Below are 461,373 nucleotides of genomic sequence, written 5' to 3'. Positions count from 1 at the left end.
TAAAAACTAAAATAGAAAAAAATGAAAAAATTATTATTATCATTCGCATTACTAGGTGGAGTAGTTTTCACTTCACAGGCTCAAACAGATAAAGGAGATTTCATGCTTGGAGGAAATGTCTCTTTTAACACAATCAAATCTGACGCTTCGGGCGCTAAGTCATCTTACGACCTATCCATCGTCCCAAATATCGGATATTTCGTTGACGACAATATCGCAGTTGGAACCGGGATCGGTTACCAGACAGCCCGATTAGATGAAGCTAGTGAGTTTGGTAAGACTGAAGCGTTTGTAATTGCGCCTTTTGGTAGATACTACACACCAATCACAAACAACTTTAAGTTTTTCGGACAATTATCGGTACCAATGGCCTTCGGTAATGTTAAAGCAATTGATGAGAATTTAGAAACTGGTAGCAAAACCGGTAGCTCAACGTCAATTGGCGTGGCATTATCACCCGGATTCGCATATTTCCCAAGCAACAAAATCGGGATCGAATTTGCCATCAATGGACTATCATATAACAACTATTCAGTTGAAGACGGAGATGGCAACTCCATTAAGGGTGCGGGATACGATAGCTTCTCATTTGGAGCTGACTTTTTTGCCCCATCTTTGGGAATTCAATTCTACTTCTAAGCACAGAAGAAAAAAGACAACATTACAAATGCGGAGGAACTTAAAATTCCTCCGCAATTGTAATGTTCAAATTATTCTGTTATTGCTGATACACCTTTATTGCTGGTAAAATGGCAAATACATATTCTCTATACTTTGATCTGGCACATGTACAATAACAGCGCGCACCACACCATTACTTACTTCAAAAGCAATCCCTTCTGCAATATCGTCGAAAACCTGAATAATTTCGCCATTGCTTGCATCAGTATATGTTAGCTCAATAGCATTGGGATACGACTCCTTAAGCACGGATAAGTCATCTCCTAAAGATATACCATTATCCAATTCAAAGTCAATATTACCTAACCTCATAACCTGAGTTGATTTCCTCATATCAATATCAACATCACATGCTGAATACAAGTCAAACTCTCTCTTTGCCTCATTTACTTCATCATCAAAGTACCACATACTCCAGCTTTTACACATAGCTGCATCTGCGCTGTCTACCTCGCCCAAGCGATTAAAGAGGTTGGATTCTTCTACTTCTTGCCCTATCAGGAAATCACCAATAGAATTTCCGGCAACAACACGAATCGTTTCTTGGTCAGTAAACTTCGAAATGACAGTATCCGCTATAACCGAGTCAGTCAACCCTGCGCTGTCTGTCGAGAGGCTATCATCTGTAGATTCATTTTGAGATTGATTAGCACAGGCTGAGACAACAAGAAACAAAGCACCGAGCAGCCAAGCTCCAATCACTTGTCTTTTTTGTTTATTCATCATATCGTAACTATTGATTCACACGAATGTAATCTTCGGTTCGTAAATTTGAACAGATCACCTATTATTATATATTTGGTAAAACAATCAGTTTTCAAAATAGTTTAACCTTAAAAATAAACATCATGGCAAAAATCACATTTAAAGGCGACGGCGTAAATACTGTCGGATCATTACCTGCTGTAGGAACAGAAGCAAGAGACTTTACTCTAACGGCTACAGACCTATCTGATAAGAGTTTGTCTAACTATAAAGGAAAAAATGTTATTCTCAATATTTTCCCCAGTATCAACACCGGTGTATGCGCTCAGTCTGTAAGGACGTTTAACGAAGAAGCTTCAAAGCTAGACAATACAGTTGTCCTATGCATCTCAAAGGACCTGCCTTTCGCACAAGCTGAATTCTGTGGCGCTGAAGGCATTAAAAATGTTGAAATGCTATCGGATTTCAGGTCTAACTTCGGAGAAGAGTACGGGGTCCAAATGGCAGATGGTCCACTTAAAGGCCTTCATAGCCGCGCTGTAGTAGTCATCGACCCACAAGGCAAAATCACATACGAAGAGCAGGTACCGGAAATAGGTCAAGAACCTAACTACGACGCCGCTATCCAAGCTATTTCATAATTTAATTTATAAAGGGAATGACAGAAGAGGTAATTCTTGTTGACCAAGACGACCGAGTTCTTGGCACAATGGAAAAGTTAGAAGCCCACCGGACAGGTGTATTGCATCGCGCCTTTTCTGTCTTTCTATTTAACAGCAAGAATGAACTATTACTCCAGCAGCGTGCTCTTGACAAATATCATTCAGCAGGTCTCTGGTCTAATACATGTTGTAGTCATCCACGCCCGGGCGAAGACAGCCTAGCGGCCGCCAACAGAAGACTTCAAGAAGAAATGGGACTTGCAGCAGACCTTACTTTCATTTCAAAACTTGCTTATAAAACACGCTTTGACAACGGGCTCTTTGAGCACGAACTCGACTATATCTATGTCGGCAAAAGTGATGCTTTGCCAACGATCAACCCTGAAGAAGCGAATGGCTTCAAATACCTCCCTCTTCAGCAAATCAAGACTGAACTGAAACATAGCCCCCAGCAATACACAGTTTGGTTTAAGCTAGCATTCCCTCAAATCGAACAATTTTGCAAATTAGCAGATGACTAAATCATCATTGTAATACAAAATTTACTTAATCCTCTTCGCTTTAACGAATCGCTAACGTTAAAAACAGGTGAATTATTGTACTTTTGATAATCATACTATCACAATACTAACTATGTTGAAAAAAAATACTGTCTTAAAAGCCATTATTTTACCCACCATCCTATTTGTCATTGCCTGCGGCGGCAACAAAGAAAACCGGCAAGACGGTGATGTTCAAGTATCTGAGTACCCTATCCTGACCATCGAGCCCCGGTCAACTACATTGAACAGCAATTACCCGGCAACGATTGAAGGTCAGCAGAATATCGAAATCAGACCGAAAATCGAAGGTTTTATCGAGCACATCTATGTAGATGAAGGGGCGACCGTTAAAGAAGGGCAGGCACTATTCCGCATCAATGCCCCGCAATATGAGCAAGAGAAAAGATCGGCCGAAGCAGCTGTTAAGATAGCCGAAGCAGCTGTCAATACAGCTCAAATGGAAGTAAACAAGGTGCAGCCATTAGTTGAGAAGAACATCATTAGCCGCTACCAGCTCGAGTCTGCGCAATTTAATTTAGAATCACAGAAAGCTCAGCTCGCGCAAGCACGGGCCAACCTTGTAAACGCGTCAACCAACGTAGGGTATACATTGATAACCAGTCCGGCTAACGGGGTCGTTGGAACACTCCCCTATAAAATCGGAAGTTTAGTGAGCAGCAATACCCCACAGCCATTAACGACTGTTTCCAACATTACCAATATATACGCTTATTTTTCAATCAACGAAAAACAGATGCTTGAAATTTCAGGCAGAGAGACAGACGAAGCCGCCCGGAACAGCCTGGCGAATATCCCTGAAGTTTCTCTGATTTTAGCGAACGGATCAAGGTTCCCGCATCCAGGTAAGATTGAGACAACCAGTGGATTAATCAATACAGCTACCGGCTCCATCAGCGTACGTGCTACCTTCCCCAATCCTGGAAATATCGTTCGAAGTGGTAGCAGCGGTGTAATCACCATCCCACTAAAGGTTGATTCTGCGATCGTCATCCCTCAGAAGGCAACCTACGAAATCCAAGGTAAAAAATTTGTATATCAACTTCAAGACGACAACACAGTAAGCAGCAAAGCAATTACCGTAATGGATAACGATGACGGCAAATTTTACGTCGTAAGTGGAGGATTGAAAGCTGGCGACAAAATCGTGATGGAAGGTCTTGCGACCCTCCGCGACGGCCTGAATGTACAGCCGGTTGCTGTGAACGCCGACAGCTTATTTCAACCCGTTACAACCAAAGATACTGTTCGATAATATACAAACTTGACAAAGAATTATGTTTAATCGTTTCATAGAACGACCTGTACTAGCTACCGTAATCTCCATTTTAATTGTTTTATTAGGAGGTTTAGGGTTGCTTACTCTTCCCGTTTCACAATACCCCGATATAGCACCACCAACCATCGTTGTTTCAGCATCCTACCAAGGAGCCAATGCTGAAGTTGTTCTTAATAGTGTGATCGTTCCACTTGAGGAACAGATCAATGGTGTAGAAGATATGGCGTACATGAGATCGTCAGCCGGGAACGATGGTAGTGCACGTATCACAATCGTTTTCAAGACAGGCACAGATCCAGACATCGCCAACGTCAACGTCCAGAATAGAGTGGCCCGAGCCACCAGCCTGTTACCCCAAGAGGTTACACGCTCAGGAGTCTCCACCTTTAAAACACAAAGCAGTAACCTGATTATTTTCTCCTTATACAGTGAAGACCCAACATACGATCAGACCTTTCTGCAAAACTATGCAGAGATAAACCTGGTTCCCCTTATGAAAAGGGTAAACGGTGTCGGTGAAGCAAGAGCCTTCGGACAAATGGACTACTCCATGCGGATTTGGCTCAAGCCCGATGTTATGGCTACCTATGGCCTCGTCCCAAATGATATCAGCGCTGCTTTGGCTGAACAAAATATCGAAGCCGCGCCAGGACAATTTGGTGAACAAGGCGGTCAGTCGTTCCAGTACACAATCAAATACAAAGGCAGGCTTGCCGATGTAACAGAGTTTGAAAACATCGTACTAAGAGCAGGTGGCGATGGCCAGCTTCTTAGGTTACGGGACATTGCGAGAGTGGAGCTCGGAGCAATGAATTATGCTACCTCCTCTACCACCAACGGCAACCCATCGGTAGGTGTCGCTATCAGCCAGACAGCAGGGTCAAATGCTCAGGAAGTAATCGAAGGAAGTTTGAAGGTACTCGACGAAGCCGCTCAAAACTTCCCCAAAGGCATTAAGTACGTAACACTGGTTAATGCAAACGACTTTTTAGATGCATCAATCAGCAAGGTAATCACAACGTTGATCGAAGCCTTCATCCTCGTATTCCTGGTTGTATTTATTTTCCTACAGGATTTCCGGTCAACGTTAATCCCTGCCATTGCCGTACCCGTTTCAATCATTGGTACCTTCTTCTTCTTAAGTGTATTCGGGTTTACGATCAACCTACTAACCTTATTCGCTCTGCTTCTAGCAATTGGTATTGTTGTCGATGATGCCATTGTCGTCGTCGAGGCCGTCCATGCAAAGCTCGATCAAGGCTATACGTCCGCATTAGACGCCACAAAGGATGCGATGGGCGAAATCACTGGAGCTATCATATCCATTACATTGGTCATGGCTGCTGTGTTCGTTCCGATTAGCTTTATTTCCGGTTCAGCAGGTGTTTTCTATCAGCAATTTGGATTAACGTTGGCTGTCGCCATCCTCCTCTCTGCGGTAAACGCTCTGACATTAAGTCCGGCGCTCTGTGCTATTTTCCTTAAGCCTCACGATGAAGAACATAAAAAGAAAAACCTTTTACAGCGTTTCTATCTAGCATTTAACACCGCGTTTAATGCGACAACAAACAAGTATAGAAAGTCCGTTTCGTTTCTTATCCATCGTAAATGGATCGCTTTCCTGGGTATCGCCCTCTTTGCTGGAGCATTCGTTTACCTGATGAAGACAACACCAACAGCGTTCGTTCCGAACGAGGATACAGGCTCAATTATGGCGGATATTGCTCTTCCTACTTCAGCGTCCGTAGAACGAACTGAAGAAGTAGCGATCGAAGTGGAAAGATTGGTGCGGAATATCCCAGAAGTTGAAAATGTACTTCGCGTAAGCGGTAATGGTTTAATCAGTGGTCGGGGAAGTAATTACGCGATGCTGATCATCAGATTAAAAGATTGGTCCCAACGAAAAGAAGACAATCAAAGTGTCGAAGCTATCATCGGCCAGCTTTTTGCCCAAACACGTTCAGTTACTGAAGCCAAGGTAATCTTTTTCGCACCACCAACCATCAGTGGTTTCGGTGTTTCACAAGGCTTCGAATTCCAGCTTCAGGATCGTACAGGAGCAGACATTGCTACCTTTACCAAAGTGGGTAATGATTTTATAGCAGCCTTAAACGAACGTCCGGAAATTCAATATGCCTCGACATCTTTCGACCCTAATTTCCCACAGTATCAGATTGACATCAATGTGGAAAAAACGAAAGAAGCTGGTTTCACAGTAAACGAGATTCTAGGAACCATGCAGGGATACTACGGTGGAGTTTATGCGTCCAACTTCAACCAATTTGGTAAGCAATACCGCGTTATGTATCAGGCAGAACCACAATACCGAGCTAACCCCGAAGGGTTAAACAATATTTTTGTTCGTAATGCAAATGGACAAATGGCGCCAATCAGCAGTTTTATTTCGCTGGAACGCGTATACGGACCGCAATCCATTTCCCGGTTCAACCTATTCACCGCGATCGAAATCAATGGTTCTCCTAACCCGGGTTATAGTTCTGGTGATGCTATTCAGGCTATTGAGGAAGTTGCCGCAACTTCCTTGCCGGTCGGTTACGCTTATGAGTTCTCAGGGATGACCCGTGAGGAAATCTCAGCCGGTAGTCAAACTTTATTGATTTTCTTATTGGTAATCGTCTTCGTCTATCTATTGTTAAGCGCCCAATATGAAAGTTATATATTGCCCTTTGCAGTACTCCTTTCCCTACCAATCGGTTTAGCTGGTGTATATATTTTTGCAACCCTATTCGGCATATCAAACAATATCTATTTGCAGATTACCCTCATCATGCTCGTCGGGCTTCTCTCCAAGAATGCCATTCTGATCGTGGAGTTTTCAGCAGAAAGAAGAAGACAGGGAATGCCGATCGTCAAAGCTGCGCTTGAAGGTGCACAGGCACGTTTCAGACCAATATTAATGACCTCTTTCGCCTTTATATTTGGACTTATCCCACTCATGCTTTCTAAGGGAGCTGGTGCTGTCGGCAACCAGGCAATTGGTACCGGCGCTGTTGGGGGAATGTTAATAGGTACCCTGTTTGGGGTTTTTGTAATCCCTATTCTGTTCATTATTTTTCAGGGAATACAGGAGCGATTCCGCAAAAAGCCTTTGCCGACTGCTGCGAACGCACAACCGAATGATAACTCTGATAATAGCTAAAAGAATCATGTCAAAAAGATTTTTAAACTACGGATTATTTTTTTCACTGATAAGTATTGCCTTCTTATCATCATGTGGGGTTACGAAAGAATACTCCAAACCTGAGATGAATATCGATAGCCTATACCGTGATATTCAAGATACAGACACCAATTCGATCGCCTATTTAGCATGGGAAGATGTATTCACCGACCCCATGTTACAGGCTCTCATAAAAACAGGGCTCGCAAATAATCCCGACCTAGAAATAGCCTACCTAAACATACAACAAGCGGAAGCCTATTTCAATCAAAGCAAAGCAGCCTTTCTCCCTAACCTTAACCTGAACGCTGGTATCGATGAAAGTCGCCTTCCTGAAGCTCAGCGCTTTGGTCGCGGCAGCAATATCACACAATATAATATCACGGTATCATCAGCTTGGGAAGCCGATATATGGGGCAAGCTCAAGAGCAGCAAAAAGGCAGAATTAGCCAATCTATTAGCTACCACCGAGGCCGCCAAAGCTGTGAAAACGAGATTGATTGCAACGATTGCCAATTATTATTATCAGCTTTTAGCTATGGATGAACAATTGGCTATTACCGAAAAGACAATCATAAACTGGAATAGTACGGTGGAGACCATGCGCGCGCTGAAAGAAGCCGCCACCGTTACAGAAGCTGCGGTTGTACAGAGTGAAGCCCAACGTTATGCAGCCGAGGTTACCATACCGGATCTTAAACAAGCAATCCGTGAGACGGAAAACGCACTGAGCATCTTAATTGGCTCACAGCCGAATGCAATAGACAGAGGCCATCTTGGCCAACAATTACTACCCATGTCATTGAATACGGGGATACCGTCACAGTTATTGGCAAACCGACCCGACGTCTTGCAAGCAGAGTTGCAATTCAGACAGCAGTTTGAATTGGCCAACATGGCTAGAACGTATTTCTATCCTAGCATTTCCATTACCGGTTCAGCTGGATTTAATACAACAGATATTTCCAATCTGCTTGATCCCGCCTCATTTGTCGCAAGCATCGGTGCGGGACTGGCACAACCGATCTTCAACAAGCGACTGAACAAAACTCGTTTAGAAGTTGCCTTATTACAACAAAAAACAGCATTGCTGAACTTCAAAACGGCGCTTTTGGAGGCCGGTCGCGAAGTTTCCGATGCCCTATCGCTTTATGAGACCGCGAATCAAAAGATCGTAGTCCGTCAAAAACAAAAAGATGCATTGGAAAAAGCGGTGGACTATTCTCAAGAACTTTTGGAAAATGGTTTTGCCAACTATACGGAAGTTATTACGGCCAGACAAAGTTTGTTACAAGCCGAGTTGGGAGGGGTTAATGACCGTCTGGAACGGCTAATCTCAGTCGTAAATCTTTATCGCTCCCTCGGAGGTGGGTCGAAATAGTATTGTCGAAACAGCATTATAGGAATTGAATTTTCTCAAAAAGAAGCCTCTCTCTTTTTTAATCCAGAGAGAGGCTTCTTTTATTTTTGGACATTTATTGTACGGAAGCGTTAACCTTCTTGATATTCAAAATTAAACACAGATGGCAGATGCCCCATTCCTTCACAGGTCACATCCAAATCATTAATCAATCCGGTCTTCAAGCTATATGTCCAACCGTGTAAAGATAGCTCCTTGCCCCTGCTCCATGCATTTTGTACAATCGAAGTTTTAGAAAGATTATAAACGCTCTCGACCACATTAAGCTCCACCATCTTATCCAACTTTTCCTCCGTATCAACAATCTGGTCAAGCTCTAAACTGTGCAGACGATACGCATCTTTGATATGTCTCAACCAATTATCTATTAATCCGAACTGCTTATTACTCATCGCAGCAGCAACCCCACCACAACCATAATGTCCACAGACAATAATATAGCGGACTTCCAAAACATTCACCGCATAGTCTAGTACGCTGAGCATGTTCATGTCACTATTGACAACAACGTTTGCTATATTTCGGTGAACGAATATCTCTCCAGGCTTTGTGTTGGTAATTTGATTAGCAGGCACCCTGCTATCCGAGCAACCGATCCAAAGAACCGGTGGTTTTTGTCCTTCGGCTAATCTATCAAAGAATTCGGGATCCTCTTTCAACGAGCTGGCAACAAATTCCCTATTTCCTACTAACAATTCTTCGTATGATATAATATTATTATTTTGACACATGTTTATGTTTTTTTATAGATTTAAAATTCTGTTTATTTTCCACTTCAAGTAGTTGTACAATTTTTCCGCGATTGATATAGAGCGCCTCATATTCTTTGATCACCAAGATCACATCTTTATCAATGAACTTACTTTTCCGCCCATCAATAACAATCTCATTAACCTTTCTTGGTATATTCTGGAGCGAGAACCGGATAGCCGGCTTGTTCAAAAAAGAAACCTCTTCAGACAAGGTCACGACCACCTTATGTTCCTGATCTGACTCCTGACCCTCATAATCAAATGAATTCCGCATATTGTTCCGAAGCACGTAGAGTAGTGAAATAACGATACCCACGCCAACACCCGTCAGCAAATCGGTCAGAATAATTGCGATAACCGTTGCAATAAAAGGCACAAACTGATCAACGCCACGTTTAAATGTATTAACGAATAAAGCAGGATTTGCTAATTTATAGCCCGTTACCAATAAAATTGCCGCCAAACAAGCTAAAGGAATCATGTTAATGACTACCGGGAATAAAACCAATGCCAGTAGCAACCACAATCCATGGAACATGGCACTTTGCCTTGATTTGGCGCCTGCATTTACATTTGCTGAAGAGCGCACGATTACTGATGTCAGCGGCAAGCCACCGAACAATCCACTGGTCATGTTGCCAACTCCCTGCGCGAGCAATTCGCGATTTGTATCCGATGTTCGTTTCATCGGATCCATCTTATCCACAGCCTCAATACTTAGCAGAGTCTCAATACTAGCAATGATCGCAATTGTAAAAGCAACGATCCATACATCCTTATTCAGGATCTGGCTAAAATCAGGAAAAACAAACAGATTTAGGAAATCATCCATCGATGTGACAATTGGAATCTGCACCAATTGATTACTTTGAATTTCTAATGGCGTTCCTTTAAATAGATAGAATGCCGCTAAGCCCAGAAGGACAACCACTAAAGGAGCAGGGATCAACTTAAGCTTTTTAATTTTTGGCATTCCAATTAAAATAATGACCGAAGTAATACAGATTACTAGAGCACCCCAATTGATAGACGCCAGTAGTTGATGCCATTCGATTGAAAAAACACTCACACTTAAACCAAGCCCATAGGGAATCTGCTGCAGAATAATGGTAATCCCAATGGCGGCGAGCATTCCCATAATTACCGAAGACGGAAAAAAATTGCCAATATTACCAGCTTTTGCGAAAAACAAAATCATTTGCAATACACCAGCGATAACAACGGCCAGTAAAAATGTAGGATAGGCTCCCAAAGACTGGATCGCCCCTAAAACAATGATGGTAAGTCCCGCAGCAGGCCCGCTAACACTCAATTGCGAACCGCTGATCGATGCGACCACAAGACCACCTATAATACCAGTTAAAATTCCGGCGAATAAAGGCGCGCCAGACGCCATTGCTATACCAAGACACAAGGGTAATGCTACAAGAAAGACCACTATACTTGCAGGTATATCGTTTTTTAGGTCGCGTTTCGATAATTTCAAAAACGCAGACACACGTGTTCCTTTCATACTAAAAAAGTATTTTAATTAAAGTAAAACATTCAAGAAAATTGCTTCGACAGAGAAAAATAGTCGAGCGCCGAACAGTTCTTACTTAACAGAAGTTAGGAGGCGGTGTGGGGACAGACGGGAAAAATGCGATAATATCACGCTCATTCTCGAGATTAAAACTTATCTGTGGAAGATGGATCGCTAAATCATTAAACTGAAGTATGTAATTAGAAACAGGAATCTCTTTCACATCGACCGCGCCCTGTGCTTTTCCTTCTACTTCCAGTTGCATCATGACGTTTATGATAAATTCGCTATCGTTAAAGTTTACGATAATAGGTGCTGTTGAAATAATCATCTTCGAGGCGAAGATGGAAAAAAACAGAAAACTAAATATTATTCTTTTTTTCACTTTCAAGATGCCGTTTTACGAACAGAGCATAAATTACAGTGCCAAATATATAAAAATTACCAATCACTACACATTATACGTTAAAAAAATTACAAAAAAACAGAAAAAAATGCCATTCCACTTTTATTCATTCAAACAGCGTCTTAAAAAACATATAAACACCATATTTTTCTGATTTTAACCGTATTTTTCAGCAAAAAACTAATTTTTACAATACAAAAACAATAAAGCAATATATTTTTAACCTAAAAACCACTAAAATATAATATAAAACAGAAATATAGGTGATAAAAAATTACTAAATAATAATTAGGCTATCATTGGCAGTTTCTATATATTTGCATTTCTTCTGTTCCCGTAGTTCAATGGATAGAATGTCAGATTCCGGTTCTGATGATATGAGTTCGAATCTCGTCGGGAACACACGAAAGGGCTGTATCATAAATCATTGATGCAGCCTTTTTTATATTTCCTTTTAGTTAAAAACCACTCTCTTTTTTTCACCTATACACTTCTTATTTTTTCAACAAAAAACCCTTCCCGACGACTTAACTTGTTTCTATCATGGAGATATTTTGTCCTATTCTTAGGCGGACATTAGTCGGACATTGTTCGGACATCCTTCGGACATTGTTCGAGTGAACACGACTAAAGTACGACTAAGATCCGAATAACTTCTGGTGTATATACGTCTTATTATACAACAAAAAAGAACCGAGTTAACAGCGACCGTAATTTAATCTTTAAGAAACTCGTGAAATGTCTTTATTTGGTTGGGTTTAAAAAAACGCGGCGATCGGATTGAAAACAATCGGCTTTAAAAACAAAGGCACAAGAAACCAATTTTGTTTAAAATTGTTAGGAAAGTAATATCTATCGAAAACTAAAAAAACCAATAAACATGAATGACAAAATTAAGATCTTAGGAATTGCAGGAAGTGTTCGAAAAGAATCTTTTAATCGATCAGCATTAAAGGAAGCTTGCAAATTAGTTCCGGAAAATGCTGAGATAGAAATCTATGAACTTGACGAGAACCTCCCAGGCTTTAATCAAGATAAAGAACAAGATCCGCCGGCCACAATCGTAGAGTTTAAGAAAAAGATTAGAGAAGCCGATGCTATTTTATTCGTAACTCCTGAATATAATTACTCGGTACCTGGCGTATTGAAAAACTACATTGACTGGGCATCCAGGCCCTATGGAGACAATGCTTTCAGTGGAAAACCAGCTGCTATTATGGGAGCCTCCATTGGTAATATAGCTACCGCACGTGCACAATATCATTTAAGACAGATGTTCGTATTTCTGGATATCACCGCAGTTAATCAGCCAGAGGTGATGATTGGTATGGCACAAAACAAGTTTGACAAGCAAGGAAATCTTACAGACGAAGACGCCAAAGGGTTCATCGGCAAACTTTTGCTTAACCTGGTTAAATTAACGAAAGCCTTAAAAGGCTAACACAATGTTATAGGGTATATAATTCAACAGTTTCTTGAAATCGTCATCACAAGGTCTGAGATCAGAGAAACTGTTGTACTAGTGCCTCCCACTCTTCTTCTAGAGTCACATCCGGACGTCGGCGTCCCGCCTTGCGATACCAATAATCAGCATTCCACTGGTCGCCTTCCACTCGGTGGAGGTAAGCATGCACCAAGGCAGAGTCAGCATCATCCAAACTATCGACGAGGTCGTGAGCTTCTTTCCATAAACCCTTTTTATCATACCACAGCGCTTTCAGGTGAACAGAAAGATCAGGAGCCGGGCTACTTTCTTGAAGTGAATCGGTAAATTGAGAAAATTGCATTATATTAAAGATTAATCACAATCGTAAAGATAATATTCTGCTGATTAATAATTGGCGACATTTTTGTGTATTTTGCATAGGATTAAATCTCAGGATCATTGCTTAATAGTTCATATAAAAACCGAGGATGGAAAAACCTATAACCCCAAAAAGTAGCGAGTATTTATTAGCTGTAAGGTTAGTTACGCTCATCTTGATTCTAGTTCTATCCTATATGCTACAAAGCGTGCTGGTGCCCCTGCTTTTCAGTATGCTAATTGCCATTACCTTGTTCCCCTTGGCCACCCTACTCGAGCGTTGGCGAATACCACGACTATTAGCAGCTATCATATCCGTCATTGTCGCTATTATTGTTATTGTGGGACTCATTTACCTGATTGTCAATCAGGTCCTGAATATTGGAAGAAATGGGGAAGACATGGTTGCTCGTTTTCAGGAAATTTTAACAGTGATTACACAATGGACAAACGAAAAGTTCGGCATTACCGATGATATGCTGTCGCAAAAATTTCATGAGTTCACTGACAATGCATTATCAAACGCCACAACCTACATCCAACGTGCGTTTAGTTCAATCGGCGGAATACTCTCTAGTGTAGTACTGGTTCCTCTATTCGTATTCTTTATGTTGTACTACCGCGATTTCTTCCGTGAATTCTTTTTTCTAACGTTTAAGTCAACCGGCAAAGAAAAGGTCAATAAGATCTTGAACGATATTTACGGTGTGGTACAGAGTTACCTTGTGGGCTTATTAACAGTTATGGGTATCGTTGCCATCCTTAATACTGCCGGATTATTAGTCATGGGTATCAGCTACGCCTGGTTCTTCGGTATCCTTGCAGCGCTACTTATGCTAATCCCATATATCGGTATCGCAATTGGATCCATTCTACCCGCACTGTTTGCTATTGCAACAAAGGACAATGCATGGTATGCAGTCGGTGTTATTGCATGGTTCCAAGTTGTACAGTTCTTCGAAGCGAACCTGATCACCCCAAATATTGTAGGGAGTAAAGTAAGTATCAACCCTTTAATGTCGATCGTCGGCTTACTATTGGGTGGTATGCTCTTCGGATTGGCGGGTCTGATTCTTGCCCTTCCACTAATCGCTATCATCAAGGTTGTCTTGGACGCAAACCCTTCCCTATCTCATTTTGGATTTTTAATTGGCGAACCGGAGGAAACTCACTTGAAGTCGAAAAGTAACTTCAAACGACTCCGAGAGTGGCGAATCAAGAAAGCTTTAGAGTCGTCGTTGAAGACAAAAAAGAAAGCTGACAAATAAATCGTTTGAAATACAAAGCAAAGATTTATCTTTGCCTTTTAGAACGATTTTTAACTCCTTAAATGAAGCATATCCGCAACTTTTGTATTATTGCGCATATCGATCATGGTAAAAGTACACTGGCTGATCGATTATTGGAATATACACAAACGGTTACACAACGAGAATCACAGGCACAGTTGCTTGATAATATGGACCTAGAGCGAGAGCGTGGTATAACGATCAAGAGTCATGCTATCCAGATGAACTATATTCATGAAGGTCAGGAATACGTATTTAACTTAATCGACACGCCGGGACACGTCGACTTTTCATATGAAGTATCAAGATCCATAGCGGCCTGTGAAGGTGCTTTATTGATTGTGGATGCTTCACAAGGTATTCAAGCCCAAACTATTTCCAATTTATATCTAGCGCTGGAACATGATTTAGAAATCATTCCTATCCTCAATAAGATGGATTTACCGGGTGCGATGCCAGAGGAAGTGAAAGATCAGATAATTGATTTAATCGGCGGAAAACGAGAAGAAATTATTCCTGCCTCGGGTAAGACGGGAATGGGTGTTCCGGAAATTCTGGAAGCTATCGTTACCCGCGTCCCACATCCCGTAGGTGATCCGGAAGCACCGCTACAGGCACTTATTTTTGACTCTGTATACAATTCCTTTCGAGGGATCATGGCTTATTTCAAAGTAGAAAATGGCGAGATAAAAAAAGGTGATCGTGTCAAGTTTATTGCTACCGGAAAAGAATATACGGCGGATGAAATTGGGACTTTAAAATTAACCCAAGTACCAAAGAGCGTTGTTAAAACAGGTGATGTTGGCTATATCGTTTCAGGTATTAAAGAAGCTAGGGAAGTAAAGGTAGGCGATACAATTACAACATTGGCACGCCCGAGTAAGGAAGCAATCCAAGGCTTCGAGGAAGTAAAACCCATGGTGTTTGCAGGTATTTATCCGGTGGACACGGAGGATTACGAGGAACTTCGGGAGAGTATGCACCGGTTACAACTAAACGACGCATCGCTTGTTTTTGAGCCAGAATCTTCCGCTGCCTTAGGTTTCGGCTTTCGGTGTGGGTTCCTGGGCATGCTGCACATGGAAATTATCCAGGAGCGACTGGAACGTGAGTTTGATATGACTGTGATCACAACAGTTCCAAACGTTTCCTATATTGCGCATACAACAAAAGATGGCTCTGTTAAAGTAAACAACCCGTCAGATTTACCCGATGTCAGCAAAATCGACTATGTGGAAGAGCCGTTTATTAAGGCTAACATCATTACAAAGGCAGATTTTGTGGGCCCGGTTATGTCGCTTTGTATTCAAAAAAGAGGGGTGATCATCAACCAGTCTTATTTGACTGCTGACCGGGTTGAACTCACTTTTGAAATGCCAATGGGCGAGATCGTTTTCGATTTTTACGATAAATTAAAGACGATATCGAAAGGCTATGCGTCTTTTGATTATCATCAGATAGGCTATCGTCAATCCGATTTAGTGAAACTGGATATCCGACTGAACTCGGAACCAGTGGATGCTCTTTCTTCATTAATCCACCGAAGTAATGCTTATGAATTCGGGAAAAAGATATGCGAAAAACTGAAAGAGCTTCTCCCCCGTCAACAATTCGAGATCATTATTCAAGCATCAATCGGTGCTAAAATTATAGCGAGAGAAAGCGTTCGTGCTCTACGAAAAGACGTAACCGCCAAATGTTATGGTGGTGACATATCGAGAAAACGTAAGCTTCTTGAAAAACAGAAAAAAGGGAAAAAAAGAATGCGCCAGGTAGGTAATGTGGAGATCCCGCAATCTGCATTCATGGCCGTGTTAAAATTAGACTAATACATCATGGAAATATTGGACGGTAAAGCAGTTTCGGAAAAAATAAAAGAAGATATCGCGAATGAAGCCGAAGATTTTTTTGAGGTAACAGGGCGTAAACCACACTTGGTGGCCATTTTAGTTGGACATGATGGTGGAAGTGAAACCTACGTAGCGAGCAAGATGAGAAATTGTGAAAAAGTGGGTTTTAAATCGACACTGATACGCTACGAAGAAAATGTCACAGAAGAGGAGGTATTGGGAAAAATCGATAAACTTAATCGTGATGAGGCTGTCGACGGACTTATTGTCCAATTACCATTACCGGAACATATTGATCCTGAAAAAATAACAGCCGCTATCGACTACCGGAAAGACGTAGATGGGTTTCACCCAATTAACTTGGGGCGCATGATGCGTAACCTTCCGTGTTTTATACCTGCCACACCGTACGGTATCATGCTTATGTTAGAGCACTATCAAATTGAAACTGAAGGGAAACATGCGGTGGTGATCGGTAGAAGTAACATCGTAGGGAGCCCGATCAGTATCTTATTGGCCCGTAATAGTAAGCCGGGAAACTGTACCGTAACATTGACACACAGCAAGACAAAAAATTTATCCGAGATCGTGCGACAGGCCGATATCATCGTTGCAGCTATTGGCCGGAAGAATTTCGTTACTGCGGATATGGTGAAAGAAGGAGCGATTGTCATTGATGTAGGTATCAATCGAGAACCATCTTCAACAACCAAATCGGGATACAAGCTCTATGGGGATGTCGATTTTGACCAGGTAGCGCCTAAGAGTTCATGGATCAGTCCTGTACCCGGCGGTGTTGGTTTGATGACGATTGTGGGATTATTAAAGAATACGCTGAAATCAGCAAAAGGAGATATTTATTAATGAACAATTCAGTTCCTGAAGATGGCACATTGCTTCCATTGATGGAAGAGTTCTATACCATTCAAGGAGAAGGGTACAATACAGGAAAAGCAGCTTATTTTATTCGGCTCGGAGGTTGTGACGTAGGATGCCATTGGTGTGATGTCAAGGAAAGTTGGGATGCATCCATACATCCTTTAACTGCTGCCGACCAAATTGTGGAGCACGCTAGTCAGTACCCAGCAAAGACAGTAGTCGTTACCGGTGGGGAACCCCTGATTTATAACATGGACTACCTGACGAAGCAGCTGAAGGCAAATGGCATACAAACTTTTATCGAGACCTCTGGCGCATATCCACTTTCAGGTGAATGGGATTGGATCTGCCTTTCGCCAAAGAAATTCAAAGCACCCCGACCCGATATTACATCTTTTGCTAACGAGTTGAAAGTGATCGTATTCAACAAAAGTGATTTCAAATGGGCCGAAGATTATGCTAAAGCGGTTTCATCTTCATGCAAATTATATCTGCAACCCGAATGGTCGAAAGCCAAAGAGATTACGCCGATGATTATCGACTATGTAAAAGAAAACCCCCAATGGGAAGTTTCCTTACAAACCCATAAGTTTATGAATATCCCTTAACGGGAAAATAAATGGATTCGTTGGTAATTAGTTGGCATTTGAGGCTGCAATAGAATCTCGTTCTTCCTTTTCTAAGCGTTTCGCTTCCTTTTTGAAAAAACCTCGGAACAAAAAGTTATGCTGTAAAGCCTCCATGTTTCGATTCAGCTTTTCGGTGCTAGCCTCTAGATTATCCATCGTTTGTTTGACCTGTTCAGCCGTTGCCTCATCGTTAAGCAATAGGCCCAACGCATTGTCATTATTGTTGAGTTGACTGCTTGCAGAGTTTAAATTCTCTGTAAGTGTATTAGCATTTTGGGTTATATCTTCCAATTGAGCCACAGATGATTTTAAACTTGCAAAAACAGTTGTATCTGTCAGCAGGTCGCCGGCCAAGCCGCCTTCGGTATTTAATTTTGCTGAAAAAGCGGCTAAGTTCTCTGATACTTTTCTGGAATTCACGGCGGCCTGATTCAAGTTTACCATCATGGCTTTCATATTTTCTGCCATTAGTGAATCGGTGAAGAAAGCACCGATGGTCCCCTCTCCTCTTCTAACACGCTCACTTAGAGCTTTGACATCATTTGTAATCGCTACCAAATTTTCGTTGTTAACCTGGAGTGTCGCCATCATGGCTTCTGTATCATTACCTTCCTTTGCACGCAATTGATCGCCATTCTCTATAAATGGAATATCGCTACTACCTCCTTCAATCACAATCATCTTATTACCAATGAAACCTTCGGAACTGATAACAGCCGCTGCATCCTTGCGGATATATTCTTTGGACTCATCGTTAATAACCATGATGATCTCAACCTGACTCGACGGTGTAAAATTAACTTCGCGTATGGTACCGACTTTAACTCCCGAAAACCATACATTACCACCTTTTTTCAATCCTGCTGCATTATCAAATATGGCGCTGATTTTAATCGCTCCCCCAAAGCGGTTCTGCTGTCCACCGATGACAAAAATCCCGGCGAGGAGAATGATGATGCCTATTAAAACAAATAAGCCAACAATAATAGAGCGCTTTCTTTCTGCTGATTTCATGTTAATCTATAAAATTATAATCATAAAAGGGCTTCACCCTTGAATCTTGTGTGTTAAAAATATCTTCAAAGTCACCTTGTCTTTCAAATGTACCATCTAGCAACATAACAATACGGTCACCAACGGTTTTCGCACAAGCCAGATCATGTGTAATAACGATCGATGAGGTTTTAAACTGATCTTGAACCCGATTAATAAGCTTATTGATCTCGATACAGGTTAATGGATCCAAACCAGCTGTAGGCTCATCGTAAAGCATGATTTCCGGTCTTAAAATCAGTGTGCGTGCAATCCCAATACGCTTTCGTTGGCCACCGGAAAGTTCAGAAGGCATTTGATCGATTGCCTGCAACAAGTCAACCCCCTCTAGAACAGTTGATACAGCATGATTAATTTCCTTTCTTTTTAAGTGCTTCTTGATCCGTACAAGTGGAAATTCAATATTCTCCCGAACAGTCATACTATCATACAAAGCACTATTCTGAAAGGAAAAACCTATCTTTAACCGTAATTGCCTCAGCGCCTCTGTATCAATATCTTCCAATGAAGTACCTAGTACATTCACGGTGCCCCGATCAGCAGCCAACAAGCCTACGATAATCTTGATAAGAACGGATTTTCCCGTCCCCGACCTACCTAACACTACGAGATTCTCACCGCGGAAGAGATCAAGATCTACGCCTTTCAGAATATCCTTTTCTCCGAAGGATTTATAAAGATCACGAATTGTTATAACAGGGTCGTCGTAATTTATATATTCTGCCTTTTTCTTTTTCATTGTGGAACCAGTTGAAGAAGTTGTACAATTAAAAGCTCTTCGATAAAAATCAAGAACATTGACATGACAACCGCCCAGTTAGCAGCACGACCAACCCCTTCTGTACCTTTAGATGAGGTATAACCTTGATAACAGCCAACAATGCCGATGGTAAAGCCAAAAACAAAGGACTTAAATACGGCAGCAAAGACATCCTTAAAAGTTATCGCATCAAAGACCTCTGTAAAAAACACAACCATACTTGTCGCTTCATTTTGATTGATGTTCATAAATGCTCCCATTAAAGCGACAAATGCAACATAAAACATCAGGACAGGGATCATAACCGAAGTTGCCACTACCCTACTCACAACCAAGAATTTAAATGGATTGATCCCGGATACTTCCATTGCATCGATCTGCTCTGTTACTTTCATGGAACCGAGTTCGGCCCCAATCTGCGAACCAACCTTACCAGAGGCGATCAACGCAGTAACTAGAGGCGCCAATGCCCGCACCACGGCGATCGATATCAATGCCGGCAACATCGCCTGAGCACCAAAGTCTGCCAATGATGGTCGCGACTGCTTCGTAAATACCACCCCAATAATAAAGCCGGTCAATGACATTAAGGGCAATGACTTGACACCGATCTCATAGCACTGACGAATAATTTCTTTGAACTCAAAAGGGCCTACAAAAACCTCATTGAAGAAACGCATTACAAAACGGTGAATGTCTGCTAAATCTATCAGGTATTTATCAATGATTTTTGAAATCATTATCAGTTTTGTTTAGAAATAAAAATATCTACTGAGTAAGATTGCGCAAAAATAACGGTTATTATTATATAAATGTGTAGAAATATCGTATTTATTTACTGTAATAAACTCATTAACAATGCTAATATGTAACATTCCTATAGACAAAAAGGTTTGTTCATTAAACTATTGCTTGCTTAGAGGGTCATATATACAAACGCATTCAATAATCACATAAAAATACGGCTATGAAAGACATAAAAAATAAAATATTTCTCGTTGCGACCATGTTATTCCTGGTTGCAACTGTGGGTCTTAAACAGGCTCGAGCGCAAAACATGGATGTGTCCTTCCAGTTGTTCTACGATGAACTTTCTCCGTATGGGGAATGGATAGACGATCCGGATTATGGTTATGTCTGGCTTCCAGACGTAGACCGAAACTTCCACCCGTACTCTACAAATGGGCGGTGGATTAATACAGAATATGGAAACACGTGGCTGTCAGACTACGAATGGGGTTGGGCTCCGTTTCACTATGGACGTTGGCATTACAGTAACCACTATGGCTGGGGCTGGGTTCCTGGATATGAATGGGGACCAGCTTGGGTTTCCTGGAGACAAGGTGGTGGTCAGTATGGTTGGGCGCCAATGGGCCCTGGAGTGAGTGTAGGCATTAACATAAACATTCCGTTGAGGCACTGGGTTTTTGTACCACAACGTTATTTCTTCAGTCCATCGATTCACCGATACTATACACCATACCGACGTTATAACTCGTTTTATGGTCACACAACGATCATCAACAACACCTATATCTACAATAACAGAAGGTATTATAGTGGTCCGGCCAGACGAGATTTGGCGCGCGTTACCCGAAGCAACGTCAGAGTGTATAATGTAAACAACAGTCGCCGACCAGGTAGAGCTTCCGTAAATTCAAGATCGGTATCTATCTATAGACCGAACATTGATAGGAACTCGCGCAGTAATGCAAGACCAACCCGTGTTGCGAACCGTAACTCGATTGAACGCAGACCAACTGCAACTGCTAACCGGACTGCAAGAAACAATGGTTCTGCAACGAACAACTCGAGAGTACGTGCAAACACCAACTCGAATAACAGAACGCGAAATACGGAAGCGGTTCGCCCAACGGCTAGCAGCAGGTCAAACAATACTACCCGGCCAAATACGAGAGCGACAAACTCTAGAACAAGGACTAATTCGGCCAACCGTAATGCAGTGGAAAGCAGTCGTACGCGTGCTAATCGTGCGCAGAACAACCGGACAACAGCACCGCGGTCAACGAATATAAAATCAGGTCAAACTCAACGTTCATCAAGTGCGAGAAGCACACCGAACCGGGTACAGCAATCCAGAACACAAAGCTCACAGGTAAGAACACAGAGCTCACGTTCAAGGCAACAATCAGTAGCTCCGTCGAGAAGGACTCAGAGACAAAGTCCGGCTCAGCGTCCAGCTGTTAAAAGTCAGCAAAGGCAACAGGCAAAGCCGTCTAGTTCGGTTCGGGTTCAACGAGCTAGCAATCCTTCACCAAGTAGGAGCAGCTCGACTGTCCGTTCAGCAAGACCGTCCTCGTCAAGCAAAGCCACGTCAAGCAGAAGTTCGAGCTCGAGAAACAGAGCTAGTTCAACCAGAGGGAGATAAATAAAAGGTTAAATAATAAACCCGCGAAGAGGTTGTATCAGCAGATGCAGCCTCTTCGCTTTTTTCAGAGGTTTATAAACTGAAAGAGACATCGAAAATTGCAAACTTTTCATATTTTTATCGAATGTTCCAAAGACTATTAACCCTTGAATGGACGGCTTTTTTCAGGGCGGACAGCGCAGGCCGTAGTCTAGCAATTAAGATCTTTTTAGGTTTTGTTGGGCTCTATTTTATTCTCGTGTTTTTAATACTAGGAATGAGTTTGTATGCCTTAATAGAGGAAAACATATCGGATACAAGCCCTGTTTCGGTTGTCAATAATTTTTTATTGCCTTGGTTTGGTTTTGAACTTATTCTCAGGTTCATGTTGCAAAACCTAGCCGTCATGCATGTTAAACCCCTACTTTTACAGAAGGTAAACCGGGGTCAAATGGCGCACTTTCTATTAGGTAAAAGTATTTTTTCATTTTACAATCTGTTGGCGCCCTTGGTTTTCGTTCCCTTCATTCTTATATGTTATTACAAAAATGATCTGACATCAACTCAGGTCACCGCTTGGTTGGCAGCTGTATTTTCTATAACATTGACGCTGAACTTTGTGAACACATGGATCAAAAAGAAGTTTGCGGAGAGTCTCAAATCAACACTACCCTTTCTTCTTATGGTGGTAGCGGTCGTGCTTCTTGATTATTTTGAAATCTATTCATTCTCCAACCTTGTCGGAAGCTTTTTTGATATGGTTCTGGAAAAACCTTATCTAGTCTTTATTCCGGTTGTACTTCTCGCCTTAAGCTATCTAGCGAGCTATCACTCTTTAAAGAGAAATATCTACCTGGATAGCTATGTCAGAAATCAGGAGGATGCTTACCGACAAACAGACCTTTCCTGGACAAGTCGGTTTGGTAAACTGGCACCTTTTATCCAGCTGGATCTACAATTGATTCAACGGAACAAAAGGTCTAGAGCAACAGTAATCATGTCTCTGTTATTTTTGGTTTACGGGCTGCTTTTCTATACAAATTCATATTATCAAAACTCGTCGTGGATGGTATTTGTGGGAATTTTCATTACCGGGATGTTTATGATCAATTTCGGGCAATTCATCCCGGCATGGGATAGTAGCTATTATGCTATGTTGATGACGCAGAATATTCCAATGAAGCTCTATTTGAACTCAAAAGTTATGCTCATGTATGCATCCGTGATCATTCTTATGGTTCTAAGTACACCCTATTTATATTTTGGTTGGGATATTCTACTTCTGAACCTCGCTTGCGCACTTTTTAACATGGGAGTGAATGTTCCAATAATTTTATATTTTGGATCCTTTAATAAAAAACGGATCAATTTAGATAAGTCTCAGTTTCTGAATTATGAAGGTATGGGCGCTGCTCAATGGATTGTCGGGATTCCATTGTTTGCAATTCCAATTTTGATCTGGATTATTCTCTCAGAAGTTGTCGACAAAAACATCGCAACGATTGGCTTAGCAATCTTAGGGGTTATAGGGCTCTTACTTAAGAACAGTTTGTTGAACCTCCTTGTGAAATTATATGCAAAAAGGAAATACCAAGCGATCAGTGGATTTGCCCAACAACAGAATTAAATCAACATCACTCAAGACAATAACCAAATAAACAGCATGATTGAAATAAAAGATCTAAAGAAATACTATGGTGGAAATTGTGTATTAAATATCCCCAATCTGAATATTGCACAAGGTGAGAGCATCGGACTGGTGGGTAACAACGGTGCTGGTAAAACGACACTTTTCAGTCTAATATTAGACCTTATACAACCTAGTACAGGTCATATTCTTAGTAAAGAAACCCCTGTACACAAAAGTGAAGAATGGAAGAGTTTTACAACGGCATTCATTGATGAGAGTTTTCTGATCGGCTATCTTTCACCGGAAGAATACCTCTATTTTATCGGTGAATTACGAGGACTAAATAAAGAAGATGTAAATCGATTTTTGGTAAACTATATTGACTTTTTCAGTGATGAGATCCTCAATCAGAAGAAATTCCTTCGTGATCTCTCTAAAGGGAACCAGAAGAAAGTCGGTATCGTCGCGGCCTTGATCGGTGACCCGGAACTGATTATTCTAGATGAACCTTTTGCAAATCTAGACCCAACAACACAAATTCGTTTAAAGAAGATCATCAAAGACTTAGCAGAAAGCAAAGAAAAAACTTTTTTGATTTCTAGTCACGACCTTTCGCATACGGTAGAAGTGTGCGACCGCATCATCGCGTTAAATAAAGGGGAAGTAGTTAAAGATGGCCCCACCTCCCCTGACACCTTAGCTGAGTTGGAAGCTTTCTTCGCTCAGACTTCAGTTAGTTAAAGATTCGTTTCTATTTTTTTAGGACTAATACCGCAGGGTTAAAGCCCACGGAGAACTCTTCTACTTGTTGGGTTTCCTGAATATAGTGATATACCTTTCCATCCGTTTCGTAATCTGTATTCGATATCCAAATGTCGCCATTTTTCTGATCAACCGTAAGTGCATACATATTATCGATTGTGACCGAATTAAAGTAATCCAGTTCGCTCAGGTTTTCGCCGTTGAGATCTATTTCCAATAAAGTATATCCATTCGCACCGGGATAATTTGTACTGATCATATACGCTTTGTTATCACTGAAAGCCATTAGCTGAATTCCAAAATCAAATTCCTTATCGATTGCGTCCGTACTTGTGTTGATCCGGTACAATTTAGCCGGTTGTTGTAATACCCACTCACTGCCAACACTGGTGTAGATATCCGCCGTACCAGCGTAAACGGAACCTTTCCCATCTGCATATAATTGGTATACGTTATCAGCAACTTCAATTTCCTTTTGAACAGTAAGCTGCGAGGGATCGATCACAAAAACACGGTTGTCATGGCTGCCGCCCGTAATAAAGTCATTTGAACCAGAGTTAGCTACATATACTTTATTATTTGCCACAGCGATTTGTTCAGGGGTGCGCCCTACGGCAACCTCACCGCTCACGGCATTGGTCAATGTATCAATTGCAAACACTTTATTCGTATAAGAAGTGACAAAAACCTTTCCATCATGAAAAGCCATGAACCGTGGTTGATCGATATTTATCGCCTTTATCTGCTTTGCTGTTGCCGCATCAAGAACAAGTACTTTATTCGAACTCGTTACACTAACAAACAGAAGACTACCGTATTGACCCATATCAGTCGGATCACTACCTAAATCAGCAGTGGAATTGTTCGCCTGAAAGATATTCTTGGTAACTTCTTTCGTTTCGAAGTCGATATATGATATCGAACTCGATTTATCTACCATAAAACGCCCCTCGTTCAATACATACATCCCTTCAGAGGGTTTTACTGGCTCGTCAGCGATAATGGGGTCTTTATCAGAGCAAGACGCTAGGAATGCTACGAAAACAAATGCAAAAGGGGTTAAGAATTTTTGTAAAGTATTTTTCATTATATATAAATTAGTTAAAAAGTGACTTGTAAACCTATTCGATAATGCATACCCGGCATTGGGTAAGATCTGATAATTTGATAATTTCTATCTGCAAAGTTATTGAGTTCTGCCGATATACGATAAATACCCTTACCTATTTGAGTATGATAAGAAGCAGAAACATTTTGCACCAACCATTCAGGCATCAAATTCTCCATGGTATTAGACCGCAAACTATAGCGCTCTCCTGTATACAAAGCATTGTAGTTAAACGAAAATTTATTCCGGCTAACTGAGGCAAAAAACGCGCCACTATGTTTTGGGGCATAGGGAACGAACTGGTTGTATGTTGTACCATTTGGTGTTTTATCAATCGCCTTTTGATATGTATAGTTGAAGCCTGCTTTTAGATCGCTTTGCCTGTCTATTCTAACTTTTCCAGACAGGGCGATATCGAGCCCATCAATCTGAACTTTCCCTAGGTTGACCATCGACCAGCGGAACAAACTATTCATAGGGATTGCTGTAATCCGATCTCTGATTGAATTATGGTAAGCATCTCCTTTAAACTCAATATACTCAACGAAACCGGGCAAAGCTTTCTGCCAGGTGAACCCAATGTTATACTCATCGACGTATTCTGGTTTCAACGCAGTTGAGCCCACAAAGGTATAATACATATCGTTAAATGTAGGCGCCCTGAATATTGATTTATGGAAAGCGCGAATATAAAGATTATGATTAACTAATGGCTTCCAAGACATAGAAAATGAATAACCTATATCTTTGGCATGATACTTTTCTGTAGATGTTTTGGTTTTCTCATTCCAAAATGTAGCTAAGGTGTTCGCTTGCAGATGAAGGCTGTTCCATCGCCATTCAGCCGCGGCATTCAATAGGAAGGTGTTTCGTGTCGGATAGGCAAAATCACGTAAATTGGCATCCAGTTGATTATGCAAATAATCGGCTGAGATCGAAGCCTGCACTTGTTCAGATAGAACGAAAAGATTAGCCATAGAAAGATAAATCTCATTCTGTTTGAACGTATTGATTAGAAAACCATCGGAAATGAGAAAGTTTGGGTCGCTGTAACGCTGATAAGAATATTGATGCTTTGCACTGATCAACATTTTGTACCAAGGCTGGACGACCTTCTTCCAGTTTCCCTGAATAAAATAATCTCGGTCTAGCTGCCGCTCTTCTGAAAAAAAACGATTGTCGACTGCAGCACCGGGCAGCCCTCGCTCCGAAAAATAGTGATAGAGCCTGAGTTTCCATTCGCTGCTATCTGGTAAATAGCCCTGCAAGCCTAATTCGAGCCGAAGAGACTCGATATCGGAGTTCTCACGTCGAACTAGTGTATCTACAATGCCGCGCCGGAAGTAGAAATCGTATTCGCCATGCGCCTTCATATATTCCGTATTAAAGCGTAAACTTGTTAAGCCGGTCAGTTTCTGTTCCCAAGTTAACGAGGGGTTCAAAACTCCGAAGCTCCCTCCTTTCAATCCGAATCTTAAATTTGTCTTTTTATTATCCGAAAACTGGGGCTCTTTAGTCTCCAACAACAAGACCGAGGCAGATGAAAATGCCTTCGCAGGCAACAGAAGTGTGCTGGGTTGTCCCTGGTAAAGGCTAAGGGAACCGATATTATCCAATGAAAAGTTGCCGAGATCGACCTGTCCGTTCTGCGCGTTATTTACGGGAATACCGTCATATAACACCGAATTGTGATTGGCACCTAGAGTACGAACATCAATCGTCTTCAATCCGCCTATACCACCATAATCCCGAACCTGCACACCGGAAAAATATTTGACGGCGTCAGCAACGCTAACACTGTTCATTTCTGACCATTCTGCGGGCTGGAGGGTTTGAGAGGGCATGGGTTGCCGCGCTGATGTTGACAACTTGGAGCGAGTAACATCCACTCGATTCAACGTATCCGCATAGCCTATTTTGTCCTGAGCGAATAAGCTAAAGGGCAAAACGATACAGATGAAAAAAACGACTTTCGCAACCACTATACGGAACAGTAAACCCATATCAAATATGAACAGCAAACTTAGATAAATCTTCTTTTATATAAAATATAATTCCATCGAAGTGGATGAGGAGAGGGTTGTAATCAGTAAAAGCAAGCAATGGGTCTGCAGAACTACGCAATAGACACAAGGGAGCGCATATTGCGTCATTTTTTCATGTGCAATGCAATTACGCACGTCAATATTTCCGATTTCAGAGAACTTTCTATCGTGGTATTTGTTTTGAATTAAGGAAAGCAACTATGAATTTTAACAACTTTACAATAAAAGCACAAGAGGCGATACAAAAAGCCTCAGAAATAACTGTTGGGAACCAACAACAGGCGATTGAGCCTGCTCACTTGCTGAAAGCCCTATTAGTTGTTGATGAAAATGTTATCAGTCATCTTCTAAAGAAGCTCAATGCGAATATACCTCTTTTAAATGAGTCATTAGATTCGTTGATTGCGGGTTTTCCGAAAGTTAGCGGTAGCAATATTTACCTTGGCAATGAGACCAATGCGATTATTCAGAAGGCACAATCATATTTGAAAGATTTCAATGATGAGTTTGTGTCGGTGGAGCATTTGCTATTGGCTATTCTGAATAGCAACGGCAAGGTATCTACTTTGCTAAAAGATCATGGATTGACGGATAAGGATTTAAGAAAAGCGATCACAGAGCTCAGGGGCAACAGCCGAGTAACCGATCAAAATGCTGAAGCAACCTACAATGCTTTGAATAAATATGCCCGTAATCTAAATGAATTCGCAGAATCAGGTAAACTGGATCCGGTAATTGGTCGCGATGAAGAGATTCGACGTGTTATGCAGATCCTTTCGCGACGGACAAAAAACAACCCAATCCTAGTGGGTGAACCGGGTGTTGGTAAAACCGCTATAGCAGAGGGCATTGCACATCGGATTATCAAAGGCGATGTACCTGAAAACCTGAAGAGCAAAACCGTATACTCTCTTGATATGGGAGCACTTATCGCCGGAGCTAAATATAAAGGCGAATTTGAAGAACGCCTGAAGTCAGTTGTAAAAGAAGTGACAAGTAGCGACGGTCAAATCATTCTATTTATTGACGAAATTCACACGCTGGTTGGTGCAGGAGGTGGAGAAGGTGCAATGGACGCGGCGAATATCTTAAAACCAGCCTTGGCAAGAGGTGAATTGCGAGCAATAGGTGCAACTACACTTGACGAATATCAAAAGTATTTTGAAAAAGATAAAGCACTAGAGCGTCGTTTTCAGATCGTAATGGTCGAGGAACCAGACACGCAGGATGCGATCTCAATTCTAAGAGGACTAAAAGAACGTTATGAAACTCATCACAAGGTAAGGATTTTGGACAGCGCGATTATAGCGGCAGTGGAACTGTCCCAACGTTATATAGCTGATCGTTTCTTACCTGACAAAGCTATTGATCTGATGGACGAGGCTGCTTCGAAATTAAGACTTGAAATGGATTCGGTGCCGGAAGCCGTTGACGAAATTGAGCGTAAAATCATGCAGCTTGAAATTGAGCGCGAAGCCATTAAAAGAGAAAAAGACGAGAAGAAAGTAGAATCTCTAAGTGAAGAGATAGCTAAGTTAACAAGCGAAAGAGACTCTATACGTGCCTCTTGGCAAAGTGAAAAAAACCTAGTTGACAATATAAACCAGGAGATGCAGAAGATCGAGGATTATAAGTTGGAAGCATCACAAGCAGAGCGTGCAGGTGATTATGGCAAGGTAGCGGAACTTCGATACGGACGAATTAAGGAAGCCCAAGATAACGTAATTAAACTAAAAGCTGATTTAGAGGACTTCCAGAGCGACCATCGGATGTTAAAAGAAGAAGTAACGGCAGAAGATATTGCGGGGATTGTTGCACGCTGGACAGGTATTCCGGTCACTAAAATGGTGGAAAGCGAACGGGAGAAACTCTTAAAACTTGAAGAAGAACTTCATAAACGAGTTGCTGGACAAAGTGAGGCTATTGAGGCGGTATCTGATGCTATCCGCCGTTCGCGAGCCGGGCTTAGTGACAAGAATCGCCCTATCGGATCCTTTATTTTTCTCGGAACCACCGGGGTAGGTAAAACCGAACTGGCAAAATCGCTTGCTGACTTTCTATTTAACGATGAGCACATGATGGTACGGATTGACATGAGTGAATATCAGGAACGTCATTCTGTATCGAGATTAATAGGTGCTCCTCCAGGATATGTGGGCTATGAAGAAGGCGGACAACTTACTGAAGCTGTAAGGAGACACCCCTATTCAGTTGTACTATTAGATGAGATAGAAAAAGCACATCCTGATGTTTTTAACATTTTATTACAAGTATTAGATGACGGGCATCTAACAGATAACAAAGGAAGGGTTGTTAATTTTAAAAACACGATCATTATCATGACTTCCAATATCGGTTCGCATCTCATCCAAGAGAACTTTTCTGAACTCCATGAAAGCAACCGAGCTGAAGTGATTGCTAAAACACGAAACGAAGTATTTGAATTGTTAAAGAAATCGATACGCCCTGAGTTTTTAAACAGGATTGATGAGGTGATTATGTTCACTCCTCTATCGCGCGATGAGATTGGAGAAATTGTCCATTTGCAATTCGAGAGGCTGCAACAGCAGTTAGCCGAAATGGATATAACATTGACGGCTAGCCCAGAGGCTTTAGACTGGCTAGCACAATTGGGCTATGATCCGCAATTCGGGGCACGGCCATTGAAACGAGTGATGCAGAAAAGAGTGCTTAACGAATTATCAAAAGAGATACTGGCCGGTAAAATAACCAAGGACAGCGCTATCAAACTCGATATGTTTGATCAAAAATTTGTCTTCCTGAACGAGGCTTAAGGAAACAGCAATTTGTCAGCATAATAAAAAGGCACATTATTTGTGCCTTTTTTTGCTTACCTGAGGATGGAAAACACGTTGAAAAAACAAAAAACAGGTTCGAAGATATATCATAAGATATTCTTTATCATCATGGCATGTGCGGTTGCATTAGGGTTAGCCTATGTGATAAGCAAGGTTGCCTTCGATGAAATGCTCAACAAAGTTGATAAAGTCTCCACTCCAAATGAGAAATTGCGTCTGGTAAGCCGAATATCCCGGGACATTCTTCAGGTCGATCAACTACAGCGCGCACAAGTCTTAAATACAAATAATTACACGGGGTATGCTAAAGAATCAGATAACATCCTATTAGCACTTGATTCTTTAGAGAATCTTTATTCAAGTCACGATGTACAATCTCAGCGGATAGATTCTATCCGGGTTCTGCTGAAGGAACGTGATGAGCTTTTTAGCTCGTATGTGCAGGTTCGTAAAAATTTGGTTGACAACCAGCAATTCTCAAGTCAGATAAAAAACATTGCAACTTTGATTCAATCAGCCCCGCAGAGTGACAGCACGATTGTCACGACTGAAAAGAAAATTACGACCCGTACTGTGGAGCCTCCGCAACAAAACGAAGCGGACCGGGCAGAACGGGGTTTCCTCTCTAAAATATTTGGAGGGCGTAATAGAAACCCTGACACCCTCCCCTCAGCTCCCAGGACGATTGAGGAAGAATTAAATATTCAAGTTGACACGATCAAGAATTTCCGAGCTGATAGTGCCGAGAAGAAAATTGATTTGGCTATCCAAAATCTGGAGCAGAGACAACTTCAGCGTAGTTCAAGTTTTGTCAACCTTGAAGCAGAGCTAACTATTGCTGGCAACATACTGGTCAGCAATATGTTCAACATTCTACATGAAGTAGAAAAGGAAGCCATGCTTCAGATGGAACTTGAAAACCTTGACGCGCGCAATGTTGTCAACCAAAGTGCTCAACGAATAGCATACATCCTATTAGCTTTCTTTGTGATATCAGTTGTATTAATCTATTTCATCTTAGACGATATGCGAAAAAGTACAGCCTATCGGATCGCTTTGGAAAGAGCAAAAAATGAAGCGGAATATCACAGTGCAGCAAAGCAAAGATTCCTCTCCAACATGAGCCATGAACTGCGCACACCTCTTCAATCAATAATTGGCTATACGGAACAATTGAAAAACCAACACTCTGACAATGATAAAGTTAATGTAATTCACCAGTCTTCTGAACATCTCTTACAGATTGTAAATGAGATACTAGACTATAACATGCTTAATTCAGGAAAATTTGCCTTTCAAGAAGAAGTGGTTAATATCGGAAAGCTTGGTAATGAGCTTGTCGATATCATGAAACCTCAGGCAGATCAAAAAAATATTAAACTGATACTAACATCCAGAATCTTTGGCGATGGATTAGTCATTGGAGACGCATTTCGCCTGAAGCAAATACTCTTCAACCTGGTCGGCAATGCCATTAAGTTTACCGAAGAGGGTGAAGTTTTACTTCAGATAGTATCTACCGACTATGGTGAAAAGACAGATATTAGCTTCCGGATACAGGATACGGGACCTGGTATCATCGAGTCTGACCTAAAGAAAATCTTTAATGAATTCGAGCAATCTACAAATGCAAATTCTGGAATTCATTTTGGCAATGGATTAGGTCTCACGATTGTGAAAACCCTCATTGAAGAAATGGGTGGTGAAATCAAAATTAAGAGTGTAATCGATAAAGGTTCTGTATTTACCGCTTCTTTCAGTCTTCCTACACTTAAAGAAAGCATTGAAATTGGACCAGAACAACCCTCATTGATGCCTGCATCACATTTCAACGGAGAGGTTTGGGTTATCGATGATGATAATTACATTATTGATCTATGTGATACCATTTTGACTAAACATCGAATTTCACATCGAGTTTTCCATTCGCCGTCGGACGCTCTGAAAATCACGGTTGATGAACGTCCTGATTTCCTGCTCACCGATATGCGTATGCCCGGCATGACAGGCAAAGACATCTATAAAGAGTTTAGAAGAAGATACGGAAGTGATATAAAGATCATTGCTTTTACTGCACAGGCTTTACCTGAAGAAAGGAAAGAAATACTTTCCTTTGGTTTCGATGGACTTTTACTAAAACCTTTTAAAGAAGCTAGTCTTCTTGCAAGCTTAGGGGTCGAAGCCGATAAGCCTTTAATGAACCATGCTGAAAGTGAGTTAATTCAAACGATTCTTGAGGTTAATGACGATGAAGTACGGCCAAAGGTGGTTAAACTATTCAAAGAAGGAACAAAAAAAGACCTCAAGGAATTAAGACGAACCATCTCTTCTAAAGATATTTATGAAACCGAGTTTTTACTACACAGGTTAGCCGGACGAACTGCACAAATGGGTGAAGATTCTATCGCATTTATATTGCGAAAAATGGAGATTGATGCTCGTGCGGGGGATGTTCCCAATATACAGGAATTCAACGATATTGAGCATCGGCTACTCTTGTTTATTGACGCTTTAAACAAAGAGGAAGCAATATAATTTTTTCAAGAAACCCTTTCAAGTAGTAAGCGTTTTCATAACTTAGTGAACTAGACGCTCATATTCGTTAACAAGCATCCAATGGCAAAAAACAATACGTTTAAAAATATACTTTCACAGCTGATTACCGATGTTCTGCGGAGCTCGGGTAACCAAGCGATGAATTACAAGCAAGTAAGCTCGAAACTTAACATTACAGATCCGGAGTCGAGACTCGGTATTCAAGAAATCCTAAAAGCGGGAACCAGATCGGGGCAGTTTAAAGAAGTTTCCAAGGGAAAATATGTACTGAAAGAGCTTAGAACTATTGTTGTCGGCAAGGTAGACATGACAAGCGATGGATCAGCTTATATCGTAACCGACGAATTTGAAGAAGACATTTACGTTCCACCGCGTAAAGTACGTAATGCGCTGAACGGTGACATTGTAAAAATTCACGCCTACGAGAGTAAAAGAGTGGGCAAGAAAGAAGGTGAGGTTATCGAAATTCTAGAGCGTTCCCGAACGGCTTTTACGGGTGTATTAAAAGTTTCACCCAGATTTGCATTTCTTATTACGGATGATCGCAAAATGCTTCATGATATTTTCATTCCACTTGAGGACTTAAACGGTGCGAAAGATAATGAGAAGGTGGTTGTAAGTATCACTGACTGGCCAGCTGGCAGTAAAAATCCCGTGGGCAAAGTCGAGAATGTCCTCGGTTTTCAGGGTGAGAATAATGCCGAAATGAATGCGATCCTCGCTGACTTCGGTTTCCCTCTGTCTTTCCCTGAGAACGTGGAAAAAGAAGCAAATGCTTTACCGGCTGAGCTACCTGCGAGTGAAATAAAAAAGAGGAAAGATTTTAGAAATAAACTAACATTTACAATTGATCCTTTTGATGCGAAGGATTTTGACGACGCTATATCCTTCGTTGAGCTTGAAAACGGTCGTTATGAAGTGGGAGTCCATATAGCCGATGTTACCTATTATGTACAGCCGGATACCGCTTTGGATCATGAAGCTTTCGAGCGAGGAACGTCTGTTTATTTGGTAGACCGGGTTATTCCGATGTTACCCGAACGTTTGTCCAACAACTTGTGTTCCCTACGGCCAAATGAAGATAAGTTCTGTTTCTCCGCTGTGTTCGAATTGGATGACCGTGCCAATGTTCACTCTGAATGGTTTGGAAAAACCATTATCCACTCAGACAAAAGAATGAGCTACGAAGACGCGCAAGAAGTGATTGAGGGAGCTAGTAGTGAAATTAAGGAAGAGCTTCTCACCTTAAACAAATTAGCACATCTCATGCGAGCAAAACGATTCAAAAACGGGGCAATTAGTTTTGAAAGCGTAGAAACTAAATTCCACTTGGATGAAAATGGTAAGCCTATTGGTGTTTATGTGAGAGAAAGGAAAGATGCCCATAAGCTCATTGAAGATTTTATGTTGCTTGCTAATAAACGTGTTGCTGAATATATCGGGAAAAAGGGAAAGGGCAAAAACAAACTGCCTTTCGTATATCGCTCTCACGACGTACCCAATGAAAGCAGCTTGCTCAATTTCACTCAGTTTGCTTCGCGTTTTGGCTACAAACTTAACACAAATACCAGTAAAGAGACCGCCCATTCTCTTAATAGACTAATGACTGATATTGAAGGAAAGAAAGAGCAGAACGTCTTAACGCAGCTTGCTATTCGTTCGATGGCGAAAGCTATATACACGACAAAATCAAGCAGTCATTATGGTCTAGGCTTTGATTATTACACCCACTTCACATCACCGATTAGACGGTATCCGGACATGATGGTACATCGACTTCTTGAACATTACCTTAACGAGGGTACCGCGGTGAACGAAGAAGCATATGAAAAAATGGCTTCACACGCGTCACAAATGGAAAAACGTGCAGCCGACGCAGAGAGGGCCTCTATCAAATATAAGCAAGCAGAATACTTACAAGATCAGATTGGCAGTGAATACATAGGTATCATTTCAGGTGTTACAGAATGGGGTATATATGTTGAGATAGAAGAAAACAAATGCGAGGGGATGATCCGTTTACGTGATATGACTGATGATTTTTATGCTTTAGACGAAAAGAATTATGCAATCATTGGCCAAAGAAAGAAAAAGAGATACCAACTCGGCGACGAAGTTAAAGTAAAAGTAAAACACGTAGACTTAATGAAGAGACAAATTGATTTCATCTTATTATCGTAGCAATTATTATCTAAAAAAATGCAATCAATAAAGATCTATCAGCAAATTATTCACGAAGCTGTCACTAAGTTTGATTTTCCTCATGAACCTCGAAATTTATATGATCCGATAAGATATTTGCTCGACATAGGAGGCAAACGTATTAGGCCATCATTAACTCTGTTAGCAGCAGAAATGTTTGGAGCTGATGCGTCTAAAGCGTTACCATCAGCCCTGGCAATCGAAGTGTTTCATAATTTCAGTCTCATGCATGACGACATCATGGATAAAGCTCCTCTTCGGCGAGGGCGTGACACTGTCCATGAGAAATGGAACGCAAACACAGCTATCTTGTCTGGTGACTTTATGTTAATTCACTCATACACATTATTAGCTCAGAACTCGCCGAACCTCATTCCATCTTTACTCGATATTTTCAATAGGACTGCGGCTGAAGTATGCATCGGTCAGCAGCTCGACATGGATTATGAAAAAGCACAGAATGTAGCAATAAATGATTATCTCGAAATGATACGACTGAAAACAGCTGTATTGATCGGGACTGCGTTGCAGCTTGGAGCGATGGTTGCAGGTGCGGAAAAGACACAAGCCGAACTCCTCTATCACTACGGCGTAAATCTCGGCATTGCGTTTCAACTACAAGACGATTACTTAGACGCTTACGGAGATCCGATTAAATTTGGCAAACAGCTCGGCGGAGATATCTTAGAAAACAAGAAAACCTATTTGCTTATTAAAGCATTAGAACTCTCAAATGAAGTCGATCGGAAAGAAATTCTTTATTGGCTACAACAAACGGAGTATGATCCCACTGAAAAGATCAATGCCATAATGGGTTTCTATGATAAGTTAAAAATTCAGAAATATATTAAGCGAGAAATTCAAATGTACACAGATAAAGCTTATCAGGCTTTAGAAAAAATTACGCTATATAAGAAAAGGAAAGAACCTTTACTACAACTAAGTGAGGAACTATTAAACAGAAAGGCATAGTCTCCATACATAGAAAAAAGCGGCTCAATTTCATTATGAATTGAGCCGCTTTCTATACAAATTAATTTTTTATTTACTCCGCGTTTTCTGCAACTTCTGCTTCATCAGACTCTACTTTCTCTTTCTTAGCTTTTGGAGCTTTTGCTTCTTTTTTATCTGCTTTTGAATCAGCTGCTTTCTTTTCAGTTTTTACTTTTGGTTTAGCAGCTTTTTCTTCAACAACTTCTTCTGTATCAAACGGAACTACAGAAACATAGGATTTGTTATCTGCTTTCTTTTTGAACATAACAGTACCATCAACCATTGCAAAGATTGTATGATCTTTACCCAAACCTACATTTTTATCTGGATGATGTTTTGTACCACGCTGACGTACAATGATGTTTCCGGCAACCGCATTTTGTCCGCCGAAAATCTTAATCCCTAATCTTTTACTATGCGACTCGCGTCCGTTTTTCGAACTACCCGCACCTTTCTTATGTGCCATTTTCTATCTCTTTAAATGGTAAAAATTACCTGTTCTACAATCAATTATAAAGAAATGCCAGTGATTTCAATTTTTGTAAATTGTTGGCGGTGACCATTTTTCTTTTTGTAACCTTTACGGCGTTTCTTTTTGAAAACGATTACCTTATCTCCTTTTAAATGTGACAAAATTTTAGCTGAAACTTTAGCACCTTTTAACGAAGGAGTCCCTACGCTAAACTTGCCACCATCTTCTGCTAACAATACATTGTCAAATTCAATACTAGCGCCCTCTTCTCCTTGTAAACGGTGTACAAAGATCTGCTGGTCTTTTGCAACTTTAAATTGCTTTCCTGCTATATCTACTATTGCGTACATTGTTAATAAATTTGATTAATTATAAATAAAATTTGAAGCGCAAAGCTATGAATTATTTAACTCTAGTCAAAATAATATTTACTTGTTTTTCGCTTTTTGTACTTCATACAGCTCTCACTTCCCATGAAGTCATTAATTTTCTTTAATATTGAATCATTAAACCTCCATCATATGGATAGTCATTTTAAATTTGGTATAGATATTCTATCGATCTCTGCAGTCAAGGCTCTTGTGGACGGTCACCGCACTGGCGTGATAAATGACCAGGCTCAACAAAACATTAAAACGAGTCGCCAGCATGTCGACGAAATTGTTAAAGATAAAACCATCGTATATGGTATCAATACTGGATTCGGTCCACTATGTGATACATTAATCTCACCATCGGAAACTACACAGCTCCAACACAACCTCCTAATGAGCCATTCTGTGGGAGTTGGTGATACATTACCCCCTGCCCTCTCCAAAACCATGCTGGTCCTAAAACTACATGCTCTATGTCTTGGGTATTCTGGCATTCGCATCCAAACGGCTCAGCGTATTTTATGGATGATCGATAATGACATCTGCCCTTGTGTCCCCGAAAAAGGGTCCGTAGGAGCATCTGGAGACCTTGCACCGTTAGCACATCTTTTCCTACCACTCATTGGCTTAGGAAAAGTGTTTTATAAAGGCCAGCAAATTCCGACGAAGGATTTATTAAAAAATCTTGATATCGAACCGTTAAGACTTTCACCAAAAGAAGGATTGGCGCTTATCAATGGCACACAATTTATCGCTGCACATGCAACAGCAGGACTCCACAAGTTTAAAAATCTGTTAGACGCAGCTGATATTATTGGCGCAATGACACTCGACGGATTAATGGGTTCGGTCAAACCGTTCGATGAGCGGCTCCATGCTATTAGACCATTCAAAGGCAATCAAAAAGTAGCTACGAGACTCCGACACATCTTGTTTGAATCGCAGATAAACAACGCTCACCTCGATTGCGCCCGCGTTCAAGATCCCTACTCTCTACGATGCATGCCTCAGGTACATGGTGCATCGCGCACAGCCTATGAGCACCTTTTCGAATTAGCCGAGGTTGAAATTAATTCGGTAACCGACAACCCCATCATTCTAGGGTCTCACGATACCATTAGTGGAGGGAATTTCCATGGACAACCGCTTGCCATACCCCTAGATTATGCGTCGGTTGCTGCCGCTGAAATAGGGAATATCTCAGACCGTAGAAGCTATTTGATAATCGAAGGACGATACGGACTCCCTAAGCTCCTAATCGAAGACGCAGGGTTAAATTCCGGGTTTATGATCCCTCAATACAGTTCGGCCGCACTGGTTTCTGAAAACAAAGTCCTTTGTTTTCCAGCGAGTGCAGATAGTATACCTACCTCCCTTGGCCAAGAGGACCATGTGTCAATGGGTTCTATCAGCGGGCGGAAGTTTAACCAAATTATTGATAATGTTGAATTTATACTAGCAATCGAACTTCTTTATGCTGCCCAGGCGATTGATTTCAGACGACCCTTACGTTCATCTAAAATTATCGAAGCTTGTCACGATGAGGTTCGTAAAGTTGTTTCGTTTGCAACCGAAGATCGTGTATTTTCTGACGATATCAATACTTTAAAGGCACTGATTTCTAATGGTAAATTAGTAGAAGTGAGTAAAGAAGCAGCGGATCAAGCAGGGATTATATTAGATTAATTGTCTCTAACGATCTTGGGCATCATTAATTAATCGTTGTACTTCCTCGATAAACGTCTTCGCCGCATCATGAAGCTTAGGGTTTCCGTTGTAGTTCACATCTAACAACAGACTTTTACTTTTTTCTTTATAATTGAATTCTACGTAATAATGAACTGACTCTTGCGCATCCGCAGGGTCCCCGGTCTGAGTCATATCGTCTGGAAAATTCCAAAAACCCAAAGATGCAGCTTTATGATGAATATAAATAAAATCGTCCTTATTCAAATGTACCTTTGAGCTAACCAGCGAATCTTGCGTATTCATATACTTAAATACGCCTGTCCTAGAATCAAACTCATTTATTAAATCATCACCGATACCATATTTAAAAACGATAGATTCAAGTTCATATGATCGATATGGAGCATTTTTGATCATATTGCTATAATAGTACACACAATAAATCAAAAAAGACCCAAAAATTGACAGACTTAAAAAAATAACCTTAGCACGTTTGCTCATATCACTAAAAAAATTAAAGTTGTGCGCAAAAGTACTTATTTATTAGATAATTTTAATAATTCGTACATTTGCATCTGAAATTTAAAAAGCAAACCATACTGTCGCCATAAGAACATTTATGGAGGAAAGTCCGGGCAACATAGAGCATCTCGCTTCCTAACAGGAAGACAATTTTTATAATTGATGGAAAGTGCCACAGAAAATAAACCGTCTTGGCAACAGGATAAGGGTGAAAACGAGAGGTAAGAGCTCCCGGCCTTGCATGGTGACATGCATTGCGGTAAACCCCGAGAGTTGAAAGACCAAATAGGTTTCGAAATGAGAGTTGCTCGCTCTCTTTGCTTTTAGCAAATTTGAAACGGGTAGGTCGTTCGAGCTGGTCAGCAATGGCGAGCCTAGATAAATGACAGTAATGAAGTTAAATTCATCACAGAATCCGGCTTATCGGTTTGCTTTTTATTTTTTCTTGTTTGTTGTAATAGTTACCTATTATCTTTATTCTTGTATAGATTTGTACGATACAATTATTATTATAAATGCCTAGTAAAAAAAACAGTACCAAAATTTTAATTATTGATGACGAAAGAGCTATCCGGAGTACTTTACGTGAGATTCTAGAGTATGAGAATTACGTTGTCATTGATGTCGACAATGGAATAGACGGATTGGAAATCATCAAAAAAGACTCGATTAATCTTGTTCTTTGTGATATTAAAATGAGTCGGATGGACGGCATGGAAGTTCTTTCCGAGGCCATCAAGTTAAAGCCAGACCTTCCTTTCATTATGATATCGGGTCACGGTACTGTTGAAACAGCAGTGGAGGCAAGTAAAAAAGGAGCCTTTGATTTTATCTCCAAACCGCCTGATTTAAACCGACTATTAATTACAGTTCGAAACGCACTCGAGAGAAGTACACTGGTTACCGAGACAAAGGTACTAAAACGTAAAGCGAGTAAAACACGTGAAATATTAGGAGAATCTGAGCCAATAACTCGCATTAAAGAAACGATCGAGCGAGTAGCCCCTACTGACGCCCGCGTACTTATTACAGGTGCTAACGGAAGTGGCAAGGAGCTTGTTGCACGTTGGCTACATGAAAAATCAAATCGGGCCAACGCTCCGTTAATTGAAGTAAACTGTGCTGCAATACCTTCTGAATTAATCGAAAGCGAGTTATTTGGACATGAAAAAGGGTCATTTACATCAGCAGTCAAACAACGCATAGGAAAATTTGAGCAAGCAGATAATGGAACCTTATTCTTAGACGAAATCGGTGACATGAGCCTATCTGCTCAGGCTAAAGTTCTACGAGCACTTCAGGAGAACAAAATAACACGCGTTGGCGGAGAAAAGGAGATCGAAGTGAATGTGCGCGTAATTGCCGCGACAAATAAGGATCTTTTAGCGGAAATCGAAAACAACACGTTCAGGATGGACTTGTACCATCGACTAAGTGTTATATTGATCCATGTACCGCCGTTGATGGAACGTAGCGACGACATACCTATCATCGCAAAAGAGTTTTGCGCTGAGATCTGCGCTGAATATGGTATGCCTGAAAAGAAATTTGAACAGGCTGCTATTAATGCACTGAAGGCCTTACCGTGGACAGGTAATATTCGGGAGTTAAGAAATATGGTTGAACGGCTTATTATTCTCAGTGACAAAGTTATAACACATAAAGATGTTGTCGCATATGCCAATCCTACAGCAGTGAGCGGTTCAAATGGCTCAAACGGAAGTCAAGCTCATGCTGCTGAAGAACGTAAAAATGGCCAACCAGCTTCTTTGATAGAACCAGACTACGATCAATTTGAATCCTTCCAAGATTATAAAGACCAAACCGAAAAAAACTTTATAAAATACAAACTGGAGAAAAATTCGTGGAATGTTTCGAAAACTGCAGATGATATCGAGATCCAACGCAGTCACCTATACAGCAAAATTGAAAAATACGGTTTGAAGAGAGAAAACTAAAAAATGTTAATTCCACATGGGGTTTTTAGGGAACTGCGCTACATGTGCGTATTTAGGCCCTAAGTTTACAACCGCCTCTTTCCAAAGATTTTCCTCATCATCTACAAAAAGAATATCTGGATTGTAAGAGTTACTTACCATCCAGGTATTCTCTCTTAGTTCCTGATCTAGTTGACCCGCTGACCAACCCGAATATCCAAGAAAGAATTTAATCTGATCCTGTTCAATTTCGCCACGCTCAATTAATAACTTTAAACTTTCAAAATTCCCTCCCCAATAGACTCCATCGCCAAGATCAATACCGCTATTGAGTTTATCATAGCATTTATGAACGAACTGAATAGAATCCTGCCCTACCGGACCGCCGATAAATAGACGAAAATTAGCGTCATATATATCGTCCATTACATCGCTCAACACCAAATTAGAGGGTTGATTTAATACCCAACCCATACTGCCCTGTTCATTATGTTCCGCAAGTAATACAACGGAACGGTTAAAATTAGGATCTAACATGAAAGGCTCTGACACCAATAAACTTTTAGTTTGAGGTTGGGTTTTGTTTAGCATACTCATGGAATTTTTAATTAGTTTAGAGTAACTGTAACTACTCTGTGTCCATTACAACAATAATCTAGCCACTTTAGATACTGGTTATCAATTTTTTATAAAATTAACACCAATACCAGGATTATCAGACAACATGATTTTCCCGTCGTCTACCCACATACCCTGATAAACATCATTGCCAATAAGGAGAGCTCCGTCTAGATCAGCCCAATCTACTGCTGGCGCCAATTGAGCCGCAGCACTAATCGCACAGGAGGTTTCGGTCATACATCCCAACATCACTTTTAAATCATAATTTCTTGCCAATTCTACCATTGCCCGCGCTTCTCTCAATCCGGTACATTTCATTAATTTAATATTGATACCACTATATACACCACTAGCTTTCGGAACATCCGAAAGCCGCTGTACAGCTTCATCAGCAATCGTGGGCAAGGGGCTATTTTCAGTCAGCCAGGCATTGTCGTCAATTCGTTCCTTCGGCATCGGTTGCTCAATAAATACTACCCCACGTTCCTCAAGCCAATGAGCCATTTCCAGCGCTTCCCGCCTGTCCTTCCACCCTTGGTTAACATCTACACAGATTGGGGCATCTGTTACCTCACGAATAGTCTCTATCATCTCTTTGTCACTATCCAAACCCAGCTTTACTTTTAGAAGCTTATAAGGCTTAGCCTCCTTGACTTTTTCCCTGATTACATCAGGCTTATCAATACCAATAGTAAACGATGTGTTTGGTGTGTTTTCAGGATTAAAGCCCCATATCCGATACCAGGGTTGCTGCATTAACTTCCCTAACAAGTCATGCAGAGCAATATCAATCGATGCCTTTGCAGCCGTATTCTTAAGCATCAACTGATCTACATAACTCAAAATATCTTCGGTCAAAAAAGGATTTGAAAAAGACGACAGGTCAACCTGCGCTAAAAATCCTAATACCGTTTCATGACTCTCGCCCAAATAAAAAGGCATTGACGCTTCGCCGTATCCCACAACCCCGTCATATTCTAAAGCAACCAATACAACTGGAGTCGATGATCGTGAACCACTAGCCACCGTAAACACATGATTTAACACCAATGAATAAGGTTTATAATAAAGCGTAAATTTGCCCATTTTTTTAACCACTGCGTCGCTAAAAAAATGCAAATCCTGTTTAGACGTTCTGTTTAACATTTTAATACCCTTTTTTGGAGTTTAATGTGTGGCTCGCGATAAATTCCTCGTTATCCAAATACCGGCGCGCACCAACAATAGTTAAAGATTGACTATCGTAATTCGGTGCAGTAGGGTCAAAACTATTAATACGTACAATACCTGCAGCATGGATAAACTCGCCATTATCCATATAAATGGCAACATGTGTAATCGGTTGTTTTGGATTCGTTTCTTTAGATGCTGAGAAAAATATCAGATCTCCTTTTTTCAAATTACTCACTGCTTTCTTCACATCCAAATCACCATCCGTCATAATGTTTAACTCCTCTCCCTGTCGGTACTGTTGCGACGCATCTCGTGGAATAATAAGACCATTCATAAAATAACTAGTTTTCGTAAAGCCGCTACAATCTACACCTTTAATAGATGTTCCACCCCATAAATAAGGCACGCCGATCATTCTCTTCGCAACTTGGAGCACACTATCTGCTTGCGGTTTTACCATCGCTTTCCAATCATCATATTTCATCAGGCGGTTACTCTCCACATAACCTAGTCGGCCATCCGGATACTCCAATTGCCAGTAATCCTCACCTTCAGAAACAACAGTCAAAATATTCCCCATAACCAAATCAGATACCCGGGGCGATGTCGTATTCGCTTCAAGATAAGCATGACCATAGTCTGCAACGTAAATCGCACGGTTTCTGCTTGTCCAATTAGCTAATTCTTCCTCGGTTTTCGGTTGCACACCATACCGATCCACATAAGCCAGATACCCTTCCGGCGTCCGAATTAAATAATATCCACCTAACTTCTTTAAAACATCAACCGGCGTACCCAATAAAGTTTGAGTTGCCATTTCTGCAGAATGGCTTGGTCGTGTACGAAGATTTGCGACTGAAAGGTTTATAATGCCTTTCGTCTTTCCGTTCAAATCACTATCTGGGAGCAATTTTACAGTGAAAGTAGAGCCTTTTTCTTCATTCAAAACATAAGACTGTATTTCAGTAGAAGTCGTCTCAATGACATACTTGCCCGCTTGTTCTTCATCATCGTATACTGACAAATAAATGTCACGAGAGTCAGGAGCATACGTATCTTTTATTTTTACAACAAAATCACGCCACTTATCAAAATTCTCCGTGTCCTTTACGTTAATCCAATTTTGTGCAGAAAGACTATTACTGACCATAGTTAATATACCAATTAAAAGAAGTTTGTTGAGGATCGATTTCATACCGCAATCTACAAAATAATTGACTGTTTTCCGTATCTTCACTTCATGATTAATCGCAGAACATTTCTTAAATCGGGCTTTTTCAGCTCATTATCAGTAGGATCATTTTCAACATTCACACCCATGGCGTCCTTTGCTCATCGTCCTTCTCATCTAAGCAACAATCCAATTGTTATTTCTACTTGGGACTTCGGCATAGCCGCTAATCAAGCAGCCTGGGAAGTACTAAAAAGTGGAGGGAGAGCGCTCGATGCTGTTGAGCAAGGGGTTAAAGTTCCGGAGGCCGACTTAAAGAACCAAACTGTCGGGAAAGGTGGTTATCCCGATCGCGACGGCTACGTCACATTAGACGCTTGCATTATGGATGAACTTGGGAACTGCGGGTCTGTGGCCGCATTAGAGAATATAACTCATGCCATTTCTATTGCACGCCTAGTTATGGAAAAAACACCTCACGTAATGCTCGTAGGTGAAGGTGCGCTACAATTTGCATTGGAAAATGGATTTAAAGAAGAAAATCTATTAACTCCTGAGTCCGAAAAAGCTTGGAAAGAGTGGTTAAAAGAAGGCGAGTATCAACCGATAATCAACATAGAGAATCAGCGTTTTTCACCCACTAAATTACCTGGAAATCAATACAATCATGATACAATCGGGATGCTTGCTTTAGATAAGAACGGCAATCTATCCGGCGCTTGTACCACAAGCGGTATGGCTTTTAAAATGCATGGCCGCGTCGGTGACAGCCCCATCATTGGAGCCGGATTGTACGTCGACAATGAGGTTGGAGGCGCTACATCAACCGGTGTCGGCGAAGAAGTAATCCGCACGGTTGGAAGTTTTTTAGTCGTAGAACTTATGCGCCAGGGTTATAGTCCGGAAGACGCCTGTAAAGAAGCTATTCAACGTATCATCCAAAAGAAGCCCGAAAAAGCAAAAGAAATTCAAGTCGGTTTTTTAGCGTTAAACAAAAAAGGTGAATATGGCTCATACGCGCTTCAACAAGGATTTACATATGCAGTATGCAATCAAGAAAAACAGGACACACTAATCAAAGGTAAAAGTATTTATTAACCCCGAAAGCCAAGTATTTTTAGAAATATTGAATTTGAACTATGAAATTAGAAATTTGTGCAGGCTCCTACAAATCGGCTCTCATTGCCCAAGAGGCGGGAGCCGACCGAATTGAGCTTTGCGAAAATCTAAACGAAGGGGGTACTACGCCTTCGTTTGGAACCCTTCAACTAGTAAAAGAAAATATTACAATTGACATTAATGTACTCATCAGACCTCGTAGCGGTGATTTTCTATATACCGAAAGCGAATTTGAAATCATGAAAGAAGATGTTCTGTTCTGCAAAAAGTTAGGATTCAATGGTGTTGTTATTGGTATCCTTCTCTTCGATGGCAGTATTGACATCGACCGGACAAAGACGCTCGTCCAATTAGCAAAACCCATGAGCGTCACCTTCCACCGAGCGTTCGATGTCTGTAATAACCCAGAAACAGCGCTGGAGGCTATCATCGAAGCCGGTTGTGATCGATTACTCACCTCGGGGCTTAAAAACACGGCTATCGAAGGTTCAGCGACTTTAAAACAACTTATTGAACAAGCCAACGACCGGATCATCATCATGCCAGGATCAGGAGTAAAATCAACGAACATCAAATTTTTAAAAGAATTAGTACCCGCAATAGAATGGCATGCTTCAGCAAAATCTATATTTCCTTCTCAAATGGAATATCATAATCCGGCAATCGAGAATATGGGTAGTGACATTTTCCAAAGTGATCCGGTAGAAATAAAATCCCTGCTTCAGAAACTTAACGAATAAATAATCAGAAACTTCAGAGAGTACATAATTGATAAAACCAAAAAAGGTGCAGACAAATCTGCACCTTTTTATTAACTGACTCTAACTTCTTTAAGAAAGCTTGCCAACTTCTTGTACTAAGTCTATCAATTTATTAGAGTAACCCCACTCATTATCGTACCAAGCGACAACTTTCACAAAATTGTCATTCAACGCAATACCTGCTTTCGCATCAAAGATACTCGTACGTGGGTCGCCCTTAAAGTCTTCAGAAACTACATCCTCTTCTGTATATCCTACCACACCCTTCAACTCTCCTTCAGATGCATCTTTAAAAGCCTTTTTAATTTGATCATAAGTCGTTGGTTTTTCCAAACGAACTGTCAAATCCACTACTGACACATCAGCAACTGGTACCCGGAAAGACATACCTGTTAATTTTCCTTGAATTTCAGGAATAACCAAACCTACTGCTTTTGCAGCTCCAGTTGACGAAGGAATAATATTTTGATAAGCACCTCTTCCTCCTCTCCAATCCTTTTGCGAAGGGCCATCAACCGTTTTTTGAGTGGCAGTAACAGCATGAACAGTAGTCATCAAGCCTTCAACGATACCGAAATTATCATTCAGGACTTTAACCATTGGTGCCAAACAGTTTGTCGTACAAGATGCATTAGAAACTATTTTTTGGTCTGCTTTTAATTCTTTGTGATTCACCCCTACAACGAAAGTTGGTGTATCATCTTTAGCTGGCGCAGAAAGTACTACTTTTTTAGCACCTGCTTCAATATGCTTCTGAGCCAACTCCTGAGTTAGGAAAAAACCAGTACACTCTAGAATCACCTCAGCACCTACTTCATCCCATTTTAAATTTGCTGGATCTTTTTCAGCAGTTACACGAATAGTTTTACCGTTAACCACCAAGTGACCATCTTTCTCCTCAACAGTTCCGTCAAATCTACCGTGCGTAGAATCATATTTTAGCATGTAAGCTAAATAATCCGGTGATACCAAATCGTTAACACCAACAATTTCGATGTCATCTCTTTTTATCGCAGCTCTAAAAGCTAAACGTCCGATTCTTCCAAATCCGTTAATTCCAATTTTCATATTTACTTGTTTTTATTTAAATAATAATTTAATAGATTGTGAATGGGCTCCCTAATAATAGAGCCTACTTTAAAGTCATGACTTTCGGCCACTTCCCTCAACCATTCCTGATAATCATAAGCCACGCTTCCCGTAAAATTTACATCCAGACCAGGGTACTTTTGTTTGAAAGGAATAAAATACTTTTCAAATACAAGATTAAACCCCCTAATAACTAAGTTTTTAAAATATTCATGATCTCGATTTTCAAAAATGAACTCCGAGAACGAACTCAAAAACAAAATTGGATTTGGATGTCTATAGACCTTCTCCAAGATCAGTTTCCTGTCAAGAGAATACTTCTCATCAAACTTTGTTACAAGATCAGCTGGTAGTTGCATTGTAATATAATCTTGTAACAAATTTCTACCCAACCAGTTTGCAGATCCTTCATCTGCCAGGATATACCCTAAACCATAGTTATTAGGCAATACCTTTTTCCCGTTAAAGTATCCAGCGTTTGATCCACTCCCAATGATTCCCACCAGCCCGGCATGATCGCCGCAGGTAGCCAAGGCCGCAGCCTTTAAATCATGAGCTACATATACTTTACCAAAGCGAAAGAACGAATTAAACGCTTTCGACACAGTATTGGCATTTTCCTTTGACGAGGCTCCTGCCCCAAAAAAATAAATACGTTTTATTCTTTCTGCGTAGTTAATCAGCGTATTATTCTTATTTAGCAGCTGTTCAATTTTCGTTTCATCATTATGGTGCGGATTAATCCCCACAGTTTTAAAACCAGCCAACACCTTGCCTTTTTCAGCTAAGCGCCAGTCTGCCAATCGTGAACCACTAAATACAACAGCAATCATCTTATCTCCTATATTGCCAGAACATTTGATAGTTCAATCATATCATCTGCCAATTTAAAAGCTTTATTGTTAATCGACTCCGTGATATCAATATCAACAATACCATTTCCCCGAAGCCCTACAACCCGTCTGGACTTACCTGCCAGCAATATGTTTACTGCAGCGAAACCCAAACGGCTCGCTAGTACCCTATCAAAGCTAGAAGGAGCACCACCACGCTGTAAATGTCCCAGAATCGTAACTTTCGTGTCATAAAAATCAAACTTACTTTTAACACGCTTTGCTACGTTATAAGCGCCACCATTCATTTCGCCTTCCGCAATAATAACAATGGTTGATGTTTTCTTCCCTTGTGCGGCTTTTTCTAGTTGTGATATTAAATCTTCTATCGCCGTCCCGGTCTCAGGCATTAATATCGCTTCAGCACCACCTGCTATTCCTGAATTCAATGCAATACAGCCTGAATCCCGCCCCATCACTTCCACGAAAAACAATCGATCGTGAGAGGCTGCTGTATCCCTGATCTTATCAATCGCCTCGATAACTGTGTTACAAGCCGTATCAAAGCCCAGTGTAAAGTCCGAGCCATATAAATCATTATCGATTGTTCCAGGAATTCCGATTACGGGAATATCAAACTCTCTCGAAAATACTTCGATCCCTGTAAACGTACCGTCACCACCAATACCAATAAGCGCGTCAATACCCGCCGCTTTAATATTCTCATAAGCCAACTTTCTACCCTCAGAAGTTCGGAATTCAGTACACCGCGCTGTTTTCAGGATCGTTCCGCCTAATTGGATAATATTGCTAACTGAACGACTATTCATATCAATAAACTGATTAGAAATCATTCCTTGATATCCCTGAAGAATGCCAGTTACCTTTAAATCATTATAAAGAGCCGTTCTTACCACAGCTCGAATGCAAGCATTCATCCCCGGAGCATCGCCCCCCGAGGTAAAAACTCCGATTCTATTTATTTTTTTCGCCAAAATAGCTATTCTTTATTTTTATTTTACTATTACGAATATAACGTGTATTTTCTACACTATCACAAAAAATTGTATTTTTTTTTACATTTTTGTAAACAGTTGCCTATGCGCAACGACAACTGTATTAACAAACTTAGATATTTTTTTTAAAAACGGAATAAACACAACTATTTTGCAAACACATTTACCTCATCTACAGTCCATATTTACGGCAGATTGCGTGATTTTCGGTTTCGACGAAGGCGAAATTAAGGTGTTGCTCGTTGAGAGAAACGAATATCCCTATAAAGACTGGTGGGGCCTACCTGGTTTTTTTGTCGAAAAAGACGAAACCATTGATGATGCTGTCGAGCGTATTTTATATGAGCACACAGGCTTACGCAATATTTTCATGGAGCAGCTTTATACTTTTGGTGACCTAAAACGTCATCCTCAAGGTCGGGTTATCACAGTAGCCTATTATGCTCTATTACGAATAAAGAATACGCTGGCTCTTAAACCTCACTCCGATTATGTAAAACGAGCAGAGTGGCATCCTATCAATGACTTACCCGAATTAGCATTTGATCATAATAACATTATAACAAAGAGCTTAGAGAAAATACGAAGCAAACTAAAAAATAGCAGTATAGCATTTGAGTTATTACCAGAAAAGTTTACCTTAACACAACTACAAAAGGTATACGAGGCCATCTCAGGACGCTCACTTGACAAACGAAACTTTCGAAAGAAAATGCTTAACTATAATATTCTAAAAGAGTTGGACGAAAAACAACGCGGAGTCTCCTATCGCGCAGCTCGTCTCTACAAGTTTGACCGGCGCCAATATGCCAAGGTTTTTCAAAACGAATTATCGTTCGGAAAATAACATCAAATAAAACTATCATATAAATACTATAATATAACGTTATTATACATCGAGAGGCCGGGATTAACCCGGCCTCTCGATTCTTTTCGTATAAATTATTTTTAGAGCTCTACCCTTATTTTTTTGCTTGATTAATATGGTATTTCACCAAATCATCTATTGGTGACCGAATAATCCTGCCTGTAGTCATCCCAAACTCTGATGCAGTTTCCTCCAACACATTCCTAAAGTTATATCCAACCGAGCCAATACAGTTAAAACTATAATTTTTGTAATCTGGATACTTAGAAACCAGGTTTGTAAAAAAGTCTGCAAACGATGACTTAACAATCCCTCTCAAATATTCAATATTCACAGCACAGTCATAAGCAAACTTACTGAAGCTGGCACAAAAACGATTCGCCAAAGGTTGCGTATATACACGATCCATTACCTCATCCGGCGTTATCTTATATGTATTCCAAAACTCCTGTCTTACATTTTCCGGCATCAACCCACGTACATAATCAGTCAATAGTTTTTTCCCGATATAACAACCACTCCCCTCATCCCCCAAAATATATGCAGCAGAATCAATATTCATAGCAACATCTTCACCGTCATAGATACATGTATTCGTACCCGTACCCAAAATTGCGGCAAAGCCTGTTTCTGTTCCCAATAAAGCGCGAGCTGCGGCTAACAGGTCATGCCCGACAGCTATTTCCGCTTTGGTAAAAAAGTGACTAAATGCATCTTTGATAATCTCAGCTTTTTCTTCATTATGTACACCAGCACCATAGTAATGTACCTCTGTAATATCCTCCAGATTCAGGTCTTCAGGCAAGCCCTTTTTCAAAGAACTCTGAATGTATTCTTTACTTACAAAATAAGGGTTATAACCTTCCGTGTTAAAATAGATTTTCTTACCAGAATTATCTATGACACACCAATTTGTTTTTGTCGACCCGCCGTCTGCAATAATGATCATATTTGAATATTAATTATCTGTTTTTCAAGTTAGCAAAAAAATTAAAATTTGCACAAAATACAGCTTTCCTAATTTTTTACAAATTTTAATTTTTTTATTTTTCCTTAATCTTTGATTGAACCGTTAAAAAAACGCATTGGCAGTCTCTAAATGCAGTTTATCAATGTTAACAAAAAAACAACTCAAAGTGTACTTTTTACAATAATGCCGGAAATAATTTATTAATTCCTAGTTTTATATCAAACATTCGCTGTCTATACTCGTAAAATAAATTCCGATGAAGAAGATTCTAATCGCTAATCGCGGAGAGATTGCCATTCGAGTCATTCGTTCGGCTCATGAAATGGGAATTTCAACCGTTGCTGTCTATTCAGACGCCGACCGCACCGCATTACACGTTCAGCATGCTGATGAGGCTGTTTATATCGGTAAATCCTCCGCATCAGATTCTTATTTATCCATTTCAAAGATCATCGAAGCTTGTAAACAAACCAACGTAGATGCCGTCCACCCCGGATATGGTTTTCTATCCGAGAACCCTCTCTTTGCCAAGGCTCTGGAAAAAGAAAGTATCAAATTGATTGGTCCTTCCTCTGAGGCGATGGAATTAATGGGAAATAAACTCTCAGCTAAAAAGCTAGCATTAGCGCATAAAATCCCCCTATTAAAGGGGACAAGCCACCCCATCTCAGACACAAACGAAGCATTACAACAAGCCAGGGATATTGGTTTTCCCATCCTGATCAAGGCAGCAGCTGGTGGCGGTGGAAAAGGTATGCGTATTGTTCAAGACCAAGAAGATTTTCTGAATGAATTAAAACTAGCCATATCGGAAGCCAGCTCTGCCTTTGGTGATGGTTCCGTATTTTTAGAGCGTTATATTTCTGCACCCAAACATGTCGAAATCCAAGTATTGGCAGATGAACATGGCAACAGCATTTACCTGTTCGAACGGGAGTGCTCTATCCAACGAAGGCATCAAAAGGTTATCGAAGAAGCTCCTTGCAGCGTCCTAACACCGGCCATCCGGGAAAAAATGGGGAAATGCGCTCTGGATCTAGTTAAAGCTTGCAACTACACAGGTGCAGGAACTGTCGAGTTTATTGTCGACAACCAGCTAAACTTTTATTTTCTCGAAATGAACACTCGACTTCAGGTAGAACATCCCATAACAGAGCTGATCACCGGAGTTGACCTCGTTAAAGAGCAGATTAATATTGCTCAGGGAAAGGTGCTATCTTTAACGCAGGAAGATGTCAACATCCAAGGCCACGCTATTGAATTACGCATCTATGCTGAGGATCCTAAAAACAACTTTCTTCCAGACACAGGTATGTTAGATAATTACAAGATTCCGTCCGGACCGGGTGTTCGTGTAGATAATGCTTATGACATTGGCATGGAAGTTTCCGTCTATTACGATCCGATGATCGCTAAATTGAGCGTTTGGGGAAAAGATCGCCACGAAGCAATCCAGCGAATGAAACGTGCAATCACAGAATATAAAATCACCGGCATCAAGAATACATTAAATTTCGGATCTTTTGTAATGGATCATCCAGCTTTTCAAGACGGAAGCTACAATACAAAATTTATTGACATACATTTCCAATCGGAATCGATAGAGAACTGCGATAAAGACGCCCTAATTTCAGCTTTAATCGGTAATTATCTTTTCAAAAAGAAACAACAACCTGACCCTCTATCAAATTCCCAGAAAAACAATAGTCGTTCAAATTGGAGAAGGAATCGCACAAATTAAGAAAACATGTTTACAGGTATCATTGAGACCGTCGGAACGGTCAAAAAAATAAAAGCAGAAGGCACTAACCTTCACTTTACAGTCAACTCTTCACTATCGAACGAGTTAAAAATCGATCAAAGTGTCTCACACAACGGTGTATGTTTAACCGTTGTCGAAGTCAACGGCGACGAACACCTAGTTACAGCAGTCCATGAAACCTTAAATAAAAGCACACTAGGTGATCTGAAAGAAGGAGATCTGCTCAACCTGGAGCGCTGCACCCCTGTCGGCGGGCGTCTTGACGGCCATATTGTCCAAGGTCATGTAGACCAAAAAGCTGTATGTATCGATAAGAAAGACGAAAATGGAAGTTGGCTCTTCTCTTTCAGATACGACCCGTCGTTTGGCAATATTACGGTCGAAAAAGGCTCCATTAGCATTAATGGAGTCAGTCTCACCGTTTTTAACTCGAAAAACGACAGTTTCACCGTGACAATAATTCCATACACTTATGAGCACACCAGTTTCAAAGACATAGAAATCGGTACTGAAGTCAACCTCGAATTTGACATCGTTGGTAAATATGTAGCCCGACTTTTGGCTACACGCGGATTAACTCACTAACATCACACAAACAAACAATTTTAAAACCATGCTGTTTCTTATAGAGAATACAAACAGAAATTAGTTCACAAACTAAACAATAACGCATGGACAAATTGAAAAAATTTGAATTGATGGAAAAGATTGTCCGTCAATTAGAAGACTTAAAACATAGTCAACAAGCCATTATCGAAAAAGTCGGAAAACTGGAAGTGGATAACTTCGAATTAAATGACAAAAAGCTGGAAAGCGTCCTTTCGGACATGCACCAACGGACCGCAGATAATTTTGATTCAATCGAAGACCTCTTAACTAGCTTCTCCGATAAAACAGAGAACTACGGTGAAAAGAACCAGGTTGACAAACTACGGGAACAACAAGAAATCGAAAACCGCAATTCCGATAATCAGGAATAGCAAGGTCAAATCTTTATAGGTTTATGTAAAAAGAAGGACGGTTCGCCGATCCTTCTTTTTATTTTTCACAACATCTATTTTCTTTCATATCAAAAATATTACATATCTTTAAACACTTAACTAACTGACACCTATTATTATCGATGAAACGATTAGCTTTTCTTAAGTTGATTTTTTTTGCTTTTTTAACGCTAGTCGGCATTTATCTACTCAATCGAAAATTAGGTGATATACCTCCGCTTGGCAAATTTCTTAATCCTTCCACCGGTTTCTGGCGAAACGCAGAACCCATCAAGCCACACGATTTATTCATTGATAGCGATGCTCTATTAGAAGAAGTCACCATTCTGATCGACGAACAAGGAATACCACACATCTTCGCAGAAAACAACCATGATCTTTACTTTGCTCAAGGATACATTACAGCAAAAGACCGTTTATGGCAGCTGGACTTCCAAACGCGCTATGCCGCTGGTCGGCTTTCCGAAGTAATTGGAGACCAAGCAATTGAATTAGATCGGTATCAACGTAGAATGGGCATGACTTATGGAGCGGAAAATATGCTGACCGAAGCCAATAAAGACCCTCAAAGCAAAGCCATCCTTGAAGCCTATACCGAAGGGATAAACGCTTATATCAGCCAGCTCAAGCCAGCGGATTATCCCATAGAATTTAAAATTCTTGACTACAAACCAGAGCTATGGAAACCACTTAATTCGGCTCTATTATTAAAGCTTATGTCAGCAACGCTCGCGCGCGGAACAAACGAGTTGGCTTTAAGTAATATTTTAGACCAATATGGAAAAGAGTTAGTCGATGACCTCTTCCCTAACTATCCCTTTATTGAAGATCCTATCATACCTTTTGAAACGGAGTGGAATTTTACGGTTGATAGCTTAAATAGTTCCATTACCAATGCCGCAAGAATCACATCCCTCAAAAATAAAGCATCGAAGCCAACATCGGAAAAAACTACCGAATGGCTAACGTCGAGATTGCTGACTGCACCCAAACCAGAGAACCTGGGAAGCAACAATTGGACGGTCAACGGAAACAAATCCAGCACCGGATTTCCTATTTTAGCCAATGACCCTCACCTCGACCTTACATTGCCGTCTATCTGGTACCAGATCCAACTACACAGTCCCGATATCAATGTTTACGGCGCTTCTATCCCCGGTTCTCCGAATATTATTATTGGCTTTAACGAAAAGATCGCCTGGGGCGTAACCAACGTAGGCTCTGACGTACTCGACTGGTACAAAATAAACTTCAAAGACGATAGTTATCAGGAATATAAGCACAATGGTCACTGGCGCAAGACAAAGAAACGTATAGAGGAAATCAAAGTTCGCGACCAGCAGGTCTATTACGATACGGTCTATTACACTCATCAAGGGCCAGTAACCTACTTAGAAAACACGAAACCGAACAATCTATCGATAACCGCTAACATTCCCGAAGGCTACGCACTCAAATGGGTTGCCCATTTACCATCCAATGAAATCCGAACCTTTTATGAGCTCAACAAAGCCAGCAATCACCGGGACTATCGACATGCCCTATCACATTATGTAGCACCCGCACAAAATTTCATATACGCAGATCGCGACGGAGATATCGCCATTACACCCAACGGGCTCTTCCCATTAAAAGAAAACCGGCAGGGAAAATTTCTCCTCGATGGCTCAGACGCGACCGATGAATGGAAAACCAGAATTCCTTTTGAACAAAACCCGACTGCCCACAACCCATTACAAAACTACTTAAGTTCTGCCAACCAGTGGCCCGTAGCCCCTTCTTATCCGTACTATCTCGGATGGGAGTTTGCTCCAAATGAACGCGCCCGCAGAATCAACTCTCAATTAAGAAAGATGAGCAATGCTACCCTTGACAGCTTCAAGGCTTTGCAAACTGATAATTACAGTCTCCTTGCCGAAAGCCTGACCGATACGCTTATTAATATTCTTTCGCAAAGAACCGATTTAACAGAGCTCGAAAATACCGCTTTAGCGGAACTCGAACACTGGGACTTCCGCTACGAGGCGAACTCCATAGCAGCCAGTATCTTTGAATTTTTCTATAACAAGCTCAATGAAAACCTTTGGAGTGGATACTTTGACGACCAGGGGCTACTCATGCGCTACCCCAATCGCGACCGAACTGTCCACTTATTGCTCCATGAGCCCGAATCCCATTGGTACTCTACTCCCAGTCAAAAACGAACACGCACGGATGTTGTCGTTCAAAGCTTCCAAGAGAGTATTCAAAAGCTCGAAAACGATCATGGCTCTATCGAACATTGGGAGTGGGCTGATATCAAAAAAACACATGTACCACATTTAGCAGCGATACCCGGACTCGGATCCCGCGTATTAGAAGTTGGCGGCTCCAAACATACAGTCAATGCGATGAGCGAAAAGAACGGACCATCCTGGCGGATGATCGTCCTACTCGGCGATCACCCAAAGGCCTACGGCGTCTTGCCAGGCGGAGCCTCAGGAAACCCTGGAAGCCAATTCTACGACAACCAGATCACCACTTGGGAGAAAGGTGAGCTCATCGAGTTATTATTACTTAGCGACTCCAACCGGAACCAGGAAAACATTATCAGTCAAGTCAAACTCTCCCCAACCCCATAATCATGCTGCTCTTCTTACTCATATTAATCTTAAGCTTTTTATTACAACTCTTCTTGCCCTGGTGGATTATCGCCCCTATCACCTTTGTCTGTTGCTTACTTAAGGCACGTAGTGCCAATCAAGCTTTTATCGTTTCATTTGTAGCGATATTCCTACTCTGGTTGCTTAGCACTATTATCCTGAGCAGCCGGAACAACCACATCCTATCCACCCGTGTCGGACAAATGCTCGGCCTTGGTATCCAAACTTACAGTTGGTTGTTAGTAGCCATTATCTCATCCGTCCTCGGCGCACTCATTGCTAGTTTCGCAGGCATTAGCGGATTTCTTATTAAAAAGTTAAGCCGCGAAAAATATTAATACCTTTGCGTATTAATGATAAACAGAGATGCTATTTTCCGAATAACGAGCCAAGATGAGTTCAATCAACTCGCACTTGATATTTTTGGTATGCAAGTCCGATCATGCCAAGTTTACGCAGATTATTTAGCCGCTTTGAATGTTGACATCGATCAGGTAAAATCACTCACTGACATCCCTTTTCTCCCAATTGAGTTTTTTAAAAACCATCAAATCATCAAAACCGGCGAACAAGCAGAAACCATCTTTTCAAGCTCGGGCACTACAGGTATGCAAACCAGCAAACATCACGTAGCAGATCTTTCTATCTACGAAAAAAGTTTCCGAAATACTTTTCGTCAGTTCTACGGGGACCATCAAGAAACAGCGATCCTGGCATTATTACCCTCCTATCTTGAACGCTCCGGTTCATCACTGATTTATATGGTTGATGATCTTATCAAAACAAGCAATCGCCCGGAAAGCGGCTATTTCCTATATAATCACGAAGAACTCTACGCCACTTTACAATCGCTTCAATCGCAAAACATCCGCACCATCCTGTTTGGCGTCACCTACGCATTGCTTGATTTCATTGAGAGCTACAAGCTTGATTTTCCAGAGCTAATCATCATGGAAACCGGCGGTATGAAAGGAAAAAGAAAAGAAATGATTCGTGAAGAACTGCACAAGGATCTGTGTCTCGGATTTGGCGTTTCCGCCATTCATGCCGAATACGGAATGACCGAGTTACTTTCTCAAGCCTATTCACGAGGTCAGGGATTGTTTGAATGCCCTGCTTGGATGAAGGTCCTCATTCGTGACCTGAATGACCCCTTCAGTTATCAATCAACAGGCAGCACCGGAGGGGTCAATATTATCGATCTAGCAAATATCAATTCCTGCTCCTTTATCTCTACACAAGATCTTGGACGAAAAAACGGCCAAGAACAGTTTGAAGTTCTCGGCCGTTTTGACCAAAGCGATATTCGCGGTTGCAACCTTTTAGTGCAATAGTTTAAAAACCGTCGAACACCTATTCAGCAATCAGTAAGAAATAATTCTTCTTACCCCGCTGCGCTATAATATATTTATCGTTTATCAGCCATTCAGCGTTGACGATGTGTGCCGGATCATTCAGTTTCTGCTTATTCACGGACACCCCGCCCCCTTGAACCATCTTTTTAGCCTCCCCTTTCGATGGGAAAACAGAAGCAGACGCAGCCAATAAATCAACAATATTAATACCTTGGCTTAATTCATCTTTGGAAATATTAAATGTCGGGACACCCTCAAAAACCTCTAGCACCCCTGCGTCGTCTAGTTTCGTTAAAAATTCCAACGAACCATTACCAAATAATAGTTCCGACGTCTTTATAGCCGTCTCATACGCTTCGGCACTATGTGTACGGATCGTAATATCCTCTGCTAATGCTTTTTGAACAACACGTAAATGCGGAGCTTCGTCATGCTCAGCGATAATTGCCTCGATTTCTTCTTTTGATTTCAGCGTAAAAATCTTGATCCAATTTTTAGCGTCATCATCACTTGCGTTCAACCAAAACTGGTAATACTTAAACGGCGAAGTTTTTGCAGGATCCAGCCATACCGCCCCTCCTTCTGTTTTTCCAAACTTCGTCCCGTCTGTTTTCTTGATCAACTGCGTTGTCAGTCCAAAAGCTGATCCACTTCCCATCCTTCTAATTAACTCCGTTCCGGTAACAATATTTCCCCATTGATCCGAGCCTCCCATCTGCATCATCAATCCTTTATTCTTCCACAGATAATAAAAGTCATAGCCCTGAATCAATTGATATGAGAACTCGGTAAAGGAGATACCTGTTTCCCCTTCAATTCTTTTCTTCACCGAATCTTTCGCCATCATGTAGTTCACCGTAATATGCTTACCCACATCACGGATAAAATCCAAAAAGCTAAATTCCTTAAACCAGTCGAAATTATTAACCATCTCCGCCTGATTCTTTTCCGGTCCAAACTCAAGGAACTTTTTCAATTGATCTTGCAGGCAAGCCACGTTATGCGCTAAGGTCTCTTCGTCGAGCAAATTCCTTTCAGCAGACTTCCCCGACGGATCGCCCACCATTCCTGTTGCGCCACCCACCAATGCTACGGGCTTATGCCCGGCACGCTGAAAATGGATCAAAGTCATGATTTGCGTTAAGTGACCCACGTGCAGCGAATCGCCCGTCGGATCGAAACCGATATAGCCCGCTGTCAATTCTTTATTCAATTGTTCTTCTGTGCCCGGTATCATGTCTTGCAACATACCGCGCCAGCGTAATTCTTCTATAAAGTTCATTCTGATTAGGTGTCTATTTTAGCGTACCTTGCATTTTTTTCAATAAACTCCCTGCGCGGGGCTACCTCATCTCCCATCAACATAGAGAAAATACGATCACATTCCGCGGCATTTTCTATTGTCACCTGTCGCAACGTCCTCGTCTCCGGATTCATTGTTGTAGACCACAATTGTTCCGCGTTCATCTCTCCTAATCCTTTATAACGTTGAATACTCACGCTATCCTCCTTTCCTGATCCTTTCAAGCGCTGAACAGCAGCAGCCCGCTGATCTTCTGTCCACGCGTATTCAAAATCCTTACCTTTCTTCACCAAATATAAAGGCGGGTTAGCCAGGTAAAGGTATCCCTTTTCAATCAGCTCTTTCATATACCTAAAGAAGAAGGTCAGGATCAAGGTATCGATATGCGCTCCATCGACATCCGCATCCGTCATAATAATGATGCGGTGATATCTGAGTTTACTAAGATTGAGGGCCTTTGCATCCTCTTCCGTTCCTATGCTCACCCCTAGCGCGGTAAACATATTTTTAATTTCGTCACTTTCGTAAATCTTGTGCTCCATAGCCTTTTCCACATTCAAGATTTTACCCCTTAGCGGAAGAATTGCCTGAAATTCACGATTACGTCCTTGCTTTGCTGTACCACCTGCCGAGTCACCCTCAACCAAATAAATTTCACATTTAGCAGGGTCATTATTAGCACAATCTGCAAGCTTACCCGGCAAGCCGCTACCGCTCATCACACTCTTGCGCTGAACCATATCGCGTGCTTTTCGAGCTGCTGCCCGTGCCGTAGCCGCTAAAACTACTTTATTAACAATTGCCTTAGCCTCTTTCGGGTTCTCTTCCAGGTAGATTCCAAGAATCTCACCCACTGCCTGATCTACAGCACCCATTACCTCACTGTTTCCAAGCTTGGTTTTCGTCTGTCCTTCAAACTGCGGTTCCTGAACCTTTACTGAGATAACCGCCGTTAGCCCTTCTCTGAAGTCGTCACCCGTAATATCTACCTTTACGTTCTTCAGCAGACCCGACTTATCAGCATAAGACTTTAGCGTACGTGTCAGCCCCCGTCGGAAGCCAGCCACATGCGTACCACCTTCAATTGTATTAATATTATTTACGTACGAATGCACGTTTTCCGTATAGGTATCATTGTATTGCAGAGCGAGCTCCACCGGCACACCAGATTTTACACCGTCCACGTGTATAGGTTCAGGAATCAACGGATGGCGTGTACCATCCAAATATTTTACAAACTCACTCAACCCACCTTCAGAATAAAATTCTTCGTTACGATAAGAGCCGTCCTCCTGATCTTCACGCTCATCTACCAGTTTCAACCGGATTCCCTTATTCAAATAAGCCAGCTCACGTAGCCTATTTGCCAACGTATCGTAATTATAAGTCGTCGTCGTTGTAAAAATTTCCTTATCCGGGTGAAAAGTTATAATGGTACCGGTCCTGTCCGTTTCATCAACAACGGTTACCGGGTACAGCGGTTTTCCTTTCTCGTATTCCTGTTTAAAAACCTGGCCTTCGCGATGCACCTCTGCAATCATCAAGCTAGATAATGCATTCACACAAGACACACCCACACCGTGCAACCCACCAGAAACCTTATAAGTATCCTTATCGAATTTACCACCAGCGTGCAAGACCGTCATAACCACTTCGAGCGCCGAACGCTTCTCCTTTGTATGCATGGCGGTAGGGATCCCCCTACCATTATCTTCTACTGAAATTGAATTGTCAGAATGAATGGTTACTAAGATATCTGTACAATAACCCGCTAATGCCTCATCGATCGAGTTATCGACAACTTCATAAACCAAATGGTGCAAACCCTTTACCCCTGTATCTCCAATATACATGGATGGGCGTTTCCTCACAGCTTCTAAACCCTCTAAAACCTGGATATTATCAGCTGAGTAGATATTCTTATTTTCTTCGCTCATTTAATTGATTTTACAATCCACAAATTTACGAAAAAAACACGACTTTTCGCAATGCAGCAGCCCATAATTGCCACCCTACTTCAGAGTATACTTAAACTTTCTTCCGTGTTTTTCACCTTCAATCAGCCCATTCTTTAATAAATAAGACAACCGGACACCCAATGCGTTTTGCAATTTCAAGATATCCGTATCAGGCTGTTCTTTTAAGAGCGTCTCTAAAATATCCTCTTTATACCCCGATTTTAGCTTTGTTAACGCATAACTAATCCGCTCATCAAACCTTCCATGAGGTTTAAACTCATTAATAGGTTCCAATTTTCTCGTCGAGGCGACCACCTCTTTAGGAGCTTTTTTTGATGGTGTAACTCCAGACAAAATTATATTTGAGCTTTCAATTACGTTAATTGCATTCTCAATCTTTTTAAGTTCTTCTTTTAAAAGCTGTTGACGTTCTTTTAAAAACTCGATTACTTGCTTTTCGTTTATATTTTGCATAACCCTTCCTTTGTAATTATTTAACACAAATATAATTAAAGAACTAAATAAAACAAATAAATCTTACAACAAAAAAGCTTTCATAGCCTCCATACCCAAATCGCCCCAATTCTTCAGGTTCTCCTGAAGATATTTTTCCAAGCCGGCACGATCCATTTGCTCCGTCCGCTTTGGAGTTTCTGGAGCTTTAATTGCCCCTGATTCCCCAAGCTCCACCTTCGTAGCAAACCAGGTTACATTTTCATGCGGTAAAGCCACACCTAATGTAAATCGTCAGCAAAAAGTGGACACGCTAATCTAAAATCTTAAGGAGGGTTTTAATTAAAAAACATTAAATTTAATTATGGAAACTCCAAAGAAAAAGAGTGCTGAAAAATTTGTCAAAGACATTCGTAAACACACCCGTAGAATTTTCACTTCGGAACAAAAGATTCTAATCGTGATGGAGGGATTGCGAGCAGAAACTTCTGTAGCCGAGCTTTGCCGCAAACACAACATAGCTCAATCTCAGTTTTATTCCTGGAACAAAGAATTTATGGAAGCGGGTAAAAAACGTCTTTCAGGCGATATTACCGGAGAAGCAACCAGCGATGAGGTTTCAGATCTTAAGAAAGAAAATGCTCGATTGAAGGAGATTGTAGCCGATCTGGTGGTTAGGTATGATATTGTAAAAAAAAGTTTGGACATGCTGGATTAATCCATAAATACAGGAAAGACTCATGGTTTTTAGCATTGTGTTGAATATATAATTTTTAAATCAGCATAACAAAATAACCGCTGCTGAACCAAAGATTTCTTCACCATAAGTTCGGCTATTGAAGCGCGGAACGATAGAACGGAAGGTGAGCATGTACAAGATCAACACAAAAAGGAGGAAAAATAAAAATCACCTTCGGGTACCTTAGTAAGACCCTTGTAAAGGGTATTTAGCAATTAATTATCTATTAATTCCCTATTCCTCCCGTATAAATCGACGAAAATAGGGATATATCAGCAAATAAATCGCTAAAAATTCGCCTATGAATCCGAACAAGGTTCTAAGCGAATTCGGATAAAATACCATGCAGACGAGCGTCACTTTGGAGCATCCTTTATCCAAGCCTCGTTCGATGTGCCTCCCCTATCCCTCCCCTATGAGTCCCCTGTGCGCCCCCTGATTTTCGGTATTTAGGGGGAGGACAGGGAAGGAACAGGGGTGCTTTGCCGATTTCACACTCTTCATGACTAGGATTAATCTAGATCATAATACACAACGGGTTAAGCAAGTATTTCGACTATTGTACAATTTTTTGTACAATAAAGTAAATTCAATATATTGGTAGTATGATTACGACGTATTCAGATTTTAGACAAAAACTAAAAGCCTATTTAGCCGAGACTATTAAAAGCAATAGCCCTTTGTTCGTTACGAGAGCTAAGGGTGAAAACATTGTTGTTCTTTCTGAATCGGACTATGATAGCATTATGGAAACCTTTTATTTATTAAAGTCTCCTGAAAATGCTGCTCGCCTTCAAGATGCAATAGAACAACATAAACATGGTGGAGGAAAGACAAAATATTTGATAAAAGAATAAAAGTTGTCTTTATGGATCGTGCATGGGAGGACTATCTATACTGGCAAAAAACAGATAAAGAAACCCTCAGAAAAATCAATACCTTAATTAAAGAAATCTCAAGAACCCCGTTTATCGGAACGCGTAAACCCGAGGCGTTAAAAGAAAATTTATCAGGCTATTGGTCACGCCGAATTAACCAGGAACATCGTTTGATCTATACCGTCGAGAACCGTTCGGTTATTATTCTTCAATGTAGGTATCATTATTGATCAAGCCAAGTCTCTAAAAGAAAACTTGGCTTGTGTTATAAGAGCTTTTTCTTATTTCTCATCGGCCGAAGGGCCGTAAATACCCGGAAGTGGGATATTAAGCATTCGCATATAAACGGTTAGCTGCCCACGGTGATGAACGAGGTGATTGGTAATAATATACCGGAAAGCGCCCAATTTCGGCAGGTCTGAAAGGACATGGCTTCCAGCTTGCAGTTTCCAGTTGGCCAACCAATATTCATCCGTTTGCGCAGCCACAAAGTCTTTGTTCTTCTGCAAATTTTCTGCTAAGATTGCTTTCAGTTCTTCTATGGTAGTGGCCGTACTCCGCTGATAATCTGTATGAAAATCAAAAACATCTTTAGATACCGCCAAATGCACCCAGCTATGAAGTTCCACAATGTGTGATGCCAACTCCCCCAAAGTCATTGATTTTTCGTGTGGTTTGTAATCCCAATGTTCGTCGGTAAGATTGTCTAAAATCCGATTGGTGTTCTGCGTCTCGTGTGTGATTTCTGCTAAGATACCGTCTTTAATGCTCATGTTAATTTTATTTAAGTTAAGTAACGTAAACATACAACTTATTTAATCGTATCGGAAAAAGTTATAACTGTAAAGACAAAGAAGTAAAAAGGGAGCTAAAACCTCAAGAAATATACGTATTTTAGTTAATGCAAAACGTCGAAATATTTTATCCAGAGAGCGTCAGTGCCTGGCGAAATTGGTTAAAAGAAAATCACCTTTTGAAGCAATCAGTCTGGGTTGTTTTTTATAACAAAAAATCTTCAAAGAAATCGATTTCCTGGAGCGAGGCTGTTGAAGTTGCGCTCTGTTTTGGCTGGATAGACAGCAAAAAAATCAAAATAGACGAAGAGACCTCTCATCAGTTTTTCAGTAAACGAAGGGCGAAAAGCACCTGGTCAAAAATCAATAAGGACAAAATAGCGAGACTCACCCAGGAAGGACTGATGGCTCCGGCTGGCTTAGAATCGGTTGAAATTGCAAAGCAAAACGGTTCGTGGACTTTCTTGGATGAGGTTGAAGCCCTGATCCTACCTAAGGACTTAGAAAAAGCCTTCAAAACACATAAAAGATCCAAAGACAACTTCTTAAGTCTCAGCAAATCCGCAAAAAAAATGATGCTCTATAGACTTTTATCGGCGAAAACAACAGCGACGAGGGAGAAGCGTATTGCTGAAATATTAAAAGACTTGAAGTAGAGCAAAACGCATTGTTTTTTTATATATTTGCTGAACCATGAGATGGTTTACCTCCATAATGTCGGTTGTTCTGACAGCACTTTTCTTGCTGCCATGTACAGATGATATCAATAGTGGAACTGCAACCTGATACAACAGACAAATTTTGATGATGCCAAGATTGCATCATTGGTCGGTGTAACCATAGCCATGGTTAAGAAAACACGCGCCGAACTAAACGATAAAAAATAAAGGACAAACAGACCTACTAATATTTGGTGATAGCCATTTCTTGCGAAAGAGATGGCTATTTTTTTGAAGCATAACAATACACGTGCGTCTTAAACAACAAGGTTTGTAACCACCATCAGTCAGGCTGCACAAGCGTAGCAATACACATCCTGTTCCAGCCATTAATCGTGATAATAGCCACCATAATCTGGGCGAGTTGGTTATCACTAAAAAGGGATTTCGCTTGTTCATAAGTCTCATCTGACACGCCACCGTTGGCTATCAAGGTCATTTCCTCTGTTAAGGCCAAGACAGCCCTCTCCTCTTCCGAATAAAGTCCTTCAACCTCTCTCCAAGCATTCAAAAGATAAATCCTTTTCTCAGTTTCGCCTAGTTTACGAGCATCCAATGTGTGCATGTTGATACAATACGCACAACCGTTAATCTGAGAAGCCCTAATCTTGATCAATTCTTTCATTATACCATCTATGTCAACAGTCGCCATGTAGCTCTCCAGACCTGCTAAGGCTTTATAGGCGGCTGGTTCAAGTTTGGGAATCTTAATTCTTTTTTCCATTTCGTTTTTAATTTATAATTTACTTAATAAATCTCTTCTCCGCTGTTCGTTCTTATTTAAACCACAACAGCAAAGCATTGGTTGTACGCTGTGCCCTAACCATCTCACGTTGATGTTTGATCATTGCCTTTTGTTGATTAACCACTTTCATCTGATTGCCTACTACCGAGTTCATGCTTTTTTGTTGTTGATAGTGATGTAAATCATGCTCATAAAGGTTGATGGCTTCTTTAAGGCTATCTACCCGCCGATTCTGAATATATTCCGACAGATGGGTAACGGCATGAAGCGTCTTGTACTTTTCTGGTAACACATCTGACTCTTCCATCGCAATTGCTATTTCATCCATTTCTTTGACCAATGGAGCGAAGCGCAACCGTGCAGCATGTTTCATTTGCTCTCGCTTTTTACGATCGAACATCGGTCCAATGACATTAACTACCAAGAAGATAATGCCAGCAAAGCACCCCAAAATCAAGAAAGACCCAATAAATGTTTCGCCAAAAAGCCGCCTAAAAACAGAAACAGATAAAAGCGCAGCGATCACGCCCAAAGCAATGTGTTTACCACGACTATTATGATACATGATTCTTAATCGTTCACTCTCTATCTGGTTTTCGTAATCCGCGTATCGTCTAAGCAAAACAGCATATTCGGATAAATGCTGCTGAAGTAATTGCAATTCCATAGTTAGGTTAATGATAATCAGGACTAAGATACATAATTATGCTTTATACTGATGATGAATCTCACTGCAAGCGTATTCTAATTGTAGCACAGCAACAGGAGCTAATGCAAGAGAACTGTAACTATTGCCGTTAGCACTCACAATATTAATCTTTGTAAGCAGTATATAGCCAACAATTTCATTTTTGACTTCGGGCAACAAGCGATAACTCGGGATAGACAATATTGACCGGATGTTTATGCCTTGTTTTAATAAATCTGCCTATACTTTCCTTGGTGGAAGATCGAATGCGATGGCTTCATGCTCAAAATGCCCTTTGTGGGAGCCATCGCAAAATGGTTTGTTCTTTGAAAGTCCGCAGCGACAAATCGAAAGTACGGTTCTGTCCTGCAATCCATAAGCATTCCCATTTTTATCTACGATTTCAAAATCGCCTTCTATTTTCACTGATCCGTTGTTGTTTATTGTAATTTTTGTTTTCGACATGCTGATAAGATATTATGTTTTTCCCAAAGATAGGAACAATGAAATGGCAACAACAAACCGTTGAAATTTCTTTTTAAATTTACTGATGGTAAACACTGAAAATATGAGAAAAATAATTGCGGCGACAAATATTACCATCGACGGAGTTTATGAGCATACGGAAGGTCTTCCCGATGAGTAAATACATCAACATTACACTAACCTGTTAAACAAGGCAGATACTATTCTATATGGTAGAACGGCGTATCAACTTATGGAATTTTGGCGTACGGTTTTAGAAAATCCTTCGGAACAAAAATCAATGAATGAATTTGCCGTTGCTATTGATAAAATTCCAAAAATCGTTTTTTCTCATACCTTGAAGAATGTAGATTGGAATAGTGCAAAGTTGGCAAACAAAAGCCTTGAAGAAGAGGTTCTGGAACTCAAAAAGCAACCGGGTAATGATATTTTGGTGGGTAGTAGAAGCTTAATAATGCAATTGATGAACTTAAATTTAATCGACGAATTCCAACTTTGCATTCAACCCGTTGTTGCGGGTAAGGGTTCGACATTGTTTGACAATGTAAATGAAAGGACTATTTTCAAACTCATAAAAACCAAAGTGTTTAACGGTGGTTCGGCTATTCTCTATTATGAACCGACAAACGAACATTGATTGCAGGATATTAATCTAACTTAAATTGGCTGAAAGTGGCCGCTATATCTTACAAAATTTTACTTTTCTCTGGGAAAGCACTATTCAGACTGCATGAAAATATAGCGACCTTTGTGATATAATGACTAAACAGAATATAGAATACTCCATTTTAGAATTAGCACTTGTTCCACAAGGCAGCACAATCAAACAGACGCTCAATAACTCGTTAGCAGTCGCGAAAATAGCAGAATCATATAATTATAAACGTTATTGGTTTGCAGAACATCACAACTCGGGAAATATAGGTAGCAGCGCTCCTGCGATTTTAATAGGCTATGTGGCTGAAAATACCACGAAGATCCGGGTTGGGTCTGGAGGGGTTATGCTTCCAAACCACTCGCCACTGATTGTGGCGGAGCAGTTTGGAACCTTGGCTCATCTGTACCCCCACCGTATAGACCTGGGTGTCGGACGAGCGCCGGGCACAGACCCTCAAACGGCTCGCGCGATACGTTCCGATTTTTTCCAGGCTGCGCAGGCTTTCCCGGATGAAATAGAAAAAATACAGGATTACTTTTCGCTGGATAATAGCCGTTCGCCAGTTAGGGCGACGCTTGCCGAGGGTACGGATGTGCCGCTCTACATATTGGGATCCAGTACAGATAGTGCTCATTTAGCTGCAAAAAAAGGGCTCCCTTATGCATTTGCTAGCCATTTTGCTTCTAAACACCTATTCGACGCTCTGGAAATTTACCGTGAAGAATTTCAGCCCTCTGAGTTTTTAGAGCAGCCTTATACCATTGCCGGTATCAACGTATTCGTTGCGGACACTGACGATGAAGCGCGAAGACTGTTCACTACACTAATCAGAATGTTTATGGGTGTCCTGACCGGTAATTCAGGGCCGTTGCAGCCACCGACTAAATTAACGCCAGACCTACAAGAGTTAATACAACACCCGGCATTGCATAATATGCTGAAGTACTCTTTTGTTGGCAATAAGCAAACGGTTAAGGCGCAAGTTCACTCGTTTTTAGAGAAGACACAGGTCGATGAGCTCATCGTGGTTTCTTCTACTTATGACACCGAAGACCGGATTAAGTCGGTAAAGCTCTTCGGGGAGATCATGAAGGAGATCAACGAAGAAGCAACAACAGAAGTTAGTTGATGCGGCATTCTTTGAATCCTGTTTTAACATACATCGTATTCTGCTCATTAATAACCAACAAGCTTATCGAAAGGAAGTTGCCGATTATCGATTAGGCTTTTATAATTGCTGGTGTCATTGAATTAGCTCGATTTGCAAAGAGAAATGACATATATAAGGTCATCCCTAAAGATTTAAAACAATAAAAAAACCGACTTCCCTTAACAGAAAATCGGTTTTGTTCATTAACGATCATTACGTTTATACAGTTTCACCTACTTCCTCCTCTACTGGCACTTCCTCATTCAAATATCTTTCGAGGCTATCATCCATTTCGTCCATCCAAGGGGTATGATGCGGCGCAGCTTGTGTGCCGTCCATAACAGATGTATAAACCTGGTCTCGGTAATTCAGTATATTTACCTCTTTGTCATGTAACCAGCTCTTAAACATGGCGGCGACTTTATCCAAATCAAAAGGAGGATAATCTGTAAACTGAATCAAATCTTTGATATAATCCGTTTGAAAATCTACATGATCTTCACCGCTTACCGTCTTAGCCTCATTGTCAATCCATTTCTGTATATCCACATCTCGCTCCTCTTTGTTCGGCAACAAAATGCGTCCCAACATATAATCCCTTGCAAACCATGCCTGAGTGTCAAACATGTTGAAAGTGTAATATTGATCCTGCATACCTAGGTAGATCAGGCGCTCATTCTCGTTATAAACGATCCCTTTATATAAATTTGCAGGATACAAGCAATTTTTGGTTTTAAGGCGCAGCTCGTCTGGCAAAAAAGGAAATTTATGTTGATAGCCTGTGCACATAATCACGGCGTCAAATTCCTCTGAAGTTCCGTCAGAGAAAATGGCTTTATTTCCCTCAAAGTGGGTTATCAATGGTTTTTCTACGATTCCGTCCGGCCATTTAACTCCAATTGGAGCACTGCGATATGAAATCGTGATGGATTTGCTACCATGCTTGTAGCACTGCACGCCAATATCTTCAGCAGAATAGCTGCTACCTACCAGTAATAATTTTTGATTGATAAATTGATCCGCTCCTCTAAAGTCATGAGCGTGTATAACCGTTCCAGGGAACTCGTCTATCCCCTCAAAATAAGGCATGTTAGGCGTAGAGAAGTGTCCGGTCCCTACAACCAGATAATCAAAGTATTCCTCGAACGTTTCATTTTCTACCAAGTTATCAAACACCACACGAAACTGTTGCTTGTCTTCTAAGTAATCAGCCCAACGCGCTACAGTATTAAACTGTATAAAATCACGCGCATTACTTTTTTTGATACGTCCTTGAATATAATCAAAAAGCACTTCTCTGGGCGGATATGACGATATAGCTTGTCCAAAATGCTCTGTAAACGTATAATCTGCAAATTCTAAACATTCTTTCGGGCCGTTTGACCATAAGTATTTGTACATGCTGCCATGGATCGGTTCGCCATACTTACCAACGCCCGTACGCCAGGTATAATTCCACATTCCACCCCAGTCTTCCTGTTTTTCGTAACACTTAACTTCAGGAATAGGGTTTCCTTTTTTTTGCTCAGATTCAAACGCTCTTAACATGGCAAGTCCACTCGGGCCTGCTCCAATAATTCCAACTTTAAAATTAGTCATTAGTTATATAGAATTTTATGCATGCAAAAGCATGCTGTTAATTAATCTTATTAATCCAAATCAAAAGATTTTCAGATATCCCTAATGGGATATTGCTCAGGTGAGAATTGCTTCTCATATAACACAGCTACAGTAGTGTAGCTCTAAAGAAATTTGTACGAAATTTACGGTTGCAAAAATCAACGGTAATTTTTCGAAGTCACAAATATACGCAATATTCTCTCGAAAAGCTAATATATCCCTGTTAATGGGCCTAGGTTAGCCATTAATTGTCCCATTGGGTCTCTCGTTTAAAGCCGTCCGTAAGATACAAAGCTTTTAATGGCACTTCTATCGTTAAGCCCAATAAATCGTACAAAAATTCTCAACAAAAGGACTCGAATCATTGTTATAATCTTAACATATAAAATGAGGAGACATGAGTACAGAAAATCTTTATAATGAAGCAGCGATTGATAAATTAAAAAAAATTATTGATCAGGTCGATATCGGGATGCTGGGAACCTACCCAAGCGAAGGTAAATACATCCACGCCGTTCCCATGAGCCGTCAAGAGGTGGATGACAGAGGGAATATCTGGTTTCTGTTTTCTTCCGAAAGCGAAACCCATCAGCATATAGAACGGGATCCGCAAGTTAGCCTACTATATTCCGATCCTGGCAATTACAGCTTTCTCAGTATCAACGGAAACGCCGAAGTCAGTCAGGACAGCGAGCGGATAGAAAAATACTGGAATAAAATGGTCGAAGGCTGGTTCGATCGCGGAAAAGAAGATCCGCGAATACGCGTACTAAAAGTTGTTCCTCAGGAAGCACATTATTGGGACACCAAATCGAATAAATTGGTCACTTTTTTTAAGGTAGCGACACGTGCTATCACGGGAAAAGATATCGAAACCGGAGAGCAAGGAAACTTGGAGCTATAAAGTCTCTAATATTGAAAAGGATGATAAAACATGACCGAATTTCGTACGATTTACAGAATCGTATTTTATTTACCGTTCAATTTCCCTAGACGCTCTTTTGCTAGAGGGATAACATCATCATCACCTTCATAGTTTTCAATTACACTTTCCAAGGTGCTTCTCGCCTGGAGTTTATTGCCTCTGCCAGCATAGGCATCGGCGAGCAAGATGAAGCTCTTGGCCACCCAGTAGTCATACGATCCCAGGTTATTGATCACATCAAAGGCTGTTTTTTCAGCTTTATCATACTGTTTGTTTTCATACTGCAATTGCCCCAGACGATACCGAGCTTCTGCGCCGACTGCACTTTGGCTCTTCTGTGCCGCCAGATTCAGTTCCTGCATGGCGGGCTCCACGTTCCCTTCCTGTAGCATCATTCGTGCATCGTACAAATGCGCCATGGCAATCTCCTCCTCAGTTGCACGATCATAAGTCTTTACCAACATCGAATACTTGGCAGCCTGCGCTAAGTCACCAATTTCGTAATAACACTTCATCAGGTTCGTTACCGCATAGCCATAGCGTTGTTTATATTCTGCCGTAAGCTCTAGTTTTTTAAGGTGCACAATGGCCTCATTGTATTCTTTCAAATCCAAATACAATGCTGCTACGGTTAACAAAGTATTCTCCGTATACTGACTCGTCCAGTCATTCAGGATAATGTTCAGGTCATGCAAGGCTTCGTTCGGGCGCCCACTATGATACAAACTCACTCCACGGATATAACGAGCATGCTTTTCCTGTCTGGGTTTTGGAAATTTATCAAAATATGCATTGATCGCTTCCACCGCGGCTCCATATGCCTTTCTGGAAAACAAAGAATTGGCTACCTGAAAAGCCATGTTATCCTGCTCTGCGGGGCTCAGATCACTGACATTAACGTTAGTCGCATAATTTATATAACTCGTAGTATCTCCCTGATCCAGGTATATATTTTCAATGGAACGCATAGCCTGTCCTGCTTCAGCAGTCGCGGTATGCTCCTCTATCACTCTTTGGAAAGTGGCCTTCGCAGCTTCGGTTTCATCCTTATTGTACTGTACCAATCCGATGGTCATCAATGCTCGGGGAACATAGCTGCTGCGCGGATACTGTTCAATCATCTTCTGCAGACCTTCAATAGCGGTGTCGTAATCTCCCTCAGTGAAATAGGTATAAGGTACCTCAAAGGCTACATCATCTGCATAGTTCGAATTCGGGAATTGTTCGATAACAGACCGCAGGATGCTGAGCTTGGTTTCATTGTCACCCTGCAATCCATGGAGAATACCGCGCTGGAACAACGCATAGTCCTGATTAGGAGCTTTGCTGTTAATCAAGTCATCGTAGTATTGGTTGGCCCGGTCGTAATTACGCACGGCCAAATACGAATCACCCAAACGTGCAATCACGTCATAACGTACTTTATCCTCGATCGAACCTCCCTCGAGAGACATAAAACGTTCAAAATACTGGGCTGCCATACCAAAGCTGTTATTACGGAACGCCGCATAGGCCAAGCCATAGTTCGCATAATTATATACATCGGTGTTTCGTGCAGCTGGCAACTGAAGGAACCGTGAAAAGTTATCAACAGCTTCCCCGTACTTACGCACTTCATACATTGCCTCCGCTTTCCAATAGGTGGCCAACGCTGCCATCTTCTCATCGATTGGGGTGTTTTCGGATCGCATAAACATGGATATGCTGTTTTCAAAAGCACGCTCGTTATAGAACTCCAATCCGCGATAATAGGTTGCCTTTTGATAGATATCGGCTTCTCGCTCACCTTTCGGTAACATTTCCAGCAGACTTACCCCTGCATGAAAATTACTCGTACCTAATAAGATATCGGCCGACAGGGTTTCTTCAGTCTCTGTTTCTCTAGTTTCCGGACCGCGATCCCCATATTTCTGGACGATGTATTCCTGGGCGACTTTCGAGGCAGCTTGAACAGAATCCAATTCAAATAAAACTTTGGCATAATTAAACAGTCCATCGACCTTCAATATCGGATCGAAGTCGAGTTTGGACGCTTTGGAAAATGCATTACTTGCTCCTTGCTTATCGCCGGTTTCCAGAGCGATATTGCCTAATGTAATCATGGCTCCCTGATAAAAGGCGTCTGAAGCCTCCACTTTCTTCATAATAGATGCCGCTCTTTCGTATTCACGTGCCTGATAGGCTAGAGATCCGATCCGGAAATTATCAATATTGTCTTGTGAAGCGTTCGGATGCCGTTTCAGCACGATACCATAATAAGCTGGTTTAAACCTATTCTTTCCAAAATATGTGGTAGCAGCGATCTGGCGAAGCTGGGCCTCCAGCGCTTCCCGATCAAAGTTCATATCCGGAGTCCGTCGCATCTTGACGGCATCGGCCAATATCGGCCGATATTCACGTACGACATCCATAGACTCTATAATAGCAGGTTGATTCTCGTCTGGTTGTTCACTAGGTTGCCGCTTCTCTTCTTGCTGTTTCTCCTCTTCCTGCGCGTATCCTACAACTAGTGAAAATAGAAAAAGTCCAGTAAGTAAGTATTTTAGGTAGCTATAACCAATCCTTTCTTTCAATATCATTCGTTTCTTATCTATATACACAATTCAACTCTGGCTTATCATCAAAATTCATTCCATACATTATCGCATACTTCCTTCAGGAAATTGTACTTTCTCAGGCACACTGTTCAGTAAGGGTAGGGCACCCTTTATGATGCGGTTTCGCTTAACCGTCGTATTCATCGGTTCTACAGGATACATAATAACTGCTTCTAACCAAGCATATGTATTAACTCTGAAATAAACTGCCGGCGACCATTCTCCGACAGCCTCTCCTGCCAACTGTGGATAATGCTCCTTAAAATCAAGATCAGCCGCTTCTAACAAACACTCCTCCACGAATTTCAAGTCGCTCGTATAAGCTATTTGTATAGCAGTTTCATCATAGATAAAAGGAACTAGGGGTCCTGAGTAATTAATCAATTCTGACTTCAGGATGAGGCTATTGGGAAAATAAACAATCCTCCCACTCCTACGATCGTTTTGCAGGTAGTCGCCGCTGCATTCGAGAATCGCCGTATCGAGGTAGTTTACTTCGACAACATCCCCTCTGAAACCATTGAGTTGAATCCGGTCACCGATCTTATAAGGTCGTCGAAAAACAATATAAAGCCAAGCGATAAACGAAGTAATGGGCGATTGCAAGGCGAAACCCAGTACCAATGAAATCAAACCAAAACTTACCGCGATGGCATATAGGTTCTGAAAAAGAAATGCAATGATAACGATGAGGATCAATACCGACGTTATCAATCGGGCGATACTTTGCAGGTTGTGCCTATCCCCCTCACTCGTACTACGCTTATAAATAAGGTCGTCAACAAACTTTCCCGCCAGTAATATTAACGTAACGATGGAAAGGCTCAACATGAGTTTTTGGAGAAAGGGTCTGTAGCGCTCCAAACCAGAAAAGAAATCTAAATCGACTACGTAACGTACGATCAAAAACAAACACGCCACAATTACATATCCCAAATAAGAGGATACTAGCGAAGGCTTCTTATTTTCCATAGACTCAAAAATAAAACAAAATTACAATAGATTAAATACATACCTAGCTCATGAAAGCTTGAGCTCGAGAAAGAAAACAACACACCATCAGAAAAAAGAAGCATTAACTTTCTCATGATTTAACAAAGAAGCCCGCTTTCATCGAGCGGGCTTCTTTGTTTTTTCAATAAGCTCTTAATCGAAATCAAAAAAATCACCTAAGAATGATTTTTTCTTACGAGGTCTGCGGTGATAATCGTCACTTTTTCTTTGGTCATACCCATACCTGTCATGATCGCGACCGTAGTTATCCTTGTTGGAATAATGGTCAGCAGAGCGCTCGATGATTTTATCAAGCTCGCCCCGATCTAACCAGATACCTCTGCAAGAAGGGCAGTAATCAATTTCAATTCCGTTTTTATCACTTAACAACAATGTTTCGTCGCAATTAGGACATTTCATAATCAATAATTTTGTTAAAATTTAAATATCGTTATTCTTAGATTAGGTCAAAGAACAATCCTTGTAATTTTGCTGTCATAGAAAAAATTATGGCGACACCATTTGCATCAAAATTCCGCACACATATCCTGCATAGGTACCGATGGCATAAGCGCACACGGAAAGGATGACCCCAACGGATACCAACGATGGATGAAAAGCCGCGGCGGTAACCGACGATGAAGCCACACCACCAATATTGGACATACTGGACACGGCAACAAAGAAAAAAGGCGCGCGGATTAACCTGCCGACAATAACAAGGATAATCACATGGAAAAGCATCCAGATCAACCCGACAACTATTAACCCTAAATTATCAAAGATAGATAGGATATTCATTTGCGTGCCGATCGCAGCAATAAGGATATACAAAAAAACGGTACCCAACTTAGAAGCACCGGCACCTTCAAGGTTTCTTGCTTTTGTAAATGACAGACAAATACCCAAAATCGTGGCTATCAGTATAATCCAGAAGAATGAAGACGTTAGGTTGAACGCTGAAAGTTCGGGGGCATGTTCGTTAACCCATTCAGCAATACTAACACCAAACAAATGTGCAATACCCGTAACACCAAATGCCAGACTGAGCATGATCATGTAATCTTTTGTATTAGCTACACGGGTCGTCTCGGCGCTGTAAGCCTCCATGCGCCCAACCAGCTCTTGAACGTCACGGTCGTCTGCGCGAAAGAAACGATTAAGCTGCTCTTTTTTACCAGCTCCGTACAACAAAATAGCCATCCAACCATAAGCAACAAATACATCAACAGTAATAGTTGCAGAAAACAGTTCGGGTGACGGTTCAAAGATTCGATACAGAGCTGCCTGATTGGCACCACCGCCTATCCATGAACCAGCCAAGGTCGACAAACCACGCCACACTTCATCGGCTCCCTCCCCGCCGACTACTTCTGGAGCAAAAAGGGACACAACCCAAACCGCAAAAGGGCCGCCTAGCATCACACTAAGCGATGTCGCTAAAAACATAACGCCAGCTTTCTTACGTAGCTTCCAAAGCTCAGAAAGGTTTAAGCTCAACGTAAATAGCACTAAACAGGCAGGCAACAGGTAACTAGCACTAATATCATATAATTGAGACTCCGACCCTGAAATGATACCGGCCGAATTAAATAATCCCGGCACAAAATAGCATAAAAGTAAAGGAGGAATAACAACGTAAAACCGCTTAAAAAACTTATTTTCTAGGGACGAGGTATAGAATACGAGCCCCAAAACAATCATCAATAATCCAAAAACAACTGCATCGTTGGAAATAAGGGGCACATTCTCAAAAAGGGTCATATACTTTGTAAATGTTTAGGTCGTTAATAAGAAAAACCAATATAGGATATATTTTTATTAATACCATTTTAGCCATTCATTTTTCTACTAAGATTTTTACTTTCCGTTTACAGGATTTGTTCGTTTCTTTGCATTCAAATATCAGATTTCTTGTGGAAGTATTTTTAGAATTTTTCAATAACCTTAGTGATCCTGACTGGATTGTAAAACATGGTGGCCTTTATTTATTGCTTTTTATCATCTTCGCGGAGACGGGGATTCTGATCGGTTTTTTCTTACCGGGCGATCCGATTCTTTTTATTGCCGGGGTAATCATAGCAAACATGTCGCTCGGTGCTGCACATCCGGAACTGACCCTTTTATATTGGATATCGCTGATTACAGTGGCTGCTATTCTCGGTAATTTTGTAGGTTACTGGAGCGGTAGATTTTTCGGTCATCGCCTGCTGAAAATGAAGGATACTTGGTATTTCAAGAAAGAATATATCAATAAAGCGCAGGCTTTTTACGATAAACGCGGAGGTGGTGCAATAATCTTGGCTCGCTTCCTTCCTATTGTCCGCACCTTTGCACCTATTGTGGCGGGAATTGTAGAAATGGACTTCAAAAAGTTTGCTTTTTATAACATCATCGGTGGCATTATTTGGGTGGGCAGCTTGGTCACGCTTGGTTATTTGTTAGGCGAAAACCCCTGGGTGCAACGTAACCTGGAATATGTAATTTTTGGTATTGTATTGTTAGCTACTGCGCCGGTAATTATTAAATTATTCACCGGAAAGAAGAAACCTGTAGGTGAGCCTGTTTCTACAAAGGAGCCAGAGGAGGTATAAAGACAAGACTTTAGCAACCATCGAATTTTATTAGGAATTTGTATTAAAATGTGCAATTTTATTATCCATTAACTAATTGTCATGGAAAATAAACTGACCGCCGAAGCATTCATCCAAATTCAGAAATCCCCAAAGGAAGTTTTTGACGCAATTATAAACCCAGAGAAAATGCAGAATTATTTTGCCTTCGGCTCTGCGCCCCTGGTTAGTGGAGAGACTGTCGAATGGTGGTTTCCTGAATTTCCTGACCATTTCCCTGTCATCGCTAAAGATATTGTTCAACATTCTTATATTTCCTTTGACTGGAGCGGTGAACAAAACGATATGCTGGTAGAAATTAAATTGGAAGCCAAATATGATGGTTCAACCGTAGTACGCGTAAATGAACACCATATGGAATTCACTGCTGAGGGTGTGCAACAGGCTCTTCAACAGACCGGCGGGTGGGCAAACTTCCTGGCTTGTCTTAAGGCCTATCTGGAGCATGGGATTCAACTACGAAAAGGCGCCTTTGACTTTATGAAACCTGAGCGTAGCTGATCCGCTTAAAAGGCACCAAGCCAACCGCCTTTACTTTCTTTATATCCGTCGGGAATCTCAAACGTAGATGGAGGAACACTCGTTTTTTGTATCTCTACAAGCTCCAAAATACTGGCTGTTCCTTTCTGTTCAACCTGAAACTTGACCATAAAGCCTGCGCTACCGGCATCCTGCATAGCTTGCCATAGGTTATCTGTACCCATTTGTTGAGATTTAGCATATAAGTCCACCATATCCTGATAACCCGGAATTTCAGTTGTTGTCCATATTTCAAATCGTTCCCCATCTTGGTTGGTCGCTTCTGAATGAATACAATTAAGCCCTCGAAAGTTAACGGTACCTAATTTTTTAACCTGATAAACTTCGTCTTTTTTCTGTTTTTTGTTGATATCAGAAAGATCCATAACGCTATATTGCTTTTTACGTTCATTAAGCATAATCACTTTTTCAGGGTTGTTCATATCGGTTAGTACCGCCATTCTCATTTCGCCCATCATCGGTATTTCCATAACAGTCTCAGCCCTACCGTTCCCAGTTTTTGGTGATGCGTACATTTTCATCGACATGTTCATCTGATTAGCTTCTGTATCTGGTCCGTCAACATGCATCCGGTATTCCATGAACAAATCAGGTCCGGAACCTGACATCTTAATCTGATAGTCGTCTGGCAATGACTTGATTGTCCTTTCTTTAGCAGTTTTATTATCGTTAGTGCTTTTGTCACTCGCGACCGCTCCTTCTACTGCGTTCCCAGCACCTTCTTCGGCTTTGTCCAATCCTTTTTCTATGCCTTGGTCAACTTTTCGCTCCACACGCCTCTCTACACTACGCTCTATTTTTTTCCCAATCTTCTTTAAAACTTGCGCATGAGACTTATGAGGAAAAGTACAGAGAGCGCAACATAAGATCAATAACATCACATTTTTCATAATCATCAGTCTAATTGGTTACATATTAAAAATAAAGAGAAAAACTGAAAAGAAAAAGATGCATTGATTAAGTAGGCTAATTTTATGAGTATCCTGTCGGTTTCGATTAGTGCATGATTTATGTAAATACTTAATTTTCAGTATAATTGGTTTTTTACATGAAAAGAAGTAAATTCATCAGATGGTAACTTATATGAAGCTCACCTTATAAGATTAAACCCATGTTAACTAACCGATTATTGTCGCCTGGGTCCTACAGCAAGTGCTTTGCTTTTCTTGCCTATTTAATCGTATTTTCCCTACTAGACTCGGTTTTTGCTCAAACTAAAAATCAAACAGCTGCGGAAGATTTGTTGACGATCGATAACAAGGATTCATTATGGGTGATCAAAGCAATCGACTTTACAAGGGAAATACATCGTACAAGTCATGATGCACAAAAAGAATATCGGTATGCAGAAGAGGCTGTTGATGCCGCATTGCAACTTAATGATACACTGCTTTATGCAAAAGCGCTGGACAATTTGGGATTGCTCTACCGATATCATCAATGGTACGCTCAGGCAGTGACCTTGCACAGCAAAGCCTTTCAGCTCGTTGAGAGCAAATCTGTTGACCCGATCAACAAAATGATTTTTGCAAACAATGCGGGCGTAGCGGCCAGATATGATCAGCAGTATGATTTGTCGATTTCATACTATTTAAAGGCTTTAAAGATAGCAGAACAGGTAAAGAACCTGAAAAACATTGCGATCTCCAGCAATGGCTTAGGAAACGCAATCAGTCAGATCCCAGGACGGTCAGAAGAAGCTTTAGCTTATTTTCAACGTGCCCTGGATGCTGAAACGCAACTCGGCGACAGTTTAGGGATGGCAATGGATCTGCTATCGATCAGTGATTACTATATAGAAAAAGGGGATTTCAATGAAGCTTTTAGACACCTCGAACAATTAATGGATATCAACCAAAAGAGAAAGGATGTCTTCGGTATGGCCATCACGTACGAGTATTACGGTCATGCTTATTTCAAACAAAATCAGAATATTCAGCAAGCTAATCACTATTATAATCAGGCTCGGGAACTCTATTTGGAGATGGAAAACGCACTTAAAGCTGCGCAGATGTTGCATAGCTTGGGTAAAGTACAAGAGCAATTTGGCCAGCTTCCAGAAGCTTTGAAATTTTACGATCAATCCATCAGCATAGCTGACAGTCTGCACAGCAAAGCGCTGATAATGGAGAATGCTTATCGGATTTCGGACGTCAAAAAGCAACAGGGAGACTACCGTTCGTCTCTGGAATACTACCAAATGGCCGAAAATTTCGAAGACAGCATCGACATGGCCAAACAAGAGGTTCAGGTAGCATCATTGATCCACCAATATAACTTGGAGAAAAAAGAAGCTCAGATTGCATTGCTGGAAAATGAAAAATTATTAAATGCAGAAAGGCTTGCAACACAGCAAACGAAAATCAAGACCGAACGAATCTTCTATCTTATTTTGCTGTTCGTTGCGCTGCTGACCATCTTCTTCATTGCTGTTCAATACAGAAACCGAAAGGCAAAACGCGTGGCTGAGTTAAAACTCAGTGAACAAGAAAAGCACCTGTTGCAGGCAGAATATGAACGTAATTTAGCACAGGCGGAAACAGTGATTTCCCGGATGCAAATGAACCCTCATTTTATTTTCAACTGTCTGAATGCTATCAACCTGCTTATTCATCAAAAGGCATTTAAAAACGCCAGCGAGTATTTGATCACTTTTTCCCGTTTCATACGGATGATATTGGAGATGCCCATGAATGATACCATTAGCTTGTCGACTGAACTCGCTCTGGTTCAGCATTATTTGACATTAGAAGAAAAGCGCTTTAATCAGGAATTACAATATAAAATCGAATTCGATGATGACAACGATTGGTCTGACATTATGGTACCTCCCCTGCTTTTACAACCTTTTGTAGAGAATGCAATCTGGCATGGGCTGCTCCCGTCAAACAAGGTAGACAAGCAATTGCTGATATCGATCACCCAGCAAGATGATACAACGAGGGTCTCCATCGATGACAATGGCGTAGGAAGAAAAAACAGCCATGAAAAGCAGAGCAAGGATGAACAGAAAAGGCAAAGTTTGGGGATGAAGATAACGCAAGAAAGGATTCATCAATATAACAAACGCTATAACGCTCATATTGACCTGAATATCATTGATAAAGAAAACCATGCCGGGACGACAATAATCCTAAATATAAAATTTCCAATTTTCTCTGACATCCAAATGAATTGATATGAGAGTTGCGATAGTTGATGACGAAATACACTGCATTGAAATTTTACTTATTCACCTTCAGAATAATTTCCCTGAGGCCGATATCGTTTTTAAAAGCAATAAGGTGGAGCAAGCCCTGGAAGAACTGCCTAAGTTGGAGATCGACTTGCTCTTCCTCGACATTGAAATGCCAGGAATGAGCGGTTTCCAATTGTTAGAACAACTGCCCGACCATCAGTTTGATGTGATCTTCACTACAGCACACAGTCGATATGCCTTACAGGCCTTTAAAGTTCGCGCCATTAATTACCTTATGAAACCAGTTGACGAGCAAGAACTGCTTGATGCCATTGCGATATATCGGGAGAACAGGCTGAACCATAGCTACCCTAATCCGGATAAAATTGAAGCTTTACTAGCACAGTTGAAGAAAGACGGTTTTATAAAAAGCAAAATATCAGTACCTGTCTCCGATGGCTATGAGTTTATCGAAGTCAATGACATTATGTACTGCCAAAGTCAGAGTAATTATACTACGCTATATCTAACGGGCGATCATGAGATATTGGTGTCTAAAACGCTTAAGGAAGTAGAAACTACGTTGAGCCAATATTTCTTTGTGAGGATTCATCACTCGTATTTGATCAATCCGAACTATGTGAAGAACTTTTCGAGAAATGAGGGCGGCTACCTGGTTATGGAGGACAAAAAGCAAATACCTGTAAGTAAAGCCAATAGAACAATGATCACCAACCTCTTTGATACAGTTCGGAGGAATTCTTAACCTTCCGAATTTAAAAATTTAATTGTCAAGCCGATTTGTCCCAGATGATAAAGATCATGATGAACAAGTCCCTCCACCAGGTAATGGAAGCTATAGTCATCCTTATAGGTATTTTCCAAAAAGCTATCGTCTTTATCTTCGATAATTTCAATAAGCTGATGGGTACTTAAATAGAAATCACTTTTGAGTTTTGCCCAACCGATGCTTATCAGCTCATCATTCGTACGCCAGTTTTCAGGGCTATTTACTGTTAGGCTGGGTTGTCGTCCACGAAGTCGATCCATCGAGGCCCGGCGCCATTCTAAGATATGTGATACAAGCTCACCAACACTATGTAACTGAGGATGAGGACGAACAAACACTTTATCTGCCGTAATATTGTCAATCTTCTTTTTAAAACTCTCATCGATCCAGTTTCCCCCCTCCTGGATATCCAAAAACTGTGAGATGATATTCCTGATCAATTTATTCTCCTTAGTTGACGGTGTTTTTTGTTGATTGTCCATGATAATGTATTAAATTGATTTTTACTCCTTAGATACTTTTTTGAAAACATTTCTCAAACGGATCATGTTGTTCACTCAAACAAGTTAAAGGAAAAATGATGGAAGAGAAAAATAAACATAAAAAAAATCAACACGACCGTGAACACTTGGAGAAAGAAAATAAAGACACTGCGGAGAACCACGGACAGAATGCTTTGAGGAACGAGTCGAACGATCCAGGTGAAACCAATGTACCGACCTCCGAAGAGAAGCTAAAAGAAGAACGGAAAAAAGGTGGTCAGAAATAGTATGAGGACAGATTATAACCAAACGTATTTTAGGCCACAAGAGATAGACGCCGATGCACCGGATAAAATTCAGTTGATTAATGAACACTTTATCAATAAAGTTGATGATACTGAATATCCGTGTCTGGGTGCGAAGTCTGCCCTCCATACCCAGCACTACCGATTTGGGAATTACGGATCGATGGGCAGTAAGGAAACCACGCATTCATTAGGACAAGATCTTAAAACGTATATTAAAGAAACGATTGAAGCCGACAGTCAATACATGTCCATGATCGCTATTTTCTCCGATGAAGTAAAAACGGAGTTGGATTTTGAGCAAAAGTTGTGGACGCAACTGCAAAAGCTACATGATAGTGAAAAAGATCATACGGATTGGGATCCGAACGTAGCGAGCGATCCGGCAAGTGATGATTTTAGTTTTAGTTTTGATCAGACGGCTTTTTTTGTTGTGGGCATGCACCCACTTTCCAGTCGGAAGGCTAGACAGCTCGATTTCTGTGCAATGGCTTTTAACCTGCACAGACAATTCGAACAACTACGTGAAGGCGATCAGTATGAAAAAATGAAACAGGTAATCCGTGACCGTGAGATAAACTATCAGGGGTCGATCAACCCGATGTTGAGAGACTACGGTGAAGGTTCGGAAGCGGCTCAATACAGCGGCCGGGAAGTTGATGACAACTGGAAATGCCCTTTTCATCCCTAGCAAAAATCCAATGAATTATTACTTAACAACCTTAAATAATGACGACAAGAATCGAAAAGCAAACTGGTGCAGCTTTCCAATTAAAAGCTGGGGAAAAACTAAAAGTAATCGACCCGCTCGGTGAGCAAGTAAGTGATATGGTGCTTTTTAGCGCAGACGATAAACGAGAAAAAATATCCTCGGGAAAAACATTAGATTTTGAGAATACAATACTCATTACCAAAGGTCATCATCTCTGGAGTAATAGAGGTCGGCAGATGATGGAAATACTAGAAGACACCAATGGCCGTAATGATTTTCTTCTGGCGCCTTGTAGTCCGGAAACTTTTCAAATTCTTTATAACAACCCGGACTATCATCCCAGTTGTTTTGAGAACCTATATACCAATCTTGCTCAGTTCGGCATTGAGCCAGACGACATCCCGACGGCTTTCAATATTTTTATGAATGTGCAGTTTGCAGCAGATGGCGAGCTGTCGGTAGATCCCCCACTGAGCAAGGCGGGCGACTACCTGCTATTCGAAGCGAAGATGGATTTAATCGTTGGTTTAACAGCCTGCTCGGCAGAACAATCAAACAATTATTCATTCAAACCGATCGAATACGAGATTGTCGGTCAACGTTAATCTCTTTCGATTGATACCCGCGTTCTGCTTAGTGCTTTTGGATAGGTTTTCTGAATAAAATCGATCATATTTTCACGGACATAACAATGCAAATCAAATGCCTGCCCGGAATTTCTAGAGCTCATCAGGCAGCGGATTTCCATTCATCAGCCTTACTATCAGCGTTTGACTGAAAAGTAGATATTTCGTATGTTAACTTATAGACCAACACGACCCGACTTTGAAAGTTTAAAAAAACTTGAGAGATATTAAATACCATTCAAATGGATTTCATTAAATTTATAGGATAAATCAATCTGAAATATCTAAAAATAGAAGCATGAATACATTTTCAATAAAAGCTTTTGGAACCGAAGCCCCTGAAGCTGATTTAGAACAATTGAATATCGACCGAAGAGAAGCTACGGATAAGGATGTCGAAATTGATATTTTGTATTGCGGAGTTTGTCACTCCGATTTACATACGGCCCGCAACGAATGGCACGGCACGGTATACCCGAATGTTCCGGGACATGAAATTGTAGGACGGATCACCAAAGTTGGCGATGGTGTCACGAAATTTAAAGTTGGTGACCTTGCTGCCGTAGGTTGCATGGTCGATAGTTGCCGTGAATGTGAATACTGTAAAGAAGGACTGGAACAATATTGTGAAGAAGGAAATATACAGACCTATAATGGAGCCGATAAGCACTTAAACAAGCAAACCTTTGGAGGGTATTCGGAACGCATTGTTGTAGATCAGGATTTTGTGCTACGGGTGCCGGAAAACCTTGATCCGGCTGCTGCTGCTCCACTTTTATGTGCCGGAGTGACAACTTGGTCACCTTTGAAACATTGGAAAGTTGGCCCAGGGAAACGAATAGGCATTGTAGGTATTGGGGGCTTAGGCCACATGGGTGTTAAATTAGCAAAAGCCCTGGGTGCGGAAGTGGTTGTAATTACGACGTCACCATCAAAAGTAGAAGATGCTAAGCGGCTCGGTGCAGATCAGGTAATCTTGTCGACCGACAAGGAGCAAATGAAAGCAAACAGGAATTCTTTGCATTTTATACTAGATTGTGTTTCAGCTGAACATGATGTTAATGCTTATTTACAGCTTTTGAAAACAGATGGCACGCTTGCCATTGTCGGTGCTCCGGAACATCCTTTACCAGTTGCTGCTTTTAGCCTTATTCCCGGACGTAAAAGCTTTGCCGGTTCAACGATTGGCAGCATTGCCGAAACTCAGGAGATGCTGGATTTTTGTGGTGAACATAACATCGTCTCAGACATCGAACTCATCAACATTCAAGATATCAATAAAGCTTATGAGCGGCTGCTGAAAGGCGATGTCAAATATCGTTTTGTAATTGATATGTCGAGCCTGAAAAACTAGAATGATTCTTAAACGGTCGGGACTAGACTAGGGTTTAGTCCTGATTCAACACTCGTTTTGCACTATCGGATGCGATCATAAAACGGAGAAAGAAATACGAATGAATTATTGCTAAACTGGTACTCTGTAAACTCTACCGAGAAGCCAGCCGCGCCTAGTAAGGAAAAGATATAATAATAAGGATGCTGGATACCCTGGTACAGGTCTCCAGCATCAAAGAGCTTAATTTCAAATAACGACTTGTTCATTTATATTTACATCATCTATGCTTACATCATCGACGGGTATATCCTTAAGAACACTTGTCCCGAAGTAGGGTTTTTGCCGTACAGGTTATCTAGCCTTGAATCTGCCTGATAGACATTGAGCTGCCCGCCTGCTGCTACCCGCACTTTTCCTAATGTGAGGACATCATAATGAGCACCCAAACTTAATGCATTAACCGGATAAAGATCATGTGTATCAAACTGCTCAGCATTCAACACTAGCTCTTCGCCTGATTTTTGAACCCACTCATAACGCGTATATAGCTCAAGTTTTCTTACACGGTAGGATGCTTCAAGCAAAGCCGCGTTCTCGCCGTCATGTCCTTCAGACTTATTAAGCGCCCAAAGTGCTGTTGCATTCAATGTTTTTTGTTCGCCTAAAGGGTGACTGTAAATTGCAGAGGCAATGGTTCTGTTAACATCTTTATGCCCATCTGTCGATTCAGGATTTTTAATCCAGCCGTGTGACACCTGAAAAGCCCAGTTTTCAGTCGGATTATAAGAAAGGCGACCACTATAAGAATCAAAACGTGGTTTGTCAAAGTCGAAGCGATTCTCATCAGGCTCTTTACCCGTAAAGGACGATGCTTCAATCTTAAATTTATCATATCTGAAACCTAATGTAGCTACCCCAAAGGTGATGTGTGTCGCATCATTCCAATGATGGCTAATCGGCGCGTCGGGATTCGAAAGAGCTGAAGGTCGGTGCATAAAAGCAACAGAACCTAATGCTGGTTCACCCGGATAACCAAGATAAACCGACAAATCAGACTTTTCTGACAACGCATGGGTATAACCAATGGCAAGGGCACTAAAAAGATCATGCGGATGCTGTTTATCCACCAAAGGCACGCCCTTCCAACTTTCGCCAGTTTGGAACAAAAGCGGGTAACCTGCACCGCCGTCAGTTAGCCTGTCGAACGATAGCATAATATCAAAGTTAAAGAGCCCATTTTTTCCTACGCGTCGCTGACCCATGGCCATAAACCAGTTGGGGGCGCTGAATTTCTCGCCGCCTCGGCTTCCATTATTTGCAAGATCTGTTTTGATATAACGTGGAGCAATATTACCATGTAGCATATACATCCATTTCTTCGAGTGAAGCATTACACCGTACATCGGTGATGCATCAGGGAGCCAGGCTGTTCCGGAACCATTCCTGCTCATTGGCAAATTTAGAGAATAGGCATGTCCCATCGGTACATCTAAATGTCCGTGCACGGAACTCGTGTCGTGCAACTGGTGTTCGTTGTGTTCTTGCTTATGGTTTTCTTGCCCGTGCTGATGCTGCGCAAACACGGACTGGGTAGCGAATAAAAATGCTCCTATTAAAACGATGTTAAACTTCATTACTTATTAGATTATTTCTCCGCAAAGGTAACCGATAAGCATGATGAACATTTACACCATTTCCTGAAAATGTTGTAGAATTTTGTTGTTGACTTACCTTTTCGACCGCATTCCCTTGAGTTGTTTCAGGCTTTCGTCCTCTTGAAACTTCTCGTATTCTGATGAACCTTTTGCTATGAGGGCAATTTTTCCCTCTGAATCGTGGTGAATCCCCCAACCATAGCGTTTTACTAAAGGGGAGCAACGCAAACAAGCCTGGCCTTTTGAAAAAAACTCAGCTCTCGCTTCGGAATATTCAGACTCTATCAGGTCATTCTTTTCGGCATAAGCCTGAAAAACAACATCATCGGATGTATGTTGATAGGGATTTTTACTAATTATATCATAATGGATATTAGCGATCGAACGCTTATCGCCTTTTTTAGGCGGAACTTCCGAGTTTGAAACGGGACAATCTTCTGCGACTGCAATAAAGGCATCCTGGTAGTTGGTGCTATGTATTTTCATAGGTAATTAAAACGACTCTGGCTCAAGGGCAACTGAATCCGTCGTATCCATTGTACTCGTATCCACCATGCTTGTATCCATGTCCGTATTATCCATATTGTTCATGTCATCATTCATCGTGTCATTATTGGTATTTGGGTTTCCACAAGCGTGAACAACCAATCCTATAGCCAGAACCCCAACAAATTTAAATAACTTTTTCATTTCGTTGAATTTTTGATTTATAGTGTGTTAACAAGTATAAACCGCTTTGGTTTAAAAAAAATCGAACAATTTCCTATATTAAAAGTTTATAAACCAGAAACAAAGACAATGGAAAAGATACTTGAAGAGATAAAAGAATTCGCAGATAAGGCTCATGGGAATCAACTACGAAAATACACTCCCGACCGATACATTGTGCATCCCGTACGTGTTATGTTGCTCTGTAGGGAGTACACAGAGGATATCCCTATTTTAGCTGCAGCCCTTCTACACGATGTTTTGGAAGATACATCGATCACGGAACAGGAAATGAAAGACTTCCTTATCAGCAAAATGGAGTTAGAGAATGCAATAAAAACATTGAAGTACGTTATTGAACTTACGGATGTTTACACGAAAAAAGATTACCCACAACTAAACCGCAAACAGCGAAAGGCAAAAGAATTCCAACGTCTCAAACAAATCAGTGGTGAAGCACAGACCATTAAATATGCGGATATCATCGACAATTCCAAAGAAATCGTTGACCATGACCCCAGCTTTGCACCTGTCTTTCTTTCGGAATACAAAAGCCTTCTCAAAGACTTAACGGAAGGAAACCGAGAACTTTATGACCGTGCGAAAGAGACGGTCAATGAAGCAATGCCTTAACGTAACACCACCCTAAATTAATTTTGGCAACTTAACCTTAAGCATGAAAATAGACCTTAAAATTCTAAAAACAAGCGAAACAGCTCAGTTCGAAAGTTTAATCTCCATTTTCCATACCGCTTTCAATATGCAGCCTGATGAAGAAGCAAGTACAGCTCATTTGCATAAGCTGTTGCGCAGAGATTCCTTTTTGGTGATGGTGGCCACTGCTGATGATGAAGTGATTGGCGGATTGACCATTTATCTATTGGATCAGTATTATTCTGAAAAACCGCTGGCTTATATCTATGATTTTGCAATCATGGAAAAATACCAAAGAAAGGGCATCGGAAAGCAATTAATGGACTTTGCAAATGCTTATTGCAAAAAGATTGGTGCTCAGGAAGCTTATGTTGAAGCTGGACAAGCAGATATAAATGCAGTCTCTTTCTACCGAGCCACGAAGCCTAGCAAAGAAGAAGAAGTCCTACACTTCAGCTATGACCTTGAGAACGACCAAACCTGACAACTACTTTATAATCGCCATCATCGGGATAAAATGAATTAAGGAAAGGCGGTAGATACAGTGTCCCGAATAAATTAATTATAAACGAAAGATTGATATCGAAAAACTATCACCACTGAAGATGACCTCTCTTCCAAAAAAAGAAAGCAAGTAAACATATTAACGCGATGAGCGCGAGTACAGAAAAACCCAGTTTCATATCAAAATTATTCTTTATGAAATAAGGTTCTCCATTATGATCAATAAACCCAACAAATTTGTTAACTCCCCGTGAATGTGTAGAATTATTCTCATAAAAGTAAACATCAATTATATCACCGATCTTCAAATCATCGATCGTTTTAAGTGTGGGCTCACTATTTGGTTCGTAAATCTCAAATAGATAAGGATATGAATCGATAATCAGATATCGATATTTACCTTTATCCCGGTTAGGTAAATCGTTATATTCTATATCTAAATACTCAATTACTCCCGAAGTTTTATTAAAGTCTGTTTTGTCTTTAGAAATTTGCAACATGTAATAGATTGTCGCAACAGCAAGAGAAAGTGCTATCAATAGAATTTTACGCACAGAAGGTGTCATAGGGTATAGGTTATAATTAGTAATTTTTCAATAATATAAATCTAAAAATAGGTATTGTTTTCCTGAAACTAAAAAATAAATGTCATACTTGAAAAGCTCGCTACTCCAGCAATTTTACAATATCATCTACCATCAAATCCACCGATGTCAATCCCCCACCGGAATTGGATCAATTTATTTTCAATTTCATTGCGATTGGCTTTTTTTATTAAGGCCGAAACTGTTGAACCCGATTCCATTTTTCCTTATAACTGAAGGTGTCAATAACGCTTGAATCGGTTGCGTTCGGAATCGTTACTTTTCCATCCAGATCCAGTTGAGTTTCATTTACTTTATAGAGAATATCATAGGTACGTCCGACCATCCCCGGGTTAATCGCCACTTGAATGGTTTCTGAATAAACCGAGTCATTCTTAAGTTGGTAAGTCCCTTTCATCGTCTGAAAAACTTTACCAGGTCCAGTACTTACAAAAGCCTGAAAATCTCCGTTGTCAAGATATTGCTTCAACTGAACAATATTATTAATATTTGCTTCGTGACCATTGTTTACAGCTTTTCCTAATTGCCACATTCCAACGATTGAATTATTTTCTTTTTGTTGAGCCAGTATGAAGGTCGAGAGCAAGAGCCCTAGAGCCAAGATTAAAAAGGTCTTTTTCATATAATCGATTAGTGTCAATAAAAATAGGAAAAAAATAAATTCGTTAAGCAAAAAAGGTACATTTTATTACCTTTGTCCACCAATTAACCGGAGAACCTCTTTCAAAGGGCTATGGATCTAAAATGCTTTGTCTGTATAGCAAACGTTCTCTTATGATAGTTGGAGCCAAGGCTCTGTCATTTTTTTAAAATCCCCAAACTATATGAATTGGATTGATACAATCATTTTCATTGTCTATTTTATTGTTATGCTCGGCGTGGGTTTCTTTTTCTCTAATAAGAACAAGGATGAAAAAGATTACTTTGTTGGCGGCGGTAAGATGAAAAGCGGCCATGTAGGGCTTTCTGTCGTCGCCACCGATGTCGGCGGTGGCTTTTCCATCGGCCTTGGAGGCGTAGGCTTCACGATGGGCCTCTCCGGCTCCTGGTTGCTTTTTACCGGACTCATCGGTGCCTGGGTCAGCGCAGTTATCTTAATCCCCCTCGTATATAAATGGCAAGCACAGCATGGCAAACATTTCCTGACTATGGCGCAGGTTTTCGGCTTTCTTTATAACCGCAAGGTGGCGGTCGTAGCAGCCATTATATGTATCATCGGCTATACAGGTTTTACCAGCTCGCAATTCCTTGCAGGCGCCAAGCTAACTTCCGTCACCTTCCCTTCCATGGGGATCGATAATATGCTTATCATCATGGGGGGTATAGCGGTCGCCTATACCATGCTTGGTGGCATGAAAGCTGTGATTTATACCGACATGATTCAGTGGATCATCCTCTTGGCCGGACTGATGCTCGTAGCGGTACCCTTAACCTGGGTAGCCTTGGGTGGTTACGAGGGTATCATACCTTATCTTTCGGCCGATATGCTATCCTTAACAGCGAATCTCGAATGGCAGCATATCGTCAACTGGAGTGTTACCATCATACCGATCTGGTTTGTAGGGATGACCTTATACCAACGGATTTTCGCTTGCGAAAACCAGAAAGAAGCCCAAAAAGCATGGTATATAGCTGGTATACTCGAGTGGCCCTTTATGGCCTTTACCGGTGTCTTATTAGGGATGCTGGCCAATGTTGCTATCCAACAGGGCGTTGTGCCTGTCGAAGGCGGTGCCATTACCGATAGCGAAATGGGTATGCCGCTTCTGATACAAAGCATCCTACCGACAGGTCTTACAGGTGTCGTAGTTGCAGCCTATTTCTCAGCAGTGCTGTCGACCGCCGATAGCTGTTTAATGGCTGCTTCGGGGAGCTTTGTAGGCGACTTGATTCCCGAAAGCAAGAAAAACGAAAAAACCATTGTCCGCTTTTCGCAAATTGCAACCTTGATTTTTGGCGTATTTGCTATCTGGTTGGCTTTTAGTATGGAAAATGTACTTTCCTTAATGCTCTATGCCTATGCATTTATGGTGTCCGGCCTGTTTACACCGATTATAGCCGCCATGTTTTTGAAAAGGGTTTATTCCGAAGCCGCTCTAGCTGCTATGATTGTTGGTGGTACAGTAACTATCACGCTGATCATTTCAGGCGTCGACCTACCCTATCAGCTTGATGCCAATGTCTTTGGTTTAAGTTCTTCGGCCATCATCTATGCGCTGGTGCACTGGACCCTATCGGCCCGATCGCGTCAATTAATGCCCGATCGTGTCAATTAATTTATAATCCTTGACATATAAATTGGAAATTCTATATTTGCGGAGTAAGAAAATGAACGTAAAATGAAAAATACCTTTGTAAAAGCTGGTCTGGCCCTGTTGATATCAGCAAGTATGATGGCATGTAATAATCAGGGAGCCCCAGCGAATACAGCATCAAACGACAGTTTAGCAACAAATAACAAAGTTCTGACAACCGAATCCATTGTCTATGTAAATTCAGATTCTTTGTTGAACAACTACGAATATTTCAAGGATGTAAGAACCCGATTTGAGGAAAAAGCAAAGAAAGCGCAAGCCGATTTGCAATCAAAAGGAACGGCATTTCAACGTGAAGTAGCGGATTACCAAAAGAATGCCGGAACCATGACTGCAGAGCAGCGTGCCAATACCGAAGAAAGACTGGCCCGCAAACAAGAAGAATTAGGTCGCTTGAACCAGAACGCAAGCAGCTCTTTGGCTCAGGAAGAAATGGAAGAAAACGCTAAATTGTACGAAAAAGTTTCCACATATTTAAAGAAACACTCAAAAGAAAAAGGATACAAATTCGTATTGACCTACTCTACCTCGAACCCAGCTGTGCTTTATGCTGACGATGCTTTGGAAATTACCAAGGAAGTCGTTACCGGATTAAACGCTGAATACGAAAAAGAGCAGAAAGAAAAGAAATAATTGCTAGGGAATAAGCAAGATGACAGTCGACCGTTGTAAAATGGTCGACTTTTTTTATTTAAAGGTTATTTGTTCAATGGCTGTGCTTAAGCACCCGATCAATAAATTCATAGGCTTCAAAACGAACTTTAGGTGGAAAATCATGCTCTGCATCCGGATAACGAACCTGTAATTGATCAAAGGCATTTGCTGTCTTATATGCTTCTGTAATCAAGGGCACCCCAGCCTTCACTCCCTCAACATCAAAGTTGTGATCGTTAACCGGTGAGTTTGAAAAGAAAGCCCGGGGGGCTAACGTGGCAATTACTTCATCAAAATCGAAAGGAAAATCGTCACCGTTTGTACTATACTTGTCACCGATTAATGGCATATAGCGTTTTTGTGCCCATGGTTTTATCCTGTCGGCAGTAGCTCCCCCATTATAATAAGCCATTTTAGTCCAGCCGCAACTCGTTACCACCACTTTCAACCGCGGATCAAAAGCAGCGACAAATATCGAATTATGTCCGCCGAGCGAATGCCCGATCACCCCAATTCGCTCCGGATCAACAAAATCCAATGATTGTAGCAGATCCACACAGCGCATGTGGTTAACAATTGCTTTCATTGTTCCCGATTGATAACGATCTGTATCAAAATTATAATCGAGCTGCTCGCCCATGCTCGGATAGTCAGGAGCAATCACCACATACCCACGTTCAGCCAGCTCTTTTGCGTGCGCGCGATTCTCCTTTGGACTTTCACCATCCACCAGCCTCTTGCCCAAATTACCTGTGCCGTGCAAAACTAGCATAGCCGCTATTTTATCCTTATCCGCTACATTCTTTTTTTCTTCAGCACCGACCGGAATATACAGATAACAAGTAGCCTCTTCATTATCGGTTACCTTCAGGGTAACCAGATAGCGAGTGTATTTGTCCGTTACCAGACTATCCCGAATTTGCAGATCAGCTGGTTTCATACTTGATCGTTCAGGTAATGGCCCCATCACCGCCTGCATACTATCCAACACGGTCTGCCGATCTAGTTGCAATGTGTGCCCTTTTCCTGATTCTGCGGGCGCTTGCACCGAAAGCTGCCCCCCAGAAATATCCGGTTGGGAGATGTTTATCATCATGAAGAAAAAAGGGATCAGCAATCCAAGTTTAGGGACATTCAATATTTTCATTATAAAAAATTAAGGTTCTATACGATTTTTAAATATAAACACAATATCTTTATTATTGTAATCGTTTCATTTAAAAGAATATAGAATGAAAAAGCTCGCCTACCTCCTATTAGCAGCATTCCTTGTTACTAATTACAGCATCGCCCAAACAAAATATCCAGAACCTGTTGTTACAAAAGTTTCAAAATCCGATCAGGATGATAAAGCTTTTATGCTGAACTATTATCAGCAGACCTTAGACAATCTTAATAAAAGTGTGGCCGGTCTAACCGAGGAACAATTGAACTTCAAACCAGCACCTGATCGATGGTCTATCAGTCAGTGCCTTGAACATATTGTGACAACTGAGAAGATGCTCTTCGAAATGACCAAAAAGGGAATGGAAGCTCCCGCGAACCCGGAAGATCGGGACGATATCAAAGTAACGGACGAACAGGTTATTGCCGGTATGACCGATCGCAGTCATAAAGCTCAGGCCCCAGAGCAGCTTCTCCCTGACGGCAAATACAAAGATGCACAAACAGCAATTGCCGATCTTGAAAAAGCAAGGAAGCCTATTTTAGAATATATTAATGCAGTCCCTCTAGACGAGTTACGTAACCATGTAGGCAAATCACCTATGGGCTCTTTTGATTCCTATCAGTCATTCCTGTATATCCCAGGTCATACCGCCCGGCATACCGCACAAATCGAGGAAGTAAAAGCGGACAATAACTTTCCCAAAATTAAGAAATAGACCGATCGTAATAATCTCGTTTATTTAGATTGCGTTTGCGCCGGCTTCTGCAACAGTATGATCGTTTTCTACGGTACTTCCGCTTACCCCAATCGCTCCTACAATTTCTCCTGACGCATCTTTAATCGGGATACCACCGGGAAAAGTAATCAACCCATTATTTGAGTGTTCGATGTTGTATAAAGAACCTCCCGGTTGAGATAGTTCTCCGACAGAACCAGTATTCATATCAAAGAAACGGGCTGTCTTTGCTTTCTTTATCGATATATCCAAAGAACCTAACCAAGCTCCATCCATACGAACAAATGCTACCAAGTTAGCGCCGGCATCGACTACAGCAATGTTCATCTTCGTTTCCAGTGATCTGGCTTTTTCTTTTGCAGTAGAAATTATTTTCTCTGCCTGGTCTAGTGTAATATTCATAATTTTCTATTTTTCCGTTTGTATTTACTGGTTAACAAAAATCACGCATGATGGTTTAATTTTTGATTTATAATCAATTCTTGTTCAATTCTTTCTTATTCAAAAAATTCTAAAGCTCACATTTCATTTTTTATCCGTTCCGCTGCTGCTCTGACGTGGACGTTACGATTTGTAATGCCAGCGGGCACCCTTGCACCACACATTTTCTAATCTTGTTATTAATAAAGCGTCCTTAAACAGTAGTTAACCTGTGGTTAAACAGTCTTTTTACCACAGGTTGACCACTGTTTGAGGACTGTTTGACCACTGTTAGACCACTGTTCAACTAGCAGAAGTGTTCCAGAAATCCAGTAGCATTTTAAAACGAATTCAGTTGTTTTTGCTTTGAGTGTAACGGGATTGTGGTTGTTTCTCCAAGCTATTTTCTCTATGTTTGATAGCCTTATGGCTTTGGGATATCGTAACGCATGATGCATTTTACCGAGAAAGTAGAATCTTTAAAAGCACGGATTATTGATCAGGTAAAACCGCTGATCCAGGAAGATTTTGTTTACCTGGACCTTCCCTATCATAATAATATCGGTGACACGCTTATCTGGGAAGGGACTCTGCAATTTTTTAAGCATATCCCTCATCGATGTACCTATAAATCATCTGTTGTAACATTCAAAGAATCAAGAATCAATCCTAAAGGCGGCACCATCCTGCTTCATGGTGGTGGTAATTTCGGCGATCTTTGGCCCGAGCACCAACGCTTCCGGATGGATATCATTCAGAACTATCCTTATCACCGGATCATTATTTTACCACAAACTTTCTTCTATGAAGATCAGGAGCTGATGAAGAAGGACGCCAAAATCATGGCACAGCATCCAGACCTCCACATCTGTGCGCGCGATGATAAATCGTTCGCCCTGCTTAGCGAGCACTTTAGCGACAACTATATCCTACTCGTGCCGGACATGGCCTTTTGTATACCTAAGCAAGTGCTGGAAAAATACCGTGTTAATGAAGAAGACAAAACGTTGATTCTGAAAAGGAAAGACAAAGAGCTTCCCGAGGGTAGCATTGAGAAGTTGCAGCCGGCCGGCAAGAACATTGAGATCCGCGACTGGCCTTCACTTGAAACCAGCGAACCGCCTTCAAAAAAGCTGTTCGCTATTTCAAACAATAAATACAGTTCCAGAGGTATGGTAGACTGGTACGCACACCATATTTTTAAAAACAAACTTCTCAAGATCGGTGTTGCTTTTGTCAGTCAGTATAAAGAAATTTATACAACCCGTTTACATGTAGCCATTTTAGCCGTTTTACTGCACAAGCATTGTTATTTTTTGGATAATTCGTATGGGAAGAACAGTACGTTTTACAGCACCTGGTTCAGCGATCTGGAAGGCATCAGCTTTATCAAATAAATCTTGTAGTATCTAATATTAGCCATGAAGGTTTCAATCATCATACCCGTTTTTCAAGTAGCAGACTTTATCGAACGTTCGCTCACATCAGCATTAAACCAAAGCTATGGAAATATTGAGGTCATCTTGGTTGATGATTGTGGAACGGATAATAGCATGGCTCTTGCCCGGTCAGTCTTAGACAAGCACCCCCGTGGCTCCTCGGCGTCAATTGTCGTCCATGAAAAAAACCGCGGCTTATCCGCCGCACGCAATACCGGTGTCGTGCACGCAACGGGAGACTATGTGTACTTTTTGGATAGCGATGATGAGATAACCAATAACTGCATCGAACTGATGATGGAGCCCATAGGAGAATCGGATCTTGACTTCGTCATTGCCGACTACGAAGTAGCCGGCTCCGATATACCTTATCCACCGCTCCGTCTGGCTCGGGGACCGTTGCGCTCGGACGAGCGGATTTTGTTGAGCTACCTGAATGAAGATTGGTACATGATGGCCTGGAACAAGCTGGTTAACAGAGATTTTCTACTCGCAAACAATCTCACCTTCAAAGAAGGTTTGATCCATGAAGATAATTTATGGTCTTTTCAGCTTGCCTGTTTAGCCGAATCAGCCTTCGTTATCAGCGATAGTACTTATATCTACCACATACAGGATGAATCCATCACTCAGAAACCTTCGCTAAAGAATTTTAAATCCTACTTGCGGATTATAGATAACATGCAGGAGTTTGTAGATAAAGACAATAAGCTAAAATCACATCTTGAAGTATACCAGTTTATCGAGCGATTGAAATCGTATTTCTTCTTTCGGATTGCGACGGCGGATATAGACGAGCGCTTCAAAATTGCCGCTTACAAGCATTTGCGAAAGGATAGTTATAAAAATGCGTTGCTTTACCTATCGAAACATAAATTTCTGAAATCAAAAGTAAGGATCAAATTCCACTCGCGGTTAATCATGCACTATTTAATGCCGGTAGACCGGGGTTATCAGAATTACAAGAAACTCGTGGTGGATGTTCATGGAGGTTAAGAAAGCGACTTCAGCATATAACCGCTGCCGTACACATTTTTTATAACTATACCAGGGTAATCCTTCAATAATTGCCGTACCCTATAAATTGCCGCGTCAAGCAGGTTATTGTATTTGTAATCATCCGAGTGCCAAATTTGCTTCAAGAGCACTTGCCGGGAAATAACCAGATCCTTTCTTTCCAATAAGAACTCCATTAATTTGGCATCCTTTTCACGTAAATTGTGTTTATCCGAACTAATCGTTAGCGTTTGCGACTGAAGCTGTATCTCATAAGCTCCTATTTTGTAGCTTTTAAGCTCTTTCGGCACACTCAATACATGCTGTATCAAAGCCAAAACCGCTTGTGGCAAGATAGGCTTAGGCATAAAATTTAAGCTGCCCAGTTCATAAGCTCGAATTTGGTTCTCGTCATTAAACTCCGTTCCCGTTATTAAGATAGCGGGTGTTGTCAGGTCTTTATCCCGAATCGTAGAAATAATATCAAATCCATTTTTATCTGGCAAAATAATATCCAGAAGAATCAAATCAGGCTTCTTCTCATTATACAAAGCCAAGCCCTCTTCTCCAGTCGTAGAAACAAACACTTCAAAGCCGTGATCTTCAAAGAATTCCTTCAATGGAACAGCCAGACCTAGATCATCCTCTATAAATAATATTTTCTTCCGCATCATCTATACCTGAAATATAATACAAATTTAGCAATAAAGAGTGCTTGGATTCAAATTCAACTTGCTAGAGGTAAACGCACCGAAAAGGTGGAGCCTACCCCAAGTTCACTATCAACGTTGATCGAGCCACCATGTTCCTCGACAACCAGCTTACAATAAGTCAGCCCTAGGCCAAAACCATTGGCGTTCGTCTGTTGAACATTAGATGAACGGAAGTAGCGGTCGAACACCTTAGTCACTTCAGCCTTTGCTATACCGATACCGTTGTCCTTCACCCGGATAAGCAAGCCCTCCTTGCCGTCCTGCACATCCACATCTATCTTCAGGTAATCTTTGGAATATTTAATCGCGTTCTCTATCAGGTTGTCCAGTACATTTGACATGTGCAAGAGGTCCATGGTAAAATACTCGAATTTACTGTTGAATTTAACATCGAGATCAATCTTCTTTTCGGGCGTTTCAGCGTATTTCTTCTTCACACGTTTAAAAAAGTCAGGCAGGTAAACCGAAACCCTGTTCAGAGCCAGATGAGGCTCCGTACCCTTACTGATGCTTTGGATACGCTCTGTGTATGCGGTTAGCTTGTTAAGCTCCAACAACGTGTTTTCAGCATATTGGCTTGCTTTATCAGGGTTCTCTTTTTTAAGATAATATGGGATGAGCGAAACCTGTGCTACCGCACTGGAAATCGGGCGCTTGAACTCATGGGTCAGCGTGTTGATGGACTCTTTCCTCATGGCTTCAACCTTTTCCTTCCAAAAGAATGTTCGAATAATGGTAAAAAGAAAAAAGACACAGAAGGAAATTAAAAGAAAAGACAATAATAACTGGAAGGCCATTCGTTTCAAAACAGCTGTTGATGTAGTTTCCGCATAGGCCCGGACTCCAATAGTTTCAAAAATATCAACAACAACCAGTTCAGATGACAACCATTTGCGAGAGGGAGAAGAAATACTACTCGAACTTCGTAACACTTTACCAGTTTTCAGATCTATATATTCGATTACTGTACGTGCCAACGGAAATTTATATCTCGTCAGTTCTACCCGAAAAAGACTATCGAGTTGCTGAACATTTAATGGTAGATCATCTTTTAATAGAAATTGAAAAAGCTTTTTCTGAGCATTAGGATCGTAACGATCGAAGGTCACTTGTAATGATGTATCAGCTGATCGTAGGGTTTTGGTAATATAACGCGATGTGTCCTTCGGATCCGTCAAACGCGAAAAGGCGATAGTTCCCCCCATTTGTTCATGTCTGCTTGATACCTCCTTCAATATTGCTGTTTCAATAGCTTTAGCAACAATTTCCGTGAATTGAACTCGATAAACCTGATTCATATTATGCACCCAGATGCCCTGACCAAATAAAATCGCAATTAAGATTGAAGTAACTATTATTCTAATTCGCTTATTTTCTACGTTCATACTCCAAAAAACTTCTCGTGGAACCGAAATAACGAATATAGACAATATTCAACTACTTTTTTATTAGCAATACAGCATTTTCAAAACATAATTAATAGCTGACAGCATATAATTCGATAAGAATTGAGCAAGAATTGAGCACTAGCAATTATCTAGCTAAGTAGCTCATAATACTTATTTTGATCCCGATAATCAATTAACTCAAAACTAAGACTAAGCAATGAAAAAGTATATCAAATTTATTATAATCTGTTTTGCAATAGCAATATCCTGTATTATAAACCTAGAAGGCGACGAAAAATATGAAAATTTTCTGCTTAAATTGGAAATTGTTGAAGCCTTAGCAGATTCCGAAAACCCTGAACCCTACTGTTATCATTTGGGCTCTCTAGATTGTCCTACCAGTACTATAAAGGTTAAATACGTTCTATAAATAATGAAAAGAGGCTTCCGAATCGTATTTAATTTATTCTTTGTGATTCTTCTACTTTCCTGCAACAAAGCAAAGAGTAAAAAGCTTATGCACTTTGATGATAAAATTCAACTTGCCGGTACTACTGTACCGATTACTGACATACATCTTAAATACCCTTTCCGGCTTCGACAAGGAGGATCTTTACTTTATATAATGGATCTACATCCAAAGGCACATTATGCTCATGAATTTGCATATCCTTCTTTAAAACATAAAAATAGCTTTATGAAATATGGTCAGGCTCCTAACGATTTTTTGGATGCAGAAAACATTCGGTTGGATGAACATGGAATTCTTTGGTCGTTAGATGCCAACAAACAAAAACTAGTTTCTTTCTCTAATGGTTTTACGGAACCAGACAAAACAATCTTATTGGACGATGATCTCATTCGTGTACTCGATTTCGACTTCTTGAATGATTCAACATTCATTGTACCAGACTATACAGGAGAATACCGGATTAATCTCATAAACCATGAAGGGAAGATAATTGATCGTGTCTTTAAGATACCTGCAAGCGATGTTTTAGAAACCAAGACTCCTCAAGTTGCTTTAGCCCAAGCCTGGCGTTCGTTTATAGATTATAATGCTGAACATGGTATCCTTGCGATGGTTAGTCAGTTAGGCCAAGTGTTGGAAATCTATGATCTAAAAAAGAAAAGAACGATCAATATAGTAAAAAACGAAGAACCAGAGTTCATTGTAAAAGGAGGCCATGCTATCCCCAACGGCATAATGGGTTATAGTGATGTGTACGTAGGAAACGAAAGTATCTATGCATTATTTTGGGGTCATTCTTTTGAAGACATTAAACGAGGAAAAGTGACACACGAAGGCGGAAACAGCATACACGTTTTCTCTCTTGACGGTACGCCAAAGATTGAATATAAGTTAGACTCTTATATCACAGGTTTCCATATCAACGAAAAAGACAAATATATCCTAGGTCTTGACGTAAATAGTAATCAACCTTTAAAAAAGTTCAGATATGACTAAAAAAGCTACACTATTACTTTTAACATTTTGTGTCATCATTGGCGCTTGTAATCGAGAAAACAAAAAAGCCGAAAAAATAGTATCCGAGTGGATGGGGAAAACAATTCAGATACCGGAAGATATCGATGCTTACTCTTTGAACAGAGACACTTTTATGAGTTCCTCGAATGCTAATTATAAAGTATTCTTATATACCGATTCTACCGGTTGTACCAGTTGTAAACTACGATTGCAAGCATGGAAAAATTACATCCAAGAAGCTGATTCCTTGTTTGGAGATGAGGTTGATTTCCTCTTCTACTTCAAACCACAAAACGAAAAGGAACTACAACATTTAATTCTCCGTGATAAATTTGACCCTATTATTTATATGGACAGAGCCGGCAAATTACAGGAGCTAAATTCCTTCCCTTCAGAAATGGAATATCAATGTTTCCTCTTAGATCGCGAAAACAAAGTAGTGTCAATAGGCAACCCCACACTCAATCTAAAGATTTGGGAATTATATAAACAAATTATCAACGAATAGGGTGACCAGGAATAGAACCTTTTTATGTCAAAAATAAAATCGGTACTAAGACCTATCGGTTTCTACCTTTCGCTCGCGATTATAACCATTTTGATTGTTGTGTTGTTACGTGTATTTGTATTCTCAATATACACCATACCTTCCAACTCCATGTCTCCTACACTTATGATAGGAGATAAAATTCTTGTCAACAAACTACTGTTTGGAGGTAGGATTATCAATCTATTTAATTCGAATCCCGAGAAATCATTGATCCGTATAAAAGGGATGAGAAAAATCAAACACAATGAGTTAATAGTATTTAATTTTCCACATCGAGATACCTGGGCAAAGATCGAAATGGACTTAAATCGCTATTTCATTAAACGATGTATTGGTTTGCCTGGCGACACGATTGAAATTATAAATGGCTTTTTTAAAATTCATGGAAAAATGGGATCATCAGGATTAACCTCATCCCAAGAGAATATTAGCTTAATGTCAGATTTAGACTTGAAAAGAATGGAGCGTATATACACAACATTCCCCTATGATTCTGTTTACAATTGGAATATCAAAGATTTCGGCCCCCTATATATTCCAAAAATTGGGGATAGCTTGCAAATTGATTCTCGTAATTACATTCTTTATAAAAAACTGATCGAAGACGAAACCGATCAGAAGCTTTCCATGGAGGCCGGTGAAATCTATCTGGATACTCAGAAAATCGATCACTTTGTATTCAGCCGAAACTATTATTTTTTAGCTGGCGACAACGGGTTAAACTCCCAAGACTCACGTTATTGGGGACTTCTGCCTGAATATTGTATCACGGGGATCGCAACAAGGATTTGGAGTTCAAAAAATCCAGCAACTGGAAAACATAGGTTTGAACGGATTTTAAAAAGAATCGAGTAAATGTGGACGCCAAATTTAAAACTTATACTTAGCTATATATGTACAACACCCTTAATGTTATTGTTATGTACAGTTTTCGTAGTTGATGATTCCATAACTCAAGGAATTGTTATTGGTCAAACCTTTTGGTTCTACAAAACCTTGCCAGCTGTCGCTTTAGCTACCTTTTGTTCCTATCTGATCAACAAAAATCCTATCGGGTTTTCCATAGTCGATGGCTTGTTTTTATTATTTATGATATCGGGAATAGTAATAACCTGGTTTCCAGCAAGAGAGCTGACACCGATCACGCAGACACTATTCAATGTTTTGATCTTATATTTCCTTATTAAGATACAGCTATCTCAAGTTCATAATTCATCTGTAATCTTGATAGTTTGTTTTTTATTATCAGGATTTATTGAAGCGGTCTGGGGTCTAAGACAGCTATATGGATTCACTCATTCCCAACATTCGCTGTTCAAAACTACAGGATCATTTTATAATCCTGGGCCTTATGCAGGTTATCTGGCAATGATAGCTCCCATGGCATTACATTTTTTTCTACGCGGAAACAATGCATTAAATGGAAAAATTACAAGAAACGCAATATTAGCAATTGCAGCCACATCATTTATATCTATCGTAATTATTCTCCCTTCCACAGCTAGCCGTGCTTCGTGGCTTTCCGCAATCGCGGGATGCCTAGCTGTTATGATTTTTAATAATCGACAGCTAATTAATCTCTTTGCGACAGTTAAACGGAAAAAAATTGCCTTTATTTCCTTTATTGGACTTATGGCTCTCACTGTTGCATTTTATAGTCTCTATGTCTTCAAAAAAGATTCAGCAGACGGTAGATTCCTGATCTGGAAAAATACAATCGAACAAATTAAAGACAATCCATTTGGTGTTGGTATAGGATTCTATGCAGGAAGCTATGGTAAATATCAAGCAGAATATTTCGAAAACAAAAATGGAACGGAACAAGAAGAAATGATTGCAGGTGTTCCTCAATACGCATTCAATGAATATCTTCAGATATGTGCGGAGTGGGGAATTTTTCCCTTTTTGCTTTTCCTTACAATTTTAGCTCTCTCCATTTCTTCGGCTATTAAGAACAAAAAGATAGCACCGTTAGGTGGTTTGATTTCTTTATTGGTGTTTGCGGGTATGTCCTACCCTTTTAGTCTAATGCCATTTGTTATTTCCCTTATCGTCCTGATCGCTATATGCAACTCTTCAGAAGACTACGAAAGTATCAATAAACCGATCGCACGAGTTCCTGTATTTTTGTTTTACATTTCTGCATTTTGTTCGACTGTATATATTGCTGCTCAGCAGAAGGAGATATATGAATCTTATCAAGCATGGACAAAGTCTCGTTACCTATACAACACAAAATCTTATGAAACAGCAGAAAAGTCATATTCAGAAGAATATGAGGCTTTAAAACACAATGTAGAGTATCTTTTTGAATATGGTCATATACTATCCAATATAAAAGACTATCGTACTAGCAATTTAATCTTAGGAAGAGCTAAGGAGCGCAGTTGCGACCCCATGATATATAATATTTTAGGAAAAAATCATCAAGCATTGGGAGAATATGATCAGGCTATTGAACATTATTTATTTGCAATGAACTTGGTTCCTCATAGGTTGTATCCATCTTATTTGTTGACACGATTGTACATAGAAATCAATGATTTGGAGAAAGCAAAAGAAAGTGTACAGAACCTATTAGATACGAATATTAAGATTACTTCGCCTGCAACCGAACAAATGAGAAACGACATGAAAAACGTTTTAGATTCGCTTGAAAAAACTACTTCCAGATCCACAACCAACGACTTTGTCGATGGTTGTGAAAATTGTTTTTAGAATCTTCAAATTAAATATCATAATCGTAAACCAATAAATAGTTCAAATCTTCTAATGGATCCCAAGTTATAATTCTCTTTCTCTCTTCATCAATTACACAAGTCATAATATTATTATCAAATTCCAACAAAACTTTAGGCTTTAAATCCCAATCATAAACTTCCATCAGGAAGTCGAAATGCCTTTTGCCCATGTTCATTGGAAACGGCTGCAATGTTTTAAATTTATATCCGGAATACTGTGCAAAGACATTTTCCGCACTAGCATAAACGTATACGTACTGATAAATATTATCATATAAACTCGAGTTAAAATTATTCGGCCTTTCTTTTGTCATAGAAACAACATTTGTTTGAAAAAGGCCTCTATCATCAGATTGATTAGCGGTTATTCTATTTATGAAATTGTGTCCAGTAACGATTCTATTGCCATAATTAGCAAAATGGAAAAAATCCATAGACTGACTATATTCACCGCCTAAATAGCTCTCAATTCCCGTGTCGAATTGTATTGTATCGACTATGCTCTCCTGATTCAGGTTATATGATACAACCTTGTTATCTACTGATAAATAAAGAAGGACAGAATCATTGACAAAACTCAATTCCTGAAGAGGGAACTTAGTAGGTTCATTCATATTCTTTCGTTCAACAAGTTCAGCAGACTCATTAGTAATATTATACAAATTGATATTCCGAGTTCTTTGATCGAAAACAGCAAAATGTTCGTTGTCAACACTACGGGAAATACGAGGTGCAAGATACTCATCTTCACTTTCTCCAAATGAGCCAAAACTGTAAAGGAAGTCTAGTGTTTCGATAGAATACACATAAAAACAATGTGAATCAGGAATTCGATCGTTTTGAATAATCAAAAAATCGTCATATATAGTCATATTTACAGGTTTTATTACCTGATCTATTTGCTGCTTTTGAGCAGTTAATGTAATATGCCTTGGAAACTCTTTCGTTTCCCTAGTTTCGCTATTGTTACATGAGAATAGTAACACAAGTCCTATTATAAATAAATATAAATTACGCATATATTATATAGTAAAATTTAAATTTAAGGGAGCTTTTGCTCCCTTAAATCAGATCAACAACCCCAAGAATCACAACTCGAAAAATAGCTTGTATAAGTACAATCACATTTTAATATTTCTTGAGTTCCCCATCCAACATCTTTGCATCCGTTCGGGCAATCGGCACCTTCACCATTGGCCAAAGCCTCTATATTATTCATAGTCAAGGCAGATGTTTCATTGGCACCAATGCCAACATTTAAGTTTAATGCCATTACGGCGGCAAATGCTGTAGCAGCTACAGCTCCCAAAATTTTCTTTTTCATTTTTTCTTACTTTTAAAATTATTCATTCTGCTTATTTAACTGTGTCTCTATCTACAGTCAATCTTTACATTTTAAATTTATGCTTCCGTATATTCCTCCTTTCTTTTTTGGTATTTCAAACGAGTTTTAAAAGAGCGACCACTTAAAAAGGGTTTAATTCAACTCTCTCCTTAAAGTTGCTTTAAACATGTAATAAAGATATTACCTAATCATCCGTTTTCTTCAATAATCGAGATACTCAATTCTTTCTGAATTCTTTTTCAATCCCCAATCCCGGAAAAGTTGGGTCTAATATTTACCCCAATAGAGACAATATTTCGAGAAAGAATTGAGTAAGATTTCACTATTTATATTCTTTTGTTCATCGTTCGCTAGGCAGTAGATTTACAAAAAAACGTTTTGCCAATTCTTATGACCGAAAATATTATAACGAAATGCCTTTTAGTTACTGTTGTTTTTTCAACGGTTTTCTTTTCCTGTTCAAATTCAAAAAACAAGGATGAAAACGAGAATACGGAGAACATCGTCCTACCAGATGCCGATAATCTTGTTAAAGTAAAAACAGTTGAAATCAAAGATTTCAATAGGGATATTGTTTCGAATGGTATTGTGTCCGCAGCAAAGAAAGCTGACTTGAGGTTTGAACAGCCAGATGTGATTGAGCACATATATGTCAAAAATGGTCAGCGGGTAGCTGTCGGACAGAAAATAGCAAGTCTCGACAGGTTCAACTATCAAAATGAACTGGATCAGGCTTCAGATGCTTTAAAACAAGCGCGACTGGAATTACAGGATGTTTTGATCGGTCAGGGCTATACGCTGGAAGACTCCGTCAACGTTCCCAAAGCAATTATGGAGTTGGCAAGGGTTCGTAGCGGATATGATAAGTCTATTATTCAATTTCGGCTTGCTGACCACAACCTAAAGAACACCGTACTTTATGCGCCTTTTTCAGGTATCATCGCAAACCTCTTTACACAGGAACATAATATACCCGCTTCAGATGAACCGTTTTGTACGGTTCTGGCAACGGGCAGTTTTAACGTCGATTTCAGCGTACTGGAAAGTGAATTACAGCTTATTCAAAGTAATAATAAAGTACGCGTAATGCCTGTCTCTTATAATGGCAAAGTAGCTGAAGGAAGGATAACGGAAATAAACCCCCTGGTCGACAAAAACGGCATGGTGAAAATTCAAGCTGGTATCTCGCAAACTGGAGGCATGAAGCTGTATGATGGAATGAACGTGAGGGTGCAAATTCAGAAACTGCTAGCCAAACAGCTGACAATACCCAAGGAAGCATTGGTGTTGCGAAATAATAAAGAAGTAGTTTTTACCTACGAAAATGGTAAAGCACAGTGGAATTATGTGACGGTCGGCGGTGAGAACGCTTCTGAATACATGATCGCTGAAGGCTTGAACGAAGGCGATCAGGTAATTTATGACGGTAACGTAAACCTGGCGCATGAGACAGTGGTAAAAGTAACGGAATAAAAAATGGTTAGACACCTGATAAACAGACCTATTGCTGTATTTATGGCGGTCACGGCTTTTTTCATTATAGGCATGATTACCTATATGAATGTTCCGGTTTCATTATTGCCTAATATACCAATCCCAGAAATTACGGTGCAGGTTTCTGGAAACAACATCTCTGCGCGTGAGCTTGAAAATTCGGTTGTATCCCCAATAAGACGCCAGCTGCTGCAGGTAGGCAAGCTACAAGACTTGAGAACCGAGACGCGAGACGGGAACTCAGTTATTAAGCTTAATTTTAAATACGGGGCTGATATTGACTTAGCATTTATTGAAGTCAATGAAAAGATTGATGTGGCGATGAATTATATTCCACGTTCGATTGACCGGCCAAGAGTGGTAAAAGCCAGCGCTACAGATATTCCGGTATTCAAACTGAACCTGACGCTGAAAGAGGATTTACCCTATGGTGAGCATAACATGGCCTCTTTTCTGGAATTGAGTGAACTTTCTGAATCAGTCATCAGAAGAAGAATCGAACAGTTACCGGAAATATCCATGGTTGACATGACGGGTCTGGTAAAAAAGCAGGTAAGCATTATACCTGATAAGCAAACCCTGGCAATATCAGGAATCACGTATGCAGACCTGGAAAATAGCCTGCTCAATAACAACATTGAGCCGGGAAGCATGAAGATTAAAGACGGGCATTATGAATATAACATCAACTTCTCATCTCTGTTGCGGACAGTCTCTGATGTTGCAAATATTTACATCAAAAAAAATGAGAAGATCTATCAGTTTAAGGATATAGCTCAGATTAAGGAGGTGCCGATTCAGGAAAAGGGTATCTCTTTTTACAATGGGAAGCGTGCGATAGTTCTGGACATCATCAAGCAAGCGGATGAGAATATGGCTACCATGCAGGAAGGTTTGAGCGATGTCGTCGACCAACTTCGGCTGAATTACCCTCAGATTGCTTTTGATATTTCTCAAAACCAAACCGAGTTACTGGATTATACCATTTCAAATCTGCAACAAAACCTTATTCTCGCATTTATTTTCGTGTGTCTGGTATCCATATTTTTTCTAAGCGATATCCGTGCGCCGCTTATTATCGGAATCAGTGTGTTTGTTTCACTTATTATTGCATTTCTCTTTTTCTATCTGTTCAATATTTCGTTGAATGTGGTTTCGCTTACGGGGTTGATTCTGGCTCTAGGAATGATGATTGATAATTCGATTATTGTTACGGACAACATCGGCCAATATCAAAAAAAGGGCTTGACACTTGACGATGCCGTTGTAATGGGAACGAACGAGGTTATCGCGCCAATGCTGAGTTCTGCATTGACCACCATATCGGTATTCATGCCCCTGATTTTTCTAAGTGGTATTGCAGGAGCGATTTTTTTTGATCAGGCATTTTCGGTTGCTGTGGGACTGATGGTCTCCTATCTGACGGGGATTATGTTTGTACCGGTTTTGTACAAAACGGTTTACTCCATAAAGCCAAAGGGCACTATAAACTTCGCTAAACGCTTTGGAAGTAAAGACAGTAGAACTGAACCCAATAATGAAAAAGAGCCCCTTCATCATAGAATTTACCATCAAGGAACAGACTGGATCTTCAGACATAAATTACTCACGGCGACGGTTATGGTGGCATTACTTCCTTTCTGCTTTCTGCTACTGCAACTTATTCCTAAAGAAAAGATGCCTGATATCAGTCAAAATGAACTGGTAGTTACGGTCGAATGGAATGAAAATATTAATCTGGAAGCGAACGAAAACAGAATCAGACACTTCCTTCAAAACCTTGATTCCGGTGTTATAGAAAGCGCAGCACTCGTAGGTGAACAACAGTTTCTGCTGAATAAAGATCGGGAAAAGACATCTACTGAATCTGAAATTTATTTGAAGGTGCCTAGTGATGAAGACATCCCTGTTATTACAAAGAAGGTTCAGGATTATTTTTCGGGAAACCATCCAGATGCTGCGATAAGCTTTGCGCCTTCCAATACGATCTTTGAGAGTATTTTCGCAACCAATGAGCCAGATTTGACAATGGAGTTATACAAAAAGAACATCCACCGGTCAATTACAGCGGGTGAAATTGAAAAAATGGGTAACGATCTTTCGCATATAACGGCTCAAGTCCCCTCTATCGAATCCTTCGAAAATCAGATTAATATTCATATCGATCGCGCTAAATTACTGTTGTATAATGTGTCTTTCAACACACTTTTGCAAACATTGGAAACCAGTTTGAGCGAAAGTGAAATAACGACACTCCGCTCCTATCAGCAATATCTTCCTATTGTGGTAGCCAGTAACCAAGAGACCGATCTACATGACATATTGGAAAGCTCACTTGTACAAACTGAGGCTGATGAAAATGGTAGAACGGAATCCTTGCCCCTGAACAGTTTTGTCAGCACGACTACCTCAGAAGATTTAAAATCAATTATTGCGGGCAGGACTGGTGAATATATACCTTATCATTTTTTTGAAACTAATCATGCTGAACAGCTTATCGATAAAATTGAGGCGAATCAGGCTTCCTTCTCAGATTGGGATATCAGTTTTTCAGGTTCCTACTTCACAAACAACGAGATGCTGACCGAAATGATGATCATCTTGGCCATATCCATCATGCTGATGTATTTCATCTTAGCGGCACAGTTTGAAAGTTTTGTCCAGCCACTGATTGTACTTTTAGAAATACCGATTGCGATAGCAGCTGCGCTAGCTTTACTGTTGATTTTGGGACATTCTTTAAACTTAATGTCAGCAATCGGAATTATTGTGACTTGTGGCATTATCATCAACGATAGTATTCTGAAAGTTGACATGATGAATCAACTTCGCCGATCGGGTGTCCCCCTCATAGAATCTATTCATGAGGCAGGAAAACGAAGGCTCAATGCCATACTCATGACTAGTTTAACATCAATTGTTTGTATGGCACCCTTACTTTTCAGTAGTGATATGGGGTCTGAACTTGAGAAACCGCTCGCAATCGCTACGATTGGTGGCATGGTCATAGGAACCATTATCAGTGTATTTGTGGTACCCCTAGCCTATTGGGCGATTTATAGAAAACAGGAAAAGAATTGAGAAAGAATTGAGAGGATGATTCTCTTGGGATGATGTTTTATGAGCTGTAATTTTAAAATATTTCGAAATTAAATATTCATCACACATAGGAATAAGAACACGAATCTTACTTCTATAGATTAAAAAAAGGAGGTTTGATATAACAAAAATACATTTATATGTATATATCTGAAGACTACTGAAATGATATATGTAGTCATTTATTTAATTCACATTATTAATCTAAAACAATGAAAAAGAAAATCTTAACAGCTTCAGCTGCAATCGTCGTTGCATTATTTGCAGCAATTAATTTAAATATTAAAAAAGATGATAATAACATCTCAATGTTAACTATGAACAATATAGAAGCTTTGGCGACTGGTGAAGAAGATGACAAAGAGACTTGTTATAATACGATTACGACTAAAGAAGGAAGTCAAGTACGATATTGTCAAACTTGCGAATTTGTGGACGGAACTTACGCATGGAACTCTTCCTCCGATAAATGTTAATTATTATCTAGTTACACCCTCCAGTTGTGGAGGGTGTTTTAACTCTTAGTCAATATTCAATGAGAAAAAAAAACATTCATCTGATGATCTTGGTCTTTGCCATATTAACAGTTGGTTGTAAAGAGTCAATCACTAATAATATGGCGTTTAAACAGGTTGATTTCGTTAAAAAATTTCCAAAAAGCGTTACTTTAAAAGAAAGAACCTTCGTTGACATCGATGTAATTGGTATTCGTAATTTCGCTATACATGACTCACTATTAATTTTTTCTACAATCGACGATGATGGCCTGTGGTCATTTGTTTCACTAAATGATTATTCGATACTTGGCAATTTCTTGACAATAGGCGAAGGCCCTTTTCAGTTCTTACAACCTCCGAGTATAGCTACTAAAGGCACTCTTCACACATACGACTCGCTCTATGCATATATTTATGACTCTCAAAGGGGTAGATTATTAAAAATGAATATTGACAAATCAATTAATGATAAAGCTTTAAGTATTTCGATTGTAACGGACTCTATTCCACCTTTTTTATTTAATTCAGTTGTAATTGATTCGTCACAATATTTATTCAAGGAAGCGAGCCCAGATCTAACTCAGCAACTTAGGTATCTATATCACAGAAACGAAAAGAAAACGTCTGAAGTGCTAAATGTATTGAATAGTGCTAAAATCGAAATGAATGAAGATATTAATATACTATCGACCATTACAAAAGCTCACAATAAAAATGGAAAGATAGTTGAAATGCCCATTGGTCTAAATCATCTTAACATTTACTCCTTGGATGGTATTTTCAAAAAAACTGTCTCGGTTGAATCAAAATTAAACGACATAAATAAAATCCAACAAAAAAGTCTAGGTGACAGACTTTATACGTTTGCTGACTTAAGATTGTTCGATAACTATTTTGGAACTCTGCATATTAATGAAAAGGAATCGATCTATCAGACAAACCGAGAAAAAAAACCCCGAATTCTGTTCTTTGATTATGACGGAAAACCACTAATAGAGATTAACCTTGAACATCATATTACGTCTTTCGATTTCGATCTCAATAGAGGTGAAATGTATACTTTTGATGTTCATTCGGATGAACTCTATAAATACGACATCAGACAAATATTACAAGAATTGAGATGAGAATGGCGATAAAACGGCTGAGGGCGATTGCTACGATTGGTGGTATGGTCATAGGAACCATTATCAGTGTATTTGTGGTGCCTCTCGCCTATTGGGCGATTTATAGAAAACAGGAAAAGAATTGAGAAAGAATTGAGGAGGTGATTCCTTTTGAATTAAAACTACCACTTCATAATTTCAAAGCAAAGTCAACTACTTCAGTGCCCGATATATAATTAACTCAAATGTACCATTATTGCCTGTTTATATTTTTTTGCTTTTTCCTTGTCTTAGGATCATGTAACGTCGATAATCAAAACACTCGTTTAAATGTCTTAACTCTTGATTTTAAAGAACAAGGGTCTGATCCCTATGATCTATTAGCAACAAATTATATAAAGTTAAAAGCTGACGAAAAACTAATTGAAGAGTCCATAATCCAAGTAGACTATGCTCTTAATAAAATATTTATTTTGACGGAAGGACCTGATGCATATCTCTCAGCATTTGACTTATCTGGTAATTTTATTAGCCAAATCGGTAGTCGAGGGAAAGAAAAAGGGCAATTCGTTATGGCAAATTCTTTCAGTATCGATGAAGAAGCTGGATTAATATCCATTGTTGACTTCGTCCAAAAAAAAGTAGTCAATTATAGTCTATACAGTTATAATTTCATAACGGAAATAAACTTACCAATACGATCTACCAGCTTTGAATATTTAGACGATAAGCAGTATTTGATAAAGAATGTTGACGATGAGCCTAACCATAAAGAATGGGAATTTCTCCTATCTAACCGGAAAATGGCTGTAACAAACACTTATATAAAAAAAATATCCAGTCTACCTCAAAACTTCAAGAAGACGATCTATAAAAGCCAAGGGAACATTCATGCTTATGCACAACTTAACCCAATCGTTTATTCTTTTAACGATAACAAGTTTGAACCTGTGTATAACCTGCGGTTCGGAAATTTTGAGCTCCCACCGAAAGAATACCTCGATAAACTATCCGATAAAAAAGAAGGAGCTCTGAAAACATTACGTAATTCTGAATATATTTCTCATTACGACATTTTAGAAACTGGAAACATTTTAAATACTTATTACACCGTCTCCAATCAACACTTTCTTGGACTATATAACAAACGGAGTGGTGAAACTCTTGGTTTCACAACAAAGATATTCGAAGATAAGATGAAGATTGGAGGTATGAGTAAACCGGTCGGAAGAATTAATGAATTTATCGTCGCTACTCTACTCCCATCTGATTTGCGAAATAAAAAAAATGCAGGTTATGATCTTGATCTGGAACTAGAATGTTTGCTCGATCGTGAAAGCACTGACAATAGTCCGATCCTCTTTTTATACAAATTCAAAATATAGACATTGAAAAAGCTAGTATATATATTGATATTCGGATTATTCTGTAATTCTGCAATAGCTCAGAAAACTGAAATACTTTCACTTTCTGAAAGTATCGGATTAGCAGCTGACAGCTCTTTACAGTCTTTCCGAGCCAAAAACCTTTACCAAGCGGGCTACTGGGAATACCATGCCTATAAAGCAGGCCGCCTACCTACGCTGAGCTTGACCATGACACCTATTCAGTATACCCGAGACTTTACAAGGAGGTATGATTCGGAGAATAATATTGATGTCTACCGCCGGCAACAATCCTTGTTCTCTTATGGTAACCTTTCACTGGCTCAAAATATTGACGTAACGGGAGGTACAGTGTTCGTTGACTCCGAGTTAGGCTATATGCGAAACTTTGGTGCTAGTACCTATACGCAGTTTACATCTGTCCCCATTCGGGTGGGATATTCGCAAGCACTATTTGGTTTTAATAGTTTTAAATGGGAGAAGAAGATAGAACCGCTAAAATATGAGGAGGCCAAGAAACAGTACCTCTTCGACCGGGAAGAGATTTCGGAAACGGTTATTGAATACTTTTTCAATTTGGCTTTAGCACAAGCTGAATATGACCTGGCGAAAGATAATGTACTATCTACAGATACCTTGTACAACATTGGTAAGCAGAGACAACAAATTGCTTCGATTTCTCAGGCAGACTTACTAACACTCCGTCTTGATGCGATCAATGCACAAAACACATTAAAAAATGCAGAGGTAGAACTTAAAAAAGCAAAGTATAGCTTCGTATCGTATTTGAACCTGGATAAAGAAACAGATGTTGTTTTGGAATTACCAGAGGTGCCGCGGAAACTAGATATCTCTCTGGAGAAGGCGCTGGAGTATGCTAAGAACAACAACCCAAATTATCTTGCCAATCAACAACAGGTATTGGAAGCGGAAAGGGAAGTTGACCAGACTAAAAAGAGTACTTTATTCGATGCGAGCCTGTCCGCAAGTGTGGGCTTCAATCAAATAGCCAACAACTTTGCGGATGCTTACTATCAGCCACTTCGGCAAGATCTGGTTTCTATTAGCTTGACCGTACCGCTTGTGGATTGGGGGGTTAGAAAAGGAAAAGCCAATATGGCCAGGAATAATTTGGGTGTGGCTCAGATTACCTTCCAACAGGAGGAGCTGAGCCTGGATCAGGAGGTACGGATTACGCTCAACGATTTTGAAATACAACTGGATATGATAGCCTCAGCACAAGAAGCTTCAGATCTGGCTAATATGGCATATGAAGCTACAAAAGCGCGCTTCATCATAGGGAAAGCAGATATAAATAGTTTGACTTTGGCCCAAAACAGGCAAAAAGAAGCGCAAAGCAATTATATTTCGACATTGAGGTACTACTGGCAAAATTACTATAAGCTACGAAAGTTGACGCTGTACGATTTTGAAAAGCAGGAACCACTGACGTATCAGTTTGATGTAATGCATTAAAAAAGAGAGTAAGGCCCATGAAAACCTATGCTTCTTCTTTCTCGATTATCCTGATCGCAGTCTGCTTGACCATTGTAGGTTTATTTCTTTTGCCAGAGCTTTCGGTAAAACTTTCACCATCTAAAACGCTACCTCAGATAAGTGTTCAATTTGCGATGCCAGGAAGCTCACCACGTATTGTTGAAATTGAAACTACGTCGAAGCTGGAGGCGATGCTGAACAGGATTAAAGGGGTACGGTCAATCACTTCTTCATCAGATAATGGAAGCGGTAAAATTACGCTTGAGTTTGATAAGCATACCAACATAGAGAACGCCCGCTTTGAAGTGTCAACAATCATCCGACAAGCATGGAGCTCGCTACCTTCAAATGTCTCTTATCCCAGTATTACTGTTTCCCAGGCAGATAACAGAAACCAATCGTTCTTGAATTATACAGTTAACGCGCCACTGACGCCTACCGATATACAAGAATATGTTGAGAATAATATTCGCCCTAAATTAGCGCATATTGAAGGGATACACCGCATTGATGTATATGGAGCTACGGGCACAGAATATCACATATTGTATGATTACCGGAAATTAGAGGCACATAAAGTCAGTCATGAATCGATCGAGCAAGCGATCGAGGAGCAATTGCAACAAGAGTTTTTAGGTTTAGGACGGGTAAGTGTGGACGAAACAACGGATCAGTGGATGAGGGTTTTGGCCCTTCCCGTAGCTTATGATCTAGGTAGTATTCAGATAAAAGCAGAAGACGGAAAAATCATTAACTTGGATCAACTTGCCGAAATAGTTCATGTAGAAGCGGAACCACAACGTTATTTTCGGGTTAATGGTCTAAACTCGATATACCTTTCTATCGTTGCAGAGGACAATGCCAATCAGCTGACTCTTGCAGAAGAAATAAAAGATGAAATTGAAGCTCTTTCTATGAGTTTTTCGCCGGGTTACCAGATTCACCTGAATTACGATAGTACCGACTATATCAAAGAGGAGTTGGCGAAAATATATTTCCGAACCGGATTGACGCTACTGATTTTATTACTTTTTGTGTTGATTGCTTACCGAAGTTTAAAATATACACTCATGGTGATTATATCTGTGGTGGTCAATATATTTGCAGCAGTCATTTTCTATTATCTTTTTCAGGTGGAAATCCAACTGTATTCGCTGGCGGGGATTACCATATCGATTACTTTGATCATTGACAATACCATCGTCATGGCGGATCAGATCATCAAACGGAAAAATATTCTGGCCTTCTTTGCTATTCTGACGGCGACACTGACGACCATTATAGCGCTTTCGGTAATTTTCTTCCTGGACGAAAAAACCAGACTCAATCTGATTGATTTTGCGATAGTACTGATCATCAACCTATCACTTTCCCTAATTGTGGCTTTATTTCTGGTTCCGGCATTGATGGAGAAGTTGAAAATTTCGGAAAAGAAACGAATAAAAAAACATGGTGGAAGACGCGCATGGCTAATTCGGCTGAACTATCATTTTAATCACTTCTACCTTGGTTTATGCCGAATCTTTTATAGAAGAAAAGGGATCGTGATCACCTTGCTGATTCTTGCTTTTGGTATACCCGTTTTTATGTTGCCCGATGAAATGGAGGGTGACAGTCGGTTTGCAGGATGGTATAATGCTACGTTAGGGAGCGACACCTACACTGAGGGAATAAAGCCCTATGTGGATAAAGCATTGGGTGGTACACTACGTCTTTTCGTGGAAGATGTTTATGAGGGCTCTTATTATGCTGACCGGGAAGAAACAAATCTCTATATCACGGCCTCTCTACCCAATTATTATACCCTGGAACAGATGAATAATTTGGTAAAGGGTATGGAATCTTATTTGAGTCAATTTGAAGAGATAAGCCTGTTTCAAACCAATATCAGCAGCCCCCGTCAGGCTAGCATCAATGTGCAGTTTAAAAAAGAACATCAGCGTACGGCTTTCCCGCATGTTCTAAAAGCCAATGTGATCAGCAAATCATTGACACTTGGGGGTGGAAGTTGGGGTGTTTATGGGTTCGGTGATGGTTTTAGCAATGATGTACGTGAGGGCGCCGGCTCCTATCGTGTTGAGATGTTTGGCTACAACTACGACGAGCTAATGGAGCTAGCAACTATTTTTAAACAGGAATTAATTCAACACCGAAGGATTAACGATGTCAATATACGTTCTGAATTCAGCTGGTATAAAGATGATTACGAAGAATACAACTTTGATATCGACAACGAAAAGCTGGCCTACGAAAACATAGCACCCATCAACTTATATGCTCAACTAAACACAATTTTTAATAGCGGAGCCTACGTAGAAGATTTGTTTGATGATGACAAGCGACAAGAGGTTTATTTAAAGTCTGCCTATTCGGAAATTTACAATATTTGGGATTTGAACAATACACCGGTATTTTTTAATGACCGCTATTATAAACTATCTGATCTCGCTGTTATTAAAAGGGAGCAAACGCCGAACAGCGTAGTTAAAGTTGATCAACAATATCGCTTGTGTTTGCAGTACGAGTACATTGGCGCAGCTGAGCAGGGGAAAAAAGTACTTGAACGAGCTATCGACGATTATGAAAAGCAATTGCCAATGGGATATACCATTGCTAATGCTGACCAGCAGAACTTATGGGGAAAAGATAGTAATAAGCAGTATGTTCTGCTGTTGCTGATATTTATTGTTATTTATTTTACGACAAGCATCCTGTTCAACTCATTCCGGCAGCCTCTCTGTATCCTATTCGTTGTACCGATATCTTTTATTGGGATATTTCTGACCTTTTACCTGTTTGAATTAAACTTTGATCAGGGTGGCTTTGCTTCTTTTATCCTACTTTCAGGAATCACCATTAACGCTAATATCTATATTCTGGACGAGTACAATACTATTCGCTCCCGTTTTAAAATAGCTCGAGACAAAGCTTATATCAAAGCATGGAACGCAAAGATCAGACCGGTACTCTTAACCATTGTTTCAACGATATTAGGTTTCATCCCTTTCTTAATCGGTGATTTTAGAGAAGGGTTCTGGTTTCCATTGGCTGCAGGAACGATTGGAGGGCTGGTGGTCTCACTGATTGCAATCTTTTTGTTTTTACCGCTTTTTATGGGTGTAGGAAGAAAAAAGCAGCTTTATTCGCAATATAAAAAATCATGACAATCCGCTATACTTTTTTATTCTTAACTCTCTCTTTAATAACATCGGCATGCTTCAATAGGGCTCCGTCAGCAATAAATGAAATAAAATTCGATGATCAAGTCGATGTGATCCAAGTACAAAATTGGCACTTTTTGGGTTCATTTCCTAAAGATTCATTCTCAAGGGTGGGAGTCATGGATTTCGACTTCCTGAACCTAGAAACGGGAACAAAAGAAGCCGAGATAAACCTCGACGATCTACTGAAAGTAGGCAGCCGCAATTCAACCCTCAAAAGCGGCCTGATAAAGACAAGACCGCAGGGAGTGAATATACTGGATTACGTGCAAAAAGAAGAAGGTGTAGTATACCTATTTTGTGAAATAAACAATAAAACAGATGAGGATGTCAGTTTTGTATTCAGCGGTATGCAGCACGCCAAATTATGGCTTAATAATGAACCGGTGTACGAGACACTCTGGAAACGCGTGCAGTATAAATACCACGAGGAATATGTGCCGGCAAAACTAAAAAAAGGCCGCAATACCCTGCTCCTGAAACTGGCCTATTCAGATATGGAATCTGCTTCGCATTGGAAGTTCAATTTCTTTGTAAGCAGCATGGAACATGCGAAGGAAAACTATCTAACGGACTATAGGTTTTCGATCCTTACAAAAAGTATCGTCGACACCAACCTGACGGCATACTTAGGGCCATTTATCCATGACGATGTCGGTTACAGGATATTTGGCAACGACTCGAACGTGGTGGCGCAGGGCAAATTGGGTCAGATAACAAAAAGCACCGGGATGGCGACCGTTGATTTAAGTTCGGTGGAAAGGAATGGGCTCTACCGGATCGAATTTGACATTGCCGGGGAGAAGTTGGAACAGGATTTCTATTATGGGGACTTCGACACCATTTTGCATGAAATCTCGGAAAGGTACAAAACGGCCATGAACAGCGGCTTGCAGGAAAAGGATAAGATGGATCTGATGGCATCATACGAACGCTTGCAGTTTTTGAAGACCAAAGACAACGATCCAGAACTGTCGACTTTCGTCAGGGCCTATTGGGACCGGAGCAGGGTTCTCTATGCAAAGGAACTCAGCAGTTTCTTTAAGAAGGACGGGGAGGAACGTGGCGCCAACATACACTTCGATGGCTTGATAAAAGCATATACCTCTAAAATCGACGGGAGTAAACAATATTACAGCAGCTATATACCCGAACGCTTAAAACAAGGAAAGGAAAAGATCCCCTTGATCCTCTCGTGCCCTTTTAGTTATATCCCCGTCCCCTATCTGGAAAGCTGGTATACGTCTAACAGGGATCAGGATCTATGGGATTCGAGACTGGCGGACGAATATGGATTTGGGCTGGTCTGGCTTAATATCCGTGGTCATCCGGGGCTCAATGATATAGCGATGACCGCCTTTCAGGAGATAATGGCTGACCTGAAGACGAGATACAGCATTGATGAGGATAGGGTATTCATCCTGGGCAGCAGTTCCTCTTCCCGAAAAGCTTTGACGCTAGCGACCCGCTTTCCTTCATTGATGGCTGGCAACATTTTTTACGGCCCAGACCTTGATATCAATAAGTTCGACACCGACAAGTACAGGATAGAAAACCTATCGAATGCATATTTGTTCATGCAACATTCCAAAAACGACGAAATGGTATCGGTGGAAATTGCCGAGCGGATCTTTCAGCGGATGAAAAACTATTCCAGGGATCCCGTACTCAACATCGATGAAAACACCACTCATTTTGTAGCTCCGACAGACTGGTACAGGTCGGCATTCGAGTATTTGAAAGGTAAGAAACGGAACCTCAGGCCGGATAGCATCACCGTCTCTACATCTGAACTAAAGTACGGGGAAAACCATGGGTTACGGATCTTGGAGAAACTTGGAGACGGTATTGCAATCGTGAAGGTTTCATTCGATAAGGACACGATTTGGATATCTAGTAAAAACGTGAACAGGTTTGAACTTGACTTACGGGGACGTATGAACGAACGAACGATATTATTGAACGGTGTTCTGACAAACGGCATTGTCAAGTCTGATGAGAAACTCTATTTTAACCTTAATAACAAGGATAGCAGGTTCGCTTTCAGAAAAAATAATATGGTCGAAGGCCCCATCAATCACGCATTTGCCAATAGTTTTAAAGTGGTCTTTGCTGACAGAAATCGACCAATCAGGGACACACTTAATGTCCTATGGCAGAACATCTACTTTAACGACATGATCTCGGTCAAAGAGATTGACCTTTCGAATGAAGATATTCAAAACTCAAACCTGGTTTTGATAGGCACACGGTTCCACAATAAAACAATACAAAAGATTGTAGAACAGTTGCCCATCCAGATTCACGAAGACCACATTGTTTTCAGGGAGGAACGGATAAACGGGAACGACATCTTAATTTCTTTTGTTTATCCTAATCCACTTAAGCCCAACAGGTATATTGTTCTGATCGCTTCAAATTCGATGATTAAGAGTATGCCGATCAGGGATTTCTCAAATGAAGGCGATTCTGATTTCAAAATATTTCGCTATCGTGGGGATCGCTACCAGCTGATCAGTTCTGGAGACTTTGACAATGATTGGCGGTAAGTAAGAATTGAGCAAGAATTGATCGTTTTCAAAATTCGTCTCCCAATAAAGTAAACAGTACTTTTAAATTGGTGTGAGTGACCAACATAGTTCTGAACTGAGATGAACACTTCTCAGTTCAGAACATTTTTTCAAAATACAGAATGATTGACGAGTGAAAGAATTCAAAAAACCCTTAACTATTAATAAAAAAATAAACTTAACAAAGAATGAAAAAGAAAACTTATGCTTTAGCCGGAACTGTAGCAGTTGCAGCTATAATGACCTTCAATCTAAATCTTAAATCAGAGTTAGGCAAAAACGCCAACATAACATTGGATAATATTGTGGCTTTGGCAGATGGTGAAGAAGGTTCTGATAAACATTGCTATTCTACAATTACAAAAGCACCTGACGATAACTCACTAGCAATTAAAGTCGTTGACTGTAGCGATTGTAAAGAATATTGGGCTACTAGCGCAAGTTCAAGTTCTACGTGTTCCTAATTTTTTACAAAATATTACCTCTAAAAAGCACACTGAATTAAAAAGGGAATAATATAATATTTCCTTTTTAATTGCATCCATCATTATGAAAAAACTGTTCTTCATATTTATTTTTATATATTTTTTTGGTTCATGTAGTAATTCAAATGAATTAGATACTATTGTCCGGGAATTCCCGATTCAAGAGACTTTAGATGCTGATATAATCGAAGTGCCACCAGTAATATTAAGTCCGGCAAATATCTTTATTACCGGTGATAAGTTATTGCTGTTTAATCCACGACAGGATACTGTTTTCAACATGTTCAAACTTCCCGAAGTGAAACATATTAAAAACCTTGGGATTAAAGGTGACGGGCCAAATGACTTTAACAATATCGACAGGAGAGTTTTTGTACCCACGGATAGAGGATTCAAGTTGTTTTACCAAATGCAAAATACGCTAAAAGAGGTTGTCATCGATAGGAACGAACTGTTTGTCGACAATGAAAATAGTATTCGTTTTGCTATCGACGAGATCCCAGTAAATGGTCTGCTTCCTTTAACTGATTCGCTGTATACATATTGGAGTGGTTTTAATCAAGACACAGAGTATACGCTGCTTGATATTAGCAATAATATGAGTGAACCATTCAGTCCATACCCTGATTGGGGTGATTCAGAACCTTTAGATGAAGATAAAATGTTCACATACGTGAAGAACAGCGTTGTCAATTCTGATGGTAGCCAGTTCGCGTCGTTCTATGGATATTTTGACCGTTTTAGAATATATGATAATCAGGGAAATATCTTAAAAGATATTCAAGTGGATATTTCATCACATGAAAATAATGTAAATAATGATAAAGGAAAAAAGATTCATTATTATGCATATCCGAAATCCGTAAACAACTATATCTATGTCTTCTATCAAAACGAAAAAGAGTCTGGCGAGAATGTCACCGAATTACAGGTATGGGATTGGAATGGTTCGCCAATAGCAACTTATAGCTTGAATGAGAATTTATCCCTATTTACAATATCTGAAGAATATCGTAAAATCTATGCAGTAAGTACGAGTGAAGAAAACAATGAAAATAAGATATTTACTTACGACTTGCCTTTTTTTTAGCAAATAAAAACGGTTTTTACTGACACGTACTGATTAGGTTATTCCTAACGCCTGCTTAAACAATTTCCTGAACATTTTTGCAGTCGTCCATTTCCATCGATACAGATCACTCGTCATAAAAATCCACAGGGCAGTGCGACTTTTTGAACGGCGCAGTTTTTCATAAAAGAGGTCAAACAGCAAGTGCTCAAAGTCGTCTGGCGGGTAGATCTCCTTCCCTCGGTTTGCTTCCTTAAGTTCTAAAAACAGAGATTCAAAATCTCGAAGTGTAATGGTATTCCTAACTTCCTCGGATTCTATACCTTCGTTTAAAACACAATGATGGATATCGATTGATCGGGAATCGGGTTCTAAGCCCAATTGCTTCTGGATAAGAGCCATTACTGCGCGTTCGCCTTCTCGCATCTTCGCGATGTGCTGCTTTGATATCCCCTGTTCATGTACGCGGTACTTCACCAACGTGTCAGCTAAATTTGCCAGACAGTTTTGGGCATTGAGCTGAGCAGCAAGCTCATAGTCTTCACACAATCCACTATAGTAACCCTTCGTATGCTTCAATGCTTCCGTGCGGAACATCATACTGGAATTCACAAACTGGTTTTGAAACGCTAAGCGGACTTTGACCTCCTCTTTATGGGTCGGAACAGCAATCAGCTCTCCGGTTTCTTTTCCATTTGTATCAATCAGGCTTGCCTGTGTGCCACAAGCCACCACATCTGGATTCTGATCTAAAAAGGCGAGCTGTTTAGCCAATCGTTCTGGAACTGCGAGATCATCTGCATCTAATAAAGCGATAAACTCGCCCCTCGCCTCTTGGATACCTCTGTTTCTTGTAAAGGAAACACCCCGGTTACCCTCGTTCCGCAAAACGCGAATACGCTGGTCTTTTGTAGCATAATCTTTAGCAATCTCGTAACTATTATCACGAGAGCCGTCGTCGATGATCAATAGTTCGAAGTCGGCATAGCTTTGGCAAAGGATACTATCAATGGACTCAGCCAAATAACGTTCGGCTTGATAGACAGGTATGAAAACAGTGATACGTGGGCTCATAACAATTCAGAACAAAGGTGCAGAAAATAAACGAATAGCTTCTACGTTTAAAGGATACGACTCATGATAAAGACTAAAAAAACGAAAGGCACGATCGTTTCTTTACTGTCGTACGGAAAAATCTCCCGCGATTTAAAGAAAGTTAACTCGAATATCTTTTTTGTATTCCCTACCTACCAAATCGGCGGAGCCGAGCGCGTACATGCTGAGATTATGGCTGTGGTGGCCGATCAAAACCCTACATGTATCATTACGGAGGAGCCTAAAGACGGTGGGTTTAAACAGGACTTCTATCGAGCTGCTAAGGTCATTGAATTGAAACGCTGGGGAACAAAAAAAGCATTTGTACCGATCATGGCAAAAAAAATTGCCGAGACGATTAACCGGCAAGACAAGCCTGTTGTATTTGGTTGTAATGCAGAGTTCATGTATAAGATTACAGACTATCTGGATAAGCGGGTAGAGGTGATCGACCTGACGCACGCATTTACTCCTAATTTAATGGGTATGGAATTCTACAGTTTGCCCTATGTTATGCGGATTGACCGGCGAATTACTATCGGGAGAAAGACACAGGAAGATTATCGGGACTTATATCAAAAAAATGACATCTCACTCGATTATATGGATCGTTTTAGGATAATTCCCAATCAGGTTGACGCTCCAAATGATTATGTAAAGGTAGAAATAAAGCTGCCCTTGAAGGTGATTTTCGTTTCGAGGAACTCGCCGGAAAAGCGACCGGGAGTTTTTCTTAAGATCGCGAAGAAGAGTCATGAACTGGGTTTGCCACTGGATTTTATAATGGTGGGTGATTTTGAGGAGCACCGAGCTGAATACGGCGACTACATTAATTTTACAGGGCCGGTAACAGATAAAACTGAACTGGACTCCCTCTATAGAAGTTCGGACATTATTCTGATTACTTCAGTTCTGGAAGGCTTTCCGATGATTTTGCTGGAAGGGATGGCTGTAGGCGTGGTACCTATATCTACGGACGTAGGAGATATTCCTTCGCTGATTGGAGAAAAATTAGAAACAGGTTTTCTCGTAGGTAACTTAGACGATGAAGAGAAACTTGCCGATGCTTTTATAAAAGTTCTAATGGGATGTACAGAAAATTTGGACGCGCTTGGCACGTTCTCTAAAACAGCCTATTCTCTGGTTAAAAAGGAATTTAGTTCCGAAAAATTCATTGAAAACTATCGTCTACTTTTCCAATCTTTTTGTAAGGATAATGGATCGCGTTAGATAAAAGTTAAAAAAATATAAAATTACTATTAAGGGCATTTGTAGCATAATATGCATCCAATTCGTTTAACTAGAAGTATGCAATCAAACAGCTTGTTAAGAAAAGGCAAGATTATTGCACAAAAATGCGAAAACAAAAACTTTAACTATGACCGTTAGTCTAATCATATCAACTTACAATTGGCCAGAAGCACTGGAGCTGGTTCTTTTAAGCGTCATGAAGCAAAGTGTAATACCCGATCAGGTAATTATTGCTGACGACGGCTCTGGACAGGCTACAGCAAAGCTTATCGATCGGTTTAGGGGTAAGTTGCCGATTGAGCATGTATGGCATGAAGACAATGGTTTTCAGAAAACTCTGATCCTGAACAAAGCATTGAAAATTTGTACTTCGGAATACATCATCGAGATTGACGGTGACATCATATTACACAAACACTTTATAAAAGACCATATTGGGGCAGCAGAGAAGAATTATTTTGTTCAGGGAAGTCGTGCTATGATCGGTGAAGAACTAACTAAAAAAACGCTCCGAAACAAAAGGCTTAGCTTTAACTTCTTAACGCGCGGGATGACAACGCGTTTTAATGCGATACGTTTTCCGCTATTGTCGGGTATATTTAAGACCGACCCATGCAGCTCACATAATGTAAAAGGCTGCAACCTAGCATTTTGGCTGGATGACTATGTACGTATCAACGGGTATTTCAACGGTTTTACAGGTTGGGGTTGGGAAGATTATGAATTCGCGGAGCGCCTGATCAATTCTGGGGTGAAGAAAAAACGCCTGAAATGGGCAGCCGTTGGTTTTCATATTTTTCACCCTCTTTCATCACGCGCCAATTTCAAACCCAATGAACGTATCTACCAAGAAACAGTAGAAAATAAGATGTGGCGCCGCTCACCAGGTTTTCGGGAAGTTGCTTTCTATAAAACTGCTTAAGTGAGTTGGACGATCTACAGAAAATAACAACTTTACAGTCGGGGATATCTGTGATCCTTTGTACATATAATGGTGCAGATAAACTACCGCCTACTCTTCAAGCTCTTGCAAAACAGCAGGTTCCGACCGACATAAACTGGGAAATTATATTTGTCGACAATAATTCAAACGACCATTCTACCGAAGTGGCAAAGCAATGCTGGGATGCTATTGCGGAAAAACCAGCGATTTCTTTTATCTGTCTGTCTGAATCACAACCGGGAAAATACTACGCATTTAACAAGGGGCTGAAACAAGCGAAATACAGTTACTTTATTATTGTTGACGATGATAACCGCCTTGAACCAAACTATTTAGCTACGGCTTTTAACCTTATCAACGGTCAGGATCATATCGGGGCTATCGGGAGTCATACGGAAGCAGAGTATGAAGAAGAACATGCGAAAATTCCAACCTGGCTTCAGCGACCGAACGAGCGCTATGCTATCGGTGCGCAAGGTTCTGATGGGGATGTTACCTACAGAAAACATCTTTGGGGTGCTGGCTTGGTTTCCAGAACAGAACTTTATCGAAGGATGTATGAGAAATACCCCTCTTTTTTGATTGATTTCTCCGATAAAAACATTTTGGTTGTGGAAGATACGGAATATTGCCTGCGATTGATTTTGCGTGGATTTCGCTTGCACTATTCTTCTAAGCTGAAGTTGCGCCATTTTATTCCGAACGAGCGTCTGACAAAGGAGTATTGGTTGAAGCTGAATGCTAATATTGACCGATCTTTTGACGTTATCGATGTATATTATATGGCGGTGAAGGTATATTCTGATAAATATAAGAGCCCTTTGCAGCTTCTCCGGTTAAAAATATTGACGGGCTTACGCTATCGGATGCGAAGCGGGATAAAAAAACAGCGTCAACGTATTTTACTAGGTTTGCTTTTTCCACAATCGACCTACAACAGTCCACTGATTGATGCAGTTCGTCGATTCATCAAGGATGACGAACTGCCACGTAATAATCGATGACGGATCATGAAGAAGATTACAAAATGGAAAGAGACACTGAAGGCGCTACTTCTCTACCCTTCCATCCGCCAGAAAACTAAACGGCTGGACTCAACGATATTTTTCTTCTTCCCTCAGTACCAGACAGGTGGGGCCGAACGTGTTCACCTGAATATCATGAGAAGCGTAGCGGATCGGAAACCGACTTGCTTTATAACAGACTTGTCGGTAAACCACGATTTACGTGATGAATTTAAACGCTATGTACGCTTGATTAACCTTCACCGATGGGGCTGGAAGACGTCTTTCCGTAAGAAAATGGCAAAAAAGCTGGCTGCGGAAATCAACAAAATTGACAATCCGATAGTTTTTGGCAGCAATTCAGAGTTTTTTTATGATCTCTTTCCTCATCTGAAAGAAAGTTGTGTAAAGATCGATCTGCTGCATACAGACTTGAGTCATTTACCTTTATCGATCGAGAATTATGCTGCTCCGGTAACTCATCAGTTAACGCGACGGGTGGTTCTGGGCGAAAGCCATAAGGAAAAGTTAAAGCCTTTCTATACGCGAAAAGGGATTACATTGGCTGAAATTGAAAAGATTCGGATCATACCGAATGGAATACCTATTCCGCCTGATCCACCACCTATAAAGGACTATTCGGACATCATGACTGTACTCTTTGTTGGTAGGAATAGTCACGAAAAAAGACCGGAGCTTTTTATTGAAATTGCTGCCGAAGCATACAGACAAAAGCTACCTTTTACTTTTCAAATGATTGGTGATTTTGAATCTTTCAGTAATCATCGGCCTGCCAACCTAGAGATTATCGGAAAGATAACCGATGCCGAAAGGCTGAATTCATATTACCGAGAGGCTCACTTTATTCTTATAACTTCTATTTTTGAAGGTTTTCCAATGGTTATTTCGGAAGGTATGGCACAAGGCGTGATACCTGTTGCGACAGACGTTGGTGAGATCAGCATGGATATCAACAGTGAAAAAAATACCGGCTTTATTGTGCCTGATTATGCGGATACCGATGATATAGTGAACGGGTTTATTCACGTCATTAGGGAAATAGCTGATAATCGGGATGACTTAGCTGAAATTGCAAATAATGGCTATGAGTTGGTAAAAGGAAAGTTCTCTGACGACGTGTTTAGTCAACACTATCGCGATTTGCTGACGACGCAATTTAGCCGGCCAGATGAAGCTTAAAGCTTTTCAAGCTGAAGCTTCTTAGTCCTCGTCTTCTCTAAATTTGTTTTGTAAGGAGTCTATTTCACGACGGTCTCTCTTTGTAGGGCGACCGCTTCCACGATCTCTTTTGAGGACGGGCGCATGGAAGACTGATTTATACTTATAGGTTTCCTCTAGCGGCGTGAGGTCTTCGTAGAAGGTAACAGCTGTTTTTGCATCGCTACGCCGCTCTAATAAACCAAGTACTTTGATCACCTTTTTCTCTATCCCTTTCTGGATATGGTAGGTCTCCCCTTCTTTCACAAGGTAAGATGGCTTGACGTTTTGGCCGTTCAGTTTTACTTTTCCTGCCCTGCAGGCTTCGGTAGCCAAACTACGCGTTTTAAAGATGCGTATGGCCCATAAATATTTATCAATCCTTAATTTCTCCGGTTCCTTCGACATATATCAAAGTTAGCTATTTTCAATTAATAAAAAATTCCTACTTTCGTGATTAAACTATTTTACAATGACTACAGAATACAAAAAACTGATAGAAGACGCGTGGGAAGATCGCCAGCTGTTGGAGTATAAAGATTATCAAATAGCCATTGAAACGGTGATCATGAAGCTGGATAAAGGTGAGCTAAGGGTAGCTGAACCCATTGGCAACCGTTGGCATGTGAATGAGTGGATCAAAAAGGCTGTTGTGCTTTATTTCCCGCTGAGACAAATGAAGGTGACGGAAGTAGGCCCTTTTGTGTTTCATGATAAAATGAAATTGAAAACGAACTATAAGGACTTGGGTGTGCGCGTGGTACCACACGGTATTGCACGATACGGTGCTTTCTTGGGTAAAGGGGTTGTGATGATGCCGTCTTATGTTAATATCGGTGCTTATGTGGATGAGGGTACGATGGTTGATACTTGGGCTACGGTAGGTTCCTGCGCACAGGTTGGCAAGAATGTTCACTTGAGCGGTGGTGTTGGGATTGGGGGCGTTTTAGAACCTTTACAAGCTGCACCTGTGGTAATAGAAGATAATTGCTTCTTGGGCTCTCGCTGTATTGTCGTGGAGGGTGTACATGTAGAAACAGAAGCTGTTTTAGGTGCTAACGTGGTGCTGACAGCGTCTACAAAAATCATTGATGTGAGTGGCGATGAGCCAAAAGAATATAAGGGCCGCGTACCGGCACGCTCGGTAGTTATACCAGGTTCTTACACAAAGAAATTCCCTGCCGGTGAATACCAGGTGCCCTGTGCACTGATAATTGGCACAAGAAAGGAATCAACCGACAAGAAAACATCGCTGAATGATGCGCTGCGCGATCATCAGGTAGCGGTATAGGCTTGATCAGATCGGCTATATAATGAATATTGGTTTTGATGCAAAGCGGGTTTTTCATAACTCAACAGGATTGGGAAACTACAGCAGGGAAATTGTCAATGCGCTGAGCAAGCAGTATCCTGAGCATCAATACTACCTCTACAATCCGAAACCCGGAAAGAAAACATTATTTGAATCAAAGCAGAAGAATGTGGTAGAACGCCTACCCTCTTCTGCTTTTGATAAATTCTTCTACAATCTGTGGCGACAGAAAAACATTGCTGATGATTTAAAAAGAGACAAAATTGAGTTGTTTCACGGCCTTTCGGGCGAAATACCGGTAGGCCTGACAAAGCAGGGTATCCGCACGGTGGTGACCATCCACGATTTGATCTTTGTGCGCTTCCCGCAGTATTTCAAGTTGATTGACCGGAAGATTTATTTTCGGAAATTCAAATATGCCGCCGAACATGCGGATCATATCATCGCAATCAGTGAACAAACAAAGCGAGATGTCGTTGACTTTTTAGGAGCACCTGAAGAGAAAATAACGGTGGTTTACCAGAGTTGTGATCAGGTTTTCAAACAGTCTTACGATAATGAGCAAAAAAAGCGAGTGATCAGGCAATATGAGCTGCCGGAACACTTTTTACTGAGTGTGGGTACAGTGGAATCACGCAAAAATCTACTTTCAGTGGTAAAGGCCATGAAGAACATCGACTCACAGTTGCTGGTAGTGGGCTCAACGAAAACGAAATATGCGACGGAGCTCATGGGGTATATCCAGACGGAAGGACTGGAAACCAAAGTCAGGTTTTTGAAAGGTATCAGCAATGAGGAGTTGGCAATAGTCTATCAACTTGCTTCTGTTTTTGTCTATCCATCGCTATTTGAGGGCTTTGGTATACCGATTATTGAAGCTCTTTATTCGAAAACCCCTGTAATAACGACCCAAGATGGTTGTTTTAAGGAGGCTGCCGGCCCTGGTGCTCTTTACATTCAGGATCCTTTGCAAGTCTCTGAAATAGAGGATAAAATAAATTTATTGCTTAAAAATGAGGGGTTGCGATTGGATTTGGCGAGCAAAGGATATAAGTTTGTACAGAAATTTAACAGCGAAACCATAGCAGACGATATCATGTCTGTGTATAGAAAAACCTAAATACGATGAGTGAAAAAAGTGCCATCGGATTTTTTAATTCAGTTATGTCTTGGGGTGGTGGGGAGAAATGGCATTATGAAGCAGCAACTTATTTTGCTGCCAAAGGGTATTCTGTGTACTTCTTCACGGCAGAAAATAGCGTGTTGCATAAGAAACTCTCCGATCATAAAAGCATTCATATTGAGCTGGTGCGCATTACAGGAACGAGCTTTCTGAATCCTATCAAAGTGAGCAGGCTTAAAAGGGTTTTGCAGCGCGCTAAACTGGATGCGCTGATCATCAACTTGCCTAATGATCTTAAACTTGCTTCATTTGCGGGTAAGTTGGCTGGAGTGAAGAAGATTATTTACCGCCGAGGGAGCGCTATACCGATTCGGAACAGCCTGATGAACCGCTTTGTTTTTCGGAACTGGGTAACCGATGTACTGGCAAATTCGCAAGCAACGAAAAGAACTATTTTGCAGCATAATGCCAGGCTTTTTCCTGAGGGAAGGATTAAAGTTATCTACAACCCCATTGATACAGAAGAGTTTACTTTAAGAGAATATGAACCAGCCAGGCAATCGGGCGATCATGAATTTATTATCGGTAACCTGGGGCGTCTGGAACATGAAAAGAATCAACGCTTTTTGATTAGGTTATCAGAGAGACTGCAGGAAGAGAAGTTGGAGCATAAGGTGGTTATCGGGGGTACCGGGCGACTGGAAAGGGAACTGAAGGAAGAAGCTAAAAAACGAAGGGTACGTGATAACATTCACTTTCTCGGCTTTGTTCGTAATGTGAAAAATGTATTGATGAATTGCGATGTCTTCGTTCTTCCCTCTCTGTGGGAAGGATTTGGCTATGTTCTGGCTGAAGCAGCACTTTGCAAGAAACCGATTATCGCTTTTAATCTGAGCAGCATCCCGGAAATCGTGCTTGACAAAAAGTCTGGTTTCTTAATTAATAACAATGTGGAAGAGTGCGTTGAGAAAATACGCATATTGAAAGAACAAAAAGAACTAAGGGATAAAATGGGCGAGTGTGGCTATAAATATGTTACCCAAAGATTTGATAGCGACAAGATTATGGCTGAGGTTGAAGATTTTGTTCTGGCTTAGTTCCGTAGATTCATAGTTTATGATTTCATTGAAAGAAGATATTAACAAAGCTCTTGAAGTTTTGAAAACAGGGGGCATCATCCTCTATCCCACCGATACGATCTGGGGAATAGGCTGTGATGCTACGAACGCTGAGGCGGTTGAGAAAGTAAATCAATTGAAAGGAAGAAGTGGTGACAAACATCTGATTGTTTTACTGGACTCGGAAAGTAAGCTTGCAAGCTATGTTAGGGAAATTCCAGACGTAGCCTATGAGCTGATGGACGTTACGGAGCGTCCGCTTACAATTGTTTACTCAGGCGCAAAGAACCTTCCGGATAATCTGATTGCTGAGGACGGAAGCTTAGGAATACGAATTGTTAATCATGAGTTTTGCAAACAGCTGATCAGTCGTTTCAAAAAACCCATTGTGTCAACGTCTGCCAATTTCTCGGGACAAGCGAGCCCACGCTCGTTTGACGATATTGACGAAGAGCTGGTTGAGGCGGTAGACTATGTTGTTCAGAATGGACGGGAACTGGTATCAGAAGGGAAATCGTCGATGATCGTTAGGCTCGGGCCGTCCGGGCAATTTGAATTAATCCGAAAATAGGCAAAAGTGACTGCTATTTTGTATTTTTGCGCCCTAAATACTATTCTTATTCTGCCGACACACGATGAGGGAACACTTACAGCATCCAGTTTTTAAGATTCTTGGTGAATTAGCCGACCGAGATCAAACGGAGCTTTACGTTATTGGTGGCTTTGTTCGTGATCTTATCATGGAAAGGGGCTTTAAAAACGATATCGATATTTTGGTTATCGGAAGCGGTGTTAATTTCGCAGAAAAAGCTGGTGCGCTGCTAAACACCAAAGTAAACGTGTTTAAAAGTTTTGGAACGGCGATGCTCCGCTATGGGGATATAGATATTGAATTTGTGGGTGCACGAAAAGAGTCTTACCGTGCAGATTCACGCAAACCAATCGTGGAGGACGGAACACTGGAGGATGATCAGAATCGTCGGGATTTTACAATTAATGCCATGGCGTTGGGATTGAATAAGGATAATTATGGTTCTTTGATCGACCCTTTCGATGGACTAGCTGATATTGAGAAGAAGATAATTCGCACGCCTCTTGACCCTGAACTTACTTTTTCTGACGATCCGCTTCGGATGATGAGAGCTATTCGTTTTGCCACGCAGTTACATTTTGACCTTGACCAAAAGGTGTTTGATGCAATTAAGCGAAACAAAGGACGCATTAAAATTGTATCAAAAGAGAGGATTATAGATGAGTTGCAGAAAATTATAGCAGCGGACAAGCCATCAACCGGTTTTAAGTTTCTTTTTGACACCGGATTGCTACATCTGATCTTCCCTGCCCTTGCCAATCTGCAGGGTGTAGAAACGATTCGGGGCAAAAGTCATAAAGATAACTTCTACCATACATTGGAGGTGCTGGATAATGTTGCGGAAGTGAGTGACGATATCTGGCTTCGCTGGGCGGCGATTATGCATGATATAGCGAAGCCCGCTACGAAGCGTTTTGACGAGAACTTGGGCTGGACTTTTCATGGCCATGAAGACAGGGGGGCCAGGATGGTGCCTAAGCTTTTTAAAGAACTAAAGCTTCCTCTAAATGAAAAAATGAAGTTTGTACAAAAGTTGGTTCTTCTGCATTTGAGGCCAATTGTTCTGGCTCAAGACATTGTAACTGACTCGGCTGTAAGACGCTTGTTATTTGAAGCTGGAGATGATATTGATGATTTGATGAAGCTGTGCCATGCGGATGTGACAACAAAAAATAAGTATAAGAGGAAAAAATATAGGGAGAATTTTCAACTAGTAAAACAGAAACTAAAAGATGTTGAAGAGCGTGATCAGATTCGGAATTGGCAACCGCCGGTTGACGGTAGTGATATTATGAAGTGTTTTGATATTAAACCTGGTCGTAAGGTGGGAATTATAAAAAATGCTATCCGCGACGCTATACTGGACGGCGAGATAGGTAATGACCGTGAAGAAGCACTTCAGTTTATGATTGAAAAAGCGAAGTCGCTCGGCTTGGAAATTAAGAATCATCAAGATTAATTTTCGCTCTTTTAAAATTCTATTTTTTTAAACATATTCGTAAAAAATCGTTAAGCATGGCTATTTATAGGTTTAAAGTGACATTTGAAGATTATGACGACGTAATCAGAGAGATCGATATCTTATCGAAACATACGTTTTTGGATCTGCACCGGGCTATTCAAAAATCGGTTAATTATGACCCAGAGAAATCATCTTCTTTTTACGTTAGTAATGATCAGTGGAAGAAAGGTGAAGAAATTGCCTACCTGCCAACTGAATTTAAATCGAATAAGGGTGTCACGCTGATGGAAACTGCTAAACTGAATAAATTCATCGATGACCCACATCAGAAGTTTTACTATATCTATAACTTCGACAGACCTTATGACTTTCATGTGCAGTTGATTAAGATTTTAAAGGAGGAAGAGGGCAAAGAATATCCAGCTGTTTTTAAAAGTATCGGCATCGCTCCAAAAGCCACAGGGACGATAAACACGGATGAAAGTGGTTCTGACAAAGAAGAGAAGTCAGACTTCGACTTTCTACATGATATGGGCTATGATGCAGAAGATGATAATAATCTGGACTTGATGGATGATGAAGATGGTGAAGGTTCGGACTTTTCGGACGACGCGCCAGCTGAGGACGAATATTAATGTCCATTCGGCATGCCAAAACCTTGGTCTGTGTCGTGGGACCAACAGCAGTAGGGAAAACGAGCACGGCAATTGAACTGGCGAGACATTATCAAACAGAGATTATATCTGCTGATTCCAGGCAATTTTACCAGGAAATGAATATTGGTACGGCAAAGCCTGACATGCAAGAGCTAACTGCTGCAACACATCACTTCATTGACTCACATAGTATTACTGAAGACTATTCGGCTGGCGATTATGAAGTCGATGTTCTAAACTTACTCGAACAGCTCTTTAAAAAGCACGACGTGCTTATCATGGTGGGAGGATCGGGGCTTTTTATTAACGCTGCCTGCTACGGTTTGGATAAATTACCTAAGCCTGCAGCGGGTGTTCGTGAACAGTTAACGGAAGACTTTGAAAAAAAAGGAGTTAGCTACCTACAGGAAAAACTATTGGCTGCCGACCCGGAATATTATATGGAAGTGGATCATCAGAATCCGCAACGGATGATTCGTGCTTTAGAGGTTTTTGAAACAACTGGTATTGCATTTTCCAAATGGAGGAAAAAGGATCTAGCATTACGGAATTTTAACATCCTACCTATCGGCTTGCATATGGATCGGGATCAATTATATGAACGGATTAACCTGCGGGTAGATAAAATGCTGGATGACGGGTTGTTAAAGGAAGTAAAGGACTTGCTTCCCCACCGGAACAAGAGTCCACTTCAGTCGGTCGGCTACTCAGAGCTTTTCGATTATTTGGATGGTTCTATTAGCTTGGAACGGGCGATTGAATTAATCAAGAGAAACTCACGGCGCTACGCAAAACGCCAGATCACTTGGTTTAAAAAAATGCCAGACATCCAGTGGTTTGACCCCAAGGAACCAGACTCCATTCGAACATATATTGACACATTTGTTAATGGTGAACGCTAGGGTGGATCAAGGAAAACGTACTCCTGAATACTGGTTAACATCAACAATCGGTAGCTTGGCACCATATTGCTCGTTAATTGCTTTAATCATCAAATTAGCGATTAATGCATTGCCTTTCGGAGTCAGATGAATCCCATCCAGTGAGATCGCTCCACCCGTTATAAAAGTTGCACTAACCCCTGCCCCATTAATAAGAACGCCATCTTTGACCTCATTTAAATAGGAATAGACATCTGCTACCGCTAAACCGTGGCTAGCAGCTGCATTGACGATGGTTTCATTGTAGGAGTTGATATAATCCTGGACAATGGCAGCTTCCGCTTTATCCAAAATGTAGTGATCTTCAACAGGGTTCAAAGGATGTAAACCATAAGGAATTCCGCTGGCATTGGGTTTGCCAAGCAAACCTGCGGACATGAAGGGCAGAACAACCAAATCCTCGTCCGTAGCAGGACGAACTCCGGGAGGTAGACCAACGACAACGGCATTTTCGTCTTGAATAAAGATATTTTCAATTTGGTCTGCATTTTCTGGACTGGCGGCCTTCGCTCCGTCAATCAGGGCTTGAATGGTTACAGTTGTAAAAAATGGAATAGAGGTAACATTAGGGATCGTGGCGACAACACCTTTTTGTCCTCCCGCCGTCAATGCCGTTAGAAAATTATTGTATAGAGCGGCAAATTGTGATTGATCAGTGAGTGTGCTGGTAGGACCAGTTGTAACACCACCCGCGGTGGCGTAACCTAAAACATCATTATTACCTAACCAAAAAGAAAAAAATGTATGTTCATGCTCGGCTACAAAATCAAAATAGCTTTTCTGCTCCCCATCTGGAAGAAGTCTTTCGAAATAATTATTAGCCTGACTAAAAGGCTCGTAGAAGGCTAAATCTAGACGCATGCCTGGGACTCCGAGATTTTGGATAGGGTCGGTATATTTGATCAAGTGTTTATCCTGATCACGATAAGCTAGATTTTCAGTAACACTTTCCAGCTGAGGGGTTCCCTCTGTAATGGCGGTTAACCGTAAATAGCCGGAACCGTTGGCGTGCTGCTCATCAAAGAATGGCGACATAAAGTCACCGCCACCAACAGATTTCATTTGTTCAGCCATCAGGTTCGGGAAGGCGACTTTTTGTCCTTCGAGGTAGAGGCCTCCATCTGCAAAACCTGCTGTCAGTGAATTTCCAACGGCAATATAGGTGCTAAAATCCACATCACCTGCCGAGGTTTGTGGAGTGTCTATACTGGGCTTACAAGCGAAAATAAATACACTAATGAGAATATATAATAAATTGAATCTTTTCATTTCAACATGCTTTTATTATTACTTCTTGGTAATACACCTGTTTTGTTAGCTACCATTTATAACCGATAGAAATACCTGGCGCATAAACGTGTGTTTTAAATGTACCGGACAGGCCGGTCTCTAAGTTTGTTTGCGTTCTTTCAAAAATTGATTCATATAGGAAGCTGGCATTTAGCTCCCAGTTTTGATTAATTTCATAGCCAAACCCCGCACTCAGGATCATACGATCTGCATCTGGAGCTTCGGGAGTTACATAGCCATCTTCCACTGGCGTTAACACATAGGCTGCACCTGCACGGATAATGAGTTCTGGATTCAGGCGATGTTGCACTCCAAGCTTGGCAGAGCCACCATTTGAATAATTCCGCTCGGAGCGGGTATCTTCGAGAATGGGGGTATTTTCAGCATAATCAAATGCTAATTCTTTATATACTTCCCAATTCACAAAACTTAGATCTAATGCGAGGGATGTGTTTTCGTTGATAGGATAACCAAAAGCAAGGGTTGTTGTCGAAGGCAGCGGCAGCTCTGCATTAAAGGTATTACCAACGGGGAAATTACTTCTGACCGACTCAGGAACATTGAATATGGCATCACCATTCTCCAGCTTTGTTATGACTTTGGATCGGTGTACAAGTGAAATCGCAAAGCCGTTGTCCATTCGATAATAGATACCTGCATTCCATCCATAACCAGCGCCGGTACCGGTTAATTGTGCGCTGGCGTCTGTGCCGTCGCTGTGATTGATAGGTAGTGCTCTTTGCAAGTCAACCTCACCATGATTGTACACAAAACCGGCGCCGACACCTAAATTTTCAGTCAGTTGATAACTGAAGGTTGGCTGAATATAGATGGCTTTCAGGTTCAACGAGGTAACGGTATACTTACCAGACCAGTTGTTTCCCCAATCGACCAAACCGCCGAAAGGTGTATAAACGCCAAGCCCTACTTTCCACTTTGATTGGGTTGGCCCCCATAAGCCATAAACAGCAAGTGGTGTCGCAATATGATTTTCCACATGCTCAACGATATTGCTCCCGCTTTGGTTAAAAGCAGACTTGAACCATAGAGGGTTTATACCACCGCTAACAGCATTGTGGTCGACAAAACTCATGGCACCCGGATTAAAAAAGATAGTACTTTCATCCAAGATGAGTGCTGCACCTCCTCCGGCCATTGCAGACTGCTTCTGGCCTTGAAGGTTCACCTGGAAGCCTTGAGCCAATAAACTTATCGGAGTGAATAATAGGAAGAATATACCCCAAAAGAAAAGTTTCATGTTCTTCATAAGCAATCGGTTTGGATAATAACAATAATCCCCACCTGAAACAGGAAGGAAATTCATGCATCAATTAAATAAGAAACGGAAAAAGCTGGTTTTTGTTTATGCCTGAGCTGTCGGCCCTCCGAAATTCATAGGAAACGGCGGCACTTCGTTGGTATCAATCTGACCGTGAATATCTTCGAACTTTTTGATATTGTCCTTCATCGCCGCTAAAAAACGCTTGGCATGTTCTGGTGTCAATACGATCCTTGATTTAACACGTGCTTTCGGAGTGCCGGGCATGATGCGTATAAAATCGACAACAAATTCTGTATTGGAATGCGTTATAATTGCTAAGTTGGAATAAATCCCTTCAGCTATTTCTTCAGATAGTTCTATGCTTAGTTCTTGTGGTTTATCTTGTCCTGCCATAATCAAAAATAGAGAAATTATTCAACTAAAAAAAAGAGCCTGTCTGAAAATTCCAAACAGGCTCTTACTATGATGCCTTTCAAAATCTCAAATCTTTACGACTGAGATTTTGTTTTCAATCGAATTGTTTTTTAGAGCTTTAGTCTTCTTTTGATGCTAACAGCTTGTCATATTCTTCTTGAGAACCAACAATGATGTTGTCGTACTCGCGAAGACCAGTACCGGAAGGAATTAAATGCCCAACAATTACGTTTTCTTTTAATCCTAACAGATCGTCCTGTTTAGCATGAATAGCAGCCTCATTTAACACTTTCGTTGTTTCCTGGAAGGAAGCAGCCGAAATAAACGACTTCGTACCTAACGATGCTCTGGTGATACCCTGAAGGATCGGACTAGAAGTTGCAGGAATAGCATCACGTACTTCTACAAGTTTCAGGTCACGACGTTTCAAGCTGGAGTTTTCCTCTCTTAATCTACGAGAAGAAACAATCTGACCAGCTTTCAGCTCATTGGAATCTCCCGGATCAACAACAACTTTCTTGTCGAACATGTTATTGGTTTCTTCAATGAAATCCCATTTGCTTACATTATCCTTTTCAAGGAACATTGAATCTCCCGGATCTTCGATATGTACTTTCTGCATCATCTGGTGAACGATGGTCTCGAAGTGCTTATCGTTGATTTTCACACCTTGAAGACGATAGACTTCCTGAATTCCGTTTACCAAGTATTCTTGAACGGCAGCCGGGCCTTTGATCTTTAAGATATTCGCCGGAGAGATGGATCCATCTGACAATGGCATACCAGCTTTTACAAAGTCATTATCCTGAACTAAGATATGCTTTGAAAGCGGCACCAAGTATTTCTTAATTTGACCATCTCTTGATTCGATAGAAATTTCACGGTTAGCACGCTTCACGCCACCTAGCGTTACAACACCATCAATCTCTGTAACAACAGCTGGGTTTGAAGGGTTTCTAGCTTCGAACAACTCTGTAACTCTCGGTAAACCGCCTGTAATATCTCGGGTCTTACCAGTTGAACGTGGAATCTTTGCGATGATAGCGCCGACTTTTGCTTCTTCTCCGTCGTTGATTGAAATGTGAGCTCCTACCGGAATATTGTAATTTCGGATAAGTTCACCTTTCTTGTCAAGAATCCGGATAGCCGGGTTCTTCGTTTTATCACGAGTTTCGATGATTACTTTCTCGCGGTGACCAGTTTGCTCATCTGATTCTTCACGATAAGTAACACCTTCGATAATGGATTCGAATTCAACTTTACCTGCAAACTCTGAAATGATAACTGCATTGTATGGATCCCATGAACAAATCAGATCCCCACTATTTACTTTATCACCATCATTTACAAATAAGAATGAACCATAAGGAATGTTATTAGTCATAACAACCTTCTTCGTATCTTCATCTACTACTCTAAATTCACCTGAACGACCCAATACAACATTTTGCTTTTCACCGTTATTCTCACGTTCTACAACACGCACGTTTTCAAATTCGATTCGTCCACTGAATTTAGAAACAATCTGAGATTCAGCAGCAATGTTAGAAGCAGTACCCCCAACGTGGAACGTACGTAGTGTTAACTGAGTTCCAGGTTCACCGATTGATTGAGCTGCAATAACCCCAACAGCTTCACCTTTTTGAACACGCTTGCCACTAGCCAAGTTACGTCCGTAACATAACGAACAAACGCCTCGCTTGCTTTCACATGTTAATACCGAACGGATTTCAAGTCCATCTACAGATGATTGTTCAATTTTATAGGCTATTTCTTCATCGATATCTTGATCGGCTTTCACCAATAATTCATTGGTTGCTGGATCGTATACATCATGAAGAGCAGTTCTACCTAATATTCGCTCATAAAGAGGTTCAACGATATCTTCGTTGTCTTTCAGAGCAGTTGTGTAAATACCACGCAATGTTCCGCAATCCTCTTCGGTAACGATCATATCTTGCGCAACGTCATGTAAACGACGTGTCAAGTAACCAGCATCGGCCGTCTTCAATGCCGTATCTGCCAAACCTTTACGAGCACCGTGAGTGGAGATAAAGTACTCTAATACAGATAACCCTTCTTTAAAGTTTGACAAAATTGGGTTTTCGATAATCTCACCACCCGAAGATCCTGATTTCTGAGGTTTAGCCATCAATCCACGCATACCGCAAAGCTGACGAATCTGCTCTTTCGAACCACGGGCTCCAGAATCCAGCATCATATAAACAGAGTTGAAGCCCTGGTTATCTTCCGAAAGGATTTTCATCACTGAAGCAGTCAAGCGATTGTTGATACGAGTCCAGATATCGATAATCTGATTGTAACGTTCGTTGTTGGTAATGAATCCCATGTTGTAGTTATTCATCACTTCATCAACTTCAGCGGTTGCCTGTTCTATCAAATCACCTTTAGCATCAGGAATATTCAAGTCTTGGAGGTTAAATGAAAGCCCCCCACGGAATGCCATTTGGAAACCTAACTCCTTAATATCATCAAGGAATTCGGCTGCACGCGCCATACCAGAGATCTTCACAACCCGACCAATAATATCGCGAAGAGACTTCTTCGTCAACAATTCATTGATATAACCCAATTCTTCAGGAACACGCTGGTTAAATAGGATTCTTCCAACGGTAGTTTCAATAACCTTACTTTCTACAGAACCATCCTGCGCTCTTACATTAACTTTTACATTAATGAAAGCATGCAAATCTACTTTACCTTCATTATACGCGATAATCACCTCTTCCGCAGAATAGAAGGTCATTCCCTGACCTTTCATTACGCGCGTATCGTCAGTTTTACGTCCTTTGCTAATATAATATAAGCCCAACACCATATCTTGAGATGGAACCGTAATCGGAGTTCCATTCGCCGGATTCAAAATGTTGTGCGATGCAAGCATTAAGATTTGCGCCTCCAAGATTGCCGCATTGCCCAAAGGTAAGTGTACAGCCATCTGGTCACCGTCAAAGTCGGCGTTAAACGAAGTACAAACTAACGGGTGTAACTGGATTGCCTTACCCTCAACCAGTTTCGGTTGAAACGCCTGAATACCCAATCTGTGAAGTGTCGGAGCACGGTTAAGTAATACAGGGTGCCCTTTAAGAACATTCTCAAGAATATCCCATACAACCGGATCTTTACGATCAACAATCTTTTTCGCAGATTTAACGGTCTTAACAATACCACGTTCAATCATCTTGCGAATGATGAACGGCTTATAAAGTTCAGCCGCCATATTCTTCGGCAATCCGCACTCATGCAGTTTAAGGTTTGGACCTACAACAATTACGGAACGCGCCGAGTAATCAACACGCTTACCGAGCAAGTTTTGACGGAAACGTCCTTGTTTACCTTTCAAAATGTCTGAAAGGGATTTCAAGGCACGGTTACCTTCAGTTTTTACTGCATTTACTTTTCTCGAGTTATCAAACAATGAGTCGACAGCTTCTTGAAGCATGCGTTTCTCATTACGTAAAATAACCTCAGGAGCTTTAATCTCTAACAATCTTTTCAGACGGTTATTTCGGATAATTACACGACGGTAAAGATCGTTTAAGTCTGATGTAGCAAACCGACCTCCATCCAAAGGCACCAACGGTCGTAATTCTGGTGGAATAATTGGTACAATCTTAACAATCATCCACTCCGGACGGTTTTCAATACGATCCCTTGAACCACGGAAAGCTTCCACAACTTGCAGACGCTTTAATGCTTCTGTCTTACGCTGTTGCGAAGTTTCATTGGCTGCTTGGTGGCGTAAATTGTAAGAAAGCTGATCAAGATCTAAACGCTTAAGAAGCTCTTCTAGTGCTTCTGCTCCCATCTTAGCGATGAATTTCTGCGGATCTTTATCATCCAAATACTGGTTTTCCTTTGGCAATGTATCTAATACGTCCAGATACTCTTCCTCCGTTAGGAAATCCATGTAATTAATTCCATCGTCTTCTTTAATACCGGGCTGAATAACTACATAACGTTCGTAGTAAATGATCATATCCAGCTTTTTGGTAGGAAGCCCCAATAAATATCCAATTTTGTTAGGAAGCGAGCGGAAATACCAAATATGGGCTACAGGTACAACCAAATTGATGTGCCCCATGCGTTCCCTACGTACCTTTTTCTCAGTAACTTCCACACCACAACGATCACAAACAATACCCTTATAACGAATACGTTTGTATTTACCGCAATGACATTCATAGTCTTTTACCGGACCAAAAATACGCTCACAAAACAAGCCGTCACGCTCAGGTTTATAAGTCCGGTAGTTGATTGTTTCCGGTTTCAAAACCTCACCACTTGAGCGCTCTAAAATCACCTCTGGTGATGATAGACTAATGGTGATAGACGTGAAGTTGCTTTTTATTTTATTATCTTTTTTATAAGACATAATCTTTAATTAAGAGTACTAATCTAAAGTGATATCTAAACCTAGTCCGCGTAATTCATGTACAAGTACATTAAATGACTCAGGAACAGAAGGTGTTGGCAAATTGTCACCTTTTACAATTGCCTCATATGTTTTGGCTCTTCCGACAACATCATCAGACTTAACAGTCAGGATTTCTTGTAGGATATTGGCAGCACCAAATGCTTCCAATGCCCAGACCTCCATCTCACCAAAACGCTGACCACCAAACTGAGCTTTACCACCCAAAGGCTGTTGTGTAATCAATGAGTAAGGGCCAATTGACCGCGCGTGCATCTTATCATCTACCATGTGACCAAGTTTCAACATATAGATAACACCAACCGTTGTTGGCTGGTCGAAACGAACACCCGTTAAGCCATCGTAAAGATAAGTTTTACCTCCGGCTGGCAGCTCCGCTTTCTTGATCCACTCTTCAACCTCATTGGTTTCCGCACCGTCAAAAATAGGTGTCGCAAACTTGACTCCAAGTTTTTGTCCTGCCCAACCCAAGACCGTTTCATAAATCTGTCCAAGGTTCATCCGCGAAGGTACACCTAGTGGGTTAAGAACAATATCTACTGGAGTTCCGTCTTCTAAGAACGGCATGTCTTCATCACGAACAATACGGGCTATAATACCTTTATTTCCGTGACGTCCTGCCATCTTATCTCCTACCTTCAATTTACGTTTCTTAGCAACATATACCTTAGCCATCTGAACTATACCAGACGGAAGTTCATCACCCACACTAATTGCAAACTTATCTCTCTTATAAGCACCCAACTCTTCGTTCAACTTAATGTTGTAAAAATGAAGTGTTTGCTTAATCAACTCATTCTTATCGTCATCTGTAGTCCATTTAGTTGGGTTGATGTTGGTATAATCTAAGTCTGTCAGAATTTTTTGGGTAAACTTAGCTCCCTTAGCAACAAGTAGCTCTTTGTATACACTATAAACACCCTGAGAAGTTTTACCATTTACAATGGAAAACAGCTTATCAACTAGACGATCCTTTAAGCTTTTCGTTGCTTTGTTAAAACGGTTCTCTAACTCTTCCAAAGCAGCTTTTTCTTCTGATTTAGACGTTTTTTTCGACCTAGAGAACAATTTGGTATCAATAACAACTCCTTGGATTGAAGGAGGTGTTTTCAATGAAGCGTCTTTAACATCTCCAGCTTTATCTCCGAAGATAGCACGTAAAAGTTTCTCTTCAGGCGATGGATCAGATTCACCTTTCGGTGTAATTTTTCCAATCAAAATGTCGCCGTCACGAACTTCAGCACCTACCCGGATAATTCCGTTCTCATCAAGGTCTTTTGTAGCCTCTTCAGAAACGTTTGGAATATCTGGAGTCAATTCTTCTTCACCACGTTTTGTATCACGAACTTCAAGTTCAAATTGATCGATGTGTAAAGAAGTAAAGATATCCTGACTTACTACACGCTCCGAAATTACAATAGCATCCTCAAAGTTATAACCTTGCCAAGGCATAAAGGCAACCTTCAAGTTACGCCCTAAAGCTAATTCTCCATTTTGAGTAGCGTATCCTTCACAAAGCACCTGCCCTTTTTCTACCTTTTGGCCTTTTACAACAATCGGTTTCAGGTTGATACAAGTGCTTTGGTTCGTCTTCTTAAATTTAATCAATCGATATGTCTTGATATCATCATCAAAAGAAACCAGCTTCTGATCATCCGTTCTTTCATACCGGATCTTGATCTCATTTGCATCCACATATTCAACTACACCATTACCTTCAGCATTGATCAATGTCCGTGAATCCCTCGCGACACGACCTTCAAGTCCTGTACCAACGATCGGAGCTTCCGCACGAAGTAACGGTACAGCTTGACGTTGCATGTTTGATCCCATCAAAGCACGGTTCGCATCATCATGTTCCAAGAACGGAATTAACGAAGCAGCGATCGACGTAATCTGATTTGGAGCAATATCCATCAAGTCTAAGCGTTCAGGTTCAATAATAGGAAAGTCACCTTCCAGACGTGCTTTAACACGCGGAGTAATAAAGTTCCCCTTATCGTCGTACTCAGCGTTTGCTTGCGCAATCACCTTTCCATCTTCATCTTCTGCCGACAAGTAAACTACCGGTTCCTCCACAACGACCCTTCCCTCTTCTACTTTACGGTACGGTGTTTCAATAAATCCGAGGTTATTGATCTTTGCATGAACGCATAATGACGAAATCAAACCAATATTTGGACCTTCCGGTGTCTCAATGGTACATAGACGTCCGTAATGCGTATAGTGAACGTCACGAACCTCAAAACCAGCTCTCTCTCGCGATAAACCACCTGGTCCTAAAGCCGAAAGTCTTCTTTTGTGAGTAATTTCAGCAAGTGGATTCGTCTGGTCCATAAACTGCGATAACTGATTAGTTCCAAAGAACGAATTAATTACCGAGGATAATGTACGAGCATTGATTAAATCAGTTGGCGTAAACACCTCATTATCACGTATATTCATACGTTCACGAATGGTTCTTGCCATTCTAGACAAACCTACGCCAAACTGAGCATATAGCTGTTCGCCTACTGTACGTACTCGACGATTTGATAAGTGATCGATATCATCAACCTCTGCTTTTGAGTTAATAAGATTGATCAAATACTTAACGATCGCAATGATATCCTGTTTCGTCAGTACTTTGATATCTCCGTCAGTATCGAGTTTCAACTTACGATTAATACGATATCTACCTACGTCCCCTAAATCATAACGTTTGTCAGAGAAAAATAAGCGATCGATGATACCACGAGCTGTTTCCTCATCAGGTGGTTCCGCATTACGCAATTGACGATATATATGTTCAACCGCTTCCTTTTCGGAATTGGAAGTATCTTTTTGTAATGTATTATAAATTATCGAATAGTCAGCATTGCTAGAAGAGTCATCTTTCGACAAAATGATTGTTTTAGCACCAGAGTCGATTATCATATCGATATGCTCTTCCTCTAAAACAGTTTCACGCTCGAGGATGATCTCATTACGATCTATCGAAACAACCTCGCCTGTATCTTCATCTACAAAATCTTCCACCCACTTTTTAAGCACGCGAGCAGCTAACTTCCTTCCGAGTAATTTCTTTAACCCTGATTTACTTACTTTCACTTCGTCTGCAAGTTCGAACAACTCTAATATATCCTTATCAGAGTCATACCCGATAGCACGAAGCAAAGTAGTAACAGGAAATTTCTTTTTACGATCGATATATGCATACATCACGTTATTTACGTCTGTTGCAAATTCGATCCATGAGCCCTTAAATGGTATCACCCTTGCGGAATATAGTTTAGTACCATTTGTATGACGACTCTGGCCAAAAAACACACCTGGCGATCTGTGTAATTGAGAAACGATAACTCGCTCAGCACCATTAATCACAAAAGTACCTTTAGGTGTCATATAAGGAATTGTTCCCAAGTACACATCCTGTACAATCGTTTCAAAATCCTCATGTTCTTCATCATTACAAGATAGACGAAGTTTGGCTTTTAGTGGCACACTATAAGTCAACCCACGCTCTATACACTCCTGTATATCATAGCGGGGAGGATCAATAAAATAATCTAAAAATTCAAGAACAAAAATATTTCTCGAATCAGAAATTGGGAAGTTTTCAGAAAATACTTTGAATAGCCCTTCCTGGTGGCGGTTATCTGAAGTTGTTTCTAACTGAAAAAACTCCATAAAAGACTGAAGTTGCACGTCCAGAAAATCAGGGTAATCAATTACCTTTTTGCTGGTAGCAAAATTTACTCTTTCGTTACGAATATCTTTATTTGCCAAGGGAATAAGAATTTAGTTTAAATAAACTGCACGTTAGACTATATTTTTTATCCTAAAAGGAAACTTGAATAGTCAAATCAAGTATAATTTACTTGTATATACAAACAGCAATAGACCCCGAGAATTTTCGGAGTCTAATGCCTAAAGAACTATTTAGAGAATTACTTAATCTCAACAGTAGCTCCTGCTTCTTCTAGTTGTTTTTTCAACGATTCAGCTTCGTCTTTAGCTACACCTTCCTTCAATGGTTTTGGTGCGCCGTCAACTAATTCTTTAGCTTCTTTTAGTCCAAGACCTGTTAAATCTTTCACTAATTTAACAACTGCTAATTTTGAACCACCAGCCTCAGTAAGAATTACATCAAATGATGTTTTTTCTTCTGCAGCGGCTCCGCCTTCAGCACCAGCTGCAGGTCCAGCTACAGCTACAGCTGCCGCAGCAGGTTCGATACCATACTCATCTTTTAAGATTTGAGCTAACTCGTTAACTTCTTTTACCGTTAAGTTCACCAACTGTTCAGCAAACGATTTTAAATCTGCCATTTTATTTAAATTTTTGAATTGTGCGTAATAAATAATTAATAATCTATCGAACTTTTAAGGAGTTCGTTAACCTTCCTTTTCTTGTAAAGTTTTAACAATTCCAGCAAGTGTGCTTCCACCAGATTGAAGGGCAGAAACAACGTTTTTCGCAGGAGACTGAAGCAACCCGATGATTTCGCCAATAAGCTCTTCTTTCGATTTCAAGCTTGCTAGTGAATTCACTTGTTCATCACCGATAAACACAGACGAGTCAATATAAGCGCCTTTCAATACTGGTTTATCGCCAGACTTTCTAAGCTCTTTAATTAATTTCGCGGGTGCATTACCTATTTCAGAGAAAAGAAGCGTTGATGAACCTTTTAAGGTACCTTTCAACTCTTCTGAATCAACGCCAGCAGCTTCCATAGCCTTAAGGATTAAGGTATTCTTCACTACTTGCATCACAATTCCTTTCTCAAAACATTTGCGACGAATGCTAGTTACTTTTTCTACAGTCAAATCAGCGGTGTCGGTAATATAAAAATTACCGTAGTTTTTAATCTGATCTGCTAAAGCTTCTACAATTTCTTGTTTTTCTTCTTTTCTCATGATTAGATTCCCACTACTGATTTAGTTTCAACTTGTATACTCGGGCTCATTGTTGATGAGATGTGTATACTTCTAAAGTAAGTCCCTTTCGCTGCAGAAGGCTTTAATTTAGAAATAGTTTGGATTACTTCCAAAGCATTATCATAAATTTTATCTGCAGAGAATGACACCTTACCAATTGAAGCATGAATGATTCCGGTTTTGTCAACTTTGAAATCAATCTTACCGCCTTTAACATCAGTTACCGCTTTACCCACATCTTGAGTAACCGTACCTGACTTAGGATTAGGCATAAGGTTTCGAGGTCCTAAAATACGACCTAACCGACCTACTTTTGCCATCACACTAGGCATGGTAATAATGATATCTACGTCTGTCCATCCTCCTTCAATTTTGCTGATATATTCATCTAAACCTACATAATCTGCACCTGCAGCTTTAGCCTCTTCCTCCTTATCCGGAGTACAAAGTACCAAAACACGTACAGTTTTACCTGTTCCGTGAGGTAGAGTTGCTATACCACGTACCATCTGATTTGCTTTCCGAGGATCAACGCCCAAACGGACGTCAATATCCACCGATGCATCAAATTTGGTAGTTGTGATGTCTTTTACTAAAGACGAAGCTTCTTGTAATGAATAAACTTTACCAGCTTCAATTTTGGTAAGTGCCGTTTTTTGATTTTTTGTTAATCTAGCCACTTTTTTAAATTGATATCTGTTAATTAATTTGTCCAGGGAGCATCACCACTTACAGTAATACCCATACTACGCGCAGTACCTGCCACCATTTTCATGGCTGACTCTACTGTGAACGCATTTAAATCTGTCATTTTATCCTTAGCGATAGTTTCAACTTGATCCCAAGTTACCGAACCAACCTTTTTACGGTTAGGTTCGCCCGAACCACCTTTCACTCCCGTAGCCTCTACTAGTTGAACTGCTACTGGCGGAGTTTTAATGATAAAATCAAAAGACTTATCGGCGTAAACAGTAATAACGACAGGTAACACTTTACCTGCTTTGTCTTGTGTGCGCGCATTAAATTGCTTGCAAAACTCCATGATGTTCACCCCTTTTGCACCTAAAGCAGGTCCTACGGGGGGAGAAGGGTTAGCTGCGCCACCTCTCACCTGTAATTTCACTAAGCCACTGACTTGTTTTGCCATTTTTGAATTTTAATTTAATTACTAAATGTTTGTTAGTAAGTTGGAAGCATATAACGTAACATTTACTTGTATTCTATTCTTTTTCTACTTGCATGTAGTTCAACTCAAGCGGTGTTTTTCTACCGAAGACTTTAACCATAACCTTGAGTTTCTTTTTCTCTTCATTAACTTCTTCTATCTCACCTGTAAACCCATTGAACGGACCGTCGACAACCTTAACAGACTCCCCAACAAAATAAGGAACATTGATCGTTTCTACCTGTTCAGACATTTCGTCAACTTTTCCTAGGATTCTATTTACTTCAGATGGTCGAAGTGGGATAGCGTTCCCTTCCTTATCACCAAGAAAACCAATTACGCTATTAATCCCTTTTATCAGATGTTCTAATTCACTATCAAGTGCAACTTCTATCAATACATATCCTGGGTAAAAGTTTCGCTCTTTAGCGATCTTTTTTCCGTCCCTCATTTGATAGTACTTTTCCATCGGAATCAATACTTGAGGAACCTGTTGTGAAAGACCTAGACGATTAATTTCTGCTTCGATATATTGCTTTACCTTCTTTTCTTTTCCACTTACGGCACGGACTACATACCATTTTAATTTTTGATCTGCCATCAATTCTTTTTTTTATCCTACAGATTGATAAAACAATTTTAAAATAGAACTTGAAGACTCATCCATTGCTAATATGATTAACGCAATGATTACTGATGCAATCAGCACGACAACTGCCGAATTTTGCAACTCACCCCAAGTAGGCCAAGTCACCTTATGCATCATCTCATCGTAAGACTCTTTAAAAAATTCAAGTACACTTGACATAAACGCTCATTATTTTGCACGGGCACAAGGATTCGAACCCTGATCAAAGGTTTTGGAGACCTCTATTCTACCATTGAACTATGCCCGTAATTCTTATAAACAAAGTACCCTACTATAAAATTAGGGTACTTTGTTTTATTAGCTAAGCCTAAGCTTATTAATTATGCAATGATTTCAGTTACCTGTCCAGCACCTACAGTTCTACCACCTTCACGGATAGCGAAACGAAGACCTTTTTCCATTGCGATCGCGTTAATCAATTTTACGTTGATCGTTACGTTATCACCTGGCATAACCATCTCAACACCTTCCTGTAGAGTAATCTCTCCAGTTACGTCAGTTGTACGGAAATAGAACTGAGGACGGTATTTGTTAAAGAATGGAGTGTGACGTCCACCTTCTGCTTTCGACAATACATAAACCTCAGCTTTAAATTCTGTGTGAGGAGTTACTGAACCTGGTTTACAGATAACCATACCACGACGGATATCAGTTTTCTCAATACCACGTAACAATAAACCTACGTTATCTCCAGCTTCACCACGATCTAGAATCTTACGGAACATCTCAACACCAGTTACAGTTGATTTTAAGTTCTCAGCACCCATACCAAGAATATCAACAGCCTCTCCAGAGTTAATTACACCACGCTCAATACGTCCAGTTGCTACAGTACCACGACCAGTGATCGAAAATACGTCTTCAATCGGCATCAAGAATGGAAGATCTGTCAAACGCGGAGGAAGTGGAATGTAGTTATCAACCGCTTCCATCAGTTCCATGATTTTGTCAACCCACTGTTGCTCACCATTCAATGCACCTAATGCAGATCCACGGATCACAGGAATATCATCTCCAGGGTATTCGTAGAATGACAACAATTCACGAATTTCCATTTCAACCAAGTCTAACAACTCAGGGTCATCAACTAAGTCAGTTTTATTCATGAAAACCACCAAAGCAGGGATACCTACCTGGCGACCCAATAAAATGTGTTCACGAGTCTGAGGCATTGGGCCATCAGTAGCAGCAACAACGATAATAGCACCGTCCATTTGAGCAGCACCAGTAACCATGTTTTTAACATAGTCAGCGTGACCCGGACAGTCAACGTGTGCATAATGACGATTTTGTGTTGCATATTCTACGTGCGATGTATTAATTGTAATACCACGCTCTTTTTCTTCAGGAGCTGAGTCAATTGAGTCGAATGAACGAGACTCTGATAATCCAGCGTCAGCCAAAACTTTCGTAATAGCTGCTGTTGTAGTCGTTTTACCGTGGTCAACGTGACCAATAGTACCTATGTTTAGGTGTGGTTTACTGCGGTCAAATTTCTCTTTTGCCATGTTGTATGCGAATTAGTAGATAAGTTAATTTTTATTTTGGTTTCAATTATTAAACGCTTACGAGCCAATGATGGGACTTGAACCCATGACCTCTTCCTTACCAAGGAAGTGCTCTACCGCTGAGCTACATCGGCTTGCTTTTTTTAACACTAAAAAGTCAACACCTCTTTTATAAGGAATCAACTCTTTAATTATTTCGAGCGGAAGACGAGGTTCGAACTCGCGACCTATAGCTTGGAAGGCTATCGCTCTACCAACTGAGCTACTTCCGCTTGTATGTATTGTTTTAATCCGGTAAAAACAAACCTCTGATAACCGGATAAAGTTTATATAAATCACAAACTCTTAAAACCTTGGTGGGGGGAGAAGGATTCGAACCTTCGAAACCGAAGTAACGGATTTACAGTCCGTCCCATTTGACCGCTCTGGAATCCCCCCAACGTCTTTTATATTTCAACAAAGCCCTTCGGCTTCTTAACGAGCCCCCTGCCGGGATCGAACCAGCGACCTACTGATTACAAGTCAGTTGCTCTACCAGCTGAGCTAAGGAGGCCTTTTTTCCTAAATTCAATCAGTAATCACCTTTTTCCTTTAGGGACTGCAAAGATATACAAAGTTGTAATAATACAAAAGAAAATTTAAATATTATTTTTACTAGAACTCTGTTTTCTTTCAGCGCACAAAGAAAGAAAAAAATAGTTGAAAAAGTCCAACATTTTTTCAAAAAAAAGCAACCCTACCCCACTATTTTCAACAACTGTCTTTATTTTAGATAATTACAAACAAAAGTATGGGACACAGAATAGCTACCCATGTCCCATACCGTTCTCATATCTCAGAGAAATCGTTAAATCTTCTTCAAGAATGACCGTAACATCCAGTTTTGTTTTTCGTTGAATTGCATAAAAGCGTTCACCATGTCGTTTGATCCTTCGTCGTTCGCTTCACTCGTGATCGCCAACAAATCTCTTTCTAAAGCGATCAAAATACTCAAGTTATCGGTAATAGCCTTTACCATATCCGTATCCTTCATGCCTATTGTTTCAACTTCTTCAATTTCCGATTGTGTCTTAAACACAGAGTATCGACTTTCTGGATCTTTACCCAATGTCAGAATACGTTCAGCCAATTCATCAATTGTAGTTATCGCCGCATTATACAGTTCTTCAAACTTTGCGTGTAGCGTAAAAAAATGAGGACCCTTAATATTCCAGTGGCAGCCTCTCAGGTTTTGATAGTAAATATGATAATTTGCCAATAAGTCATGCAAATTTTCTACAACGGGTCTTAACTTTTTCTCTTCCAAACTAATTGATTTTGCGTTCATGATATTTTTTATTTTTATGTTATATGTTAATTGAATAATTTGTTATCTATTAAAGTGACTTAAAGCTAAATTGTTTTAAATCTCAAACTTTTTCCTTACAAAGAGATTATAGTTTTCGTGCCTCTCAACCTGAACCGCAGTGCCCTTTTCTATGTAACCACCCAAAGCTACAGCGTCAAACCACTTTCCATCAATTTCGACCTTTCCTGAGGGCCGCAAATCTGTTCTGGCAATCCCCTCCTTACCAATTACCTCATTGTCAAATGTCGATGCCACATAGCCTTGAGATGAAGCTTGCTCATCGGCCAAAACCAACCGTTTAAAAGCACGGCTATTCAGAATACTCTTCCCGAATAAAACAGATAAAATAATCGCTCCGATGATAGACAATATAACCAATAAAAATGACCTAAACAAGAAATTAGGAGGCATCATCGAGAAATCAAAAGACTCGTTGGGCACCATACTAAATGCAAAGCTACAAACCAGCAGAACAATCCCTGCTATTCCTGCTACTCCAAAACCGGGTATAACAAATATTTCAAGGAGCAACAATATCACACCGATAATAAATAAAAGAATCTCCCAATTCGCAGCAAAACCTTCAATGTAAAGCGGTGCAAAGTAAAGAATACCTGAAACTAGCGCAACAATAAAAGGCAATCCAATTCCAGGAGATGTCATTTCAAAATAAATCCCTCCCATAATCAGTACAATCAAAAAACCTTGAACCGCCGGGTTTGTTAAAAATCCGATCACCTGATCAACCCAAGTAATCTGATGTACAATCATTGAAGATCCGGTTAAATTCTCGAGCGTCAATATTTCATCTAAAGAGCTCACTTCCCCGTCGCTCAGACCTATATCTGTCGCTTCTTTAGAAGTAAGACTCAGCAGTTTACCGTCTTCTTTAAGGGTCGGCAAGTCAACATCCTCATCCACAAAAGCCTCAGCTACCTTTGGGTCACGACCGGTTGCTTCTGCCGTCGCACGCATTAACGCTCGCATGTATGACTGATATTTCTCTGGCATAACCTCTCCTTGGCCATCAACTACACTTGCGGCACCGATACTAGAACCTTTAGCCATATAAATTTTTTCACTCGCTAAAGAAATCAACGCACCTGCGGATGCTGCATTGTGATTAATATACACGATAGTCTTAATTGGTGAATCAAGAATAGTGCTTCTGATTGAATCAGCAAAATTGACCATACCGCCAAAAGTGTTCATTTCAATCAGCATAACATTCGCATTCTGTTCCATCGCTTTTAAATACGCTTGCTTTGTATTTCTCCACGATGTCGCATTAATATCGTCCCGAATGGAAAATTTATATACGGTTGCGTTTTGCTCCTGCGAAAGTCCAGCTTGTCCGAATACCAGAACGGACATCAAAAAGGTAATAATGAAAATATAAAATCTTCTGTCAATTTTTGCAGCCATAAAGTATGGTTTAAATTATTATTTTTGTAAACGGAATGGTCAACTATTTAACATCTATAAATATACACCAATTCATAAATTTTAGTGCATCTTAGCAAGACAAAATAAGATCAGCAAACGTTCTATATACAACAATTGCAAAACAGATAAGCAGCGCATGAACAAATTTCTTCACAATATATCCGGATTCGTCTTTCTTATAATACTCACATTCCATACCAAAACAACACAGGCGACTATAATTTCACGCATTGATTCAATAGGAATAGAGAACAATAACGGAAAACAGGTTATCATACATAAACTTGAAGCAAAAGAAACTTATTACTCGCTATCTCGAAAATACGGAGTCTCTCATCGAGACATCATGTCTTTCAATAACAATAAATCACTCAAAGTAGGCGATGTCATCAAAATACCTTCCGAACGCTCTTACTCGATAGCAGCTCCACAGCAAGCCTCAAGCACCTCTCAGAACCCGAGCACATCAACGGCACAGCAGACATCGGGAAATCAACCGTCAGGTGGAGGCACACTATACAAAGTAGGTGCAGGCGAAACTCTATACACAATCGCTAAACGGTTTCAGGTCACCGTCGCACAGATCGTCGCCAAGAACAATCTATCTAACGGGCAAGCTATTAAAGCCGGACAGACAATCGTCATTCCTAATGATAATGAAGCCCCAGAACCTGTAGCCGCTCAAGAAACTGAAGCTGAACCCATTATAGTACCCGAAAAATCAACTTCACTTCCAGCTGAAAGATATGGTTTAAAACAAGTCAACGAGCGTGGCGTCGGCGTATGGCTAGAGGGCCTGAATTCTGATAGTGGAAATATGTTAGCACTGCATCGGACTGCCCCTGTAGGCACTGTGGTCAAAATCACCAACCCAATGAATCAAAAGATCACTTTTGCAAAAATTGTAGGCAAATACACAGAAAATGCTACAACACGTGATGCCGTTATAGTTATCTCAAAAGCAACGGCAGATTTGCTGGGGATTCTTGATAAGCGTTTTTTAATCAATATTAGCTACGGAGTTCCTGAATAAAATGTAGGGTATTTTTAATTAAGGTGCATTTCCCGAACCTCGCCCTCCACGATCAGTTTACCGGCAGTTGCATCTTTGATCTCCTCAACACTCACTCCTGGTGCCCGTTCGATTAATTTAAACCCGCCTCTCTCCCTATCGATTTCGAAAACAGCCATTTCAGTTACGATCTTACTTATACATCGCTTTCCAGTCAGTGGCAACGTACATTCAGGCAAGAGCTTACTGTCTCCATGTTTATTCACCTGTTGCATCGCCACAATAATGTTCTTTGCTGACGCGACTAAATCCATTGCACCGCCCATCCCCTTCACTAGTTTTCCAGGAATCTTCCAACTGGCAATGTCACCGAATTCAGACACTTCCATCGCACCAAGGATCGTCAAATCAACCTTTTGACTGCGAATCATCCCAAAACTCATTGCCGAATCAAAGATTGCAGATCCAGGCATTGTTGTAATCGTTTGTTTTCCTGCATTAATTAAATCCGCATCTTCCTCTCCTTCATAAGGAAAGGGGCCAATACCGAGCAGACCATTTTCCGACTGGAGCACTACTTGAACATCATCGGGAATATAATTAGCTACCAACGTAGGTATACCGATACCCAAATTAATGTAAAAACCATCTTCAATTTCCTTTGCTATACGCTTTGCAATACCATTCTTGTCTAACATAACTGCTATATTATCGTAGGGTCCGCTGTTCAATACGTTTTTCAAAATGCTCACCTTTAAATATCCGATGAACGAAGATACCTGGCGTATGAATATGGTCGGGGTCAAGCTCACCAGCAGGCACCAACTCTTCAACTTCAGCAATCGTGGTCTTACCCGCCATTGCCATTACGGGGTTAAAATTTCGGGCCGTTAACCGATAAATCAAATTTCCTGCTGTATCGCCTTTCCACGCCTTAACAATCGCAAAATCTGCGTCAAATGCCTCTTCCAGCAAATATTCTTTATTTTTAAAAACTCGAACTTCTTTTCCTTCGGACACTTCCGTACCTACACCTGCCGGCGTAAAAATCGCTGGCATACCATATCCTGCTGCCATACAACGAGTAGCCAATGTCCCTTGCGGAATCAGTTCAACATCTAGCTCTCCACTTAGCAATTGACGTTCAAATTCGACATTTTCTCCAACATAAGAGGCAATCATTTTCTTCAGCTGTCTTTTCTTGAGCATTAACCCAATTCCGAAATCATCTACCCCTGCATTATTCGAAATACACGTTAAGTCTTTGACATCCTTTCTTACCAGAGCCGCTATCGTATTTTCCGGTATACCACATAACCCGAAACCACCCAACATAAGAGTCATTCCGTCATGAACATCTTTAATGGCCTCATCAGCATTTTTAACTACCTTATTAATCATTTTGGTCTATTTTGGTAAACGGATCGCAACAGACAAAATACATAAAAAATCCCAAATACAGGCACTCGGACAATTTAATTTTTGACAAATCAAAAATTAAAGCATTTCAATTAGAATAATTCTAAATAATAAACTACTTTTGCTATCGCCTATTAATCAGGATGATGATGATCGAAATTGATGGACTACGTGAGAAAGGCTTCGATTGGGGAAAGCCTAAAGGTTTATACCCGTTCGAATGTCAAAACTGTGACTTTAAGAAGTGTTGTAAAAAATACAAGAAAGGAAAACGTTGCAAGAAATGTCCCAAAGGCTAAAATTCGTAATAAACCAATTTTACAAGCGCTCGGCTCTAAACAAAGTACACATAGGTTACTCCATCCCCACCCCTATCCAGATGCTCGTCCTCCAACCGGTCAACCTCTTTATACTTCCTCAAGTAATCACGGATCATCTTTCTAAGGATACCATTACCTTTCCCGTGGATAATTTTTAAAGAGGGGAAACTCATCATAATCGCTTTATCAAGATATTTTTCAATCTCATATAGCGCGGCTTCGGCCCTCATACCCCGCACATCAATTTCAGGATTAAAACTCGCAAGACTGTCAGTAAGCTGGGTTCCATGACTACGTTTAACAGACTTCGACACTTCCTTTTTGCTGACCTTTTCAACCCGATTTTTCTTAACTACAGAACGCAGGTCACCAATCGCCAAAATCAAATTATCTTTCGCAATTTCGATAATCTGTGCCATTGTACCTGTATCCACAATTCGTACCCAATCACCAACAACCAGCTCTTCGTTCACTAAAACAGCCTTCTTCTTTGACACCGCCGTTCGGTTCTTAGTCAACTCAGCATCCAAAACCTTCCGTAACTCCTTCGTTTTCTCTTTATCGGCCTTTGATTCTTTAATCTGTGCGATGGTATTCTCAACGAGTCGGTTCGCATTCTTCAAGACTTCTTGAGCTTCCAACTTCGCCTGCTTCATAAGCTGTTTTTTATTCTCTTCGAGAAATACAGACCTCTCCTCGTTTTCTTTTAAAAGTTGATTAAGCTTAGCTTCCCTCTTCCGCAACTCTACTTTAGCCTCGTGAACTTGCTTCTTTTCTCGCTCAAGATCAACCAACAGGTGATCCACCTTCTTCTGTTGTACACCTATTTTCTGTTTTGCTTCCTGCAACACACCTTGGGGCAATCCTATTTTATAAGCGATCTCAAAAGCATATGAACTACCCGGCTTTCCAATTTCCAAGATATAACGCGGTTGCATCGCTGCATTGTCAAACAACATCGAAGCATTCTCCAGACCTTCCGTTGCATTCGCAAATAATTTCAAGTTGGAATAATGCGTTGTAACCACACCTCGAACTTTCTTTTTGTTTAAATTTTGCAGCACTGCCTCGGCTATCGGCCCACCAAATTGAGGATCTGTTCCGGCTCCAAACTCATCAATTAGTATTAGGGATTTCGCAGTGCTATGTTCCAAAAAGTAACGCATTTTCGACAAATGTGCGCTATAAGTACTCAGATCACTTTCTATTGACTGATCATCACCGATATCAGCAAAAAAGTTTTTAAAAACACCTACTTTAGAGCTTGAATCAGCCGGGATCAGCAAGCCCGCTTGCACCATCATTTGGAGCAGTCCGATAGTTTTCATACACACCGATTTACCCCCAGCATTCGGACCAGACACGACAATGACCCGTTGGACATCATCGATCGTTACATTAAGCGGGACAACCGTCTTTCCTTCACTCCTCAAATTCAGAAAAAGCAATGGGTGGCGCGCGTTGATCAAATGAAGAGAGGCCTCCTTTTGCAATTCCGGCATGGTAGCCTCAATATCTATAGCAAACAACGCTTTTGCCCGGACAAAGTCCAATTTGCTCAATAAACTATGATATGATATTAATGTCGGAACAAAGGGCCGTAACTCTGCAGTGACCGCAATTAGTATTCTGATTTTCTCTCTTCGTTTATCAAACTCCAAGTCTCGAAGTTGATTGTTGAGTTGAAAGACTTCTTCTGGTTCCAGATAAACCGTCTGTCCGGTTGCAGACTCGTCATGAATATAGCCCTTAATCTTTCTTTTATTTTCTGCCAAAATAGGAATACACAAGCGTCCATCCCGAACTGTTAGTCCACCATCAGCCGTCCATCCAGCTTCCTGCGCTTTCTTTAAAAGAGCGTCCATTCGCTTTCGAGACTCCCTCTCCGCAAAAGCAATCTCTCTAAATATCTCCTGAAGCCTTGTAGAGGCGGTCGGCTTCATTGAACCACTTTGGTCAATGATCGCCTCAATCCGTTTGACGATCGATCGTTCAATCGGCAGATGTTCAAAAAGCATTTCTAATGCTTCGTATACCCCTTTCCTCTCATCAAAATAGTTAATTACGCTAAAAACCGTTTTCAATGAAAGGCACATCTGGAAAAGCTCCTCCTCCGATAAAAAAGCTCCCTCAATGCGTGCCTTTTCAGCAATCTTTCTGATAGGATATAGATGATCAATCGGTAACGGAGCATCGTTTTCTAAAATATCTTTAAACTCATGAGCCTGTCTTAAAAACTTATCAATCTGCCCGTACTGATTCATCGGCTGAATCTTATCAACCATCTCCCGCCCCATAATGCTCAGGCACTTCCCTTTAATAAGCTCTTTGATTTCTATAAAGCCCAGCTTTTCAGCTGCATTATCCGGATAGATCATTTCTCCCATTTCTTATTCTACTGTTGATGCAGGTCTCAGTCCGGAGTTCCCAATTGTATCGGTCACCACCGTATCCGGCGCTATTTCATTCTGTTCCACTTCACTCGTGCTTTCCGGAAAGAAAGGCAATTTCAAAGCATTTTCCCATGACCATGGTTTAGGTTTTAGATCAACTGAGTCGGCACTCTCCCAATAAAGCATATGTTTTCTTTGCTCCATTCTAATAGAGTCTGCCACGATCCTATTCAAGCTATCTGCTTTTGCAGCTCTATTTATCGAGTCGGCTTGAAATACAGACCGATAACGCTCTTCCTCAGCAGTTCGCAACCCGTCCTCTACTTTCTTCAGTCTTCCTTGTATTTCGTTATAAATATCCTGAAGGATCTGCGGCCGGCTGGCATAATACTCTAAACTTTGCCTAACCGTAGCCGAATCCGTCTGGTAGTGCTGATAAATCCCTTCATTGAAGTCCGCAGTTCGTTGTCGCATCGAATCCACTGCACTCGTATACAGATAACCCTCCGAAAGGTGTATATCGTAAAGAATATTTGTCATAACATTCTTCTTTAACACGCCCGCCGGTGGCTTCTCTTTACAGCCAATCAGTAAAATCAACAGAAGTAAAATTCCTAAACACCGTTGCATTTGTTAAATTTGCAACAAAAATACAAATAAATATTTGCCATTGGCAGAAATTAGCATCCGTATGACTACAGCAGAAAAAATCGAAAAAATCAATAGCGAGCTAGAAAACTATTCATCTTTGTTGATTGCAGTCTCTAAGACAAAAAGCGTAGAGGAAATCATGGAAGCCTACGCTGCTGGTCAACGTCATTTTGGAGAAAACCAGGTACAGGAGCTGGATGAAAAGAGAGCCCAATTGCCAGAAGACATTATTTGGCACCAGATCGGTCACCTCCAGCGGAACAAGGTAAAATACATTGCACCCTATGTTGGTTTAATCCATTCAGTTGACAGTCTTAAACTTCTACTGGAAATAAATAAGCAAGCACTTAAAGCAGGCAGGATTATTGATTGTCTTTTACAGATACAAATATCCGGAGAAACAACAAAATTCGGACTGGAATACGCTGATGCCATCGATTTATTACGCTCAGAAGAATATAGAAGCATGGAGAACATCCGAATTGTTGGCTTAATGGGCATTGCATCCAATACGCCCAATGAAAAAATGATCAAAGAAGAATTTCACGACCTGAAGGTTCTTTTCTCCGGCATAAAAGAAAGCTTCTTCAAGGAGAACGCTGACTTTAAGGAATTATCTCTGGGTATGTCTTCCGACTATAAAATTGCTTTGGAAGAAGGAAGCACCATGGTTCGAATCGGGAGTTTAGTTTTTGGAGAACGTGATTACGACAAAAAATAACATGGAAGTTCAATTAAGAAAAGCTCAGAAAGAAGATTGTCCACGTTTACTTGAGTTGGTTAAGGAACTAGCCGAATATGAGAAAGCCCCTAAAGAGGTGACAGTCAGCATAGGCGAGTTTGAGTCGGCTGGCTTTGGAGAAAATCCCGTTTGGGAAGCATATGTAGCTGAGATCGGCGGTCAAGTCGTGGGAATGGCTCTTTACTATATCCGTTATTCTACATGGAAAGGCCGTAGGCTCTATCTGGAGGACATCATCGTCACTGAAAAGCACAGAGGTCAAGGCTTAGGTAAACTTTTGTTCGATAAAGTACTTAATATTAGTAAAGAAAAAGGCTATTCGGGGATGGTATGGCAAGTTCTTGACTGGAATGAGCCTGCAATAAACTTTTATAAGAAATACAATACCACTATTGAAGATGGCTGGCTAAATGCCTCAATATCCCACAATTAAAAAACATATTATCATGACTAAATTCATCTCACCATTATTATTTTTAGCAGCAATTACCTTGTTCGCATGTAACCAATCGCAACAAAACACCGATTCCACCTCCGCTAAAACGGCTGATTCGGCTGCGACTGATACGATTGCCTATACCATAGAAGACTATCGCTTAGAAAGCGAGGTAGAAACAGAAGTTACTGACACCATGGGTAAAACCTATTACCAGGTTCGTTACCCTAAATTTGATGAAGCAAACTTAGGAGAACTCAACAGGTACCTTGAGTCTCGCTTATCTTTTATCTACCCGGATACCAGCTCCGAGACTATTGATGAAGCCGCAAAAACTTTTATTAAAAGCTTCGACGACTTCCAGAAAGAAGAAGTTAAAAGTCCATTTCCATGGTACACCAATACAGAGATTCTTGTTCCTGTGAACACACCGCTTTATCTCGGACTAGAAGTAAGAACAGATAACTTCACCGGTGGCGCACATGGGTCGTATGGGGTTCTATTTACCAATTACGACCTACAGGACAAAAGAGAGATCAATTTAAATGAGATTATTGCAGACGGTAAAATGGACTCGCTGACCCAAATAGCAGAGACTGTCTTTTTGGAAAACGAAAAGAAAGCTCGGGGCGAAGAGGCACCAATTAGTTCATTCTTTTTTGAAGACAATAAATTTACATTGAACGATAACTTCCTTCTTAAGAAGGACAGTCTGCTTTTTCTCTACAACATCTATGAAATCAAACCTTATTCAGATGGCATTACAGAATTAGCTATACCATACACACAGATAGAAAACCTTCTAACACCAAAAGCAAAGGAATACATAAGTCAACATTCGCAACTGTAAATAAACTAAATGCACATATTTAAATTTGGCGGCGCGTCCGTTAAAAATGCAGAAAACATTAAGAACGTTCTGCAAATAATAGAGCTACATAAACAAGAACAGCTCTTGATTATTGTCTCAGCAATCGGACAAACAACGAACAAATTAGAAGAATTATTAAATTCATTTTTCTACCGACAGGGAACACATCTACAACTATTCGATGAAATCAAACAGTTCCACTTTCAAGTTCTCGACGAACTTTTTGAAGACAAAAACCATCCAATTTTTGATGATGTTCTGAATACTTTTGTTGAAATCGACTGGATTATTGAGGAAGACCCACAAGACCCTTATGATTATCTATATGATCAAATTGTATCTATAGGCGAGATGGTTTCCACAAAGATCCTTAGTGCTTACTTCGAAACATGTGGGCTGCCAACAAAGTGGATTGATGTCCGAAACTATATTCATACAGACAATACATACAGAGATGCTCGGGTCGACTGGGAAAAAACAGAAATTGCCATTCAGAGAGACATCCCTGCAATGATACAGAGCTCCATACCCATCACTCAAGGCTTTATCGGCGGAACATCAGAAAATTTCACGACTACCCTTGGACGAGAGGGCTCAGATTATACTGCAGCGATCTTCGCCGCTTGTCTCAATGCACGGGCGCTTACCATTTGGAAAGACGTTCCCGGCATTCTGAATGCCGATCCGAAGTGGTTTAGCTCAACTGAGCTGATTCCTGAACTATCTTATATCGATGCAATCGAATTGAGTTATTACGGAGCAAATGTTATTCATCCTAAAACCATTAAGCCATTAGAAAACAAGGAAATACCACTATACGTACGATCTTTTATCAACGTTAGCGGAAGTGGAACTCGCATTCATAAGACTACAGAGAGCCTATCCGTGCCATCGTTTATATTCAAAGTAAACCAGGCCTTGATATCGATCTTACCAAACGACTTTTCGTTTATTGTAGAAGATAACCTTAGCCATATCTTCAATGCGTTCCACAAACACAAAGTCAAGATTAATATGATGCACAATAGTGCGGTCAGCTTCTCGGTCAGTGTAGATAATCACGAAGATCAGGTTACAGCACTTATAGAAGAGCTTCGCAAAGATTTTAGTGTGTCATATTTGCCTAATTTGGAGTTGGTAACGATTCGTTACTATAACCAAGAGACAATCGACCGCGTCCTCGTGAACAAGGAAGTTATTCTGGAAGTCAAAGACTTGTATACCTGCCAAATGCTGATTCGGGATAAAGCATCATGAGTTTAAATGAAAAAATATTAACTACTGAAGTTCAGAAATTTATCATAGAAAATGAATGGACAGATCCAAAGCTGATTGCATTAAAAAAAACTCCTTTTTTACAGGTAAATAGCGCAGAGCTTGCGCAACAGATTGAATCCCGCCGAAAAGCGAAAAAAAAACTTCCGACCTGGTACATGACGAATGGGATTTATTACCCCAAAGCCCTGTCTATTGAGCAGTCATCTTCAGAACAAACGGCAGATTTCAAAAGGCAGCTGATCAGTTCTAACGAGTCGTTGATTGACTTGACAGGCGGTTTCGGTGTGGACGCCCATTATTTCTCACTGACAGCTAAGAAAGTTGTACACTGCGAAATCGACCCAACGCTATCAAAAATTTCGAAACACAACGCAAAGGTTCTGAACCGCAAAAATATTGAGTTTAGACAGGGCAACGGCATCGATATCCTGAAAAAAAGCAACGAACATTTTGATACAATTTATATCGATCCAGCGCGCCGCCTCAATACAAAAAAGGTATTTCTTCTTCAAGATTGCCAGCCAGATATTTTGGAGCACCGGCAAACTTTATTAGAGCGGAGCAAACAGGTGATCGTTAAAACCTCTCCTCTACTCGATATCAGTCAAACGCTCGTTCAACTTCAAAACATCAAAGAAGTCTATATTCTCAGTATTAAAAACGAATGCAAAGAATTATTAATTGTTCTTGGTCAGGAACCCGTTAGCCGTACCAAAATCACGGCCCAACTGTTGAACGAAGATGAGAGAAGCTTTTCATTTTTCGCTGATGAAGAACTGGAAGCAAAAGCCCTGTTCAGCGAACCTGAAAGTTATATCTACGACCCCGATGCATCCCTCTTAAAAGCAGGCTGCTTTAAGCTAATATCGACATATTATCAGCTTAACAAGCTCCATATCAACACCCACCTATACACATCCTCAAATAAAATCGAAAATTTTGCCGGCCGAACTTTTAAAATAAAGGCCGTAATGGATTATCGGGATTTCAAAAAAGGAAAAGACCACCCTGCAGCGAGCATCATCAGCAAAAACTTCCCCATCAATTCCACTACCCTCAGAAAAAAACATAAGATCAAAGAAAGCGCTGAGCATTTCTTATTCTTTTGTAAAACTCACGATGAAAACCTACGGGTCATTTCCGCCGAACGTCTATCATCGTAAGAGTAGAATTATTCCAAACCGCTTACTCCGCCCGAAACCACTAACTTCATCGCATCCGTCGCACTAATATTCATTCGCTTCACCCGCTCAACTTTAGCAATAGCCACCTGTCCGGCAAAGGAATAAGCATAAGGAAAATAAACCATCACCTCGCCTTCTAATCCCAATTTAGATAGATCATGTTGTGTCAGAAAACCAATTCGCTTCAGTCCACTATCATTTACTTCGACTATCACCGGTTCATTAAACTTCTTTGCGTCGCCTACAAAAGCCTCGGTAAAATCTTTCAAGGAAGTATACAGGGTATTGAAAAGTGGAATTCGGTTCAACAACCTGCCGAACCAATTATAGATTGGTGCAGTTACCAAATTTGTTATAAGGAAGCCGACCAGGATCAGAATAACCAATACACTGATAATTCCAAGGCCAGGCACATATAAAGGTTGCCCCAATTCATCCGTAAAAAGCCAAGTACTTAAATTCAAAGCAGAATCCAATCGAGAGAACAACCAATAAATTAAAAAAACCGCTCCTACCAAAGGCAAAACCACAATGGTACCTCGAATCAGATAGTTAAATATTCGGCGAAAACTCCTTTTTATCATGATAATCTTTTACTCAAACTTAAATAAATCTTCGGAAATTTTGTGCCCCTACTCATAGAAATATACTCGCTTTACACGTTGCGATATTCCTGTCATAAGCTCATAAGGTATGGTACCAATCGCATCTGCAAGACTCATTAAATTAAGCACTTCACCAAACACCTCTACTGAATCCCCTTCCTTCACATCTTGTCCGGTTACATCCAACATGCACATATCCATACAGATATCACCTATCGTAGGCACCAACTTCCCATCAACTAACATCCTTCCGACCCCATTCCCAAAGCGTCGGTTATAACCATCTGCATAACCTATTTTAACAGTGGCAATTGTTCCACCATGCAGCAATTTACCTTTTCGATTATAGCCAACCGTATCTTCGGGATGGATTTGTTTAATTTGAGAAATACGAGTTTTTAATCTCGCAACCGGCTCAAGCTGATAATCGTCAGCGGAAGCAATACCATACAGACCGATTCCCAAACGAACCATATCAAAACTAGCCGTCGGCCAGCGATCAATAGCCGCCGTATTCGAAAGGTGACGAATAAACGAATAAGGAAGCGCTTCCTGCAACACACTGCTGATCCTATCAAACGTACTGATCTGCAAACGTGTAAAATCATCATGTTCGGCACTCCCTGACGCCGCGAGGTGAGAAAAAACCGAGGCAACCCGAATAGCGTCTCGTTCTCTTAGAAATTGCAATAGCTTATCTAAGTCATTTTCCTCAAAACCTAGGCGGTGCATCCCCGTCTCCAATTTAATATGAATGGGGTAATTCGCTATATCCCTGCTCTCCAGAAAATCCACAAAGGCAGTCAACTGCGTCAGAGAAAAGATTTCAGGCTCTAATTCATGACTTACCACTGCCTCAAAAGAAGTCGTATCTACATTCATTACCATAATGGGAAGCGTGATCCCCGACTTCCGTAACGTGACCCCTTCATCAGGATAAGCTACGGCGAGATAGTCGACCTGGTTAAACTGCAATAAATTTGCAATCTCAAAGCTTCCGCTACCATAGGAAAAAGCCTTCACCATCACCATTAACTTTGTGTTTGGTTGCAACCTAGACTTATAATACTTTAGATTTCTCTCCAAAGCTTTCAAATTGATCTCCAAAGCGGTATCATGCGTCTTCTGCGTAAGAATCCGGCTAATTCTCTCAAAAGAAAAAACCCGCGCGCCCTTTAGTAAAATGACTTCGTCTTGAAAACCAATGTTTGCGGCAGCTGCCAGAAACCCCTCCGTCGAAGAATAAAACAGCGAGTCACTATCAAATAAATGTCGAAAAGAAGAAATCTCCTCGCCCACGCCAATGAACCGATCAATTTTATTAATCTTTATCAACTGAGCAACCGTACGGTAGACACTTTCCTTATTACCTTTGATCTCGGGAATATCTGAGAGAATAACAGTTTTCTTTCCAGCTTGATTTTGCTGCTGCAAAAAATTCAATGCGATTATCAATGAAGCGACATCGCAGCTATATGAATCATCAATAATCGAACAGTTATTGATCCCATTTTTCAGTTCCAGTCGCATCTCAACTGGAAATAAAGCAATCATCCGCTGTTTAATCAATTCCGGCGCATAACCCAAACCAAGAAGCACCGTCCAACAAGAGATTGCATTCTCAATTGAAGCATCATCACTGAGGGTGATCTGAATATCAACCGTCTCTCCTTTATATATCGCTGTAATTTGCGTATAAGTGCCTTTGTTGATTTCTTTGATCTGCAAATCACACCCCTCTTCATCACCCCATGAAATCACCTCAGTATTCTCAGGGAGGGTTGTTCCCACGCTGATATATTTCGGCGATAAGATTAACTTTTCTGCACCTTTAAACAAAAAAAGCTTTTCAGACAGCTTCTCCACATTACTTTTAAAACCCTCACTATGTGCAGTTCCTATGTTCGTCAACACACCTATCGTCGGACGAATGATATTCTGCAAACGCTCCATTTCACCCACGCGGCTGATACCTGCTTCAATAATTGCCAAGGTATTTTCAGCAGAGAGTTGCCATAAAGACAAAGCCACCCCTAATTGTGAATTATAACTCTTAGGACTTCGGGCAATATTGAATTCGGGATACAAAAGCTGGAACAACCATTCTTTCACAATCGTCTTCCCATTACTTCCTGTAATAGCAATTACAGGAATGTCAAACTGTGTGCGATGATATTTTGCTAATTGCTGTAGGGCAGCCAAAGTACTTTCGACAAATAGAAAGTTTGCATCCGGATAAGCACGCTCATCAACCTTCCCTTCTATCACAACAAAGTTTCTCACCCCAGCCCGGTAGGCTTGCTCGATAAAAGCATGACCATCCAGATCGGCTTTCAATGCAAAAAAAAGCGACCGCCCGCCATCATTGATTTTTCTGGTATCGTAGATCAGATGGAGAATTTCATCATCAGGTCGGACGATTCGATATCGGTCGGCAATAATATCCGCAATGCGGTCAATGGTATAGAGCTGGGTATGCATTCTACAACGAATTTCATCATTTTTTGGGTTAAGATGAAAAAATTGTCAACTAATGTTTGTTTTCATTTTGAAAACTTTTATTATCTTTGTATAGAAATGAATATAATCGTACGACGGTCTATATTGTACTATGCCGAAAAATACCCAAGCGCTAAAAGCTCATTATTGATATGGTATACCGAATTTTTAAAACAAGACTTCGGAAGTTTCAATGACTTAAAGAATGTATATGGGAATGCGAGTATTGTAGCAAACGGTAGAGTAATATTTAATATTAAAGGAAACGATTATCGGTTAATAGTATCTGTGAATTTTCAACAACGTGCCGCTTATATAATCTGGTTCGGCACACATAAAGAATACGACAAAATGGACGCAGAAACAGTGACCTTCGACACGAAAATATTAACTTATAAAGGATAAAAAGATGGACTGGAAAGTATTAAATACAGAAGAACAATATCAAACAGCTGTGAAGAGAACAATGGCCATCTTCCACGTGGAAGATGGCACAGTCGAGGCAGATGAGTTAGCATTGCTATTGGTGTTAATCAAAGATTATGAAGATAAACACATTCAAATACCGACTATTGACCCTATTGAGGTTATAAAATTAAAAATGGAGGAGCGTGGAATCAAAGCTAAGGAGTTGGAGCCAATTATAGGCAGCAAAGGTCATGTTTCTTCTGTTTTGTCTGGCCGCAGGGAATTAACCTTAAATACCGCTCGAAAACTACGCAAGTACTTTAACTTGCCTGCTGAACTCTTCATGCAACTATAGTATAGTTTAAGAAAAGAAAAATCAACATGATTGATTCGGATCAGAAAAAAAATAACCGACTTACCCCCATGCAGGCGAAAAAGCGAGCAGAAGGTTTTTGCGCCTATCAAGAGCGAGCACAGCAAGAGGTACGAGACAAACTCTATAACTGGGGTCTACATCAATCTGATGTAGAGAACATTATATCCGAATTAATTACGGAAAACTTTCTCAACGAAGAACGTTTTGCCTATGCCTATGTTTCCGGCAAATTTAAAATGAAACAATGGGGAAGGATCAAAATCAAAAACGGTCTGCAACAGAAAAGAATATCGCCGCGCCTAATAAAAGAGTCCTTAGCGAGCATTGATCCCAGTGAATATATGAGCACGCTCGAGCAGGTTATCGAAAAAAAATCAAGACTACTCAAAGAGCCTCACCCTTACAAACGAAAAATGAAACTAGCCCAATATGCGGTTAGCAGAGGCTTTGAACAAAGTTTGATTTTTGAGATATTGAGTGACAAGTAACCATCGATATTCTCATTTTTAGCAACTATTAGTACCCTTGCAAGAAATAGTAAAAAGGATCATTCTACTCTCATTAAGAGAAGTTTAGGACCGTCTAAAGGTGAATTATCTAAAATCATATGATTGTTCTCGATGCTACACCCGATATTCCCGTTCCCAATCTTCAGCGAGTGGTATTGCGCCTCCTCATGCTCAATTTTGTCAAACTCAAAAGCATACTCTCCTACATCGTAACCGATGAGGTTTTCGTGATTACTTGTGATCACCAATTTGCCATCCTCCCGAAACGTATAAAATACTTCTCGGCATGAGTAATCTTCTTTCCTTGGTTTGAAAAAAGTAGTTTCGGCAATTACCAATTTCCACTTGCCGATTACATTATCATCAGAGCCTTCTTTCACCACAACCGTACACTTTAAAGCTTCGCCATCTGTCTCTTCCTTCTGGCAAGAAACTAATAAAAAAGACAGAACAAGAACAAGCACAAAGCTGTTTGTCTGGAGGTTTCCCAGAATAGTAGTTTTTTTCACGTTTGTTTTAATCTATTGACCGAGCACAAAACAGCTTGGACTCGTACTTTTATCCAATACGAGCTTCGTCACAATTACGCTACAATAAGATTAGATATTCTTTACAACGTCTTTAATCGGTGTTTTTCCTTGGTTGAAAGTGATTATTTTCCCGGTCGTATTATCATGATCCAGTACCTCCTGCTAAACACCTCAAGGACAATTTCAATATTACGATTATTAATAAAATCGATATCGCGGATATTAACTATTCCTATTACAATGAATTTGCAGACTCAGTATTATTTAGCAAATCCGGCAAACGGTTTACTGATTTTTACAAAAAGATCAAATAGATAAATAGATAGAGTTGATTTTTGTAATGCCGAGCTAAACCTGCTTTTTAATAGCTCCCTTTTTCAATTACAGAAACGTAAAGCCGATTTTCTTGTTCAAGCCCTTTTCGAAAATTCGAATCAGTGTCGAAAGCTGAATATTGCCCTTAGCGTTTTCGAGCTTAGAAATATAGCTTTTTTTTGTCCCGGAAAGTTCGGCTAACTGTTCTTGTGTAAGATTAGCTTCCCGTCTGGCTTCCTTTAGCATCTCACTAATGATAAACATCTGGGCGTTTTCTTCGTACTCATTTCGCGATGTAGTGCCCACCTTGCCATGTTCTAGTTCCAACAGTTCTTCAAAATTCTTTACTTGGTCGTAGCTTTTCATATCTTGTTTTTAAAATACTCTTCTTTTAATTTAACAGCCCTGTCAATTTCTTGTTGCGGCGTTTTCTGCGTTTTCTTTTGGAACCCATTAAAGAGAACCACGATGCGGTTGTTGTCAAAGCAACAGAAAATTCGATAAATATTAGACTTTACCTGCACCCTCACCTCATAAAGACCATCATACCCAATCATATGCTTCAGAAATTTATCCGGAACCCGTTCCACCTGCCTTATTAGATCTAGAGTATATTTAATCTTTGACTTTACCTTCTCATCCTGCTTTTGATAAAAGTCGGTGAAGTGATTTTGATAAAATATTATTTCCCTGATCATCCACACAAAGTTATCTTAAAAGATAACATTTTCCAAATATTTTGAAGATTACACGTTAGGGATTCGTTTTTGAAATCGCTGATAAGGCAGTTCCAAAATGCTATATATAGAAAGCAAAATAAACCTAAAATGCTTTTTATAGTTAACAATATTCAATTACAGAAACGTAAAGCCTATTTTCCTGTTCAAGTCCTTTTCGAAAATTCGGATCAGTGTCCTTTTAATTTCGCAGCTTTATTTTTACTATACCATTCTCCAGGACAATACCTGTACATTGCTTCGAACTAAAGATTGATCTCCACCATAAATCAGGTGCGGCTGAACAGCGTGTGGCTTCACTATTTCGGTGAAATGTTGAAGATTTTTGAATAGCGCGCCGCTTAACGTCTGAGTAGATTTGACCTCATATACATCAAACGCATTTGCAGTTTTTAGCAATAGGTCAATTTCTAAGCCATTGTGATCTTGCCAAAAATAATAATTAAGATGCTCGTATCGATTCTCATTAAACTTTTGAAAATTGGCAATGACGAAATTCTCAAAGATATTACCCTTTAGTCTATTTACGGCCAATTCTTTAGGTTCACGAATTTGCAATAAATGGGTCAATAAACCAACATCATAAAAATATAGTTTAGGCGTTTTTACCAAGCGTTTATTGAAGTTATCATGATAAGGATAAAGCAAGAAAACAAGATAACTGCTTTCTAAAACAGACAACCAGGCCTTTGCAGTAGGTTGAGAAATATTACAATCATTAGCCAGCGCAGTCAAGTTCAAAAGTTGACCTGCTCTTGCTGCACACAATCCGAGGAACGTCCGGAAGCTATTCATATCACGGATATTAATCAATTCTGTCACATCCTTTTCTATGTATGTGCGAATGTAGTTGGCGTAAAAATCCGTTGGATCTAAACTTCTATGATAAATAGCGGGGTACCCTCCCTGAATGCAGGCATCTAAATAGTTTGTGGGCAATTTTTTAGCTTGCTCTAGCTCGTGGGTATCCAGGGGTAAAAGTCGGAAGAGAGCAACACGCCCGGCCAATGACTGAGTAATGTGCTTAAGTAAATGAAAATTTTGCGATCCAGAAAGGATGTATTGCCCCATTTGGCCAGATTCATCAACCACAGTTTGCAAATAGGAAAACAATTCTGGTACTCGTTGAACTTCATCCAATATGGCATTATTAGCATATTGTTGAAGAAAGCCATTTGGATCTTCCTGTGCAAAAGACCGATGATCGGGATTTTCAAGAGACACATAACCATAATCGGGAAACAGCGTTTTTAACAAGGTGGTTTTGCCGGATTGTCGTGGACCCGTTACCGCTAGGATCGGATATTGTTTAATCCGTTTTCTTATCTCCTTAGCCATTGTTCTCTCTATCCATTCAGACATAGCACAATCTATTTTGTTTTCCATCAAATATAGTTAAACTTTGGAATATCAGCGATTAAATTTTGGAATATCTGATCATAAACTTTGAATTATCTGCTCATTAAGCTTGTTTGTTGGTATTCAATATTTCATTTTATGAAATATTTTTATAATTTTTAAAATAAAATCCTCTATCTTTGTTTCATGGTGATCATATCAACGAAGGTCATAAAAGAGTATGCAGAGACACATCCAGAGTATTATAATGCTCTGGAAAGATGTCACAACATTACCGCTGCCTCCGATTGGAAGAACTTTGCAGAAATGAAAAAAACCATTAACAGTGTAGACGGTGTGGGGGATAGTCTATTTATCTTTAATATTAAAGGGAATGATTGTAGACTGGTAGCCCGTATCTTCTTCAATGTAAGAACCGTTTTTATCCGGTTTATCGGCACACATAGCGAATATGACAAGTTGAACTTAAAAGATCTGTAAGATGAAGATTAAAAATGAAAAACAATACACCGATACTATCAACAGTATCAATGATATCATGAAAAAGGGAGAAAACAATGTAACCCCCGAAGAGTTACAAGCCCTGCAAGATAAGACCGCACAAGTACAGGAATACGAAAGCAGATATTATACATTCCCAGCACCCAAAACCATCATTGATATGGTCAAGGTCAAGATGTTTGAACGAGATATGAGCCAGACTGATCTGGCCAAAGAGACAAACATACCGCTTCCCAAGATCAACCAGATATTAAAAGGAAAACGAAAGCCCGATATCGATTTCTTGAAAGGGATATACGATAAACTACATATACCTGCCGATTTTATATTAAGCAGGATATAAAAACAAAAGAAGCGAGCCATCTGCGGTTCGCTTCTTTAAAAGTACTGAAGGCGGGAATCGAACCCGCACTCGCTTTAGGGCGAACAGGATTTTAAGTCCTGCGTGTCTACCAGTTCCACCACTTCAGCGTTTAAAAGTGTCTTGCGACACCGGTTTAAACATAAAATCCCTTACAATAAGGGATTTGTTTTTGGAGCGAAAGACGAGGTTCGAACTCGCGACCTCAACCTTGGCAAGGTTGCGCTCTACCAACTGAGCTACTTTCGCTTTTGTTTTGGTGAATGCAAATATAGGTAGTTTTACATACATGTCAAGCCTTTTTTGAAAAAAATTGACAATAGTTGTAAAACTACCTTATTCAGAGGAGCTTATTTTTAATTTAATAAACAAAGTAACGTATTTCCTCAAAAAAACCCTTATTGTCCGACCACCACAGAACCTAAGAACAGGCTATCTGATACCCGACTACGATCGTCAGATATAAACGCAATATGAACAAACAGTTCCGTACCCTCCTCCTCACCCACCAGGTCGATTAACTCTTCGCCATCTTCTCGTAAATTACCACTGTGTTTTCCAATAACATCATTACTGCCAGAAACCATAACCATTGCTTGATCATCATCGGCAGCGGCACCCTCCTTTTCGGTGTCCCAGGACACACGTAAAATATTCTTTTCCAGAGCGAGTGAAATCCCCTTCGGCAACTCTAAATCTCCCTTTGAGAAAACCACTTTGCTGTAGTCTATATACCAATGAGGGTATTCGCCGGCTATCGCATAAGATAGGTTATAAGACATTGCGACGTTAAACTGCGACATTCTTTCCAATTCGGGAGCTAAAGAGAACCCCTTGCGAACAAAGCCTATACGGAAGCGTAAATACTCCTGCATTAAATTGAATCGTGCCCGGTTCGCTAACTGTTTTTCCGTCGGTTTACGATTTTTCTTAATCCGTGGCCGGCTGCGCATAACCGATAGCCCTCGCCATTCGTAACCAACAACGTTTCCAACACGACCTTTAAAGGATCCCATGATCCCATCTTTAAAAACCGCCATAATAAAAAATATTAAGTGAAAATTAAAAAACCATAAGATCGGCAAAAACCAGATCAAAGTCAATATCCACGCTCAACAACCGGTCTGAATTTACACTATTATGATACAGGGCATAGATAGAAGTTCGTCGTACCTCAATCGGATATTAATCGTGCACACACGTCTAATATCCGAAGAACATCCGAACAATGTCCGAACAATGTCCGAACAATGTCCGACTAAGTCTAAAACATTTTAATAACAAGGGTCCTTCCATTTCAGGAGAAAAAGCCGCTTGGTCGCCGTGGGGTGTTCGCGAAAAATGAGTCGAAAAAGGTTTGAAATTCGTCAATAAAAAAACCGTTTTGAAAGGTTCATGAAATAAAACCCCTCAAAACGGTTTCGTTAAACGAAAATTTACGTAGCTAAATTTTCTCTCAGGTGTTAAGGTTTAGTTTATATCGAGCAGGGTACCTGCTATATCTTCCCAGCGGTAGTAGTGAAACGTTTTGTCATCACTCATCGCTACGAAAAGACCGTGTTTGAAATCATCATTCAGCGGGATGGATATCGTTTCAGAACCATCGCTGTTATTTGTCGACACGGGGATAGAGGCTAGCTGCTCGTGGTTATGCGGGGTAGCTCCACCTTCGCGCTTGTAAACTTTAAAATGATTTGCGCTTTGGTCAGACACCAGGATGTAGCCTGTGGTATCCGATGTTTTGTAGAAGCTGATACCTTCATTGTCCTCCTTGTAGCCCTCCGTTGCAAACAAAGCAAGTTCTTCATTTCCGTTGTCAGGATCAGCGTAGTATTTTCGAACACCGTACTGCTCGTCAGAATAATAGATATAACCGAGTTCATTATCGACCGCAATGGCCTCTATTTCTTTTTTACCACTAAATTCACCAAACTTCCTGACCAAGGTAGCTTTCACATCACCGTTCCCATCGTCCTCCAACAGGTATTGCCATAGGTAACTCCCATCTGTCGGGCCTGCTTTTCTGCCGACGATAGCATAGATTTCTCCGGCTTCATTGGTATACAAAGCAATCCCCATCAAATCGCGATACTCTTCTCCGGTTTCCCCTTCGAACATCGCTAGTCCCCCATTGTCGATCGCCTTCATATCAGGTAGGGAATAGATTCTCAGTTTATGGGTAAATCTTTCTGTAAGAACCGCTATATCAACCTTCTTTTCACCAAGCGATAAGCCATAAGCAACATCGACATTGTTTGGTCTTTTCAAATCACGGATTACCTTGTCTTCAATAATTTTCCCTTTCAGATCATAAACATATAGCGCACCGTCTTCGTCTTTGTCGGTTCCCAGAACTAAGGACTCAGCCGGATTGTCCGGGTTCACCCATACGGCGGGGTCATCCGTATCATGTTTGACAGGATCGGTGACATAAAGTGGTTTGACAGCATTGGGGTCGGTCGTCTGCTGACCGTTGTCACAAGAGATCAGTGTTCCCAGTGAGAAAAAAGCAACTATGGTTATTAATAAGGTTATCTTCATCATATTTGTTTTAAATATATTCGATTTATCTGGTTTATAGATCTAGTTTCAGGCCGATAGTATAGCGGGGTCTGTAATATTCCGCTTGCATGGTGCGAGAGGAAATCCCCTGGTAATAACGTAGCGGCTGATTGGTCAGGTTATTTGCTTCGGCAAAGAGTCTTAAAAGCGGGGTCACTTTATAAGAGGCATTGGCATCCAGGAAAAGTTGCTCATCATAGTAGGCATCCGAGAAAGCAGACTCCCCTAATGCATCCAAGTAGGCCGCTGTATAATTTAAGGACAGTCTCGCCAAAAACTTCTCGTTTTCCCAGGAAAGTGACCCGTTTAACATATGTGGCGCAGTACCCGGCAAACTCACATCTTCGCGAAAATCACCGTCTTCATTGGAAATACCTTTAGCGATCGACTTGGTGTACGTGTAGTTAGCATATACTCCAAAGCCGCTTAGAAACTTACCTGGCAAGAAGTCCAATTGTCTTTGCGCCGCTAGTTCAATTCCATATACATCAACACTCTCACCATTTCTGGTTTGAACAAATTCCCATTTTTCTCCTGCGGGAACTGGGTTTTGGACATCTGGAAAATCGGCAGCGAATTTATCTCTTGAATAAGACTGATCGTAGTACGTATAAATAAAATCATCTAGCTGCTTGTAGAAAACGCCTCCGGAGATGATGCCCACCGAAGTAAAGTATTTCTCAACCATCATATCCAGATTATAGGCATAGGTCGCTTTTAGATCCGGATTACCGGCCAGGAGTTCACGGTCGCTTGGTATGCTTGCAACGAAGGGGCTCAGAGCGTAATAATTTGGTCGCGCCAATGCAGTCGTTGCGGCCAGCCTAAAGATCAGATTTTCCTCCGGAACAAATTTAAATGTCAGGCTTGGCAGCACATTAACATAGTCGTTCTTCACATTTCTTGTTCCGGTAAGCTCTTCTTCATCCTGAACCAGGTTGCCTGTATAATCAATGCCTGTGAATTCGACCCGCGCACCGGCGATCATGGATATCTCATCCGTAATATCCTGATCCCACCGCAAATAACCTGCGTATATCTTTTCATCTGCCGAGTAATTAACAGTTAAATATTCATCCGGAACAGCCTCTTCTTCAAACAAAGATCCATTGGTCAGATCGAGATTTCCGAGCAAATTTGACGAGGCGAATAAGCCTGGCACCAGATGTGATCCGGGTTGAAAATTATCTCCCGGCCAAAATACATTATTCACCTCACCCAAGACCCCCAGGTCGTCGATTGGTGAGTACTCATTGAAGATATTATCCCGATCCTTCGTTTTGATACGCACACGAGCACCAAAACGCAACCTTCCTTTCTGATCATTTATAACTGAAAAAGGAACTCGGAGGTTCACTTTTGCACCAAATTCAGTTTCGTTGGTATAGTCGTGATTTTCCGAAATTTCATCGAGCTCCAAGCTTTCCGCATTAAAATCAGCAGAAGGAGTGAACAATGGTATGCGCGGATCGCCATTAAATGTAAAACCGACGCCTTCTTGTTCAAAAGCAATATAGCGCTCGTTCGGGCGATCTTCACTGGCGGTCGAATAATTTACGGACCAATCCATATCCAGTCGGGTTCCCAACAGATGCTCGCCCCGTAAAGAATAGTTCTGCATACGCTGATCTTCTAAACGGCGACTATGGTTTCTGCTGTTACCAATACCCCCTTTGGTTTCACGCACAACCGTCCCTTCGTATCCGACAATCTGACCGCTTCCATCTAAGACAGGAACCATATCACTCATCTCATTCTTAAAGCGGTTTTCTAAATCATCGCGCCAATTGTACATAGCCGTGGCGTAGAGGATATGGTTATCATTGATTTTATAATCCAGTGCTGCTGAAATGCTTCGCCGTACCCGTTTTACATCATATTTACGAATTTCATAGCCTTCGATGTATTCCAGGCCATCTTCTTCAACCCACTCAGCTTCCACATCGTCAGAGCCATAGTCATTATTATTATAGGATCCGCTCAAAACCAATCCCAACGCATTATCAGCAAATCGGTTACCATAAACGAATGAGCCTGAATACAGCGCCTTTTCCCGAATGGGATTGTATCCTGTTGCCAAGGTTGCCGAAATACGCTCACCATTTGGTGCGGCGCGTGTAACCAAATTCACGGAACCGCCGATGGCGTCGGCATCCATATCTGGTGTCAGTGTTTTATTTACCTCAATGACAGAAATCATATCAGAAGGGATTAAGTCCATCTGCACCTTTCGGTTATCACCCTCAGCCGAAGGAATCCGATCGCCGTTTAATGTTACGGAATTCAATTCCGAAGCCAGTCCTCTGATAATAATATTCCTTGCTTCCCCTTGATCATTTTGCATCGTAATGCCGGGCACCCGCTTCAAGGCGTCGCCAATGTTCGCATCAGGAAAACGCCCTACCTGATCTGAAGAAATGACGTTGGATATATTTTGATTACTTCTTTGCTGATTAAGCGCCCTCGCCTGCCCTCGTAACAAATCACCCATGACAATAACGGCATTCATCTCGGTAGAACCATCCTCCAGTACGAGGTCAATACGGGTGTTTCCGCCTTCAGCTACAGTAATTGATTGTCGAACCGGTTTGTAACCAAGGTAGTCAATCGAAATTTCGTAATTACCTGCGGGTACATTCAGTAGCTCAAATGTACCCGTCTGTGTTGAAACGGTGTAGCGGTTGATGGGCGACAGTTTGACGGTAGCGCCGGGTAGTGACACTTTTTGATGATCGGTTACCTTGCCGCTTACAACACCGCTTTGTGCGAAAGCCTGAACAGGAAGTATGAAAATGAATAACAGGGCAATAAACTGGTAAAATTTAGACATAATTGCGAGTGATTAAATTTCCGCTAGATTACGCCTTTATTATTAACCATGAGTTAACTAATAATTACATTATCTATTTGTTTTTTGACACTAATAATTGAAACTCCTTACCATATCCGGCGCACATTTTCGACCAAGTGAAGTTTGATCGTGTAAAGTCGCTAATACCTGTTGCAGCTAACTTAGCATCCGTTGGGCGGTTAAGGATGGCGAGCAGCTTTTCAATCCATGCTCCCGAATTGCCGGATTCAATCAGTTCGCCATTTTTTTGGTGAATAATCGCATCGGTAATTCCACCACTAGCCGAAGCCAGCACATGTGCCCCACATATGGCAGCCTCCAGACAAACCAGCCCGAAGCCTTCCATATCCCCTTTTACTTCAATATTCGGCATAATAAAAGCCTCTGAATGAACGAAGAGCGCCTGAACCTCATTGTCAGGTAATGTCCCCAAACGAATAACTTGCTTATGAAATTCAGGTCTGGCAATCAATTCATCGATATGCGATTCATCAGACGGATAGCCGAGAAAGAGTTCTAACTTCTGGCGGACAAAACGAGGGGCATAGCGAATATACCAGGGATCTCTCTTTTGACGGGAAAGCGGGCCAACCATCAACAGAAGAACACCTTCGGGCATCTCCGGCATGACCTCTTTGATAAACCAAGAAAAGCCCTTTCTTTTGACAGCCCGTCCCATGCATATCAGAACTTTTCGATTGACGGCGTTTAACCCGTAACGTGCAAGCAATAGCTTATCCAGCTGCTCACGACTAAGGTTGGAGGGCAAAGGGTCATCTACTCCATTGTTGATAACTACGACCTTGGCTGCTTGAATTCCCCTTTCGATACAAGCCTGGGCTGTCGCCCGGCTTACCGCAATGATCCGCTCAAAGCTATTGAATTTTGGAATGATTAATTTCTGATAAAACGAACTTGGAAACACCACATCCAGACCATGGAATGTCGCAGTTCGCTTGATGTGCCCGTAGCCACGGTGAAGTAAACTAAAGGCTGCCAAAAGACCATCGTTGTAGTGAATGATCGAGATATCGGGGTGACTCTCTATTTTCCGAAGAATTTGTCGATTCAACGTCCGAAAAAAATGAAAACGACTCCCGGTTCCGTCATATACAATGGAATGAACCTTTGCCAAAGCTTTCATGCCGTTGATCAGCTCAAAGCTTTGTTTCTCCATGCCACCCACCGCCGGGGGATATTTATGGCTTATAAATAGTATTTCCACTTTCTTCTATTAATTCGGGCTCCTCCTCAGGCTGTTGCTTCTTACTGAAGAATATAAAATAAAAAGCAACACCCAGCCCGATCCACACCAGTTGACGCGCCCTCCTTAAAATTGATGCCGTTACCCATACCTCCGCACTGCTGACGCCCACTATCGACAGCATGATTTTATTGCCATACTCTTCAAAACCTATCTGCCCGGGAACAAATGCACCGGCTGTTTTAAAAAAAACAACTCCGAGATCGATCACCAGGGCCTGTACGATGGTGATGTCAATGTTCAGAAACTTGAGAATGAAATAAAACTCCAGTGCCCCAAAAATCCAATGCAGAACCGCAAACAAAACCGATAGCCACATAAATTTTCTATTCTCCCGGATAAGAGGGGGAACTTCGCGAACGAAATTCATTACTTTCACTCGCAATGATTTTGATTTGGCCGCCAGAAAAGGAGAGATCGCTGAAGTTTGCAGATTGGCGTCAAAAACCTTCAACATAGGTAGTTGAATCATCATGGCGACAAAGGAAGAGAGAAAAAGAGTGAGCTGACTGGCCATCATCATAAGGCGTGATAAGAGTACAGATGCGGCTGCACGCTTTGAATCTATACCATACTTGCTCAGCATCACGGCCTTAAGCGAATCACCCCCGACGACACTTGCGGGATTAAAGAGTGTGAAGGTCTCCCCTACATGCCTGATCAAGTATAATCTACCCAATGAAACCGCCCGATGCTTATCGCCAAGGCAATATTGCCAGCTTAATGTGCCAAGGAGATAGGCTATTCCGGTGACAAGAATCAACACAACAAAGCGGTATCCTACGTGTGAAACTGATTTCATCACTTGATTCATATCGGTCGCTTGTAGAAAAAAGTACAACGATACGAGGATGCCAATCGTAATAATAATGGTTAACCACTTCTTCATAGTATGTGCTTATATTGCCATCTTTGAAGAAGCAGTCAAACTTTGAAGATCATTAAAATAAACTTCAGCAAGCTGATCCCAACTAAGTCGATGACTATATTTAAGGCCGGCAAGGGAAAACATTCCCCTTAGCTCATCATCTTGCAAAACTAATAATATTTTTTTCAGATAATCATGTTCATCGTACGGATTGCATTTAAATCCGTTCACCCCATTCTGAACAAAGTCTTTTGAACCCCCGCCATCAGCAATAACACAGGGCAGTCCGGATGCCATGGCCTCAAGTACTACATTGCCGTAGGCTTCAGAAACAGACGGAAACAAAAAAACATCTGCGCTTGCATACAATGTTGCCAGCTGCTGATGGTTGACTTTTCCTGTAAATATTGCTTCAGGCATATGTTCGATGCAAGCCTGTCTGGCAGCTCCATCACCGCCGATTACCAGGTTAACCTGACGCCCGCACTTTTGAATGAGTTCATAAATGCGAAATAGGGTCTCGAGATTCTTTTCCCAAACGAGGCGACTTACAAAAAGAATAGTCGGATGCTGATTTCCAGTTAGTTTTTCCAAATAGAGTTTGTCGCGGTGCTTCGGAGAAAAAAGCTCCGTATCGATCCCTCGTTGCCATAACTTCATTTTCGACTGTAAAATTCCAAAGTCTTGAAGTTCTGTCTTGATACTTTGAGCCGGAACATATACCAGATCGCAGCGATTGTAAAAGTTCCGCTGATTGTCGGTAAGAAAATGCTTGACAGGCTCAATTAAAAATGGCAGGCGCCTTAAATAATAAGCGACATAAGATACAAAATGAGTATGATAGATACTGATAACGGGCAAAGCATGTTGCCGGGCGTATTTTAATGCAAATGCTCCTAAAAGGGAGGGTGTTGCTATGTGAACGACATCGGGTGAAAAACTGGCAAGTCGCTTTTTTAATTTCGCTTTCGCCATAGAGGGCAATGCCATCGTATAACCTGCGTTCATCGGCAGATCCAGTATCGGCACCTTAAAACAAGCTTGATTGGCAATTTCCTCAGATCCTTTTCCATAAATAAACAGGAAATCAAACTCCTCGTTAGGAATGCGGTTGATCAATTGAAACATGGTTCGCGAGGCACCATCGAAATCATCGATCAGGATTTCGGCAAAAAAAGCCACTTTAATTTTTCTCATTCGATAGATTAGCCATTTATAATTTCGCCACCATTCGGATGGATTATTTGACCGGTCATATAGCTCGCGTCATCAGAAGCCAGAAAAACGTATGACGGGGCTACCTCGTTAGGCTGTCCCGGACGACCCAGCGGTACGTCCTTACCAAATTCAGCTACTTGCTTTTTCGTAAAGCTGGAAGGGATTAACGGTGTCCAGATAGGTCCCGGCGCCACTCCGTTTACCCGTATGCCTTTCTTCGCCAGATTGGTGGCCAACGAACGTGTAAACCCGACGATTGCACCCTTGGTAGATGCATAGTCGATCAAATGCCCGCTACCTCTGTATGCGGTAACCGAGGTTGTGTTGATAATACTCGCCCCTTTTTTCAGATATGGCAAAGCTGCTCTTGTCAAATAAAAGTACGAAAGGATATTCGTCTTAAAGGTTTTGTCCAGTTGCTCATCTGTAATATCTGCCAGCGAGTTCTGAGGATATTGAACCGCAGCGTTGTTGACTAAAATATCGATTTTCTTAAAGCGGTCAATGGTCTTAGCTATAATCTTTTCACAGGATTTTACCTCAGTAACATCGGCTGATATCAGCAAACAGTCGCCTCCGGCTTTTCCAACCAGCTTTTTGGTTTCTTCCGCATCCTTTTTTTCATCGAGATAAGCGAGAACAACCGAAGCACCTTCTGCTACAAAGGCTAACGCAACCGCGCGACCGATACCACTGTCACCCCCGGAAATAATAGCAACCTTCCCCTCGAGCCTACCGGCTGCCGGATCATCAGGAGTAGATTCTGGACGGGGGTCCATTTTATATTCATCACCCGGTTGATCTTTTTGAACCTGACCTTTTGGTGCCTTTTTTGCCTTGATCTCTTTTTTCTTAGCTTCCTTTTTTGTTGCCTCTTTTTTCATAACACATTGATTTTAAATACTCCTGGATGTTTTATAAAAACACGGAATCGTCCGCTTTTGTTTAAAAAATAGACGATTCCGTGTACGGGCATGATACTTTTGAAAATTCTAGTGTTTAGACAAACTCAGATCGTTAGAATGAGTAACGAAGACCCAACTGCATTTTCCAGGTTGAATTATAAGAAACCACGTCGCGGAAAGGAGTTTCAGGTAAGATCACTTGACTTCCCTCGGAAACGGTCATCATTCTAAACGTTGGGTTCGTAGCACTGATGCTCGCCGGGCTCAATAAGCGTTGTGCATTATTCAATGTTTTCTGAACACCCCATTCCTTGTTTAAAAGATTACCAAAGTTCAAAATATCCAGACTGATCTCCAGCGAATGTCTGCGACCCGCAACCGGTGCCATGATTTCCTGTGCGATGCGCACATCAAAACGGTTTAACCAAGGCAACAGGAAATCATTCCTTTTCAAATATTCTCCTCTGTATTGTTCTAGATCATTTTTAGCGATATAAGCGTCAAATGCCGCGGCCTGTTCAGCTGCAGTAAACAGAACGCCATCATCGTTTGTAATATCTACAAAGGTGATATCGGATGTGTTTTGCGGTAAGAAAATCAAATCTGCTGCGATCCCGTCACCATTAAAATCAGAGTTATACTGATATGAGAACCTTCCCTGATGCGATCCGTTATAGAAAATCGAGAACGTAGTTGCCAAATGGTTCAGGTACTCAACCGCATAGGAAATATTAGCATTTACACGATGTGGAAGCGCATAGGCTGACTGATACAATAATTGTTCGTTCGGGTTGTTAATCGATGGACTTCCCACCCAAGCAGAAGAAGCATTCGAGCCGGGATTTCCAGAAACCTCTTTAGCGCCGGAATGAGTATAGTAAATACCTCCAGTAAATCCAGCCGTTCGTTGAGGTAAAGTCAGACCGACAGTTGCACTGTATGAATGACCTTTTTCTTTCGTATTGGTTAAGATAGTAGCGTTGTTAGCACCGATAGCATCATTATAAGCGACATTGTCCGTTGTATAAAAATCTCTCTCGTCTCCAGGCGCATAGCTCATTTTCGCAACATTGGTGGCACGGTTCGCGCCAAACTGATAGACTGCATTAATGTCTCTTGTATATAAAAGATCGGCTACCGCAGTCAATGGCGTATTGGGGATCTGATAATCAACACCGAAACTAGTTCTCCATACTTTCGGCATTTTGAATTCATCATCGACTAAAGCGAATGAACTTGGATTACCTCCTGATGGGTTTTTGATAAATACACCTTCCGAACCGGGAACTGGATTGTTCACCCAGTGATAAGGGTCTGGATTGAAGCGAATCCCGCCAATCCAACCAGCTACTTGATCATAGCTTTGAGGTTCAACATTGTTTTGGATAACACCGGCATTGGTAGGCATGTTGGTTAACCAAACAAACGGGATACGGCCAGTAAAGATTCCTGTTCCGCCTCGGAGAATCAGACTGCGATCACCCTCGACATCATAGTTAAAGCCAATACGAGGGGAAAGCATGATACGTGATTTTGGCCAATTTCCGGAATCGTAGTTTTTAGGGTTCCCGTCTGAACCAAGTAACTCCATGTTGTTGATTCCCTGATTTGGTGTTAAATCATTCAAATAAATAGGCAACTCTGCACGCAATCCGGCTGTAATATCTAGTCGATCATTCACTGCATAACGATCTTGAACATATAAAGATGCCTGTCCGAAGTTTACACGGCTATAAGGATCCATACCTTCATACGGATAGGTTACCCCAAACATGATCGGTGCCACTTCATTGGGCCCGCCGGTAGAAAGAAAATCTTCTACGGACTCGTAACGGTAATACGAGGTTCCCATGCGCACGTAGGCATTACCAAATTTTTGTATTTCAAAGGCTGCCCCACCTGTGATGGTATGATCACCAGTAACAAAAGTAAGGTTGTTCACAAATGAGTAGTTATCATTGACTACGTCGTTATTATAAGTAAATAATTCATAACCAAAAGTCATGTAATTGGTTCCGGTAGCACTTCCATCCCAGATATCAACCATTGGGAAAACATCGCTGTTGGATGTTCTTTTGTCTTGTATTTTACTGTAGGTCGCTAAAAACTGATTGGAAAGACTCGGACTGAAATTACTTGACAGTTCAGCTGTGATCGACCGTACGGTATTTTCCATTCCATAATTTGAGTTCTCAAAAGAAATGGAGTTAGAGCTTACGCGCCCTGTACTCGATCGGGGTGATGGGCCTGAAGACGCATTGGTCAAGGCATTTGAAATACCCACAACCTGATTATAGCGTACAGCCAGCTTGTGAATATCATTGATGTTCCAGTCGATACGTGCTAAGAACTTCGTACTATGCTGCTTTGCATCGTTCGCATAACCCTCATAACGTCCCGGATCGTAGCCCCATTGGTTAATTAAGTGATCCCTCACTGCGGTTAAATCAGCGATACTTGTACGTGCGATATTACGATCGGGGTCTGCAACTCCGTTCTCAGAGGCTCTCCAAAGGTTCGCCCCAGAGGCATTTGCACCCGTCTCTTCAACCCGCTCGGCGTTTACGAAGAAAAACAGCTTGTTTTTGATAATCGAACCACCTAAGCGGAAACCATAGTTTTTGGTGGCAGCATCTTCGCTTTCATCTAATTCAATATCATTAATTTTATTACCCTGAAAGCTTTCATTGTTATAATAGCCGTAAACCGATCCGGTGAAGGTATTGGTACCGCTCCGGGTAACGGCATTGATTCCAGCGCCTGTAAATCCGCTCTGACGAATATCAAAAGGCGCAATGTTTACCTGAACTTCTTCAATCGCATCTAAAGATATCGGTTGTGAGTTACCACCTGGAAGCGGCGCGTCACTCAGACCAAAACCATTGTTGAAGTTGGACCCGTCGATTTGCAAGTTATTATAACGTCCGTCTCTTCCGGCAAAAGATGTTCCTGATGACTGAGGTGTCAATCTGGTAAAATCTGTTAGACTGCGACTGATGGTCGGCAAGGTTTCTAATGCATCGGTACTGATGTTTGTACTAGCACCTGTTCTGTTGGTGTTTAGTTTAGAACCTGTTTGACCCATGATTACAACTTCAGTCAATTCCGTTCCTCCTTCTGCTAAGGTAGCATTGATCACAAAAGGCTGTCCCAGCAATAAAGTGATGTTTTCAAAAGTAGAGGTTTGGTAACCGATATAGCTCATTTCAACAATATACGGCCCGCCAACCCGCATGTTCGGGATATTGAACCTCCCGGTTTCGTTAACAACAGTAGAATAGCTTGTACCGCTGGGTACGTGGGTAGCTTTCACGCTGGTTCCGATGGCGCTTTCGCCATTCGGTTCCAGAACCGTTCCTGTAAGGCTACTCGTTGTAACCTGCGCATAGAGTGTAGCGCTGCTTAGTAGCATTAAGAAAAAAAGTAGAAACTTCTTCATATTCAAGTGAGTTTAATTGTTTCTACAAACATAGATTCCCTCTTTTTCCATGGCGTTACGAATAGATTATTTTTCTATTAATAATATTATCTTATCGTTAAATAATTGAAACCGAGAAGACAAAGTCTCGAAAACAAGTTCTTGTAACTATTAAATCAAAACTAAAAATTTATGTAAGTTTGTAGCTGAAGAGCGAACCTTCATGATGGTTAAAATTAAGAACGCTAACATTTAAAAATATGAATTACGACATCATTGTTATTGGAAGTGGCCCCGGCGGCTATGTAGCAGCAATCAGAGCATCTCAACTAGGTTTCAAAACGGCTATTATTGAACGCGAAGCCTTAGGTGGTATTTGCTTAAACTGGGGATGTATCCCAACCAAAGCATTATTGAAGAGCGCACAGGTTTTCGAATACCTTAATCATGCGGAAGACTATGGTATCCAAGTGGATGGTGGTAAAGTAGATTTTTCAGCTGTGGTGAAACGGAGCCGTGGTGTAGCTGAAGGTATGAGCAAGGGAATCCAGTTCCTGATGAAAAAGAACAAGATTGATGTGATCATGGGCACTGCAACCATCAAAAAGGGAGGAAAAATCTCTGTAAAGGACAAAGATGGTTCAGCAAAAGAATATACAGCAAAACATACGATCTTGGCAACCGGGGCACGCTCACGCGAGCTTCCGAACTTGAAGCAAGATGGCAAAAATGTAATCGGATACCGCCAGGCGATGAACCTGGAAAAACAACCGGAATCTATTATCGTGGTGGGGTCCGGAGCAATCGGTGTTGAATTTGCTTATTTTTATAACGCTATCGGCACAAAGGTAACAATTGTTGAATTTATGGACAGAATTGTCCCGGTTGAGGATGAAGATGTTTCAAAACAATTGGAGAAAAGCTTGAAAAAAGCGGGAATCAAGATAATGACCAGCTCAGAAGTAACTGCTGTGAAACAATCAGGTTCTACGAACAAAGTTTCGGTTAAAAACTCGAAAGGTACGCAAGAGCTTGAAGCTACAGTCGTATTATCAGCGGTAGGGATTACACCAAACATCGAAAACTTGGGATTAGAAGAAGTAGGAGTCAAAACTGAGAAGGGCCATGTTGTGGTAGATGATTTCTACAAAACCAATATTGACGGCGTTTATGCAATCGGAGACATTGTAAAAGGTCAGGCGTTAGCACACGTTGCATCTGCCGAAGGTATCACTTGTGTCGAAAAAATAGCAGGAATGGATGTAGAACCGATCAATTATAGCAATATTCCAGGATGTACCTACTGCTCGCCGGAAGTAGCTTCCGTTGGTTTGACTGAAAAGGCTGCTAAAGAAGCGGGTTACGAATTAAAAATCGGTAAGTTTCCTTTCTCTGCTTCCGGAAAAGCAAGTGCTGCCGGCGCAAAAGATGGTTTTATCAAAATGATTTATGATGCTAAATACGGTGAACTATTAGGCGCTCATATGATCGGTGCTAATGTGACGGAAATGATTGCAGAGGCGGTTGTTGCCCGTAAATTGGAAACTACTGGTCATGAGATATTGAAAGCGGTTCATCCTCACCCAACGATGAGTGAAGCTATTATGGAAGCTACTGCGGATGCTTATGGGGAGGTGATTCACCTGTAAGTTGAAAGTAATCGTAATATTAAGGGCCGATGATTTGAAAATCATCGGCCCTTATTTATTCATTACTAATTTTAAATTTTTACATCGCCTTTTCGACGCCTAAACCGAATAAAGCAAAATCATATTTAACGGGATCGTCCGGATCAAACGATTTTAAGTTCTCCGTCAATTCCACTGCGGTCTTCCAGTCGGTTTGTTTACGCTCGATAAGACCAAGCTTCCGGGCAACACGGTCGACATGGACGTCACAAGGACAGATGAGCGCGTTCGGCTTAATTTTACTCCAAATACCAAAGTCAACACCCTTATCATCGCGACGCACCATCCAGCGCAAAAACATGTTCAAGCGCTTACAGGTGGAGTTTTGCAACGGTGAGCTGATATGTTTCTTTGTACGTGCGGGCGAATCTTCCAAATTGAAGAAATACGTTTTAAAATGGTTCAACGCTTCTTCGACGGATACGGGTCCTCTCCTTAACTTATTTTGAAAACAAGCAGAAGAGCTTTCAACAACGATCTCGTCACCCGATTGGAACTCTAAAAACTCTTCTCTGAATTCCCCATCTGGTACACGCGGAATAAAAGCATCTTCTAAAGAATTGTAATGATTGTAATGGTGTTTGAAAAAGCGAATAAAATGCAAAAGATCAGTATCATTAAAGGTACGGTGCTTAAAACCAAGAAGTGCTTTCAGGTCACTTTGTTTGTGTTCAACAACAAACTGATAAGGCCGGCCGTCCATGCGGTCAATCAATTCATGACATTTGCTGATAATCGTCTTACGCAGCCCCCATGCCAAGATTGAAGCGAAAAAGCCCATTAACTCAATATCCTGCTGCGCAGAAAACTGATGAGGGATGACAATCGGATCATCCTCAATAAACTTTGGCTGGTTGTATTGTTCCACCTTATCATCCAGAAAGGATTTTATATCAGTAATGTTATTGAATTTTAAGCCCATGGTTCTAAGTTAAGAATAAATTGCCGCTGATAATACGTATCTTTAAAGCTTTTGAAATGAAAGCTTAAAGACAATCCACAGTGACTAAAACAAACTTCCTTCCATTCTTAGCATTTACCGTTATTTTATCATATTGTTCTTTATTCAGTTACGCTCAGGTTTATTCAGGAGACAGTACGCAAAACTTAAAAGCGGTGTCTGTCAGGGCCTATCTGCAGGAACAGCCTCTGTTTCGGCTTACAACCTCTGTAGGCCATCTTGATAGCTTACAATTGAATTTACACGATCAAACCAGTTTACTACCGAGTTTGAATACCATTCCTGGTGTGCGGATGGAAGAACGATCACCAGGCAGTTACCGACTTTCTGTTCGGGGCAGTTTATTGCGCTCTCCTTTTGGTGTGAGAAATGTAAAGGTTTATTATGACGAAATCCCTCTTACCGATGCCGGAGGGAATACTTATTTAAATCTGATCGATGCGGCTAGCATCTCTGAAATTAACGTGCTAAAAGGACCAGACGGTAGTTTATTTGGCGCTAATTCAGGCGGCGTTGTTTTACTGTCACCTTATGGTTCTGGCAGGCATACGAATGAGGCAAAGGCCAGTGTAACAGCAGGATCGTATGGATTATTTCAAGAACAGGTTGGGGTACGCTATCAACCTGACGACAAATATCGCTTTAGTTTCAATCATGCCTACTTATCTGCTGATGGTTACCGTGAAAACAGTGCCATGAGCCGACATTTTTTGCAGACGGTTCACCGTTACAACTACATCCCCACGAATGAAATCCGACTATTGGGTTTCTACTCTGACATGCACTATCTGACTCCTGGAGGATTGAACCAAGAACAATATGATGAGAACCCTAGGTCCGCAAGAAAAGCGGCAGGCCCTAATCCGGGTGCAGCCGAACAGAAAGCAGGCATTTACAATAAAACCCTATTTGGAGGGTTGGTACACGATGCAAAAATCAGTAATCGCTTAAGCCATGTAGTCAGTATATTTGGAACGTATACCGACTTTGAAAACCCGTTTATAACCAATTATGAATTTAGGATTGAAAAGAACTATGGTTTTAGGATCTATTTCAATTTCCAAAACAAACAGAATCGTGATCTATCCTGGTTACTTAGTGCAGGGGCAGAATGGCAAAAAAATCACGCCAGTATAAAGAATTATGACAATAACGGGGGGATCCAGGGCGATGAACAATCAGGTGATGCCTTCCGCTCTGGTCAGTATTTTTACTTCGCGCGTTTTACGGCTGACTGGAAGAAAAAACTGTTCGTCGAACTAGCTAACAGTCTAAACTACTATCATTATTCGTTCAAAGGACTATATCCGGATGAAGAGACCGACTTTTCTAAAATAGCTTTCAAAGGAGAGTGGATGCCGAGGTTGGCTCTTTCTTATGTGTTAAGCAACGAATTAAGCTGGCGGGCTTCAGCAGGCCGTGGCTATTCGCCGCCTACCACAGCAGAAGTTAGACCGTCCGACCGGATTATCAATACGGATCTGGTAGCCGAAACCGGATGGAACTACGAAACCGGACTCCGATGGTACAATGAATGGATGCAAGCGGACGCAGGCATTTTCTACTACCGCATGGAAGACGGCTTGGTTCGTCAATCAAGAGAAAATGGAGCAGAATATTTCTTAAACGCCGGTTCTGTTAACCAAAGAGGATTGGAGTTATCACTGCATTCGACACTATGGGAAACCGATCATCAACGTTTTTTTCGAGCAATACAGTTAGGCTCAAATCTAACTTTTAGCAAGTTCAACTTCGGAGACTACGTTAATGACGGCAATGATTATTCGGGAAATAAATTAACGGGTGTACCTTCTACCATTGTGGTTAATAACCTTTATGCACGATTACCTAAAAACTTAGGCATCAATGTTCAACATACCTATACTTCATCTATTCCTTTAAACGATGCAAATGATGTATTCGCTGACAGCTTTAATCTTTTGCAGGCGAAGATCGATTACACGACACGCATCAATCGCGTTGGGTTAAACATCTTTTTCAGTGCCAACAATATTCTGAATGAGAAATATAGTCTGGGCAATGACATCAACGCATTTGGTGGTCGCTACTTCAACGCAGCACCACTCGCGAACTTCTCTTTCGGCGCTAAGGTTAGAATTTAAATCTGATCAACACGTATCCAATCCATACCGGCTGCTTCGGCTGCTTGAACACCCGGATCCCCGTCTTCAAAGACAATGCAACGTGATGGATTAACCTCTAGAAGCTCAGCAGCACGTAAGAATGGATCTGGAAATGGCTTCCCTTTTGGTGTTTCCCCAGCACATACCAAAAGCTCGATGTAAGGCAAGATACCCAAGGTGGTCAGGGTTTTCTCTACAGTACTCCGACTTCCTCCAGAGACTACAGCTATTTTAATTTTACCGACGTGATTCTTGAGATGATCCACGACATAATCAATAGGCTCGGTCTGGGATATAAACTCACTAACATAAAGGAGAGATTTTTCTTTACCGAAAGTGACCGGATCAAGGTTGGTCGCATAACGACGGTTGATCTCTTCAGCTACTTTCACTGTTGGCCAGCCTGCAAGTTCATCAATCAAATTTGGGTCAAGTTCGATATTATACTTAGAGGCTGCTTTGACATAGGCCGCTTTATGCAAGGGCATATTGTTAGCCAATGTGCCATCGCAATCATATAAAAATGCATCGTATTTTCCTTCTGTTCTCTGTGTTAAAATTTCAAGCTTTTTTGCAGAACTTTTTGTCATTTTTTCTAGTTTTTACCCTATAGATTTTTTCTATATCAATTTACAAAACATTAATAATCAGATATTATATTAAAATTATATAAATTTATTATTTATCCATATTCTTCTTTTTAATCCTTTTGTGATCAGGTAAAAATACAGCAATAAAACCGAGCAAAGGAAGGAAAGAACAGATATGATAAACGTAGGAAATACTGGTCTCATCTGCCAGCTTTCCTAGCAGTGCCGAACCGATCCCTCCCATGCCAAAAGCGAAGCCGAAGAATAAGCCTGATACCAATCCGATCTTTCCGGGAAGCAACTCCTGCGCATATACCAGGATCGCCGAAAAAGCGGAAGCGATTACAAATCCAATAATCACGGACAGAACAGCCGTCCAAAAAAGATTAGCATAAGGCATCAGCAATGTAAAAGGAGCAGCACCTAATATCGAAGCCCAGATAACGTATTTCCTTCCAATCCGGTCACCTACCGGCCCCCCAACCATCGTTCCTGCTGCAACCGCAAACAGAAACATAAACAAATGGATCTGGGACGACGGCACAGATACGTCAAACTTATCGATCAAGTAAAACGTGAAATAGCTCGTAATGCTTGCAAAGTAGAAATATTTCGAGAAGATAAGTACAAGCAGTATAATAACCGAGGTTATGATTGTACTTTGGGGGTATATGGACTTTTCTGCAGGTACCTTTCTCCGTTTCAACACCTGTGCTCGTAGCGCCTTTGGTCTATACCATGAGCCTATTCTGTACAATACGATAATTGCAATGAGGGCAGCTACGGAGAAGTAAATGACATTGAATTTACCGAAAGGCGCCACAATTACGGCCGCAAGTAAAGGGCCTAAGGAACTGCCAGTATTGCCTCCGACCTGGAAAATAGATTGAGCGAGACCTCTCTTCCCTCCGGATGCAGCATGAGCCATCCTCGACGCTTCTGGATGGAAAACAGATGAACCTAGACCAATAAAGGCAACGGAAAGCAATACCAGATGAAAGCTTCCAGCAAAGGCAAGCATCACCAACCCACAGAGACTGAGAGCCATTCCGATCGGTAGCGCGTAGGGAAAGGGTCGGCGATCAGTTAAATTTCCGACAACCGGTTGGAAAAGCGATGACGACATCTGGAAAACCAGGGTTATCATGCCGATCTGAGAAAAACTCAGCGAGAAATCGTCCTTAATCAGCGGATAAATCGACGGAATAAGCGACTGGATCGTATCATTGAGAAGGTGCGAAAAGCTAATGGCGAACAGAATAGGATAAACTGTTTGGTTAGCACCCTGGTAACCGCTTATAGATTTCGTTTTCATGAAATAGATTGATAGGTCGCAAAAGTAACCAACAATTGAGCTTTATCCTAATATGTCATCAGAAAGGCTTTAAAATCATCATAACTGTTACTTAATTTTACCTTATTTTGATCCTTATTTTTCAAGGCGTTAACTGTGTCGGGAATTTCAATATTATCGCGTATCGTTTCTGGAAACACGTCAGGGAACTTACAGGGATGCGCTGTAGATAAAGAAACGATAGCGTCATCGCTCGGCTGCTCTGATCGATATCGCTGAGCAGCCAGCCATGCAACAGCGGTATGAGGACAGGCAATGTAATTGTCTTTTTGATAAATCTGCTCGATCGCCACATGGGTTTCGTCATCATTAAAAGAATAGGCTGTAATCAGTTTCTTGAGCTCATCAACATCATTACCAAATAGATCTAAAATGCGACTCCAGTTACTAGGATTGCCCACGTCCATCGCATTAGATATCGTCTGGATCGCTGCTTGGGGTTCGTACGATTGTCCATTGAGAAAACGAGGCACTACATCATTGGCGTTGGTGGCGGCGACAAAATGTTTTACAGGTAAGCCCATTTTATAAGCAAACAAACCGGCCGTCAGGTTACCAAAATTTCCGCTGGGAACAACGAACACGATGTCCTTCTCACCCTCCTGTAAAAGCTGTCTATATGCGTTAAAGTAATAAAAACTTTGCGGAATCAATCTCGAAATATTGATTGAGTTGGCAGATGTTAATGTTAATTTTTTATTTATGTCATCATCGTTAAAAGCCTTTTTAACAAGATCTTGACAGTCATCAAATGTTCCATCTACCTCGATAGCCTGAATATTCCCCCCATTGGTACATAATTGAAGCTCCTGAACCGGACTTACCTTTCCTTTGGGATATAAAATGGTGACCCGTGTATTCGGCACGCCATCAAATCCTAAAGCTACCGCCCCTCCGGTATCACCGGATGTTGCAACAAGCACGTCTAAAGTGACATCGTTTTTTTGAGAGAAATAAGCCATGATCCGACTCATAAAACGAGCTCCAAAGTCTTTGAAGGCTAGCGAAGGACCATGAAAAAGCTCAAGGACATAGCTACCATCCCCTAACTTTACTACCGGGGCATCAAAACTTAATGTATCGTCAACAATCTTCTTTAAATCATCGGAGGGGATATCATCTTCAATAATTGCTCTCGCCACTTCTAACGCTAACTCCTGAAAGCTTAACGCATGAATATTGTCAATAAAATTTGGATTAAGCTTTGGTATAGATAATGGCATATATAAGCCTCTATCCCTGGGCAAACTGTTAAAAACTGCATCTTTAAAAGAAACGGACAGTTGTTTATTATTGGTACTATAGAATTTCATTTTGAATTTTAGTTTTAAAGCACTTTTGGCCCTAGGGTATTAACCGAGGAAATGTAGGTATTACAGTCGATATCATTTTTTTTCAGGTGAGATTTAATAGCTTCTGCAATTTCAGCAGCTAACTCAGGACTCCTTGCAAAGGAAAAGACAGAAGGGCCGGAACCGGATATCCCAAAACTCAACGCCCCGACTTCCATTGCTATTTTACGCATCTCATAAAATTCGGGAATAAGGATGGCTCGTGTTGGTTCGATCAGTACGTCTTCCATACTTCTTGCAATGAGGTTATAATCATTCATAAAAAGACCACTAACGAGTCCGGCAATATTTCCCCATTGTTTCACCGCGTCTTTTAAAGGTACGTTTTTCCGAATCATTTCACGTGCTGCTCGTGTGGGAACATCGACGTGTGGGAAAACAACTGCGCAATGCAACTCAGACGGCACAGGTAGATGTACTACGTCGAGCGGATCCGAGCTCCGGATCAAGGTAAAGCCCCCCAATAATGCAGGCGTTACATTATCAGCATGCGGATAGCCGCAAGCCAGCTCCTCACCTTTCAATGCCAAAGGCAAAAGCTCTTTTTGTGTAAGTTGCTCCCCAAGTAATTGGTTGATCGCGAAAAGCCCCGCTACAGTGCTGGCAGCGCTTGACCCCAGTCCACTTCCTATCGGCATTTGCTTATACAGTTCGATCTCTACCCCCAAATCAGGTTGCCCAATCTGAGCCAGGTAGTTTTGAACAGATGCCGACACCGTGTTTTTTTCAGCTTCCCAGGGAAGCAATCCATCATCTCCTTCGATGTTTACAATTTGCACCCCCGGAGTTTCTTTTCGTCTCATTACGACTTCATCACCCGGCTTATCTAAAGCAAAACCTAAGATATCGTAACCGCAAATAACGTTTGCAACGGTGGCAGGAGCAAATACTTTTACCTCCTGCTTGCTTTCCACATTTTTCATGAATTCTATTTGTTCTTTAAGCATTATGACCTACGTTTACAAGTTCAGCAAATACGCCAGCTGCTGTTACTTCAGCGCCGGCACCAGGACCTTTGACCACCAAAGGTCGTTGAGAATATCTTTCTGTGATGAAGGAGATCACATTATCACTCCCTGAAAGGCTATAAAAGGGATGAGAGCTATCCACTAATTCCAAACGGATATTAACCTGCCCGTCTTCTAATTTTCCGATATAGCGTATCACTTTATTCTCGGCTTCAGCACGATCTTTTAATGCTTTAAAATGCTCCTCTGAAGCTTGAAGCTCATCATAGAAAGCTTCTACAGATGGTGCTTCTATGCATTTGCGTGGCAGAATATCTTCAAGCTTTATATCTTCGGGTTCAAGTGTTAAGCCAGAATCACGAGCAAGGATCAGGAATTTACGCATAAAGTCAGCGCCCTTCAAGTCATCTCTTGGGTCAGGTTCTGTAAAGCCAAGTTCCTGTGCGGTTTTAACAACCTCATAAAAACTCTTGTCACCAATATAGTTATTAAAAATATAGGAGATGGTACCTGACAATATCGCTTCAATACTAATGATTCTGTCCCCGCTGGTCATCAATTCTTTGAGTGTCCGAACAATTGGCAGTCCGGCGCCAACATTGGTTTCGTAGAAGAAATCCACCCCGTGCTTCCGTGCACATTCTTTCAGTGATTTGTACTGACTATAAGATCCCGAATTCGCCAATTTATTACATGTTACCAAGGAAATATTAGAAGAAAATACATCCTCGTAAAATCGGACAGGCTCATTGCTCGCGGTATTGTCAAGTAACACACAGTTTGGCAAATTCAATTCTTTCATTTCTTCAATAAACAGCTTTAAATCTGCATCTTTACCATTACTATCCAATGTATCACTCCAATTACCTAATGGGATACCGTTCAGGTCAATATGCATTTTTCGGCTATTGCTGATACCCACAAGCTTGATTTCAATATCATTGTTCTCTTTTAAAAACTCATGTTGTTTCCGGATCTGAGAAAGCAAGGTGCTACTAATATTTCCTGTCCCCAAACAGAAGGTATGAAGAGTTGTTTTTAAGCTCGAGAAAAACGCGTCGTGAACAGCATTTAACGCTTTGGATAAGTCGTTCTGAGAGATGATCACTGAAATATTATATTCCGAAGAGCCTTGAGCTATAGCTCGAACGTTGACACCATTCCTCCCCAATGCATAAAAAAGGCGTCCCGACATACCTGGTGTTTTCTTCATATTCTCACCGACTATAGCCAAAATAGATAGCTCCCCTTCCAATTCCGGACTGTTTAGTTTATCGGCCGCGATCTCAAGCTCAAATTCACTTTCGATAAGATATTTCGCCTGCAAAGCATCTTCTGGGTGAACTGCGAACGTGATACTGTGTTCTGACGAGGATTGAGTTATCAAAATAACATTGATATGGTTTTGCGCCAGCAAGGTAAATAGCTTACCACTAAAGCCGGCCTTTCCGATCATTCCGCTTCCGCTGAGATTTAGAATACTAACCTTATTGATCGATGAAATGCCTTTAATCGGAAACGACGATCTGCCACTATCGGCCTGAATGACTGTCCCGGCAAAGCTTGGGTTAAACGAGTTTTTGATTACAATCGGAATATTCTTTAAAAAGGCCGGCATCATGGTTGGTGGATAGATAACCTTTGCACCGAAATAAGACAGCTCCATTGCTTCCGTGTAGGATAGTACTGGCAAAGAGAACGCCTTCTTTACTATACGGGGGTCAGCTGTCAGCATTCCATCGACATCGGTCCAGATTTCGACACTAGAGGCGTTGACAGCTGAACCAAAGATCGCTGCAGTATAATCACTTCCTCCTCTTCCCAGTGTTGTTATTTTTCCTTCAGGTGTTGAAGCAATAAACCCTGTCACGAAAAGCAATTTACCTTTATTTGCATCAACAAATTCTTGAATGCGTTTCTCAGACAAGTCAATATCAACACGTGCATTACCAAAAGTATGATCGGTCTTGATTAGGCTCGAAGCATCAACGGCAAGCGTTTGTGGAAAATATTGTGCAGCAATGTGACTTACCAAAAGCACGGAACAACGCTCACCGAAACTTACTATTTTATCTTTAATTTGTGGACTCAGCTCCTGAAGTGTGAGCACCCCCTGTAATATGTCTTCGAGCTGATTAAAGTAAATTTTCAATTGAGTAAAGACAGGGTTTTGGCTACGGACGGTCATTAGTTTTTTAACGACCTGGAAATGCATATTTTCGAGTTCTTTGAGGTCAGCTTCAAAGCTCTCTCCTTTGGAGGCACGAATGGCCATTTCAGTAAGAAGATTCGTAACACCCTGCATGGCAGAAAGTACAATAATCGGCTTTTCGTCGTTCCCTTCCTCACCTTTTAGTATTGTCATCAGCCGGTTGATACTTTCGGCCGAACCTACGGAACTGCCTCCAAATTTTAAGATTTTCATCATGTTCTAGTTATATTTTATTTATTGGTTGCATAATCAAAAAAAAGCGCCTTCCTGATTCGAGGAAGGCGCTTCTGTATATTTTATGTAACTACATCACAGCATTATTGCCTTCCGGTTGAATATCCCCCCGATGGTAATAATAATGGATGTAATAATTAAATTCGTTTTCACACTATTTTGTTTATGAGGGTAAAGTAAGTGTTTAATTTTGAATATTGCAAGAAATAATTTGAATATTTAAAATATTCATTAAATACCGGACATAAACCTACGCTTTAGGAAATAGAATTGATATTTGAGTGCATCGTAAAAAAGCGCGTAACCAAGAATTCCGACGGCAAGTAATAAAGCATGAAAGGAAACGAATTTGTATAGGAAACCACCAATGATACAACCTAAAAAGAAAAATACGATAATGGCGAGGCGTAGAAAAATGCTTTGCTTCAGCTTCTTTCGATCGGTAGGTTTACGATAAAAAAACAATTGAGCCAGCTCTATTCCCAAATCGGTAAACATACCTGTCAGGTGGGTCGTACGCACGATCGAATTGGATACTAAAGTTACCAGACCATTCTGAACACTCATAGCGAATAGCAGAGAAGCTGCTACGATATGAATCTTCTCAACCGGCCATTCAGTAGTATAACTATAATACCATACCAGTGTAATGACGAGCATCTCAAGTAAAATTGGTAGCAAAACCGGAGACATCCGCTTTTTTCGCCGGGCAATTAATTGCATTAAAAAGCCCGACACAAAGGACCCTAATAAAAAACTCGCCACATACGCACCATAAATAGCAGCAAGTCGGTAGTTACTCAATACAAACTCTTCCGCAAAGAAGGCAAAATGCCCTGTTACATTCGTTGTAAGTGTTTTGATATAAAAAACCCCATTAATGTTAACAACACCAGCCACAAAGGAAAGTAGCGTTGCAAGCTGAAGATTATGGCTTAAGTTCCTTCTTTCACCGAAATGACGAAACATATATAAATTCTATTAATTTTGTTTTTACATCTTACAAGCGTAAAGCATTATTCTTTTTTTGTCCATAAGATGCCTAATAATTTTAATAACATGGTCATATTTACAAATGGATCTATATTGTATAAAGATCAATTTAAGCATAATTTACAGGTTGGTGTAGAACATAAAAAAATTTCTTTCATCCGAGAGGAAAAAAAGATTGAAGAAGATAGTGCAGAAGTTATTGATCTGGAGGACGGATACCTTGTTCCGGGGCTTATTGATCTTCAATTGTATGGAACTGAAGGAAACTATTTTGGTGGTCACCCCTCAGTTTCAAACTTGCAAGGAATGGAGAACGACCTGATCAATGAAGGACTATGCGGGTTCCTTGCGACCGTGGCGACCAATACAGACGAGGTTGTCGAAAGAGCTATCAAATCAGCAAAAGCATTTCGACCACAAAGTAAGGGTGCTTTTTTGGGTCTACACCTAGAAGGCCCCTTTCTGAACCCTGAAAAAAAGGGGGCACATCCGGATAATTTAATACGCAAGGCAACTATCGACGACATTCAGCGTTGGCTTGACATGGCTGAGGGAGAAATAAAAATGATGACGGTGGCACCTGAACTTCAGGATGAGAATGTACTGAAACTCTTAAAAGACAATAATGTAATCCTATCTGCGGGACACAGTAATGCAACCTATGAAGAGGCGCAGAGCTTTTTAAATAAATATGTGACAACAGCGACTCACCTTTTTAATGCTATGCCGTCATTGCATCATCGGGAACCTGGTCTCATTTTGTCAATATTTGAAAAGAAGAGCTATGCTAGCATCATACCTGACGGCATCCATGTCAGCTATCCAATGCTCGCGCTCGCGAAAAGGGAGTTGGGCAGGAAACTATTTATTATCACCGACGCTGTAGCCTCTTCAAATGAGGGTGTCTACAAGCACCAAAAGAATAAAGATCATTATGAGACTCCTGAAGGAATTTTATCCGGATCGGCAATCGAGTTGTTGGAAGGGGTTCGAAACTGCATTCAGCATGTAGGTATTGAACCTGCTGAGGCATTCTTAATGGCTACATCCATTCCGGCCGAAGTAATCGGTATGCTAGACCGTTTAGGAACGATTGAAACGGGTAGAAATGCCAATCTGCTTTGGCTCGACAAAGATTTCAATCTAAAGAAGGTTTGGTTTACCTTTACGGAATGATAAAAAAGCAGATACTCAGAAATCTAAATATCGATGAGCTCAACGATATGCAACTTGCAAGCATTGATGCTGCACGGGCTCAAGATCTTGTTTTGTTGGCACCTACTGGCTCGGGCAAAACACTTGCTTTTTTATTCCCAATTCTGAATGTACTGAAAAAAGAAAAACGCGGTGTCCAGGCTCTTATTCTAACACCTTCACGTGAACTAGCCTTACAGATTGAGCAAGTTTGGAAAAAAATGGGTACGGGTCTAAAAGCGACTTGCTGTTATGGCGGTCACTCGTCGAAGATTGAGAAAAATAGTCTCTTAGACCCTCCTGCTCTATTGATCGGTACACCGGGCAGGATTCACTATCACCTTCGGAATAATAATTTTGATCCCGAAACTGTACAATACCTGATCTTGGATGAGTTTGATAAATCGTTGGAGTTTGGTTTCCATGATGATATGGAAACGATCATTCGAAATTTACGACAGGTTTCGAAAAGAATTTTAACTTCCGCCACGACACTTGAAGAAATACCTGATTTTGTTGGGATCGGAAATGATGCAACCGTTGTTAATTTTCTAGATAAGAATGCTCATAAGCCCAATATTAGAATCAAGGCTATTACCACAAGCCCCGAGGAAAAAATAGAAACCTTGCTTTCGTTAATCTGCTATATCGGCAACCAAGCTACGTTGGTTTTTTGCAATCATCGTGAAGTTGTTCAACGAATCAGCGACATGTTGCACAATAATGAAATCAACCATGGAACATTTCATGGAGGTATGGAGCAAGTTGATCGCGAGAAAGCGCTGTTGCAGTTTAGAAATGGAACCCATCATTTGTTAATTTGTACGGACCTCGCTTCCCGTGGCTTGGATATACCTGATATTGCATGCATAATTCATTACCAACTCAGCAATGAGGATACTTATATTCACCGGAATGGAAGAACGGCCAGGATGCAGTCTTCGGGCACAGCTTACTTATTGGTACATGACGGACAGCTGCCTGATTACGTCAACAAAGAAAACGTCGACTTCCTTGCCCTCCCTGAACAAAACGCACTTCCTCATCCTCCTGAATGGGTTACCTTCTTTGTGGCCGCGGGTAAAAAGGATAAGGTGAACAAGATTGACATTGTAGGACTATTTCTGAAAAAAGGGTGTCTTGATAAAGAAGAGTTGGGAAGAATCGAAGTGTATGATAAGACTTCCTATGCTGCGGTTAAACGAAAAAAAGCAAGACAGGTACTAGACTTGCTTGCGAATGAAAAAATAAAAAATAAAAAAGTTAAGATCGGCCTCGAGGAATCGTAAGATCTAAATGATCAAATCGGTCATTCATTTTTTTAGTGAAATGCTCGGCCAATAATGGAGACTCCTTTTCTATGTTCTGGTGAATAAAGAAATAGAGCGAGTCCAGGCCCGCAGCCCGCCATTCGGCAATACGATCTACCCACTCATCTAGCCGATCGTAATCAGACGGATGATTTGCTCCGACATAACGAATGAATGCATCTGGACTGGTCAATCTCATGTGTAGGAGATCACGGCGACCCGCAGCATCGACAAGAATAGGAATCACACCTTCCTTCTCGAATAAACCAAAAACCTGATCAGCAATTTTTTCCGAACTTACCCATTCGGTGTTCCTCAACTCAACAGCTAAAGGTACAGCTTTAGGGAAATCTTTAACAAATTTCTCTAAACGATCGTAATCTTTCGGCTTGAAGTTATCATGCAACTGTAAAAACGTAACACCCAGTTTATCTTCAAAATGGACGATCGAGTCGCAAAAACCAGCAACAAACTCACCTACATTCAATAAGCGTCTGAAATGACTGATGCTATTACTAAGTTTAGGAAAAAACTTAAATCCGTCGGGAGTCTTATCACGCCATGTCGCGACCTGCTCTTTGCTGGGAGCATTATAGAATGTTGCATTAAGCTCTATCGAGTTAAATTGAGTTGAATAGTAACTCAATTCATCTTTTGTACCGCGCGGATAGAAGCCTTTTAGGTCGGCTCTGTTCCATTTAGCACAACCGATATAGACTTTAAAAGGTTTACTCTTGCCAGCTCTTAGATTCCTAGCAGTATCTGGATGGTCTGGAGGAAGTGTAAAATCAACTTCCTCGGGATTTTCTACTTGCCCAAATTTCATATCGTTCTATTGTTGATGCCCTTGTTCATTTAACGCCATTATCCATTCCGCTATTGCATTTGCGTCTGCTTCTTTCATAGCCGGGTGTGCAGGCATGACGTTTGCCCCCCATACCCCGGTACTACCATCAATGATCTTAGCAGACAAATATGGAATCGCGTGCGAATCGTCCTTATATTTTTCTGCAATACTTCGATAAGAAGGACCTACAGACTCTTCAGATTCTTTATGACAGGCAGCACAGTCGAGCGAAGAAACCAATACACTACCTTTTGGCTTGTTGGCAGTCGAAACTTCAGCTTCATCAGGTCGCTTTTCGATTGGACCCGAATTATAATCTAAACGAATCAAGCCTGCATCGGGGTTCTTTGCAAACCAGCCTTTCCCATACTCTAATAAATAGAGCCGCCCATCAGGGCCTACTTCCATTTCGATTGGCGCATGAAGCGTTGTACCAGTCATAAATGGCTCCATTTTATCGAAATCACCATTTTCTTGCATGGTTACCGCCTTCATCCAGCCTCTAACCCAATCGTAAATAAATAATTTACCGTTGTAATAATCTGGATAACGCGTTTCTTCGGGGAAATCCTCTGCATAGTAAACAGGTCCTGCCATTGCGTTCCGCCCACCCGTACCAACACTTGGGAAATCAGGTGACTCACCATAAGGATACCAGATAAATGCAGGCTGCGCAGGTGGCAGCTCAGTCAAGCCTGTGTTATTCGGAGAGCTATTGATGGGTTTGGCCGGATCAAACACTTCCCCGCTCTCGCCAGTAGCGTAATCATATGCACGATACGGATAGTTGTCCCCAACAAACAGAGGCCAGCCGAAATTACCAGGTTTCCGAGCTTGATTGATTTCGTCGTAGCCTTTTGGTCCGCGAGTATCCAGACTATCATTGGCAGCATCGGGGCCAACCTCACCCCAATACAGGTAATTCGTTTTCCTATCGATTGATATCCTGTATGGGTTACGATCTCCCATTACATAGATTTCAGGCTTGGTTTTTTCCTGATCCTTAAAAAGATTTCCTTCCGGAATATCATAACTACCATCCTTGTTAACAATAATCCGTAATATTTTCCCTCGCAGATCATTGGTATTTCCAGCAGTCCTTCGCGCATCGTATTGTTCGAATCCGGGTCTTGCGTCCAACGGAGCAAACCCGTGGTTAGCAAAGGCCTCATTGGGCTGATCAAATGGTGTGGAATTGTCGCCAGTTGACAAAAATAGTTCTCTTTTCTCTCCGAACGCTAGCGACCCGCCTGTATGACAACAAATGCCCCGCTGTGAGTAAAATTCAAGAACAGTCTTTTCCGTAGCATTATCGACCGTGTCATTTTTAAATTCAAAACGAGACAGGCGATTAACTGAAGTATCAGCCGGGCTATAATACATATAGATATATCCATTTTCCTGAAAATCAGGATCTGCGACGATGCCCATCAGACCTTCCTCGGCATTAACACCAGGCACACCTGACTCATGGTACACATCCAGATAACCTACTTGCTTTACTTCCTGACTTTCATTAGAAAACAACATAACCTCACCTCTTCTCTGGACAATCAAAATGTCCAAATTAGGCAAGATGGCCATTTCTGTTGGCTCGTTAAACACTCCTTCAACTAATTGTGTTTTGGTAAAACGTTCCTCTTCAGGCACATTCAAGGTCCTTACCTTTTTATAGTTCAATTTCTTATTTCCGCCGATCGCGTATTCAATTCCTCCTAAAATATGCTGTAGAAAGAGAGGGTCATCGTAGGATTCATCGGTATGACCTAAAGCCGTATAAAATGCTCGGCCACCATCATACTCCTGGTACCATGCCATAGGATGTTCGTCTGGATTGCGCCCCCCTTTGTACGAGTCCTCATCAATAGTCATGATGACCTGAATGTCCTCACTTATATTTTTAAAATCGTACCACTCGTCTTTTCTTTCCCATACTTTGGGTAGATGTTTCGTTGAAACATGACTATCATCTACGATATTCAAAGTGGCCTTTTGCTGTTCAGGATGACTTTTGAAATATGCCCCTACTAACCGACCGTACCATCCCCATTCGTATTCGGTATCAGCCGCAGCGTGAATACCTACAAAGCCACCTCCAGCTTGGATGTACCGCTCAAAGGCTGCTTCCTGATAATGATCAAGCACATCACCTGTTGTACTCAGGAAAACGACAGCGGAGTAATTCTTTAGCGAATCATCTGTAAACCAATCGGCATTGGTTGTCGTATCGACAATGATATTATTTTCCGCGCCTAGTTTTTGAATAGTAGCAACGCCCTTGGGTATAGATTCATGATAAAACCCGGCGGTCTTACTAAACACCAATATTCTGGGGTTCCCCGGTCGCTTATTACATGAGAGACTAAAAAGGACAAAACATAAACAAAGTATACCGGCGAAGAACTTTAATATTTTCATAAAATTAAGTTAAGGCTCCAAATATATCTCATATTTTTCGATTAAACTTCCACTATCTTAACCTTTCTTGAATTCTACCTTAATTATTGCACCGATTTCGCAGTCGTTCAATTACAACATTTAACATTCGGTTATCATTGAGTTTATATTTAAATGCGAGTTTTGTAGCATTACATTAAGCGTCACATGACAAAACGAGAAGTTGACCTAGTGGTCATATCCGATGTTCATTTAGGCACCTATGGCTGCCACGCCAAAGAACTTTTGAATTACCTTAAAAGTATCCGTCCCAAAACCCTTATTTTAAACGGTGATATCATAGATATCTGGCAATTCAGCAAATCATACTGGCCGGATTCACATATGAAGGTAGTTCGCCGAATTATGAAATTCCTTACAGAGGGAACCAAAGTGCATTATTTAACGGGCAACCACGATGAGATGCTGAGAAAGTTCAGTGATTTACAAATCGGCAACTTCTATTTAGCTGATAAACTGGTCATGAACCTCGGTGAGAAAGAAGCTTGGTTTTTTCACGGTGATGTCTTCGATGTTACGATGCAGCACTCCAAGTGGTTAGCCAAATTGGGAGCCATTGGGTATGACACATTGATTCTGATCAATAGTTTTGTAAACTGGTGCTTAACAATGATGAAACGCGAGAAAATGAGCTTCTCTAAACGTGTCAAAGCTAGCTTCAAAAATGCGGTTAAATTCATTAATGATTTTGAGTATACTGCAGCGGAGCTAGCGGTAGACAAAGGGTATACTTATGTCGTATGCGGTCACATCCATCAGCCTGAACTTAAAACCATCGAAACTGAAAATGGAAATGTTCTTTACTTAAACTCAGGGGACTGGGTAGAGAATTTAAGTGCATTGGAATATCATAACGACGAATGGTCAATCTATAAATACAATTCGATGTCATTCAACAATACTGAAGAAGACACCGAATCGTATGATGCGGAAGATTTGAGTGCAAAATTGGACGTGCACCAGATACTAAAGCAATTTCGACAATAGATTTTGAAACCTGGTACCGAGCGACTTATTTTGGCTCGGTGATCGTAATTTTCCGGAATTCAATAGGCCCATGATCTCCCTGAATATAAATTGGCCCTGGTTCTCCTTCATTACTATCAAGTGCCCCGCCCGTTATACCAGGGATCTCCTGATTAGAAATGACGGTTTTCCCATTCGCTACGATAGTAACCATACGGCCAATCAGCGTTATGTCATATGTTTGCCACGTGTCCGGACCTAAGGCTGCGATTTCACTAGGCGGAAGGAAGCCATAAACACCGCTAAACAAATGACTGTCAGGGTGAGCATCTTTTGGGCTATCTTCGATCTGCACTTCGTGCCTTCCTCTTAAATAGACACCACTATTACTTCCCTTCTTATATCTGAACTCAACGTGTAATTTAAAATCATTGAACTTCTGATCAGAAACCAAGTTTGCACCTGACTGAGCACTGGTCAATACACCGTTTATCACCTCCCATTGGTTCTCGCCCGTAGCCTTCCAACCTGCCAGATCCTTCCCATTAAATAAGTCAACAGCTTCTCCCCACTCGATGTCGGCCGACCGTTTTAATGCAGGGGCTTTGACTCCTTTGAAAGAATACTCTTTCCCATCGCTCATAACAACGGTTCCCCTAAGTTCCAATCCTTGCAAGGCACCTTTGACTTGAAGGTTTTGGTTCCCCGATTCCCATTGTGGTGGTATCTCGAAGTGAAACTGACCATTGTCGTATTGTATTTCAGAGACCGGACGTGCGCTACCTACAATAGCTACAAAAGATCCTATCAGGGTTCTGTTTCCCGAAAGCTTTACCTCCAACCATGAAGGCGAGGGTTTCCCGTTTACGTCTACCGTCAAGTCCCAACGACCCAAAAGATCTTTTTTATCAGGCTGCGATGCAGTCTGCTGCGAGTATTTTGCTGCCATTAAATTAAAACTTACCCCAACGGAAAGGAAACAACAAAGTGCAAGTATAAGTGTTTTTTTCATAAGAGTTTTTTATGCATTTTAAAAACAAGAAGAGCCTTATTTTTCGTTAAATATATAAAAGAAATAAAGAACCACCGTGTACAATTTAAAAGAAAACACTTATTCACTATACTTGTTAGTCCAGTATCCAATCCATAATTATGTATAAAATAGGCCTCTTTATCCTTATTATTTTGTTGATTAACACGCAGATGTCTCTCGCACAAGATCAACCGAACGGGAGATTTGACATCCCTCAACCGAATATGATTAAATGGAATGTCGCTGGGTTACCCATAGGAAGCTTCTCATTTCAATACGAACGAGCGGTCACCCCGAGCATCTCCGCCGCAGCGGGCATACGCTTTATGCCGAAAGGTAGTCTTCCTTTTCAATCTGTCTTCGAAAACATCATCGACAATAATGAGGTCTGGTCACATTTAAATCAACTTCAAACTGGAAACATCGCTTTTACGCCGGAGGTTAAATTTTATTTTGGGAAAGAGACCCTGCAAGGCTTTTATGTTGCTCCTTTTGTTAGGATATCCCGCTACTCTGCCGATCTACCGATCCATATTGAATACCGTGATGATCAGTCTGATATCTATATTGAAGAAGAAGTAAATATGACAGGAGGCATATCGACATTCACCGGCGGAGTACTATTCGGAGCTCAATGGAAACTAGCGAATCAGTGGTATCTGGATTGGTGGATCTTAGGTCCTCAGTATGGAACATCGAAAGGTGATCTCACTACTCATAAAAACTTAACGGAGAGAGAACAGAATGCCCTGCGAGACCAACTATCGATATTAGAAGATGTTCCGGTCGTTGATCTATCCAGTGAAGTTAATTCCGAAGGAGCAACCATCCATGCCAAAGGCCCCTGGACCGGAGTTCGGGCAGGCTTGGCTGTCGGCTACAGGTTCTGAAGTATTTCGACGAAAATTTAATAGTGATCCTCTTAATATATTGTCTACTAAAAATGTAAGTTTGTTTATAAAAAATATTAAATGAAAATCAATCGACCGAAACCAAAGTCCAAGAAGCTTCTTTTCACACTGTTTTTTGCATTGCTTTACTCCAACTTCAATCTAATATCAATATTTGCACAGGAAAAACAAATCGTTGAAACCAGCTCGATAACCGAACCGGCACGAATACCTAACCATCTACATGATAGCCTTTTTTCCACCTATTATCAACAGAGAGTATCACATTTTCGCTCCTTACCGATACATCCCAACTCAATTGTATTTTTAGGCAACAGTATAACCGATGGGGCCGAGTGGAGTGAACTATTCGCGAACAGCAGCATCATCAATCGTGGAATCAGTGGTGATAAAACAGCGGGCATCCTTAATCGCTTAGATGAAATCACGAATCGTAAACCTCTAAAGGTTTTTCTTTTGATAGGAACAAATGACCTTGAACATAAAATACCTCAACAGGAGGTTATTGATAATATATTTTTAATTGCCCGAATTCTAAAACAGGATAGCCCCGACACAAAACTGTATATCCAGAGTATTCTTCCTGTTAATGATTTTTATAAGAAATTTAACAATCACACCAAAAACGGAAAGGCTATCGAACAAATCAATACGGTTCTTTCAGAAAATGCAGTAAAATATAGTTACAAATTCATCGACCTCCACCGATCATTCATTGATGCAGAAGGTAAATTAAAAAAAGACTTAACGAATGATGGTCTGCATTTAAATGGGAAAGCATATCAAGAATGGAAAGAATTGATACTGCCCTTTGTACTTGAAGAATAATCAGGATTTACTGTTACATACGGGCTCTATGCCCAATCGAAGTTTATTCTGTTTTTAATCGGAAATTACGGTATTCTATCTTCATAGGAGGACCTGTATGTATTTGAATACCCAGTAATCCCTTCATTGAAGCCATTTTAGGATGGTTGTCTGTGACATCACTCATCAAGGTGCCATTGATATAATGTTGTAGGTGATTATCTTTTGCTATAATATGATATTTATTCCATTCACCTAGCTTAATAAGGGCACTTAACGAATCCGGATCTCCCAATGTTTCAACAACCCGACCGCTCCAAGCCCCATTTTGTACCCTCCCGCCCTCGGATGCGGTAATCATTGTCTTTTCACCACGGTACGCTAAAGTCGTCCTTTTCCTTTCGTCATAATTCTGCCCACTATATCTGTTTTGGCCATCGATATCTGCTTGGTACCCGCTTAACACGTAAGGCAACCCCGAGATTTCCTGACTTCGGTAATTTATTCCGCTATTACCATTTGCTGAGATTCTAAACTCGGTTTTGAGTTCAAAGTCGCCGACATAACCTCCTCTCCAAATAAGAAACGTGTTATTTTTTAGTGGTGGGGTGTCTGGTCCCAGTTCTCCTGTAACAATACCATTTTCAACACGCCAGTAAGCCGGATCCCCTTCCCAACCATCCAAGTTTTCCTCATTAAAAAGGTTAACGAAACCATCGTCTTCTGCATCTGCAACACGCTGGCTTGGTGGATTACAAGCTGATATGAAAACAATAATACAACATGCAGTTATTGTAAACCTATTTTTTCTTTTTATTATAAACTTCATGATCTTCATCTCCGCCAGCCATCAGGTAAGCAAGCAGGTTCTTCAACTCATCTTCATTTAATACATTGATGGTAGCTGGAGGCATAACCGATATCTCTGCCAACTTGTAACTGACAATCTCTTTCTTTGGTATTTCTTTCAGAATATGCGGGGCATAAGGGTTTTGCGAAACATGGTAGTAGTCGTCATCTTCATCGATCAATTTTGCCAACATCGAGGTACCATCTTTAAATGAAAATACCGTTGATGCATACTGATCTGATATGATGTTATTAGGCTCGATGATTGCCTCAAGCATATCTTTAGCTGAAAAGCGGGTTCCGAGCTGTGTTAGGTCGGGGCCTATTGTTCCTCCTTCACCTTTCATTGTATGGCATGACTTACAGCGGATGGAAGAAAACAGCATCATCCCTTTTTCGAAATCCCGCTTACCTGAATCGGCCTCAACGATCGGCAAAGCTTCATCCATTTTCCATGGTCTCCCTGGACCTTTTGGTCCTTCATCTGTTGTAAACAGTGCCGTTCCGGCTTGGTTCACTAGTGAATCTCCTGAAATTTCATTATAATGGTCAAATTGTGACTGCGGTACGTTTTCAAGTGCAAAGGATCGTGCACGATTGACAAAACCAATGTAACTATTCCCTCCTTTGTATCCGAACGCGTCATAAAACCATTTGAAGTATTCGTCTCTCGTTTCATCATTCCAACCATACTTTGCTTTACTTAGCACCGTCGCCAAATAAATTTGCTGAGCTGGAGGTGTCTTGGTTAATAAGTTTGCTATATCCAGACCGTATTGCGGATTTCTTAAAATAAGATCTGAGGACTGGGTAACGGTCTCCTGATAGGTTGAATCATCTTCCGCCGTCGCCAACAATTTCAATGTTTTAGGTATCGCCTCCTCATCGCCCAGATGAACAAGCACTTTACTTAGTTCCCGGTTCAGTGCATTGGTGGCTGCAGGATAAATTTGCTCTAAATAACCGATTAACCGTGCTGACAAAACTTCATCCGGATTACCCATGCGAGCCAAGGTCAGTTCTATAGCACGTATAATATCCAATTGCTTTTCCTCTGCTTGTACAGGTAAATTGATGGTCATTACCTTACTTAATATAGCAGGTTGTAAATCAGCATCACCCGTTCTTGCCAAGGCAACCATCGATTGGATCGCTGCTTGTACACTTCGTTCTTTGAACGCGCGTTCCTTCCATAGAGCTGGGTCTTGATGTTCAAGAGCGATTCTGGCCGCATAACGTATGTGCCGATCGTTGTTGCGTAGAAAAGGCCACACGGCATCAATCGCCTCAGCAATCGTGTCCGTATGATAACGCTCGATTTGGCGTCGCACACGCTGATAAGCATTTAAATCATCGATTTTTTGTTTATTTCTATCTTTTATTTTCTGATAATCCTTGTGATAGACACGATAAAGGTCAGATTCCAGCTCCCTCCCTCCTGTGAGGAAATACATAGCACCGTCAGGACCAAATTCACCATCAGTCAACGGCAAAGGCGAACCGGTTATAAACTCTTCTGCAGTAGCTTGATACGTTGCTCCATCTGACTCCAAACCAATCAAATAAATAATTCCAAAACTCCAGTCAAAAGCAAATAAACTGTTACGATACTTGTCAGGGAAGAGTGCATTATTTCCATAAACCAAATTTGTCGGAGAACCCTGACCAATGTTAATCATTGCAGGTAAATTATCAGGATAAGCAGGCGACCATTTACCATTACCTGTCCGCCAACCAAACTCACTTCCGCTCGTTACGTGTAATATTCGCGTGGGGCGATACCAGCTCATTCCAAAATCCCACTCCATATCCGAATCATAAGCAAAGAGCTCCCCTACATCGTTAAAGGCAATATCAAACGTGTTGCGAAACCCAGCAGCGATCAACTCCCATGTTGAACCTACAGAATCAGTCTTCGCTATCCACCCTCCCGGAGCCATCCGGTCGGTAGCATGTCCTTGGGGGTCTTTGATTTGCTGTAAGAGATTATCTTCCTGCCAAGTAGGCGGAAGACGATAAGCGTCCATTCCGGGGATATCAGTATGATTACCCGCTACAACATAAATCGACTCGTCATCAGGGCCAAGAATGACACTATGGGGGCCGTGTTCACCATCTCCCTTCAGTTCTAGCAACTGTGTAACTTTGTCAAATTCATCATCCATATCCGTGTCTTGAAGTCGATAAAGCCCGCTCGTCTTTCTTAAAACTTCATCACCACGATGATTAACCATTACGTATAGACTATTATGAGCCCATAACAAGCCTTGAGCAAAGCCCATCCCCACTTTTTTCTTTGATGTGTCAGTCACGGCTTCCCCCACCAACGGAAAGTGAAGGCTATCTATTTTCAAAGGAATGCTGTCATTGCCGATCTCGGGAATAGTAAGTCTATAAATTCCTCCGAACTGATCCGAAGCAATCATCCTCCCATAATCATCAAAAGTCATAGAAACCCAAGAACCCCTTTCTTCGTCGGACGGGCTGTATAGATGTTCAATCACAAAATCTTCCGGAACCGTAAACTTTTCTACTTTCGGGTCAACAGGCTCTTCGTTCTCTGGCTCCTTATTACAAGCATTAAATACAATGGCCGAGCACACTACGGCCAACATGAACAGCGGTCTGGGTTTGATTAACATACGTCTTTCAAATGGTTTGTGATAAATAATTTTCGGTTTCGGACATTGAATGTAGGAATTTATGCTTCGTAATGCAACATCTTTATCATTTAATTTTAATACAGAGCCATGCGCAACTATTATTTTTAAAGGTGCGCAACAAAACTCTCATTTTATATAGGCAACCATATCTATTTAATGAATATTGATGGAAGCAATCTAGTACAGGTTACAGACGGTGATGGAGTTGAAAATTTTGCGGAGTTCTCTCCAGATGGGCGGCATCTTTTAGTTGGCACCAATTATATACATGCACCCGTTTCTGGCAAATCGACCTGGAATCTGAAGATAATCCCCGCCGATGGACAAAAATACGATATAAACAACAGTCCGGAAGTAATCCCTGTAATACCCAGTAATACGAATTCTCTGCTAAAAGCAGACGGTGAGACATTTTGGAGACCCTGATATTACTGGCAAGTAAATCCAAATCGATTCAAATAATTATAAACAATTACTTAAACCTCGCGTTACTCTCTATAATAAATTCACTAATCTAATATAAAGAGCATGTCGAAACTAGAAAACAAAAAAATAGCAATATTATCTGAGGATGGATTTGAAGAGTCTGAACTGGTAAGTCCGAAAACCGCATTGGAAGAGGCAGGCGCCACCGTTCATATCGTTTCACCACAAAAAGAACAAATACGCAGTTGGGATAAAGAAAACTGGGGAATTACTTTAGGTGTTGACAAAAACATAGCCGACGTTTCCGTTGATGGTTATGATGCCCTTCTTCTACCGGGCGGCGTTATGAATCCAGATAAGTTGCGAGAAAATAACGATGCGGTCGCATTCGTCAAAAATTTTATAAAAAGCGGCAAACCGATAGCAGCTATTTGTCACGGACCTCAAATACTTATAGAAACAGGTTTATTGAAAGGACGAAAAATGACCTCATATCCCTCGATAAGAACCGATTTAATCAATGCAGGTGTCAACTGGGAGGACAAAGAAGTTATTGTTGACAAAGGTTTGGTAACCAGCCGTTCACCCAAGGACCTTGACGCTTTCAATAAAAAAATGATTGAGGAGTTCGCTGAAGGCAAACATTAAAGTTTATTAAAAAGGGGGTTGCTTCAACTACTTGATACAACCCCCTAACTTACCATTATTTACATTCAAACTTATTTGCTCGCTCTAAACTTCCAGAAATAAGCAGTACCCCACTCAGCAGTTCCCGGTGGTGCATAACTCAGCACCATTTCTTCATTGTCCAAAACAATAATATCATATTCATAAACTGGAATTTTCCCTTCATCTGGTGAAACTCCACATAGAACTGTTGTTCCTTTTAGTGTTAATTTCCCTTTTGCCCAAACCGTGCCATCCGGCTTAGTCGTTTTGTTAGTCATATTAAATAAGAAGGTTCCTGTTTCGGTAGTTCCGTCCGATTTGACTTTCGTAAATGTCGCGCCACTTAATGAAAAGGTCATTTTTGCTCCTGTGCCTTCGCCCGGCGCTTGACCGCTAACATCAGCTAAACTGACTATCCACCAAGCAGGTTCAACATTTGCAAGATACCCTCCATTTCCCCAAACGCCACCATCTGAATCGTCCCAAATCCATTCTTTCTCTGATCCACCGGTCAAAATCCCCCATTCAAGTGGAACCTCGAAATAAAGCTCATCGACATTAACAGTCAATGTTTTTTTTATTTCCGATCCATCCGGGTTCCTGCCGGTAAAAACAATTTCGTTCTCCCCTTCTACAACCAACAGAACGGTATCGGTTTTCTTTTGCGTTTGACCGACTCCAAAATTCCATGAAGACAGCACCGGGCTTTTATTATCCAGAACAACTTTGTTCGTATTCTTGCCATCTATTACGATCGGGGTGGCAGATATATCAAGTTGTTCAGCACTAATAAACCCACCCATATCCAAACGGTCTTCTACTGATTCGCAACTCATTACAATTAGCGAAATCATTAATACCACTACATATGCTACATATCTTTTCATAATTTTAAGTCTTTTATTCTTACCATCCAGTAAATTCTGCTGCGGGAGTACCCCAGCCTTTATTCTGAGTTAAAACACCTTCAGACAGTTGAATCTGAGCTTCAGGAATAGCCCAGAACCCTCCAGTTGCCTCAAATCGAGCTTTATAACCGCCACCAAATGCTTTCATTTGAGTATCAATGCCCTTATTTTTTATAGCAACACCTTCTTGTGCCGCCAACGCATTTGCAGCATCTCCCCAGCGCATTAAATCAAAATAACGAAGACCTTCAAAGGCTAATTCCCAGCGGCGCTCTTTTTTTAGGGCTGCTAAAGAATAAGATACTGCCGGAAGATTCGCGCGTGCACGAACTTTATTCATGCCAGTGGCGTCTTCTTTCAGTTCAGATTGCATCAAAAGCACGTCTGCGAAACGAATCAGAACCAGGTCTTGCGTATGAGAAATCTGCATATCTGCTGGTGCGTTGAATTTTATTATAGCATATGAAGGAACCAGCGTACCTTCATCGTAGGCTGTGATCGGTATGTATTTTTTCTGCCAAAAACCAGTTTCTTCCATTTGACTGTCTGCACCGTAGATATAATTTTCTACATCTGTCTCTGCATTCATAATCGATGCAGTTCTTCTGATATCATTCGGTTCTGAAGTGCGCCATTCAGTCCATAGCCGCGAGTTAACCGGGCCTGCCCCCCAACCTTGACCGAACGGAAATGTGTCAGCCAGACCGTTATTAGAGCGTAAACCAAAATGCAACACGTATTGATTGGAGTACCCTAACTGATAGTTTTCACCCCAATCTACCGAAGTTCCAAACTTTACAGCAAACACAACTTCTTTATTGCCATCTCCAACCCACAGAGGACCTGTGTATGCGTCATAATCTTTAGCGGTCAAGTCGTTAGAATATGGCCAGAGACTACGAAAATCATCTACTAAACCATGTCCGCTGTTGTTCACACATTCATCGATCCAAGTAATTACCTGAGCTTTGTTTACCACACCACCATCATTGGCTACTGGCAAGTCAGTTTTATTATAATAGCCTGTGTAAAATAGAAATACACGTGCCATCAATGCCTGTGCAGCCCATTTTGTAGCATGTCCTGATATCACCGAGGAGTAAGGACTTGAAGGCATCAGATTAATCGCTTGTTGCAAGTCATAAGCAATCTGCGCGTAGGTTTCATCGGCGGGAGCCTTAGGTATATTCTCTGCTACTGTACTAATTACCAAAGGAACCTCTCCGAACATTTGTGACAGCTCGAAATAGAACAACGCACGTAAAAAGTGAGCCTCCCCTAATACTTGGTTTTTTTGTGCATCACTTTCCCACCCTTCAACTTTGTCTAGGTTTTCAATAGCTGTATTAGCTCTAAAAATCCCCTGATAACGAGCGATCCAGAAAGGTTCAAAACGACTGCTCTTCGTGTTCATTAAATGATCCAGCCCCTGCATATCTTTGTCATTTTCACCACCACCTCCAAATCGATCATCTGACGCAAGTTCAGACATGTAAAAATGAGAATGCTGAGGATTAGAGATTGCCTGACTTAATGTCGAATAAATACCAGTCAACATCTGATTGGCATCAGTAACCGTCGAAGGGAAGTTACCTGTATTTTTTTTATCATAGCTAAGAGAATCCAGGTTTTTCTCACATGAGAGAAAAACTGTAGAAAGCGCTATTAAACATATAATTTTTTTCATCGTCTTGCGTTTTAAAATGTAAGATTTAAACCAACCAAAAAGGTGCGCGGACTCGGGTAAAATCCAAGGTCTATACCTGATACCCAAGATTGATCATAGCCATAACCAATCTCAGGATCCATACCCGAATAACCCGTAATAGTAAAAAGATTTTGTCCGGTCACATAAAGGCGAGCTTTCGAGAAAGGCATGTTTAAGAAAACGGATTTTAAATCATATCCGAGGGTTACATTCTGAATCTTAACAAAATCTCCGTCTTCAATATAAATATCAGAAATGTACTGACTGTTGGTATGACTACCCATTGTCAGGCGAGGATACTTATTTGAAGTGCCTTCTCCGTGCCAACGCTGGAATACTTCCGTTGTATAATTCTGCAATGGACTGTCCGCGAATGAACGATAAGACTTAGCAATTTGATGTCCGAAGGCTCCCGTTGCAGTCAAAGACAAATCGAAACCTTTATATCCAAAATTAATATTCAAACCACCAGTAAAGTCGGGGTGAGGGTTCCCAATGAGCTTTTTATCTGCCTCAGTAATGGCGCCATCACCATTGTTGTCGACAAATATAACATCACCAGGTTGCGCATTTACCAATACCCCTAGACCTTGATTCCGATAATTATTAATTTGCTCTTGAGTCTGGAAGATGCCTCCGGTTTCATAACCATAAAAATAACCGACCGGGAAGCCGACTTGTGCGCGATACATTTCGGTTGTTCCCTGGCTCAATACATGTTCCGGACCATGAATGATTCCCTCTCTGTTATCAATTCTGGTAACTTCATTTTTATTATACGCTCCATTCAGATTAATACCGTAACGGAATTCACCAATAGTCTCGTCCCAGGTCAAACCAAGTTCGATACCTGTATTTTCAATAACACCACCATTAATAAAAGGGGGGTTCGTTCCATAGATAGCTAAAATAGGAGCCTCAACTAACCAGTCTTTCGTCGTTTTCTTATACCAATCGAATGTGAAGCCAAGCCTATTGTGCGCAAATCTGGAGTCGATACCGATATTTAATTGCTCAGAAGTCTCCCAAGTGATAATGGGATTCGGTAAAATGTCTGGATAAGCTCCAGTAATCAAATCATTTTTATTATCCCCAAAGTAATATCCGTTGCCGCTATCGAAAGCGATGGTGGCCAAATATTGGAACGGATCGATACTAGCGTTACCATTTTGTCCCCAACTAGCTCTAAACTTCATGAAGTCTAACCAACCTTGCGTACTCTCCATAAATGATTCGTTTGTGAGAACCCATCCGGCGGCTACCGATGGAAAATAGCCCCACCGATGATCGTGAGCAAAGTTAGACGAACCATCAGCTCGCATTATCAACGTGGCCATGTAGGTCTCATTATAGTTATAGTTTACCCTACCGAAGAATGATGATAATCCACCTTCCGGCCATCTCATTCCTCCGATCACAGTCGTTGTCCCAATTGTATACGCATTACCGATATAGGCATGATCCCATGATCCAGGGAATAATGAATTGGAGTTTGAAGCATTTAAGCCCTCTCCCATTCCCCATTTTTCCATCGAAGCTCCAACCAAAGCATCAAAATTGTGCATATCGTTGAATGTTCTGGCATATGAAAGTGTATTCTCAAAGGTATAACTATAACCCATCCCTTGACTTTGCGAAACATCGTCCGTCGGATTGGCAGTTGTTGTTGACAAATCATAAATTGGCGTGTATTGTCTATAAGAATTTGAGTTCATTTTATATCCGAAACTGCTTCTAAACTTCAAATCCTGTATGGGCTGGACTTCCAGATAAACATTAGCCAAAAGCGAATGGCTTTTATTTTCATTTAACCCACGCTGATAAACCATACTTGCGAGTGGATTGGAAGTAGCGCCATCTAAATTCCAACCATCAGCCACTTTGCTGGCGCGATCATAATATCCACCTTCTTCGTTATATGCTGGCAGCAGCGGATTACCTACCAACATGTTATGGATATCGTTCCAATAAATGTTACCAATGCCGATACCTCCTTTTTTACTATAAGAATAGGTTAGGTTTTCTCCGATTTTTATAACGTCAAAATCATCGTTTTTAAGGAGCGTATGATTCGAATTAATTCGAAAGTTATTTCTCGAAAAATCAGGTTCTACTGGTTTTCCAAATATACCTTCTTGGTCAGAATAGGAATAACTGAGGGAAAAGTTAGATTGCTCCGTTCCCCCATTCAAATTGAAGGCATGATTTTGTGTTAAAGCATCATCATTATGGATTTCCCGAAGCCAATTAGTCCCATTCCAAGTACCATCTTGTATTTGTTGATATTGTTTCGGAATAAGTGCAGCCCAGTCGTACGGAGCCTGACCCTCATTAAATCTAACTTCGTCCATCACAGTCATATATTCTTTTGCCGTTAATAATGACGGCATTCGATAGGCATTCTGCCAACCAATGTAAGCATCATACGAGAGAGTGAGCTTTCCTGGCTTACCTTGTTTGGTCGTTACAAGTACAACACCATTAGCTGCACGCGAACCATAAATAGCCGCCGAAGCCGCATCTTTTAAAACGTCAACCGACGCGATATCGGATGGGTTAAGTGTATTGATATCACCTCCTGGAACCCCGTCAATTACGTACAGAGGCGACGAATTACCGATCGTTCCAAGTCCGCGAATGGTTACTTTGAAAGCTTCACCAGGCTGGCCGGAACTCTGTGTAATCTGAACTCCCGGCGATTGACTTTGTAGGGCTCCTAATACACTGGCAGTACTCAATCGTTGAAGATCTTCACCATCGACCTGAATTGTGGCGCCAGTTACTAGTTTTTTCTTCTGTGTTCCGTAACCAACTACGATCAGTTCGTCCAACACATTGACATCCTCCACGAGGGTTACATTAATAGAACTTTGATTGGCCACAGCCACAGTCTGACTCACAAAACCGATATAGGAAAAAAGTAGGGACGCATTCGAATTAGATACATTCAATGAGTATCGACCGGCCGCATCCGTCGTCGTTCCATTCGTCGTACCTTGCTCCACGATACTTACAGCTTGCAGCGGCTGACCATTCTCATCGGTGACAACACCCGATACCGATTGCTGGATTCTTGACTCACCATGACGATTAACAATCACTTCATGTGCCTGCAATTCAAGCGGAACAGATAAAGTCAACGAATGGACTGCAAAGCAGGCCAACGCGAACCTAAATGTCTTTCCACTCATTCGTTTGTAGAAATTGAACTCCATGTAAAAATGAATTAAGGTTATAAAAAAGGTTATTGTTTAAAATTGATGAAACAAATGTAATGCAAACGTTTGAGTTAACGTAATATATTTTAAACAAAAAATAATACAATCTTAATTTCCGAAACATTCCTTCTCTTATAGCGCTCTTATTAGTGCATTGATTTTAATTATATTTGAACAGGACTTTATGAAGTCATGGATCACAAACGAAAAATCATACATATCGACATGGATGCGTTTTATGCCTCGGTTGATCAACGGGATTTTCCTGAATTACGAGGCAGGCCATTGGCTGTTGGCGGATCGCCAGAAGGAAGGGGTGTTGTGGCTACAGCCAGCTATGAAGCACGAAAATTTGGAGTAAAATCAGCCATGCCATCCCGACAAGCGCTGCAGCTTTGTCCTCACCTAACATTTACCCGGCCACGCTTTGATGTTTATAAACAGGTATCTCAACAAATTAGAGAAATCTTTCGAAGATATACGGACATAATTGAACCACTTTCTTTGGATGAGGCATTTCTAGATGTATCAACGGACAAAAAAGGTATCGGATCTGCTCTCGATATTGCTCACGAGATCAAAAAAGCAATACAAGAGGAGTTGCAGTTAACCGCGTCCGCCGGCATTTCAGTAAATAAATTTATCGCTAAAATTGCATCTGACCAGAACAAACCGAACGGACTCACATTTATAGGCCCTTCGAAAATACATGCGTTTCTCGGAGCACTGCCGATCGAACGTTTTTTCGGAGTCGGCAAAGTTACGGCCTCTAAAATGAGACAACTGAATATTCATACGGGAGCGGATTTAAAAAAATATGATGAACAGACTTTAGTCCATTTATTTGGCAAAACAGGTCATTATTTTTATAATATGGCCAGAGGAATCGACGACCGTGAAGTCCAGCCGAACCGCGAAACGAAATCATTAAGTGTAGAAGACACTTTTGGAGAGGATTTGCAAGAAAGGGATATTATTATTGAAGAGTTGGATCGGATCGCTGACAGGTTAAATAAGCGTCTCAAAATACGGAATCTTTCGGGAAAGACGCTCACACTAAAAATCAAGTTCAATGATTTCACACAAATAACCAGAAGCCTGTCAGCCCCTTACGTCTTCTCAGACAAGGCACTCATCCATCGTACCGCTTGTACGCTCCTAGATCGGGCTGATTTGCACAATAAGAAAATCAGACTACTTGGAATTACGATTTCTAATTTTACGCAGATCGAGCTCATGCAACAAGCTATCCAGTTAAAACTATTTGAAGACGAAGACACTTCACATAAACAATGAAAAACCAGATTTCTATTTAAATTTCTTTTTCAGATCTTTCATTAGCTTTTTTACCACAGCCCTACTTGAATTAAAACCATTTGTACCATTCGGACTTGATTTGTAAGCATTAGACTCCCATAATACCTCCCCATTTTCATCTACCAATTTGGCGATCAAACTGTAAGACGTCCCACCCCATGAAACCGCTGTCATCCCCTTAGATGCTGTCACATCGGTGATCAACGTAAAATCCGATTCGGTTTTGTTTTCTGCCACTGTCCAATATCCCCATTCCTGTAAATATCCCAGGAGTTCGTCATTGGTTTTTATAGCATTTTCGTTCTTAGACGAACTTTCTAAAAATACTTTATTACCCTTTTCGAAGACATCACGTTCTTGTGCTTGCACATTTAAAAACAACAGCACAGCTGATACAATAAGATAAATCGCTTTCATATTTTATAATTATTATATCTAAAGGTAAGGCAATACACAAAAAAAAAAATCCCCAAAAAAGGGGATTTTTATATTAACGCTTCTACGCTTAAGTAGATTTTGCAAACAATCCTATGAGATACTATCGCGAAGAGCTTTTACACGGTCATGCGCTGACTTCAACTCCAATTTTTGATTGGTAATCAATATTTTCGTATTAGGTGCAATATCGGGTTCTTCCTCCGCCGTACGATAGGCTTTCTGGGCGGCATCTTCACCGAACTCACAACTTTGTAAAACCGCCTTCCTAGTATCTCCGGAAAAAGCAGCCTTAACATCCATCCACGTCCTATATATCGCGCCTGAAGCGCTAGCCCCGGTTTCTACTTCTTCACCGAGTTCCGACACAGCCTGCTGCAACTCTCTTTTTAAACTTTCACTTTGGCCGCAAAATTCTCTGAAAAGACTCTGTAAATCTGTATCTTCAGGATCCAATTCTTTTATGGCCTTCTCGTACCCTTCAATCCGATCATTATTAATCTTAATTAGATCGTTCAGTGTTTCTGACGTTCTGCTTGCTACTGACATGTTTTTATTTTTTAGTTTTAAAAATCTGTTTGTTATAGAACTAACCACAGAACCGAGAATTAAGTTTATAATAATTGCGTTACAAAGAAATACAAGAAAAAATAAAAAGTATTTGTTTTAATCATTTTTTATTTAACTTTGAAATTCAAAGTACTTTTAAATGAAAGACGAAAAAGACTACATTCAAAAACTCACAGAAATTCGTTCCATGATGGAACAATCTTCTAAATTTCTGTCACTCTCCGGATGGGCGGGAATCATGGCGGGGATCTATGCATTGATAGGAACCTATATTGGCTATCATTTCCTCGACTATAATTTTTACGAGATCCCGATAGCGAGTCCATTTGGCATCTATATATTGGCATTGGCTGTATTGGGATTAGCCATCTCAACGGCTACTTTCTGTTCATATCGGAAAGCTTTGAAAAACAAAAGAAAGTTGTGGAATTATACCACACGCAAGCTTATCATTGACATGATGGTTCCCTTATCGACAGGAAGTATCTTTATACTGATGTTAATCAACCTGGATTTCGACAGGTTCGTGGTTCCCGCCTCATTAATTTTTTATGGCTTAGCTCTTTATAATGCAGGCAAATTTACATTAAATGAAGTAAAAATACTGGGTCTTATCCAGGTATGCTTAGGCTTATTATCAGTTTATTTCTATCAAAACAGTCTTCTGTGGTGGTCACTGGGTTTTGGGGTTGCACATATAGTTTACGGCATTTACATGCATTTTAAATACGAACGGTGAAGATATCATTAGACGGTTTACACAAAGCTTTTGAAAGCAGAATCAGACTTGGCATCATGTCGGCATTGGCCGTCAATGACAAGCTTGACTTTAATTCTTTAAAAGAGTTTCTTGAGCTAACTGACGGGAATCTGGCCAGCCACCTGAAAGGACTGGAGAAGGAAGGTTTCATTGGCGTGAAGAAATCGTTCGTCGGTAGAAAACCTAATACAAAATACACAATGACCAAAAAAGGTAAAGAAGCCTTTGAAAACCATCTTAATACCTTAGAACAACTAATAAAATCACAGAAATAATCATGGACACTTTAACAAAAACGAAAGATGCAATCCTTTGCCATCTCAACGATCCAGTAGAGGTCGAAAAACTCTATCGGGAGGATAAAGTAGCTTTTAAGCATGCTTTTAATATGTTATATCCTACCTTAAAAGACGATAGATTAGCCGCTTTTTGGAATGAGCGTCTAAACTTCAATAGAGAAAAAGGTTCATGGCGAACAAATAAAGATCTGATTTTTATCATTTTCGCATGCATATTTGCAACGATCATCGTTAAGTTACCGACTTTCTTTTCGATCGACAAAGAATTCTTCTACACAAGGAACGTCGGATTTACCATATTCCCTGTACTGACGGCATATTTTGCTTGGAAAAACAAGTTGAAAGCCAAGCAATACGTCCCCATGGTTGTAGCAACGCTCGTTGCCGTTTTTTTTATCAACGTTTTCCCAAAAGCAGAAAGTGACACCTTGGTTCTATCGTGCATCCATTTAGTTTTGTTCTTATGGTCTATTCTCGGCTTCTCTTTCTCATCTCGTTCCAATGATCCAAGCGAAAGACGGCTCGCTTACTTACGCTACAATGGCGATCTGATTGTAATGACAACCTTAATACTTATTTCCGGTGGCATTTTAACCGGATTAACCATCGGCTTGTTTTCGCTGATCGACCTGAACATCGAAGAATTCTACTTCAACAACGTTTCCATTATTGGCCTTGCTTCCGCTCCCCTCATCGGAACATATCTTACGCAAAGCAACCCAGAACTTGTAAATAGAGTATCGCCAGTAATCGCCAAAATTTTCAGTCCGTTGGTATTACTGATGTTGATCATTTACTTGATTGCGATCCTCGATTCAGGTAAAGACCCATACAACGATCGGGAATTTCTGCTAATGTTCAATATGCTTTTGATTGGCGTCATCGCAATCATCTTCTTCTCGGTAGCTGAAAGTTCTAAAAACGCGGCTAATCGTTTAAATCTTTGGATACTTTTGCTACTTTCAATCGTTACCGTGCTTGTAAACGGTTTAGCACTTTCGGCCATACTATTCCGGATCTCAGAATGGGGGTTCACACCGAATCGAACCGCCGTACTCGGCAGTAACGTATTAATATTGATAAATTTACTATGCGTAATTGCCCGCTTTTACCGAGTACTGTTCAAAAAAGCAGAAGTTGCTGTTATCGGTCGAATGATTACCGCCTATCTTCCTATTTATGTAATTTGGACTGCTTTGGTAACCTTCATCTTCCCGTTTATATTTGGCTTCAACTAGGTTTTTTTATAAATTTTTACGTTTTAGATTGTTTTAATTGAAACGATAAGCTCTAAATATTACGATTTTAATATATTTGTCGAATGAGCAATCGTATTAACCTTAAATCTTTTCCTAATTTTCTTAAAAGTGAATCTGCCGGTGGGATCATTCTACTTTTTTGTGTTATCATTTCACTAATCATTGCAAATTCACCACTTGGCGAAGGCTTTAATAATTTTCTTGAAACTCAAATTGGTTTTAATACGGAAAACATACACTTAAGGTACCCCGTCGTATTATGGATTAATGATGGGTTAATGGCTATCTTCTTTCTCTTGGTCGGTTTAGAAATCAAACGCGAATTAGTCGAAGGAGAGCTTGCTTCGCCCAAAAAAGCTGCACTGCCTATATTGTGCGCTATTGGGGGTGCATTAGTGCCAGCGTTCATTTATATGCTCTTAAACAAGGGGACGCCAACAGAGCACGGTTGGGGCATACCCATGGCTACAGATATTGCTTTTGCACTAGCGGCCATTACCGCCCTGGGAAAAAGAGCGCCCATGTCTTTAAAAATTTTTTTAGCAGCCTTGGCAATTGTCGATGATTTACTGGCTATTCTCGTCATTGCGCTATTTTATTCTTCAGAACTAAATTTCACTTATTTAGGATATGCAGGGGCGATTTTCATCGTGCTGATCCTTTTCAACCGATTCGGGGTAAAGAATATTGCATTTTATTTGATTCCCGGTATTTTCATTTGGTACTTTATTCATCATTCAGGAATCCACGCAACGATCGCAGGGGTATTAACGGCTTTAACACTACCTACAACACCCGACGAAACAGAGTCTCCCTTAGAAAAATTAGAACATATATTAGCAAAACCTGTTAATTTTATTATCATCCCAATCTTCGCATTGGCCAATACAAACATTGAGTTTCAATCCGCGATGCTAGAAGGTCTTTTCTCTAATTTGGGACTAGGGATCATACTTGGGCTTTTAATAGGAAAGCCAATTGGTATTCTCATTGTCTCCTGGATTTCTGTGAAATCCAAAATAGGTTTGCTACCTAAGAATGCCAACTGGCTTCATATGCTTGGTGTGGGACTGTTGGGCGGCATCGGATTTACCATGTCCATCTTTATCGCCATATTATCGTTTGCGGACCCTCTTTTAATCGAAGAAGCAAAGTTCTCAGTCCTGGTCGGCTCTGTTCTTACTGCCATCCTCGGATCCACCCTATTGACCGTTGCAGGTAATAAGAAAGAAATTGCTGAGGGCAAACTCTAAAAATCAGAAATCCTAAGCTTCCTTAACAAACTGAACTTCAGCGTTTAGTCTCACCTCTTCACTAACCATAACACCACCTGCTTCAAGCGCGGCATTCCAGTTTAGTCCCCAGTCTTTCCGGTTCAATTTACCACTAACAGAGAATCCCGCTTTATGGTTACCGTATGGGTCTTTAACAAAACCACCAAACTCAACATCCAAGATCACTTCTTTCTCAACTCCGTGCATATCCAAGATGCCTTTTAGTTGATAATTTTCATCATCTAGCTTGTTAAGCTCCATGCTGTTAAAAGTAATTTGCGGAAACTTCTCAGCATCAAAGAAGTCAGCACTTCTTAAGTGTGCATCTCGATCAGCGTTGTTCGTAAAAATAGAATCTGTCTCGATCGTTGCAGAAACCTTTGCGTCGCTAAAATCGTTACCCTTACTATCAACAGTTATGTTGAACTTCTGGAATTCACCTTTAACGTTTGTAATCATTAAATGCTTGATCTTAAAGATAAGCTCACTGTGTGTGGGGTCTAAAACCCATTTAGTTGTCGTGTCTACTGTATTCATTTTTTCCTTTATTTTTAATTTAACAATACAAAGATCCACCTAATCCCCAAAAAAGTAGTTCACCTATGTTAAGAAAAATAGACACTAATCCTTAAAAAGCATCTCCCTCCGGATGCGGCTCAATGATTGAGGTTTAATCCCTAAATAAGAAGCTATCAAAAATTGCGGTATTCGTTGCACAAAATGAGGGAATAGCCTAGAAAATTCACGATACCGATGCTCCGCATCTTCACTTGTAGTTTTAGCTATCCGGTAGTAAAGAGTCGACATCGCGTTCTGAAGAAGAATCCGAAAATAACGATCAAATATTGGCTGGGTGTTGCAAAGCGCATTCAAATTCTCCTTGCTCAACAACAAAGCCCTTGTAGGTTCCAATGTTTCAATGGTTGAGACCGCGGCCTTATTGGTAAAAAAACTGGATGAATCGGTTATCCAATAATCCTCAATCGCAAGCTGAATAGCATTTTTATCCCCCTTCTCATTCATGTAATATGAGTAGCATGACCCTTCCAATATAAAATATTGATAATTACAAGGACGCCCGGGCTCCACAAAGTATTGTTTTTTATCAAATGACTTCTCAAAGCTTAATTCACAAAAGGCATTATAGCTTTCATCAGAGATTGCCTCCTCGAGCGTACGCTCTATGTTTTGCCGCAATAATGATTCTGACATGGGATAAATATTAAAATAAACTAAAAATAGCAATAATTTTAATATCAAAAACCTTAAGTAAATAGTGGTTGTTAATCCTGAACGCAATGACCAATTTACAATATATAACAGATGCAGAACCGGGATATACACGAACCCGCAAAGGACGAGGATTTGCCTATTATTTCGGTGGCATTCTAGTGAAAGACAAACAGAAACTTAAGCGGTTTAAGGCCCTGGTTATCCCCCCACTTGGGAAAAAGTGTGGATCTGTAGCGAGGTAAATGGACATCTCCAAGTCACCGGCATTGATGATAAAGGCCGAAAACAATATTTATATCATCCGGAGTGGACGCGAAGACAGCAAGAGAAGAAATTTGTAAAAATTATCGATTTCGGAAAAGCCCTACCACTGATCAGGTCTAAAATTATAAAAGACAGCAGACAAAGGAAACTAACGAAGGACAAAGTGATGGCGTTAGCGCTTGAGTTGATGGAAGAGACACTCATCCGACCAGGTAATGCCCACTATCGTGATATGAATAAAAGTTATGGTCTAACAACGCTTACCAACAAACACGTTCAGATCAACGGCGCCGATATTTATTTTCAATTTAAAGGAAAGAAAGGTGTACTTCATGAGATCACAATTCACGACAAAAGACTGGCAAAAAAACTACAAGACGTGAAAGAAATTCCTGGTCAGCATCTATTGCAGTTTATCGACGAAGATGGTGAGGTTTGCGCAATAGATTCGGGCGATATAAACCGGTACATTCAAGCAGCCTCTGATAAGGACTTTAGTTCAAAAGACTTTAGAACTTGGTTTGGCACGCTGTGGGCATTTATAAAATTAAGTCAGCTCGAACCCTTTCAGAATAAAAACGAATGCAAAAATAACATTCTTGAAATGTATGACTTTGTAGCTTCGAAGCTGGGAAATACGCGTGCTGTCTGTAGAGAATATTACGTATGTAACTCATTGATTGAAGCATACGAAAAAGGACGCGCTCAATCTTATTTTAAAAAATCCTTCACACAAAAAGACGAGGAACCTTCATTAGTAAAAGCCGAACAACAATTGTTAAAGTTACTGGAGTCGCATACCTCTAAAAGATGACTGACCTAATCAAACTGCTATACCATGCCTTCTACAGTAATTGATACACTGGCTTATGATGAGCATAACTCAATGTTAGAAATTCGCTTTCAATCGGGCAGCATATATCAATACAAAAATGTTCCAAAAACAACCTATCAAGCCATGCGAAGAGCCCAATCAAAAGGAACTTTCCTTAATGAGTATATTAAGGGAAAATTTGATTTTAAGGGAAAATTTGATTTTGAAAGACTAAAATAAGTGGATATATGGGAGAGAATTTAGAACCTGCGTATTTTAATATTTCTGAAATAGGCTTGATCTTTATGATCTTGCAATAGGATATGACCCGATTCCGCTTCACCATAATCTTTAAACTCCTTAAATTTAGTTTCTGAAACCCGCTTTCTAAAATCCGAAGAACCACGATTATAGTCCACTATCTTTTTCCCATTTAACCAGTGTTCCACATGGTTGCCTCGCACGATAATACGAACGCTGTTCCACTCACCCGGACCGTTTAGCTGTTTCCCGACAGGTGCATACAATAAATACAAAGAACCCGTACTGGTTTCCGGACTTCTATTGTCAATCACCGATTCATGTTTATAATCATCAATCAGCTGAAATTCCGGCCCGTTTAATACCCTTCGTCCTTTCGAATCCTGCAATGTGTTAACTAAATATTTCACACCGGTATTTGCCGAATCGCTTAGTTTATAGTCAAAGACCAATTCAAAGTCCGAATATTTCTCACGGGTGATAATGTCCCCGCCTTTTCCACCTGACGTGATGACAAGGTTTCCATCTACAACCTTCCAGCCCTTTGATGGAAATTTCGCGTTTTTAACACTGCGCCATTTCGAAGCCGGATTCTCGCCATTGAATAGAATCTCCCAACCACGATTCGTTTCAGTCTTCCCTATCCGAGACAAAGAATCTCCGCTTTCTGATAGCTTAAGAAAAAAATCACCGACAGTCTCGTACATATCTCTTGACATCCTGTTGATTTCACCTGCCTGATAAATAACTCGTATATTATCTTCTCGATCATATAAACTGTAAACCTTATTTACAGAACCCATCATTTCTTTCAAGGCAGGAATATCAGTATGCCTATCCAGTTCTGGAGCAATAAGCAGCATCGGTTTCGGTGCATAAGCTGCAATGATCTCACCGAAGTCGACCGGAACCGATGTTGGTTCGTCAACAAAATATCCAATCCGAGGAATAAATCCATGAATATGGGAGTAATTTCTAAGCGATTCAAACTGACTATCTGATGCTCTCCACGGCGAAAAAGCAGCCACAGTAGCGACTCCCGCCACGCGGTCGTCCAATGCCGCAGCCATAATAGAAACTGCGCCACCAATGGTATTTCCCAACAGATAAATCTGATTATTATCCAAGTACTCCAGCTCGTCGATTGCATCCATACTACTTCTGATATCGCGGACAAATTTGCCCATTTTCGACCATTGAGGGTATCGAAGATCAAAATTCTTCGCCTCCCATATTCGTGTCCCAAAACCATACATATCAATGGCCATTACAGCAAAGCCACGTTTAACCAGCGATTCGAAAAGATCTCGCGTAGCTAATCGCCCCCCTTTATCGTGCCCCTTGACAAAGCCTGAAGAATGAGCATACTGATGAGAGTAAATCACGACTGGTAGTCTTCCGTTTGTTCCTGTCTTAATTTCTCCCGAACTGCTGTCTACCGGACAATAAAGAACAGCAGATACATGGTCTCCGACCGCGCTATAGGGACCCAAATAAATCTCTTTAGCTCCTTTAACCTGTGGTATAGGGTTTATTAGGTTAATCCAATCTCTATTGGCGGGCTGCCATGAACCTACATTCACCGCGCGAACACCGGCAGGTTCATCTCCCAGAATCCAATTGAGATTATCGATTATCTTCTCTTTGTCTTCTTGAAACGCTGTTGTACTCCGATAGTTATTCTTTAATTTAACAGGGACGATTTCCTTTGCTTTTTCCTTATAATCAGGGTGGCTACTCTCCCATTTTTTGTAGTCATAAGGATAATACAATTCGTTTGACCATTTTTGATCCGATCTTCCAAACTGAATATCCAAAAAGTCAATTGTCTGCTCGACATCTCTTGCCGCAACAGCATGCGGACCCATGCGGGTCAATACCCCAACATGATCTGGCACCCCGAGAAAGTCATAAACCTTTTTGACCGAATAATAATTCTGCTCGTTCGACCAGGAATTCAGCCCTCTCTCTACGATCGAGTAATGATACAATAAAGGTCTCGGCGCTATCAGTGCCCCCAGCAGATTCTGATCGACTGGAAGCTTATCTTCCCGACCAGAAAAGAACCGCAATCGAGGATGAAACCAATGAGCATTCCAAGCCATAACATAGTCGAGTGTTTCGCTTGCAAATTGCGGGTCGCCATAGCGCCAGGGCATATCTCCCCCAGTACTCGAGCTACTCGACACTACAGCTGAAATTCGCTCATCAAAAGCCGCTGCCCAGAGAGATTGCTTTCCATTTCGGGAGTGTCCTGTTATTGCAATTTGATCTTTATTCACTTCACGCCTCGTCAATAGATAATCCACCACCCTCGAGGCCCCAAATGCTCTTCTCATCAACCCGCTAAAGTCATAATCAGGATAGATAAACATATAGGGATCCGTATCATCCTTCAAATCTGCCGCCGCATAAACGCAGCCGATGTACCCCCTTTTAACGGCTAATTGCGCCCAGTCACGATGGTTCCATTGTGTCATAAAAACCGGTTTTTCTTCACTTCCCGGAGGGATAATCAATTCGACAGTCATCTTTGCTTTATGACCTGGACCAAATCTGAGTTCAATCATTTGGACACGAGTGCCGTTCTCTTGTACCTCATCAGTCAATACGTTAGCCTCAACGTTCCCAGGCGCTCCAGGAGCATGACCAGAAACCCAGTGTTGATACTGTGCTTTTATCCATTCTCGTTTTTTCTTCCATTGGTTAACAGTGGTTATCGGTACTTTATTACCATCCCGATATTCAATTAAAGGTTCAGGTAAATTAGGGATAGACCGCATCTTGGAAAAGTCCGGTGGCAACTCTCCCGTTCGTTTTAACCAGTCCATCCAGGTACTATCTTCTACAGAAACACGTCTGGTATTTGCTCTAAAGCGCTGATCAATATTAATATCCAGAATCTCTTTTAGATATTCTTTCTTCCGCTGCACGGAATCTTGAGAGAATGCAGTAAAAGTTGCTCCGAAAAATATAAAAACGAAGGACAGCCAAGTCTTTTTCATAGTTTAGTGTGGGTTATTTTTTTGGCAAACATTATCAAATCGGTAACGTACCCATAAAATACGGAAAATAAATGCGTAATTCCAATTTTAGCGAACGGCTAATTCCAAAAGCTTTTTTGTCGTCTTCCAATTTCTAGTAGTCGCCTTTGTTTTTAAACTTCGTTCTAAAAAAGTATTGTTTAACTTGGTTTTCCCATAGCCATGAGGACAATATAAATACACAGCCTTTGATCCAATGTATATCTGCTCATCTTTTTGAGCCTTTTCCTCGATACGATCAAGATCAAAATCGCTCACGTTAGCTGCCAAAAAAGTCACATACAGAGCGGTAGGGTCTTTCTCAGGACTATCAGCAAAAGGATTCGCAGCGATAATTTCTTCGAGCTCATTTTTAGTCATTACTAAAACGGGAACCTCAAACCCAAAATCATTTTCAATTTGTGATGATATTTTTTCTACCAGCGATTTGGTAGCTGTCTCATCTGCTGAAAAGATAATATTACCACTTTGCACATAATTTTTGACATGGGTAAAGCCCAGCGATTCGTACATACTTTTTAGGGCATCCATTTTTATTAGCTTTTGCCCACTTACGTTGATACCTCGCAAAATTGAAATATAAGTCTGCATCATAATTTCGGCTTAGATTCACCTAATTTAAGAACAAAAACTTAGAAAATAGATCATTCAGATTATCTTCGAAGAATTTCCAAAGGAGGCCGCCTCAGAATACTATTAATATTAATGATCCCGATGATCACTGTAAGAAATGTAACGCAAACCAAAACCACCAATATGACCAGAAAATCGGGGCGGAACGGTATTTCAAAATTAAAAGTTGCTAAAGCCCAAGCCGAAACGACGGCAATTAATATCCCGGCCATCGAAGACAAAGCTCCCAAAAAGAAATATTCCAGCGCAGTGATTGCAAGCACTTGCTTTCTACTTGCCCCTAAAGTTCGCAACAGTACGCTCTCTTGAATCCGCTGGAACTTACTTATCAGTATAGACGATAACAGAACAACGAGTCCCGTAAAAATACTGAGAGCAGCCATAAATTGGATCACAAAACTAACTTTAGAAATAATTTCGTCCAACACTGTCAAAATTAATTTCAAATCGATAATAGAGACATTCGGAAAAGCCTGTACAAGCTTTAATTGAAAAGCTGCCGAGGTTTCTTCGTTCGGGGTTCTCGTCATAATAACATGGAACTGCGGAGCATCGTCAATTATACCTTTCGGAAAGACGATGCGAAAATTTGTTTGTACGCGATCCCAATCAACTTCCCGCAGGCTTCCAACCCTTGTTGGAACTAGTAAACCCTGAACATTGCATACAATCTCATCTCCAACCTGAACTCCGATACGCTCCGCATATTCCCGGTCAAGCGAGATAAGCGCCGTATCTCCTTCTGCAACAATGCCTTTCCAGGATCCTTCAGTAATCTTTTCCGAAGAAATCAGACTATCTCGAAACGTAACGCGGAGCTCTCTGGCAAACGCTCTGGTAGAGATCTCTAAGGTACTATCCTTCTCAACATCGCTTTGTCGATATCCATTAATTGATTCAAGTTGTATCGTAACAATCGGTACCTCCTGAATGACCGGCAACCCAGACAACCTGACCAAATCAGTTACCTCATCTTTCTGCCTAGTTTGGATATCAAAAAGCACCATATTGGGTTGCTCACCCTGCGTAGAAAACGTAACCTGTTCGATCAGTAATGATTTAACAAAGAACAACGTACTTATAAAGGCGGTTCCCAAGCCAATCGCCATGACCAAAATCACCGTCTGATTATTAGGTCTGTATAAATTAGATAAGCCTTGTCGCCATACATAAGCCCAGGAATTAGGAAAATATTTGCGCACAAGCCTGATCATTATCGCAGCCACACCATATAGGATGAGATAACCTGCAACAACTGCGATCGTGAATATAAGCGTTTGCAACCAATCGTCTAACTGCGTTCTGGCGAAAGTGGCGATAAACAGCACAATCAACAGAAATACAAACCCCCGTTGTTTATTGCTGCTTGCAGCAGTTGCCTGAAAGGAGGCGCGGAGTGTATTTAAAGGTGATACCCTCTGAACGGACAGTAAAGGTAACAGGGCAAAAAGCACAGAAATCAGTACACCCAGCACCACACCCATCCAGATTGACGGCCAGGAAACAGCAATGTTCACCTCTACCGGAAGTAGCTCTGCGAGAACCATCGGGATCAATTGTTGAAGCAGCACCCCTAATCCGGCACCAATGATTGAACCGATAAATCCAATACCGATAATCTGGAAAATGAAAATCAGAAAAGCTTGAAAACCGCTGACACCCAAACACCTCAGAATGGCAATACTATTGATTTTTTCACGAATATAAATCTGCACAGCACTTGACACACCAATACAACCCAACAAGAGCGCAATAAAGCCTACCAGAGAAAGGAATTTCGTCAAATCACCAAATACCCTGCCTGTTCGTTCTTTTCGCATTTGAACGCTTTCTGCATCAAGCCCCTCTTTCTCGAGTCGCTCGTCCAGTCGCTCTGCAAGCTGGTGGCTATCTACATTCGTATCAAACTGATAATAGTACAGATAATTGACCCTGCTTCCTTTTTGCAGGAGCCCGGTCGACTCTAAACTAGCTAAGGGCAAGAAAATCGCTGGAGCCACAGCAGAGGACAGGCCCGTTTGCCCGGGTGCTTGCACGGATTCGCCTTCAATCCTAAATTTTGAATTCCCAATGCGCACCGTATCGCCTACTTCCGCATCAAACTGCAGCATCAGCGTTTTATCAACCAACACGGTATTTTCGTTTTGATAATGATCAGCGGCTCCCTGAGGGATGGTTTCTATTTTTCCATAAAAAGGGTATTCCCCTGATATTCCACGAATTTGAACAAGTCGACTTCCACCACTTTTTTCAAAATACACCATCGAGACAAAATTCTTCTCTTCGGCAAATTGAACACTCAAATCTTTCAGCGAATCGATTAGTTTCCGGGAGCTATCCGACAGTACTTTGCGACTATCCAGAACCAAATCAGCACCGATCAAAGATGCCGCCTGTCTGTCAATATCACGCATCAGGTTATCTCGAAAAGAAGAGATAGCAACCATAGCCGCTATTCCCAGCACGATGGATGAAATAAAAAGGAATAATCTTGACTTATTCTTTCGGCTATCGCGTAAAGCCATTTTAATCAGCCACGGAAAATTTAAACTGCTCTTTGAAACTTTCTTACCCTTCATCTGTCAGTAACTTTCCACCCTTCATATGAATTACTCGCTGTGTTTTCGACGCCAGATCAAGGTCATGGGTTACCAAAATGAGCGTGGTACCTGCTTCACGATTCAGATCGAATAGCAATTTCTCGACCTTCTCACCTGTCTCCGCATCCAAATTCCCAGTAGGTTCGTCAGCAAACAGAATTTTAGGTGAATTGGAAAATGCTCTCGCCAAGGAAACACGTTGTTGCTCCCCACCTGAAAGCTGCGCCGGATAGTGTGACGATCGAGCTGCCAGACCCACCTTTTCCAGTAGTTCCATTGCTACTTTCTTTACATTGCGAGCATTACGAAGTTCCAAAGGAACCATGACATTTTCCAGCGCTGTCAATGTCGGCAACAGCTGAAAATTCTGAAAAATAAACCCCACATACTGATTTCTTAACAAAGAACGTTCGTCTTCATTCAGCTCGTTCATAACCTGCTGATGGAGGACAATCCTACCTTCACTTGCCTGATCCAGTCCCGCACAAAGCCCGAGAAGGGTCGTTTTGCCGCTACCCGATGGCCCAACGATCGCCGTTGTGGATCCTTCTTCTATATCAAAATTAATGTCTTGTAAAACCGCTAAACTGCGTTCACCGCTCCGGTAAGTCTTACTTAAATTACGTACACTTAAAATATTCGTCAAAACAATGATAATTTTCAGAAGTTAAAAATATACGGATTATTTCAGTAATTTGTCGTCTGGATATCCTATTTAAACAAAAGCATTACATTCGACATGAACCTTAATTCTATTCCCATACTCCTTGCTGTTATTTGCCTTGTTTCATGCGCTAACCCTAATAACCAACAATCGTCAGAAGAGAAAGAGAACAACATTGACCCAGCTGCCAAAGAAGAGAAAGCGGCCGTTAAAAGAATATTATTTTTTGGGAACAGTTTAACTGCGGGCTACGGTCTGGATAATACTGATGATGCTTTTCCGGGTCTGATTCAGAAGAAAATAGATTCACTGGAACTCCCCTATCAGACGGTCAATGCCGGATTAAGTGGCGAAACAACAGCAGGTGGAAATGAACGGGTAGACTGGCTCCTGAAACAGCGAATTGATATTTTCGTTTTGGAGCTTGGCGCTAACGATGGTTTGCGCGGACTGCCAGTCGAGGAAACCTATAACAACCTCCAATCCATTATCGATAAAGTCAAAGCAGCCTGGCCTGAGTGTCAGATCGTCTTAACCGGGATGCTTGTCCCCCCTAGTATGGGTCAAGAATATGCAGAGAACTTTAAACAGATTTTTCCCAGGCTAGCTGAAGAAAACGAACTTGCGTTAGTCTCTTTCTTACTTGAAAATGTGGCTGGAGAAGTCGAGCTTAACCAAGAAGACGGTATCCACCCGACAAAAGAGGGTCAGCGGATTATGGCTGAGAATGTTTGGGCCACATTGCACCAATTGCTATAAACCGACATCTTCTGGGAGAAGGTCATTAAAGATCGTCAACATTTCACATGTTCTTTTGTTTTCTCTATATGAGAAACAAAGAAATTAAAAGTGTCTACTATATTACTCTGCTATTTTCGGTCCTCATCATTGCCTGTAGTGATCAAATCACCGGCGATTTATTCAAAGGGAAAACACCTCATGAGCGTTACTCAGAACATCTCGAGAACGCAGGATTGAATGGAAGTATTCTTTACGAGCGCTGGTTAGCTGCCTCCGTTCAGAGTCTTCAGCAACCTATTGAAATTAGTGTGCCCTATCAGGAAAAGGCGTATTTCGGAGCAGATTTCCCCAATGCCGCCGGTTATTTATTTGAAGCCAGAGATGGTGAGCAACTGCAGATTGAAATTAGCCCCCAAAGTTTAGACAGTGTACAATTGTTCATCGACTTATTTGCCCGGGCTACTGACACAACACAAAATCACATGCACCTAGCATCCGTCGAAGCCGATAGCACCTTTCTTTCCTATACGGTCCGACGGAATGGAGAATACATCCTTCGAATTCAGCCTGAATTGCTTAGCGATGTTTCTTTTGATCTGAGGATAACAGCAGAACCCTCGCTATCAAACCCGGTTGCCGAGAATGCCAAGCAGCATATCGGCTCTTTCTTTGGCGTCGACCGCGATGGCGGCCGAAGATCACATGAGGGTATTGATATATTCGCTGATCGGATGACACCTGCCGTCGCCGCGACAGACGGTGTCATCCGTCGAGTGGGAACCAATAACCTCGGTGGTAAAGTTGTCTTTCTTCGGGCTCAAGATCGGCCAATTAGCTTATATTACGCCCATTTGGATAGCCAAATTGTCTCAACAGGTCAAACCGTTAAAACGGGTGACACTGTTGGTTTGATTGGCAATACAGGAAATGCCCGCACCACACCACCGCATCTTCATTTTGGCATTTACACTTCAAACGGCGCGGTTGACCCACTCCCTTTTGTCAGGCCCGGAAAATCAACGCCATCAGCGATCACATCCGATATCGGACGAATTGGCGATACACTTCGCATAAGCACATCCAATCATGATGTTGCGATCCATACGCCGCTGATTATCGAGGCGGCAGCACTAAATGGCTATCGAGCCACGCTACCAGATCAAAGTAAGGTATTCGTTTCGGAAAATCAGGTAACGAATACTTCTCAACCGCTGAGAACATTGACCCTTCGAAAAGAAAAGCTTGTTTACAGAAGCCCTCATCTACTGGCTGCCATTGTCAACCGATATCCGGCTGGCGAACAAGTTCAGATATTAGCTGAAATTGATGATTATTATTTGATAGAAAATAATTTCACGAAAGGATGGATAGAAAACGATTGATGTAACCCAGAAATTCCATCAAACTCATTACGAAATAATTTTAAACTTGGTTTACGTATTTGCCAATTGATTCCCTATTAGATCCCTAATGCCCCCGTTCATTTGATCGAAAATAGGGATCCATTAGAGAATTATCAGGTAATAAATTCTTAAACAACTCGAACAACTCCGCTAGCAACCTTCGTTCCTTGTCTAACTTATTTTTCGATTGTCGAAACGAGGAGTACCACTAAAATTTCAGCTCCACAGCACTCCAAAGAGGTAAATGGTCAGAATGGTCTTCTTTATCCAGAACTTTCGCTCCTTTAACGGAATGCAGATTTTTCGAGCTGACCATGATGTAATCGATTTTCCGATCAGCTTCATATACAGGGAAGGTATTGCCGAGCTTTGCGTCAGTCAATGAAAAATCGAGTTGTAACAACTCAATGGCCTCATTGTCTGGTTTAGCGTTCAAGTCGCCCGTCAAAATAACCGGTATAGAACCATCTTCTTTTAAAAACTCCAGAACCTCTTCAGCTTGGAGCATTCTCGTCGGCTGATCCAGTGCAAAATGAACCGTTGCGAATCGAATTTTCCGGCCATCAGGGAGGGTTGCAATTGCACTAAGCAGAGCGAGCGAGCGTTTTTCACCATCGACAGATTTCGATGTGATCCGATCGTTGCGGATGTCACTTAACGGAAAAGCTGAAAGCAGACCCAAGCCATAAGATCCGCCATCATAAGGAAAATGCCTTCCAAATGCAGCATGCATACCTGTAATTTCCGCCAAAACTTTCATCTGATCTGTTTTTCCTGATCGGTTACATAAGCTGTCAACTTCCTGTAGACCAACCAGGTCTACTTTGTATTTCTTCAGAAACTCACCTACCTTATCAATCGTCAACACTTCGTCCTTATTAGCTCCGTGGTGAATATTATAGGAAATCACTTCAAGGGTTTCATTTTTTGTTTGAGCATTCACGCCTAAAGCAAAGCCACAAATAAAGATTAGAAGACATAACTTTTTCATCGGATTGAGGTTAATTAAACTTAAAGATCTTACTTTTTCAACAATTCATCAAAAAACTCATCACGATAACTATTACCGATGCTAATCTCATAATCTCTGATAAAGACATCATTGTTACTAAACGAATCAATACTTTCTTTATTGATAATATAAGAACGGTTGACACGTAAAAAATTAAGTTGCGGTAACAATCCATGAATTGTTTTCAGGTTCATATGGGTGATTAGACGCTGGGTCGTCGTTTGGATAATAACATAATCCTTTAAGCCTTCAACGAACAAAATATCTCTAAAATTTACTTTGAAGAACCGACGATCAGATTTTATGAACATAAAGTCATTATTAACCTGCTCGATACCAACATTCTTTTCTTCAGATAGGAGCATACTATGATAGCTAAGAGCTTTTTCTACTGCCTTCTTAAATCGTTCGGGTTTGATGGGTTTGACGAGATAGTCCACTGCGTCCACCTCATAACTGTCAAGTGCATACTCTGCAAAAGCCGTTGTAAAGATGACCAAAGTTGTCGCTGGAATCGTTCTCGCCAACTCAATCCCATTCAATCCGGACATCTGGATATCCAGGAAGAGTAAGTCGACTTCGTGGTCTCGAATAAATTTAGCCGCCGTTTCGGCACTTTCAAAACAACCTAATAATTTCAACGACGAGATAGTTGTTGTTAGTTTTTCTATCCCTTTACGGGCGATAGGCTCATCGTCTACAATAATACATTTCATAGCTCCAGCTCTAATTTTGCGGTATAAAAACTCCCATTATCCTTAAGTACAAGTTCATATTTTTGTTTATACAATAAATCTAAACGTCTTCGGATATTCACCAAGCCGATCCCTCCTTCTTTTCTAGTCCGAGTAGTTTTGGCTTTCGGATTTATACATTCAAAATACAATTTATCAGCCGTCAAGCGAAATAGTAGATGAACATAAGCATCGTTCTCCGGATTGTGTTTAACAGCATTCTCTACAAAGGGAATAAAAAGAAGCGGCGGCACGGATTGACTCATGTCTCCCCAAAATTTAATATCATACGAAAAACGATCTCGTCGAACGGTTTCAAGTTCGAGATAATCTTTCAATAATGCGATTTCCTGATCTAATCGAACCGTCTTTTCAGAACTCTTGTCAACCTGATAGCGCAAAAGATCCTTTAATTTAGAGAGCATCAGAGATGATTTCTGCGTATCTTCTCCTGCCATAATATTCGCATTGTTCAGCATATTAAATAAAAAGTGTGGGTTGATTTGGTTCTGCAAATTGGCCAGCTCGACAGCCATTGTCGCATTCTCCAGTTCATTGATCCTCTGGCGGTTCTCTAATAGGTACTTAAATAATTGAAGGTTGGTAATTCCGCCTATAAAAAGAGCAAAAGACCCCAAACCAGATAGCAAACCTATAAACACCGGCGCTCTAGTAGGTGCAGTAGTAGCGCTTTCACCGTCCGCCAAACTTTGGAGTACTCCAATCGACAGTATTGAAAGTAAAATCAACAAGAATGTGAGTCCGACGTACAATTTGGTTTTACCTTTCAACAAAAAGCGTGGTACCAGTACGTACATATTGATATAAATTGCGAGGTTGAACAATAGCCAATATATTCCCCAGGCCCATAAACGGCTGGGTAGGATTTGGGTAGGTTTATCCCATAAGATATTGACCGTGATCAACAGAACGGCAATTTGCAGTAAAACATGCCTTAGTGGTCTATACTGTCGATTTAAGAGTATATCGGGGGTGATATGGTTAATCTTGCTCAGCATATTTTCAACTGTAATTCGATCAATCCGTCTTCTTTTTTTATAGCTATATCATCAGCATATAGTACCTTTTGTTCCTGTTGGATTTTCGAAAAGTCGCATGGTGACAAGTCTAGTCCCCATACCCGACACTCGAACTTGATCAAACAAGTATCGATATCAAATAAGATATCAATCTGGGTTGGTTTACCGGCAGCGATTTCATCGACCCAAGGGATAAACAGTGCTGGAAAAACCAGCTTATTGGGGTTCCCATTGACCGATATCGTATAAGTAAGCGCCCCTTCCCTATTCTGCTTTTCTAGCACCAGATAATTCCGTATGAATTCTATATCAGACGTCAACAGAACTCGGTCTCTCTTGGAATCGTACAATTGGTATCTCAGCATCTCACTCAATCGGAAGACTGTATCTGAAATCAGAACCGGTTCTGATTTCACACGGTTTGAAGCATGGTCCAACGTGGCGTATAAGAAATGAGGACGGAGCCTGCTTTTAATTTCCTCGATACTATTTTTCAACTGCTTATTTTTGAGATTTTCAATTTCATCATTCCCGGCCATCCATCGTTTAAATAGCAGTGAGATAGAACCACTGGCGATACATATGGAGTAGAGCATTAGATTTGACAGGCCATCCAACAGGGTAATCCCATTAAATCCCCGATGAATATTAGCAGCAGAAAGAATCCAATATTCTGTAATATGTTTTAAAAAAAGAAACAAAAAAACCGAAACCAACAAGGCGAAAAGATAGGTCGCGAATTCACCTTTCGGCAAAAAGCGGGATGCTAAAACGTAAATATTGAAATAGACAAAAGCAATAATTGTGATAAAGAGACCGATCCCAAATGCATAGATTGTACGAGTAGAAATCTCAGTATAACCATCAAATACAAAAAAAGCTTGTGCCAGTCCGATAGGAATAAAGGCCAAAATGAAAAACAGGTGCCTCCATACTCTGTAGTTCGTTGAAGTCAGAAAGTTAAAGAGTGTATTTTTGTGCTGTTCACTCATTGTCCTTTATTTCACTAAAATTCGATCCGGTAACTTACATTAAAAATAGACGTGCTAGGCTCGTATGGTTCAATCGTTCGTGTTATGATGTTATATTTATGTTCTAAGTATTCTTTCGCACCAGTTGCATTAATACTTTTTATTGCGAATTCATGTGCCACTTTTTTTCGATTCATTTTATAGCTTAAAGAGAAATCACCAATAAACATCGGAGAAAATTGCTTCGAATACATCCTTGTTTCATCATATTGAACCTCTTTATCGGGATGCGCAAATGTAGCGGCTTCATCTACCGGAGTATAGCGTTTGCCACCCAGAATGCTAGCTTTCAGGTTTACGCTGAGCATATCCCGACCGAACATCCATTCTTTTCCAACAAGAGCATTGGTAATCCAATTTCTATTATAACGAGTGTTGTACCACCTCTCATCACCCGCCAGGTATTTCGAATCAAATAAAGATGCAGTCATCATGTAGTATAATCCTCTTGTAAGATATCTTGAAAAAGTTAAGTCAATCCCATAATTTCGCCCCTTTCCTTTATTAACTAAGCTCTCACTAATATAAAAATCCTTTCTATTAAGAATGGAATAACTGCCATCGTCTGTAACCGGCACATCAAATAACGCTTGATAATAAGGTTCTATTTTCAAGCTCATATTACCTGAAATACTATAAACATAAGAAAGCATAAGATGATGACTTTTCATTAAATCGAGATTTCGGTTGGGAAGATTCGCATCTTCATCTTTTACAAAATAAACGTCCGGCTTTTCCATCCGACTATGCAGGCCATAGGCTATTGCCACCGAATTTTTTGGATTTAATTGCCATTTAAAACTTGCTCGCGGCTCAATGGTCACATTACCGTTTAAAGAAAAATACTGTGCATTCAGTCCTGTGGAAAGCGTTAATACATCGTTAATATTGAATAATGAGTTCGTATATCCTGAGATTAAGTTCGCGCTTTCCGTAGAGCTCAATAGATTTTCAAGAGGCTGTTCGAATATTGGTGTAAAATCCAAGTTCATGTCATAACGGATATTCGTAAATGTAATTCCTGTTTTATTACTATGCTTTGCGTTAAATTTATGATTCAGCACGCTATTAAACACCAGATTTGTGGTATTTGCATACAGTTCACTTTTTGGACTTCTCTCCTCATCTAAATTATAAAATTCTTCTTCGATCTCGTTACCTTGATGTATTGCGGCAAGCGTTGTGTTTACAGAAGTTTTCTTGTTATCGAAGAAATAACGATGGGACAAGCCTAGCGAACCTGACTTTTGTTTAGCTGCCGAAAGAATTCCGTCATCCAGATACTTTCGTTCTTCATCCTCGTCGAGTATAGGATCAGCTTCATCCATGAAACCCACGCCCCACAACGAAAAAGTACCGATTTTACTTGTCGGAAAATTAAATTTGAAATTTAAATCTTGATAGGCTAGCAGACCGCCCATATCTTCTTTATCTTGAAACTTCCCGATTAGGCCCGTTGTTGAATATCGATAGTTAATAATATAGGACGAATTGTTTTCTCGGCTAATAGGCCCCTCAGAAGCTAAATCTATTCCTAAAACGCCCAGCTGAAACGTATGTTGATGTCGTTGACTATTTCCATTCCGCAATTGCATATCAAAAACACCAGAAATAGAATTATTATATTCGGCCGGGAACGCACCAATAAAGAAATCTGAATTACCAAGTACATTGCTGCTTAATGCAGATAGAAGCCCGCCTCCCAAAACGTCAATATCAGCAAAATGATTCGGATTAGGAATCTCTATGCCTTCCACACGCCACTGCAAAAGGCTTGGCGCATTTCCACGGATTGAAATCCCGTTATTCGATACGTGAGGTGTTGCCACACCGGCATAGGAACTGACCAAACGAGCTGGATCATCCATTCCTCCTGCAAACCTATTCGCTTCTTCCACGCTAAACATTTGAGCACCCACAAGTGCCATGGGGTTCAGCGATTGCTCTTTGTTAATTTTGGGGGTAACCACAACCGATTCTAAAGCTATGTATTTTTCATGAAGTGCTATTTCCAGGTTTAACTCTCTGCCTGTACCCACCAAGACTTCTTTAATAACAGCCGTTTCATAACCTGCACCACTTGCCCGAACGGTGTGCCGACCAATAGGCACTTCATGTAATACAAATTGACCATGCTCATCGGTCGAGGTATCCAACTGTTTGTTATCCAAATAGATCGAAATTGCAGGTAATGGTTCGCCCGAAACTTTATCTTTTACCATACCATGCACCGTCTGCGTAAGCTGAGGCCGACTTTGAGCGACAACAACAACTGGTAAAAGAAATAAAATAAAAATGATAATCTCTAACCTTCTCATAGTTAACATCTTTTGAATAATGATGATATGAAAGTAGAAAGACTATCATTTCAATTTTCGTTTATTAGACGGAATGGGCTAGTTCATAGACGAACCAGCCTATCAAAAATACGAACTATTCTTCTTCGCCTTTGTTTTTTGCCGCCATCAATAGGGAGTAGGCTCCTTTATTTACAATGGGTTTATCGACTAGATCTTCATAGTTGACAATTTCAACTTTTCCGTCATTTGAACTGCCTGTAGTTACTTCTTTCATTCGAAAAGAGGTAGACTCGATCCATTCAAAGATGTAGCTTTTATTTTCGAATGAGACAATGGCATCATTCGGCAGGGTGTAAACATTTTTGTTCTCGATATGAATAAGTGCATTTACATACAGACCAGGTACCAGAGGGACAATCTGAGGGTTCTTTACGCGAGCAATCACTAGCGCACTTCCGTCTTCGTTAATGATCATTCCTGTTGATATAATTTCGGCTTGGATCTTTTTATCAGACTCTTGGTTTGTGTGGGCTTCGATGGTTTGTCCGACCCTCACTGATGACCAGTCCTTTTCGAAAACCTGAAGTCGTAAGAGCATTGATTGCGGATTGATCAGTTCAACCAATACATCAGACGGAGAAACGTATTTACCTTTGTTAACCATTACATCACTAATCACACCATTGAATGGTGCGACAATATTGATCCCTCGTCTGATATTAGCGGGCGTTAGCTGCGATGGGGAAATATTGATCAGGCGCAGTTTCTCTTCCAATCCTCTTTTAGTGGCTAACAGAGACAGGTATTCCGTTTCTGCTTGCTCCACCGCCTTGTCACTCACCGACTTGCTTGCATTCAGCTCTTTTTGACGGTTAAAATCGGCTTCTGCACTGGTTAACTCAGCCTTTGTCGTAAGATAATCTTGTTGTACTTGAATAAATTGGTTGTCTTCTACGGTTAATATAGCTTCCCCTTTCCGCACCGCTTGCCCTGGAAGCACATTGACTGATTTGATATGGCCGCCTAAAGCACTTGAGAGAGAAACCCGATTATCCGGATCTACTTCGACAGTTCCGTTTAATCGTAGTACACCAGAAATATTAACTTTTTCAAGCGATACTGAATCAATCGATGCATTCTCTAACTGTTCTGACGTCAATCGGACAATATTATCTATGGCTGGTGTCTCTGAGCTCTCCTTTCCTTGTTCAGCCGTGTCACGATCATTTTGACAGCCAAAAAAGATTGTTATAAATAGAATAATTGCAATATTTTTCATTGTTCGTTTTATTTAGAATATAGAAGATAATTAAGATTGATAATAGCTTGGTTAAGCGCATGTAATGCATCAAAATAGTCAGATTGGATAGCGATAGCTTGATTGTTCAGCATGATCCATTCTATGTAATCAATTTCTCCTTCGGAGAATTGACGCTTCGCAGTTTGGATAATTAATTCCGCATTCGGAAGTTGATCATCATGATACCTTTGAATAGTTTCCGCGCGGCTTTCGTACTCTAAAAGCGCTTGTTGGTATTTGCTTGTCAGTTCGGCCTGTTTCTGCGTATAGTCGTTCTCAGCGATAAGCTGTTTTTGTTTACTAGCCGCGACAGCCGCTTTGCGCCCTCTATTGAAAATCGGGATTCCAATTCCCACTTCAATTGCAGTGTAATGCCGTGAATCTAATTCAGCCATGCTTTGCAGAGAATAACCAGCCAAAAGGTTCGGCAGAAATTCTGATTTTTTCCAACGTGTTTCATGTTCCGCTGTTTGTATCTTCTGTTTATATAATTCAACTTCAGGGTGCTCATTTATCTGACCAGCTGTATGAGCTCCTTCTGTTAAAGTACTGAAGGCCTCTCCTTCTGGAATATATTTTTTCTCAGTATTTAATAATAACTGAAAACGGAGAAGAGCTAAATCATGTTCATTTCTCAATTCTTCTAATTGAATAGCAATCTGGGATCGCTGTACCTCGGCAGAGGCTTTTTCCATCATATTAGAGGCTCCCATATCAAATCGTTTGGTAGCCTTATCGAGGAAAAGTTTAAATATGCTGTCGGTTTTCGTTAACAGCTGCTCTCTTTCATTAAGGACCAGTAGGTGGTAAAATACTTCGGAAACATGCCTCTCTATTTCAGCTTCGGCGAGCTTTTCATTGATAACAGCCTCCTCCCATTGACTGTTCAATACATCCTTTTTACGCCGATAAACAGTCGGGAAAGAGATTGTCTGAGAAACCCCTATCTTATAATCTTTCCTCCATGAATTCAAACGCCCATATTCCCCATTAACCGAGGCTTGCGGAATATCTGAACTACTCCTTATCAGTTTCTGCTGGTACTGGGACAAAAGCTTGCTATTTTTCGTTAAATAGCTGTTTTTAACAGCGGTGTCTATGGCTTGGTCAATTAAAATACCTTGCTGCGAAAAAGCAGGTAACGATGACAACATAAAGAGCATTGCGATCAATACTTTCATAGTCTTTCTTTTAGTCCTGAGTTTTAGTTTAGGGATCTTTTCAAAAAGGATGTAAAGGATAGGCAAGACAAAAAGTGTCAGCAAGGTTGCCAACAACAGCCCTCCGATTACAACGGTAGCCAGTGGGCGCTGAACTTCAGCACCTGAACCTGTACTGATGGCCATCGGTAAAAAACCTAACGACGCAACACACGCGGTCATTAATACGGGTCGTAAACGAGTCCTCGCACCGATGAGTACAATTCGTGTTGTGTTTTTAAGACCATGGCTTTTTAGTCTGTTAAATTCCGCAATTAATACAATACCATTTAAAACAGCCACACCGAACAAAGCGATAAAGCCAACGCCGGCACTGATACTAAAAGGCAACCCTCTCAAAGCCAAAAAGTAAATACCTCCGATCGCTGACAAAGGAATGGCTGTGTAGATAAGTAAACTATGTTTGATGGACCCAAATGCGAAAAACAATAATAGAAATATCAGTACCAATGAGACAGGTACAGCGACTCCCAAGCGTGCTTTTGCTTGATTCAGATTTTCAAATGTTCCACCATATGTCGTATAATATCCAGCTGGTAGATTAATCTCAACTGCAACCTTTTCTTGAAGCTCTTCGACGATGCTTTCAACATCCCTGCCTCTGACGTTAAACCCAACAACGATTCTTCTTTTGGCATCTTCACGTTGTATCTGATTTGGACTATTTTTCAGTTCAACCTCTGCTAGTTGGCTCAAGGGAATCTGGATACCACTTGGTGCAGGTATCAGAATACTGCGGATATCTTCTATATTTCTCCGTTTAGAAGTATCTAAACGCACAACCAAGTCAAATCTGCGCTCTCCTTCGAATACCATTCCCGTACTTTGACCAGCGAAAGCCATATTTACAACCCGATTGATGTCTGAAATATCCAGTTGATATCTTGCAACGGCATTACGGTCGAAATCAATCACTACTTGTGGCATACCACTGATGGGTTCGATGTAAAGATCTTGTGCGCCCTCAACAGTCTGCACTACGCCCCCTAGTTTTTGTGCGTAATAGGCCAAGCTATCCAAATCTTCTCCAAATATTTTGACAACAATATCTTGACGAGCACCTGTCATCAATTCATTGAAGCGCATTTGCACCGGAAATTGAAAGCCCGTTGTAATTCCCGGAATATCTTGAATAGAACGACTCATCTTTTCAGAAAGTTCGGGAAAGGTAGTTGCCGAAGTCCATTCACTTTTTGGCTTTAGAACAATGATCATATCTCCTGCATCCATGGGCATAGGCTCCGTAGGTATTTCACCACTTCCTATTTTGGTGACGACCTTTTCAACTTCCGGAAACTGATCCTTCAGAATCCGAGCCGCCTTGTTGGTGTACTCGATTGTGGTATTGATATTACTTCCTGGTAAAATCCTTGTTTCAACTGCAAAGTCGCCTTCCTCTAATGATGGAATAAATTCACCTCCCATCCTTGAAAGTGTGAAAATCGCCCCAATAAACAACACGAGAATTATCCCGATGATAGCCTTCGGCACACCCAATGCTTTGATTAAGCATCTTTTATAGAAAACCTCGATCCGTGACATTACCCGATCTGACCGATTGGGTTTTAATTTCTTCTTTCTGCTTAAGAATAGTGCACTCATCATCGGTATATATGTCAATGAAAGGATGAATGCCCCGATCAATGCAAACCCAACGGTCTGAGCCATCGGTTTAAACATTTTACCTTCGATACCACTCAACGTCAGAATAGGGAGGTAAACAATTAGGATGATAATTTGTCCAAAAACAGCACTATTTGCCATGCGTGAGGCTGAGGAAATAACTTGCTTGTCCATCTCATCCCGACGAAGTATATTATTCAGTCCGTATTTTTTGTTGTGGGTCAGTTGGTGCATAACTGCTTCAACAATAATCACTGCACCATCTACAATCAACCCGAAATCTAATGCTCCCAGACTCATTAAATTGCCGCCGACTCCAAATATATTCATCATGATAACTGCAAACAGCATTGACAATGGGATCACAGAAGCCACTAAAAAACCAGCGCGCACATTACCTAAAAATAAAACCAGAATAAAAACGACGATCAACGCACCTTCGATTAGATTGGTTTTAACGGTCGAAATTGTATTATGAACCATTTTACTGCGGTCCAAGAAAGGCTCAATGATTACGCCTTCGGGCAGTGTTTTCTGTATCTCCGCCACCTTAGCTTTAACTTCTTTAATGACCTCATTGCTATTTGCACCTTTTAGCATCATGACAATCGCCCCTGACACCTCCCCTTCATCATTATAGGTCATCGCTCCGTATCTGGTGGCATGGCCAATATTAACTTTGGCCACATCGCGAATGAACACCGGAGACCGGCTATCAGCAGACTTAATCGAAATATTTTCGATATCCTCTACACTTCCGATAAGCCCCTCACTACGAATAAATAAAACGGTAGGTCCTTTCTCAATATATGCACCTCCGGTATTTTCGTTATTCTTTGCTAGAGCATCGAATACATCATCTAATGTCAGATGGTAAGCCTGTAGTTGCTGAGGATCAATCGCGATTTCATATTGCTTTAGTTTTCCACCGAAGCTGCTCACGTCAGCAACCCCTTTAACTCCAAGCAACTGCCTTCTTACAATCCAATCCTGAATGGTCCGAAGTTCGGTCTCGTCATACTTATGCTCGTAACCTTTTTTTGGCCGCACCACGTATTGATAAATTTCTCCTAAGCCTGTAGAGATCGGCCCAAGTTCAGGACTGCCGATTCCTTCGGGTATTTGGCTTTGTACCTGTGCCAACCTTTCGGCGACCTGTTGCCGAGCCCAATAAATGTCTGTCTTGTCGTCAAAAACTATCGTTACCAGCGATAGGCCAAATCGGGAAAAACTTCGAATTTCTTCAATTCCTGGGATATTGCTATTTGCTTGCTCAATAGGAAATGTAATTAAGCGTTCAATATCCAAGGCTCCGAAAGACGATGCAACTGTTATAACCTGTACCTGATTATTCGTGATATCTGGTTGTGCATCTATAGGTAATCTCGTAGCTTCAAAGCTACCGTATATGATAAGGGCTAATGTAAACAGCCCAATGATGAGTTTATTCCTTACGGAAAACTCAATGATCTTATTAAGCATAAAAATTCTGTTAATCGATAAATTAATTAAGGGTTAGAGTCGATTAACAGAATTGCGGCGGCTGCCAAATTTTATTTAAATGAGAATTTGGAAAATAAGCAGTATAGTATGGAAATATTTTTAAAATAATTGAGCTATCAATTATACTAGACAATTCAACGCGACTTTCAGGAGATAAGATTGGTATGTTCAACGTTTCAACACCTTTCATAAAAGGAAGTTTCATGTCTGTTTCCCAATCTTCATCCATTTCATGCCCCCCATAATGATGAACCAAATAATTCCAGAACGTCATATCGTCTTCTTCATTGGTATGATCTATGAAATGAGCAACCAGTATCGGTAACTTTAGGAATTGACCGAACTCTGTAGTCACACAGGCATAAATTGATAAAAGAAATATGACTAGTATTCTCTTCACGGCAGCTAAAATAGTTCTTTTTCGGGAAACAGTCTTAGTTTAATGTAAAAAGGTTATTATTAATTAACCTCATGAAGAATAGTAAGAATTTACTGTATCTTTAAATATTAAATGGATATCACCAAAAGATTTAACCGGGTCATTGCTATTTATTTTCAACTTCAGGCCAAACCATTGGTCAGAGCACAAGACCTTGCAGACCAGTTTGAAGTAAGCAAGAGAACGATTTATCGTGATATCCGTTCTCTCGAACAAGCAGGAATACCTATTTATGGAGAAGCTGGATCTGGCTACGCATTGGTCGAGGGCTATAAGATAGCATTACCTCGCTTCACAAATGAAGAGATCATAACGCTTGCTGCCGCAGAACAGCTCATGAAAAAGTTTGTAGACCCTGACCTATCCAAACATTTTGCGTCAGCAATTAATAAAATTAAAGCCTACTTACGATCTCATGAAAAGATGAATATAACAGAGCTGGAAGAAAACATAGCGATGAGTGTATTGGAAAACCGCTTCAATAAAAACGTACCGTCAGCTCTATCATATCTTTTCGATGGTGTCGCGCGGAAAAAGCTTATTAATATGGAATACCAAAGTGGTAGCTCTACCGAACCAACATCACGTACAATTGAGCCGGTTGGTGCGTTTCATGAGGGGGCATACTGGTATTTTATGGCGTATTGCCATCTCCGAAAAGATTATAGGCAATTTCGAATAGACCGGATTCATAAGATACATTTGACTGACGAGCCTTTCACGAAAAAACATAAACGTCTCTCCTATTACCTAAAAAAAGATGAAAACGTTCCCACTACAAAAATACGCCTGGCAATCTCTCGTGATTTTGCCAGATACCTGCAGTGGGAACGTAATTATTATGGCTTCGTAGCTGAAGAAACTAGGGGAGAAGAGGTCATCATGACATTTGAATCAAAAAACATCGAGCAAGAATTTCCTCGTTGGTATCTCATGTTTGCTGATCGGGCAAGAATATTGGAACCTGAGTCGTTGAAGAAAAAAGTAAGCGAGCTGCTTAGTAAAATCAAGGTCTAAAAATAAATCTTCCGCTTCCAAATAATATGAAAGCAGAAGATCTAAAAATAAAACGGTATTATTATTTGCTATTGACGTTCCCAAAAGAAAGGAGGCTCAATGCCCAGTGCACGTAGATAAACAAAACCTTGACCCCGATGATGGATTTCATTATCGACAAAATAGAGCAGATTACTATAAATCGGGAAATTATATTCACCAAACAGATTATGCGTTTCGTGGAAATCTTCCTCAGGGATTTGATTGTACAGTTCTCTAATTTTGGGTGTATCAGCATCCCATTGTGCCAATAATTCAGCTTTCGTATTTAAATTCAGTTTATGGTCGTAGGGCTTATCGGCTCTTTCAACGATTCCGCGCAGACCAGGCTCAGCAATGGATAAAAGCTCTTTCACCAGATCAGCAAAAGTTCGCATACCACCAATAGAGAATTCAAAAAGTTCTTTCTCTGGAAATTTCTCTATGGTTCTGCGGGTCAATGCACGATGTCCTAACCAATGCTCTAAAAACTCTTCTTTTGTTAAAATTACGGTCGTTTTCATAAGGTTCTAATATTTTAAGATAAAAACTACGTTTGTCCGGATCAAACTTATTGCTTTGTATAACACAAAGATACAAGCTGCTATGACAGCAGTTTGTCAGCAGGATTTAGAAATAAAAAATAATCTAACAGCTGAAAATTATTAATCCTCGAAACGATAAATCAACCCAATTGACAGCCATGATGTCTCTTGAGGAAAGTTTTTATTGGTCAGGTTCAAACTGCCACCAGTTTGGGCCTCAATTTTAAGGAATTCCAGTCCTCCCCGAATGGTTAATGCCGGTTCAAAAAGTAAATTGCTTCTGTTATCTTTCAGATATTCTTGTTGATTTCCCACTGCGTCTTGATCATCATTCTGTGTCATTAAATCTCCTCGGATACCTGAGTAATTAATCATACCCGTCCGCAAAGATATCGCAGCTTCAAAGTATTTCGACTTAAAGCCAAATGCAGGCTGCAATGCCAAGCTGAGTATATTGGCTTTGATTTCACCGTCTGTTCCCGGATAGTCTTGTATAGATTGTGGGAACCGGTTGACCATATTTCCATAGCCAAGTAAACCATAGGTTTCAAATACAAATTTATTAGAAACTTCGGTAAAATACCCTCCACCCGCTTCAAAATGCCCACCGCTACCATTAGAAGAATTATCTTCGGAGCCCTCGTTAAAAAACAGACTTCCCCCTCCAATCAATCCCCAATTCGAATTTAGGGCATAAGCCGCTCGCAAACTAGCGCCATCTACTGAGTTCGCCCCCACGTAATTGCCCGCCACGGTAAATTCTTCTTCCTCTGTGAGTAAAGGAACATGCTGTGATGAAGGTGCATAGTAAACCGGACTACAGGCAGGTAACGCCAGTACCAAGACAGAAAAAAACAATAGCCTTTTCATATTTAGCGCTTATTGGTTAACTTCTATCACTAAATTAGCGAAAAAAACACTAATCAAGAAACGGAGTTTCGCTGCAAACTACTGAAGGCTCACGTCAGCCAACCATTCCTCGTATAAGATCTCGAGTTCTTTTACACGCTGAGGAAATTGCTGAGCCAGGTTTTTTGTTTCTGCTAGATCTTCATTGATATTTACGAGAAAGAAGCCTCTTTCATCTAGTTCTTTATCCTCGGCAAATACAGGATATCTTAATAATTTCCAATCACCCATCCGTACAGCCCATTGTGGCTTTTCTTTGGAGCCACCTTGACGCCAGAAAAACACATCATGCTTTGTTGGCTCATTTTTGTCAGCAATAATCGAAACTAAGCTTTTCCCGTCCAAACGACGCGCTGGTAGATGAATCCCGCATAGTTCTGCTAAGGTAGGATACCAATCTATATTTGCAGAAAATTGATCTCGCACTTGATTAGCTTCAATCCCTCTCGGCCATGTTATTATCGCCGGAACTCGAGTACCACCTTCGAATAAACTGAATTTTGAACCGCGTAATACTCCTGCTGATCCACCTCCCCCGAAGCCTCTCTCTTCTTCAGAAAAACCATGATCTGACTGAAAGACGATGATTGTATTCTCATAAAGCCCTAACTCTTTTAGGTGATTCACTACTTCTCCAATTTTCTCATCCATCGTTGAAACAAAAGCCGCGTATTTATCCCTTGGTGACTCCAGCCCTTTATCACTATAATAGTCTAACCACTTTTTCTCCCCTTGTAATGGGTAATGAGGCATGTTGATAGCGAAATAAATAAAGAAAGGGTTATCCTTATTTTTATCTATAAAGGTATTGGTTTCACGAATCATTAAATCGGGAAAATAAGTTCCATCTTCATATACTTCTTTTCCGTTGCACCACAAATCATGTCTATTCGGACCATCCCAATAAAAGAAATGCGAATAATTGTCAATACAACCGCCCATAAAGCCATAAGAATAGTCGAAACCCTGTGCATTGGGCATCGTTTCAGGCGTATAACCTACATGCCATTTGCCAATGTGAGCAGTCTTATAACCTGCATCTCGGAAGAATTCCCCAATCGTATATTGCTCTGTTGGCATGCCCTCTACCCCTTTATGAGAAGAAGCATTTCCCGCTAGTCCTGCCCGCTGCGGATAGCGACCGGTCAACAATGACGCACGAGAAGGTGAACAAACCGGGGACGCTGCATAGAATTGCGTAAATCGGACACCATCCGCTGCTAGACTATCCAAAACAGGTGTATAAAGATCTTTCCCACCAAAAGAGTTGATGTCAGTCCAGCCCTGGTCATCAGAATAAATAACAATTACATTAGGGCGTACCTCGTTAGTTTGAGCATGTAAATTGTGAAGCCCTAAAAAACCGATGAAGAGAGTAAGGAGTTTGTTTGGAAATCTCATCTTGACGACGTTCATTTCTCAAACTTAATAATTTTTGCTTAAGAGATATTTATTTAATCATTGTTTTCTTACCCAATTGAGCCAACAAAATACCACTAAGAACAACCGCTAATGCAATACCGGCGCATCTAATGTATATGGCAAAGTAGGCCAATACTGGGTAAATATATCGTAGTGTATTTGATTTCATATTTATTTATACCTTTAAACCTGTGGTAGCAGCGCGAAAGCGAAACGCTATTATCAACGAAAAAAATCAAGCTCCGTATCATAATTACCAAACCATTAACCTAAAGAAATGAAGACACTTTATATTTTATCAGCCTTTTTACTTCTTTACGCCTGCCAATCGTCAGATAAGGAACAAATATCAGTCGAAGGATTAAAGGAATCGGTCGAAATTTTGCGAGACAAATGGGGCGTCAACCATATTTATGCTAATAATCAGCATGATTTATTTTTTGCACAGGGTTACGCTGCCGCAAAAGACCGTCTTTTTCAGTTTGAAATATGGAGACGTCAAGCGACCGGTACTGTCGCCGAGCTCTTAGGTGAACGAGAACTAAAGCGAGACATCGGCACTCGGTTGTTCAAGTTCCGGGGTGATATGAAAACGGAAATGAATCATTATCATAAGGACGGGGAAGAAATTATTACAGCATATACGGACGGCGTCAATGCTTATATTGAAGAGATTCTCCGAACACCGGAAAAGCTTCCGGTTGAGTTCAAGATATTGAATATTGTTCCAGAAAAATGGACGCCAGAAGTAGTCATTTCGAGACATCAAGGTCTTTTGGGAAATATCAACAAAGAATTAGAGACTGGAAGAGCTGTCGCCAGGTTAGGTGCGGAAACTACGAAGACCCTATCTTGGTTTCATCCTCAAGATCCGGATATCAATCTCGATCCCAGTATAAATAAGGAGCTTTTGTTCGACGATATTCTCGAACTATACAATGCCTATAGAGCTCCTCTCCGATTTGAGCAAAGTGATATACGGAAAGAATTCCAATCAACCGACGCGTCTAACAGTCTATCACAGCAATTAAAAAAAGAGGAAGATATGCTTTCTATTGGCAGTAACAACTGGGTCGTAAGTAAAGAGCGTACAGTCGATGGGAACACCTATATGGCGAATGACCCGCATCGGGCAATTACCGTCCCATCCCTTAGGTATATGGTCCATCTCGTTGCACCTGGCTGGGACGTAATCGGTGGCGGTGAACCTGAAATCCCAGGTATTTCAATTGGGCATAATGAATATGGAGCTTGGGGCCTCACCATCTTCAGTACGGATGCTGAAGATCTTTACGTTTATGACATTAATCCTGAAAACCTCAAGCAATACCTATATCGTGGCGAGTGGATGGATATGAACGTAATTTCAGAACAAATAAACGTTAAAAATCAAGACCCTACTAAGGTAGAGTTACTTTATACCAGACACGGCCCGGTGGTTTACGTAGATTCGATACACCACAAAGCATATGCCGTACGTTGTGGCTGGCTGGAAATCGGTGGAGCGCCCTATTTAGCTTCTCTACGATTTGGGCAAGCTAAAAACTGGGAAGAGTTTCGAGATGCGTGTAGTTATAGTCATATTCCCGGTGAGAATATGATTTGGGCAGACAAGGAAGGCAATATTGGTTGGCAAGCCGTTGGCATAGCCCCTATACGTCGAAACTTTAGCGGACTTATACCTGTTCCTGGTGATGGCCGATACGAATGGGAAGGCTATATTCCAATTAAAGAAAGACCTCATATGCTCAACCCTTCGAAAGGATTTTTTGCGACCGCAAACCAAAATGTAACGCCCGATGATTACGAACATTGGGATGCAATAGGATTCTCATGGTCCGATCCGTTTCGCGGTGATCGCATTAATGAAGTATTAGGCAATGGCAATAAATTCACAATGGAAGACATGCGCGCATTACAAGTAGATTATCTTTCTATCCCTGCGAGAACATTGGTTCCGATGCTTGATTCGCTAAGCTTATCGGGCAGGGCTGCTGACGCCAGAAGTGTTTTACGGGACTGGGATTTTAAATTAAATGCGAACTCAATTGAAGCCGCAATTTATGTGGCTTGGGAAAACGAAATATCCGATCTTGCCGCGAGAAAATTTATCCCGACATCGGCTAAAGAAATCATCGGCAAATTTCAGCTAGCTCAATTGATCAGCTGGATTAAAGAACCTGAAAACCGATTTGGACCTGATCCACTTAATGGTAGAGATGCATTCCTAAAAGAAGCTTTTGAAGCAGCGATTACCTATTTGGAGGAGACTTTGGGAAGCGATATGAACTATTGGCAATATGGTCAGGAAAAATTCAAGCATACGCATATGCAACACGCTTTAAGCAGCCTCGTAAACGAAGAAACAAAGGCGAAATTAGATCTAAAACCTCTTCCCAGAGGCGGAAATGCCTATACGGTGGGGTCAACGGGGATCAATAATAGACAAACAACGGGGGCTTCGTTCCGACTGATTGTTAATACGGGTGACTGGGACGCGGCTATCAGCACGAATGGGCCTGGACAGTCTGGAGACCCCGAAAGCGCATTTTATAGTAACCTATACGAGCCTTGGGCAAACGATGAATATTTCCCGTTATATTATTCAAAGGATAAAATACTAGCTGTAACAGCTGACAGAATCGTACTAGATCCCGGAAAAACAAAGGAATAACGTACAACTTGAATTTTAATAGGTCTCTTTCAATTCCTGCTGAACACTCTCAAATTGTTCTTCAACTGCTGCATTTGGCTGTTTTTCTATCTTCGACACAATCAGGATCGCCAAGGAAGAAAGAGCAAACCCTGGTATCATGGAGTACAGTTCATGAAAAGGATGTACCAAATATGTCCACAGAAGAACCGTTAATCCACCAACCACCATTCCGGCTACAGCACCATTTCGAGTTATTCTCTTCCAAAGTAGAGAAAACAACATTACCGGTCCAAATGCAGAACCAAAGCCCGCCCAAGCGTGGCTTACCAAATCCAAAATTGTATCTTTGGGATTAAAGGACAATCCTAATGCGACAACCGCGACAACTAAAACTGACAAACGACTAACTAGCAATAATTCCTTTTCAGAAGCTTCGCGACGAAAGAAATTTTTATAAAAATCTTCGGTCATTGAACTAGAAGTAACCAGCAACTGAGACGATATCGTACTCATTACAGCCGCTAAAATCGCAGAGAGCAGAAAACCGCCGATTAGCGGGTGGAATAAGACCTTCGAAAAAAAGATAAAAATCGTTTCAGGATCGTCTATCGACTGCCCCATCTGATCCATGTATGCGATACCGACCAAGCCAACCAGCAGAGCACCACCTACGGTAAAGGCCATCCAAGTTATTCCAATCCGTTTAGCCGAACGGAGTTGCTTAACGGTATCAATCGCCATAAAACGAACTAAAATATGCGGTTGACCAAAATAGCCAAAGCCCCAGGCTAATAACGAAACGATACCGACCCAAGTGGTTCCCTGAAAAAGACTTAGGTAATTCGGGTCTTTCAGGCGGATTGTTTCAAAAGTAGAAGAGATCCCTCCTAACTCAGAAAACACAACAATAGGAACAAGAATCAAAGCCAAAACCATAATCGTACCCTGTACAAAATCTGTCAGACTAACAGCTAAAAAGCCTCCTAAAAATGTATAAAGCACCACAACAGAACTGGTAATCCAGAGTCCGGTATAATAGTCCATATTAAATGCTGACTCGAACAACTTACCCCCAGAAACCATTCCAGCGGAAGTATATAATGTAAAGAAGACCAAAATTACCAAACCAGAGATAAAGCGCAGTACCCGTTTATTATCGTGAAAACGCTTCTCAAAATAGTCGGGTATCGTAATGGCATTACTCGCTTTTTCCGTATAGACACGAAGTCGAGGCGCCACCAAAACGTAGTTCATATAAGCGCCAATCGTTAAACCGAGCGCTATCCAGCTAGCGGATAGTCCGGATTCAAACATCGCTCCGGGCAAGCCCATCAACAGCCATCCGCTCATATCGGCTGCCCCCGCGGACAAAGCTGTTACCGCCGCACCGAGTTTCCTACCGCCCAATAAAAATTCGTTGACATTGCTAGTCGATTTACGATATGAATAAAAGCCAATACTGATCATCAAAACCAAGTAAAGCCCTATTGAAATGATTTGATATATGTCCATCTAGATTATACGTCGGTTTTTAATTATTTTTAATCTGGTTCCTCTACTAGTTAAATATATTAATTTATCTTTATTTTAGTGATGTGAGGGAAACTGAACCCCAACAAATTAAGACTCAATATGGTATTAGAGGCAGCAATCTTATATGTAAAAGAGGGAAAACAAGAACAATTTGAAAATGATTTCAAGGAGGCATCGCAATATATTTCTTCTATTGAAGGATATATAAAGCATTCTTTAAAAAAATGTATTGACAAAGACAATCAATATCTTTTATTGGTTGAATGGGTGTCAGTTGAAGCTCATGAAATCGGGTTCCGGAAATCACCTCAATACTTAAAATGGAAAGAGCTATTACATCATCATTATTCTCCCTTTCCCGAAGTACTTCATTACGAAGATATTTCGCTGGAATAAAGTTTAACTTATCGACAAATCCTCTATAAACCGATCAACCGCCTTCTCATCCGTAGACCACGAGGTTATTAGTCGAATCGCAGAGTGGCCATCATCTATAACACACCATTCGTAGAACAGATACTTTTTACTCAATCTAGCTATCAGTTCATTTGGTAAAATTGGGAATATCTGATTCGTCATCGAATCTGTTAAAAACGAATAACCCTTTTTCTTGAGGGCCACAGATAATTTCATAGCCATCCTATTCGCATGACGACCTAATTCGAAATACAAATCATCTTTGAATAGTTCAAGAAATTGAATGCCTAAAACCCTTCCTTTTGCCAGTAGAGCACCTTTCTGCTTTAATACGTAATCAAATTCAGGAGCCAGGTCGGGTTTATTAAAAACGATTGCCTCGCCCAAAAGAGCACCATTCTTCGTACCTCCAATATAGAACACATCCGTTAAGCGAGCGACATCTGCCAAAGTCAGATCATTATTTTCGGCAGTTAGAGCTTGGGCTAATCTTGCCCCATCTAAAAACAACAGCAAATCATGTGACTCGCAAAATTCAGCCAGAGCCGCCAATTCATCCTTTCCATAGATTGTTCCGATTTCAGTGGAGTTAGAAATATAAACCATCTTCGGCTTTACAACGTGTGGCCGTAAAGAATATTCACTCAGAACCTTTTCAATTCCCAATGGCCCAATCTTACCGTCGCTTGTGTCAATTGTAATCACTCGGTGTCCTGTTGCTTCAATAGCACCAGTTTCGTGTGAAAAAATATGCCCGGTTCTAGCGCTGATAACTGCTTCATGAGCTTTCAGGAGCGTTGAAATAACCAAAAGATTTGTTTGTGTGCCGCCCGACACAAAATAGATTGAGGCTTCCGGGTTATTCACTCTCTGTTTAATAAACTCTTTCGCTTTAGCCGAATATTCATCTTCTCCATAGCCTTGCTGCTGCACCAAATTGGTTTCCATCAGCCTTTTTAGAATGGATGGGTGTGCTCCTTCCGAATAGTCGTTCTTAAAATTGTACATATTGATTGCTGATTACCTCAGTCTATATTTTTCATAAATATTTCTGGAGCTGAACAGATAAAATAGAAGCCCAATAAAACACAGTGCGGCTGTAATCAGATACATATTTTCATAACCCCATGCCGCTGCGATACTCGCACCGACAAGCATACCGATACCAATTCCCAAATCGAAGCCCGTCAAGTAGGTGGAATTTGCAGTACCCCTTTTTGATGCGGGAGCCATTTCGATATAGATCGTTTGCAAAGCGGGAAGCAATGTACCATAACCCACCCCGATAAAGAAAGCTGAAATATTATAGGCATATACGGTATGGATCAAAGCAAAAGAGACAAAAGAAATCGTAACTACCGCTACCGCGAAAATAATAACCTGGTGGATATGCCCCTTATCCACCAACCGCCCTGAAGCAATTCTCGAAACAATAATACCAGCCGCTAGGAATAGAAAAAACAAACCTGCATTTTGCAGACCCGACTCGATACCATACAAAACGGCATAAGCCGCCAAAGTACCCCATCCAAACGTGATAAAAATCTGATTAAACAGAATTGGGATTGCCTTTACAAGTAAAAACCGATCGAAAGAAATTGGTTGTTTTTTTTCTATGAGCTCCCGCTTAGGAACCTTAATAAAACACACGACCAAAATAGCCAAAGCTCCCAATACCAAAGCCACCGAAATCAGAAACGAAAAGCCGTGCTCCTCATATATCTCAATCGCAAAGAAAGGAGCAATGGCCATTGCCAGGTTCATGTTAACACCGAAATAACCTATCCCTTCTGCTCTTCGCGTAGGTGGAATGATATCAATCGCTACCGTATTGGATGAAACTGTTGCAAGCCCCCAAAACAAACCATGAACAAATCGGAGAATCACAAAAAAGCCGACAGTAACCGCGAAATAGTACCCGAAAAACACAGCCATAAAACAGGTTATTCCAAGTAGGTACAACATCTTCCGAGGATACAGATCAACTAGAAAACCTGAAAATGGTCTAATCAGCAGCAATGCAAACGCATAGGAAGACAAGATGATACCCATTTTTGAACTCTCTATGCTCAATACCTCAGTTAAGTACAACGGAATAGTGGGCATCAGGAGATTAAAAGAACAAGCCGTGAAAAAATTGGCGATGCAAGCGATGACGAAGTTCTTATTCCATAAAACCTCTTTCTGTTTCATATAAAGTCAGATGTTACCCGAAACACACCTTTACCAGACGATGTGTCTGGTAAAGGTATCTATAATTTATCTGAAACCCTCTATCGCCTCGTTACAAATTTTCTTCTAAAAACTGTCGCAGCGCTGGCCCTCGAAGGTTTTTACCGACGATTTTACCATCCGGGTCAATCATGAACGACGCTGGTATTGCAGAAATATTATAAAGTTGCCCTGCCTCACTATCCCACATCTTTAAATCAGAAATCTGAGTCCATTCCAATTTATCATCTTTAATCGCTTTGAGCCAAGCATCGCGATCACGGTCCAATGAAACACCCAACACCGTAAAACCTTTATCCTTAAAGCGATGAAATTGTTCAACGATGTTCGGGTTTTCCTGACGACATGGTCCGCACCATGCAGCCCAAAAATCCAATAAAACATACTGCCCCCTCAAGTCAGACAATTTAACCTCATCCCCTTCCGGTGTTAGCGAGGCAAAATCTGGTGCTACCTGTCCAATACTCAATGGTTTGATCGCAGCCATGTGCGCAACAAAAGACTGCACTGCATCATTGTTCGGAAACTGGTCTTTTACCTCCTCTGCATAATTCACCAAAGCTTCTTCCTGTCCGGTAGGATCAACCGTATATAAAATCAGCATGCCATAGAATCCTGCTAAGTTATCTTTATTATCTAATGAAAACTCGACTACCTGTTCCGACAAATCTGCAATAAAATTCTCACTTTTTGTCATTAGATCACTCTGAACAACTGCAGCTTCCTCACCATTGTTCATACGCTGCTCGAACTCTTGTCCCAGTGCTGTCTGTTGCTTCTGAAATGTTTCGCGAACAGCATCCAGTTCTTTCAGTTTGGCAGATGTCTTTGACCCACTTACTTTATAGTCTGCCGGCTTTTTCATGTCTGCTTGAAATTTGACTGTCTCTCCATTTTCCAAAACCAGCATATACGGTCGTTCGCCAACTAGTAAAGTATACAAACCCGGTTCAGGCGCATTGCCTTCAAAATAGAAGTCTTGGTTTTCATCCAAAGCTGCCGCCCCCAATTCCTTCTCGCCTTCATATAACACGATATTACTTACCCCACCGGCATTTTCAACGTGACCATTGATGGTAAATTTTGTATCGTCGACTGCACCACAAGACGTAAGGAAAATAAGAACAAAAACCTTCGTTAACATTAATCCAATTTTCATAGTATATTTTTTAGTTTTCAATTTTTAATTTCTTTAATTATCACTCCGCGGTTAACTTCATCAAAAAGTCTTTAAACTCCGCGTTCGAAAAGTCGCCCATCCCCTCATGCTTAAAAACGACTTTCCCATATTTATTCAGAACCAAAGTTGTAGGTATAGCGCCGCTCATATAGGAAGACGGAATTGAACTTGCAGGTGTATATATTGGCAAATCAAAGTTTCTCTTTTCCATAAACTTCTCTGACTTACTCCTATTGTTATCAACATCAACCATCATAAACTCAATTTCGTCATTATTCTTCAGTTCCGAATAAAGTTTATTAATAGAAGGCATTTCAGCGATACATGGCGGACACCAGGTTGCCCAGAAGTTCATAAAAACGACTTTCCCCTTCTGATCTGAAAGTTCAATCACGTAACCTTCCGGATCCTTAAAAAGTATTTCTTCGTTATTTTCATTTGCATCAATACCTGCCGCAATATCTTTCGACGAACCGTTCGGCACTTTTGGTTGGAAGAGGCCGATCTTCATCAAGTTTTGCGTAACCATGCCTTTAAAATCAGGGCTAAAAAGCATTGCTAGTACAAAAACCAACAATACTCCTGTAAATATATTTGAAAGAGTGATTTTCTCCTTCAATTTTGTTAAAGTATTCATTGTGTAAATAAGTTTTCCCACCAATACATACTAGGTATCGGTCAATCAGACTAATTCCGTATTTGATTAAAAAGAAGAAAAGTAGGCGGGTATCATATTATTATCGATCGATTTCTCAGAAAAAGCGGAACACCATTCTTCAAGATGTATTTTTCTTCTATATTAAAAGCTGTAAATCTTGAACTTAAGATCGATAAAGAAAGATATAAGCTGATAATCGTCATGAAAAGAGGGAGAGGCAAGCTTTTATTCCCCGATTTCGAAAAATCTAAAACTACCGCCTTCGCTACTTTCCCGTCAGCACAGCGAAGATTATCGTAAACAAATGAATTTGAATTTGCAGCTTTTTTTCCCTGCATACTATTTTCAATCGGAGTATTAATGGCGTTAGCTAAGAGACTTCGTATAGGGCAGGTATTTAACATCATAAACAACACACACAGCATTAAAACAGCTGCTTTCACCCGCGTAGTTATAGACAATTCACCCTTCATCCGCATATTCATTTAAGCACAAAAATAAGGAATATACCCCTAAATTCCTATTGCCCATTTATTTATTTCCGTTATAAAGCCCTGTATTTCCTTTTTCCAATTCTATTAATAACCTGTCGACTACTTTGGGTTTTTGGTCCACAATATTTTTGCTTTCATGCGGATCCCTTCGATGATCATACAGCTCCACCGGAAAATTCGTATCCCTAAAGTATTTCGTTATCCGATACTGAGAGGTTTTCAAAGAGATTCCATTTTTAAAATAAGCAAAGGCCGTATTTTTCCAATGTCTATCTTTCCCTTCCGTTAAAAGCTTTGCATACGAAGCTCCGTCATATTCAATAGCCGGCATCGATATTCCACACAAATCCATTAGTGTTGGGTACAAATCAACAGCACTAATTACCTCATCCACCACTCGTCCTCCTTTCTGATCTCCGGGCAACTTCATAATGTAAGTACTCTTCAATGACAAGTCAAACAACGTGTGTTTTCCCCAAATTCGGTGATCGCCCAATTGCCATCCGTGATCACCCCAGACAATAATAATTGTATTACGATCCAGATTCTTTTCCCTCAAAGTTTGAAGCACTTTACCGATCATCGCGTCTACATAACTTATCGATGCATAATAAGCATGCTTTAATTTTCTTGCATAAGCATCTGAAACAGGTCGGTCCAGTCTCGGATGTTCTTCACCTAACTTATATTGGTTAAACTCCTCACTTTGTATCAAGCTAGCACGATCAACATTCTCAGGCAAGTCTGGCGATTCAGAAAGAGGAATCTTGTCTTCGTTATACAAATCCCAATACTTTTTCGGCGCATTAAAAGGGAGATGCGGCTTAAAAAAACCAACTCCTAAGAAAAATGGCTCATCCTCATCAGCCAGCTCATCCAACTTATCGATCGCCAGCTGTGCAGTCAGCCCATCCGGATAGTCTGTATCCGTCACGTCTACACTCTCATAGGGTTTCATCTGACCATTCAATGTGATTCTACTTCGCCCGTTCACGCCCGCAAAAAAGGCTTTCCACCCTGTCTCCCACTCTCCAGGATTAAAAAGCATTTCTTCCCAGCTGTAGGGCAATTCCAACACATCACTTTTATCTGCATTATACGGATAAAAATACCCGTCAGCAGAGTGACTTATCTTTCCAATACCGATAGTCTTATACCCGTTTCGACGCAAATGATCTACAAAGCTCTCCGGCACCTCACTTTTAGGACGGCGCGCAAGATCATGAGCAAAAATATCATTGCTTAAATGTCCTGTAGTTTGCGGCAGCTTTCCAGTCAGCAATACATACCTTGACGCACCGCAAGTGGGTACATTCGCATATTGATTCGTAAACAGAAAACCACGTTCGGCCAAACTGTCCAGGTTAGGAGTCCGAACAATCTTATTGCCATAAGCACCTAAATCTGCTCGCAGGTCATCCACAAATAGAAAGAGAACGTTCGGCTTAGATAAATTATTCGCTCCACTCACCTCCTGCCCCAATACAGCATGGAACTGACTGAAGGTAACCACTAACACAATAATTGAAATTAGCGAATATTTCATCTATATCGTTATTATTATAGAGGTTATGGCAATGGCTATAATTTTTACAATTACCTATAAATATAGGAACAATTCGTAAAAAGAACTAACGAACAATCTTCTTGCTGACACACTACTTTAGTTCGTTTGGATCACATCGAACTAAAGTAACCCCAAACACTGTCAAATTCCCGTGCAAATAACCTAAATTTACACAACAGTCCAAATCACTTCATGCCTGAATTAAATCACTTAACAGCTATCCATGCCTTTTCAGGAGGAGCCTTATGGCTTCTCGGCTCCCTCCTTCTAATCGGGTTCGATAAAGCAAATGCCCAAGGCGGTCGATGGCTTGGGGCATTCTACAGCATCCTCGCATGCACGTTTACACAACTATTTCTAGAAGAATTTAGAGTGGGTGGAGCGCTCCTCATCCATCTACTTGAAGTGCCTAGGTGGGCTGTGTTACCCAGTCTCTATATGGCGGTAAGCTATTATGTATCACCTTCTAAACCTAAAAAAAGATGGATACTTCACTTTGTTCCGTTTTTAGCTTTCCTTCTATTTTCTTTGGTTTACCTCATACCCAATCTGTTTAACGAACAGAACAATATGCCTACATTACCAGCTTCCGTCGGACATATCGTTCGCTATTTCTTTCTTGTCCAGACCATTTTCTATTGGATATTATGCTTTTACCTCTTCCGATCGCACCAGAAAAACATCAAGATGCTTGCTTCCTTTACCGAAAAGATAGATCTGGAATGGCTAAAATATCTATTGATGTCTGTATTATTTCTAATTTTCATCCGCATACTTGCTATTTCCAGCAATTCGGTAGCATCTTTAGCTCCAATACTCTATTTCTTAGGAATAATTTTAGTCGCATACTCTACACTTTCCCAAAAATCTATTTATGCTATCGAATCCAATATTCCGAAAGCAGAAGATAGTGCGAACCCCAAAAAAGCATCCAACGAACGGCTTACGACAGAACAGGTCGCTCAACTTAAATCTATAGTCCTTCGGAAAACAATCGATGAAAAATTATACCTTGATCCCAGTCTGACACTTTCCATGCTTTCAGGAGAAATTGGCATCAGCACCCATGAACTCTCCTACATCCTTAACAGCGGGCTTGGAAAAAGCTTTTATCAGTTCATAAACGAACTGCGGACTGAAGAAGCAAAGTCCTTGCTCCTCTCAGATGATCTGAAACATTTAGATCTGCTCGGTATCGCGATTAGAGCCGGCTTCAATTCCAAAACCACCTTCTACACAACATTTAAAAAAGCTACCAACCTCACTCCAAAAGAATACATTCAGGCAAATTCAAAGACCGTTTCCTAAAGGTTTTGTTCACTTGCATCCAGACGAACCCCTTTTCGGAGCCGATGAGCTATCATTGCATCATAAAAAAATATAATTATGAAAACAATGAACATTTTCAAATCGACAATCGCCATCCCAATTAGGTTGGCCGTCGGCAGCATTTTACTGTTAGGCACATTTCTCTCATCGGCAGCCTTCGCACAAACATCCGCTCAGCCGGCTGAAACGGCTTCCTTGGAAAAGTACACCGGCTATTACCAACTTCCCACCAAATCAGACTTTGTCAAATTTGAGCGAAGAGACGATGTACTTTTTGGTACAAAATTATGGGACAATACAGAATATGAGCTCGTCCAGATCAATGAAACAACCTTTGAAACAAAGCAAGGAGGTCACAAAGTCCAGTTCACAGACGAAAGCTCTGACGGCTACGCGCAGGCGAAGATACTAGAAAAATACAACGCGATAAAAGTTGCGTTTAATCCCCAACAAGCAGTACATCTCTCGCAAGAACAACTTCAGCGGCTCGAGGGAACCTATACCTTTACAAAAGACAGTAAACTCAAACTAGAGATCCGATCTTCCGCCCAAGGATTGACCCTAAAACAATTATGGGATAATAAAGAGATTAGCTTCACGCCGCGAACAGAAAGCTTTTTCCTAAGCGATGACGGCACTTTCCCGCTAACATTTTTACTGACCGATGGAAAGGTCGCACAGCTTACCTGCTTTGAAAACGATATTTGGCTTAAAGACCAATAAAACCAATTTAAACTCACCTTAAAATCTAAAACTTTTTAGGGTGAGTTTCTTTTACAACTTCATGCTCATATATCATTCTTTTCAATAACCCACTTTAGGGGGTATTACAGAAAACTCTTCATCGATACCTTTGCTTCCGTCTAACCGATATAACAACTAAAAAAAAATAAAAGCATGAAAACAATAATCCGAAAAACATTAGGTCTATTAACTATGGGCGTAGTTTTAACAGGCTGCTCTAAAGAAGACAATAAACCAATTGGTTCAGATGAATGCTGGTATCGCATTACCATAGAAGATGAAATAGCCTACCCGAACTTATTCGGACAGGACAACATCCATTTATCCAGTACGTATGGCATCATAGATGACGAAGAAGAAGGAGGATTTAGTATTTCAATTATGCAATCCAAAACTGATGGCAAGAAACAAATGGCTTTTTTATCTGGTTTTGAACTAGAGAAATTTAACCGTGAAACCGCCGTAGGTACCATCTTTACGGCTGATTCCTCAGCAGATGTGTTTTACGCTCATTCCCTAATCACCCCAGCATGGGACGGTACGCAATACACCAAAGACTATGGAGACGGAGATGAAAATGTACCAACTCTACCAACCATTATAGTGAAGGAAAATTCAGACGAGAGGATACGATTCGCCATATCCGGCATGTTGTCAAAATTCGAGGGTGGTTTCGACAACCAACAGCCAGCTGGTTTAGTGCCCATAGACGGTGAAATTATTATCGGCCGTTCTCACTATATCAGTAACCAGGTAAACGATGTAGCTATAGCAGGTGTTAACTGCGAATGCAAGGACCAGTAATGTGATTTCGTTATTTGCCCAATTCGCAAAAGCAAAGGAAAATGAACTTCCCTGATCTGTTTGTTTCCCCAAAGTGGCTCGATTTCTTTTTGCAATTCGTCTACCGGATTAAAAGTATTCTGTTTCACAAAATGTTTTACGGCCGACCAGGTTTTCAAATAACCTACTAAATGCTCCAAAGTCCAATGTTGTTTGTTCACAAACTTTGGTGTTTGAATTTCTTTAAACGGAAACGGAATAGTTGTATAATTTTCATCAACATATCTTCGCTCTTTGTCCCAATAAGAACCAATTACATGGGTATAAAAGTCGGTAATTACATTATCAATTTGTTCAGTAATTTTAACACGATTATAACCAACAACGCAAAGGAATGCATTGTCTTTTGTTGTCCGTTTTACCTCTGCGTAAAACTTATCAAAATCAAACCAATGAATGGCTTGTGCAACGATAACTAAGTCGAACTGTCCATCATCAAAGTTTGTCGTTTCAGCTGGCTGAACAGAATATGAGATATTGTTAGCTTGTAAAGCGTTAGCAATTTGCGATTGGCTTACGTCCGTCGCAAATACCTTGTCAAAAGTCTTTGCTAACTCGTATGCAACTTGCCCCCGTCCCTGTTCCACAATCCCATGCGATCTGTTTGATTGGAATATGCGGATTCAAATAATCAAAGAAAGCGCCTGGATATACAGGTCGATATTTTGCGTATTTGTCTGATTGTGTCGAAAAATTATCTTTCATCTATCACACCGTCCTGTTTTAGGGCTAGTAAATAGAAGAAAACTAAACAAGAAAGCAAATATTAAATAGATAATTGCCAGCAACCAAACTAATTTTACCATTGGATTCTGTATTCCCACTCTCATAATTGAAAGACCTGCTACTAAAAAATGCGAAAAATTACCAACACAAAGCGGTCGCGCATATATTCCACCAATTAAAACAGTTTTAGCCATCCAGTTCATTATCGCAAAACCAAGATATAATGCTCCTGTGATTTGCACAAATAATCTTAAGATATCCGTTGGAGTCTGTTCAAAAGATCGTAAAATTTCATCTGGAAAAAAAGACGCAATAATTCCGAGTCCTCCCATTACTAGAGAGCTTGCTATCATTATTAATTTAGTATTCATTTTAACTTTGGTTTATCATTTATCCGTTGTGCACAACAGATAAATCCTGTCAGGAAACCGTTTCGTCCTTGAAATAAAAATCCTACTTTCTATCAAAATTAATAAACTTGTTAGCGCTTCGTGCTTATTTCAAACACAAATTCTTCATTCATTCCTAAACTGACGATAGGGTATCATGCCTGTTTCAGGGTCCAATGCCCATGTAAAGATCAGGTTTGCCGAAAATCTATTAGTCACAGTATATGAATTGTCAGACACTTTAAGAACAACATAGTCTTTGCTCTTTTTCGTTGATATTTTTTTGACTAGATGAGGATTACTTTCGACTGCCAGATACAGATTATCGACTTCTTGAAAGGGCTTAATTTCCGAATATTCACCTAAAGGAATCACAACTTCTCCTCTTTCGGTAAACAAACCCATATACTCTTTCATCCCATCATCAATTACTTCCCCTTGCTTTACAACCAGTTGACCGGTTCTCAGGACATCAATATCCTTATACAAAGGGGACAATATAGTCTCTCCATCCCAACCAAGCAGACCATACTGACTAGCGGACATTTCGAAGTTAGTGGTATATTTAAATCCAATCTTTGTAATATTAGAAAGACTCATTGTCTTTTTATCTACATTCAGAATCTGTTTTCCGCTCAGAGAGTAGACAAACCCTTCCTGTCCTTCACCACTTGCTACTACACAAAACAAATCAAAAAAGCCTGTGCTGTCGGGGCGGTAAGCACCCTCATAGTTTTCCTGCAAATACGAAATATCAGCTACCATCGGAGCACTGATAACTACGTTCAATAATTGTAAAAATTTATTTTCTGCAGGAATAACGACGATCCCCTTTTTTTTCACTCCTATCTTTCCCTCCTTATTAGTAAACAAGCGATAACCCAATTTTGCCAAATGATCCTCAATTTCATCGTGATTCATTACGCCATACTGAAGACCTTCGTTATTCGAACCTAAGACTTCCGGGGTGTCCGACTCTTTTGTGCCCAGTATATTTGCAACCTCCTTGACCTTTTGGGCAGCAACTAAATCAATATTTTCGTCCAGAAAATTATCGATCCTAACCAGTTCCTTATGGGTGAACCCATCCGAATAGCCAGTCGAGTTCCGCGACACCAATTTATCGAATTTAAGGTCATATATCTCATGCTTGCCTTTTTCAGGCGAGAACTGGTATGAATCTTCTTTGAATTGATCGAAGAAGCTGCCTTTAGCAGTATCGATATCTTGGTAAACAGTATAAAACGGTATATTTTTATAAAACCTCTGTTGCCCTAGGTTAGGTTGATAAGTAATAATATAAGTGTAGCGGTGTGGAAGAATCTCTCTACCAGCACTGTCAATGATCCCTTGAAAAAAAGTGCTATCTCGAGAAAGATAATACCGATCGCCTTCTAATTCGTATGGCATTAGATCATAATAACATGGTGGAATTACAAATTCACCGTCTTCATTGATAACACCGTAGAATTCCCCCACCTTCACAATTGCCCTTTCTTGTTTAAAACTTCTGGCATAATCAAATTGAAAATCCAGCACGACATGGTTGCCGGTATCGATATAACCCCAAATATCACCTTTTTTTACAGCAGCAAGACCATCGGAAAAACCACTGGCTGAACAATATATCGCAGGTATTCTTTTGGTACTGTCATAAACGTTTATGAAGCCCCATGCTTCTTCAGAACACATACCAAATGGACTCACCTCTTTCTGAGCTATCAGTGGTAAAGACATTGTCAATAGAAACAGGAAGGCTGTGGCACGTATGAACGATTGCCTAATTATTTGTTTTGGCAACTTACTTTTTTTCATTCAAATTAAATTCCAGCAATCCGTCTTCGGAAATAAATTGCTTGGTATAAGCTTCCAGTTCCTTCGCTTTTACTGCATTTGTTTCCGTTTCAAAATCTGCACTATTCATCTGTTCCTTTGGTTGTGCAGTCTTACTTATTTCGTTACTTTTGGAAATGTAGTAGGTATCATTTTCGATTTCAACCACCTTGAACCAGCCAAATCCTCCCTCGCTTCCCAGCATATTGCCCTTTTCTTTATAAGCTCTATACGTTCCAAAGTAAATATCCCCCACGGCTACTTTAGCTTCTTCCGTCATTCTTTGTTGATAGGCTTCTTTTCTGGCGGGTGCTCCTATTTCGTCGACTACAATATAGCCCAATAAGCCAAAAGCAAACAAGAAAAACACCCACCCGACAACTGTGAGTCTAAACGAACCTTTTTGGGGCGGCGTTTTGGCTAATTCTGACTGAGCAAATTCATCCATCTCTGCTGACCATTTTCTCTTTGGTATTCTTGATCCGGCAGGTGCTTGAAGATACTCTGCCAAGACCTTCTTGTGGGTCGACACGAAAAATGCCATTCTGCTTTCCTGCTGATACAAACTCAACACCATAGGATCGCCAGCAGTTTTTGGGTTCTCTAAATGCGAAGCATCCACTTGCCTCACATCTATTTTTGATATTCTAATCCACATTTTATTAGTTTTATGCTTTATTAAATTACTTTTTTATCTTCGCTCTCTCAGGTATTCGCAATAGGAATTCCATCCCGGATTATAATTATTATCTAGATAATACTTCAATCGAATCTTACTGATCGTTTGGTTATTAAATGAACTCACTGTATACAAAGACATCGATTGGTCATTTTGATTCGCAAGCCACTCCACGAACTCCTCCAAGCTTTCAAAAGTAATAAGAACAGGATGCGGCCCCATTCCATCGTTTACCTCCCCAAGGGTAAATTCACCTTTAGCCTTCCTGGCAAGCTCCCGACCATAGTTCTCTTGGTCAAGCGACTGAAAAATTTCGAGATCTTTTTTGTCGAGTGACGAGCTCGCCATTTTAGAGAAAAACATTTTCATTTATTATTCCTAAAAATTAAACATTCCTTCAAAGACCTTCCCGATGATTGGAACTGGTTTCCGAGCTTCGTTAGCTGCCGTTATAATTCCAAAAATAAGGAACGCGATCGGTAGCAGCCCTGCCAGAACCAGAATGCTTCCCAGCGAAGGAACCACGGATATAACAATAGTAAGAATAATGTTCAAAACCACAGCAAAGATAAATACACCAAGTCCCTGACTCAGATGATAAGAGACCAACTCATTTTTTTGCTCACGCTGTTTATATTGTAAATAAGCAATCACCCATCCAATAATGGTGATATACGCTACGATTGAAATAGTTTTTGCTTTCATGTGGGTATCTTAAATTTGGGTAAAAAAGTCTAATACAAATTTATGGGCACATCGTTCCTTAAAAAATTTTCAGACACCTATGCAGCGACTACAAGCATTTGAATAAACATCTACAAAGTGTCTACAAAATCTGTATCTTTAATCAAAGAGGGCGTTAATTATTCTATTTTTACCACATGAGATATTCCGTGTTCGTATGCTCCTTTCTTTTTTTGATGGCTCTATTCTCTTCGTTAGGTGGACGAGCACAATCTATAATTACGGATTCTTTGCATCTCGTTATAGCGAAATCTAGCACATCAAACGGAGAACGTATAGAAGCTATGGCGCAATTATCTAAAATCATAGCTGCTCAAAATAAACTACCGGAGGCATTGAAAATAGCGAAAGAAGCACAGCAGCTTAGTCACAGAGAAAAAGACGGGCGATACGGTGCCTTGATTCAATCAACTTTGAGTTATTTGCATGTACAACAAGACAGTTTAAAGCTTGCCTTTCAGGCCATTGATAGTGCCGAACAATACCTTTCTCATACAACGGATAAGATCATACAAGGACGCGTTCTTTTTCGTAGGGGTTGGCTAGAGCACATCGTGGAAAATACCGATAAGGCTTATCAAAATATGCTAAAAGCACTCCGCCTGTTGAACGAAGACGGTACCGACCTTTACAAAAGCAATATTTATCATTATCTCGCTGCTATACACGCTTATTGGGGAAATACTGATAAACAATTACATTATACCAGGCTTTGTCATGATGTGGCACATAGAAGCGGCAATCCAGATGCTATTGCCAATGCTAATTTGAGCATGGGAACGAGTTACCTCTACCGTTTCCGCAAGGATGACAGCCAGCAGCAATTGCTAGATTCTGCGGCATATTTCTACCGATCGGTGCTACAACTTACTGATTCCCTAAAAAGTCGTATTACGCTGCCGAGCACAAGAGGTATTGCTGCACTTAACATGGCTAATCTCTATTTTGAATTTTACCCGGCGTCCTATCAAGATAGTGCGCAAGTGTATCTCAACGAGGCGCTTTCTATTGGGAAAAAAATCAATAACGTAGATATTATTGCCAACAGTTATGGAATATTAAGCGAATATTCGCTAAAAGAAAACGACTATATACGCGCTGAGGCCCTCTTGCAAATGGCGTTGACCGAGATCATTAACAGTCCTGGAGGCACCTTGTCCAAAGGAAGGATAACGAATGCTTTGGCTCGGGTGGCCGAAAAAAGCGGCAATACAGCTAAAGCATTAGAATATTATAAACAATACATGAAGTATGACAAAGAATTGTTTGATAAGGAAAAATTATCCATCACCCAGCGGCTCGAAATACAATATCAATCTGAAAAAAAGGAACTTGCATTAACAGCAACAAAACAGGAAGCTCTCTTCACCAAAAAACTGAACCGTTATTATTTAATCACGATTATTGCTGGCTTAATAGCCTTATTCTTTTTGTTTAGATCTTATCATTTTAAATTGAAATCCTCACAGCAAAAGCAGCTATTACTCACCGGAGAAAAAAATAAGGCTGAGCTCCAGACCAACCTTAAAATCGAGGAAACCGCTCGACTGAGAGCAGAACGCGAACTTATGCAGGAAAGGCTTAACCAATTGGAAAAAAAACTCCTCGCCGGCACCCTGCAAGTCGCTGAAAAAAACACGCTCATGAAGGAACTAAAAGACAAACTAAGCCTCTTAGACCGTGAAGACCCATTGTATCGACAAATTGATCGGCTAATTTCCAAAAATCATGACGTGGATAAGGGTTACAACAACATCCGAACCGAGCTGTCTGAAATAAGTCCTGACTTTATTGCCAATCTTCAGCAAAAGGCAGAAAATAAACTAACGCGCCTTGATCTAAAATATTGCTCTTATATTCTGATGGGACTTACCAATAAGGAAATTGCCGTTAAGCTGAATGTCGATCCGAAAAGTATCAGAATGGCTCGTTACCGAATCAAACAAAAATTGAATTTGCAAAAAGAGGAGAATCTTGATCAGTTTATTAATGAGCTAGGGGCTTAGGTTATTTATTCAAAAGATGTTATTTCATTATTCTTTAAATTAATTATTAATCCGTGTTCTCCATCCCTGTAAATCGTCAAAAAATATCCGTCTGGGTCTCGCAATGAAAATTCTACGGGTGTGTTTACGAATGTCTTTGACAAATTTTTCAGCACTCTTTTTCTTTGGAGTTTCCATGATTAAATTTAATGTTTTTTAATTAAAACTCTCCTTAAGACTTTAGATTATCGTGTCCACTTGCTGACGATTTACATAAAACGGAATTTCATAATACGGTTGCAAAGTTAGTATAGCACTGTTTTTCACTTACGCCAAGAAAGTCTTTTCACCATAAAAATGTTGTTGTTTATAGCAGTAACAATTCCGTCTTTTTTGCTTTACGGAACTTCACCTCTATACAAATCCATGCAATAACACCTGTTACCAAACCTAGAATAAACATTTTAGCAATCGGGTTAATTAATGCGTCAAAGCCTCCATTTTGAATCGTAGCAATTCGGTAAGCCTCTAAAAAGTGCGTTAAAGGAATAGCTTGCGCTAAGTATTGTATCCAAACTGGCATCTGGCTTAATGGCCAGGTGAATCCACTAAGCACGAAGCTTGGAGTAGCAATTACCATTAAAATCTCAGTTGCTTTTAATTGATTAGGAATAAGAATACTAACCAAGATACCGATCATGCATACAGAAAAAACGAGCAGACCCGCAATGAGCGTAATCCATCCAAGATTATAGCCTAATGGAACTTTAAAATACAAGTGCATAATTGCATAGCAAATCCAGATAATAAATGACATAATAAAGTACGGAGTACATTTGGCAACAATGGCCATTAAAGAGGTGCGCGATTTCCTAACCAGTTCAGAAAAGGTTCCATTTTCAAGTTCAGCGGCAAAAGTTATCGCCAACGCCAAAAATAATACTTGCTGAAAAATCGTAGCCAGCATCCCTGGCCATAAAAAATACATATAGTTTCCGCTCGTATTATAGTTTTTGATGTAGGTTACCTGAAAAGGTTCATATTGTGTATTAGCAAGAGCTTCTGGCACTCCGGTTTTTCTCAAAGCTTCTATTTCGATACCAGCCTTTAAGGTACCTGTAACTATTTGAATGGCTTTGGAAGAGAAATTAGCAGTTAAAATATTATCAGTATTAACATAGACTGGTATTTCAGGATAGCGTTTATAAAGAATATCAGCTTCAAAATGATCTGGAATTACAATTACACTTGCTGCATCATATTTTACTGATAAAACATGCAAGTCAGTATTCGCTGGAACAATTGCAGCAATCTTAACTGTTTCATTATCATTCAGCATTTCAATTAAGCGATGACTCATTGGAGAGTTATCTTCATCCACCACAACGATCGGCAAATCCGTTACTTTTCCTTTTTCATACACAAATCCAAAGAGTATGCCATAAGCCAACGGTGCGCCAATAAAGAGCATTCTAAGAACCGAATTGTTCCAGAATAACTTGAATTCACGCTTAACTAAATCAATATACCTTCTCATCTTAATTCTTTATTGCAATAATGGGTTAAAGCTTGAGCGTTACTGTAGCATTCGCTAAGAACTCTTTGGCTGCATTCTCATCGCCAGGTTTTACCTTTATCTCGTAAATAGCCTCTCCCATTTCATAGTCAGGGTAAGCTGTGGTAATATCAGCATAATGAGTTAATTGAGAAATCGAAATTATAGTCCCGGCAGCAGAAGTCTTTGCATAAGAAATCTCGATCGTAACCTCTTGTCCATTTTTTACTTGCCCGATTTTCGATTCAGGTAAGGTAAATCGAAAATAAGTAGACGAGTTCAAATAACCTGTAAATAATGTATAACCAGGAAGGGCCAATTCCCCGACACTTAGGGTAATATTTTCAATGCTCATGTCTTGCGGAGCGATAATATACCTTTCTTTGTCTGCTGCCCCGGCCTCTTGCAAAGCTCCTTCTGCCCTATCTTTCTGTCCCAGAGCCATGATTTGTTGTTCAACTCTTGCACCGTTTTTCGCTTCTTCAAATTCAGCTAAAGTTGCCATATATTGAGCTTTTGCACCTTGCATTTTAGTATACGCTTCATCATATTGTTGACGAGAAATTAAAGAATCTTGAAGCATATTCGATAAACGTTTTACAGAGGTTTGAGCAAATTTATACTGTTCTTGTAAAGCATCTCTTTTTGCTGCCAATTGTTGAAGTTGTAAGTCGGTTGCACCTTTTACGGTCATTTTATATTGTGCATCAGCAGATTTTACGGCACCTTCTGCCTGAACCATTTTAGCATCTACCTCGGGCAAAGATAAAATTGCTAAGGTGTCACCAGCTTTAACGAATTCACCTTCATGAACGCGAATTTCATGAACTCTACCAGGAATCTTTCCTGTAACTGATATTGTATTTCTTTTAATTTTTCCTTCAATAGGCTTATCAATAGTTGATTGACAAGATGCAAATCCCAAAACGGAAAGAAGAAATAGGAGGTTGATATTTTTTAATGTTTTCATTTAAGATCTTATTATTATTCAGCAATTAAAACTTTGTTTCTTGTAATTTACAAACTCTCCAATGTCAAAGCACCCTGAGCATTCAAATAAGACAGGGCTGCTTTTCTTTGTTCAAACACAGCTTGTACATATTCCATTTGTGATTGCTGCAAAGAATTCTCAGCTTCAATACGCTCCGTTATAGAAATTAATCCTTCCTGGTAACTTTTAACAGCAGTATTCATTGCATCCTCAGATACAGCTTTCTCTTTTTCTTTCAATTGCATTTGTTTTTCTGCCAGTTTAAATTCTGTACGCGATTTCTGTAATAAGAGATCTAATTTCTCCTTGATATCTTTTCTTTTATTCTCAACGATGGTCTTTTCAAGACTCAATTTCTTAATCTCATGTGTTCTTTTTGTCCCAGAAAACAAGTTCCATTTTACACCTACTCCTACTATATAATTGGGAAAGGCCTCAATTTTATTCGCTTTAAGATTCACTTCCTGGCCAGAAACGGGTAAATGATATGGTGTTGAAATTTCGGTATTGTGCAAATTTGTATAACCTACACTACCCATTGCAATAACCTGAGGAAGAGCTTTTGCCTTTTCCATTTTAATCTGATAATCTACAGCTTTAATTCCTGAACTCAGTGCTTGCATTTCAGGACGAGTATTTACCATAGAACCCTCATTGGATAAATCATGCGACACAAACCGCCAGGGATTCAAGTAGCTCAACTCTTTGGTCTGGCTTTCTAAGTCGTCTACAGATCGACCCGTGATCATACTTAACTTTGAAAACAAAAGCTCCTTTTTTCCTTCGTATTCTTGTTTTTTAGCTTCCAAACGATAAATAGCTACTTCAATCCTCTTTCTATCATAAGGAATAGCCAATCCATTTTCAATCGCTTTGATTACCCGTAAATTCTCTTTATCTAACCTTTTTTGACTTTCATCTAAAAGCAGTTTTGATTGATGTAAAAGTGCGATTTGGTCAATTGTCTGCAAGATATCTTGAATAATTTCATCACTCTTCGCCTTCGAGAGATATTCTTGAGCGTTCTTTTTTTCGGCCAAGGCTTTTGAACCATATTCAGCCTGCATACCAGAGAACAGAACCATTTCAGCGTTAACTGCTGCAAGCCCTAATTGTCCTTTAACCCCAAAAGACTGGCTACCTTCAAATAAATTAAGTCCAGATATCCCAGTTTGTATAGAAGGAAGATCTACCGTCAGGTCCTGATTAATATATGCGTAAGCCCCAATGGCATTTATCTTTGGAATATAGGTAGCTTTAGCACTTTTAATATCCTGTGCTGTTTTTTCGCTTTCTAACTGAGTATTATTTAGCTCATAACTCTTCTTCAACGCATCATTAGTTAATGATTTTGCAAAATCAGAAACATTCGTTTGTGCGCTAATCTGAAGAGATGTAAGTAGAAATGCTGGGATAAATAATATACGTTTCATGTCTATTGTTGTCAATACAACCATTTTATATTAAAAATATCAATCTTTCAAGTTATTGAAAACTCTATTTAAAACATCCTTACAGATCAAAATATCTTTCTCAGAGATACCTGCAATAGCTTTCCGGTAGGTTTCCTTTAAAATTTCTGTAGTTGTGTTTTCTAAAGACTTTCCTTGAGCTGTCAGATAAATTAAGTTTGTCCGCTGATCATATTTATCACTAACTCTAACCACCAAACTTCGAGATTCTAGCTTATTAATCAGTCTAGTAACACTAGTTTTGTCACGAAAGGTTTTCTCAGAGAGCGATTGTTGTGTCTGTCCATCCTCATTCCATAAAGCAGAAAGAAGAGTCCATTGTTCATGAGTAATCGCAAGATTAGCTCGCTTAAACTCACGTTGCAATTTCCTATTAACTATATTAGTTGTTCTACCTATTACAATATTAAAAATGTCGCTTATTGATATTTTCACTCTATTCAAATCTAGTTGCATATGCAACTACAATGAGTGTGCCAAAAAAGCTGAAACTGTTATAGACAGTTATAATGATTAGGAGTTGGTTTGAATTATTGGATAATACATACAAGTCATTAGCATCTATTCGCTCTATCTATTTAAAACCAATAATCAAGATCAAAGCACTAAAAAGCACTAAGGAGTAAGTTTATGGGGCAAGAATATAACATGTGTAAGACGAAAACAACATACTAAAGACTATATTCATGCAAAAGAAAATGTTTGCTTTAAATAATTACGGTTAAAGGTGTCCGAGTTTGAAAATTGTTCGGATTCAGTGTGAGACTTTTACTTTCTTCTTGAGGGACATCTCGATCCTCTCTCCATTCACCGCGATTCGCACATAAATCGGGGCGGTACCATTTTTTGCTTTGTTCATCTCAAAATGAAATGAACACCGAACGTGTTTGCTGATCTCATACTCTATTTTTTAAAGTTTAACATGAACTGATATGAACTATCTCGTCCAAACAGGTCAACAGAAAGAGCAAAAAAGTGATTTATATCGATCTATTTGAATCTAAATTTTACTGATTCATCTTATTGCAAATCAGAAAGTTAAACCCTTTATGGTGACCTAATTTAAAAAATTAAAAGAGGTCACCTTATAGTTCTCAGGAGGTATGGATTGATATGGATTATTAGGGAGTGTTTAAAAGCAAAAAAGCCTCTAAATCGTATGATTTAGAGGCTTTTGAACCCAGATAGACTGGCTTTCGTCGGGGTGGCAGGATGAATCCGCACCTCCATAAATATCTATGAATCAATATATTGACTTCTATACTTAAGAACTACTCACCGATTAACTCACATATAATTTGTGAGTCGATGATACAAATCTAATCATTTAAGTTGATTGAACAATACATTTTGTATCTTAACTGAAGCAAACTGATGAATAAAAAATTTATAAATTGATTTTTTATTTTGAATCATGATTGCATTCAAAATCGCGAGCATAGCTACTCTTAACATTGTAACTCCGCTTCCCCGATTAAGTCATGCCTTACTTTATCGCTACAGTTTTATTTTAATACCCCCGTTTTTATTTTAATACCCCCGTTAATTACAAAACCATCAACAGGGGCATAAATATCCCGAAAACTTGGATCGGTAATACTACCTGTATAGATCGGACCGAATTTCGTTTGGCGGGTATCAGTCAGGTTCTCAAAGTTGACAAAAATCGAAAAACGTTCCCATAATTTTTCAGCCATTAACCCTGCTGTCCAATAGGCTTTCCCTATAGTTCCGTCGTTTAATTTTTGGTTTCCGAAATAATAAGCTTCTGCACCGATTTTCCATTGGTCTTCCACTTCATACATCAGCACATTGTTCAGTCGATGTTTGGACACGAGCGGGTAAGCAGTATTGGTACCGCCTGCATGTTGGTTGACATCGGCATAAGTATACCCAATGAACAGTTTGAAATCATCGTAGGTAATCTTAATATTGGTTTCCATTCCTTTGGTATCCAGATTACCGTTTGGCTGCACATAAACAAGTTCCTTGTCCGCCGCGTTGGTTAGCAGAATTGGATTATTGATCCGGGTGTAAAAAAACAATTGGTTGATGCTGAAACCAACTTCGCCGTCCCATAATGTTGTGCGGTAATTAACATCATAATTGGCACCAGAAGAACGTTCAGCTTTAGTATTCGCAACATGAAGAGGTAAAACATTTCTGAATTGAATTCTTTCAGCATCTTCAGTAAATACGCTTGGTGCTTTATACCCCAATCCACCTCCTAAACGTGTGGAGAAATGATTATTTATTTTCCACAAGCCTGAAATCCTGGGCAGAAAAAAGAAGCCGTATTCGTTGTGGTAATCTCCACGGATACCGGATTCAATAGTGAATTTCTCTGTCGTATTCCATGTATTCTGTACGAAAGATCCGATTGTTTGGTAGTTATAGTTTCTTAGTGCAAAGTCGTCGTTACGGTCTTCCCTAAAATTGTCCGTAAGGAAATTTAATCCCGCGACCCAATCGGTTCGTTCAGCATGGCGATTGTAATTTGCCTCACTGTAAGTTGATAGCTGTACCCCCGAAAACAAATAATCCGGCAAACGAATGCTACGGTCATAATAACTTACAGAATTGCGAAAAGTTAACTTCGCCTTATCATTTAAGGCATGTTCCAGCTCAAGTTGTGTGCTGTAACGTTGTGTTTTGTTTTCCTCAAAATAGGAATGAGTGGCACTACCCTTTCCTTTTAGGTATTCCATATCACCCCCTATTCGCTTTTCTATGGTGGTGTTCAATCCCGCGGAAAGCCTAGTAGCTTCATTGAAATACAAAAACAATTTGGGGTTCAACGTAAAACGCTCAAATTTCGGAATGGCCGATAGTCCAATATCCGAAGGGTCATAAGCCGTACCTTTGTTGTAAGCGGCATAAATGGTTGTTCCTACTTTCTCAAACTTTTGCGCATAGAATCCACTTGCGTCTAGCCCCAAAGCGGATGTCCCGTTTAAGAGAAAGTCTAATTGGCGCTCGTCCTTAGGCTTTTTAGATACAAGGTTAACCAAACCTGCTATGGCATCGCCTCCGTATAAAGTTGAGGAAGATCCTTTGATTACCTCGACCTGTTGAAGATCTAGGGGCGCTATCTGAAGTAAACCTAATCCTCCCGAGAAGCCCGAGTATAAAGGAAAGCCATCACGAATCATTTGTGTATATTTTCCATCAAGCCCTTGTATTCGGATACTTGAGTTTCCGCTGGTCGCTGAGGTCTGCTGGGTTTGAATGCCTGTACTTTCTGCCAATAACATGCGGATGTCTCCAGGTTTCATATTTCCTTTTTCATCCAATTCTTCCCCCGCAATTACCTCTACCCGTGTGGGTGTATTATAAATGGTTCGGGTGCTTCTGGTCGCTGAAACCACGACTTCTTCCAGCTCTTCATGCTCATCTGCTTCTTCCATCATGACTAGCAAAGGATCGGTATTATCAATTGGAAAAGTCAACGTAATCGTTTTCCTTGAATAACCGACATAGGTATACTCAATGACTTGCTTTCCCGAGGGAACGTTAGTCAGTGTAACTAGTCCATTCGCATCTGATAGCGTAATTAGTTCCGTATTTTGAACTTTAACAGTTGCGCCTGGTAATGATTCTTGAGTTTTGGCATCTTTAATGATCGCCTTATATGTGTTTTGAGCATAGGTAAATGCTGTAAAAAACAGCATAGCAAAAATTGTAATCAACGATTTCATGATTGTTTTTAAATTAAGATAATACAAAATAATCAGCCTGATTGGCCGTAATGAAATAGATTAACTTAATTGGGGAGGTTGCCAAATGGGTAGAATTGCTTGGGGCAACTCAAAAGGAAGATAAATACTGTTGTGTTGAATGGGTCTCATGTAAACAACAAATGTCACTGCTAAATAATTGATTGTCGTAAAACCAACGCAGGTACCGCAGGTATAAAATGGAGAACAGACCTGATAGCATTCGTCTTCATTGTGGGAGTTTTCATGAGTATAATGGTCTGTCCCACTATCTTCCCATGTACAACAAGGTACACTGTTAAGTGTCAACACTAATATAGATAGTAACAGGACAAATAATTTCACGATGCAAAAGTACTGATTAGTTTGGCTTAAAATATTAATTTCTCAAAAGGTCACCATATTAATAAAACCACTATTTTGACAATTCAAACAGTAAAGAAAGGGTTTAAGTAGCACAACAACTCAATTTTGAAACGTCTTTACCAAATGTTATGGCTGCCAATTTTATTCCTTCACCTAATGTTAAATATGGATAAAAACTCTCGGCCAACTCTTTCACAGTAATTCCGTATTTGATCGCCATACTTAACTGTTGTATCAATTCACCACCTTCAGGTGCAACAACTCTTGCTCCAATCAATTTATCGGTCTGACTGTTACGAATAAGCTTAATAAACCCCCTTGTGTCATTGGCAGCTATGGCTCTAGGAACATCCTTGAGTTCCAGTTTGGAAACTTCAAAGGTAATATTTTGAAGCTCGGCCTGTGCCTCGTCCAACCCTGCACCCGCTACCTGCGGATCGGTAAAAACAACCCAAGGCAAGGATAAATAATCTGCTTTATTTTCTGCTCCTGAAAACCCATTTTCAACTGCAATTTTCCCTTCAAAAGCGGCAGTGTAAACAAATGAAGGTGTATTTACTACATCCCCCGCGGCATAAATATTAGGTACATTGGTTTCCATTTTTTCATTTACCAAAATATGCCCCCTTTTGTTAAGTTCTATACCGATGTTTTGCAAGCCCAATTTCTGTGTATTAGGTTTAATTCCAGATGTTACCACCAACTTCCCTTTCTCTACAATTTGAGCAAATGAACCATCCGGGCATTTGCAGTGTATAATGGTATCACTTCCTCTTTTTTCAAATTTAACGGCGCGAAAATTCGGTAAAAGTTCTATGCCTTCCTCTTTCATTTGGCTTTCCAATACCTCACTAATATCAGCTGTTTGCGTTCGTAACACGCGATCTGTAAATTCAATTACACGAACCTTTACACCCAAACGGTTATAAGCCATTGCAATTTCCAAACCTATATATCCAGCTCCCATTATAGTAATGCTTTCAGGTTTTTCCTCCAGATCGAAAAGCGAAATATTTGTAAAATATCCCACCTCGCTCAGTCCTTCAATGTTCGGAATATTGGTGGCCGCACCCGTTGCAATGATAAATTTCAGGGCCGTGTATTTTTCCTCATTGTTTACTATTATCGTTTTGTTGTCTTTGAATTGTGCCCAACCCGTTATCATTTTTAACCCTCGAAAATCGCTTACAACATCCAGATATTTTTGTTGCTGAAGTGTTTGGACCAATTTTTTCTTATCTCTGATAACTTGCGCAAAGTCTATATCGGCTCCTTTAGGTTTAATACCAGCAAAATTGGAATGTTTTGCGTGATAGACGGTTTCTCCTGCACGAATTAAGTTTTTTGACGGCACACAACCTACATTTACACAAGTTCCGCCATAGTCCAAACCAGCATTGACCATTAACGTAGTCAATCCTAAACTTTCTGCCTTGATCGCGGCGGAAAATGCAGCCGAACCACCACCGATAATAATTAAATCAAAATGTTCTGTATTTAAACTGTCGGTTCCCATGCTATTAATTTCTTTCGCTCGATATTTCTGCGTTTCATTAATAGAGCCGATAATCGTGTCTTTTGAGATGTCCGCAGGATTGTAAACAAACTCTGCTCTGCCGCTTGGGTAACTTACTTCTTTGGAAATAATACCTTTCGTCTTTTCAAATAAATTCTCTATATCTTCTGCACAATGGTCGCAGGTCATACCTATAATTTCAAGAAACACCTTTTTCTCTTCCATAACTTTGTTGTTTTTATTTCCAATGTTTTGTCAAATATGTATTTAGTTAGTCTCCCAAGATCTTATAGCCTGTTGCATCAATCACCTTTTTAATGTCAACCTTATTTATTTTGGAATTATCATAAACAACATTTACGATCCCTTCACTGCTAATAGCCGAAACACTTATAATTCCCGGCAATTTGTTTACAGCATGTTCTACAGGCTTTTCGCAACTGGCACAAGTCATTCCACTTACATTGAATTTCACTTCTTGCTTTTTATTGGAAGAAATCACAATAACTTTTTTATCTGGTTTAGAATAAATTATCTTTCCGTAATAAGGAAATCCCATCATCAAAAACGCAAATACTGTTATGATGCCCAAAAAGCTTTTGGTTTGTATAAAGCTTTTCTTGTCATTTTCTGTACAGTCACACCCCATTTCTTCGATTGATCTTGGTTTTAGCTTTTGATACCACGCAAAAGCCAAAACTAAAATAGTAATACCAAGCAAATAGGGTCTAGCGGGTTCTATCCATAAAAAAGTGGATGAGACGATCCCCACACCTGATACAAGTGCTAAGAAGGGTGTAATACAGCACAAAGAAGCTACGATGGCGGAAAGGATACTTACTCCTGCAAGTTTACCAATATTTATTTTTCTTTTCATGTAAGTGCTTCTTGCGATTCGTTATTGATAATAATCTTGAAAAATGGTTGAAGGAGCTTGAGATGCTCTTCCTTAAGAGAGTAGAAAATTGTTTGACCTGAACGCCTAGCGCTTAATACACCTCCGTCTTTCATTTTCCTAAGATGTTGAGAAACTGCAGGAATGCTCATTCCCAAAATATCTGCAAGGTCACAGGGACAAAGTTCGTCCTCTTCTTCAATAAGGAACATTATCTTGAGTCTTACTTCATTACCTGCCAATGCCAACAAACCACTTAATTGATCAAAAGCGTGTGCGTTTGATTTCAGTTTTTCCCTACATTCTTCTATCTGAGTCTGGTTAGCAAATACTCTTATACACGACCGATTAGATTTCATAATTTTCTAAATCTTTGATATTATAACGGATCAAAGGTAATTCTATTTTCTTATTTAAGCAAATGCTTAAATAAGATTTCTAAAAATATCTTGTCAGATAGTACCCTTGGGAATTACTTCGAAGTAGAAGGGAATGTTGCCTGTGGTTTTCGCTTATTCGGTCAATTAAAATCGCAATTTAATTTTAAATATTAGCGCTTAAGTTTCTTAAGAAGCCAAAATATCAACAATACAAGTACTACAATAACCAAAACAGTAATTAACCACATAGCAGCTGACATCATTCCACAGCCTTCGTTGTACATTCTATTCATCACCATCTTTTTTTTGATATTGTTTTACTTTCTATCCGTTAATATATCCTATAATAAATGAGCATGTTAGTTCTTATCAACAAGATCATCCATATTGTATGGATGGGAATTTAATAGTGCCATAACTACAGAAGATACAACAATCACCTTCAAGTGGTCACAGAAGAGCTTTATAGCATTTGAACTCTAAAAACAAGCAAGAATCTGTGGGTATCTTTTCTTCTTTTTATTTCCGAAATTGGGATCGCCAACAATTGTTTTTGGTTATTATTTTCATGAACTTTTGTTATGACGTATTAACCATTCCATAGATCGAATGTTTTATCGATGTAATTTGTTATAGATGTTTTAGGTATTTTATCCAGAATATTTTGGGGTAATAAAACCAGTAAAAAATTAACGTCACGTCACTCTTCTCTTCTTAATATTTTCGAAAAAACATAAAACATTTCTGTCGCAATTTGCAAGCTCCGCTCTACGTATACTTGCGTTTGCATTGGCGTATTGTCTGAAACTTTAGGATCTTCAAACATGATAGGGATTCTTTTTTCTGCCCCAACAATAAACGGGCAGCCATTATCGGCTTGAGAACAAGTCATAACTGCTGCGAAGGCAGAGGAAGGGTTAAATGGGCTATCATATTTTTTTGAAAACCCTATAATCGGCATCGCATTAACACCGTACTTTATCGCATATATTGGATTTTTTTCTTTTGAGATCTTAAAAACAAGGAACCCTTGGCTTAACAATGTTTCTGCAACTTTTGGAAACAACGCGGTCTCTTCAGTACCACCTGAATAACAAAAAACATCAGGAATTTTAAAGTATGCAGCTGCAACCTGCCCCCAGATTTGCGATAAATGACTTCTACGGGAGTTGTGTGTGCAGATGAAATTAATTCGTATTGCTTCTTGCTTATCAACCTTCGTCTGTATGAATTCGACTAAAGGCCTAAGAGTTTCTTTTCGATCTTCGAAAATCGTTTCGGGATTCAACTGATTAATAATGTCTGTAATTTCAGGAAACATTGTCACTCTATTTTTGCTCATTATATTTTTTGTTTATGATGGACAGTAGACCTGGCTTCAGCATTCTTTGATTTATAATATCTGGCCCGTAACCAGAAGGCCACATTGACGAGACCAATCAGTACCGGTACCTCTACTAAAGGTCCTATAACACCTGCAAATGCCTGACCACTGTTGATTCCAAATACGCCAATTGCAACGGCAATCGCCAGTTCAAAATTGTTCCCAGCAGCCGTGAAGGAAATGGATGCATTCTTTGAATAGTCCGCACCAAAACGTTTGGCCAAAAAGAAGCTGATAACGAACATCAGACTGAAATAAATAATCAAGGGAATAGCAATACGCACCACATCAAAAGGTATTTTCACGATCAGCTCTCCTTTTATACTGAACATCACCAAGATGGTAAACAAAAGAGCGGTTAGGGTAATGGGCGAAATAAAAGGCACATACTTCTTTTCAAACCATTCTTCTCCTTTTAAACGGATCAATCCATAACGGCTGGTCACACCCATTAGAAAAGGGATACCCAAATAGATGCCCACACTTTTTGCAATCTCTCCCATCGTAATATTCACCTCAGCGCCCTCTATACCGAATAATGGTGGAAGTACAGTGATAAACACATAGGCAAAGACGCTATAAAAGAGAACCTGAAAGATACTGTTCAGCGCAATTAAGCCTGCTGCATATTCTCTATTTCCTTCTGCAAGTTCGTTCCAAACCACGACCATGGCAATACATCGGGCTAGACCAATAAGAATCAATCCAATCATGTATTCGGGATAATCCCTTAAGAATGTAATGGCCAATATGAACATTAATATTGGCCCGATAACCCAATTTAAGATAAGCGAGACACTCATAACCTTTGTGTCTTTAAAAACCTGTCCAAGGTTTTCATATTTCACTTTTGCTAAAGGAGGGTACATCATTAAGATCAAACCAATGGCAAGGGGTATATTAGTAGTCCCGTGCGAAAAGGAATTGATGAAGCCTGAGGATGATGGAATAAAATATCCTATTCCAACTCCGAGAGCCATCGCTATAAAGATCCATAAGGTAAGATATCGGTTAATGAATCCTATTTTCTTACGCTCCGCTGCGGGAGCACAATGATTTAATTCAATCAATTTTATTTCTATTTAAGTCAAGTTTTCAACTGTACATTTTCCCACTAAGATTAGGAAATTCCAATTTAGCAACATCCTGTATTGGGACTGCAACTATTCGCCACTGTTTCTACGAGTATTATACTGCCAGATGGCTTCTCCGCATATACGGTTATACTCCTGATTACCGTTTCACTTGATTTATACGCAGCTATTTCAGCATCGTTTAAATAATCTTTCAAAATATCATCAGGAACTACGATGGCCTTATCTTTCTGAATGGTGACATTCTTAAAACCTACCTTATCGATATAACTCAAATACTCATTTTTGTCAATCGCGCTAGCAACACAGCCTGCATACATTTCCGCGGCATTTTTAATTTTATCAGGCAGGGCGCCTGTTAAAACGATATCGGAAATACTGAAATGTCCACCTGGTTTTAGTGCACGGAAGATATCTGCAAAAACCGCTTCTTTATTAGGTACAAGGTTTAATACGCAGTTGCTCACGATTACATCGGCTACATTCGAGCTTACGGGCATATTTTCAATGTCACCTTGGCGAAACTCCACATTATTAAACCCAAGCTTCTCTGCATTGGTACGGGCTTTATTGATCATGGGCTCTGCAAAATCAATCCCGATCACTTTTCCTGTTTCTCCCGTTTCAGCTCTGGCTACAAAACAATCGTTACCGGCTCCACTGCCCAAGTCAATGACGGTGTCTCCTTTTTTAATTTTTGCAAACTGTGTAGGTAAACCGCAACCTAAGCCCAAATCAGCGTCTGGATTATAGCCTTCAAGTTCGGTATATTCTTCACTCATTATGTTATACACCTCTTTACTTTGGCCGCCTGAACCGCAGCAAGAAGAAGCGTTGATTTCTTTATCCTGCATAGCTATTTCACTATATTTCTGCTTAACCATGTCCTTGATTTCTTGTTCTGTATTCATTGTTTTTGTTTTTAGTGATTAATTGTATCGTAATTTAACGATTGATATGGGTAAAAAAATACTAACAGCAATTTCCCGAAAGCGGCTGATAGCTTATAAATAATTCATGGAGTAGATTTTTAGCAATAGCCCACTCTTCCCCGTCAATGCAATAACATACGGTTGATCCTTCAATTTCACCTTTAATCAAGCCCGCTTCTTTTAATACTTTCAAATGTTGGGATACTGTACTTTGAGCCAAAGGCAATTCCTCTACGATATCTCCACAGATACAGGTCTGTTTCTGTACGAGCAAGTTCAGGATAGCTATTCGTGCAGGATGTGAGAGCGCTTTAGCATACTTCGCTAAATTCACATCCTTTATTAAAAAATCCTCTGGCTTTTCGATCGTCTTCAAATTCATATCGCAAATATACGATAAGTTATTTAACAATTAAAGAGAAACTGGTATTTACAATATTTTTTATAAAATACGCCTTGTATACATACGATAACTTGGAATACTGTTATTCGGGAATTCAACTACTAATTATTTTTACTTTTTTGTCTTTTTATGAGTTGCATCATAAGACTAATTGTCATTAGTTTAAAATGAATGATTTACACTAAAAATATCGTAAATACTGGAACTTTATCAAAAGTATTAGCTTACAATCATCTAAACAACATAAACTAATACTTCAGTTTTTGAGCTTTCCCTCTACCCGGATAAAAAAAGCGCTGCCAATTGACAACGCCTTTCCAACTACACTAAAACTAAAATCCGTTCAATGAATGCATCTACGTCCTTGTATTTCACTACTCCATCTACAAGAAACTTACTTCTTCCTTAATCATGTTCTTCCATCTTCTTTAACAATCCTTCTTTAAGTACGTCCAGAAATTTAGTAGGATTCTTTTTCCTATTTCTGAGTTCCAAAAATGTATGATAAAAATCACCCAGATCGATATTAAATGTTTTCTCAAAATAAGTGGCTATTATTTTTATGTCTGCCGCGCCATTGTTAAAAGCCGATAGGGTATGCAATGCATAAAGAAGCTCAATTAGGTCAGTCTTACTCAAAGTCCAAGTTAACCCCATTGTGCTTGTTTCAGTATTCTTCATTGAAATAAGTCTTCTATTGTTTGCAAGCTGATCTTCTAAATAAACTTGCAGCAAATCATTAGCTAATATTTTTGCCGTTTTATAATCATGCGAAGTTGAAAAGCTATGATCAGACTCAAAATAACATGTGTCCAAACTAAGTTTAATATCATGTTTGCCCCGAACGAAGTATTTATGATCAAGATAAGTACTATTAGTACGGTAGTATTGATAAAACTCTAGATTATTATCAAAGAACTTTTTTAACTTACTCAGTTCATTGTTAAAATAAGACTCTATTATTCGTTCCCCTATCCATGGCTTTTTTGCTTCAATTTTATAGATTGAGTTATAGTAAATTAATTTTGAAAGGATAGTAGGCTTCAATTCTTTAAAAAATTGAATTTCTTCTTCTAAATTTTTGAATCCCCGATTTATTATAAAATCCTTGGTGGTAGCCAATTGCTCCAAAACTAGATTGACAACTTTTTCATATAAAACTAATAAATTTTCGTTTTCCCTTGTTAGTTCGATGATATCTTCATCTAGTTTTTCGATAATTTTCCTACAATAATCAATCATAAAATATATATATCTCGAATTATTTTTTTCATTTGACAATAAAAGTTGGTTTGCAAGATTATCGATTTCTGTATGTAAATTTTCAATAAAGGTATAATCTAAACCTTGATAAATTGACACCTAATACGAAAGTGTCAAACCAAATCCCCATCCCATATCACTATCATAATGAGTAGCAAGAGCAGTGTTTTTAGTCAGTATGTATTTAAGACCTCCCATATATTCCTTATCCGTATTAACAGAAAAGGCCCCTCTCAATCTTTGGGTCAATGGAATATCTTCTCTACGTAACTGTAAACGAACAATGCCATCAGTAAACACTTCCGCCTGGAAATCTACGAGCATGGGTAACGTATATACAAAACCAGCACTAACTTTTGCCCTCTTGTTTTTTGTATTCTTCTGTCCAAAGAAGTTCTTTTCAATTTCATGGCTACCAAACTCCCTATACCGCCAATCGAATCCGATAAAAGGCATAAACCATTGCATATTCCCAATGTATCTTCCTATATGTGTTTCGGTTTCGTATCCATGCTTATTGTTGTAACCTAATCTCCATTCTGTTGCATAGCTCCATCTCGCATTTTGCAACATAACCTGTCCATCGTTACCATTTGTTGCAAAGTCATTTTCTGCCATCAAGTGAAGTTTGTTGCTTTCTCTCTGAAGCTTTTTATACGCATATTCCTTATCGGGTAGTTCGGGATTTTGATAGTCTCCAACCTCGAATACTCTATTCATACCTGCCATCATATGATATAAAATATGGCAATGAAAGAACCAATCACCTTCGGTGTTCGCTGCAAACTCTATGGTATCCTTTTCCATTGGCATAATATCAATTACATTCATCAAAGGCGATTGAACCCCATGGCTATTTAAGACCCTAAAATCAAACCCGTGAAGATGCATAGGGTGACGCATCATAGAATTATTGACAAGTGTGATTCGAAGTATTTCACCCTTTTTTACCGCAATTTTATCTACCTCGGAAAGAACTTTATTATCCAGACTCCATACGTATCTATTCATGTTGCCTGTCAAAGTGAAAGTGAGCTCTTTAACTGGCGAGCCTTTTGGCAATTCAGTATTATATGGTGATTTGAGCATGTCATAATTTAAGGTTACGATATCAGCATTTCCCATATCATGACCGGAATGATCCATTGCTCCATCCATTTGCATCTTATTATCTGCTTGATTTCCGGTAATTTCTGGATACATCACGGCATTCATGTCCATTTTTTGTAGGCTCATATTCATTCCCATATCTTTCATATCACCGTTCATCTTCATCATATCGTTCATCATCTTCATCCCTTCGAAGTAGTTGAGTTTAGGGAGTGGTGGATGCAGTTGCTTAGTGCCTTCTCCAATAAAAATAGAAGTTGATTTTGTACGATCCTCCGGTGTCACCAGAAGTTCATATGAAACGTCTTTTTGTGGGATAGTTACGACTACATCATACGTTTCCGAAACACCCATAATCAATCTATCGACTTCAACGGGTTCGACATCGTTACCATCATTGGCAACAACCATGAATTTTCCCCCTGCATAATTCACCCAAAAATATGATGAGGCCCCTCCGTTGGCTATTCTTAATCTTACTTTATCTCCAGCTTTAAATTGAGAATGTTGTTGTCCGTCTGCCCCATTGATCAAAAATTTATCATAATATACATCACTTACATCCATGGCAAGCATACGTTTCCATTCATTTATTACCTTAGTTTTGAAATGCCCCTCTTTTATCGCATCCAAATAGCTTTGCGTTGATCCTTTTTTTATAGCGAACCAGTCATTGGCGTTATTCAGCATCCTATGGACATTATCAGGGTTTAAGTTCGTCCACTCACTTAGAATTAAAGGTACGGTCGGGAGGTCATCAATGCCTTTTCTAAACGTTGGATCATCTTGACGCTTTTCCATTATAAATGAACCATACATGCCTATTTGTTCTTGTAAGCCTGAATGGGAATGGTACCAGTGAGTTCCCGTCTGAATTATCGGAAAACTATAAGTATATGTTGAATGAGGTTTGATTGGCTTCTGTGTAAGCCAGGGTACACCATCCTCCTTGTTGGGTAACATCACACCGTGCCAGTGCAACGAAGTTTCTTCATCCATCATGTTGTGCACAACGATGACAGCGGTATCCCCCTCTGTGAAAGTAAGTGTCGGCATTGGAATTTGTCCATTAACGGCAATGGCACGTTTCGGCTTTCCTCCATAATTTACGATAGTATCATTTACATAAAGGTCATACTTTACGATTTTTCCACCTCTAGTATTTTTTGGGGGAAGAACGGGAATGACCTTTTGATCGTTCATATCCATTTTTCCATGGGCACCGTGCATTTCATTGTTATCTTTAAGCACCAGTTTCATACCACATTTCGGACAATTTCCCGGTTTATTCGAAATAACTTCAGGGTGCATTGTGCACGTATAAGACTGCTGATCTTTGCTTACCTCAACCTTATGAGAATGATCACCGCTTTTCTGGTTTGAAACCTCGGGTAAATGCCCTGTTTGAGCGTACAAACCTAGGTGTATCAACATCAATGCAGATAGGAATGTGTATATTTTACTTTTCATTTGAATATGTTTTATTACTTAATAATACCTTTTACTTAATCTATGTTTGATTTTTTGATTCGTCTGCATAAACTAGCAGACTCCCGAATTATATCAGGTATTCTACCTTCGCTAATACCTAAATTCCCTAATATTTCCGCATTTAAACTTTGACAAAGCACAATATTCATGGCCAACAATTTTCGCGTTTCTCTTTGTGAAAGCGATACAATCGATGTTACCGGGTGTAATCCCAATTTGTCAATCCTGTCTTTCAGACTACTATTAAGTGGAAAATCCCAGGACATCATTTTCAAATCCGAACAGGTGCCATAAGTAGTTGCATCCGTAGAAAACCTTGTGTTGGTAACCAGCCATCCGGAAAACTTTCTTGGCAAACTAGCGGCATCTTGTTCGAATTTTCGCTCTATATCCCAAAATCTTGCCCGAACATACAAGGAGTGCTGTACGCTACAATAGGACTTTTGAGATGAGTGAAATTTACATTCCATCATGTTCAACTCTAATGTGTTTTCTGCAACCACATCAACTTCATGATCTACACATTTACCCGATACGGTAATTCCTGTTTTTACAGTGTATCCCTCCGCTATAAAGAGCGAACCAACATATTTCTCAAACGGAAACCCCGACGGTCCCAGTGCAAAAATTGCTTTCTTCAAATTATATCTGCCAGCCAAGGATTTATCCATCCTTTTAAGGTTTTCAAATACACTTTCGTAGATTTTCTTTGTTGAAATCCCTTCATAAAGAACTTTGTACGTTTGCTGTAGGACTAAGGAGATAGCCTGCTCGTCAGCTCCCACTTTGTGTAGAACCTTTATGATTTTGTTGGGATCAAAAGGCACGATCCGTCCATCGCTTTTGGTTACCATTATTTGAGACAGGGCGTTTTTCATTCTGATGTCTATAAATTTAGATTCATTTTTTATTAAGCTTTAGTAAGGTTGCATTAAATGCGACGACGATCGTACTAACGCTCATTAAAACTGCACCCATAGCCGGACTCAATACAAAATTGGGATACAGTATACCAGCTGCCAATGGTATGGCGACTATATTATAACCGACAGCCCAGATCAAGTTCTGTATCATTTTCCGATAGGTCCTCTTTCCAAAGTCTATCAATTTTACAACATCCCTCGGGTCACTGTTTACCAGAATAATATCTGCTGTTTCAGCGGCCACGTCCGTACCGGAACCAACAGCAATCCCCACATCGGCCTGCGCCAAGGCAGGGGCATCGTTTACGCCATCGCCCGTCATGGCAACAATTTCACCCTTGGCCTGAAATTCTTTTACCTTTTCTTGTTTGTTATGTGGAAGGACATTGGCTAAAAATCCATCCATTCCTAATTTGTTAGAAACCGAGGCTGCAATTTTCTCGTTGTCACCTGTTAAAAGAAACGATTTAATTCCCATTTCTTTTAGCTGACGAATGGCTTCCTGAGATCCTTCTCTTACCCTATCCGCAAGGGTAATAATGCCTATTACCTTGCCTTCAATGAATACATAATTTATGGTCTCTGTATCCTGATCAATTTCTGGAGGGACGGCAGGTCTGTCAATTTTGTTTTCTGTAAAATAATTGGGTCCCGCCGCAACAATTTCTCTTCCGTTCACCGATCCTTTTACTCCAATGCCTTGCATGTATTGAAAACTGTCAGATCTCCATAATTGGAGCCCTTTTTCTTTAAGAATCCTGATCATGCCCTTTGCAATGTGATGTTCGGAATTTTGCTGAACAGCAGCTGCATATTGGATGATTTCATCTTCGCTGAAATTGTCTAAAGCGATAATCCGCTGCACTTCATGTGAACCCTCTGTTAATGTCCCGGTTTTATCAAAGATAACAGTCGTTAAATTTCGGGTAATTTCAAAGGCTGTCCGGTTCCGAATAAGCAGCCCGTTGGTTGCCGACAGGGTAGTCGAAATAGCAACCACTAAAGGTATTGCCACTCCCAACGCATGCGGGCATGCGGTTACCATCACCGTTACCATTCTTTCCAACGCGAAGGATAAATCCCCACTCGTATTATACCAATATCCAAATGTAGCGACACCGACACCGATCGCGATGAAAGTGAGCCATTTGGCAACTTTATCGGCAAGGTTTTGTGTATTCGACTTGGCAGTTTGGGCATCTTGTACCAGGTTAATAACCTTATTTAAATAGGTGTCTTTTCCTACTCCCGTTGCTCTTATTTTCAGAGCCCCATCCCCGTTTATGGCTCCGGCTATAACTTTTGACTTTGCTTCTTTTTTTATCGGAACACTTTCACCTGTCAGCATACTTTCGTTTACATAGGAAAGCCCTTCAATCACATCGCCATCTGCCGGTACTTTCTCCCCGGGTTTGATAATGACGATATCGTTGTTAACCAATTCATCAAGCCTAATCTTATGTGCATCGCCGTCTCTTTCAACCGTTACTTCATTTGGCAAGAGCGCTACCAAGGTTTGAAGGGCTTTGGACGCTGCCATCTGTGAACGCATTTCCAGCCAGTGTCCAAGTAACATAATAACGATCAGCGTTGCTAATTCCCAATAAAAGTCCATTCCTTGAAGGCCAAATACTACGGCTGTAGAATAAAAGTAGGCCACTGAAATAGCGATGGCTACCAAAGTCATCATCCCAATGGCTTTTGCCCTGATTTCCCCAACCATCCCTTTCAAAAAGGGCATCCCACCGTACAGATATATTAGAGTCCCGAGGGCAAACAGTACGTATTTGTCTCCCGTAAATTCCAGATTGAATCCAAACCACTCCTGGATCATGTGTGAAAGGGCGAGAATAGGAACAGTAATAATTAAACTGACCCAAAACCTTTTTAAGAAATCATGTGTATGATGTCCTTCATGTTTATCATGTTGCTGTGCGGAATGCTGCTGCTCCCCGTGTTCATGGTGTTTGTGATCGTGGCTACCAGCTTTTCCAAACGGAACTAAGGCCATCCCGCATAATGGGCATTTCCCCGGCTCATCTTTGAGTACCTGGGGGTGCATTGGACAAACGTATTTTTTCATAATTAAAGATTTAAGATTTTTCCACAATTATTAGTTTTGATAGTGACTTCAACATAAGCTTAGGGGCCACCATATTTAGCATATTAAATTTACTCATTATCCGTCAACGAATTAAAGTAATTAACCAACAACTCTTTATCTTCCATACTTAAACGAGATCCCGCATGCATCCATAAATAGGAGTTCAGTGGCATTTTACCTTGCTCAACTTGCTTAGTAATTTGCGTGAATTTTGAATTAAGTCTGCGAGAACCATAGGAAGGTAATTCGTCAAAATTCAACTTTTCCTTTCCATCATTTACATGCTTTTCCATTAGCCAAGCCATGGGTTGTATTTCGCTATACCATGGGTAATTTGTGCTATTACTGTGGCAGTCATAACAAGAAGCGGCCAAAATTGCATTGACTCGGCTATCGACTTTAAATGTATCAACGAACGCCTTTCCAGCAGGTGAGGTTGATGTATTCTTTTGAGGTCTTGCTAACTGAATTAACAATAAAACAGCTAGCAAAACCATAAAGATTAGTTTGGGTTTAGATATTGAATCCTTTTTCCTAATGCTCTCCATCATAACTAGTTAGATTAAGGATTAGCGTTCATACAGGCAACAGCTCGGCAAACCATCATAAGTTGCTTTAGAAGCCTTGTCCAGTTCTGTATCATGGCCGACACTAGCAATAGCTTTACTTATGTTGCGCTTTGATGTTACTTTGGAATCGAAATTCAAGTGGATGACTTTGGCATCCACGTCCCAGTTCGCTGAAGAAACGCCCTTTACACCTTTCGCTGCTTTTTCGATGCGGCTTTTGCACATCTCGCAGTTACCGGCTACCTTTAGCATATCGTGCGTTTGATCAACGTTGCTTTCTGTATTACCATGTTGATGTCCAGCTGATGCAGCCGACTGATCATTGTTCATCATGCTTACTTTCCCTTCGAGCTGAGCACTTGCATCTACTGTAAAAGCACCATTTGTTACAATCTCTTCACCATTTTCCAGTCCCGACATGATGACGTATTGATCACCGAGGGAAGGGCCTAGTACAATCTCCCGGAGTTTAAAGGCGGGCGTTGAAGTGTTTGGTTCCTTTACGTATACAATCGATCGCTTGCCGGTCCACAATACTGCCGATTTTGGAATTACCATCTCCTTACTGTATCCTTTTAAAGGAGCAGTAATTTGTGCTGTTGCATACATTTCCGGTTTCAGATTTCGGTCCCTATTGTCGGCTTCAACTCTGATTTTTGCGGTTCTCGAACTAGCATCAATCATTGGATTTATAAAAGCTATCCGTCCTTTGTATACCTTTCCCGGAACGCTCTGCAAGGTGTACTCGAGTTGATCTCCAACCTTTAAAAACGGCAGATCTGTTTCGTAAGCATCAAAAATCGCCCATAACTTTGAAAGGTTCGAAATGGTGTACAATACACTTCCCTGATTGACGTAATCGCCTTGGTTTACATTCTTTGCTATGACTACACCGCTTGTATTTGCGTGGATATTCACATACGGAGAAGCGCTGCCCGATTGTAGAATTTTGTTTATCTGATCTTCTGATACCTTCCATAAACGCAGTTTTTCTTTGGCGGCATCCAGTAGTAACGGTTGAAGATCTTGTAGTTTTGCTGCTTCCAGTAGTTCCTGTTGTGCCGTCAATAGGTCAGGAGAATATATTTTTGCTATCAATTGACCTTCCTTAACGGACTCTCCGGTAAATGTTACATATAGATTCTCTATACGACCGTTAACGTGAGAAGTTTGGGATTGCTGCAGACGTTCATCTACTTGAATTGTACCGTATAACTGTACTTCTTTAATAGCATCTTGGTGACCAACTACTGAGGTTTGGATATTTGCCAAAGCGATTGCCTCTTTTGACATCTGGATTGCATCATCGTCAATCACATCATCACCACCACCCCCGGATGATTTCAAGGGTATCAAGTCCATCGCGCACAAGGGGCATTTACCCGGTTTATCCATTTTTATTTGTGGATGCATGGAGCAAGTCCACACCGTACCGGCTTCCTCTGTTTCCTCGGCCTCGCTCTCAAGGTCATGACTATGGGATGTGCCTCCTCCAAATATCGCCCAACCCAATAGTAATCCGGCCAGCATAATTGCCCCGTATTTTACCCCATTATTTTTAAATATATTCTTCAATTTGCTCATTGCTAAGTATTTAAATATTTTTGTTATCTGTTGTATGCTAATAAGTTCACTATTGACACGGCCATGGTATTGTAATTGGCTAGCGCTTCTGCTTTTCTAAGTTGATAGTCTAATAGTTGACGCTGCACTTGAATGACATTGCTCAGGTCGCTTTTGCCGGTTATGAACTCTTTTACGATTAAACTATAAGTAGTTTGAGCAAGTGTTGTCTGCTTTTCATACAGTTTCAAAACCCGTTCTGCATCATCCAATTGACTTTTGAAACCATAATACTCGCTTTTCAGGGTATTGAAAGTGTTTTTAAAATTTTCCTCACTTGACCTCCGCCACAATTCACTTTCTTTTTGCTGGGCATTGTATTTTTTACGAAACAGCGGCAGGCTCACTGAGACCATCGGCATAATCATATCTTTCCCATTCATACCCTCCATGGCGAGCATCGTGTTGTTGGTTTTGCCGACAAGCATATATTGAGCGCCGATACCAATCATCGGATAGCTCATTTTTTTATCCATTTCTGCTTTCGCTTTAAAAGCCAAACCTTGTTCTGAAATCATTTTAAGCATGGGATTGTTATTTTCAATAATTCTCAAAGCTTCTTCTTCACTATATTTGAAGTCCGCTTTTTGAATCTCGTTACCCAGCATAACTTCTTGGTTGGCTTCTCTATTTAACAAGGCATTGAATTTTGCTTTCTCCGCTTTAATTTGCGAATGGAGGCTTGCGATGTTATTTTCAATTTCAGCAATTTCCAGTTGAATTCGGAGAACCTCTGACATGCCCGATTGTGAACCACCTGCCATGCCGCCCATGCTCCCTCCAGATGAGGTAGACATACTTGAGCTAGCAGCTGGAGTTGTCGTTGAGCCACTTCCCATACTCATACCACCCATGCCAGATGAGGCAGTGGAGGCAGAAGGTGCGGAAGGAGCATTGCTGCTAACGGTCGGAACCGGGGTAGGTCGAGCAGTACTGGATGGGGAAGAAAATTTCCTCAAGGCCAATTGCTCCAACTGATCTAATATTTTTTTATTTTCTTCATTATTGTGTAGCTGCTCGTTCAGTTTTTGCATCGTATACCATTGCGTGCTGACCTGTAGAATCAAGTTATTCACTGCTTCCCGATATTGCTGATCTTGCATATTAGCCATATGGGTTGCTTCTGTCCGAGCAGCTTTTCTTGTACCAAACCAAGGAAACATCTGCATCAAACTGACATTCCCAATGGAGCGGCCACCAACAATTTCCATGGGCATGGTGTATGCTTCCAAAGATAGTTCGGGATCCTGAAAAGCTCCCGCTTGCGGAATTTTTTCAAGGAAAGCCTCATGCACTAGGCTCTGCGACTTTACGCCGGGATTGTTTTCTATCGCGACCTGTATGTAATGTGATAGTGAATCCTTCCTATGCTCTTGAGCGAAAGCATTCGAAAAGAAACCTAACCCTACAACTAGGATCGTTACTATATATCTGTTATTCGTTTTCATCAGTTATTTGATTTTTATTTTTAGACCTGTTTTCCTTTCTAAGGGCCGATTCTCTCCACCAACATTGGAATACCGGCACTACAAACATGGTCATGGATTGAATTAACATCCCTCCAAAAGTTGGGATCGCCATCGGCACCATAATTTCCGCTCCTTTGCCTGTTGAGGTGAGTACGGGCAACAATGCTATCAAGGCAGTCGCAGTGGTCATCGCAGCAGGCCTCACGCGCTTTAACCCCGCATAGATAACAGCCTCCCTGATCTCGTCTTTTGTTCTTGGGTTGCGGGCAACAAACGTATCATGTATATATGTACCCATTAGTACGCCGTCACTTGTAGCCAACCCAAAGAGGGCTATAAAGCCTACCCAAACGGCTATACTGAGGTTAATGCTGTGCATCTGGAACAAGTCCCTCATATTCGTCCCACCCACAGAGAAGTCCATGAACCATGGCTGTCCGTAGAGCCATAATAAAATAAACCCTCCAGCAAGTGCCACAAATACGCCAGAGAAATGGATTAATGAAGCCGTAATTGTCCGGAACTGGAAGTATAGAATGAGCAAAATCGCCAATAAGCTCATCGGGATAATCAGCAGCAAGCGTTTGGCCGCGCGTTCTTGCTGTTCATAATTACCCGCGAATGCATAAGTCACTCCCTTTGGCAAAGTCAATTCTCCAGAAGCAATTTTTTCCTGTAAGAGATTATCCGCTTCACGCACAACCTCCACTTCTGCCTTCCCGCCTATTTTGTCAAATATGACATAGCCTAACAAGAATGTGTTTTCACTCTGAATCATTTGGGCTCCTTTGGCATATTCAATGTCGACGACATCACCTAAAGGTATTTGTACACCAGTGGCCGTAGGGATGATGATTCTTCGTAAGGCGTCAGGGTCATCCCTTAGTTCGCGCGGATAACGTAGGCGTACGGGGAACCGTTCGCGGCCTTCTACTGTATTGGTCAATGACATCCCTCCAATTCCCGCACTGATCACTTCTTGCAATTCTGCCACAGTAATTCCGTACCTGGCCATCTTGCCCCGGTTTAAATGCAATTCAATATAAGGTGCACCTACCGCACGGTCATAGAAAACTGTAGATGGCATGATTGAGGGAATGTCTTTCAGGGCAGTTTCCAATGCTTTTCCTCCAGCTTCTATCGATTCCAGATCAGGACCCGATACCTTTAAGCCCATCGGGGCTCGCATACCCGTTGACAGCATCACCATTCTTGCTTCAATGGGTTGCAGTTTTGGTGCGGAAGTTAGTCCCGGCAAATGGGAAACATTGACAATTTCCTGCCAAATATCGTCTGCCGTTCTGATTTCAGGGCGCCATTGGCGAAAGAAATTGCCGCCTTTGTCTGCTATCAGACTATCGCGTGGAATTTGCCTAAATCCCTGATCAAGATGGTAGGTGCCGCCGTTTCTAAGTTCAAAATGTCCGTCGCTATTCGTTTTAAAACGTTCCCGATGACCATCCTCATCTAAAATATATTCTGGAATGTAGTTGATGGTATTTTCAAACATCTGGGTAGGAGCCGGGTCAAGGGCGGAATTTACACGCCCCCATTTACCTACGATAAGTTCAACTTCTGGAATGTTCTGAATACGTTTATCTAAGGTCCTAATAAATTGCAGGTTTTGTTCAATACCGGTATGTGGCATACTTGTCGGCATCAGCAAAAAAGAGCCTTCATTTAAACTGGGCATAAATTCTTCACCGATACCCGGGAAGGTTTCGGTTGATTTCTGCCAAAAAGCTGTTTCCTTGAACGACTTCCATCCGATAGTCTCAAAGCCCTTGGCTACAAATCCGAAGCTTCTTTCCGTACCCATCCAAGCCAACAATCCGAATACCAGGGTTATGATAGGTATGGACATAAACTTCCATCGATGGGAAAGCGACCAGCGCAAAACCTGCTCGTAATAGATCACCAGTGCCCACAACATCCCTAGGATGGCTCCAATTGCCAAAAACACAAATACAAAGTTAAGCGTCGTACTGGCTTGCGTACCCAGCGGCAGCCATTCCACCGTCAGGTAATACATGGCCACAAAAAGCGTAATTGCTACATTGATATAGTTGGCAAATTTCTCTCCTTTCCAATTCGGTGTAAACAGATTATTTATTCCGATCAGGGTCAAAGCAAAGGCTATAAAAACGCCCGAGTATATCCAAAGTCCAATACCTGCTGCCACTAAGAAATAGTTGGCAAGCTTGCGCAGTTTTTTACTATCCAATCTAATCGAATAAACGTAGTAAGCGAGCGTCGGTAATACGATGATTCCTAAGAGAAAAGCTGAAGTTAATGCAAAAGTCTTGGTATACGCCAGTGGTTTGAACAGCTTACCTTCTTGGGCTTCCATCATAAAGACAGGCAAAAAGCTGATGATGGTGGTGAGCATAGCTGTAGAGAGTGCGCCCGAAACCTCCGATACGGCTCTAGAAATTAAGTTTACGAAGGCCTTTCCACGGCTTTCAACACCCCGGGCCCTTTCTTCATCCATATAGCGCAAAATGCTTTCTATAAATACGATCCCGACATCCACCATGACACCGATTGCGATTGCGATACCTGAAAGGGCAACGATATTTGCCTCAACACCCATCTGCCGCATAATGATAAATGTGGCTAACACCCCGATTGGTAGGATACTCGATATCAGTATCGATGCGCGCAGATTAATTACCAATACGATCACCACAATTATACAGATCAGGATTTCGTGCGAGAGCGCATTTTCCAACGTTCCGATCGTTTCCTGAATCAATCCCGACCGGTCATAGAAGGGAACTACTGTCACCTTGGAAATGGTTCCGTCCGCTAATGTCTTTTGAGGAAGACCGGCTTCCATTTGCTTGATTGTAGCCTTCACATTATTGATAACCTCCATCGGGTTTGCTCCGTACCGAGCTACCACAACACCACCTACCGCCTCGACACCTTCTTTATCCAAGCCACCACGTCTTGTGGCAGGCCCTAGGTTTACAAATCCTACATCTTTTATTTTGACAGGCACATTGCTCCGTACGGTTACCACCGCATCTTCCAGATCTTGGACGTTCTTAATATAGCCAAGTCCGCGCACCAGGTATTCTGCCTTATTTATTTCGATTGTTTCAGCACCGATATCGAGGTTGCTATTTTGAATGGCCGACATGATATCCATTACGGTCACATTATAGGCACGCATAGCGTCGGGATTGATATCCACCTGGTATTCTTTAACAAACCCGCCAATGGAAGCTACCTCCGCAACTCCTTCTGAAGCTGCTAAGTTATACTTAGCGTAAAAATCCTGTACTGTACGTAATTCATCGGGATCCCAACCACCGGTCGGTTCACCGGTTTCTGGATTGCGTCCTTCTAAGGTATACCAATAAACTTGACCTAATGCCGTCGCATCTGGACCCAATGCAGGGATAACTCCTGTCGGTAGGGTGCCCGCAGGTAATGAATTGAGCTTTTCTAATATTCTGGAGCGGCTCCAATAAAATTCGACATCTTCCTCGAAAATTATATAGAGAAACGACATGCCGAACATGGAACTGCTTCGGATTGTTTTTACCCCCGGAATTCCCAAAAGGGATGTAGTTAGGGGATAGGTGATTTGTTCCTGGATATCTTTGGGAGATCTCCCCATCCATTCTGTCGCTACAATCTGCTGGTTATCACCAACGTCGGGAATAGCGTCCACCGGAACAGGATCACTTGGCAACAGGTTTTGATGCCAATTAAAGGGTGCTGAAATTAGCCCCCAGGTGATTACTACAATCAATAGTAGAATGGTAATCAATCTATTATTGAGAAAGTATTTGATAATATTATTAAGCATACATATACAGTTTTGACATGTTTATTTTAACATACAGGTTCAACAATGAAGTGGAACCTGTATGCTAAAAACCGTTGACCTTACATTAACTCTTCTTGAACTTCGCCACAGGTAAGCATTCCTTCGCCGTAGTACGGATTTTTGATTTCCTTACTGTCACTTATCCAATAGGCGCCTTTGTTGTTATCGTACATCGGGCAAAAGACTTTATATAAAGGCTTTTCGGTGCCAAAGGTCTTTGCTATATCGTAAAAATCCTTGCTTAGTGTAACCAAATGCTCACGCTGATGAGCGATATTCCCTAAGTTGTCTGAGATATGTTCAGCATGCTCCTGGATATCGGCAGCAATATCCTCGTATGTAGTTTTGTCTTCCGCACTGAACCCATCTGACTTGATTTTAGGAAGGGCCTCCAACATGCCTTTAGCGGCATTGGCAGCTTCTTTATCATTATCTGACGACAGAGCAAATGTTAAATGTTGGTAGTGAGCATACAATTCAGAAAAATTGCCCTGCTCATGGGATGTAGCATCATTGGCAGCAGGCGCCGTTTCAGTTGAATGATCTGCATGCGTGGTGCTTTCCGATTTCTTTTCTGCGTTTCCGTTACATGCTGTTAAAGCCAGCACTGAAGAGGCGATTAGGCCTAAAAATAAATGTTTCATTGTCATGATTTTTGTTAATTGTTAAAACTGTGTTATGTAATTTGTATATGTTGCTTTATTATTTACCGTTGTTAATCGTTTCTGTGACACTTCCGCACGTCAGCATCTTGTTGCCGTAATAAGGGTTCTTGATTGCGGATTCTTTACTTAGCCAGTTTGCGCCTTTTCCATTGTTGAACATCGAACAATGTTGGTAAAATACTGGTACAGCTTGATTTGATTCCTTCGCCAGTTCGTACATACTTTTAGAAAGTAAGGCAAAGGCTTGTCTTTGTTGTGAAACGTTTTTGGATTTGGTAATTGTTCCTGCGCTATTAGTTAGGTCATTCGTGACCTTCATCCATGCGTTATGTTCTTCTGAGGAAAGCTTCCCCATGTCCACGGCTTTAATCGAAACGACCATACTTGCCGCTTTCGAAGCCGCCATACTGGCATCGCTGCTTACAAGAGCATCTTTAATTGAAAAATAGTTGTCGAAAAGTGCTGTAAGTTGAGAGACGTTTTGAGCCGATTCATTTGCAAGGTTGACTTTGGCAAAACCGCTTGTATATGATAGTAATACAGTGATTACCATCAATATTCTTGATATTGATTTCATTCGTAGTTAAAAAAATAATAAAATAGGGGATTTCCGAAAACTGGTTTAGCTTTCGACAAGACACACTTTTGGCTAGGAAGCCAATTAAGCTATTTTAGGCGGTTGCCAGATGGAATGAAACCCTGAAGAATAATAGGGTTGATTGTGTAATGGGAATGATCTTTCGCTCTCAAAAAGAAAGGCCTTTTGAGAATCTTTAATATCGTGCATCCAAAATGTAGGAAAGGAGCTGTGACACGATTTCTGGCCGCAATTTCCTGAACAGTCAGTACTTGCATCGTCGTTGCAACAATCTTTTTCGCAAGAACCTTCAGCATGATGGCCATCTGAAGAATCATTGGAACAAGATTTTTCTTTTTTGACGACTTCAGTGGTATGAGATGAGCACGCGGAGGCTTCTGCTGGAATTAGAAAAAATCCCAGTAAACATAAACTCAAGAATATCTTTAGCATTTTAGACATATATCCCAGTTATGGTAAACCTCATCTTGGTGCAAACTTAAACTATTTTTTCTAAAAAGCATTGTTTTTTTGTGGAAAAAGTTACAAAGGGTACAACAATTATATTATTATACCCTTTGCGATTGGATTTCTTACGAACTTTCGGTATATCAAGAATTGATGGGTTCTATTTTAAAACCCGCCTGTTCCACGATGTCGATAACCTGCTGTTCAGTTGCACCATCGGAGGTAACGGTTAGCACCTTATCCTTGCTGCCTGTATCAACTTTCCAATGAGAAATCTCATTAGCTTTGTCCAAGTGAGGTTTTACAGATGCGATACAACCGCCGCAATTGATGTTTGTCTTGAATTTTAATTCTCTATTTTCCATTTTGTTAAACTTTATGTTTTATTAGATCATGTAAATTTCGGTATTATCTCGTTCAGTATTGTTGTGTAATTTCTTGTTTGATTTGTGAGATTTACTGATTTACTCTTTCAATTTTAACCGCAAGCTGTTGCTGATTACACTCACACTACTCAACGCCATTGCCGCACCTGCAATCATCGGGTTTAGCAAGAAACCGTTGATCGGATAGAGAATACCTGCGGCAATAGGGATACCTATAAGATTATAGATAAACGCCCAGAACAGGTTTTGCTTAATGGTGGCTACAGTTTGTTTTGACAATTTTATTGCCTGTGGTATTTTGGTCAAGTCCGATGAGATGATGGTCATTTTGGCTACATCCATCGCAATATCGCTTCCTTTACCCATCGCAATACTTACATCAGCGGTTGCGAGGGCCGTACTATCATTGATACCGTCACCAACCATTGCTACAACTTTGCCCTGCTGTTGTAGTTCTTTTACAAAGTCTGCTTTGTGCTGTGGCAATACCTCTGCCTTGTAATGTCTTATACCTGTTTGTCCTGCAATAGCTTTAGCGGTTGCTTCATTATCTCCGGTCAGCATATAGAGTTCGATCCCCATATCCTGCATTTCTTTGATTGCTTGTACGGAAGTTTCTTTAATCTTGTCCGATATGGCTAATACCGAAAGAGCCTGTTTGCTGTCTGAAAACCAAATAACCGTTTTTGACTGTTTTCCCCATTCATCTGCTTGTTTTAAAAGTTCGTCAGCAATGGTAATATTGTTGTCAGCTAACAACTTCTTATTACCAACATAGTACGTTTGATTATTATGGTTAGCTTTTGCACCTTTACCTGTAATACTATCAAACATCGATATCGAAGTAGCTGCCACGTCGTCAAGCTGCTTAACAATTGCTTCAGCTAATGGATGCTCAGATTGCTTCTCGATACTCAAAAGGATGTTTTTTGTTGCATCATAATTATTCAGCCATTGGATTCCTGTTACCTGCGGCCTACCTTCTGTAATAGTACCCGTTTTATCCAATACGATTGCATTTACTTTTTTGGCCAATTCAAGACTTTCGGCATCTTTAATCAAAATACCGTTTTCAGCACCTTTACCAACGCCTACCATAATAGCTGTAGGAGTAGCCAAGCCCAAAGCACAAGGACAAGCGATAACCAATACTGTAACGGCTGCCAATAATCCGTGTACTAGGCCGCTATCACCACCCAAAACCCACCACAATACAAATGTTAAGATTGCAATACAGATTACTATGGGAACGAAAATACTTGCAATTTTATCTACCAATTTTTGAACGGGTGCTTTGCTTCCCTGTGCATCCTGTACCATTTTTATGATTTGGGCAAGCATGGTTTCTTTACCTACTTTCACCGCCCTGAATTGGAAACTCCCTTTCTGGTTTATGGTTCCCGCAAATACCTTTTCGTTTTCGTTTTTCAGGATGGAAACAGGTTCGCCACTCAACATACTCTCATCAACATAGGAGCTACCGGAAGTTACCATACCATCAACCGCGATTTTTTCTCCGGGTTTTACAAGGATTGTATCGCCTGCGTTTACGTCTTCAATGGCTTTTTGTTTTTCAGTACCGTCTGCCTCTATTACCAGAACCGTTTTCGGCTGTAAGCCCATCAGTTTTTTAATGGCTGATGAAGTATTTCCTTTGGCTTTTTCCTCCAACAACTTTCCTAACAGGATAAATGCGATAATTACGGCTGCAGCTTCAAAGTATACGTGAGCTTCTAACCCCCTTTGTTCCCAAAAACTGGCAAACAACATATTGAATACACTAAATATATAGGCGATACCTGTACTCAAGGCTACTAATGTATCCATATTGGCGGAACGGTGTTTTGCCTGTTTCCATGCATTGATGAAAAAGTCTCTCCCTAACCATAGTACAACAGGCGTAGAGAACAACCACATAATTTCATTGCCATAAGGCATATTCATAAAGAACATACCAATTATCACCACTGGGAGTGACAGCACAAGAGCCCAAATAGTTTTATTTTTTAACATTCGGTATTTCTGAGCGTGGATCGTTTCCAGGGTTTCCTGCTGTTTACTTTCGTCTTCTACCAGTAAATCATACCCAACACCCTGAACGGCTTTTTGCAGTTTGAAGACATCGGTCAAATTTGGTAGATATTCAACAGTAAGATTGCCCGTAGCAAAGTTCACTGAGGCATTAACGACTCCCGGCTCATGTTTTACAATACTTTCTGCATTGCCTGCACAAGAAGCACAGGTCATACCCAATACCGGAAAGGTATCTTTTTTCGTATTTTGATTATTTATAGCCATATTTCGTTTGTGTTATTTTACACTACAAAATTGGGCATTATAATCATGGTGGCTATTGTGTAATTTTGGGATTGATTTGTAAGATTTACGGATTAGGAGGCGCTAAAATCTAATATATTTACTTAACTTCATCCAGCGGCTTTCTTTTATCTTCTCCGATCTGTTTGAAATGGCTTGGAGACAGTCCGGTTACCTTTTTGAACTGGTTGCTTAAATAGGCTACGCTTGAATAATTCAAGCGGAAAGCAATTTCACTCAAAGACAATTCATCATACACCAGTAATTCTTTTACCTTTTCAATCTTTTGGGCTATAAAGTATTTTTCGATGGTAGTGCCTTCTATATCTGAAAACAAATTGGACAAGTAATTATAATCGTGATGTAGTTGACTACTCAATACATCCGAAAGGTTGGTTTTGGCATCGTTGTCTTGATGATGAACCAGCTCGATAATAATATTTTTTATCTTTTCAATAATGCGGCATTTTTTGTCATCAATTATCTGAAAACCTAACGGATCCAAGGCTTCCTCCAGAACTTCTTTTTCGTTGAAAGTTAATTCTTTTGCAAGGGTAATTTCACCTAGTTTTATATTTTTAACAGCCAAACCGAGCTTATCTAGTTCGTTCTGAACGACCATGATACAACGGTTACAAACCATATTTTTAATAAATAACGTCGTCATATGTTAATTATAATACATACACAAAACTACAATTATTATGTAGGAACAAAGGAACTGAATAGCTTTTGTACAAAAATGTAGTATGTAGAAGAATTAATTTTTATATGACTAAATAAAACATCCCCTTAAATTTGGCTGCTTGGGGGATATTTTATTTCCAATACTTAAGAAGACGATCCTCATTTTTGCTATATACGTCAGTTAATAAACCTCACATACATAATGACATATAGCATTTTTACGTCTTTATCAAGAATCTAAGCCGCGGTTGCCATTTCTTCGCATGCCTGGGCACACTTTCTACAAGCGTCAGCACATTCACGGCAATGTTCCATACCCATTTGAGCGTGCTTTTCACATTCGTCTGCGCACGCATTACAGACATCGGCGCAAACACGGCAGATATGAGAACTGAAACTGCTTCCCAGACTCATCAAATCTGCTGCGGATTTACAAATAGACGCACATTCCAGATCCAACTGGATACATCTTCTCAAGTCCTGAACCTTTTCTTCCTTTAAACATTCTGTAGCGCAATGGCTGCAAGCTATTGCACATGCGTAGCATGCGTCAATGCAATTCTGATACTGTTGATGTGACATAATCGTTGTTTTTAATAGTTAAAAATTTAGTTAATTGACATTATCTTGTTATTGTTCTAAAGCCAATTTTGAATTTTGACATTACTTATGACCTCTTGCCAATAACCAATCTTGTAATTTTGAAATTTCCTTTTCCTGTGCCTCTATGATCTTCACTGCCATTTGCTTCATACTTTTATCAGATGAGCGGTCCTCCATTTGGTTAGGATTGATCTTCTGAAGGGAATCCTGCATTATCTGATTATGCTTAGCTCGGCCAGTTGTATCACTCTTTTTGTGTCGGTGCTGTGCGCTTGCTGCCAAGTTAGCCGGTATGTATATAATATATATACCCTATTTTTATAATCAAGAATACGTTCATAGCTATATTTTTTTAAAGCCTCATTATCAGCACGATTCGATTTGTGTAATCGAAAAAGACAACTACGACTATCCACTTGATGTTTTTTATCTTTAACAATCCTAAACTACTAAAGTTTACAATTTCTATATTAGACCATAAAAAAGCTATAAAGCGCGGCAAGGAAGAGCTATTCTATTATCCATCATTAATTGAGAGATAGATAACTTTTGCTGGACAGCACTTTTGGCATTAGACATTAGAAAAATGAATGACTTTTAGAGTATCGGCTGAGCATATATCTTCGACTGTTTAATTAATACAAAATGATGAATATATTAGTGTTTATTAAATGGGGGATTTTTGTTTTACACTTGCACCAAATGCTGCAAGTGGGGGTCATTCTTGATACCCTCCAATTCCATTTCGATAACATTACAATGTCTTGTTTTATCTGGCGATAATTACTATCAATCTGATGTTTCATCTTATCCTCGCCCTGCTCATCCATAAAGGATAGAATTTTCGGTATATTCTGATAGGCTTTGGTTTCCCTGACTATTTTGTCATTATCCACTACAATTTCAGCATGAAATATTTTCTGTTCGGTCAGTCCGATTTATTCCATGGTCTCTTGACAGGTTCATTCATTTAGGAGAGGGGAGCTTTAACAAAAGGAATCCGAGGTTTTGCGTTTAAGTAAAGATAACGTCAATGAATTCATTACTTGTCGAGTGCAACGACCTAATATATTTTTTTTAATACCTTTAGTGGAATTAAAGTAATACTTAAAAATGTATAAGACGAGTTTTAAAATAACCAAAATGGATTGTGCAAGTGAGGAACAATTAATCCGCATGAAATTGCAACATTTGGATACGGTAAAATCCCTTGATTTTGATATTCCTAACAGAAAACTAGACGCCTATCACGACGGTTCTCATGAGCCGATTCTCTCGGCTCTGGAAGCCTTGAACTTAAATACAACGCTAATTTTAACCGAAGCGAGTAATACCATTTTGGAGGAGGAAACAGGTGGCAACCAACGGAAGCTGCTATGGACAGTGTTAGTCATTAACTTCGTGTTTTTTGGATTAGAAATGCTATTTGGTATCTTTTCCAAGTCGATGGGACTTGTAGCGGACAGTCTGGACATGTTGGCAGACAGCATTGTTTATGCGTTGGCCTTATTTGCTGTGGGCGGTACGATCGCAAGAAAGAACTCTATAGCAAAATTTGCAGGGTATTTTCAGATTGTTTTAGCGCTTGTCGGTTTTATTGAAGTGATCAGGCGGTTTATCGGCGTCGAAAGTATGCCTGATTTTCAGACCATGATTATTGTCAGTTCTTTGGCATTGATTGCAAACGTAATTTGTTTGTACTTACTGCAAAAAAACAAAAGTAAAGAAGCTCATATGCAAGCGTCTATGATTTTCACCTCGAACGACGTGATTATTAATTCAGGTGTTATTGTTGCCGGCCTTTTGGTTAATTGGCTCAATTCGGGTTACCCCGATTTAATCGTTGGAGCGATTGTGTTTATCATCGTTGCCAGAGGAGCGTACCGGATTTTAAAGTTAGCTAACTAAGTCTTTTCAAAGTTATTAAATCCGAATTATTTTTCAGGAGAATCAATTTTGGCAACCTTAAGTGAAATTATTTTTTTCACTTAAGGTTGTTTCTCTTTTCCGTACCTCATAAAAGAAAACAGACAAATCCGTATCGTCAACGTACTCTTTCCGGTGTGTTCCATTCGGTTGATATCACCAAAGCAAATGTATATAATCTCCACTATTTGCAAGATGTCAAGCACCAACTATCTGAATATGCGCTTTTTTAGATAAGGGGTATTTATACGTTGAGCAGCAATGGATCTTTTTGATTCGGTCAATATTGTCTTGGAGACTCCAATAAGAATGAACCAAAAAGGCTATAAAAGCAACCTTATATTTTCAGGAAATCACGGAAAAGAATTAAAATATTGCTCTCTCAACTATGCTATCAGTTCACGATCAGGAGAATTATGCCAAAACCTTTAGCGGGTTCAAAACAAGAATACTGGTGAAAATAACGGCCATGACTTTGATCCAGTTTATGAACAAGTTATCTTCGACAGGAACAAAAACAACATCAAAATTCAAATCATTTAATTTCACTCAACGGGTTAAAATTATATATTGTTATACAATGTTCCGGATCATCTTACCAGTTTAATAGTGGATACAATTTTACCGGATTGATAAATCTGAATAACGATGTCTGCCGTTTTGATTGCACCACCACTGTCGAGACCTCCCATGGCAATCCCAGCATCAGCTAATGCCAGCACAGGTGCATCATTTTTCCCATCACTTACAAATGCGATTCGTTTTCCCTCGTCCAGTAGCCATTGAACTTTTCTGACTTTGTCTTCGGGCAATAAATCACCAAAGGCTTTATTAATATTCAACGCACGGGCGACTTTATCAACAACGCTTCCTTTATCACCGCTCAACATCATTGTTTGAATATTTAACTTATGTAAATCACAATAGTCTTTTTTATTTCATCAGCTTACTGACTCTCAATCCAATTTTTAGCCTCTTCTTTTTGGTCTATATTAAAATACTTAATTTCGGCGTTGGTAAAAAGCTTCATAAATTGGGTTATCCAATTCTGCCATTTTTTGTCGCCCACCATAGCAATCTTTTCATAGTCCTTGGCGTGGGCCGTGTCCATTTTCAAGTCTTCCAACAATCCTGGGTCCCATCCTGTAAAATCTTTCATCTCAAAATACCAACGGACTTTCATTCCTTTGTCCAGTATAGTGTGGATAAGTGGATGGATTTTTTCTATATCTTCTTTTCTCAATTTGCCTGAAGCGTTTGTTGCAACAATATTTTTTTCTTTTAACTCGATTATTTGTAACATTTTATATAGTTTTAAATTATTATTACCCTTCCAAATCATAAAACCATTCTTCTGCCTTTATGATGCCTTCTGATAAAGCTTCTTTTGCTGAAATATCCTTTTTTTCGATAAGCTCTTTAGCAATGGCCAGGGCTTTTTCACGGACAATAGGATTCAAGGCGTCCAAGTCAGTTTTAAAATCTTCAAACATCCAGTCCATAGCCTCATTTTAAGGGTTAAAAAGTTCTTTTTCAGGGTCTATTTCATCCTTTGACTTTTTGTCCAAGAAATAATCCAACATAATGCCCACCACAATAGCTCCCACGAACGCTGCATATATTTGCCATTCATATTGAATTATCAAAGAAAGGCTAATGAGTATCGCCAAAATTGGCAATATCGGCACTCTCCAAATAGCTAATGGGACTTTAAAAGGTCTTTCTTTATAGGGTGCTTTGAAACGCAATACGATAAGGGCAATATTCACGGCAACAAAAACAAGCAACGCGCCTAAAGAGGACATTCCTGCTACTATTTTAATATCTCCCAACAATAAAAATCCAGCAACTGCGGCCACAACCACAAGGGTAGTAACCCACGGAACCTTCTGTGCATTGGTTTTGGTCATAAATTTCGGAAGTTCACGCAGGTCTGCCATTCCAAAAAGTAACCTACTAATTGAAATAATTCCACTAAAGGCAGCATTTGCAGTAGCAAAAAGTGCTGCGATAGCCAACGCAACAGGCAACCAACCGTTGAGACTGGATGCCGCAAGTGAAAGTGGTGAATCCACTTTGGCCAGTTCGGAAGGGTCAGCAATGTTTAGTACCGTAAAAGAAATGAGTAGATAGATAATAGTTGTAAACACCATTGTTAATAAAAAAGCACGAGGAATGGTTTTTCCTGGATTTTTAACCTCCGAACCCAAAGCCGCCATATGTTCAAAACCAGTATAAACAAAAAACAAAGTTGCGGTTGCCGCTAAAGTACCCGAAACGGATTCCACTTTAAAAAATTCTGCCTTTGGAGGACCGGTTTCTGAAAGTCCGACCGCAATGAGAATGAAGAGACCTAACAATTGGATACTGACCATTACAATATTTGCCGTAGATGATTTTTTGATACCCGTAATGCTTATCAATGCAAGAACCAACAACACTCCATAACTAACTAGTCGGGGAGGCACGTTAAAAAACGTATTGAAATACCCCGAAAAGGCAAGTAGCACCGCTGCAATGGTGGCCGAACTGTGAAACGCAATCGTCCAACCCGTAAGAAAGGACGGAATGTCAATTTTCGGAAATGCTTTGCGTACAAAAATAAATTCCGCGCCTGCATTGGGATAGGTAGAGGACAACTCTGCATACGACATTGCAGAGACGCTGGCAGCAATTGCTGCAAAAATGAAACTCAACCATAGGTCTGTACCTGCCTGTCCAGCAGCTGCGCCGATTACAGTATATATTCCTGCGCCAACAATAGTACCTACGCCATAAAAAGTGAGTCGAAGGATGCCTAATGATTTCTTTAGTTCCGCCATATTTTATTTAGTAAACTGATGGTTTTCGTACAAACGGTACAATGAAAGTGCTTATGTAAATTTGTACGGTATTTACCTTTGGTGTTTTCCTCAAAAACCGCATATTTTGTCATTCCGACCCCATTATTAATCTGATGAATCAAACCTTTATCCTCGAAAATCTTGAGATCGCGATAAAAGGTCGTTCTGTTTGCAGTTTATTGGTTTCGCTTTTTTCAATAAACGCCTTTTTTAAATCTGAAAAAGACACGGCACTTTGCTTCCATTCCGGGAACTTGTATCGCTTCGACCTCATTTGAGTAGGCCGAACCCCTCGGTTTAAAAGTATTTTTTGCATCTTTGTCATTTTAACATTGATTAAATTTATTTTTATAAGCTAAAAGCCTTAATGCATTGAAAACCACAAGTAATGTTGAACCTTCGTGGATGATCACCGCAATACCGATATTGGCAAACCCAAAAATGGTTGATGGTATAAGCAGGGCAACAATGCCGAGACTGACCCAAAGGTTTTGCTTGATAATGGCCTTTGCCTTCCTACTTAAGCCTATGGCAAAGGGTAGGGTTTCCAGTTTATCGGCCATTAGGGCAATGTCAGCTGTTTCCAACGCCACATCACTGCCGGCAGCACCCATCGCTATGCCTACGGTACTGTTTGCCATTGCGGGTGCATCGTTGACACCATCGCCTACCATTGCGACTTTGGATTCCTGTTCTTTTAATTTTTTTATAGCATCTACCTTTTCTTCCGGTAACAGGCTTCCCCAAGCATCGGTCAAACCAATTTCTTTAGCGACGGCATCGGCAACCTTTTGATTGTCCCCAGTTAGCATTATCATCCGTTTGATGCCGATTTCCTTTAACTTTTTCAATGTCTCCTTGGCAGTTTCCCGTGGAGTGTCCATCAAGGCGATGATACCAATATATTCATTGTTCTTTCTTATGAGCATTGTGGTATTTCCTCCCCCTTCAAGCTCCTTCACTTTGGTAGATATTTCATCGGATGGTTTTGAATCATCGAGATCTTCGTACAAATCAAGATTTCCAATATAGATTTTATCCTTGCCCAAGGAAGCTTTGATGCCTTTTCCATGAACAGCTTCCAAGTCAGACGCATCAGTAATTTTGGCACCGCCCAAACGCTCTTTTCCATCTCTTACGACGGCTTTGGCCAAAGGATGATCGCTCAAATTTTCAACGGCAACGGCTATCTTTAACAGCTCATTTTCTTCCATATTCCCCAATGGTACTACTTCTGTAAGTTTAGGCTTTCCTTCGGTAAGCGTACCTGTTTTATCAAAAGCCAAAGCTGTTATGACCCCTAGATCCTCAAGCGGTCGCCCACCTTTGATAAGTACCCCACCGCGAGCCGCTCGCGCCACCCCGCTTAATACAGCACTCGGTGTTGAAATTGCAAGAGCACAGGGGCTAGCTGCTACCAATACGGCCATTGCACGGTAAAAGCTGGCGCTAAACGGTTCATCAATGACCAGAAAGGCAAAGAGCAGGATACCAACCAGTACAAGTACGGATGGGACAAAGTATTTTTCGAACTTATCGGTCAACAGCTGGGTAGGAGATTTCTGGGTCTGTGCCTCGTTGACCAGTTTGACAAGTCGGGACAAGGTAGAGTCCTTGGCTTCTCTGATTACCTTTATTTCCAAAGTATTATTACCGTTGATAGTTCCAGAGAACACACGGTTTTCATCCTTGATATCATCGTCTGCCGAATAATCTCTACTGGTATCTTCCACAGGAATTTTATCCACGGGCACACTTTCTCCGGTGATAGGTGCTTGGTTAACGCTGCTTTGTCCATTGACTACGACTCCATCAGCAGATATTTTACTGTTCGGCTTGACCACAATGATATCGCCTTTTCTCAACTCTTCAATCCCGACCTCTACGGTCTTGCCGTCTTTTTTAAGCAAGGCTGTTTTTGCTGCAAGGTCCGCGAGCGCCGCAATGCTTTTTCTTGCTCTGTTCATTGCGTAATGTTCCAAGGCGTGCCCAAGACTAAACAGGAACAGCAAGAGTGCACCTTCTGCCCATTCTCCCAGAATGGCGGCACCAATGGCAGCGACCAGCATCAAGAAGTCAATTTCAAAACCGCCTTTGGCGACGGTCTGTACTGCTTCCTTGGCCGTAAAGAAACCACCGAAAAAGTAAGCGCCAATATATAAAGTAAGACTAACCCAATCTGGGATGGATTCCACATAGGAAAGCCCGAAACCTATTCCGAGAAGTACCCCGCAGATAATGGAAAAAATAAGCTCTGAATTTTTACCGAAAACACCACTGTGGGCGTGCTCTTCTCCTTCCTCGTGAGTCTCGTCCTTTTTGTGCTCATGCCCCTCTGGGGAAATTTCCACTTTTGTATCTTCCTTCTGTGAACGTTCCTGTTTTTTTCTGGATGAATTGGTGTAATTATTTTCGTTTGAAGAACTCCGCTGAATTCGAAGGTCTCCTTTTTCAATTTGGTTACTTATTTCATCGAAATTTGTTTGCTTTTTATCAAACTCAAGCCGTACCATTCCAGAGGCCGAAACAGAAGCCTCCAAAACCCCATTGATTGCCAAAAGGTTTTTCTCGATGGAACGAGCCTGTCTTGTGTGTCTGATTCCTTTAACTTCAATGAGCAAATGTCCGTATTTTTCGGTAATCTCGGCACCAGTCCGTTCGGCTAACGATTGAATGCGGTCTATAGAAATGATATCAGGGTCATAATGAAAACAGAGCAGTGGCACGCCATCTCCGTGCGCATCGGCAACGTGTACTTTTTCAATGCCTTCTTTAGCCTGTAGTTCTTGAATGAGCCTTTCAACACAAGTATCTTTTTCGTTTGGAACTTGCGGAAGGATAACCGGGATTTTTAATTGTAGTTTTTTCATTCTTTGCAATTTTTTATCCATTCTTTGGCATTGTTTTTTTCTTCTGGCTTATAAAATTCTATATGAGCTTCAGAGAAAGAAACCAATGTCTCAGTAAATTGTTCTTGTCGTTTACCGCTTCCCACTAAAGCGGTACGCTTTAAATGCGTTTCATTCGCAGTATTTAACACAAATTGCCCCTGCATTTCTCACAAATGCCCTTTACCACCAAGTTAATATCCTCCGTGATATAACCATCAGGTAAATTGATATGAGGAATTTTGTACTCGGTTAAACACACAGTTTCCTTACAATTTGTGCAATGAAAGTGCAAATGGAGGTCGTTATCGACCTCACACTTACAACTCTCTTCGCAAAGGGCATATTTTATAATTCCCGTCCCATCCTCGATTTGATGCACAACTCCTTTCTCTTCAAACACTTTCATAGTCCTAAATAGGGTGCTTCTTTCACTGACCTTAAAAGCCTTTTCTAAATCGCCAAGGCTGATGGCCACATTCATCTCTGCTAGCCGCTTATAAGTCATAAGACGTATAGCCGTAGGGCGTATACCTATGCTTTTAAAAAATTGAACTATTTTCTCCATTTGTTAAGAAAGAAATTTACAGATCGTATCGCTTCAAGGATTCACCCGTTTTGATTTGAAAGGCGTCCTCGATGTTAGACAAATAAATAATGCCATCTCCCGGCACTTCTGTTTTACCATGAGCTAAAATGATTTCAACGGCTGTTTGAGCCTCTTCATTTTGGCAAACTAATTCAATTTTAACCACAGGACTGTCCGTTACATGAAAATCAAGGGAAGGTCTAGCTCCTTTTGCCTTAAATGCCCCAGTTCCTTCAGCTTGTGAAAGGGTCATGCTTTTAAACCCATTATCGGTCAATGCTTCAATGATTTCCTGTATTCTGAGTGGTTTTACAAATGCTTTTATTTCTTTCATGTTTTAATATTTTAATATTTTGATCCGAGCCGATCTTTTAATTTTAACTATCAAACTAGGAAAATTAAAATACAGTGAATCAAATCCTTGATTATTATTAGATTAATGTCCGTGCTCCAGTTCCCCTTTTACCATTTCTGAAGACAGGTTATAAGCCCCGTTTATCACAACTTTGGCATCCTTTGAAATTTCGGCAGGAAGGTTGACTTCAACAAAGCCCAAATCAGCAATCCCGACCGTTACAGGTATCATTTTAAATTTCATCTTGTCCGATTCCATTTCTTTATCTTCATCCAAAATAAAAATAAAAGATTGCTCGCCTTCCTTTATAATGGCAGCTTCCGGTACAGCAAGACCATTTTTCTCGCCCTGCACTATTCGCCCTTCCACGTACATACCTGGCAATAGGTTTTTATCCTTGTTTTCTATATCTGCCAAAACTTCCAAAGCTTTTGGGTCGGTGTTGAAAGTTTTGCCTATAGATCGAACAGTTGCTTTAAGCAGTTCATCTGGGTGCGAGGCCGTGGAGAAATATATCTGTTGCCCTTTCTTAAGTTGATTTATATCCTTCTCATATACTTTGAAGTTGACATAAATTTTTGAATTATCGCTTATTGAGAACATTTTGGATTGTGTACCCACATAATCTCCCAAACTTATCATTACTTCATTAACGTAACCACTTATTGGCGTGGTAATGGGGACGGCCGAATATATTTGGCCGTCCGCCACTTTGTCCGGGTTAATTCCCAACAATCTCAATTGGGACCGCAAACCATTGACGGCGGATGTTGTGGAACGAAATCTTGACTGTGCCATCTGAAATTCCTTGCCAGAAGAAACGCCTTTGTTATAAAGGGTCTTCTTGCGTTCAAAATCCTGTTTCAAAAAGACCAGTTCGTCATTTTTTTCCTGATAATCCTGTTGCATCGCAATGATATCTGGGTGCTCTATATATGCCAAAACCTGACCTTTGCTTACGTTATCTCCAGGGATTACTTTTATGGAACTCACATTTCCACCAACAAAAGGGCTTATGTTCGCCTTGTCCTGCGGGAAAAGTTCCAGCGTTCCTGTTACCTTAATGTTGTTTCCTAAATTGCGTTCCTCCAGAGGTTTCATTTCCAAACCAATGGTTTGGGCCTGTTGCTTGGTGAGTTCCACAACGCCTTCTTCCTCGCTGTGACCTCCTTCTTCTTCATTGTGGCCTTCCTCGCCGTGTGCATCTTCTCCAACTTCATTGGTTTTTGAAACACCTTCAGTTTCGTTATGCCCAGCTTCTGATTTTGGAGCGTCGTTACAACTCATAAACATAAGTGTAAATAGTACGGTACTTACTAATAATATATTCTTCATTTTTCTTTTATTAAGATTAGAGATTACCCAATTGATATTGCACCTCAATAGACTGTTGGTTATATTGATTGATATATTGTAAATGGTTTTGTTTAATCCTGATAGCACTGTTGAGAATTGTGATGTAATTGACATAACCTATTTCACCTTCTTTAGATGCTAATTGCGCTGTTGTAATTTGTTGCTCCGCCAACAATAGTGCGCCTTCTTGGTAATATTGCAAAGTCTTCTTTGTTTTTTCAAGTGATTTTATCAATTGCGAAACGCGACTTTCTACTACCGCTTTCTGCTCCAAATATTGATTCTCTGCTACCATGGCGTCTGCCTTGGCTGCCTTAACTCTTGACTTCTGCGGGAAAAACCATAACGGGATACTAATTCCTGCCTGATAGCTGTTAAACCCTGAAACTTCATCCACCACCTGTCTTCCATACGAGAAATTGAATTTTGGCAGGAATTGCGATTTTTCAACACCCACGTTTGCTTTACTTACTTCTACGTTTTGCAACGCATATTGTAACATTGGGTTATTGGTTACCGAAGTTGAATCCAATGTTGCCATAAAGTCCAATGGCTCGTAAGCACCATCTACCGTCTCGATATTTTCATCGATTCCCAAATATTGTTTTAAGGAACGTTTGGCAATTTCAATATCATCATAGGCTTGTTGTCTTAAAACTTGAATCTGTTGAAATTCGGAAGAAGCTGAAATAAATTCCAATTTGCCGGTTTCTCCGGTATCATACCGAAGTTGGGCAGCGGTCTTAAAATTAGCATAAATACTGTCCAATTGATCTGCAAAATGCAACTGTGCCTTGTAATAATTAATTTGGTCATACGCCTGCATTACATTGCGCACCAACTGTTGTTCATTGGCCACATAAAGCTTTTCTCCCAAGACAATACGCTCTTTGTAAAACTTCGATTTGGAAAAGCCGGAAAGAAAATCAATATTTCCCTGTTGCACACCAACGGTTGTCTGTATTCCGGGTAGATTATTGCCATATTCTTCCTTGCCAGTGAATACTTCCGTACTACCAAGGTCAAAACTGGTGCCTTTCATCGCCTTTTCCCGTTCAATAAGAGCTTGGCTTTCCTTAAGCGTCGGATAATTCTGTTTTGCCATAGCAATGGCCTCATCAACGGTTAAGGTCTTTGGGATTGTACCACCTTGATCGGTATCTTGGGCAAAGACAGTTCCAGAAGCCATCAAACCTCCAACCATCAATAATACCGTTATAATGTTGGTTGATCTGTTGACATAGCTTACACCTCTATCAGTATTGTTCCGTTCCTTTCTCGATTCCACCCAATAATAAAGAATAGGAATAACCACCAAAGTCAAAAATGTTGCCGTAAGCATTCCTCCAATAACTACTGTTGCCAATGGTCGCTGTACTTCTGCACCACCAGAGGTGGAAACCGCCATTGGGATAAAGCCCATAATTGTTGTAATGGCAGTCAATAAAATGGGGCGTAAACGTTCGTGCGTAGCTTCGTATATACGTTTTTTTAAATCTGTCATTCCACTTTCTTTTAATTCATTGAATTTGTTTATGAGTATCAGACCGTTTAAAACCGCTACTCCAAAGAGTACGATAAACCCGACCCCTGCCGAAATACTGAAAGGCATTCCACGGATCAACAAAACGAAAACCCCGCCTATTGCCGACAAAGGCACTGCCATATAAATCATCAAAGCCTGTGAAAATGAATTTAAAGCGAAATAAAGCAGGATAAATATTGTTAGCAGAACGATGGGCACCACTATCATCAATCGGTCTGATGCACGTTGCAGGTTTTCAAATGATCCTCCATAAGTGACGTAATAACCTGGTGGCAGTTCCACTTCCGTTTCCAGTTTTTGCTGAATTTCCTCGACCATCGATTTAACATCGCGTCCACGAACATTTACACCCACAGATATACGACGCATAGTGTTGTCCCTTGAAATTTGCATTGGCCCGGATTTATAACTGATATCCGCGACTTCCTTTAGAGGCACTTGAGCACCGTTCGGCAGGTCTATATAAAGATTTTTTAAGCTATTGATGTCTTGTCTAAAGTCCTCTGCCAACCTGATGACCACATCAAAACGCTTTTCGCCTTCAAAAATCACACCTGCCTTTTCGCCTGCAAAGGCGGCACTTACATAATCATTCAATTTATCCACGGTTACACCGTATTGTGCCATTTTTGCGCGGTTATACACCACTGTCATTTGTGGCAAACCGCTTGTAGCCTCTACGTTAAGGTCTGCTGCACCCGGCACTTCACGTATTACCGCTGCGATTTCCTGTACCTTGTCTGCCAGCACGCCCAAATCTTCTCCATACAATTTGATGGCCACGTCCTCACGAACTCCAGTAAGCAATTCATTAAAACGAAGTTCCACGGGTTGGGTAAACACGAAATTTACACCCGGAACAACTGAGATTTTTTCTTGTATTTTTTCAATGAGTTCTTCTTTGCTGTCGGCGGAAGTCCATTTACTCTTGTCCTTTTCAAGAATAATGTAACTATCGGCAATGTCCATTGGCATAGGGTCTGTTGGTATTTCTGCCACCCCAATTCTTGAAACTACCGTTTTTACTTCCGGAAACTCATTGATTAAATTCTGAAGTTTCTCTGAAGCTTCAATCGATTCTGTAAGACTGCTCCCCGGTTTTATTAATGCTTGAAAGGCAATATCGCCTTCATCAAATTTTGGGACAAATTCTGCTCCCATATTGCTAAAAATAATTCCTGCAATCAAGAATAGCGCAACCGCGCCGATAATAACTCCTGCTTTAAAACGAAGTGCAAAATTCAATATGGGCAGATAGGCACGATTCAAAACCCCCATAATTTTATTACTGATTCTGTCGATCTTATTTTCAAATTTAGCAAACCAACTATTTTGATTTTTGGCAGGTTTTAAAAATAATGACGACATCACTGGCACGTAGGTAAGACAAAGGATTATTGCTCCTAAAACCGCAAAACCAAAGGTGAACGCCATTGGTCGGAACATTTTCCCTTCCACACCAGTTAAAAACAGAATAGGTGTAAAAACAATAAGAACAATTAGTTGACCGAAGAAGGCAGAATTCATCATTTTACTTGAAGAATCATAGGCTATTTCATCCATCTCGGATTGTCCCATAATTGCATTGGATTTCTTCATCCGTTGATAAATGTGAAAAACCGTTCCCTCCACTATAATTACCGCGCCGTCAACAATAATTCCAAAATCAATTGCACCCAAGGACATTAAATTTGCCCAAATACCAAATTGCTTCATCAAAATAAATGCGAACAATAAGCACAAGGGGATTATCGAAGCTGCTATCAAACCGCCCCGGAAGCTACCTAAAAGGAGTACCAAAACGAATATTACAATGAGTGCCCCTTCAATTAGATTTGTTTTAACGGTACTTGTGGTTCTCTCAATCAGTTCACTTTGGCTTAAGAATGTATCGATATATACGCCTTCAGGCAAGGATTTTTGTATTTCCTTTATACGCGTTTCGACATTTTCTATTACCTTAGCCGGGCTTTCGCCTTTTAGCATCAGAATCTGTCCGCCAACAGTTTCATGACCATCTTGGGTAAATGCACCGTAGCGCACTTGGCTTCCGTAACCCACTTTTTCGGCAACATCGCGAATCAAGACAGGGCTTCCGTTTTGAGTGGTTACCACCGTGTTCTCCAAATCTTCAATACTTCGTGCCAAGCCTTCGCCACGGATAAAATTGGCTTGGTGGTTTTTTTCAATATAGGCACCGCCCGTATTGGCATTATTCACTTCAAGGGCTTCAAAAACCTGATTCATCGTGATGCCAAAGCTTTTTAACTTACCTGGATTTATGGCAACCTCATATTGCTTTACATAACCCCCAAAAGCATTTACTTCTACAACTCCAGGAACTAATGCCATTTGGCGTTTTACGATCCAATCTTGGATGGTGCGTAGCTCCGTTGCATCATATTTTTCTTCATAACCTTCCTTTACTTTAAGGGTGTACTGATAGATTTCCCCCAAACCTGTTGTAATTGGAGCCATAAAAGGTGTGCCGAAACCTTCGGGAATTTCTTCAGCAACTTCAGTTAATTTTTCTTGTACTAATTGTCGTGGTAGATAGGTTCCAGTCTCATCCTTAAAAACAATAGTAACTACAGACAGACCAAAACGAGACACCGAACGCAGTTCGACCACGTCAGGCAGATTCGCCATGGCCAACTCCACCGGAAAAGTTACAAATTGTTCTATATCTTCTGTCCCCAAGTTTGGGGCCACGGTAATAACTTGTACTTGGTTGTTCGTAATATCAGGTACGGAGCCCAAATTTATAGTGGACATAGACCAGATACCGGTACCCACTAGTGCCACTATGAACAAGCCAATAATAAATTTATTATTTATGGAAAATGAAATGATTTTATTAATCATAGAAAAAATATTAATTCAGTTGAAGATTTACGATGCAAATAGGTGCAACGCATTTATTACGCAATGCTTATCTTGAGAAGCATCCCGTTAGGATATAGCTATCCGTAAAACTGAATTATACTTGAGGGGGTTGGAAGAGAGATTCCAGATATCTGGGATAGAAGTTAACTGTATATAAATTGAACGGCTCTTTATCTTCAAACTTTAATAGATTGACCGGATCCGTATTGTTGTTGGCAACAAATAACATCAAAGGATGACAACATTGATGATTCGAATGAACCGGTATATTCTCTTTATCCGAATTATTATGATGTCCTTCATTTTTTGCATCATTATCGATGTAATCTTCAACTACATATTCAAGGAAAGAGTCACCGTAAATTTTATGGTCTTGGTAATGGGAAATAATGCTTGAAATTGCTTTAACTGGCCCACAAAAGTCCATATCAATGCTAATTCCCTGAAAAAAGAATAGAAACGACATCAATATGGAAGCAATTGTTTTCATAAATTTTTACAAATATACGAATTAATCGATGCACAGGTTGTGCAAAAACTGTTGCTGCTCTCTATTAACTAATCTTAGTTAACATTAAATAGTGATACCCGATATTGGGTTACTTTATTCTTGATAGAGAACAAATAATACTTTTCTCTCAACCATAAACTTACACGGACCAGTAATATTAATACCGGTACTTCTACCAAAGGACCGATAACGCCAACAAAGGCCTGCGGTGAATGGATACCAAATACTGCGATCGAGACCGCCATGGTAAGTTCGAAATTATTGCCCGTGGCAGTAAAGGCAATGGATGCATTTTTAAAGGCACCTGAAGTGACCTGTTGATAAAAACGCTGATAAGGAACATCAGTACAAAAAAAATAACCAGCGGTATGGCCACTTTGACAACTATTATGTGTTCCATAAAGGTGCCGATACGTTTTTGTGCGCATCCAAATATGTGAAGGTCAATTTGATATGGCCAATAAAGTAGATTCCCCTAAGTGATTCTACTTAGGGGAATCTTTCCATGTTCAGAAACTTCATTTTTATATCATTTAAACAAATAGTAGGAACTAAATCACTTTTGAGAAATCTAGGCCGCAGCTGACATTTCTTCGCAGGCCTGCGCACACTTTCTACACGCTTGGGCACAATCTCGGCAGTGATTCATGCCCATTTCAGCATGCTTTTCGCATTCGTCTGCACAAGTCTGACAGATATCCGCGCAAACCCGGCAGATATTACCGCTGAAGTTGCTTCCCAAGCTCATTATATCAGCCGAGGATTTACAAATAGATGCACATTCCAAGTCTAACTGGATACATCTTCTCAATTCCCGGACGTTTTCTTCCTTTAAACATTCTGAAGCACAATGGCTGCAGGCAACCGCACATGCATAGCACGCGTCGATGCAGTTCTGGTATTGTTGGTGTGACATGATTTGTAGTTTTAAGTTATTATTTAATTCATTGATGTTCTAAAGCCATAAATCTTAACAGTCTTAAAGTCATAAAGTTTACAATCCCTTAATAAAAGAAATTATGCATAAAATGTAAAAGAGGCGAACCAAAATTACAAATCATCCGGTTTGAAGCCAATCCGTTTTCTTGGTGGACTAGGGTGGTCCTGTTTTTCCAGCAACTCATCCAAGTACTTAAACACAATCTCCATGTTTTTATCTTGGTTATTCAGTTTGGACTTGATTTTTTCAACTTCTAACCGAATCTCAATATTATCGGCAAGCATTTGACGTATATGAGTGAATACTCGGATTATCTGAATGTTGACTTGAATTGCTCGCGAACTATTGAGCACGCTTGACAACATTGCTACGCCCTGTTCTGTAAATACCATAGGCGCATATTTTATATTTCCGCCTTGCTTCAAGGTGCCATTTTGGCTCCTTGAATATCGGGATTCTTCAGGAGTCAATTCGAACATGAAATCTTCTGGAAAACGCTCTATATTACGTCTTACTTGTCGTTTGAGCTGTTTGGTTTCAACTTCATAAAGTGCCGCCAAATCTGAATCAAACATTACTTTTTGATTCCTGATATAGTAAATCTTGCTGATGACAATTTCATCTGGTATTCTTAATTCTTTGTTTTCCATAACTTAAAAATAATTAACCTTTCAAAGCTCTTAATTTACTCTCTTCATTCTCCTCTAAACGATTCCTAAGATTCGCCATATCCTGACTAACCTTCTGCTCAACTACCTTTGCGTAAATCTGGGTTGTCCTGATGGTGGTGTGCCCTAACATCTTACTCACCGTCTCAATGGGAACTCCATTGGAAAGGGTAACCGAGGTGGCGAAGGTGTGTCTCGCCAGGTGAAACGTTAAATGCTTCTTGATGCCGCATAGATCGGCCACTTCTTTTAGATAGCTGTTCAGCTTTTGGTTTGAAATCACTGGAAACATTGTGCCGTGTGCAATTGCCCGAGGATTGTCTTTGTATTTTTCAATGATCGCTGCTGCCTTTGGAAGGATAGGGACATTAACTGACGTGTCGGTTTTTTCACGCATCGTTTTGATCCAACGATTACCATCGGTTCCCAAGAGAATATTATCTGGGGTCAACTGCATTACGTCGATGTAGGCGATCCCGGTGTAGCAGCTGAAAACAAAAAGATCTTTCGCATATTGAATGCGCTGTACCGAGAACTCTTTTTTCTCAATTTTAGACAGTTCATCGCTGGTTAAAAAGTCGCGCTCTACTTTTTGCATCTTTAGTTTGTAAAGTTCGAAGGGATTCTTTTCGATCCAGCCGAGTTTTACACCTAGGCGCACCATTTTACGAAACCGCTCCAGATGTTTCATGACGCCGTTGTTCGCCATTCCCTTGTGGTGATCGGTTGGTTCATAGGTCCGCAAAAAATACTCGAATTGAGTGATAAATTTATAATCCAGTTCGGAGAGATAGATATCGGGCTTCTTGAACTGTTGTAACACAAATTCCTTTAGGTACTTTGCTGTTGTGAAATAATTTTTAAGCGTTCCAAAGGCGAGGACTTCTTTCATGTGTAAATTATGATACTCTATCAATGAGTGAAGTGTGTTTTCCTGTTCCACTTCTCCCAAATACATATTCTTAATTGCCTCAGGGGTGATTAACTTCTTGGCCATAACCATCTCCTGATAATAACCCGATAGAATGCCTCTTACTTGCTCCAGAAATCCATTGAGGATTTTAAGATCGGTATTTTTCGTTTTTGCAATGCCTCTTGACGGATTCCAATCAGAAAGTTTTACTCTTTTCTTGAGGGACATCTCAATTCTGGCTCCGTTGACTGTAATTCTTACATAAATCGGAGCGCTTCCGTTTTTTTCTTTGTTCATTCGAAGAATGAAATGAACACCGAATGTGTTTGCTGTTCTCATACACTACTTTTTTAAAGATTAACATAAACTGATATGAACTATTCTGTCCAAACAGGTCACCAGAAAGCCAAAAAAGTAATTCATCTTGATCTATTTGAGTCTAAATATTATTGATACAATAATCTGTATATCAAATACTTAAACTCTTTCCGGTGACCAAATTTAAAAAAATAAATGAGGTCACCTAATAGTTCTCAGAAGGTATGGATTGAAACGAATTAATATGAACTGTTTAAAAGCAAAAAAGCCCCTAAATCGTATGATTTAGAGGCTTTTGGATCCAGATGAACTGGTTTCCGTCGGGGTGGCAGGATTTTCTACCACTATCCTAATTCGTTGATTATGTGCTCATTATCAAGTGATCTGCAAAAAGGGTAACCGAATAGGTCCCATTTAATTCGTCCTACTTTGTAGGCTTTTTGGCATTTCTTGATAGAATCGGTTCGATAGTCAATGTACTTTGTTGTTATAAAGGTACGAAAATTCACGACAACAACAATCATTGCTTTCGGAATTTACTTGCCACCATTCTCGTAAATAATGAAAATAGACACAATTGCGAACTATCTTTTCTAAATGTCCACGAATAAATTTTAACTTGAAGAAGAGTTACTAGATAAACTTTATCAACACTATCATTTCCTTGGAATGGATGCCTTTTTTATTGGCGGGAATGGCAGTTCTTTTATATATAATGTATCCGCTGTTCTTAAAATTCTGGATTAAGACAAGTCCTATAGCCTTTTGGAATTGCAATAGAAAAGTAGAGACATTTTAGGCAGCTTCTGTTTTATTTTTCATCATCACCTGTTCCATCTGGATGGAGGGTTTGGTAATCGAGTGCAGAATGTCTTCTTTTTCTGTTGTACCACACCTCGATGTAATCGAATATCTCAAGTTTTGCCTGTGTCCTGGTTTTAAATTTTCTGTGATATACCATTTCCGTTTTCAACGTCTTGAAGAAGCTTTCTGCAATTAACCTATGGTACAGATACGATAAGTGTATTGGTTAATAGTGGGCCACTTTCTACGATCCAGTCTTCTTTTAAGGATTTTAATAAAGGCTACATATATGAATGTAAGATACCTTGGAAAGTTCTTGGGATCACGCCCAAGGCAGGAACCCAATTTGGGCTTGAGCTGAATGTGATAGATAATGATGATGAAGCATTTATGCCTGGGGCTATGGCTCGAAAAAAGAGCCTACTGACATGGGCAGATCAGACGCGCAGAAATCCACTGACAGACAAATCAGTATATGGCAGGGTTACCCTCCAATAAAAAACAGCTTTGTGCATTATTTTATTCTACCACTTTCATTCTCGAGGGCTGAATCTCTAGTGCGCTGAGTTTTCGAGGCACCACTGCTGAATCGATAAGTAAAACTAAGCCTGACCTGTCTTGATTCATAGTACCCATAGCTTGTCGAGACAAAGCCAGGAAAGCTTTGGGTATATCTGCTCTTATTGCCTTTGTAGATATCATTGACTGCAAATCTTAGTGTTGCCTTATCCTTAATAAAAGTCTTTTGAAGACCAAGATCCACCTGACTGACTGCTCTGCTAAAATTATTTGCTCCGCTCAACCTGTTGGAATTATAACTGGCAGACACCTCAGCTTTCATCTTAAATGGCAGTTGAAATGACTGCTGCAAGGTTACTCGCCCTGCCAATTGTTGCAGATCGAGATTCCTGTACTGATCAAACGAAACATTATTTTGAATGTAATAAAGCAAGCCGTTGAAAGTAATATCCCACCATGGCTTTGGCGTAAGATTTTGTGTCAATGACAAAGACCAGTGTTTTTGAGTTCCTACATTCCTGCTTATCATTACAATTTTTTCTATATCTACAGTGTCTGTAACCCTAGCGTTGAACTCATCTGTATAAGCGAAATTCAGAGACACTACCGTGGAATTTTTAAACGAATACAGCAAGGTCAAACGCTGTGTCAACTCCGGATTTAAGAAGGGGTTACCTTGCCAAAAGGACAATTCATCAAGGAGGTAGACAAAAGGGTTCAAATCCTGATAGGCTGGTCTTTCAATCCGTCTACCATAAGAAAAAGAAACATTATGGTTCTCCTTGGGCTTTACGGTGACTGCAAAAAAAGGAAACAGGTTGGTAAAATTCCGTTTAATCGTGTTATCCAGTTCCATATCATTTTCCCTATAAAAAAGAAGACCTTTAGAATCGGATATTTCCATCCGTAATCCTGCTTGAAAGGACCAGTTTTGTACTGTCTGTTTATAGTCCACATAGGCACTCGATATGCGTTCATTAAATTGAAAACTATTTGAACGCTGATTGTCAAGACTATCCAATCCCTTATCAACATGATAAAACCGGGAATCATTCACAGAGTTAACGACCGAATACTTTATGCCCGATTCGAATTTTCCCTGCCATAGATTCGCTGAATAGTCGATCTTCACTCCTTTTAAGTTGATATCTATCCCATTGAGTGTGCGGTACAGACTCTGGCTAATAAGTGTTTCTTGATTATCTCTATAGATATTCGATTGAAGATTCTTATTCCATTTATCAAAAAAACCGTAATCAGCATCTATATTCAAAACATGCCCAAGAGTATCTTCATATTTGTAATTCAAATTAAAGTTGTAACGACTGGTACCCTGTCCATAATAGTCATTTACTGCCTCCAGAGACTCATCAATCACAGATGAAGGCAAGGTTCTAATATCGGTTTTGGTATCAGTAATACCGCCCCCAAAAATAAAATTGCCATTTACCATAAGACCGATGGTGTTTTTATCATTAATAAAATAATCCATTCCTACCTGGCTAGACATTTTTTGGCGTTTGTCTATATCATCAGTATGGCTGTCATAGGATTTTCCATTCTGTTCACGGTTGGTTCCATACAGATAATTGTAATTGCCAAGTGTATGGCTGTAGTTACCGAATAGGTTTATCTTGTTAATCCGGTAACCAAAAGTAAAATTCTGATTCTGCTTTGGACTGACACCATAAGCGACCCCGCTGGTAATGGTTCCACTGACGCCCTTTGTCTGATTCTTTTTTGTTTTGATATTTATTATACCAGCAGAACCGGTTGCATCAAATTTAGCCGTTGGGCTATTAATTATCTCTATTGACTGGAGATTGTTGGAAGAAAGTGACTTCAGGAGATCGGTGAGCTCTGTGCCGGAGAGAAAAGTTTGCCTTCCATCCAATAAAATCTGTACGCCACTTTTGCCATTTAGGGTAATGCTATTTTCATTTTCAACGTATACCCCCGGTGCTCGCTTCAAAGCCTCCAAAGCTGACACATCCTGTCCTCCAATTGTGTTGGCAACATTATAGGTAATGGTTCCTCCGTTAATTTCTAGAATTTTTGCTTTTGCTTTGATCTCTACCTCTTTGAGACTATTTTCTAAAATTGAAAGACTGATGGTGTTAAAATTGACATCATCTAATACAAAAAAAGGAGATTGATAATCTTCGTATCCTAGGTATTTTACTTTTATTGAATATCTACCTGGTGCCTCATACCGAAAACTGAATTTGCCGACACTATCTGTGACAGCGCTGAGAACCACCTTTTGATCAATATCATGCAGCATGACCGTCGCCAAAGGGATAGGTTCCATTTCATCATCCACAACTTTCCCAGAAATATTTTTGACAATGTTCTGAGCAAAAAGACTTGAGAACATAAAGAAAACTGCCCCAAATAATAAAAATCGAAACGTAATAGATGACGCCATAGGCTCGCTTATAATGAAGATATAAAAAACAATTGAGGTTCCGGAAAATTTTAGTATTAGACAGAATTAACGCATTAAATTCAATAAACATGTGATAATTGAACAGTTAAATCGAACTATCGAAACAATCCTCCAAACTAACAACTGACTGACCATATACCACTTACGAGTTTAAGATAAAGCCAGAGTATTCGATTGCTTAAACTCGATTTGAGTCTATAGTTGTTGTTAGTACACTTCATGTTGGCTTGATTACTGCATCCAAAATCCTAAGGATAAATCAGATACTTACTTCTCATTTTCTTATACTCTTCCAGACCGGGTTCCCAACTTTTACGAATTTCATCCTCAGTAAGTCCAGCAACAATCTGTTCCCTCAATACGTCTCCACCTGCCAACTTCTCAAATACAACGATTTCTTTACTCTGCTTGGAATCAAAAAAAATCTTCTTATCAGGATAATTGTTATACATTTCTATCAACCAGGAAAGGTCTATTTTCTTAGCTTCTCTTAACTTTTTCAAATCCACCTGTCTCAGATCTAGACCAAAGCACTCCTGTCCCATAAAAATTGGAGTTGCACTCATTTCTTTAATACTTACCGGCGTAAATGAAAAGTCATAGATTCCCTTCAATGCCGGACTACCGATGACGGTAAAAGGAAATTTGGTGCCGCGCCCTTCACTAAGCACCGTTCCTTCAAATAAGCAAGTTGACGGATACAGCAGAACGGCCTGATAGGTATTTATATTCGGGGACATGTCCACTGGTGGAACGTATTCCATATCATGACTGTAGTTCAAAACTGGAATAATTTTTATTTTGCACTTAATGCCATTCGCCAACCAACCTTCTCCATTGATCATTTGAGCATATTCCCCAACTGTCATCCCATGCACAATTGGAACAGGATGCATTCCGATACCTGATTTAAAAGCCATATCTAATATAGGTCCATCCACAAAATAACCATTCGGGTTTGGCCTGTCAAGAATTAAAAGCTCTACATCGTTCTCAGCACAAGCTTCCATAACCCGATGCATCGTTGCGATATAAGTGAAGTACCGTACTCCGATATCCTGTATATCAAAAATCATTAAATCGACATCAGCCAACATCTCTTTTGTAGGCTTATTTGTCTTTCCATACAATGAAACGATTTTAACACCAGTGGACGGGTCGATAGCATCAGCAACTTTCACGCCGGCACCAACATCTCCACGGAATCCATGCTCAGGTCCAAATACCTTCACAATGTTAACACCAAGTGAAACAAGACTATCCACACTTGACCTGTCTCCTATCCTTGAAGTAGGATTAACCACCATACCAATACTTTTACCTTTAAGATAGCTTAAATATTCAGAGGTCCGATCAGCGCCTGTGCGTATTTGTGAAATAGCAGCATTAGAAAGTAGCAGGAACGCAAAAAGAAAGAAAGCAAATTTATTTTTTTTCATAATTTATTATAATTAGTATCACTGATCGTTTTATCTCAAAATTCCGGTGAAATTACTTCTATTCAATGCATTGCAACCACATATATTCCAAAGAAGTCTGATAAACAGCTCATTAAATCACGGCATTAAACTAGGAATAAAAAATAAAATAGACAAGAAAACGCATAATATATTTACTAAACCCGCAAAAACAAGCACAAACACGAAAAAATATACTTTAAAAATTAAACTCAGCGATTTTCAAATCGATTGCAAATCAAGTACTATTAATCCTTAATAAAATAACAATTGCCCAAAAACAAAAAAATGCAACGTCACGATAAAGAACAACCATAGGTGGTCAATAGAGAAGGCATATCGTAGAGCATTGTGTACAAATAAAGAAGATCGCTCAAAAGATTCACTTAGTGGATATTCTGACCCGAATCAAGGCTGCTCAGTAAAAAGGAGACGGAAATCTTCCTCTCTCTTTTAAGAAAATCATTTATCGGTGAATAATCTATTTGGGAACCAAATACTATGTTCATGTCTTCAACTTTTCGAACTACCCTAGAAGTCAAATCAATACGTTTGAGAAAGTCAAGACACTTGTTTTCTCGTTCAGGAATTAAAAACATAGCAAATTGCTTATTGAACTTAATTGAAAACAGCAAACCGTGATACATACAGGTAAAAATGAAATCAGCATTCTTCACATAGCCCATCCAACTGAATGGTGAAGGAGAAATAATATTTAGGTCCGCCCAATCGAATTTCTTACCAATAGATACTGTTTTCAATCCCTTATTCCTGCTCAACACCTTCATATTTTCCAAAGTCCGATCATCAGGTAGAAGACCGTCAGAATAAAAAAGAATATAATTTCTAATTCCTTAACTTCTGTATCAAAATTGTAAATAAGTGTTGGATCTAAAACAAGCGTTGGTGTATTGTGGTTCAAGGATTCAGCAAATTTAAAGGTATTCATATCTCTAACGCCTAAACGATGAAAATTTTTCATTAACTGCATGATAATTCTTGGATGTTGCCTATCATAATTGTCGGGACCCATACTCGCAGCATAGGATACGATGCGCTTTGCAGAAAGCTGATCAGAAAAATAATGGAGTTTCTACATTTGACTGGAGACTTTTCGGGTAGAATTTTTAACTTTAAAAGTCAGTAGTTATTATGGAAAAAACACCAAAAGTATTTGATGAGCAATTTAAGCGGATGGCGACCGCGTTATCCTATGCGAAAGGCAGCATCAGGGCTGCAGCGGATGAGTTGGATATGGATCCGTCGCTTCTATCGAAAGGGCGGCGTGATCCGCGGTTCAATGACGCCTATGCCCGCCCTTGGCACCGGCAAATGCGACCTCGGGTGACCTTGAGGGTGAGATGAATGTTTCCGGCGATGCAACGGTCAGTGTAATCATGAACAAAATTATGGGTTATAAGTTAAAACCGGTACCGCAAAACTTGTGAAGACTATAAGCAAACCTAGTCAATGCTAAAAGGTACTAAGCGCTAACCATTTTGTAGTTCATTCTGAATCTCTATTCTTTTTCACTTTCAACCGTTGCAATCTTTCGCTTGCCACCTCTGCCTGCTCTTTGGATTGCCTTGCTGCCTCCTCGGCTTTGGTGAGAGCAATCAACCGGTCCTCCTCTTGCTCTATCCAGGCCTCCAGTTTCTTGGGGTTATCATGGTATACCGAATCCACATCCAAAAACACGTTTGGATAGAGCAATTTGACCGCTCGTATTTTAACGTCACTGTTGTGCAAAGACGAATTATTCCGCCAAAGCTGAATGCTGGCAAAAAGAGAGAAAACCACAACAAGAAACAGAGTAACACCAGCGATAATATAGGGTCGCTGATTTCCGGTAATCCGATGCTCTACATCGATTTTCATCTTCTGCGGCATCTCTTTTATGAGCGTTTCCTGTATCCCCTGTCGTTCGATCAGAGTGGCAACTAGATTGCGATTGAAGGAAATGTTATTATGCATAGACTCTTTGAATTCTATAAGGGTATCATCCTTTAGAAGATGCCCCAATTGTCTGCTGATATGCTCAAGTTCCGCTGAGTAGTCTTTATCTTCACCCGTTTCCGGCTTCTGCTGTTCGATCCGGTGCAATTGTTCGTTCATATGCACCAATATATCCTGCTGGTCTTTCAAGATGGTCTGTATTTCCTGTTCTTTCATTTTTTTCTATTTATCTACTGATACCCCGTGACTGTGTGTTTTTCCGTTTTTTCCTTTTCCGTCGACGCTTTTCTGCATCATCCAAAGAATCAGGTTCCGGTGCGGTATATTCTGGTTGGAGCAGAATATCGAGGAGACCGGAACCATGTGATGCATCGTGGTGGTGCTGCTGTCCCGTGTTCACACCCAGTACCTCCCTGATCTGTTTGGCAAGAAAATCTCTTTTAGGTGTTGGAGCCAACTGCATTTCCAAGCGATTGTTTTCTTTTAACTGCCGGTCGATTCCGTTGTAGCTGAATTTGCGGTCAATTGCCGAACCTTTGAATTTCACCCCATCCTTTTCAAAGGAAACACCCTGCACATCCTTTGTTCCGCTACGATATTTGTAGTGGATGTTGATGTCTTTTTCCCTTAGCGAAGTTTCCACCTGTTTCCAGGATTTGGCCTTTGCCAACGTGGATTTCAATGCATCGTGTATGGCATAGCGTATTCGAGCATTACCGCGTAAAGCCTGCCGGTTTACCTGTGCCTTGCCTTTACCGAAATGGTAGCCGTACCGCTCGGTCATTTCCCGGCATATCTTTCTGCTCTTGTGCCAATGGTTGAAGTTGTCAAGGGTTTTGCCGTTGTTGTCAACACGGTTGTATACAATATGCAGGTGGGGGTGTTGTTTGTCCGTGTGCAGCACCGTCAGGTATTGCGTATCCTTGATGCCCATTTTATTCATATACTCCTTTGCGTGCTCAACCATCTTTTCGACGGTCAATTTATCTCGGTCCTCATTACTCCAACTGAGTGCAGTATGTCCGACGGCATTGCTAAGCTGTGGGCGGAGTTTTCGCTGAGCATTCAGATCAGCAATGATGGCTTTGATGTCATAATCCCTTACGCCGGATGAATCCAGTACGATGGACTGCTCCCGTTCTAAGAGGTAACGGACACAACCACCAAAGCTTTTCCCTGTGATTACCTTAGCGATCATCCCTTCCGATCCTTTCCATAAGTTCTTCCACCGTCGTCAATAACCTGCGCAGATCCGCCATCAGCGATACAAGTCCGTTCGTGTGTGCCAGTTTGGTCAATTGGTTGAGGTTATTGGCCATACCGGACAGAGTCCGTAGGTGTTTAGTTTCCTCTTTTGAAAGCCTCTGTCTTATCACAGCAACTTTGGCGGCACAGCGAAACCATTCGCTCATCGGCATTCCAGCATCATTAGCTTTGCTTACAATTGCCAATCGCTCGGTCGGGGTCATCCGAACGACCAGCGATCCGCTTCGGGTAATGGCTTTTCTCGGTCGTCCAGGTTTACGCTTTTGGGTAAAGATCTCTTTTTCCTTTAACGGTTCTTTCATTGTCCCCCCTCCGCTTGTTTACTAATTGCGACCAACGGGAGTATCTGCCGTTCCCCGCTCCACAGAGCGTGGAAGAACGATTTTTTGCATCGCAAAAAAATAAACTTGCTCCTTACAGATGGCATAGGAAAAGTGCTTTGGGAAAGATGTCTCCGGTCGGTGGCTTTGTTCTCAAGATTCATCGCTTCCCCCTTCCATCAATTTTTGGATATCCTCATACCGGTAATACATCAGACCGCCGATCTTGGTAAAGGGCAGGGTCTCATTTATCCGTAGGTTCTGCAACGTACCGGCAGAGATACCAAGCATTTTCCGCACTTCATAACTTTTCAGCCATGTCCTTGGTTCATCGCCATGCTTTCTTGGATGTGGATTGTGTTTCCTGATTTCCTCCAACAGATCTTTTTTGAATTGGTCAAGATCTGCTCTTGTAATAAGCTCAACATTCATTTTGTCCTCCTTTGTTTAGTTAAATAATATGTTATCCACGACTTGGAAACATTGCATACATATCCGGTCGCTTTAGGTACAAAGGAACAGTCTAAAGCTATTCAGAGGATGACCATTGTGGGCGTTTGGTCAGTTTTGAATGAATGCGTTTGGGCTTTTACAATCAATGACAATAAGGATGACCGATCCTTAATGCCTTTTTTAACAAGGTCTAATCTTCTACGGGTAAAATCTTAAAAATCTTTTCCTTTTCTCGTATTGGACGATACTTTGAACTGGGACTTTCTTTGTTTGAGGTGAACCTACTTCTTATCGTTTCCATGTTGATTTCCTCATCGCCGTGCTGGAAATATTTGCATATAATTTTCACCCATACGCTTTCAGTAGATGCACTCAAAAGTCGGATACCATCCTTCTGCGGCAATCTGAGTTCAGGCAATTGATGAACAATATCGATGAAAGCATTCAAATGTCCTTTTGTTATTCTGACCTTATATTCGGTCTCGTATTTTTTCAGCTTGTCGAGCTCTTCTTCCTTTTCAGCAAGTTTCTTTTTCAAAGAAGCTATCTCCGAATCATACCTCGTAATGGTGATGTCCACAGGGTCCCGGTATCCAGAAGGGCTGATGGAAATGAGGTAGTCACGGAATATTCGCAGGCATTTTAGGTTGATCCGATTCTGTGCATGTTTTTTTGAAAATGATGATTCTTTTCGGATGGCTTCAATGTGATCTGCTACGATCTCCCTCACGTGTCCATAAAACTCTTCCTCCGTGCATTTCCCTGTACGGATTGCATGTTCTTTATGGTACTCATAATAAGCCCCTTGTTCCTTATTGCCGATTTCATATAATTGGGCCAGGAAATGATTATCATCATAGTGGTTCCAAAAACCCACGGGGCTGCCTATATCATATCGGTGTTCTCTTCGTCTGAAAGGTCTGCGTGTCTTGAAATAGGTATCTCTCATGGTACATCTCTTTTTGAACATGTAAATAAAAAAGAGACAGTCAAAATGCGACTGTCTCTTACAAACTTACTTAATCCAGCGGCTTTTAAGCTGACTTATGTAACAACATATAATTAATTAGATATCGCTTGAGCCCATTGAGCCCTTTATTAGCCGATTATTAGCCCTTTCCGCCCTTTATTAGCCCTTTATATTCCTATCAAGGGTGTAGTGAGTGCCTCTTCCTGTAGTGCCTGTCTTATTTATTAGCCCTTTGCCTACAAGATCTTGCAAGTCGAGTGTTGCTCCCGGTTTGCTTATATTCGTAATTTCCTGATACAAACGATTGGTAATACTACCATGCTCCTTAATGTACAAGATCGCCTTAACCTGCCTATCTTTTATATCCAGTTTGCGCAAATACTCCTCTGTATAGATATCCTTTAAGAACACAACGCTAAGGCCTCCTTGATTTTCCTCAATAGTAGGCTCAGGTAGTCCAGCTTGTTTACAGGCCTCAATGATATCATTGGTTCCACGTCCCCAAGCTTCAACATATCCAGCCTTGAAAAATACACCGGCAATATTCCTGTTCCGAGGATAAGAGGAATGCTCTTGTTTCAATTCTTCAACGGTCAGTTCTTCCGGTAAAGTGCCTGGGTTCCATAAATGAAGGCGGTCATCGTAAACACGAAGAAAGACCCATGTACTCGAATAATCTTTATGGATGATCGCGTTCAATACAGCCTCACGCAAAGCAGACTCGGGGTATTCCAATGGTTCCATCCGTTCTAAACCTTTATAGGAAATCGGTCGGATAAGGTAACGGTCTTTTAATTTCTCCATAACCTTTTCGATCATGGTCAGCAGATTGGTCTCGATGACATCCTGAAACAGCAGGTCGCTGGAACTTTTGCCAAATCTCCCGATCTTAAAACTGGTCGTCGGGGAAAGAGCATAAGGCCGTTTCCCAAAAAGCAATATGGCAGCATGGGTCAACTCGCCGTCCTTTGTGAGCAGGTTCAAACGTTTCATAAGCAACAGAATATCTTCTTCACCAGCTGATGGAGGGATACGATCTTTACTGATGGCCTTCTTTAGGAATGACTGTATGGTTTCCTTATCCAGATCATCGACTGTAGCACCAGCGACGGGAATATCTTCCCAACTTTTTCCACTTTTTTTCAATAACCAATTATGCAATGCCGTTCCTTTCAGCTCCTGTTTAGTACTCCCACTACGGTAATGGTGTACACCGTGATAGGAAATGGGTACCGTGCTCTGCGGCACGATGATCTCCACATAATGCTTATCTTCCTCCCTATGAAGGTTGATGTCCACCACCAACCCCAATTGCTGAACGATCTTATTTGGTAAGTCATCCATGAGTTTTTTGTAGTCACCTACCCCAGTGACCGTTCCTTTATCATCAATACCAATGTAGATACGACCTCCTTGCGCATTGGCAAAACCACATATCCATTTCAGGTATTCGTCACGCCATGACTCTTTGTATTCTATATTTTGTTGTTCCGGCATATCTTTCTATCGTATCGTTAACAAAAATACATTTTTTAGTGGCTTATCTACAACGTGTCCGCCAATCGTTCCTGCAATCTGCTCATGTCCTCGCTCAATTTCGTCTCCACCACTTTGGCATAGATCTGCGTAGTACGGATGCTGGTATGTCCCAACATTTTTGAGACGCTTTCGATCGGCACACCGTTACTCAAGGTAACCGTGGTGGCAAAGGTATGACGGGCGATGTGAAACGTCAGATCCTTGCTGATACCGCAGATCTCTGCAATCTCTTTTAGGTAACCGTTCATCCGTTGATTGGTAATAACAGGAAATACCGTACCGTTGCTGACCGCTCTCGGGTCATCGCTGTATTTTTCCATCAAGGCTCTCGCTTTTGGCAATAACGGAACCCGCACACGGGTTTCTGTTTTTGCCCGGCTCATGGAAATCCAGAGGTTTCCGTCAATTCCGGTAACAATGTGATCAGGTGTAAGTTCGGAAAGATCGATATACGCCAATCCGGTATAGCAGCTGAAAAGGAACATGTCCAGTACGTGTTGCAGACGCTCGATCCTGAACTGCTTCTTTTCAAGCGAATCAAGCTCCCCTTTAGTAAGGCATTCCCGTTCTACCTTGTCGAAACGTTTCCGGAACTTGGCAAAAGGGTCTTTTGGCAGCCAGTCCACCATAACAGCCATGTTCACCATCTTTCGCAACCGTTCAATATGCTTCATGACACCATTATTATTCAACGGTCTATGGTAATCTTTAGGTTTATAGGTGCGCAGGTAGCTTTCGAAATCAGCAATAAATGTATAATTCAGTTCAGATAGGGCTATATCAGTCCGGCTGCACTTTTCTTTCAGGAAATTTTTGATATAGTTTTGCGTGGTATAGTAGTTCTTCATCGTGCCGAAAGCAAGTCTGTTCCCCTGTTCCTTATTATGGTATTCGATCAGTCCCACGAGCGTCGGTCCCGATTGGGCTGTACCCATGACACGATCTCGGATCCCCGGACCATCGATCGGCGAATCGGCCAATACCATCTGCTGATAGGTGTCGATGATCTTGGCCTTGAAACGGTCGAGAAACCTGTTGAGTTCCGCTGCTTCCTGCCGGCTACCTTTTGCCATTCCTTTTTTAACATCCCATTGGGAGGCGGAAACGGAGCGTTTCACCGAAATCTCCGTACGTTTTCCGTTTACGGTTATCCTGGCGCAAATAGGTGCCTTACCCTGTGCCGATGTCTTTTGTTTTTTGAGGTAAAAGATTACTCCAAATGTGCAATTCTGTGTTTTCATATCAACTATTTTAAAGGTTGCATGTCCATGATTTGGGTTCATTTATGAACATTTGGGACCAATGGGTCCCAGAAAAAAACCAGAACAGGGTACCAAATGGCTACAAAGAGCACCAAAACAAACGATAACAATTAACTGACTTACAGATTTTTAACCCACTTTCTGGGACCCAAAGATAGGTAACGACAATGGGTAACCGAATAGGTCCCATTTTCTTTGGCTTTACTTGAACAAATTGGGGTAACTAAAAAAGAAAAACCCCTTAAATCATACGATTTAAGGGGTTTTGACTGCCTTTGGAGGCTTTTCCGTCGGGGTGGCAGGACGCCGCTGCCATACTCTAAATCACTTATCATCAATTAATTACAAGATCAATCCAAACCAAGGTCACCTTTTAGTTCTCAACCGTTTGGAAAGTTAAAGATAACGCATCTTGTTGATACTTGAAAATCATTTCCACCTTATCTCCCCATCGTTAGTTGACTGTTTTCAAATTTCGTAAAGCTCGAAAAGGCTAGACCTTTTTAAAACAAAAATTAGACATTTTAATCCTAACCTATGCTAATATCCTTAATGATATTAGCATAGGTTTTTCCTACTTTACAAATGATCTATCGACTATTTCTACTTATTTCTATTTAACACGCTAATCACTAATCGTTTTACGATTTCCATCTCTTCCGGTTTACTTGAAGCGATAAAAAGCGTTAAACTAGCTAACGTGTCGTTATTGATTATAAGTTTTTGCTGAGCATTAAAAAGCATATTATTTTGCTGCAAAAACTTCAGAAAACAAGCTGCTGCTATTCGTTTATTACCATCTACAAAAGAATGGTTTTTGACGATTAAATATAAAAGCATAGTTGCTTTTTCTTCCAAAGATGGATAAAAGTCGTCCTCTCCAAAGCCTTTTTTTATTTGATTTAAAGAACCTTGAAAACTATCATCTTTTTCTTTTCCAAACACTGCTGAATCAAACTCAACTACCATTTCATAGATGAGGTTCTGATACTCTTCTAAACTTGGATATACTGCTTCTTTTTGGGTTAATCCTTCCACATCTAATTGTTCATGGTCGTAATCATCCAGTAAACTTAATCCTTTGGCAAAAATACTAAGCCATGAGTTTTCTCCCGCTTTTTCCTCAATAGCTCTACCTAATATTTGAATGCCATTTTTTAAAATCTGTACTTCTTGTTCTTTCTGGGCTAAACGTTTTTCGTTAATGGCATAGCCTTTGACCAAGTATTCTTTTAAAACGTCATTTGCCCAAATACGGAATTGAGTACCTCGCTTTGAGTTAACTCGGTAACCTACAGATATGATAACATCTAAATTATAATGATCAATATTTCTATTAACAAGCCTTTTACCTTCTTGGCGAACTATCCGGAAATTCCGGATAGTTGAATCCGACAAAAGCTCCCCTGACGAATAGATATTTTGTATGTGTTCACTTATGGTACGAACATCTTTATGAAACAATTCTGCCATTTGTGCCTGTGTAAGCCAAACAGTACCTTGCTCTAACTGTACTTCAATTTGAGTAGAACCATCAGTCGCTTCATAAATTTCTATTTGACTTGTTGTTGCCATATTTAGATTCTTTTTTACTTCTCTCACACATTAAATTGAGTACAAATGACATTAGTTACCCTCCTTAACTTAAATATTGGAAAGTTACTAATATTTCAATATATCGGCACAATCTCATGTTTTATGCCAAAATTTTGGAAGTGTAATTTTCTAATTCAACTAATCTATTCCTTCGTCTTGCATATCGTTTCAATTTACTACGGTTTATGTTATACTTTTCGAAAGCCGATTTAAAAACATGATCCAGCTCATTCTGTTGGGAAGCAAAAGATCTCTTTCAATCAGGATATCTACCAGTAATTTTTCTAGGGAAGCGATATGCATTCCTTGATCGTTAACGTTAATTGGGGCTTCAGAAACGAGCTGCTTGACAATAATGACTTCGTCATAACTTGAAATGTATAATTCAAAAATATCACGGTCTGGATTCAAATAAGTCATGCTATCCAAATCTGAGAAGGAATTGAATACTGATTCCATCACCTCTTTTTCTGTTTCAACAACAATATAATTTTTAAATAGCTGGTGCACCATAAATTCATTAAACCATTTGCTTTCCCATAAGCAGAACTGGATAAAAGGGAACTCTTGAATAAGCTTATTATTTATCTGATTTACTATATTAGATATTTCTGGTTTAAACTCTGTCTTCGATTTTAAGGAATATAATCCTCTGGAGACATGTGAAATGTTCCCTTTGGTTTTCATATCATGTATCCTCCATGAAATAGTTTTTTTGTCTTGAAAGCCGCTTCCATAATACTCAATCTCTTCTAAGTTCCAAACGATCGTTTGAATGATGCAGCAAGAACTTCCCCTTTTCTTAATAGATGACAAAAAATGGCTTTTCTTAAATTTATACTATTCTTAATCAATACACTCTCACACAAATTTCCCCCTCCAGTATACTCTTGAAGTTTTACAGTCTCAGCATCAATAAATGTTTTATAGTCTTCCCATTATACACATACTCAGTCATCGATGTTTTATATTGATCCATTTGCTCTTTCAACAATTGAAGCCCATATTCTTTGACCAAATCAAAAAAATGGATATAACTATTGCCATTTTTAAGTTCTCTTAATAATAATAATGGTGCTACATCCTCTAAAAGATACCAGCCAAAACCATTTTCTATCTTTCTCTCACACCATTTTATCAGCCATTCTCTTTTTGAATACACTTCAAAGGAACGGACAAAGCCTTTATTTGTAGCATCTCTAAAATAACTATCCCTCTCTTTATTTAGAAGATCCTTATCTCCAAGTAATATAAAATCTCCGTCCTCATAAATTGGAAATTGAGGAGCACATAGCTTTAGCTTATGTCTTGTGGTTTCATAATTCCCTTGGTGATTGCGTCAAGAAAGGATCAGACGTTGAATATCGGGAGGAAAAAGCCAAGATCTTAATTTTTTATGAGCACTTACATTTAAGAATCATGTAAATTATATTACTTGACATCCTGAGCAAAATACTGTGTTGACTAAATCCTTCTATTACCCAGCAGTAGTCGAACAAGGTTATTTATTGTTCCCTAGTGTCATGGCCAGAAAAAAGTAAATTTAGTTAATGAATTAGTCAATATCTCAGACATTATGTACCTTGGTTTTTTATACAAAAAAAATATAACTAGAATAGGATCGGGGTTTATAAAATTTACGTTTTGCCTACAATTCATGACTCTATTGTCTTGACGACAAAAAGTATGCTTTAGATCATCCCTTCATCTGCAAATGAGAAATAACTGTCATTAGTAATGATAATATGATCTAACACTCGTATATCCAAATAATTTCCAGCTGTTGTTATTTTCTTCGTTAGCTCAATATCCTGTGGACTGGGTTTTAGATTTCCAGAGGGGTGATTGTGACTGAGCACGATTGAGCTAGCACATGCTTTCAAAGCAACGGCAAAAATGAGTTTGGGATCTGCTACTGTTCCTGAAATTCCACCTGATGATACCTGAAATATTCCGATCACTTTATTAGCTCTATTCAGTAAAATAATTTTGAACTGTTCAAGCATCTGAATTTTTCCCAAGTCCCAATTGTTATAAAGAACATCAAATGCGTCCTTTGAACTTGATATCTGCGGTCTTTCATTTGCTCTAAATTTTGGTTGATAACTTAGGTTGATTTCTGAAACCTGATACAATGAAATTTGATTTTTTGAAATAGCCATAATCTTGGAATCTAAAAGTTAAAAAATTAATTATGACATTTCCACAGCCTCAACTCTGCACCAAGGGCAATATGGAGATTTTAAAAATGCGGAGGCTCCCTGAAAGGGAAACCCATTTTTCAAATACGATATTGGCGACAGCGAATCCGAATGCAGAATTGAAGGCTAACTTTGTGGAAATAATTGATGAGAAACTATGTAGTTGTAGTAATTATAAAATCACAACCGGATTCTATAATTGTGTTGATAAGGGTGAAACTTCTACGGAATGCTAATTTGAGGCTTTCCTCGAAGGGAGGATAAATCTGTTTTTAACATACTAACAACTAGCTAAAGATCTTCATCAATAAGATTAGATTTTCTGAGAATGCGTTCTATCAAAATGAAAAAAAGGCAAAATCCAACTCAATATCTAATGTGCCTCTTTTTTTATTGCTTATTAACCGATCGAGTTCGAAAATTCATCTATTCCCTCGCGTTACATAATTAGCTTAGGGAAAAGCAAAAAACTGGAGTTACGGCTCTTTCTGATAATAAGGCACTTAAATGGTTGAGTATGATAGTCTTTCCTGTAGTCGAAAAAGGAATATTTTTATTTTTTTTATAAAAGATTTGAATCGGCTGGACAATAGAAAAATTCACTATTATAAAAAAAGGAGACGACAATTGTTTGCCATCTCCTCCATTGCCTAAAAAATAGAATTTTATTACTACTTTTTGCTTCCTTTAGAATCAGAACGATTGCTCCGAATATGAGGAGCAACAGTGATTTTCTTTCCGTTCACAACTTTGGTGTGCTCCGGGATTCTGTTGAACTTACGCCCTTCTGCATCTTTTGCCATTATATATACCTCCTTTCCTTTTTTAATTTATGCCCATACAACCTTACCCTCTCGAACAAAAAAGTGACTTTTACATCCCACTATGCGATTTACAGATGGGCGGATAGTTATGATATTTTTTTTGTTGATTGAATATGACCAGCAGGGGGATTCTTCTTCCATCAAGTTCATGTGCAATATATTCTTGCATCCGCAAGGGCACAGCATGACCAATTGCCAATAAAAGCCTTCTTGCCCTATTATGTATACTGCCTTTGTGGCAAGTGTGATCGGTGTGTCCTCGACAAACTTATATTTATAGGGCTTCTCGGTATTGAAAAGCCTTATAAACCAGTTAAACAGCTTCTTTAACATTACAATGATATTGATCCCAACAAGGGCACGGTGTCCCCTTTGCCTGTTTGTTTACAGAAATAGCCGCATGTATCAGTCGTTTCCTCCATGTAAGACACTCCATTTGAGATACCGATTCGTACCGTTTCAGACTCTGAGTTGGGGTCGTTTCTATAGGGATGTATCCTTGCTAACAACTCATTAATAGCCGTTGCTGCTATCTGTGTGTTGACACTGATAACAGCAGGGTTGGATTCTCCGGCCTTAGCTAGATACCCGTTCCTCTCGTATTCCTCAGGATCAACCCTTAGGATACTTTCAGCCCGTAAGCGCTCCGGATCATATACTTCTCGACTCAATAAGCTAGAGCCATGAGGCTGCACATAATGTACCGTGCCATTGATGGAGTCGATCCCCCCCTTGCCGTCAGCGTCAAACCTTACCCCTAAATCAAATAGTGGAACAAGGTAGTATGACGAGATTAAGTTAAGGAAATGTCTTCCTTCGATACTGTCCACACATCCAAAAAGAATATCGCAATCGGCAAGTTCTTTTACTACATCAACATTGACAATGTTGCTTTGGAAAACAATGGTACGTGTGCCTATTCCAATGCTATCAATTGTACGTTGCATTACTTGCACTTTTGCCATTTTTTGGACAGCGTCTTGTTTGGTAGAGCCGGTGATTCTATTGAGGTTCACGGTGTCGATATGGTCAGGATCTACTAAGACTAATGTTCCGACCCCTAGCCTAGTAAGCATCTCGATGGTCGGGCTCCCTGTTCCAGAGCATCCTACTACACCTATTTTAAGGTTGTTGAGTAATGCTGTAGTGCCTTTACCAAAGGCCTGTAAGTTACGCGTTTGAGCACCATGCTCAATAAAGGAATTACCTATGTCATAATTCCATTTGATAATATCGCTTCCGGCAACGGTTATCTCATGTGCAACGTCTGTGGACATGTCGTTGAAGAAGAATCTTCCAAAGAGTCGCCCATCGGGCAACATAATACAGCTTGCATGTGGCATATCGTCATCAAGCCAAGCGTGGATGCTCGTAAACAATGTGTGATCTGATTCGTCATCCAGTACGGAAAACTGTTCAAAATGCACCGGATGGCAGTGCATTTTGATGATAGCGAGAGATTGATCCGCGGCTTTTTCAATAAGCGGATTTATAAAATCTGTAGGCCAATGCACGATATCCCCACGTCTTTCGAAACATACATCGTACGGTACAGGAACAATGTCTTGTACCAATAGCGTATGGTTATTGCCGTGGATAGACCTGCCACAGATTGCAATAGCCACCGCTTCTAAACCATCTCCCGGGAACAAGTGGGATTTGAGCTGTTCATAGTGACTGCCGGATATTTTTATTCTATTCATAACGAAGTCTACTTTTTTAAATCGTTGATTAACCAGTTATCGACTAGGCAAAGGTGCGTTGCAATACAATCGACACCAGGAGTCCATTGACCTGCTTGTCTGTGCCGGGACCACCTTTGGAACGTCCTACCATCTATCCCCTGATTTGTTATAGCTCCTATCCGCCTGTTGTTCGATTTGGATAATGCAGGGTAGAAATAAGCCATGTCAATCTGTGTAGCGGGATAGGTCGGAGGGATCATCAATGCTACATCAGCTTTACGGATGTTGTACCCCTCAGGGATTGGGTAATCGTAAATGATTACCCAATGAGCTCCCAAGGTGATTGTCTCCCATTCAAGGCCCATTTTTTTCAATGTTTCCACATCTTCAGCCGGCAGGAGGAACTGTTTACGCACACCCATGCCTTCGGTTTGCTCCTTCGGTTGTAGCACGAACCTGACTAGGCACAGCTCTAATAAATCGACCTTTTCCCCTATAGCTATTTTCACTGGTTTTGGATTTTTGCTTAGGAACTTGTACACATCATACTTTACGTTTGGTTTACCGCCCAACTCGATAAGTTTTTCTTGGGAGATGTACCGACCATGTATGATGTGATATTGCTTGTCGATTTTGATTTGGTAGCTTCGAGCAGGAGGTACGGATCTACACACCTTACCATACTCCTCGATATTGATCAATTTTTCCCATACTCTGGATTCGAACTCCATTCCTTTGCAATCCATTTTGATGGATTCGTCAGGATTCCAAGCATAATCGATTTCATCATTTGTCGTTCTAAGGACAAGGTAATGTGAGTTCGGGTCAATATCTGCCTTTAGTAGAATATCATTTGCGGACAGTTGTTTTTTGTCCGTCATTTCATGCTCTCCGTCGACGGTGTAGACAAAAGTGTCAGCATCTTTTGTGATGAACCGCTCGATACCGGGATTGCTTAGGTTTATGGTATCATCTGGGCTAACTTTCTCGAAGTCACACCCCTTCAATTTTTGGTACAGGGAATAGCACCTTGTATCGACTATCCCTACAATATTAAGGAGTTCGGTTCCTGTTACTTTCGTCCTGAATGAACGGTATTTCTCTTCGTTCAAGGTAAAGTAATATGCATTCTTGAAGAAGAATTTCTCTATTCCAGGGCGTGCGAGGTTTACGTCTGTCTCATTTGAGATAGGTTCGTCTTCCCACGGTTCTTTGATGGCAAGAAACAAGTCGGATTCGGGTGGAGCCCCTACTTTTTCTTTCACCTCTAAGCCTGTAATATATTGCTGTGACCATTCGAATTGCTGGTCTTCTATAATTAATTTCAAATTTTTCATTTCCTTATTTTTTTAAAAAAACATAAACTAGTTTTTGTTAATTAATCGATTGCTGTGTATATCATTTCAACAGCCGTCAGCTATGCTGACTGTATAGAATCTTACTCTGCGACCATTATGTTTTATAGTGTTCAACATTCAGGCACGAGTGTTACTTTAACTGTAACAATTCTAAATAAATCAAGAAGGGCTTTGGAAAATTCAATTAAAGGGAGTATTTTTGGTTTCCACAGTAAAAATCTAGGCCTTGCAACGGCCTAGCCCTTTAAATGATTAAAGCCAGGTTGATTTATTATAAGCCTGGTTTTTTTTATTATTTTTTTTCTCTGTTTATATTCATCCTAAGTTTTTTAATATGGTTTATTATCTAAACCATACAAAGATAGTCTAAAAAACCAAATAATCAACTTCCCATTTTGTATTCACACTAACTTTAAGTAGTAAAAATTGTTTATAACACAAACATTTACTACTTAAACACCTTATTATCAGGGTATAAAATATTTCATATTTTATTTTACAAAAAGATATTGTGTTTAAAACTTTTTTAACATATGTTTGTTTTTATATATACATTGTTTATATTTAAAATATATTATTACTTTTGCACTCCCGAAGAAAGGAGGGGTTTATGAATAGCGAAGAACAATTTTATATTGAATTAGGAGCTAAGATTGCCTCGATTAGGAATGATAAAAACATCAATCAGGAGGTTTTGGCTGAATTCCTAAAGTTGTCTAGATCGTCAGTTGCAAATATCGAAAAGGGACGTCAAAGACCCGGTATAATAACACTCGCCTTAATAGCAAATTTTTTAAAGGTGGGCGTATCTGATTTAATACCGGGGATCAACAAAATAGACATTAGCGACCTACGCCTTCGAGGCGCAGATATACAAGAAGAAGATCATGCTCAAAAAGAATCCTTAAACAACTTTTTACAAGCATTAAGGAGAGACAAATAATTACTAATAAACTTTAAACGTTTAAAAAAACATATGGCTATTTCACAGAAGGCAGATAGTATTACTAAGTCATTTATCAACGAAGTTTTTAGCAACAAAAGCAATCTTGACTTGCCTATAAACATTGAAAGTGTTGTTAAAAGTTTAGGAATTGATTTAGTCAATTACACATTTGATGATGATATTTCAGGTGTCCTAGTCTTAAATGACCCTCAACCAACAATTGGAGTGAATCAAGCTCATTCTAAAGTCCGCAAAAGATTCACTATTGCTCATGAACTGGGGCATTATATTCTTCATAAAGATCAAGGGAATATGTTTATGGACAAGGTGTTGTTTCGGAAAAGCTCCGAAGGTTATACCGTGAAAGATGAAAAGCTAGAACGCGAAGCAAATCATTTTGCTGCCAATCTTTTAATGCCAGCCGATCTTATTAAAGGTTATTTAGCGAAAAACGAGATAGACTTTTATGAGGATTCAGACATTAAAAGGATGGCTGAGGATTTTGGAGTCAGCTCTTCGGCGATGACCTACCGGTTGATCAATTTGAGATTGGTTGATTTTAGGTAGTAATTTCAAACCTACCATCAAAATATTTACAGTTTTTTGCTCGATTTTTAGTATCCAGTGAGAAAGATATAATTTTAAGCTGCAAGAGGTTTTAAGAAAATATCTAAAGGTCATGTATTCTCCCAAAAAGGGATTACCTTCGGCATTCTCTCGAAGATAAGCTTGTATTTCAAGGCCTTTTAATTTGCCTTGTAGATAACCATTCGGTAGCTGATTTTAGAGTATGTTCGCCAATTGGTCTCCATCAGAGCTTCCATCAGAATCTTTTTTAGTCTGCGCTTACTCTCTGTCGCTTTTCGGTTGGAGCTTTCCTGTAGAGATTAATTCTAGTTTCTTACAAGCATCTAATAAAGTGATATCCTTTAAACCAACTAAATCGTCTTCGGTTGAATAAGCATCTCTTATTTTACCATCCACTGCTGCGTCATAAAGAATGTCCAAACCGTAAGTTATAGCCTTACCACGCAATGCTATCGTAACCTCGTTCCATATCGAATTTAATGCATAATCGAATAATCCCAACCCTGCGTCTACAGCATATTTAGATAACTACCTAGCGTCACGTTTAACTTCTTCAGGCAAAGTCTCTAAATAGCTTTGCAGATTTTGATTTATAATCCGCCTCTCGGCGTCGTCAGCAATAATATTATCAGATGGTAATCCAAGTTTATCAAGGAAATCAACAATTGAAGAAGTAGTTATTTGACTTATTTGAGCATTATTAGTCGTTATTAGTTTTTTTCCATGATTAAAAGTTAAATAGACGATAAGCATGGTTTCTTTACGCTCATGGTCAAATTTTAGAATATAATATTGTCGATTAAAGAATTCAAATAAAACTAAAAAAACGACATTATAAAGGGTTATAATATAGTTATCCTAAAATTGGTCAAATTTTACAACAGATTCAAATATTTTTAAATTTATAACAGCCTCTTTTTAATTGAAATCTGATAAAAATGAATAAAATTGGCGTGTTAATTTATCTTCAAAAGGGTCTGTTCTTTTAATAATTCATCATCAAAAAGGACAAATTGATATTTAACGAACTTTGCATTATTTTTACTCCATCCCCCACCCCTCATCACTCGACACAAAATTCGCTGTCCGCACATTTTCTTCTTCCAGATCCACACGAGACAGTTCAGCGAATGGTGTTTCATTTTCGAATGATGTCCGATATTCCACGGTGGCACTTTGCCCATCGTCAGCAGTTTGGATGTTCACTATTTCCACTATTTCTTCATCAGCTATCCTAACCCGTTGTATTTTCGGATCATTTCCCCCAGACTCTACAAGGTACGGCTGTGCCTTTTCAGTAAACGTTATCAATGGTTCCCCCACCTCGGAAAGCTTTTGGGAAGATTGAATCGACACCAAACCTTCCTCTTCCAAATCGAGATCCAACATCCTTTTCGCATCCTCGGGGTCGCCAATATAAATATCTTCTACTAATGGCTTGGGGTATGAATCCTGCTCCTGAAGCAACGTCATGGCGGTTTCTTTGCTAAGCTTCTCTGAAGAGTCACAAGAAACAAAAAATAGGGATAATAGACAAAGGGCAAAAATAACTTTCATAATTATGGTTTATGGATTCTCCTTTATACATAACGTGCTTTTCCAGAAAGTGATATAACAAACGGCATAAAAAAGGAGAGCCCGAAAGCTCTCCTCAAATTAAACTCATACTTTTTTACCGCGAGATTTCTTGGGCTTAGCTTTTCCTTCATCCGCTTCAGCTTTTTGGGTCTTTTTATTTTTAGTCGTTTGACCCGCATCCTTTCCTTGATGACTATCCTGCTTCTGTAAGCTTTCACGTTTGACTACTCGACGTTTCTGATCATAAATATTCAGATTTTTGTACTGTGGAACGGCCTCAATGAAATATTTGGATTCTTTACCATTTTGACTAATAGCGACCTGTTGCGCATTCCCTTTTTGAAGTGAATTGATGAGTGCTTTCTTTTGATCATCGCTGCCGAGTTCTTTGATTGGATACATCCCCAGGGTTCTGTTCAAGTCATACCCATATTGATCGCTGAACTGCTTAATCTTAAAATTGCCAAACTGATCGGTATTCTCAAAATCCAGTTTCAGCCATGCATTGTATTTCTCGCCGTCCCTGTTCACCAAATTTTTATATACGGATCGACCTTCCAATAAATTGAACGCTTCCTTGGCCGTGACACCATTTCCCTTATTCACGAAGAAAGTATGATCGCGACTGAATCCTGCTTCCGAGTTCAGTAGCTTTGCGTCATAACGGTTAAAAAAATACATACCGGTCGTATCTGATTTTTTGAAATGAAGCTGGTAGTCCATTTTGTTATTATAATGAGGGATTTCAATTTCTAATTGAAATTCTTTTTGTTGATCTGCGATATTCTTTTTCAACTCCTCACTTAATTTGTCACCGAAACCGAAATACTTTAAATTGGTTTCTAAAAATTCTAGGTTTTGTGTGTTCATATATTTGATTATTAATAGTTTCTGATATACTTCATGTACATTAATCTTCAGGATATTTCGCTCTTTCAGACCATAATCCCTGGGTAAACTGTCTATTAGCTCATTTGACTGATCTTGCATTTTCGATATCGGACCTTTTGATTTTTAGATACAGATGCCTCCCTCCTTTCTTTTCGTAGATTTCAATGAAAAGCGCTTGGTCTTTTGCAATGGCAAACTTTTCCAGTGCGAAGACAATCTGTCCTCTTGTATTCCCCTCAATCGTTCTGTCGAATACTCCGTAAGAAGACACTGTGGTTAATTTTCTTTCTTGGGTCACCGTTCGTTTTGCGACGTTCAGATCGCGGATAGAAAAACGGATGAAGTCAATATCAAAATTGATGTTCGATTGATTCATCAACCTTACTTTATAAAAAAGTGTATTATCGGAAACAGCAATATCACCGACTTTCGCCTTGACCTTTCCGTTCTTGTCTTTACTGATTCGATGAAATACTGGACGACGGAAAACTTTCTTAGTGACCTCGTCTATACTCTTGTCCGTAATCCCTTTTGAGATAAAAGCTGAATCCGAAGCATGGCTGAGTCCTAATGACCAAGGGTTAAAGTGAGCGGGCGTCCGTGCAAACACGTCACCAAACAATCCCAAAAACACTGGAATTAAATAGATTATAATTTTCATATTGTGGTGGATTAGTTTTAAAGATTATTGTCCCGCAATAAGAGTTCATACCCGGCTTTTACTTTTATCCGTATCTGCTTTACCTTTTTGCCAAAAAGCCCTTTCGCAGCCTGAACACCGGCATTTGCCGCTTGGTCAGATAGCGAATTATCCATGGTTAAAAGCTGAACGCTTTGCACTGCATCGTTTACTCCCGTTTTCGTAGCGTCGCGGGTAATCGCACCTGGAATGTACAGACCCTCCAAACCGTCGAGATCATAGGCAGATAAGGATACCGTCAGAATTGAATTTTTATAGCGGAGTGAAGGAATATCGATATTCAACCGTTCATCACGAATTGAAGCAACCCCGTAAATGAAATCATTCTTCGGGATCAACACATCGTTGACAACGATCGTATCAAGTAACCTGAGCTTAATCACAGAACCTGAGACAATATCAGCAGTTTCATGAATTACGGCATGAATTGTATTCCCAGCTCCGTGCTTATTCATGTTAGACTGATACGCATGGATATCCGTGGAATCGGCAACACGAACCTGAGGCATTTGTTTAGCATCGGCATTGTGAAACGCCTGCTGCTCTGTCTGCTCAGCTGAGACGCCTGGATTTTGTATTTTCAAGATTTTGTCCAAGATCACGTTCAATTGTGCCATTTCTTTATCCTCGCCCTCCGTATCCTGAAAGCTCATCATCAGGTTCTCAAGGCGTTCAACATCAGCACCCATATCCGCAGCCGACGCATTTTTAGTATTTGATGCACCAAAGGAAGAAACATCCGCTTCATCTACAGCCTGTCGATCCAATTCTTCGTTGATCGCCTGAAGCTTCTCATTGATCAGTATTTCGTTGGAGTCTTCTTCTTGTCCAGAGTCTCGAAAAGCTAGAGAATTAAATACATCCTCCTTCTTTGCTTTCAACTGTTCTTCTTTCTTCCTTTCTAATGCCTCGTATAGACTGAACTTGTCTTTGTCCTCCTGTTCGTTGAATTTCGCTTCTGGCAATTCGGTACTCAATGATGAACGGTCTTTATGATTCGAAAAATCTCCCGTACCTGTCCCTCCTCCCATTGCCCAAAAACCCATCGTGACAAAAGGAAATACGAGCAAAGGGAGTATTAACAGAAACCTGCGTCTACGTTTGGTTTCTTCTGATTGTTGTGTTTTCATAAAATAAATTTTAAAGGATTAAAAAATTGATTGAAAAATGAGCATCAAGCTAACCGCACTAAAAAAAAGACTCACCAACAGAAGCAACAGTTGCTTCTGGAACTTCGAATAATGAGCGGTCTTTTTGTTCAAGTAAGAAGCAACTCGTATCTGTATGTTTATGATTCGCGTCGCTATCCGTTTTGCTGTCTGATCGTGCTCTGCGCTTGTCTCACCACTGCTGTGTTTTTTCCTGAAAAGCATGTTAATTCGGTTCTAGAGAGTGATCACTGTTATCGATTATTCGCCACTGTTCGATTAAAAAACCATGTGGGTTATTATCTGACCTGCTCACGCTTCTCAAGAAACCTTCCGTTACCAGAACCCGGTTTTTTTGCGATGTTGATCTCGTCAATTCTTGTGTAGCATAGCATCGAAACATGTATGGGTATTGATCGATATCAAGCACGATACTATCAATCTTTATACTTTGACTGATATTGGCCGCAATCAAATCCGCATAATATCCTTTCTCTTTTAGATTGTCGTATTGTGATTTTGCTGATCCATCTGCGAGATAAAGCGCATTTCGAATATTGGTTTCGATGACCTGATCATCAGGGTCGAGCGAAAAGAAGTACTGGTGAAAAGTCTCTACATGGTCGCGGGCTTCTACCTGTATGTTGTCATTCCTATTCGCAGCGAAGGCTTCCATCACCTTCCCGTTTGCAAGTATGTAAATCCGATCCTGTGCTGTCTGTATCGCTTCATAGCTCTTTGTCAAAGCGAAAACTGAAATACATAGACAGACAATAATGACCACAATGGTGAATGCTTTCACATGTTTGAAAGCTGTGTCTATATTCTTAAGTTGTTGAAACATAGGTTTAATGTTTAATTGTTTTTCCCTGAAATACGATCCTCTTGGAATTTTGACTGCGAAGATTCGTTATTATCGAAATAGCCTGATGACTGACCGAAGGACGCCATTCCCTGTTGCATGCTTCCTTTTTGGTTTCCGAGAGCATCGGCCATCATGCCACCAGCTGCACTCCCCGTGGACATGATCGTATTCGATGAACTTATGATAACCGAGTTTACTTTATGAAGCAGTCCATTCCCACCACCTGCGTGAACGACATAATTGGCAATATTCGGCACGGTGAAATATCCAGCAATACCGATAACCATAAAAATCAGATAGGCAGTATCGGTCGAGCTGAAAAATGTGTCACCAGCCCCCTCTACCTGTGAGATGTCCAATTTCAACATGTTCTCCTGAATCTTACCCAAGATTGAACTGAAAATATTGGCTATGGGTAGCCAAAGAAACACATTGATGTACCTAGCCAACCACACGGTCAATGTATGTTGAAATCCGTCAAAGACTGCAAAGCCGAAAACCAACGGACCCAAGATCGCCAGAACAATCAGGCAAAAAGTCCGTATGGTATTGATACAGAGAGCAGCAGCTTGGTACAAAACCTGTAGCACTTCGCTCATCCATTGTTTGATCGAGTTTCGAAAGTTGTAAGATTGCTTATCCATCCAGAACTTCATGTCATTGCTGATGCTCTCAAAGAAATTTTCTCCCTCACCAAGTGCTTCTTCCGGATGGGTGTATTTATACCACTTCTCCCGGTCGCCCGACCCCGTTTCGCCGACATACATATCCCAGGATCTTGTGTTTTTAACAGCTTCCTCTTTCCGTTCCAACAAGACCGATATGGCTTTATTCGAATCGCTCACCATCCCCGAGGTCGCATCCACGACCGGCTGGAGCACACCGTTCATTACAGATATCACCGAAGGGAAAAGCAAGATTGCCAACCCCAAAGCAAACGGGCGTAACAAAGGGTAGAAATCTAAGGGTTCAGCAGATGCTATCTGTCGCCAGACCCTCGAAGCGATGTACCACAACGCGGCAAAACCTGCGATCCCTCTAGCCACGCCAATCAACTTACTGGCAAGTGGCAACATGTCATTGTATACCTGATTCAGAACACCTTGCAGTCCAGATATATCACTTGCCAAACCTTGTGCGAACAGATTAAAAGGCAATAGCAATCCAATGACCATCAGACTGATGATCATAATCTTTGAATTATTCATAATTTATTGTTTTGGGTTCAATTCAAACAGCCATCGTGAAGATTCTACGTTACCAGATTCTCTGCTTCGCTGCATAGCAAGAATCATGGTATTGCGGTTGAAGGATCGAAGAAACTGGAGCTTATCCTGGGTTTCTGCAAATATCCGGTCGATCGCCTTCAAACGTTCATCATCCGTCATGCTTAATTTGGAAGAAGTAATAACAGTCGCCAATGCATCTAAACTTTTCAGGCTTCTTTTGAACAAGCCGGAATAAACCTTCCCCATATAATCGAGCTCTTCGACAGAAAATGATCCACTCGACCTGAACCGTCGAAATGCACTTCGATATTCTTCTACGATACTTTTTTGATAACGTATGATATCTGCTACCCGTCGGTAATTTTTAACAACGGGGCTTACAGACGATAAACCATTTATAAATGCATCGTGAATATTAAAGTTTCCTTCTGATATGTTTTTGATAGCCGTATAGCCTTTACTGACAACTTCATATCCTTTTTTCATATCAGAGAGGATGTTCTTCAACTGCCTGAGTTTTTCATAATTCAGCAGTAATTGTTGGACTTCTGCCGTTTGTGCATTCGCAGTGGCAGTAAGCCCGGTCAGTATCAACATAATATAGATTCCTTTCATCTTCGATTCTTTAAATTTTCATAAACATTCCTCAGAACGTGGATATCCCGCTTTTCCTGATCTTCATTCATTTTCAGCGTCTTGACCTTGCGAATAAAAGATCGGGAAAACTGAAACCTCCCTTCCATTCTCTGATGGATCTCCAGGATTCTTTCCAAACGCTCTGCATCCCGCATCTCCAACGTCCCTTCGGAAATAACCAGAAGCAACTGATCTAGATCAGACCTGCAACTCTCCAAAACTTGGTCACGGACCTCTTTGACATAAGCCCGGTCTTTCTCCCTCATCATTTCGGATGTCAGCGACTTGAAGCCATCCTGAATCGCAATTTCCCAATGAACGATGTTTTTGATTTCAGACATATTTGAAATTTTAGGGTTAATCAATGATAAAGAAGTAAAGAAAACGTTATGAAGATGGAACTCGCCATTCCTGAAATCTTTAATCAAATTGACACCGGTGCTAGCAATATCGTAACCGTCCTTTGCGTATTCTGCATATAACTTCATGGCTGCCAACTGCTCAAGGAGGTATTCCTTCTGCGTTGATTTCTGCTTAAAGAATTCGTTCCATGTCTGTGCTTGGCCTTGGTAAGACAAAATCACCAAAGCGATACTTGCAATCCATCTCATATCAATCCACTTCAATACCATACAGTTCCTGAACTTGCTTTACTTCTGTCAAGGTTTTTGACCGCTGCAGACTCATCAGAATATTATTCGAATTGAACTGACGGAGATCCGTAAAGTTCGTTTCGATCCGATCTGCAGCAGCGTTAATAAGCTCCAATCGTTTGGCGTCGCTCATTTGTGTCTTGAAGGAGTTTACAACCAGCAATATTTGATCTAGGTTCTTAGCACTATCTTTTAAAATACCGGTGTAGACACTTTTCATATAGTCCAAGTCGCTGCTGGTGAAATTTTTGTCTTGACTGGCCAAGTCCCAAGCTTTCTTATATTCTTCAACAAGCATCACCTGCTTTCTCGTGATGTCCTTAATCCGTTGATAGTAAGTGATTGCAGCCTTCACCTTCCACAAATCCGTATAGTATTTACTATAAAGCTCCTTTTGCTTTTCCGTCCACTTTGCTATCTCACCCAGTTTGACCTTAGATAATTGGTTTTCCATTACTTTCTGTGCGTTCTGCAACCAGATGGTCTCATTCTGCATTCGCTGAATTTTTAGATCCACGGCTTTGATCACTTTTTTAACCCCTGCTTTGATTACCTCCATGATCGCCAGTTGTGCATTTGCTTTTTGTGATGGCAAGGAAACCATAAGCACGATCATACTTGCAGGCATATAAATCATTAATTTCTTCATATTGAATATTTATTTACTATTCGTTTTTCAGTTCATTTGCTAGGATAGCTATCCCCTTTTCCATACTCCCGTATTTTTCGGCATACTGTTGCACCTTCATCTTCTCGCTTTCTTCCGTTGTATAGGCTAAGTATTCCTCAAGGCTGACTTCCGTTCTGTAGACCTTGCTCAATTGTCCTCCGAGACTGATAAACACCTCTTTATACCGACGTTTTGGATCGTTCGATTTATTGACAGAAAGAACCTGTACTTTTTCCTTTTCGGTTAAGCCCAACAACTCCTGTATCATGTCGAATTTGTTTTGGTATTTGCTCTGATCCAACAGAATTTTACAATCGGAGTTATTGATGATGGTCTCTTTGACTATCGGAGAACTGATTACATCCTCTACCTCTTGGGTAACGATAATTGCCTCTCCAAAGAATTTACGAACCGTTTTAAAAAGGTATTTGATATATTCGGCCATCCCCTCTTTGGCGATCGCCTTCCATGCTTCCTCAATCAGGATCATCTTACGAACCCCTTTCAGTTTCCGCATCTTGCTGATAAAGGTTTCCATAATAATCAGCGTCACAACGGGGAAAAGTATCGGGTGATCTTTGATGTTATCCAATTCGAATACGATAAACCGCTCATTCAATAATTCAAGATTCTCTGTTGCATTGAGCAGATAGCCAAACTCACCATCCTTATAGAATGGTCTCAAAACATAGAGCAGATTGTCCAGATCAAAATGTCTTTCCTTTACATTATCGGTTTTAAGCTGCTCGGCAAAATCTGACCTGAGATAATCGTAGAAAGTATTAAAGCAAGGATACAGATCGAGTTCCCTATCCAACTTTTCATAGTAGCCTTGCAGCGCATTGGATAGGGCCACATATTCTGGCCTTTCCAGCACCTCATCCTCTTTTTTCCACAATGCAAGGATCAAGCTCTTCAGACTTTCCTTCTTTTCTGTATCCAACGTATCGCCGGGACTGATGTAAAAGGGGTTGAAACGGATGGGGCTCCTTTCATCATAGGTAAAGTAATAACCTCCAACAAGATCGCATAAGCCTTTATAGCTGTGTCCCACGTCCACCAATAAAACGTGCGCACCCTGCTCATAATAGCTTCGTAACATGTGGTTGGTAAAGAAAGACTTTCCTGACCCAGAGGGACCCAAAATGAACTTGTTGCGGTTCGTGCAAACCCCTCGTTCCATGGGTTCATCTGAAATATCGACGTGCACTGGTCTACCGGTCAACCGATCGCCCAATCTGATACCTATCGGACTGATCGATGTCCTATAGCCTGTCTCCATATTCAGAAAACAGCATGCTTGTTCGAGAAAGGTATCAAATGTATCGTTCATTGGAAACTCCGCTGCATTGCCCGGTATACCTGCCCACCAAATCTGAGGGGCACCATCCGTTTCCTGTTTCGGAGTCGCGTCCATCTGTGCCAGAGCGGATGAAATCATCGTCTTTAATGGCTTTCTATCCGCAGGGTTGTCACTCCAGGCTAAAAGATTTAAATGCGACTTGACCGGTAAGCGTTGCTGACTGACCGCTTCGTTCAGAAAATCCTGAGTGGCGTCTCGGCCAACTGCGTTCTCTCTTGAATAGGCGGATAGGGACTGTAACCTCAACCGTTTCGATTCCAACCTTTTTAAGGTTTTAGACTGATCATCAATAAAAATGTATTGGTTAAAAATGTGGTTGCAGTTGAGCAGTTGCCCCAATGGTGAAACGAAGCCTACACTGCACTTTGTTCGGTCAGTGCTATATCGATCATAGGTGATTCGAGCTCCACAAAGAGACGGCAGGTTTTCAACATCAACCAGACTGAACAGTTGGCACCGTTTATCTCCAACCCGGATCCCATCTTTTAAATGGATGTCCGTGATCGATCGTGACTGACTACCATCTTGCAAAAAGTGATAACGTTCTAATATTCCGCTTTCCTTCTTCGTTCCAATCAACTGATCCGTATTTAGCTGTGCAACTTTTACTAAGCCGCTATCTAACAATATCCTTTGAAATTGATTCGCTTTGTCTACGAAATCGTTAACAGTTTCCGTCTCTAACATCTCGGAAGGAACTACTGACCTGCGGAATAAACTGGAAACAGCTGAAGTCGACTGGCGCCTACCCTTTGCCTTTTTAGTGAGAAAAACATAGCATGCATGGTTCAAAAACGGACGTTCATTGAAGAACCGTTCACTGCTTCTTGACAGAAAACTCATAGAATCCTTGGTCGGTTGCTTATCGAAAGCGGGTTTATAAGCATCTTTCACAAACCAATCCTGCTTATGAAAGCAGCTATGCTGGGGTAATACCCGTATCGCTTTTATCCATGTCTGGTGCAATGCCTCATACTCGCTATTCGAAAGTGAGAATATCTCCGGGAGCTCGATTTCAAACCCGATCGTGATATCCCCGGTTGTTGAAACCAGTACATCATTTTCAACCTTATAAATCGGCATTATTTTCTCGATGTCAATCGGCTTCGCCATCACCCCTCCTTCCTTTATCATTTTTTAGATGAGAATCCAGATTAAAAAAAAGACGACGTGATCGGAACCTAATATATTCGGGAATGTATTTTCTCGCCAATCTTTTCAACAGTCCATGTTCACCATATTGGAGACTTAAACGAAATACCGTTAGAAACAATCCAACGCCCAAGCCTCCAACAACAAGAATACAGATGTATAAATTGATTCCCATAATGTACAGAATCGCAAAAAGCAAGAGGAGGATTACCAGTCCAATACCCAAATAGGTAATGTACTGCGCCTTGAACCCTTTGAATTCGATCGGTTTATTGATCCCTTTATTGATTTTATAGATACTCGCCATATTTATACCCCAAAGAATGATTGTAAAACTGTTGCCACTACAACCAGGAATACGCAGCTGCCAAACCAAGCGGCAGCAACCTTTCCGGTATCATGATCTCCGGCATTCCATTTCTGGAATACCTTGACAGCCCCGATCAATCCCGATACCGCGCCTATAGCATACATAAGGTCTGTACCTGTCGAGAAATAACCTTTTACTTTATTAGCAGCTTCGCTGATCCCCGCATTTCCGTCTTGTGCGAAAAGGCTTCCTGCTGTGAATACCAAAAGAACGGTTGTGATAATGGTGAATATTTTTTTGTTGGACATTTTCATTGGATTTGAATTTAATTTCATGTTGATGTTGATTAATGGTTTTCTTCGGAGGTTTCTAGTGAAGGGAACTCGAGAGCATCGGAATCAATGCTTTCTGCGTCTTCGTCATACACTGCCGCTCCCATTACTTTGTTATTTTTGGGAAACGGATTACCTTTTTGCTTTCCGTTTTTAAACCGCTGGAAAAGTGAGAACATTTCAATGCGGTAATAAAGCAGGATGACGACAGAGTAGTAACCGGCGATGAGAATCGCCAAGGCTTGCAGGTACTGCAGCCAGGAAATTGTTGTTAACATAACCTTCAGTTTACAGAACAGCTCCATTGCTGAACTGAAGGCAAAAGTGGAAATCGTATTGGTTAGTAATCCACACCTTTAGGGTGAGATGTGTTATTTCAGATCATCATAGCACTTGAAAAGCTCTAAGCAATACAGACTTTCTGTTATCTTAGCATATCCAAACGAATTCAAATGTTAAATGTCAACAGGTCATTAGTTACTACTTATTCTCAGGTTTATGGAGCTAAGAAGGACATCAATGATGTGGACCTTTCTGTATTAGATAAGAATACATGGGCAAAGGTTCTAACTCGACTCAATCATTTAGCAAGAACTGAAACTGAATATTCCATCGAAAAGGTTATCGGAGATTGGTTTTCAATCGAGAATGCTGAATATGCAAATAAGGTTTTTCAGAAAATTGCTACAGCCTATGCCGATCAAGGCATAGATCCTAGAGGATTAGTAACAATTAATATCTGGAGTAATCTTACCCTTCTAGAATTGATCTTAAAATCCAATAATCAAGGTGATAAAACGTTAGATAATTTTCATTCTGAGAAGGAGCTCTTTGACATTTATCTTGCAATTAATGAAATTTACGGTGAGAAATCAGATGGAATTTTTGCAACAGTGAGTAGAGATGAATCTCCTGATATCGTTGATTACTTAGGAAGAGTCACCCTAACTCTTTTGATCTCCTATCACGATCTTAATCACTTTGAAGCGGTAGAGCTTTTAGTTGTGAATTTTATTAAATCATATTATTGCCTAACTTTCTTAGTAGAATCTCATCCAGACTTGTTAGCACTTTTTTTACAACAATATGGAGTAGATACTTGGCGCGATTATCTTAAGGGTATTCTTCCTATTACAAGTCATGCTATTGCAACTGGCAACCATTCTGGATTAAATTATTTAAATCTTAATGGATCAGAAGACAAGGAAAAGTCAAGAAAATTCTTGGATTACTTGTCTTTGGTCGATGAATACACATACCGAACAACTACAGATTTTCTGCACGCCAGATCTAGGCCACTTTTCAGAGTTGAAGAGGACAATTATTTGATTTTAGACAAGGTTTTAGCAGTGAACAGGGTTCATAATTCCATGTTCTTCGAGTTATTAAGGTTGGCAGAAAAAAATATCAATCTCAATCCGAGATATCGAGATTTCTTTTCATTATATACCTATGATTACATTGAAAAGTATCTAAGTTACAAAATACTTAACAAAATTTTTGAGAAAACGTCTTATTTCAGAATATCAGGAGAAGACATTATTGCTAAATATCATATTGATACTGAACCCGATTTCTATGTCAGAAATGGCAATAAGGCTTTTATATTTGAAGTAAAAGGGAGTATGCTTACCGGCAATTCCAAACAATCCTTTTCTTACGAAATAATTGAGAGGGAACTTAAATCGAAATATCTATTTAATGAAGACGACAATGAGAAAAAAGCGATAGCGCAACTTGCAGAAAGAATCCAGATACTCTTTTCTGATGGAGCTGAATATGATAAGCATTGCTCGTCAAAAAACATAAGAGTATTTCCGATCCTAATCGTCTCCGAATTAGCGTTGACAACGCCAGGAATTAATTACTTGATGAATCAATGGTTTTGGTCTGAGATCGAAAAACACGAGATTCTTCGATCTAATAAGCATCGAATAAAAGATCTTTTAATCATTGAGATCGACTTTTTGATCTTGTATTCTGAGAAGCTCCAACAACGAGGGTTATTTGAATCCCTGATCCATGCTTATATAAAATTCATTGATAAACGTAAAGTTCGTCCCAACTCAGGCCACCGGAATAAAGTTGAACTTGAAAAATCCATAATGAATGCTTTAATTCCTTTCAGTGCTTTTGTCAAGGATAAAATTAGAGCACGAACCCCAGATATTTTTATGGAGTTCGGCAAAGACGTCTTGAAAGACGAATAATAACCTTGGAAGAATCAATTGGCTTGCTGCTTTCAGTTACTCACTAAAACCTTATCCTCTTCAACTCCGGCTTCTTCAGTTCATTCTTACTATCCATCTTTCTGATCAGAGATGTCTTCAACTTATCCAAGAAAACAGTTCGCTCCTTTTTCCGGTTCGAGATGTCAGTGAATTTGTGATAATAGTATTTCAGATCAACCTGGAGGATATTCTGAAAATAGGATATAACGCTCTTGATCTGAATGTCGCCATTGTTGAATGATCCGCTCTCTACCAATGCATACAAAAGCTCCACAAGGTCAGACTGGTTACCTGTCCACTTGATCGGCACATCGGTCTTCAGCGTTGAATCCTGGTTAATGACTTTACTTTTTAAAACCAGAAACTCCTGAAATTGCTCATTCGCTATCAGCTTGGATATCTTATAATCATGGCTTGTTGAAAAACTTTCATCACCATGAAAATCATCCAGTTCTGCAAAGGCATCAAAATTCTCCCGAGTGAAATAGCAACGGTCTAGATGGGTAGAGCCAGATCTATAGTATTGATAAAAAGCTTGGTTTTGTTCGAAAAAGTTATTCAAATCCGCCAGTTGCGTTCTTATAAATTCGTTAAGAACCGCATCCGTACCCACTGGTTTTTTGATTTCATAATTGTAGATATTGATGTAATAAATGTATTTACTATAAAACCTTGGTTTAATGCATTTAAAGAACTCGATCTCCTCTTCCATCGTTCCAAAGAAATACCCATTCAAGTATTTCTTTAAAATCGCCATCGCTTTTTTACTAAGGGCAATCGCTTCTTTTAATCGTTGACACTCGGAGGTTGCTTTTAGTGAAACGGCATATAATTCTGTTTCAAGCGCATAATACAAACGGTCAGAAAATTGTTTCATAGGGACATCATAAATTAAAGCTTCAGGAAAATTTGATGAAGCCAGTGTTATAGAATATGAAACCAAAACTGGCGAAAATGCAATCGGTTGTAAATACTTTTTAAGGAGTATTCACATACCTAAAAAGTAGTATTTGTAGTTAAAAGACGCATAAAACACTGTTTAAGCCCTTTGTTCCATTTTATGGACCAATTCGACACGATTACACACACCGGTTTTATCATATACATTCCGCACGTGTGTCTTAACAGTAGATTCGGAAATATATAGCTTTTCAGCGATCGTTTGGTACTTGTTTCCTTCACGTAGTAATTGAACAATTTCTATCTCCCGATTGGTAAGATTATAATTCTGACTATTCTCGTCAAACACCGAAGATTTATCTTCATTCAAACTCAGTTCCAATAATTGTTGATACTCCAAACGAGCGGTCTTTACGGACTTGGACAAAAACATAAACGTGATAACAATAAGCCCGCCGTTGGTACAAAGTACTTCGACACGCTGCCCCCAATCGAAATAAGCGATAAGCGGCATGGCTGCCCAGGGAATCACGGCAGCATACATTGCCAACACCTCCATGAAACTTTCCTCATTCCGATCTTTGAACTTAATACGTATGGCTTTCAGGATTTGCCATAGAATGACAAACGAATAAAAGAACGGGATGACAACCCCATTCTTGATCGCAAAATCCAGATTATTGTCCACAGAGTAAACGATTACGAAAAAGATAAAAAAAGGTAAAAGGAAGAATAGCAAAACCCCGTAGATGGCATGAAACCTCAACGAGTTCAACTCAAAGGCTTTGTAAAAATAAAATGGAAAATACGAGGCCATGAGGAATCCACAACCATAGGCAATACTGTTCTGTGCTACGATCGGCAGAGCGATTTCAGGATCAGGGAACAATCCGCCCGTAATGTTGTACACGATAAGGATCAACAGTAAAATAAGATAATAAAGTCGTTGTTTCTCCTCAGGACGTGACAGATAGTAAATCAGTTGATAAAAGAACATAACGGACTCCAGAACAACAAAAATGAATGTTATCAGGAGCATCTCGGTACCAAATACTTCCATATCGCCCTAACTAACGTATCCCCTATTCAAAAAGTAAAGATTATACGAGAGGTTCAACTCGTTATAAATATCAAATCCGAACTTTTTATACCATGGGATATTCGTAAGCGTAGACGTCTCGAGATAGACAGGCCGCTTCATCTTCTGGCTTTCCAAGATAAGCTCATTCATTAATTGCGACCCAATTCCCCGCCCTTGCTTGTCTGGGTGTACTCCAATAAACCATAGGTAATACATAGGTACTTGCGGCTGCAACTTTTTTATGCTTGATTCCCTTTTTAACGCTTTCCCGATATTAGCAATACCAATGCAGTTCAAAACCAATTTAACATCGAGCATAATCATTGAAAGATTCGTTTTTTTCCGATCGGGATATAAAACGAGGGCAACAGCCTCCCTATCGTCCGAAAGATAAACATCACCAAACCGCCGACAGACTTCAAAGGAATAATCCATCAACGCACGGACTTTGTCTTCGTTATTGCCAGACGAACTGGCGATATAATTTACACTTCGATTGTTTTTAAAGGATTCAGTAAGGATATCAAGAATCAGAGCTTTATCATCATAATCTGCTTTCTTCATGGTAAATTTCTTTTAACGACAGGAAACAAGCTAAAAATTAAACAAAATTATTATTGATTAAATTCAGGCACTTATATTGTAAACGAACAGCAATTTGAAATATTGTCACTCACAACTTCATATTTCTCATTTTCGGCGTCTTAGGTTCATTTTTTAATACCTCCCCATTCTTAGGCCTATCTTGTTTCATTCCCAACTCCGCGGCAACAAGTTCTTGGATATCTTGTTTGATCCGATAGTAATTCATCTTAACGATCCCTGAATCGACGCTCCGCACCTTTGGGATAGGTTGATAAGCGGATTCCTCTTTTTGTAATGCACCATGATCATTTTGAATATGGTTGTGGAACATCTTGAGTTTTATCTGCTCGTCAGGGTTGTCAGCAACCATCCCCACAAATTCACCGGAAGAGAGGGACGATATTTTCGATGCAGGTATCGCAGAGTCCAACTGGGTAGATTTACTGACCGATGTATCGGAACTATTAATCGAAATACTTTTTCGCTGCTGCTGGATTTTCCCAAAGCGCTCCGAGAGATGCTTCGCTGTGTCACCCGTAACTTGTCCGGATATGACATTCCCGATGATGTTTAGGATCACTTCTGCCTGTTCCCTACCGTAGTCCTTTTTCAGCTGACTATAATCCTGCACCGCGAGGGTCGTCGCCACCTGATTCGATCGTGCCGTGGCAATCAAACTATCCATATTATTAAAATAGATCGTGGGAAATTCATCGAAGATCAAACTGGATTTACATTTACCTTTTTGATTTACCAGTTTTATCATCCGAGAAATATACAGGCTTAGAACAGCTCCATAAACCTGTTGTTTCTGCGGATTGTTCCCAACACAAATAACCTTCGGATCATCTGGGTTATTTAGGTCGAGCGTAAAGTCATTGCCCGATAGAACGTAATATAACGCCGGTGACGATAGCTTAGCCATACTTATCTTGGCACTCGCTACCTGACCTTCCAGTTGATCAAATGCTTCATTTTTCCATGCGGATACAAATGGATTGATCAAGACTTCTATTTCCGGTTCTCTATCCAGTACGGGAAACAAATATTGATAGTCAAGCTGCATCAACTCGATTACATGGGGCAAAGTGCAATAAACCCCGTCGTGGTACTTTTTAAGATACCAGATAATCGCTGTTAGAAAATTGATAGGTGATTCAACAAAGAAATCACCCTGCTTTTTTATCCATTCTCGGTTCAACCCCAACATAATTGTTCTCGCTGCTTCCGTTGCATCTGTAATATCATTCATACCCTGTGGGTCAAGAGGGTTACAACGGTGCGTGCGATTCAGATCATCAAAATTGATTACATAAAACTTTGAACGGTTTTTATCCTTTAACAGCGTGTTGTAAGCTATCCGACTGAGATCATCGTATTTAAAATCATAGATGAACATCGAAAAGCCCTTTTGAATATGTTGGGTAATGATATGCCGGATCGCAAAGTAAGATTTTCCAGAGCCGGGAGTCCCCAAAACCAAGAGCCCGCGAAATGGGTTGATAATATTGATCCAACTATCGCGGGACATTCCTTCATAGAAGTATTTGGCAGGTAAGTTTATGGAGTATTCATTGCTGATTTTCCTTTCCTCCTGCGGGAACGTCTCATTCTCGTTGTTGAAGATGTCATTCATCAAATTCATTTTCAACAACCTCGTCAGCCGTGTACCTTTGCTTAAAACCAAAAGATACCCGATAACACAAAAGCCTATATACAAAGCGACCAGTACCAGTAAATCCAGATCCAACTGAAAAGCCAAAACACTGCCATAATATAATCCAAATCCTAGAAAAGCATATAGAATCAACGGTCTCACGTTTGCCTTTTCATCTTTCCGACCTCTAACACCTAAAAGAGAAACCAGAAGCAATCCCAAGGCCCAGGTTTTAACCAAAAGAATTGACTCAAAAATCTTGATCATGGATATTTTCCCGATGATATGATCCGTTACCTCTGAGTAAAATCCAGTCTGATGAAAGACCTGATAACAGGATACATAAAAGTGGAGCACCAGAATCGCAATAGAAAGAAGCCTTGTAAAATCCGCTACTTTCCGTAATCCTTGTTCATTTTCACCAGTTCTCATAGTTCGCTAATTTTGAATTCGTCTTCTTCTTTTCTTTCTTTTCCGTTTCAGCTCGTTGTTCTCAAGGTTATCATCAAACTCAGGTTTCAGCAATTCTTCTAATAGACTCCCTTTTCCTAAGTAAAATCGCCCTACTGTTCCATATGTAATCGGTGAAAGGTATTGAGAACTTTCGTTCGATCCACTCAGCCTGTAAGCCTTACCAGCCGTTTTTGATGACAGGAACCATTGGCTTAATGCATTTGCACTATATGCCTTCCCGAGATCACTACCATTGAAAAGACATTTTGTATTGTGGTCAATAAAAGTTACCCCATACAAACGACCTTCGCTATTTCTTCGAAACAGGACATCAATACCATATGTGGGCAATGCTCGTTCAAACCTTTCTGAGGTTATTTTATTTTTCATAACCCGATCAATTGCAGCCTTTACCTGATCCGCATAGGGTTTCCTGGCAATTTTGTTTGAGGCAAACTTTAGTTCCAATTTCTGTAAGGTTGGCGACCTGTGGATGCTACTTGCTTTTATCGGAATTCCAACCTTTTTGCCATACTCGTCCAGTGCCCAATACCGAAGTCCTTTTTTAGCATACATCACTGAATCTCTAGAACCACGGTCAGCAAATACATTATAACAGGAAAGCACGGCGTTAAACTCCGGGAGACTGGTAAACCGATACGATTGTATCACTCCATGCACAACATTTGAGATCGCCCGCTTGGTATCGTCCTTCCCATAAAAGACTTTTGACAATGCAAGAGCTTTGGATTTATACAATTCCCTATGCTGTTGGGCCGGAACCAACCCGCATCGCTTTTCAATCAGTTTCCGTGCTTCTTCGGATTTTGTTTTCCCAAGATTGTGCAAGCTAATACGCTCACCAGAATGCCTGATGTTCGTCGTCACGATATGGATATGTGGGTGACCGGCATCTTTATGTCGGTAGACCAGAAAAGGTTGATCTCCGAAACCGATCCCTTCCATGTAGTCACGGGCGATTGCATTCAACTGCGTTTCATCCACACGCTCGTTTACCGCAAAGTTCAATGAAATATGTACGGCGTTGGTCTTTGCTCGTTTGTTCCTATTTGTCAAATTCTGAAAACGCCCTAGCTTATCATGGAAGTTCAACCGTTGAACCTCCTTCTTAAACCCACTTTGCCAGATCAATTCCGCCTTTCCCTGATCCACTTTGTTTTCGTTGTAACTGAGCGCTGCCCGAATACTTTTGCCACTTATTATTTTTGCGACCATATCTCCGATAAAATATCCATCCTCTCCTTGGTCTCTCTTATCATCGGCTCCACTTGATCCCGTAAGACAACCATCACACCCTCCCATATTTCGGCATCCGGCATCCCCATAACACTGTTTAGTTTATGCACCGCCTGGTTAAAGTTATTACCGATATAATTGATCTCCCTTCGGATCCGTATCAGTTCCTCCTGTGAATCATCGATCGATCTGTTCCGATAGGTGAAGGTTAGCGTTTTGTCGAACAATATCTCACGCATATATTCGCTCATATTCTGCGACGTCGATTTGCGAAACCCTTTCTCTATAATCTTGTACTCATCCGAGTTAAACCGTAAGGTTACCCGTCTAATTCTGTTTTCCATTGTTTCATTTTTCCAGAGCAAAAAAATCCGACTTCGGAGGTATTTTCCAGCAAATAATCTGACTCTGGAGGCAGCTGTAAATTTCCGTTTGTCTGACAAACGTACATCTTGCTATTACCTCAGACGGTAATTAACCGCCCTCTCAATTTTAAAGAATCATTAACTTAGATTTACTGCGCAGGTATGGTCGCGTCCGTTGTCTTTGCCACATCCAATCGAGCGCTTTGGCTCGCCAGTTTTTCACCCAGACTCCCCTTCTTCCTTTCCAGTTTCTTTCAGAATATTCATCAAAAAAAGCGATGGCATCGTGGGTTTCGAACCCTTTTTGATCAAAGAAAATTTTAATTTCCAAGAGCTTAGGAATATCCCCGGTCCGGTTCTCCGTCATATACTAGCCATCCAACATATCCCTATGATTACACTTCTTTGCTTCCATCATGGAAAGGATATCCTCATAATCGTAATAGATGGAACCCCCGATCTTTGTGAAGGGCAATGTGCCAGTATCACGAAGTGTTTGCAGAAAACCATGGGAGATCCCGAGGAGTTTTTTTACCTCGGTGGATTTCAGCCATTTTTTTGCCGGCTTACCATTGCCCTCTTTTACGATCAATTTGATTTCATAAAGCATTTCTTCTTTGAAACTTTCAAGATCGCCAATGGTCAGTAATTGATCTTTGGTTGGAAGCAGTTGGCGTGCCCTTTTCTTTTGTTGCATTATTTGTGTCATAATTCATGATTTTGAACTACAAATGAAGATAGAAGGATCACTGGAACTTCACCATTACCCCATGAGTTGTGTGTTTTTATTGATTTAATGAACTAAGTCTCAATGATAGTCTAACAACAAAAAAGTTCTTGCTGTCGTCTATTTGATCTCTCCCTGAAAAATTGAATCATAAAAAATAGAAGACTCGGGATAATTACAATCGATAATGCATACTATTCAGGTTGAAAAGGGACTCAAGGGGTTGATGTGGCCACTGTGTTGAAAGGGCTCTGGCTGTTTCCGGAACAAAACTAAAAATACGTAGGTCAATAGCAGGTCTGAATTCAGATCTAAAGAAGTCCACACTCTTCTTCCAATGAAAGAAGTCCACACTCTTCTTTCATTGGAAGAAGAGATTTTTTGCTAAGATCTTTTTAAGACTTTCATCCGTTAACTATACAAAGGCGCTATATTTAAAGAAAAGAGAAGAATCATGACAAGAATCTCTTATACGGATAATTCGGCTAATCTATTTTTAATTCAAATGTATTATTATTTTTACGTAACAGATATTCTCTTCACTCGAAGGTTTACATAAATAGATCATTAGACCTGTAAAAATAGATTGCAAAAATAGAAGTTACGATGTTTACGAATATGAATCAACAATACAATCAATTTCAATTCGTCAATAACATAACAGTATATTTTCCATATAATGATTTGTTTTTTATATTTGAATATAACTCTCTCTAAATTTCCGTCAATTATAACAATCCAAAAGAATACATATATAATAAACTTGATGATATGGGTCTACCATTCAGAATTTGGACTAAATAAAGTCTTGCTTGTATTTGTTTATCAATTATGTCTAACTTGTATTTCATATCTTAATAAATGATAACGTTTCCTCATTATAAACAGCAAGATCAGATGGACTGTGGAGCTACCTGCCTCCGTATCGTCACTAAATACTACGGTCGCAATATCAATATCCACAAACTACGAAAGCTTTGCCGGGTTACAAAAGCGGGGGTCAATATGCTTGGGATTAGCGAAGCTGCTGAAAAGCTGGGATTTCGTACACAGGGGCTGCGCTTGCCACTGGCCCAGCTAAAAGAGATCAAATTGCCGTGTATCATTCATTGGCGGCAAAACCATTTTGTGGTATTATACGAGATAAAAAAATCAAAATACTATATCGCCGACCCTGCCTCGGGACTTCAGGTATTAACTAAGGAAGAGTTTTCAAAAAATTGGTTTGCCTATTCAGGTCTTACAAATGGGATTACATTGCATTTGGAACCAACGCCCCAGTTCTATGAAGACGAAATCGACGATAAATCGACTAAATTGGGTTGGGGCGTAATCTTGAAATATTTTTACGTTTATCGGAAATTGTTTTTTCAACTGGTTGTCGGGCTGTTTGTAGGCACAGTACTTCAATTGATTACGCCCTTTCTGACACAGTCAGTGGTAGACATCGGTATCAATACCCGCAACATCAACTTTGTTTACCTGATCCTTATTGCACAGATTATGTTGTTTGTCGGGCAGACAGCAGTAACGTTCATCCGCTCGTGGATCCTTCTTCATATCAGTACGCGGGTAAATATCTCTATATTGACTGATTTGTTGATTAAACTGATGAAGCTGCCCATGTCCTTTTTCGAGACGAAAACAACCGGGGATATTATGCAGCGTATGAACGACCAGAGCCGGATAGAAGCATTTTTGACAGGGTCCACGCTCAATACCCTGTTTTCATTTGTCAACCTTTTTGCCTTCGGCGCAGTACTGGCCTATTATCATGCGGGTATCTTCTTCGTTTTTGTGGTAAGTACAATCCTCTACACAGGGTGGATTCTACTGTTTCTTCGGAAGCGGCGCGAGTTGGACTACCGCCGGTTTGATATTTCTTCAGACAATCAAACCAATATTGTCGAGTTGGTGGGCGGGATGCAAGAAATCAAGCTTAACAACAGTGAAAAACAAAAGCGCTGGTTATGGGAGGCGATCCAGGCCCGTCTCTTTAAATTTAAAGTCAAAAGCCTGGCTTTGATGCAATATCAACAGGCCGGTTCAATGGCCATTAATCAGCTAAAGAGCATATTTATAACTTTTCTGAGTGCGAAGGCGGTTATTGACGGTGATATCACCCTTGGTGGGATGATGGCCATCCAGTACATTGTCGGGATGGTGAGCAGTCCGATCGAACAGCTTTTGGGTTTCATCCAATCCTATCAGGATGCAAAAATAAGTTTGGAAAGGATCAATGAAATTTATCAGGAAGAAGACGAAGAGCCCGTTGACCAGGAATGGGTGAACAGGTTGCCGGACAACAAATCGGTTGTTATGAACAATATCACGTTTACCTATCCCGGTGCAGGCAATGAACCGGTGTTAGATAGTTTGAGTTTGGTTTTTCCGGAAGGAAAGGTAACCGCAATCGTTGGAACGAGTGGGAGCGGAAAAACAACGCTTCTTAAGTTGATCATGCGGTTCTATGAACTGGATCGCGGAGAGATACGGATTGGCAGTATGGACATAAACCGAATCAGCTTTAAAACATGGCGGAACAGTTGTGGAATTGTGATGCAGGAGGGTTTTATTTTTGCTGATACGATCGAGAATAATATTGCTGTGGGGGATGAATTCCCTAATCAGTTAAAAATCCAGGAGGCGATCCGGATCGCGAACTTGGAGGAATTTGTTGATGAGCAGCCTTTTGGGCTGAAAACAAAGATCGGTACGGCGGGGAAAGGGATCAGTCAAGGCCAGAAACAGCGGTTGTTGATAGCCCGTTCCGTTTATAAAGACCCACACTATATTCTTTTTGATGAAGCCACTAATGCTTTAGATGCAAACAACGAACGCATCATCATCGAGAATCTGCAAGAGTTTTTTAATAAACGTACCGTGATTATTGTTGCACATCGATTAAGTACCGTAAAGAACGCTGATAATATAGTAGTTCTGGAAAAAGGGAAGGTGATCGAGCAAGGGACGCATCAGGAACTGGTCCGGTCGCGGGGAAATTATTATGAACTTGTTAAGAATCAACTTGAACTTGGAAATTAGATGAAAGAACAGCTTACATTCGAAGAACATAGTGAAGATATTGCTGATATTATAGCAACACCCCCTTCTTGGTTAATTCGTTGGGGGATTACAATGGTACTGATGGTTGTTCTGTTGTTGATCATTATGAGTGCCCTCATCAAGTACCCCGATATTGTAAAAACTCAAGTGAAAATCAATACAGCCAATGCTCCAAAAGCAGTGGTAAGCAGGATGTCCGGAAATATCGTCAAGCTCTTGGTTGAGAACGGCAACCAAATAAAAAGTGGGCAAGCTATAGCATGGCTGGAAAGTACCGCTGACCACGAAGATGTAATCGGCTTGTTGAACCAGCTGACCGAGCTGAATAATGGTTTTTCTGACGGGAACATCAATTCCCTTGCACACATCGGTGCACCGTCTCATTTAAATTTGGGGGAGCTCCAAGGCGGTTATCAAACCTTCTACCAAGCATACCTAACATTTAAATCTTCAGTTGAAGGAGGGGTACTCTTAAAAAGAGCCGTTTTCCTTCAGGCTGAAATTGAAAATATTAACAAACAGGCTGAACAATTAGCAAAACAGAAGGCACTGCAAGAGGAGGAGTTTGTGTTGGCCGAGAAAGAGTTTGAGATGTACAAAAAGCTTTTTGATAAAAAAGTAATATCTCAGGCGGAATACCAACAGCAGCAAAGTGAGTTTCTGGCCAAGCATTACCCCTTGCAACAGACGAGTTCGTCACTGATAGCAAATGAAACCAACCTCCTCGCCAAGAAAACCGAATTGGTGGATCTAGGAAGTCAAATTGACGATGAGCGGTCAAGGTTTATGCAGTCGTTGAACAGTCTGATCAGTGAGATGGAGCAATGGCGGAGGCAGTATATTTTAACGGCAAGGGAAAACGGCACCCTTGCGTATGCAGGTTTTATTCAAGAAAATCAGTACATCGAGGCGGGACAGGAGATTTTTTATATTAATCCTGGAAGCACTGGCTTTTTTGGGGAAGCAGCTATCCCTCAATACAATATGGGGAAAGTACAGAAAGGGCAGCGGGTTCTTGTTAAATTAAACAGCTATCCTTTTGAAGAGTACGGTGTGATTGAAGGTGAAGTTGGGCACGTCAGCGGTGTGCCGCTGAATGACAGTATTTTTCTTTCAAAACTGATCTTGAATACGAAGTCCCTAAAAAAGGATATCACTCTGAAGACGGGTATGCGAGGAGTTGCTGAAATTGTGACTGAAGATGCTTCATTATTTACGAGACTTAATCGGAATATTATTAAAATCTTAAGAGGTAAGGGGTGATTCCTAACTAATTCGTGATCACGCAGGATCAGTTTTGGAGGAAAAAATATCAGTAATTTCATTTACTAACAACATCCGAAGATGGGAATGTTGACTTATATATTTTAAAACCATTTTAAGAGAAAATTATATTCAGCTTTTAAGAAATAATTCGAGGAAGAATTGATAAAAATATTACTATTAGAGTTTATGATGTGCAGTTACTATCAGATTATCGCTATAAATCTAACTCATAAAAGCAAATGTGATCAACCTTCACAATCAACTTTAAGAATAATTTTCAAAAGTAACATAACTCATATCATGAATAATACCACTAGTGTCCCAACTTTAATGGGACACTAGTGAATTCGTTTAAAAAGATCTTCAATCAAAGGTAGCAACCAATGAAATATTACTCATAGAATGAATACAATGATTCGATTAATATAATTTTGGTTCGTTTTTATAAGCCTTTATATACCCGACCTCTAAACTTATTTATTCAATTAAAACGACAAAAAACACAGTTATTATTTTTTTAATTCAAATGTATTACTATATTTACGTATTAAAGATTGTTTTTAGCTAAAATATCCCGTAACAGGGTTTACATCGACAATTAATAAAAAGTAAAACCAATAAACCGAATTTGAAATCCAGCTTCACCTGATAAAAATATTTTTCAGTTAATAATAACTATTTGATTGATAATGTTGAGATTCCTATAACATTAGAACCTAAAGTATTTTGAGTCATGCATCGTTTTTATAAAAATCTTGTTAATTCAGAAGATAATATTTTAAATGTAAGTGGTTCATTGGTATCGGCAATGAAAATATCCGTCACCAAGACTAGCTTGAAGGAAGCATTAGAGCGACATCCAGATTACCCCAGTATGTTAACACTAAGTGATGTTCTTAAACAATTTAATATACAAAATTTTGCTGCAAAATTTTCATTAATTGATTTAAAAGGGCTACCTACACCGTTCATTGCTTTGATTAGGCCCACCGATTCAGATATAAACTATTATTCTCTAATCACAAAGGTAAAACCGGATACCGTGACATTCATTTCGCCTAAAAGTAAAAAAAGCACTCGTTTGAATTGGGAAGATTTTGAAAAGATTTATCAGGGTGTAGGATTCGTAGCTGAGTCGGACGAGGTATCTGGTCAGAAGGATTATGTACAATCGTTAAAAAAAGAAAAGAGGAAAAAAAATGGTCTCGACATAACGTTGCTTTTTATTCCAGTGCTTATTTTAATTTATGGTCTATATGAAATTATTTTTAAAAATTTTCAGATCACCTTGGTGCCCGTTTTATTCAACTGGTTTAATTTAATAGGCTGGATAATAACATCTCTACTGTTATGGTATGATATTGATAGTAGTAATTCTTCTTTGCAGGAAGTTTGTGAGGGAAAAGGCAATAAAAAAAAGAATTGTGGTAGTGTTTTGAAATCGAATGGAGCTTCTGTCTTTGGTTTTACTTGGAGCCATATCGGCTTCAGCTTTTTTTCTGCTCTATTGTTTGGTCATCTCCTAGGTGGGATTGCTAATCCTGGATCACAGATTATCGTTGCTTCTTTTATTGTTTTAGGCTCTTTTTATATTCCTTTTTCCATTTTTTACCAATGGAAAATCCTTAGTCAATGGTGTGTTTTATGTTTAGCCGTGCAGGCTATTTTATCAATTCAACTGGTGTACGTTTTTGTAGCTGGTTGGCTCACTCAAGCTGTATTAATTGATAGTTTTCCTATTAAAGAATTATTTATTGTTCTTTTAAGCGGACTTGCTCCCTTTATTTTAACTGGACAACTAATGTCTATTCTTAAACAGAACAAAAAATATGAACACTATAAGAAAAACTTTTTAAAATTTAAATTTAATAAACATATTTTTGATTCATTATTAAAAAACCAAAAACAACTTGTTTTCCCCTCTGAAAACTTAGGGATTAAGTTAGGCAACCCTGATGCCAAATACAAGATTATTAAAGTATGCAATCCTTATTGTGGCCCTTGTGCAAAAGCACACCCTATTATAGATCAACTTCTTGAAAAAAATAAAAACGTATCTGTTCAAATCATTTTCTCGACCAGCAATGCAGAAGATAACTTACGAACAAAAGCCTCAAAACATCTCTTGGCAATTGCAGAAGACGGAAACGAATTAAAAACCAAAAAAGCATTAGATGATTGGTATAACGCCCCTACTAAAGACTATGAAATTTTTGCTTCAAAATATGTAATAAATGGAGAACTGAAACAACAATCATCAAAAGTGGAATTAATGAGTAAATGGTGCAATGACACTGGTATAAGTTTTACACCCACATTTTTTGTTAATGGTTTTCAGCTGCCAGAAAATTACACCATAGAAGACTTAAATATTTTATTTGCAGAATAAAACAAATCCATTTAAAATAAAAATGTAATCACCTAAAATATAGAAGTCACAATCATAGTATTATAATGGGAGCTAATATCATGACACCTTTTCATGAGAGCACTATGACAAGAGTAATGACAAACTAAAATTAGATCCTATTTAAATTAATATCATATTTAAACGAAAATAAAAAAAATCAAATATTCAAATAAGTCGGAAATTATTCAAATTTGTATTAATCCTTTACCTGAAAATTATGAGAATCCTGTTTGTACTTACTCTGTATTTCTGCAATGTTGCGGCCTATGCTCAAAAGAATGATATACCCACTCAACTAACAACTGTGGATGGGAAGGTATTTTCACTAAAGGATCTCAACGATAAAGTTTTAGTAATAAACTACTGGTTTTTAGCCTGCGGACCCTGTATTTTAGAAATTCCCAACCTAAAGGCTGTCTCAAATGAGTTTAAAGGTAATGAAAAGCTGTATTTTATAGCCATAACTCCACGAGACGAAGCGGAACAATTGATTTACTTTAAAAAGAAAAAAGACTTCGGCTATCATTTGATTGCTAAGAATAATGTATGGCCCAAAGCTCATGATATTGCAATTTATCCTACCAATATTATAATTAAAAATGGAAAGATAGTTTATCGAAGTACTGGTTATAATAAAGATATTAAGGAAGAGCTCGTCATTCAAATCAAAAATGCACTGAATAATTAATTGTTACCATGCGTAAGTAAAGGGAATGAACAACATGAAACTGATTCGAAACAAATTAATCGTTTACGATGACAGTACAAACACTCACCAACACATGAAAGAAGTACTAATTATAAAACTTTTATTACGATAAAAACAGATTAATCAATTCTTTTAATGAATGAAAATGATGAAGTCGTTATCTAGTAAGCCTAACGAAACAACGGATATCTTTGGTGTCGACTGATAGTAGAATAAAGTTTATTTGTGAGAATTCAAACGTTTTTAACACAAGTTATCATAAGCTCTAGTTGACTAAAATGAAAAATATTTAAAACATCAATTACGTAAGTTTGAACCTAACAATTATTATACCCTCAAGGAGGGCGTTATAATAAGGAGTGGCTCACTACAACCAGCCGTTTATATAATTTAAATTTATGATGAGGACATATGTCCTATTTAAAATTAAAAAAGATGAAAAAGTTAAAATTAAATTTTACAGGTAATGGGGAAATGCTTTCGCGAGATCAATTAAAACAAGTTATCGGAGGAATGGGCAGCGGCGGTAGTGGCGGAGGTAACATTTGGTGTGTGATCGGAGGAGCTCAGTCTCGTTGCTACGGTTCTAACGTAATAGATTGTGTAGACGCTTGTGTGATGGAAGCAGAAAGTATAGGTTTAATTTGCGGGGGCTGTGCAGAATTTCCACCACTTTAGTTAAAATGATTAAAACATCTCGGATGACCAAATAAAGATTTCGAGATGTTTTAATAAAAAAAGCGTTTAATAATGAGCTAGCTAATAAAGTAAATACCTGAGATCTGCAAAATCAAAACTATTTTATAAATACTTATATATGAAAACCTATCAAAACATTTTAATTTCGATCCTGTGGATTTTCCCCATTTGCTACACCGCAAAAGCATCTGTTAACGACACTACCAACTACGAGATCGTGATCACAGCAATTGTGAAAGACTACAAAGGAAGTGACAGCTTAATAAATCATTCCAAAAAGTTGACTAAATTATTAATTAGTTCATGGGATTCTGTCCAAACGTTTAATCATACACTGATCTTAGACACTCTAAATGAAGGAAATCACACCAAGAACCTTTACCGAGCAATTATACGATCCGAAGACAATATACATGAGCAAGAAATACAAGAAACTCAAGTTCGATATAGTGTAACCTTGGAAAATACTGTGAATGGTGAGGTTTTTGATGAGTTAACCTTTCAAAGTAGCCCAGATTTTTTTTTTAATTATAGTGAGAAATTATTAGACGTACGGCTAATGAATCTAGGTTTGATCAATAATCTCACAGAAACGAATAACCTATTAAGCAATTCAAACCAATTCAGAAATGACAGTACCTTGACTTTCGCTATTCGCTCCATTGATTTTGATAAAGTATCTTTTTCAGAACGACAGAAGAACTATTTAACAAACCTAGTAAACAATGTCATGGTTTCTAGAGAAAACGGATACAACAGGTACAATAAGAAAACTGAATTTCTCCGTAAAAAATTGAATTTCCTGACAATTGTGGATGACGGAAACATGAGAGAAGCTGACTTCGTTTTGGATATTAGTTTTACTGAAAACAAAGAAAAAAACATTATTTTGCTAAGTTTTGATGTTTCTGGAAGATCAGAAGCAAATCTGCTTGTTCCCGAAAAGCTTGATACCTGGGTCGCTTTTGATAGAAAAAAATTTTTGGATGGTGAAACGTTGGAATCAAATACGAAAATAGGTAATAAGCTGTTTGGATTTATAGCATATCAATTTTTTTTATATTAAAGAAACTGGCCATGGGAAGTCTGAATGTTGTTTTTTAGTTTGCTTAAGTTAACAACCTTCCACTCGAAATGCAAAAAATATGCGTGTCTTTCTAGAATCTAAATATTGAAACGGGCGGAGACAGATAGAATTTTAAAATAAATGGTGTAATATGGAAGAAAACACCCTAGATGAAATCGTTTTTCCTACTTATGTAATCAATTTAAAAGCTCAAAAAGATTTCTTTACACATATCAAAAAAGAATTTAATGATAAAAAGGAGTTTGAATTACATATTATTGATAATTACAATCAACAATTCGAACCACTCGCTATTTGGTTAAGTATTAAAAAAAGCATTAAGCTAGCGATTGATAAAGAGCAAGATATTATAATTATTTGTAAAGAAGATCATTGTTTTACCGAAAGTTATGATAAGGAAATTTTTATTAAGGACATTCTTTCAGCGTATAAAGAAGGAGCCAATATTCTATTAGGCGGTATAGGAAATTTTAACAACGCAGTACCAATAACGAATAGAAGATATTGGATTGACACTTTTTATGATTCACAATTCATTGTTATTTATAAACCTCTTTTCAGCTCAATACTTCAGGAACCATTTAGAGACCATTATACTGCCGAAAGTTTATTATCTGAACTTACTAGCAATAAAATACTTCTTTATCCCTTTATATCAGTTAAATATAACTATGGTTTTTCAGATGCTAAACCAAACAATCGAAAAAAAACCAATATCCTGCAATTTAAAAATGCTGAAGAGCGTTTAGCCATTTACAAAAAAGTTTATGAAAAATATATTGAAAAAACATAATTGAACTTAAGACCAATGCATAGAATTTTTCATTTAATAAATGGATTAAAAAGGACACTTAGAAAATATTAAATTAAGTTTTATTCCGATAACATGGACCTTATTAAGAAAAAGACAATTCCAGTATATGCGGTAAATCTTCGGACTAGGACAGACCGGAAAGCCAATTTAATGAATGAATTTAATGGACGTAAAGAGTTTAATTTAGAAATTATCCCTGCTATAGAAAAAAAAAATGGTGCATTTAGCCTTTGGAAAACAATTCAATATATAGTAAACAAAGCAAAAAAAAACAACTACGACTTTTTTATACTATGCGAAGATGACCACTCATTCACTAAATATTACTCTAAGAATCAATTGATTAAACAAATAACATTAGCACAGCGCTTAGGCGCTGATTTGATGATGGGCGGTGTTAGCTGGTTCAATACAGGAATAGAAATCAGAAAAAATCTATTTTGGGTTGACCAGTTTAACGGCCTACAATTCACTGTCGTTTTCAATAGTTTTTATTCGGCAATTATAAGTGCAGATTTTGATAAAGGGGATGTTCCTGATCTTAAACTATCGGAGATCAGTGAAAAAAAATTCGTTATCCACCCCTATATCTCTTTGCAAAAGGAATTTGGATACTCTGATATAACATATACAAACAATGGAATAGGCTATGTAAGCAGTATATTTGAGAAAAGCTCTTCAAGTTTTGATTTGTTAAAAAAAGTTAAATGTTATTACGAAAAAACACGATCTAATTATGATAGGTTTTAATTGCCGTTATTTTAATATTGACTTATTATACTGTCTTTGACTTTTCTTAATATTAGACATCCCACCACATTAAGGAATCTTCAAAAAAAGAAAATTTTGCCGTTTTTACTCTGGTTTTTGATTTACATTTCGGATGTCAGACTCACCAGAGAGCTACCGAGCTGGAAGGAGTTGTATTCCATCCAGACTTCAGTTGTCTTCTTCGCATCTTCCAATGAAAGGAATCAGTGTTCGTTCAGGCACTCTTACTCCAATTAAAGGACTCAATATGCAGATTATCTCGTTGGTTTACCCAGTCTGGAGATTTTAATTCCACCTGATGCTCAAAAGTCAATCGTCAACTTCCTTGAATATAGACTTAGATCCTTTATCTACCTGTATCTTCTTTCACTTTTCCCTTGGAACAACCGGACTTATTCCAAGGCGGCGACCGCAGAATAAAGAATGAAATATTTGAAACAATCAAGCGAATTTGGCTGGTGTGAGTAATTCTTACTTTATTCTTCCGTGTGCATCTACTTCTATATTAGCATTCAAACAATAATTTATAGGTTTCTCTTCCTGATGGCTCCAAGGATAGATTCTTATTTTTGACTTCCAATCTTTATAACGGGCATCCAAACATTCAATCGAATTATACGGGATTGAAAACCCTGAGCCTTCAAATTCCACTTTTATCAAGGGCTTCAATGCAGAATTTGGGCATATTATTCCGTTTTTAAATTTAATGTTATTACCGTCATAGTTGAACAGCCATATATCTATAAAAGGAAATGTATATGGATAACCTTGGATTTTTCGACCATTCTGACTCCAGATTTTATAGTAAAATGTCTCCGTGTGATTTTCCAGGAAAATATCCACAAATAGTCCTGATTTCTTTACCTCCTCTAAAAACAAGTCAAGATTTTTTTCTTCTATACCAAGATCTATATCATCGTCCCAAGGCATCTTTCGACCGTGACGAATGTGTCCCAAAAGAGTGCCCCCTTGAAGTACCAAGTCTATATTTTTATTGGATGAAATTGTACTTAACGTGCTTAAAATATCTTTTAACAACACTTCATCTTTTGCTTGCCATGTATTGTAGTTCAGGACCTCAGAAAGAATGTTAGATTCTCTGTCTATAATGTGCAATTTCGCACATTCTTTATAACTAAACCACTCGACATTCTCATAATATAAATTTAATGTTCCATACATGGTTTGCATGACGATTTCATCTTGAACACATTGTTTAATCAATTCAGTTTTTATTAGCTTCTCAGCTCCCGATCGATTCAAAAAATAAATAGCTCCTCCCCAATCAATACCCATAAAATGACTATCATGTTCGTCGATTTCCCTTATATTTGGATTTAGCAAACAAGGTCTATTATTGTCTTCTGGTTCTGAGTTGTTTTTTTGATAAGGATTATACGGAAAGAAAACATCCCAGTCAGTAGGAAGCTGCTCCCATTCGCTATATCCTTCATAAAACATCTCAGAAAGGACCAAATTTTCCTGTATGATTAGGCACATATTTTCATTACTTTTTAAAAATTGTTTCCAAGCATAGTAATGAGTTTGGAAGATGTCAATTTCTGATTGAGATATGCCGAAACCATATTGTATTTTATGCCAATTATTGTCGACTTTTAATTCACCGTTTTTATGCTTACTTTGTATGTTTTCAATATTAGATTCAACCACAGAGGAAATATTTGAATTTTTCTTATCAAATAATACTTTTTCAGGTAATTGTAGGTTAAATATTATCATAACTCAAAAATCTACTATCTAGATAACCTTGTAATTGGACTTCGTTATTAATTGAATACCAAGCCTCTGGATAGACATCAGAATACTTAAGTTTCTGTATCGCTATCAAGGCTTTCCATAAATCGTTGAAATCTTCGCAAGGCTCAATAAGATTATTTATAGAAGAAGGGTTTAATACTTGTATTCCCGAACAATATATCGAAGTAACTTCAGCCCTGGAGAGCTTCCTCACTGTTCCAATTTCACCTTTTATATAATCACCTTCAATATTGTCTAAGGGACGAACAGGGACTAACATGCACGGAGGTGCCCCGCTTTTTATATAACAATTGAAAATAAAATCCAAATTTAATTTAGTTATATTATCGCACGGTAAAACAAGAACAGGTTCATCAACAGATTTCATTAAGCTGTTAAATATCCACCAAGCATTTCCCTTCCCTAAAGTTTTGATAATGATATTTGCGCCAAGGTTATAAACATGTTCTACCAAATCTTCGCCTTTATAGCCAGTAGTTATTATTATGTTTTCAACGCTTTCTGTCAACTGAATAATACTCTGAGATATCAAGGACTTTCCTCTTACCTTAATTAGAGCTTTAGGTATTCTATTGGTTAATGGACGTAGTCTTTTGCCTTCACCAGCAGCCATAATTAGACAGAAATTAAACATTAGATTAGGTTTAGATAAAAAGGTTTTGCAATATACAAAGAAATATTAATAGTAGAAATAAAAATATCCTTTATTTCAAACTGATCCATCACGGAAGCTGACTTCCATTATAACCTTCACACTGACGGCTAACTTTTTTCGGATGGGAAATAAAAAATTCTCTTTATAAGTTGCAGGTTGTTCAAACAGGCAAGGAAAAGGAAGCTCTTTTATTGTCGCCCTTACAAACAAACTCCCCCCGAAGCAAATCGATTAGTCATAGTTACTTCTACACTTCCAGATCGTCCAGATTACCGTCCCACGCAATTAAAACACAGACTTACATTTTCTCCTGTTTTCGAAGATGAAAATGAGCACGAAATTATTTCTAACTGGGAGTATGAATCAGTCTCAAAAAAATGTCTAAATATAGAGTTTAATGGTCAAACATATACCCCTGCCAAGAAAGATGAAAATGGGAATCCTGTATTTGTCGTTGTTTTAACTGAATAGAATGCATAACCTAATTACAATCGAATGTAAATGCTTTTTTTCTTAATGAGATCTTAGTATATCTGGCATATTTGAAAAATATCAAAAACAACGTACTCTAACTCATCGTTACCCAAGGAAGAAATTATACCGTCATAACCAGCCTCTCTTAACATTTGATGGCTTTCTTCGGAATATAAGGCATCGTATAAGTCTGCTATTTCTCCAAGGGATATATTCTCGTCTAGTTGAGTTAAGGCGTCTTCCTCGGAAAGAACCTCACCGGTAAGAATTTCCCAAATGACTGGTGCTTGATTTTTTTTTGAAAAAATCCCGTGTATGGTTAAATCAATCGCTTTTTCTATAACAATTATTGCCTTGATAATCCTCTTGCCAAATAACGATGCATTCTCTACCTTCTCCGTAAAGAATAATCCGTGTATTGTATTCGGGTATCCGGTATTAGTACCTCTCTTAGTTAGGTCAAATTGATCGAATTCCGCATTTGTTCCATGGTAAACTACTTTATTGATCTGTTGTACTTCTCCTGTATTGCCCATAATTTTTATTGAGCAATCAACTGAAATGAAAAAAACATCAAGGGCATGAGGCACGAATGTTCATATACCCTTGATGGTTAATCGTAATGAAAGTAAATTTGCGGCAAATAAAAAATGAGCAATTCGGAATTACAAGTCATCCGGTTTAAAACCAATCCGTTTTCTTGGCGGGCTTGGTTTATTAGATTTTTCCAATAATTCATCCAGATATTTAAAAACGATCTCCATGTTTTTATCCTGATTCTCCAACTTGTTCTTTATTCTTTCAACTTCCAGACGAATCTCTGTGTTATCGGCAAGCATCTGGCGGATCTTCGTGAAAATGCGCATAATTTGAATGTTTACTTCGATAGCTTGTTTGCTGTTTAATACGCTTGAAAGCATCAAAACACCATGTTCTGTGAACACATAAGGCAACTTTCTTCTGCCTCCTCGTTTTGATGTCGCAATTTGCGACATCAAAGTTTGAAACTCTTCCTCATTCAATCTGAACATAAAATCCTCGGGGAAACGGTCTTTATTCCTGTTGACCTGCTCATTCAATCGCCTGGTCTCAACTCCATATAATTCGGCCAGATCACTGTCCAACATAACTTTCTGCCCCCTGATATAATAAATCTTACTGATCACAATTTCGTCGGGAATAATCACTTTCTTATTTTCCATCTTATATAGCTTAAGCTTTCAAAACTTTTAAATTACTCTTCTCATTTTTCTGCAGTAGATTTTGAAGGTTTGTCATATCCTGACTTACCTTTCGTTCAATTACCTTGGCATAGATTTGCGTGGTGCGTATGGTGGTATGGCCGAGCATCTTGCTTACTGTTTCAATGGGGACACCATTTGAAAGGGTAACCGTGGTGGCAAAGGTATGCCTCGCCAAATGGAAGGTCAGATGCTTCTTGATGCCGCAAAGATCGGCCACCTCTTTCAGGTAGCTGTTCAGTTTTTGGTTTGAGATCACCGGGAACAGTGTACCCTTGGCAACTGCCCGTGGATGGTCTTGGTATTTCCCGATGATTTCGGCTGCTTGGCGCAAAATGGGAACATGGATGGATGTATCGGTTTTTTCTCTATGGGATTTGATCCACCGGTTGCCGTCGATCCCCAGTACAATATTCTCTGGGGTCAATTGCATGACATCAATATAGGCGATACCGGTATAACAGCTGAATACAAACAGATCTTTAGCATATTGGATACGCTGAACTGTAAAGTCCTTTTCTTCGATCTTGGTAAGTTCGTCGCTCGTCAGAAATCCACGCTCGACTTTTTGCACCTTCAGTTTGTACAGTTCAAATGGGTTTTTATCCAACCATCCGAGTTTAACGGCAAGACGTACCATTTTCCGGAACCGCTCCAAATGTTTCATCACCCCATTGTTGGACATACTTTTGTGATGATCGGCCGGTTCATAGGTTCTGAGGAAATGTTCTAAATTCGTAATGAACTGGTAATCCAGTTCAGAAAGATAGATGTCCTGTTTCTTGAATTGCTTGACAACAAACTCTTTTAAATATCTTTCCGTCGTATAATAGTTTTTCATCGTACCATAGGCCAACACTTCTTTCATATGAAGGTTATGATAGTCTATTAATGATTGGAGCGTGTTCTTTTGTTCTGTTATACCGAGATACATATTCTTGATCGCTTCAGGGGTAATCAGTTTTTTCGCCATGACCATTTCTTGGTAATACCCCGATAAGGCTCCCCTCACTTGTTCCAGAAACCCATTGAGGATTTTCAGGTCTGTATTTTTGGTTTTCGCAATACCTCTTGAAAGGTTCCAGTCAGAGACTTTTACTTTTTTCTTGAGGGACATCTCGATCCTCTCTCCATTCACCGCGATTCGTACGTAAATCGGGGCGGTATCATTTTTTGCTTTGTTCATTCTCAAAATGAAATGAACACCGAACGTGTTTGCTGATCTCATACTCTATTTTTTAAAGTTTAACATGAACTGATATGAACTATCTCGTCCAAACAGGTCACCAGAAAGAGCAAAAAAGTGATTCATATCGATCTATTCGAGTCTAAATTTTATTGATTCATCATATTGTAAATCAACTAGTTAAACCCTTTCTGGTGACCTAATTTAAAAAATTAAAAGAGGTCACCTTATAGTTCTCAGGAGGTATGGATTGATATGGATTATTATGGACTGTTTAAAAGCAAAAAAGCCCCTAAATCGTATGATTTAGAGGCTTTTGAACCCAGATGGACTGGTTTTCGTCGTCCTCTCGGGACAATTTTCGAACCATTTTTTGGAAGACTTGAAGAAACTTGTTTCAGGAAATAGCTGTTAAACACTTGAAAATAAAGAAATTAAAATCTCAAACAAACAACAATTAATCAAGTAACACAAAAAAAATAGTGATGGTTCGAACTTTCACACAATCTTCACATGAACAAAATATATTATTATCTACTTTTATGCTGTTTTAAACAATTGCTCAACAACATCTTCCTTTGTATAAACAAAATCTGTTGCCAACCTTTTACTGACAAATCCTGTAAAGTCGCTATGTTGCTTACTTACAGTGCCTAGTCCTAAACAAGCAGCTTTGAGATTAATTAAGGCAACATTTCTCGAATGTTCTTCTTTTGGAACGAAGATATTCATCAGATAACTATAATGTGTTACAATGCTTCTAATGTTTGAGGCGTAAATTAAAATAAAATTACATTTGAGGTGATCTATTGGCCATATTAACTTTAATCAAAATAAAGTCCAGTAACAAATGCTTCTGGTCTTGTAGCTAATTTTATGTCAAATGTATTTCTCTGCCATACTCTTGTCTCAAATTTATAATGCTTGTTCTTAGGAACATCATTTAATTGGTCGAACAAATCTGGTGTAAGGTCATTATTTGTAATTAACCAGTATCCATCTGCTTCGTGTTCAACTATCCTGTTAACCCAATCAGGAATTGTTTTTGGAGAAATACTTTTTTCTGAAAATTTACATTGTATCAACCATTTTTTTTCGAGTGGATTGCCAAAAGTGTCAAAACTTTTTTCTATAACTAGAAAATCTCTCCCCCTATCTGAGGCGTTAGTTTTCCCGATTGGCTTAATATCAGTAAGATTTGGCTCTAAGGGCAATAATGTTTCCGTCAGTTTTTCAAAATATTCTCCTTTGTTGTTTTTTAATCTTGACCAATCAACTTTTTTAACCGCTTTAAACTCAAAGAAAGGTTTAGCTTCCTCGAGTTTTGAAGTTAGTATGGCTCGTTCGATTTCTTGTGTTTCAGATGTAATCATACCCGAAATTAAGAACTTTGTCTGACCAGTGTCCAAAACTAAAAGTGTCCCGTCTTTATTAGTTAAGAATTTTTCAGTTTTACAACTTACATACAAGTCCATCAACCGAACTAACTCTTTAATACTATAATAAAGTTGAATATTGAAAGTAAAAATTTTGTCTCTGGTTTTTACAAGTAAATATTCATAACCTTCATAAATATGGTCTATTGAAATAAGATTTTGTATTTGATTTGAAATCTTTTCAGGAATTAATTGCGGATTAGCAACATCACTAATAATAGCTCTTGTTTTATTATCATCAATAAAAAAACCTTGAACAACACTAGTTACTGTAGTGATTAAGCCGTTTTTACTCTTTGTATCTTCTTTTGAATATTCCTTAAATCCATCAGTTAAAGCATATTCTAACAAAAGAGAGTATTCTGTTCTATTAAAAAAACTATCTTCACTAGGACTTTCAGACTTTTGTATGTTGTGGTTATGTATATCTTCCTCCATTGTACACATTTAGATTATCCAGGAATCAATTCCTCGTTTAATTGCACATCATAATAATCCTCCAAGAAAGCATCAATTATATTCTGATTAGGTTCATTGATTAGAAAATCAATATCATCATTAGTAAATTCTGGAATACCAAAATTCTTGATGTATGTACCATTCAATGAATAATAATCCGAAGAATATGGTTTACTTGTAGTCTTTATATAATACCAAAACAAACGCGATTCCAAAATCTTCTTTACCAATAACATTTCCTCTTCTGAATGACCTATAATTGCTTGTCCATTATAAAATAACAAATCATCATCATTACTGATTAAGTAACTTGGGATTTTATCTGAAAATTTCGGAAAAAACAATTTGTTCCCAACTTTCTCCAAGGACTGAGTTCTTCCAAAGGCAAACCATTTTTCATATTTACCTTTACCTTTATCTCTTCCTGCTAAAATTTTCTTTTTTACCTGCAGATACTCAAAAGCTCTTGGAAACTTTTCTCTTAAAAAGTCTTCATCGAGTGCTTTCGGCTTTACCTCGTCATTATATGGAAACAAAACCTTTTCAATTACTGTATCAAAGTTAATATCTCTACTTAATTTATTTGAGTTCAAAATATCTTTGCATATTCCTTTCTCAATTGGATATAGACTTCCATTTTGAAGATAAAAATAATCATCATCTTCAGCTACTGGTTTAAAAATGTAAATGTCATTTTTCAATGTAGCGATACCGTGTCTTGTTTTGTACTTTTCTCCGAAAGGTGTTCCTGTTGCTTCAATTCGGGAGATAATCACATTATCGTTTAAATTCCAACCTTTTTTTGCATCAAGATTTTGATAATTGATTCTGCTATATTGGTCTCTATTGGTTGGTAACTCTTTTTTAGTCGATTTATAATATTCAACAAAGTGTTGCTCTGCTTTCTCCAAAAAGCAAATACAGGTATAAGTACTTTTAGATTTAAAAATCTGAAGTGTACCAAAATCAATGATTCTGATACTTGTATTATTGTCCTCAAAATACTTTCTTAATGCCCTACCATTCAAACTTTTGAAAAAAGTATTCATTGTGATAAACCCAAGAATACCATTTTCTGCAAGGTTTTCATAACCAATTTGAAAGAAAGGAATATACAAATCAGGATTACCCGATGTACTAACTGACCAATTTTTAATATTTTCTTTGGCTTCTACATCCAGATTCCTTGCCGAAACATATGGGGGATTTCCTACAATGATTTCAAATCCTTGAAAATTCTCATAGACATTATTCCAATTAAATATTAAAGCATCTCCTGTATGGATATTAAAATGAAACTCTTCTACATCTTCACCTTCGGATAGTGCTAATAAACTTAACAATAGCTTACTTCTGTTAACAGAATATTCTTGAATATCTAATCCGAAAATTTGATGTTGAAAGATATGTTGGTAGTCGTTTCCTGTTCTCCTTTTCAACTCTTTTGCAGCAGTATATAAAAAACCTGAGCAACCACACGCAATATCAGCTATTTTAGCATTGGCTACTCCGTTACCCTCTCTACGGAAAGATTGAGCAACAATATAATCTCTAATTTCTGAAGGCGTATATATTGCACCATTTACTATTCTATCTGAAGGAGAAATAACAAATTCAAATAGTTCAATGAGTTTTTCAATATCAAAGATTTCAATTTCACTCCGTACAATCTCAATAAACTTTAAAAGTTTTCCTCTTTTTATTGATTTTCGTTTTGAGATTGAATAGCTTCTTAAAAATCGATTGTTTGTTAATTTCAAATCATTGAGTTCAATAAAGGCAGACACAATGAGTTTATCCACTTCTAGCGAAAGCTGTGAATAAGACTCTAAATATCTGAATATATTTTTCATATAAATATTGGACAAATTTCGTTAATCGGATTCCAAATAATATTTTTTTCGTCAAAAGGTTTCCACTTATTAGCTAAAGTATGAAAATAAGGTCGCCATACAGATTGTTGATAGGTAGTATTTAACTTGATAAATTCTCTTTTCTCACAAAGAACCTGAAATCCTGTTGGAAAGAAATTTGAAGTAAGAAAACCAATCCCTAGGATAAAATCCATTGGTTTATGCATTATTCTTGGAGTATCAACATAAAATAAATCCCCTAAATTTGGTTCGGCTGAACCTGTTGGATTGAAATCATATTGTAAATGATATATTGGATGAGGTTCTTCAGAATTACCCCCAGTATGTTTATCAATATGAAATCCAAAGTGATATGTCCTATCGTTACCCACACCCTTTATTAACACTTTAAAAGCTAACTCAACAAATGGATCATCAAAGGATTCCCAGTTTTCAATATTCCCTCTTAATTTCATATTTAAAACAATCTCGCCCTTCTTTATATCGTTAGGTGTAACATGTTTCAAAGTGTCTAGTGGCAAAACAAAATTTTCAATGTCATATCCCCAAACATTTTCCTTTGCATCTCCGTTTTTCAACAAAGGTATTCTTTCAGGGTTGATGAGGTCTGCTATGGCATTATGAATTGGAAATGTAGATATATTGCCAATTTGGTTTTCTAACAAATCAGCCATTTGCCTCATTTCTTGAGCTCTTGCATTTCTGAAGCTCATATACTTAGAATTTACCGCCATATCACGAACCTTTTTTGAATTCTTCAATTCTTTCCAATTCGGTGTAATGAGGTTCTATACCCTTATCAATACCTATCCTTTCTGCTGCTGCATACAGAGAGATGTATTTTGGTTCTTGCCATGGTTTCAGTTCATGTGATAGTCTTATTTTTATACCTTCTAATGGATCAAGAGGCAGCTTTAATGCTTCACATATAGTCCAAAATTCACTGCTTGCATTATTCGTAATTGGAACAGCCGGAATTAAATCATCTATACCAAAAGTTTGAGATAAGATTTCCACTCGCTCCTCTGCTTTTAAAAAAGAGAAATTTTTACCAGAAATTTCTTTTAATTGAATATTCAGAATATCCGCCCACCATCTATTCCAACCATCTGAAAATAACCCAGAATATTTACAGTTTTCAAACTTGCTTAAAAGTGTTAACCAAGAATCACCACTTTTAGAAATATCAACCCCTAGTCTTGCGGCTAGAGTGGTTTCTTTAATTAGGGGATTGGTACAATGGAAAAGTGTTTTTACAGCAAAGTATGCAAAATCATACGGTACTATTATATCTTGATTAAAAAAACGTTCAAATATTCGTTGATCAAGAGTATTTAAATCTGGGCGATTAAAAATTATTTCTAAGCTAAAATCTTTATATGGCAAATCTTTGTAGCCTTTAGCTAATGAACATAATTTTTTAGAAAATTTTTCATAATTAGGTTCTTCTGCTTTCTTAAATGTGTAATCGAATAAATCATGACTTGTCTTATCCGACTTGTAAGTTTCCTTTATTTTATCTATTGTTGAACATAAAACTATTGGAAAAGAGGAAATTTCTTCTCTAGCACTTAATGCCCTTAATTCAGAACTTATAGATATTGCACTATAATCTAGGCTGTCGGGACCTTCTCCATCTAATCTTAAATCAATCAAAAGACCAGAATAACTATCTTTTTCGATCTTTTGAATAATGAGGTTTTTTAAAGTAGAAAAATCCATACCTTTTGAAAGTGGTAATCTTTCGACTGCTATCAATCTAGTATCATTAAACCCATTTATTAAAGATTCAATTGAACTATCATTCTCATCATCAATATATATGTACTTTGGAGTATCCATGTTTATAATATTTTAATTTTTAGGAATTTCAATTCTAATTGTTGTTTTATAATCTTCATATGGAGTCGCCACGTATATCTCCCCATTATAAAACTCAATGATATCTTTTACGATTTTCAAACCTAAACCAGTTCCGGTAAGTGCTGTTGCATCATCCACTGTATGATTTGCTACTGTAGAAGTAGTATAAAATGCATTGAAAATATTTTCCTCATTTTCTTTAGTTATACCATCTCCATTATCGGAAAATTCTAAAAAAACGATATTTTCATCCCTTCCACATTTAATAAAAATTTCCCCATCGGATTTAGCTCTTTTTATTGCCTTTTTTGAATTTGTATACAAATTAAACAAAATAGATGCCCATTCAGATGGATGCATGGGAACTGTAAACAAATCATATCCGTCAAATACTGGTGGAATAAATTGGGTTCCTGTTCTTTTTAGATCATTCTTTATTACAGTTTCAAAGCTCCTTACAACATCTCTTAATTCTATGGGCTCTAATTCTCTATGCACATTTCTTGAAATGGCTTTATCAAAATAAGAAGTATATGCAGTAAATGATTTAACATTTGTTTCTAACAATTCAGTACGTTCATATATCTCTTTGTAATCTTTAACAGCATTTTTAAGAAACCTTATGTCAGCATCGAAGCCTGGTAAAAATCTTTGAACTTCATGCACAAATTCTCCAATTACCAATCCCAAACCGGCTAATATTCTTAGCATATTGTTTTCATCAATTAAAGACTGTGTCTTCTGCTTTTCTTCATCTCTCGCTTGCTTTAATTCTTCAAAAATTTGCTTAGCCCTTTCCTTTTTTTCGTAATTTGAGGAATGATTGCTGTCTTTTTCATTGGAATAATCTTCTGATTCAAAAAAATCCTGAATTTGTTCAAGGCCTCTGTCTACTTTTTCTGAAGGATCTTCTTCTCGTTTGGTAAATCCTTTTTGAGATGCTGTCACTTTTCTTCCTCTCAATTCTGAAACCTTCATAACAGCACTTGTCAATGAACGATAGACAAAGTTTACCAATTCTTTTAAATATTCATTTTCAATTAAACCTTCTCTACTTGAAGTTTCTTCAAAATCTCCACTTTCATCCTCAAGTTCGACAAAACCAAAAAAGTTTCTATTTGGATGTTGAGCCAAAATAATATTTCTATTATTTGACTTATCTAATCCTAACCAATCATCTCCCTGTTCCCCGTAAGGTAACACTCGGAAACCATTTCTATACAACTTTAAACCGCCCTTTTCATATCCTAAATCACGAATAAAAGTAAATGTTCCTGGAGCAAAAAGTGATGGGTCATATACGAAATAATATGCTTTAAAATGAACTCCCTTGATTAAGGTAAAAGGAGTGCTAGAGTCTTCTTTATCCTTTTCATTGTTACCTATAGCATATACTTCTTGTGAAAAATTTAACTTATCGCTCTTTAATGCCCAACAACCTTGTCCATCATCTAATACATAACCCTCTATTTCTACCAAAGCATGTTGGAAAATTGCTTTTTCTTCGTCTATGATTGGAATTAGTTCATCTTCGTCCTTCCGAAAGTAATTACTTTTAAACCCTGGATCATCAGAGGATTTATTTTCCTTTTTCTTCTTTTTAGATAAAGGGAAAGGCTGCAGGAGTTCAGAAGTATATCTATAAACTCTTTTTATCATTGCATCAGACCATCCTTCTCTAAGCTCTTCTATAACTAAAGTTGTACCTTCTTCCTTTTCCTTGGGAATAAATTCAATCCTACTAGATATAGTGAGTAAATCTTTATCTGTTCGAAATTCGTCCCAATTAATTACAACTTTCAGAGCTTCCTGAGAATTTTCGGTTTGAGTAATAATTGTAAGTTTATCACCCAGCCGCTGAGTTGCAAACCTACCAATACCTTTTTTACCTGCTCTTTGTCTTTTATATTTATTTGAAATAGGATTATGTATCTTATCAGAAGATGACAAACGCATGAAACCTTTTACAAGTTGTTCCTTATCCATTCCATGCCCATTATCTTCAATAATTAAAATTCCTCCTGAACTCCATGCGTTCTCAAAAATCAGATTAACTTCTGTAGCATCGGCATCGTATGAATTTTTAACTAATTCCGAGACAGCAGTTTCATGCCTTCCTACTAACTCTTTCCCAAGTCTATTGATTATACCGGCGTCAACAGAAAATCTAACTTCATTGTTGTCCAACTTGGCTATTTCATTTGATAAAGTAATAATGATATTATTATCAGAATTTTCTTTTTTGATTTCTTCTGATAATTTTTGTTTTAGTTCCAATAACTTGTTTACATTATCCATGATTATAATTCAATATTATTGATTAAGTCAGCCGGTTTAACTTTTAAAATATTTGCTATTTCTACCAATGTTTTCAAACTGGGCTGAACAGCATTAGTACACCATCTTGAAATAGTAGCTTCATTTTTTCCTAATTGTTCTGCGAGCCATTTGCTACTTACATTCTTCTCTGCCAGTACTACTTTCAACCTATTAATTGCCTTTTTACTCATAAAAATTGCATATGGTGTAAAGATATTGATTTTTTTAGTCCTAAAGACTTTGCTACAAAATTAATTTTCATCGTTTAGAAATCCATATTTCTTAGAGTTCCTATTTGCATTAATGCCCTAATTCTCTCCCTTTTCGCAATCAAAAACATAAATCATTCTATTGCTAGAAACCTACAAGATTAGGCTTCACTATATTTATTCATTAGGAAACATAACGAACAAATACATTATACCTATGAAAACAGCCTATTTATACATCCGTGTAAGCACGGACGAGCAAAAGAGGAGAGGATACTCCTTGCCAGAGCAGGAGGATCGATTATTGAAATACTGTGAGAATAACAATATTGAAGTTAAGGATATCTATCGTGAAGATTTCTCAGCCAAGACCTTCAACCGACCTGAATGGAAAAAGTTAATGACAGTGATCAAAAGCAAGTCATCAAAGGAAAGCAAACAGATACTGTTCATTAAATGGGATCGATTTAGCCGAAATATTGAATACGCCTATGAGATGCTTGGGATACTTCGAAAATACAAGACAACAGCAATGGCTATTGATCAGCCTTTAGATCTTTCAGTACCAGAAAGCACGGTCATGCTTGCTGTTTATCTATCCGTACCGGAGGCAGAAAATAGTAGAAGAGCATTGAATACAGCAGCCGGTATTCATCGAGCAAAACTAATGGGCAGATATCCCAACAAAGCTCCTTTCGGCTATATCAATACAATAACAATGGAAGGCAAAAAAATTATTTCCCTTAAGCAACCCGAGGCAGATATTTTAGGGTGGGCATTTCAGCAGCTTGCAAAAAATATCATAATAGATAAACACTAAGATCGTATTGACTTGCTTCGCAGCGAAACTTCTCGCTTCCTCGATCAAATCCGTAATGGATTTGAATAAGTTATTATCTATCTGATTCATAATGCGCTCCCTTTCAAAACTTTCAATGCTATCTGTTCATTTTCCTCCAAACGATTCCTAAGATTCGCCATATCCTGACTAACCTTCTGCTCAACTACCTTGGCATATATCTGGGTCGTTCGGATGGTGGTATGCCCAAGCATTTTACTGACCGTCTCAATAGGAACTCCGTTAGACAAGGTCACCGACGTAGCGAAGGTGTGTCTCGCTAAATGAAAAGTCAAATGCTTTTTTATGCCGCATAGATCGGCCACTTCTTTTAGATAGCTATTCAGCTTTTGGTTTGAAATTACAGGGAACATTGTACCCTGTGCAATTGCCCGGGGATTATTTTTGTATTTTTCTATGATGGCAGCGGCCTTTGGAAGGATAGGGACATTCACTGACGTTTCGGTTTTTTCACGCATAGTTTTGATCCAACGATTTCCATCGGTTCCAAGGAGAATATTATCAGGGGTTAACTGCATCACGTCGATATAGGCAATGCCGGTGTAGCAGCTGAAAACAAAAAGATCTTTGGCATACTGGATCCGTTGTACCGAAAAATCCTTTTTCTCAATTCTTGACAGCTCCTCGCTGGTCAGAAAGTCGCGTTCAACCTTTTGCATCTTAAGTTTGTAAAGTTCGAATGGGTTCTTTTCCATCCAGCCGAGTTTCACGCCTAAGCGTACCATCTTACGGAACCTTTCCAGATGCTTCATCACGCCATTGTTTGCCATTCCTTTATGGTGATCGGTCGGTTCATAGGTTCGCAAAAAGTACTCGAATTGTGTAATGAATTTATAGTCTAGTTCGGAGAGGTAGATGTCTGGCTTCTTGAATTGCTGTAACACAAATCTCTTGAGGTACTTAGCTGTCGTAAAATAGTTCTTAAGTGTCCCATATGCGAGGACCTCTTTCATATGCAAGTTGTGATACTCTATCAAGGATTGAAGCGTGTTTTCCTGTTCCACTTCTCCCAAATACATATTCTTGATTGCCTCAGGAGTGATTAGCTTCTTGGCCATGACCATTTCTTGGTAATACCCCGACAGGACGCCTCTTACTTGTTCAAGAAATCCATTTAGAATTTTGAGGTCTGTGTTCTTTGCTTTTGGAAGTCCTCTTGAAGAATTCCAATCGGAAACTTTTACTTTTTTCTTCAAGGACATCTCAATTCTTGCCCCGTTTACTGCAATCCTTACATAAATTGGAGCGATTCCGTTTTTTTCTTTGTTCATCCGAAGAATGAAATGAACACCGAAAGTGTTTGCTGATCTCATACACTATTTTTTAAAGTTTAACATAGACTGATATGAACTATTTGTCCAGACAGGTCACCAGAAAAGCCAAAAAAAGTAATTCTTTCTGATCTATATGAGTCTAAATATTATTGATTATGTTGCTATGAATCAATAAGTTAAACCCTTTCTGGTGACCTAATTTAATAAAATAAAAGAGGTCACCTGATAGTTCTCAGAAGGTATGGATTGAAACGAATTAATATGAACTGTTTAAAAGCAAAAAAGCCTCTAAATCATATGATTTAGAGGCTTTCGGATCCAGATGAACTGGTTTCCGTCGGGGTGGCAGGATTCGAACCTACGACCTCCACATCCCAAATGTGGCGCGATACCGGGCTACGCTACACCCCGAACTCCCTTGCGGGTGTGCAAATGTAAGAAGTATATTTGAATTCACAAATTAAAAATTTGAAAAAATAGCTTTACTGAAATAATACGTAAATTGGCTGAATAAATAGCTTTAAACGACTTAAAAGCAACAATCACCTATGCTCAACATTCTTCTGCCCTTACTCTTTGTGCTACAGTCTTTTGCTGGAAATCCCGACAGCCAGACAGAAACCAAAACCCTGCAAACACCAGAGATCGAGATGCTGACACAGAAAGAAGGTATTAGTATCCGTGGGCTTTCGGTGGTGGACAACCAAACGGCTTGGGTTAGTGCTAGTTATGGGTGGACGGCCGTTTCATCAAATGGTGGAACGGATTGGCACTGGCGACAGGTACCGGGACAGGAAAACACGGATTTTCGTAGCATTTATGCCTTTTCGAAAGATAAGGCGATAGTCATGAGTGCGGGCTCACCATTGGTGATTCTGATGACGGAAGATGGTGGTAGAACCTGGCAAGAGAAACATAAAAATACGCATACGGACATTTTCTTCGATGGGATGGACTTTTGGGATGAAAAACATGGCATGGCTTATGGTGACCCCATCAACGGTTTTGTGCAGATTCTGATCACAAACGATGGTGGGCATAACTGGCAGGATTTAAGCGAAAACACGAAAGGTCTGCTGCAAGAAGGTGAAGCGGGCTTTGCAGCTAGCGGAACGGGTATTCGGACATTGGGAAATGGAGTGGCTTCTATCGGGACGGGTGGCAGCAGGGCGCAACTGCTGATGACGAAAGATTTCGGTAAGAATTGGAAGGCTTATCCCTGCCCTATTATTCAAGGGACTTCCAGTACAGGGATTTTCTCGCTCGCTTTCCGCAATGACAAGCAAGGTGTGGCCGTTGGTGGCGATTATCTAAAAGACAAGCAAGCCGAGAAGGCTATACTCATTACCAACGATGGTGGACAAAGCTGGCAGAAACCAGAAAGCGGCACCCTGGGGTACCGCTCTTCGGTTGAATATCTTAATTCACAAACTTTAGTGGCAACTGGCACATCGGGGGTCGACTGGTCGGGCGACGGTGGCCTGAACTGGAAGTCAGTTTCCGATAAAAGCTTCCATGTAGCGCGCAAAGCTCGTCAGGGAACCTGGACGCTGCTTGCTGGTGCGGATGGCCGCATCGCCAAACTAACGTATTAAACACAGCTTTCAGCATCGATCGGTCGACGATCTCAACATCGAACAGTCAACCAACCGTTATTTATCAATCACAATAATGCCATTGCGTATTCTGCGTTGACCAAAATGATCGTATTGCTTATTGTCGGTCGGATAGTTCACTACACCGTTGGGCGACTCGGAATCCTTGATCCACATGGTCGTTGAGCCGCCGCCATCAATGTTCAGTGCGTGCCGTGGCTTAAAATAGCGGTTGATAAACTGAGTCAACTCCTTCGCGCTCATACCGGCTGTTTGGGTACGACGACCGTCAACGGTTATCATAAGCAAATAATTCTCATCTGTAATGGCCAAGGCGGTACGCGGATGACGAACGCCTTGATGCCTGTCAGGATGTTCGTAATCTAAACTATCCAACGGTACACCCTGCTCTTTGGCAAATGTCTCCCCTACGGGTTTGTGGTCATAAATGAGCATAGGTGAACCGGACATTGCATTGGCATAGGGCAACTTGTCATAGGCTTCCGCATCACCATAGATGATATTCCATTCATTTTTTTCCTGATCATAGTAGAACGCGCCTTCGTGCTTCCAGAACAAGCGGTTATCTTCCGGTACGGTAACGGAGGTACTGATCTTTCCGTTTTGTTTAAAGAAGGAAGAAAATAAGCTATCACCTTCTGCTGTTTTTACTATTTCATAATAGGTGCCGTTCACTGCCGCCAGGGATCCTTCATAACGATTCACGCGCAAAGACAGGGAGTCGTTCGGCCGACTGTCATCAAAGATCAGGGCATTTTTACTCAGATCAACAAGCAATACATCTACACGTTGTGATGACTTAAAAGGTGCATACTCGCCTTCATAGGTGTAATGGATCAACCCATCTTTGAGTATTTCGCTTTTCCAACCGCCAGGGTCTTTCAGAACTTGCTGATAGGCCTGTTGTGACGATAGATTTCGCTGAACACCACAGGCACTAAGAACAAAAGCAACAATCAGGAATGGAACAAAATGTGTGTTTTTCATACGTTAGCTTTCTAAAAAGTGACAAAAAAAGGTGGTGACCTGATTCACCACCTTCCGTTATCGTTAATAACTTGGATTTTGTTCTAAGACACCACCCGAAAGGCTCACTTGCGCGCCTGGTATCGGCAATAGATATTTATCCTTGCTGCTTACATTCGGCAGCTTGATGGCACGGTCGGTTCTGGCCAAATCGTAGAATAAGAAACCCTCGCTGAATAATTCTCTTCGGCGCTCTTCCAACACTTCGGTCAGATAAACTTCGTCGTTCGGAACGTCACTTGCAGTCAGGGCGGACAGACCTCTTTTGGTGCGCAGAGCGTTGAGGTGTGTCAAACCTTCTGTGCGACCTTTTCCTTCAGCGGCAATCAGGTAAAGCTCTGAAACCCGACTGATAATCAAAGGCTGTACATCCCAGTACTTGCTCACAATGGTATTCGAAGAGCCGTCAGCATTAACAATCGTTTGGATGTTGACGTCGCCGCGAACATCTTTGTCATCATAAAGTTCATCCGCTGCATAATCGGATGGTTGTACTGAATATGAGCCGGCCCAGGTTGTACCGTATGGCCAAAATAAAGCCGACATGCGCAGGTTACTTTCAGTTTTCAGGTTTGCAAAAGCAAAGATGATCTCTGAAGAAGCATCAGTGTCTCTGAAAATGCGACCGTAATCGGAGTCGATAGCTCCCACAGAAGCGATCACCGACTCTGCCAAGGTAGCTGCTTCTTCTTTCTTCCCTTGGGCTAAAAGTACACGAGCCTTAAAAGCCTTGGCAGCCTCCTGAGACACTTTCTTCGTACCTGTACTGCTAAATGGTTGGGCATTAGCCACAGCAAAATCGATATCCGCATTAATCTGTGTCCAGATTTCAGCAGCACTGTTTCTTGGTACATTATCAGTGGTATTGCTCAAGATCAAAGGTACCCCTCCGAAATTAGTTACAAGCTGATAATAAAGAAAAGCTCTTAAATAGCTGGCTTCAGCTTTCACAACGCTTAGATCGGCTTCTTCTGATAAACGATCAGCCGCCTCAATAATGATGTTGGCATTGTAGATATTGGCATAGGCATGACTCCAGATGCTGGAAGAAAAGCCTAAGCGGTCATCCACATTATTTCCGGTAATCATTACACCGAAAACGCCGTTTACTCCAGATAATGCTGTCCAGGTATAATTGCCACCACGGGTATCATTTAAGACATAGTTGTTCCGTGCAGGCATAGACTCTCGGTAGAGACCATTGAGGAAAAACCCAATATTGGATGCACTGATCTGATCGGGTGATACGGCGCTCTCTGGCTGCTGATCAAGTTCTTTTGAGCAACCAAACAAACTTACGATCAGGATAAGCGCAAATACTTGTTTTATTTTAAATTTATGTAACATCTGTCTTAGTCTTAAAAGTTAACATTCAATCCAACCATAAAGCTTCTTGGCTGTGGAGTTACCAGGTTGTCAACCCCATAGCTTCTTGCATCTGTATTCATGGAAGCTTCCGGATCGTAACCTGTATAGTCTGTAAAGGTTAGTAAGTTTACACCGGTTGCAAATACACGTACATTGTTCAACCCAATTTGCTGTGTCCACGTGTTAGGTAAGCGGTAGCCTAAGGTTAAACTTTTCACACGGAAGTAAGAAGCATCTTCAACATAATAGCTGCTGTTCTTCAGGTTGTATCCGCTTTTGGTTACACGAGGAACGGTATTGCTTGTACCCGGACCGGTCCAACGGTTGTAATAGGTGTCCGCCAATGCATTGTAATCACGCGCCCCCATATGATCCAAACCATTCCTCCAAGCTGAAGCAATATCATTTCCTACTGAGAAAGTGGTGAATAAAGCGATATCAAAATTACCGATATTAAAGGTGTTGGTTAAACCTCCGCTGAATTTCGGCAATGCACTCCCGATTACTTTTCTATCTTCAGAGTTGATGATTCCGTTATTGTCTAAATCAGCGAAGTTAACATCACCCGGACGCACACCTTGGTCTTGTAACGACTGCGGAATTTCATCCAATGTTTGGTAAATTCCTTGATGCACATATCCGTACATCACTCCCAAAGGTTGCCCCACGATAATCGCATTCCAGCTGCCTACCGTGATCGGATCATCACCAATCAGGCTAGTCACTTTGTTGCGAATAATTGAAACATTGAAATTTGTATTCCAGCTGAAGTTATCACGGCTGATATTCGTGCTGTTTATCGAGAACTCATGCCCTCTGTTCTGCATCGATCCGATATTGGATGTGCGGGTTGTGAAACCGCTTGTCGCCAATACAGGAACATTATAAAGGAGGTTATCAGATACTTTATCGAAGTAATCATATGTGAAGGATAACCTACCGCCTAAGAATGACAGATCGATACCGATGTTCTTTTGCTCAGATGTCTCCCACATTAAATTCTCATTACCAATATTGGTTACGCTCAAACCTGTTAGTGCATTGTAGTTATAACCACCGGCTGCTAAAGGCATATATGCGTAATTTCCGATTCCATCCTGGTTACCGGTTTTACCCCAGCTTAATCTCAACTTACCAAAGTTTAACCATTCAGGATAGTTGATAAAATCTTCTTCCGAGAATACCCAGCCTAAAGATACCGCCGGGAAGGTTGAATAACGATTGTCTTTTGCAAACTTCGATGAACCGTCATAGCGAGCAGTAGCACTTACCAGATAGCGATTTTTATAACCCAGGCTTAAACGACCGATGTACGATTCCATTGAATACATCGAAGCATCTTCATCACCCACCTGAATGGTTGCAGAAGTAATATGCTTGAAATCGTCAGAAGGGAATTCTGTACCGGTTGCCTGATTAAAATTGTAGGTATCTTCATAGTAAGAATGCCCCGCCATTACTTCAACATCCAGGTCATTCCATGTATTTTTGAAGGTCAGGGTATTATCAAAGGTTCCTGAGTAACGATAGTTACGGATGTCATTTACATAACCCTTTGGATTATAAGGGTGTTCAAAACCTTGTCTTCTATGTCCGTTCCCTAAGCGCAGCTCGGTATTGTAGCTGGTGCGGAACGTTAAATATTTCAGGAAATGAACATTCGCATAGACATTCACCAAACCCTGGAAATTTTTATCTTCCGTATGGTCCTGCTCAAGAATGATCAAGGCATTGTGTCTCAAAATGTCCTTACCCCCTACGGCGTATGATCCATCAGCTAAAAGCGGACGGTCATAAGGTCTCTGCTCCAGCGAACGTTGGAAAAGAGCTGTCCCCTGATCACCATTCGGAATTGAAGTACTCTTGGTATAGTTACCGTTTAAGTTAATACCAAAGTTGAACACTTCGTTTGGTTTGTAATCCAAGTTATTTCTTACTGAATAACGGCGAAGGGAACTTTGCTTGATCATCCCTTCCTGGTATTGATAGCCACCGGAAGTATAGTAAGTTACATGATCGTTACCCCCACTAACGGCAATATCCGTTTGGGTCGTGGTAGCCTGATCGCGGATGATCATATCCTGCCAATTCACATTGTAAGGGTCTTCCGGTACAACGCCCAATACCTTATCGATATTGATATATCCGGTTGATCCCGGTGTGTAACCCATATCGCTGTTGAAATTATTGGTTGCTTCAGTCTGCATCTCAATGTATTCCGAAGGGTTTAGCAAGTCGAGAGTCTTCGGCATCACGCTGATTCCCGTCTGCTGGTTGAAAGATACTTTCGGAGTACCTTTCTTACCTTGTTTGGTGGTAATCATAATTACCCCATTGGTACCGCGCGAACCGTAAATCGCCGTAGCAGCCGCATCTTTCAATACATCAATCGTCTCAATATCCGAAGGATTGATCATTGACAAGGGATCCTGGCGATATTCACCAGAGAAGTTGTAACTGGCTGTTGCTTTTGACAAAGGGATACCGTCAATTACGTAAAGAGGCTCGTTATCTCCATTGATCGAGCTGACACCACGAATACTTACGCGGGAGTTACCACCCGGTGTACCGTTGGATGTAGTCAGGTTCACACCCGCAACCTGCCCTTGCAATAACTGATTGGCACTGGCAACATTCCGATCAGGGATGTCTGCTGGTTTCACACTGGAAACTGCCGTAGTCAGGTTTCTACGAACGTTCTGTCCGTAACCCACAACAACGACTTCATTCAGCTCGCCAATCCCATCTTCAAGAACAAAATCAGTAGTAGTCGACCCGCCCTCTTTAATAACGACGCCCGACTCCTGCTTGGTCTGGAAAGAAATATAGCTGACTTCAATGGAGTAAGTTCCTGGCGCTAATTGAAGCCTATACCGACCATCATTGTCGGTGGCTACCGTCTGGTTAGAACCAACGACCTTGACACTTGCTCCAATTAAAGGCAAGCCTTGAGTGTCCGTTACCGTACCCATCAACGTTCCAGCCTGTTGATTGACAGACAACTCGTGAACATATTCCATTGAGCGAGCCTTGGTCCAAGGGCTGGCGCTCGCCATCTGCGACCAAGACAAGGCAACACCACAGAGAACCGTGGCAGCTTGCTTTGAACGTCGCATAAAAGGTAAGTTTTTCTTCATTTTGATAAATGTGTTTTAGCTTTTTAAACTGGTGGCAAATCTAGGTTTCAACGGCTAAGTTAACATAGTTTTAATGTTAAATTATTGTAAATAACAACAATGTTATATAACCGTCTATTAACGTGTTTTTAATATAGGACTAACGTGGTACGGAGTCATTTATTACGTACCCGATCAATAAATGGTTTATTTTTTCAACTATTTTCAGATACCAATCTCTCAACATTAGAAACTGCACACGACCCAAATCTTCTCCGAGAAATATTATTAACTTATCCGAGAAGAACAGTGGTCAAACAGTCCTCTAACAGTCCCCTGACAGTCCTCTAACCGTGGTAAAAGGACTGTTTGATCACTGTAATACCACTGTCAAATGTCTATTCTAGCCGACTAAGTCTACTCGAAATATGCTTTTATTTAGTATGTTTGATATTATTCATTAAAAGGAGGTAGTATGGCTGAAAATAAAGATGGCATCCTGGGTCCTTTAAAAGGAAAAATCGGACCCATAGTTGGTAGTAGTTGGCGGGGCATCCCCTATATCAAGACAAAACCGGTCAGGAAGAAACCGCCGACCGAAAAAGAGCTTGAAAACCGGCATATTTTCGCATTCACGCAGGGTTGGCTCCAACCCATTCGGGATTTTCTAAAACTGGGGTTCAAAAACTATTCGCAAACGAATTATGGGGTCAATGCGGCAAAGTCATTTATGTATAAATATGCCTTGACCAAAGATGGGATGAATTCGAAGATCGACCCCTCAAACATGCAGATTAGCTATGGCGACCTGCCCCTGCCAGAAAACATCCAGATGGAATGGATAAAAACGGAAGAAAATGTAGCTGAGGTGACCCTTAGTTGGACGATACCAAAAAACCTTTCTACGAACGACTTTGACCTTCACGATCAGGCGATGGTGCTGGTATATAATTTGACGGATGGATCTGCGTATGGAGTGTTGCATGATGCGTTCAGAAAGGCCGGAAAGCAGCGGGTCGAGATCGATTATTCTCCTGACCATGAATACCATGTATGGATCGCATTTTTATCGGCCGACCGCGAAAGGCAGTCACACAGTCTATATATGGGGGTAATTACTGAAAACAAAGAAGTAGCGGACTAGGTGCCAGCTACTTCTTTGTTATATTCTTGTTTTTGTTCTTTTTCTACTAACATGCGATGTGCCTCTTCCGCTATCACCGGCTCATAGCGAAGACCGGGATCTAGGTAGTGCATCTGAAGAACACGGGAATACTTGAAGTTGAAACCGGCGAGCAAGACGGTAGCTAATAAAATAAGTCCGATGTACAACCACATGTTTTCAGAGCCCCCCGAAAGCACATAGGTTGCAATACCCACAGTAACAAACTCTGCCACGTTCAACGCATAGCTAACAAACATGGAAACATAAAAATAGCCAGGATGACGCTCAAAATATAAATCACAGTAAGGACAACGCTTGTGCATCTTCTGCTTAAAAAAGCCGGGAGCAAACATTTTTCCTTTGCGACAGCGAGGGCATTTGGCATGTACAATAGCATGCCATTGGCTAGTGTCAGATTCCATTAATGTGTATTCTTTTTCCATCGATGATAACAATTTAAACTTGATCGCCTTTCATAAACTCTGTATCATATAGACGCCGTTTGACGATCGGAAAACCTTTTCCGCGAAGATCGGAAATCTTTTTGTGATAAGTTTTATAGTTCTTTTGAAAAAAATTGTAATTTTTCTACCTTTGCAAGCGAACCCTATAAAACTCCATAGGAATCATGATAGATATAGCAATCATCCAAAGTTCAGCCCGGCAGTACCGGGATCGTGCCTAAATTACAGAATATTTCTGTAATCTCTATTTTTAGCCAGCTGTGGCTAAATCCCATTTTTATACGTTAAGTAATTATTTTAATTTATTAGGATTTTCAGAGCTCATTAGAAGACTACTCTTTAAATTCTAAACTATCCCAAACTTTTTATGTCCGTTAAAGAACAAAATTGGAAAAAAACCTTTGGCATTATCTGGGCTGGACAGTTTATGTCGCTCATGAGCAGTTCACTGGTTAACTTTGCTATCATCATCTGGTTAAGCATTGAAACCGGTTCTGCCGAAGTATTGGCCTATGCTGCTATTGCTGGCTTACTGCCGCAATCCATTATCGGTTTATTTGCCGGTGTATACATCGACCGCTGGGACCGGAAAAAAACCATGATTTTCGCCGATGCATTTATAGCAATTTGCACATTGATGATTGCTGCACTCTTTCATTATGGCACGGTTGAGTTCTGGTATATCTATATTCTATTGGCTCTTCGTTCCGTTGGATCGGCCTTTCATATGCCAGCTATGCAAGCGTCTATACCGATGCTGGCTCCGAAATCCGAACTGCTGCGCGTGGCTGGGATCAACCAGGTCATCCAGTCGGCTTCCAATATCGCCGGACCGGCGCTGGGTGCTTTGGCTATCGGTTTGATGGATATCGGCTATGTGATGCTGATCGATATTGCAGGTGCTTTGTTTGCCATTGTTTCACTGTTATTTGTAAAAATCCCCAATCCGGAGAAATCAGAACAAAGCGATAAAGGATTAAAGCAGGTAATTAGAGAAATCAAAGCCGGCGTGCAGACAGTTACGTCACATCGGGGACTGGCACTGCTCTTTCTCTTTTCGATTTTGGTGACTTTCTGCATCATGCCGGTGGCTGTGCTATTCCCTCTCCTGACGCTAAATCATTTTGAAGGCAATGCCTTTCAGATGAGCATCGTGGAAGCCATTTGGGGTGTAGGAATGTTGCTCGGCGGAGCAGTGCTGGGGGCACTGAACCTGAAAAGCAATAATGTGACAATGATTAACTGGACCTACATTATCTTGGGCTTGGCTTTTTCTGCTTCAGGACTGTTGCCTTCATGGGCTTTCTGGATTTTCGTGGTGCTGACTGCACTTTCGGGAATCGCCGCATCGGTATACAATGCCTGTTTTACAGCCATCATTCAAAGTAAAATTGACCCGGCTGCACTGGGAAGGGTATTCTCCATGTTCTTCAGCTTGTCTATCCTCCCCTCGCTCGTAGGACTGATGGGAACGGGTTTTCTTGCCGATAACATTGGAATCAACAATACGTTTCTTATCTTAGGGCTGGTGATTATCGTGATCGGAATCATCGCTTTCCTGACTCCGGAAATGACACGATTGGGCGTCAATGCTAATGAAAAGCCTTTGATAACTGAAGAAGATATTATTCAGGAAGAGTGATGCATGATTTTAATTATTTCCGTAGTTTTGGGTAGAACCTAATAATAACTAACGAAATAAAAACATGCAAAATCGAAAGCCTTTTCTCAATTTCCTGGTACTGACACTGGTTGCTCTGTTATCTTTTTATTCTTGTGGACAGAAATCAGTGGCAAAAGAAGAAAATAGTGAAGAAAAACCACTGGTAGTTTTTGTAGTAGGCGATCATGAATACAGCAGTGAAGAGACGCTGCCATTGATGGCCGCGGAATTGGAAAAGAATTATGGCTTTCGAACGATTGTCCTAAAATCAGAACCGGATCATACGTCGGAAGAAAATATTCCCGGACTGGAGGCCTTGGAGGAAGCTGACCTAGCAGTATTTTATCTGCGTTGGCGCCGATTACCAGAAGATCAGATCAAATACATCGATGATTATTTGAAATCCGGGCGACCGGTGATGGGCTTTCGGACAAGTACGCATGCCTTTAATTACCCGGAAGGACATCCGCTGGAAAAATGGAATGCCTTTGGTGAATTTGCATTGGGCGCCCCGGGCGGTTGGGGTGTGGGCGGCCATCGCCATTACGGAAACACCTCTTCTACGGACGTGTATGTGGTACCCGAGCAATCTGAACACCCGATTTTGAAGGGATTGGATCCTGATTTTCACGTACGCTCCTGGCTGTACCATGTGTTGCCGGATTATCCGCTGAAGGATGCGACGACGCTGTTAATGGGAAAAACGACTGACAAAGAAGCTGAAGACGCGGTTGACAATCCGGTGGCCTGGACCTGGCAAACAGCTGCGGGCGGGAAAGTGTTTACAACTACATTGGGGCACCCGGAAGATTTCGACAATGAAAATATGCAGCATCTGATTATCAATGCAGTCCACTGGGCAACAGACCAACCGGTTCCCGATCAATGGGCAGGGAAGATCGAAATAAACGTACCCTACCGAGTAGCTCACTAGAAATTGATCAGATCACAAAGAATATACAAGCCGAAACGCAATTATTAATTATGAAATTGTCAATACACAACTGGATGCGAGCAGAAACGATAGAAACGACCATCCGCAGGGTAGCTTCTCTGGGTTATCATAAATTAGAAATTCAGGGAACACCCGAGCTTTATGATACAAAGGAAGTTAGAAAATTATTAAAAGATAACGGTTTATCTTGCTGGGGATCAGTTACGCTGATGTTGGAGGAACGTAATCTGTTGGCGAAGGATGAAGCGCAACGTGCACGATCCGTGCAATATGTAAAAGATGTGGTGACGATGGTAAAGGAACTGGATGGCCATATGGTGTCTGTTGTTCCGGGAACGGTGGGAAAAGTGGTTCCTGATGGGCGACCGGAAGAGGAATGGCAGTGGGCAATAGAATCTTTAAAAGAGGTTTACGAACATGCAGAGGCAGCGGGACTGCTCATCGGGATTGAGCCAATCAACCGCTTTGAAACGTATTTTGTAAACCGTGGCGATCAGGCCTTGGCGCTGGCTGAGGCGGTTGGCCCAAACTGTGGTGTCTGCCTGGATACCTTTCATATGAATATTGAAGAAGACAATATGTTCGACGCGATACGACGAGCGAAAGGCAAATTGGTGGGTTTCCATGTGGCAGACAATAATCGGATGGCACCGGGAATGGGAACGCTAGACTGGACTAAAATCATGGGGGTGTTGAGTGAGATTGGCTATGATGACGTACTTTCAGTTGAGTTCTGCTCTCCGCTGGACCGCACACCGGCCAACCCGTATCCGAATTCGATTGATGAGCACCCTGAAGGCCTGTCCCCCGAGCAGAAGAAATTTCTGGAAGATCATGGCAGTTCGTCTGTTACCGATGAGTTTTATACCATGCTAACGAAGCGATCTTACGAAACTTTATCAAAATTCATTTAAGGCAACAACCGTATTGTTTTAAGCGACAACAGCATTATTTAAGCAACACAAATGAAAATAAAAGATGTAGAGGCTTTTTGGTTACGCTGTCCGATTCCGGAAGAGAAACAACACATTTCTGACTATGGTCTGCAAACTAGCTTTGACATGACATTGGTTGTGATAACAACCGACGATGGTTTGCAGGGGTTTGGGGAAGCGAAGGCGGCTGTAGGGTCTTCAGGAACTTGCGCTTCCATCGTCAACTGCGTAGAGAAGGAATTAAAACCAATTTTAATCGGCGAAGATGCGAGGAATATCAACCGACTATGGGAAAAAATGTATAACGGGTCGCGTGATCATTATGCGCTGTCGCGAGGACGGAAGTTTCCGATATTGGGTCGACGGGGCTTGACGGTTTCGGCCATGAGTGGCGTGGATACGGCTTTGTGGGATTTAAAGGGCAAGGCCTTAAACACACCCGTACTGGATTTATTGGGTGGTGCTTGTCGCGATCAAATGCCAGCTTATGCTAGCGGAGGCTGGGCGGACGCAGAGCAAATTGGCAGTCAACTTAACGGCTATGTAGCCAAGGGCTTTGGAGGAGTAAAGATGCGGGTGGGCGTCATGGATGAGACGGTATCGAACAGCGTTAAACGGGTGCAGGCAGCAAGAGAAGCGTTGGGTCCGGATGTAAAACTAATGGCGGATGCTCACGGAACATTCAGCGTGCCTGAAGCGAAACAGTTCTGTCGCGGCGTGGAAGACTGCAATCTCTATTGGTTCGAAGAACCGATCAATCCTGATAACCGTCACGGAACCGCAGAAGTGAGAACTTCGACAGCGATCCCGATTGCCGCAGGCGAAAGTGAATATACCAGTTTTGATATACGTGATCTACTGGAAGTAAGAGCGTTAGACGTGGTTCAGCCAGATGCAGCTATTATCGGTGGTATTTCCGAAGCCATGCGGGTAGGTCATCTGGCAAATGTACATCAACTCGAGCTCGCTCCCCATTGTTGGGGTTCGGCGTTTTCTTTTATGGCCGGCCTCCATGTGGCCTTTGCATCACCGGCGGCTACAATTATTGAGTTTTCGCTCGGCGGCAATCCGATGATGTATGAGCTGGTAAAAGAGGAAATTGAGGTGAAAGACGGGATTGTGGAAGTACCTAAACGACCGGGACTGGGCGTAACGCCCAACTGGGATTTTGTGCATGAATTCAAACAAAAAAACTAAAAACAATTATGACAAGAGCACTGAAGATCAACCATGTAACACTGATTGTAGACAATTTGGAAAAAGCTGCTGAATTCTATCAAAAGGAACTAGGTCTGGAACCGATACCCGCCTTTCGGTTTGACTACCCGGTGATGTTCTTCAAATTCAACGAGGAACAGCAATTGCATATATCAGAATGGGAGGATACCCCTTCTTTTCGGGGACATATCTGCATGCAGGTTGATGATTTCAACAGCCTGTTCTTTCGCATGAAGGAATTGGACATGATCGATATTCAGCCTTGGGGAAAGGTAAGAAAGCTGCCTGACGGAGCGATGCAGATGTTTATCCGCGATCCGGCAGGCAACTTGGTGGAGGTTTCTTCACAGCCGGGAAGTGACGTCGATCCGCGTATTCTGGAAGATGAACTCTATGAAGAGGGTCTCTATGTTTCGAACCGAAACGATTTCAGGGGTTATCGCTCTGACGATGCCACACTTTATCATAAACGAACTGATCAAAAATAAAGGGTCGACAAGCGGATACAACCATGAAGAAAAATGTGCTCCTGCTGGAGCCGATAACTGATGAAGCGCATCAACTCTTAGCTGAACACGTGAAGGTACTGACGGAAAGGAATGGTGAGCCAATACACGCCATCATTACACGCGGTAAGGGTCAGATAGACCGCGAATTGATCGACTCCTGTCCGGATTTGCAAGCAGTAGCACGCTGCGGCGTAGGACTCGATAATGTGGATGTGGAAGAGGCGAAGGCAAGGGGGATTCAGGTGATTAATACACCAGGTGCCAATGCGGCGACCATGGCTGAGCATACGCTTTCTTTGATGTTGATGTTGATGCGAAATATGTACCATTCGGTACGTGAAGTAAAGGATTCGAACTGGACTTGGCGTAACCAATACAGTGGTGACGAGCTACATGGAAAGACGCTTGGGATCTTGGGTATGGGCGATATTGGAGAACGAACGGCGCGACTGGCTGAGGTATTTGGGATGAAAGTAATCTATTGGAGCAGAACTAAGAAAGACCTACCCTACTCCTATCTCTCCTTAGAGGAAGTTCTGCAACAGGCGGATGTCCTGAGCCTTCATTTGCCATCGTCAAAGCAAACGGATGGGCTGATTGGTGCTGCGGAACTCGCTCTGCTAAAGCCCTCGGCTATATTTATTAATACCGCCCGCGGTGCTTTGATTGACCATAAGGCACTGTTTGATGCACTTAAAAACGATCGATTAGCCGGCTTTGCTGCAGATGTTTTGCCTCAGGAGCCGCCGACGGGCGACTGGCCGATTATCCAGTTACCCAATGTACTGATCACGCCCCATTCGGGAAGTTTAACAGCAAGTACCTTTAGCCAGATGTGCAAAATCGCCGTAGAAAAAGTACTGGACGCGCTGAAATAAAGGATCTCAATGCAGGCCTCATGACTATAATCTCTACGCCAACCCGCTAACTTTCTGCAAACACTCTACTCCAATCTGTTCAACTCAAAACATTACTCCAACGGATAGGATTTCAGCAGTTCTTCCGGAGAATAGAAACCTTCTTTATCTTTTGTCGCTTCACGCACCTCGCTTACTTTGTCGGCAGTGATAGCAGATGCTGTGTTGCCAAAGGAGTTTCGTACATAGGTGCTGACAGCTGCCACCTCCTCATCACTTAGTAGTCCACCAAAAGGCGTCATCGGTACCTGACCCGGAAAGTCCTTTCCATTTACTGAAATCGGGCCATGCAGACCGTTTAAGATAATTCGGATAAAGCGATCTTCATTACCCGTAACCCACCTAGTTTCAGCAAGAGGTGGAAATCCAGATTCGGGCAGCCCTTTACCATCGCTCTGATGGCAGGTTACACAATAACCTTCTTTCATGTAGATAACCTTTCCGGCTGTATATAGCTTTTGTTCAGTTTTACTTAAGTTAGCTGGCAGAGGCTCGGCTTCTTCTTTTTCAGACGAAGAATTTCTTTCAGCCACCGACTGCCCATTTAAATGCGCTTCTGCAGTATTATAGGCTACTTCCATCCAATCATCGATCGGCTTCTCTGCGGCAGCTTTCAAAATAGCCAGCCCCTGCGCTTTTGGTAACCAAGATGCCGTTGCGATCGCTTCGAGTCGCACCCTACCGTGTGGATCTTTTGCAGCCTGTAACAGCAGATCTTGCTGATTTTTAACTTGATGACCTGTATAACGGAGCACGCGCACGGCAGCTGCCCGCGCATGATAGTCGTCTGATTTTAGCATACGCGCTAAAAGTTCCTGATCGACTTGATTGGCACCCCAGGTAACCCATAGCGCTTCCGTCAGATGATGTTCATAATGCGGGTCATTCTTATCGAGTTGTCCGACCCACCTTTTCACCGCTGCCACCACATCGGCAGTATTTCTGCCGCGAAGTTCATTTCTAGTCCGATAGCGACTGCGGTATTCGGGAAGCTTTAAATTATTAAGCAGCTCAGGAATGCTGGCGCCATCAATTTTTGCCGGCTCCACCAATGGGCGCGACGGATAGGTAATCCGATAAATCCGCCCATGCGTATGATCCCGAAGTGGGTCACGTGCATTGTGTTGCATATGTCCGATCAGCACATTATGCCAGTCAGCGATATAGAGAGAACCGTCTGGAGCGAACTCGAGATCAACCGGTCGAAAGTTATTATCGGATGAGACCAGCAAATCTTGTCGGTGCCTGCTCTGATATCCGATGTCATCATCTTCTAGCGTATGTTGTTTCGTACCTAGAAAGCCAATGGTATTATTAATCAGAAAATCGCCTTGCATCTCATCCGGGAAATGGCGACTGGAAACAAACTCCAACCCTGAAGTCGGTCGCACCCGATGATCCGGATCGATCAGACTTCTTGAAGCCTCTGTGTTTACACCGTAGCGCGGTTTTACGGAGGCAGGCATCATCCAACGGACATCCGGGCTGGAAGTTTCAGAGTAAAAATTTTGTCCCCATTCGTCAAAGGCAATTCCCCAAGGATTAAACGAGTAAGGTTGAGAAGTACGTTCGAGTTTTCTGCGCTTCGGGTTATAACGATAAAATCCGCCCTGCGTAGCCCTGACCGGTCCATAGGAAGTTTCCACATTGGTATGCAGGAAAATTCCTTCGCCCATGTAGATGGCGCCGGATGGATCAGATGTATACGCGTGGATATTATGGTGCGTATCGTGATCATCAAAACCGCTGAGTAGGATTTCTTTTTCATCAGCCCTATTGTCGCCATCCGTATCTTTTAGCAAGACAAAGTTTGTCCCTTGGGAAACATACACCCCCTCTTCGGTCACTTCAAAACCCAGTGGGAGGTGGAGCCCATCAGCAAAAACAGTTCGTTTATCAGCTTTTCCATCACCATCTGTATCTTCCAGAATCAATAACTTATCATTCGGCTTTGGATCGCCCGGTTTATAATGCGGATAGCTGGGCATCGCAGCAACCCACAACCTTCCCTGGTTATCAAAAGTCAGCTGAAAAGGCTTGGCCAACTCAGGAAAATCCTGTTCCGATGCAAAAAGAGAGATTTCAAATCCGGGTGCTGTTTTCAAAGTTTCTAATGCTTCCTCATCGCTCAAGTACTCAACCTTTCCACTCACCTCTTCATTGTAATTAGTCTCCACCTCAGGCAACGCACGTGTCCGCTCATCTGCGGCATCCAAATCGATCGTCTCCCCTCTCAGTGCCAGCCAGATGGCCGAATCTCGAATTGCGGTCATCTGCCTGATTTTTTCAATTTCAGCGGGATAATTATCGGGACCGAAAGGGTCGTAACGCCGACCGTAGGCATGCACACCGTTCGGAATTTTAAAGTCATTATGCCACATCCAATTTTTTTCCAGCACTGCTGCACGAACTGCTTCCCGGTCGGCACCCGACTCGATTGCACGCTCCCCGAAACTTAGATCGGCCAATAAAGGCGCCAAACGGGCATAGCCTTCATCGTTTAGCTGAGAACCGTCGATTGTCAGCTGCGATTTTTTAGCAAACCACTTCTTCGTTGGCTCAAACAGATCCACAAATAAAACCTGATTACTATCTGCTACTGCTTGCATCACTTCAGTATACATGGCCAGATTCTCATTCTCTTTTTCTCCGTCGGGCAGATCATATTGATCCGACAAATCCTCAAAAGCGATGGGCGACACCAATACCAATTGTGGCGGGTTTTGTCCATTGTAACGCTGTTGCAAAGTATGTTTTACAAAAGCATCTAGTTCATTTTTATAGTTTTCCAGTCCTTCGGAACCTTCGAAAGACTCATTAAAACCGAAAAAAGCCAGGATTACATCCGCTTTCAATCGACTCAGCCATTGGTCTTCCGTATCAAAGAAACCCTCACTATCGGATGGATTGGCAAGTTCTGTCTGAAATTTTTCTGCTCCTGGAAATGCCCAGGGTGAATTGCGACTTGCATGAGGTCGAAAACCAGGCGTATTTCCCCCGTCGCCCATGTTGCGTATAAAGAGGTTCGAATCTGGATAGCGCATATGCATTTCCGTTTCGAAATGACCGAAGTTCATCATTCTGGAAGCCAGATTATTCCCGATCAGCACGATGTGCATATCCTTCTTCACGTGGATTGCCGCTCGCTCAGGTCCTTTATTACATTGAACTAAAAATACAGCAAGTATAAAAGTCAGCAGAGTTATATGCTTGGGGTTTCTGAGCAGGGATGTTTTCATAAAAAAGATTAATAAACTTCAGAATTGAGATTCAAACTTACAAATTTTATATTTTAAATAACTTGCAGCCTCTACCACAATTCTATACCTTTAATAGGAAAGACCAACACGCGTTGAATCGCTATGCAAGAATTATGATAAAAAGACCCTATATGATCGGATTATTGACATTAGTTTCTGTGAATATGGCTATTGCGCAAACCAATTATGACGAGACCCAAGTACCTGATTATACCCTACCCGAACTTTTAGTGCGTAACAATGGACAAACTGTGAAATCGGTTCGGGATTGGGAGAAATACCGTCGCCCGGAAATTCTTTCGCTTTTTGAAACCCATGTGCATGGCAAAACCTTAGCTGAAGAAATCTCCTCTTTTGAAGTCACTTCGGTCGATAAGAATGCTTTGGGCGGTCAGGCCACGCGAAAGGAAATCAGCTTATATCTTTCTGCAGATAAATCAAAAAGCATTCAGGTTTTACTCTATGTTCCCAATAAGCGAAAAGGGCCGGCGCCACTGTTTGTAGGGTTGAATTACGCGGGAAACCAGTCTGTTTCCAAAGATCCGGATGTACAATTAACGAAACTTTGGACACGCTACGGGAAAGAACCTGGTTTCCCGGATGGTTACGCTGCTGAGGGCAGCAGAGGATTTAGCGAAAGACGCTGGCCACTGGAACTCATTATCGAAAACGGTTATGGGGTGGCGACTGCTTATTATGGTGATGTCCAGCTGGATCGTGCGGATATTGATGAAGGAGATGAAAGTTTTCATCACTGGTTTGAACAGCAGACGGGCACAAAAAAGGAAGCCGATAGTTGGGGGTCGATAGGCGTGTGGGCTTGGGAATTAAGTAAAATCATGGATTATTTAGAAGAAGATCCGGATGTAAATCATGAACGAGTGGCTGTAGTGGGTCATTCTCGACTAGGGAAGACAGCGCTCTGGGCAGCGGCTCAGGATCAACGCTTCGCTCTAGCCATTTCCAATAATTCAGGAGAAGGTGGAGCTGCATTGGCGCGTAGGCAGTTTGGTGAACGGATTGCCGATCTCAACAAAAACTTTCCGCATTGGTTTGCAGATAACTTTAAGCAATACGATGGCAAAGAATCGGAGTTGCCGGTCGACTTCCACCAGTTGATCGCTTTGATTGCGCCGCGACCTGTTTATGTGGCAAGCGCATCCGAGGATCGCTGGGCAGATCCGAAAGGTGAATACCTTAGCTTGTACCATGCCAGCCCTGTTTATCAACTCTACGGAGAGCCCACCTTATCTTCGGATGAGCCGCCGGCAGTTGGAGAAACTAGGTTGGAAGGAAAACAAGGCTACCATATCCGCGAAGGAAAACATGATATTTTAGCCTACGACTGGGAGCGCTACATTCGTTTTGCTGACAGGTATCTGAAATAGTTTACAGCCTTAAGAAAGTCGACATATACGGCTTGCTATTTTCTTGCTATTTTAAGATATAGATGGTATTAAAGGGATTGCTGGTAAGTATTTCATTGATGGTGCTGCCGATGAATAAAGAAGCAATTTTGCTCGATCCTTTGGCAGACATCAGAACTACATCTGCTCCAAAGCGTTTGCTTTCTTTTTTAATAATATCCACGACGCCCTGACCATCCTGGTATTTCGCACTGAATTGATAATCTTCCGGAAGCTTATATTTCTTGACTGTTTCCTTATATTGTTTTTCAATATGCTCCCGGGTTTGGCTGATCGCCTTCTGGTCGTCGATAAAAGGAAAGAATAGAGAAGGGATGGTAAAAGCTTTCAGCATCTTGATTTCAGTACCTGGAAGATCCATCCGTATGTTCGCTAGCTTTTTAGAAACCAATTGGAAAGGAGCACTAAAGTCTGTAGGCACCAAAACCCTGTTCCACGTAAGGGAGGGGTTTTCTGGTACCAGGAGCAGATTACCTTTATAAATCCGAATCAGCTTTTGGGACATCCCCGCTGTGCCATACTCCTCCTTTTTGAAGCCTAAAACAATGGTATCGATATGATGCTTTTCCGCCCAAAGGTTCAGGCTATATTCCGTACTCGTTCCTTCTAACACCGTTAACATGTAACTACTTTCGTCCGTAAACACCTTTGCTATTTTTGCTCGCAGGTTCTTTTCTATGATGGTCTTGATATCCTTACCCCCCAACATTTCTTGGATTACTTCATCTACTTCATACAGTTTGATATTGTGTACGAAGTGGATTTGAGAAAGCTCGGTCTGTGTCTTCAGAGAATATGCATAGCGGATGATGCTTTCATCCGTATCCGTAAGGTCTAATGCAATGAGTATATTGTTCATATTATTTGCTTTCAGTATGTTCGATTTCATTTTTCAATAGTCTACCTTCTGGGTCAAACTTCTGTTCTTCTTCCAGGATTTTCTTGAGCATCGCTTTGTATGTTTCCTCGTCCTTCAATTTCGTTCGTCGTCTATTCAGGTTGAAATCTTCACGGACTCCGATATACAAGGAAACGCACATCGCTACCAGCAAGATTGCGAAAGGTAATCCGGATATCGTCACCGCTGCCTGTAAGGTTCCAAGGCCACCACCGGTCAGCAGAGCTGCGGCGATACAACCTGCTAATGATGCCCAGATAATCCGTTGCAAAGCGGGTGTCTTCTTGTTACCTCCAGAGGTAATTCCGTCTACAACGAGCGCACCGGAGTCAGCCGAAGTGATAATAAAACTACAAATCAATACCATTCCCAATATCTTCAGCAGCATAGCAAGTGGGAACTTCTCGAAAAACACATACAGCGCTGTCGATATGTTATCGTCGACTGCTGCCGCCAGGGAAAAATCCCCGTCGATTAAGCCGAGCATGGTTGTACCGCCAAAAGCTGAGAACCATAGGAAGGTGACCATAGCTGGCAAAAAGAGTACGCCAAGTACGAACTCCTTGATTGTTCTACCCTTCGAAACCCGCGCAATGAATGTCCCGACGAACGGCGACCAGGACGCCCACCAACCCCAATACATTAGGGTTACGTTATTATGCCAGCTGCTATCGTCGTAGGCGCCCGACCAGGTAGCCAGGTCGACAAAGTTGATCAAGTAACTACCGACGTTTTGCACAAAGCCTTTTAGGATAAAAGCCGTAGGGCCAAGAACCAGGACCATAAGAAAGATGATGACAGCAACGCCTACATTCATCTCACTCAGGAATTTTATCCCTCGGTTAACTCCAGAAACTACGGAAATAGTGGCAATGGCGGTAATCGCTAAAATAATCAGATACTGAACCAACAAACTGTGGGGAATCCCAAACACATGCGTAAACCCCGCATTAATCTGTCCAACGCCAAAGCCCATCGTGGTTGCTAGGCCAAATAGTGTGGCCACAACCGCCACAACATCAATCAGGTTACCGATCCACCCATGAATTCGTTCGCCTAGCAAAGGGTAAAAGGCAGAACGTATGGTCAGAGGCATTTTTCTATTATAAGTGAAATAAGCTAATGCCAAGCCGATAACCGAATAAATAGCCCACCCGTGGATACCATGATGAAGAAACGAGAAATTGATAGCTTCTTGAGCAATAGCGGTCGGATCTGCATCAGCAGATAATCGTGGTGGATTCATAAAATCGCGAACCGGGTCGGCGATACTAAAAAGCACCAGCCCGTTTCCGATCCCTGTACTGAACAACATGGCAAACCAGGCCGTCGACTTAAACTCAGGCCGTGCTTCGGGTCCGCCAATCCGGATGGATCCATACTTACCGAAAGCCATATAAATACAAAAAACGATAAAGGCATTAACGGATAGTGTGTAAATCCACCCCCCTTTTTCAGATACGATATTTTGAACATTTTCGAAACTGCTCTGGGCTTGATCTGTGAATATAAGCGCCAACACGACACTCAGGATAATAGTGATCAATGCCGGATAAAACACAGGCTGGTGGATAACGAGTTTAGGGATTTTGTTAAAGACGGAAGTATTCGACTTGCTTTCTGACATACATGTTTGTTTTTTCGAGATCAATCAAAACGAATTTCCAAGCTCATCGCTGTAAAGCGAGAGACTTCGGAATTGGTCACGAATTGTCGTGTAAAATGTTCGGATCGAACCAGTAGCTCGATTGTGCTTTCCAAGAACTGCAAAGCGACAATCAAAAATTAAAAATGCAAAGATAGAGCTTTTAAGATTGCAAACAAAACCGACGTAAACAAAAAGGCGTTCCGATAATAGAACGCCTTTTTCTATCAAGTTAATCTTCCATTAAGTTAATTTCACAACTTGGCCCGTCCTGACCGACTCATCACATGCAAAAGCAATTCTGAGACTATTGATAGCGTCTTCGATGGAGGAGGATAAATCGATGTTCTCTCGGATGGCTTTTAAGAAAAACCGTTGTTCTCGGTTGCAGAGCTCTTGATGGTCGGGTTCATCTTCCAGATCAATCCACCGATCTTCTTTGACAAATGCATTTTTCTCATCAATATCTGCATAATGGTATCGCAAGGATTCGGTTTTTGTATGTGATTCAACAGAGTCCGACTTACCCGAACCGCTTGCTTCCTTAGCAACGATGGAAACCGAACCTTTTGGCCCCATAACATCCTTTACAAAGAATGCAGTTTCGCTGATCATCGGTCCCCAAGCCGCTTCATACCAACCGACCGATCCATCTTCAAAACGGATTTGAAGCTGTCCGTAATTATAATTATCTGCTGGGATATCATCAGTCAATCGTGCACCAATGGCCGTCACCTGTAGCGGTTTGGAATTCGTCATCTGGCACATCACATCGATATAATGCACGCCGCAGTCGACAATCGGGCTCAGGCTTTTCATCAGGTTGCGATGCACATCCCACATGACACCGTGACTTTGTTGGTTCAGATTCATCCGCATAACCAAGGGTTTGCCGAGTTCCTGACTTAATTCGATAAAACGTTCCCAAGACGGGTGATAACGTAGAATATAACCGACAACTAGTTTCTTATTATACCTTTTAGCTGCTTCTGCCACGCGAATTGAGCCCTCAATTGTATCTGCTAGAGGCTTCTCAACAAATACATGGCAACCATTTTCAAAAGCCCGGATAGCATAAGCTTCATGGGTATCAGGGTAAGTAGAAATGCAAACAGCATCGGGTTTGGTTTTTTTCAAAGCCTCTTCGTAATCGGTAAAGAGTTCGTAGCCTCCACCCAGTTTATTGTTTAGGCTGACTTTACTTTCGCCTCTGGCAACCAAACCACATATTTCAAAACCTTCCAAATGATGATAAGCAGTGGCATGGGAAGCACCCATATTACCACAACCAACAACTAAAACTCGAATAGGATTCATATTTCTTACGGATTTAAATTTAAGTTAATTTACTAGTGTTGCCTTGCTTTTCAAACGATCTATCATTAAAAAACAAGGCAAAGATAATTAAAACGATGAAGGAGATTGCACATGGGGCAAGCCATACCATTTTCCAGTTATAATTGAATTCACTTCCTGGATTAGCGGCAAATCGTTCCGTTACCATTCCGGACAAGTAGGAACCAATGAGCATACCAACGCCATAGGTAGCAAAGGTAACAATACCTTGCGCAGCACTTTTGATCGATTCACCGGCTTTCTTGTCTGTATAGATCTGACCAGTAACAAAAAAGAAGTCATAGCAGATACCATGCAAAATAATTCCACCATAAAGCATCCATAACTCGGCTTCTACGTTACCGAAGGCAAATAATACATAACGGACAATCCAGGCGACGATACCAATAATGATCATCATTTTTACACCTAAGCGGCGGAACAGCAAAGGGATCAATAGGATAAATAAAAATTCAGAGACTTGACCCAAAGTCATTTTACTTGCTGCATTGACCATGCCTATATCATTCAAAAAGGAATTGGTGAAGCTATAATAGAATGATAACGGAATGCAGATAGCGATTGAAGAGAAAAAGAAAACAGAAAAAGAGCGACTCTTAAATAAGGTTAAAGCATCTAAACCTAAAATTGAAGATAGGCTTGCATTCTTTCTTTTTTTCACTGGCGTGCTAGGTAAGCAGAAACTGAAAACACCTAACAATAGAGAAGCAACAGCAGCTATCCGGAAGGTCCACACCGAACTCTCTAGTCCCATAAAGCCTATTAACAGTCCGGATGCAATCCACCCGAGTGTACCGAACGCACGGATAAATGGAAACTCCTTACCACCATCTTTAATTTGATGAAAGGAAACAGAGTTGGCAAGTGACATAGTTGGCATGTACAATAATGTGTAAAGCAATATCAACCACCAAAACCCGTTAAATTCCGTAACTGTACTTACATAGAAGAGCGTTGCGGCACCAGCGAGATGCAGCACGCCCAATACTTTTTGGGCTGCAAAAAAGCGATCAGCAATCAACCCGACAAAAAATGGGGAAATGATTGCAGCGATCGACAGATTCGCGTATGAAGAGCCAACCTGCACCGCAGTAGCATCAAAATTGGAGAAGAGGTAAGTCCCCATGGTTACATACCAAGTTCCCCAAATAAAATATTCAAAAAACATAAGAAATGACAATCTTATGCGGATCGAGCCCTTCATAATTTAGGTTAAATACGGGTTTACTCTTAAAAATTAACTATCGGTCAAACCTGATCCAATCTATATTGAAAAAGCCTTGATCGCCCCCTTTAAATACAAAATACAAGTCCTGATGTCCTTGGCTATCCTTCAGTGGCGCTGAAAATTCTTTCCATCCAATCTTACTGATGTCGCCTGAAGCTGCGGGAATTTGCAGGCTGCTTAGAATTTCACCATCCATGCTTCCAGTTCGCAGCTCAATTGTTCCTCCAGCACCGTTTGGTTGTATCCGATAAGTTAGGTTCTTTACATGACTCAGGTCAATTGCGTTGAATTTCATATATTTACCATCGACAATACCTAGAGCGTAAGAAAGAGCTTGCGTAGTAATAGTTCCAATCCGCAAATTTCCCTCATCAAACTCTTCGACTTGTACAAGCGGGCTTTTCAGCAGGATATAATCGCGACTCTGTAGTTCATCGATGCCATTCGCTCCACGATCTCGATAGGTCGCATTGAGCAAATAGGCCCCCTCATCTCCTTTGCTTTCATGTTCTTTCAGTGGAATCACATCCTGCAGAGGCAAGCTGGACTGTTCATCGGTTAAGGATAAAATGTAGTTCACCATTTCTTCGGCTTCCTCGTTGGAGATTGCTGGGTGAGGTGTCATAGCTCTTTCACCCCAATTACCGCTGCCCCCTTTGATGATTTTTTCAGCCAGCTGCTTCTTTGCATTAGGTTCACCATTGTAGCGTGCAGCGATAGCTAAATACGTTGGCCCGACCGACTCCTGCTCTAGTGAGTGGCAAGATTTACAATCAAGCGCAGCAATCATCTGCTTGCCTCGAATGTACTGGAGACTGGAAACATCCTGACTGCCAGTTAAAATAGTAGCAGCGTCGCGACCATGTGGGATGAATCCGAAGGAAATATTGATACGCGAAGGATCGATATCCTCTTCCTTATCAGCCACTTGGATATCATAATCCAGATCCACCCCATCCCAATAAAAAGAACGGTTTGCTTTGGTATGGATAGCCACGTCCGGTGGTGTATTTCCGACGAAAACCTTACTTGTCGCCTTACCGCTGTCGCCCTGATCGTCCGTAACAGTTAAACTGACTTCATAGATTCCGTTTTTGTCAAACGTATAGCTTAGCTCCTCGCCTGCTAGTGTCTTTCCATCAATCCGCCACTCGTAGCTCAGTTGATCTTCAGCATCATAGTCGCTCGACCCGCTAGCAGAGAGGTTTACCTTCATTGGTGCAGCGCCATACTGTTTGTCGATTTCAATTTCAGCTTTTGGTGCCCGGTTTCCTTCAACATACTGGATACGAAGCAATCTGGCATTGGTGTTCTTTGAAAACCAATTAGTTCCGTATTCCAATATGTAAATCGAACCGTCGTCTGCAAACTGAAAGTCGACTGGCGCATCAAAGCTCAGGTGATCCAGGAAAGGCTCCATTCGCAAATAATTATCATCTTCATCAAAAGTCACCGCCATGATCCACCCGCGTATCCATTCGTAGATAAACAGTTTTCCGTCGTAATATTCAGATAAAGAATAAGGAGCGTCGGTAAAATCCGACCGATAATAAACAGGACCGGCCATTGCGCTGGCCCCGCCACTGCCCACTAAGGGAAATTCTTTGGAATCACCTTTCCCATACCATATCATAGCTGGTTGAGCAGGTGGCAGCTCGCGCTCACCCGTATTGTTGGGTGAATCATTGATTGGCTTTGCAGGATCCTTTCCGGGTCCTGGTATCTTCGTTTCATAATCGTACATCGGAAACACCTCATTATTTCCCAGAAAATAAGGCCAACCAAAGAAGCCCGGTTCCCGGACTTGGTTAATTTCATCGAAACTCATAAGCTCGCCTGTACTGGCTTTTACCTTTGTATCAGGCCCTACCTCGCCGAAATAGAGATAGCCATTTTTTGAATCTACACTAAACCGGAAAGGGTTTCGTGCCCCCATCATATAGATTTCCGGTCGGCCACCCGACCCATCCTTTGGAAACAGATTCCCGTCGGGGATGGCATAGCCACCGTCATCAAGAGGTCGGATACGCAGAATTTTCCCCCGGAGATCATCGGTATTAGCAGCCGTAGCCTGATCATCAGAAAGCGAGCGACCCGATCGCTCATCTACCGGTGTAAAACCTTCGGTTTCCTCTGCGTTGGTATTGTCCCCTACTGCTAAATAAAGCAAACCGTCGTTATCAAAAGCGACATAACCTGCTGCGTGACAGCAATAGATACGCTGTGTGGGTATCTCCAATACCTTGGTTTCGGTACCTAGCGCAAGACTATCTCCATGCAATTCATAACGAGCCAGACGGTTGATCGATTCATCGCCACCTACGGCATAATACAGATAGATCCAGTGGTTCTTTTCGAAATTTGGGTCTGCCGCGACACCCAATAAACCATCCTCAATACCACTGAACACATCGATATTGGCAATACTTTTTGTTTCGCCATTTGCTTCCTCATAAAGTTTTATTCCACCTTTTCTCTCAACAAATAAAATATTTTTATTTGGCAGAATTGCCATTTGAAGTGGTTCATCAAGCCCCTCGACCAGAACCTCACGGGTATAGCGGCTGCTGTCGGGAACCGCCAACGTTGCCAAGTCATCAAAGTCAGGCATTTTGTTTTTGCCAATGACAAAGTCCAACGCAGCAGTCAACTCTTCTGCTGTATAGTTCGCGTCTAGAACAGCCAGGCGGCCTTGATCCTGATCGATCATCGCACCATTCTCCTGCGCCATCCAATTTTTCAGCCAAGGCCACCCTTTATCTACCAGCGCAGTATCACGAAGAGCGATTATTCCGCCACCACCGGCTTCGAGGTAGCGCTTTAAACGTGGTATTGCACGGTGATCCAGTTGATTCAGATCGCTCACCCGCAGAACAATGGCGCTAATATCTGTGATAGAATCCTCAGAAAAAATTACAGGATCCGAGCTGCTGATAATATTCCAGCCTTCGGTCACTGAACGAATATCATTCAGTGACCCACTTTCTGTTTGAGTCGAAAAATAAAGAACATTCACTTGCTTCCTGCTCGGCTTGCAACTGACGATGATTAGAGAAAGTAGTAAAAATAGGATGGCGTGGCTTTGTTTCATGTTGTCATTAATAATTGGAATTTTGTTCTAAGATGCCGTTTGACCGATCGATTTCGGTTTGTGGGATTGGAAATGGCCAGCTGTTTTCTCCTGCATTAATTCCTTTATCAGCAAACCCATATTTTGTATAGAAGGCTTTCATTACCGGCGCGTATTCGTTCCACCGCACCAAGTCATATAGTCGGAAACCTTCTAAGGCTAATTCAACCCTACGCTCATGTTTAATGGCCTCCATCAAATTATCAGTCGGTTTTACCGCAAATTTACTGGTAAATTCCGATTCGCTTATCGGTTTCAGTCCTTCTTGGAACTTTCTAAATATCGCTGGTTCATCGGTTTTGGAACTTGTCACAAATGCTCGTCTACGAACTTCGTTGATATATTTCACAACTTCTGTGGGACTGGCATTGGTTTTTAACAATGCCTCTGCATAGATTAGCAGCACTTCGGAATAGCGAATCCAATAAGGCCCCCAATTGCTTCGCTGCAAATTGCCTTGTACGCGATATTGCTGTGGCACGAAGGCTTTTCGGCTGTGTTGCAAATTAAAATCATTATAGTAACCTCGGTAATTGTGTACTTCCTCGCCACCACTTGCTGTCTTGAAAATATCACCGTGGCTGATGATGGTGAACATTTTACGTGGATCTTCAACTTCATATTCACTTGCGAGGTCGCGAGTTGGCGTATTACCACCCCATCCGCCAACATTGTTTCGACCAACATTCATAATAGCAAAAGCATCGCCTCCAAAGTTTACTTCAGGCAGGTAGGCTCTGATCACAGGGAGGATCGACTCTTCGGAAAAAGGGCCGACTTGATAATCTCCTCTAAACAGATCCTGAAAGTCCGGCAGAAGACTCAAGTTACCATGCAGAACGACCTGTTCAGCGGCAGCTTTGGCGACTACATATTCTTCGTCTGCATTCCCGTTCATTTTACCTGCTTCCATTAGGCCAGCGAAAAATAAAGCTGCTCTGGCTTTAAGGGCATAAGCAGCATCTTTGTTTGCTCTCCCCTTCTCTTCTCTTGGCATCTCCGAACTACGCGGAAAAGAAGCAACGGCAATTGCTTCATCCAAATCTTTATAGATCTGTATCCTCAAATCTTCGGTGCTACTTTTGGGTACTCTGGCTTCTGGATCCTGAGGTTCTACAATTAAAGGAACTTCTTTAAACACCCAAACCAGATCAAAATAATACCAGGCTCTGAGAAATTTCGCCTCTGCAATATACCTGGCTTTCGTCTCTTCTGAAACGCTGGTTCCGTTGGCGATCAGCTTATCCCAATTCGCTTCGATATTCTGAATCGCCAGGTTCGCTTTTCCGATTCCAAGAAATCGGTTACTCCAGGCTTCCTGCAAAAGCGCATTGGAAGCTAAAGGGCGACCGCGACCAACTTCGATTGTTTGCGGCCGATCGCCGGGATCGGAGCCTCCACCGTCGGCGTTATCGACAGATTCATCTCCCAAAGCGATCTTGTTAACTGTATATCCCCATCCATCAAGCATAGGACCATAACAGTCCGTTATCAGCTTCATAGCCGCGTTATCTGTTTGGAAATATTCTTCTTCGGCCAAACTTCCCAGTGGATCCCTATCAAGAAATGACTCACTGCAAGCACCCAATGAAAGTGCCACGATACTTGCTCCTAAAATATATTGATGTGTTTTCATTGTCTATGTCTTTAATTGGTTAAAAAGTTGCATTGATGCCGAACATAAATGATTTTGCTAATGGGTAATAGCCCTGATCCACACCACTACTCAACGGCGAGGAACTTCCAATCTCTGGATCTAAACCTGTATAATTAGTGATAGTCAACAAGTTATAAGCACCCGCCCAGAAACGTACGCGGTTAATACCAGCTTTTGTTACAACCGACTGAGGTAGCGAATAACCTACCTGAATATTTTTCAGCCTCATATAGCTTCCATCTTCAACCAACCAGTCAGAAATCTGCAAGTTATTTGTATTCGTTGCGTTGATAGCAAACTGTTCATTACTTGGGTTTGTCGGCGACCAGGCTTTCTTCATCAGATCTTTAGGTGCATTATACCAGCCCACGCCCGAGTTCATATCTATTTTCTTGATATTCATAATTTCGTTTCCTACCGTTCCCTGAATACTCACAAGGAAGTCGAAATCCTTATAAGCAGAGCTGAAGTTTAAGCCATAGGAAAAGTCGGGGAAAGGATCTCCAATATTGGTTCGGTCATTGTTATCGATTTTCCCATCGCTATTGACATCGACAAAGCGCAGATCACCTGGTCGTGCACCTTCCTGAAAATAATTATCGACCTCGGCCTGGCTTTGGAAAATACCATCTGTTTTGAGTCCGTAGAAATACCCAATAGGCATTCGTTCTTCGGTGCGTGTTGTGGTATAGTTGATCCATCCACCGCCCAAAATCGGTTCACCACCGCCCAAACTGATTACTTCATTTTTAAATGTGAAGAGGTTACCGGAGATAGTGTATTGAAATTCACCGTCATTATTATGGTAGGCGACATCCAGTTCCAATCCCTTATTCTCTACGATACCGGCATTGGTCCATGGATAGTTAGGGAAACCAAGATAAGTCGGCAAAGGAACATTCAATAACATTCCATCGGTCGTTTTCTGAAACCAATCTGCCACCACATCTACCTTTCCATCAAATAAAGAAAGCTCTACACCGATATCCGTCTGCTCTGTTGTTTCCCAGCGCACATTCGGGTTACCGCGGTAATTATTTCCGCCGCGTAGATAGGGATCGTGAACACCGAATAAATAATATCCGAGATTTCCTGAATAGGTGTTTCGATAAGCTCCACCACCAATAGCCTGATTTCCGATCTGACCCCAACTCGCGCGCAACTTACCAGTGGTCAGCCAAGTCAGATTCTCCATAAAATCTTCATCCGAGAAAACCCAGCCTGCCGAAAACGAGGGGAAATTTCCCCATTTTTGACCATCACCAAAGTTGGACGAACCGTCTCTTCTGAAGTTTGCTGTAAACAGATAACGATTTTTATAGGAATAGAAAGCGCGGCTGAAATAAGATGCCAGTGCACTTTCGGATTTGTAACCGGAAGCGCCGGGATTGATCGTACCTGCGTTGATGATTCGTTGACTTTCATCGTTTGTAACCAAGCCTTGTTTAGATGCTCCTGTCTCTTCGTATTTAGTTTCCTCTGCTGAAGCACCAACCATGACCATAACATTATGATCATCGAAACTTTTCTCGAAAGTCAATGTGTTTTCAAGCACCCAGTAATCGCTCTGACTGACAAATTTGCTCACAGTTGCATCTGTAACGAATTGTTCATTGTCCAAGCGGTAGCGGGGACTAAATCCGTCAGAACCACCTCGACTCAGGTCCAAACCGAAGCTTCCTCTGTATTTCAAGTAATCGGTAATCTGAATATCCGCCGCCAATCCACCTTTCAACTGCAAGCCTTTCCATACGTTATCCTTATAGATATTCACCTGTGATGCAGGATTCTCTTTATTAGTCATCAGTATCGGGCTATAAAAAGAATAAGGATTATTTGGATCGATCTCATTCATAAAAAAAGCATCTTCCAGAAACGAGGGAATATTGCTTAGACCCGTACGAAAAACTGGCGAAATAGGATCGGCGACGAACGCGATAAAAGCTGTGTTGAAACCCGGGCTGCCTTCCAGCACATTTCTTCTACTCTCACTAACGATACCGACATTACCTGATAATTTGAACCAATCTTTTAAATCATGATCAAAGTTCGTACGCCAACTGATCCGATCATAATCTGAACCCTCGATAATACCTTTTTGATCCATATAACCGATACTTGAATTATATGCTAGGCCTTTTACGCCACCGGAAAGGGTTACATTATAACTTTGAACAGGAGCATTTTCCTGGTTAATCTCTTCCCACCAGTTTGTCCCTTCGTCATTACCAAAATTTGACCGCAGGAAATCGAGTACTTGATTTTTTTGAGATGCAGTAAAGTAAGGATCTAAGCCGGCGTTTTGGTTTGCCAAGTTTTTATAATCCATAAATTCAGACGCATTCATCATTTCATAGGTCTTAACGGGATTTTGAATACCATAATAGGCATCAAAAGTAACATTACTTCGAAGCACATCGCCTCCCATTTTGCCGCGCTTTGTTGTGATCATCACAACACCATTTGCTGCGCGCGTACCGTAGATCGCAGATGCAGAAGCATCTTTTAGGATTTCCATAGATTCAATATCATTTGAGTTTAGCCAACCGATATCGGTCTGAGGAAGGCCGTCAACGACATACAAAGGGTTATTGTTATTGACCGTTCCAATACCGCGGATTCGTACTGCGGGTGGTGTACCGGGACTGCCACCAGTCGACGTCACAGTAACTCCTGAGGTCTTACCTTGTAATGCTTCGGTGGCGTTCCGTACAGGCATATTCTTTAAATCAACTCCTTTCACCTGAGCCACGGCACCGGTTACATCCCGCTTTTTCATTGTACCATACCCTATTACGACTACTTCACCCAGCTCGGCATATGATGGTTCAAGTAAGATCGTCACGCTGGATCCTTCGGTAACGGTTGCTCGTTTTGGATTATAGCCAATAAAACTAGCTTCAATAATGTCTCCTTCTTGCGCAACGATAGAAAAATTACCATTTGCGTCGGTTACAACTGCACTGCCAGCTTTACCCTGAACAGAAACAGTTGCGCCGGGCAAGCTATTACCATCTACATCCACAACGCGGCCCTGAATGGTTTGTTGGTGACTTTCTTTTGAGGCGGTGTTTGCGGGAGCGGATTGAGCACTTCGACGACTGACCACTACCGTTTCTTCAATGATTTCAAAACCAAAGCCAGTGTCTTCTAACACCTCCCCCAGCACTTCGGATACGTCTTTATTTTTAACTTGTACAGATACTTTTGGCACTTTTGATATCAGTGCATCATCATAAATAAACTTGTAGCCTGTCTGTTCGGATATCTGTAAAAAAACAGTCGCCAACGTACCACTTTTTACATGGAGAGAGACGTCTTGCGCCTTAATCTCCGCAGAAGCAGACAAAGCAAAAACCAGCATGAAGAGCAGGTTAAACTTTAAAATGCGATAAAAAGATTTCATAGTTTTAGATTAGATTGTTAGTTTATTAATTAGTTATAAATAAGCTTCCCGTTGTCAATTCGAAATTGATAGCCCGTAAGAGAACTTAATACTTTTAGTACCTGTGTTAATTCCAGATTGCGACTTATACTACCCGAGTAGCTTTTTCTATCTACCGCAGCAGGTTGAGTTAGTTCAAAATCATACCATCGCGCGAGCTCCTTTAGAATGCTGCTCATGGATTCATTCTCGAAATAGAACTCTCGATTGCGCCAGGCAGTTGCCTTTTTTACATTGGCTTTTGCTATTGTGATTTCACGGTCGACAATACTTGCCTCCTGTCCAGGACTCAGTAGCTCTGAACCGTATTGATTCCAAACTTTGATGCTTCCCTCGAACAGGGTAGCTTTCCATTTGGAGTCATAAGAGTTTATATTAAAGTGTGTACCCAGGACTTCGATACGATTGTCGTTGACTTCGACTATAAAGGGTTTGGAACGATCGGGTGCAACTTCAAAATAGGCTTCGCCGGTTAAATGTACTTTACGATCACTTTCGGAAAACGCAGCAGGAAACTTCAAATCGGACAAGGCATTTAACCAGACTTTTGTACCATCAGGTAAAACAACTCTGTAAGTACCCGCCTTTTGAACCGACAGTTTATGATAAATATGAGAATAATCACCTCGTTGCGATTCATTAGTAAATCTCAACTCGCCGTCGTTATTGGAGAATATACCGCCATGTTCTAACGAAATGCTTATGAAGTTTTCGTCAAGACTGACGACTTTTCCATCGGAAAAGGTCAGCGACACTTTGTTAGCCCCTTGTATAAGCGGATGTTGATCCGGCACCGAAACTTGTCGACTTTGCTCTGAAGGATGACTTTGCGACCTATCAGCAAAGAAGAGGCTGATAGAAAACAGGATACCAACGATCGTAGCTGCATAACCAATGTAAGGTAGTGCTTTCTTTGACCTACTGATCAGTCTGCTTTTCTTGGCTTTTTTCCAAGAGGAATCGACATCGAGCGAGTCAAAATACTTCAGACCGTGTTCTAATTGTTCCGCCTCAACTAGGCGTTCAAACAGTTCTTGATTCTCCGAATCTTCGTCGAGCCATTGTGCTAATTGCCACTCCTCTGCTTCGGAAGTTTTTCCTTGTATATGCTTGGAAATTAATTTCGATAACTCGTATGGATCCAATGTAATTTAGGCTTTGTTCTTATTAAGAAAACTTGAGTAAGAAAAAAGACTAAAGAAAATTGAAAATTTATTTCAGTAATACTGCGAGGATGGTGACGAATAATTCGGGTTTGAGTTGCCCTCGTAAGATCCGCAGTCCGTTTTGCTTGTGGCTTCTGACTGTGTTGACGCTGATTTTTAATTTCTCCGCTATTTTGGGGTTACTAAGTCCGTCGAAGTAGGCAAGCATAAAAACATTTCTACAGCTTTGGGGCAGCTGAGCAATGGCACGATGAACGTCATTTATCACCTCAGCCTCAATCATATTGTCGAGAACAGATCTATTTTCAATATCATCTTCAGTTCTTAGGGAAAAATAGCGTTCCTTTACTTTTTGTCGTTTAAGAACATTGAGAGCAGCGTTTTTTACGGATGAATACAGGAAATCTTTTATGGCTTTAGGGTGATAAGGAATTTGCTTTTTGGAATTCCAATACGCCAGAAATGCGTCCTGAACCAAATCTTCAGCGACATCCTTGTCATTGACAAACTTGAATGCAAAATAGCTCAAGCGAGCATAATATTCCCTAAATATCTTTTCCGAAGTATTTTCGGAAAAGCCTTTAAAAGAAAAATGTTCCTTCACGTAAATTGGTTTCGGTTATTTTGACAATAATACAGCAATAATTGATGAATCACAACTTCAGAATAGAACCTACTCATTTTAAAAGAAAAAAGGTTGCTAGTTAACTAGCAACCTTTTCCCGGTCTTCTTTAGCTTATAAAGTTGCGGAGAGAGCGGGATTCGAACCCGCGGTACCGTTTCCAGTACGACAGTTTAGCAAACTGTTCCTTTCGGCCACTCAGGCACCTCTCCGTTTAAAGGAATGCAAATATAGCAAATCAAACTACTTTGCAAAAATATTTTAGAGAATCAATCTGGCTTTAATTCCCTGTTGGCTGGCTCTCAGTTTTTTTATCTTTTTTGATATCGTAATCAACCCGAACATGATAAATACTCATGAGCATATTTTTAAAAATCTCCCGGATCTTCTCGACCTCCTGAAGAGTGATATCACTATTTCTAAGTTGATTTTGTTCAACCTTGTAATCAATAATCTTGTCAACCAAATTGCTGATACTTTTCGCATCAGGCTCTTTGATACTTTTTGATGCGGCCTCAACAGAGTCAGCTAACATAAGCACTGCCGTCTCTTTTGAAAAAGGAATTGGCCCCGGATAGTGAAACAGGTCTTCATCTACAAATTTCTCTGGAAATGTCTTGATGTATGACTGGTAGAAATAATCCACTCGGGTAGTACCGTGATGGGTTTTGATAAAATCAATGATCTCTTCAGGCAAATTAGCTTTACGCGCCATTTCAATACCTTTGGAGACATGTGAGATTATGATCTGCGCACTTTGTTCGAAAGTGAGCCCATCATGGGGGTTATAGCCTTTGGTCTGATTTTCAATAAAATATTGAGGATTGACAATTTTGCCAATATCGTGATAAAGCGCACCGGCACGAATAAGCAAGGTGTTGCCTCCAATCTGATAGATTGCTGCCTCTGCAAGGTTCGCCACTTGCAGGGAATGCTGAAAAGTCCCCGGCGCTTTGTACGACATCTCTCGAAGCAATTGTGAGTTGGTGTTGGTAAGCTCCATCAAGGTCACATCTGATGTGATGCCGAAGAAACGTTCGAAAGCGTAAATTAGTGGATAAGCGAGAAGTGTCAGAACAACGCTGACGATAAAGGGTACAAAATCAACCCAACGAATATCATCAACATTTCCATTACGAATCAGCACCATTCCCAAATAAGCTACGACATAGGTTGCAAGTATCAGTAGAGCTGACAGGAGAAATTGTTCTCTTTTAATCAGTGTTTTGATGCTATATATAGCCACCATACCGGCTGTCAACTGCAGAAAGACAAATTCAAAACTATTGGGCACAAAATATGCTGCAACCAATACCATTAAAAGATGGATATTCAGTGCCATTCGCGTATCAAACAGAATCCGAATAATGATCGGTACGATACAAAATGGGATGAAGTATAGATTTGGCAACTTAATGGTAACCGCCCAAGACAAGAGAACCAACATGCTGGTTATGACAAGAAGGATCAACGAAAGCAGTCGATTATCATTATAGATATCTTTCCGAAACAAATAAAGGAAGGCCATTAAAAGAAAGACGATCATCCCGACTATGAGCACTTGACCCAAGATAACGACCTTGATATCCCCTCCTATTCTCGCCTCCTCTTCATAGGCATTTCGCAAGGATTCTATTTTCTGATATGCCTCGTTGTTAATGGTTGCACCTTCGGCGATAATAAGCTCTCCTTTTTGAACCATTCCTCGGGTAGTCGAAATATTGGCTAAAGCGTCTTTTTCAAGACTCTCGGTAAGTTGTTCATTATAGATGTAATTATTTTGAATATAATCAGAAATAATTCGCCTTAACCATTCTTTATGCTCAATACGGTTATTTGCTCGTATGATTTCATCTGCGTACACTAAGGCTGTTTCTTGGGTAAAGACGTCTGCAGTATTCTTCGTGGTTGAAATTTTATCGCGTAGGAGTGTGAAATTATAATGTTCATCATCAATCTGGAACTTCTTTGCGGGCGATAAGACTCCATCTGCATAGATTTTTGTCAGGATATCCGTAGCGAGCTCCATATAGAATTGTTCGTCTTCGGGATCGAAAGTAGTAGCGTCCCATTTTGTTTTCAGATCAGTCTGCATCCGCGATATTTGATCGGGACCAGTTTTTGACTGAAAATTATAGATCGGATTGATAGACTGGAGTATCTCGTCTCGGTCATTTGCTAACTCTTCTGACGTTTTAAGGATCGCAAAGTTGTAAGGTGAAACCAGATCTTCATTCAACCATATCTTGCCCTTTTCAAATTCAAATCGGAAACGAGGGTGCTTAGGTAAAAATGTGGTGATGATAGCCACACAGAAAAACATCAAAGCATATCGAAACAGCTGTGGATTCTGTTGAAGAAACTTATTTTTATATGTATTCTTTTTGCTCACGATGGATGTATTTCATCCAAAATTAAGATTTCTAAAGAGAATCTCCCATTTCTGACTAAAATTAAAGCAAGTTTTGCTAACTTGCAATGAACCAATTCGAAACTTATGAATAAACAGGTTTTTATCGTTGCGGCGCTTAGAACCCCTATTGGAAGCTTCGGAGGAAAACTAGCCTCTTTAACCGCAACGGAACTGGCAGGCAAGGTGATCGCTACTGCTATCCAACGCACCGGTATCGATGCAAGCATAGTGGACGAGCTTTTTTTAGGGAATGTACTATCAGCAAATTTGGGACAAGCGCCAGCTACCCAAGCGGCTAAGCTTGGTGGTTTAGGGGATCTGCCTGCCACAACGATTAATAAGGTGTGCGCATCAGGAATGAAAGCCATTATGTTGGGGGCACAAAGCATTGAGCTGGGAATTAATCAAGTCGTAATCGCTGGGGGAACTGAAAGTATGAGCAATGTGCCTTACTACCTTGATAAGGCAAGAACAGGTTACCGTTTGGGGCATGGGCAGATGACAGATGGGCTGGTAAAGGATGGCCTATGGGATGTTTACAATGATTATCACATGGGCTCAGCAGCGGAACTTTGTGCTTCGGAATGTAAATTTACTCGTGAGGAGCAAGATGCTTATGCAATTGAGTCATATAAGCGGTCGCAAAAAGCAAGTCAGGAGGGAAAATTCAAGAACGAAATTGTTCCGATCGAAATTACTGGAAGAAAAGGTGATGTAACGCTGGTCGATGAAGATGAAGAAATTCATGTAGTTAACTTTGATAAAATACCTCAATTAAGACCTGTCTTTAAGAAAGAAGGTACGGTAACGGCTGCTAATGCTTCGACGCTAAACGACGGGGCTGCCATTCTCATATTAATGAGTAAAGAAAAAGTCGAGGAATTGAGGATTAAGCCAATTGGACAGATACTGGGTTATGCTGATGCGCAGCAGGCACCGGAATGGTTTACAACGGCACCATCGAAAGCTATTCCACGCGCGATAGCAGCTGCCAATATAAAAGAAAGCGACATTGATTTTTATGAAATCAATGAGGCATTTTCTGTTGTCTCTTTAGCTAATAACAAGGAACTTGGCTTGGATGCTCAGAAGGTAAATGTTAATGGAGGAGCTGTTTCTATGGGTCATCCGTTGGGAGCGTCGGGAGCACGAATTGTAACGACCCTACTCCATGTTCTTGAGCAACAGGGCGGCCAGATCGGCGTTGCGGGCATTTGCAATGGCGGCGGCGGAGCAAGTGCGATGGTAATCAAAAAACTCTAAAAATAGCCTATCAACTTTATTACATTCTTTAAAGCAATTACATTATTTGTATTTTGCGCATTATTTTATTTTAAAACAGACATAAAACAACATAGGTATGAAGAAATCTTTCCTTGTTCTGCTATTAATAGGTTCAACGATTTTAGCGAATGCTCAAAGTAAAATTACACTAGAAGACATCTACAAAAATGGCACATTCAAAACAAAGAGTGTACAGGGCTTGCGGTCAATGAATGATGGAAAAACTTATGTTTCTATTGAAGTCGACCCAGCCACGCAAGATCGCTTCGTAGCAAGAAACAATTATAAAGACGGAGAGATTGCTGAGCGTTTGTTTTCGCAAAGTGATTTGGTGTATGAAGACCTCAAATTACCAATCGGAACTGACTTTAGTGAGAATGAAGAGAAAATCTTGATCGCGCATGAAAAAGAAGCGATATACCGTCGCTCTAGCAAGGCTTATTATTATGTTTTCGACATCCAAACTAAAAAGATTACACCAGTTTCTAAGAAGGAAGGGAAGCAAATGTATGCTACCTTTTCGCCAGATGCCAAGAAAGTAGCCTTTGTTCGAGATAACAACTTGTTTATTACAGATTTGGAAAGTGGCGCGGAAACTCAAGTAACTACGGACGGTAAGTACAATGAGATTATTAATGGTGGTGCTGACTGGGTTTATGAAGAAGAGTTTGCCTTTGCCAAAGCTTTCTTCTGGAGTCCGGACGGAAATAAAATCGCATTCTATCGCTTTGACGAGCGCGAGGTTCGGGAATTCTCAATGATGATGTATGAAAACTTATATCCGGAAGTTTATAAATTTAAATATCCAAAGCCCGGCGAAAAGAATTCGATTGTCAGCATCCATGTATACGATCTTCAGAGTCAAACCACACAAACAGCTGATATCGGCTCTGAAACCGACCAATACATTCCTCGAATTAAATGGACACAAGACGCAGACTTGCTATGCGTGTTGCGCATGAACAGACACCAAAATAACCTGGATTATCTGTTTGTGGATGCCAAAACGGGTTCATCCAAAATAGCCTTGACTGAAACTGACAAATATTACATCGATATCAATGACGATTTGACCTTTTTAAAAGATGGTAAACACTTTTTTTTGACGAGCGAACGCGATGGTTATAATCATATCTATCTATATGATATGAGTGGTAAATTGGTACGTCAGATTACTGATGGAGATTGGGAAATTACCAGGCTTTACGGTGTAAATCAGAAAACAAATACGTTGTATTATCAATCAACTGAAAGTTCTCCGCTGGAAAGGGATGTATATTCAATTGACCTATCGGGCAAGAAGAAAACAAAACTTAGCCCGAAAAAAGGAACGAACTCAGCAACGTTCAGCGCTGACTTTAGTTATTATATCCTAAATCACTCGAGCGTAGACACTCCTCCATACATCACGCTGAATAATGCGAAGGGGCAAGTCGAGCGTGTTTTAGAAGATAATAGCGGAGCAAAGAAAACAAACGAACAATACGGTGTGAAGCCACGCGAATTTTTCTCTTTCTCCACATCAGAAGGCGTGGACTTAAATGGGTACATGATCAAACCTGCTAATTTTGATGAAAACAAAAAATATCCCGTGCTGATGTTTGTATATGGCGGTCCGGGAAGCCAGAATGTAGCTAACTCCTGGAATCACAACTACTGGTTCGATTTCTTAGCACAACATGATTATCTCGTGGTTTGTGTGGATAATCGCGGTACTGGATTCAGGGGAGCGGAATTCAAAAAGATGACCTATCTTCAATTAGGCAAGTATGAGATAATCGATCAGATTGAAGCAGCAAAATGGCTCGGCCAACAAAGTTATGTGGATAAGGAACGAATCGGTCTGTGGGGATGGAGCTATGGAGGTTATATGGCGTCCCTGGCAATCACCAAGGGTGCCGATGTTTTCAAAACGACTATTGCGGTAGCTCCTGTTACAAACTGGCGTTTCTATGATACAATTTATACCGAGCGTTATTTAAGAACGCCGCAAGAAAACCCGGAAGGCTACGACAATAATTCTCCAATTAATTTCGCAGATAAAATCAAAGGGAATTTCTTGTTAGTCCACGGTACGGCAGATGATAATGTCCATTTCCAAAACAGCGTTATGTTTTCTGAAGCACTAATTCAAGCAAATGTCCCATTTGAACAGGCCTACTATCCGAATAAGAATCACGGTATTTATGGAGGCAATACTTCGCTGCACCTCTTCAATAAAATTACCGATTTCGTTTTTGAAAATTTGTAAATTTAAGTGTGTAAAGCATTAACATATGAAAAATATTGCTTTGATTTTCGGATTATTATTGCATTTTTGACATTTGAAGATCAGCAAAAGAAAAACATAAAACACAAAATAAACTACTTACTTTTATATGAAACCTTCGGATCAAGATGAAATTTTAAGCACTCACCTGATTAAAAATGGTGTTGACACGAAAACAGTACTGAATCATCCTGTCGGGCTGTTTGTTCTTTTCTTTACGGAAATGTGGGAGCGATTTAGCTACTACGGAATGAGAGCTTTACTCGTTCTTTTCTTAGTCAGTACCATTTCCGAAGAGGGATGGGGATGGACAAACCAGAGAGCCTTGCAGCTGTATGGCGTCTACACAGGTTTGGTTTATTTAACTCCTTTAATTGGAGGTTTAATCGCCGATAAAATTACTGGTTACAGAAAAGCTGTATTTTGGGGTGCCCTGATTATGACTTTGGGACATGCATCGATGGCTTTGGAAGGCTTTACCGATGCTTTTTTCTATGCAGGATTAGGCTTACTTATTTTGGGTAATGGACTTTTCAAACCGAATATTTCTTCGATCGTTGGACAGCTTTATCCAGATAACAGCGACCGTAAGGATGCGGGTTACACTATATTTTACATGGGTATTAATGCAGGTGCATTCTTAGGGATGGGACTTTGCGGTTACATCGGTGAAAATATCGGATGGCATTGGGGTTTCGGACTTGCAGGTGTCTTTATGTTTTTCGGTATGCTGCAATTCTACTTTGGCCGTAAGATCTTCGGAAAGTTAGGCGAGGATCCACGTGAAGCTAAAAAACGTGAAGAGGAGATTCACTCAGGTGCGGCGACGGACGAAGAGGAGGATGAAAAGACACCTGCTAATGTTAGGCGCGATCGTCTGATTGTAATAGGTGTGTTGATTTTCTTCTCGATATTCTTCTGGTTGGCGTTTGAACAGGCCGGTGGGTCAATGACGATCTTTGCGAACGATTATACGAATCGAATGCTTGATGGGCAGGCTGCTCTGACTTTTAAATGGGTAGATACCTTGCTTACGATTATACCTTTAATTCTTTTGAGTTGGGTGTTGCTTAGCTTGGCAAGAAAGATATTTGCAAGTTACCCTGCATCAATCTTTTTTACTGCATTGAGCTTTGTAATCATTTGGGGAATCGCGTTCTGGAAAATCGATCGTGAATTTTCGCGTGTAGAAACAGAAGTAGCTGCGTCGTGGTTTCAAATTCTAAATTCATTCTTTATCATTACCCTAGCTACTGTGTTCGCAAAAGTTTGGGAAACGAAATTCAACCCTACTGGTCCGGTTAAATTTGCAATTGGCTTAATCTTGCTGGGAATCGGATTCGGGGCGTTGGCTTATGGAGCCAGCGAGATACCATCAGGCGCAACAACAGCGTCTGTAAGTATGATTTGGTTGATCTTAGCTTATTTCTTCCATACGACGGGTGAATTATGTCTATCACCTGTTGGTTTATCCTATATGAGTAAACTTTCTCCTAAGAACCTAATCGGATTAATTATGGGCTTCTGGTTCTTATCAAGTGCTATAGCGAATTTCATGGGTGGTTTTATTGGAAGTTATATAGACCAAATCGCACAAACTTACTCTATTAGCACTTTCTTTATGATGTTTTTTGTCATATCGATTGTCGCAGGTATTCTACTTATGGCATTATCGCCATGGTTGAAAAAGCTCATGCATGGAATTCATTAAAAGAATTTTATAAAATAATGACGGTAATTAATCGCCATTCTTTTTATCTTTAAAAGAATGGCGATTTAAATTTGTACATGTGAGCGACAGCCTTGTAATTATCCCTACATACAACGAAAAAGAAAATATTGAAAAGATCATTCGAAAAGTCTTTTCACTAGCTGACCCATTTGATATCTTGATTGTGGATGATGGCTCACCGGACGGTACGGCTGCCATCGTAAAATCATTGCAAGAGGAGTTCCCTGATATGCTATATATCGAGGAGCGGAAAGGGAAACTTGGATTGGGAACGGCTTATATTCACGGATTTAAGTGGGCACTAGCGAAAGATTATGAATATATCTTTGAAATGGATGCTGATTTTTCACATAATCCGAATGACTTGTTACGTCTGCGCGCCGCTTGTCAGAACGGTGCCGATATGGTTATTGGTTCACGGTACATTAAAGGTGTGAATGTAGTGAACTGGCCGATGAACCGTGTATTGATGTCTTATTTCGCCTCAGCCTACGTTCGTTTAATTACACGAATAAAAATAAGAGACGCCACGGCAGGCTTTGTCTGTTATCAGCGAAGAGTATTGGAAACCATACCGCTGGATAAAATTCGATTTGTGGGCTACGCGTTTCAAATCGAAATGAAATTTACGGCCATTCAGTATGGATTTAAGGTTGTGGAAATACCAATCATCTTTACCGACCGAACGGCGGGAACCTCAAAAATGAGTACGCGTATTTTCCGTGAAGCTTTTTTGGGTGTTATACAGATGAAGCTAAACAGCCTTTTCCGAAATTATAAATCCTAGAGTTTCAGCGAGCTCGGGTATTCCTTAAAATTTCTTTATCTTAAAATCTTATCTTTGTTTTCACTGATACAACATTAGATGAATGAGCATTTAGATCCCAACCCAGATAAATTAACGCAACCAGAAAAGGATATCGAAAAGGTTTTGCGGCCGCAGTTTTTTGAAGATTTTAGAGGTCAGTTTAAGATACTTGAAAACTTGAAGATTTTTGTCGAAGCTGCAAAATTGCGGGGCGAAGCGCTCGACCATGTTCTCTTGCACGGTCCTCCCGGGCTTGGCAAGACGACGCTGTCGCATATTATCGCTAATGAAATGGGAACAGGTATTAAAATAACATCAGGTCCAGTTCTGGATAAACCAGGTGATCTGGCGGGGCTGCTTACAAACTTAAATGATGGTGATATTTTATTTATCGACGAGATACATCGTTTGAGCCCCATTGTGGAGGAATACCTTTACTCGGCTATGGAGGACTTTAAAATAGATATCATGCTGGAGACCGGACCCAACGCACGTTCGGTTCAGATATCATTGAGCCCCTTTACCTTGATTGGAGCGACGACTCGATCAGGATTGTTAACTGCTCCCCTGCGGGCTCGTTTTGGAATTAACTCCAGACTCCAGTACTACGACGCGAAACTTTTGACAGATATTGTACTCCGATCAGCCCATATTTTGAAAACGCCGATTAACGATGAAGGTGCATACGAAATCGCTCGACGCAGTCGAGGTACACCGAGAATAGCAAATGCGCTCTTGCGAAGAACACGTGATTTCGCGCAAATTAAAGGTGACGGTTCGATTAATACGGAAATTGCAAAGTATGCGCTGGACGCCTTGAATGTTGATGAGTACGGTTTGGATGAAATGGATAATCGAATCCTATTGACCATCATTGATAAGTTTAAAGGTGGTCCGGTGGGACTAAAAACAATTGCTACAGCAGTGGGTGAAGATGAAGGAACGATTGAAGAAGTCTATGAACCCTTTTTAATTCAGGAAGGTTTCTTAATGAGAACAAGTCGTGGTCGTGAATGCACCGACTTAGCATACAAACATTTAGGTAAAACGAATACAAAAGGTAACACCTTATTCTAAAAACTGGCAAAAGCTTTGCTCTATATCGAATCAAAATAAAACAAACTATTATATGAATATAGAGGTTAGACAGCTTACGATCCAGGACTACAACGATCTGAAAAAGTCTATGATTGAAGCTTATAAGGGTGATGCAGGAGGAGTTTGGACCAAAACAAATATCAGTGACTTAATCAAAGTTTTTCCCGAAGGGCAACTTTGTGTTGAAGTAGACGGAAAGGTGGTTGCTTGTGCACTTGCGATTATCACCAATTCAAAGGATGTGAATTCTGGCCATACGTATAAAGAAATAACGGATAATGGCAAATTTACGACACATGCGCCCGATGGTGATATTTTCTATGGAATTGAGGTGTTCGTACACCCGGACTATCGATCGCTGCGCTTAGGCCGACGGCTTTATGATGCAAGAAAAGAACTCTGTGAGGAAATGAACCTGAAGAGTATCATTGCCGGTGGTCGGATACCGAAATATCATGAACATGCAGACAAACTGACACCACGCCAATATATCCAAAAGGTTAAACAGAAGGAAATTTATGACCCTGCTCTAACCTTTCAGCTTTCGAACGATTTCCACGTAAAGAAGATTCTTAAGAATTATCTTCCTGAAGATGAGCAGTCGAAAGAATATGCTACCTTGCTGGAATGGAACAACATTTATTATGAAGAAGATGCTAAAGCGAGTTCGCCGTCGAAACAAACGATTCGCTTGGGCTTGGTTCAGTGGCAGATGCGTTCGTTTAGCAATATCGAACATTTTTACGATCAAGTAGAATTTTTCGTCGACGCAGTTAGTGGTTACAACGCAGATTTCGCAGTCTTTCCTGAATTTTTCAATACGCCCTTAATGGGTCCATTCAATGATCTTCCAGAAACAGAGGCGATGCGTAAACTTGCAGAAATGACGGAGGAGATACGGAAGCGAATTCAGGAGTTCGCGGTCTCATACAATGTAAATATCATTTCCGGCTCAATGCCTTTAGTGGAAAATAACAAGCTGTACAATGTGTCTTACTTATGCCATCGAAACGGAAGTTACGATGAATACAGAAAGGTGCACATTACACCGAACGAAATGAAGTATTATGGGATGTATGGCGGTGATAAGGTCAAGGTCATCGATACGGACTGTGGTAAGGTAGGGATACTGATTTGTTATGACGTAGAATTCCCTGAACTTAGCCGGATCTTGGCTGAACAGGGAATGCAGATTCTATTTGTTCCTTTCTTGACCGATACACAAAATGGTTACACCCGTGTACGCAGTTGTGCACAGGCGAGAGCGATCGAAAATGAATGTTATGTAGCTATTGCAGGTTCGGTCGGCAACCTTCCCAAGGTAAACAACATGGATATACAATATGCTCAGTCTGCTGTATTCACTCCTTCAGATTTTGCTTTTCCAACAAATGGTATAAAAGCTGAAGCAACGGCTAATACAGAGATGTTGGTATTGGCAGATGTGGATTTGTATCTGTTAAAAGAACTTCACGAATATGGTACGGTTAAAACGATGAAGGACAGAAGAAAAGATTTATATTCTGTTAATTTGTTGAAATAAATTATCTACATCAAATTCTTCGTTCCAGATTCAGAAATTTAAAAAAAATCTCACCCCCTCTGAGTATTTCGATAACAATCTGTTGTGATGTCCGCTCATGCATCAACTTATTAATGTCTTCGAGTGAATAAGCATACATATCCTTGAAGTTAATGGAAAGTATTTCATCGTGCACTTGAAGACCGGCCTTCGATGCTGGAGAGTTGGCTTCAATCCGACTGATAAAAAATTGCGTGGACTCATTATTGCCAACAACATAGATTTCCATACCTGACATATTATGCTCAAAAGGAGTGTGAAATTTTTTATTCTTTTTTAAATAAATCTCTTTAGCAGCATAGTCGATAAAAACATGAAAACGCTTTAACAGTTCGCCTCCGATAGATCCATTACGATCCCCGAGCAATTGTCTCAGATCTTCAAATTCTGATGAAGGATAAGCGGTAATCACGTCATCCAATGTATATCCGCCCAGCTCAATGTTATTTAACCTGCCGATTAACCCTTGGATAGGACCGTTCAGACCTACTCCGAGATTGGCTGCAATGGTGCTATCGGGGATGAGATCATGGTTTGCTTCTTGGCGTTCTAGCGATATGGCATGGCCAGCTCCGGAGTCAAGCAACAATAGGAGGCGTTTTGTAACTTTTTCATTTGTTAGGGTAACGGGTAAAAAGGGCTTGTCTTTGACAATCTCCAGTGAAATTCGCCGGCCTCGTTTCCGCACATTCGCACCCGGACGATAAAGGGTCAATTGTTTTCGGATGTAATTTATCTTGACAGAGAAGCTCTTGAAGACATCCGAGCCGATAATTCCATGAATTGGCATTCCAACATAAGAAGATAATTGAAAAGGGTCGTTCCGAAGCAAGACTAAAGAGAGTCCAGTGGTTTTCGCTGCTCCGATTGAGGGGTACATGTTGTTCATCACATAAGCTTCTACTTCGGAACCAATCCCTCTTCCACGAATCTTAAACAGAGAAAGGTCACTTTCATAGAGTGAATCGACCATAGCCGTATCGGTTAGAATAATTGGCCCAACTCCTGAGTCTAAAATAAAATGGTAAGGGCCTTCACCATTAATGGATACTGGTATTATAATCAGGTTATGAACCAGCTCAAACGGTACCTTTTGTCTTGACTGACCTTCAGGCAAGAAAAAGAATTGCGCATAACCTGTATGTACCGAAAGGGATAGCATAAGCCAGACAATGTACCGATATGCGATGCGAGGTCTTGGCATATTGTTTTTTAATTTAGGTTATTATAAATTAAACCATTTTTTTGCGGATTTAGTTTATACGCCGGATGTTTTAATTAAAATTGATATCTAATCCTTACCTTTGCGCCATGATTACAGTTTCTAATTTATCCCTTCGTTTTGGCAAGCGTACACTTTTTGAAGATGTCAACTTAAAATTCACACAGGGCAATTGCTATGGCATTATTGGTGCTAACGGCGCCGGTAAATCGACTTTTCTAAAAATCCTTTCTGGAGAAGTTGACCCAACTAGCGGCTCAGTAAGCTTTACGCCGGGAGAACGTATGGCTGTTTTAAAGCAAGATCACTATCAATTCGATGAATTTCCGGTGATCGAGACTGTGATGATGGGACATGAAGAACTCTATAAGATTATGAAGGAAAAGGACGCTATCTATGCGAAAGAGGATTTCTCTGACGCAGATGGCGAACGAGCAGGTGAGTTGGAGAACCTATTTGCTGAGATGGATGGGTGGAATGCTGAGAGTGGTGCTGCGACTTTGTTAAGCAATCTGGGAATTTCGGAAGACCTTCATTTTAAGCTCCTAAAAGAATTGGATGGAAATCAAAAAGTGCGAGTACTATTAGCACAGGCACTCTTTGGTAAACCGGATATCTTGTTATTAGACGAGCCGACGAACGATTTGGACATTGATACTATTTCATGGCTTGAGGATTTTCTGGCAAGTTACGAGGCAATTGTTCTTGTTGTATCTCACGACAGGCACTTTTTGGATTCAGTCTGTACGCACGTTGTTGATATCGACTTCGGAAAGATGACGATATATACAGGAAACTATTCATTCTGGTATGAATCCAGTCAGCTGGCTTTGAAACAACGCGCGGATCAAAACAAGAAAATGGAAGATAAAGTAAAGGAGCTTCAGGAGTTTATCCGTCGATTTAGTGCTAACGCTTCCAAATCTAAGCAAGCTACAAGTAGGAAGAAAGCTTTGGATAAGATCAATCTGGAAGAGATTAAGCCTTCGAACCGGAAATACCCCGCTATTATGTTCAATAATATGGAGCGTGAGGCGGGTGACCAAATTCTATCCATTGAAGATTTGGGAAAAACAACCGAAGGTCAGAAGCTTTTTGGTGACATTAACTTAATGGTCAATAAAGGTGACAAAATAGCAGTATTATCTAGAAATAGTTTGGCAACTACCGCATTTTATGATATTCTCACGGGACGAGATACAGACTATACTGGCTCCTTTAAATGGGGAGTAACAATCAAAGTAGCCGATATGCCGATAGATAACTCAGCCTACTTTGAAGGAAAAAACGATAACTTGATCGAGTGGCTACGTGAATATTCCGAAACTGACCAGGACGATCAGTTTGTACGTAGTTTTCTAGGCCGTATGTTATTTTCGGGAGAAGAGGTGATGAAAAAGTCGTCTGTGCTTTCGGGAGGTGAGAAAATGAGGTGTATGTTTTCAAGAATGATGCTGCAACAGGCAAACCTTCTTCTTCTCGACGAACCAACCAATCACTTAGATTTAGAGTCTATAACTGCGTTGAACAATGGATTAAAAGACTTTAGAGGGACAGTACTTTTTACATCGCGTGACCACGAATTGACCCAAACTGTGGCAAACAGGATTATTGAATTGACACCTAATGGGCTTATTGACAAGCTCATGCCATACGACGAATACATTCGTGACTCAGGTGTTAAAGAACAGCAAACGGAACTTTATAAAGATTAATAGCCATAAAAAAGCCTGACTTATTTTTTAATAAGCCAGGCTACTTGCTAACCTAATTATAATAATATCTATTATAATTGCTTTTCTAACTTTTCAGCTAGAACTGATTTTGGAACTGCTCCAATCTGTTTATCAACGACCTCCCCGTCTTTGAAAAACAATAGTGCGGGAATATTACGAATTCCAAATTTCACGGAAATGTCCGGATTATTGTCCACGTCCACCTTTCCTACAACAGCCTTTCCATCATACTCTTGAGCTAACTCTTCTACAACGGGTCCAACCATTCTACATGGACCGCACCATTCAGCCCAAAAGTCAACCAATACAGGTTTATCAGATTTTAAAACAACTTCATCAAAGTTGCTGTCGGTAATTTCAATAGCCATATTCTTAAATTTTACGATTTACAATTCCTTAAAATACGTTACTTACAATACGTTAAAGTACAAAGTTACAAACTTAAGTATTCAAATACCTTACCAAAGGTTTTGATTTGTGTTAATCTGACATTAGTTTAACCAAAAGTCTGTTATGTTTATTCCTTTTAAGCTTTCAATAAATTCATTATCTGGATTAATCCTGATATTTTTGGATGGCATATCCAATCGGATTTCATTATCATAATCCATTATTTTAAAACGGAGCTCGCAATTCTTTTGCCCCTCACTCTCAGCATTCCTTTCTACGATTTCCTTTAGACCAGACATAAATGCCGGCGATATTTCATTTAGTGACAATTGAATAGTCACTCGTTTGGCGAGTTTATCCCTTAGCTCATCCAATAACTGAATATTTAAGATTTTGACTTCCCAATTGTTTTCTTGCCTGAATCTAGGTTTAAAGGCCGCACGCAGTTGAAGAAAATATCCTTCATTTAAAAATCCTTTAAATTTTATATATTCTTCACCAAATACGGCAATCTCATAAGAATCTGTAAAGTCTTCAAAAACAAAGATTCCAAAAGGCCTGCCTGTTTTCGTCGTCCGATGATTTACTGATGATACTAGCCCCCCGATCAGCATTTCTTTATTTGCTAAACTCTTGAATTTGGCGAGCACATCAGGATCTTGATCGGCCGATTTAACCTGATCGAGTAACAGAAGATCCTTCACAGTGTTCTTACAGAAATATTTCATTTCTACGCTGTAATTATCTAGCGGGTGACCCGTAAGGAAGATCCCAATAACGTCTTTCTCATGTCGTAACCGAAGTATAAGATCCCATTCTGCACATTCTGCTAAAGTTGGCTCGGGAATGTCGGCATCGCTGGTTCCTCCAAAGAGAGACATCGCAGCACTGCTCGCATTATTTTGATGATCCACTGTATATTTCACTAAACGATCAATTCCGGTTTGACTCGTACCAGGAACGACATGAAAGTATTGGGCTCGATTTAAATGAAAACAGTCGAACGCCCCACTATATACCAAATTCTCATAAACCTTTTTATTTACCGTTCTAGAGTTCATCCTTCGTGCGAAATCATATATATCTGCGTAAAGACCATTTTCTTTGCGCTCACTGATGATGCTTTCTACCGCCTTATCGCCCACACCCTTGACACCTGAAAGTCCGAATCGTATTTCGCCCTTTTTGTTGACAGAAAAACGCAGATCTGACTCATTTACATCGGGGCCGAGAACCATTATGCCCATCTTACGACATTCTTCCATAAAAAAGGATATCTTCTCAATATTATGCTGGTTGTTCAGAACGGCCGCCATATACTCTGAAGGATAGTGTGCTTTTAAATAAGCCGTCTGATAAGCAACAAATGCATAACAGGTAGAGTGAGATTTATTGAACGCATACGATGCAAATGCTTCCCAATCAGTCCATATTTTCTCCAGTACTTTTTCTTTGTGGCCCTTCTTTTTTGCATTTTCAATAAACTGAGGTTTCAGCTTATCAAGTGTTTTCCGGTCTTTTTTACCCATCGCTTTCCGCAGAACATCTGCATCACCTTTAGAAAAATCTGCCAACTTTTGTGATAGGAGCATGACCTGCTCTTGGTAGACTGTGATACCGTAAGTGTCTGAGAGGTATTCCTCCATATCGGGTAGGTCATAACTGACCTCCTCCCGACCGTGTTTACGGTTGATATAGCTCGGTATATAATCCATCGGCCCCGGTCGGTACAATGCGTTCATCGCTATAAGGTCTTCAAACTTATCTGGCTTCAGTTCTTTCAAGTATTTCTGCATCCCGTCACTCTCGAACTGAAAAGTACCATTTGTATCTCCACGCTGGTACAGTTCAAAGGTCGCTAAGTCATCAAGCGGGATTTCATCGATTGAAATATCGACGTTATGGTTTTCCTTAATTAACTCTAAAGCACCCTTAATAATCGTTAGCGTCTTCAACCCAAGGAAATCCATTTTGATTACGCCTGCATCCTCAATCACTCTTCCGTCGTATTGAGTCACGAAGAGGCTCGATTCTTTCGAAGTTGACACAGGGATAATATTCGTCAGATCCTCCGGTGCGATAATAATCCCCGCTGCATGGATGCCTACGTTCCGCACAGAACCTTCTAAGATCAGAGCTTCTTTAAGAACCTTGCCGTTGACCTCATCCGGCTTCGAATAGAAGTCCCGTAGTTTCTGAATATTATCGATATCCTGTCCGTAATTTTTCTTAATGTCATCAATAGGCGATAAGACAACATTATTGAGGTTTGTCCCTGGTCTATCGGGAACAAGCTTAGCCAGAAAATTAGACTCAGATAAGGGGAGATCAAGTACGCGGGCGACATCTTTAATACTACTCTTTGCAGCCATGGAGCCGTAAGTGATAATCTGTGCGACCTGATTCTTCCCATATTTGTCAACCACATAATCTATTACCTTTTGCCGTCCTTCATCATCAAAGTCAGTATCAATATCAGGCATCGACTTTCTATCCGGATTCAGAAAACGCTCAAAAAGCAAATTATATTTAATGGGGTCGATATTAGTTATTCCTATGCAATAGGCAACAACTGATCCGGCTGCGGAACCTCTGCCAGGTCCTATGAAAACCCCTAAATCCCTCCCTGCTTTAATGAAATCAGCAACGATAAGAAAGTAGCCGGCAAAACCCATTGTTTTTATCGTGAAGAGCTCAAAATCAACACGTTCTTGCACTTCGGGCGTAATATCCCGATAGCGTTCTTTTGCACCCAGATATGTAAGATGTTTTAAGTACTCCCACTGATTCTCCTTATCCGCTTCAGGCCCCGTATGGACTTTAAACTCATCAGGAAGTGGAAAGTTTGGGAGCATGATATCTCTTTTTAGCTGAAGGGTTTCAACCTTATCGACAATCTCATTGGTATTGTCTAATGCTTCAGGGATATCGTGAAACAAGCTCGCCATTTCAGCCTGGGTTTTAAAGAAAAACTGATCGTTCGGGAAGCCGAAGCGATAGCCCTTCCCGCCTTCTTCATCTGTAGCGATCGGCGTACTTTGTAGATCGCCTGTATTCACACAAAGTAAGATATCGTGCGCATTAGAGTCTTCTTGATCAACGTAATGTGAATCGTTCGAACAAATCACTTTTACCTGATATTTCTTGGCGAACTTTAACAGGACGGCATTAACTTTCTCCTGCTCTGGAAGATTGTGACGTTGTAGTTCAATATAAAAATCTTCGCCAAAAAGATCTAACCACCATTTAAATTCTTCTTCCGCTTCCTCCTCTGATTTGTTCAGGATATATTGTGGCACAACTGCTCCCAGACAACAGGTGGTAGCAATCAAACCTTCATGGTATTTTAGAATAAGTTCTTTATCAATTCGCGGCCACTTACTATAAACTCCTTCGATGTATCCAAGAGAGCAAAGTTTTACCAGATTACGATACCCCTGTGGGTTCTTGGCCAACATAAGTTGATGGTATCGTTTGTCTTTTTTTTCTTTTGTAAACTGTTTGACATGGCGATCTTCGACGACGTAAAATTCACAACCTACAATGGGTTTTACATTATGTTTGGCCGCTTCAGCTACGAATTTAAAAACGCCAAACATATTACCATGGTCCGTAATTGCCATGGCTTTCATACCATCGTTCGAAGCTTTTTTAAACATACGGCCGATTTCAGCGGCACCGTCTAAAAGCGAAAATTGAGTATGAACGTGTAAGTGAGAGAAACTCGGCATATTTTTGGAATATCTTTAAAATCCCAAATATAACGAATTTACAATCCAACCGGGGTCTTACCCTTCGGATATTTCACAGTATAGCTCAGTATCAACTTCTTAGTTTCGCCCGGTTTCAATTGTAAATTCCAAGTGAGCTCCCCTCTTTCCGGATTGTTTTGCGCATCAGAAATTTCATTCAGTTTCACCTCTATTTCTTTTTCATTGGATAACGGATATTGCTCTTTCACTTCAATATCAGCGGCTTCCTTTCTTGAGTTCCGAACGGATATTTCATATGTAAATTCTCGGGATTGTGAATTGCCCAACAAAGACCGGCTACCTTCTTCATCTATCCTCTTACGTTCCGCTACTATACGTTCGTCTTTACCTAAACTCAATGTCAGTGTGTCATCTGTCGAGCGAGGGTTTATATAAGATGTACCGGCATAATTATTTTCAACAATCAGGTTTGCCTCGCCAGGAAGTAGGTTTAAGGCGTTCCAATCTATTATTTTCCCTGTCAGATAAGCATTCGGGCTATATTTTGGTACCGTTGTGTATGAATATTTTGCATTTAGCAAATGACTTTGCAGTTGAATTGATTGGGCTTGCCCATTTGAATATACGTCATAGGGTATTTCGACAACAAAGCTTGAGTTCAGTTGATTATCTTGAACAACTGCCATATCCGCAGGAGCCGCTGCAGCAACTTGTTGTATGTTTTCACTATCAGCTCCAAGGCGCTGTGCAGCCATCCGTTTTGGAGTGGAAATAATCCTTGGACTACTGAAGCTTAAGCGCCATGGACTCAGTTCTGGAACATTGTTGTTTTGTTGGGGGTTACCACCTGCAAAAGTCAGACGAACCTGCTTCCAGTCGATTCCCGTAGTTTGCACAATGTTTGCCTTGTAAAGCAGCTGCAGCGGATTTTGTATGTCGTCTACTCGTATTTCATAAAAAGGCGACCAAGAAACATTATTCGTAAAGTATTCAATATGAAAAGAATCGTTTGAGGACTGCGGTGCATTGATCCTTAAAACTAACTGACCGGCATCTTGGTCACCTCCACCCGACTCATCCAACTGCTGCTTCAACTTATCGACAACTTCTTTTTGTTTCTCTTCTTTGGACTTTATACTGACAATACGGTCTGATATTTCTTTATACTGTTGACGGTAATATTTGATCATATTAGCAATTTCGGTTGGTGTCACACCATTTTGACCACCTACATTTTTATTGGCCTCTAAGAGCGCAAGTGTACTTTCCTCACTTTTCCGTTGATTGACGATGTCGTTATACAGCGCATTTTCCTCATCATACTTTTTCTTAATCTCCAGATATAGGGAGCTTTTGTTGTTACCTGTATGTAAATAATCCCGTTCGAATGAAACGGATAGAACGGATACCTCGGAACTATTACTTGAAACCCGAATACTTTGTGGTTGAATATTTTTAGCAACGCGATTGATCACTATCTCAGAATTGCCGGCCGGAACCTGCACATTTTTCACATCGTGCCTCAGTTCAGCGCCTTGTGCGTATACGATTGCCTCTCGTAAAGACGCATCAGCCTCGATAATATTTTGTGCAAAAATCGGTTGTATTAATTGGTGGAAAAGTAGAAATACAGATAAGAAAGTCGGGAGTTTCATATTTTTTATTTTATTATCTAAAATACATTAATAAGATATAGACTGATTTTTCTATAGAAAGTTTATTTCTAACATGATAATGTATTGGCAAATTTGCGTATTTTAAAACTATTTTAACTGGAATTGGTTAGTTTTACAACGTTTTACTTTTACTGATCTAGGTTGAATAAATATTTAAGAATTTCTTTACGAATTGTTTTATGGTTGCTGGGGCTTATTATTGGTTTAATTGTCCTTCTCTATATTTTACTTAATATCCCCGCCGTACAGAACTTCGCTGTTCAAAAAGTGGTATCTTATATAGAGACTAAAATAGATACGCCAGTTGAATTAAAAAGAGTTTCATTAAAACTACCGAAGCTCCTAGTTTTAGAAGGTGTTTATTTTGAAGATCAAAAGCAAGATACTCTGCTTGCCGGCGAAAGTCTCTCTGTTGATATAAGTCTCTTAAAATTACTGAATAATAAAGTAGAAATCAATGAGCTGAACCTCAAGGGCATTACAGCTAATATTGACCGAACATTGCCTGATAGCGCTTTTAACTTCGATTATATTATCCGTGCTTTCGTTTCAGAGGAGGTTCAAGAAGAATCAACTGACACGGCGGCAGCAATGGAATTTTCCATCGACCGGATCAACTTAGATCGTATTCAATTACGCTATAAAGATGAGATTATCGGAACAGACGCTGATTTCTATTTGGGTCACCTAGACACGCGAATAAAAACTTTTGACCTTGAAAAGATGTTTTTTGAAATCCCGAAAATAACGATTGACGGGATTCGTACAGTTGTTATTCAGTCTGAAGTTGCAGAAGCCTCTTCCGTGCCCGCTACGGATGACCTAGGTGTTGAGGTTGTTGCAGGTGAAGATGCTGCATTGCCAGATGTAAAGCTCGGCGAAGTGTCGCTTAAAAACATTGATGTTTCATACGCCGATGAAGCAACGGCAATGGATGCAAAACTGAAATTTGCAAATTTACTTGTGGATTTTAACAGCCTTGATCTAAGAAACGAAAAAATAGATATTAAGAAGCTTTTATTAGAAGATACCGAAGGGGCATTAGCAATGGCTTCTGCCTCAGCAACACCACCTAGTACCCCGGAACGTGACACGTCATCAACAGATGAGACTTCAATGAATTGGATTGTGAATGTTGATGACATCAACTTCAAAAACACAAACATAGCATATGATGATAATAAGTCGCCAAAGCTCCGTAAAGGTCTGGATTATGCACATATGAACATCTCCAATCTTAACATCGACCTTAATGAGCTATATTTCTCGATGGATTCAATTTCTGGCGATCTACAAAAGTTCACATTTAGAGATACGAGTGGTTTACAAATCAATAAACTGGAAAGTAAATTTTCCTATACTAACACAGGGGTCTTATTGGAAGATTTTATTCTAGAGACACCGAATACCCAACTAGAAAGTGGAGTTACGCTGAACTATCCATCTCTCGATGCAATCAGTGAAAACCCGGGGTTAATCGACCTAACTGTATTGGTTGATGATAGTCACCTCGGCATGAAAGATGTTGTTCTGTTGGTTCCTACACTGGACACAATGGAGGTGATGCAGCCGCTTCTTGATCGCACCTTCAACCTTGAAGCAGACCTTAACGGCTCTTTAGCAGATCTAACCATCAGAAGATTTATCGCAAGTACGCTAGACGACACCTATGTAAACATTTCTGGTTCTGTCCGCAATGCAATGGAACCGGAGCGATTGTTCGCAGATTTAAAAATTAAAACAATCCAGAGTAGCAACCGAGACTTAACTCGTCTTATTGCAAAAAGCTTATTGCCTCCTGATATAGAAATACCGAATTCCATCAAATTAGCCGGTTCATTTCGTGGAGGAATGAATAACTTCAGAACAAATTTAGATTTGAACACTTCCGTGGGTAACGCAGACTTACTTGCTAATTATAGTGCAGCGCGAGACACTAGCTATAGTGCAAAAGTTCAAATTCAAAACCTGGATGTTGGTAGCTTTCTGAAAAACGACACAACTTTTGGGGCAATTACTTTCTTAGCCGATGTTGAAGGAACAGGTCTCGATCCAAAAACGATGGTTGCAAAGGGAAGTGCAACGCTTGTTAATGCCGAGATAATGGGCTATCCCTATCATGATATCAAGTTGGATTTTCAGGCAGACAGAGGAAATATTTTGGCTAATATGTTGAGTACTGATCCTAACATCGCTGTTAATATGAATGCGCAAGCCACCTGGACTGAACAATACCCTCAATTGCTGGTGAACCTAAGCGTTGATAGCCTGAATTTGAAAAACTTGAATTTGGTAGCTGATGATATTCGCTATCATGGTCGCATGGAGGTTGACTTGCCGACAGCCGACCCAGACTACCTTAACGGAGATATCAATGTAGTAAACTCTCTTCTTTTATACAACGGTGAACGCTATGCGCTAGATAGTATTAAGTTACATTCGGAAGCAACGGACTCCTTGAAACTACTAAACCTGGAAGCTGAATTTATGAACGCGATGGTCTATGGCGACTATAAACTGACGCAGATAGGAACAGCGATCAAAGATGTAGTGGAAACCTATTACAATCCGACGAATGTAGTCGATACAACATCTTATGATCCACAAACTTTCGAGTTCAACGCAGAATTAATTCGTTCACCGCTTATTATTAAGATAGCTCCTGCGTTGAGTGAGATGGAGCCAATTACGCTTTTTGGTAATTTTGCAAGTGAAAACAAATCATTAAACGCTCGTATTGGCGCTCCTCACATCCTATACGATAGTACGCTTGTAGATAACGTTAGCTTTGACATAAACACAGCAGATAGCACGCTATATTATGCTGGCGTAATAGGCGAAGTGAACGTATCCAACATCAATCTAATTAACACCCTCATCAGTGGTGATGTGAATAATAGCATTGTGAATACTGGCCTTTGGATTCGTGATACGGAAAATGTTAATCAGTATCATATTGGAGCAGAATTGCAAGCTGAGAACAACGACTTTTTGTTCAGATTGAAACCGGATGGACTTATCCTAAACTATGACCAGTGGAATATACAAGAAGGGAACGCCATCAGGTTTGGAGAACTAGGTATACATGCCAATGATTTCGTATTGGAAAACAGTGGACAGAGCTTACAGCTGCAATCAAGGGACTCTAGCCGAAACGCACCGATTGATGCCGTTTTCTCGAACTTTAGGATAGAAACTTTCACCAAGTTTATCGAAAGCGAGACGCTTAAGTTAGGTGGTGCCATTAATGGGGATGCTACAGTAGATCGTTTTGAAAGTTCACCAGTTTTTGTTTCTGATCTGACTGTCAATGATTTTTATTTTGGTACGGATACGGTAGGAGATATTAATATTCAAGTTGACAATCAGCGAGAGAATACTTTTGCCGCTAACATTTCCATTACCGGTAATGGAAATGATGTCAATCTAAATGGCGACTATGTCAGTCCCCCTGAAGCATCTTCTACGATGGACTTTGATTTAAACGTCAACAGGCTTAACATGTCTACGTTGGAAGCCTTTTCTTTTGGAAGTCTACGTCGCGCTGATGGTTATTTGAACGGAAAATTAGATATTACAGGTTCTCCGGACGCGCCTCGCTTAAACGGGAGCTTACTATTTAATAATGCACAACTTAATGTGTCCATGTTAAACGCTCAGTTCTATTTCGATAACGATGCCATCCATTTTAACGACCGAGGGATAGCGTTCAGAGATTTTTCTATTGCTGACAGTGTTGGTAATACGGCAACAATTAACGGTATTGTTGGAACATCAACCTATACCGATTTTAACTTCAATCTAGCTCTTAAAGCATCCGATTTCCAGGTTTTAAATTCATCCCAAGTTGACAATGACTTGTTCTATGGAACCCTTTTCATTGATAGCGATCTCCGTATAACCGGATCGATGGAAAGTCCAGAAGTGAATGGTTCTCTTAATGTCAATGATAAAACAAAAATGACTATTGTAGTACCAGACTCTGAACCGGGACTGGCAGAACGAGAAGGTGTCGTAAAATTTGTTGATCGGAGTGATACGAGCAGCTACGATTTGTTTAACCAGCAAATAGCAGAAACCCCGCAAACGGTTACTGGAATGGATGTTTCCCTTAATATTGGAGTTGACCGAGATGCGGAATTTAATGTGGTTATCGATCCCGGAACAGGCGATGCTCTGTTTATTAAAGGAGAGGCTCAACTTAACGCAGGTATCAGTCCCGGAGGGAACATGTCCCTAGCTGGCACTTATGAGGTAGAGGAAGGGCACTACAATCTTTCATTCAATATGATAAAGAGGAAATTTGATTTTAAGCAGGGAAGTACAATTGTATGGAACGGCGAACCGATGGCGGCTGATTTGAATATTACAGCCGGTTATGATATTGATGCAGCCCCGATCGATCTTTTAGAGAACCAGCTTGCTGGACGAAATAGTAATTATTATAAACAAAAAATCCCATTTGAAGTCGAGTTATTTATAACTGGAGAAATGATGAAACCCGAAATCTCATTCGGTATCGACTTGCAGGATGAGAACACCGGTGTCTCGCAAGATGTGACCAGTTTAGTGGAAACCCGTCTATCACAAATACGAGAAGATGAATCAGAATTGAATAAACAAGTTTTTGCTCTCATTATTTTAGGTCGATTTGTCGCCGAAAATCCATTCTCAAGTGCAGCCGGAGGTAGTGTCGAATCGATGGCACGTAATTCGGTCAGTGAACTTTTAAGTGCTCAGCTAAACAATCTAGCTGGCGACTTAATCGCCGGGGTTGAATTGAACTTCGACCTTCAATCTACAGACGATTATAGTACCGGCACTCAACAAAATCGTACAGACTTGAATGTCGGTGTTTCCAAGCGGCTATTGAATGATAGACTCAAGGTAACTGTAGGGTCTAATTTCGAAATAGAAGGAGGACAACCAGGTCGTCAACCGACAAATATTGCAGGCGATATCGCCCTTGAATATCAACTATCGCGAGACGGAAGATACTTTCTCCGCGCATTCCGCAAAAACCAGTATGAAGTAACACTACAAGGGCAGGTTATCGAAACAGGGATTGGCTTTAATATCAACATGGACTACGATAAGTTTGTTGAGTTATTTATGAATGCTGAGAAGTTACAAAGACACCTAAAAGAAGAACAAGAGAAAAAGAATATTGAATTAATGAAATCAGCACCTCAGCAAAGAAGACGATCCACTCAACCTAACGACAGTACCAACGTCATACAATTCAGAGCGAAAGGAGCAGAGAATGAGAATTAGATCTTTATATGTTTGGATACCTATCGTAATGTTTTTTGTTGCTAGCTCTTGCAGTAATATTAAATATCTCAAAGAAGGAGAAAATCTTTATGTGAAAGGTCGGGTAGAACTTAAACCTGACACCTCTTTTCCAGAGAAATATATTGAACCGTTGGAGTCAAATCTGGAAAGCTACCTGAGACCACAGCCAAATTCAAGTATTCTCGGTCTTCGTCCAAAACTGTATTTCTATAATTTGGCAGGAGATTCAACTACCACCGAAAAGGGCATTAAAGGTTGGCTGAAATATAAAGTCGGTGAACCTCCGGTACTTTTAAGCGATGTAAACAGACCGCATAATGAGGACTTGCTAAGAAACAGATTGGAAAACTTAGGGTTCTTCAATGCAGAGGTTAGTTCGGATACGACAATTAAGAACAGAAAAGCAACGGTATCTTATTTCGCTACACCACATGATAACTATAAAATAAAAGATGTTGTCTTTGAGCTAGACAGCACTGATTTCGGAAAAATTATTGATGAAACGAAAGATGGATCTCTGCTGAAGCCCGGGAACCCCTACAACTTTGACGTTATCGTTAACGAACGAACAAGGATTGACAATGAACTTAAAGCAAGAGGGTATTATTACTTTAACCCCGATTACTTGCTTGTGGAAGTGGATAGCACTGTTGGTGATCATCAAGTCGATTTATTTGTCACAGTCAAACCAGAGGCTCCTGACCAAGGTCTCCATCCGTATTATATCAATAATATTTATATTTTCCCGGACTATAACCTGCAACAAGGAACATATCAACTGGGTATACCCTCAGATAGTACAAGATATGGCGATTATTATATTATTGATCCGTTCAAGACCTATAGACGACGTGCTATTGCGAGACCCATGTCTTTTCAGAAGGGAGATTTATACACGAGGGCTAAACACACGCGAACAATTTCACAACTAGTAGGGCTTGGAACCTTTAAATTTGTCAAGAACAACTTTGTTCCGGTAGATTCAGCAGACAGCAATTTGCTGGATGTCTATTATTATCTCACGCCGCAACCGACCAAGTCCATGCATTTCGAAATTCTGGGCAAAACGGCTTCAGTTTATAACGGTTCGGAAGCTACGCTTTCTTGGCAACACAGAAGCGCCTTTAAAGGAGCGGAACTTTTCCGTCTTTCAGTTTTTGGCGGTTATGAGCTTCAAACTGGAGGTAACGTAAATCTAAACTCTAGCTTTTATCGCTATGGTGCTGAAGCTAGTCTTACCTTCCCGCAAATCATTGCCCCTTTTAAGTGGACACCCACCAAGCGTTTTGTCCCTCATACGACGATCCGTACGGGTTATGAGTTTTTAAACCGTCGGAATGCATATCGACTCAACTCGATGACCTTTGGCTTCGGCTATTCGTGGCGAGAGAGTAGTCAAAAAGAGCATGAGCTGGACTTACTTGAGGTAGCTTATGTTCGTTCGTCGAATATCACGCCGGAATACGAACTCGAGCTACAAAGAAACCCTAACTTGCGGCACGCCATTGACAAGCAGTTCATTATAGGGCCTAACTATGTGTTTACATATACGAACACAATGGAACAAAACAGGAAAAATACAATGTATTTTCGTGGCGGACTGGATTTATCAGGCAATATTATCGGGTTGATAAAAGGTGCAAATTACGATGAAGGGGACACATACAGTTTTCTGAATGCACCTATTTCTCAATATATTAAAACTGACCTGGACTTCCGGAATTACACAAAACTGGGATCAAAATCTGAAATCGCGGCGCGCGCGATGTTAGGCTTCGGTTATGCATATGGAAACTCCAACCAGATGCCCTATATCAAACAATTTTTTAGTGGTGGACCAAATGGTATAAGAGCCTTTAGAGCCCGTGCATTAGGACCGGGGTCTTACGAACCAGAACCATTTGGCGAATATAACTTTATACCTGATATGACGGGAGATATTAAAATGGAGGTCAATTTAGAATATCGCCGAAAGTTGGTAAGTATTATTCATGGTGCAGCGTTTGTTGATGCAGGTAATATCTGGTTGCTAAATGAAGATGAAAACAAACCAGGAGCTGCAATCAGCAAAGACTTCTTAAAAGAAATGGCTGTCGGTGCTGGGCTCGGCTTACGCTTTGATCTCACTTTCTTGGTCTTAAGAACAGATATCGCTATCCCCATAAGAATCCCTTATTTGCCGCAAGGCGAGCGTTGGGTGATTGACCGCATTGATTTCGGTGATAAACAATGGCGAAAAGACAATATTATATTCAATCTCGCAATTGGATATCCGTTTTAGCTATTTACTAAATCTGGGTGAAAACTTGTAAAGGGTATTTACCAATTAATTATCTATTAATTCCCTATTCTTCTCGTTCAAATCGACGAAAACAGGGTTACATTAGCAAATAAACTGGCGAAAAATCATCGCTGGATCCGAACAAAGTCTTAAGAGGAAATGGGATAAATAATAGCTTTACAGTTGAAAAATCCTTTCATTATTTCTATCTTGCTAAAGAACTTAATCATTTGCAGCTTTCACAAATAAAAAGTCATTATGAAAATAACAATCGTAGGTGCTGGAGCAGTAGGTGCTACTACTGCAGATAATATTGTCCGCAAAGAGCTCGCGGAAGAAGTCGTACTCTTAGATATTAAAGAGGGCTTTGCCGAAGGAAAAGCACAGGACATGTCCCAAACTGCTGCTCTGCTCGGCTTCGATACCACAATTACAGGCGTAACAAATGATTACAGTAAAACGGCTGGTTCAAGTGTAGCTGTGATTACCTCTGGTATTCCACGTAAACCTGGAATGACGCGTGAAGAGTTAATTGGCACTAATGCTTCTATCGTAAAGGATGTAGCGGAAAATCTTTTAAAATATTCACCTGAAATTATTTTAGTGGTTGTCTCAAATCCAATGGATACAATGACCTATTTAGCATTGAAAGCGACGGGACTTCCCAAAAATCGGATTATCGGGATGGGTGGAACTCTCGACTCAGCAAGATTTCGTTATCAGCTAAGTAAGAAGTTAGGTGCTTCTGCAGGAGATTTAAACGCTATTGTAATTGGCGGTCATGGTGACACGACAATGATTCCGCTCATTAAACATGCGACATGGAATAGTATTCCTGTTACGGAGTTTCTTTCATCTGAAGATCAAGAGGAAATCGTGAAGGCAACGATGGTGGGAGGCGCAACGTTGACGAAGTTAATCGGCACCTCTGCTTGGTATGCACCCGGAGCAGCATCTGCAGCAGTAGTGGAAAGTATTGTCCGCGATCAGAAAAAATTATTTACTGCGTCGGTGTACCTTGACGGAGAATATGGTTTCTCAGATATCAATCTCGGTGTACCTATTATTATCGGAAAAAGTGGTGTAGAGAAGATTTTGCCAATGAGCTTAGACGATGAAGATCAAGCGCGCCTCAGCGAAAGTGCAAATGCTGTACAGAAGATGAATGATGTCCTGAAAGATACCGGTATATTATAAATGACTGAAATTCCTTTGATCTTACTGAATTTACAAAACGATGGCTTTCACCTTTTGGTGGAGGTCACCGTTTTCGACAAACCATTCCGTGCAGTTTTGGACACTGGAGCATCAAAAACTGTATTTGATAAAGCCAGTGTGGAAACTCATATCGATCCAGAATTAATTAAACCCTCTGACCAACTATCGACCGGGTTGGGAACGAATACGATGGAAAGCTATACGCTTACAATTCCGGATTTCAAAATTGGTGATTTGCACCTGAAGAACTATGAAGCTGCGGTTTTAGATCTATCTACCATCAACATTGCGTACCAACAACTTGACATGGAACCTGTGATAGGTGTCATTGGTGGCGATTTACTCTACGAGTATAAAGCAAAGATCGATTATGAAAGTCGTTCCTTGTGTTTGGGTCTATCCAAAAGATAAACATAACCATGTTACGAATCAACGCGCTTAATTGTTATATCTTCTGTTTCGGCAATCATCAAAGGAACCCGTTCGACCGTCACAAAACTGGAATCAAGACCAAAGCCTTTTTCTTCGGACAAACTAAATCGTCGAAGAACATGGTAAATATCCACAACGATCTTTTGCATAAAGCTCAGATTATTAGATCGTGAAATTACTTTTTGTAAAACAACAAATTTAAAATCACCGACCATTTTATATTTTTTTAAACTATCGTATCGGCTGAAAATATCGATTTCACCTTTTTTTACCATATCCTCAATCACCTTGCGAAGCAATAAGCTGATTCGTTGTTCGACACGAAAGCCAAGTCGGAAATCGATACGGATCAATTTTTTATCTATAAGACTGGTTACTTTATATTCATTTGTAAAAGGTTCATCCCGTACATCTACATGTACTAGCCAATAGACGTCCGCTCGTTTCGGTTTTTTCTGAAGAATGGAGTAAATAATTTTCGATTCAATTTCAGAAACAAAATTAGCAGATGTGAGATAGACTAATTGCGAAGCATATCGCGGAACAGATTCATCCTCACTTAGATCTTGAAGTACAGGATAATAGTGTTCGATATCAACGAACCGAACGTAGGCATTTTTGATTTTCCTAGCCCACCACCAAGATAACATAACAGTAAACAAAATGCTGCTCAGAATTATTGTTAACCAACCTCCGTGAACTATTTTGACCCCGTTACTAATTAGCAGAGTAATTTCTAGAAGTAGAAAGACCGATACAAAAAACACAATTAGATATTTTGGTAAATGTTTTTTATCTAAGAAATATCCTATTAATATGGTGGTCATCAAAAAAGTAATATTAATGGCTAAACCATAAGCAGCCTCCATATGACGGGACTCCTGAAAGACCAATACGACCACCATACAGCCTAACCATAAAATAAAATTAGCCGAAGGGACATAGAGCTGGCCTTTTTGATTACTAGGGTAGTTAATCCGAACTTTGGGCCAAATATTGAGTCTAACTGCTTCGGAAATTAACGTAAAAGAACCTGAAATCATCGCTTGACTTGCGATAATAGCCGCAATCGTAGCTATGCCAATCCCATAGACCAAAAACCAATCTGGCATGATGAGATAAAATGGGTTTTGATAATTTAAGGTCAGGCCTTGATGCTGCAATAGCCATACCCCCTGGCCAAAGTAATTCAGGATCAGACACGCTTTTACAAATATCCAGCTTACCCGGATATTTGATCTTCCACAATGACCCAGATCCGAATAGAGTGCTTCTGCGCCCGTTGTGCATAAGAATACAGCACCCAATATAACCCAGGCGTTCGGGTAATTCACTAGAATATTAATCGCATAATATGGATTGATGGCTCTAAAAATATCAGGTTGTTGAATAACATATGCAAGACCTAAAACCCCCATTGTGCTAAACCAGATGAACATAAGCGGACCAAAAACCTTCCCTACTATCGAGGTCCCGAAACGCTGAATGATAAAAAGACAAGTTATAATAAAAAGAACAATCGGTACCGTCGGTAGCTCAGGAAAATAAATATTCAAGCCTTCAAGTGCCGAAGAAACCGTTATTGGAGGTGTTATCATGCCATCAGCTAGAAGCGCTGCACCACCAATCATGGCCGGAAAAATCAGCCATTTAGCTCGACGCTTTACTAAGGTGTATAATGAAAAAATACCACCTTCACCTTTATTATCCGCACGCAACACGATAAGCACGTACTTTATCGTCGTTTGGAGCGTAAGGATCCAAAAAACACAAGAGAGACCTCCTAAAATTAAGTCAGACGAAATAATATTATCTCCAACTATAGCTTTAAAAACGTAGAGTGGAGAAGTCCCAATATCTCCGAAAATAATTCCTAGGCTAATTAATAACCCAGCAGAGCTTAAGCGGTTTAGATTCTTATGTTTCTCCACCTTTCGATTTTTTGTGTGGCAAATGTATATATTCCTAAACCATTTCCAAAGATTTCTGTTTGTATCGATAATGCTCCAGTTTATTATCGAGAAGAAAAAAGTTGTTAAAAATTGTTAAAAGCTTACTTTTTTAACAAAAACATAGTATATTCAATAAAAAATGTTATACTTTTGCATCATAAGGTAATCTATGAAACACAACTACTTTTATACTCTTATTTTTTCACTCATCTTTCTCGGCACACTACTGGGGTTACCTAATCGTGCTTCAGCTGATGCTGCGTCGACGCTACAGGATTCGACAGAAAATAAGACTATCCTAAGTAAATTAAGTGATACAAGAACAGATAGACCCAAAAGTGCTCTATATACTTTTAAACCGTTCGCCCCATACGCTCCGTATTTAAAAATGGATCATCGCGAATCAGCGAAAACACTTAGCAATGTTAAGATTTACCCTAACCCGATATCAGAACAATTAAATCTTACTTTTAAACTAAGTAAAACAGTAAACGTATCCATCAAAATTATGGATGCTTTAGGGAACGAAATCAACACCTTATTGTCGGAAGAACTAGAAGAAGGCAATCAGGTTCATACATTTTCCATTAAGAGTAATCTTAATAGTGGATTCTATTTTATCAGAATCATGGCAGGAACGGAAACCGTGGTCAAAAGAATCCAAATTGTCTAATAGATGATAGTTAATTAGTTTGCAAGGCATTTTCATTTGAAATGAGGATGCCTTTTTTTGTATTTGAAGGTTCTAAAAGGTATCTTTCCAAAAAAAACACTATGAAGGTTATTGCCGTAGGACGCAATTATATTGATCACGCGAACGAGCTAAAAAACCCTGTACCGACCGAGCCGGTAATTTTTCTCAAACCAGATACCGCCCTACTAAAAGAAAACAAAGATTTTTACTACCCTGACTTTTCCCAGGATATTCATTATGAAGTCGAAGTCGTATTACGCATTTGTAAAGAGGGTAAACATATTGCAGAAAAGTTTGCTGATAAATATTACGACCGTATCGGTTTAGGAATTGATTTTACCGCTCGAGATATCCAACAAAAACACAAAGAGAAAGGATTACCTTGGGAACTGGCAAAAGCGTTTGATCATTCAGCAGCTATATCTAATCTACTACCGAAAGAGGGTTTTGCCAATGCGCAAGCCTTAAACTTTCATTTAGATGTCAACAAACAGCGTGTACAAACGGGCGCAACTAAAGATATGATCTTTTCTTTCGCTAAGATCCTTACCTTCGTTTCGAAATACATCACGCTAAGGAACGGAGATTTAATTTACACAGGAACTCCCGCGGGAGTTGGTCCGATTCAAATTGGCGATCACTTGGAAGGATACCTCGAAAACCAAAAATTAATTGATTTCAGAATTAAGTGAAAATGAGAAGCAGATTAAGATTCATAAAGAAATTACTAACTAGTATATTTTTATTTGCTACCACCGTTGTTTATAGTCAATCTGACAAGAGTAATTTGCCAGTCGATTACTTTAGCCCCCCCTTAAAATTAGCACCTCAGGCCTCAGGAAGCTTTGGGGAACTTCGGCCAAATCATTTTCATACTGGAACAGATTATCGAACCAAACAAACAGAAGGGCATCCTGTCTATGCGGTCGCAGATGGCTATGTATCTAGGGCAAGGGTTCAAATTGGCGGTGGTGGTCATGCTCTTTATATTGATCACCCCAACGGCTATACAAGTGTCTATATGCACTTACAACAATTTAATAAAGAAATTGCCACAGTAGTCAAGAACAAGCAGTATGAAGAGCAATCTTTCGCAATTGACTTCCCTCCTGGTGAAAATCGTTTGCAGGTAAAACGGGGAGATGTAATCGCTCTATCGGGAAACACAGGTGGTTCAGGTGGCCCCCATTTGCACTTTGAATTACGAGACACTAAAACCGAGGAGGTAATTAACCCACAATTATTCGGCTTGACAATTCCAGACAACGTTCCCCCTACCCTAAGTGGTTTTACCGTTTTTCGACTAGGAGACGCTCCCTTTTCTGAAAATACACCACGTGAACATTTGCAACTAACCGGTGGCAATGGAGTTTATCGACTATCGCCAAACAATACACTAGCTGTAAACGGGCAAACAGGGTTTGGGATTGTGGCTGTCGACCGCAACTCTGCCTCTGCTAACTCTAACGGTATTTTCTCAACCGAGCTTATTTTGGATGGGAAAACAATTTTCAAATCAACGTTAGACGGGCTGTTTTTCCACCATAACCGGGCAATGAACTCTCACATTGATTATCCGACGTATATTTTAAAAAGCCGGCGTGTTCAAAAAAACTTTGTTGAACCTGGGAACCCGCTGACCATTTATAGTGATTTGGTAAATAATGGATTGATTGATATAAAGGATGACAAAATTCACGATATGCTTTATAAGGTAAGAGATGTTAAAGGGAATACAAGTACGCTTGCCTTTAAGGTAAAATACGATCCGTCATTGACAGTAAACCAGCATCTTAAGGAAAATAGCTATTTATTTCCATTTGATAAGGTTAATATTTTTAAACAGGAAGGGATCATCGTGGACATTCCGGCTAATTCGCTTTATAGCAATTTAAATTTTGTATATTCTAAGTCCCCGAAAAAGACAGGTGCATATTCGGAAGTTCATCATGTACATAATCGAATGATCCCAGTACATACGCCATATTCTTTAAGCATCCAGGTAACCGAACCTATACCCGACCACATGAAGGATAAACTCTTGTTGATCGACGGCCGAGGCCGATCCCGTGGAGGTACATTCGAAAACGGATACATAAACGCAAAGGTTTCGGAATTCGGCAGTTTTTATGTAGGAAGCGATACCAAAGCTCCCATCATAAGACCGCTTAATATTAGTGAAAACAAGTCTATGGCGTCCAGCTCTAGAATCAGCTTTAAAATTTCGGATGATCTCTCTGGCATTAGTACCTTCAATGGGTATATAGACGAACAATGGGTGTTGATGGAATATGACGCAAAGACCGCATCATTGTGGCACAATTTTGAGCCAGACCTCCCGAAAGGAAAACACCGTTTCATGTTGGTAGTTAAAGATGGCAGAAACAATGAAAAGATATATCAAGTAAATTTCACAAGATAAAAATCAAAATGAAAAAACTAGAAGTAGGAGATCCAGCTCCACCATTTAGCGCCAAAAATCAAACTGGAGAAACGATTAGATTAGATGATTTTAAAGGAAAGAAACTTATCCTCTATTTTTATCCAAAAGATAATACGCCGGGGTGCACAACTGAATCCTGTAACTTCAGAGATAATTATGAAAGTTTATTGAATAAGGGTTTTGAAGTTGTTGGTGTTAGTGTGGATGGAGAAAGGTCACATAAACGTTTCGCTGATAAACATGGCCTACCATTTAATCTATTGGTCGATGACGAGAAAAAAATGGTAGAGGATTACCAAGTCTGGGTTGAAAAAAACCTTTATGGCAGAAAATATATGGGAACG

The 461,373-nt window shown here is 40.4% G+C and carries 394 protein-coding genes, 10 tRNA genes, 1 other RNA gene and 7 pseudogenes (1 of these 412 only partly in view); 158 read left to right on the top strand and 254 right to left on the bottom strand.

Annotated elements, in window-relative coordinates:
* Nucleotides 1-21 precede the first annotated feature (21 nt).
* Nucleotides 22-639, top strand: a complete 618-nt coding sequence (locus D3P12_RS08605; protein ID WP_118194643.1) for an outer membrane beta-barrel protein — start codon at nucleotides 22-24, stop codon at nucleotides 637-639.
* A 96-nt stretch (nucleotides 640-735) separates the two neighbouring features.
* Here D3P12_RS08605 and D3P12_RS08600 read toward each other — a convergent pair whose 3' ends face one another.
* Nucleotides 736-1,407, bottom strand: coding sequence for a hypothetical protein (locus tag D3P12_RS08600; RefSeq protein ID WP_157970299.1), 672 nt, complete (start codon nucleotides 1,405-1,407; stop codon nucleotides 736-738).
* A 122-nt stretch (nucleotides 1,408-1,529) separates the two neighbouring features.
* Between D3P12_RS08600 and tpx the strand changes: the two genes are divergently transcribed.
* The 5 genes from tpx to D3P12_RS08575 all read left to right on the top strand — a co-directional run bounded on the left by tpx (nucleotide 1,530) and on the right by D3P12_RS08575 (nucleotide 8,449).
* Nucleotides 1,530-2,027 carry a thiol peroxidase gene (gene tpx, locus D3P12_RS08595; protein WP_118194639.1) on the top strand — a complete coding sequence of 166 codons (498 nt, stop codon included), beginning with the start codon at nucleotides 1,530-1,532 and terminating at the stop codon, nucleotides 2,025-2,027.
* Between the two features lie 17 nt (nucleotides 2,028-2,044).
* Nucleotides 2,045-2,569: an isopentenyl-diphosphate Delta-isomerase gene (gene idi / locus D3P12_RS08590; RefSeq protein WP_118194637.1), complete on the top strand. Its 525-nt coding sequence runs from the start codon at nucleotides 2,045-2,047 to the stop codon at nucleotides 2,567-2,569.
* Nucleotides 2,570-2,681: 112 nt separating this feature from the next.
* Complete coding sequence (locus tag D3P12_RS08585) at nucleotides 2,682-3,863, top strand: efflux RND transporter periplasmic adaptor subunit (RefSeq protein WP_118194635.1); 1,182 nt, start codon at nucleotides 2,682-2,684, stop codon at nucleotides 3,861-3,863.
* Nucleotides 3,864-3,885: 22 nt separating this feature from the next.
* On the top strand, nucleotides 3,886-7,047 hold the full coding sequence (locus D3P12_RS08580; protein ID WP_118194633.1) for an efflux RND transporter permease subunit: 3,162 nt from the start codon (nucleotides 3,886-3,888) through the stop codon (nucleotides 7,045-7,047).
* Nucleotides 7,048-7,054: 7 nt separating this feature from the next.
* Complete coding sequence (locus D3P12_RS08575; protein ID WP_118197035.1) at nucleotides 7,055-8,449, top strand: efflux transporter outer membrane subunit; 1,395 nt, start codon at nucleotides 7,055-7,057, stop codon at nucleotides 8,447-8,449.
* Between the two features lie 110 nt (nucleotides 8,450-8,559).
* On the opposite strand, the gene can is transcribed toward D3P12_RS08575, so the two are convergent.
* The 3 genes from can to D3P12_RS08560 form a co-directional block, all read right to left on the bottom strand.
* On the bottom strand, nucleotides 8,560-9,219 hold the full coding sequence (can, locus tag D3P12_RS08570) for a carbonate dehydratase (protein WP_118194631.1): 660 nt from the start codon (nucleotides 9,217-9,219) through the stop codon (nucleotides 8,560-8,562).
* Nucleotides 9,206-10,753, bottom strand: coding sequence for a SulP family inorganic anion transporter (locus D3P12_RS08565; protein ID WP_118194629.1), 1,548 nt, complete (start codon nucleotides 10,751-10,753; stop codon nucleotides 9,206-9,208). The genes can and D3P12_RS08565 overlap by 14 nt, the downstream gene beginning before the upstream one ends.
* 85 nt (nucleotides 10,754-10,838) lie before the next feature.
* Nucleotides 10,839-11,147: a hypothetical protein gene (locus tag D3P12_RS08560; RefSeq protein ID WP_165438728.1), complete on the bottom strand. Its 309-nt coding sequence runs from the start codon at nucleotides 11,145-11,147 to the stop codon at nucleotides 10,839-10,841.
* Between the two features lie 351 nt (nucleotides 11,148-11,498).
* Here D3P12_RS08560 and D3P12_RS08550 point away from each other — a divergent pair.
* The 7 genes from D3P12_RS08550 (at nucleotide 11,499) to D3P12_RS08520 (ending at nucleotide 17,598) form a co-directional block, all read left to right on the top strand.
* Nucleotides 11,499-11,570: transfer RNA gene (locus D3P12_RS08550), tRNA-Arg, on the top strand.
* 478 nt (nucleotides 11,571-12,048) lie between these two features.
* The gene (locus D3P12_RS08545; RefSeq protein WP_118194623.1) at nucleotides 12,049-12,609 is read left to right on the top strand and encodes an NADPH-dependent FMN reductase; all 561 of its coding nucleotides are present in this window, start codon (nucleotides 12,049-12,051) and stop codon (nucleotides 12,607-12,609) included.
* A gap of 81 nt (nucleotides 12,610-12,690) precedes the next feature.
* Nucleotides 12,691-12,939, top strand: a complete 249-nt coding sequence (locus D3P12_RS15345) for a hypothetical protein (protein ID WP_157970297.1) — start codon at nucleotides 12,691-12,693, stop codon at nucleotides 12,937-12,939.
* Nucleotides 12,940-13,082: 143 nt separating this feature from the next.
* A complete protein-coding gene (locus tag D3P12_RS08535) occupies nucleotides 13,083-14,240 on the top strand; it encodes an AI-2E family transporter (RefSeq protein ID WP_118194619.1) in 1,158 nt (385 codons plus the stop codon).
* Nucleotides 14,241-14,302: 62 nt separating this feature from the next.
* Entirely contained in the window at nucleotides 14,303-16,090 is a 1,788-nt protein-coding gene (lepA, locus tag D3P12_RS08530; protein WP_118194617.1) for a translation elongation factor 4, read from the top strand.
* Nucleotides 16,091-16,096: 6 nt separating this feature from the next.
* Nucleotides 16,097-16,975, top strand: coding sequence for a bifunctional 5,10-methylenetetrahydrofolate dehydrogenase/5,10-methenyltetrahydrofolate cyclohydrolase (locus D3P12_RS08525; RefSeq protein WP_118194615.1), 879 nt, complete (start codon nucleotides 16,097-16,099; stop codon nucleotides 16,973-16,975).
* Nucleotides 16,975-17,598, top strand: a complete 624-nt coding sequence (locus D3P12_RS08520) for a 7-carboxy-7-deazaguanine synthase QueE (protein ID WP_118194613.1) — start codon at nucleotides 16,975-16,977, stop codon at nucleotides 17,596-17,598. The genes D3P12_RS08525 and D3P12_RS08520 overlap by 1 nt, the downstream gene beginning before the upstream one ends.
* Before the next feature lie 27 nt (nucleotides 17,599-17,625).
* On the opposite strand, the gene D3P12_RS08515 is transcribed toward D3P12_RS08520, so the two are convergent.
* Genes D3P12_RS08515 through D3P12_RS08505 form a run of 3 tightly spaced genes read right to left on the bottom strand, consistent with a single transcriptional unit; the run spans nucleotide 17,626 to nucleotide 20,172 of the window.
* Entirely contained in the window at nucleotides 17,626-18,633 is a 1,008-nt protein-coding gene (locus D3P12_RS08515) for an MlaD family protein (RefSeq protein ID WP_118194611.1), read from the bottom strand.
* A gap of 1 nt (nucleotide 18,634) precedes the next feature.
* Nucleotides 18,635-19,411: an ABC transporter ATP-binding protein gene (locus tag D3P12_RS08510; RefSeq protein ID WP_118194609.1), complete on the bottom strand. Its 777-nt coding sequence runs from the start codon at nucleotides 19,409-19,411 to the stop codon at nucleotides 18,635-18,637.
* Nucleotides 19,408-20,172 (bottom strand): MlaE family ABC transporter permease, encoded by a 765-nt coding sequence (locus D3P12_RS08505; protein WP_118194607.1) that lies wholly within the window; start codon nucleotides 20,170-20,172, stop codon nucleotides 19,408-19,410. The genes D3P12_RS08510 and D3P12_RS08505 overlap by 4 nt, the downstream gene beginning before the upstream one ends.
* 227 nt (nucleotides 20,173-20,399) lie before the next feature.
* Between D3P12_RS08505 and D3P12_RS15340 the strand changes: the two genes are divergently transcribed.
* From D3P12_RS15340 to D3P12_RS08485, 3 genes are all read left to right on the top strand, one after another.
* A complete protein-coding gene (locus D3P12_RS15340; protein WP_157970296.1) occupies nucleotides 20,400-21,821 on the top strand; it encodes a DUF6600 domain-containing protein in 1,422 nt (473 codons plus the stop codon).
* Between the two features lie 124 nt (nucleotides 21,822-21,945).
* A complete protein-coding gene (locus D3P12_RS08490; RefSeq protein ID WP_118194601.1) occupies nucleotides 21,946-23,427 on the top strand; it encodes a DUF5687 family protein in 1,482 nt (493 codons plus the stop codon).
* Between the two features lie 36 nt (nucleotides 23,428-23,463).
* Nucleotides 23,464-24,171, top strand: a complete 708-nt coding sequence (locus tag D3P12_RS08485) for an ABC transporter ATP-binding protein (RefSeq protein ID WP_118194599.1) — start codon at nucleotides 23,464-23,466, stop codon at nucleotides 24,169-24,171.
* 10 nt (nucleotides 24,172-24,181) lie between these two features.
* On the opposite strand, the gene D3P12_RS08480 is transcribed toward D3P12_RS08485, so the two are convergent.
* A complete protein-coding gene (locus D3P12_RS08480; protein WP_118194597.1) occupies nucleotides 24,182-25,279 on the bottom strand; it encodes a YncE family protein in 1,098 nt (365 codons plus the stop codon).
* Between the two features lie 14 nt (nucleotides 25,280-25,293).
* Nucleotides 25,294-27,303 (bottom strand): TonB-dependent receptor plug domain-containing protein, encoded by a 2,010-nt coding sequence (locus D3P12_RS08475; RefSeq protein WP_118194595.1) that lies wholly within the window; start codon nucleotides 27,301-27,303, stop codon nucleotides 25,294-25,296.
* Nucleotides 27,304-27,545: 242 nt separating this feature from the next.
* On the opposite strand from D3P12_RS08475, the gene clpB reads away from it, so the two are divergent.
* From clpB to D3P12_RS08455, 4 genes are all read left to right on the top strand, one after another.
* A complete protein-coding gene (gene clpB, locus D3P12_RS08470) occupies nucleotides 27,546-30,140 on the top strand; it encodes an ATP-dependent chaperone ClpB (protein ID WP_118194593.1) in 2,595 nt (864 codons plus the stop codon).
* A gap of 78 nt (nucleotides 30,141-30,218) precedes the next feature.
* Nucleotides 30,219-32,699 carry an ATP-binding protein gene (locus D3P12_RS08465; protein WP_165438727.1) on the top strand — a complete coding sequence of 827 codons (2,481 nt, stop codon included), beginning with the start codon at nucleotides 30,219-30,221 and terminating at the stop codon, nucleotides 32,697-32,699.
* A gap of 81 nt (nucleotides 32,700-32,780) precedes the next feature.
* On the top strand, nucleotides 32,781-34,901 hold the full coding sequence (gene rnr / locus D3P12_RS08460; protein ID WP_118194589.1) for a ribonuclease R: 2,121 nt from the start codon (nucleotides 32,781-32,783) through the stop codon (nucleotides 34,899-34,901).
* 18 nt (nucleotides 34,902-34,919) lie between these two features.
* Entirely contained in the window at nucleotides 34,920-35,894 is a 975-nt protein-coding gene (locus tag D3P12_RS08455; RefSeq protein ID WP_118194588.1) for a polyprenyl synthetase family protein, read from the top strand.
* Between the two features lie 73 nt (nucleotides 35,895-35,967).
* On the opposite strand, the gene rpmA is transcribed toward D3P12_RS08455, so the two are convergent.
* Nucleotides 35,968-36,381, bottom strand: a complete 414-nt coding sequence (gene rpmA, locus D3P12_RS08450) for a 50S ribosomal protein L27 (protein ID WP_118194586.1) — start codon at nucleotides 36,379-36,381, stop codon at nucleotides 35,968-35,970.
* A gap of 44 nt (nucleotides 36,382-36,425) precedes the next feature.
* Nucleotides 36,426-36,737, bottom strand: a complete 312-nt coding sequence (rplU, locus tag D3P12_RS08445) for a 50S ribosomal protein L21 (RefSeq protein WP_118194585.1) — start codon at nucleotides 36,735-36,737, stop codon at nucleotides 36,426-36,428.
* 171 nt (nucleotides 36,738-36,908) lie between these two features.
* Here rplU and hutH point away from each other — a divergent pair, with 171 nt between their 5' ends.
* On the top strand, nucleotides 36,909-38,447 hold the full coding sequence (gene hutH / locus D3P12_RS08440) for a histidine ammonia-lyase (RefSeq protein ID WP_118197034.1): 1,539 nt from the start codon (nucleotides 36,909-36,911) through the stop codon (nucleotides 38,445-38,447).
* A 6-nt stretch (nucleotides 38,448-38,453) separates the two neighbouring features.
* Here hutH and D3P12_RS08435 read toward each other — a convergent pair whose 3' ends face one another.
* Complete coding sequence (locus tag D3P12_RS08435) at nucleotides 38,454-38,867, bottom strand: hypothetical protein (RefSeq protein WP_118197033.1); 414 nt, start codon at nucleotides 38,865-38,867, stop codon at nucleotides 38,454-38,456.
* A 169-nt stretch (nucleotides 38,868-39,036) separates the two neighbouring features.
* Here D3P12_RS08435 and rnpB point away from each other — a divergent pair.
* Both rnpB and D3P12_RS08425 read left to right on the top strand, forming a co-directional pair.
* An RNA gene (gene rnpB / locus D3P12_RS08430) (RNase P RNA component class A) lies at nucleotides 39,037-39,411 on the top strand.
* 76 nt (nucleotides 39,412-39,487) lie between these two features.
* Nucleotides 39,488-40,930 carry a sigma-54-dependent transcriptional regulator gene (locus D3P12_RS08425; RefSeq protein WP_118194583.1) on the top strand — a complete coding sequence of 481 codons (1,443 nt, stop codon included), beginning with the start codon at nucleotides 39,488-39,490 and terminating at the stop codon, nucleotides 40,928-40,930.
* Between the two features lie 6 nt (nucleotides 40,931-40,936).
* On the opposite strand, the gene D3P12_RS08420 is transcribed toward D3P12_RS08425, so the two are convergent.
* The 3 genes from D3P12_RS08420 to D3P12_RS08410 all read right to left on the bottom strand — a co-directional run bounded on the left by D3P12_RS08420 (nucleotide 40,937) and on the right by D3P12_RS08410 (nucleotide 43,898).
* Nucleotides 40,937-41,500, bottom strand: coding sequence for a YqgE/AlgH family protein (locus tag D3P12_RS08420; protein WP_118194581.1), 564 nt, complete (start codon nucleotides 41,498-41,500; stop codon nucleotides 40,937-40,939).
* A gap of 87 nt (nucleotides 41,501-41,587) precedes the next feature.
* Complete coding sequence (locus tag D3P12_RS08415) at nucleotides 41,588-42,676, bottom strand: dipeptide epimerase (protein ID WP_118194579.1); 1,089 nt, start codon at nucleotides 42,674-42,676, stop codon at nucleotides 41,588-41,590.
* Nucleotide 42,677: 1 nt separating this feature from the next.
* Complete coding sequence (locus D3P12_RS08410; protein WP_118194577.1) at nucleotides 42,678-43,898, bottom strand: C40 family peptidase; 1,221 nt, start codon at nucleotides 43,896-43,898, stop codon at nucleotides 42,678-42,680.
* Between the two features lie 45 nt (nucleotides 43,899-43,943).
* Here D3P12_RS08410 and D3P12_RS08405 point away from each other — a divergent pair, with 45 nt between their 5' ends.
* Both D3P12_RS08405 and D3P12_RS08400 read left to right on the top strand, forming a co-directional pair.
* Nucleotides 43,944-44,972, top strand: coding sequence for a N(4)-(beta-N-acetylglucosaminyl)-L-asparaginase (locus tag D3P12_RS08405; RefSeq protein WP_118194575.1), 1,029 nt, complete (start codon nucleotides 43,944-43,946; stop codon nucleotides 44,970-44,972).
* Between the two features lie 41 nt (nucleotides 44,973-45,013).
* Nucleotides 45,014-45,733 (top strand): copper homeostasis protein CutC, encoded by a 720-nt coding sequence (locus D3P12_RS08400; RefSeq protein ID WP_118194573.1) that lies wholly within the window; start codon nucleotides 45,014-45,016, stop codon nucleotides 45,731-45,733.
* A gap of 90 nt (nucleotides 45,734-45,823) precedes the next feature.
* On the opposite strand, the gene gap is transcribed toward D3P12_RS08400, so the two are convergent.
* The 3 genes from gap to pfkA are packed head-to-tail and all read right to left on the bottom strand — an operon-like array spanning nucleotide 45,824 to nucleotide 48,671.
* On the bottom strand, nucleotides 45,824-46,822 hold the full coding sequence (gene gap / locus D3P12_RS08395) for a type I glyceraldehyde-3-phosphate dehydrogenase (protein WP_118194571.1): 999 nt from the start codon (nucleotides 46,820-46,822) through the stop codon (nucleotides 45,824-45,826).
* A 2-nt stretch (nucleotides 46,823-46,824) separates the two neighbouring features.
* Nucleotides 46,825-47,676, bottom strand: a complete 852-nt coding sequence (locus tag D3P12_RS08390; RefSeq protein WP_118194569.1) for a hypothetical protein — start codon at nucleotides 47,674-47,676, stop codon at nucleotides 46,825-46,827.
* A gap of 8 nt (nucleotides 47,677-47,684) precedes the next feature.
* Nucleotides 47,685-48,671 carry a 6-phosphofructokinase gene (gene pfkA, locus D3P12_RS08385; protein WP_118194567.1) on the bottom strand — a complete coding sequence of 329 codons (987 nt, stop codon included), beginning with the start codon at nucleotides 48,669-48,671 and terminating at the stop codon, nucleotides 47,685-47,687.
* Between the two features lie 172 nt (nucleotides 48,672-48,843).
* Here pfkA and D3P12_RS08380 point away from each other — a divergent pair, with 172 nt between their 5' ends.
* On the top strand, nucleotides 48,844-49,539 hold the full coding sequence (locus D3P12_RS08380; protein WP_118194565.1) for an NUDIX hydrolase: 696 nt from the start codon (nucleotides 48,844-48,846) through the stop codon (nucleotides 49,537-49,539).
* A gap of 115 nt (nucleotides 49,540-49,654) precedes the next feature.
* Here the strand turns inward: D3P12_RS08380 and D3P12_RS08375 are convergent, their stop codons facing one another.
* On the bottom strand, nucleotides 49,655-50,509 hold the full coding sequence (locus D3P12_RS08375; protein WP_118194563.1) for an N-acetylglucosamine kinase: 855 nt from the start codon (nucleotides 50,507-50,509) through the stop codon (nucleotides 49,655-49,657).
* A 277-nt stretch (nucleotides 50,510-50,786) separates the two neighbouring features.
* On the opposite strand from D3P12_RS08375, the gene D3P12_RS08370 reads away from it, so the two are divergent.
* The 6 genes from D3P12_RS08370 to D3P12_RS08345 all read left to right on the top strand — a co-directional run bounded on the left by D3P12_RS08370 (nucleotide 50,787) and on the right by D3P12_RS08345 (nucleotide 57,269).
* On the top strand, nucleotides 50,787-52,271 hold the full coding sequence (locus D3P12_RS08370) for an acetyl-CoA carboxylase biotin carboxylase subunit (RefSeq protein WP_118194561.1): 1,485 nt from the start codon (nucleotides 50,787-50,789) through the stop codon (nucleotides 52,269-52,271).
* A 6-nt stretch (nucleotides 52,272-52,277) separates the two neighbouring features.
* Nucleotides 52,278-52,877: a riboflavin synthase gene (locus tag D3P12_RS08365; protein WP_118194559.1), complete on the top strand. Its 600-nt coding sequence runs from the start codon at nucleotides 52,278-52,280 to the stop codon at nucleotides 52,875-52,877.
* An 86-nt stretch (nucleotides 52,878-52,963) separates the two neighbouring features.
* A complete protein-coding gene (locus D3P12_RS08360) occupies nucleotides 52,964-53,272 on the top strand; it encodes a hypothetical protein (protein ID WP_118194557.1) in 309 nt (102 codons plus the stop codon).
* 143 nt (nucleotides 53,273-53,415) lie between these two features.
* A complete protein-coding gene (locus tag D3P12_RS08355) occupies nucleotides 53,416-55,914 on the top strand; it encodes a penicillin acylase family protein (protein WP_118194555.1) in 2,499 nt (832 codons plus the stop codon).
* A 53-nt stretch (nucleotides 55,915-55,967) separates the two neighbouring features.
* Nucleotides 55,968-56,273 carry a hypothetical protein gene (locus tag D3P12_RS08350; RefSeq protein ID WP_157970294.1) on the top strand — a complete coding sequence of 102 codons (306 nt, stop codon included), beginning with the start codon at nucleotides 55,968-55,970 and terminating at the stop codon, nucleotides 56,271-56,273.
* A gap of 15 nt (nucleotides 56,274-56,288) precedes the next feature.
* Nucleotides 56,289-57,269, top strand: coding sequence for an acyl-CoA synthetase family protein (locus D3P12_RS08345; RefSeq protein ID WP_118194551.1), 981 nt, complete (start codon nucleotides 56,289-56,291; stop codon nucleotides 57,267-57,269).
* A 19-nt stretch (nucleotides 57,270-57,288) separates the two neighbouring features.
* On the opposite strand, the gene tyrS is transcribed toward D3P12_RS08345, so the two are convergent.
* The 4 genes from tyrS to D3P12_RS08325 all read right to left on the bottom strand — a co-directional run bounded on the left by tyrS (nucleotide 57,289) and on the right by D3P12_RS08325 (nucleotide 61,283).
* A complete protein-coding gene (tyrS, locus tag D3P12_RS08340; protein WP_118194549.1) occupies nucleotides 57,289-58,572 on the bottom strand; it encodes a tyrosine--tRNA ligase in 1,284 nt (427 codons plus the stop codon).
* Nucleotides 58,573-58,577: 5 nt separating this feature from the next.
* Nucleotides 58,578-60,530, bottom strand: coding sequence for a DNA topoisomerase (ATP-hydrolyzing) subunit B (gene gyrB / locus D3P12_RS08335; protein ID WP_118194547.1), 1,953 nt, complete (start codon nucleotides 60,528-60,530; stop codon nucleotides 58,578-58,580).
* A gap of 75 nt (nucleotides 60,531-60,605) precedes the next feature.
* The gene (locus D3P12_RS08330; RefSeq protein WP_118194545.1) at nucleotides 60,606-61,025 is read right to left on the bottom strand and encodes a soluble adenylyl cyclase-like protein; all 420 of its coding nucleotides are present in this window, start codon (nucleotides 61,023-61,025) and stop codon (nucleotides 60,606-60,608) included.
* 63 nt (nucleotides 61,026-61,088) lie between these two features.
* Nucleotides 61,089-61,283, bottom strand: a complete 195-nt coding sequence (locus D3P12_RS08325; RefSeq protein ID WP_118194543.1) for a hypothetical protein — start codon at nucleotides 61,281-61,283, stop codon at nucleotides 61,089-61,091.
* 85 nt (nucleotides 61,284-61,368) lie between these two features.
* On the opposite strand from D3P12_RS08325, the gene D3P12_RS08320 reads away from it, so the two are divergent.
* From D3P12_RS08320 to D3P12_RS08310, 3 genes are all read left to right on the top strand, one after another.
* Nucleotides 61,369-61,722 (top strand): transposase, encoded by a 354-nt coding sequence (locus D3P12_RS08320; protein ID WP_118194541.1) that lies wholly within the window; start codon nucleotides 61,369-61,371, stop codon nucleotides 61,720-61,722.
* A 626-nt stretch (nucleotides 61,723-62,348) separates the two neighbouring features.
* The gene (locus D3P12_RS08315) at nucleotides 62,349-62,600 is read left to right on the top strand and encodes a type II toxin-antitoxin system Phd/YefM family antitoxin (RefSeq protein ID WP_118194539.1); all 252 of its coding nucleotides are present in this window, start codon (nucleotides 62,349-62,351) and stop codon (nucleotides 62,598-62,600) included.
* Nucleotides 62,601-62,611: 11 nt separating this feature from the next.
* A complete protein-coding gene (locus tag D3P12_RS08310; protein WP_317124656.1) occupies nucleotides 62,612-62,851 on the top strand; it encodes a Txe/YoeB family addiction module toxin in 240 nt (79 codons plus the stop codon).
* Nucleotides 62,852-62,902: 51 nt separating this feature from the next.
* Here D3P12_RS08310 and D3P12_RS08305 read toward each other — a convergent pair whose 3' ends face one another.
* Nucleotides 62,903-63,394 (bottom strand): DinB family protein, encoded by a 492-nt coding sequence (locus D3P12_RS08305; RefSeq protein ID WP_118197032.1) that lies wholly within the window; start codon nucleotides 63,392-63,394, stop codon nucleotides 62,903-62,905.
* A gap of 128 nt (nucleotides 63,395-63,522) precedes the next feature.
* On the opposite strand from D3P12_RS08305, the gene D3P12_RS08300 reads away from it, so the two are divergent.
* On the top strand, nucleotides 63,523-64,071 hold the full coding sequence (locus D3P12_RS08300) for a YdeI/OmpD-associated family protein (protein ID WP_118194537.1): 549 nt from the start codon (nucleotides 63,523-63,525) through the stop codon (nucleotides 64,069-64,071).
* Between the two features lie 346 nt (nucleotides 64,072-64,417).
* Here D3P12_RS08300 and D3P12_RS08295 read toward each other — a convergent pair whose 3' ends face one another.
* The 3 genes from D3P12_RS08295 to D3P12_RS08280 all read right to left on the bottom strand — a co-directional run bounded on the left by D3P12_RS08295 (nucleotide 64,418) and on the right by D3P12_RS08280 (nucleotide 66,032).
* Entirely contained in the window at nucleotides 64,418-64,858 is a 441-nt protein-coding gene (locus D3P12_RS08295) for a carboxymuconolactone decarboxylase family protein (RefSeq protein WP_118194536.1), read from the bottom strand.
* A 52-nt stretch (nucleotides 64,859-64,910) separates the two neighbouring features.
* Nucleotides 64,911-65,546, bottom strand: coding sequence for a hypothetical protein (locus D3P12_RS08290; RefSeq protein WP_118194535.1), 636 nt, complete (start codon nucleotides 65,544-65,546; stop codon nucleotides 64,911-64,913).
* 261 nt (nucleotides 65,547-65,807) lie between these two features.
* Complete coding sequence (locus tag D3P12_RS08280; protein ID WP_118194533.1) at nucleotides 65,808-66,032, bottom strand: CDGSH iron-sulfur domain-containing protein; 225 nt, start codon at nucleotides 66,030-66,032, stop codon at nucleotides 65,808-65,810.
* Nucleotides 66,033-66,213: 181 nt separating this feature from the next.
* On the opposite strand from D3P12_RS08280, the gene D3P12_RS08275 reads away from it, so the two are divergent.
* Together D3P12_RS08275 and D3P12_RS08270 are read left to right on the top strand one after the other, a co-directional pair.
* Nucleotides 66,214-66,690 (top strand): dihydrofolate reductase family protein, encoded by a 477-nt coding sequence (locus tag D3P12_RS08275; protein WP_317124665.1) that lies wholly within the window; start codon nucleotides 66,214-66,216, stop codon nucleotides 66,688-66,690.
* 121 nt (nucleotides 66,691-66,811) lie between these two features.
* Entirely contained in the window at nucleotides 66,812-67,840 is a 1,029-nt protein-coding gene (locus D3P12_RS08270; protein ID WP_118194532.1) for an LLM class flavin-dependent oxidoreductase, read from the top strand.
* 240 nt (nucleotides 67,841-68,080) lie between these two features.
* On the opposite strand, the gene D3P12_RS08265 is transcribed toward D3P12_RS08270, so the two are convergent.
* Nucleotides 68,081-69,460: an NAD(P)-binding domain-containing protein gene (locus tag D3P12_RS08265; protein ID WP_118194531.1), complete on the bottom strand. Its 1,380-nt coding sequence runs from the start codon at nucleotides 69,458-69,460 to the stop codon at nucleotides 68,081-68,083.
* A 418-nt stretch (nucleotides 69,461-69,878) separates the two neighbouring features.
* Here D3P12_RS08265 and D3P12_RS08260 point away from each other — a divergent pair, with 418 nt between their 5' ends.
* The gene (locus tag D3P12_RS08260; RefSeq protein ID WP_118194530.1) at nucleotides 69,879-70,385 is read left to right on the top strand and encodes a pyridoxamine 5'-phosphate oxidase family protein; all 507 of its coding nucleotides are present in this window, start codon (nucleotides 69,879-69,881) and stop codon (nucleotides 70,383-70,385) included.
* A gap of 65 nt (nucleotides 70,386-70,450) precedes the next feature.
* Here the strand turns inward: D3P12_RS08260 and D3P12_RS08255 are convergent, their stop codons facing one another.
* From D3P12_RS08255 to D3P12_RS08240, 4 genes are all read right to left on the bottom strand, one after another.
* A complete protein-coding gene (locus D3P12_RS08255) occupies nucleotides 70,451-72,985 on the bottom strand; it encodes a tetratricopeptide repeat protein (RefSeq protein WP_118194529.1) in 2,535 nt (844 codons plus the stop codon).
* A gap of 60 nt (nucleotides 72,986-73,045) precedes the next feature.
* Nucleotides 73,046-73,975: a mechanosensitive ion channel family protein gene (locus D3P12_RS08250; protein ID WP_118194528.1), complete on the bottom strand. Its 930-nt coding sequence runs from the start codon at nucleotides 73,973-73,975 to the stop codon at nucleotides 73,046-73,048.
* A gap of 174 nt (nucleotides 73,976-74,149) precedes the next feature.
* Complete coding sequence (locus D3P12_RS08245; protein WP_118194527.1) at nucleotides 74,150-74,416, bottom strand: TFIIB-type zinc ribbon-containing protein; 267 nt, start codon at nucleotides 74,414-74,416, stop codon at nucleotides 74,150-74,152.
* Between the two features lie 87 nt (nucleotides 74,417-74,503).
* Nucleotides 74,504-75,760: a DUF819 family protein gene (locus D3P12_RS08240; protein ID WP_118194526.1), complete on the bottom strand. Its 1,257-nt coding sequence runs from the start codon at nucleotides 75,758-75,760 to the stop codon at nucleotides 74,504-74,506.
* 152 nt (nucleotides 75,761-75,912) lie between these two features.
* Here D3P12_RS08240 and D3P12_RS08235 point away from each other — a divergent pair, with 152 nt between their 5' ends.
* Together D3P12_RS08235 and D3P12_RS08230 are read left to right on the top strand one after the other, a co-directional pair.
* Nucleotides 75,913-76,590, top strand: a complete 678-nt coding sequence (locus tag D3P12_RS08235) for a DedA family protein (protein ID WP_245977417.1) — start codon at nucleotides 75,913-75,915, stop codon at nucleotides 76,588-76,590.
* A gap of 81 nt (nucleotides 76,591-76,671) precedes the next feature.
* Nucleotides 76,672-77,130: an SRPBCC domain-containing protein gene (locus D3P12_RS08230; protein ID WP_118194524.1), complete on the top strand. Its 459-nt coding sequence runs from the start codon at nucleotides 76,672-76,674 to the stop codon at nucleotides 77,128-77,130.
* 5 nt (nucleotides 77,131-77,135) lie between these two features.
* On the opposite strand, the gene D3P12_RS08225 is transcribed toward D3P12_RS08230, so the two are convergent.
* On the bottom strand, nucleotides 77,136-78,059 hold the full coding sequence (locus D3P12_RS08225; protein WP_157970293.1) for a DUF4412 domain-containing protein: 924 nt from the start codon (nucleotides 78,057-78,059) through the stop codon (nucleotides 77,136-77,138).
* 221 nt (nucleotides 78,060-78,280) lie between these two features.
* Between D3P12_RS08225 and D3P12_RS08220 the strand changes: the two genes are divergently transcribed.
* Together D3P12_RS08220 and D3P12_RS08215 are read left to right on the top strand one after the other, a co-directional pair.
* A complete protein-coding gene (locus tag D3P12_RS08220; RefSeq protein ID WP_118194522.1) occupies nucleotides 78,281-80,347 on the top strand; it encodes a tetratricopeptide repeat-containing sensor histidine kinase in 2,067 nt (688 codons plus the stop codon).
* Nucleotide 80,348: 1 nt separating this feature from the next.
* On the top strand, nucleotides 80,349-81,113 hold the full coding sequence (locus D3P12_RS08215) for a LytR/AlgR family response regulator transcription factor (RefSeq protein WP_118194521.1): 765 nt from the start codon (nucleotides 80,349-80,351) through the stop codon (nucleotides 81,111-81,113).
* Here the strand turns inward: D3P12_RS08215 and D3P12_RS08210 are convergent.
* On the bottom strand, nucleotides 81,110-81,619 hold the full coding sequence (locus D3P12_RS08210) for a DinB family protein (RefSeq protein WP_118194520.1): 510 nt from the start codon (nucleotides 81,617-81,619) through the stop codon (nucleotides 81,110-81,112). The two genes, D3P12_RS08215 and D3P12_RS08210, sit on opposite strands and share 4 nt — an antisense overlap.
* 95 nt (nucleotides 81,620-81,714) lie before the next feature.
* Between D3P12_RS08210 and D3P12_RS08205 the strand changes: the two genes are divergently transcribed.
* The 3 genes from D3P12_RS08205 to D3P12_RS08195 are packed head-to-tail and all read left to right on the top strand — an operon-like array spanning nucleotide 81,715 to nucleotide 83,241.
* A complete protein-coding gene (locus D3P12_RS08205; RefSeq protein WP_118194519.1) occupies nucleotides 81,715-81,906 on the top strand; it encodes a hypothetical protein in 192 nt (63 codons plus the stop codon).
* 1 nt (nucleotide 81,907) lies between these two features.
* Nucleotides 81,908-82,615, top strand: a complete 708-nt coding sequence (gntA, locus tag D3P12_RS08200; RefSeq protein WP_118194518.1) for a guanitoxin biosynthesis heme-dependent pre-guanitoxin N-hydroxylase GntA — start codon at nucleotides 81,908-81,910, stop codon at nucleotides 82,613-82,615.
* A gap of 38 nt (nucleotides 82,616-82,653) precedes the next feature.
* Nucleotides 82,654-83,241, top strand: coding sequence for a DUF1989 domain-containing protein (locus tag D3P12_RS08195; protein ID WP_118194517.1), 588 nt, complete (start codon nucleotides 82,654-82,656; stop codon nucleotides 83,239-83,241).
* Here the strand turns inward: D3P12_RS08195 and D3P12_RS15655 are convergent.
* Entirely contained in the window at nucleotides 83,238-83,366 is a 129-nt protein-coding gene (locus D3P12_RS15655) for a hypothetical protein (RefSeq protein WP_262511131.1), read from the bottom strand. The two genes, D3P12_RS08195 and D3P12_RS15655, sit on opposite strands and share 4 nt — an antisense overlap.
* 194 nt (nucleotides 83,367-83,560) lie before the next feature.
* Here D3P12_RS15655 and D3P12_RS08190 point away from each other — a divergent pair, with 194 nt between their 5' ends.
* Entirely contained in the window at nucleotides 83,561-84,616 is a 1,056-nt protein-coding gene (locus tag D3P12_RS08190) for an NAD(P)-dependent alcohol dehydrogenase (protein ID WP_118194516.1), read from the top strand.
* Nucleotides 84,617-84,678: 62 nt separating this feature from the next.
* On the opposite strand, the gene D3P12_RS15335 is transcribed toward D3P12_RS08190, so the two are convergent.
* From D3P12_RS15335 to D3P12_RS08175, 4 genes are all read right to left on the bottom strand, one after another.
* Nucleotides 84,679-84,864 carry a hypothetical protein gene (locus D3P12_RS15335; protein WP_157970292.1) on the bottom strand — a complete coding sequence of 62 codons (186 nt, stop codon included), beginning with the start codon at nucleotides 84,862-84,864 and terminating at the stop codon, nucleotides 84,679-84,681.
* Nucleotides 84,865-84,885: 21 nt separating this feature from the next.
* Complete coding sequence (locus D3P12_RS08185; RefSeq protein ID WP_118194515.1) at nucleotides 84,886-86,232, bottom strand: hypothetical protein; 1,347 nt, start codon at nucleotides 86,230-86,232, stop codon at nucleotides 84,886-84,888.
* Nucleotides 86,233-86,325: 93 nt separating this feature from the next.
* Nucleotides 86,326-86,739: a DUF6157 family protein gene (locus D3P12_RS08180; protein WP_118194514.1), complete on the bottom strand. Its 414-nt coding sequence runs from the start codon at nucleotides 86,737-86,739 to the stop codon at nucleotides 86,326-86,328.
* A gap of 6 nt (nucleotides 86,740-86,745) precedes the next feature.
* Nucleotides 86,746-86,943 (bottom strand): hypothetical protein, encoded by a 198-nt coding sequence (locus tag D3P12_RS08175; RefSeq protein ID WP_118194513.1) that lies wholly within the window; start codon nucleotides 86,941-86,943, stop codon nucleotides 86,746-86,748.
* Nucleotides 86,944-87,051: 108 nt separating this feature from the next.
* Between D3P12_RS08175 and D3P12_RS08170 the strand changes: the two genes are divergently transcribed.
* On the top strand, nucleotides 87,052-87,594 hold the full coding sequence (locus tag D3P12_RS08170; RefSeq protein WP_118197031.1) for an HD domain-containing protein: 543 nt from the start codon (nucleotides 87,052-87,054) through the stop codon (nucleotides 87,592-87,594).
* 43 nt (nucleotides 87,595-87,637) lie between these two features.
* Nucleotides 87,638-88,099 carry a GNAT family N-acetyltransferase gene (locus D3P12_RS08165; RefSeq protein WP_118194512.1) on the top strand — a complete coding sequence of 154 codons (462 nt, stop codon included), beginning with the start codon at nucleotides 87,638-87,640 and terminating at the stop codon, nucleotides 88,097-88,099.
* Between the two features lie 109 nt (nucleotides 88,100-88,208).
* Here D3P12_RS08165 and D3P12_RS08160 read toward each other — a convergent pair whose 3' ends face one another.
* Nucleotides 88,209-88,685, bottom strand: coding sequence for a hypothetical protein (locus D3P12_RS08160; RefSeq protein ID WP_118194511.1), 477 nt, complete (start codon nucleotides 88,683-88,685; stop codon nucleotides 88,209-88,211).
* Between the two features lie 208 nt (nucleotides 88,686-88,893).
* Complete coding sequence (locus tag D3P12_RS08155; protein WP_118194510.1) at nucleotides 88,894-89,346, bottom strand: DUF4488 domain-containing protein; 453 nt, start codon at nucleotides 89,344-89,346, stop codon at nucleotides 88,894-88,896.
* Nucleotides 89,347-89,548: 202 nt separating this feature from the next.
* Between D3P12_RS08155 and D3P12_RS08150 the strand changes: the two genes are divergently transcribed.
* Both D3P12_RS08150 and D3P12_RS08145 read left to right on the top strand, forming a co-directional pair.
* Nucleotides 89,549-91,000 carry a sodium:solute symporter family protein gene (locus D3P12_RS08150; protein WP_118194509.1) on the top strand — a complete coding sequence of 484 codons (1,452 nt, stop codon included), beginning with the start codon at nucleotides 89,549-89,551 and terminating at the stop codon, nucleotides 90,998-91,000.
* Between the two features lie 63 nt (nucleotides 91,001-91,063).
* Complete coding sequence (locus tag D3P12_RS08145; RefSeq protein ID WP_118194508.1) at nucleotides 91,064-91,672, top strand: OmpH family outer membrane protein; 609 nt, start codon at nucleotides 91,064-91,066, stop codon at nucleotides 91,670-91,672.
* A gap of 73 nt (nucleotides 91,673-91,745) precedes the next feature.
* Here D3P12_RS08145 and D3P12_RS08140 read toward each other — a convergent pair whose 3' ends face one another.
* Nucleotides 91,746-92,840 (bottom strand): alpha/beta hydrolase, encoded by a 1,095-nt coding sequence (locus D3P12_RS08140; RefSeq protein WP_118194507.1) that lies wholly within the window; start codon nucleotides 92,838-92,840, stop codon nucleotides 91,746-91,748.
* Nucleotides 92,841-92,925: 85 nt separating this feature from the next.
* Between D3P12_RS08140 and D3P12_RS08135 the strand changes: the two genes are divergently transcribed.
* A complete protein-coding gene (locus tag D3P12_RS08135) occupies nucleotides 92,926-93,576 on the top strand; it encodes a DinB family protein (protein ID WP_118194506.1) in 651 nt (216 codons plus the stop codon).
* Between the two features lie 24 nt (nucleotides 93,577-93,600).
* On the opposite strand, the gene D3P12_RS08130 is transcribed toward D3P12_RS08135, so the two are convergent.
* Nucleotides 93,601-93,999: a GlcG/HbpS family heme-binding protein gene (locus D3P12_RS08130; protein ID WP_118194505.1), complete on the bottom strand. Its 399-nt coding sequence runs from the start codon at nucleotides 93,997-93,999 to the stop codon at nucleotides 93,601-93,603.
* 467 nt (nucleotides 94,000-94,466) lie between these two features.
* Here D3P12_RS08130 and D3P12_RS08120 point away from each other — a divergent pair, with 467 nt between their 5' ends.
* Nucleotides 94,467-95,414 (top strand): polysaccharide pyruvyl transferase family protein, encoded by a 948-nt coding sequence (locus tag D3P12_RS08120; RefSeq protein WP_205941074.1) that lies wholly within the window; start codon nucleotides 94,467-94,469, stop codon nucleotides 95,412-95,414.
* A gap of 24 nt (nucleotides 95,415-95,438) precedes the next feature.
* On the top strand, nucleotides 95,439-96,452 hold the full coding sequence (locus D3P12_RS08115; RefSeq protein ID WP_118194503.1) for a glycosyltransferase family 2 protein: 1,014 nt from the start codon (nucleotides 95,439-95,441) through the stop codon (nucleotides 96,450-96,452).
* Here the strand turns inward: D3P12_RS08115 and D3P12_RS08110 are convergent.
* Complete coding sequence (locus D3P12_RS08110) at nucleotides 96,449-97,126, bottom strand: response regulator transcription factor (RefSeq protein ID WP_118194502.1); 678 nt, start codon at nucleotides 97,124-97,126, stop codon at nucleotides 96,449-96,451. The genes D3P12_RS08115 and D3P12_RS08110 overlap by 4 nt on opposite strands.
* A gap of 53 nt (nucleotides 97,127-97,179) precedes the next feature.
* The gene (locus tag D3P12_RS08105; protein WP_118194501.1) at nucleotides 97,180-98,550 is read right to left on the bottom strand and encodes a sensor histidine kinase; all 1,371 of its coding nucleotides are present in this window, start codon (nucleotides 98,548-98,550) and stop codon (nucleotides 97,180-97,182) included.
* A 220-nt stretch (nucleotides 98,551-98,770) separates the two neighbouring features.
* On the opposite strand from D3P12_RS08105, the gene D3P12_RS15755 reads away from it, so the two are divergent.
* From D3P12_RS15755 to D3P12_RS08080, 5 genes are read left to right on the top strand one after another with little or no spacing between them, the layout of a single operon-like run.
* On the top strand, nucleotides 98,771-98,983 hold the full coding sequence (locus tag D3P12_RS15755) for an NVEALA domain-containing protein (RefSeq protein WP_118194500.1): 213 nt from the start codon (nucleotides 98,771-98,773) through the stop codon (nucleotides 98,981-98,983).
* Between the two features lie 3 nt (nucleotides 98,984-98,986).
* Complete coding sequence (locus D3P12_RS08095; protein ID WP_118194499.1) at nucleotides 98,987-100,021, top strand: BF3164 family lipoprotein; 1,035 nt, start codon at nucleotides 98,987-98,989, stop codon at nucleotides 100,019-100,021.
* Nucleotides 100,014-100,550, top strand: a complete 537-nt coding sequence (locus tag D3P12_RS08090; RefSeq protein ID WP_118194498.1) for a hypothetical protein — start codon at nucleotides 100,014-100,016, stop codon at nucleotides 100,548-100,550. The genes D3P12_RS08095 and D3P12_RS08090 overlap by 8 nt, the downstream gene beginning before the upstream one ends.
* A 24-nt stretch (nucleotides 100,551-100,574) precedes the next feature.
* Nucleotides 100,575-101,447: a signal peptidase I gene (gene lepB / locus D3P12_RS08085; protein WP_118194497.1), complete on the top strand. Its 873-nt coding sequence runs from the start codon at nucleotides 100,575-100,577 to the stop codon at nucleotides 101,445-101,447.
* 54 nt (nucleotides 101,448-101,501) lie between these two features.
* The gene (locus D3P12_RS08080) at nucleotides 101,502-103,310 is read left to right on the top strand and encodes an O-antigen ligase family protein (protein WP_157970291.1); all 1,809 of its coding nucleotides are present in this window, start codon (nucleotides 101,502-101,504) and stop codon (nucleotides 103,308-103,310) included.
* A 10-nt stretch (nucleotides 103,311-103,320) separates the two neighbouring features.
* On the opposite strand, the gene D3P12_RS08075 is transcribed toward D3P12_RS08080, so the two are convergent.
* Both D3P12_RS08075 and D3P12_RS08070 read right to left on the bottom strand, forming a co-directional pair.
* A complete protein-coding gene (locus D3P12_RS08075; RefSeq protein WP_157970290.1) occupies nucleotides 103,321-104,205 on the bottom strand; it encodes a hypothetical protein in 885 nt (294 codons plus the stop codon).
* 200 nt (nucleotides 104,206-104,405) lie between these two features.
* Nucleotides 104,406-104,657 (bottom strand): NVEALA domain-containing protein, encoded by a 252-nt coding sequence (locus D3P12_RS08070; RefSeq protein ID WP_118194494.1) that lies wholly within the window; start codon nucleotides 104,655-104,657, stop codon nucleotides 104,406-104,408.
* Nucleotides 104,658-105,068: 411 nt separating this feature from the next.
* On the opposite strand from D3P12_RS08070, the gene D3P12_RS08065 reads away from it, so the two are divergent.
* From D3P12_RS08065 to D3P12_RS08020, 11 genes are all read left to right on the top strand, one after another.
* A complete protein-coding gene (locus tag D3P12_RS08065) occupies nucleotides 105,069-106,151 on the top strand; it encodes an efflux RND transporter periplasmic adaptor subunit (RefSeq protein WP_118194493.1) in 1,083 nt (360 codons plus the stop codon).
* Nucleotides 106,152-106,154: 3 nt separating this feature from the next.
* Nucleotides 106,155-109,253 carry an efflux RND transporter permease subunit gene (locus D3P12_RS08060; protein WP_118194492.1) on the top strand — a complete coding sequence of 1,033 codons (3,099 nt, stop codon included), beginning with the start codon at nucleotides 106,155-106,157 and terminating at the stop codon, nucleotides 109,251-109,253.
* A gap of 230 nt (nucleotides 109,254-109,483) precedes the next feature.
* Nucleotides 109,484-109,747, top strand: coding sequence for an NVEALA domain-containing protein (locus D3P12_RS08055; RefSeq protein ID WP_118194491.1), 264 nt, complete (start codon nucleotides 109,484-109,486; stop codon nucleotides 109,745-109,747).
* 59 nt (nucleotides 109,748-109,806) lie between these two features.
* Nucleotides 109,807-110,895 (top strand): TolB-like 6-bladed beta-propeller domain-containing protein, encoded by a 1,089-nt coding sequence (locus tag D3P12_RS08050; RefSeq protein WP_118194490.1) that lies wholly within the window; start codon nucleotides 109,807-109,809, stop codon nucleotides 110,893-110,895.
* A gap of 2 nt (nucleotides 110,896-110,897) precedes the next feature.
* The gene (locus tag D3P12_RS15650; RefSeq protein WP_262511130.1) at nucleotides 110,898-111,020 is read left to right on the top strand and encodes a hypothetical protein; all 123 of its coding nucleotides are present in this window, start codon (nucleotides 110,898-110,900) and stop codon (nucleotides 111,018-111,020) included.
* Nucleotides 111,021-111,119: 99 nt separating this feature from the next.
* Nucleotides 111,120-112,259, top strand: a complete 1,140-nt coding sequence (locus D3P12_RS08045) for a 6-bladed beta-propeller (protein ID WP_118194489.1) — start codon at nucleotides 111,120-111,122, stop codon at nucleotides 112,257-112,259.
* Nucleotides 112,260-112,262: 3 nt separating this feature from the next.
* Nucleotides 112,263-113,735, top strand: coding sequence for a TolC family protein (locus D3P12_RS08040; RefSeq protein WP_118194488.1), 1,473 nt, complete (start codon nucleotides 112,263-112,265; stop codon nucleotides 113,733-113,735).
* A 17-nt stretch (nucleotides 113,736-113,752) separates the two neighbouring features.
* A complete protein-coding gene (locus D3P12_RS08035; protein WP_118194487.1) occupies nucleotides 113,753-116,920 on the top strand; it encodes an efflux RND transporter permease subunit in 3,168 nt (1,055 codons plus the stop codon).
* Complete coding sequence (locus D3P12_RS08030) at nucleotides 116,917-119,526, top strand: hypothetical protein (RefSeq protein ID WP_118194486.1); 2,610 nt, start codon at nucleotides 116,917-116,919, stop codon at nucleotides 119,524-119,526. Before D3P12_RS08035 ends, D3P12_RS08030 begins: the two co-directional genes overlap by 4 nt.
* A gap of 209 nt (nucleotides 119,527-119,735) precedes the next feature.
* Nucleotides 119,736-120,011 (top strand): hypothetical protein, encoded by a 276-nt coding sequence (locus D3P12_RS08025; RefSeq protein WP_118194485.1) that lies wholly within the window; start codon nucleotides 119,736-119,738, stop codon nucleotides 120,009-120,011.
* Nucleotides 120,012-120,096: 85 nt separating this feature from the next.
* Nucleotides 120,097-121,122, top strand: coding sequence for a BF3164 family lipoprotein (locus D3P12_RS08020; protein ID WP_118194484.1), 1,026 nt, complete (start codon nucleotides 120,097-120,099; stop codon nucleotides 121,120-121,122).
* A 33-nt stretch (nucleotides 121,123-121,155) separates the two neighbouring features.
* Here the strand turns inward: D3P12_RS08020 and D3P12_RS08015 are convergent, their stop codons facing one another.
* Nucleotides 121,156-122,175, bottom strand: coding sequence for a glycosyltransferase family 2 protein (locus tag D3P12_RS08015; protein WP_118194483.1), 1,020 nt, complete (start codon nucleotides 122,173-122,175; stop codon nucleotides 121,156-121,158).
* 63 nt (nucleotides 122,176-122,238) lie between these two features.
* Between D3P12_RS08015 and D3P12_RS08010 the strand changes: the two genes are divergently transcribed.
* The 4 genes from D3P12_RS08010 to D3P12_RS07995 all read left to right on the top strand — a co-directional run bounded on the left by D3P12_RS08010 (nucleotide 122,239) and on the right by D3P12_RS07995 (nucleotide 126,594).
* Entirely contained in the window at nucleotides 122,239-123,426 is a 1,188-nt protein-coding gene (locus tag D3P12_RS08010; protein ID WP_118194482.1) for a glycosyltransferase family 4 protein, read from the top strand.
* 148 nt (nucleotides 123,427-123,574) lie between these two features.
* A complete protein-coding gene (locus D3P12_RS08005; RefSeq protein WP_118194481.1) occupies nucleotides 123,575-124,369 on the top strand; it encodes a glycosyltransferase family 2 protein in 795 nt (264 codons plus the stop codon).
* Nucleotides 124,370-124,374: 5 nt separating this feature from the next.
* Nucleotides 124,375-125,394, top strand: coding sequence for a glycosyltransferase (locus D3P12_RS08000; protein ID WP_118194480.1), 1,020 nt, complete (start codon nucleotides 124,375-124,377; stop codon nucleotides 125,392-125,394).
* A 6-nt stretch (nucleotides 125,395-125,400) separates the two neighbouring features.
* On the top strand, nucleotides 125,401-126,594 hold the full coding sequence (locus tag D3P12_RS07995; protein WP_118194479.1) for a glycosyltransferase family 4 protein: 1,194 nt from the start codon (nucleotides 125,401-125,403) through the stop codon (nucleotides 126,592-126,594).
* A 21-nt stretch (nucleotides 126,595-126,615) separates the two neighbouring features.
* Here D3P12_RS07995 and D3P12_RS07990 read toward each other — a convergent pair whose 3' ends face one another.
* On the bottom strand, nucleotides 126,616-127,020 hold the full coding sequence (locus D3P12_RS07990) for an RNA-binding S4 domain-containing protein (RefSeq protein WP_118194478.1): 405 nt from the start codon (nucleotides 127,018-127,020) through the stop codon (nucleotides 126,616-126,618).
* 64 nt (nucleotides 127,021-127,084) lie between these two features.
* Between D3P12_RS07990 and D3P12_RS07985 the strand changes: the two genes are divergently transcribed.
* The 7 genes from D3P12_RS07985 (at nucleotide 127,085) to miaA (ending at nucleotide 133,777) form a co-directional block, all read left to right on the top strand.
* The gene (locus tag D3P12_RS07985) at nucleotides 127,085-127,903 is read left to right on the top strand and encodes a 2,3,4,5-tetrahydropyridine-2,6-dicarboxylate N-succinyltransferase (protein ID WP_118194477.1); all 819 of its coding nucleotides are present in this window, start codon (nucleotides 127,085-127,087) and stop codon (nucleotides 127,901-127,903) included.
* A 22-nt stretch (nucleotides 127,904-127,925) separates the two neighbouring features.
* Complete coding sequence (locus D3P12_RS07980; protein WP_118194476.1) at nucleotides 127,926-129,044, top strand: glycosyltransferase family 4 protein; 1,119 nt, start codon at nucleotides 127,926-127,928, stop codon at nucleotides 129,042-129,044.
* Nucleotides 129,045-129,049: 5 nt separating this feature from the next.
* The gene (locus tag D3P12_RS07975) at nucleotides 129,050-130,144 is read left to right on the top strand and encodes a glycosyltransferase family 4 protein (RefSeq protein WP_118194475.1); all 1,095 of its coding nucleotides are present in this window, start codon (nucleotides 129,050-129,052) and stop codon (nucleotides 130,142-130,144) included.
* A gap of 19 nt (nucleotides 130,145-130,163) precedes the next feature.
* Nucleotides 130,164-130,736, top strand: a complete 573-nt coding sequence (locus D3P12_RS07970) for an L-threonylcarbamoyladenylate synthase (RefSeq protein WP_118194474.1) — start codon at nucleotides 130,164-130,166, stop codon at nucleotides 130,734-130,736.
* Nucleotides 130,737-130,800: 64 nt separating this feature from the next.
* Nucleotides 130,801-132,216, top strand: a complete 1,416-nt coding sequence (locus tag D3P12_RS07965; RefSeq protein ID WP_118194473.1) for a CCA tRNA nucleotidyltransferase — start codon at nucleotides 130,801-130,803, stop codon at nucleotides 132,214-132,216.
* Between the two features lie 56 nt (nucleotides 132,217-132,272).
* Nucleotides 132,273-132,854 carry an IS1096 element passenger TnpR family protein gene (locus tag D3P12_RS07960; RefSeq protein ID WP_118194472.1) on the top strand — a complete coding sequence of 194 codons (582 nt, stop codon included), beginning with the start codon at nucleotides 132,273-132,275 and terminating at the stop codon, nucleotides 132,852-132,854.
* Nucleotides 132,854-133,777 carry a tRNA (adenosine(37)-N6)-dimethylallyltransferase MiaA gene (gene miaA / locus D3P12_RS07955; RefSeq protein ID WP_118194471.1) on the top strand — a complete coding sequence of 308 codons (924 nt, stop codon included), beginning with the start codon at nucleotides 132,854-132,856 and terminating at the stop codon, nucleotides 133,775-133,777. Before D3P12_RS07960 ends, miaA begins: the two co-directional genes overlap by 1 nt.
* 6 nt (nucleotides 133,778-133,783) lie before the next feature.
* On the opposite strand, the gene D3P12_RS07950 is transcribed toward miaA, so the two are convergent.
* From D3P12_RS07950 to D3P12_RS07860, 19 genes are all read right to left on the bottom strand, one after another.
* Nucleotides 133,784-135,085 carry an SGNH/GDSL hydrolase family protein gene (locus D3P12_RS07950; protein WP_118194470.1) on the bottom strand — a complete coding sequence of 434 codons (1,302 nt, stop codon included), beginning with the start codon at nucleotides 135,083-135,085 and terminating at the stop codon, nucleotides 133,784-133,786.
* 49 nt (nucleotides 135,086-135,134) lie between these two features.
* Nucleotides 135,135-136,373 (bottom strand): OmpP1/FadL family transporter, encoded by a 1,239-nt coding sequence (locus tag D3P12_RS07945; protein WP_245977416.1) that lies wholly within the window; start codon nucleotides 136,371-136,373, stop codon nucleotides 135,135-135,137.
* A 96-nt stretch (nucleotides 136,374-136,469) separates the two neighbouring features.
* Complete coding sequence (locus D3P12_RS07940; RefSeq protein WP_118194469.1) at nucleotides 136,470-136,781, bottom strand: DUF3467 domain-containing protein; 312 nt, start codon at nucleotides 136,779-136,781, stop codon at nucleotides 136,470-136,472.
* Nucleotides 136,782-136,920: 139 nt separating this feature from the next.
* Complete coding sequence (rpoC, locus tag D3P12_RS07935; RefSeq protein ID WP_118194468.1) at nucleotides 136,921-141,198, bottom strand: DNA-directed RNA polymerase subunit beta'; 4,278 nt, start codon at nucleotides 141,196-141,198, stop codon at nucleotides 136,921-136,923.
* 18 nt (nucleotides 141,199-141,216) lie between these two features.
* Nucleotides 141,217-145,026, bottom strand: a complete 3,810-nt coding sequence (rpoB, locus tag D3P12_RS07930; RefSeq protein ID WP_118194467.1) for a DNA-directed RNA polymerase subunit beta — start codon at nucleotides 145,024-145,026, stop codon at nucleotides 141,217-141,219.
* A 161-nt stretch (nucleotides 145,027-145,187) separates the two neighbouring features.
* A complete protein-coding gene (gene rplL, locus D3P12_RS07925) occupies nucleotides 145,188-145,568 on the bottom strand; it encodes a 50S ribosomal protein L7/L12 (RefSeq protein ID WP_118194466.1) in 381 nt (126 codons plus the stop codon).
* Nucleotides 145,569-145,634: 66 nt separating this feature from the next.
* Nucleotides 145,635-146,156, bottom strand: coding sequence for a 50S ribosomal protein L10 (gene rplJ / locus D3P12_RS07920; protein ID WP_118194465.1), 522 nt, complete (start codon nucleotides 146,154-146,156; stop codon nucleotides 145,635-145,637).
* Nucleotides 146,157-146,158: 2 nt separating this feature from the next.
* Complete coding sequence (gene rplA, locus D3P12_RS07915; protein WP_118194464.1) at nucleotides 146,159-146,857, bottom strand: 50S ribosomal protein L1; 699 nt, start codon at nucleotides 146,855-146,857, stop codon at nucleotides 146,159-146,161.
* Between the two features lie 23 nt (nucleotides 146,858-146,880).
* Complete coding sequence (gene rplK, locus D3P12_RS07910; protein WP_118194463.1) at nucleotides 146,881-147,324, bottom strand: 50S ribosomal protein L11; 444 nt, start codon at nucleotides 147,322-147,324, stop codon at nucleotides 146,881-146,883.
* A 73-nt stretch (nucleotides 147,325-147,397) separates the two neighbouring features.
* Nucleotides 147,398-147,943 (bottom strand): transcription termination/antitermination protein NusG, encoded by a 546-nt coding sequence (nusG, locus tag D3P12_RS07905; protein WP_118194462.1) that lies wholly within the window; start codon nucleotides 147,941-147,943, stop codon nucleotides 147,398-147,400.
* 12 nt (nucleotides 147,944-147,955) lie between these two features.
* Nucleotides 147,956-148,150, bottom strand: coding sequence for a preprotein translocase subunit SecE (gene secE / locus D3P12_RS07900; RefSeq protein WP_118194461.1), 195 nt, complete (start codon nucleotides 148,148-148,150; stop codon nucleotides 147,956-147,958).
* 17 nt (nucleotides 148,151-148,167) lie between these two features.
* Nucleotides 148,168-148,238, bottom strand: a tRNA-Trp gene (locus D3P12_RS07895).
* Nucleotides 148,239-148,311: 73 nt separating this feature from the next.
* Nucleotides 148,312-149,499, bottom strand: coding sequence for an elongation factor Tu (tuf, locus tag D3P12_RS07890; protein ID WP_118194460.1), 1,188 nt, complete (start codon nucleotides 149,497-149,499; stop codon nucleotides 148,312-148,314).
* Between the two features lie 62 nt (nucleotides 149,500-149,561).
* A tRNA-Thr gene (locus D3P12_RS07885) sits at nucleotides 149,562-149,633 on the bottom strand.
* Between the two features lie 65 nt (nucleotides 149,634-149,698).
* Nucleotides 149,699-149,771 (bottom strand) — tRNA-Gly (locus tag D3P12_RS07880).
* 82 nt (nucleotides 149,772-149,853) lie between these two features.
* Nucleotides 149,854-149,937: transfer RNA gene (locus D3P12_RS07875), tRNA-Tyr, on the bottom strand.
* A 42-nt stretch (nucleotides 149,938-149,979) separates the two neighbouring features.
* A tRNA-Thr gene (locus D3P12_RS07870) sits at nucleotides 149,980-150,052 on the bottom strand.
* A 294-nt stretch (nucleotides 150,053-150,346) separates the two neighbouring features.
* Complete coding sequence (locus D3P12_RS07865; RefSeq protein WP_118194459.1) at nucleotides 150,347-150,826, bottom strand: Dps family protein; 480 nt, start codon at nucleotides 150,824-150,826, stop codon at nucleotides 150,347-150,349.
* Between the two features lie 75 nt (nucleotides 150,827-150,901).
* On the bottom strand, nucleotides 150,902-152,272 hold the full coding sequence (locus tag D3P12_RS07860; protein ID WP_245977415.1) for an NfeD family protein: 1,371 nt from the start codon (nucleotides 152,270-152,272) through the stop codon (nucleotides 150,902-150,904).
* Nucleotides 152,273-152,429: 157 nt separating this feature from the next.
* Here D3P12_RS07860 and D3P12_RS07855 point away from each other — a divergent pair, with 157 nt between their 5' ends.
* Nucleotides 152,430-153,326 (top strand): DPBB and LysM peptidoglycan-binding domain-containing protein, encoded by an 897-nt coding sequence (locus tag D3P12_RS07855; protein ID WP_118194458.1) that lies wholly within the window; start codon nucleotides 152,430-152,432, stop codon nucleotides 153,324-153,326.
* A 14-nt stretch (nucleotides 153,327-153,340) separates the two neighbouring features.
* Here the strand turns inward: D3P12_RS07855 and D3P12_RS07850 are convergent, their stop codons facing one another.
* The 4 genes from D3P12_RS07850 to D3P12_RS07835 form a co-directional block, all read right to left on the bottom strand.
* On the bottom strand, nucleotides 153,341-154,003 hold the full coding sequence (locus D3P12_RS07850; protein WP_118194457.1) for a 3-oxoacid CoA-transferase subunit B: 663 nt from the start codon (nucleotides 154,001-154,003) through the stop codon (nucleotides 153,341-153,343).
* 10 nt (nucleotides 154,004-154,013) lie between these two features.
* Nucleotides 154,014-154,706, bottom strand: coding sequence for a CoA transferase subunit A (locus D3P12_RS07845; protein WP_118194456.1), 693 nt, complete (start codon nucleotides 154,704-154,706; stop codon nucleotides 154,014-154,016).
* A gap of 352 nt (nucleotides 154,707-155,058) precedes the next feature.
* Nucleotides 155,059-157,422, bottom strand: coding sequence for an endonuclease MutS2 (locus D3P12_RS07840; RefSeq protein WP_118197027.1), 2,364 nt, complete (start codon nucleotides 157,420-157,422; stop codon nucleotides 155,059-155,061).
* Nucleotides 157,423-157,434: 12 nt separating this feature from the next.
* Entirely contained in the window at nucleotides 157,435-158,067 is a 633-nt protein-coding gene (locus tag D3P12_RS07835) for a DUF4296 domain-containing protein (protein WP_118194455.1), read from the bottom strand.
* 61 nt (nucleotides 158,068-158,128) lie between these two features.
* On the opposite strand from D3P12_RS07835, the gene D3P12_RS07830 reads away from it, so the two are divergent.
* Genes D3P12_RS07830 through D3P12_RS07810 form a run of 5 tightly spaced genes read left to right on the top strand, consistent with a single transcriptional unit; the run spans nucleotide 158,129 to nucleotide 162,578 of the window.
* Entirely contained in the window at nucleotides 158,129-158,809 is a 681-nt protein-coding gene (locus tag D3P12_RS07830) for a YggS family pyridoxal phosphate-dependent enzyme (protein ID WP_118194454.1), read from the top strand.
* A 1-nt stretch (nucleotide 158,810) separates the two neighbouring features.
* Complete coding sequence (locus D3P12_RS07825; protein ID WP_118194453.1) at nucleotides 158,811-159,263, top strand: GNAT family N-acetyltransferase; 453 nt, start codon at nucleotides 158,811-158,813, stop codon at nucleotides 159,261-159,263.
* Between the two features lie 13 nt (nucleotides 159,264-159,276).
* Nucleotides 159,277-160,116, top strand: a complete 840-nt coding sequence (locus D3P12_RS07820; RefSeq protein WP_165438725.1) for a DUF3298 and DUF4163 domain-containing protein — start codon at nucleotides 159,277-159,279, stop codon at nucleotides 160,114-160,116.
* Between the two features lie 9 nt (nucleotides 160,117-160,125).
* Nucleotides 160,126-161,394 carry an aspartate kinase gene (locus D3P12_RS07815; RefSeq protein ID WP_118194451.1) on the top strand — a complete coding sequence of 423 codons (1,269 nt, stop codon included), beginning with the start codon at nucleotides 160,126-160,128 and terminating at the stop codon, nucleotides 161,392-161,394.
* Nucleotides 161,391-162,578 carry a THUMP-like domain-containing protein gene (locus D3P12_RS07810; RefSeq protein WP_118194450.1) on the top strand — a complete coding sequence of 396 codons (1,188 nt, stop codon included), beginning with the start codon at nucleotides 161,391-161,393 and terminating at the stop codon, nucleotides 162,576-162,578. The genes D3P12_RS07815 and D3P12_RS07810 overlap by 4 nt, the downstream gene beginning before the upstream one ends.
* Before the next feature lie 8 nt (nucleotides 162,579-162,586).
* Here D3P12_RS07810 and D3P12_RS07805 read toward each other — a convergent pair whose 3' ends face one another.
* Together D3P12_RS07805 and D3P12_RS07800 are read right to left on the bottom strand one after the other, a co-directional pair.
* Complete coding sequence (locus tag D3P12_RS07805; RefSeq protein WP_118194449.1) at nucleotides 162,587-163,183, bottom strand: DUF502 domain-containing protein; 597 nt, start codon at nucleotides 163,181-163,183, stop codon at nucleotides 162,587-162,589.
* Between the two features lie 48 nt (nucleotides 163,184-163,231).
* Nucleotides 163,232-165,685, bottom strand: a complete 2,454-nt coding sequence (locus tag D3P12_RS07800; RefSeq protein WP_118194448.1) for a bifunctional UDP-N-acetylmuramoyl-tripeptide:D-alanyl-D-alanine ligase/alanine racemase — start codon at nucleotides 165,683-165,685, stop codon at nucleotides 163,232-163,234.
* Between the two features lie 96 nt (nucleotides 165,686-165,781).
* On the opposite strand from D3P12_RS07800, the gene D3P12_RS07795 reads away from it, so the two are divergent.
* Genes D3P12_RS07795 through D3P12_RS07785 form a run of 3 tightly spaced genes read left to right on the top strand, consistent with a single transcriptional unit; the run spans nucleotide 165,782 to nucleotide 166,975 of the window.
* On the top strand, nucleotides 165,782-166,108 hold the full coding sequence (locus D3P12_RS07795; protein WP_118194447.1) for a type II toxin-antitoxin system HigB family toxin: 327 nt from the start codon (nucleotides 165,782-165,784) through the stop codon (nucleotides 166,106-166,108).
* Nucleotides 166,109-166,112: 4 nt separating this feature from the next.
* Complete coding sequence (locus tag D3P12_RS07790) at nucleotides 166,113-166,466, top strand: helix-turn-helix domain-containing protein (RefSeq protein ID WP_118194446.1); 354 nt, start codon at nucleotides 166,113-166,115, stop codon at nucleotides 166,464-166,466.
* 26 nt (nucleotides 166,467-166,492) lie between these two features.
* On the top strand, nucleotides 166,493-166,975 hold the full coding sequence (locus D3P12_RS07785; protein WP_118194445.1) for a regulatory protein RecX: 483 nt from the start codon (nucleotides 166,493-166,495) through the stop codon (nucleotides 166,973-166,975).
* Between the two features lie 59 nt (nucleotides 166,976-167,034).
* Here the strand turns inward: D3P12_RS07785 and D3P12_RS07780 are convergent, their stop codons facing one another.
* The 4 genes from D3P12_RS07780 to D3P12_RS07765 form a co-directional block, all read right to left on the bottom strand.
* The gene (locus D3P12_RS07780) at nucleotides 167,035-167,505 is read right to left on the bottom strand and encodes a hypothetical protein (RefSeq protein ID WP_118194444.1); all 471 of its coding nucleotides are present in this window, start codon (nucleotides 167,503-167,505) and stop codon (nucleotides 167,035-167,037) included.
* A 402-nt stretch (nucleotides 167,506-167,907) separates the two neighbouring features.
* The gene (locus D3P12_RS07775) at nucleotides 167,908-168,207 is read right to left on the bottom strand and encodes a helix-turn-helix domain-containing protein (RefSeq protein ID WP_118194443.1); all 300 of its coding nucleotides are present in this window, start codon (nucleotides 168,205-168,207) and stop codon (nucleotides 167,908-167,910) included.
* Nucleotides 168,204-168,539, bottom strand: a complete 336-nt coding sequence (locus D3P12_RS07770) for a type II toxin-antitoxin system RelE/ParE family toxin (protein WP_118194442.1) — start codon at nucleotides 168,537-168,539, stop codon at nucleotides 168,204-168,206. The genes D3P12_RS07775 and D3P12_RS07770 overlap by 4 nt, the downstream gene beginning before the upstream one ends.
* A gap of 243 nt (nucleotides 168,540-168,782) precedes the next feature.
* Nucleotides 168,783-169,964 (bottom strand): ATP-binding protein, encoded by a 1,182-nt coding sequence (locus D3P12_RS07765; RefSeq protein ID WP_245977414.1) that lies wholly within the window; start codon nucleotides 169,962-169,964, stop codon nucleotides 168,783-168,785.
* 159 nt (nucleotides 169,965-170,123) lie between these two features.
* Here D3P12_RS07765 and D3P12_RS07760 point away from each other — a divergent pair, with 159 nt between their 5' ends.
* Both D3P12_RS07760 and D3P12_RS07755 read left to right on the top strand, forming a co-directional pair.
* Entirely contained in the window at nucleotides 170,124-170,417 is a 294-nt protein-coding gene (locus D3P12_RS07760; protein WP_118194441.1) for a type II toxin-antitoxin system HigB family toxin, read from the top strand.
* Between the two features lies 1 nt (nucleotide 170,418).
* Nucleotides 170,419-170,781 carry a helix-turn-helix domain-containing protein gene (locus D3P12_RS07755; protein ID WP_118194440.1) on the top strand — a complete coding sequence of 121 codons (363 nt, stop codon included), beginning with the start codon at nucleotides 170,419-170,421 and terminating at the stop codon, nucleotides 170,779-170,781.
* A 42-nt stretch (nucleotides 170,782-170,823) separates the two neighbouring features.
* Here D3P12_RS07755 and D3P12_RS07750 read toward each other — a convergent pair.
* The 10 genes from D3P12_RS07750 to D3P12_RS07705 form a co-directional block, all read right to left on the bottom strand.
* Nucleotides 170,824-170,909: transfer RNA gene (locus D3P12_RS07750), tRNA-Leu, on the bottom strand.
* A 63-nt stretch (nucleotides 170,910-170,972) separates the two neighbouring features.
* Nucleotides 170,973-171,048, bottom strand: a tRNA-Gly gene (locus D3P12_RS07745).
* A 149-nt stretch (nucleotides 171,049-171,197) separates the two neighbouring features.
* On the bottom strand, nucleotides 171,198-171,839 hold the full coding sequence (locus D3P12_RS07740) for a DUF6266 family protein (protein WP_118194439.1): 642 nt from the start codon (nucleotides 171,837-171,839) through the stop codon (nucleotides 171,198-171,200).
* 430 nt (nucleotides 171,840-172,269) lie between these two features.
* Nucleotides 172,270-173,343 carry a phytase gene (locus D3P12_RS07735; protein WP_118194438.1) on the bottom strand — a complete coding sequence of 358 codons (1,074 nt, stop codon included), beginning with the start codon at nucleotides 173,341-173,343 and terminating at the stop codon, nucleotides 172,270-172,272.
* Nucleotides 173,344-173,374: 31 nt separating this feature from the next.
* A complete protein-coding gene (locus tag D3P12_RS07730; RefSeq protein ID WP_118194437.1) occupies nucleotides 173,375-176,191 on the bottom strand; it encodes a TonB-dependent receptor in 2,817 nt (938 codons plus the stop codon).
* Between the two features lie 73 nt (nucleotides 176,192-176,264).
* Nucleotides 176,265-177,437 (bottom strand): glycosyltransferase family 4 protein, encoded by a 1,173-nt coding sequence (locus D3P12_RS07725; protein ID WP_157970288.1) that lies wholly within the window; start codon nucleotides 177,435-177,437, stop codon nucleotides 176,265-176,267.
* Complete coding sequence (locus D3P12_RS07720; protein ID WP_118194435.1) at nucleotides 177,412-178,365, bottom strand: lysylphosphatidylglycerol synthase transmembrane domain-containing protein; 954 nt, start codon at nucleotides 178,363-178,365, stop codon at nucleotides 177,412-177,414. Before D3P12_RS07720 ends, D3P12_RS07725 begins: the two co-directional genes overlap by 26 nt.
* A gap of 9 nt (nucleotides 178,366-178,374) precedes the next feature.
* Entirely contained in the window at nucleotides 178,375-179,541 is a 1,167-nt protein-coding gene (locus D3P12_RS07715) for a glycosyltransferase family 4 protein (RefSeq protein ID WP_118194434.1), read from the bottom strand.
* Between the two features lie 8 nt (nucleotides 179,542-179,549).
* On the bottom strand, nucleotides 179,550-180,446 hold the full coding sequence (locus D3P12_RS07710) for an SDR family oxidoreductase (RefSeq protein WP_118194433.1): 897 nt from the start codon (nucleotides 180,444-180,446) through the stop codon (nucleotides 179,550-179,552).
* A 133-nt stretch (nucleotides 180,447-180,579) separates the two neighbouring features.
* The gene (locus D3P12_RS07705) at nucleotides 180,580-183,906 is read right to left on the bottom strand and encodes a TonB-dependent receptor (protein ID WP_118194432.1); all 3,327 of its coding nucleotides are present in this window, start codon (nucleotides 183,904-183,906) and stop codon (nucleotides 180,580-180,582) included.
* A gap of 239 nt (nucleotides 183,907-184,145) precedes the next feature.
* On the opposite strand from D3P12_RS07705, the gene lpdA reads away from it, so the two are divergent.
* Entirely contained in the window at nucleotides 184,146-185,534 is a 1,389-nt protein-coding gene (lpdA, locus tag D3P12_RS07700) for a dihydrolipoyl dehydrogenase (RefSeq protein ID WP_118194431.1), read from the top strand.
* A 79-nt stretch (nucleotides 185,535-185,613) separates the two neighbouring features.
* Here lpdA and D3P12_RS07695 read toward each other — a convergent pair whose 3' ends face one another.
* Nucleotides 185,614-186,495: a TIGR02757 family protein gene (locus D3P12_RS07695; RefSeq protein WP_118194430.1), complete on the bottom strand. Its 882-nt coding sequence runs from the start codon at nucleotides 186,493-186,495 to the stop codon at nucleotides 185,614-185,616.
* An 80-nt stretch (nucleotides 186,496-186,575) separates the two neighbouring features.
* Here D3P12_RS07695 and D3P12_RS07690 point away from each other — a divergent pair, with 80 nt between their 5' ends.
* Nucleotides 186,576-188,657, top strand: a complete 2,082-nt coding sequence (locus D3P12_RS07690; RefSeq protein WP_245977413.1) for a TonB-dependent receptor — start codon at nucleotides 186,576-186,578, stop codon at nucleotides 188,655-188,657.
* Here the strand turns inward: D3P12_RS07690 and D3P12_RS07685 are convergent.
* The 6 genes from D3P12_RS07685 to D3P12_RS07660 all read right to left on the bottom strand — a co-directional run bounded on the left by D3P12_RS07685 (nucleotide 188,654) and on the right by D3P12_RS07660 (nucleotide 196,357).
* A complete protein-coding gene (locus D3P12_RS07685; RefSeq protein ID WP_118194429.1) occupies nucleotides 188,654-189,268 on the bottom strand; it encodes an HAD family hydrolase in 615 nt (204 codons plus the stop codon). The two genes, D3P12_RS07690 and D3P12_RS07685, sit on opposite strands and share 4 nt — an antisense overlap.
* 88 nt (nucleotides 189,269-189,356) lie before the next feature.
* Nucleotides 189,357-190,583, bottom strand: coding sequence for an MFS transporter (locus D3P12_RS07680; RefSeq protein ID WP_118194428.1), 1,227 nt, complete (start codon nucleotides 190,581-190,583; stop codon nucleotides 189,357-189,359).
* Between the two features lie 47 nt (nucleotides 190,584-190,630).
* Complete coding sequence (gene thrC / locus D3P12_RS07675) at nucleotides 190,631-191,935, bottom strand: threonine synthase (RefSeq protein ID WP_118194427.1); 1,305 nt, start codon at nucleotides 191,933-191,935, stop codon at nucleotides 190,631-190,633.
* 14 nt (nucleotides 191,936-191,949) lie between these two features.
* The gene (locus D3P12_RS07670; RefSeq protein WP_245977412.1) at nucleotides 191,950-192,897 is read right to left on the bottom strand and encodes a homoserine kinase; all 948 of its coding nucleotides are present in this window, start codon (nucleotides 192,895-192,897) and stop codon (nucleotides 191,950-191,952) included.
* A 16-nt stretch (nucleotides 192,898-192,913) separates the two neighbouring features.
* Complete coding sequence (thrA, locus tag D3P12_RS07665) at nucleotides 192,914-195,367, bottom strand: bifunctional aspartate kinase/homoserine dehydrogenase I (RefSeq protein ID WP_118197024.1); 2,454 nt, start codon at nucleotides 195,365-195,367, stop codon at nucleotides 192,914-192,916.
* Nucleotides 195,368-195,619: 252 nt separating this feature from the next.
* The gene (locus D3P12_RS07660) at nucleotides 195,620-196,357 is read right to left on the bottom strand and encodes a YoaK family protein (protein WP_118194425.1); all 738 of its coding nucleotides are present in this window, start codon (nucleotides 196,355-196,357) and stop codon (nucleotides 195,620-195,622) included.
* Nucleotides 196,358-196,447: 90 nt separating this feature from the next.
* On the opposite strand from D3P12_RS07660, the gene nagA reads away from it, so the two are divergent.
* Nucleotides 196,448-197,557 (top strand): N-acetylglucosamine-6-phosphate deacetylase, encoded by a 1,110-nt coding sequence (nagA, locus tag D3P12_RS07655; protein WP_157970287.1) that lies wholly within the window; start codon nucleotides 196,448-196,450, stop codon nucleotides 197,555-197,557.
* Nucleotides 197,554-198,864 (top strand): DEAD/DEAH box helicase, encoded by a 1,311-nt coding sequence (locus tag D3P12_RS07650; RefSeq protein ID WP_118194423.1) that lies wholly within the window; start codon nucleotides 197,554-197,556, stop codon nucleotides 198,862-198,864. Before nagA ends, D3P12_RS07650 begins: the two co-directional genes overlap by 4 nt.
* Here the strand turns inward: D3P12_RS07650 and D3P12_RS07645 are convergent.
* Together D3P12_RS07645 and D3P12_RS07640 are read right to left on the bottom strand one after the other, a co-directional pair.
* Nucleotides 198,839-199,711, bottom strand: coding sequence for a DUF72 domain-containing protein (locus D3P12_RS07645; protein WP_118194422.1), 873 nt, complete (start codon nucleotides 199,709-199,711; stop codon nucleotides 198,839-198,841). The two genes, D3P12_RS07650 and D3P12_RS07645, sit on opposite strands and share 26 nt — an antisense overlap.
* Before the next feature lie 6 nt (nucleotides 199,712-199,717).
* Entirely contained in the window at nucleotides 199,718-202,150 is a 2,433-nt protein-coding gene (locus tag D3P12_RS07640; RefSeq protein WP_118194421.1) for a ThuA domain-containing protein, read from the bottom strand.
* Between the two features lie 186 nt (nucleotides 202,151-202,336).
* Between D3P12_RS07640 and D3P12_RS07635 the strand changes: the two genes are divergently transcribed.
* A complete protein-coding gene (locus D3P12_RS07635; RefSeq protein ID WP_118194420.1) occupies nucleotides 202,337-203,176 on the top strand; it encodes a UDP-2,3-diacylglucosamine diphosphatase in 840 nt (279 codons plus the stop codon).
* A 25-nt stretch (nucleotides 203,177-203,201) separates the two neighbouring features.
* Here D3P12_RS07635 and D3P12_RS07630 read toward each other — a convergent pair whose 3' ends face one another.
* The gene (locus tag D3P12_RS07630; protein ID WP_118194419.1) at nucleotides 203,202-204,167 is read right to left on the bottom strand and encodes a 3-keto-disaccharide hydrolase; all 966 of its coding nucleotides are present in this window, start codon (nucleotides 204,165-204,167) and stop codon (nucleotides 203,202-203,204) included.
* 140 nt (nucleotides 204,168-204,307) lie between these two features.
* On the opposite strand from D3P12_RS07630, the gene D3P12_RS07625 reads away from it, so the two are divergent.
* Together D3P12_RS07625 and D3P12_RS07620 are read left to right on the top strand one after the other, a co-directional pair.
* Nucleotides 204,308-205,078 carry a DUF3575 domain-containing protein gene (locus tag D3P12_RS07625; RefSeq protein WP_118194418.1) on the top strand — a complete coding sequence of 257 codons (771 nt, stop codon included), beginning with the start codon at nucleotides 204,308-204,310 and terminating at the stop codon, nucleotides 205,076-205,078.
* Nucleotides 205,079-205,159: 81 nt separating this feature from the next.
* Complete coding sequence (locus tag D3P12_RS07620; protein WP_118194417.1) at nucleotides 205,160-205,927, top strand: GDSL-type esterase/lipase family protein; 768 nt, start codon at nucleotides 205,160-205,162, stop codon at nucleotides 205,925-205,927.
* A gap of 43 nt (nucleotides 205,928-205,970) precedes the next feature.
* Here the strand turns inward: D3P12_RS07620 and D3P12_RS07615 are convergent, their stop codons facing one another.
* Both D3P12_RS07615 and D3P12_RS07610 read right to left on the bottom strand, forming a co-directional pair.
* Entirely contained in the window at nucleotides 205,971-206,735 is a 765-nt protein-coding gene (locus D3P12_RS07615) for a 3-keto-disaccharide hydrolase (RefSeq protein WP_118194416.1), read from the bottom strand.
* Entirely contained in the window at nucleotides 206,707-209,397 is a 2,691-nt protein-coding gene (locus tag D3P12_RS07610) for a c-type cytochrome (protein WP_118194415.1), read from the bottom strand. The genes D3P12_RS07615 and D3P12_RS07610 overlap by 29 nt, the downstream gene beginning before the upstream one ends.
* Before the next feature lie 177 nt (nucleotides 209,398-209,574).
* On the opposite strand from D3P12_RS07610, the gene D3P12_RS07605 reads away from it, so the two are divergent.
* Together D3P12_RS07605 and D3P12_RS07600 are read left to right on the top strand one after the other, a co-directional pair.
* On the top strand, nucleotides 209,575-209,844 hold the full coding sequence (locus D3P12_RS07605; RefSeq protein ID WP_118194414.1) for a hypothetical protein: 270 nt from the start codon (nucleotides 209,575-209,577) through the stop codon (nucleotides 209,842-209,844).
* Between the two features lie 102 nt (nucleotides 209,845-209,946).
* Nucleotides 209,947-210,492 (top strand): type 1 glutamine amidotransferase domain-containing protein, encoded by a 546-nt coding sequence (locus D3P12_RS07600; protein WP_118194413.1) that lies wholly within the window; start codon nucleotides 209,947-209,949, stop codon nucleotides 210,490-210,492.
* A 71-nt stretch (nucleotides 210,493-210,563) separates the two neighbouring features.
* On the opposite strand, the gene D3P12_RS07595 is transcribed toward D3P12_RS07600, so the two are convergent.
* From D3P12_RS07595 to D3P12_RS07585, 3 genes are read right to left on the bottom strand one after another with little or no spacing between them, the layout of a single operon-like run.
* Nucleotides 210,564-211,400, bottom strand: a complete 837-nt coding sequence (locus D3P12_RS07595; protein ID WP_118194412.1) for a hypothetical protein — start codon at nucleotides 211,398-211,400, stop codon at nucleotides 210,564-210,566.
* Nucleotides 211,401-211,419: 19 nt separating this feature from the next.
* Entirely contained in the window at nucleotides 211,420-213,108 is a 1,689-nt protein-coding gene (locus tag D3P12_RS07590; RefSeq protein WP_118194411.1) for a RagB/SusD family nutrient uptake outer membrane protein, read from the bottom strand.
* Between the two features lie 11 nt (nucleotides 213,109-213,119).
* Nucleotides 213,120-216,344 carry a SusC/RagA family TonB-linked outer membrane protein gene (locus D3P12_RS07585; protein ID WP_118194410.1) on the bottom strand — a complete coding sequence of 1,075 codons (3,225 nt, stop codon included), beginning with the start codon at nucleotides 216,342-216,344 and terminating at the stop codon, nucleotides 213,120-213,122.
* A 195-nt stretch (nucleotides 216,345-216,539) separates the two neighbouring features.
* Between D3P12_RS07585 and dinB the strand changes: the two genes are divergently transcribed.
* A complete protein-coding gene (gene dinB, locus D3P12_RS07580; RefSeq protein ID WP_118194409.1) occupies nucleotides 216,540-217,643 on the top strand; it encodes a DNA polymerase IV in 1,104 nt (367 codons plus the stop codon).
* 12 nt (nucleotides 217,644-217,655) lie between these two features.
* Here dinB and D3P12_RS07575 read toward each other — a convergent pair whose 3' ends face one another.
* The gene (locus tag D3P12_RS07575; RefSeq protein ID WP_118194408.1) at nucleotides 217,656-218,081 is read right to left on the bottom strand and encodes a hypothetical protein; all 426 of its coding nucleotides are present in this window, start codon (nucleotides 218,079-218,081) and stop codon (nucleotides 217,656-217,658) included.
* Nucleotides 218,082-218,192: 111 nt separating this feature from the next.
* Entirely contained in the window at nucleotides 218,193-218,648 is a 456-nt protein-coding gene (locus tag D3P12_RS07570; RefSeq protein ID WP_118194407.1) for a ferritin-like domain-containing protein, read from the bottom strand.
* Nucleotides 218,649-218,808: 160 nt separating this feature from the next.
* On the opposite strand from D3P12_RS07570, the gene D3P12_RS07565 reads away from it, so the two are divergent.
* The 4 genes from D3P12_RS07565 (at nucleotide 218,809) to nhaA (ending at nucleotide 222,240) form a co-directional block, all read left to right on the top strand.
* Nucleotides 218,809-219,408 (top strand): hypothetical protein, encoded by a 600-nt coding sequence (locus D3P12_RS07565; RefSeq protein ID WP_118194406.1) that lies wholly within the window; start codon nucleotides 218,809-218,811, stop codon nucleotides 219,406-219,408.
* A complete protein-coding gene (locus D3P12_RS07560; RefSeq protein ID WP_118194405.1) occupies nucleotides 219,405-219,704 on the top strand; it encodes a winged helix-turn-helix domain-containing protein in 300 nt (99 codons plus the stop codon). Before D3P12_RS07565 ends, D3P12_RS07560 begins: the two co-directional genes overlap by 4 nt.
* A 2-nt stretch (nucleotides 219,705-219,706) precedes the next feature.
* Nucleotides 219,707-220,966 carry a DUF4153 domain-containing protein gene (locus D3P12_RS07555; protein WP_118194404.1) on the top strand — a complete coding sequence of 420 codons (1,260 nt, stop codon included), beginning with the start codon at nucleotides 219,707-219,709 and terminating at the stop codon, nucleotides 220,964-220,966.
* A gap of 83 nt (nucleotides 220,967-221,049) precedes the next feature.
* On the top strand, nucleotides 221,050-222,240 hold the full coding sequence (gene nhaA, locus D3P12_RS07550; protein WP_118194403.1) for a Na+/H+ antiporter NhaA: 1,191 nt from the start codon (nucleotides 221,050-221,052) through the stop codon (nucleotides 222,238-222,240).
* Between the two features lie 12 nt (nucleotides 222,241-222,252).
* Here nhaA and D3P12_RS07545 read toward each other — a convergent pair whose 3' ends face one another.
* Nucleotides 222,253-222,798: a YceI family protein gene (locus D3P12_RS07545; RefSeq protein ID WP_118194402.1), complete on the bottom strand. Its 546-nt coding sequence runs from the start codon at nucleotides 222,796-222,798 to the stop codon at nucleotides 222,253-222,255.
* 84 nt (nucleotides 222,799-222,882) lie between these two features.
* Nucleotides 222,883-223,473, bottom strand: coding sequence for a Crp/Fnr family transcriptional regulator (locus D3P12_RS07540; protein ID WP_157970286.1), 591 nt, complete (start codon nucleotides 223,471-223,473; stop codon nucleotides 222,883-222,885).
* A gap of 229 nt (nucleotides 223,474-223,702) precedes the next feature.
* Between D3P12_RS07540 and D3P12_RS15750 the strand changes: the two are divergent.
* From D3P12_RS15750 to D3P12_RS07530, 3 genes and pseudogenes are all read left to right on the top strand, one after another.
* Nucleotides 223,703-223,759 (top strand): annotated as a pseudogene (locus D3P12_RS15750) (hypothetical protein); the annotation flags it as partial.
* Nucleotides 223,760-224,572 (top strand): DNA topoisomerase IB, encoded by an 813-nt coding sequence (locus tag D3P12_RS07535; RefSeq protein WP_394341526.1) that lies wholly within the window; start codon nucleotides 223,760-223,762, stop codon nucleotides 224,570-224,572.
* A 24-nt stretch (nucleotides 224,573-224,596) separates the two neighbouring features.
* On the top strand, nucleotides 224,597-224,812 hold the full coding sequence (locus tag D3P12_RS07530; RefSeq protein WP_118194399.1) for a KTSC domain-containing protein: 216 nt from the start codon (nucleotides 224,597-224,599) through the stop codon (nucleotides 224,810-224,812).
* A 20-nt stretch (nucleotides 224,813-224,832) separates the two neighbouring features.
* On the opposite strand, the gene D3P12_RS07525 is transcribed toward D3P12_RS07530, so the two are convergent.
* From D3P12_RS07525 to D3P12_RS07510, 4 genes are all read right to left on the bottom strand, one after another.
* Nucleotides 224,833-227,838, bottom strand: a complete 3,006-nt coding sequence (locus D3P12_RS07525; protein ID WP_118194398.1) for an alpha/beta fold hydrolase — start codon at nucleotides 227,836-227,838, stop codon at nucleotides 224,833-224,835.
* An 87-nt stretch (nucleotides 227,839-227,925) separates the two neighbouring features.
* On the bottom strand, nucleotides 227,926-228,471 hold the full coding sequence (locus tag D3P12_RS07520) for a DUF1697 domain-containing protein (RefSeq protein ID WP_118194397.1): 546 nt from the start codon (nucleotides 228,469-228,471) through the stop codon (nucleotides 227,926-227,928).
* A 59-nt stretch (nucleotides 228,472-228,530) separates the two neighbouring features.
* A complete protein-coding gene (locus D3P12_RS07515) occupies nucleotides 228,531-231,089 on the bottom strand; it encodes an ABC transporter permease (RefSeq protein WP_205941073.1) in 2,559 nt (852 codons plus the stop codon).
* Nucleotides 231,079-231,756 carry an ABC transporter ATP-binding protein gene (locus D3P12_RS07510; RefSeq protein WP_118194396.1) on the bottom strand — a complete coding sequence of 226 codons (678 nt, stop codon included), beginning with the start codon at nucleotides 231,754-231,756 and terminating at the stop codon, nucleotides 231,079-231,081. Before D3P12_RS07510 ends, D3P12_RS07515 begins: the two co-directional genes overlap by 11 nt.
* Nucleotides 231,757-231,849: 93 nt before the next feature.
* Here D3P12_RS07510 and D3P12_RS07505 point away from each other — a divergent pair, with 93 nt between their 5' ends.
* A complete protein-coding gene (locus tag D3P12_RS07505; RefSeq protein WP_118194395.1) occupies nucleotides 231,850-232,533 on the top strand; it encodes an arylesterase in 684 nt (227 codons plus the stop codon).
* 68 nt (nucleotides 232,534-232,601) lie between these two features.
* Nucleotides 232,602-233,897 carry a M23 family metallopeptidase gene (locus tag D3P12_RS07500; RefSeq protein ID WP_157970285.1) on the top strand — a complete coding sequence of 432 codons (1,296 nt, stop codon included), beginning with the start codon at nucleotides 232,602-232,604 and terminating at the stop codon, nucleotides 233,895-233,897.
* 229 nt (nucleotides 233,898-234,126) lie between these two features.
* Here D3P12_RS07500 and D3P12_RS07495 read toward each other — a convergent pair whose 3' ends face one another.
* From D3P12_RS07495 to D3P12_RS07460, 8 genes are all read right to left on the bottom strand, one after another.
* The gene (locus D3P12_RS07495) at nucleotides 234,127-234,909 is read right to left on the bottom strand and encodes an endonuclease/exonuclease/phosphatase family protein (RefSeq protein WP_118194393.1); all 783 of its coding nucleotides are present in this window, start codon (nucleotides 234,907-234,909) and stop codon (nucleotides 234,127-234,129) included.
* 29 nt (nucleotides 234,910-234,938) lie between these two features.
* Nucleotides 234,939-235,646, bottom strand: coding sequence for a LytR/AlgR family response regulator transcription factor (locus D3P12_RS07490; protein WP_118194392.1), 708 nt, complete (start codon nucleotides 235,644-235,646; stop codon nucleotides 234,939-234,941).
* A complete protein-coding gene (locus D3P12_RS07485; RefSeq protein WP_118194391.1) occupies nucleotides 235,643-236,683 on the bottom strand; it encodes a sensor histidine kinase in 1,041 nt (346 codons plus the stop codon). Before D3P12_RS07485 ends, D3P12_RS07490 begins: the two co-directional genes overlap by 4 nt.
* Nucleotides 236,677-237,696: a histidine kinase gene (locus D3P12_RS07480; RefSeq protein ID WP_118194390.1), complete on the bottom strand. Its 1,020-nt coding sequence runs from the start codon at nucleotides 237,694-237,696 to the stop codon at nucleotides 236,677-236,679. Before D3P12_RS07480 ends, D3P12_RS07485 begins: the two co-directional genes overlap by 7 nt.
* A 14-nt stretch (nucleotides 237,697-237,710) precedes the next feature.
* Nucleotides 237,711-240,053 (bottom strand): TonB-dependent receptor, encoded by a 2,343-nt coding sequence (locus tag D3P12_RS07475; protein ID WP_118194389.1) that lies wholly within the window; start codon nucleotides 240,051-240,053, stop codon nucleotides 237,711-237,713.
* 115 nt (nucleotides 240,054-240,168) lie between these two features.
* The gene (locus tag D3P12_RS07470) at nucleotides 240,169-241,314 is read right to left on the bottom strand and encodes an efflux RND transporter periplasmic adaptor subunit (protein ID WP_118194388.1); all 1,146 of its coding nucleotides are present in this window, start codon (nucleotides 241,312-241,314) and stop codon (nucleotides 240,169-240,171) included.
* Between the two features lie 8 nt (nucleotides 241,315-241,322).
* Entirely contained in the window at nucleotides 241,323-245,660 is a 4,338-nt protein-coding gene (locus D3P12_RS07465; RefSeq protein WP_118194387.1) for a CusA/CzcA family heavy metal efflux RND transporter, read from the bottom strand.
* A 43-nt stretch (nucleotides 245,661-245,703) separates the two neighbouring features.
* Nucleotides 245,704-246,036, bottom strand: a complete 333-nt coding sequence (locus D3P12_RS07460; RefSeq protein ID WP_118194386.1) for a hypothetical protein — start codon at nucleotides 246,034-246,036, stop codon at nucleotides 245,704-245,706.
* A gap of 156 nt (nucleotides 246,037-246,192) precedes the next feature.
* On the opposite strand from D3P12_RS07460, the gene D3P12_RS07455 reads away from it, so the two are divergent.
* Entirely contained in the window at nucleotides 246,193-247,137 is a 945-nt protein-coding gene (locus D3P12_RS07455; protein WP_118194385.1) for a helix-turn-helix transcriptional regulator, read from the top strand.
* Between the two features lie 68 nt (nucleotides 247,138-247,205).
* Here the strand turns inward: D3P12_RS07455 and D3P12_RS07450 are convergent, their stop codons facing one another.
* The 3 genes from D3P12_RS07450 to D3P12_RS07440 form a co-directional block, all read right to left on the bottom strand.
* Nucleotides 247,206-247,679 carry a DinB family protein gene (locus D3P12_RS07450; RefSeq protein WP_118194384.1) on the bottom strand — a complete coding sequence of 158 codons (474 nt, stop codon included), beginning with the start codon at nucleotides 247,677-247,679 and terminating at the stop codon, nucleotides 247,206-247,208.
* 141 nt (nucleotides 247,680-247,820) lie between these two features.
* Entirely contained in the window at nucleotides 247,821-248,570 is a 750-nt protein-coding gene (locus D3P12_RS07445; RefSeq protein ID WP_118194383.1) for a hypothetical protein, read from the bottom strand.
* A gap of 78 nt (nucleotides 248,571-248,648) precedes the next feature.
* Complete coding sequence (locus tag D3P12_RS07440; protein WP_118194382.1) at nucleotides 248,649-250,010, bottom strand: sulfatase family protein; 1,362 nt, start codon at nucleotides 250,008-250,010, stop codon at nucleotides 248,649-248,651.
* 298 nt (nucleotides 250,011-250,308) lie between these two features.
* On the opposite strand from D3P12_RS07440, the gene D3P12_RS07435 reads away from it, so the two are divergent.
* Nucleotides 250,309-252,705 carry a penicillin acylase family protein gene (locus D3P12_RS07435; RefSeq protein WP_118194381.1) on the top strand — a complete coding sequence of 799 codons (2,397 nt, stop codon included), beginning with the start codon at nucleotides 250,309-250,311 and terminating at the stop codon, nucleotides 252,703-252,705.
* A gap of 15 nt (nucleotides 252,706-252,720) precedes the next feature.
* On the opposite strand, the gene putP is transcribed toward D3P12_RS07435, so the two are convergent.
* A complete protein-coding gene (gene putP, locus D3P12_RS07430) occupies nucleotides 252,721-254,199 on the bottom strand; it encodes a sodium/proline symporter PutP (protein ID WP_118194380.1) in 1,479 nt (492 codons plus the stop codon).
* 120 nt (nucleotides 254,200-254,319) lie between these two features.
* On the opposite strand from putP, the gene D3P12_RS07425 reads away from it, so the two are divergent.
* Nucleotides 254,320-254,616: an antibiotic biosynthesis monooxygenase family protein gene (locus D3P12_RS07425; RefSeq protein ID WP_118194379.1), complete on the top strand. Its 297-nt coding sequence runs from the start codon at nucleotides 254,320-254,322 to the stop codon at nucleotides 254,614-254,616.
* Nucleotides 254,617-254,619: 3 nt separating this feature from the next.
* Here D3P12_RS07425 and D3P12_RS07420 read toward each other — a convergent pair whose 3' ends face one another.
* The 6 genes from D3P12_RS07420 to D3P12_RS07395 all read right to left on the bottom strand — a co-directional run bounded on the left by D3P12_RS07420 (nucleotide 254,620) and on the right by D3P12_RS07395 (nucleotide 260,747).
* Nucleotides 254,620-255,645, bottom strand: a complete 1,026-nt coding sequence (locus D3P12_RS07420; protein WP_118194378.1) for a threonine aldolase family protein — start codon at nucleotides 255,643-255,645, stop codon at nucleotides 254,620-254,622.
* A gap of 12 nt (nucleotides 255,646-255,657) precedes the next feature.
* Nucleotides 255,658-256,830, bottom strand: a complete 1,173-nt coding sequence (locus D3P12_RS07415) for an MFS transporter (RefSeq protein ID WP_118194377.1) — start codon at nucleotides 256,828-256,830, stop codon at nucleotides 255,658-255,660.
* A 91-nt stretch (nucleotides 256,831-256,921) separates the two neighbouring features.
* Entirely contained in the window at nucleotides 256,922-258,028 is a 1,107-nt protein-coding gene (locus D3P12_RS07410) for a TlpA disulfide reductase family protein (protein ID WP_118194376.1), read from the bottom strand.
* A 40-nt stretch (nucleotides 258,029-258,068) separates the two neighbouring features.
* Nucleotides 258,069-258,686, bottom strand: coding sequence for a TlpA family protein disulfide reductase (locus D3P12_RS07405; protein ID WP_118194375.1), 618 nt, complete (start codon nucleotides 258,684-258,686; stop codon nucleotides 258,069-258,071).
* Between the two features lie 92 nt (nucleotides 258,687-258,778).
* Nucleotides 258,779-259,180 carry a hypothetical protein gene (locus tag D3P12_RS07400; protein ID WP_157970284.1) on the bottom strand — a complete coding sequence of 134 codons (402 nt, stop codon included), beginning with the start codon at nucleotides 259,178-259,180 and terminating at the stop codon, nucleotides 258,779-258,781.
* Nucleotides 259,181-259,238: 58 nt separating this feature from the next.
* Complete coding sequence (locus D3P12_RS07395; RefSeq protein WP_118194373.1) at nucleotides 259,239-260,747, bottom strand: sulfatase; 1,509 nt, start codon at nucleotides 260,745-260,747, stop codon at nucleotides 259,239-259,241.
* 213 nt (nucleotides 260,748-260,960) lie between these two features.
* Between D3P12_RS07395 and D3P12_RS07390 the strand changes: the two genes are divergently transcribed.
* The 3 genes from D3P12_RS07390 to D3P12_RS07380 all read left to right on the top strand — a co-directional run bounded on the left by D3P12_RS07390 (nucleotide 260,961) and on the right by D3P12_RS07380 (nucleotide 263,645).
* The gene (locus D3P12_RS07390; RefSeq protein WP_118194372.1) at nucleotides 260,961-262,076 is read left to right on the top strand and encodes a helix-turn-helix domain-containing protein; all 1,116 of its coding nucleotides are present in this window, start codon (nucleotides 260,961-260,963) and stop codon (nucleotides 262,074-262,076) included.
* A gap of 78 nt (nucleotides 262,077-262,154) precedes the next feature.
* Nucleotides 262,155-262,820: a hypothetical protein gene (locus tag D3P12_RS07385; RefSeq protein WP_157970283.1), complete on the top strand. Its 666-nt coding sequence runs from the start codon at nucleotides 262,155-262,157 to the stop codon at nucleotides 262,818-262,820.
* Between the two features lie 174 nt (nucleotides 262,821-262,994).
* Nucleotides 262,995-263,645: a hypothetical protein gene (locus tag D3P12_RS07380; RefSeq protein ID WP_157970282.1), complete on the top strand. Its 651-nt coding sequence runs from the start codon at nucleotides 262,995-262,997 to the stop codon at nucleotides 263,643-263,645.
* On the opposite strand, the gene D3P12_RS07375 is transcribed toward D3P12_RS07380, so the two are convergent.
* The 6 genes from D3P12_RS07375 to D3P12_RS07350 form a co-directional block, all read right to left on the bottom strand.
* Entirely contained in the window at nucleotides 263,579-264,271 is a 693-nt protein-coding gene (locus D3P12_RS07375; protein ID WP_205941072.1) for a class I SAM-dependent methyltransferase, read from the bottom strand. The genes D3P12_RS07380 and D3P12_RS07375 overlap by 67 nt on opposite strands.
* A 114-nt stretch (nucleotides 264,272-264,385) precedes the next feature.
* Nucleotides 264,386-264,781: a hypothetical protein gene (locus tag D3P12_RS07370; protein WP_118194369.1), complete on the bottom strand. Its 396-nt coding sequence runs from the start codon at nucleotides 264,779-264,781 to the stop codon at nucleotides 264,386-264,388.
* Between the two features lie 144 nt (nucleotides 264,782-264,925).
* Nucleotides 264,926-266,614 carry a WG repeat-containing protein gene (locus D3P12_RS07365; protein ID WP_118194368.1) on the bottom strand — a complete coding sequence of 563 codons (1,689 nt, stop codon included), beginning with the start codon at nucleotides 266,612-266,614 and terminating at the stop codon, nucleotides 264,926-264,928.
* Complete coding sequence (locus D3P12_RS07360) at nucleotides 266,601-267,290, bottom strand: hypothetical protein (RefSeq protein WP_118194367.1); 690 nt, start codon at nucleotides 267,288-267,290, stop codon at nucleotides 266,601-266,603. The genes D3P12_RS07365 and D3P12_RS07360 overlap by 14 nt, the downstream gene beginning before the upstream one ends.
* Before the next feature lie 33 nt (nucleotides 267,291-267,323).
* A complete protein-coding gene (locus D3P12_RS07355; protein ID WP_157970281.1) occupies nucleotides 267,324-267,674 on the bottom strand; it encodes a hypothetical protein in 351 nt (116 codons plus the stop codon).
* A 15-nt stretch (nucleotides 267,675-267,689) separates the two neighbouring features.
* Nucleotides 267,690-268,016, bottom strand: a complete 327-nt coding sequence (locus D3P12_RS07350; protein ID WP_118194365.1) for a DUF4870 domain-containing protein — start codon at nucleotides 268,014-268,016, stop codon at nucleotides 267,690-267,692.
* A gap of 176 nt (nucleotides 268,017-268,192) precedes the next feature.
* Here D3P12_RS07350 and D3P12_RS07345 point away from each other — a divergent pair, with 176 nt between their 5' ends.
* Nucleotides 268,193-270,061, top strand: coding sequence for a transcriptional regulator (locus D3P12_RS07345; protein ID WP_118194364.1), 1,869 nt, complete (start codon nucleotides 268,193-268,195; stop codon nucleotides 270,059-270,061).
* A gap of 346 nt (nucleotides 270,062-270,407) precedes the next feature.
* Here D3P12_RS07345 and D3P12_RS07340 read toward each other — a convergent pair whose 3' ends face one another.
* From D3P12_RS07340 to D3P12_RS07200, 29 genes are all read right to left on the bottom strand, one after another.
* Complete coding sequence (locus tag D3P12_RS07340; RefSeq protein ID WP_118194363.1) at nucleotides 270,408-271,577, bottom strand: ABC transporter permease; 1,170 nt, start codon at nucleotides 271,575-271,577, stop codon at nucleotides 270,408-270,410.
* 25 nt (nucleotides 271,578-271,602) lie between these two features.
* Nucleotides 271,603-272,565 (bottom strand): HlyD family secretion protein, encoded by a 963-nt coding sequence (locus tag D3P12_RS07335; RefSeq protein WP_118194362.1) that lies wholly within the window; start codon nucleotides 272,563-272,565, stop codon nucleotides 271,603-271,605.
* A 47-nt stretch (nucleotides 272,566-272,612) separates the two neighbouring features.
* The gene (locus tag D3P12_RS07330; protein WP_165438724.1) at nucleotides 272,613-274,019 is read right to left on the bottom strand and encodes a TolC family protein; all 1,407 of its coding nucleotides are present in this window, start codon (nucleotides 274,017-274,019) and stop codon (nucleotides 272,613-272,615) included.
* Between the two features lie 39 nt (nucleotides 274,020-274,058).
* A complete protein-coding gene (locus D3P12_RS07325; RefSeq protein WP_157970280.1) occupies nucleotides 274,059-274,493 on the bottom strand; it encodes a MarR family winged helix-turn-helix transcriptional regulator in 435 nt (144 codons plus the stop codon).
* Between the two features lie 319 nt (nucleotides 274,494-274,812).
* Complete coding sequence (locus tag D3P12_RS15745; RefSeq protein WP_118194359.1) at nucleotides 274,813-274,917, bottom strand: Arm DNA-binding domain-containing protein; 105 nt, start codon at nucleotides 274,915-274,917, stop codon at nucleotides 274,813-274,815.
* 646 nt (nucleotides 274,918-275,563) lie between these two features.
* Nucleotides 275,564-277,756 (bottom strand): TonB-dependent receptor, encoded by a 2,193-nt coding sequence (locus D3P12_RS07315; protein WP_118194358.1) that lies wholly within the window; start codon nucleotides 277,754-277,756, stop codon nucleotides 275,564-275,566.
* 466 nt (nucleotides 277,757-278,222) lie between these two features.
* Nucleotides 278,223-279,881, bottom strand: a complete 1,659-nt coding sequence (gene merA / locus D3P12_RS07310) for a mercury(II) reductase (protein WP_118194357.1) — start codon at nucleotides 279,879-279,881, stop codon at nucleotides 278,223-278,225.
* A gap of 46 nt (nucleotides 279,882-279,927) precedes the next feature.
* Nucleotides 279,928-280,533: a mercuric transport protein MerTP gene (merTP, locus tag D3P12_RS07305; RefSeq protein WP_118194356.1), complete on the bottom strand. Its 606-nt coding sequence runs from the start codon at nucleotides 280,531-280,533 to the stop codon at nucleotides 279,928-279,930.
* Nucleotides 280,530-280,910: an ArsR/SmtB family transcription factor gene (locus tag D3P12_RS07300; protein ID WP_118194355.1), complete on the bottom strand. Its 381-nt coding sequence runs from the start codon at nucleotides 280,908-280,910 to the stop codon at nucleotides 280,530-280,532. Before D3P12_RS07300 ends, merTP begins: the two co-directional genes overlap by 4 nt.
* Before the next feature lie 721 nt (nucleotides 280,911-281,631).
* A complete protein-coding gene (locus D3P12_RS07295; RefSeq protein ID WP_449369345.1) occupies nucleotides 281,632-282,273 on the bottom strand; it encodes a protein-tyrosine-phosphatase in 642 nt (213 codons plus the stop codon).
* A complete protein-coding gene (arsB, locus tag D3P12_RS07290; protein ID WP_118197021.1) occupies nucleotides 282,273-283,382 on the bottom strand; it encodes an ACR3 family arsenite efflux transporter in 1,110 nt (369 codons plus the stop codon). Before arsB ends, D3P12_RS07295 begins: the two co-directional genes overlap by 1 nt.
* 68 nt (nucleotides 283,383-283,450) lie before the next feature.
* Nucleotides 283,451-284,320 (bottom strand): arsenite methyltransferase, encoded by an 870-nt coding sequence (locus tag D3P12_RS07285; protein ID WP_118194354.1) that lies wholly within the window; start codon nucleotides 284,318-284,320, stop codon nucleotides 283,451-283,453.
* A 61-nt stretch (nucleotides 284,321-284,381) separates the two neighbouring features.
* On the bottom strand, nucleotides 284,382-284,723 hold the full coding sequence (locus D3P12_RS07280) for an ArsR/SmtB family transcription factor (RefSeq protein WP_118194353.1): 342 nt from the start codon (nucleotides 284,721-284,723) through the stop codon (nucleotides 284,382-284,384).
* Nucleotides 284,724-285,149: 426 nt separating this feature from the next.
* On the bottom strand, nucleotides 285,150-286,106 hold the full coding sequence (locus D3P12_RS07275; RefSeq protein ID WP_449369344.1) for an RteC domain-containing protein: 957 nt from the start codon (nucleotides 286,104-286,106) through the stop codon (nucleotides 285,150-285,152).
* Nucleotides 286,107-288,587 (bottom strand): multicopper oxidase domain-containing protein, encoded by a 2,481-nt coding sequence (locus D3P12_RS07270; protein WP_245977411.1) that lies wholly within the window; start codon nucleotides 288,585-288,587, stop codon nucleotides 286,107-286,109.
* A 35-nt stretch (nucleotides 288,588-288,622) separates the two neighbouring features.
* Nucleotides 288,623-289,486, bottom strand: a complete 864-nt coding sequence (locus tag D3P12_RS07265) for an ATP cone domain-containing protein (RefSeq protein ID WP_118194352.1) — start codon at nucleotides 289,484-289,486, stop codon at nucleotides 288,623-288,625.
* Between the two features lie 22 nt (nucleotides 289,487-289,508).
* Nucleotides 289,509-291,614, bottom strand: a complete 2,106-nt coding sequence (locus D3P12_RS07260; RefSeq protein WP_118194351.1) for a copper-translocating P-type ATPase — start codon at nucleotides 291,612-291,614, stop codon at nucleotides 289,509-289,511.
* An 89-nt stretch (nucleotides 291,615-291,703) separates the two neighbouring features.
* The gene (locus D3P12_RS07255; RefSeq protein WP_245977410.1) at nucleotides 291,704-292,132 is read right to left on the bottom strand and encodes a heme-binding domain-containing protein; all 429 of its coding nucleotides are present in this window, start codon (nucleotides 292,130-292,132) and stop codon (nucleotides 291,704-291,706) included.
* A 72-nt stretch (nucleotides 292,133-292,204) separates the two neighbouring features.
* Nucleotides 292,205-293,788: an efflux RND transporter periplasmic adaptor subunit gene (locus D3P12_RS07250; protein ID WP_118194350.1), complete on the bottom strand. Its 1,584-nt coding sequence runs from the start codon at nucleotides 293,786-293,788 to the stop codon at nucleotides 292,205-292,207.
* A 23-nt stretch (nucleotides 293,789-293,811) separates the two neighbouring features.
* Nucleotides 293,812-295,275 carry a TolC family protein gene (locus tag D3P12_RS07245; protein ID WP_118194349.1) on the bottom strand — a complete coding sequence of 488 codons (1,464 nt, stop codon included), beginning with the start codon at nucleotides 295,273-295,275 and terminating at the stop codon, nucleotides 293,812-293,814.
* Nucleotides 295,262-299,116 (bottom strand): efflux RND transporter permease subunit, encoded by a 3,855-nt coding sequence (locus tag D3P12_RS07240; RefSeq protein WP_118194348.1) that lies wholly within the window; start codon nucleotides 299,114-299,116, stop codon nucleotides 295,262-295,264. Before D3P12_RS07240 ends, D3P12_RS07245 begins: the two co-directional genes overlap by 14 nt.
* A gap of 80 nt (nucleotides 299,117-299,196) precedes the next feature.
* The gene (locus D3P12_RS07235; protein ID WP_245977409.1) at nucleotides 299,197-299,781 is read right to left on the bottom strand and encodes a DUF3347 domain-containing protein; all 585 of its coding nucleotides are present in this window, start codon (nucleotides 299,779-299,781) and stop codon (nucleotides 299,197-299,199) included.
* 58 nt (nucleotides 299,782-299,839) lie between these two features.
* Nucleotides 299,840-300,355 (bottom strand): DUF3347 domain-containing protein, encoded by a 516-nt coding sequence (locus D3P12_RS07230; RefSeq protein ID WP_118194346.1) that lies wholly within the window; start codon nucleotides 300,353-300,355, stop codon nucleotides 299,840-299,842.
* Nucleotides 300,356-300,468: 113 nt separating this feature from the next.
* Nucleotides 300,469-300,717, bottom strand: coding sequence for a hypothetical protein (locus D3P12_RS07225; RefSeq protein ID WP_118194345.1), 249 nt, complete (start codon nucleotides 300,715-300,717; stop codon nucleotides 300,469-300,471).
* A 273-nt stretch (nucleotides 300,718-300,990) separates the two neighbouring features.
* Complete coding sequence (locus D3P12_RS07220) at nucleotides 300,991-301,212, bottom strand: heavy-metal-associated domain-containing protein (protein ID WP_118194344.1); 222 nt, start codon at nucleotides 301,210-301,212, stop codon at nucleotides 300,991-300,993.
* A gap of 99 nt (nucleotides 301,213-301,311) precedes the next feature.
* The gene (locus tag D3P12_RS07215; protein ID WP_118194343.1) at nucleotides 301,312-303,531 is read right to left on the bottom strand and encodes a heavy metal translocating P-type ATPase; all 2,220 of its coding nucleotides are present in this window, start codon (nucleotides 303,529-303,531) and stop codon (nucleotides 301,312-301,314) included.
* A 118-nt stretch (nucleotides 303,532-303,649) separates the two neighbouring features.
* A complete protein-coding gene (locus tag D3P12_RS07210; protein ID WP_449369343.1) occupies nucleotides 303,650-304,171 on the bottom strand; it encodes a helix-turn-helix domain-containing protein in 522 nt (173 codons plus the stop codon).
* Nucleotides 304,172-304,473: 302 nt separating this feature from the next.
* The gene (locus D3P12_RS07205) at nucleotides 304,474-304,818 is read right to left on the bottom strand and encodes a four-helix bundle copper-binding protein (RefSeq protein WP_118194341.1); all 345 of its coding nucleotides are present in this window, start codon (nucleotides 304,816-304,818) and stop codon (nucleotides 304,474-304,476) included.
* Nucleotides 304,819-304,899: 81 nt separating this feature from the next.
* Nucleotides 304,900-305,121, bottom strand: coding sequence for a DUF305 domain-containing protein (locus tag D3P12_RS07200; RefSeq protein ID WP_118194340.1), 222 nt, complete (start codon nucleotides 305,119-305,121; stop codon nucleotides 304,900-304,902).
* An 861-nt stretch (nucleotides 305,122-305,982) separates the two neighbouring features.
* On the opposite strand from D3P12_RS07200, the gene D3P12_RS07190 reads away from it, so the two are divergent.
* Together D3P12_RS07190 and D3P12_RS15570 are read left to right on the top strand one after the other, a co-directional pair.
* Entirely contained in the window at nucleotides 305,983-306,747 is a 765-nt protein-coding gene (locus D3P12_RS07190) for a cation transporter (protein WP_446014093.1), read from the top strand.
* 143 nt (nucleotides 306,748-306,890) lie between these two features.
* A pseudogene (locus D3P12_RS15570) lies at nucleotides 306,891-307,308 on the top strand (IS982 family transposase); the annotation flags it as partial.
* A 47-nt stretch (nucleotides 307,309-307,355) separates the two neighbouring features.
* Here the strand turns inward: D3P12_RS15570 and D3P12_RS07185 are convergent.
* The 16 genes and pseudogenes from D3P12_RS07185 to D3P12_RS07105 all read right to left on the bottom strand — a co-directional run.
* Nucleotides 307,356-307,658 (bottom strand): HAD family hydrolase, encoded by a 303-nt coding sequence (locus D3P12_RS07185; RefSeq protein WP_245977408.1) that lies wholly within the window; start codon nucleotides 307,656-307,658, stop codon nucleotides 307,356-307,358.
* A gap of 53 nt (nucleotides 307,659-307,711) precedes the next feature.
* A complete protein-coding gene (locus D3P12_RS07180) occupies nucleotides 307,712-308,068 on the bottom strand; it encodes a SpoIIAA family protein (RefSeq protein ID WP_118197017.1) in 357 nt (118 codons plus the stop codon).
* Between the two features lie 22 nt (nucleotides 308,069-308,090).
* The gene (locus tag D3P12_RS15440; RefSeq protein WP_165438723.1) at nucleotides 308,091-308,267 is read right to left on the bottom strand and encodes a hypothetical protein; all 177 of its coding nucleotides are present in this window, start codon (nucleotides 308,265-308,267) and stop codon (nucleotides 308,091-308,093) included.
* Nucleotides 308,268-308,276: 9 nt separating this feature from the next.
* Nucleotides 308,277-309,587, bottom strand: a complete 1,311-nt coding sequence (locus tag D3P12_RS07175; protein WP_118194338.1) for an APC family permease — start codon at nucleotides 309,585-309,587, stop codon at nucleotides 308,277-308,279.
* A pseudogene (locus D3P12_RS15740) lies at nucleotides 309,575-309,760 on the bottom strand (hypothetical protein); the annotation flags it as partial. The gene D3P12_RS07175 and the pseudogene D3P12_RS15740, both read right to left, overlap by 13 nt.
* Nucleotides 309,761-309,934: 174 nt before the next feature.
* On the bottom strand, nucleotides 309,935-312,478 hold the full coding sequence (locus D3P12_RS07160) for a heavy metal translocating P-type ATPase (RefSeq protein ID WP_118197016.1): 2,544 nt from the start codon (nucleotides 312,476-312,478) through the stop codon (nucleotides 309,935-309,937).
* Nucleotides 312,475-312,663 carry a SpoIIAA family protein gene (locus D3P12_RS07155; protein WP_118194335.1) on the bottom strand — a complete coding sequence of 63 codons (189 nt, stop codon included), beginning with the start codon at nucleotides 312,661-312,663 and terminating at the stop codon, nucleotides 312,475-312,477. The genes D3P12_RS07160 and D3P12_RS07155 overlap by 4 nt, the downstream gene beginning before the upstream one ends.
* A gap of 417 nt (nucleotides 312,664-313,080) precedes the next feature.
* Complete coding sequence (locus D3P12_RS07145; protein WP_118194333.1) at nucleotides 313,081-313,419, bottom strand: P-II family nitrogen regulator; 339 nt, start codon at nucleotides 313,417-313,419, stop codon at nucleotides 313,081-313,083.
* Nucleotides 313,420-313,521: 102 nt separating this feature from the next.
* Nucleotides 313,522-314,775: an efflux RND transporter periplasmic adaptor subunit gene (locus D3P12_RS07140; RefSeq protein ID WP_118194332.1), complete on the bottom strand. Its 1,254-nt coding sequence runs from the start codon at nucleotides 314,773-314,775 to the stop codon at nucleotides 313,522-313,524.
* Nucleotides 314,776-314,791: 16 nt separating this feature from the next.
* Nucleotides 314,792-319,207 (bottom strand): CusA/CzcA family heavy metal efflux RND transporter, encoded by a 4,416-nt coding sequence (locus D3P12_RS07135; RefSeq protein ID WP_118194331.1) that lies wholly within the window; start codon nucleotides 319,205-319,207, stop codon nucleotides 314,792-314,794.
* A gap of 115 nt (nucleotides 319,208-319,322) precedes the next feature.
* The gene (locus D3P12_RS07130; protein WP_205941071.1) at nucleotides 319,323-319,718 is read right to left on the bottom strand and encodes a hypothetical protein; all 396 of its coding nucleotides are present in this window, start codon (nucleotides 319,716-319,718) and stop codon (nucleotides 319,323-319,325) included.
* 74 nt (nucleotides 319,719-319,792) lie between these two features.
* Nucleotides 319,793-320,124, bottom strand: a pseudogene (locus D3P12_RS07125) (arsenic resistance protein); the annotation flags it as partial.
* 186 nt (nucleotides 320,125-320,310) lie between these two features.
* Nucleotides 320,311-320,388: a four-helix bundle copper-binding protein gene (locus D3P12_RS15735; protein ID WP_375557974.1), complete on the bottom strand. Its 78-nt coding sequence runs from the start codon at nucleotides 320,386-320,388 to the stop codon at nucleotides 320,311-320,313.
* A 401-nt stretch (nucleotides 320,389-320,789) separates the two neighbouring features.
* Nucleotides 320,790-321,329: an ORF6N domain-containing protein gene (locus tag D3P12_RS07115; protein ID WP_118194329.1), complete on the bottom strand. Its 540-nt coding sequence runs from the start codon at nucleotides 321,327-321,329 to the stop codon at nucleotides 320,790-320,792.
* A 13-nt stretch (nucleotides 321,330-321,342) separates the two neighbouring features.
* Entirely contained in the window at nucleotides 321,343-322,599 is a 1,257-nt protein-coding gene (locus D3P12_RS07110; protein WP_118194328.1) for a site-specific integrase, read from the bottom strand.
* A 790-nt stretch (nucleotides 322,600-323,389) separates the two neighbouring features.
* Nucleotides 323,390-323,572 (bottom strand): annotated as a pseudogene (locus D3P12_RS07105) (IS3 family transposase); the annotation flags it as partial.
* Nucleotides 323,573-323,604: 32 nt separating this feature from the next.
* On the opposite strand from D3P12_RS07105, the gene D3P12_RS07100 reads away from it, so the two are divergent.
* On the top strand, nucleotides 323,605-323,880 hold the full coding sequence (locus D3P12_RS07100) for a sugar-binding protein (RefSeq protein WP_157970279.1): 276 nt from the start codon (nucleotides 323,605-323,607) through the stop codon (nucleotides 323,878-323,880).
* Nucleotides 323,881-323,896: 16 nt separating this feature from the next.
* Here the strand turns inward: D3P12_RS07100 and D3P12_RS07095 are convergent, their stop codons facing one another.
* From D3P12_RS07095 to D3P12_RS07015, 14 genes and pseudogenes are all read right to left on the bottom strand, one after another.
* Entirely contained in the window at nucleotides 323,897-326,329 is a 2,433-nt protein-coding gene (locus tag D3P12_RS07095) for a TonB-dependent receptor (protein ID WP_118194325.1), read from the bottom strand.
* 269 nt (nucleotides 326,330-326,598) lie between these two features.
* Nucleotides 326,599-327,789, bottom strand: coding sequence for an exo-beta-N-acetylmuramidase NamZ family protein (locus tag D3P12_RS07090; protein ID WP_118194324.1), 1,191 nt, complete (start codon nucleotides 327,787-327,789; stop codon nucleotides 326,599-326,601).
* A 404-nt stretch (nucleotides 327,790-328,193) separates the two neighbouring features.
* A complete protein-coding gene (locus D3P12_RS07085; RefSeq protein ID WP_118194323.1) occupies nucleotides 328,194-328,595 on the bottom strand; it encodes a polysaccharide pyruvyl transferase family protein in 402 nt (133 codons plus the stop codon).
* Nucleotides 328,592-328,864, bottom strand: a pseudogene (locus D3P12_RS07080) (polysaccharide pyruvyl transferase family protein); the annotation flags it as partial. The pseudogene D3P12_RS07080 and the gene D3P12_RS07085, both read right to left, overlap by 4 nt.
* Nucleotides 328,865-329,313: 449 nt before the next feature.
* Complete coding sequence (locus D3P12_RS07070) at nucleotides 329,314-329,979, bottom strand: hypothetical protein (RefSeq protein WP_118194320.1); 666 nt, start codon at nucleotides 329,977-329,979, stop codon at nucleotides 329,314-329,316.
* A gap of 10 nt (nucleotides 329,980-329,989) precedes the next feature.
* A complete protein-coding gene (locus D3P12_RS07065) occupies nucleotides 329,990-330,961 on the bottom strand; it encodes a relaxase/mobilization nuclease domain-containing protein (protein ID WP_118194319.1) in 972 nt (323 codons plus the stop codon).
* Nucleotides 330,951-331,232, bottom strand: coding sequence for a plasmid mobilization protein (locus D3P12_RS07060; protein WP_157970278.1), 282 nt, complete (start codon nucleotides 331,230-331,232; stop codon nucleotides 330,951-330,953). Before D3P12_RS07060 ends, D3P12_RS07065 begins: the two co-directional genes overlap by 11 nt.
* A gap of 270 nt (nucleotides 331,233-331,502) precedes the next feature.
* Nucleotides 331,503-331,781 carry a helix-turn-helix domain-containing protein gene (locus tag D3P12_RS07050; RefSeq protein ID WP_118194316.1) on the bottom strand — a complete coding sequence of 93 codons (279 nt, stop codon included), beginning with the start codon at nucleotides 331,779-331,781 and terminating at the stop codon, nucleotides 331,503-331,505.
* Between the two features lie 211 nt (nucleotides 331,782-331,992).
* Nucleotides 331,993-332,751, bottom strand: a complete 759-nt coding sequence (locus tag D3P12_RS07045) for a hypothetical protein (protein WP_118194315.1) — start codon at nucleotides 332,749-332,751, stop codon at nucleotides 331,993-331,995.
* Nucleotides 332,752-332,931: 180 nt separating this feature from the next.
* Nucleotides 332,932-334,269 (bottom strand): ATP-binding protein, encoded by a 1,338-nt coding sequence (locus D3P12_RS07040; RefSeq protein WP_118194314.1) that lies wholly within the window; start codon nucleotides 334,267-334,269, stop codon nucleotides 332,932-332,934.
* Nucleotides 334,270-334,316: 47 nt separating this feature from the next.
* The gene (locus D3P12_RS07035) at nucleotides 334,317-335,552 is read right to left on the bottom strand and encodes a site-specific integrase (protein ID WP_118197014.1); all 1,236 of its coding nucleotides are present in this window, start codon (nucleotides 335,550-335,552) and stop codon (nucleotides 334,317-334,319) included.
* A gap of 624 nt (nucleotides 335,553-336,176) precedes the next feature.
* Nucleotides 336,177-337,148, bottom strand: a complete 972-nt coding sequence (gene rhuM / locus D3P12_RS07030) for a virulence protein RhuM/Fic/DOC family protein (RefSeq protein ID WP_118194313.1) — start codon at nucleotides 337,146-337,148, stop codon at nucleotides 336,177-336,179.
* Nucleotides 337,149-337,269: 121 nt separating this feature from the next.
* Nucleotides 337,270-337,856 (bottom strand): annotated as a pseudogene (locus D3P12_RS07025) (DUF6577 family protein).
* A 1,004-nt stretch (nucleotides 337,857-338,860) separates the two neighbouring features.
* On the bottom strand, nucleotides 338,861-339,331 hold the full coding sequence (locus tag D3P12_RS07015) for a JAB domain-containing protein (protein ID WP_118194310.1): 471 nt from the start codon (nucleotides 339,329-339,331) through the stop codon (nucleotides 338,861-338,863).
* A 32-nt stretch (nucleotides 339,332-339,363) separates the two neighbouring features.
* Here D3P12_RS07015 and D3P12_RS15330 point away from each other — a divergent pair, with 32 nt between their 5' ends.
* A complete protein-coding gene (locus D3P12_RS15330; RefSeq protein WP_157970277.1) occupies nucleotides 339,364-339,606 on the top strand; it encodes a hypothetical protein in 243 nt (80 codons plus the stop codon).
* A gap of 594 nt (nucleotides 339,607-340,200) precedes the next feature.
* Here the strand turns inward: D3P12_RS15330 and D3P12_RS15730 are convergent.
* The 3 genes from D3P12_RS15730 to D3P12_RS07000 form a co-directional block, all read right to left on the bottom strand.
* Nucleotides 340,201-340,380 (bottom strand): DUF6527 family protein, encoded by a 180-nt coding sequence (locus D3P12_RS15730; protein ID WP_394341525.1) that lies wholly within the window; start codon nucleotides 340,378-340,380, stop codon nucleotides 340,201-340,203.
* 146 nt (nucleotides 340,381-340,526) lie between these two features.
* A complete protein-coding gene (locus D3P12_RS07005; protein ID WP_118194308.1) occupies nucleotides 340,527-341,897 on the bottom strand; it encodes a ThiF family adenylyltransferase in 1,371 nt (456 codons plus the stop codon).
* An 8-nt stretch (nucleotides 341,898-341,905) separates the two neighbouring features.
* Nucleotides 341,906-343,216 (bottom strand): multiubiquitin domain-containing protein, encoded by a 1,311-nt coding sequence (locus D3P12_RS07000; RefSeq protein WP_118194307.1) that lies wholly within the window; start codon nucleotides 343,214-343,216, stop codon nucleotides 341,906-341,908.
* Nucleotides 343,217-343,847: 631 nt separating this feature from the next.
* Between D3P12_RS07000 and D3P12_RS06995 the strand changes: the two genes are divergently transcribed.
* Together D3P12_RS06995 and D3P12_RS06990 are read left to right on the top strand one after the other, a co-directional pair.
* Nucleotides 343,848-344,180 (top strand): helix-turn-helix domain-containing protein, encoded by a 333-nt coding sequence (locus D3P12_RS06995; protein ID WP_118194306.1) that lies wholly within the window; start codon nucleotides 343,848-343,850, stop codon nucleotides 344,178-344,180.
* A gap of 33 nt (nucleotides 344,181-344,213) precedes the next feature.
* The gene (locus D3P12_RS06990; RefSeq protein WP_118194305.1) at nucleotides 344,214-344,750 is read left to right on the top strand and encodes an ImmA/IrrE family metallo-endopeptidase; all 537 of its coding nucleotides are present in this window, start codon (nucleotides 344,214-344,216) and stop codon (nucleotides 344,748-344,750) included.
* 279 nt (nucleotides 344,751-345,029) lie between these two features.
* Here the strand turns inward: D3P12_RS06990 and D3P12_RS06985 are convergent, their stop codons facing one another.
* From D3P12_RS06985 to D3P12_RS06915, 14 genes are all read right to left on the bottom strand, one after another.
* Nucleotides 345,030-345,272, bottom strand: a complete 243-nt coding sequence (locus tag D3P12_RS06985; protein WP_118194304.1) for a hypothetical protein — start codon at nucleotides 345,270-345,272, stop codon at nucleotides 345,030-345,032.
* A 540-nt stretch (nucleotides 345,273-345,812) separates the two neighbouring features.
* Nucleotides 345,813-346,328: a hypothetical protein gene (locus D3P12_RS06975; protein WP_157970276.1), complete on the bottom strand. Its 516-nt coding sequence runs from the start codon at nucleotides 346,326-346,328 to the stop codon at nucleotides 345,813-345,815.
* 105 nt (nucleotides 346,329-346,433) lie between these two features.
* Nucleotides 346,434-347,339, bottom strand: coding sequence for a hypothetical protein (locus D3P12_RS06970; RefSeq protein WP_118194301.1), 906 nt, complete (start codon nucleotides 347,337-347,339; stop codon nucleotides 346,434-346,436).
* Entirely contained in the window at nucleotides 347,320-347,901 is a 582-nt protein-coding gene (locus D3P12_RS06965) for a DUF4138 domain-containing protein (RefSeq protein ID WP_118194300.1), read from the bottom strand. Before D3P12_RS06965 ends, D3P12_RS06970 begins: the two co-directional genes overlap by 20 nt.
* Before the next feature lie 17 nt (nucleotides 347,902-347,918).
* Nucleotides 347,919-349,070: a conjugative transposon protein TraM gene (traM, locus tag D3P12_RS06960; protein ID WP_118194299.1), complete on the bottom strand. Its 1,152-nt coding sequence runs from the start codon at nucleotides 349,068-349,070 to the stop codon at nucleotides 347,919-347,921.
* A 244-nt stretch (nucleotides 349,071-349,314) separates the two neighbouring features.
* A complete protein-coding gene (gene traK / locus D3P12_RS06955; protein ID WP_118194298.1) occupies nucleotides 349,315-349,932 on the bottom strand; it encodes a conjugative transposon protein TraK in 618 nt (205 codons plus the stop codon).
* A gap of 11 nt (nucleotides 349,933-349,943) precedes the next feature.
* Nucleotides 349,944-351,161: a conjugative transposon protein TraJ gene (traJ, locus tag D3P12_RS06950; RefSeq protein ID WP_205941070.1), complete on the bottom strand. Its 1,218-nt coding sequence runs from the start codon at nucleotides 351,159-351,161 to the stop codon at nucleotides 349,944-349,946.
* A gap of 3 nt (nucleotides 351,162-351,164) precedes the next feature.
* The gene (locus tag D3P12_RS06945; protein ID WP_118194296.1) at nucleotides 351,165-351,797 is read right to left on the bottom strand and encodes a TerB family tellurite resistance protein; all 633 of its coding nucleotides are present in this window, start codon (nucleotides 351,795-351,797) and stop codon (nucleotides 351,165-351,167) included.
* The gene (locus tag D3P12_RS06940) at nucleotides 351,794-352,429 is read right to left on the bottom strand and encodes a hypothetical protein (RefSeq protein WP_157970275.1); all 636 of its coding nucleotides are present in this window, start codon (nucleotides 352,427-352,429) and stop codon (nucleotides 351,794-351,796) included. The genes D3P12_RS06945 and D3P12_RS06940 overlap by 4 nt, the downstream gene beginning before the upstream one ends.
* A 1-nt stretch (nucleotide 352,430) precedes the next feature.
* On the bottom strand, nucleotides 352,431-353,120 hold the full coding sequence (locus tag D3P12_RS06935; RefSeq protein ID WP_118194294.1) for a conjugal transfer protein TraI: 690 nt from the start codon (nucleotides 353,118-353,120) through the stop codon (nucleotides 352,431-352,433).
* Between the two features lie 16 nt (nucleotides 353,121-353,136).
* Complete coding sequence (locus D3P12_RS06930; RefSeq protein ID WP_245977407.1) at nucleotides 353,137-355,638, bottom strand: TraG family conjugative transposon ATPase; 2,502 nt, start codon at nucleotides 355,636-355,638, stop codon at nucleotides 353,137-353,139.
* Nucleotides 355,601-355,963, bottom strand: a complete 363-nt coding sequence (locus D3P12_RS06925; RefSeq protein ID WP_118194293.1) for a DUF4133 domain-containing protein — start codon at nucleotides 355,961-355,963, stop codon at nucleotides 355,601-355,603. The genes D3P12_RS06930 and D3P12_RS06925 overlap by 38 nt, the downstream gene beginning before the upstream one ends.
* A 2-nt stretch (nucleotides 355,964-355,965) precedes the next feature.
* Nucleotides 355,966-356,274 carry a DUF4134 domain-containing protein gene (locus D3P12_RS06920; RefSeq protein ID WP_245977474.1) on the bottom strand — a complete coding sequence of 103 codons (309 nt, stop codon included), beginning with the start codon at nucleotides 356,272-356,274 and terminating at the stop codon, nucleotides 355,966-355,968.
* Between the two features lie 38 nt (nucleotides 356,275-356,312).
* A complete protein-coding gene (locus D3P12_RS06915; protein ID WP_157970274.1) occupies nucleotides 356,313-356,576 on the bottom strand; it encodes a hypothetical protein in 264 nt (87 codons plus the stop codon).
* A 174-nt stretch (nucleotides 356,577-356,750) separates the two neighbouring features.
* Between D3P12_RS06915 and D3P12_RS06910 the strand changes: the two genes are divergently transcribed.
* A complete protein-coding gene (locus tag D3P12_RS06910) occupies nucleotides 356,751-358,508 on the top strand; it encodes a hypothetical protein (protein ID WP_118194290.1) in 1,758 nt (585 codons plus the stop codon).
* 43 nt (nucleotides 358,509-358,551) lie between these two features.
* Here D3P12_RS06910 and D3P12_RS06905 read toward each other — a convergent pair whose 3' ends face one another.
* From D3P12_RS06905 to D3P12_RS06875, 8 genes are all read right to left on the bottom strand, one after another.
* Nucleotides 358,552-359,406 (bottom strand): RteC domain-containing protein, encoded by an 855-nt coding sequence (locus tag D3P12_RS06905; RefSeq protein ID WP_157970273.1) that lies wholly within the window; start codon nucleotides 359,404-359,406, stop codon nucleotides 358,552-358,554.
* A 162-nt stretch (nucleotides 359,407-359,568) separates the two neighbouring features.
* Nucleotides 359,569-360,489, bottom strand: a complete 921-nt coding sequence (locus tag D3P12_RS06900) for a response regulator transcription factor (RefSeq protein ID WP_118194288.1) — start codon at nucleotides 360,487-360,489, stop codon at nucleotides 359,569-359,571.
* Between the two features lie 6 nt (nucleotides 360,490-360,495).
* Nucleotides 360,496-361,074, bottom strand: a complete 579-nt coding sequence (locus D3P12_RS06895; RefSeq protein ID WP_118194287.1) for a GNAT family N-acetyltransferase — start codon at nucleotides 361,072-361,074, stop codon at nucleotides 360,496-360,498.
* A gap of 109 nt (nucleotides 361,075-361,183) precedes the next feature.
* Entirely contained in the window at nucleotides 361,184-363,184 is a 2,001-nt protein-coding gene (gene mobC, locus D3P12_RS06890) for a conjugal transfer protein MobC (RefSeq protein WP_118194286.1), read from the bottom strand.
* 6 nt (nucleotides 363,185-363,190) lie between these two features.
* Nucleotides 363,191-364,528, bottom strand: coding sequence for a relaxase/mobilization nuclease domain-containing protein (locus D3P12_RS06885; RefSeq protein WP_118194285.1), 1,338 nt, complete (start codon nucleotides 364,526-364,528; stop codon nucleotides 363,191-363,193).
* Nucleotides 364,426-364,806, bottom strand: coding sequence for a plasmid mobilization protein (locus D3P12_RS15325; protein WP_157970272.1), 381 nt, complete (start codon nucleotides 364,804-364,806; stop codon nucleotides 364,426-364,428). The genes D3P12_RS06885 and D3P12_RS15325 overlap by 103 nt, the downstream gene beginning before the upstream one ends.
* A gap of 148 nt (nucleotides 364,807-364,954) precedes the next feature.
* The gene (locus D3P12_RS06880; RefSeq protein WP_118194284.1) at nucleotides 364,955-365,194 is read right to left on the bottom strand and encodes a hypothetical protein; all 240 of its coding nucleotides are present in this window, start codon (nucleotides 365,192-365,194) and stop codon (nucleotides 364,955-364,957) included.
* Nucleotides 365,195-365,197: 3 nt separating this feature from the next.
* Entirely contained in the window at nucleotides 365,198-365,536 is a 339-nt protein-coding gene (locus tag D3P12_RS06875; RefSeq protein WP_245977406.1) for a helix-turn-helix domain-containing protein, read from the bottom strand.
* Between the two features lie 879 nt (nucleotides 365,537-366,415).
* Between D3P12_RS06875 and D3P12_RS06870 the strand changes: the two genes are divergently transcribed.
* The 8 genes from D3P12_RS06870 to D3P12_RS06835 all read left to right on the top strand — a co-directional run bounded on the left by D3P12_RS06870 (nucleotide 366,416) and on the right by D3P12_RS06835 (nucleotide 376,355).
* A complete protein-coding gene (locus D3P12_RS06870) occupies nucleotides 366,416-368,599 on the top strand; it encodes a peptidase domain-containing ABC transporter (protein WP_118194282.1) in 2,184 nt (727 codons plus the stop codon).
* A complete protein-coding gene (locus D3P12_RS06865; protein WP_118194281.1) occupies nucleotides 368,600-369,883 on the top strand; it encodes an HlyD family secretion protein in 1,284 nt (427 codons plus the stop codon).
* A 736-nt stretch (nucleotides 369,884-370,619) separates the two neighbouring features.
* A complete protein-coding gene (locus tag D3P12_RS06860) occupies nucleotides 370,620-372,275 on the top strand; it encodes a vitamin K epoxide reductase family protein (protein WP_118194280.1) in 1,656 nt (551 codons plus the stop codon).
* A gap of 238 nt (nucleotides 372,276-372,513) precedes the next feature.
* Nucleotides 372,514-372,984, top strand: coding sequence for a TlpA family protein disulfide reductase (locus tag D3P12_RS06855; protein WP_118194279.1), 471 nt, complete (start codon nucleotides 372,514-372,516; stop codon nucleotides 372,982-372,984).
* A 456-nt stretch (nucleotides 372,985-373,440) separates the two neighbouring features.
* Nucleotides 373,441-373,683: a hypothetical protein gene (locus tag D3P12_RS06850; RefSeq protein ID WP_157970271.1), complete on the top strand. Its 243-nt coding sequence runs from the start codon at nucleotides 373,441-373,443 to the stop codon at nucleotides 373,681-373,683.
* Nucleotides 373,684-373,822: 139 nt separating this feature from the next.
* Nucleotides 373,823-374,770 carry a hypothetical protein gene (locus tag D3P12_RS06845; protein ID WP_118194277.1) on the top strand — a complete coding sequence of 316 codons (948 nt, stop codon included), beginning with the start codon at nucleotides 373,823-373,825 and terminating at the stop codon, nucleotides 374,768-374,770.
* Nucleotides 374,771-374,921: 151 nt separating this feature from the next.
* Complete coding sequence (locus D3P12_RS06840) at nucleotides 374,922-375,584, top strand: hypothetical protein (protein ID WP_118194276.1); 663 nt, start codon at nucleotides 374,922-374,924, stop codon at nucleotides 375,582-375,584.
* 171 nt (nucleotides 375,585-375,755) lie between these two features.
* Complete coding sequence (locus D3P12_RS06835; protein WP_157970270.1) at nucleotides 375,756-376,355, top strand: glycosyl transferase; 600 nt, start codon at nucleotides 375,756-375,758, stop codon at nucleotides 376,353-376,355.
* Between the two features lie 492 nt (nucleotides 376,356-376,847).
* Here the strand turns inward: D3P12_RS06835 and D3P12_RS15470 are convergent, their stop codons facing one another.
* From D3P12_RS15470 to D3P12_RS06770, 12 genes are all read right to left on the bottom strand, one after another.
* A complete protein-coding gene (locus D3P12_RS15470; protein WP_205941069.1) occupies nucleotides 376,848-378,116 on the bottom strand; it encodes a LicD family protein in 1,269 nt (422 codons plus the stop codon).
* Complete coding sequence (locus D3P12_RS06825) at nucleotides 378,103-378,768, bottom strand: nucleotidyltransferase family protein (protein WP_157970269.1); 666 nt, start codon at nucleotides 378,766-378,768, stop codon at nucleotides 378,103-378,105. The genes D3P12_RS15470 and D3P12_RS06825 overlap by 14 nt, the downstream gene beginning before the upstream one ends.
* Before the next feature lie 566 nt (nucleotides 378,769-379,334).
* Nucleotides 379,335-379,820: an ADP-ribosyltransferase-containing protein gene (locus D3P12_RS06815; RefSeq protein ID WP_118194272.1), complete on the bottom strand. Its 486-nt coding sequence runs from the start codon at nucleotides 379,818-379,820 to the stop codon at nucleotides 379,335-379,337.
* A 129-nt stretch (nucleotides 379,821-379,949) separates the two neighbouring features.
* Entirely contained in the window at nucleotides 379,950-380,486 is a 537-nt protein-coding gene (locus tag D3P12_RS06810) for an ORF6N domain-containing protein (RefSeq protein WP_118194271.1), read from the bottom strand.
* A gap of 10 nt (nucleotides 380,487-380,496) precedes the next feature.
* Nucleotides 380,497-381,753, bottom strand: a complete 1,257-nt coding sequence (locus tag D3P12_RS06805) for a site-specific integrase (protein ID WP_118194270.1) — start codon at nucleotides 381,751-381,753, stop codon at nucleotides 380,497-380,499.
* 498 nt (nucleotides 381,754-382,251) lie between these two features.
* The gene (locus D3P12_RS06800; protein WP_118194269.1) at nucleotides 382,252-382,443 is read right to left on the bottom strand and encodes a hypothetical protein; all 192 of its coding nucleotides are present in this window, start codon (nucleotides 382,441-382,443) and stop codon (nucleotides 382,252-382,254) included.
* A gap of 92 nt (nucleotides 382,444-382,535) precedes the next feature.
* The gene (locus tag D3P12_RS06795; RefSeq protein ID WP_157970268.1) at nucleotides 382,536-383,585 is read right to left on the bottom strand and encodes a restriction endonuclease; all 1,050 of its coding nucleotides are present in this window, start codon (nucleotides 383,583-383,585) and stop codon (nucleotides 382,536-382,538) included.
* Nucleotides 383,586-383,599: 14 nt separating this feature from the next.
* Complete coding sequence (locus D3P12_RS06790) at nucleotides 383,600-385,459, bottom strand: Eco57I restriction-modification methylase domain-containing protein (RefSeq protein ID WP_118194267.1); 1,860 nt, start codon at nucleotides 385,457-385,459, stop codon at nucleotides 383,600-383,602.
* The gene (locus D3P12_RS06785) at nucleotides 385,456-386,214 is read right to left on the bottom strand and encodes a hypothetical protein (protein ID WP_118194266.1); all 759 of its coding nucleotides are present in this window, start codon (nucleotides 386,212-386,214) and stop codon (nucleotides 385,456-385,458) included. The genes D3P12_RS06790 and D3P12_RS06785 overlap by 4 nt, the downstream gene beginning before the upstream one ends.
* 1 nt (nucleotide 386,215) lies before the next feature.
* Nucleotides 386,216-387,322 (bottom strand): hypothetical protein, encoded by a 1,107-nt coding sequence (locus D3P12_RS06780; protein ID WP_118194265.1) that lies wholly within the window; start codon nucleotides 387,320-387,322, stop codon nucleotides 386,216-386,218.
* A gap of 12 nt (nucleotides 387,323-387,334) precedes the next feature.
* Nucleotides 387,335-389,641, bottom strand: coding sequence for an ATP-binding protein (locus D3P12_RS06775; RefSeq protein ID WP_118194264.1), 2,307 nt, complete (start codon nucleotides 389,639-389,641; stop codon nucleotides 387,335-387,337).
* A gap of 2 nt (nucleotides 389,642-389,643) precedes the next feature.
* On the bottom strand, nucleotides 389,644-389,853 hold the full coding sequence (locus tag D3P12_RS06770) for a helix-turn-helix domain-containing protein (RefSeq protein ID WP_118194263.1): 210 nt from the start codon (nucleotides 389,851-389,853) through the stop codon (nucleotides 389,644-389,646).
* Nucleotides 389,854-390,088: 235 nt separating this feature from the next.
* Between D3P12_RS06770 and D3P12_RS06765 the strand changes: the two genes are divergently transcribed.
* Entirely contained in the window at nucleotides 390,089-390,691 is a 603-nt protein-coding gene (locus D3P12_RS06765; protein ID WP_205941068.1) for a recombinase family protein, read from the top strand.
* Nucleotides 390,692-390,777: 86 nt separating this feature from the next.
* Here the strand turns inward: D3P12_RS06765 and D3P12_RS06760 are convergent, their stop codons facing one another.
* Together D3P12_RS06760 and D3P12_RS06755 are read right to left on the bottom strand one after the other, a co-directional pair.
* Entirely contained in the window at nucleotides 390,778-392,043 is a 1,266-nt protein-coding gene (locus D3P12_RS06760; RefSeq protein ID WP_118194262.1) for a site-specific integrase, read from the bottom strand.
* 298 nt (nucleotides 392,044-392,341) lie between these two features.
* Nucleotides 392,342-392,415, bottom strand: a tRNA-Pro gene (locus D3P12_RS06755).
* A gap of 137 nt (nucleotides 392,416-392,552) precedes the next feature.
* On the opposite strand from D3P12_RS06755, the gene D3P12_RS06750 reads away from it, so the two are divergent.
* Nucleotides 392,553-393,599, top strand: a complete 1,047-nt coding sequence (locus tag D3P12_RS06750) for a WD40/YVTN/BNR-like repeat-containing protein (protein WP_245977405.1) — start codon at nucleotides 392,553-392,555, stop codon at nucleotides 393,597-393,599.
* A gap of 57 nt (nucleotides 393,600-393,656) precedes the next feature.
* On the opposite strand, the gene D3P12_RS06745 is transcribed toward D3P12_RS06750, so the two are convergent.
* From D3P12_RS06745 to D3P12_RS06735, 3 genes are all read right to left on the bottom strand, one after another.
* On the bottom strand, nucleotides 393,657-394,607 hold the full coding sequence (locus tag D3P12_RS06745; RefSeq protein ID WP_118194261.1) for a phosphodiester glycosidase family protein: 951 nt from the start codon (nucleotides 394,605-394,607) through the stop codon (nucleotides 393,657-393,659).
* A gap of 63 nt (nucleotides 394,608-394,670) precedes the next feature.
* The gene (locus D3P12_RS06740) at nucleotides 394,671-395,993 is read right to left on the bottom strand and encodes a RagB/SusD family nutrient uptake outer membrane protein (RefSeq protein ID WP_118194260.1); all 1,323 of its coding nucleotides are present in this window, start codon (nucleotides 395,991-395,993) and stop codon (nucleotides 394,671-394,673) included.
* Between the two features lie 11 nt (nucleotides 395,994-396,004).
* On the bottom strand, nucleotides 396,005-399,151 hold the full coding sequence (locus tag D3P12_RS06735; RefSeq protein WP_118194259.1) for a SusC/RagA family TonB-linked outer membrane protein: 3,147 nt from the start codon (nucleotides 399,149-399,151) through the stop codon (nucleotides 396,005-396,007).
* Nucleotides 399,152-399,605: 454 nt separating this feature from the next.
* Here D3P12_RS06735 and D3P12_RS06730 point away from each other — a divergent pair, with 454 nt between their 5' ends.
* Nucleotides 399,606-400,274, top strand: a complete 669-nt coding sequence (locus D3P12_RS06730; RefSeq protein ID WP_118194258.1) for a DUF6266 family protein — start codon at nucleotides 399,606-399,608, stop codon at nucleotides 400,272-400,274.
* On the opposite strand, the gene D3P12_RS06725 is transcribed toward D3P12_RS06730, so the two are convergent.
* Complete coding sequence (locus D3P12_RS06725; RefSeq protein ID WP_317124655.1) at nucleotides 400,271-400,738, bottom strand: DUF983 domain-containing protein; 468 nt, start codon at nucleotides 400,736-400,738, stop codon at nucleotides 400,271-400,273. The two genes, D3P12_RS06730 and D3P12_RS06725, sit on opposite strands and share 4 nt — an antisense overlap.
* Nucleotides 400,739-401,126: 388 nt before the next feature.
* Here D3P12_RS06725 and D3P12_RS06720 point away from each other — a divergent pair, with 388 nt between their 5' ends.
* From D3P12_RS06720 to D3P12_RS06695, 6 genes are all read left to right on the top strand, one after another.
* Nucleotides 401,127-402,401 (top strand): MFS transporter, encoded by a 1,275-nt coding sequence (locus tag D3P12_RS06720; protein WP_118194257.1) that lies wholly within the window; start codon nucleotides 401,127-401,129, stop codon nucleotides 402,399-402,401.
* A 64-nt stretch (nucleotides 402,402-402,465) separates the two neighbouring features.
* Nucleotides 402,466-403,356: a ThuA domain-containing protein gene (locus D3P12_RS06715; RefSeq protein ID WP_118194256.1), complete on the top strand. Its 891-nt coding sequence runs from the start codon at nucleotides 402,466-402,468 to the stop codon at nucleotides 403,354-403,356.
* A 50-nt stretch (nucleotides 403,357-403,406) separates the two neighbouring features.
* The gene (locus tag D3P12_RS06710; protein ID WP_118194255.1) at nucleotides 403,407-404,291 is read left to right on the top strand and encodes a sugar phosphate isomerase/epimerase family protein; all 885 of its coding nucleotides are present in this window, start codon (nucleotides 403,407-403,409) and stop codon (nucleotides 404,289-404,291) included.
* Nucleotides 404,292-404,342: 51 nt separating this feature from the next.
* Entirely contained in the window at nucleotides 404,343-405,509 is a 1,167-nt protein-coding gene (locus D3P12_RS06705; RefSeq protein ID WP_118194254.1) for a mandelate racemase/muconate lactonizing enzyme family protein, read from the top strand.
* An 8-nt stretch (nucleotides 405,510-405,517) separates the two neighbouring features.
* Nucleotides 405,518-406,018 (top strand): VOC family protein, encoded by a 501-nt coding sequence (locus D3P12_RS06700; protein ID WP_118194253.1) that lies wholly within the window; start codon nucleotides 405,518-405,520, stop codon nucleotides 406,016-406,018.
* 35 nt (nucleotides 406,019-406,053) lie between these two features.
* Entirely contained in the window at nucleotides 406,054-406,917 is an 864-nt protein-coding gene (locus tag D3P12_RS06695) for a 2-hydroxyacid dehydrogenase (RefSeq protein ID WP_205941067.1), read from the top strand.
* A 92-nt stretch (nucleotides 406,918-407,009) separates the two neighbouring features.
* Here D3P12_RS06695 and D3P12_RS06690 read toward each other — a convergent pair whose 3' ends face one another.
* On the bottom strand, nucleotides 407,010-410,195 hold the full coding sequence (locus D3P12_RS06690; RefSeq protein WP_118194251.1) for a PVC-type heme-binding CxxCH protein: 3,186 nt from the start codon (nucleotides 410,193-410,195) through the stop codon (nucleotides 407,010-407,012).
* Between the two features lie 152 nt (nucleotides 410,196-410,347).
* Between D3P12_RS06690 and D3P12_RS06685 the strand changes: the two genes are divergently transcribed.
* Complete coding sequence (locus D3P12_RS06685; protein WP_205941066.1) at nucleotides 410,348-411,604, top strand: alpha/beta hydrolase family protein; 1,257 nt, start codon at nucleotides 410,348-410,350, stop codon at nucleotides 411,602-411,604.
* A 46-nt stretch (nucleotides 411,605-411,650) separates the two neighbouring features.
* On the opposite strand, the gene D3P12_RS06680 is transcribed toward D3P12_RS06685, so the two are convergent.
* The 11 genes from D3P12_RS06680 to D3P12_RS06630 all read right to left on the bottom strand — a co-directional run bounded on the left by D3P12_RS06680 (nucleotide 411,651) and on the right by D3P12_RS06630 (nucleotide 429,186).
* Nucleotides 411,651-412,532, bottom strand: a complete 882-nt coding sequence (locus D3P12_RS06680) for a universal stress protein (RefSeq protein WP_118194250.1) — start codon at nucleotides 412,530-412,532, stop codon at nucleotides 411,651-411,653.
* Nucleotides 412,504-414,168: a BCCT family transporter gene (locus D3P12_RS06675; protein WP_118194249.1), complete on the bottom strand. Its 1,665-nt coding sequence runs from the start codon at nucleotides 414,166-414,168 to the stop codon at nucleotides 412,504-412,506. Before D3P12_RS06675 ends, D3P12_RS06680 begins: the two co-directional genes overlap by 29 nt.
* A 261-nt stretch (nucleotides 414,169-414,429) precedes the next feature.
* A complete protein-coding gene (locus tag D3P12_RS06670) occupies nucleotides 414,430-415,503 on the bottom strand; it encodes a Gfo/Idh/MocA family protein (protein WP_118194248.1) in 1,074 nt (357 codons plus the stop codon).
* Nucleotides 415,504-415,522: 19 nt separating this feature from the next.
* Nucleotides 415,523-416,746: a nucleoside permease gene (locus tag D3P12_RS06665; protein WP_118194247.1), complete on the bottom strand. Its 1,224-nt coding sequence runs from the start codon at nucleotides 416,744-416,746 to the stop codon at nucleotides 415,523-415,525.
* 37 nt (nucleotides 416,747-416,783) lie between these two features.
* Entirely contained in the window at nucleotides 416,784-419,861 is a 3,078-nt protein-coding gene (locus D3P12_RS06660) for a PQQ-dependent sugar dehydrogenase (RefSeq protein WP_205941065.1), read from the bottom strand.
* A gap of 7 nt (nucleotides 419,862-419,868) precedes the next feature.
* Complete coding sequence (locus D3P12_RS06655) at nucleotides 419,869-421,536, bottom strand: RagB/SusD family nutrient uptake outer membrane protein (protein WP_118194246.1); 1,668 nt, start codon at nucleotides 421,534-421,536, stop codon at nucleotides 419,869-419,871.
* Between the two features lie 19 nt (nucleotides 421,537-421,555).
* Nucleotides 421,556-424,963 (bottom strand): TonB-dependent receptor, encoded by a 3,408-nt coding sequence (locus D3P12_RS06650; protein WP_205941064.1) that lies wholly within the window; start codon nucleotides 424,961-424,963, stop codon nucleotides 421,556-421,558.
* 29 nt (nucleotides 424,964-424,992) lie between these two features.
* Nucleotides 424,993-426,147, bottom strand: a complete 1,155-nt coding sequence (locus D3P12_RS06645; RefSeq protein WP_118194245.1) for a FecR family protein — start codon at nucleotides 426,145-426,147, stop codon at nucleotides 424,993-424,995.
* Nucleotides 426,148-426,214: 67 nt separating this feature from the next.
* Entirely contained in the window at nucleotides 426,215-426,772 is a 558-nt protein-coding gene (locus D3P12_RS06640; protein WP_157970267.1) for an RNA polymerase sigma-70 factor, read from the bottom strand.
* 144 nt (nucleotides 426,773-426,916) lie between these two features.
* Nucleotides 426,917-427,003 (bottom strand) — tRNA-Ser (locus D3P12_RS06635).
* 68 nt (nucleotides 427,004-427,071) lie between these two features.
* Nucleotides 427,072-429,186: an HD family phosphohydrolase gene (locus tag D3P12_RS06630; protein WP_449369347.1), complete on the bottom strand. Its 2,115-nt coding sequence runs from the start codon at nucleotides 429,184-429,186 to the stop codon at nucleotides 427,072-427,074.
* Between the two features lie 102 nt (nucleotides 429,187-429,288).
* Between D3P12_RS06630 and D3P12_RS06625 the strand changes: the two genes are divergently transcribed.
* The 6 genes from D3P12_RS06625 (at nucleotide 429,289) to D3P12_RS06600 (ending at nucleotide 437,938) form a co-directional block, all read left to right on the top strand.
* Nucleotides 429,289-430,467, top strand: coding sequence for an acetyl-CoA C-acyltransferase (locus tag D3P12_RS06625; protein ID WP_118194243.1), 1,179 nt, complete (start codon nucleotides 429,289-429,291; stop codon nucleotides 430,465-430,467).
* 97 nt (nucleotides 430,468-430,564) lie between these two features.
* Nucleotides 430,565-432,739: a S9 family peptidase gene (locus tag D3P12_RS06620; protein ID WP_118194242.1), complete on the top strand. Its 2,175-nt coding sequence runs from the start codon at nucleotides 430,565-430,567 to the stop codon at nucleotides 432,737-432,739.
* Nucleotides 432,740-432,866: 127 nt separating this feature from the next.
* On the top strand, nucleotides 432,867-434,468 hold the full coding sequence (locus D3P12_RS06615) for a peptide MFS transporter (protein WP_118194241.1): 1,602 nt from the start codon (nucleotides 432,867-432,869) through the stop codon (nucleotides 434,466-434,468).
* Between the two features lie 79 nt (nucleotides 434,469-434,547).
* Nucleotides 434,548-435,276: a polyprenol monophosphomannose synthase gene (locus tag D3P12_RS06610; protein WP_118194240.1), complete on the top strand. Its 729-nt coding sequence runs from the start codon at nucleotides 434,548-434,550 to the stop codon at nucleotides 435,274-435,276.
* A gap of 78 nt (nucleotides 435,277-435,354) precedes the next feature.
* Nucleotides 435,355-436,374: a Holliday junction branch migration DNA helicase RuvB gene (gene ruvB / locus D3P12_RS06605; protein WP_118194239.1), complete on the top strand. Its 1,020-nt coding sequence runs from the start codon at nucleotides 435,355-435,357 to the stop codon at nucleotides 436,372-436,374.
* 52 nt (nucleotides 436,375-436,426) lie between these two features.
* The gene (locus D3P12_RS06600; protein ID WP_118194238.1) at nucleotides 436,427-437,938 is read left to right on the top strand and encodes a carbon-nitrogen hydrolase family protein; all 1,512 of its coding nucleotides are present in this window, start codon (nucleotides 436,427-436,429) and stop codon (nucleotides 437,936-437,938) included.
* 10 nt (nucleotides 437,939-437,948) lie between these two features.
* Here the strand turns inward: D3P12_RS06600 and D3P12_RS06595 are convergent, their stop codons facing one another.
* Nucleotides 437,949-439,181: a PDZ domain-containing protein gene (locus D3P12_RS06595; protein ID WP_118194237.1), complete on the bottom strand. Its 1,233-nt coding sequence runs from the start codon at nucleotides 439,179-439,181 to the stop codon at nucleotides 437,949-437,951.
* A gap of 107 nt (nucleotides 439,182-439,288) precedes the next feature.
* On the opposite strand from D3P12_RS06595, the gene D3P12_RS06590 reads away from it, so the two are divergent.
* Nucleotides 439,289-440,914 (top strand): ABC-F family ATP-binding cassette domain-containing protein, encoded by a 1,626-nt coding sequence (locus D3P12_RS06590; RefSeq protein WP_118194236.1) that lies wholly within the window; start codon nucleotides 439,289-439,291, stop codon nucleotides 440,912-440,914.
* Nucleotides 440,915-440,985: 71 nt separating this feature from the next.
* Here the strand turns inward: D3P12_RS06590 and trxA are convergent, their stop codons facing one another.
* From trxA to D3P12_RS06575, 3 genes are all read right to left on the bottom strand, one after another.
* Complete coding sequence (gene trxA / locus D3P12_RS06585) at nucleotides 440,986-441,303, bottom strand: thioredoxin (protein ID WP_118194235.1); 318 nt, start codon at nucleotides 441,301-441,303, stop codon at nucleotides 440,986-440,988.
* Nucleotides 441,304-441,426: 123 nt separating this feature from the next.
* Nucleotides 441,427-445,056 (bottom strand): DNA polymerase III subunit alpha, encoded by a 3,630-nt coding sequence (gene dnaE / locus D3P12_RS06580; RefSeq protein WP_118194234.1) that lies wholly within the window; start codon nucleotides 445,054-445,056, stop codon nucleotides 441,427-441,429.
* Nucleotides 445,057-445,094: 38 nt separating this feature from the next.
* Nucleotides 445,095-446,693: a mucoidy inhibitor MuiA family protein gene (locus D3P12_RS06575; RefSeq protein WP_118194233.1), complete on the bottom strand. Its 1,599-nt coding sequence runs from the start codon at nucleotides 446,691-446,693 to the stop codon at nucleotides 445,095-445,097.
* Nucleotides 446,694-446,855: 162 nt separating this feature from the next.
* Between D3P12_RS06575 and D3P12_RS06570 the strand changes: the two genes are divergently transcribed.
* From D3P12_RS06570 to D3P12_RS06555, 4 genes are all read left to right on the top strand, one after another.
* Nucleotides 446,856-451,988 (top strand): translocation/assembly module TamB domain-containing protein, encoded by a 5,133-nt coding sequence (locus D3P12_RS06570; RefSeq protein WP_118194232.1) that lies wholly within the window; start codon nucleotides 446,856-446,858, stop codon nucleotides 451,986-451,988.
* Nucleotides 451,978-454,290, top strand: coding sequence for a translocation and assembly module lipoprotein TamL (gene tamL, locus D3P12_RS06565; protein WP_118194231.1), 2,313 nt, complete (start codon nucleotides 451,978-451,980; stop codon nucleotides 454,288-454,290). The genes D3P12_RS06570 and tamL overlap by 11 nt, the downstream gene beginning before the upstream one ends.
* A gap of 258 nt (nucleotides 454,291-454,548) precedes the next feature.
* Entirely contained in the window at nucleotides 454,549-455,487 is a 939-nt protein-coding gene (gene mdh, locus D3P12_RS06560) for a malate dehydrogenase (protein ID WP_118194230.1), read from the top strand.
* Nucleotides 455,488-455,919: a retropepsin-like aspartic protease gene (locus D3P12_RS06555; protein WP_118194229.1), complete on the top strand. Its 432-nt coding sequence runs from the start codon at nucleotides 455,488-455,490 to the stop codon at nucleotides 455,917-455,919.
* A gap of 11 nt (nucleotides 455,920-455,930) precedes the next feature.
* On the opposite strand, the gene D3P12_RS06550 is transcribed toward D3P12_RS06555, so the two are convergent.
* Complete coding sequence (locus tag D3P12_RS06550) at nucleotides 455,931-457,871, bottom strand: KUP/HAK/KT family potassium transporter (RefSeq protein ID WP_118194228.1); 1,941 nt, start codon at nucleotides 457,869-457,871, stop codon at nucleotides 455,931-455,933.
* Between the two features lie 190 nt (nucleotides 457,872-458,061).
* Here D3P12_RS06550 and D3P12_RS06545 point away from each other — a divergent pair, with 190 nt between their 5' ends.
* The 4 genes from D3P12_RS06545 to bcp all read left to right on the top strand — a co-directional run.
* Nucleotides 458,062-458,565, top strand: a complete 504-nt coding sequence (locus D3P12_RS06545; protein ID WP_118194227.1) for a T9SS type A sorting domain-containing protein — start codon at nucleotides 458,062-458,064, stop codon at nucleotides 458,563-458,565.
* Between the two features lie 101 nt (nucleotides 458,566-458,666).
* Entirely contained in the window at nucleotides 458,667-459,278 is a 612-nt protein-coding gene (locus D3P12_RS06540; RefSeq protein ID WP_118197005.1) for a fumarylacetoacetate hydrolase family protein, read from the top strand.
* A 2-nt stretch (nucleotides 459,279-459,280) separates the two neighbouring features.
* Nucleotides 459,281-461,008 carry a M23 family metallopeptidase gene (locus tag D3P12_RS06535; protein WP_118194226.1) on the top strand — a complete coding sequence of 576 codons (1,728 nt, stop codon included), beginning with the start codon at nucleotides 459,281-459,283 and terminating at the stop codon, nucleotides 461,006-461,008.
* An 8-nt stretch (nucleotides 461,009-461,016) separates the two neighbouring features.
* Nucleotides 461,017-461,373: the 5' portion of a thioredoxin-dependent thiol peroxidase gene (gene bcp, locus D3P12_RS06530; RefSeq protein ID WP_118194225.1), read on the top strand. 108 nt of this gene lie beyond the right edge of the window; the window shows 357 of its 465 coding nt (coding positions 1-357); the start codon lies at nucleotides 461,017-461,019; its stop codon lies beyond the right edge, outside the window.

Origin of the sequence: Pedobacter indicus, assembly GCF_003449035.1 — a bacterium.
Taxonomy (GTDB): Bacteria; Bacteroidota; Bacteroidia; order Sphingobacteriales; family Sphingobacteriaceae; genus Albibacterium; species Albibacterium indicum.
This window is presented reverse-complemented; position numbering and strand designations above follow the sequence as displayed.

Coding starts and splice junctions, on each gene's coding strand:
- D3P12_RS08605 (WP_118194643.1), top strand. CDS start 22: ATGAAAAAATTATTATTATCATTCGCATTACTAGGTGGAGTAGTTTTC.
- D3P12_RS08600 (WP_157970299.1), bottom strand. CDS start 1,407: ATGATGAATAAACAAAAAAGACAAGTGATTGGAGCTTGGCTGCTCGGT.
- tpx (WP_118194639.1), top strand. CDS start 1,530: ATGGCAAAAATCACATTTAAAGGCGACGGCGTAAATACTGTCGGATCA.
- idi (WP_118194637.1), top strand. CDS start 2,045: ATGACAGAAGAGGTAATTCTTGTTGACCAAGACGACCGAGTTCTTGGC.
- D3P12_RS08585 (WP_118194635.1), top strand. CDS start 2,682: ATGTTGAAAAAAAATACTGTCTTAAAAGCCATTATTTTACCCACCATC.
- D3P12_RS08580 (WP_118194633.1), top strand. CDS start 3,886: ATGTTTAATCGTTTCATAGAACGACCTGTACTAGCTACCGTAATCTCC.
- D3P12_RS08575 (WP_118197035.1), top strand. CDS start 7,055: ATGTCAAAAAGATTTTTAAACTACGGATTATTTTTTTCACTGATAAGT.
- can (WP_118194631.1), bottom strand. CDS start 9,219: ATGTGTCAAAATAATAATATTATATCATACGAAGAATTGTTAGTAGGA.
- D3P12_RS08565 (WP_118194629.1), bottom strand. CDS start 10,753: ATGAAAGGAACACGTGTGTCTGCGTTTTTGAAATTATCGAAACGCGAC.
- D3P12_RS08545 (WP_118194623.1), top strand. CDS start 12,049: ATGAATGACAAAATTAAGATCTTAGGAATTGCAGGAAGTGTTCGAAAA.
- D3P12_RS08535 (WP_118194619.1), top strand. CDS start 13,083: ATGGAAAAACCTATAACCCCAAAAAGTAGCGAGTATTTATTAGCTGTA.
- lepA (WP_118194617.1), top strand. CDS start 14,303: ATGAAGCATATCCGCAACTTTTGTATTATTGCGCATATCGATCATGGT.
- D3P12_RS08525 (WP_118194615.1), top strand. CDS start 16,097: ATGGAAATATTGGACGGTAAAGCAGTTTCGGAAAAAATAAAAGAAGAT.
- D3P12_RS08520 (WP_118194613.1), top strand. CDS start 16,975: ATGAACAATTCAGTTCCTGAAGATGGCACATTGCTTCCATTGATGGAA.
- D3P12_RS08515 (WP_118194611.1), bottom strand. CDS start 18,633: ATGAAATCAGCAGAAAGAAAGCGCTCTATTATTGTTGGCTTATTTGTT.
- D3P12_RS08510 (WP_118194609.1), bottom strand. CDS start 19,411: ATGAAAAAGAAAAAGGCAGAATATATAAATTACGACGACCCTGTTATA.
- D3P12_RS08505 (WP_118194607.1), bottom strand. CDS start 20,172: ATGATTTCAAAAATCATTGATAAATACCTGATAGATTTAGCAGACATT.
- D3P12_RS15340 (WP_157970296.1), top strand. CDS start 20,400: ATGAAAGACATAAAAAATAAAATATTTCTCGTTGCGACCATGTTATTC.
- D3P12_RS08490 (WP_118194601.1), top strand. CDS start 21,946: ATGTTCCAAAGACTATTAACCCTTGAATGGACGGCTTTTTTCAGGGCG.
- D3P12_RS08485 (WP_118194599.1), top strand. CDS start 23,464: ATGATTGAAATAAAAGATCTAAAGAAATACTATGGTGGAAATTGTGTA.
- D3P12_RS08480 (WP_118194597.1), bottom strand. CDS start 25,279: ATGAAAAATACTTTACAAAAATTCTTAACCCCTTTTGCATTTGTTTTC.
- D3P12_RS08475 (WP_118194595.1), bottom strand. CDS start 27,303: ATGGGTTTACTGTTCCGTATAGTGGTTGCGAAAGTCGTTTTTTTCATC.
- clpB (WP_118194593.1), top strand. CDS start 27,546: ATGAATTTTAACAACTTTACAATAAAAGCACAAGAGGCGATACAAAAA.
- rnr (WP_118194589.1), top strand. CDS start 32,781: ATGGCAAAAAACAATACGTTTAAAAATATACTTTCACAGCTGATTACC.
- D3P12_RS08455 (WP_118194588.1), top strand. CDS start 34,920: ATGCAATCAATAAAGATCTATCAGCAAATTATTCACGAAGCTGTCACT.
- rpmA (WP_118194586.1), bottom strand. CDS start 36,381: ATGGCACATAAGAAAGGTGCGGGTAGTTCGAAAAACGGACGCGAGTCG.
- rplU (WP_118194585.1), bottom strand. CDS start 36,737: ATGTACGCAATAGTAGATATAGCAGGAAAGCAATTTAAAGTTGCAAAA.
- hutH (WP_118197034.1), top strand. CDS start 36,909: ATGGATAGTCATTTTAAATTTGGTATAGATATTCTATCGATCTCTGCA.
- D3P12_RS08435 (WP_118197033.1), bottom strand. CDS start 38,867: ATGATCAAAAATGCTCCATATCGATCATATGAACTTGAATCTATCGTT.
- D3P12_RS08425 (WP_118194583.1), top strand. CDS start 39,488: ATGCCTAGTAAAAAAAACAGTACCAAAATTTTAATTATTGATGACGAA.
- D3P12_RS08420 (WP_118194581.1), bottom strand. CDS start 41,500: ATGCTAAACAAAACCCAACCTCAAACTAAAAGTTTATTGGTGTCAGAG.
- D3P12_RS08415 (WP_118194579.1), bottom strand. CDS start 42,676: ATGTTAAACAGAACGTCTAAACAGGATTTGCATTTTTTTAGCGACGCA.
- D3P12_RS08410 (WP_118194577.1), bottom strand. CDS start 43,898: ATGAAATCGATCCTCAACAAACTTCTTTTAATTGGTATATTAACTATG.
- D3P12_RS08405 (WP_118194575.1), top strand. CDS start 43,944: ATGATTAATCGCAGAACATTTCTTAAATCGGGCTTTTTCAGCTCATTA.
- D3P12_RS08400 (WP_118194573.1), top strand. CDS start 45,014: ATGAAATTAGAAATTTGTGCAGGCTCCTACAAATCGGCTCTCATTGCC.
- gap (WP_118194571.1), bottom strand. CDS start 46,822: ATGAAAATTGGAATTAACGGATTTGGAAGAATCGGACGTTTAGCTTTT.
- D3P12_RS08390 (WP_118194569.1), bottom strand. CDS start 47,676: ATGATTGCTGTTGTATTTAGTGGTTCACGATTGGCAGACTGGCGCTTA.
- D3P12_RS08375 (WP_118194563.1), bottom strand. CDS start 50,509: ATGATCATTATTGCAGACGGCGGGTCGACAAAAACAAATTGGTGTGTC.
- D3P12_RS08370 (WP_118194561.1), top strand. CDS start 50,787: ATGAAGAAGATTCTAATCGCTAATCGCGGAGAGATTGCCATTCGAGTC.
- D3P12_RS08365 (WP_118194559.1), top strand. CDS start 52,278: ATGTTTACAGGTATCATTGAGACCGTCGGAACGGTCAAAAAAATAAAA.
- D3P12_RS08360 (WP_118194557.1), top strand. CDS start 52,964: ATGGACAAATTGAAAAAATTTGAATTGATGGAAAAGATTGTCCGTCAA.
- D3P12_RS08355 (WP_118194555.1), top strand. CDS start 53,416: ATGAAACGATTAGCTTTTCTTAAGTTGATTTTTTTTGCTTTTTTAACG.
- D3P12_RS08345 (WP_118194551.1), top strand. CDS start 56,289: ATGATAAACAGAGATGCTATTTTCCGAATAACGAGCCAAGATGAGTTC.
- tyrS (WP_118194549.1), bottom strand. CDS start 58,572: ATGAACTTTATAGAAGAATTACGCTGGCGCGGTATGTTGCAAGACATG.
- gyrB (WP_118194547.1), bottom strand. CDS start 60,530: ATGAGCGAAGAAAATAAGAATATCTACTCAGCTGATAATATCCAGGTT.
- D3P12_RS08330 (WP_118194545.1), bottom strand. CDS start 61,025: ATGCAAAATATAAACGAAAAGCAAGTAATCGAGTTTTTAAAAGAACGT.
- D3P12_RS08320 (WP_118194541.1), top strand. CDS start 61,369: ATGGAAACTCCAAAGAAAAAGAGTGCTGAAAAATTTGTCAAAGACATT.
- D3P12_RS08315 (WP_118194539.1), top strand. CDS start 62,349: ATGATTACGACGTATTCAGATTTTAGACAAAAACTAAAAGCCTATTTA.
- D3P12_RS08310 (WP_317124656.1), top strand. CDS start 62,612: ATGGATCGTGCATGGGAGGACTATCTATACTGGCAAAAAACAGATAAA.
- D3P12_RS08305 (WP_118197032.1), bottom strand. CDS start 63,394: ATGAGCATTAAAGACGGTATCTTAGCAGAAATCACACACGAGACGCAG.
- D3P12_RS08300 (WP_118194537.1), top strand. CDS start 63,523: ATGCAAAACGTCGAAATATTTTATCCAGAGAGCGTCAGTGCCTGGCGA.
- D3P12_RS08295 (WP_118194536.1), bottom strand. CDS start 64,858: ATGGAAAAAAGAATTAAGATTCCCAAACTTGAACCAGCCGCCTATAAA.
- D3P12_RS08290 (WP_118194535.1), bottom strand. CDS start 65,546: ATGGAATTGCAATTACTTCAGCAGCATTTATCCGAATATGCTGTTTTG.
- D3P12_RS08280 (WP_118194533.1), bottom strand. CDS start 66,032: ATGTCGAAAACAAAAATTACAATAAACAACAACGGATCAGTGAAAATA.
- D3P12_RS08270 (WP_118194532.1), top strand. CDS start 66,812: ATGACTAAACAGAATATAGAATACTCCATTTTAGAATTAGCACTTGTT.
- D3P12_RS08265 (WP_118194531.1), bottom strand. CDS start 69,460: ATGACTAATTTTAAAGTTGGAATTATTGGAGCAGGCCCGAGTGGACTT.
- D3P12_RS08260 (WP_118194530.1), top strand. CDS start 69,879: ATGAGTACAGAAAATCTTTATAATGAAGCAGCGATTGATAAATTAAAA.
- D3P12_RS08255 (WP_118194529.1), bottom strand. CDS start 72,985: ATGATATTGAAAGAAAGGATTGGTTATAGCTACCTAAAATACTTACTT.
- D3P12_RS08250 (WP_118194528.1), bottom strand. CDS start 73,975: ATGGAAAATAAGAAGCCTTCGCTAGTATCCTCTTATTTGGGATATGTA.
- D3P12_RS08245 (WP_118194527.1), bottom strand. CDS start 74,416: ATGAAATGTCCTAATTGCGACGAAACATTGTTGTTAAGTGATAAAAAC.
- D3P12_RS08240 (WP_118194526.1), bottom strand. CDS start 75,760: ATGACCCTTTTTGAGAATGTGCCCCTTATTTCCAACGATGCAGTTGTT.
- D3P12_RS08230 (WP_118194524.1), top strand. CDS start 76,672: ATGGAAAATAAACTGACCGCCGAAGCATTCATCCAAATTCAGAAATCC.
- D3P12_RS08225 (WP_157970293.1), bottom strand. CDS start 78,059: ATGAAAAATGTGATGTTATTGATCTTATGTTGCGCTCTCTGTACTTTT.
- D3P12_RS08220 (WP_118194522.1), top strand. CDS start 78,281: ATGTTAACTAACCGATTATTGTCGCCTGGGTCCTACAGCAAGTGCTTT.
- D3P12_RS08215 (WP_118194521.1), top strand. CDS start 80,349: ATGAGAGTTGCGATAGTTGATGACGAAATACACTGCATTGAAATTTTA.
- D3P12_RS08210 (WP_118194520.1), bottom strand. CDS start 81,619: ATGGACAATCAACAAAAAACACCGTCAACTAAGGAGAATAAATTGATC.
- D3P12_RS08205 (WP_118194519.1), top strand. CDS start 81,715: ATGATGGAAGAGAAAAATAAACATAAAAAAAATCAACACGACCGTGAA.
- gntA (WP_118194518.1), top strand. CDS start 81,908: ATGAGGACAGATTATAACCAAACGTATTTTAGGCCACAAGAGATAGAC.
- D3P12_RS08195 (WP_118194517.1), top strand. CDS start 82,654: ATGACGACAAGAATCGAAAAGCAAACTGGTGCAGCTTTCCAATTAAAA.
- D3P12_RS15655 (WP_262511131.1), bottom strand. CDS start 83,366: ATGAGCTCTAGAAATTCCGGGCAGGCATTTGATTTGCATTGTTATGTC.
- D3P12_RS08190 (WP_118194516.1), top strand. CDS start 83,561: ATGAATACATTTTCAATAAAAGCTTTTGGAACCGAAGCCCCTGAAGCT.
- D3P12_RS15335 (WP_157970292.1), bottom strand. CDS start 84,864: ATGAACAAGTCGTTATTTGAAATTAAGCTCTTTGATGCTGGAGACCTG.
- D3P12_RS08185 (WP_118194515.1), bottom strand. CDS start 86,232: ATGAAGTTTAACATCGTTTTAATAGGAGCATTTTTATTCGCTACCCAG.
- D3P12_RS08180 (WP_118194514.1), bottom strand. CDS start 86,739: ATGAAAATACATAGCACCAACTACCAGGATGCCTTTATTGCAGTCGCA.
- D3P12_RS08175 (WP_118194513.1), bottom strand. CDS start 86,943: ATGAAAAAGTTATTTAAATTTGTTGGGGTTCTGGCTATAGGATTGGTT.
- D3P12_RS08170 (WP_118197031.1), top strand. CDS start 87,052: ATGGAAAAGATACTTGAAGAGATAAAAGAATTCGCAGATAAGGCTCAT.
- D3P12_RS08165 (WP_118194512.1), top strand. CDS start 87,638: ATGAAAATAGACCTTAAAATTCTAAAAACAAGCGAAACAGCTCAGTTC.
- D3P12_RS08160 (WP_118194511.1), bottom strand. CDS start 88,685: ATGACACCTTCTGTGCGTAAAATTCTATTGATAGCACTTTCTCTTGCT.
- D3P12_RS08155 (WP_118194510.1), bottom strand. CDS start 89,346: ATGAAAAAGACCTTTTTAATCTTGGCTCTAGGGCTCTTGCTCTCGACC.
- D3P12_RS08150 (WP_118194509.1), top strand. CDS start 89,549: ATGAATTGGATTGATACAATCATTTTCATTGTCTATTTTATTGTTATG.
- D3P12_RS08145 (WP_118194508.1), top strand. CDS start 91,064: ATGAAAAATACCTTTGTAAAAGCTGGTCTGGCCCTGTTGATATCAGCA.
- D3P12_RS08140 (WP_118194507.1), bottom strand. CDS start 92,840: ATGAAAATATTGAATGTCCCTAAACTTGGATTGCTGATCCCTTTTTTC.
- D3P12_RS08135 (WP_118194506.1), top strand. CDS start 92,926: ATGAAAAAGCTCGCCTACCTCCTATTAGCAGCATTCCTTGTTACTAAT.
- D3P12_RS08130 (WP_118194505.1), bottom strand. CDS start 93,999: ATGAATATTACACTAGACCAGGCAGAGAAAATAATTTCTACTGCAAAA.
- D3P12_RS08120 (WP_205941074.1), top strand. CDS start 94,467: ATGATGCATTTTACCGAGAAAGTAGAATCTTTAAAAGCACGGATTATT.
- D3P12_RS08115 (WP_118194503.1), top strand. CDS start 95,439: ATGAAGGTTTCAATCATCATACCCGTTTTTCAAGTAGCAGACTTTATC.
- D3P12_RS08110 (WP_118194502.1), bottom strand. CDS start 97,126: ATGATGCGGAAGAAAATATTATTTATAGAGGATGATCTAGGTCTGGCT.
- D3P12_RS08105 (WP_118194501.1), bottom strand. CDS start 98,550: ATGAACGTAGAAAATAAGCGAATTAGAATAATAGTTACTTCAATCTTA.
- D3P12_RS15755 (WP_118194500.1), top strand. CDS start 98,771: ATGAAAAAGTATATCAAATTTATTATAATCTGTTTTGCAATAGCAATA.
- D3P12_RS08095 (WP_118194499.1), top strand. CDS start 98,987: ATGAAAAGAGGCTTCCGAATCGTATTTAATTTATTCTTTGTGATTCTT.
- D3P12_RS08090 (WP_118194498.1), top strand. CDS start 100,014: ATGACTAAAAAAGCTACACTATTACTTTTAACATTTTGTGTCATCATT.
- lepB (WP_118194497.1), top strand. CDS start 100,575: ATGTCAAAAATAAAATCGGTACTAAGACCTATCGGTTTCTACCTTTCG.
- D3P12_RS08080 (WP_157970291.1), top strand. CDS start 101,502: ATGTTATTGTTATGTACAGTTTTCGTAGTTGATGATTCCATAACTCAA.
- D3P12_RS08075 (WP_157970290.1), bottom strand. CDS start 104,205: ATGACTATATATGACGATTTTTTGATTATTCAAAACGATCGAATTCCT.
- D3P12_RS08070 (WP_118194494.1), bottom strand. CDS start 104,657: ATGAAAAAGAAAATTTTGGGAGCTGTAGCTGCTACAGCATTTGCCGCC.
- D3P12_RS08065 (WP_118194493.1), top strand. CDS start 105,069: ATGACCGAAAATATTATAACGAAATGCCTTTTAGTTACTGTTGTTTTT.
- D3P12_RS08060 (WP_118194492.1), top strand. CDS start 106,155: ATGGTTAGACACCTGATAAACAGACCTATTGCTGTATTTATGGCGGTC.
- D3P12_RS08055 (WP_118194491.1), top strand. CDS start 109,484: ATGAAAAAGAAAATCTTAACAGCTTCAGCTGCAATCGTCGTTGCATTA.
- D3P12_RS08050 (WP_118194490.1), top strand. CDS start 109,807: ATGAGAAAAAAAAACATTCATCTGATGATCTTGGTCTTTGCCATATTA.
- D3P12_RS15650 (WP_262511130.1), top strand. CDS start 110,898: ATGGCGATAAAACGGCTGAGGGCGATTGCTACGATTGGTGGTATGGTC.
- D3P12_RS08045 (WP_118194489.1), top strand. CDS start 111,120: ATGTACCATTATTGCCTGTTTATATTTTTTTGCTTTTTCCTTGTCTTA.
- D3P12_RS08035 (WP_118194487.1), top strand. CDS start 113,753: ATGAAAACCTATGCTTCTTCTTTCTCGATTATCCTGATCGCAGTCTGC.
- D3P12_RS08030 (WP_118194486.1), top strand. CDS start 116,917: ATGACAATCCGCTATACTTTTTTATTCTTAACTCTCTCTTTAATAACA.
- D3P12_RS08025 (WP_118194485.1), top strand. CDS start 119,736: ATGAAAAAGAAAACTTATGCTTTAGCCGGAACTGTAGCAGTTGCAGCT.
- D3P12_RS08020 (WP_118194484.1), top strand. CDS start 120,097: ATGAAAAAACTGTTCTTCATATTTATTTTTATATATTTTTTTGGTTCA.
- D3P12_RS08015 (WP_118194483.1), bottom strand. CDS start 122,175: ATGAGCCCACGTATCACTGTTTTCATACCTGTCTATCAAGCCGAACGT.
- D3P12_RS08010 (WP_118194482.1), top strand. CDS start 122,239: ATGATAAAGACTAAAAAAACGAAAGGCACGATCGTTTCTTTACTGTCG.
- D3P12_RS08005 (WP_118194481.1), top strand. CDS start 123,575: ATGACCGTTAGTCTAATCATATCAACTTACAATTGGCCAGAAGCACTG.
- D3P12_RS07995 (WP_118194479.1), top strand. CDS start 125,401: ATGAAGAAGATTACAAAATGGAAAGAGACACTGAAGGCGCTACTTCTC.
- D3P12_RS07990 (WP_118194478.1), bottom strand. CDS start 127,020: ATGTCGAAGGAACCGGAGAAATTAAGGATTGATAAATATTTATGGGCC.
- D3P12_RS07985 (WP_118194477.1), top strand. CDS start 127,085: ATGACTACAGAATACAAAAAACTGATAGAAGACGCGTGGGAAGATCGC.
- D3P12_RS07980 (WP_118194476.1), top strand. CDS start 127,926: ATGAATATTGGTTTTGATGCAAAGCGGGTTTTTCATAACTCAACAGGA.
- D3P12_RS07975 (WP_118194475.1), top strand. CDS start 129,050: ATGAGTGAAAAAAGTGCCATCGGATTTTTTAATTCAGTTATGTCTTGG.
- D3P12_RS07970 (WP_118194474.1), top strand. CDS start 130,164: ATGATTTCATTGAAAGAAGATATTAACAAAGCTCTTGAAGTTTTGAAA.
- D3P12_RS07965 (WP_118194473.1), top strand. CDS start 130,801: ATGAGGGAACACTTACAGCATCCAGTTTTTAAGATTCTTGGTGAATTA.
- D3P12_RS07960 (WP_118194472.1), top strand. CDS start 132,273: ATGGCTATTTATAGGTTTAAAGTGACATTTGAAGATTATGACGACGTA.
- miaA (WP_118194471.1), top strand. CDS start 132,854: ATGTCCATTCGGCATGCCAAAACCTTGGTCTGTGTCGTGGGACCAACA.
- D3P12_RS07950 (WP_118194470.1), bottom strand. CDS start 135,085: ATGAAAAGATTCAATTTATTATATATTCTCATTAGTGTATTTATTTTC.
- D3P12_RS07945 (WP_245977416.1), bottom strand. CDS start 136,373: ATGAAGAACATGAAACTTTTCTTTTGGGGTATATTCTTCCTATTATTC.
- D3P12_RS07940 (WP_118194469.1), bottom strand. CDS start 136,781: ATGGCAGGACAAGATAAACCACAAGAACTAAGCATAGAACTATCTGAA.
- rpoC (WP_118194468.1), bottom strand. CDS start 141,198: ATGTCTTATAAAAAAGATAATAAAATAAAAAGCAACTTCACGTCTATC.
- rplL (WP_118194466.1), bottom strand. CDS start 145,568: ATGGCAGATTTAAAATCGTTTGCTGAACAGTTGGTGAACTTAACGGTA.
- rplJ (WP_118194465.1), bottom strand. CDS start 146,156: ATGAGAAAAGAAGAAAAACAAGAAATTGTAGAAGCTTTAGCAGATCAG.
- rplK (WP_118194463.1), bottom strand. CDS start 147,324: ATGGCAAAACAAGTCAGTGGCTTAGTGAAATTACAGGTGAGAGGTGGC.
- nusG (WP_118194462.1), bottom strand. CDS start 147,943: ATGGCAGATCAAAAATTAAAATGGTATGTAGTCCGTGCCGTAAGTGGA.
- secE (WP_118194461.1), bottom strand. CDS start 148,150: ATGTCAAGTGTACTTGAATTTTTTAAAGAGTCTTACGATGAGATGATG.
- tuf (WP_118194460.1), bottom strand. CDS start 149,499: ATGGCAAAAGAGAAATTTGACCGCAGTAAACCACACCTAAACATAGGT.
- D3P12_RS07865 (WP_118194459.1), bottom strand. CDS start 150,826: ATGAACGCAAAATCAATTAGTTTGGAAGAGAAAAAGTTAAGACCCGTT.
- D3P12_RS07860 (WP_245977415.1), bottom strand. CDS start 152,272: ATGGCTGCAAAAATTGACAGAAGATTTTATATTTTCATTATTACCTTT.
- D3P12_RS07855 (WP_118194458.1), top strand. CDS start 152,430: ATGAACAAATTTCTTCACAATATATCCGGATTCGTCTTTCTTATAATA.
- D3P12_RS07850 (WP_118194457.1), bottom strand. CDS start 154,003: ATGTTAGACAAGAATGGTATTGCAAAGCGTATAGCAAAGGAAATTGAA.
- D3P12_RS07845 (WP_118194456.1), bottom strand. CDS start 154,706: ATGATTAATAAGGTAGTTAAAAATGCTGATGAGGCCATTAAAGATGTT.
- D3P12_RS07840 (WP_118197027.1), bottom strand. CDS start 157,422: ATGATCTATCCGGATAATGCAGCTGAAAAGCTGGGCTTTATAGAAATC.
- D3P12_RS07835 (WP_118194455.1), bottom strand. CDS start 158,067: ATGCAACGGTGTTTAGGAATTTTACTTCTGTTGATTTTACTGATTGGC.
- D3P12_RS07830 (WP_118194454.1), top strand. CDS start 158,129: ATGACTACAGCAGAAAAAATCGAAAAAATCAATAGCGAGCTAGAAAAC.
- D3P12_RS07825 (WP_118194453.1), top strand. CDS start 158,811: ATGGAAGTTCAATTAAGAAAAGCTCAGAAAGAAGATTGTCCACGTTTA.
- D3P12_RS07820 (WP_165438725.1), top strand. CDS start 159,277: ATGACTAAATTCATCTCACCATTATTATTTTTAGCAGCAATTACCTTG.
- D3P12_RS07815 (WP_118194451.1), top strand. CDS start 160,126: ATGCACATATTTAAATTTGGCGGCGCGTCCGTTAAAAATGCAGAAAAC.
- D3P12_RS07810 (WP_118194450.1), top strand. CDS start 161,391: ATGAGTTTAAATGAAAAAATATTAACTACTGAAGTTCAGAAATTTATC.
- D3P12_RS07805 (WP_118194449.1), bottom strand. CDS start 163,183: ATGATAAAAAGGAGTTTTCGCCGAATATTTAACTATCTGATTCGAGGT.
- D3P12_RS07800 (WP_118194448.1), bottom strand. CDS start 165,685: ATGCATACCCAGCTCTATACCATTGACCGCATTGCGGATATTATTGCC.
- D3P12_RS07795 (WP_118194447.1), top strand. CDS start 165,782: ATGAATATAATCGTACGACGGTCTATATTGTACTATGCCGAAAAATAC.
- D3P12_RS07790 (WP_118194446.1), top strand. CDS start 166,113: ATGGACTGGAAAGTATTAAATACAGAAGAACAATATCAAACAGCTGTG.
- D3P12_RS07785 (WP_118194445.1), top strand. CDS start 166,493: ATGATTGATTCGGATCAGAAAAAAAATAACCGACTTACCCCCATGCAG.
- D3P12_RS07775 (WP_118194443.1), bottom strand. CDS start 168,207: ATGAAAAGCTACGACCAAGTAAAGAATTTTGAAGAACTGTTGGAACTA.
- D3P12_RS07770 (WP_118194442.1), bottom strand. CDS start 168,539: ATGATCAGGGAAATAATATTTTATCAAAATCACTTCACCGACTTTTAT.
- D3P12_RS07765 (WP_245977414.1), bottom strand. CDS start 169,964: ATGGAAAACAAAATAGATTGTGCTATGTCTGAATGGATAGAGAGAACA.
- D3P12_RS07760 (WP_118194441.1), top strand. CDS start 170,124: ATGGTGATCATATCAACGAAGGTCATAAAAGAGTATGCAGAGACACAT.
- D3P12_RS07755 (WP_118194440.1), top strand. CDS start 170,419: ATGAAGATTAAAAATGAAAAACAATACACCGATACTATCAACAGTATC.
- D3P12_RS07740 (WP_118194439.1), bottom strand. CDS start 171,839: ATGGCGGTTTTTAAAGATGGGATCATGGGATCCTTTAAAGGTCGTGTT.
- D3P12_RS07735 (WP_118194438.1), bottom strand. CDS start 173,343: ATGATGAAGATAACCTTATTAATAACCATAGTTGCTTTTTTCTCACTG.
- D3P12_RS07730 (WP_118194437.1), bottom strand. CDS start 176,191: ATGTCTAAATTTTACCAGTTTATTGCCCTGTTATTCATTTTCATACTT.
- D3P12_RS07720 (WP_118194435.1), bottom strand. CDS start 178,365: ATGAAGAAGTGGTTAACCATTATTATTACGATTGGCATCCTCGTATCG.
- D3P12_RS07715 (WP_118194434.1), bottom strand. CDS start 179,541: ATGAGAAAAATTAAAGTGGCTTTTTTTGCCGAAATCCTGATCGATGAT.
- D3P12_RS07710 (WP_118194433.1), bottom strand. CDS start 180,446: ATGAAAAAAGAGGCAACAAAAAAGGAAGCTAAGAAAAAAGAGATCAAG.
- D3P12_RS07705 (WP_118194432.1), bottom strand. CDS start 183,906: ATGAAGAAGTTTCTACTTTTTTTCTTAATGCTACTAAGCAGCGCTACA.
- lpdA (WP_118194431.1), top strand. CDS start 184,146: ATGAATTACGACATCATTGTTATTGGAAGTGGCCCCGGCGGCTATGTA.
- D3P12_RS07695 (WP_118194430.1), bottom strand. CDS start 186,495: ATGGGCTTAAAATTCAATAACATTACTGATATAAAATCCTTTCTGGAT.
- D3P12_RS07685 (WP_118194429.1), bottom strand. CDS start 189,268: ATGACAAAAAGTTCTGCAAAAAAGCTTGAAATTTTAACACAGAGAACA.
- D3P12_RS07680 (WP_118194428.1), bottom strand. CDS start 190,583: ATGAAAACGAAATCTATAAGCGGTTACCAGGGTGCTAACCAAACAGTT.
- thrC (WP_118194427.1), bottom strand. CDS start 191,935: ATGAAATTCTATAGTACCAATAATAAACAACTGTCCGTTTCTTTTAAA.
- D3P12_RS07670 (WP_245977412.1), bottom strand. CDS start 192,897: ATGAAAAATGTGGAAAGCAAGCAGGAGGTAAAAGTATTTGCTCCTGCC.
- thrA (WP_118197024.1), bottom strand. CDS start 195,367: ATGAAAATCTTAAAATTTGGAGGCAGTTCCGTAGGTTCGGCCGAAAGT.
- D3P12_RS07660 (WP_118194425.1), bottom strand. CDS start 196,357: ATGTTTCGTCATTTCGGTGAAAGAAGGAACTTAAGCCATAATCTTCAG.
- nagA (WP_157970287.1), top strand. CDS start 196,448: ATGGTCATATTTACAAATGGATCTATATTGTATAAAGATCAATTTAAG.
- D3P12_RS07650 (WP_118194423.1), top strand. CDS start 197,554: ATGATAAAAAAGCAGATACTCAGAAATCTAAATATCGATGAGCTCAAC.
- D3P12_RS07645 (WP_118194422.1), bottom strand. CDS start 199,711: ATGAAATTTGGGCAAGTAGAAAATCCCGAGGAAGTTGATTTTACACTT.
- D3P12_RS07640 (WP_118194421.1), bottom strand. CDS start 202,150: ATGAAAATATTAAAGTTCTTCGCCGGTATACTTTGTTTATGTTTTGTC.
- D3P12_RS07635 (WP_118194420.1), top strand. CDS start 202,337: ATGACAAAACGAGAAGTTGACCTAGTGGTCATATCCGATGTTCATTTA.
- D3P12_RS07630 (WP_118194419.1), bottom strand. CDS start 204,167: ATGAAAAAAACACTTATACTTGCACTTTGTTGTTTCCTTTCCGTTGGG.
- D3P12_RS07625 (WP_118194418.1), top strand. CDS start 204,308: ATGTATAAAATAGGCCTCTTTATCCTTATTATTTTGTTGATTAACACG.
- D3P12_RS07620 (WP_118194417.1), top strand. CDS start 205,160: ATGAAAATCAATCGACCGAAACCAAAGTCCAAGAAGCTTCTTTTCACA.
- D3P12_RS07615 (WP_118194416.1), bottom strand. CDS start 206,735: ATGAAGTTTATAATAAAAAGAAAAAATAGGTTTACAATAACTGCATGT.
- D3P12_RS07610 (WP_118194415.1), bottom strand. CDS start 209,397: ATGTTAATCAAACCCAGACCGCTGTTCATGTTGGCCGTAGTGTGCTCG.
- D3P12_RS07605 (WP_118194414.1), top strand. CDS start 209,575: ATGAATATTGATGGAAGCAATCTAGTACAGGTTACAGACGGTGATGGA.
- D3P12_RS07600 (WP_118194413.1), top strand. CDS start 209,947: ATGTCGAAACTAGAAAACAAAAAAATAGCAATATTATCTGAGGATGGA.
- D3P12_RS07595 (WP_118194412.1), bottom strand. CDS start 211,400: ATGAAAAGATATGTAGCATATGTAGTGGTATTAATGATTTCGCTAATT.
- D3P12_RS07590 (WP_118194411.1), bottom strand. CDS start 213,108: ATGAAAAAAATTATATGTTTAATAGCGCTTTCTACAGTTTTTCTCTCA.
- D3P12_RS07585 (WP_118194410.1), bottom strand. CDS start 216,344: ATGGAGTTCAATTTCTACAAACGAATGAGTGGAAAGACATTTAGGTTC.
- dinB (WP_118194409.1), top strand. CDS start 216,540: ATGGATCACAAACGAAAAATCATACATATCGACATGGATGCGTTTTAT.
- D3P12_RS07575 (WP_118194408.1), bottom strand. CDS start 218,081: ATGAAAGCGATTTATCTTATTGTATCAGCTGTGCTGTTGTTTTTAAAT.
- D3P12_RS07570 (WP_118194407.1), bottom strand. CDS start 218,648: ATGTCAGTAGCAAGCAGAACGTCAGAAACACTGAACGATCTAATTAAG.
- D3P12_RS07565 (WP_118194406.1), top strand. CDS start 218,809: ATGAAAGACGAAAAAGACTACATTCAAAAACTCACAGAAATTCGTTCC.
- D3P12_RS07555 (WP_118194404.1), top strand. CDS start 219,707: ATGGACACTTTAACAAAAACGAAAGATGCAATCCTTTGCCATCTCAAC.
- nhaA (WP_118194403.1), top strand. CDS start 221,050: ATGAGCAATCGTATTAACCTTAAATCTTTTCCTAATTTTCTTAAAAGT.
- D3P12_RS07545 (WP_118194402.1), bottom strand. CDS start 222,798: ATGAATACAGTAGACACGACAACTAAATGGGTTTTAGACCCCACACAC.
- D3P12_RS07540 (WP_157970286.1), bottom strand. CDS start 223,473: ATGTCAGAATCATTATTGCGGCAAAACATAGAGCGTACGCTCGAGGAG.
- D3P12_RS07530 (WP_118194399.1), top strand. CDS start 224,597: ATGCCTTCTACAGTAATTGATACACTGGCTTATGATGAGCATAACTCA.
- D3P12_RS07525 (WP_118194398.1), bottom strand. CDS start 227,838: ATGAAAAAGACTTGGCTGTCCTTCGTTTTTATATTTTTCGGAGCAACT.
- D3P12_RS07520 (WP_118194397.1), bottom strand. CDS start 228,471: ATGATGCAGACTTATATTTCAATTTTGCGAGGTATCAACGTAAGTGGG.
- D3P12_RS07515 (WP_205941073.1), bottom strand. CDS start 231,089: ATGAAGGGTAAGAAAGTTTCAAAGAGCAGTTTAAATTTTCCGTGGCTG.
- D3P12_RS07505 (WP_118194395.1), top strand. CDS start 231,850: ATGAACCTTAATTCTATTCCCATACTCCTTGCTGTTATTTGCCTTGTT.
- D3P12_RS07500 (WP_157970285.1), top strand. CDS start 232,602: ATGAGAAACAAAGAAATTAAAAGTGTCTACTATATTACTCTGCTATTT.
- D3P12_RS07495 (WP_118194393.1), bottom strand. CDS start 234,909: ATGAAAAAGTTATGTCTTCTAATCTTTATTTGTGGCTTTGCTTTAGGC.
- D3P12_RS07490 (WP_118194392.1), bottom strand. CDS start 235,646: ATGAAATGTATTATTGTAGACGATGAGCCTATCGCCCGTAAAGGGATA.
- D3P12_RS07485 (WP_118194391.1), bottom strand. CDS start 236,683: ATGCTGAGCAAGATTAACCATATCACCCCCGATATACTCTTAAATCGA.
- D3P12_RS07480 (WP_118194390.1), bottom strand. CDS start 237,696: ATGAGTGAACAGCACAAAAATACACTCTTTAACTTTCTGACTTCAACG.
- D3P12_RS07475 (WP_118194389.1), bottom strand. CDS start 240,053: ATGAGAAGGTTAGAGATTATCATTTTTATTTTATTTCTTTTACCAGTT.
- D3P12_RS07470 (WP_118194388.1), bottom strand. CDS start 241,314: ATGAAAAATATTGCAATTATTCTATTTATAACAATCTTTTTTGGCTGT.
- D3P12_RS07465 (WP_118194387.1), bottom strand. CDS start 245,660: ATGCTTAATAAGATCATTGAGTTTTCCGTAAGGAATAAACTCATCATT.
- D3P12_RS07455 (WP_118194385.1), top strand. CDS start 246,193: ATGGATATCACCAAAAGATTTAACCGGGTCATTGCTATTTATTTTCAA.
- D3P12_RS07450 (WP_118194384.1), bottom strand. CDS start 247,679: ATGAAAACGACCGTAATTTTAACAAAAGAAGAGTTTTTAGAGCATTGG.
- D3P12_RS07445 (WP_118194383.1), bottom strand. CDS start 248,570: ATGAAAAGGCTATTGTTTTTTTCTGTCTTGGTACTGGCGTTACCTGCC.
- D3P12_RS07440 (WP_118194382.1), bottom strand. CDS start 250,010: ATGAGATTTCCAAACAAACTCCTTACTCTCTTCATCGGTTTTTTAGGG.
- D3P12_RS07435 (WP_118194381.1), top strand. CDS start 250,309: ATGAAGACACTTTATATTTTATCAGCCTTTTTACTTCTTTACGCCTGC.
- putP (WP_118194380.1), bottom strand. CDS start 254,199: ATGGACATATATCAAATCATTTCAATAGGGCTTTACTTGGTTTTGATG.
- D3P12_RS07425 (WP_118194379.1), top strand. CDS start 254,320: ATGGTATTAGAGGCAGCAATCTTATATGTAAAAGAGGGAAAACAAGAA.
- D3P12_RS07420 (WP_118194378.1), bottom strand. CDS start 255,645: ATGTACAATTTTAAGAACGACTATTCGGAAGGAGCACACCCATCCATT.
- D3P12_RS07415 (WP_118194377.1), bottom strand. CDS start 256,830: ATGAAACAGAAAGAGGTTTTATGGAATAAGAACTTCGTCATCGCTTGC.
- D3P12_RS07410 (WP_118194376.1), bottom strand. CDS start 258,028: ATGAAAATTGGATTAATGTTAACGAAGGTTTTTGTTCTTATTTTCCTT.
- D3P12_RS07405 (WP_118194375.1), bottom strand. CDS start 258,686: ATGAATACTTTAACAAAATTGAAGGAGAAAATCACTCTTTCAAATATA.
- D3P12_RS07400 (WP_157970284.1), bottom strand. CDS start 259,180: ATGAAGGGTGAATTGTCTATAACTACGCGGGTGAAAGCAGCTGTTTTA.
- D3P12_RS07395 (WP_118194373.1), bottom strand. CDS start 260,747: ATGAAATATTCGCTAATTTCAATTATTGTGTTAGTGGTTACCTTCAGT.
- D3P12_RS07390 (WP_118194372.1), top strand. CDS start 260,961: ATGCCTGAATTAAATCACTTAACAGCTATCCATGCCTTTTCAGGAGGA.
- D3P12_RS07385 (WP_157970283.1), top strand. CDS start 262,155: ATGAAAACAATGAACATTTTCAAATCGACAATCGCCATCCCAATTAGG.
- D3P12_RS07380 (WP_157970282.1), top strand. CDS start 262,995: ATGAAAACAATAATCCGAAAAACATTAGGTCTATTAACTATGGGCGTA.
- D3P12_RS07370 (WP_118194369.1), bottom strand. CDS start 264,781: ATGAATACTAAATTAATAATGATAGCAAGCTCTCTAGTAATGGGAGGA.
- D3P12_RS07365 (WP_118194368.1), bottom strand. CDS start 266,614: ATGAAAAAAAGTAAGTTGCCAAAACAAATAATTAGGCAATCGTTCATA.
- D3P12_RS07360 (WP_118194367.1), bottom strand. CDS start 267,290: ATGTGGATTAGAATATCAAAAATAGATGTGAGGCAAGTGGATGCTTCG.
- D3P12_RS07355 (WP_157970281.1), bottom strand. CDS start 267,674: ATGTTTTTCTCTAAAATGGCGAGCTCGTCACTCGACAAAAAAGATCTC.
- D3P12_RS07350 (WP_118194365.1), bottom strand. CDS start 268,016: ATGAAAGCAAAAACTATTTCAATCGTAGCGTATATCACCATTATTGGA.
- D3P12_RS07345 (WP_118194364.1), top strand. CDS start 268,193: ATGAGATATTCCGTGTTCGTATGCTCCTTTCTTTTTTTGATGGCTCTA.
- D3P12_RS07340 (WP_118194363.1), bottom strand. CDS start 271,577: ATGAGAAGGTATATTGATTTAGTTAAGCGTGAATTCAAGTTATTCTGG.
- D3P12_RS07335 (WP_118194362.1), bottom strand. CDS start 272,565: ATGAAAACATTAAAAAATATCAACCTCCTATTTCTTCTTTCCGTTTTG.
- D3P12_RS07330 (WP_165438724.1), bottom strand. CDS start 274,019: ATGAAACGTATATTATTTATCCCAGCATTTCTACTTACATCTCTTCAG.
- D3P12_RS15745 (WP_118194359.1), bottom strand. CDS start 274,917: ATGAACAAAGCAAAAAATGGTACCGCCCCGATTTATGTGCGAATCGCG.
- D3P12_RS07315 (WP_118194358.1), bottom strand. CDS start 277,756: ATGAAATCGTTGATTACAATTTTTGCTATGCTGTTTTTTACAGCATTT.
- merA (WP_118194357.1), bottom strand. CDS start 279,881: ATGGAAGAGAAAAAGGTGTTTCTTGAAATTATAGGTATGACCTGCGAC.
- merTP (WP_118194356.1), bottom strand. CDS start 280,533: ATGAAAAGAAAAATAAATATTGGTAAACTTGCAGGAGTAAGTATCCTT.
- D3P12_RS07300 (WP_118194355.1), bottom strand. CDS start 280,910: ATGAAATCTAATCGGTCGTGTATAAGAGTATTTGCTAACCAGACTCAG.
- D3P12_RS07295 (WP_449369345.1), bottom strand. CDS start 282,273: ATGAGCAAAAATAGAGTGACAATGTTTCCTGAAATTACAGACATTATT.
- D3P12_RS07285 (WP_118194354.1), bottom strand. CDS start 284,320: ATGAATACAGAACAAGAAATCAAGGACATGGTTAAGCAGAAATATAGT.
- D3P12_RS07280 (WP_118194353.1), bottom strand. CDS start 284,723: ATGAATTTGAAGACGATCGAAAAGCCAGAGGATTTTTTAATAAAGGAT.
- D3P12_RS07270 (WP_245977411.1), bottom strand. CDS start 288,587: ATGAAAAGTAAAATATACACATTCCTATCTGCATTGATGTTGATACAC.
- D3P12_RS07265 (WP_118194352.1), bottom strand. CDS start 289,486: ATGAAAAACGCCCTGTCTCAAATAATGGTAACCAAAAGCGATGGACGG.
- D3P12_RS07260 (WP_118194351.1), bottom strand. CDS start 291,614: ATGAAAAAATACGTTTGTCCAATGCACCCCCAGGTACTCAAAGATGAG.
- D3P12_RS07255 (WP_245977410.1), bottom strand. CDS start 292,132: ATGGTTTTGCTAGCTGTTTTATTGTTAATTCAGTTAGCAAGACCTCAA.
- D3P12_RS07250 (WP_118194350.1), bottom strand. CDS start 293,788: ATGAGCAAATTGAAGAATATATTTAAAAATAATGGGGTAAAATACGGG.
- D3P12_RS07245 (WP_118194349.1), bottom strand. CDS start 295,275: ATGAAAACGAATAACAGATATATAGTAACGATCCTAGTTGTAGGGTTA.
- D3P12_RS07240 (WP_118194348.1), bottom strand. CDS start 299,116: ATGCTTAATAATATTATCAAATACTTTCTCAATAATAGATTGATTACC.
- D3P12_RS07235 (WP_245977409.1), bottom strand. CDS start 299,781: ATGAAACATTTATTTTTAGGCCTAATCGCCTCTTCAGTGCTGGCTTTA.
- D3P12_RS07230 (WP_118194346.1), bottom strand. CDS start 300,355: ATGGTAATCACTGTATTACTATCATATACAAGCGGTTTTGCCAAAGTC.
- D3P12_RS07225 (WP_118194345.1), bottom strand. CDS start 300,717: ATGATTCTTCAGATGGCCATCATGCTGAAGGTTCTTGCGAAAAAGATT.
- D3P12_RS07220 (WP_118194344.1), bottom strand. CDS start 301,212: ATGGAAAATAGAGAATTAAAATTCAAGACAAACATCAATTGCGGCGGT.
- D3P12_RS07215 (WP_118194343.1), bottom strand. CDS start 303,531: ATGGCTATAAATAATCAAAATACGAAAAAAGATACCTTTCCGGTATTG.
- D3P12_RS07210 (WP_449369343.1), bottom strand. CDS start 304,171: ATGGTCGTTCAGAACGAACTAGATAAGCTCGGTTTGGCTGTTAAAAAT.
- D3P12_RS07205 (WP_118194341.1), bottom strand. CDS start 304,818: ATGTCACATCAACAGTATCAGAATTGCATTGACGCATGCTACGCATGT.
- D3P12_RS07190 (WP_446014093.1), top strand. CDS start 305,983: ATGGATTGTGCAAGTGAGGAACAATTAATCCGCATGAAATTGCAACAT.
- D3P12_RS07185 (WP_245977408.1), bottom strand. CDS start 307,658: ATGATGTTGAGCGGTGATAAAGGAAGCGTTGTTGATAAAGTCGCCCGT.
- D3P12_RS07180 (WP_118197017.1), bottom strand. CDS start 308,068: ATGTTACAAATAATCGAGTTAAAAGAAAAAAATATTGTTGCAACAAAC.
- D3P12_RS15440 (WP_165438723.1), bottom strand. CDS start 308,267: ATGGACTGGATGTTTGAAGATTTTAAAACTGACTTGGACGCCTTGAAT.
- D3P12_RS07175 (WP_118194338.1), bottom strand. CDS start 309,587: ATGGCGGAACTAAAGAAATCATTAGGCATCCTTCGACTCACTTTTTAT.
- D3P12_RS07160 (WP_118197016.1), bottom strand. CDS start 312,478: ATGAAAAAACTACAATTAAAAATCCCGGTTATCCTTCCGCAAGTTCCA.
- D3P12_RS07155 (WP_118194335.1), bottom strand. CDS start 312,663: ATGCAGGGGCAATTTGTGTTAAATACTGCGAATGAAACGCATTTAAAG.
- D3P12_RS07145 (WP_118194333.1), bottom strand. CDS start 313,419: ATGAAAGAAATAAAAGCATTTGTAAAACCACTCAGAATACAGGAAATC.
- D3P12_RS07140 (WP_118194332.1), bottom strand. CDS start 314,775: ATGAAGAATATATTATTAGTAAGTACCGTACTATTTACACTTATGTTT.
- D3P12_RS07135 (WP_118194331.1), bottom strand. CDS start 319,207: ATGATTAATAAAATCATTTCATTTTCCATAAATAATAAATTTATTATT.
- D3P12_RS07130 (WP_205941071.1), bottom strand. CDS start 319,718: ATGAAAACAATTGCTTCCATATTGATGTCGTTTCTATTCTTTTTTCAG.
- D3P12_RS15735 (WP_375557974.1), bottom strand. CDS start 320,388: ATGAATCACTGCCGAGATTGTGCCCAAGCGTGTAGAAAGTGTGCGCAG.
- D3P12_RS07115 (WP_118194329.1), bottom strand. CDS start 321,329: ATGGAAAACAAAGAATTAAGAATACCAGATGAAATTGTCATCAGCAAG.
- D3P12_RS07110 (WP_118194328.1), bottom strand. CDS start 322,599: ATGAGAACAGCAAACACATTCGGTGTTCATTTCATTCTTCGAATGAAC.
- D3P12_RS07095 (WP_118194325.1), bottom strand. CDS start 326,329: ATGGCGTCATCTATTACGTTTCGATTTTTATTATTTGGGGCAGTTTTC.
- D3P12_RS07090 (WP_118194324.1), bottom strand. CDS start 327,789: ATGAAAAAAAATAAATTTGCTTTCTTTCTTTTTGCGTTCCTGCTACTT.
- D3P12_RS07085 (WP_118194323.1), bottom strand. CDS start 328,595: ATGAAGGTGTTGAGCAGGAATAAGGGATTGAAAACAGTATCTATTGGT.
- D3P12_RS07070 (WP_118194320.1), bottom strand. CDS start 329,979: ATGAAAGAACAGGAAATACAGACCATCTTGAAAGACCAGCAGGATATA.
- D3P12_RS07065 (WP_118194319.1), bottom strand. CDS start 330,961: ATGATCGCTAAGGTAATCACAGGGAAAAGCTTTGGTGGTTGTGTCCGT.
- D3P12_RS07060 (WP_157970278.1), bottom strand. CDS start 331,232: ATGACCCCGACCGAGCGATTGGCAATTGTAAGCAAAGCTAATGATGCT.
- D3P12_RS07050 (WP_118194316.1), bottom strand. CDS start 331,781: ATGAATGTTGAGCTTATTACAAGAGCAGATCTTGACCAATTCAAAAAA.
- D3P12_RS07045 (WP_118194315.1), bottom strand. CDS start 332,751: ATGAGAGATACCTATTTCAAGACACGCAGACCTTTCAGACGAAGAGAA.
- D3P12_RS07040 (WP_118194314.1), bottom strand. CDS start 334,269: ATGCCGGAACAACAAAATATAGAATACAAAGAGTCATGGCGTGACGAA.
- D3P12_RS07035 (WP_118197014.1), bottom strand. CDS start 335,552: ATGAAAACACAGAATTGCACATTTGGAGTAATCTTTTACCTCAAAAAA.
- rhuM (WP_118194313.1), bottom strand. CDS start 337,148: ATGGCAACAACAAGTCAAATAGAAATTTATGAAGCGACTGATGGTTCT.
- D3P12_RS07015 (WP_118194310.1), bottom strand. CDS start 339,331: ATGGCTATTTCAAAAAATCAAATTTCATTGTATCAGGTTTCAGAAATC.
- D3P12_RS15330 (WP_157970277.1), top strand. CDS start 339,364: ATGACATTTCCACAGCCTCAACTCTGCACCAAGGGCAATATGGAGATT.
- D3P12_RS15730 (WP_394341525.1), bottom strand. CDS start 340,380: ATGCTGTGCCCTTGCGGATGCAAGAATATATTGCACATGAACTTGATG.
- D3P12_RS07005 (WP_118194308.1), bottom strand. CDS start 341,897: ATGAATAGAATAAAAATATCCGGCAGTCACTATGAACAGCTCAAATCC.
- D3P12_RS07000 (WP_118194307.1), bottom strand. CDS start 343,216: ATGAAAAATTTGAAATTAATTATAGAAGACCAGCAATTCGAATGGTCA.
- D3P12_RS06995 (WP_118194306.1), top strand. CDS start 343,848: ATGAATAGCGAAGAACAATTTTATATTGAATTAGGAGCTAAGATTGCC.
- D3P12_RS06990 (WP_118194305.1), top strand. CDS start 344,214: ATGGCTATTTCACAGAAGGCAGATAGTATTACTAAGTCATTTATCAAC.
- D3P12_RS06975 (WP_157970276.1), bottom strand. CDS start 346,328: ATGAAAGTTATTTTTGCCCTTTGTCTATTATCCCTATTTTTTGTTTCT.
- D3P12_RS06970 (WP_118194301.1), bottom strand. CDS start 347,339: ATGCAAGATCAGTCAAATGAGCTAATAGACAGTTTACCCAGGGATTAT.
- D3P12_RS06965 (WP_118194300.1), bottom strand. CDS start 347,901: ATGAAAATTATAATCTATTTAATTCCAGTGTTTTTGGGATTGTTTGGT.
- traM (WP_118194299.1), bottom strand. CDS start 349,070: ATGAAAACACAACAATCAGAAGAAACCAAACGTAGACGCAGGTTTCTG.
- traK (WP_118194298.1), bottom strand. CDS start 349,932: ATGTTTCAACAACTTAAGAATATAGACACAGCTTTCAAACATGTGAAA.
- traJ (WP_205941070.1), bottom strand. CDS start 351,161: ATGAATAATTCAAAGATTATGATCATCAGTCTGATGGTCATTGGATTG.
- D3P12_RS06945 (WP_118194296.1), bottom strand. CDS start 351,797: ATGAAAGGAATCTATATTATGTTGATACTGACCGGGCTTACTGCCACT.
- D3P12_RS06940 (WP_157970275.1), bottom strand. CDS start 352,429: ATGAGATGGATTGCAAGTATCGCTTTGGTGATTTTGTCTTACCAAGGC.
- D3P12_RS06935 (WP_118194294.1), bottom strand. CDS start 353,120: ATGAAGAAATTAATGATTTATATGCCTGCAAGTATGATCGTGCTTATG.
- D3P12_RS06930 (WP_245977407.1), bottom strand. CDS start 355,638: ATGATAAAGGAAGGAGGGGTGATGGCGAAGCCGATTGACATCGAGAAA.
- D3P12_RS06925 (WP_118194293.1), bottom strand. CDS start 355,963: ATGGCGAGTATCTATAAAATCAATAAAGGGATCAATAAACCGATCGAA.
- D3P12_RS06920 (WP_245977474.1), bottom strand. CDS start 356,274: ATGTCCAACAAAAAAATATTCACCATTATCACAACCGTTCTTTTGGTA.
- D3P12_RS06915 (WP_157970274.1), bottom strand. CDS start 356,576: ATGTTAACAACAATTTCCTGGCTGCAGTACCTGCAAGCCTTGGCGATT.
- D3P12_RS06910 (WP_118194290.1), top strand. CDS start 356,751: ATGTTAAATGTCAACAGGTCATTAGTTACTACTTATTCTCAGGTTTAT.
- D3P12_RS06905 (WP_157970273.1), bottom strand. CDS start 359,406: ATGAAACAATTTTCTGACCGTTTGTATTATGCGCTTGAAACAGAATTA.
- D3P12_RS06900 (WP_118194288.1), bottom strand. CDS start 360,489: ATGGAAGTATTTGGTACCGAGATGCTCCTGATAACATTCATTTTTGTT.
- D3P12_RS06895 (WP_118194287.1), bottom strand. CDS start 361,074: ATGAAGAAAGCAGATTATGATGATAAAGCTCTGATTCTTGATATCCTT.
- mobC (WP_118194286.1), bottom strand. CDS start 363,184: ATGAGAACTGGTGAAAATGAACAAGGATTACGGAAAGTAGCGGATTTT.
- D3P12_RS06885 (WP_118194285.1), bottom strand. CDS start 364,528: ATGGGAGGGTGTGATGGTTGTCTTACGGGATCAAGTGGAGCCGATGAT.
- D3P12_RS15325 (WP_157970272.1), bottom strand. CDS start 364,806: ATGGAAAACAGAATTAGACGGGTAACCTTACGGTTTAACTCGGATGAG.
- D3P12_RS06880 (WP_118194284.1), bottom strand. CDS start 365,194: ATGACGGAGAACCGGACCGGGGATATTCCTAAGCTCTTGGAAATTAAA.
- D3P12_RS06875 (WP_245977406.1), bottom strand. CDS start 365,536: ATGACACAAATAATGCAACAAAAGAAAAGGGCACGCCAACTGCTTCCA.
- D3P12_RS06870 (WP_118194282.1), top strand. CDS start 366,416: ATGATAACGTTTCCTCATTATAAACAGCAAGATCAGATGGACTGTGGA.
- D3P12_RS06865 (WP_118194281.1), top strand. CDS start 368,600: ATGAAAGAACAGCTTACATTCGAAGAACATAGTGAAGATATTGCTGAT.
- D3P12_RS06860 (WP_118194280.1), top strand. CDS start 370,620: ATGCATCGTTTTTATAAAAATCTTGTTAATTCAGAAGATAATATTTTA.
- D3P12_RS06855 (WP_118194279.1), top strand. CDS start 372,514: ATGAGAATCCTGTTTGTACTTACTCTGTATTTCTGCAATGTTGCGGCC.
- D3P12_RS06850 (WP_157970271.1), top strand. CDS start 373,441: ATGAAAAAGTTAAAATTAAATTTTACAGGTAATGGGGAAATGCTTTCG.
- D3P12_RS06845 (WP_118194277.1), top strand. CDS start 373,823: ATGAAAACCTATCAAAACATTTTAATTTCGATCCTGTGGATTTTCCCC.
- D3P12_RS06840 (WP_118194276.1), top strand. CDS start 374,922: ATGGAAGAAAACACCCTAGATGAAATCGTTTTTCCTACTTATGTAATC.
- D3P12_RS06835 (WP_157970270.1), top strand. CDS start 375,756: ATGAATGAATTTAATGGACGTAAAGAGTTTAATTTAGAAATTATCCCT.
- D3P12_RS15470 (WP_205941069.1), bottom strand. CDS start 378,116: ATGATAATATTTAACCTACAATTACCTGAAAAAGTATTATTTGATAAG.
- D3P12_RS06825 (WP_157970269.1), bottom strand. CDS start 378,768: ATGGCTGCTGGTGAAGGCAAAAGACTACGTCCATTAACCAATAGAATA.
- D3P12_RS06815 (WP_118194272.1), bottom strand. CDS start 379,820: ATGGGCAATACAGGAGAAGTACAACAGATCAATAAAGTAGTTTACCAT.
- D3P12_RS06810 (WP_118194271.1), bottom strand. CDS start 380,486: ATGGAAAATAAGAAAGTGATTATTCCCGACGAAATTGTGATCAGTAAG.
- D3P12_RS06805 (WP_118194270.1), bottom strand. CDS start 381,753: ATGAGATCAGCAAACACGTTCGGTGTTCATTTCATTTTGAGAATGAAC.
- D3P12_RS06800 (WP_118194269.1), bottom strand. CDS start 382,443: ATGAATATCTTCGTTCCAAAAGAAGAACATTCGAGAAATGTTGCCTTA.
- D3P12_RS06795 (WP_157970268.1), bottom strand. CDS start 383,585: ATGGAGGAAGATATACATAACCACAACATACAAAAGTCTGAAAGTCCT.
- D3P12_RS06790 (WP_118194267.1), bottom strand. CDS start 385,459: ATGAAAAATATATTCAGATATTTAGAGTCTTATTCACAGCTTTCGCTA.
- D3P12_RS06785 (WP_118194266.1), bottom strand. CDS start 386,214: ATGGCGGTAAATTCTAAGTATATGAGCTTCAGAAATGCAAGAGCTCAA.
- D3P12_RS06780 (WP_118194265.1), bottom strand. CDS start 387,322: ATGGATACTCCAAAGTACATATATATTGATGATGAGAATGATAGTTCA.
- D3P12_RS06775 (WP_118194264.1), bottom strand. CDS start 389,641: ATGGATAATGTAAACAAGTTATTGGAACTAAAACAAAAATTATCAGAA.
- D3P12_RS06770 (WP_118194263.1), bottom strand. CDS start 389,853: ATGAGTAAAAAGGCAATTAATAGGTTGAAAGTAGTACTGGCAGAGAAG.
- D3P12_RS06765 (WP_205941068.1), top strand. CDS start 390,089: ATGAAAACAGCCTATTTATACATCCGTGTAAGCACGGACGAGCAAAAG.
- D3P12_RS06760 (WP_118194262.1), bottom strand. CDS start 392,043: ATGAGATCAGCAAACACTTTCGGTGTTCATTTCATTCTTCGGATGAAC.
- D3P12_RS06750 (WP_245977405.1), top strand. CDS start 392,553: ATGCTCAACATTCTTCTGCCCTTACTCTTTGTGCTACAGTCTTTTGCT.
- D3P12_RS06745 (WP_118194261.1), bottom strand. CDS start 394,607: ATGAAAAACACACATTTTGTTCCATTCCTGATTGTTGCTTTTGTTCTT.
- D3P12_RS06740 (WP_118194260.1), bottom strand. CDS start 395,993: ATGTTACATAAATTTAAAATAAAACAAGTATTTGCGCTTATCCTGATC.
- D3P12_RS06735 (WP_118194259.1), bottom strand. CDS start 399,151: ATGAAGAAAAACTTACCTTTTATGCGACGTTCAAAGCAAGCTGCCACG.
- D3P12_RS06730 (WP_118194258.1), top strand. CDS start 399,606: ATGGCTGAAAATAAAGATGGCATCCTGGGTCCTTTAAAAGGAAAAATC.
- D3P12_RS06725 (WP_317124655.1), bottom strand. CDS start 400,738: ATGGAAAAAGAATACACATTAATGGAATCTGACACTAGCCAATGGCAT.
- D3P12_RS06720 (WP_118194257.1), top strand. CDS start 401,127: ATGTCCGTTAAAGAACAAAATTGGAAAAAAACCTTTGGCATTATCTGG.
- D3P12_RS06715 (WP_118194256.1), top strand. CDS start 402,466: ATGCAAAATCGAAAGCCTTTTCTCAATTTCCTGGTACTGACACTGGTT.
- D3P12_RS06710 (WP_118194255.1), top strand. CDS start 403,407: ATGAAATTGTCAATACACAACTGGATGCGAGCAGAAACGATAGAAACG.
- D3P12_RS06705 (WP_118194254.1), top strand. CDS start 404,343: ATGAAAATAAAAGATGTAGAGGCTTTTTGGTTACGCTGTCCGATTCCG.
- D3P12_RS06700 (WP_118194253.1), top strand. CDS start 405,518: ATGACAAGAGCACTGAAGATCAACCATGTAACACTGATTGTAGACAAT.
- D3P12_RS06690 (WP_118194251.1), bottom strand. CDS start 410,195: ATGAAAACATCCCTGCTCAGAAACCCCAAGCATATAACTCTGCTGACT.
- D3P12_RS06685 (WP_205941066.1), top strand. CDS start 410,348: ATGATCGGATTATTGACATTAGTTTCTGTGAATATGGCTATTGCGCAA.
- D3P12_RS06680 (WP_118194250.1), bottom strand. CDS start 412,532: ATGAAATCGAACATACTGAAAGCAAATAATATGAACAATATACTCATT.
- D3P12_RS06675 (WP_118194249.1), bottom strand. CDS start 414,168: ATGTCAGAAAGCAAGTCGAATACTTCCGTCTTTAACAAAATCCCTAAA.
- D3P12_RS06670 (WP_118194248.1), bottom strand. CDS start 415,503: ATGAATCCTATTCGAGTTTTAGTTGTTGGTTGTGGTAATATGGGTGCT.
- D3P12_RS06665 (WP_118194247.1), bottom strand. CDS start 416,746: ATGAAGGGCTCGATCCGCATAAGATTGTCATTTCTTATGTTTTTTGAA.
- D3P12_RS06660 (WP_205941065.1), bottom strand. CDS start 419,861: ATGAAACAAAGCCACGCCATCCTATTTTTACTACTTTCTCTAATCATC.
- D3P12_RS06655 (WP_118194246.1), bottom strand. CDS start 421,536: ATGAAAACACATCAATATATTTTAGGAGCAAGTATCGTGGCACTTTCA.
- D3P12_RS06650 (WP_205941064.1), bottom strand. CDS start 424,963: ATGAAATCTTTTTATCGCATTTTAAAGTTTAACCTGCTCTTCATGCTG.
- D3P12_RS06625 (WP_118194243.1), top strand. CDS start 429,289: ATGAATAAACAGGTTTTTATCGTTGCGGCGCTTAGAACCCCTATTGGA.
- D3P12_RS06620 (WP_118194242.1), top strand. CDS start 430,565: ATGAAGAAATCTTTCCTTGTTCTGCTATTAATAGGTTCAACGATTTTA.
- D3P12_RS06615 (WP_118194241.1), top strand. CDS start 432,867: ATGAAACCTTCGGATCAAGATGAAATTTTAAGCACTCACCTGATTAAA.
- ruvB (WP_118194239.1), top strand. CDS start 435,355: ATGAATGAGCATTTAGATCCCAACCCAGATAAATTAACGCAACCAGAA.
- D3P12_RS06600 (WP_118194238.1), top strand. CDS start 436,427: ATGAATATAGAGGTTAGACAGCTTACGATCCAGGACTACAACGATCTG.
- D3P12_RS06595 (WP_118194237.1), bottom strand. CDS start 439,181: ATGCCAAGACCTCGCATCGCATATCGGTACATTGTCTGGCTTATGCTA.
- D3P12_RS06590 (WP_118194236.1), top strand. CDS start 439,289: ATGATTACAGTTTCTAATTTATCCCTTCGTTTTGGCAAGCGTACACTT.
- trxA (WP_118194235.1), bottom strand. CDS start 441,303: ATGGCTATTGAAATTACCGACAGCAACTTTGATGAAGTTGTTTTAAAA.
- dnaE (WP_118194234.1), bottom strand. CDS start 445,056: ATGCCGAGTTTCTCTCACTTACACGTTCATACTCAATTTTCGCTTTTA.
- D3P12_RS06575 (WP_118194233.1), bottom strand. CDS start 446,693: ATGAAACTCCCGACTTTCTTATCTGTATTTCTACTTTTCCACCAATTA.
- tamL (WP_118194231.1), top strand. CDS start 451,978: ATGAGAATTAGATCTTTATATGTTTGGATACCTATCGTAATGTTTTTT.
- mdh (WP_118194230.1), top strand. CDS start 454,549: ATGAAAATAACAATCGTAGGTGCTGGAGCAGTAGGTGCTACTACTGCA.
- D3P12_RS06555 (WP_118194229.1), top strand. CDS start 455,488: ATGACTGAAATTCCTTTGATCTTACTGAATTTACAAAACGATGGCTTT.
- D3P12_RS06545 (WP_118194227.1), top strand. CDS start 458,062: ATGAAACACAACTACTTTTATACTCTTATTTTTTCACTCATCTTTCTC.
- D3P12_RS06540 (WP_118197005.1), top strand. CDS start 458,667: ATGAAGGTTATTGCCGTAGGACGCAATTATATTGATCACGCGAACGAG.
- D3P12_RS06535 (WP_118194226.1), top strand. CDS start 459,281: ATGAGAAGCAGATTAAGATTCATAAAGAAATTACTAACTAGTATATTT.